Raw genomic sequence first — 461,373 nt, forward strand, 5'->3', positions numbered from 1 at the left:
CCGGTCCTGGCGATCACCGCCCTGGGCGGGTTCTCCGGACTGGCCGACGGGGTCGCGGCCAAGAGCGACGGCCTGCTCTCGGCGGTGGGCGGCACCTCCCTGGACACCGACCTCGGACAGTGGGTGTCCACCGACACCCTGGGCTGGGTCGTCATCGTCTCCGGTCTGGCCTGGGGCCTGGGCTACTTCGGCCAGCCCCACATCCTCGCCCGGTACATGGGCATCCGCTCGGTCAAGGACATCCCGGCCGCCGCCACCATCAGCGTGACCTGGGCGATCAGCGCGATGGCCTTGGCCGTCCTGGTCGGCTTCATCGGCATCGCCCAGTTCGAGACGCCGCTGGACTCCCCCGAGCAGGTGTTCCCCCGCCTGATCGAGGCACTGTCCCACCCGCTGGTCGCCGGTGTGCTGCTCGCCGCCATCCTGGCCGCCGTGATGAGCACCGCCGACTCCCAGTTGCTGGTGGCGTCCTCGTCCCTGACCGAGGACGGCTACCGGGCGTTCGTCGACCGCGACGCCGACCCCAGGACCCTGCTGTGGATCAGCCGCGGCGCCGTGGTCGCCGTGGCCCTGGCCGCGGCCGGCATCGCCCTGTGGGGGAACAGCTCGGTGATGGACCTGGTCGGTTACGCCTGGGCCGGGTTCGGCGCCGGGTTCGGCCCGATCCTGCTGCTGTCGGTGTTCTGGAAGCGTATGACCTGGACCGGTGCGCTGGCGGGCATGATCGCGGGAGGCGGCACCGCCATCCTGTGGGACATCCTGGACGAGGCCTTCTTCGGCATCGGCCTGTACGCGATGGTCCCGGCCGCGATCCTGAGCTTCGCCGCCATCTTCGTGTTCAACGGCCTGGGCAGGGTCAGCGACCAGATGGCCGCCGACTTCGACCGGGTCGAGGCCGAGGTCCGCTCCGGCGAGGAGGGCGGTTCCGCCGTCGCCTCGGAGGACGCCAAGGCCTGACGGTCGTCCACCGCACGGCGGATCCGGGGTCCGCGTCACCTGACGCGGGCCCCGTCCCGTTCCGGTGAGGACCTGCGGGCACCCGCCCTGGCGCGCGTGTCGCGGGAGCGGTAGAACGGTGACATGTCGTCACCGAAGGAACACCCGGCCGCGTGGGCCCGGACCGACGTCCCGGAAGGGCTCGGACTGGGCGCGCTCATGCCCGAGCCCGACGGTTACCGCCTGGAGGCTGGGGAGGCCGTCGTCGACGGCGGCGCCGGATACTTCGTGCGGTTCGGTGTGCGCGCCGATCTGGCCTGGGCCACCCGCGAGGTGCGCGTGGAGGTGATCTCCGCACGCGGACTGACCTCGGTCCTGCTCAACGCGCAGGGCGGTCACTGGACCGACGCCGAGGGCCGCCCCCTGCCCGAACTGGTCGGTTGCCTGGACGTGGACGTGGCCGCCACCCCGCTCACCAACACCCTGCCGATCCGTCGGCTGGGCCTGCGTCCGGGCGAGTACCGCGACATCGCGGTGGTCTGGATCGACGTGCCGTCGCTGCGGGTCAGACGGGTCCGGCAGCGTTACACCCGCCACCCGGCCGAGAACGGGCTGGAGGTCTACACCTACCGCGACCCGCTGCACGGGGAGTACCGATTGTCGGTGGACGGCGACGGCGTGGTCGTCGATTACGAGCGGTTCGCCCGCCGGTTGCGCGAGGGCGGGACGGCCGTCGAGTGGTCCGCCGGTGTCACGTCCGGTGTTGCGGACGGGTGATAATCGGCGAACAGCCGTACCGCAATCCCAGATTTCGGGGGACACCACGTGACCGACACAGAGCTCAGCCGGGACCGCCGTGAGATCATCCGCGACCTGGAGGTCTCCGCGGACTTCGACGCGCACGCCGAGATCGAGCGGCGCGTCTCCTTCCTCGCCGAGCGTCTGACCACCACCGGCACCACCGCCCTGGTCCTGGGCATCAGCGGCGGCGTCGACTCCCTCACCGCCGGCCGACTGTGCCGACTGGCCGTGGACCGGGTCCGCGCGGCCGGCGGCACCGCCGAGTACATCGCCATGCGCCTGCCCCACGGTGAGCAGAAGGACGAGGACGACGCGACCCGCGCCGTGGGGTTCACCGAGCCCGACCGCCTCCTCACCGTCGACATCCGCCCCGCCACCGAGGCCATGGCCGCGTCCCTGCGCGCGGCCGGCATGACCTACCCGGACGAGGGCGTCGAGGACTTCGTCATCGGCAACGTCAAGGCCCGCCAGCGCATGATCGCCCAGTACGCGGTCGCCGGGGGAGTGCGCGGACTGGTGGTCGGCACCGACCACGCCGCCGAGGCGGTCACCGGGTTCTTCACCAAGTACGGCGACGGCGGCGCGGACCTCGTTCCGCTCACCGGGCTCACCAAGCGCCGGGTGCGGGCCGTCGCCGCGACCCTGGGCGCCCCCGAGGATCTGGTGCACAAGATCCCCACCGCCGACCTGGAATCGCTCTCCCCGCAGAAGCCGGACGAGGAGGCGCTCGGTCTCACCTATGAGCGGATCGACGACTTCCTGGAGGGGCTGCCCGTCCCCGCCTCGGTCGAGGAGGCGTTGGTGGCCCGCTACCGGGCCACCGCCCACAAGCGCGCCCTGCCCACCGCCCCCTGAGTCACGGGCCCCCGCCCCCGACCCGTGGTGGTGCGCGCACCACCATTCGCGGTCGGGGCAACCGCCCCTGGTAAAGAGGCATCAGATCCATCGCGATCCTCGGTCGATCACACCTAAGGTCGTGGAGTACGACGTGCCGGGCCTCTGAGGTCGATCACCCCGATCTCGGCGCGATTCCTTCTACGGGTGCCGACACACGCGCCCTCCCCCTGAAACCGGCCGGTACGGCCCGCGCCCCGGACACGCGCGTGTCCCACGGCCGGTACCGGCAGGAAGATCCAAGGAGTGATCGGATGACCGTGACCGCAGGCCATGAGGGCCCGCCGACCACGACGACGGCCCGGACCCTCACGGGCGTCGAGTCGCGCGACGTCCCCGCCGTCGGCCGGGACCGCTTCCTCGACGTCCTTCGCCTGTTCGTCATGGTGCTGGTGGTCATGCAGCACTGGTGGCTCCCCGTCCTGGCGCAGAACCAGGGCATGCTCGACGCCGGCAGTGTGCTGTCCACCCAGGGCGGGTTCGCCCTCACCTGGGTCTCCCAGGTGATGCCGCTGATCTTCTTCGTCGGGGGTGCCGCGAACCTCATCAGCTGGCGGTCCGCCTCGGGCAAGGGCGTCACTGCGGCCACCTGGTACGCCCGACGCCTTCGCCGGCTCGCCTGGCCGGTGGTCCCCTTGGCGGCCCTGTGGATCGTCGCCTCCCACGTGCTGGTGCTCGGCGGCGCGCCCGCCCAGCCGGTGCTGGTGGGCGCGGGGGCAGCGGGCATGGTGCTGTGGTTCCTGGCGGTGTACGTGCTGGTGGTCGTGGCCACTCCCGTGCTCTCCCTGGCCCACGAGCGGTTCGGCGCCTGGACCCTGCTGGCCTTGCTGACCGGCGCGATCGCCGTCGACCTGATCCGGTTCGGCACCGGAACGGAGTGGGTGGGCTACCTCAACGTCGCGTTCGTCTGGTTGGGCGTGCACCAGCTGGGCTTCTCCTACGTGACCGGGCGGATCCGTCGCCGGCACGCGGCGATGCTGGCCGGCGCCGGCGTGGCCGTGGCGCTCGGCCTGGTGGCGTTCGGTCCCTACTCGGTGAACATGACGGGCGTGTTCGCCGCCGAGACCTCCAACGTGGCTCCGCCGACCCTGGTGCTGGCGGCTCTGGGCGCGTTGCAGGTCGGTGTGGCCGTGCTGGCTCGCGAGGTGATCGGAACCTGGGCGGACCGGCCCGTGACGGCGCGTCTGCTGGACCGGATCTGCCCGCAGTTGATGACGGTCTACCTGTGGCACATGCTGCCGATCAGCGTGGTCGCCGGGGTCGTGGTGTTCGGCCTGGGCATCGACACCCCCGAACCGATGACCGGCCTGTGGCTGCTGTGGGGCGTCCTGGGGGTGGCGGTGCTGGTTCCGCTGATCCTGCCGCTGGCCCACTGGGCGGTGCGGTTCGAGAACCCGCCCAAGGTCCTCTCCGGTTCGCCGGGGATGATCCGGGTGCTGGTGGCGGCGGCCCTGGTCGGCGGTGGTCTGCTGACCCTGACGGTGACCGGCCTGGGTCTGGGCTGGGGGCCGCTTGCCGGCCTGCTCATGGTGCTCTGCGGAGTGGTCCTCACCCGGTCACCGGACCGTGCCCGACCGTAGTCGACGAGTGAGGAAACGACAGTTCCCGTTCAGGTTCCCGTCATGTCGAGGGGAGCCGCGGGCCGACCCGGGGTAGACCAGGCGTCATGGATCCGACACGCATCGCCTTCGAGGGAGGGGGGACGGGCCGCCCGCTGGTCCTGTTGCACGGACTGGGCGACCGTCGCCAGAGCTGGAGCGCCGTGGTGCCCAGGCTCACCGAGGACTACCGCGTCTTCTGCGTCGATCTGCCGGGGTTCGGGCGGACCCCGGCGCCGCCGCCCGGGGAGCCCTACGACGTCTTCACGATGACCGAGGCGGTGGAGGCGTTCTGCCGGCTCCACCAGCTGGAGAATCCGCATCTGGCGGGCAATTCGCTGGGCGGGTCCATCGCCCTCGAACTCGGTGCCCGCGGGCTGGCCGGTTCGGTGACGGTGTTCTCGCCCGCGGGGTTCTCCGGCGACCTGGGCCGGTGGGGGCTGCGCACGGTGGGCACCTTCGCGAACCTGGCCGCCCGCGTGCCCATGCCGCTCAAGGAGCGGTTGGCGAGCACGCCGCCGGCCCGGGCGCTGGCCCGGACCGTGCTGCGCGGGGATCCCTCCTCCCCGGAGGCCAAGGCGACGCGCTTCAGCGTCCGGGGTCTCCAGGAGGGCGCGCCGTTCATCCGGATGATCCCGCACATCGCGGAGTACGACTTCGAGGCGGGGCCGATCGACTGCCCGGTCACGATCGCCTGGGGCGACCGGGACCGCACCCTGCTGCCCTCCAGCGCCGAACACGCGCACCGGCGGGTGCCCGGTGCCCGGATGGTCTCCCTGCTCGGCAGCGGGCACATTCCGATGGCGGACGACCCGATCTCGGTCGCGGAGCACATCAAGTGGACCTGCCGCGCGGCCGACCTGGGCCATCGCCGGGCCGTGCGGTCGGCTTCACGGCCTCATTAGGGAGGGGGGACGATGACCTGCCCGGTCCTGTGTGTCAACGTTGTCCTTGTCCGTGTCGGTCGCCCCGCATCCGTGACGCGGGCGGGGGCTGGAGGAGGCAAGGGAATTTGACCGTGAAGCATCGTCCCCCGGGGGACCCCCGTCGGCTCGGGGATGAGGAACGGCGCCTGCGCCAGTTCGCCGCGGGTTCGGTCGTGCCGGACGGGTTCGGCGCGCTCGACGCGCACGGCCGGGTCGAACCGGACCGGCCCGTGGAGACGTGGATCAGCGCGCGGATGACGCACGTGTTCTCGCTGGCCCTGCTGCGGGGCGACCGGGACGCCGCGCGCGCGGCCGACCACGGTGTGCGGGCGCTGACCGAGGGGCCGCTCCGTGACACCGAGCGGGACGGCTGGTTCGACGCGATCCCCCGGGAGCGCTCCCAAGGCCGGAAGTCCGCCTATCCGCACACCTTCGTGGTGCTCGCCGCCGCCACCGCGACCCTCGCCGGCCGGCCCGGTGCCCGCGCCCTGCTCGAAGACGCGCTGCGGGTCGTCGAGACCCGTTTCTGGGACGCGTCGGCCGGCGCGCTCCTGGAGGGCTGGGACGCCGACTGGACCGAGACCGAGGACTATCGGGGCGCCAACAGCAACATGCACGCGGTGGAGGCCTTCCTGGCCGCCGCCGACGCCACCGGTGACATCGTGTGGACCCGGCGGGCACTGGCCATCGCCGAACGCCTCGTCCACGGAGTGGCCGCCGACCACGACTGGCGGCTCCCCGAGCACTTCACCGCCGACTGGGAACCGCTCCCCGACTACAACCGGGATCATCCCGACCACCCCTTCCGGCCCTTCGGGAGCACCACCGGCCACCTGTTGGAATGGTCCCGGCTGCTGGTGCACCTGGAGATCGCGCTCACCCGGGCGGGAGAGGCGGTCCCCGGCTGGCTGCGCACCGACGCCGAGGCCCTGTTCTCCCACGCGGTCCGGCGCGGCTGGAACGTGGACGGGGCCGAGGGCTTCGTCTACACCCTCGACTGGAACGACCGGCCGGTCGTGCGCGAACGCATGCACTGGGTGGACGCCGAGGCCACCATGGCCGCCTGGGCCCTGGCCCGCCACACCGGCGACCGCGCGCACCTGGAGCACTACGAGCGCTGGTGGGACCACATCGAGCGCCACCACATCGACGTCGAGAACGGTAGCTGGCACCACGAGCTGGACCCGGAGAACCGGCCCGCGGCCACGGTCTGGCCGGGCAAGCCCGACGTCTACCACGCCTACCAGGCCGCCCTGCTGCCGCAGATCCCGTTGTCCACCTCGCTCGCCGCCGGGGTGATCGAGCACACCGACCCCCACCTGGTCGTGGTCGGCGAGAACGTCATGGACCTGCTGCCCGCCCCGGGCGGCCCCGGAGCGCTGCGGGCCGTGCCGGGCGGCGGACCGGCCAACACCGCGGTGGCGGCCCGCCGCCTCGGGGTCCCCACCCGGTTCCTGGCCCGTATCGGCTCGGACGGGTTCGGCCGGATGATCCGCGGCCGACTGCTGGTGGAGGGGCTCGACCCGGTCGGGCTGCTCCCCGCGGAGGAACCGTCGGCGCTGGCGCTGGCCGGATTGGGCGCGGACGGCTCGGCGGTCTACGACTTCCGGATGGACGACGCGGCCGACTGGCGATGGCGTCCCGGCGAACTGCCGGAGGAACTGGAACCGGGGGTGCGCGCCCTGCACGCGGCCTCCCTGGCCCTGTTCCGGGAACCGGGCGCCGGGTTCGTCGAGGCGCTGCTGCGCCGCGAACACGGTCGAGGGCGGGTCACCGTCACCCTCGACCCGAACATCCGGCCGGGCGTGATCGGTGACCCCGAGGCCGCCCGCGCGTTGGCCCTGCGCCATGTCGCGCAGGCGCACGTGGTGAAGGCCAGCGACGAGGACCTCGCGTTCCTGTACCCGGATCTGACACCGGAGGAGGCGGCCGACGCCCTGGTGGCGCTGGGCCCCTCGCTCGTGGTGGTCACCCTCGGGGCGACGGGCGCGTTCGCCCTCTCGCGCGGGGTGCGGGCCGAGGTGTCCGCACCCAGGGTCGAGGTCGTCGACACCGTGGGCGCGGGCGACACGTTCATGGGGGCGTTGCTGGCCTGGCTGGACGCCCACGACCGGTTGGGGTACGACCCCCGGGCCCGGTTGGCCGACCTGGCGGAGGCGGACCTGACGGAGATGCTGGGCTTCGCCGCCCGGGCCGCCGCCGTCACCGTCACCCGGGAGGGCGCCGACCCGCCGGTCACCGCCGACCTGGCCTGATACGGGTCACAGCCCTTGGAGGGTGTGGTCGACGAGGTGGTCCACGACGTCGGTGAGCCGCCCCCGACGCGCGTGGGCCGCCCGTTGGCGGGCCGCCCCCGATCCCCGACGGCGCAGCCGGTCCAAGAGGTCGGCGGCCAGGTCGGCGTCGCCGTTGGCGCTCAGTCCGGGCAGTGCGGTGGCCAGCAGTCTGTCCATGGCCACCGCCGCGGGGAGGGTCTCCCCGGTGAGCGGGTCGGGGACCACGCCCTCCAGCCCGTCGCGGGCCGCCCGCCACATGGCGGCCCGCAGGGCCGTGTCGGGCACCTCGGGCACGGGGACACCCCGATCGACGTCGGTGAGGACCCGGGAGACCAGTCCCCGGGTCAGGACGGCGAACAGCAGGGCCTCCTCGGCGGTGGCGGCCACGTCGCCCACCCGGATCTCCAGGGTGGGCAGGTGCTCCGAGAGACGGACGTCCCAATAGACCATGTGACGATCCAGGATCGCCCCCGACGCGGCCAGGGCGCGCACGGCCCGTTCGTGGTCGTCGAGGGAGCGCATCCGCGGCGGCGGCCCCGCCGACGGCAGTCGGTTCCAGGTGATGGTGCGCCAACTGGCGTGTCCGGTGTCGCGGCCGTTGTGGAAGGGCGAGTTCGCCGACATCGCCACCAGGAAGGGCAGCCACCGGCGCAGGTGGCCGACGGTCAGGACGGCGTTCTCCCGGTCGGGGATCCCCACGTGCACATGGCAGCCGCACACGATGTGCGATTCGCGCAACGCCCCGAAGTGGGCGGCGATCTCGGCGTAACGGGCTCCGTCGCTGATGACGACGCTCGACGGGTCGCCCAGGACGGCTGTCCCGGAGGCCACCACGGCCAGGCCGGCGACCTCGGCGGCCTGGGCCAGTTCGCGTCGGGCCTCGCGCAGGAACCGGCGGGCGTCCTCGGCGCCGCCGCACACGGGACTGTTGGCCTCCACCTGGGCCCGGCTGAACTCGCCGCACAGTCGATCGTCCATCCGGGTACGGGCGAGCAGGTCGGGAGCACGGGAGAGGATGCGGCGCGTGCGCGGGTCGACGACGAAGAACTCCTCCTCGACACCGAAAGTGGGCGGGGCGACCTGGGGGCGCAGGTCGTGTGCGACCAGGGAGTGGTTCCGCATCGAATGTCGTTCCCTCCTGCCGTCGGGTGCGTCCCCGCACTGATATCCCGGGCGGGACGGCCGCGACAGTGTCCCGGAGAGGACAAAAAGCTATCCGGCGATATGTGTGTCCCTTTTGTCCGCTTCGCGGGGTCGGGTCTCCCCCGCGTTACGGCTTGATAAACGCCATGTTCGGTCGGAGGGGCGCGAGAGGCCGTCCGATGGTGATCCCCATCACCTTTACTCGGCGCGGAATCCCAGGTGGAACAGGGGGAGCAGGTGTCCCCGGGGTCGTCTCCCCCGCCCTCGGTCCGGCCCGTTCCTTCGCGCGTGCGAGTCCGTGCGGGTATCGGTGAAACGACCAGTGTGACCGCCCGCACCTGCCGCAACGGGGGTTCGCTGTGCGAATCTGAGCCCGTGATCGGCAGAAACACCGACCCCCGGGCGACACGCCTGCGGGGCCGGGACAAGGAACTGCGGGTCCTCGCCGAAGTACTGGACGACGCGAGGGCTCGGCGCGGCGCGTCCCTCATCCTGACGGGCGGTCCGGGGCGCGGCAAGAGCGCGCTCCTCGCCCACCTGCGCGAGAACGCCGGTGATTTCACCGTCCTGCACTGCGGGGGTGTGCCCGACGAGGCCGATCTGCCCCTGGCCGGTCTCGAACGTCTGCTGCGCCCCCTGGCCCCGCACCCCGCACCCCTGGGCGAGGCCCTGACCCGGGGCCGGGTCGACGACCGGATGTCCCTGTCCCTGTCGCTGCTCGACCGGCTCACCACCGACGAGCCCCTCCTGGTGTGCGTCGACGACGCCGACCGGTTCGACGGTCCCTCCCTCGACGCGCTGGCCTTCGCGGCCCGTCGTCTGGCCGGCACCGCGACGGCGATCGTGTTCTCCGCCCGGGACGGCCGGATCAAGCCCGGAGCCGCCGACGCCCTCGTGCCCGGGATCCCCGAACGGCATCTCCACCTCCTGGAGGAGCGGGCGCTCCACGACATCCTCACCGACCGGGCGCCGGTCACCCTGCCGGCCTCCGCGCGCGCCGTCCTGGTGCGCTCCGCCCACGGCAACCCCGCCGTCCTCCTGGGGCACCTGGAATCGCCGTCGGGCGATCCCGAGGACCCCACCTCGGAGGCCCCGCGCCTGCCCGACCGGCTCCGTGCCGACCTGCTGTCCCCCTACCGCGACCTCCCCGAGCGCACCCGTTCCCTGCTGCTCCTGGCGGCCCTGGGCGAGGGGATCCCCCTCCACCTGCTGTCGCGGGCCGCCGGAGCGGAGGGCTCGGCGGTGGCCGACCTGGAGTCCGCCGAGGACCTCGGCCTGGTCCGGGTGGAGGACGACATCGTCGTCTTCACCGACCCCCTGGTGGGCCGGGCGTTCACCCAGGGGGCCCCGGCCGCCGCGGTGCGGGCGGCCCACCGGGCCCTGGCCGGGGTCACCGACCCCGATGCGGACCCGACGACGTTCGCCCGGCACACCGCCGCGGGCGCGGACGCCCCCGACGCGGACCTGGCCGACTCGGTGGTCGCCGTGGCGCGTCGGGCCAAGCGCGTGGAGGGCCGGACCGCCGCGGCCCTGGTCTACGAACGGGCCGCGGCCCTCACCCCCGACCCCGACATCCGCGCCTGCCGCCTGACCAGCGCCTCGTACGAGACGTACATGGCGGGCCGCTCCGAGCAGGCCGGACGGATCCTCTCCCGGGCCAGGCCGCTCGCGGTGACCGATCGGCGGCGCGTCCTGGTCGACCTGGTCGACGCCCAGATCGCGATGCGCGGCTCCAACGCGGTCGACGTCGCGGAGCGGCTCTACACGGTCGGCCGTGACCTCATTCCGCACGACCGCGGGCTGGCCCTGCGCACCCTGGTGCGCTCGGCCGACTCCGCCTCGCTGGCCGGGGACCCGGCCCGGCACGCCCGCGCCGCCAAGCTCGCGCTGCCCCTGGTCCGCGCCGACGATCCCGAACCGGTGCGCCTGGTCGCCGCCTTCCTGGAGGGGTGCAGCATCTCCTTCCGGGGTGATTACCCCGGCTCCACGCCCCTGCTGCGCGAGGCCACCCGGCTGGCCGAACTCGTCGACAAGCCGTCGGAACTGATCTGGTCGGGCATCGCCGGGCTGCGCCTGTCCGACGACCCGTTCGTCCGCCGGTCCACCACCCGCGCGGTGGAGGTCGCCCGGCTCACCGGGGAACGCGCGACGATCCCGGCCGCCCTGGGGTTCCTGGTGTTCTCCGAGTTCTGGAGCGGCCGGTTCCCCTCCGCCGCCGGGACCGCGCTCAACGGCCTGCGGGTCTCCCGGGAGAGCGGGCAGACCATCTGGGCCACCCAGCACCTGGCGTCCCTGGCGATGATCGCGGCCATCCAGGGCGACATCGACACCTGCCGGATCCGGGCGCGCGCCGTCGCCACCCAGGCGGGGGAGAACAGCCTGGGTCTGGCCGCCGCCCTGGCCTCGTGGGCGCTGGCCGTCCTGGAACTGTCGCGCGGCAACGCGGCGGAGGCCTTCTTCCGGTTGCGCTCCCTGGTCCACGCCGGTCCCGGACACGGGCACCCGACGATGCGGCTGCTCACGGCGCCGCACTTCGTCGAGGCGGCGACACGGATCGGCGAGATCGAGTGGGCGCGCACCTCCCTGGCCGGTTACCGCCGCTGGGCCGACGCGATCGGCTCGCCGAGCGCGATGGCCCTGGCCGAACGCGGCGCCGGTCTGCTGGCCCCGCCGGACGAGGCCGCCGACCACTTCGAGAGCGCCCTGGCCCTGCACCGGGCCTGCGGCGACGACGACGTCGAACACGCCCGCACCCAGCTGCTCTTCGGCGCCTTCCTGCGTCGGGCGCGGCTGCCGGGGCGGGCCCGCGAACACCTGCACAACGCGCAGGAGTCCTTCGAACGCTTCGGTGCCCGGCTGTGGGTCCGACAGACCCGCGCCGAGCTGCGCGCCCTCGGAACGGGGGAACGCGGTCCGGAGTCACCGTCCACGGGCGAGCTGACCGCGCAACAGCAGCAGATCGCCCGGTTGGTCGCCGAAGGCGCGACCAACCGCGAGGTGGCCGCGCACATGTTCATCAGCCCGCGCACGGTGGAGCACCACCTGCGCGGCATCTTCCGCAAGCTCGGCATCAGGTCCCGCGTGGACCTGGCCCGCCTCTTCAACTGATCATCCGGGGACACGGGCGACGATGCCCGACATCCCCTTCATACCAACCGGTCGGTATACCACGCCGATCCGCGACACGGAGAAAGGCGGGGTGAAAGGCATCCCATGACGACGACAGCGACCGAACACCTCCTGACCGCAGAGGGGATCACCGTCCGCTTCGGGGGACTGACCGCTCTCGACGACGTCGATCTGCGCGTCCGCCCGGGCGGTGTCACCGGACTCATCGGACCCAACGGGGCCGGCAAGACCACCCTGTTCAACGTGCTCTCCGGCGTCCTGCGCCCCACGTCGGGGACCATCACCTGGAAGGGGGCGCCGCCATCGAACCGTAGGACCCACCACCTGGCCCGCGCCGGGATCGCCCGCACCTTCCAGGGCCTCAACCTCTTCCCGCTGATGACGGTCCTGGACAACGTCGCGGTCGGCGCCGACCGCCTCGCGCGGGGAGGACCCCTCTCCCTCCTCACCGGGCTCGGCCGCCACCACCGGGACGAACGCGAACTGCGCGAACGCGCCATGGCCGCACTGGAGCGGTTCGGTGTCGCCGACACCGCGTACCGCCTTCCCGGCACCCTTCCCTACGGAGTCCAGAAGCAGGTCGCCCTCGCCCGCGCCTGCGTCGGCGATCCCGAACTGCTCCTGCTCGACGAACCCGCCGGCGGCCTGTCCGGCGGACAGATCGGCGATCTCGCCGCGCAGATCCGCGAACTGGGCCGGGACATGGCCGTCGTCCTGGTCGAGCACCACATGGACCTGGTCATGGAGGTCTGCGACCACATCGTGGTCCTCAACTTCGGCCGGGTCATCTCCACCGGAACCCCCGACGAGGTGCGCGCCGACCCCGAGGTCACCCGCGCCTACCTCGGCACCACCGACGATGGGAACGAATGATGAGCGCCCTGCTGGAGGTCGAGGACCTCACCGCCTCCTACGGCGCGATCCGCGCTCTCGACGGCGTCTCCTTCACCGTCCCCGAACGCGGCTTCCGGGCGATCCTGGGCGCCAACGGGGCGGGCAAGACCACCCTCCTGCGCACCATCACCGGTCTGCACCGCGCCGGATCCGGCCGGGTACTGCTCGACGGCGAGGACATCACCCGCCTGCCCGCCGACCGCGTCATCACCCGCGGCCTGGCCCACGTCCCCGAGGGCGGTGGCGTCATCACCGAACTGACGGTCGAGGAGAACCTGCGCCTGGGCGCGCTGTGGCGCACCTCCCGACGCGACCGCGCCACCGAGGCCGAGGTGCTGGAGCTGTTCCCGCCCCTGGTCGAACGGCTCGGCCGGTCCGCGGGCACCCTCTCCGGCGGCGAACGCCAGATGCTCGCCATCGGCCGCGCTCTCATGGCCCGCCCCCGGATCCTCCTGCTGGACGAGCCCTCCCTGGGCCTGGCGCCCCTGGTCACCAAACAGATCTTCACCCTCCTGCGCGACCTGCGCGAACGCACCGGGCTCACCGTCGTCCTGGTCGAGCAGAACGCCGCGGGCGCACTGGCCGCCACCGACAGCGGCGTCGTCCTCAACCAGGGCCGGGTGGCCGCCGAGGGCGACTCCGACGAGCTGCTCTCCGACGACCGCACGCGCCACGCCTACCTGGGCTTTTGAGCCCGGATCCCGAGGAGGACCCCCGATGGACCGCTTCGTCGACCTGACCTTGAGCGGATTGGCGTCCGGCGCGATCTACGCCGCTTTGGCGCTGTCCCTGGTCATCATCTACCAGGCCACCCGCCTGGTGAACTTCGCCCAACCCGCCATGGCGCTGGTCGCGGTCTACACCGCGGCCACCGTCGCCCCGCTCACCGGCTCCTACTGGATCGGCTTCATCGCCGCGCTCACCGTGGGCACCGCCGTCGGAGCCCTCGCCGAACGCTTCATCGTGCGGCCGATCGCCCGGACCTCCCAGCTCAACGCCATCATCGTCACGCTCGGCCTGCTCCTGATCGCCCAGGGCGGGGTCGGCATGATCTGGGGCAACCAGCAGCACGGGTTCGGCTACGCCTTCGACTACGTGGGCCGACTGTCCCCGGCGGACGTCTTCGCCCTCGTCTCGGTGGGCACCGTCGCCGTACTCCTGTTCTGCGTCTACCGCTTCACACCGCTGGGGCTACAGATGCGCGCCGCCGCCTTCCGGCCGGAGGCCGCCCGGCTCAGCGGGGTCAAGGTGGGGTTGATGCTCACCGCCGGGTGGGCGTTCTCCGCCCTCATCGCGGCCCTCGCCGGCATGCTCGCCGGCCCCCCGTTCATCTCGCCCAACGTGTTCGACATCGTTTTCGTCTACGGCATCACCGCGGCCGTCGTCGGCGGCCTGGACAGCCCGTTCGGCGCGATCATCGGCGGTCTGCTCGTCGGGCTCGGCATGTCCTACGTCTCCGGCTACGCCGGCCCCGAGCTGGCCACCCTCACCGCCCTCGCCCTCGTCGTCCTCGTGCTGAGCGTGCGTCCCGACGGCATCCTGTCCCGCCCGACCGCGCGAAAGGTGTAGCCATGTCCACGTCCGCCACCGAGCGCGAACAACGCGCCCCCGTGTCCGGCCCCGCGCCCACCGCCCGGTCCCCGCGCGAGCGTTGGCGCGCGCTGCCCTCCCCGCTGCGGCACCTCCTCCTCGCCGCTCTGGCGCTCGTCGTCGTCACCGGCCTGCTCCTGGTCACCGGCGACCTGACCGCGCTGCGCTTCGCCGCCGTCGGCTACACGATGCTCTCCATCGCCGGCCTGCAACTCCTCGTCGGCGGCAGCGGGCAGGTGTCCCTGGGACACGGCGCGTTCATGATGATCGGCGCCTACACGATGGCACTGCTGGTCGGAAACCTGCCGATGCTGCCGCTGAGCGCGAACCTGGTCCTGGTGGTCGTCGTCGCGACCGTGGCCGGCGTCCTCGTCGGTGCCGCCACCGCCCGTCTGCACGGCCCCTACCTGGCGGGTGCCACGCTCATCCTCGCCGTCGGCCTGCCCGGCCTGACGCACCGCTACCACGAGTTCCTCGGAGGCAGCAACGGGCTCACCGTGCGCACCGCCGGGGCGCCGCCCTTCCTTCAGGGACTGCTCTCCGCCAGCGAATGGAAGGCGCTGGTGGTGTGGACGACCGTGGTCATCGGCCTGGCCGTCCTGGCGACCGTCTCCACCGGCCGTCTGGGCCGCCGCATGCGCGCCATCCGCGATGACGAGACCGCGGCCGCCATGTCCGGTATCCCGGTCGGCGTCACCAAGGTCGTCGCGTTCGTCATCGCCTCCGCCGCCGGCGGCCTGGCCGGCGGACTCCAGGTCTACGTCCTGGGCACCGCGACCCCGAGCATCTTCACCCTGGCGCTGTCGCTGACCCTGCTCGCGGCCCTGGTCCTGGGCGGCATCGGCAGCATGTGGGGCGCCCTGTGGGCCGCGCTGGCCGTGGTCTACCTGGAGATATGGCTCGCGGACGCGGTCCGTGCCTTCGAGCTGAGCCGGGACGTGGAGAACAACCTGCCGATCGTCCTGTTCGGCGTGCTCCTCATCCTCGTCCTGCGCTTCCAGCCCCTGGGCTTCCACGGGATCCTGCAACGCCTGGGCGCCCGCCTGCGCTCCGGCCGCCACTGAACCGACCCTTTCCATTCCCGCTCATCCCCGCTCTCCACATCGCACACCCCCCCACTCGAAGGAGAACATCGTGCGCACCACGACAATCACGGCGCGAAGGGGCACCCTGGCCGCCGCGCTCGCCCTGACCCTGGCCGCCACCGCCTGCACCGGCGCGGGCGAGGTCGCCGAGCAGGACGGACCGGACCTGTCCGTGTCCACGGGTGTCACCGACGACGCCATCGTCATCGGCACCCACCAGCCCCTCACCGGCCCCGCCGCCGCGGGTTACGCGTCGATCTCACGCGGTACCGCCGCCGTGTTCGACCACATCAACGAACAGGGCGGCATCCACGGCCGGCAGATCGACTACCGGGTCGAGGACGACGGCTACGACCCGGCGCGGACGATCGACGTCACCCGCAAGCTGGTCATCGAGGACGAGATCTTCGCGATGCTCGGCGGTCTGGGCACCCCGACCCACGGTGGTGTCATCGACTACCTCAACGAGGAGGGCGTCCCCGACGTCTTCCCCGCCTCGGGCGCGCTGGCCTGGAACAACACGGAGGAGCACCCGCTCACCTACGGCTGGCAGGTGGACTACACCAAGGAGGCCAAGATCCAGGGTGAGTACATCACCGAGAACTTCCCCGACCAGGCGGTCGCCTACCTGTACCAGAACGACGACGTCGGCGAGAACTCCCAGGAGGGCCTGGACCAGTACCTCACCGATGAGGTCGTGGCCCGGGAGCACTACGAGTCCGAGGCCCCGGACCTGAGCTCCCAGATCGCCGAGTTCAAGCGGTCCGAGGCGGAGGTCATCGTCTGCTCCTGCATCCCGGCGTTCGTCGCGCTCGGCATGCTGGAGGCGGCGAGCATCGACTACCAGCCCCAGTGGGTGGTCTCCAGCATCGGCGGTGACACCGCGACCCTCCAGGGTCTGCTGGCCCAGTTCACCAAGGACACCGACGCCGAGGGGGTCCCCGCCGACGCCTTCCTGGACGGTCTGATCATCACCGGCTACATGCCCCGGGTCGAGGACCCCGATGACGAGTGGGCGGCGTTCTTCGCCGACATCTACGAGGAGTACGGAGAGGGCGACACCCTCACCAACACCCACCTGTACGGCATGACCCAGGCCGTGATGTTCGCCCAGGTCCTGATGTCCGCCGGTCCCGACCTCACCCGGCAGGCGCTGATCGACGCCCTGGAGGCGCAGGAGTGGCAGGGTCCGGGTGCCGTCCCGTTCTCCTCGTCCGACGGTGACCACGGTGGCCACCAGGGCGCCTACGTCGTGCAGTACAACGAGGGCGGCGAGACCGAGATGATCCAGGGCGCCCGGGTGACCGACCGCGACGGCGGGCTCATCGAGGAGAGCGACTACGAGCCGCTGTCCCCGGAGGAGCTGGTCTTCCACGACTGATCGACCCATCGGTCGGTTCGAGCACAGGGCGGGGTCCGGGAATCTCCCGGGCCCCGCCCCTTCGTCGTCCGCCGGCCCGGTCCGGTGGGACGGGCGGCCACCCCCGAAGCGTCTTCGGGACGTCCTCTTCGCGGAGGGCGTCCCGCGCCCGCCCTCCCACGGTCCGGTCCGGGGGCGGCCACGTCCTCCGGAACGCCTCCGGGTCGTCCCCTCGCCGCGAGGGCCCCGCTTCCTCCCGTCCCCACCGGTCCTCGGGGACGAGCGGTCGTGTCCCCTCGGAGAGCGCCCTCCGCGGGGAGGGTTCCGCGCCGGGCCGTCCACGGCTCGCTCCGGTGGGGCGGTCGTCCCACCCGAAGCCTTCCCGACGCCCCCCGTCGCCAGGGTCCCGTGCCCTCCCACATCTCCCCGACCCGTCCCGCCCCGCCGCGAGGGCGAGCGGCCCCGCCGTGGTGTGGGGACGAACGGCCCCGGACGTCGGGGAACGTGTCACGGGCACCCTCGCGGAACCTCCGTCCCACGGGCACTCCGGTGCGGCCTCCCCGGCCTCGGTCCCGGCGACGGCGGCCGTTCCTCCGGGCGCGCAAAGGGGGCGGCGCCCCGGGAGATCCTCCCGGGGCGCCGCCCTCGACCGTGCCGCGTCGGTCAGTGCGGGCAGGAGTCGCGGTAGTCGGAGAAGTCGGTGCCGAAGCCGGTGCGCGGCGGCGGGCACAGGAACTGGTTGTAGCGGGTGTCGTCGTCGACGAACCGCTTCAGCCAGGAGATGGAGTACTTGGCGATGGTGGTGTTGGAGACGTTGGGTGCGAAGTGGCTCGCGCCGCGCAGCTCCAGGTAGGCCCGGTCCAGCGAGGAGGGCAGGCTCTCGTAGAACGGGATGGAGTGGGTGCGCACCGAGGCGACGCTGTCGTTCTCCGCGCCGATGATCAGGGTCGGCACCTGGAGGTTCGACCACCGCTTCTGGGTGTGCCAGGGGGTGAGCGGGATGGCCGCCTTCAGTTCGGGGCGGTCATCGGCGACCGCGAGCGTGCCGCCGCCGCCCATGGAGTGACCCATCACGGCCAGGCGGGATCCGTCCACCCGGTCGGCGACCCGGCTGTCCTCGGCCAGGTAGTCCAGGGCGGCGTCGAGCTGCCGACCCCGGCTGTCGGGCTGGTCGTAGCGGGTGGTGGTGTCGATGGTGAACACCACGAAGCCCTGAGAGGCGATCCGGTGCCCGTACCAGGACATGGACGACTCGCTCGCGGTGTAGCCGGGAGCGATGACCACGCCGCCGAAGGTGCCCTGGCTGCGGTCGGTCGGGTAGTAGATGGTGCCGCCGCCGAATCCTCTCACCAGCGAGGACACGGAGACGGTCGCGGTGTCGAAGTGGCCGCGCGTGGCGGTGACACTCTGCTCGGTGGGGGCGGGCCCGCGCTCGTAGGGGTTGGCGGCGTGGGCGGGGGCGGTCGCGCCGGCCGCGACGGCACCGGCCATCAGAACGGCGGCGGCCGTGCGCGCGACCCACGAACGGAGTCGGCGGGGGGCGGGATCGGTCGTCGATCCTGGGGGAAGGGTCGTCGTGTGCACTTCACACCTTTTCTGCGGGAATCCGCGCTCTCCGAGGAGAATGCGGATCGGGGGGAGTGCGCCTTCACGGCGCGGGGGAGAAAGGGACGCCGTCCCGACCGGGGCGGTATGCCCCGGGTTGTTTTCGGGCGATTTCCTGCTTTCACTATCGTGACGATCCGATGAACGCGCATCCGTTGGATCACCGGTCGTGGTGATGGCGTGGACCCAAAGTGATCGATCATGATGGCTGATAAGGGCGAACGTAACAAACTTCCCAATTCGGTCACCTGTGCAGGGAGCGCCACCAGGTGAACAGCCGGCCGAGCAGGTCGTCCGTCGGGGCCCGCGCCTCGTCCGGTGGTGTCGGCTCGGCGCCGGTGTCCGCCGGGACGGCCGGCTCCCGGAGCGGGAGCGGCTCACCCGGGACGAACACCACGGGCAGGGCCGACAGCCCGCGCAAGAACGGGGACGGCACCCGCCGCAGCCCGGCCGGGTCCACCGCCGGGCGCAGCCCGACCAGGCGTTCGTGCAGGGCGCTCACCCCGGTCGCGGCGATCATCCGGGCCAGCTCGTGGGCCGGACAGGCGTGCGGTCCCGCGCCGAACATCAGATGGGCCCTGGCCCCGCGCACCACACCGGTCTCCTCGCGACCGCGTCGCACCGCCGGATCCCGGTGCGCCGGGTCGAACCCGATGAGCAGAGCGTCGCCCGCCCGCACCTCCGTGTCGCCGATGCGCACGTCCTGAAGGGCGAAGCGGGCCGGGAGGACCTGGAACGGCGTGTCCGTCCACATGACGTGATCGAGCAGTTCCCGGACGGAGAGCCGGGCGTCCGAGTGCGCGGCGCGGATGCGCTCCTCGGTGAGGAGCGTGCGCATCGTGTTGCCGATGAGATGTGTGGTGGGTTGGTGGCCGGCGCTGTTCATGAGCGCCGCCTGATGCGCCACCTCGTGATCGGTCAACCCGTTGGCGTGCTCCAACATCCACGACACCAGATCACGGCCCGGCTCCCGCCGTTTGCGGGCGACCAGTCCCGCGAAGTACTGCTGGATCCGCATCACCGCGTCCTCCGCCCGTCGGGCGTCGTCCCCGAACACGATCCCGGTGAGATCGCCCAGCATGTGACCGTAGCCGTCGGGCAGGCCGTACAGCCGGTTGAGAACCAGGACCGGGAGCGGATCGGCGAACCCGCCGATGAGGTCGGCCTCGCCGTCGGCGATGAAGGAGTCGATGAGGTCGTCGGCGATCCGGCGCACGTCCCGGGCGGTGGCGGCCATGTCCACCCGGGAGAGGGCGGACACGATCGGCCCGCGCAGCCTGGTGTGATCGGCGCCGTCCGCGTACAGGACGTTGGGTCGCCAGGACAGGGCCGGGCGGGCCGTGGCCAGGTCGATGCGGCCGTTGAGGACCTCGCGCCAACGCCGGGTGTCGCGGGAGAACAGGTGCGGATTCTGCAACACCGTGAGGTTCTCGTGGTAGCCCAGCAGGAGCCAGGCGCGCACCCCCGGTTCCAGCTCCACCGGGGCGATGGAGCCGTGGCGTTCGCGCAGTTCGTCCCAGAGGGAGTCGCGTCCGGTGTCCGGGGTGGGGCCGTAGAAGCGCGGAAGGGAGGCGGCACGGTCGCAGGAGGGCGTGCCTTCGGAGGAACGGGTGGTCATCGGGTGCGCGGTACCCGCGGAACAGGGGCCGCTTCCCTCCCTTCGGAGAACGGGGGTGTGCGTGCGCGGGGAGGGCGGGATCGTCCCGATGGTGAGAAGGACCGGCGCGGTGGTCGGCGCCCTGATCGTGGCATTGTAAGAGGCTCGCGCGATCGTTTTCAACGCTCTCGCGAAAATGCGTTCACACGGTCGGGGACTTCTTTGATAAAAGAGTCTTCTCATTGAAAAGAAGACCTTTGTTCCATACGCCGTGAGAAGTCGATGACCGGGTGTTCCGGGCCAGCCTGGCATGTCCCGGGGACAATCCGAGCGGGTCGTCGCGAACCCTTCCGGAGGCTCTCTTTCTGTCGGTGTCGACCCGTAGTGTTCCTCTTGTGAGCGATCGATGGAGTACCGACGACGTATGGGCCGTCGCTCCGGACGCCTCGTCCCGCAAGGCCGCCCTCAAGGTGGCCAAGGCGGCGTCGTGGCCGGAGCGGGGAACGGTCGCCGCGCCCGCGGGCGGCACCTCCGCCCTGTGGGGCGAGTGTCAGGGCAGCGGATCCAAGCCCTACCTGGCCGCCGTCCACCTGGACGGCGTCGGCGGCACCGCCTACAAGTGCAGCTGTCCCAGCCGCAAGATCCCCTGTAAGCACGTGCTGGGCCTGCTCGCCCTGTGGTCGCAGGGCGAGGTCGACGTTCGGGAGGAGAAGCCCTCCTGGGTCGGGGCCTGGCTCGACGGACGGACCGCCCGGCAGGCGCGTGCCGAGGGCACCGCCCCGGCCGCCCCCGTCGACCCGGCCAAGGCCGCCGCCACCCTCCGGGCCCGAGAGGAGTCCGTCGGCGCCGGCCTGGGCGAGCTGCGGATGTGGCTGTACGACCAGATCGACGCGGGCCTGGCCGAGGTCCCCAAACTCGGCTACGACCACTGGGACCGGATGGCCAAGCGCCTGATCGACGCCAAGGCCGGCGGTGCCTCCGGTCTGGTCTCCCGGCTTCCGACCGTGGCCCGCCAGGAGAGCTGGCCCGAGCGGGTGCTGGAGCACATGAGCCTGATCCACCTGCTCATCGACGGCTACCGGGCCGGCGACGCCGTCGGAGAGCGGACCCGGGGCGCGGTCCGCTCCCGGGTCGGCATCGCCCTCAAGACCGAAGAGGTGCAGGCCACGGGCGAACGCGTCCGCGACACCTGGCTGGTGCTCGGACGGCGTTCGGTCGACATGCCCGAGAACGACGTACGGGGCCTGCGCGTGTGGCTGCGCGGCGTCGACAGCGGGCGCACGGCCCTGGCCCTGAGCTTCGGCCGCGCCGACCAGGCGCCCACCACCCCCTACCGGGTCGGCACCGCGATCGACGCGGACCTGGCCTTCTACCCCGACGGACACCGCGTCGTCCCGACCGCGGGCACCGACCGTCCCGCCTCCGTCCCCGAGGGCACCACGATCTCCGCCGCCCTCGACTCCTTCGCCCGGGTCCTCGCCGAGGACCCCTGGAGGGAGACCTGGCCGGTGGTCCTCGCCGAGGCCGTCCCCGCCCGGGACGACCGCTGGTACCTGGCCGACCCCTCCGGCGACGCCCTGCCCCTGGCCACCGACTCCCCCCGACGTCTCCTCGCGGTCACCGGCGGGAATCCCTCCACCGTCGCCGCCGAATGGGCGCCGGGCGAAGGACTGACCCCCATCGCCGTATGGGACCGGACCGGAAAGGCGATCCCCCTGTGACCACCAACCCCCCGGCCCACGGCGGGTACGACGCCCCCGAGGACCCGCTGGCGGCCGTCGACTCCTGGGACCACCTGGTCTCCACCGCACTCGTGGGAACCGCCCGCCGGTCGGTCCCCGCCACCCCCGACCTGCCCGAGACCCCCGACAGCGAGGGCGCGACCGCCCTGCTCGACCGGGCCGCCCTGGCCACCGTGCGCCGCCTGGCCGGGTACACCCCCGCCCGGGTCGTGCCGATCGAACCCGACACCGCGTCCGGCCCTCCCGAGGTCGGCCCGCGGGCCGCCGCGCGCCTGGGCGTCATCCTGGCCGACCGCCCCGAGCTCCTGACCGAATGGCTGGAACTGGTGGCCGTGGCCGGTCGGTGCGCGCCCGCCGAACACCTGCCCGACCTCCTCGACCGGGGCGCCCGCGACAGCGGCCTGCGCCCCGCGATCGCCGCCGCCTGCGGACCGCGCGGACACTGGCTCGCCCGCTTCGAACACGACTGGTCCTACCTGCTCGCCGAGTCCGGCCCCGGCGACGTGTTCGACGAGAAGACCTGGCTGCACGGCACCGAGGGCGAACGTCGCCGCATGCTCTGCGCACTGCGCGCCGCCGACCCCGCCCGGGGCCGCGAGCTGCTCGCCGGGATCTGGGACGACCTGCGCAAGGCCGAACTGCGCCGCCGCCTGCTGGAGGCCATGGAGATCGGACTGGGCCCCGACGACGCCGACCTGCTCGACCGGGCCCTCGACGACCGGGGCGCCAACGTGCGCGGCCTGGCCCTGTCCCTGCTCACCCGGCTGCCGCACAGCGCCCACGCCGACCGCCTGCGCGACCACGTTCGCTCCCACGTCCGGACCGGACCCGGGCGCACGATCGTCCTCACCCCCGTCGAACCCGAGGAGACCGGACTGTTCCGCGACCTGGCGCTGGTCCGGCCCACCGGGGAGATCAGCCGCCGCGAACGCGCCGAGCACCTGTGGACGCTCATCACCCGCGCCCCGCTCGACGTGTGGACCGACCTGCTCGACACCGACCCCGCCGGGGTCCTGGACCGGGTCTCCGACGACGCCGAGGCGCACGACGCCCTCCTCAACGCCATCGGCGTCCACGAGGACCCCGTCTGGGCCCGGGCCGCCCTCGAACTCCTCCAAGGCCGGGTCGCCCAACGCATGGTCAGCACCGCCCGGGATCGCCGCTCGCTCCAACTGGAGCCACTGCTGCGGGTCCTGTCCGCGGAGGAGCGCTGCGCCCTGGCCGAACGCTCCTTCGGACCCAAGACCGGCACCCGCGACGTGTGGTCGCTGCTCAACGCGGTCCCCGGACCGTGGGCCACCGATCTCTCGCACCGGATCGTCCGGCGCCTTCAGGGCAAGGGCTGGGAGCGGGACCGCGGCGGCTACCGGTCCGTCTGCCTGCTCGCCGCCGAGCGCATGCCCCCCGAACTCGTCCACGACCTGCCCGAGGAGACGCCCGCCGCGTCCGCCGTCGGCGACGCCGGCGATTCCGCCTACAGGAACCTTCGGGACACCCTTCGTTTCCGCCTCGACATGCACAGGGAGCTCTAGTTGACCACCCCCGCCCCCACCCTCGCCACCGACACGGCCGCGGCCCTGCGCCCGCACGCGGAGCAGACCTACGCCGCCGAACTGGAGGCGCTGGCCAAGGCCGACGACCGGCAGCGCCCCCCGGGCTGGAAACTCTCCCCCTGGGCGGTGACGCGGTACCTGCTGGGCGACACCCTGGAGGACGGCACCGAGATCAGCCCCAAGTACATCGGTGCCCGCCGCGTGGTCGAGGTCGCCGTCGCCACCCTGGCCACCGACCGCGCGCTGCTGCTCATCGGCGTCCCCGGCACCGCCAAGACCTGGCTGTCGGAACACCTGGCCGCCGCGATCTCCGGTGACTCCACCCTGCTGGTCCAGGGCACCGCGGGCACCTCCGAGGAGGCCGTCCGGTACGGCTGGAACTACGCCCGCCTGCTCGCCGAGGGCCCCTCGGAGGCGGCGATGGTACCGAGCCCCGTGATGACGGCGATGTCGCGCGGCGCCATCGGCCGCATCGAGGAGCTCACCCGCATGCCCTCCGACGTCCAGGACGGCCTCATCACCGTGCTGTCGGAGAAGGCGCTTCCGGTGTCCGAGCTGGGCATCGAGGTGCAGGCACGGCGCGGCTTCAACATCATCGCCACCGCCAACGACCGGGACCGGGGCGTCAACGACCTGTCCAGCGCGCTGCGCCGCCGGTTCAACACCGTGGTGCTGCCGGTGCCCGACAGCGCCGAGGACGAGGTCCGCATCGTCACCCAGCGGGTGGAGCAGCTGGGCCGGTCGTTGGAACTGCCGGAGGTGCCCGCCGGCCTCACCGAGATCCGTCGGGTCGTCACCGTCTTCCGGGAACTGCGCTCCGGGATGACCGAGGACAACGGCACCAAGGTCAAGTCGCCCAGTGGAACCCTGAGCACCGCCGAGGCGATCTCGGTGCTCACCAACGGGATCGCGCTGGCCGCGCACTTCGGCGACGGCGTGCTGCGCCCGGCCGACGTCGCCGCCGGCATCCAGGGCGCCGTCGTCCAGGACCGGGTGTCCGACGGCGTGGTCTGGCGCGAGTACCTGGAGACGGTGGTCCGTGGCCGCGAGGGTTGGGGCGAGTTCTACCGCGCCTGCCGCGAGGTGGGCGCCTGATGGCCCGACTGGACACGAGCGGTCTGCACGTCCTGGGCGTGCGGCACCACGGGCCGGGGTCGGCCCGCGCGGTCCGGGCGGCCCTGGCCGAGATCAAGCCCGACGCGGTCCTCATCGAGGGACCGCCCGAGGCCGACGCGCTGATCCCGCTGGTGGGGGAGTTGGAGCCCCCGGTGGCGCTGCTGGTGCACCTCGCCGATCCGCCCGGTGCGGAGAAGGTGGGTGGTGCCACGGAGAAGAAGGCCACCGCGGACCGACGGCCGGGCAGGGCGGACGGCGGTGGGTGGGCGTTCTGGCCCTTCGCGGTGTTCTCACCCGAGTGGGAGGCGCTGCGCTACGCCGTCGCCAACGACGTTCCGGTGCGGTTCTGCGACCTGCCCGCCGCGCACACCCTCGCCGAGCGCATCGCCGAGGAGGACGACGCACCGGAGAAGGCGGAGGACCCCGGTGAGGGCGGGGAGGAGGGGGCCACCGAGGACCCCGAGGCCGTGGGCCGCGACCGGATGCGCCTGGACCCGCTCGGCGTGCTCGCCGAGGCCGCCGGCTACGACGACGCCGAACGCTGGTGGGACGACGTCGTCGAGCAGCGCGGCGACGGGGAGCCCTCGCCGTTCCCCGCGATCGCCGACGCCATGGCCGCCGTCCGTGCCGAGAGCGGCCCCGAACGGGGCCGGGGGGCCCGCCGCGAGGCGTACATGCGCCAGGTGCTGCGCGCCACCCTCAAGGAGGGGCACGCGAGGGTCGCCGTCGTCTGCGGCGCCTGGCACGCGCCCGCCCTGCGCGATGTCGCCGACCACCCGGTCCGCGTCGACACCGACCTCCTCAAGGGTTTGCCCAAGGTCAAGGTCAACGCCACGTGGGTGCCCTGGACCCACGGCCGGCTCGCCTCCGCCAGCGGATACGGCGCGGGCGTCAGCTCACCCGGTTGGTACCACCACCTCTACACCGCCCCTGACCTGCCGGTCCACCGGTGGCTCACCGAGGCGGCCCGGCTGCTCCGCGAGGAGGGGCAGCCGGTATCGTCCTCCCACGTCATCGAGGGGGTGCGGCTCGCCGAGAGCCTCGCCGTGCTGCGCGGGCGCCCGCTCGCCGGCCTCGACGAGGTGTCCGAGGCGCTCACCGCGGTCCTGTGCGAGGGCGAGCCCACCCGGGCCGCCCTGGTCCACCGGACCATGGCCGTCGGCGAACGCATGGGCTCGGTGCCGCCCACCACGCCCATGGTCCCGCTCCAGCGCGACGTCATCGCGGCGCAGAAGCGGCTGCGGCTCAAGGCCGAACCGTTCGACCGCGACCTCGACCTGGACCTGCGCAAGGAGAGCCAGCGCGAACGCAGCGTCCTCCTGCACCGGCTCCGGCTGCTCGGAGTCGACTGGGGGCACCCCCGCGACTCCGAGAGCGCGGGCAAGGGCACGTTCCGGGAATCGTGGCGGCTGCGCTGGGAACCCGAACTGGACGTGGCGCTCATCGAGTCGGCCCGGTGGGGCACCACCCTCGCGACGGCGGCCACCGCCCGGGTCACCGAACTCGCCGCCGACGCCGCACTGCCGGAACTGACCGCCCTCACCGAGCGCTGCCTGTTCGCCGACCTGGCCGACGCCCTGCCCACCGTGCTGGCCCTGCTCACCGACCGGGCGGCCACCGACAACGACGTCACCCACCTCATGGGGGCGCTGCCCCCGCTGGCCCGGTCGGCCCGCTACGGCGACGTGCGCGGCACCGACGCCGCGCACCTGCGCACCGTCGCCGAGGAGATCCTGAGCCGTGTCCGCGTCGGGCTCCCCCCGGCCGTGCACGGTCTCGACGACCAGGCCGCCGCCGAGTTCGTTACCCGTATCGACCGTACGCACTCCGCCGCCACCCTGCTGGGCGGCGAGGCGCTCGCCGACTGGGAGGCCACCCTGCGCTCCCTCGCCGACCGGGAGACCCTGCCCGGTCGGATCGCCGGCCGCCTCAACCGGATGCTCTCCGACGCCGGCCACCTCACCGCGGAGGAACTGCGCCGCCGCCTGGGCCTGGCGATGTCCCAGGGCGTCGAACCCGCCGAGGCCGCCGCCTGGCTGGAGGGCTTCCTCCAGGGCAGCGGGCTCATCCTGGTCCACGACGACCGGCTGCTCGGCCTCATCGACGCCTGGCTGCTGGGCTTGCCCGAGGAGCGGTTCACCGCCGTCCTGCCGCTGCTGCGCCGCACCTTCGGGGCGTTCGACGGATCCGAGCGCCGTGAGATCGGCGGAGCCGCCACCCGCCTGGACGGCGACCGGCCCACGATCGTCCGCGCCCGGGTCGCGGTGGACGTCGACCGCGCCGCACCGGCCCTGGCCACCGCCCTGGCCATCCTCACCGACGGAAGGAAACGCGTGTGAACGCCGTGGACGAGCGCGAGCGCCGCTGGCGGCTGGTACTGGGCCGTGAGGCCCGCTGCGCCTCCGGTCTGGGCGCCACCGACCAGGCCATGGACGCCGCACTGGAGGCCCTGTACAACCGGGGCGACGCCGCCTCCGCCGGCGGAGGCGAGCGCAGCGCCGGCCTGGGCGGGTCCGCTCCCCGGGTGGCCCGCTGGCTCGGCGACATCCGGGAGTACTTCCCGAGCACCGTCGTCCAGGTCATGCAGAAGGACGCCATGGAGCGGCTCGGCCTGCACCAGCTCCTCCTGGAACCCGAGATGATGGAGGCCGTCGAACCCGACGTCCACCTGGTCGGCACCCTGCTCTCCCTCAACCGGGTCATGCCCGACGAGGCCCGTGAGTCGGCCCGCGCCCTGGTCCGCAAGGTCGTCGAGGACCTGGAGCGCCGGGTGGCGCAGAAGACCCGCTCGCTGGTGCAGGGCGCCATCGACCGTTCGGCGCGCACCCACCGGCCGCGTCGCGTCTCCGACATCGACTGGAACGCGACCATCCGTCGCAACCTGGCCCACTACCTGCCCGAGTACCGCACGATCGTCCCGCAGAACCTGGTGGGTTACGGTCGGCGCAGCCAGGGAGTGCAGAAGGACGTGGTGCTGGCCATCGACCAGAGCGGTTCGATGGCGTCGTCGGTGGTGTACGCCAGCGTGTTCGGGGCCGTGCTGGCCTCCATGAAGACGCTGCGCACCTCGCTGGTCGTGTTCGACACCTCGGTGGTGGACCTGACCGAGCAGCTCACCGACCCGGTGGAGGTGCTGTTCGGCACCCAGCTGGGCGGCGGCACCCACATCAACAAGGCGATCGCGTACTGCCAGGGGCTGATCGGCCGGCCGAACGATTCGATCTTCGTGCTGATCAGCGACCTGTACGAGGGCGGTGTCCGAGCGGAGATGTTGCGCCGGATCGCCTCCATGCAGGCGGCCGGGGTCCAGGTGGTGGTGCTGCTCGCGCTCTCCGACGAGGGCGCGCCGTTCTACGACCGGGAGAACGCCGCCGCCCTGGCGGAGATGGGCGTCCCCGCGTTCGCCTGCACGCCGGACGTCTTCCCGGAGCTGATGGCGGCAGCGATCCAGGGGCAGCCGCTCACCGCCTGGGTGGACCGGCAGAAGGAGGCCTGAGAATTCGGGCCGTCCGGTGGGGTCATGGGGTGTTCACCGGCACGACACCACCGGAATACTCGATCCGGGCGGGCGGGGCTGTGGCGGTCTCCGCCCGCCCTCCCGCCTCCGCGCCGGCGGCGGGCCCCACCCCTGCCGTGTCGGGTGGGCGGACCCCGCCGTCCTGAACCGGACGCGCCGTCGGGGAACCCGGAACCAACGGGCGGAGTCCCAACGGTGGGCGCGACCGAGGGAAGAGGGCCGATGGACGAAGCCGGAAAGCACGTGGGAGACCTGCTCGCCTCACCCGATGGGCGGGAACCTGGAGAACAGGGGGTCACCGACATCCTGGACGACGGGGGCGTCACCGTCTCCGGTGCCAGCCGCACCCTGTTGGGCGCCACGGGGGAGCGGTCCCCCGACGCGACGGAGACGACCGTCCTGCTCCGGGACCGACTGGGACTGCCCACGGTCGGCGAGATCGGCGGCGACCTGCTGGGTGTCGAGGGCGCGGCGGCGGCCCGCGACACCGGATTGCCGGTCCGGGCACAGGGCCTGCCCTCCCGCCCGGTCCCGGACACGATCATCGACGAGGCCGATCACCCCGGACTCGCGGTGCGCGCGGTGTCCCTGCGCGGGGACCGCAACCGGGTCGAGGGGAGGCCGCGTCAGGAGTCCTTCGGCCTGTACCCGCTGGAGCACGGGGGAGAGCGGTTCGTCCTGGCCACCACGGCCTGCGGGTTCCCCTCCGTCCGGGACGCCGACCGGGTCCGCCGGCTGCTGTGGCGGGGCGTGGCCGCCCGGATGCCGGAGATCGCCGCGCCGCTCCGGGACCCGGAGCACTTCCGGAGCCTGTGCGCCCTGCTCGTGGAACAGGCGATGGAGACGGCCCCCGTCGGTGCCCTGACGTCGGCCCTGGTCCGGCTCTCCCCGGAGGGGGAGACCACGGATTGCCTGCTGTTCGGAACCGACGTCGCCGCCGCCCGGCTGCTGCGCGCGGGAGGGTGGGAGCCGCTGCCCGCGACCCTGCCCGCCGACCCCGACGGCGTGCACGTCAACGGACACCGCATCGCCCCCGGCGAGGCGCTCCTCATGTGCGGCACGGGCCTGTCCGGTCCGATGGGCGACACCGGGACCGCCGACCGGTTGGCCGCCCAGTGGGGCGCGGGCCACGTCCCGGGGCGGATGGAGTTCGCCTCCCAGTTGGACTTCCGAGCCGACGGCCACGAGGACGACCGCACCGCGATCTGCCTCTGGGGCCTGTGAGGCCCCGAGACGTTCACGGAGGGCTTCGGCCCGGAAACGTGGACCGGGGTATCGGTTGTCCTGCTGTCCTCTTTCGGTCATGAGGTGGGCGAGGGGACGGTAATTATTTGGTGTTTTGGGATATTTTCGCCCTTGTTTATGTGAGTACTCGCGCTTTTATTTCGCTTTCTTGGAGTGGTGTGGAGAGGAAAATGCAGGTCTCTCGATCGTGAGACCCTCACGCCGTTAGACTTCAGGTGAACCAGGACCACTCGTCCTCAACACTTCCCCCTCCCGTGCTTTGTCGGAATTTCTCCGATGGACGCGTCATGCCCGGGGTTCGGGGCCGGTCATGGAAAGTGGTACGTACACACCGGTGAAGACCGAAATCATGCTCGGAGACGAATCCGCGCTGGTCGAGGAATTGCGTTCCCTCGCGGCTGAGGAACGGCTCTCCGGCCGGGCCGTTCAACTATCCGCCCTGGCCGCCGATCTGGAATCCCGATCGAGATTGGAGATCTGGTCCGAGATCGATCTGGGTGCGTCCTTTCCCGCGGCCGAGTCGATCGGTCCGAGTGGGACCAAGGGAGTCACGCATCGCATTCTCGACGTGCTCCCCGCCGGCCTGGTCTTCCTTCCCGTTCTCATCACCTGGGCCGGTCTGGCCATGGCGGCCGGTGCCCACGGGCGCTCTCACGCGGATCCGGCCCTCCAGGGTCTGTCCTTTCTCGAACGCTGGCAGAACGGTTTCAACGGGGCGTTGCCCGGGTGGCTCGCCTTCGACCAGGTCGCCTACTACACCCTGGCCGGAATCCTGATGCTCATCGGAACGGTCCTGGTCCAAGGTGTGCGGCGGCGCCGCTTCGAAGCGCAGGACACGGCCGAACGGACCGATCTGGCCCGCCGCCTCACCTCCGCCATGACGGCGGCCCGGTTCATCCTCGGCCCGGTCCGGCTCGGTCATCCCGCCAGGATCGCCGACGAACTCGGCACCAGTGTGAACAAGCTGCGCAAGGTCGGTCAGATCGCCGAACGGGCCCAAGAAGATGTGCGCGCCGCCCTGGCCGAGACCAGGAAGGAGATGCACGCCGCCCAAGAGACGATCCTGGTGCTCCGTGAGGGCAGCGACGGTGTCACCGCGGCCGTGCGCGAAGGGCTGGACGTGGTTCGAGACCTGTACACCAGGCTCGGCGAGGTGTCGGAGGCGATCGACCGTGTCGCCGACGCCTCTGATGAGCTCACCCGCACGGCGGACGAAGAGCGTGTACGCACCCGAGAGGAACTGTCCGGTCTCGTCGGTGACCTGAGCGGGCGGGTCCACGAGGTGATCGTGGACGGGCAGGAACGACTCTCCACCGCCGTCTCCGACTCCGCCGCCACCATCGGACGGGCCCTGACCGAGGGGGAGACGGGGTTGCGCGCCTCCCTCGACGAGTGGCGCGAGGTCAACACGATCTTCGCGCACCGCAACGAGAGCGCGGGTGACCTCGCCGGCCGGGTGGCCGAGATCGTCGGGGAACTGCCCCTCCAGGTCGAACGCCTCAAGGAGGGCATCGACGCGCTCCGCGAGGTGATGGAGGTCGGACTTCGAGAACCGGGGGGAGTCGAGGAACCTGAGGAAAAGGACGGCCCCGATCCCGACACCGGTCCGAACGATCGGGAACTGGTGGTGCGGTGAGGGACGGCCATCTCTCCACCCCCACCGTGGCCATCGCCGGGTGGCTCTTCGCCGACCTTCTCCTGGCCTTCCTCATCATCACCCTGGGCATGGACTCCCGTCCTCCGGCCGAGCCCGATCCCGTCACCGAGGAGGTCGTCGAGCCCGTTCCCCACGGCTTGGACCTCGATCCCATCGTGGTCGAACTCCAGGGAGTGTCCCCGGCGGGGGCGGCGGCGGGTGAGGAGGAGATCGTCGAGGAACTCCGCGAAGCGCTCCTCGAACACGATCTCGCCGACCGGGAGGCCGGCATGGTCCTCACCTTCGGGGCCAACGGCGGCCCCGCCGAGGGGGAGCGGTTCGCCTCCGACATCAACGGACTCCTGCCACGGGTCCACCCGGGCGTCTTCGACGACGCGGTCACCCGCACCTTCCACAGCCTCGGGGGCAGTGTGGGCTGGCTGCGGATCGAGATCTACCTGTTCGCAGCCTCCGAGCCGACCGACTGACCACACACACGAGCCGGACCCGAGGAGACCCACATGAGTCAGCAGATCCTTCCCTTCTACCTGGTGTGCGATGAATCGACCTCCATGGACGGGGAACCGATCCAGGCCATCAACGAGGCCCTTCCCGACCTGCACGCCAAGATCGGCGCCAACCCCGTGGTGTCGGACAAGGTCCACTTCGCGATCATCGCCTTCAACCACGAGGCGCAGGTCCTGCTGCCGCTGGCCGACCTGAGCGAGGTGGAGAGCCTTCCCGCCTTGCAGGCCACCGGCGGGACCTCTTACGGGGAGGCGTTCACCCTGCTGCGGGAGACGATCGCCCAGGACGTGGACCGCCTCAAGGGCGAGGGCCACCGGGTGTACCGGCCCGCGGTCTTCTTCCTCTCCGACGGGTTCCCCGGGGACGGCGACTGGGACATCGCCTACAAGAAACTCATCGATCCGGGATGGGGCCCGCACCCCAACATCCTGGCGTTCGGTTTCGGAGAGGCCGACCCCCGGGTGATCCGGCAGGTCGCCACGGCCCAGGCGTTCATGTCCGACGGGACCCTCAACCCAGGGCAGGCTCTTCAAGAGTTCGCCAAGTCGTTGACGAACTCCATCGTCACCTCGGGCACCCGTGCCGCATCCTCTCCGGACGGCGCCGTGACCCTGGACATCCCCGACCACGTGCCCGGGTACACCTCGCTGCCCGCCGACCAGATCTGATCCTCATGAGCGGAGAGGAATCCCGACCGCGCAAGGCGGCGAAAAGGGTGAGACGGCCCTTCGGCGGCTCGATGGAACGCCCCGGAGCCGAGAAGGACGGTCGACGGGTGTCCCAGGACACGGCGCTTCAGGCCGGACCCGGAAAACGACGGGAGATCCCGGTGAACCGTCCTGTCGGTGAGTCCAGGGGTGTGCCCCGAGACGACCTGCCGGATCCGGACCCGACACCGGTATCGGACGAAGGGAAGGGGGTCGAACCCACCGGCGACCCGGTCGAGGTGACACGGTGCGTCCCCGGCGGAGACGGTGCCGAGGCCGTCGACACCCCCCCGCCCGAGGAGCGGGCGTACGCCGTCAAGCCGACCTTCGACTTCACGGAGGCCCTGGTGTTCGACCCCGACACCACGGACACCGTGATCATGAGGCGGCGATACCGCGACGTCGCGGCCGACTCCCCCGTCGAGCGGGAACACCCGACGGTCATCGTGCGAAAGGACGGGGTGGGAGGGGCACCGAGGGCCCTTACGGAGACCGATCCGGAACCAGGAGCCGACGAAGGCGGAAGAACCGATGTCGCGCCACAGCGGACCGGGACGGGGCGGACCCTCGACGTCCCGCCGGCCGCCGGGCATGCCCGGAAGGTCGACGGATCCAGGGGATTCGAGCCGTCGCCGGTACTGACCCATCCCGTTCCCACCGCCTACCGCGCTCGGGAGTTGCCCGGGCAGGAGTGGGCGGTGCCCGACACCGTCGTCGATGAGGCCGACTACGAACGCGTGCGCCTGCGGGCCGCCTCCTTGCGTGGGGACAAACACCGCTACGAGGGCAGGACCCGCCAGGACGCGTTCGGGATGTACGAGGTCGAGCACCGGGGCGAGCGGTTCGTGCTCCTGTGCGTCGCCGATGGTGTCGGCTCTCGGAGCCGGTCCCACCGAGGGGCGGCCTACGCCTCTCGGTGTTTCCGTGCCGCCGTGGCCGAGCACATCGGCGAGATCATCGTCCGCGACGCGTCGATGGCCGACGTTCGAGAGTGGGGCCGACGGATGCTCGGCATCGTCGCGCGGGGCATGATCGACTTCGCCGATAAAGAGGGCTTCCCCGCCGAGGACCTCTCCACGACGCTCACCGTCTCCCTCATCCACGGGATCTCGGGGAGCGGGCCCGCGTGGTACATGACATGGGGCATCGGGGACAGCCCCGTGTTCCTCCTGCGCGACGGCGTCTGGGAACCACGGCCCGGCGCATCGGACGGCGACCCGATCATCGTCGACACGAGGACCGACGCCCTGCCCGGTCGGGTGAGCACCGTTCACATGACCGATGGGACCCTCGCTCCCGGTGACGTGCTGGTGCTGTGCACCGACGGGTTGGCGGGACCGATGGCCGCCGACGCCGTCGCCGACCGGCTCGCCGAGTGGTGGGGGTCGGGTCGGGTTCCGGGACGTATGGAGTTCGCCTGGCAGTTGGACTTCCAGGCCAAGTCGTACAGCGACGACCGCACCGCCGTCTGTGTCTGGGGGATATGACCCGTGTCGATCACGATGTCGTTGAACGGCAAGGACGTCGAGAAGACCGATCTCGTCCTCGGGGAGGAACTCGGCAGCGGTGGCCAGGGCCGAGTGCGCCGGATCGTCGGTGGTCCGCACACCGGGGCGGTGTACAAGGAGTACCTCCTGCCGGGGGCCGACCCCGTGGCGCTGGAACGGCTGGTCCGGCTCCCGCACCGGCTCGGTGACAGCGAGCGGGCGCGCCTGCACGCCATGACCTGTTGGCCGTTGGCCCGGGTGGTCTCCAGCGGTCACCTCACCGGGTTCCTCATGCAGGAGATCCCGCAACGGTTCCTCGGCCGGATCAAAGGGGGTACATCGACCCTCCAGGAGCTCAAGTACCTCGTCTACGAACCCAAACCCCTCTGGGGCGACATCCGTCCGCCGGAGACGGACGGTCGGTGGGAGCTGTCCCGCCGGTTCGTCTCCCTCTTCCAACTCCTGCATTCGCGGAGGATCGTCGTCGGTGACGTGTCCATGGCCAACCTGCTGTGGGCACGGGTCCCCGAGGGTGGACACGAGGTGTTCATGATCGACTGCGACGGGGTGCGCGGCTCAGGGGAGAGGCCCGTCCTGCCCCAAGCGGAAACGGAGGAGTGGGACGATCCCGAGCAGCCCGACACCGGGCCCGATCTGGACACGGACCGGTACAAGCTGGCCCTCCTGGTCGGGCGGGTCCTGAGCCGCCACAAGTCCGTACGCCCAGGAGAGCCGTTGAACCTCCCGCCCGACCTGCCTTCGAAGGTGGCCGAACAGGTCGAACGGCGTTTCACGGAGGCCGCACGCGGGCGCGGACACCGGCCGGACGCCCATCAATGGGGGGTGGCCCTGGGTGGTCGGGCGGAGATCCCGGTGGCGAAGATCGTCCCCTCGCGCACGATCGATCTGCCGGAGGCGAGACTGCGCCCCTCGCTCGGTGTCGAACGGAAGTGGATCCCCCTCAAGAAGGAGGGCGTCGACCCGACGGTGTGAGCGTCGGCGCGGGTGTCGCCCCGGGGTTGTCCACAGGCTGTGGAAAGTCCTCGCCCCGGGAGGGCGACCGCCCTAACCTGGGCTCATCCGGAACGGAGAGGGGATCCCCATGCAGGCCACCCGGCAGCGGCCCGAGACCCTGAACGCGATCGAGGCCGACACCGAGGCCATCGGCTTCACCATGTCCTGTGAGGAGGAGGTGGGCCGACTCCTGCGGGCCCTGGCCACGTCCAAACCGGGCGGCCGGATCCTGGAACTCGGCACGGGGACCGGCGCCGGGACCGCGTGGCTGCTCGCGGGCATGGACCGGGAGGCCATCCTGGACACCGTCGACCACGATCCCGAGTGCCTGGGGGTGGCCCGGCGCCACCACGGGACGGACCCACGGGTGCGGGTACACCAGGCGGACGGCGGCGCGTGGCTCACCGAGCGGGCCGACGGCCCCGGCTACGACCTGGTGTTCGCCGACACCTGGCCGGGCAAGTTCACCCATCGGGACGAGGCGTTGTCGCTGGTGGAGCCAGGAGGCTTCTACGTGGTGGACGACCTGGCACGGCAACCCGAGGGGATGGTGCCTGACGGTCACTGCCTGGCGGTGGAGACCCTCATCGCGGACCTGGAATCGCGCTCGGGCTGGGAGCGCCTGTCCCTGTTGGGCTGGTCCTGCGGGGTGATGGTCATGGTCCGCCGTTGACCGACGGGGGCCGACCGGCCGGCCCGTCGGCCGGCCGCGCCGCGGAAGGGCCCGAACGGCCCTCCGAGGCGCGGTACGGCTCAGTCCTCCAGGTCCTCCTCGTCGGGGCGGACCGAGTCCGGCCGCAACGGGTCGTGACCCACCGACAACAGGGAACGGCGCCACCGGGCATCCTGGCGGCGCGGCTCGGCCAGCCGTTCCCGCACGTACCCCGTGACCTGTTCCATGAGGTCGAGGTCGGCGTCGGTGACGTCCGTACGGCGCTTGCGGAGAACGGACACCACCTCCTCACCCCGCACGGACACCCCGAGATCGGGGTCGGGCCGCTCGAACGCCTCCTCTCCCGAGGCATCGGTGAGCAGCCATTCCCTCAACTCCTCACCGCTCATGTTCACCGCGCTGTGGAAGGCGTCCCAGAGCGCGTCGACACGATCGTCATGCTCGGCCATGTCCCCTCCTCGTTCCCTTTCCCCTTCGCCCCGGCGTCCGCGGTTCAGGTGCGCCCCCGGGTGAGCGCGTAGCATCCGGCCCCGGCGGCGGCCCCCGCCAGGCCGGCCACGGTCAGGGCGCCCCGGCGCCGGTTCACCTCGTCGAAGAGGCTGCGCTCCTTGGCCTCCTCGTCGAACTCCCCGTGCGCGCCGAAGTCCCTTGTCCCGTCCACGGGGGAGAACAGGTTGTCCTCGGTGGGCGGCTCCTCGTCGCGCACCTGGTCGTCGTAGCCCGTGTGGCCCAGGTAGAGGTCGAGCAGGCGCGGCGCCAGACGCTGTCCCAGAACGGTGACCACGGTCGAGGGGGCCACCTGGTACCTGCGCCTGGTCGGGTGTTCGGCGGCCCACACGATCGCCCGGGCCGCCACCTCCGGCTGGTACACCGGTGGTACCGGGCGGGTGCGCCCGTTCACCCGGGTGCGCACCCAGGAGAACTGCGGGGTGTTGATCGCCGGCAGGTGCACCTCCGTGACGCGCACCCGGGAACCCTCGTGGACCAGTTCGGCGCGGACCGAGTCCGTGAAGCCCCGGACCGCGTGCTTGGCCCCGCAGTACGCCGCCTGCAACGGGATGCCCCGGTAGGCCAGAGCCGATCCCACCTGCACGATCACCCCCCGGTCCCGGGGGAGCATCCGTTCCAGGGCGATCCGTGTCCCGTGCACGTAGCCGTGATAACAGACATCCGTGACCCGCTCGTACTCATGCGGTTCGATCTCCGTGAACGGGGAGACCACCGAGGCGAACGCCGAGTTGACCCATACGTCGACCGGGCCGAGCGCCCTCTCGATCTCCTCCGTCGCGGCGCTCAGCGCCTCGGCGTCGCTCACGTCCACCTTCACGGTGTGGACCGGTACGCCGTACGCCCGGGCCTCGGCCGCCGCGGCGGCCAGCCCCGCCTCCCCCCGTGACAGGAGGGCCACGGCGTGACCGTGACGGGCGAACTCCCGCGCGGTGGCCCGGCCCACGCCCGCTCCGGCCCCACTGACCACCACGACCCGCCCGGTCCTCCGTCCGTGCCCCATGGTTCCTCCCGTGTCCCCCGAAACGGTCGTTCGCGCTGCCCCACTACCCGCGATGGCCGTGTCCATGTACTCCGCTTCCGGGCCTTCCACCTGCTGTTTCATCCGAGGACTCCCGGGCAGTCGGATGGGGGGATCAGGACGACCGTTCCGGAGGGCGGACATGGAGCGAACGAGAGCCGGTATCGGCGAGCACGGTTTCCTTTCCGACTGCCATACCGCGGCCCTCACCGGTCCCGATGGGGCGATCGTGTGGATGTGCGCGCCGGCCTTCGACGGTTCCGCCCCCTTCGCGGGCCTCCTCGACCCGGAGCGCGGAGGGTCGTGGTCCCTGGAGGTCGACGGGGCCCGACCGGAGCGACGCGCCTACCTGGACGGCACCCTCGTTCTGGAGAGCCTTTGGCGAGGGCCGGGCGGAGAGGTGGCGGTGCTCGACCTGATGCCGCTCCGGCGCGACGGTGGGAGGACGGGCCTGTATCGGGAGGGTCTCCTCCTGCGCATGGTGGAATGCCGTTCCGGGACCGCCACGGTGCGTTCGCGGGTGGCCGCTCGACCGGACTTCGGCCGGGCCCGGCCCGCGTGGAAGCGGCAGGACGGACACCTGAGGGAGGCTTCGGGCCTGTCGCTCTCCGGCACACCGGATCCGTGGATCGACGACGACGGCGACGTCGAATGGCGAACGACACTCTCCGAAGGGGAGACGTCCTTCCTCGCCCTGGACCACCTGGAGGGTGAACGGTCGATCGACGCGCGGGAAGCGCGGGACCTGTTGGAGGAGACCGTCACCGCCTGGCGTGCGTGGTCGGCGCGCTGTGACTACCAGGGTGTGGGAGCCGAGCACGTGCACAGGAGCGCGCTCGTCCTGCGCGGCCTCCTCCACGAGGAGACCGGTGGTCTCATCGCCGCCCCCACCACCTCCCTGCCCGAATGGCCCGGCGGGGAGCGCAACTGGGACTACCGCTACGTGTGGCACCGGGACGCCGCCCTGGTGGTCCTGGCCTTCATGCGACTCGGCCACACCGAGGAGGCGGGGCACTACCTGCACTTCCTGCTGAGCATGTGCGGCGAGCCCCAGGGGTGGATCCCCCCGGTCCAGACGATCCGACGCGAGGAGCCGCCCGAGGAGGAGGAGCTCGACCACCTCTCCGGGTACGCCGGATCCCGGCCGGTACGGGTGGGCAACAACGCCTACGGCCAGCATCAACTGGACGTCTACGGTCACATCCTCGACGCCGCCCTCTACTACCAGGAGGTCACCGGCGATTTGAGCGAGGAGGAACTGGATCAGCTGCTCACCGTGGTCGGGGTGGCGGTCGATCTCTGGCGGGAACCGGACGAGGGCGTGTGGGAGGTCCGGGCGGACCGTCGGCACTGGACCAATTCCAAGGTCTACGCCTGGGTCTGCCTGGACCGCGGCATCCGTCTGGTCCGCCTGACCGGCAGGGAGGAGAAGGTCCCCCTGGACCGTTGGCGCGCCGAGCGCGACGCGATCCGGGCCGAGGTGCTCGAACGCGGATACGACTCCGAGGCCGGTTACTTCATCCGGTACTACGGCTCCTCCCGCGTCGACGGTTCCCTGCTGCGCATTCCCCTGCTCGGCTTCCTCGACGGGGACGACCCCCGGGTCAAGGGGACCCTGGATCGGGTGGACGCCGAACTGGGAGAGGCCGGATTCCTGGTCCACCGTTACGACACCGACGCGACCGACGACGGACTCGGCTCCCCGGAGGGGGCCTTCCTCCTGTGCTCCTACGACATGGTCTCCGCCCTGACGCTGGCGGGACGGAGGGGGGAGGCGCGGCGGAGGTTCGAGGAGTTGTGCGGACGCGCCGGACCACTCGGACTCCAATCCGAGCAGATGACGGCCGACGGCACCATGCTCGGGAACTTCCCCCAGAGCTTCACCCATCTGGCCCTGATCGAGGCTGCCATGAACCTGGAGTACGCGCAGGACGCCGAGGCCCTGCACGCGTGGGTCGACCGCAGAGGACCCGAGGACGACGAGGACGGAAGACGAGGGGACGACGGTGATGAACGATGACGTCCCCGGCACCGGGAAGCACGTCAAGGAGACCCTGCGCCGCGAGGCGCAGGCCTACGCGAACGGCGATGACCGGCCCCTGGCCGGATACGCGGTACGCGGCCATGGCGGGTGCGGGCCTGCTCGCGGTGAAACCGCGGGGGCTTCGGGGCGACACGCCGGTGGGGCCCTGGGACCTGGCCCTGATGGGGATGACCACGCACAAGGTGTCCCGCCTGCTGACCAAGGACCCGGTCACCAGCCCTCTCCGGGTCCTCTTCACCCGCTATCAGGGGGTGTCGGCACCCGCGGAGCTGTCCGAGGAGGTGCGGGGCGAGGGCGCGCGCAAGGTCGTCGGTGAGCTGATCACCTGTCCGTTCTGCACCGCCCAGTGGATCGCCACCGGCTACGCCTTCGGATTGGCCCTGGCTCCCCGCCTCACCCGCGGCGCTGGAGCGGTGTTCAGCGCCGTGGCCATCTCCGACTGGCTGCAACTGGCCTACGCCCGGCTTCAGCAGGCCCAGCAGGAGTAGCGGGAACGACACGGGGCCCGGGGGGATCCCCCGGGCCCCGTCGGGACCTTCTAGGGCCGCTCGTCGCCCTCGTCCTCTTGTGCCGAAGGACCGGCGACGGTCGCCTCGGGGCCGGCGCCCACGACGAACCCGAAGAACACGTGGTCGGCCAGCAGCGCCCACCGTTCCCCGGGACGGGAACGCCGTGCGTGCGCCAGACCGAGCGCGGGCGCGAGGACGGTCTCGAAGAGCCCCCAGGACAGGACCCCGTAGACGGGACCGGCCAGCCGCGACCTGCGCAGACGTCGGGGTACGAGGGCGAACGCCGTACCCGCCACCGCCCCGTAGGACCAATGGGCCAGCTCGATGGCCGCCGTCCTCCTGTGCTCGGGGACGGCTTCGAGGAGCGGCGGAGCGCCCTCGCGCAGGATCGCCTCGGGTGGTGTGCGTTCGAGGAGCCCCAGGCCCACCGTCGCCTGACGCATACCGGTCATGGCCATCGCGCCGACCACGCCCCGAAGCGCGCCTCTGAACCAGGGGTGACGCGGAGGATCGCTCTTTCTCCGGTGCATTCCGACGTTCCCTTCGAGAGTGTGCGTGTCCTTCCACTGACCGGGACGGCCCGATCTCACACATGCGGCCCCGGGCCGCGCTCCGGGGCGGGCGGGTCGTTCACGTTCCGGTGGGTAAGGGGCGGTCATGAGACCCACACCGCACACGGGGACCCTGGGAAGGATCGCGGCCGTCGCCGTCACGGCGACCCTGACGGCCGCGTGCGCCTCCGGAGGCGGGGCGGAACCCGCGGGGGACGCCCCCCGCGCCGCCGACACACCGGACGCCGGGTCCACGGCCCCGGGAGAGCCCCGCGACCACGCCACCGACCTGGACGTCCCCTGGGGGGTCGCACCCCTGCCGGACGGTTCGCTCCTGGTGTCCGAGAGGGATTCCGGCGAGGTGGTCCGGGTGTCGGAGGACGGCACCGTCGCCCCCGTGGGCACCGTGGAGGACGTGTCCCCGGGCGGTGAGGGCGGCCTCCTGGGGCTGGCGGTCGATCCGGCCTTCCCCAACGAGCCGTACGTGTACGTCTACTTCACGTCCGAAACCGACAACCGCGTCGCCCGATCGGAATACGACCCGGAGGAGGGGCTGGTCGGACAGGAGACCGTGCTCGACGGCATCCCCGCGGCCGGCACCCACAACGGTGGCCGGATCGCGTTCGGCCCGGACGGCTTCCTGTACGTCGGCACCGGCGACGCGGGCGACCCCTCGCGGTCCCAGGACCGGGACTCCCTGGGCGGCAAGATCCTGAGGATCACCCCGGAAGGCGAACCGGCCGAGGGCAACCCCTTCGACAACCCCACCTACAGCTACGGGCACCGCAACGTCCAAGGCCTGGCCTGGGACGAGGACGGCCGCCTGTACGCGACGGAGTTCGGCCAGGACCGGTGGGACGAGGTCAACCTGATCGAACCGGGCGGCAACTACGGATGGCCCGAGGTGGAGGGCGAGGGCGGCGGCGACGAGTACGTCGACCCGCTGGTCACCTGGACCACCGACGAGGCCTCGCCCAGCGGGGCGGCGGTGGCGGGCGGCTCCCTGTGGGTGGCCTCCCTGCGCGGTGCCCGCCTGTGGGAGGTGCCGCTCACCGGAGACGGCGGGGTCGGCGAGCCGGTGGCGCACTTCGAGGGGGAGTACGGGAGGTTGCGCACGGTGACGGTCGCGTCGGAGGGCGACGCGCTGTGGCTGTCCACCAGCAACCGTGACGGACGGGGCGACCCCGCCGAAGGGGACGACCGTGTCATGGGCGTCCCCCTGGAGTAGGCCGGATCCGCCCGGCGGAGCGTGTGGGCACGACACGCCGCGTTCGCCCGGGGGCGCACCGAAGGGCGTCCCCGGGCGAACGGGAAGGGAACGGGGCCCCACGCTCTCCTGTGGGGCCCCGTTCCCCTCCCGGAGGGAACCGGCGGCGCGCGGTACCGGGATCACGCGCCGCCGGGGAGGGATCAGCCGCAGACGTCCCCGTTGAGCGTGAAACGCTCGGGTGAGGCGTTCGGTCCGACGCCGGGGGACCCGACGAAACCGAAGGTCGCCTCGTCGCCGTCGGCGATCCCGGTGTTCCAGTCCAGTGATCGCGCGGTCACCGCGCGACCGGACTGCGTCAGGTCGGAGCCCCAGTGGTTCTTCACCGTCTGGCCTCCGGGGAAGGACCAGGTCAGGGTCCAGTCGGCCAGGGGGGCGTCACCGGTGTTGCGCACGACCACCTGGGTGTTGAACCCACCGCTCCAGGTGCCGTGCACCCGGTAGTCCACCTCGCAGGTGGACGTCGCGGGCGGGGCCGCCGAACCCTGGTCGGTGACGAACGCCGACACCCAGGCCAGGGTCGAGTTCCAGTTGATGGTCAGCTCGTTGGTCGCCCACGAGTCGATGTGGTCGATGTAGCAGAACTGGGGCGCGCAACCGGTCAGGTTCGCCTGCGCGACCGGGTCCCAGGTCCCGGTGTCGGAGTTGGGGCCGCCCGACAGGGTGCCGTCCGGCGGGTTGGGCAGGCCCGGGTCGAGCTGGTTCGCGTACCAGCGGCTGTGCTGGTTGAGCGAGTGCGCCGTCCCGTAACCGGTGACATAGGAGTTGTTGAGGGCGTTGCGCCCCAGCAGGTAGTCCATGCCCTCCAGGACCGCGTCCCGGAACCGGGTCTCGCCGCCGATGTCGTAGGCGGTGGCCACGACCACGAGGTTGTTGAGGACGAGGTTGTTGGAACCCCAGGCGAAGACCCCGTTCTCGGGGGCGTAGGCCAGACCGTAGGGGTGCTCCGCCACGGCGGACACGTACGACTCGGCCCCTTCGACCACCGAGGCGCGCACGGCGTCCCGGTCGGGCAGGTCGTTCGGAACCGTGGCGAGCTGGAGCCGCCCCAGGGGCGCGGTCCACTTCCAGTCGAAGCCGCTCGCCGTGAACACGTCGGCGGTGTGCAGTTCCGACGACGTCACCGCCTCCTCGTACTCGGCGGATCCGGTGGCCAGGTACAGCTCGGCGGCCGCCCAGTAGAACTCGTCGGCGATCTCGTCGTCGTTGTAGGGTCCGCCGCCCTCGCCGCCCACCTCGGCGTACCGGTCGGGGTGGGCCACCGCGGCGTCCCAGGCCGTCTCGGCCGCCGCGAGGCAGGTCGCGGCGAAGTCGGCGTCGTAGGGCGCGAACACCCGCGAGCACTGCGCGGCGGTCGCCGCCAGGTTGAGGGTGGCGGCGGTCGACGGCGGGTGCAGGTAGCGCGGCTGGGGGTCGGCGGCGGGCATCAGCGGGAGCCCGGTCCACCGTTCGTCGTGCACCTTGTGATGGGCCATCCCGGCGAGTTCCTCGCCCGCGGGCACCTGCATGGACAGCAGGAACTCCAACTCCCAGCGGGCCTCGTCCAGGACGTCGGGCACCCCGTTGTCCCGTTCGGGAACGGCCAACGTGGAGTCACCGACCCGGTCGGGGTCCCCGGTGGGCGCGGTGTGCGCCCGCTCGTACACGCTCATCAGCTGATGCACGGAGATACCGCCGTTGACCACGTACTTTCCGTGATCCCCGGCGTCGTACCAGCCGCCGGAGACGTCCAGGGAGTAGTCGCAGGGGGAACTCGGGTGGCAGGTCACGTCGGTGTCCCCCTGGTTGGGGGCGACGCCGAGGTGACCGGCCGCACGCCCGTAGCCGGGGGCGATCTCGTCGAGGATCTCGATGCCGCTGCGCTGGGTGTAGTAGAACTCCAACGCGTCGGTGGCCATCGCCCGGTAGGGGTCGGCGCCGATCCCGAAGGGGTGGCTCGTCTCCCCGTCCACGGTCAGGGTGTAGCCCTCACCGGGTGCGGTGACGTGACCGAAGTCCACGGTGTGCACGTTCTGCCCGGAGGTGGCGTCGAGTCCGTACGGGACGGTGTCGCCCTCGCCGACCGTGGTGCCGTCGGCGTCGGTCAGGATCCAGGCCAGGGGCTCCTCGGCGTCGGTGACGACGGTGGCGTTCTTGGGGCCCTCGGGCAGGTAGCCCACCTGGTTGACGCGCACGGGCGGGCCGGTGTCGGGTTCGTACACCGGGGGTTCGGCCCCGCCGCGCAGGGAGACGTCGTCCAGACACAGGGTCCAGGGGGTGGCGGAGCCGCCGATCTGGAAGGCGACCTGGGCGGCGTCGTGGTCCGAGGAGGCGGTGAACACGTACTCGTACGCGGTCATCTCCTCGGTGAGGACGGGGCGTTCGTCGAATTCGGTGCGCCAAGGGTCGACCGGCTCCTGGACCAGTGCCCGGATCGGTCGACCCTGCGCGCCGGAGGCGGTGAACGAGAAGGCGTAGGACTCACCGGCGACGATCGGCACGTCGTTCTGGCCGACGATGACCTCCCACGGGTCGGCCGTGCCACCGGGCACGTCGACGCACAGGACCTCGTCCTCGGTGACGGTCAACGCGACCTGCGGGGTGCCCCACCAGCCGGTGGTCCCGTCGGAGAAGTCGCCGTTGACGATCTGTTCGACGGCTTCTTCGTTGGTGGGTTCTGCGGTGGGTTCGGCTGTGGCGGGGGCGATCGGTGAGAGGACCAACAGTGAGGCGGTGCCCAGGACCGCCGTGGTTCGTCGTGGACTCAAGGGGGGTCGTCCTTCCGAGCGGACCGAGAACGCTCTGGGAGCGCTCCCAATTGAAAGGTATGACCATTTTTGTGTCGCCTGTCACACCTGTCAATGGGGGTTGTGCGAAGGATTCCCCGTCGGTTCGCGCCCGACTCCCCGGAACGACGCGGTCGGAACGGCCCGTGGGGGAGGGCGCCGTCGGCCTTCCCCACGGGCCGCCGCGGTCACTCCTCCGAAGGCGGGGTCGCGGACAGCCCGCGCGCGATCACCTGCTCGCCCAGGACCTCGCGGACCTCCTCGGCGTCGCCGGCGTGCCCGGGGTGCCCGGTGCTCTCACGCAACTCGTTCAGCACCGCCGCCACCACGGAGTCCTCGGTCACCAGACCGGACAGCGGGGCCGCCTCCACCGCCTCGCGCCACCGGCGCAGGGCGTCCAGTCGGCCGTGCGCGATGGCCTCACGGGTGAGGTGGAACAACTGGTCCAGGTTGCGGTGGTAGGCGTCGGGGTCGCTCAGGTCCGCGTCGACCACCACGACCGGTCGGGTGCCCGAACCCTCGGGGCGTAGGTGGTAGACCCGCCAGATCCGACCGTTGGTCAGGAAGATCCACTCCGCGCCCTCCTGGGCGGCCAACCGGCGGGCCATCTGGATGTTGCGCAGATCCAGTTCCTGGCCGATCCCGCGCACCTCCACCGGGGCGAAGAGCTTCCCGTCCAGCACGATCGCGTAGTCGTTGGACTCCCCGCTCGTGCGGTACTCGGTGGTGAGGTCCTGGTACTTGCTGAAGTTCAGACCGACACTGAAGAAATCGGCGATGAGCAGACGGGTGTCCCCTTCATTGGCGTCGCGCGCCACCAGATCGGCGATCGGACCCGAGAAGCGGTCCATGGCCGCGGCGACCCGGCCGCGCACGGACTCCTGCCAGCTCAGGGTGGTGGTGAACTCCCCGGTCCTGCTCATGACCTGGGTTTCTTCAACGTCCATGGACATCCGCTCCCGTGTGTGCCGCAAAGCCCTGTCGCACGGCCTTCTCCGGCACGGGGGGACACGCGGACAGGGAAGATCCGGCCACGATGCTACAACTCGTCGGCCCGGGCGGGCACACCGCACATCGGCCGGTCGTCGGGCACGGCGGCGCCGGCGGTCATCGCCCCACCACCCCGAGGCCCTCCGGGCGGACATGACGGACGCCCCGGGACCTCGGTCCCGGGGCGTCCGTGCTCCCGTGCGTCTTCCCCCGAAGGCGCGCCGCCTAGAAGCGGCCGTCGAGCAGGTCGTCGACGAACGCGCGGTGCTCCCGCAGCGCCAGCCGGAGTCGCTCGGTGTCGGCCCCCTCTTCCCAGGCCGACCGCAGGCCCGAACGGCGCTCCCGGAGCCGGGAGATCACCGCTTCGGTCGCCTCGTCGACCACCGCGTCCGCTTCGCCCACGGCCTTGCCGGGGTCGTCCACGAAACCGTTCATCGCCGTGGTCAGGCGCTCGCGCACCCGATCGCGGCCCGCGTCCTGCCGCGATCCGCTCCGGTCCCGGTCGCCCTCGACCGGCGTGTCCCGGCCCTCGGAGCGCGTTCCGTCGGTGGCGGTCGTGGCCTTACCGTGCCTCTCGTCGTTCACCGCGGGGCCGGTGCGTGCGGTGCCCTGAGCGGGCACGGTGGTCCCGGTCGTCCCGGGGTCGCGCACCTCGGCGTCGACCGCCACGGGAGCCGTGTCCGTCCGCCCGGCCCCGGTTCCGCTGCCTCGCCCCATGGGACGGGCGGCACCCGTGTCGTTGGTGGGCGGGCCGGTCCGCTCGCCGGTCCGGCGTCGCGCGCCTTCCCGTCGTTCGGTGTCGCCGGTGATGTTCTCGGAACCTCTCATCGCGCTACCTCCGATTCCCGTCCGTTACGTGCCTTCGGCACCAGGCCGCCCGCCCGTCGCGGTCGCGAAGGACCGTCGAGCATGGCGTCCAGCAGGTTGCGGTGGGCCATCAGGACCTCGCGCAGCCGCTCGGTGCCGGTGGTGTCCGTGTCCGTGCCCGGCCCCTCGGCTCTGTGAACGGCGGCGACCTCGTCACCGTGGTCCACCGACAGGTCCGCCAGATGGTGTTCGAAGCCCTGGGTGTCCGTCCCCGACGGCTCGACCGGGTACCCCAGATCGGTCATGGCGGCCGTCAGGACCCTGCGGGAGTCCTGGACGGAACGCTCGGGGTTCTCCACGAACTCCCGCTGAACGGCGAGCCACGCGTCCCGGTGGCGCGCTCGCTCCTCGTCGGTGAGGGTGCGGAGCCGGATCTTGTCGTTGCGATCGAGGCGGGCGGAGAGTTCCCTCTCGGCAGCCTTCGTGTCGTCGCCGTGCGCCGTGACCACGTGATCGTACTCGGCGCCGAAGCGCTTCTTCAGTCGAGTGGTGTTCCCCAACGGGATCTTGGACGTCCCGAAGATCAGCACCGCTCCGACACCGATGACCACAATGGCCACCACGCCGATGATGATGAGAATCGTCGTGTCCATGCGAGTGCACCTCCTATGTCGTCATCCACTGCCCGTGCTTTTTTCGGTGAAACAGCGGAATATGCGACATGGGGGGATCATCGCAGGTGAAGGCGGGAAAAATTCGCCGATCCCCTGTGTGGATCCAGGTGGTCCGGGGCGAAGAAACAGAGGATACCGGCACTTCAGAGTACTCTTCTCCGGTCGTGTCGGGTGGTGGAGGGGCCGCCCCGAGCCTTGCCCGAGGTGTCCTTCGCATCGGCAGTAAAAATGGCCGAGGTCCCCTCTCGGATTATTTCCGTCGACTCGAAGGAACGGTCTGTGATTATCGACCGTTACCATCGTGAGATAGAGTCTTCGCAGTTCGCGCGGGCTTTTTCGCAAGCGGTGAACGCATCGGAGGCGTCTCTCGGCGCGGCCTGCGGGGCCTGCGCGGCCACGGCCTCCCGGGTGCCCGAACGGTCGCGTCGGTCGGCGTGCGGGCGCCACCGCCCCCCGCGGTCCCCCTCGACCCGTTGACTACCGGGCGTCTCCGACCAGGTTCCGCACGAAGGCGCGGTAGGACAGCAACGCCAACCGCAGCGTCTCGGTGTCGGCGCCCTCGTCCCACGCGGCGCGCAACGCCGCCCGGCGGGACTCGATCTCGGCCACCAGCGCGTCGGCGACCTCCGAGGCCAGGGCGTCCGCCTCGTGCACCGCGCTCCCGGGGTCGTCCACGAAACCGGTGATCGCGCCGTCCAGGCGCCGTCGGGCCAGCTCCGTGTCCACCCCGCGCGGCCGGGGCCGCCAACCGTCCTCCACTGTCGGCGCGCGCACCTCGGCCCGCACCGGTACCACCTCGTCGGTCGGGTGTTCCATCGTGTCCGCCTTCCGTCGTGCCACGGAGCGCGCCGCCCGCGCACCCCCTTCGTGCGCCCGCAGGGTCCACCGCACCCGGCGGCCCGTGTCCGCTTCGGAGTGGTTCAACGTTGCGTCTCCGATCCCCGGCCCACCGTGTCGATCCCGCCCAACAAGGCGTCCACGAGCCGCCGGTGGGCCACCAGCGATCCGCGCAGGTGTTCGGTGCCCCCCGTGTCGTCGTCCCGGATACGACGCACCTCGGCGACCTCCTCCGGATGGTCCACCGACAGGGTGTCCAGCAGGCGTTCGAAGTCCTCGCCGGGGGAATGCCCGAGGTCGAGGGCGATCGCCGCGATCACGGCCCGGGCATCGCGCACGGAGCGTTCCGGGTCGTCGACGAACCCCTGCTGGACAGCGATCCAGGCCCGCACGTGGCCGTCGCGCAGGTCCTCGGGGATGGCCCGCAGTCGCAGCTCGGCGCGGCGGGACAGGCGCGCGGTCAGGTCGCGTTCGGCGGTCTCGGTGTCACCGTGGATCCGCACCGCGTGCTCGTACTCGGCGCCGAAGCGTCTCCTGAGCCGGGCCGTGCGGCGTGAGGGAAGGATCGAGGAGCGGACGGCGATCGTGGTGCCCACGGCCACCACGATCACCACCAGGACGAAGAGGACCAAGGGCGTCGTCTCCACGGGGGGCAACCTCCTGTGCGGAGAACTCTGCCCCTCCGCCGTTCCGCGAAACGCCGGAGTCCGGAGCCGGTCTCCACCCGGCCCGGCACGGTCCCGGTCGTGTGGGCGGACGCGGGGGGACGACCGGGCGATCGCGGCGGCGGTCCCCTCCGGACGACCCGCACGTCGCAGCGGGATCGCGGCCGTCGCCTCGCCCGGGCGATCCGGGTCGCCCACGGCGACGAGCGTGTCCGTCTCGAATGCCCCGGCCGCGACCGCGTCGACCCGGTTTCCGGACGGCCCGGATTCCTCGGCCGGCGCAGCAGGGCCGGGCGGTTCGGCTCCCACCGAGCCGCCCGCCCGTACGCCTGTCTGGAGCGTATGACGGAAATCGAACCGCCCAGCGTGAGCGTGTCGGGTTCCCGGCTTCGTCGATCCGTCACACGAACTCGGTTCTGAACGCTCTGCCTCTGAAAACGACACGGTGGTCGCAACCCCCCGAGAACCAGGGTGTCGCGACCACCGCCGGAGCCCGCCTGTCAGTGCGGGTCGGACGCGTTGAGCGCCACGACGACCTGGTCGTAGTCCCCGCGAGCCTCGCCGTACCGCAGGAACTTGACCCGCTCGACCTGGATCTCCGTCGCGTCCGGCTCGGACACGAGGAGTTCGACCACCTCGGCGATGAACTCGTTCAGCGGCATCGCGGCGGCGCTGTCGCGCTGTCCGGGCAACAGGTCGGTCGCGACCGACGGCGGCTCGAGTTCGATGACGCGCACGCTCGTATCCGCGAGCTGGAGGCGGATCGACTCGCTGAGCATGTGGATGGCGGCCTTGCTGGCGTTGTAGCTGGGCGTCACCCGCAACGGGGTGAACGCCAGACCGGAGGAGACGGTCAGGATCGTGGCGTCCGGGCGTGTCCGCAGGTGCTCGACGAACGCGGAGATGAGCCGGATCGGCCCGAGCAGGTTGGTGGTGATGACCTCCTCGGACGAGGCGAGGAAGCCCTCCGCGCGGGTCCAGTCCTCGACGCGCATGATCCCGGCCATCGGGATGAGCACGTTGACGTCGGGGTGCTCGGCGATGACCCGTTGGGAGACCGTGGCGATGCTCTCGGGGTCGGTGGTGTCGATCCGGTAGGCGTGGATGCCGGGGTGCTCGGCGGTGATCTGTTCGAGCAGCTCGGTGCGGCGGCCGCCGATGATGACCTCGTTGCCCCGGGCTTGGAGCGCGAGAGCCAGGGCCAGGCCGATACCGCTGGTGGCACCGGGAATGAAGATGGTGTTTCCGCTGATCTGCATGGCTCAAGTCTTGGCCGGTGCCGGTGCACCTACCAGAGAGCGGTTGTCGGGGGATCGGCGATCCCTGGATCTCCCCTGTCGGTGGCGACGATACTGACGGGATGGATCGTGAGGCACTCGCAGACTTCCTCGTCCGGCGCCGGGAAGCGCTCCAGCCCGAGGACGTGGGGCTGAGCCCGGGCCCGCGTCGCCGCGCACCGGGTCTGCGCCGCGAAGAGGTCGCGCAGTCGGCGGTGATGTCGACCGATTACTACACCCGGCTCGAACAGCGCCGCGGTCCGCAGCCGAGCACCCAGATGCTCGCTTCGATCGCTCGCGCCCTGCGGCTGACGCCCGACGAGCGCGACTACCTGTTCCACACGGCAGGGCACAGCGCGCCGGACCGTGTGACGACGTCCGACTACGTGGCGCCAGGCCTGCTGCGGGTGCTCGACCGATTGACCGACACCCCGGCGTTGATCCTCGACGCCCTCGGGCGGTCGCTGGTGCAGAACGACCCGGCGCGCGCCCTGTTCGGCGACACCGGCGGCCTGGTCGGCTGGGAGCGCAGCGCCATCTACCGCTGGTTCGTGCATCCGGAGCAGGAACGGTGGCGTTACCCGGAGGACGACCGGGACCGTCAGGGCCGGGCGCAGGTCGCCTCGCTCCGGGCCGCGTACGGGTCCATGGGCCCGCGCTCGCGGGCGGGCGACCTGGTCCGCGAGCTGACGGGCCGGAGTCCGGAGTTCGCCCAGCTCTGGGAGGCACACGAGGTGAGCAGGCGCTTCGAGGACCACAAAGTGCTGATTCACCCCGAGATCGGGAAGATCGAGGTCGACTGCCAGGCGCTGTTCACCGAGGACGAGTCACAGACGTTGCTCGTACTGACCGCGCCGCCGCGCTCCGAGGCGGCGAGCAAGCTGAAGCTGCTGGCGGTGCTCGGCACGCAGCGGTTCGCCGACGGGCAGGGCTGAAACCCGACCGCACGGCCCGCACGGCCCGGCCCGCAGCGCGCCCCCGCGACTACGAGCGTGCTCCTGCGGGGGCCTGAGCATGTCGCATGTCGCACCCTCTGTGGAGGACGCTTCGGTGTACCCGTCCGCACCCTCGAACGGGAGTGCGCGACCCCGGCCCCGGCCCCGGCTGGTCGGCCAGGTCATGACCGGATAAGGCGCACGGATCCGGACAGGGCGATCGATTTCCATGGCATCACGACAGGAACGCCGTGCGCACGGACTCGGTCACCCTCTGTCCCTACCGTTCGGCATAATACGCCCGAAGAGGCAACAGGAATCATTTATCGCGGTGAAGTGCGCAGAAGGGGTGAACGGGTGAAGTCCGGCCTGGTGGAACGGGGTCCCGGTGGCGAAAGGAAGCTCGTCACGATGTCCTTCCGCCGACAGGGGATCGCTCTCCGCACGACCCGGCCGCGTGGTCCGGCGGTTTGTCGGATCGGGCGGCTCCGGGGTGGTGAAAACCCCTGAAAAGTAGCTTGAACAGGCGCTTCGCCCGTTGCTGTTCCGTGCGGTGATGACGGCCGTTCGCACACAACAGGAGGTGGCCGGAATCGGCCAGGTCGGTGATGGCGAAGCATCCGATGGTTTCTGCGTGGAGTGGTTCTCGGGAATGCAAGGAGGAGTCCGATGAGCTCGTGGGATATCGATCCCGTGCAGGTCGGCGGCGTGTTGGAGGCGACCCTGGGCCATCTGGGCGATGAGGAGGGCGGCAGCGGCCTGACCCGGGAGCTGTCCCAGCTGGAGACCCATCTGGGCAACGCCGTCGAGGAATGCGGCAGCGGCATCGTCTCCGATGCCCTGGGACGGTTCGCCGAGCACTACTTCGGCGTGCTCGGCGACATGGCCGGTACCACCCTGCGGGCGGTCGAGGGAGCCTATGAGGCCACCACCCACTATATGGAGGGGAACCTGGAGATGGCCGCCGAGGCCCAGGCCAACGCCGCCAAGGAACCGGCCACCGAGGTCACCCCCGGGGCCGGTTCGGGCCACCAACCCCTCTACCACTGACCCCGCCGGCCCCCGCCCCGCTCCCGGACCCCGAGCACCCGACCCCACCCCCACACCCCTTGGAGCGGTGACCTGTGGGCACAGCCCCCTTCGACCCGAGCGCCTTCTTCGTCCCCGCCACCGACCCGGACCGCCTGGAGTACACCGCCGGCGATCTCAAGGGCGACGGCACCGACATCGTCGAGGGCGCGGCCGACATCCACACCGCCTGGGCGGGACTGTCCTCCTGCTACAGCGCCCCCGAGGCCGAACTCCTGTTCTCGGCGGTGGACTCGGTCCCCGAGGACGCCGGGGAGGTGGACGGCGCCCTGGGCACGGCGGCCACCGCGTTGAGCACCTTCGCCGAACGCGCCCGCGAGCTCCGTCGTCAGGCGTGGGCGTTGCAAGGGGACGCGCGCCGCTTCAATGCCCGGGTCGCCGACGACGAGGACTGGGCCAAGGGCACCCTGCTGGGGCAGGAGAGCGAGGAGTACACCGAGTACTCGCGGATCAACTCCGAGAAGATCCGCATCCAGAACGACTTCATGGCCGCCGAGGCCGAGTGCGCCAACGCCATCGTCGCGCTGTTCAGCGCACGCCGGTACACGGCCGTGAACCCGGACGGGTCCACCCGGCTGCGCGGGGGTGAGATCGCCTACGGGTTCACCGAGATCACCGAGGAGTTGGAGAACGCCTGGGGCGAACCCAAGGTCGGTGTCGACCACTACTGGTTCTGGGACGTCCAGCACGCGGCCTGGGACTTCGGCGGCGGGATCCTGGAGAACGCCGGCGGCATGGTCGGGATGCACGGGGCCGGGGGGTGGGACTTCGAGTGGGGGACCAACGTCGAGGCCCACTGGTGGGGTGTGGTCCAGGGCGCGGGCGCCGCGGTGGGGTTGTACGACGCCGAGATCGACCACTGGGGTTTCCAGAGCTGGGAGCGCAGCCGCGAGATCGCGTGGGACACGGCGGTGGAGGCGGCGCACGCCATCGTGCCGTGGGAGGAGTGGGAGGAGCGGCCCGCGTACGTGATCACGACCGCGCTGCTGAACGTGGGCACGATCGCGGCGGGTGTGGCGCTGTCCTCGACCGGGGTGGGGGCGGTGGTGGGGGTGCCGCTGCTGGCCTACAAGGGATTGAAGATCCTGGACGGGCTCGGCGGCGGTCACAACGGTCTCACCGGCGCCGTGCGGGAACTGATCGACAACGCGGCCTCCGGACGCCACGGGGGCTCGGGGGGTTCGGGTGGTGGTTCCGGTGGGACCACCCCGGTGATCTCCTTGGACGAGGACACGCTGCGGGCGTTCGGGTTCGACCCTGAGAAGTTGCGAGCGCTGATCACCGGGTTGGAGGCCCTGCGCGATCAGGACACCCACGCGCCGTCGAACGACATCCGCCCGGTCGGGGACGGTCACTCCGACGCGGATCGGCCCGCCGACCCGACCGCCGCCGGGTTGGCTGCGGGCCAGGAGTTCCTGGACGGCCTGGACCCGGAGTCCCGCCGCGAGCTGGAAGACGCGCTGCGCGACGCGGAGGACCTGTGGGTGGCCTCCCAGGTTCCCGAAAGTTGGACCACGGTCAACGACACCCCGGTCCAGCGCTACGAGACCGACCCGCCCCGCATCGAGGCCCAGGACGGCCAACGGGTCGAGGTCGACAGCGCGGGCAACGAGATCACTGCCCACCACGACGGAACCATCACCAACGCCACCGGCAGCGTTGGCAGCTCCCCTCACACCCCCCACGGTGGAGGCACCACCGTCATTGAAACCGGTTCCGGCTCCGGACGTGGTCGCACCAGTATCGGTACGGGCGGAGGTGGAGGCGGACTGCCGAACGGTCCGGACGCTCCGGAGCAGCAACCGCCGGAGTACGTCCAAAGATCCGGCGGAATCGCCGATGTGGGTAACCCCCGCGCCAACATGGAAGCCGGGGACGGGTTCTATGACTCCGATAACCACCGCGTCGATTTGGGATATCGGGACGAGACCGGTACCTATTTCGATGGTGAGGGCAACCGCTATGTCGACGTCCCACAGAGCGCCTGGGCGCTGAAGCAGTACGGTGAAATCCGCGCTAACGATGGCGACGTCGACCATATCTCCGAGAACACCGGCTTGAACCGGGACGTGATCTACGAGGTCAAGCAGCACCTGTTCCTCCGCGAGCATGTCGATGTTCCCTCTCCGCCGGACGGGCGTCAGCGAACGGGTCGCTTCGCGCCCGTGGAACAAGTCGCCGATCTGTGGCGCAAGGCGGAGACGGGCACCTTGAACGCCTCCGAGAGCGCTGCCTTCCGCAACCTGGTCGCACACGAGTACGTCAAGGCCCGTCTGATGGAAGAGGGTGTGCCGTACCGCTCTCGCGATCCTCAACTGTGGAACAACGATCAGTACGAAGGGACCTCTGAGAGGAACGGCGCGGACGACATCTCGCCTTGGAGGGACCCTGAAGCCGACGGCGGATTCGAGCTGTGGGAGAAGTGGGGCATCCCCGAGCCCGAGTCAGGTTTTAGTCCGGGTGACGACCTGTCCGGTCTGGACAGGGTCGCTGAGAGCGCATTGGACTGGTGGCGAGAACGCAATCCCTATAACGGTGCTGCCCACCGTCCTTCGTACGAGCACACGCAGACGATCGATGTGGGAGACTCCCGTTCTCCTGGAGAAAGACAGCGGTTCGGGACCGGTGAGGATGGGGAGGAGGTCAAGCTCGACTCACACACCCTGTACCGGGTCGAGGGGAGAGGCGTTTTCATCACAGACGCCGATGGCCGCATCGTCCATGTTGAAACGCGGTCCTCATCGAGTGCCGATGGAAATCCCGAGCTCGTCTACCCCAGGCCGAACGCGATGTACTACGTTGACCATCCGAAGACGGGTGGGCAGTTCGTCTATGGGACGGATGACAATTCCAGGACGATCTCCATCGAGGGCGAGCTCAGGCCGGGAAGGGAGTCGCGGAACAACGAACAGACACCCATCGGCCATGAGGGCAGGAACTACTTCAGCGAGTACAATAAGCGCGATGACACGGAATATAAATATGATGAAGCCAGTTGGCAGGGCGGGCACCTGGTCGCGAGCAACATGTTCGGTGGTCCCGGTGAGAGGATCAACATCATCCCGATGCTCAAGTCCTTGAACCACCCTGGCCAGAGTCGAGATTTCTACGAGAACTGGGGTCGTCTTGAATATCTTTGGAACGGGATCCTCAAGAAAGACGAAGGGACTCTCGGTAGGGCTTATAGCACAGCTTACGCGGAGCAGCAGCCGGGAGGGAAGCCAGCCCTCACGGCTCCTTGGTTGAGTCTCGCTGGCGAAGACCCCCGAATCACATTTCGTATGGAAGTTGAATATGACGATAGCCTTCCAGAGTATGAAAGGCGCGAATACCAGGACCGCCCAGATCTAACCAGCCAAGCCAGAAATTACGAGAGTAATCGTCCTACGGAAATGAGCCACTTAGGAGCCCCGCCTTCGGAGATAGTGGTGGACTGGTCGCTGAACGGAGTCGATCAGTCGAGGCTGACGTATGATAATCATCCTCCGCGATCTTTTAAGTGAAGAGAGAATTTATTATGGATCCGATCCAACAGCAGGAATTGGTCCGGGAAATGGTCCTTGAGCTTGTCGAGGTTGCTCCCGAAGGATGGGTTTCGATGAATTTCCGGTACGAGTACATCGGAGGGGTGGCGGCAAGTGAGAATATCGTGACCTTTGACACTGGGGAAGCGGTGAGGAAGCGCCATCCGCGGCCTGTTGACAAAAAGGCAAGGGCCCTGAAGATTGAAATGTACCAGGAGGGCAAGGGAACGTGGCTCGCCATGTCGATTAATATAAAAAAGCCTGGCGACTTCAAGGTAGATTTCTACTACGACAAAGAACTGGGGGTTCACCCTCTCCCCGCCTCGCCGGGTAGTTACGCCTTCGAGCTGGAGAAGTTCCCCCGGGATCCCGAAGTCATTTCAGATTGGATCCGTGAACGGATCAGCCAGCTGCGAGAGGAGTAGGGCCCCACAGGTACTTCAGTTGGACTTCCAGGAAGAAGGCAGTAGCGAAAATAGCGAATTAGAGGCCAGGCGTGCTTTCCTTGTTTGTAAAACTTTCCTGCGCCATTGCGCGCTTGGTGAAAATTTCAAAGTATTTGATATCTCGCGAAAAAAGCAAATGAAGAATGCGCGAGCCTCTGCCACCTGTTCACGGTGTACCTGCATCAGGATTGGATCATTGAAGGAAGCGGGATTTCTGACATCTTCATTCCCAGCTAGGGTTTGCGGGAAATCTCCCCGGTGGTCTGTCGAGAGGCGAGGGCTCTGATTTCAGAAGGAGGGGGGATGAATATCTGGACAATCTTTTCTTTGGCAAATGGAGTGCTGGCTAAGAGCCCGAAGTGGAAGGGTTTGAATACTGGAATGCGGTTCTCGAATAAATTGTGAAAGTCTCAGGTCGCTACGTGCGGGAGTGACACCGCCCCTGAGGTGTGTCGGGTTGCGGCGCCGGTGGCTATGAAGGGCGTTGCCAAACGGGGTGATCACGTGCTCCTGGTGAGATACCCGCAGAGTTCGCCGACCGCATCGATCGGGCCGCCAACTCTTCCTCGTCACAGGTTTTGGGCGCCACGGTAGTTTCGGGGGATGGGCGGTGGCGAGGATGAGCAGGGCCGGTGGGTGGTGCATGGGGAGCGCACCCTGTACGACAACCGGTGGGTGCGGTTGGGCAAGGCGGACATCACCACACCCTCCGGGGACAGGTTCGAGCACCACACGGTCACGCTCCCCTCGGCCGCGGTGATCGCCGTCCTGGACCGGTCTGGCGAGCACGTCTTGATGAGCTATCGGCACCGGTTCGTGCCCGACGTGTGGGGGTGGGAGCTGCCCGGCGGCCTCCTGGACCCCGAGGAGACACCGGAGCAGACCGCTGTACGCGAGGCCTTGGAGGAGACCGGCCACCGGGTCGGCTCGGTGGAGCACGTGGCCACCTTCGAGCCGATGATCGGCACGGTCCGCAACCCCCACCATGTGTTCGTCGGCCGTGACGCCGAGCTGGTGGCGGAGCCGACCGAGTTCGACGAGGGCGTCTACGAATGGGTGCCTCTGGCCAAGGTCCGCAGCCTGATCTCCGAGGGGCGCATCCAGAGCTCAGGCACGCTTGTCGTCCTGCTCCACATCCTCGCCTCCTGAGACCGTTCCCTGGGGGGCAGTCGGGCCAGTCGGGCCCGTCGACGGCCAGAGCTTGACGTGTCCGACGGCTCTGCGGCACGCCGTGCCTTTCAGTGGGCCTGCGTGGTGTCGCCGTGGGGGGTATAAGCCAAGGCCAGATCGGTACGCAGTCCGGCCTCGGCGCGCCCGAGTTCCAACGGGGCGGCCATCGAGCGCGCGGGTGAGGTCCTCGACCGTCTCACCGCGTCCGAGACGTGCCATGCAGTGTCCGGCGACCTTGACGTGGAATTTGAAGGTGCGGGCGTCGGCTACCGGCTGTCGAACGGTTCGGACCGGGGTGCGCCGTCGCGGGTGCCGCCGAGCCGCCATTTGACCCAGTAACGGGCCATGCCACCTGCGAGTTCGCGCTGGCCGATGGTCGCCATGGTGCAGACCATCGCTTGGGTGGCGGCCGGATCAAAGCGAATCCGCTGAAGATCTCCGGAGATCTTTCGTGCTGGGCGCGGAGAGGTACGCGTGTTCGGGGGCGCCCTCGTGGCGTGTGGATGACGGGAGCTGGGTGCGTCATCCGGTGCCGGTCGTCGGGCCCGTGCACCCGCTGGTGCACCCTGAACGCGAAAACGGCCCCTGGTGTGCGATGCGTTCTCGCACTTCAGGGGCTTTCTTTCGAACGGAGCGGATGACGGGAATCGAACCACCCACCGCCAGCCCGCCGACCTGCGCAGATACGAGAATCCCCAGGCCGCACCGCTGCCCGTCACCCGGTTGCCCCCGGTTCCCCCGCGTTGCACCGGCCCCCGTCCACCCTCCGGGTGCACCACCTTCGCCACCCTGGTGCACCCTCACGGGTGCATCTGGACTCGTTGCAATCCAGTCCGGACGATCCGGACCTGCTCGGATGCAGCCGGTGAGGTTGATGGATCCGGTGAGGGGACGGGGCGTGGCCAGCATGGGCGGAAGTGTGGTGACGGCCTTCACCGCACGGTTCCTCACAGGACGGCTGAGTCCCCGAAGCGCTCAGGCACAGCGGCCTCGTTCGGAAACGGCAACGTCGTTCAGGAGAGCTCCAGGCCCGGCAGAGGTGATCGAGGCCTGGCTCCGCCGTGCTCGACTCCCCGGCTCGGGAGCTGATCGCAGCGCTGGCCGATCTCCTTCGCGCGGCGGAACCGGTTCGCGGTTCCCCGGTTCCGCCGATCCGGAGGCCGACCACGTCCAGCAGCCCGAGGGAATCGGGATCCCCGTGGATCAGCTGCCCAGAGCGCGCGCCAACAGGGCGCGGCGGCTGTGCACGGCGGTCTTCGAGAACACCGATTTCAGATGGTCCTGCACGGTGTACTCGGACAGGAACATCCGGCCCGCGACCTCACGGGTGTCGGCTCCGGCCACCAGGTGGCCCAGCACCTCGGCCTCACGGGCGCTGAGGCCGAAGGCCCGGGTGAACACCTCCACACGCTCCCGGGGTGAGGCCTCCTCGATCGTGACCGCGATGCCGCGCGTCCCAGGAGGCTGAGCGCTCCCGATCCGGGCCGCGCGCAGGGTCAGCCAGAGCCCGTCCGACAGGTGCACCCGTGCGGAGGGCGGGTGAGAGTCGACGCCGCTCTCGAAGGCCAGGAGCTGCGCGGCCACGTTGTAGGCGGTCGCCGGGATCGGTGTGCGTCCCCGTTCTGGTGGGACGAGCACTCGCAGGTACTCGTGCGTCTCGGGGGTCTGTCCGAGCACTTGCAACTCACCGGAGAGCAGGAGTACCACAGGGCCCGGGCGAGGAGGGTGCGGGCCACAGGCCTTGAAAGTATCCGCCTGGCAGCGACGCAGGGCACCCGTCACGGCATCGGCGATGTGGGCCAGATAGGCGGCTTCGGCCGGGCTGAACCGGGCTGCGGCGTCTGATCGCCACAGGTCCAGGAAGCCCCAGCACCCTGATCGGTCCCGGAACACCGTCGAGGCCACGTCGCTGATCCGGTACTCCCTGAGCAGTTCTCGCCACAGGAGGCTGTGCGAGGGATCGCCTCCGGTCGCCTCCTGGAGCAATGCGACGGGGGCCGACGCCTTCAGCGTCGTCCACCGGTTGAGTGCTGTGAGGTACTTCAGGCGGATCAGGCGGGGCAGCTCCCGCAGACAGGGGACATCCGCGAGTGGAAGGGAGCCGACCGACGTTTCCGGATCGGTCAGCAGGAAGGCGTAGGCATCGAAGCCGACCACACGGCGGATCTCCTCCAGAAGCCGCAGTCGCAGCTCCCGCGCATCTCCCGCAGACTCACAGATGTGCTGGATCCGTCCCCGTGACCGGAGCCAGACCGCAGTTCCGACCATGCTCTGAGGCTACCCTGCAAGGTCCTCGACGGTTCCGGGGGCCATGTCCCGCGGATTCTCCCGGTGACCCCAGATTTCTGGGATGGGAAACAGCCGCCGACGGCCCCAGGATCGAGGTGACACACGATCCGGAAGAGGGGGAGTCATGCCGACTCTGCACATCGAACACGCCGTTACGGACTTCGTTCTCTGGAAGACGGCCTTCGACCGCTTCGCCGAGTTCCGAGAGCGGTCCGGGGTGCTCCGGCACAGGATTCAGCGTCCGGTCGACGACCGGGAGTACGTCGTGATCGACCTGGACTTCTCTACCGCCGACGAGGCGGAGGCCTTCCTGGGGTTCCTGCGGACCAGGGTCTGGTCGTCAAGCGAGAACGCCCCGGCCCTGGTCGGAACCCCGGATGCCAGGATCCTCGACTCCGTCGAGAGCACCTGAGCGGGCCGGCGACCGGTCAGCGCGGGCGTCCTACTCGTGAGCGCACTCCGGTGCACCCTGAACACGAAGACGGCCCCTGGTGTGCGAGCGGTGCTCGCAGCCCAGGAGCCGTCTTTCGAACGGAGCGGATGACGGGAATCGAACCCGCGCTATCAGCTTGGGAAGCTGAAGTTCTGCCATTGAACTACATCCGCGTTGTATCCCGGCGTTTCAACGGCCGGTCAACCACTGTCATCCTAGCCCACTTCCCGGCCCCGACGGCAAGTCGGTGACGGGGTCCGTGTCGGCGCTCCGTGTTCGTCCGGTGTTCCTCCGGCATCGCTCCTGGTGGCCCGTGCAGGCGGTAGGTTCGGAGCGTGTTGCTCTCCGATCGCGATATCAGGTCCGAAATCGATGCCGGGCGGGTCCGGATCGATCCCTTCGACCCCGGCCTCGTCCAGCCGTCGAGCATCGACGTGCGGCTCGACCGCTTCTTCCGGGTCTTCGAGAACCACAAGTACCCGCACATCGACCCCTCGACGGAGCAGCCGGACCTGACCCGGTTGGTCGAGGCGGATCCCGATGACGCCTTCGTCCTGCACCCCGGCGAGTTCGTGCTGGCGTCCACCTACGAGGTGGTCACCCTGCCCGACGACATCGCCAGCCGGTTGGAGGGCAAGAGCTCCCTCGGGCGGCTGGGGCTGTTGACCCACTCGACGGCCGGTTTCATCGACCCCGGGTTCTCCGGCCACGTGACGCTGGAACTGTCCAACGTGGCGACGCTGCCGATCAAGCTGTACCCCGGCATGAAGATCGGCCAGCTCTGCATGTTCCGGCTGACCTCGCCCGCGGAGCACCCCTACGGTTCCGCGGAGTACGGTTCCCGCTACCAGGGGCAACGCGGGCCGACCCCCTCGCGGTCGCACCTGAAGTTCAGCCGTACGCGCATCGAGCCCTGACGCGGCACCCCGGTTCTTTTCGACCGGGGTCTGTCGCGCACACGATCGATCACGCTATGTTGTCATGTTGGTACGGACCGTCCTGTGGTGCTCTTGTCAGCTATAGGTGACCAAGGTCACTTTGTGATGGTGTGTGGTATAGATCACATATCGCTGTCCTGGGAGAACGCTGACCCCCGGCATAAGTCGACGGACCGGTTTTATGCCGTTTAAACATGTTATCTGCTGGTTATCAAGCGCCTGAACTGTGCGTACGCATCTCGGTAACGTGGCCCCCCGACGTGAACCAGGTGCTGGTCCGACCCCGAGAGGGGCGCGCAATCGGGGGACTCTGCGCGAGCCGGCCGCCTGAGGGAGCCGCGGGCCGGCGATCGGATGACCGCGCCTGCTCCGCGGCCGGGACAGCCCCGTAGAGGAGACCGTGCCAGCAGTACGAGCAGACCATCTGTACAAGGTGTTCGGTAGACAGTCCGGAACGGCCGTTCAACGGCTCTCCGACGGCAGCCACCGTGACACCATCGCCGACCTCGACGTGACAGCCGCGGTCATCGACGTCTCCTTCGACGTCGAACCCGGTGAGATCTTCGTGGTCATGGGCCTGTCCGGTTCGGGCAAGTCCACCTTGATCCGCATGCTCAACGGACTCCTGCCGCCCACCTCGGGCGCGGTCGAGATCGACGGTGTCGACATCACGACCCTGAGCAAGAAGAACCTGCTGAGGCTGCGCGGAGAGAAGATCAGCATGGTCTTCCAGCACTTCGCGCTCCTACCGCACCGCACGGTTCTGGAGAACGCCGCCTACGGCCTGGAACTGCGCGGCGAATCCCGTCCCGAGCGGGCCGAACGGGCCCGCGAGACCCTGGAACTGGTGGGTCTGGGCGGCTGGGAGGACAAGTACCCCCACCAACTGTCGGGCGGCATGCAGCAGCGCGTCGGTCTGGCCCGCGCCCTGGCCGCCGACACCGACATCATCCTGATGGACGAGGCGTTCAGCGCCCTCGACCCGCTCATCCGTCGGGACATGCAGACCCAGCTCCTGGAACTCCAGAAGAGCCTGGGCAAGACCATCGTCTTCATCACCCACGACCTCAACGAGGCCATGAGGCTGGGCGACCGGATCTGCGTGCTCCGCGACGGCCGGGTGGCCCAGATCGGCACCGCGCAGGAGATCCTCAACGAGCCCGCCAACGACTACGTCGAGCGGTTCACCGAGGACGTCGACCGCACCCGGGTGCTGACCGCGTCCGCGGCCCTGGACCCGCGGGCCGCCGCAGACGGTTCCGCGCCTCAGGTCGGGGCCGACACCCCGATCGCCGACCTGTACACGGACATGGCCGGCTCCGAGTTCCTCCGCGTGGTCGACGAGGACGGCGGCGTGCTGGGCGTCGTGTCCCGAACGTCCGTGCTCGCCGCCCTCGCGTCCGGGAGGGAGCGACAGTGACCCCCGTCGACTTCCCGCCCGCCCTGCCCATCGGTGAGGGTTTCAACGCGTTCAACGCCTGGCTCAAGACCCACTTCTCCGGTCTCTTCGACGCCATCGGCGAATTCATCCGCTGGGCGGTCGGCCTGCTGTCGGGGTTCTTCACGGACCCCGCCGCCGCGCAGCTGACGTTCATCGCCGCGGTGATCATCGCGGTCCCGCTGGTGCGGAGCCGCCGGATCCCGCTGGTCGTGACCGTCGCGGCGGTCTCGCTGCTCTACATCCTCCAGGCGTGGTTCGCGCTGGGGGACACGATCATCAACAACATGCCGCCCGCGCTCTTCCTGTGGGCGATGAACCTGTTCGACCAGTACGTCGACGCCTACTTCTGCGTCTCGCTGCTGTTCCTCGCGGCCGTCACCGTCATCGCGGCCCTGGACCGGGGCACCCGGGTCCGCACCGCGATCGTCGTGGGCGGTTGGCTGGCGACCGTGCTGCTGGGCTGGCTGCTGTTGCCCGCCGTGGTCACCGGCCCGAAGTCGGTGCTGATGATCCTGCTGCTGAGCCTGCTGGCGCTTTCGGTGGCCGGCTGGAAGATGGGCCTGTTCGGGCTGCTCGCGCTGTCCCTGGTCTCGTCGGTCGGCCAGTGGGACAACGCCATGGACACCCTCGGACTGGTGCTCGTGGCCAGCGCGATCGCCGTGGTCATCGCGATCCCGATCGGCGTCCTGGCCGCCTACAACGACCTGATCAGCAAGATCGTCAAGCCGGTCCTGGACCTGATGCAGACGCTGCCGGCGTTCGTCTACCTGATCCCGGCGATCTTCTTCTTCTCCATCGGCGCGGTTCCCGGCGTGGTCGCGACGATCGTGTTCGCGATGCCGCCCGGCGTCCGACTCACGGAACTGGGTATCCGCCAGATCGACAGGGAACTGGTGGAGGCCGGAGAGGCGTTCGGCGCCCCGGGCCACAAGATCCTCACGGGCATCCAGCTGCCCCTGGCGCTGCCGACCATCATGGCCGGCGTCAACCAGGTCATCATGCTGGGCCTGTCCATGGTCGTCATCGCGGGCATGGTCGGCGCCGGGGGCCTGGGCAGCCAGGTCTACCAGGGCATCACCCGCAACGACGGCGCCCTCGGTTTCGAGGCCGGTATCGCGGTGGTCGTCCTCGCCATCTTCCTGGACCGCCTCACCGCGGCGGTCACCCGCAAGAGTCCGCAGGGACGCGCGGCCGTCACCTCGGCCTGAGCACGTTCCCGCACACCGGCGGGCCCACCGCACACGGCCCGCCGGACCGGAAGTCCCCTAGGGAAGGAATCCCACGATGTACACCCGCAAGCGCACCACCGCGCTGTCCGCCGCCGGCATGAGCGCCGCCCTCCTCCTCACCGCCTGTGGCGGTGGGGACCAGGACCTGACGGGGCCCGCCGAGGGCGAGGGCGGCGGTGACGCCCAGGAGGTCAACATCGCCCTGATCGCCTGGGAGGAGGCCATCGCCACCACCGCCATGTGGCAGGTCATCCTGGAGGAGAAGGGCTACGACGTCACGGTCACCGACGTCGACGTCGCCCCGATGTACCAGGGCGCCGCCAACGGCGACGTGGACCTGTTCCTCGACACCTGGCTGCCGGTGACCCACGCCGACTACTGGGAGGACTACGGCGACCAGCTGGAGGACCTCGGTGCCTGGTACGACAACGCCAGGCTGACCATCACGGTCCCCTCCTACGTGGAGGACGTGGACTCCATCGCCGACCTTGAGGGCCGCGCCGACGACTTCGGCGGCCGTATCGTCGGCATCGACCCGGGCGCCGGCCTGACCCGGGTCACCAAGGAGGAGGCGATGCCGGGCTACGGCCTGGACGGCGACTACGAGCTGATCGAGTCCTCCACCGCGGCCATGCTGGCGGAGCTGGACTCGGCGATCGCCGAGGAGGAGCCGATCGTCGTCACCCTGTGGCGTCCGCACCCGGCCTACGCCAAGCACGACCTGAAGGACCTGGAGGACCCCGAGGGCCTCATGGGCGACGCCGAGACCATCCACGCGGTGGGCCGCTCCGGGTTCACCGAGGACTACCCGGACCTGGCCGGCTGGCTGGAGACGTGGGAGATGACCGACGACGAGCTGGCCTCGCTGGAGGCGCTCACCCTGGACGAGTACGAGGACCCGCAGGAGGGCGCTCGCGTCTGGCTCCAGGACAACACCGACTTCCTGGAGCGCACCCTGGGCGAGGACGCCGAGGGCCTGGAGTTCTAGGACGTCCTCCGAGCACGGTCGCGTCGCGCACGCCGACCGCCGGGGGACATGGGGAAGGGGCCGCTCCGCACGGGAGGGCCCCTTCGTCGTCGACGGGTCAGGGTGCGTGATAGCCGCCCTGGGCTCCGGGCTTCCACTGCTCGATCGGGCGTCGCCGTTCGCGCTTGGGCAGCAGGTAGGCCGCCAGCAGACCGCCGAGGAAACCGAACAGGTGGGCCTGCCACGACACACCGGGATACTGGGGCAGGACACCCCAGATCATCGTGCCGTAGAAGAGCACCACGCAGATCATGATGACGATGTCGATGGTCTTGCGCTCGATGATGCCGCGCAGCACCGTGTAGCCGAAATAGCCGAAGACCAGGCCGCTGGCGCCCACGGTGATGGAGGGCGGCGCGGTGAAGAACCACACGCCCACGCCGCTGACGACCGTGATGATCAGTGTGGTGAGCAGGAAGCGGGACAGGCCGCTGAAGGCGACGAGCGCTCCCAGGACGAGGAACGGCAGCGAGTTGCCGATGAGGTGCTGGAAGTTGCCGTGCATGAACGGGGCGGTGAGCACGGTCCACGGCTCCCCGAGGTCCCAGGAGGACAGGCCGTACCGGTGGTCGAGCCTCCCTCCGAACAGCAGGAAGTCGAGGATCTCGAAGACCCACATGGCCGCGAGCATTCCCGCTACGGTCAGGATGGCGGTGATTCTGGACTGCGTCACGCAATCGAGGGTAGAGGACCCGGGCTTGCGAGGGTATGTCCGTGGGCCGTGTGGTGCGGATTCGGCTGATGTGGCCTGAGAAGTCTGACTACCTACCGTGGTGTCATGAATTTTCGGTCGGACCGTTACGGGAGTGAACGGGGTGACCCGGACCGTCGTGGAGCCGCGTCCGGAGCCCCGCCCACCGGGGGCCTCAGGAGGCCAGTGAGCGCTTGCGCGGGGGGATGCCCGCCATCGCCATGAACGACTCGACCTTGGCCGGGCTGGTCATTCCGGTCAGTGGCAGGTAGGTGCGCGAGGTCCGGCGGCTCCGGAGCGAGGGGAAGCGCTTGGGGCGGCCGGCGGTGTCGCACAGGCCCAGGGAGCGCACTCCGCCGGGCAGCAGGTAGTAGGAGCCGATGTCGCCGAAGGGAACGCTGACCTCGTACGCGCCGCGCCGGTAGTGGAACTCTCCGTCGGAGATCTCCAGCACGGGCGCCTTGATGAGGTGGCCGTGCACGGCGAGTCCCACGCCGAGGAGGACGAGGAGCAGACCGAGCGTGATGTTGGCCCAGTGGGCGGGGTCCATCACGATCGCCACGGCGCCCAGCGCGGCCAGGAGGTAGCCGGACCACAGCTCCGCGTGCTTGCGTCCCGAAGGGCAGACCAGACGCACTGTTTGGGACACGGCAGAGGCCTCTCTCGCGGTGGCTGGGTGGATGACGGAGGTCGCCGCTGTCGACTTTATCGGCTCTCCGAGGGTGCCCACGGTGGTTTCGGACACCTCGACGAAGGGTCCTCCACGCGGCGGCTCCGCCGCCCCCTGGGCCTTTGGAGGGCATTGGGGCTCTTTGTCTTTTTATCATCACATCATCCCATGTTTTGTGGTCGAACCACTGGCTTCGGAGATGCTGCGGCCCACCTCGGTCGTTACCGACCCCCATCGATTCGATGCGCTGTTTGTGTTCTTATGTCCGTTTTTCTGGAGTAATCACTCCAGGGCTGTGCGTGATCAAACATTGTTTACTTTTGGGTAAACACCGTTGACTGCAAAGTCATTGTGTTGGCGCATTTCTGGCGTGTCCGAATCACCGGGCGTGAAGGTGTCCCGCCCGCGCCTCCCTGGCCTGCGCGAACATTGACGGCTCCGGCTTGTTACCGGTGTGTTGACCCGCGATGTCGACGCCCGGGGTCGATGAGCGCGAACCGGTTGCGGATGGGTCACGAATCCGGCATTAGGGCTATACAGACATTTCACTCGATGGTCTTCTAAACGACTAATCGCCTAAGTTCGGTGGGGACTGCGCGAAGCATCCCTCCCCCCGCCGAAGGTTCGTATTAGTGATCAAGGGTGTGACTGATGCAGATTCGTAAGAAAATGCTGGGGGCTGCGGCCGTCGGTGTTTCGGCGGTGCTCGCTCTGGGTGCCTGTTCCCCCCCGCAGGACGAGGGCAACGGCGGTGGCGGCGAGAACTCGGTCACCTGGATCGTCAACCAGCCCGGTGGCGCCTGGAACCACAACTCCAACGAGGGTGGCTCCGTCTACGTCATCCAGATGCTCCACGGCGTCCTCCCGGTGCCCGGCTTCTGGAGCCCCGAGGGCCAGTGGGAGTGGAACACCGACCTCATCGTCAACACCCCGGAGCTGATCGAGGGCGACCAGATCTCCTGGGAGTACCAGATCAACCCGGACGCCAACTGGAGCGACGGCGAGCCGATCAGCGCCGAGGACTTCATCTGGCAGTGGAAGATGACCAGCGGTGACGACGAGATCTGCGCCGAGGGCTGCAACTCGCGCGGTTCCACCCTGGGATCGCTCATCGAGAGCGTCGAGGGCTCGGACGACGGCAAGACCGTCACCGTCACCCTGAAGGAGGACGCCCAGTTCCCCGGGTGGTTCACCTTCGGTGCCGACGGCTTCTACCCGGCCCACGTCGCGGTGGCCGAGGGCATCGACCTCGACACCCCCGAGGGCATGCTGGAGTCCTCGCACTTCTTCAACGACGCGCCGCTGACGATCTCTGGCGCCGAGTACATCTTCGACGGCACCCCCGAGCTCGACGGCCGCACCGTCAAGGTCGCCAACGAGGAGTACTGGGGCGACACCCCCGACATCGGGGAGATCATCCTTGAGGTCAACACCGAAGAGGGCAGCTGGGTTCCCGCCCTCACCAACGGTGAGGTCCAGGGCGCCGCGCCGGCCTCCTGGTCCGACGACGTCATCACCCAGCTCGAAGGCCTGGAGAACATCGAGTTCGGTGTCGACTCCGGCGGCAGCTGGGAGCACCTCGACGTCAACATGAACAACGAGGCGCTCCAGGACGAGGCCCTGCGCCACGCCATCTTCAACGCGATCGACGTCCAGAACATCGCGGACCGCACCTACGGCGAGAAGTTCCCCGACATCACGCCGCGGACCAACCACGTCTTCTCCACCAGCAGTGAGTTCCACCAGGACACCATCACCGAGCACGGTCACGGTGCCGGCGACGCCGACGCCGCCCTGGAACTCCTGGAGGAGGCCGGCTACGAGCTCAACGGCGACACCCTGGAGCTGGACGGCGAGGCCGTCCCCGCGCTCCGCCTGCGCTACACCGCCGGTCACGTCGCCCGCGAGATCATCTCCGAGCTGATCCAGGCCGACCTGTCCGAGATCGGCATCACCGCCGAGATCGAGACCACCGACGACCTGGGCGGCACCCTCGCCGAGGCCGACTACGACCTCATGCTCTTCGGCTGGAGCACCACGCCGGACTTCTACGGCTCCCCGCACCAGTACTGGCACAGCGAGAGCGGCAGCAACTTCGGCGGCCTGGACGTCGAAGAGGTCGACACCCTGGTGGACCGGACCATGAACTCCTCCAGCCCGGAGGAGTCCGCCGAGTACGCCAACGAGGCCGCCGCCCTGGTCGCCGAGCAGGCCTACGTCCTGCCCATCGTGGACACCCCGGCGTTCTACTTCTACGACACCGCCTACATCGACGGTGTCACGGACAACAACGCCCAGTCCCGTCGGGCCCTGTGGAACCAGCACGAGTGGACCGCGGTCAACTAGCGGCCCCATCGGACCACTCCGCTCCCCTCAGGACGAGGGAAGGCGACCCCTGATCCCCGTGCCCGCGGCATCGCGCGGCACGGGGGTCGGGGCGGGACCCCGCCCGGCCGGACCATCGGTCGGGCGGGGTCCCCTTCCCGGGTCCGGAGCGTTCAACGAAGGACCTTCCCATGCTCGTATACACCGCGCGTCGCCTCGCCGTGGCGATCCCAGTACTCCTGGCGGCGTCGGTTCTCGTCTTCCTCATGGTGGACCTCAGCGGGGACCCTCTGGCGGATCTGCGGCTGCAACAGCCGCCGCCCAGCGAAGAGGTCATGGCCGCCGCCGAGGCCAGGTACTACCTCGACCGGTCGACCCCGGAACGGTACTGGCTGTGGATGACGGGGATCGGAGGCAACGGTGACATCGGCCTGCTCCAGGGCGAGTTCGGCCCCTCCGTCCGTGGCGGCGCCTTCGACATCGGTGAGCAACTGGCGTCGAGCATCACCGTCACCCTGCGCCTGGTCACCGCCGCCATCATCGCCGCCCTCGGGCTGGCGATCCTCTCCGGCGTCGTCAGCGCCATGCGGCAGTACTCCAAGCTCGACTACACCCTGACCTTCATCGGCTTCCTCGCCCTGGCCATGCCGACCTTCTGGCTGGGCGCGTTGATCAAGGAGGGCGGCCTGTGGTTCAACCAGACCACGGGCACCGGCTTCTTCTACACCATCGGCGCCAACTCGGCCCGGGTGAGCAACATGACCAACTGGGAGTACTTCCTCGACTCGGCCGGTCACCTCGTGCTCCCCACCGTCACCCTGATGCTCACCAGCTTCGCCTCGTGGAGCCGCTACCAGCGCACCTCCATGCTGGAGGTGCTCAACAGCGACTACGTGCGCCTGGCCCGGGCCAAGGGCGTGCCCAACCGCGTGGTGGTGCGCCGCCACGCCCTGCGCACCGCGCTCATCCCCCTGGTCACGGTCGCGACCATCGGCGTCGTGGGCATCATCGAGGGCGTCGTCATCACCGAGACGATCTTCCAATGGCGCGGCCTCGGTTACTTCTTCATCGAGGCGGTCAAGACCAATGACGCCTTCGCGGTCATGTCCTGGCTCATGTTGAGCGGCACGCTCGTGGTGCTCGCCAGCCTCGTCGCCGACATCCTGTACGGCGTTCTCGACCCGAGGATCCGTTATGAGTGAAATGCAGAGCCGTATCGCGATGAGCGGTGGAGGCCCGGAGAACCCCGAACAGCCGGTCGCGAAGGGCGGGGACCTCACCCAGATCCAGATCATCTGGCGTCGTTTCCGCAGGCACCGGGCCGCGATGATCAGCCTGGTCCTGCTCGCGCTGATCACGGCCTTCGCCTTCCTGGGCCCCTTCGTCTGGCAGTGGGGCCACACCGTCAACTCCGACATCCCCAGCAACGCCGGTCCCAGCTGGGATCACCCCTTCGGCACCACCAAGCAGGGCAACGACGTGTTCGCGCAGACCATGCGCGGCGCCCAGCAGTCCCTCAAGGTGGCCCTCACCGTCGCGGTGCTCTCCACCGTGGTCGGCGCCACCTGGGGCGCCGTCGCCGGTTACTACCGGGGCCGGGTCGACGCGATCATGATGCGGATCGCCGACATCTTCCTCATCATCCCGCTCATCGTCGCCGTGGCCTCGATCAACGGCAACGTGCGGGGCGGCGCCACCTGGTACGCGGTGGCGCTCATCATGTGCCTGTTCTCGTGGGCGACGATCGCCCGCGTCGTCCGCGGCGTGGTGCTCTCCCTGCGCGAGCAGGAGTTCATCGAGGCGGCCCGCGCGGCCGGCGCCAAGGCGTCCCGGATCATCTTCCGACACCTGCTGCCCAACGCCGCCGGCCCCATCATCGTCGCCGCCACCCTGCTCATCGCGGTGGCGGTCCTCACGGAGGCGGGACTGTCCTTCATCGGGTTCGGCATCCAACCGCCGGACATCTCCCTCGGGAAGATGGTGGAGGGCGCGCGCACCGCCGCCTTCACCCGACCATGGCTGTTCTATCCGCCCGGCGTGCTGATCGTCCTCATCTGCCTGACGATCAACTTCATCGGTGACGGCCTGCGGGACGCCCTCGACCCACGACAGACGATGGTGCGGCGATGACCACGACGGAGAACATCAACGACGGCGCTTCGACGGCCGTCGACAAGGACAAGGACATCGTCCTGGACGTCCAGGACCTCAACGTCACCTTCTCCTCGGAGGACGGCCCTTTGCAGGCCGTGCGCGGGGTCTCCTACCAGGTGCGCAGGGGAGAGGCCCTGGGCATCGTCGGCGAGTCCGGCTCGGGCAAGTCGGTCACCTCCATGGCGATCATGGGTCTGTTGCCCAAGACCGCGAAGGTGACCGGCTCGGCCCGGGTGCTCGGTCAGGAGCTCATCGGCCTCAACGACGCCCAGATCAGCAAGGTGCGCGGCGAGAAGATCGCCATGATCTTCCAGGACCCGCTCACCTCGCTGAACCCGGTGTACACCATCGGTTACCAGATCGCCGAGGCGATCCTCACCCACCGCAAGGTGACCAAGCAGCAGGCCCGGGAGCGGGCGATCGAGCTGCTGGACAAGGTGGGCATCCCCCACCCCGACCGACGTGTCGACCAGTACCCGCACGAGCTCTCCGGCGGTATGCGTCAGCGGGTCGTCATCGCCATCGCGATGGCCAACGACCCCGACGTCATCATCGCCGACGAGCCCACCACCGCTCTGGACGTGACGGTCCAGGCCCAGGTGCTGGAGGCCTTGGAGGCGGCGCGCCAGGAGACCGGCGCCGCCCTGGTGCTGATCACCCACGACCTCGGCGTCGTGGCCGGGCACGTGGACCGGGTGGCCGTGATGTACGCGGGCCGTCTGGTGGAGACCGGGACGGTCGAGGACGTCTTCTACCGCCCCCGGATGCCCTACGCCCTGGGGCTCCTGGGCTCGCTTCCGCGTATGGACGAGGCGCGCGGCGAGAAGCTCACCCCCATCCTGGGGACGCCGCCGTCGCTGCTCGACCTGCCGCGGGGCTGCGGGTTCGCACCGCGCTGCCCGATGGCCGAGGCCCTCTGCCACGCGGAGGAACCGGTCCTCAAGGAGGCGGTCGACGCGGAGGAGACCGACCCTCACCACCGTCACATGGCCGCCTGCCACTTCGGCGAGCGACTGGTGGACGTGCGGCCCGACGACCTCTTCCGACCCACGTCCCGCGACGCGGAGGCGCCTGCGGAGGCCGTCGAGGCGGAGAGCACCGAGACGCCGGCCCAACGCGGGGGGGAGCACACGGCGTCGTCCGAGGTGCTGCTCTCCGCGGTCGACCTGGTGAAGAACTTCCCGATCCGCTCCAAGGGCATCCTGCGGCGCAAGATCGGTGAGGTCCAGGCGGTCTCCGGGATCTCCCTGGAGTTGCGCGAGCACGAGACCCTCGCCCTCGTCGGCGAGTCCGGGTGCGGCAAGTCCACGACGGCCCGGCTCCTGCTCCAGCTCATCCGGCAGACGTCGGGCGAGGTCACCTACATGGGACAGCCGCTGCACACGCTCAGCGACGCCCAGATGCGGCCGCTCCGACGCGACCTGCAACTGGTGTTCCAGGACCCGTTCGCGTCCCTGGACCCGCGCATGACGGTCACCGACATCATCGCCGAGCCCATGCAGATCCACGGGCAGGGCAGGACCGCCAAGACGCGGGTCAAGGAGCTGCTGGAACTGGTCGGGCTCAACCCCGAGCACGGTTCCCGCTACCCGCACGAGTTCTCCGGCGGTCAGCGCCAGCGCATCGGCATCGCCCGGGCGCTGTCGCTCAACCCGAAGGTGCTCATCCTCGACGAGCCCGTGTCGGCGTTGGACGTGTCCATCCAGGCCGGTGTGATCAACCTGCTGGAGGACCTCCAGGACGAACTGGGGCTGTCGTACCTGTTCGTCTCGCACGACCTCTCGGTGGTCCGGCACATCGCCGACCGGGTGGCCGTGATGTACCTCGGCAAGGTGATGGAGACGGGTACGACGGAGGAGCTGTTCGCCGCCCCCGCCCACCCGTACACCCAGGCCCTCATCTCGGCGATCCCGCTGCCGGACCCGGTCAAGGAGCGGACCCGCGAGCGGATCGTGGTGACCGGTGACGTGCCCAGCCCGGCCGATCCCCCCTCGGGGTGCCGGTTCCGGACACGGTGCCCGAAGTTCGCGAACGAACTGGACGACGCGCGGCGGAACCTGTGCGTGGAGGAGCCCCCCGAACTGCTGGACCGGGGGACGGGCCACCGCGACGCCTGCCACTACTCCCAGGTGGTGGAGCTGATCTGACCCGGACACGGCACCGTTCCCGGGTCTGTTCGGGCCGGCAACGGCGCCTTCGGGTCATCCGTGGTGTCGGGAAGGGGGACCTTCCCGACACCACGCTCCGTTGGGCCGGAGAGGCCGGCGCGGTGTCCGATTGTGGCCTCTTTTCGTCTCTGCTGAAAATTTTTGGGGTTTCTGACCTGCTGTGGGATGAAAGAACGTTTCGCACGTTCGGCGTGTGCGTGGCGACCCACGGTGAGGTTCGGTTAGGTTCGTGATCTTCCGTCCGAGCCGTTGGGAGATCCATGAGAACCCCTGCCCCCCTCGCGTGCGCGCGACGCCGGTGGACCGCGGTGGCCGTCGCCGCGCTGATGCCGGTCACCGTGTTCGCCGCCCCCGCCCACGCGGACCCGGCCGCCGAGGCGGCCGACCTGCGGGCCGACCTCGACACGCTCCTGGCCGACCCCTCGGTGGCGGACTCCGGGGTGGTCGTCCTCGACCCGGTGACGGGTGAGGAGCTGTACTCCCGTGACGCCGACTCGCCGTTCGTCCCCGCCTCCAACATGAAGCTGTTCACGGCCGCCGCCGCCCTGGAGGTCCTGGGCCCGGACCACACGTTCGGTACCGAGGTGGTCATCCCCGCCCATCGCGGGAAGCCGCGCACGGTGCAGGACGTCTACCTCGTCGGCGGGGGCGACCCGACCCTCTCCGCCGCGGACATCGACGCCCTGGCGGCCGACGTCGCCGCCGCCGGTGTCAAGGTCGTCAAGGGCGACGTGTACGCCGACGACACCTGGTTCGACGACGAGCGCCTGGTCGACGACTGGTGGCCAGAGGACGAGCCCTACGCCTACTCGGCGCAGATCTCCGCGCTCACCGTCGCCCACGGGGAGCGCTACGACACCGGCGTCACCGAGGTCACCGTCACGGCCGCCGCCCAGGGCGCCGCCCCCACGGTCGACCTGGGCGCCGCCGAGGGCTACATGGAACTGGACAACCGGGCCACCACCGGCGCGGCCGGCAGCGGCAACACCCTCGTGGTCGACCGCCCCGTCGGTACCAACACCATCGTGGTGAGCGGATCCGTTCCGCAGGGCGCCGCCCCGATCGCGGTCCTGCGCACCGTGGACGAACCCGCCGGACTGGCCGGGCACCTGTTCGAGCGGGCGCTGGAGGAGCACGGGGTCACGGTGCGCGGCGGGGTCGAGCAGGGCGAGGTGCCCGACGACCTGCGCACGAGGGTCGTCGCCGACCACACCTCGCCGGACCTGGCCGAGATCTTCGTGCCGTACATGAAGTTCAGCAACAACGGCCACGCCGAGATGCTGGTCAAGTCCATCGGTCGGGAGACCGCCGACCAGGGCACCTGGGCGGCCGGACGGGTCGGGGTCGAGGAGGCCGTGGCCGGCCTGGGCGTGGACACCTCGGGCGTGGTGTTCCACGACGGTTCCGGGCTGTCCCGTACCGACCGTGTGACGGCGAACGCGGTCGTCGACCTGTTGGCGAGCACGCGCGACGCCGACTGGTACCCGGTGTGGGCGTCGGCGCTGCCGGTGGCCGGTATCGAGGACCCCTTCACGGGGGGCACGCTGCGCGCCCGCATGGTGGGCACCGCCGCCCAGGGAACGGTCACGGCCAAGACGGGCACGATGAGCGGTGTCAGCGCCCTGTCCGGGTACGTGGCGGCGCCCGGTGGCGGCGACGGTCTGGTCTTCTCGATCGTCAACAACGACCACACGGGCCCGGCGCCCCTCGCCGTGCAGAACGCGATCGCGGTCCGGCTGGCGGAGCACCTGGGGCACACGGCGCCGGTGGGCACGCTCGCGCAGGGCGCCCGCGTCCAGGAGAACCCCGAGAGCGGTGAGCTGGAGTGCTCGTGGGAGCTGACCTGCTGATCCACGGGTGATCGAGGGCCGGGATCCGTGCGGGATCCCGGCCCTTCCCGTGTCACCGGTGGTTTTCCACAGGCCGTGACCGGCGCTGTCGCGCGGAGGGCGGACCTGGCAGGCTGGAAATCCGAAGCGGAGGACGCCGGGAACGTCGTGGACGTCATGGGTGTCGCGGGTGCGCGACGCCGGGGATCCTCCCGCCCGACAGCCGTCCCCGAGCCACCGTCCCGACCGCCGCCGACGCCCCCGCCCGGCACCTGCTGGAAAGCGAGTTCTCGACCGTGTACCTCGCCATGGTCTACGTGGGAGAGGGGATCCTCCAACTCTTCTCCCTGCTGCTCTTCGTCGCCCTGTTGATCGGCCTGGGCCTGCTGGCCAGCCGGATGATGGGCGTCCCCTTCAGCCTGCCGCGCCTGGTCCTGTCCGGGCTGGTCGGACTGTTCCTGGGGTCGGCCGCGGCGGCGCTGCTGTACTACGGCTCCCTCGAACGGTTGGCGCAGGAGGTCCCCGTCACGGCACCGGGGCCGGAGTACGTCAGCGTGACCATGCTGATGTCGGCCGCCGTGGCGCTGCTCGCCTTCGTCGGGCTGGAACTGGCCGTCCCGCGCGGCACCCGACCTCGACCGGTGCACGCGGTGCGGGCGGTGTTCGACTGGTTCGGCCGGGTGCGCCGCTACCGCCAGATCATGTGGATCCTGGCCCGGCGGGGCCTGTGGGGCTACGTCTCCGGGCGCAAGGAGGACGGCGAGGACACCTCCACCCAGCGCCGCCTGGCCCGATCACTGGCCCGCTCCCTGGAGGAGGCCGGGGTGGTGTTCGTCAAGCTGGGCCAGGTGCTGGCCACCCGACGCGACCTGCTCCCACCGGTGTTCGTCGAGGAACTGGGGCGGCTCCACAGCGAGGTGGCCCCGGTTCCGGCCGAGCGGATCCGTGACGCGGTCGAACGGGAACTGGGCCGCCCGGTGGACGACGTCTTCACCGACTTCTCCGACGAGCCGCTGGCCGCCGCGTCCATCGCCCAGGCGCACACCGCGCGCCTGGTCGACGGGGAGGAGGTGGTGGTCAAGGTGCAGCGGCCCGGGATCGCCCCGCTCGTCCACCGCGACCTGGACATCATCCGCCGCCTGGCCGCGCGCTTCGACGAGTACACCGACTGGGGGCCGGCCATCGGCGTGGTGGACCTGGCCGAGGGGTTCGCCGAGGCGCTGGTGGAAGAGCTGGACTTCGAGGTGGAGGCGGCCAACATCGCCGCCGTCGCCGAGGCCGCCCACGACTCCCCGGTGCGCATCCCCCGGGTGTACGACGCCTACACCAGCAGGGGGGTGCTGGTGATGGAACGGCTCCACGGCGTCTCCATCGGCTTCGTCGACCCCGCCGACGTCGACGGTGAGGAGATCGCCCGGGTCCTGCTGAACTGCCTGCTCGAACAGGTGATGATCAGCGGCATCTTCCACGCCGACCCGCACCCCGGCAACATCATGGTGCTCGACGAGGGAGGGGTGGGTCTGCTCGACTACGGGTCGGTGGGGCGCCTGGACGGCCAGACCCGGGAGGCGTTGCGGCTCATGCTGATGGCCTTGGACCGTCGCGACGCGGTCCTGCTCACCGACACCCTCCTCGACGTGGTCACCGACCCAGAGGGGGTGGACGGAGAGCGGTTGCGCCGGGCGCTGGGCCAGTTCATGGCGCGCCACCTCCAGGCCGGGATGACCGCGAGCATGCGGATGTTCACCGAACTGCTGCTCATCGTCACCCGGTTCGGGCTCACCCTTCCGGCGGAGCTGGCGGCGGTCTTCCGGGCCCTGGCCACCCTGGAGGGCACCCTGGTGCACCTGTCGCCGGGGTTCGACACCGTCGCCGAGGCCAAGCGGTTCGCCGGGGACCGGATGTCGGAACAGCTGCGTGGTGAGGCGCTGCGCGACCTGGCGGCGGATGAGATCATCGCCCTGCTGCCCACCCTGCGCCGGCTGCCGCGGCGGTTGGACCGGATCACCGACCAGCTGCACAAGGGCAGGTTCACCGTGCAGGTGCGTCCGTTCGCCCATCCGGACGACCGCAGGCTCATCGGTGATCTGGCCCAGCGGGCGATCCTCACCGTGCTGGCGGTGGCCACCGGACTGATGTCGGTGGGGTTGTTCAACGTCACCGACGGGCCCGACGTGGTGTGGTCGCAGATGTCCGCGCGAGCCCAGCTCCTCAACGGCGCCGCGTGGCTGCTGCTGGTGGTGGCCGCCCTGTTGGTGCTCCGCCTGCTGGTCGGGGTGGCCCGGGACGGTGTCCGCCGTCGACCATGATCGGAGCCGCCCCGTCCCGAGGGCCGTCGCCTCCTCGGGCGGGGGCGGAACGCTCACCAGCTGCGGCGGCCGAGGAAGGCGAGCAGACGGGTCTGCTCGTCGGCGTCGCCGGGCGGGGTGAGTTCGGGGCCGCACACCCCGTCGCCGCGCAGCGCGTCCCCGAACGCGGCGGTCGCCTCACGGGCCCATCGCACGTCATCGGGGTCCAGCCGCTCGTCCCCTCCGGTGGCGCGGGCCAGATCCCACCGGTGCACGATCAGGTCGAAGTTCAAGAACCGGTCGACGGCCTCGGCGAACGTGGTGCGGCCGAAGAACCCGTCGAATGCGGTGCCGGCCCGCTCGGGATCGGCGAGATCGGCCAGGACCACGGCCCGCGCGGCGTCCCAGGAGGCCACCGGGTCATCGGCGGCCTTCGGGACGTCCCCGAGTTCCCGGCCGACCAGACCGAGGAACATGCCCTGGGTGTCCACGACGTGGCCGACCACCTCACGGGCGGTCCAGTCCGGACACGGCGAGGGCGACGACCAGCGTTCTTCCGGGACCGTCGCCACCACGGCGGCGAAGGCGTCGGACAGGCGGGAGTAGCGCGCGGCGATGTCGTTCACGACGAAGTTCCTGATTCGTTCGCAAGCGGTTCCAGCAAGCCCCGCTGAAGGACCGCTGGACTGATCAAGGGACAGGTTTCGTGGCGGTCACGTGGGCACCTGAGATGTCTTTCGGGTGCCGTTGAGCCCTCATCCTGTCGGGCCGGCGGCGCGCCGTCTTGAAGGAAAACGACATCCGCGTCCGAGCCGTACGCGGGCGGGGGACGCCCGGGGGCGATCCGCCGTGAAACGACATCCGGGCTCGGACCGAGCGCCGTCGAGGGGAGGCCCCGGAGGCGGGCCACGCGGTACGACCTTCGGCGTTCATGCCGTGGGTGGGCCGGGCGGACCGTCGTGCAACGCCCTCCGCGTCCGGGTGGAGTCCCGTCGATCGGGCGTTCCGGAGACGGACCGCGCCGACGACCTCCGCGATCGGACGGAGCGCCGGAGCCCCGGCGGATCGTTCGCGGGTCGGCGGAGTGTCGGGACCGTCGATCACACTGGGGTGATGGACCTACGACCCGTCGAAGAGGACGCGCGCGGGATCATCGACCCGGCCACCGGGCTCGCCCGGTTCCGGTTGGACCGCCATCCCCCCTCTCCCGCGCTCGCCCGGTTCGTGGACCGCCACTGGGTGGCGACCTGGGATCTCACCGGGCGGGAGCCGTTCACCCAGCGGGTCCTGGCCCACCCGGTGGTGAACCTCGTGTTCACCGCCGGCACGGCGACCGTGCACGGGCCGGCCGCGGGACCGGTCGGCCGACGTCTCGACGGTCGGGGGTGGGCACTGGGGGTGATGTTCCGGCCCGCCGGGTTCCGGCCGTTCGCCGACCGCCCGTTGCACGCGCTGATCGACACCTCGCTGCCTGCGGGGGAGGCGTTGCCCGGTGGGGAGGAACTCGAACGGGCGGTCCGCGACCTCGACCCCGGGGACCCCGACGCCGTGGCGCCGCTCCTGGCCCGGGTCGAGGACTTCCTGGCCGCCCTGGCGCCCGCCGACCCCCACCCCGCGGAGGGGACCCGCGACATCGTGGAGCGGGTGGCGGCCGACCCGACGACCCTCGGGGTGGCGGACCTGGCCGCACGCGAGGGGCTCGGCGTCCGGCTGTTGCAGCGCCGGTTCGCCGACCACGTCGGGCCGGGCCCCAAGTCGGTCATCCGCCGCTACCGCTTCTACGAGGCGGCCGAACGGGCACGCCGGGGCACACCGCCCGACTGGGGCCGGTTGGCCGCCGAACTCGGATTCAGCGACCAGGCCCATCTGACGCGGGAGTTCACCGCGCTCATCGGGGTCCCGCCGGGCCGTTACGCCGCACGGGCACGAGCCGGACGATGATCCGGTGCACCTCCTTGACCCCGGGCGGGGGGTCCTCGACGCATCCGCGCAGGAACAGGCCGTCGATGGCTGCCGCGACCCCCGCGCGATCGGCCGGGTCGGCCAGCCGCGGGGTGAGGAAGGCGTCCACGGCCCGGTTCCAGCGATCGATCTCCGGGCGCAGCGCCGGACGGCGGGCGGCCATCAGGAAGAGTTCGCATTCGGCCATCAGGTGCGCCCGTCCCGAGCCGCGGCGCGCGATGATCCCGGCCAGACCGCGCAACGCCTCGTCCGGGTCGTCGGACAGGGCCTCCAACGCCGTGACGTAGGAATCGTTGACCCGGGTGAGGGTGGCCACCAACAGGTCGTCGATCGAGGCGTAGTGGTAGGTGACGGCGCTGGGCGGGACCCCCGCCTCCGCCGCCACCCGGCGTTGACTGACCGCGGCGACGCCCTCGCGTTCGATCACCCGCATGGTGGCGTCCACGAGCAACCCCCTGCGTCGTTCGCCCTTGATCCTGCGCCCGTCCGTGGTGCCCGGCTCCCCGCGTCGGCCCGTGGTGCCCGGCTCCCCGCGTCGGCCCGTGGTGCCCGACTCCCCGCGCCCGTCGTTCGTGCTCAGTGTCGGCCTCCCATCTCCAGTGCCATCACACCTCCGATGATGAGGGCGATACCGCCGATCTGGACCCAGGTGAGCGACTCGGAGAAGAGCAGGACGCCGATGACCGCGACCAGGGCGATGCCGACCGCCGCCCACACCCCGTAGGCCACACCCAGGTCCATGCCCCGGGTCAGTGCCCGGCTCAGCATGAGGAAGGCACCGACGTAGCCGACGACCACGATCACCGACGGCAGGGGCCGGGTGAACCCCTCGGAGAGTTTGAGCGACGTCGTGGCGATCACCTCGGAGATGATCGCCCCGGCCAGCCACAACCACGGCATGATGCCTCCCGAAAAACCTGACCGAATGATCCATATTCTAGGTTCGCGGATACCCCTCGTACAGGGCGGTTTACGGGTGGCCCTAATCTCGTAACAGGCGGGTTCGGGCCTGCGCCCCCAGGGTGTATCGTCGTCGGTTCCGGCCTGGCATCCCCCTCCGGATAACCGTCCCGTACCGATGTGTGGGATTTCAGAACCTTTTCCGCACATGCGCGTCTTAAGTGGCGTAGAGACATGGCGTTCGAGGTGAAACATGGAGGTCCAGACGTGACGGGCAGGACCCACCCGTCGGCGATCCGCCGATTCGGCATCGGACTGGTGACGCTCGCGCTCGCGGCAACCGCCTGTACTTCCGGTGGAGCCGAGACGCAGAGCAACAGCACCGATCCGGCCGTCGACGTCGACTCCGCGGCGCTCACCATCACCCCCGAGACCGGGACCGAGGCCATCGCGCCCAACACCCCCATCACGGTCAACGCCGAGAACGGCACCATCTCCGACGTCAAGGTCGACCAGGTCGTGGCCGACGAGGCCGCCACCGAGGGCGACGACGCTCCCCTTTACGAGATGACCGGAACCCTCAACGGCGACGGCACCGAATGGGTCAGTGACTGGAACCTGAAGCCCGGCGCCGAGGTCACGGTCACCGCCACCGCCGAGAACGAGGCCGGCGAGACCACCGAACTGGTCCAGGAGTTCACCACCGAGGCGGCCGTCCCCGGGCGCCGTCTGGAGCTGACCCACAACTTCCCGACCACGGGCCAGACCGTGGGTGTGGGCATGCCGATCATCATCGGCTTCGACATGCCGGTCACCAACAAGGCCCAGGTCGAGAACTCCATCAAGGTCGTCTCCGAGCAGGGCGTCGCCGGATCGTGGCGCTGGCCGGACGACAAGACCGCGGCGTTCCGGCCCGAGGAGTACTGGGACCCGTACCAGCAGATCAGCGTCGAACTCCACCTGGCCGGGGTCGAGGCCTCCGAGGGCGTCTACGGCGTGAGCGACCACAAGATCGACTTCGAGGTCGGCCGCGAGCTGATCGTCACGATGAACGTGCCCGACCACGAGGCGGTCGTCACGGTCGACGGCGAGCACGAGCGCACCATCCCGGTGAGCAACGGCAAGGCCGCCCGCAACTTCGACACCACGAGCAGTGGCGTCCACGTGCTCATGGAGCGCTACGAGCACCTGACGATGGACTCCAGCACGGTCGGCATCCCCGAGGGGACCCCGGGTTCCTACAAGGTCGACGTGCAGTACGCCGTTCGCACCTCCAACAGCGGCGAGTTCTTCCACGAGGCGTCCTACAACGGCAACATCGGCAGCGCCAACACCTCCAACGGGTGCACCAACATGCGGATGGACGACGCCAAGTGGTTCTTCGACAACACCCTGATGGGCGACGTCGTGGACACCACCGGTACCGCCCGCGTCAAGGAGTGGTACAACGGCTGGGGTTACTGGCAGCTGAGCTGGGACGAGTGGCTCTCCGAGAGCGCCACCGGTGAGCCCCAGCTGACCGACGGTTCCGGCACCCCCGGTTCCGTCCACGGCGAGCAGTAGGCCGGACCGCACGCTCGAACGCCGAAGGGCGCCGGGAACCGCAGGGTTCCCGGCGCCCTTCGGCGTTCTCCCGGGGCCGACACGGATCCCGGTCTCCACCGTCGGCCGGGCGCTCCCATCGAGGGGCCACCGGAGCCGGGGAGGGCGCCGGGCGGGTCGGAACGGAGCCGGGACGCCGGAGCGGGGGCGGTCGCGGGTTCACCCCTCCTGGGACAGGCGGGCGACGAGCGCGTCTATGACCAGCCCGGTCACCTCGGCCATGTCGACCGCCTCGGGGTCCAGCAGCCACTGCACCTGGAGGCCGTCCATCACGGCGATGACGGCGGCGGCCGCCGCGCCCGCCGCCGAGCGGCCGTCGGGTCCCGGAGCCCCGGCGGCCCCCCGGTGCTCCGGGTCCAGCCGGTCCAGGACCGCGCCCTCGATATCGCGGCGCAGGATCGTGTAGCGGTCCCGGAACCAGTCCTGGGCCGGGTGGTTCTCGGTGGCGCTCTCGGCCGAGAGCACCGCGTAGAGCTGGGTGGTCCCGGGGCGCTCGGAGTTGCGCTCGGCGGTGGTCACCAGGTGGTCGAGCATCGGGCCGCCCTCGGGCGCCGGCTCGGTGTCGTCGCGCAGTTCCAGGACGGCGGTGAGCAGGCCGGTCTTGGAGCCGAAGTGGTGCAGCACGCCCGCCGGCGTGATGTCGAGCATCGCCGCGATGTCGGCGAGGGAGGTGTTGTGGAACCCCTGGGTGGCGAACACCTCGGCGGCGGTGCGCAGGATCTGGTCACGTCGGTTGACCCGCCGTCGCGGTGCCGGTGGCGCGGTGTTCCGCGTGTCCGGCACGGGGGGCGTCTCGCTCATCGCTGCTCTCCACTTCTCACACCCGTCGTCGGGCACCCACGGCCGGGGGCGGGGCCGTTCGGTCCACGGTATCGAGCGCTCTTCGGCCTCCTCTCACCCAAGGAACATCGAGCATTCCACCCTCGCCCGTGAGGGGCGTGGACCATGGGGGCGGGAGTATGTCACCTCGGACCTTCGACGACCCGTGAACCGACCCTCGACCGGGGGACGGCGTCGGCCGCGTGCCGCGTGCGGCGTCAGGTCGGAGGTCGACCTGACCCGGGGCGGCGCGTCGGCGTCGGCCGGCCGGTGGGTCGGACCCGTCGGAGAAGCCACCGCGCATCCTCGCGGTCAGACGTCGGAGGCGCAGTCCGGCACCGCGCAGGGGGCGATCCCGTCGGGGCCGATGGCGGGAGGGCCCGGCCGCGCGATCGCGTCCGTGGTTGCCGGTAGAGCGAGCTTCGGAACCTCCTCGGGGTCCCTCTCGGGCCCGTCTCCCGGAGCCGTGTCCGGGCAGGCCGCGTCACCGCAGGAGAGCAGGACCAGCCGCATCGAATCGGGGCCGTCCACCTCGACGGTGACCGAGGACGGCGGGTCGGCGGCGGGCACCGCCCGCGTGCATCCCGGATCGGCGCAGGTGATCAGCGTGACCTCGGCGCCTCGGTCCTGTGCGGTGACCTCGAAGGAGCCCGCGCCGTCGGTGGTCACGTCCAGGCCCCCGGAGGTCGTCGCCGTCCTCTTCCCACAGGAGTCCGACGTCGGGCACACCCGCAGGTACAGCGTGGAACCCTCCTCGGCGGGGCCGGTCCGCCAGTGGGCGTTCACGAGGTGATCGCCCACCCGGGCGGTCGTCCGCGCGTCACCGTCCGGGGCCGCAAGGTCCACCTCGAAGAGGTGCTCCGAACCGTCCGCCGCCTCGATGTGCACGGTCGTCCGGTCGTCGGTGTCGACGGGGGCGGAGATCCCCGTGCTCCAGGCGACCCCGGACACCGCCATCGTTCCCAGGAGCAGCGCCACCGGAACGGGGGCCGTGATCGAGGGGCTCGTATCGGTGTGCTCGGGGACGCGGATCCGGGACGGCAGACCGACCAGGAGAGCCCGGAACCGGCGGGGCGTCAGGGTCTCCGGTAGGACCCGCCGCACGGCGCCGCCGGTGACCACGGCGATCGGCACCGCCGACAGGAGGGCGGGCAGCAGGGGGAGCAGCGGTACGGCGGCCGAGAGCACGACCCACGGGGCCGGGGCGAGCACCACGGCCGCGACCGGGACGGCGAGCACCGTGAGCCAGGCCAGCGTGACCGGGGCGGCGCGCAACGCCCCGCGGCGGACCCCGTCCGGATCCGCACGCCGCCCCAGGAGGGCGGCCGCGGTCACCGACAGGGCGGCGTTGACGGAGATCGGCGCACCGGCCACGAACGCGATCACGGCCAGCGCCGGGAGCGTCGGGGAGACGGCGGTCCCGGTCGCCGCGCCCGCCGACAGCGCCGCGCCGGCCGCGGCGGTCGCCAGCGCGGCCGGGAGGAGCGGCGGCACCACGGCGGTGATCAGATCGCCGAGCACGGCGGACGGTCGAAGACGACGTCCGTTCCCGACGTCGGTGCGACCGTCCATGGCGTTCCCCTCACTCGTGACCCGTTGGAAGATTACACACGCCCTCCGTGATCGCGACAGCGCCCGAGGTCACGATCATCCGGTCACCCGGTCCACGGGTCGGGGAGCCGGGACCCCCACCCCGTCCCCCGGCCCGCACGGGGCCGCTCCGGGACGGAACGCGGGAGTCCCTCCGGTGTCCTCCCCCCAGCCTGCACCCTCGCGCCCGGAACGACAGTGGTACCGCCGGTACCAGGCTGACCGGTGCTCTCACCCCCGGGCGGGCGGCGGCCCCGCCCTGGCGGACGTGAGCGAGACGAACCTGAGGATCGCCCTGGTCAGCGGGGCGAACAAGGGCATCGGATTCCAGAGCGCGCGGCTGTCGGGACCGAAGGGCATGACCCTGCCGGTGGGGTCCCGGGACATCGGACGCGGAACCGGGGCGGTGCGCGCCCTGGAGAAGGAGGGTGTCGACGCGCGCCCGCTGGAGGTGGACGTGACCGACCGCACGGACGTCCGGGCGGCCCGTGCCCCGGGTGGTGGACGTGTCCAGTGAGGTCGGCACGATGACCGACCCGGAGAGCCCGTTCCACGGCATGGCCATGGGCGCCCCGTACCCGGTCTCCAAGGCCGCCCTCGACATGGTCACCGCGCTGTACGCCGGGGGCGCTCGCCGGAAGCGGGGCCAAGGTCGACGCCGCCGACCCCGGCTACTGCGCCACCGACCTCAACGGGTACTCCGGAACGCGCACCGCGGCACAGGGCGCACGGGTGAGTCCGCACCCGGCGACCCTGTCCGAGGACGGGCCCGCCGGTGTGCTGTGGGGGCACCTGGCGGTGGCGTCGGACCCGGACGCCCACGGGGTGCTCCCCTGGTGAGGGACCGGCCCGGGGCGCGGGCCCCGGACCGGAACCGGGTCACCAGGCCCGGACGCCGCCGACCGGTGCGGGCAGGCGTTCGTTCAGCCAGGTCCAGGTGCCGTCGTTCTCGGTGAAGCGACGCTGGACCCGCGCCACGTCCGTCAGGGGGTTGGCGAACACCTCGCGCCAGTCCCCGGCCGCGCGCTCCTCCAGGTAGAGGCTGCGCGCGTCGGTGCGCATGCGCACCGCCTGAACGGTATGGGAGGAGCCGTCGCTGAGTTTGATGCGGTAATAGGCCATCGGAATTCCCCGAATGTGGTTCGTCCTCATCGAAAAGGAAGAACGGTGCGTCCCGGAACGGTGGAGGGCGCATTCTGCCGCGCGCCGATGATCGGTTTCCCGAAGCGGGCGATGGGTCGCGTGCGCGGCGTTCGAGATGCGGCGCACGCCCACGGACGGCGGCATCGCGTGCCGAGGCCCGGAGCACTTCGGGGAACGGACCGGGTGCCGGGGCACCGTGCTGTCCGCTTTTCGGACTCTACTCCTGTACACGTCGGGTTGTGACCGGAAAACGGACAAGGAGTCGATGAAATCCCCATGATCTTCCGGTGAGCGTTTCCCCGATATCGGACTTAATGGCGTATGCGACCCGATTCGGATGAACGACTCGGGGATGCCCGGCATCCAAGGGTGCTGACATCGATCCGCAGCAGTGCGGGCATCACCGACCGAGGACTTCCATGCCACCCCATCCACCGACCGACCTCGCCCCCCTCCAGGCGTCGGACCCCCGTGTCATCCCCCCGTTCACCGTGCACGGCAGGCTCGGTGCCGGTGGCATGGGGGTGGTCTACGGGGCGACCGGTCCCGACGGTCGCTGGGCGGCGGTCAAGGTGGTCCGGGACGAGTACGCGGACGAGCCGGAGTTCCGGGCCCGCTTCGCCGCCGAGGTCGAGCTCATGCTCCGGGTGCGGGCCCTGTGCGTGGCCCCGGTCCTGGCCCGGGACACCCGCTCCGCACGGCCCTGGTACGCGACCGCCTATCTGCCCGGGCCCACGCTGGCCCGGCGGGTGCGCGTCGGCGGGGCGCTGCCCGCCTCCCAGGCCCGCGTGGTGGCCGCCGGGATCGCCGAGGCGATCTCCGCCATCCACGACGCCGGGGTCGTCCATCGCGACCTCAAACCCGCCAACGTCATCCTCGCCCCGGACGGTCCCAAGGTGCTGGACTTCGGCATCGCCCGCGCCGCGGACCTCACCTCGCACACGCGGACCGGCGGGCTGATCGGCTCTCCCGCCTGGATGAGCCCCGAACGCTATCGGGGCGACAGCGGACCCGAGGCCGATGTGTTCGCGTGGGGTGCGGTGGTCGCCTACGCCGCCACCGGCCGCTCCCCGTTCGGCGAGGGCGGCGCGGAGACGTTGATGTACCGGATCCTCAACGAGGAACCCGACCTCACCGGACTTCCCGGAGAGCTGGCGGGCCCGGTGCGCCGGGCGTTGGAGAAGGATCCGAAGGCCCGTCCTCGGGCGACCGAACTGGTTCACGCCGTCGCGGGGGCACCGGAGACGATCGACGACACGACGATCGTCACCGGCCTCATCCGCGCCCACTGGGAACCGGGGGCCACGCTGACCGGGACCGATCCCACGGCTCCGCCCGCCCACGGCGCACCGCCCTCCGCCCCCGCGGAGCCGCCCACGCCCTCCGTTCCCGCGGCGGAGCCCACGCCGTCGGCCCCCCGAAGACGGCGGACGACGCCCTTGGCACTGGCCCTGGGCGCCGGGCTCCTCACCCTGGGCCTTGTCGGAGGGGTCGGCCTGGTCAACGCCCTGAGCGACGGTCGGGAACCGCTGAGCGGCGATGGTGGGGCCATCGACGACCCGACGATGGGGTCCGATCCCTCCATAGTGAACGCGAGGATCCTGGGCGGGGGGTCCACCTTCCTCGGCCCGCTCATCGACACCTGGGCCTCGGGCCACCTGGGGAGGCAGCCGGGGGTGGAGGTCCTCTACGAGCGCAACGGCTCCGGTGCCGGGGTCGAGCGGTTCGTCAACGGGGAGATCGACTTCGGCTCCTCGGAGCACCCTCTCACCGACGAGCAGCGGATCGCGGCCGAGGACGCGCGGGGCTGTCCGGTGGTGCAGTTCCCCGTCGTGACCGGGGCCGTCGCCGTGGTGTACAACATGGGCGAGTCCCTGGCCCCGGCCCTCGGCGCGGACGACCTGGTGTCGCTCTACCAGGGGGAGAGCACCGACGTCCGCACGATGTTCGGTCCCGTAGTCGGTTCCGACACCACCCGGATCGTGCCGGTCCGCCATGACGACACCGCCTCGACGGCGAAGGTGTTCGAGCGCTACCTGGAGACCGGCGAGGGCTGGACGGGCACGTGGGCGGATCACGTGCGGGTCGCCTCCGGAGACGAGGGGGTGCACGAGATCGTGGAGCGGACCCCCGGCGCGATCGGCTTCGTCAACGCGTCCTACGCCGCACGGAACGGGCTCAGCGTCGCCGCGCTCATCAATGACGAACAGCAGATCGTCCCGTTGGACGAGGAGAGCACCCGGGCCGCGGTCGAACAGATGGACCTGTCCGGCGACGACTTCTCCTTGACCGGCGGGGTGACGGGGGCGGGTTACCCGATCATGCGGGTCAACCACGTCTTCGCCTACGAGTGCGGCTACGACGAAGGGGTCGGCGCGGCCGTGCGCGACTTCTGGACGTACGCCCTCGGGGAAGAGGGCGCACGGCTCGTCGCCGAGCAGGGCTACACCCCGTTGCCCCCGTCCGTCAGGGGAGAGGTGGCCGAGCGCGTCGCGCGCATCGACGCGCGATGACCACCGCGGAGAACCCGTCGCGCCGAACCGGTGCCTTCGACACGGCGCGGACGCGCCCCGTCCCCCCGAGGGGCGGGGCGATGATGTCGCAGGGATCGTCCGGCCGGCCTCGCCGGAGGCCGGGCGGACGGGTGATCCAGGTCAACGGTGGTGCCGTCATGGGCCGCTGAGGCGCCAGGGCGTCCGCACCGTTCTCGTGCGGACGCCCCGGCGGCGGATCAGGCGTTGATGCTCCCGTCCACGCCGATCACCGTTCCGGTGATGAACCGGCCGCCCGGACGGCGATGGCCGCACCGATGCCCCGGCTGCCGCCGGTGACGAGCGCGGCCTCGTTCGTGTGACGCGTGTTCTCGTTCGTGAAACCGATCCCGGCCGTCGTCGACCCGGAAGTCCGGCGGGAATCGGCCCCGTCGTTCCTGCGGATCAGGCCCCGGCGGCGAGTCGGGCGCGGGCCTCCATCAGGGCGAAGCCCAGGAGGTTGAGCCCGTGCCAACGCTCCGGGCGCCCCGCGTCGTCGTGCCCCGCCCCCATCCCGATGCCCCACACCCGATCCCGGGGACTGGCCTCCACCAGCACCCGGTTCCCGGTGCCGAGCAGGAAGCCCCGCAGGTCGGAGTGCTGCCCGAACTTGGCGACGTTGGCGGCCACGACGATGTCGAACCGGGACGCCTCCCACACCGCCTGGTCGAATCCGCGCACGCGTCGGCCGATCTCCTTGGCGTCGCGGGGGTGCCCCGCCTCGATGATCTCCGCCAGCGCCCCGTCGTCCCCGAACAGCCGCGCCTTGCCCGCCATCATGTAGTGCTCGGCGGTGCGGTAGGGCACGCCGTCCACGGTGAAGTCGGCGGGCCACCACTGGGACAGGCAGCTCGCCGACACCGTGCCGGAGGGGTGCGGCCGATGACCCCAGAAGTACAGGTACCTCACCCGGCCGGCCGCCTTCGCCAGGTCGGCCGCGGAGCGCGCGTTCTCGGGGGAGAGGGTGTCCGTCATGGGGACGAGTCTCCCGGACGGCACCGACGTTCCGCCAGGAGTTCTCGGCGCTCAGTCGAACTGGAAGGAGCGTTTGGCCAGGCCGTGCCAGAACCCGTCCACGGTCGACGTCGACCCCCGGTGATCGTCCAGCCCGGCGCCCAGGGCGACGAACAACGGGGCGAAGTGGTCGCTGCGCGGGTGGGCGATCGCCGCGGCCGGGGCCTTGTGCTCGAAGTCGAGCAGCGCGTCGACGTCGTGGTCGGCCACGGCCCGTCGCGTCCAGTCGTCGAACTCCACGGACCACGCGGGGGCGGCGCCGTGGGCGCCGCGCGACATCTCGCGCAGGTTGTGGGTGGTGAACCCGCTGCCGACGATGAGCACGCCCTCGTCGCGCAGCGGTGCCAGTCGCCGGCCCAGGGCGAGCAGTTCGGCGGGGTCCAGAGACGGCATGGACACCTGGAGCACCGGGATGTCGGCGTCGGGGTACATCTCCTTGAGGGGCACGTAGGCGCCGTGGTCCAACCCCCGGCGCGGGTCCTGGTGGACCGGGCCGCCGACGAGCCCGCGCACCTTCTCGGCGAGTGCGGGCGCCCCCGGGGCGGAGTAGGTGACGTCGTAGTAGCGTTGCGGGAAGCCCCAGAAGTCGTACGTCAGGGGTACTCCGTCCGTTGTCGCGCCGAGGGTGAGCGGTGCGTCCTCCCAGTGCGCGGAGACCACCAGGATCGCACTGGGACGGCTGATGCGACCGGACCAGTCGGCGAGTTGCCGGGTCCATTCGGTGTCGTCGGCGAGCGGCGGCGCACCATGGCTGAGGTAGAGGGCCGGCATACGTGTGGTGGTCGGTTCCATGGCGTCCTCCGATGACGGTGGGATCGGATGACGACCAGAACAAAGTTGAACTTTCAAGTATTCCTGGGGTGGCGCATCGATGTCCGACGCCGTATGGCTCGACGAGGAACAGCAGCGGACCTGGCGGACCTTCCTGGCCGCCGTCCACCTCTTGGAGGCCTCACTCGACCGGCAGCTCCGGCGGGACTCCGGCCTGCCGCACACCTACTACCAGGCCCTGGCGATGCTGTCGGAATCCCCCGGCGGAGCGATGACCATGACCGAGCTCGCCCGCCTGCTCCGCTCGTCGCCCAGCCGCCTGTCGCACGCCGCCGCGCGGCTGGAGGAGGACGACCTGATCCGCCGTTTCCGTCGGCCGGGGGACCGTCGCACCACGATCGTGGAGCTCACCGAACGAGGGTTCCGGACCCTGGAGAAGGCCGCGCCGGGGCACGTGGCGCACGTACGGCGGATCCTGTTCGACGTGATCGACCCGGAGCAGGCCGAGTCCCTGCGCGCGATCGCCGAGGCGATGCTCGGGGCCCTGGATCCGGAGGGCGTCGAAACCCGGTACGCGCCCCCCGGGAGTCGGGACTGAGTCGCGTTCTGTCGTGCGCCCTGAGCGGGGAGTACGTCATGCGTGACGATATGTGAGAAGCGGGACTCTATGTGTTCGTTCGACTGCGGGATAGCATGTGCCTTCCCGGGAAGAGGTTGTCTTCTCAATCCATGAGACGCGGCCGTTCCGGGAGACCCGCTCGCAGAACACAGGAGAACCCATGACCGAGAAACCGACGGAATCCGTACCGCGCCAGAGATCGATCGCCCCCCACGTCAGCGACCTCACCGCCCTCCTCGGGCGGATCGTCGTCGGTGTCGTCTTCATCGCCCACGGCCTCCCCAAGGCCATGAACCCGGAGGGCACCGCGCAGGGCTTCGCCGCCATGGGCATCCCCTTCCCGACGTTCTCCGCCCTCCTGGGGGCGGTCATCGAGGTGGGCGGCGGTCTGGCGCTCATCATCGGACTGGCCCTGCCGCTCGCCGGGCTGGCGCTGGCGTTCATGATGGCCGGCGCCTACTACTTCGTCCACGTCGGCGACCCCCTGGTCGGCGGCTACGAACTCGCCCTGGTGATGGGCGCCACGGCGCTCGCCCTGGGCTTCTCCGGAGGGCGCTACTCCCTCGACCGGCTCCTGCCCTGGGGACGCCGGGGGAGGTCCCGGGCCGCCGAGGCGGTCTCCGCCTGACCGAAGGGTGACCGGGGCCGACCCCCGGTGAACGGGCCGTCCGTGGCCGGAGACGGACGGCCCGGGACCACGCTCTTCCACTGCGTCCCCCTGCGTTCGGAGATGGCGTTCCTCGCGTTCCCCCGGCCGTGCGGAGCGACCGCTCCCACGCTTTCGCCACGGGGCGAGTCGAGGGCACGCCCCCTCGCCCTACCATGCTGGACATGCGCATTCTCGTGGTGGAGGACGACGACCGGGTCGCCCGGGGACTGGTGACGGCCCTGCGATCGGCCTCCTTCGAGGTCCAGCGGGTCGCCACCGCCGAGCGTGCCCTGGCCGCGCCGCCCGCCGACGTGGTCCTGCTCGACCTCGGCCTCCCCGACGCCGACGGCATCGACCTGTTGCGTCGGCTGCGCGACCGTCCCCAGACCGCGATCATCGCCGTCACCGCCCGCGCCGAGGAACGCGACCGGGTGCGCGGGCTGCGCGCCGGCGCCGACGACTACGTCGTCAAACCCTTCGGCGTCGCCGAACTCCTCGCCCGCATCGACGCCGTGCTGCGGCGCACCCGCAGCGCCCGGGCCGAGGTCGTCGAGGAGGAGTCGCCGATCCGGGTCGGCCCGCTCACCGTCGACCCCTCCGCCCGGTCGGCCACTGTCGACGGCGCACCGGTCCGACTCACCCGCAAGGAGTTCGACCTCTTGTTCCTGCTGGCCTCCCGGTCGCCCACCGTGGTCGCCCGCGACCGGATCCTCGACCAGGTGTGGGGCGCCGCCTGGGAGACCTCCTCCCGCACCCTCGACACCCACGTCGGCTCCCTGCGCGCCAAGGTCGGAGGGGCCGTGCGGATACGCACGGTGCGCGGGGTCGGCTATGTCCTCGACGAGGGCTGAACCGTGCTCCGGCGCCTGTTGTCCATCCTGCTCCCGGCAGCGTTCGTGCTGGTCGCCGCGATCGTCGTCCCCCTCGGGGCGGTGATCGCCGGTCAGCGGACCCAGGAGGTGTACGTGGACCGGCTCGGCGACGCGGGACGGTTCTCCGCCCTGGCCCGCACCGCGCTGGAGACCGAACGGCGCGACGCGCTCGAACAGGAGATGCGCCGCTACGAGCAGCTGTACGGGATCCCCGTCATCGTCGTGGCCCCGGACGGGGAGATCGTGGCCGGCTCGGCCGGCATCGTACGCCTGCGCGGAGAACTGGAACGGCTGGACGCCCCGGTGGCGATCACCTCGGCCCTGGCCGGAGAACGCCCCGAGCCGCCGTCGACGGTGTGGCCGTGGGACACCGACCCCCTGGTGATCGCCGAGCCGATCGGCCGCGACAGCGAGGTGGTCGGAGCGGTCGTCCTGGTGTCCCCCACCGAACGGCTGGGAGCGGGCACCCTCGGCGCCTGGGGGTGGTTGGCCCTGGCGAGCCTGCTGCCGCTGGCGCTGCTGGTCTGGGCGGTGATGCCCCTGTCCCGGTGGGTGCTGCGTCCCATCGGGCGACTGGACGCGGCCACCTCGGCGGTCACTGCGGGGGACCTGAACGTGCACGTGGACGCCGAAGGCGGGCCACCGGAACTGCGCCGGCTCACGGATTCCTTCAACACCATGGTCGAGGTGGTCCGCCGGGCCCTGGAGCGTCAGCGGTCCTTCGTGTCGGAGGCCTCCCACCAGTTGCGCAACCCCTTGGCCAGTCTGCGCCTGGCGGTGGAGAACCTGGCGCCGTACCTCCGTACCGATGAGGCACGTGAGGCGCACGACATCGCCGTCGAGGAGACCAAGGCGATGAACCGCATGCTCAACTCCCTGTTGGCGGCCACCCGCCTGGAGAGCGTGACGGGCACCGAGGCGACCCTGATCACGGAGGTGCTGGACACCCGGGTCGAACGGTGGCGGGCCCTGGGGGGCGAACGCGGCCTCACCGTGGCCGTCGACGTTCCCCGGGACCTGTGGGTCCGGGCCCCGGCGGGCGGCCTGGGCAGCATTCTCGACGAACTCGTCAGCAACGCGCTCCGCCTCTCGCAGGGAACACGGGTGGAGATCCGGGCCCACGGCGGCGACCCCGTACGGATCGAGGTCCTCGACGACGGGGGCGGTCTGCCGGAGGAGGAGCGGGCCGCCGCCACCGGGCGCTTCTGGCGTTCCCCCCGGCACCAGAACATCGAGGGCACCGGCATGGGGCTGGCCATCGTCGCGGGGCTGCTCGAAGAGGCCGGTGGTCGGCTCCTGCTGACGGACGGACTCCGCCATGACGGCGGGACCGGTTTCGGAGCCGTGCTCCTGCTGCCCGCGGTCGCGGACCCGCCGGGAACGGACTGACCCGGTCCCCGGTCACGCCGGCTTGTTCTCCCGGTACCACTGCTCCGCCCCGGGATGCAGGGGGACCACACCGGTGGAGATCCCGGTGCGGACGTTGATCTGCGCGGCCTCGGGCCGGGTCCGGGCGATGCGGGCGGCCCCGGTGTAGACGGTGTCGGTGATCGTGTGGGCGAGATCGTCGGGCAGTGAGGACGGGCACAGCAGCAGGTTGGGCACCGACATCGTCGGACAGGCGGGGATCCCCCGGTAGGTCGTGGCCGGGATCGTGGCGGGGAAGTACGCCTCGGGGTGGGCGTCCACCATGGTCACGGCGATCCCGGACAGGTCGATCAACCTGACCCCGTGACGCTCGGCCAGGTCGGCGATCGCCGGGGTGGGCAGCCCGGTGAGGGAGAACATCGCCTCGATCTCCCGGTTCCACAGGGCCTCGGCGGAGGCCGCCTGATCCAGGCGTACGAGCTCCGGTTCCACACCGGTCTCGGCGATGATCTGGAGGGCGGTGAACTCGGTACCGGAGTTGACGGCGCCGACCGACACCCGTCGGCCCGCGAGATCGGCCGCGCGACGTATGCCGGAACCGTCCAGGACGACGAGGTGGACGAAGCTGTCGTAGAGGCGGCCGATGGCGCGCAGCGGCGAGGCGTCGGTGATCTCGCCGGCGAGCACGGAGTCGAGGCTGGACAGCCCCAGGTCGGCCGTGCCCCTCGCCAGCAGACGCAGGTTGTCGTGGGAGGCCCTGGTCTCCACGGTCCGTACCGAGGTGTCGGGCAGGCGGGCGTCCAGCAGCGTGGCGATCTCCGTGCCGATCTCCCGGTAGACGGCCCCCGGAGGACCGGTGGCGACGATCAGTTCCGCAGGCGCGGCCTCGGCGCCGAAACCGCAACCGCTCATGCCGGAGGCGACGAGGGCGCCGACGGCTCCGCGCAACACGGTGCGCCGATTCGGACCTTCTGATCGCATAACGGCAGCTTAAGCGGTGTGCCAAGGCGAGCGCCCACAACGCCTCCGAGATGACCATGTGCGTCAGGTCACTGACTCGGCGTTCTCGAATGTCAGAGGAATCTTAATTTTCGGTGAGGGGTTGGACACACGATCGGGAGGTGTTCACCATCACTGTGACGAATCGAGAAATCCCGGGGAAACCGGACCGTAACGGTCCGTGATCCCCGGTAGGTCCCGGTGGGCCCGCGCGGTACCGCCCGCGGGACCCACGACAGGAGGGTTCACATGGCGTCCCCCAAGAGCGAGCAGATCCCCGACACCTCATCGCCCTCACAGGACGGGAGGCCCGCGGGAGGCTCCCGCCTCAAGGTGGTCGGACTCATCGCGGGCCCGGTCATCGGTCTGATCGTCTACCTCCTCATGCCCGACATGCCGCTGCCGCTCATCGAGGGCGAGGACGAGGCGGTCCTGTCCGCCAACGGTCGCATCGTCGCCGCGATCACCGCGTTCATCGCGACCTGGTGGGCCACCGAGGCGATCCCGATCCCGGTGACCTCCCTGCTGCCGCTGGTGCTCTTCCCCGTGATGTTGGAGGGCGCGCCGATCAAGGACGTCGCCTCCTCCTACGGATCCGACACCATCTTCCTGTTCATGGGCGGCTTCATGCTGGCCCTGGCCATGCAGAAGTGGAACCTCCACAAACGGATCGCGCTGACCATCGTCTCCAAGGTCGGCTCCAACACGGCCGGCCTGGTCGGCGGCTTCATGGTCGCCACCGGCTTCATCACCATGTGGGTGAGTAACACCGCCACCGCCGTGATGATGCTCCCCGTCGGCCTGTCCGTGATCACGGTGCTCACCCAGTTCCGCAACGGCCGCACCGACGCCAACTTCGCCACCGCGCTCATGCTCGGCATCGCCTACGCGTCCTCCATCGGCTCGGTCGCCACCATCATCGGCACCCCGCCCAACGTGCTGATGGTCGCCTACCTCTCCGAGACCCACGACATCACCATCGGTTTCGGCCAGTGGATGCTCGCCGGGGTCCCGCTGGCGGCGGTCTTCCTGCTCATCGCCTGGTTCGTCCTCGTCAAGGTCTTCCCGCCCCAGGTCAAGAGGGTCGAGGGCGCACAGGAGCTGATCCGCTCCGAACTCGCCGAGATGGGACGCATGTCCCGCGGTGAGAAGTCGGTCTCGCTGGTGTTCGCGCTGGCCGCCCTGTCCTGGATCTTCATCCCGATGCTGGCCAGGACCGAGACGGTCGGCGCCGCCCTGCCGTGGCTGTCCTCCATCACCGACGCGGGCATCGCCATGGCCGTCGCCGTCGTCCTGTTCCTCGTCCCCGTCGACCGCAAGGGCGCCCGCCTGCTCGACTGGGACACGGCCGTCCAGCTCCCCTGGGGCGTGCTGCTGCTGTTCGGCGGCGGCCTGGCCATCTCCGCGCAGTTCACCGCCAGCGGCCTGAGCACCTGGATCGGCGGTCAGGTCTCCGTCCTGGCCGGCATCCCCGTGTGGGTGCTCATCCTGGTCGTCGCCGCCCTGGTCCTGTTCCTGACCGAGCTGACCAGCAACACCGCGACCGCCGCCACCTTCCTGCCGATCCTGGGCGGCGTGGCGATGGGCATGGACATGGACGTCCTCACCCTGGTGGTCCCCGTGGCCCTGGCCGCGACCATGGCGTTCATGCTCCCGGTCGCCACCCCGCCCAACGCGATCGTCTTCGGTTCGGGGCACGTGCGGATCGGCCAGATGATGCGCGGCGGCCTGTGGCTCAACCTCATCGCCCTGGTCCTCGTCCTCGGTGCGATGTACGCCCTGTTCGCCTGGGCCCTCGGGTTCACCCTGTAGACCGGACCCCGCGATCCCGCCCCCACGGGCGTCGCGGCCCGGGTCGGCCGGTGGTGTCATGTCCTCCCGGACACCACCGCACTCCCACGACCCGGGCCGCGGCGCCCTTTCCCGTTCCCGGAACCGCCCCGGCGGCCCGCCGCGCCCGTCGGGTGCGCGCTCCGACCCCGGTGCGGGGCCGGTCGCACGTCCGACCCGTGGGCGGCCGTGGCGGAGCACGGCGAAACACGGGGAAACGCAGGCTTCACCGGAGGACAGGGCCGCCGAAACACGGCCTTCCTACCGTCGGGGCCCATGGACACACCGCTGTATACACGCCCGGACGGACCCGCCGTCGACACGGCCGGCTCCCGCCGGGACCGGGTCTACGCCCTTCTCCGGGAGGAGGTCCTCAGCGGTCGCATCACCCCCCACACCCGACTCGGCGAGGTGCGCCTGGCCGAGCGCTTCGGCGTCTCCCGCACGCCCGTCCGAGAGGCCCTGGCCCGTCTGTACTCCGACGGCCTCGTCGAGCGGCGTGAGAACGGGTTCCACATCAGCGTTCCCAACCTCGCCGAACTGCGCGACCTCTACGAACTCCGGGTCACCCTGGAACTGCGCGGCATCGCCCGTGCCCTGGAGGACCCCGACATCCGGCACGACCCCGGGATCCTCAAGGCCCAGCGCGAACGCTGGGAGGGCATCGCGGCCGACCCGCCCGCACCCGACGCCTCGTTCGTACTGCTCGACGAGGACTTCCACGCCGACCTCTCCCGCGCCTCCGGCAACCGGGCCCTCACCGACTCCCTCGTCTCGGTCAACCGGCGCATCCGCCGGGTCCGCATGTACGACTTCCTCACCGAGGACCGGATCGCCTCCACCATCACCGAGCACCTCGCCATCGTCGGACACCTGCTCGACGGCGAAATCGACGCCGCCCACCGCGCCATGCACGAACACGTCGGCGCCTCCATGGAGGTCGTCCTGGAACGCGCCCGGCGCGCCCTCACCCGTATGGCGTTGCACCCCGACGCATTCTGACCCGGCGCACCCGACGCACACCGACCCGCGCGCAGAACCTCGGACCAAGGAGAGCCACCGTGTTCGACTCCGTGCTCATCGCCAACCGCGGCGAGATCGCCTGCCGTATCATCCGCTCCGCCCGCGAACTGGGCCTGCGCACCGTCGCCGTGTACTCCGACGCGGACGCGGGCGCCCTCCACACCCGGATGGCCGACGAGGCGGTCCGACTGGGGCCCGCCCCGGCCGCCCGGAGCTACCTCGACGTCGAACGCGTCCTGGCGGCGGCCACCGCCACCGGCGCCGGCGCGATCCACCCCGGCTACGGATTCCTGTCCGAGAGCGCCGACTTCGCCCGCGCCGTGGAGGAGGCGGGCCCCGTCTTCGTCGGCCCCGCGCCCCACCACCTGGAACAGTTCGGCGACAAGCACACCGCCCGCAAGGCCGCCGCCGCGGCCGGTCTGCCCATGGTCGCGGGCAGCGACACCCTGACCGACGTCGACGCGGCGGTGATCGCCGCCGAGCGCGTCGGCTACCCGGTCATCCTCAAGGCCACCTCCGGCGGTGGCGGTATCGGCCTGCGCCCCTGCGCGGACGAGGCCGAGCTGCGCGCCGCGTTCGAGCAGGTGGGGCGGATGGCCCGGACCCACTTCGGTGGGGGAGGGGTGTTCCTGGAACGCTTCGTCTCCCGCGCCCGGCACATCGAGGTCCAGGTCTTCGGGGACGGGCACGGCCGCGTCGTCACCCTCGGAGACCGCGACTGCACCCTGCAACGCCGCAACCAGAAGGTCGTGGAGGAGGCGCCCGCCCCCGACCTGTCCGACCACCTCCGGGCCGAACTGCACCGCACCGCCCGCGAACTGTGCGCCGGCGTGTCCTACCGCAGCGCCGGAACGGTGGAGTTCGTCTACGACGTCGACCGGGACGAGGCGTCCTTCCTGGAGGTCAACACCCGACTCCAGGTCGAGCACCCCATCACCGAGGAGATCACCGGCGTCGACCTGGTGGCGTGGATGCTGCGCCAGGCCCGGGGCGAGGACGTGCTCGCCGACGTCCCGCCGGAGGGGCCGGTCCGCACCGGCCACGCCGTCGAGGCGCGCGTGTACGCCGAGGACCCCGCCCACGACTTCCGCCCCAGCTCCGGCCTGCTCACCCGGGTCGAAACGCCCGAGGGCGTCCGCGTGGACGGATGGGCGGCCACCGGGCGCCGGGTGACCAGCGACTACGACCCGCTGCTCGCCAAGGTCATCGTCCACGGCACCGACCGCGACGACGCGTGGAACCGCCTCGCCGACGCCCTGGCCGACACCCGGGTGGACGGCCTCCAGACCAACCTGGGGCTGCTGCGCGCCCTGGCCGCCCACCCCGGGGTGCGCGCCGTCGACCACACCACCGCCACCTGCGCCGGGGTGGGCGATCCCGAACCCCGCATCGAGGTCGAACGCGCCGGCACCCTCACCACCGTCCAGGACTTCCCCGGCCGCACCGGGTACTGGCAGGTGGGCGTACCCCCCTCGGGCGCCATGGACGACCTGTCACTGCGCCTGGGCAACCGCGCCCTGGGCAACCCGGAGGGCGCCCCCGGCCTGGAGTGCACCATCGAGGGCCCGGCCCTGCGCTTCTCGCACGCCACGACGGTGTGCGTCACCGGCGCCCCCGCCGAGGTCACCCTGGACGGGGTTCCGGTCTCCCGATGGGAGCCCCTGGAGGTCCCGGCGGGCGGCCTGCTCGACGTCGGTCCCGCCCGAGGCCCGGGCATGCGGACCTACGTGCTGGTGCGCGGCGGCCTGGACGTCCCCGAGTACCTGGGCAGCACCTCCACGTTCACCACCGGCGGCTACGGCGGCCACAGTGGCCGCGCGCTGCGGCTCGGCGACGTGCTGCGCCCCGCGCCGGTCGCCGCCGACGCCCCCGATCCCGCTCCGGTCCCCGACACCGACCGCCCCGACCCGCCGGTCCTCGCCGACGGCGACGCCCATTGGGACATCGAGGTGTCCGAGGGACCGCACGCCGCCCCCGACTTCCTCACCCGGGAGGGCATGGCCGCGTTCTACGCCACCGACTGGAAGGTCCACCCCCAATCGGCGCGCAACGGCGTCCGCCTGTCCGGCCCCAAACAGGGGTGGGCGCGCCTGGACGGCGGCGAGGCCGGACTGCACCCCTCCAACGTGCACGACACCGCCTACTCCATCGGCGCCGTCAACCTCTCCGGCGACACCCCGGTGCTGCTCGGTCCGGACGGACCCAGCCTCGGCGGGTTCGTCTGCCCCGTCACCGTGGTCTCCGGCTCCCGCTGGAAGATCGGCCAGCTCCGTCCCGGCGACACCGTCCGGTTCCACCCGGTCACCGAGGCCGCCGCCGAGCGCCTGCACGGTGAGCCCACCGCGGCCGCACTGCTGCGCGACGGCTCCGACGGTGACGACGGCGTCCTGGCCCGCGTCCCCGCAGGGGAGGGCACCCCGGAGGTCGTCTACCGGCGCGGCGGACACGACAACATCCTCGTCGAGTACGGACCCATGGCCCTCGACCTCGGGCTGCGCATGCGCGTCCACGCCCTCATGACCGCCGTGGAGGACGCCCACCCCGAAGGGATCGTCGACGTCACCCCCGGTGTGCGCTCCCTGCACCTGCACACCGACCCCGAACGCCTGCCGCTGCGCACGCTCCTCGGGCTGCTCCGCGAGGTGGAGGCCGACCTGCCGGCCACCTCCCGGATGCGGGTGCCCAGCCGCACCCTGCACCTGCCGCTGTCCTTCGACGACCCCTCCATCCACGAGGCCATCGCCCGCTACGGCACCGCCGTCCGCGACGACGCCCCCTGGAACCCCGACAACATCGAGTTCATCCGCCGTATCAACGGCCTGGACTCGGTCGACCGGGTCCGCGACATCGTCTTCGACGCCTCCTACCTGGTTTTGGGCCTGGGCGACGTCTACCTGGGCGCGCCCGCCGCCACCCCGCTGGACCCCCGGCACCGGCTGGTCACCACCAAGTACAACCCCGCCCGCACCTGGACGCCGGAGGCCGGGGTCGGCATCGGCGGCGCCTACCTGTGCGTCTACGGCATGGAGAGTCCCGGCGGCTACCAGCTCATCGGCCGCACCGTCCCCATCTGGTCGGGGCTGGGCCAGTACGGGCCGTTCGAACCGGGGGTGCCGTGGCTGTTGCGGTTCTTCGACCGCGTCAGCTGGTACCCGGTCGGCCACGAGGAACTCCTGGACCTGCGCGCCGACCTGCTCGCCGGCAGCCACGAGCTGAGGATCGAGGACGGGGAGTTCGCCCTCGCGGAACACGAGCGCTTCCTGGCCGACAACGCCGACTCCATCGCCGCGTTCCGCGCCCGCCAGGCCGCCGCGTTCGAGACCGAGCGCCTGGCCTGGGAGGCCGCCGGCGAGTTCGCCGACCGTCCCGAACCCGAGCCGGTGGCCCCCCGGGCCCTCGACCTGCCGCCGGGCGCGGCCCTGGTGGAGGCGCCCCTGGCCGCCTCCGTGTGGAAGGTCGACGTCCGCCCCGGCGACAACGTCGAGGAGGGGCAGCCCGTGGTCCGTCTGGAGGCGATGAAGCTGGAGGTCGTGGTACGGGCCCCGAAGGCGGGAACGATCTCCGACATCCTCGTCACCCCGGGGCAGCACCTCGACCCGGGGAGCGCCCTGGCCGTCATCACGCAAGGAGGACCCGCCTGATGCACAACCCCACCGACCGCGTCCGCGCCGCCTACCGGCGGATCGCCGAGGCCGACCGCCCCGAGGTCTGGATCACCCTCCGCCCCGAGCACGACGTGGAGACGGAGGCCAAGGCCCTGGAGGAACGGCTCGCGACCGGCGAGGCCCTCCCGCTCGCGGGGCTGCTCGTCGCCGTCAAGGACAACATCGACGTGGCGGGACTGCCCACCACCGCCGCCCACCCGGCGTTCGCGCGCACACCGGTCGAGAGCGCGCCCGCCGTGCGGCGCCTCGTGGCGGCGGGCGCCCTGGTCCTGGGCAAGACCAACCTGGACCAGTTCGCCACCGGCCTGGTGGGGACCCGCAGCCCCTACGGGGCGGTGCGGGGCGCCGCCCGCCCGGAACGGATCTCGGGCGGCTCCAGCGCCGGTTCGGCGGTGGCGGTCGCCCTGGGCGTCGCCGACCTCTCCCTGGGCACGGACACCGCCGGGTCCGGCCGGGTGCCCGCCGCCCTCAACGGCATCGTCGGCCTCAAACCCACCCTGGGCCTGGTCCCGGCGTCGGGGGTCGTCCCCGCCGCCCGCCCCTACGACTGCGTCACCGTCTTCGCCCGCGACCTCGCCACGGCCCGGGAGGCGTTGACGGTGATGTCCGGGCCGGCCGACGACGACCCCTACTCCCGCCCGGTGCCCGCCGACGTGCGCCTGGCCCCGCGCGGCGCGGGCCGGGTGGCCGTGCCGACCCCGGCGGGTCTGGAACCGCTGTCGGAGGCCGAACGGGCCGCCTTCGCCACCGTCGTCACCGATCTGGCGGCGACCGGCGCGGAGGTGGCCGAGGTGGACGTCGCCCCGCTGCTGGAGGCGGCCCGGCTGCTCTACGACGGCGCGCTCGTCGCCGAACGGTACGCGGCCGTCGGGGACTTCCTCAAGGGGCACCCGGAGGGGGCCGACCCCACCGTGTCGGGGATCATCCTGGCCGCCGAGGCCGTCCCGGCGCACCGGCTGGCCGCCGATCAACAGCGTCTGGCCGCCTACCGGACCACGGCGGCCGGCATCCTCGACGGCTTCGACGCCCTGCTGCTGCCCACCACCGTCGGGCACCCCACCCTGGCGGAGGTCGCCGCCGACCCGGTCGCGGTGAACTCCCGGCTGGGCACCTACACCAACTTCGTCAACCTCCTCGACCTGGCGGCGGTCGCCGTCCCGGCCGGCGAGGTCGAGGGACGCCCGTTCGGGGTCAGTCTCATCTCCCGGGCCTTCGAGGACCAGGTCGCCCTGGACCTGGCGGGCGCCCTCGTCGGGCGGGACCCGGGGGAACTGCACCCGGGGGCGGGTGTGGAACTGGCGGTGTTCGGCGCCCACCTGCGCGGCCAGCCGCTGCACCACCAGCTCACCGGACCTGGAGCCCGGTTCGTGGAGGCCACCGCCACCGCCCCCGAGTACCGGATGGTCGCCCTGCCCACCACACCGCCCAAACCCGGACTGCTCCGCGTGGAGTCCGACGGCACAGCCCTGGCCTGCGAGGTGTGGCGGCTCTCCCCGGCGGCCCTGGGCGCCTTCCTGGCCGCCCTGCCCGCCCCGATGTCCCTGGGCGCGGTGACCCTCGCCGACGGGCGCACGGTGGTCGGATTCGGTTGTGAGGCGGTCGCCGCCGAGGGGGCCGAGGACATCAGCGCCCACGGGGGCTGGCTCGCCTACCGGGCCGCCACCGGCTCCTAGACCGTGTTCTCTCGAACCCGGGCTCCGCTTCGGTCCGTGCCCGGAGCGCCCGGAGAGCGGGGACCTTCGGCTCCGCGCCCGCGTCCTCGCTGCACGGACGTTCGCTCCGGGCCTCCGGAACCCCGTGGACACCCTCGCGACCCCCGGGGGCACCGAAGAGCACGCCAGGAACAGGCCGTGGACGGATCGGCCGTGGCGTTCGGTGACACCCCGCCCGATCGAGGGAAGGGGCACCCACGGAACACGTCCTGAACGTCCCGGGAACGCGAACGGGCCCCGCGACCGATGTGGTCACGGGGCCCGTCGTGGTTCGGGTCAGCGGCGCGGACGGCGGCGCCCACGCGGGGCCGGGTCGCGTCGTCGCTCACGGGAGGCCGAAGCGGCGATCGAGACCGGCACGCCGGAGGGCTCGCGCGCCCCGGTCACCTCGTCCAGTCCCGTGTCCCCGGCTTCCACACGCAGGGTGGTCGGCTCGATCCGCGCCCGGCTCATGAGCCGGGTCATGTCGCGCCGCTGGCTCGGCAGCACGAGCGTGACCACGCTGCCGGACTCCCCGGCCCGGGCGGTGCGCCCGCCCCGGTGCAGGTAGTCCTTGTGGTCGGTGGGCGGGTCGATGTTGACGACCAGGTCCAGACCGTCCACGTGGATGCCGCGCGCCGCCACGTTGGTGGCGATCAGGGCGGTCACGTGGCCCTTCTTGAACTGGTCGAGCGTCCGGGTCCGCTGCGGCTGGCTGCGGCCGCCGTGCAGGGGCGCGGCGAGGACGCCGTTGGCCAACAGGTGGTCGGCCATCCGGTCCACGGCGCGCTTGGTGTCGAGGAACATGATGACCCGACCGTCGCGGGAGGCGATCCGGGTCGCGACGTCCTGCTTCTCCATGTGCGACACGTGCATGACGTGGTGCTCCATGGTGGAGACGGCGCCTTCGGACAGGTCGACCGAGTGGACCACCGGGTCGTTCAGGAAGCGGCGGACCAGCGTGTCGACGTTGCGGTCCAGCGTCGCCGAGAACAGCATGCGCCGACCGCCGGCCGGAACCTCTTGGAGGATCGCGGTGACCTGCGGCATGAAGCCCATGTCGGTCATCTGGTCGGCCTCGTCGAGGACCGCGGACTCCACCCGGTCCAGGACGCAGTCGCCGCGCTCCATCAGGTCGCGCAGGCGCCCCGGGGTGGCCACCACGAGGTGGACGCCCTGGCGCAGGGAACGGGCCTGACGGTGGATGGGCATGCCGCCGACCACGGTCGTCGTGCGCACCCCCACCGAGCGTGCGTAGGGCGCCAACGCGTCGGCGACCTGCTGGGCCAGTTCACGGGTGGGTGCGAGCACCACGGCGAGGGGACGCCGGGGCTCGGGCTCGCGGCCGTCGAGTCCGGCGAGCAGGGCCAGCCCGAAGGCCAGGGTCTTGCCCGAACCGGTGCGGCTGCGACCCAGCACGTCGCGTCCGGCGAGGGAGTTCGGCAGGGTCGCCGCCTGGATCTCGGACGGGACGGTCAGGCCTTCGCGGGCCAGGGTCCGCTTCAACGGCTCGGGCATGTCCAGCGCGTCGAAGGACTCGACCGGCGGAAGCGCCGGGGTGACGGTGACGGGGAGGGCGAACTCCCCGGAGGGGCCGCCGCTGCGGGGGCGACCGCCGGTGTGGGGGCGACGGTCGTTGTAGGGGCGCTGCCGACCGTAAGCGGGGCGGCTGCGGCTGGAACCGGTGGTGCGGTACGGATGACTCATATGAGGCCTTTCGCCGACGGCGTTCGCCGGGCGGGAGGCCTGGATACGGCCTCGCAGGGGGAAACCGGGTACGCCGGAGGAAATAACGCGGATGACCGCGACCGATCGGAGAATTCCGAGGAGCGGTGGGCGCCGGTGCCGGTCGGAGAGCGACGGCGGAGAATCCGGCGGACAAAAAAGAAAAGCGGTGGGGCCCGGCGCCCGAAGGGCGGGCCCCTACCGCTGGAGGAGCGTTGGCTCCCCTAGATCAGGGTGATGTTCTCAGCCTGGGGGCCCTTGGCGCCCTGGACCGCATCGAACTGCACGGCCTGGCCTTCGGCCAGCTCACGGTAGCCCGAGGCCTGGATGTTCGAGTAGTGGGCGAAGACGTCGGGGCCGCCGCCGTCCTGCTCGATGAAGCCGAAGCCCTTGTCACCGTTGAACCACTTAACCGTACCGGTCGCCATATGGATACCTCTCGTTCGCAACATGAAGAAAACCGCAGATGACGATTTTCCCGTCACCGCGGTGATCTCCCGACGAGATGAAAATCCATCGGAGCTCACGACTGCAACTTCTTAGAACCTAGCACACGAAAATCAGCCTGTCCCGATCATTCGGTGTGTCGAAGCACACCGGCGCGCGTGGTATCGAAGCGAAGCCCGAATCCGTCGGGGGCCGGGAGGATCCCTCCCGGCCCCCGAGGGCCGTCAGGCCCGGCCGCCGGCCTCCTTCTCCTTCTCGGCCATCGCCTGCATCAGGCCCCTGTAGTGCCGCGAACGCGCCCCGAGGACGGCCGCCGCCAGCAGGGTCGCGATGAGCGAGGCCGCCAGCACACCGGTCTTGGCGTGCGCCAGATGCTCGGCGGAATCCACGAAGGAGAGCTCGCTGATCAAGAGGGACACGGTGAAACCGATCCCCGCCAGTTGCGACATGCCGACGATGTCGATCCACTTCAGGCTCGGGTTGAGCTCGGCCCGTGTCACCTTGGTGGTCACCCACGCGCCGCCCGCGATACCGATCGCCTTGCCGACGACCAGGCCCATGATGATGCCGAGCGAGGCCGGGTCGCTGACGACCGAGCCGAACCCGTCGATGACCACGCCGGCGGAGAAGAAGGCGAAGATCGGCAGGGCCAGACCGGCCGACCAGGGACGCAGGAGATGCTCCACACGGTGGCTCGGGTCGTGCGTCTCGCCGGGCATGGCCTTGGTCCGCATCAGCAGACCCATGGCCACACCGGCGATGGTGGCGTGCACACCGCTCTCGTGCATCAGCACCCAGATCAGCACGGCCAGCGGCACGTACACGATCCAGTTGGGCACCCGGGAGGCGTTGAGCCGTGCGGCCAGGCCCTTGCCGCGCTGGAGGTAGCCGAAGACGGCCAGACCCGCGAACGCGGCGACCAGCATGAGGAGGTCGATGCCGGAGGTGTAGAACACCGCGATGACGATGATCGCGCCGAGGTCGTCGACGATCGCCAGGGTCAGGAGGAAGGTGCGAAGGGACGGCGGCAGGTGCCGACCGACCACGGCGAGGATGGCCACCGCGAAGGCGATGTCGGTCGCCATCGGGATGCCCCAGCCCTGGATCGTGTCCGGGGAGGAGAAGTTGATCGCCACGTAGATCGCGGCGGGAACGACCATGCCGCAGATCGCCGCGACGATCGGCAGCATCGCCCGGCGCGGATTGCGCAGCTCGCCGTTGACGAACTCCTGTTTGAGCTCGTTGCCGACGACGAAGAAGAAGACCGCCAGGAGGGCGTCGGCCGCCCACGTCTGCAGGGACAGGTTCAGGTGCAGGGACTCGGGACCCAGGGTGACCGAGCGCAGATTCTCGTAGGCCTCACCGAAGGGCGTGTTGATCCAGATGATCGCGACCAGTGCCGCGGCGATCAGAAGAAAACCCCCGACCGTGTCGCTGCGCAGGGCCTCGGCCAGTCGGGAGAGTGGATTCGTGGAAGTGGAATGTGCCAGTGGGTCGATGCTCATGGACGGCTTTCTGGAGACGACGAACGGGCCGCCGACCAGTCTTCCCGGCACACCTAGGACATTCGAGCCTGCCCCGTGACTCTCCGGTGATGGCACGAATGTCCAGACCAGAGCTTATATGTCCGTTCCAAACGTGCCGGTCCCGGGGAGTCGTGTACGCTTGCTCGCCGGTGTGCCGGGAAGACTGGTCGGCGGTGACCTTCCACTCATCCGGAAACGAACAGGTGCCCGATGACCGACGCCCACCCCCACCCCCACGGTACGCACATCTATCGTTCCGAAACCGGGGCCCGTGAGATCCGGGACCGTTGCCAGGAACGGATCGCCGCATGGCCGGCGCTCACCCCGCTCCCCGAGATCCACACCGCGCTCGGCACCACCCGGGCCTTCGGCGCCCCCGGCGGCGACGCCGCGCCGGTCATCGTCCTCAGCGGGACCAACTTCAACTCCGCCACGTCGGTGGACCTCGCCCGGGTCCTCCAACGCGACCGCCCGGTCGTCCTCGTCGACCTGCCCGGACAGCCCGGACTCAGCGAGGCGATCCGCCCCCGGTCCGGCCGGGCGGCCCTGTACGGTGCCTGGTTCGACGAGATCCTGCCCCTGCTCACCGACCGTCCCGCGACCGTCCTCGCGCACTCCCTGGGGGCGGCCGTACTGCTGGCCGCCAAGCCCTCCGGGCTGGTCCGCTCCGTGGTGATGGTCGGACCGGCCGGACTCACCGCCGCGGCGGTGAACTCCGATCTGATGCGGGTCGCCCTGCCGTGGATGATCGGGCCGCGCGACGACAAGAGCACCCGTCTGCTCGACCACATGAGCGGCCCCGCGTACACCTCCGCCTCGCACGGCGGAGTGCACCCGTTCGCCTCGTGGATGACCCTGGTGGGTCGGCACTGCCGGACCAGCCTGGCCCCGGGCCCGCTGCCGTTGGAGTGCCTGCGTCCCTGGGAGGACACGCCGGTGATCCTGGCGACCGGTTCCGACGACGTCTTCTACTCGCCCGCCCGCCTGCACGGACCGGCTCGCCGTCTGCTCGACGCCGACGTCACCGTCCTGGAGGGGGCCGGGCACCTGGCCATGTACGAACAGCCCGAGCGGGTCGCCGAGCTGGTGCGCTCCCTGGACTGAGGGATCCGTCCCGCGGCACGCCGGACACCGCCCGTGCTCTTCTCATCCGGGGGCTCGCCGTCGTGGGCGAAGGTGACCGAGCGCACCACCGAGCCCAGCCCGCCCGGTGCCGCCATGAGCCCGTGCACGGATGCGTCCGGGGCGTCCAGAAGGCCCTTGGGGGTCCGTCCGGGTTCAGTCACGGTCGATCTCCACGGGGTTCGGGTCGAGGCCGACCTGTTCGAGGGTGTGTGCGCCGATCGCGGCGAGCAGGGGCGCGTCGTCGGAGCAGTCGGCGAGCAGGACACCGAGGAGCAGGGCCCAGGCCCGGGCCCTGCTCCACACGTGGCGGTCGACGACCCCCGCCGCGTCCACCCGGGCGCGGAAGGCGGCCCGGTCGGCCGGGCCGAAGAGAAGCCAGGCCACGGCCAGGTCCGAGGCGGGATCACCGGAGGTCAGGTCGCCGAAGTCGATCACCGCGGACAGGTCCCGGCCGTCGTCGGTGACCAGGATGTTGGCGGGATGCAGGTCGCCGTGCAGCCACAGGGGAGGCCCGGGCCAGGCCGGCGCGGCGGACAGCCCTTCCCACAGGGCGGTGAGTCGCGCGCGCCGGTGGGACGGCCCGTCGGCCAGGCGCCGGCGCAGCCCGGCGTCGCGCTCGGCGAGGGGGACGCCCCGGAAGGGGTTCACAGGGGCGTCCGTGGGCGCGGGGACGTGCAGGCGGACGACGAAGTCCGCCAGCGGGGCGACGAGCCCGCCCCGGTCGGCGACGGGAACGGTGGCCGCGGGCCGTCCCTCGAACCAGGGAACGACCGACCAGTGCCAGGGGTACCCGCGCCCGGGACCGCCGACGCGCACGGGCGTGGGCACCGGGGTGTCCAGGCGCGCGGCGATCTCCCCGAGCCGCCGCTGCTCGTTGCGCGCGAGACCGGCGGCCCGCTCCCGGCGCGGCATGCGCACGGCCAAGGCGTCGCCCAGCCGCAGGATCACGTTGTCCCAGCCGTGGGCGACGAGGGTGAGGGGTGGGCCGGCCAGATCGGGGTGTTGATCGGCCAGCAGGGATCGGACCAGAGCGGCGGTGACGTCCACCTCGGCCTCGGGGATGTCCATTCCCCCATCCTGCTGCACGGGCAGGTGTGCCGGGCTCCGTCCCGAGCCCCGGCGTCCCCGAGGAGCACAGGGCCGATCAGGCACCCGGCGCCCGGGGGAGCGGGTCACGGCCGAGGCGTCAGAGAGCGGTATGTGGGAGCGGTGCTGACGCACCTGGAGGAGCAAGAGCGCGAGATCGCCGCGCAGGCCGAAGCTCAAGCGGCCGGCCGAACGCGGGATCCCGACAGAGCCCGAGCAGGGGTTGTCCACCCGGCCACGGCCATGGCCGGCCATGTCACACCGCACGGGCGGAGTCGAACCGGCGCCGAGCCTCCTCGATGTGGTCCAGATGGGTACGGGTCCAGGCGCACATACCGTTGACCGTGGCGCGCAGTGCCCGGCCGGCTTCGGTGAGGCGGTATTCGACACGGGGCGGCACCACCGGATGAACGGTCCTGTCGACCAGCCCGTCCCGTTCGAGGTGCCGCAGTGTCTGGGACAGCATCTTGTGACTGATGCCTCCGATCTGCCTCTGCAGCTCGGTGAACCGCAGGGTGCGGTCGGCCAGGACGTTGATGAGCAACAACGCCCATTTGTTGGCCACACCCGCGAAGATCTCACGGGCCAGCGAGTCGGCGCGGGTGAGATCCGTGTCGGCCGGATCACGGGCGGGGTGCTTGGTCACCACGAGGTGCCCCTCTCACGGAAATGTGCGTTCTTCCAGCTCGGATCATACTCTCCTACGGTTAGTCCGTACCTGTTGGAAACCAAGGCAGCCTGAACGGACCCCTGGAGCAACGATGATCCTCAAGACGTACGCCCGCCTTTGGGCCGACGACCTGAGCACGACCCTCCCCCTGCTGGAGCGCCTGACGGGAACGCGTCCGGACTTGCACTTCGCCTTCGATGAGATCGAGCTCGCCGCCATCGGTGACTTCCTGGTCATCGCCGGACCCGCCGAGGAACGCGCTCGGTATGCCCACGCCACGGCCACGGTGATCGTCTCCGACCTGGACCAGACGCGCGTGGCACTGGACGAGGCAGGCGCCGAGATCACCACGGAGGAGGCGACCAGCGCAACCGGCCGCTTCCTCTACGCCCGTCATCAGGGCGGAGCGGAGGCCGAGTACGTCGAATGGAAACCGGAGGTGCGGCGTCAGGTACTCGGCGCGTAGGTGTCGGCCGGCTCCTTCGAAGCACGACCGGCCTGTTGGTGAACGGGAGCCCCGTGCCGGCGACCAGCCGGACGAGCAGTCGCCGGTACACGGCTTCCGTTCACTCACCCAGCCGACCCCGGCAGGCCACGCACCGCGGACCTCCGCCCACACCTCACACCATCGGACGACCACAGAATCACTCGAAGACTCACGAACCGCCCTCTCAGGGCCCGGTCGGCCAGTGCGCCGTGATGTCGTCGACCGTGGTCACCACGGCCGCGTGCATGGACAGTGCCCGCATCGCCGCCCGCTGCCGGTCCTCCTCGTAGGAGGCGGTCGCGTCGGCCGTCACCACCACGCGGAACCCGTGCTGGAAGGCGTCCCGTGAGGTGGCGTCCACGCAGCAGTCCGCCGTCAGCCCGCACACCACCACCCACGACGTGCCCCCGGAGTACAGCCCGCGGGCGAGGTCGGTGCCGTGGAAGGCCGAGTAGCGGCGCTTGACCACCACCTCCTCGTCCTCGCGCGGCGCCAGGGCGAACCACTCCGCGCCCGGGGTGTCCGCAACGCACGGTTCCCGTTCCACGAGCCGTTCGCGCGGGATGTCCACCAACCCCCGGTGCCACCGCGAGGCGTCCCACGGTTCGTCCAGGTCCTGTTCCAGGCGCACCCACACCACGCGCACCCCCGCGGCGCGGGCCCGCTCCACCAGCCGTCGGGTGCCCGCCACGGCCGCGGCCACCCGATCGCGGCCCGCGGCGTCGATCCAGGAGAGCCGGTCCGGATCGGCGAAGTCCCGTTGCAGGTCCACGACGAGCACGGCCGCCTCCCCCGGTGCACCCGGCACCGGGCGGAGGCGGCCTGTGACGTCGGTGACGGATCCCGTCACCCGGCGCCACCACCGGCCGGGTCGGGGCGCAACAGCGGCATGACCCGCTCCCCGAACTCCGTCAGATCGGAGTGGTAGTCCGGGAAGATCAACATCAGCCCGTCTAGTTCGGCGAACTCGACGGTCTCCCGGATCCGCGCCGCCACCGTCTCCGGGGACCCGGTGACGAACGGCGTCTGGAACGCCTCGTCCTCGGGCCGTTCGGCGGTGGACGACATCGCCCGCTCCAGGGGCAGTCCCCAGGACACCTTCATGTTGACCAGCGCGTCCACGTCGGCGCCGCGCCCGTACTCCAGCCGTCGGGCCTCGGCGGCCTCATCGGTGTCGGCCATGATGACGGTGAGCATCGAGTAGGTGCGGATGCTCCGCCCCTGCTTCTCCGCCCGCGTCTTGACGTCGAGGCTGGCCTCGCGCAGTCCCGGAAGGTCCTGCGAGGTGAGGAACGAGCCGTCGCAGTGCCGGGCCTGGAACTCCAGGCCCGTCTCCGAACGGCCCGCCGCGATCAGCGTCGGACGCCGCTCGGGGTGCGGCAGCGACCGGCAGTCGTCCAGTTGGAAGAACTCGCCGTCGTGGCTCACCGACGGTTCCGTCCACAGCCGTTCGAGCACCGAGGTCCACTCCTCGGTGTACCGGTAGCGGTCCGCGTGCGACAGGGTCCCGTTCCACAGACCCATCTGCTCGAACTCCTTGGCGTAGGCGCCGACCACGATGTTCATCCCGGCCCGCCCGCCACTGATCTCCTGGAGGGTGGTGTACATCTTCGCGGCGATCGCCGGGTGGAACAGGTTGGTGTGGATCGTCGCCCACACCTTGACCCGTTCGGTGGCCTCGGCCAGCCCGGCCATCATCGTCATGGACTCCAGGGTGCGGCCCCAGTGGTCGGTGGCGCCGTCGTAACCGCGCCACTTGCCCATGGACATGATGAAGTCCAGGCCGTACTCCTCCGCCAGGACCGCCGCACGGCGGTTGTAGGCGTAGGTCGCCTCCGGGTGCGGTGCCGTCTCTGAGACGATCCACCCGCCGCTGCCGATCGGCAGGAAGATCCCGTACTCGGTGTCGGCGGCCCGTGTACCGCCCGTTTCGGACAACTCAGATCCCTCGCTCGTGCTGTTCCATGGTGTTCTCCTCCGGTGTCCGCGCCGTTCCCGACGGTCCGGTCGTCACTCGTCCTCGGCGGGCCAGGTGATGTTGCCGGCCACGTAGACGGACTCCAGGTAGTGGGGCTCGAACAGGGGCTCCAGGTCGGGCACCTCGTCGAGGACGCCGTTTTCCACCAGGTTCGCGGTCTCGGCCTCGGTCAGGGACAGGTCGATGTACCCGGGGCTGGAGTCGTCGGGGGTGGAGGCGCGCACCAGTTCGCTCTCGGACTCCCAGACCTTCAGGTTGTGCTCGACGTCGTACTCACCGGTCTCGTCGAAGGTGGCGGCCTGCTCGACGCACTCCTGGCCGTTCTCCTGGCAGTGCTCGAACGCCTTGCCGATGGCCCGCAGGAAGTCCTCGACCACGGTCGGGTTCTCGGCGGCCCACTCGGAGTTGGCCCCCATGACACCGAAGGAGCCGACCACCCCGAAGTCCTCGGGCAGCCACTCGGTGTACTCCTCGCCCATGGCGTCCAACTGGTTGGGCTCGTTGGAGCGGAACGCCGCCAGCGCCTGGACCTGGTCGCGCGGCAGGATGCTCGGGTCGTAGCCGGTCTCGACCTGCTCCACGGCCTCCAGGTCGACGTCGGCGGCGAGCAGCATCGCCTCCAGCGGAGCGCCCAGCATGCCCGGGCGGCCCAGGGTCTTGCCCTCCAGGTCCTTGAGGTCCTCGATGTCGGGCTTGGTCAGCAGGGAGGCGATCGGCACGTGCCCGTAGGTGGCCAGGCCGACGATCTCGTGGTCGTTCTCGTTGGCCTGTACGACCTCGCCCTCGTTGGCCAGGGGGGTGAAGTGGGCGGTGCCCGCCGACACCAGCTGCGAGTTGGCCATGATGTCGCCGACACCGGCCTGGACCTCGACGTCCAGGCAGACGGCGTCGAAGAAGCCCAGTTTCTCGGCCGCGAACACCTCCAACTGACTCACCGAGGCCTGGAAGTAGTAACCGGTGATGTAGGTGACGGTCCCGGCCTCGCGGTTGGTGTCGCAGCGCTCCTCGTCGATGGCCATCGCCGTCGTGGGGCTCTCCTCGGTGGAGGCCTCGGAGCCGCCGCAGGCGGCGGTCGCCAGGACCGCCGTGGCCAGGGCCGCGGCACCGAGGTACCGCGAGAGCGATGTGGTGGGGGTGATCATCTGGGAGTTCTTTCGTTCGTTGGACAGGGTGTGGGGTGGGATCTGCGGGTCTAGGTGGAGGCGCGCCGCTGCGATTCGTGCCAGAAGAGCACCCGTCGCTCGACGGCGGTGACCAGTGCCAGCATGAGCACGCCCATGGCGGCGAGGCAGGCGATCGCGGCGTAGACGGATTCGAGGCGGGCCGTGGAGGCCGCGTTGCGGATCATGGTGCCGAGGCCGCCGGTGCTGCCCGCGGCCACGAACTCCGCGACCACGGCGCCCACGATGGACAGCGGCATGACCACGCGCAGCGCGGCGAACGTGTAGGGCAGGCCGTAGAGGATTCGCGCCCGCCACAGCACCTCCGTCCGGGAGGCGTGCAGGGTCTCGAACACGTGCAGGACGGAGGGGGGTACCGCCCGCAGGCCGGTCGTGACGTTGATCAGCACGGGGAAGAACGTGATGATCGCGGTGACGACGACCTTGGGCGTCATGCCGAACCCGAACGCCAGCACCAGCCCGGGCGCCAGGGCCACGACCGGGGTCACGTTGAGGACCACGGCCAGCGGCATGAGCGCGCGCCGGACCACGGGGACCTCGGACATCACCAGGGCCAGGACGAACGCGGTGCCCGCGCCGCAGGCCACGCCGGCCAGGGCGATCGACAGGGTGGTCCACGCGTTGGTGAGGAACACCTCCGGCCGGTCCACCAGGGCCAGTCCGACCTCGGAGAGTTCGGGAAGGATGTAGGGGTGTTCGGCGGCGATCGCCGACCAGATCAGTCCCAGGATCAGGACCAGGACCGTGGTGGGCGCCCAGGTGGCGGGGTGCAGCGGTCCGCGTCGGGTCGATCGTCGTCGCGGGGCGGGGGTCGTCCGCCGTGGGGCGGGTGCGGACCGGACGGGGGCTTTGGCGGTCATCTCGATGCTCTCGCTCACAGCGGTACGAGGTCGTCGGGGGCGGCACCGGCCTCCCAGGCGGATTGGAGGGACGCGCGGACGCGGTCCTCCAGTGCGTGCATGCGCGGCCCGGTCACCACGGAGGCGTCCCGGGGACGGGGCAGGTCGATCGGCAGCACCTCGTGGACGCGACCGGGGCGGGCCGACATGACGACGACCTCGTCGGAGAGGGTGACCGCCTCGCGCACCGAGTGGGTGACGAAGACGACCGTCGTCGCCCGGCGCTGCCACAGGACCAGGAGTTGCAGCCGCAACGCCTCCCGGGTGAACTCGTCCAGGGCGGAGAAGGGTTCGTCCATGAGCAGGAGCTCGGGGCGCATGCCGAAGGCGCGGGCGATGGCCACGCGCTGTTGCTGCCCACCGGAGAGTTGGTGCGGGTACCGGTGGGCGACGTCGCCCAGGCCGACCGCCCGCAGCAGGTCGTCGGGGTCCTCCCCGTCGGTGCCGGCGCGGCGGTTGACACTGCGGGGCAGGGTGATGTTGCGGCGCACGTTCCGCCAGGGCAGCAGGGCCGGGGTCTGGGGGACCAGGCCGATGGCCTTGGCCGCGCACAGGGCGCGGGGGGTCGAACCGAAGAGCGAGACCTCGCCGGTGTCGTGTTCCTCCAGACCCGCGATCACCCTGAGCAGGGTGGATTTCCCACAGCCGCTGGGGCCGATCAGGCTGACGAAGCGACGCCGTCCGACGTCGAGGTCGATGGACTCCAGGGCCGGACGGTGAGGGTCGCCGCCCGCGTAGGTCTTGGTGAGGCCGCGTATGCGGATGCCGTCGGTGAGGTCGGTCGAGGGGTGTGTCATGCCCGCTCCTCATGATCTGTGCGCACATGGTCGCACACGGTCGCGATCGAGGGCACGTCGATGGTGCGCAAGGCGATCAACCGAGGGGGGAGCGGGGGCGGGGGCCGGTGACACCGGCCGTCGTAAGGGGGAAGTCCACGGGAGGCACCCTCCGGGTGTCGGTCCCCGGGCACGACGGACCGGGGACAGGCGATGGAGAGCGGGTGGAAGAGGGGATCGACGGCCCGCGGGGTTCATGTGACGAGGTGAGACGCTAAGGAGCTTCGATTAACTCTGCATGAAGGCTCCGTCACGTACCGATATCGAGTATGCGCACACGGTTCTCCGGGTCCAGGAGCGCGACCGTGATCCGGTGGGTGGCGAACGCGCTGGGCAGCCAGGCACCGCGACCGAACAGCTTGGCCAGGGGCTCGCCCAGGACCAGTAACACCCGGGCTCGGGGGAAGTGGGTGTCGCGCAGCCAGGACAGCTTGAAGGCGTCGGCGATGACCTTGTTGCGTTGTGACGACTTCATCTGACCGGAGAAGGGCGAGCACTGGACGAGCAGGCTCGGTGGATCCCCGTCGGCGCAGTCGACGCCGATCCGGGTGCCGTCCGCGAGCGTGAACTCACGCGGCGCCAGGTCCATACCGAGTTGCGCGGACAGGGCTCGGGCCAGCTCGGTGCTGTCGGGTCGGACCGGCCGGGCGAGGGTGTCCGCGGGCGCGTGTGCCGCTGTTTCCCTCATGGTGAAGAAGACTTTAGTGCACAAGCGTCCCAAGGGTCGCGTCACTCGGCCTTTGTCGCGCGGGTCCTGGCACGGGTCGTCTGTGCTCACCTGGGATTTTGGCGGATTATTTTTGTGTCGAGTTTCACACGAACCGTAAAGGTGGGATGTTTACACTGGAACCCCGTACCAGAAGGGGGTTCGGGCTCCACGCGCTCCGTGCGCCCCGGTGCTCCACGTCGTCCTCCCGGTGCCCCCCGGCGTTATCGGAGAAAGTCGGAAGGCGGAAGAGAAAAGGTTTTTCCTTTCGGTATCCGAGAAGTCGGAGTTCAATCTTCACCGGGTCCGTCCGGGCGGTCGGTTCCGTCGGGTCCGTCGGGTCCGTCGGGGCTCTCCCGGAGGCGGGACGACCACTTCGCGTCGACCTCCGCGAGCAGATCCACGTCATGGTGGTCGGCCAGGAGCAGCAGCTGGCAGAACACGTCCGCCAGTTCGGACCGGAACCCCGCCGCCATCTCCTCCGGGGTACGGCCCTTGGTGCGGGTCCCGCCCGACATGGCCAGGAACGCCTCGGTCAGCTCGCCGACCTCCTCGTGCAGCTTGAGCATGAACCACGCGGAGTCCCGCTCGATGCCGTGCCGCTCCGCGTAACGGTCGGCCACCGCGCCGACCCGCGCGGTGAGGGTGCGAAAGTCCACGGATCCACCTCTTTCCCTGAGATCACGCTCTTCGAGGAAACGGATCGTAACGGCCCGTCACGACGGACCGGAACCGAGGCCGTGGGGATCGCGGAGGGAACGACGTTCTTCACCCGGCCGGAACGCGCACCGTCCGCACCGTTCTCCACACAGGGACGCGCGCCCTCCCCCCGAGGCCGGGCGGCGCTCCTCCCGGGAGCGTCTCGGGAGCCTCCCGGGACGCCCGAGCGCGTCTACGATCCCGGCGAGGAGACGGCGCGCAGCATCCGCAGCTGACCCATCTCGGCGGCGTTCTTCATCAGTTCGGCGTTGACCCACGCCGCGGTGTCCGCCACGGTCATCCCGGACCCCTCCGGCCAGGGGAAGGGGGCGGGCGCGTCCAGGTCGACGGTGGGCAGCACCCGCGTCCACTCCTCCCGCAGGCCGACCAGCCGCGCCACCACACCCTCCGGCCCCGGCCAGTCCACGGCCTCCCGGTCCCGGGGGACCCGGCCGGCCAGGTGGTCGAGGGTGACCTCCCACCACCAGCCGATGTGCCAGCTCAGCCAACCGATGGTGGGGACCGGCACGGGATCGGGCTCGGTGTCGGCCCAATCGGGGGACCAACCGTCGCCCTCCGGGCGCATCGTCCAGCAGAGGCCGGCCGGTTCCCAGAGGACGTCCTCGGGGACCAGCCGGTCCAGGTGGTACTCCAGCAGCCCCCAGGTCAGGTCGAACTGGCGGCGCAACAGATCGGTACGGGCATCGCTCATGCGGGGCAGCCTGACACACGTGCCCACCCCGCCCCAGCGGTTTTTCACCCGGCGGGTCGCACCGGCTGCACCAGGTCGGTCACCCACTCCTCCTGGGGGCGGTCGCCGGGCGTCCAGTACACCTCACGGCAGACGCCGGCGAGCCCCAGGTCGTGCTCGCGCGCCCAGTCGACCAGCGCGGCCCAGGTCTCCCCGATCCCGGCGACCTCGCCCCGGTGGGTGGTCACGGCCGCCTCGCAGCCCGGCAGGGTGGAGACCTCCAGCCCGGGGGCCGCGTCGACCCCGTCGGGGACCACGAAGCCGGCGGTCACGGTCATCCCCGTCGCCTCCTCGGACTCGTCGTACCGGTAGAAGGCGATGCCGGGACCGACGTCGATCCCGGCTGTCGCCAGGATCCCCGCCACCTCGGGATAGAGGGGGCCGAGCACGGGACCGACGTTCTCGGGGCCCGGGCCGGGGATCTCGCGCGTCAGCGTGGCGATCCGCTGCGGCCCGACCCACCGGACCTCGGCGGTGATGGTGGTCGATGTGGACATGGCGGGCAGTCCTTCCCTGCGTCGGAGATAGGCGTCGATCCGGTCCAGGCGGGCGCGGCGCTCCACGATGTCCCGCCGCAGCTCCGCGCTCGCGGCCCGGAGGATCTCCCGCTCCCTCCCGGGGTCGGGGTCGTCGCACACGATGCGCGCGATGTCCTCCAGACCCAGCCCGAAACCGCGCAGCTGGACGATGCGGCTCAGCCGGGTCAGCTGCCCGACCTCGTAGGACCGGTACCCGGTCACCGGGTCGACCCGGGCGGGTGCGAGCAGCCCGATCCGGTCGTAGTGCCGGAGCATCCGGACGCTCACCCGGCCGATCGACGCGAACTCTCCGATGGTGAACATGACACCTCCACGTTCGGGCCTGACACCGTGTCAGGGTCAAGGGGCGCGTCACGACGGCCTTCCGGCCGGTGCCCTCCATGATCGCTCCGCGGTACGGCCGCCGAGGGGAGCCCGGCCGGGGGAGGGGCCGTAGGCCGCGTTCCCCGGAGGGGCGGACCGTGTTCCCGCGCCTTCTCGTCCCCGCGCCTCCTCGGCTACGCTCACCCCCCATATCGAGCGCCCGCGGCACCCGCGCCGCCGCTCCCACCCCCCGGAGCCCCACCGTGTCCCACGACCCCCCTCCCTCCCACGGCGCCCCTTCTCCCGGCAAGGCCGGTTCCATCGGAGCCCAGGTGGCCCTCGGCCTCGGCATCGGCTGCCTCGGCCTGGTCGTCGCCGGATCCGTTCTCACGATCGGCGGCGTCCTCCTCGCCCGCGAACTCGGCCAGGACCTCGCCCCCTCTCCCGGCGTCTCCTCGGAAGAGGCGCCGGCGGAACCCACGGACGGGTACACGGCCCAGACCCTCGTCGCCGAACTGGACACGCTGTACCCGCTCCCCGACGCGCGCGACGAGTCGTCGTCGTGCGTCTCGGAGGATGACGGCTGCCTCGCCCTGGTCACGACCGACCTCGTGTCGGTGTACGAGATGCCCGACGCGGACTCCGCTGCCCGGTGGGCGGCCGGAGCGGAGGCCGGAGCGGAGGCCGGCGACGCTCGCCAGGCGGGCCGGTTCGTGCTGTTCTGGCCCGAGGATTCGGCCCAGCCCCTCCTGGAGCGCGACAAGCTGCACACCAAGGCGATCGTGCTCGTGGGATAGGACCCGGTGGGCCCCGACCGAGGTCAGGGGCCACTCGACGGCGCGCCGAAGCGGTCGGGAGCGCGGAAGGCCGGTGGCGTAGGGAGGGCGCGTGTTCGCGGGCGGTGGATACTCGGCTGTGTGCCCGCAGTGGTATCCGGTAGACTCTGGCCTCGGTGGCGTCAGCCCTGCTCACGCGGGTCGGTCACGGGCCTCTAGCTCAATTGGCAGAGCAACGGACTTTTAATCCGTGGGTTCAGGGTTCGAGCCCCTGGGGGCCTACCCACAAAACCCCAGGTCAGAGGCCCTTTTCAAGGTCTCAGGCCTGGGCTTTTCTCGTTCCAGGTGCCCGCTGGTTGCTCGGAGCTCGCTCTTTTGTCTTGCCCGTGCCTCCCACCTCCCGAGCACCCTCGCTCCCCTCCCTTCCGCCGTGCCCCGCGGCGCCGTTCACTCGGGCCTGTCACGCCCACCAGCGCCCCGCTGCGCCACTGAACACCCGTTGGTGGTCCTGGCGCGTGATGTGGACGTGCAGGCCCGCTGAATGCCGTACGTCGCCCGGCCGGAATCGCTGCCGTTGGCGTCCCACAGGGGCGGGGCGGGAGCTTTCCCGCCGGGGCCCGCCCCGCCCTACGTGAAGAGGAACTGCCCACTTGGGTATGTCTCTGGATTGCGAAGGGCCCACCCGCAGCGGCTTTGACCTGCACTGACGGGCCGAAAGGGGCGGGCCGTTCTAATGGGTCCAGTATCGGGCGGAGTCACAGGCCCTCCATGTGGCCCAGTCACAGGCGGAGTCACAAGCGGAGTCACGGGCCCACCCTGATTGTCGGATTTGCGAATCGGGGGTGTAGGGCAGCGCTATCCGGGAGTTTGTGGATTTTCCACGCGCCCCTCGCCTATCCGTGTCTACCCTGATGCCATCACCCCCTGGCCGGAGGGCGAGCACGTGGCCGAGCAGGAACTCCCAACCCCCTCGGAGAGTGTCGGCAAACGAGTGGCGCGCGCCCGCAAACGGCGCGGACTCACACAGCAAGGCCTGAGCCAGCGAACCAACTACGCCCGATCGCACATCGCCCAGGTCGAGGCCGGGCACAAGGTCGCCACCCCCGCGTTCGTCGCAGCCGTCGCGGACGCGCTCAAGGTGGAGATGAGCGAGCTGTACGGGCAGCCCTACCGGGGCGACACCCCCTCGACGGACCGCGTCCACCGCTCCATTCCCGACCTGCGTCGCGCCCTGGCGTGGTCGGACCTGCCGCCCGAGCTGGAAGGTCCGGCGCGCCCGCTGGAAGCGTTGGCGGTGGAGGTGGAGAACGCGAAACAACTGCGGCGCCGTGCCTGGCACGTCCAGCTCGGGGATCTGCTTCCGGCGGTCATGGAGGAGTTGGGGCACCACGCCCATGAGACGGACGACCCGCGCGCGTGGCGACTGCTTTCGGACGCCCACTGCGCGGCCGGAGAGCTGTCCCGCCGCCTGGGTTACAGCGATCTGGCGGATTCCATGTTCAGGGAGGCGGCTCGCTTCGCGTCCCTCTCGCGTGATCCGCACCTGCCGCTGATCATCACGTGGCGGCGTGCCCTCGTGCTCATGAACCACGGTGCGCTCGCGGCGGCCGTCCGGCTCCTGGAACGGTGCACCGAGCGGATCGAGGAGGGGAGCCCCGGCGATGTGGAGGTGTCGGGGGCGCTCCACCTGCGGGCCGCCATCCTTGCCGGACGACTGGGCGACGCCAGCAACGCCTGGGAGCATTTCGAGCGGGCGGCCGAGATCAGCGCCCGCGCGGGGCGCCCCCACCTGGACGATTACAGCACGTACTTCTCACCCGCCAACATCTTGATCCACGGTGCGGCGGTGGCGACCGAGCTGGGCGATCACGACGAGGCGGTCCGCCGGGATGCGGCCATCCCGGCGAACGCCCTCAACAGCCTCGCCCGGGAGCGCCGGGCACACCATCTCATCGACATGTCGCGCGTCCATCTGGACCAAGGCCGCACCGGACAGGCGCTCGCCCGGCTCGTGGAAGCGGAGCGGGTCGCCCCCCAGATGACCCGCTACCACCCCTCCGCGCGTACCGTCGCGACCCACCTCCAGGACCGCCGCAGGATCCTCTCCGAGGACCTGCGGGGCCTCGTCGCGCGCATGCGCCTGTGACGACCAGACTGGGCGGCATGGGAACTCTCTACCTGACGCTCTCGGCCGCCTCCACCACGCCGCAGGAGACCGCCCCCGACCTGATCCGCCTGCTCCAAGACGAGGGGTGGACGGTCACCGTCCTGTGCACGCCAACGGGCACACGCTTCCACGACCTCGCCACGCTGGAGGAGCTGACGGGCGAGCCGGTCCGCGTGGACTTCCGCCGCCCCGGCACCGGCGTGAGCCTGGCTCCTCCGGACGCGGTCCTGGCCTGCCCGTGGTCGTTCAACTCCACCAACAAGACGGCCCTAGGGCTCGCGGACACCTTCGCCGTCGCGCTCGTGTGCGAGATGATCGGGCGCGGTGTGCCCACCTTCCTCGTGCCCAAGGCCGGGACCGGGCTCGGCGGCCACCCCGCTTGGAGCCGCAGTCTCCGCATGCTGGAGGAGATCCCGAACGTCACCCTCCTACACGGCACCCACCGCAGCCTCCCCACGTGGCGCGAGGTCGCGGACTCTCTCACCAAGGCGCCCTGACGGACCCTCCCGGCCTCGGGAGACGGGCATGTTCCAACTTGGAACAGTGCACCCCCTTGACCGGCCCACCATCGCTCCCATGAACGACGCGACTCCCCAGAGCGACCGAAACGAGCTGGACAGGCTCAACCGCGAGTACCCGGGTTGGAGGGTGTGGCGCAGCCGTGACGGCGGCACCCCCTCCGGTTGGGTTGCGACCAACCTCAACCCCCACAGCACCTACGACCCGACCCTGCACGCCAACACCGTGAGCGGACTGGAGAGGCTGCTCATGCACCCGCCGCACCGGATCGGCCGACCCCTGCGCGACAGGGAGGTGACGCTGTGACCGAGCGGCGAACGGGCGTGGTGCTGACTCCCGAGCAAGAGAGGGCCCTGGACCTGGTGCGCCCCCACGTGGACCAGCTGCAAGCCGAGTTCGGGGACAGGTGGGAGATCGGCCCGTGCCACCCGTGGAACGGCACCGTAGGGCGGCTGTACGCGAAGCGGCGCACCGAGGCGGTGGGTGAGCTCCCAGCGGTGAGCGCGCGAACGGTGGAGGAACTGCGCGTCAAACTGCGTGAGCGCCACTGAACCGAACACGTGCGACAGGTCCTGATTCCCGCCACCCATAGGTCAGGGCCTGCTTGCCTGCGGCTGCTGTTCTCGGCCCCGAAGTGTCCTGCCGTCGCTCACCGGGCGGGAAGGTCGGCGAGAGGCCGGAATCCCTCACCGCCGATATCCGACCGACCCCGGTCACGATCTGGAGGCACCGCTGCCTGACAGGGGCGCTCTCAAAGCACCTGTCACGCTCCTTCCAAGCTTCCTATGCTCCTGGGCATGAGTAACCGCACTGGAGATGGGTCGTCAACGCTGCTGCACTCGGTGTCGGTTGCCGGAGCCGTCATTGACGAGGACGGCCGGTTCCTGGTGATCCGCCGTGCAGACAACGGCCGCTCGGAACTCCCTGGTGGTGTCCTGGAGCTCGCGGAGACCCCGGAGGACGGTGTGTGCCGGGAAGTCTGGGAGGAGACCGGTATCCACGTCAAGGTGGACCGGCTCACCGGCGTCTACAAGAACACCACCCGCGGTGCGTCGCCCTGGTCTTTCGCTGCAAGCCCTTCAGCGGCACCGAACGCCCCCTCTCCGGAATCAACTGACGTCGCCTGGCTCACCCCCAGCGAGGTGTCCGAGCGCATGGGCGAGGTCTACGCGATCCGCCTCCTCGACGCCCGGGACCCGAACACCCCCCACGTCCGCAGCCACGACGGCCCCCGCCTGACAGTGAGGATGTAGATGGCACCGCCCGCGGGTCTGACCCACCGCCTGACTGACGCCCCGGCTGTCCTGATGGGGAATCGTCGACCCACCGGGCGGTGCCGCCACACGCGCGGCCGACCGGGTGTCCGTGACCTCATAGGAGCCTGGCCAAAGGTCCCATCACTGTCCTGTCCGTCCACCCGGCCGGCGCGTGCCACCCCCAACGCGCGCAACGCAAGGACGGCGATCCCCAGCATGACAGAACACCCCACGATCATCGGCGGCGTGGACACCCACACCGACACCCACCAGGTGGCGGTGATCGACACCGTCGGCCGCCACCTGGCCACCGAAACCTTCCCCACCACCCCCGAGGGCCACCAGCGCCTACTCGCCTGGCTGCGCTCACACGGAGACCCGGCCGCCGTCGGGATCGAGGGCACCGGCGCCTACGGGGCCGGTCTGGCCCGCCACCTGCGCGACCAGGACGTCACGGTGGTAGAGGTCGACCGACCCGACCGCAAAGCCCGCCGCGACCACGGCAAATCCGACCCGGTGGACGCCTACGCCGCCGCCACTGCCGTGCTGTCCGGGCGGGCCACCGGCACACCCAAAACCCGGAACGGCATCGTGGAGGCCGTCCGCGCCCTACGGGTCGCGCGCTCCTCGGCCGTCAAGGCCCGCACCCAGGCCATCAACCAGATCCGCACCCTGATCGTCACCGCTCCCGACGCGGTGCGCCAGAAGCTGCGCGGCCTGCCCACCGGGCGACTCATCACCACACTGGCCCGGTCCCGCCCGGGCGGGGACCCGGCCGACCCGGCCGTGGCGGTCCAGATCGCGTTGCGCCGTCTGGCCCGCCGCCACCAGGCGCTGGGCGCTGAGATCGGCGAGGCCGACACCGATCTGGCCGATCTGGTGAAGCGGGCCGCACCGGACCTGGTCGCCCTGCGCGGAGTGGGACCCGAGACCGCCGGCCAGCTGCTGGTCAGCGCCGGGGACAACCCCGAGCGGCTGCGCAGCGAGTCGGCGTTCGCGCACCTGTGCGCGGCGGCCCCGGTCCCGGCCTCCTCGGGGCGCACGCACCGGCACCGGCTCAACCGGGGCGGTGACCGCCAGGCCAACAGCGCTCTGCACACCATCGTGCTGGTGCGGATGCGCTATGACGCCCGCACCCGTGACTACGTCGTCCGGCGTACCGCCGAGGGCATGTCCAAGAAGGACGTCATCCGATGCCTCAAACGCTACGTGGCCCGTGAGATCTACCAGCGGCTACCACGCACACACCTGACCGAAGAACAGCTCCTACAAGCCACTTGACATCTATAGGAGCTTCCCCGACCAGATGACCTTTCGAGGTTCGTAACTCCATGCATGGTGAAGGCTTCCAGTGCGGAGCGCGACGCCTCCTGTGATGCTCATGAAGGGATGCCGCCGGTGATCGAGGCCGAGGTGAAGGCACGGGTGGACGACCCGGAGCGGGTGCTGGCCGCGCTGCGCGAGCGTGCTCCGGGCGAGGAGGCCGTGTACCGGGACGTGTACTACGACCTCCCGGACCGCTCGCTGACCGCTCAGGGGCGGGAGTTGCGGGTGCGGGTGAGCGAGCGCGGCGGTTCGGAACGGGTGGTGTTCACCTACAAGGCCCCGGCGGTGGACGAGGAGACCGGCTCCAAACCCGAGTACGAGACCTGTGCCGAATCCGCGCGGGTTCTGGATGCCATCCTGGTCGGCCTGGGTTATGAGCACCTGGTGGCGCTGACCAAGCACTGCACCAACTTTCCCCTGACCACCGAGACCGGGCGGGAGTGCCTGGTCACCGTGGTGACGGTCCCCGAGCTGGAGGGGACCTTCATCGAGGTCAAGACCCTCGTTGAAGAGGATGGCCTTTCCGAAGGCCTGACCGTCCTACGCGGCGTCCTCGCGGACCTGGGTATCGGCGAGGACGCTTTCACCACTGAGCAGTACACCGACGCCGTCATTGCTCACCGCTCGGCTTGAGGGTCCGGATGCTCGGCTCTACGAACCCCGGCGCATACCACTCAGTAGCAACGCCGCAGCTGAGAGCGGTTGATGTGCTGGTTCCGGAGCTCATGGCCCCAGAGAGTGAGGCATGGAATCATCGTGATCGGCACATCAGGCAACGCTTCAGAGGTCGGTCTATCACGCGAGCCCGCCCTTGATCGAGTACGATGACTGCTCGTTCCGCCGGTTCTACAAGCAAGCGTGGAGTGGGGTTGCACGTGGGTGAGCGGTACCCTTTGCGAGCCAAGCGGCGGCCGAAGTTTGAGAAGGGTGTTGGCCCCCTGCGCGTCGTGGACCTCTTCGCTGGCTGTGGTGGCCTAACCCTCGGTATCGCCCAAGCAGCCTACAAGTATGACGTCTCGCTTGATGTACGTCTCGCAGTTGACTTTGAGGCAGCTCCTACCAAGGTCTTCAAGGCCAACTTCCCCAAGGCCAACGTTCAACAAGCACCTGTCGAGTCCTACTTCGACGGTGATCTTGGCGCCTCGTTGACTGCTCGGGAGGCCGAGACTCTCTCAATGGTGGGTGAGGTGGAGCTCTTGATCGGTGGACCACCGTGTCAGGGGCACAGCAACCTCAACAACCACACTCGCCGCGACGATCCCAAGAACCGGCTGTACCTGCGCATGGCTCGCGCCACAGAGGTTCTGCGCCCCAGAGTGGTCGTCATCGAGAATGTGCTGGCCGTTGTCAATGACAAGCAGCAAGTGGTTGCCCGCGCCATTGTTCATCTCAAGAAGCTTGGGTATGATGTCGCCACTAGTCGTATTGACCTACTTAAGCTCGGGGTTGCCCAGACACGCAAGCGGCATATACTTTTAGCCATCCGTGAAGACGCGCTGCCTTTTGGATTTTCGGCTACCGATCTGCTTCAGATCGAACACAATAATGCCGCACCCCGTGATCTGCGTTGGGCGATCGGCGACCTGCTTGACGTTCGACCGAAGTCGTTTTTCGATGAAGCTGCTGTACCCAATCCGGATAACCAGCGGCGCATGAAATATCTCTTCGAAAACGACGAACACAATCTACCAAACGAAGAGCGCCCCAAGTGCCACCAGGGCAAACACAATTATGGTTCAATGTATGGCCGCCTGTGGTGGGATCGCCCGTCTCAGACTATTACCAGTGGCTTCGCGACAATGGGTCGCGGACGCTTTGTCCACCCGGGTCTTCCTCGATGCCTGACCGCACATGAGGCCGCGCGCATCCAAGGGTTCCCAGACTATTTTAAGTTCGTTGATGAGAGGACCAAGCCTCGCTACGAGCTGACTCGCACAGAGGTTCAGGTAATCATTGGCAACGCCGTACCCCCACCCCTAACTGAAGCCCTTACCTCTAGACTCTTCGACGCTGGTCTTCTACAACTGAAAGATGACGTCTTCCAAGAGGTTGAGGATAAATTTACTGCCTCTGCTGTAGACATGGCTTCCTGATCTTACAGGACTGATCTCACTTGAGGTCGTTTTAGATCGTTTTTGAGAAGGGGATAACGGTCCGATCACTTCGCTCTCCTCCGGCCACAGGCTCTGTGATCCTGGTCTTCATGAGTCGTGAGCCGACCTACCCTTCGGACCTGACCTATAACGAGTAGACGCTGGTTGAACCCCTGCTCCCGTCGGGCAACACAAGCGGCCGCCCGGAGAAACACCTCCGCCGCGAGATAGTTGGCGCGATCTTGTACATGGAGCCCTTTTCATCCTGAAGTTGCTGGTCACAGCCGTGCACCAACCACGCAGAACCACCCCTGACAGCAAGAAGCCCCTGGTAGGTGGGTTAACGACCAAGAAAACCTGCCACACCAAGGGCTCCGATGCTGTTCTACCGCTCTGCGCTGCCGTTGTCACGTCGCACCCTGAACCTGGCCGCCCGCACCATCCGCGCCCACCGCAGGAAGACCGGCTCCCGATGGCGGCGCCTTGACCTGGCACAGCAGGCCCTGCTCGTCCTGGTCCACCTGCACAAAGGAGAGCCGTTCGCGCAGGTCGCGGCCGGTTTCGAGGTCGGCACCACGACCGCCTGGCGGTACGTGCGCGAGACCACCCGCCTGCTCGCCGAGCAGGCACCCACCCTCGAACAGGGCTACGCCGCGCACGCCGCAAGGGCTGGGGGTACGTGATCGTGGACGGCACCCTCATCGCCTGCGACCGGGTGGCGGCCGACCGGCCCTTCTGCTCGGGCAAGCACAAGCGGCACGGCATGAACATCCAGGTCGTCGCGGCCCCGGACGGCGAACCCCTGTGGATTTCGTGGTCGCTGCCCGGGGCGGTGCACGACACCCGGGCCGCCCGGGTGTGGAAGATCGCCGAGCGCATCAGAGCCGCGGGCCTGCTCGGTCTGGGCGACAAAGGGTACGTGGGGCTCTCGGACGTGGTGTTCTGCCCGTTCAAGGGCCGCGGCAAGCCGCAGTGGAAGAAAGACGCCAACTCCGAACACGCCAAGCTCCGCAGCCCGGGAGAGCAGGCGATGGCCCAGTTGAAGAACTGGCGCGTTCTGCGCAAGCTCCGCTGCTGCCCGCAGCGGGCGGCTCTGACATCGTGGATCGCGCCGGGCAGCGACCATGAAGTCCACAGCAGGCCACCGTCAGGGGAGGCCACGACCTGGATGTTCATTCCGTGGTGACGATGCTTGTCCGAGTAGAAGGGCTGGTCCGCGGCCAGGCGGTCACACGCGATCAGGGTGCCGTCCAGCACTACGAAAGCCCACCCGGTCTTCCGTGCTCGGCGCAGCGCCTGTTCCAGGGTGGGCGCACGGTGCGCGAGCAGGCCGGTGGTCTCGCGCACGTACCGCCAGGCGGTGGCCGTGCTGACACCGAAACCGGCCGCGACCTGCGCGAACGGCTCTCCTTTGTGCAGGTGGACCAGGACGAGCAGGGCCTGCTGTGCCAGGTCAAGGCGCCGCCATCGGGAGCCGGTCTTCCTGCGGTGGGCGCGGATGGTGCGGGCGGCCAGGTTCAGGGTGCGACGTGACAACGGCAGCGCAGAGCGGTAGAACAGCATCGGAGCCCTTGGTGTGGCAGGTTTTCTTGGTCGTTAACCCACCTACCAGGGGCTTCTTGCTGTCAGGGGCGGTTCCGGGCAGCTGCTGCCACGCTGTGACCTGCGCCTTCAGGATGAAAAAGGCTCACTGTCGCGGTATCGACAGGGCCGATACCCCAAATTTTCTCAACGCGATCGCAGTCAACATCGAGTGTCCCAGCACCAGGTGCGGTGATCACGTGTTCTCAAGCTCCGCGACGCAGTCACGCGTTGGCGAGCTAAGGTTACCTCGGTACTCTGACACCACATTTGATCGACCTTTGGGAGTGCTGGGAGTTAGAATCCTGTAGTGCCCAGGCCTGGCCGACGAAGGACAGCAGCATGCCGCTAGAGGTCAACAAACACGTCCAACGGATGCGTCGTTACCAGCCGTTCGACGCCGACGCCTCTGAAATGATCTACGAGCTACAGGAAGACCGGACGCAGTCGCTATTCCCTGTCGTGACGCTGAATTACCTGTTGGACGCCATTGAGCGGTCGACCACGAAGACCATCGTCCTCACTGGGGATGCTGGACATGGCAAGACGAGTTTGTGCGCCAGCCTTCTCGCTGAGCTGCGGGTCGATGCCGAGCCGGTCACACCAGATGTCCGGAAGGCAGTTTTCCTTGAGCTGGCCAAGGCTGGAGACGCTCGCAGCCCTATTGGTCGAACCCGTAGCGGACGGCCACTGTACATCCTCAGTGACCTTAGCGAGCTCAGCCCACAGGCGGGCGCTCACAAGCTCGTGGAACTTCTTGATCCTCCTGACGAGGGCATTGCGATCATCTGTGCAAACGAGGGCCAACTACGCAAGTGCGCTGCCGAAGACGACAATCTTAGCAAAGGTGGTACCGGGCGCGCCAAGATCTTGGTGCAGATCCTCACGGAAGGTATAGTCCGAGGACAGGTTAACGACCTCAATGGGGCAGTTACTGTTATCAACCTAAACTATCAGTCCGTAGCGGCCGACAATCTCAACGGAGGGCTCATCTCTTGGGTCTTGAAGCAGTGGACAACGACTCAATGGTCACGGTGGAAGCCTTGCGAGACCTGTGACGCAAGGAAGGTCTGCCCGATCTTGGCCAATCGCAACGAGCTGAGCGACCCTACCTATGGACCTCAGCGTCGGACCGGGATCCGGGATTTGTTCGCCGCGGCCGAGCGCACCGGAGCTGTAATCACGACACGTCAGGCGCTGTCGGTCATTAGCTACATGCTCACCGGCGGCCTATCCTGCGAGAACGTTCATGTAAAGTACCAGCGATCGCATTCGAACAGGTTGTGGCAGGCTTCCCACTTGTACCACCAGGCGCTCTTCGGCGACCGGTTGACCCAGCAACAGCGTCATCTGGTTCCCGCCTTTTTCGCGCTACGAAAGCTGGACCCGGGCAAGGTCTCCCGCCGCCGGGTCGACGACCGACTGGACCCGGACACGGCTGGCGACTTCCCTCCTACGGACACCAGTGGCTACCTGAAGAAGATCCGTACGAATCGGGACGTTCAGAAGCAGGCCGAACAGTTGCGGGGCTTGTACACATTCCTGCGGCGAGCTGACTTCTTTAACAGTGATGACAACACAGACCGATTTGCTCGTATGGGGCTGCAGGCCGGCGACGACTTCGTCCGTGTCCAGGACAAAAATCGAGATCCGGCGGACACTAGGGTGCGAGACCGCTTTCTCAAGGGCCTGGAGGCCGTCCAGGGCATCCATCGAGTGGGGAGCAACCCTGACTTCTTCATACTCGACCCTGCCTTCTTCACCCATCGTGCCCGCGCTGCCGTAGTTTCCCGGCGTGTGCCTAGTAAGGGCGTTGAGGTTGTTGACCAGGTCACCCAGTGGCAAAAGGAAGCCGGTGCGCGCATCATCCCTGAGATGCAGAACGCTGTCGAGTGGCTTAACCGAGCTATTTACATCCGTATCCCAGCCGTCGCCCCTGACCAGGACGCAGTCTCGGTGGAAGCTGACCTTCTGCGCTTTGAGTTGCTGACGCGGTGGGCCGCGGGCCTGCGTAGCGAAGTCCAGCACGAGGCAGAGATCCGCGGCCTGAGCGGATCTCTGGCAGAGCTAGCTGACTCGTTGAACAAGGATGACGAGATTCAGGTACTGGTGGGCAACGCCACGAGAAAGCTCATGATCGACGTTGGCGACAAGATCAGATCGGTGCGTGTGTGATGGCTGATCGTTCTAAGGCTGAGGTCGTCCTTCGCCTCTTCGGAGTGAATCTCGAACAGCAGGGACGCGGTTTCTATGTCCCGCTTGAGATGCTCGCGATCGCACGCGGCGTCTACCTGGCTCACCAGGAAGACCCAGCAAATTTCCCAGGGCTCCTAGATAACGGAAAGGAAATGGCTTACAAGAGAACCTCTCACGACCTGGCTCGACGGATTGCTACTAAGGCCAATATCGTTGAGGGAAACGAGGAACTGGGGAAGGCCGTCGAGCTGGAATCAACCGAGACAATGGAAACACTCCATGCCCTGTTCACGTCCTTGCTGGTCGAGATCCCTGGACGGCGTAACCAGCCCAATTGGTTTGGAGTCCACATATATCCGTTCGTCGGTGAGCTCATCCACTACGACGCGGTCGAACGACGAATCAAGCAAAGTGACGCCTCCTCCAAGAAGAGCGTCAAGAAGCGCAAGCAGGCTAGCAAGGTTGCTGCTGGCATCAACGCTCCGAGTATCGAGCGTTACCTCTTCCGTGATGGTGGAAGCTGGGCCTACAAAGTCCTACGCACCGATCCTGATCCTGACCGCAAGAAAGCGACCCGGCAGGGCCTGCACGACCTCGTTCAAGATAGCGGTACACCGCTAGGCAAACTTGCTAAGGCCCTCAGTGCGCACGACTTCGACTACGACGAAGCGCCCATGGAGGGCTCAGACGCAGGAATCAAGTTGCACGAGGATCTCAGTCCGTGGCCTGATCTGTTGAGGGAAGGGATCCACAACATCGTCACTCGGATTGTGACGGTCCCCAGGGCCAAGCGCACCGAGAGCCTGATGCATTGGGTTCCCTACTGCTTGGCGCGCCACCAGCTGCACCTCGCACGCATGAAGCTAGGTGCTATTGATCGTGAGTCAATCCTATTGGATTTCGGCAATGAGGCAAGCCCATTGCGCAGGGAGTCACAAAAGCACCTCATCGGATTCCGCAACGACATCGTCAATGCGATCAATGTTCAGGCTCGGGAAATGATCGACGAAGTCGAAGCCGAAGGCGACGAAAGCAAGAAGCACCGCTACGAAAAATTCACTAAGGAAGCTGGCAGCGCGGTCGCTTCGCCTCGAGCTTTCTTCAGTGAGACCCTTGCCGCTGTAGGGGCCCTGAACGCTACGGCCGGGCGCCGACATTTTACCATGAAACCCCCGATGCTTGAGGGTTTGGTATCTGCGACCCTTCCACAGGGTACGGAAATGGAGTTCGATCAATTATGTGAATTGCTATACAAAAAATACGGGCTCGTAGTAGAGAACAAGGTTGCTGCTGTGAGTCCGTTGGCCCACGAGGTCGACCCATCGGTCCTTGACCACAACGGCAAGGCGTTCCGGGAGAAGCTGGCCGCTATCGGTTTGCTTACTCAGTATTCAGATGCGACCAGTATGGTTCAAGGGGGGCCTCGATGACCGACATCAGCATCCGAGCGCTTGGCCGCTTCGTCGCGGACGAAGCACTCCGCAAAGTAACTGAGATCAACGGATCCCGTGCTTCCCTGAGAATCAGCGGGTTCGACCAGTTGACCGTTATCGAGGCTCTCCGTCACACAGCCCAGAGATTGTCGGAGTCGCCGGACTGCCAGATCATCGTCAAGGTCGGAACTTCAGAGACAATCGAAGGCGTACCCATTGAATACCTGCTGGCGCCGCAGGACCAGCTGACCAAGTGGCGAAATTCAGGACAAGGTAAGGCGGTGTTGCTCTTTGAGTGGGGGCAGTCCCCGGACGCACAAGGGCTGGCGGCCATAAATTCCCTTGACGATGCCACGATTCTGGGTGACTACCATGACACCTCCGGTGAACGCGGGTTCGACAGGTTCATAGAAGAAGCATGGCGGGAATCGGGTGGAATTGGCACCGCTCCAGCCATAATGGTTACTTTTCTGCCGGAGATATGGCATTCTATTACTAACGAGGAACCCCGTTCCTTGCACCGCTGGGCAGATTTCCTGGTTGAGACTGCGCAGAAGGTCGCGGCAACTCAAATTCACACGCATGACGCGGTCTGCGCGGAGATTTCTGCAGCCCTACCCGCGCTTGACCTCTTCCCAGACCGGGAACTATTCAACTATTCAGCTGCGCTGTCCACTCGGATCAAAAAGAACGTCTCGGTTAGTGCTTTCAAGCAACCAACAGGAAAGGAGATCGCCGAGGATGATCTGATAGACCGCATCACCACGACCGAGTTCAGCAAGAAAAATTTGGACCAGATCGGTACGAACTCCACGACTGTCAAGACGCGTATGCGCAGTCTCGTACTCAATCTTAATCGCAGTGGCTCTAACCCTCAAGATTCTCGTCAGCTGCGCCGCGATCAGGATCTCACCCTCTGGCTTGAAGTCTTCGAGCAGAAGTCTAAGAAGAGCGGCCTTGGCCAGCAGGTGCGGCAGGAAATAGAAAGGGCCGACGTAGATCGGGTCGATGAGTTCGACGCCATGATGGTCGAAGGTGGACTTGACCGCGGAGAGCAGGAGGACGCGCAGCGCTTTCTTGACGAGGTCTCTGCCGGTGGGACCGAACCGTTAGCCGACTTACTGACCAAGCGGTCGCGTCGCAAAGTTGAGAAGCTTGCCTTCCCAGACTCTCAGTTTGTCCAAGACCCACTGCGTGCCCTGCTGCGTGAGCTGACTTATTTTTCCGACGAAGAGGAGGGCTCCGTTGTTGTCGGTCTCGAAGGTAACCAAGAAGCTGGGCGGTGGAGCCGCTGGCTATTCGCATTCCTGTACGCTCGCACCCTGCGTGATGTCCAGGACTCTACCGGTCTCCGACTGGCCTTGGAGGTCAAGGATTTCCTGCTGGACCTGACCAAGCCGACCTTGCCGGAAGAGAATGAGCCGTTTGACATGAATGTCGAGTGGGCCCCGTTGCGCATCCTGGTCAAGATGGATGGCGCCGCTCAGCGACGCTTCCGCTGGGACCCCTTGGGCACCCCAGGGCAGATTGCATTGGCGGCCCTAATTCATGGTTGGCGGCCTCACCCTGGTTATGCCAGAAATCTGACCTTCGATAAATTCCTCGAAAACTTTAACGATCCTCGAAAATGGCAGGATGGCGAGGCTTTTCCTGTCTCCGAATCACATTTCTCTAGTCAGCTGGAGAATCTCAAGCTGGAGCACTTCAAGCGTTTTCGCGATGGCCTTGATGCTGAAAAAATAAATCATTATGTACGTGAGTGGGAAGGTGTGCTCAGCGAGGCTCGCACCACTCTGGTTCCCAATAACGCTCCAAACGCAGACCTTGAGGCTGTCGTCCTGAGCGATGTTATTGGGCTGGCTGATCATCGCTTGATGATGCTAGCCATCCATCCTTTGAAGCTGCGCTGGATGGCAAAGAACTACGCAGAGGCCGCCAGTAGTATTGAGACTGCCCTGAACAGGGAGGGAGGTCTGAGCCTCAACCATGAAAACGAGGACCTCTTCTTCGACGCCATCGATCGTATCTCCCCACATGGGACACCGGCGGTTCTCGTGGGGCCCGGCGGTACGATTGCCATTCCGATGCGAGAATCAGCTGGTCACGAAGAGTACGCGTCGGTCCGCTACGGCGGAAATGAATCCAAGGACTGGCTCTCCAGCGTTGACGAGACCGCGATCGACGAGATGGTCCGCGCCATCACCGATTATCTGATGACCTACCCCCACAAGCTTGACGGCCTACGTGTATTGCTTTTGGATCGCAACGGCGACCCTGTCCTGCCGATACGTGTGGCTAAACAGATGCGAGCCAAGAACCCTCGTCTGAAAGTTGATCTGGTTGTCCTAGCTCCCCAGGCCACCCATCACGAGATCATTCAGGGTTTCGACCTGCAGTTTTCCGGTGCGGAGATGTCCGAGGACAGTTTCCTGCCCGACGTCCAGCTCATCTTGCAGGCATGGGAGCCCGACCAGGAAGCAGACCTGTCAGGACTAGAAGACACCATCGACCTCGCCCTGGCTCCGGCGTTGTTCGGCACTCAAAGCAGTATCAAGGAGAGCACTAAGAAAGAGTCTTTGTCTGGATCATTCAACCCTTGGAAGCACCCAGCCTCACATAATCTGACTCAGACCAGCGAGAACGTCGTGAGAGCACTGTTGCCTGAGACTGCTGACGAGACTCTTGAGTCCTGGTCAACTTTGTGCGTGCGTTACGACCGCCGTTCCCCGGTTTCGCGGGAGAGCGTTGACGGCATCGATTACTTTGAGATGCAGGTGCAGTTCGACCAGCACCAGGACTTGTTCGCCACTCTACACCGGGTAGCTCACTGGGTCGTCACTCTCGACAGCTTTATTGGACGTGAGCAGATCGATGCTTTGCGTAACCGCCCTGACGTTATCCTCGTTAAGCCCAAGGTCGGCAAGAACGAGTCCTACACCCTCATTGTCAGCTCGCAGACTGGCCGACAGTTCGTCGTCCAGCGACTGCGGCGCCGTTTGGAGCAGATCGGCGTCGTCACCCCACAGGATTCCGAAGGCACGGCTAAACGAATCTACGAGGTCGGCCGCAACGTGGCCCCCGGCGCCGTGCTGCGCTCCCTCGGTATCGGAACCACGGTTAACGAAGTCGTCGGTCTGGTCGCCACGAGGTTTGTCATCGACCAGCTGTTTCCCGTCTCTCGGCAAGGCACGAGCCTGGTCACCTGGATCAGCTTTGATGAGCACCACCGCTGGTTCGGCCGCGGACACAAAACCCGTGCCGATCTGGGCCGTTTCGTGCTGACTGTCCAAGACGACGGAACAGTTCTCCTAGACATTCTGGTCGCCGAGTCCAAGTTTCGCCAGACATTCGATGTCGGTTCGGCTGAAGAACAGCTCAACCGCACCACTGACTTGTGTGAGGATGCTTTTCGCTCAGACGGCGAGGCTCGCCATGACCGTCCCTTCTGGCTGGACGAGCTTGCCGCCGCGATCGCTCAGACTCGTGGAAGCGCCCTGCAGGCCGCAGATCTTCCAGCGCGTATCTTGATCGGTAATGGTGATCATCGCCAGATTGAGGCTAAGGTTCTTGACGCCCTGCGCTCCGAGGATGTTCAGCTTGCTCAAGTCACCGGTGTTGCCGTGGCCATCTCAGCCGAGGACGACCAACAGGCACCCGCTCCCCGAAGCCTCGGTAAGCACACTCTGGTGAGGCTGAACAGGCAGGAACTGCTGAATCTGATTGGCGCTCTGCGCGCCAATCAGGAGCCCACCGACGTCAACGCCCTTGTTTTCCCTAGTGACCTCAGAGAAACCATGAAGGCTTCTGACACGATCGTCAGAACTTCCTCAGTGGGGATTTCCGTTGAGCTCTCAAATCCCGAAGAATTGTCGGTACTTGGCGAGGTTGGCGATGCAACTACTCCGACAACCCTTTCGGGGGCAGTGGTTGCGCATCACTCTTCTACAGAAGTAAATCCTGTATCTCTGAAGGCTCACCGGGGTGGGCTCTCATCGGAGGATCTGAGGCTTCGATATAACAAGATCGTTGACGTCTTTGCCCTCCACAAGGTCGCGGTCACCGCTCCGGAGGTCGATAAGTGGCAAGAAGGGCCCGGTTTCTACATTTTCCGTTTCATTCCCAATCCTGGGGTGACCGTAGATAAGTTGACCAACCGACGCGACGAGGTTTTCCTGGCCCTGGCCTTGCCCTCTGGATTTAGCATTCGTACCCGAAGTGACCGAGGCGCCGTGATCTTTGAGATTCCGAAGATTAACGACGAGAAGTACGGGGTCGACGCCAAGACGCTATGGCAGCAGTCCCCAACCAATCCTGAGAGCCTCATCGCCCCGCTGGGCGCTGATATCGAAGGCAACCCGGTCGTCATTGACCTTTCCTCGGCAGACTCACCGCACTTGTTGGTGGCTGGTACTACCGGATCAGGAAAGTCCGTTGCTCTGGATACGATTCTTAAGGGTTTGATCAGGTACGACAAGAGAACCCTGCGACTCCGCCTTGTTGATCCCAAGGGAACCGAGCTCGTCGACTTTCAGAACGCCCCTCACCTTGACGGCATGATTGGCATGGACGCTGCCGACGCCATCGAGATTCTTGAGGCAACTGTCGAAGAAATGGCCGTGCGTTATAAGGAGATGAAGGCGATCCGCGCACGCAAGCTCGTCGAGTACAACGCCAAGGTAGATGAAGCAGACCGAAAGCCTTGGATCGTTGTTGTCCTGGACGAGTATGCCGACCTCACCAGCGATCCTGAAGAGAAGAAGCAGATCGAAGCGCTACTCAAGCGCCTGACACAGAAGGCCCGAGCTGCGGGAATCCACGTCATTGCAGCTACGCAACGACCGAGTGCGGACGTTATATCGACGACAATCCGCTCTAATTTCCCTGCCCAACTCGCTCTGCGGGTCAAAACCGCGACCGACAGTCGTATAATTCTAGACGAGACTGGAGCCGAAGCTCTGGCCGGACAAGGCGACGCATTCCTGCGCACGGTCAAAGGCACCATACGATTGCAAGTGGCATACGACGGGAGCTGACCGGGTCTCACCATTTTTGGCTACGTCGGTGTTGTAGGGTTCTGGCTCGGTTTTTGTGGAACAGTCACACAACGTAACTGTTGTTGGTGATTATCAGGAATCCTCAGCCCCGGTCGCACCCTCTCGGCAGCGTCGAATCCCATGTACGAGGTCTGCTCTTGGATCACCTGGGTACTGTTCTCCGGAGTCATCGACATCACGGTCACCAACGTGGAGACGACGAGAACGCGATGTGGTGTGTCCTGCATTTTTCGGAGTCGGGTTTCTGGATCCTGGGACCGCGTGACCCTTGAAGGAGGGCATCGTGGGACGTCGTGGATACCCCGCCGAGTTCCGCCGCAAAGTGCTGGACCTGGTCCAGGCCGGACGCAGCGTCGCGGACATGGCACGCGATCTGGACATCAGCACCGAGACGATCTACGCCTGACGGCGCCAGGACCGTATCGACCGAGGCCTGGCACCCGGCTTGACCAGCATCGAGATGACCGAACTGGCCGCGGCGAACAAGCGCATCGCCGAACTGGAGGCCGAGCTGGCGATCCACCGCCGGGCCAGTGAGCTGCTGGGGAAGGTGGTGCCCCAAAAGACTGTTTGAGGCGATCGCGGTGATGGCCACCGAAGGCCATCCGGTCCAGGTCGCCGTCCGGGTGCTGGGGTTATCGAGTCGAGGTTCTACGCCTGGCGTGATCGAGGGCCCTCGGCCCGCTCGATCCGGCACGTGCTGCTCACCGAGACCATCCGCCAGATCCATGCCGCGTCCAACGGAGTCTACGGGGTACGGCGGGTGCACGCCGAGCTCACCTTGGGCCGCGGACTACGGGTCTGGCACGGGACGGTGGCGATGCTGATGTCCCGGGTCGGCATCAAGGGGATCGCCGACCGTCCGAAGTGGCGGCGGGCGCGCCGGATCTGGTCTTGTCCGGCCTGGTGGACCGTCATTTCACCCGCCAGGGCCTGGACCAGCTCTGGATCACCGATATCACCGAGCACCCCACCCGGGAGGGCAAGGTCTACTGCGTGGTGGTGCTGGACGTGTGCTCACGGTGTGTGGTCGGGTGGGCGATCGACTCCTCACCCACGGCCGCCTTGGCCAAGAACGCGCTCGGGATGGCCATCGACAACCGCCAACCAGCTTCGGGGACGGTGTTCCACTCCGACCGCGGAGTGCAGGGTGGATTCAACTGGTCGTCGTAACACCTCGATCACGAGGGTGTGCGATGGGACGCAAGAAGAAGCAGCTCCCCGAGAAGCCTGCGGGAGCACGACGCCAGTGGGCGGCGGACCGGGCCCTGCGGCCTCCGATGCGCTCACCGGGCCGCCCCGAGCCCTCCCGCGCGGTGCAACGCGACTTCTGGCGGCAGATCGCCTCGGGGGTGACCACCGTCGAGGCCGCGCACGCCGTGGGTGTGTCATGGCCGGTCGGGGCGCGTTGGTTCCGGCACGCTGGCGGCATGGCGCCGATCAGCCTGGACGAGCCCACGGGCCGCTACCTGTCCTTCTGTGAGCGTGAGGAGATCGCGCTGCTGCGCGCCCGCAAGGTCGGGGTGCGAGAGATCGCCCGCAGAATCGGACGCGATCCGGGGACGATCTCGCGTGAGGTGCGCCGCAACGCGGCCACCAGGGGAGGCAAGCCCGAGTACCGGGCCCTGGTGGCGCAGTGGAAGGCACAGCAGGCCGCCAAGCGCCCCAAGACGGCCAAGCTCATGGGCAACGAGCGGCTCCGCGAGTACGTGCAGGAACGGCTGGCCGGCAGCGTCCGCCGACCCGACGGCACCATCGTCGCAGGGCCCCGGACACCGGCATGGAAGGGGCTGAACAAGCCGCCTCGGCAGGACCGGCGATGGGCGACGGCGTGGAGCCCGGAGCAGATCTCCCACCGGCTCAAGGTCGATTTCCCCGAGGATGAGTCCATGCACATCAGCCACGAGGCGATCTACCAGTCCCTGTTCATTGAGGGGCGCGGCGTGCTCAAGCGCGAGCTGGTGGCGTGTTTGCGCACCGGGCGGGCGCTGCGCCAGCCTCGGGCGCGAGTACGCAACAAGCCGCAGGGGCATGTCACCGCCGATGTCGTCCTCTCACAGCGCCCCGCCGAGGCCGCCGATCGTGCGGTCCCGGGGCACTGGGAGGCAGGGCTCGTTCAAGTTCCCGAGAGGTGGGGTTCGTGACCGATTCCGAAGAACGGGAGTGCGTGTTCGGGTAGATCCCGGATCGCGCGGGTGGTCTTGGCGATGTTGACCGCCCCCGCCACCTTCAGCACCCCGATGGCCAGGTTGCGCAATGCGGCCATCGCCCGGGGAGCACCACCGGTGTGGACCGTGGAAGCGTCCTCGTCGAACGTCACGTCCCGGATGTGGTGGTTGGAGTTCTCGATCGCCCAGTGCCCACGCACCAGGGCTGCGAGCTGGGCGGGCGTGGCCTGGTGGGCGTCCAGGCTGGTGACGGCGAAGACCATCTCGCGGGTCTGCTTCCTACCGGCCTGCTGCCGGCGGCGGTGGATCCGCAAGGCGAGTTCGGCGTGGGGGAAGCAGATCCCGCCGAGGCTGTCGGCCACCCCCAGGACCTTGATCGACCGGGACTCGCGCCGACCGTGGCCCTTCTCCGAGCGAGTGTGGGCCAGGGGCAACACGTCCCAGGGCAGGGCCGAGATCTGGGCGTGCAGGGTGGGCTGGTTGGTCTTGACCACGGCCACGTAGTGGGCCTTCTTGTCCTCGACGAGCCGCTTGAGGTGGTCCTGGACGGTGTGCAGGGCGTCGCAGGTGATCACACATCCGGCCAGGTCCAGACCCTGAAGCAGGGGGAGGAAGTGGCGGGTCTCGTTCGTTTTGGCGCCGACCTCACTCTGGGCCAGGGTGAGGGGCGGGTGGTGGGTCAGGGCCGAGAGCAGGTGGCGGCGCGGCTGGTCGGTGCGGGCCGATCCTTTGAGGGTTTTGCCGTCCACGGCGATGGCCTGGTGTGCGGGCCGGGTGTCCTTGTCGCCGTCGGTGGTGGCGCTGTGGCGGTCGGCGAGGTAGGCGCACACGGCGGTGTCCAGGGCGTGGGGGTCGATGCGGCACAGGGCACGGTCGATGGTGCAGGCCGCCGGGGAGCGCCTTCGGCGCAGCGGGTGGGGGCGGGCGCCGATCGCCGCCAGGAGCGCGTCCGGGGCGCGTTGCCCCCATTCGGCGATCTCCTCGATGGTTCTGGCTCCGGAGATGACCGCGCAGGCGCAGATGGTCAGGATGCAGGTCAGGGGGTACCAGCGGCCACGGCGTGAGCGGGGGTCGGCAACTGTGGCCAGGTAGGGGCGCAGGTCCGCGGTGTCGCGGGGGTCGAGGGGTGCGAGTTTGGCGAGCACGGCCGGGACCGTGGATGATGGTGGGGCGGGCACGGGAGACCTTCGGGATCATTTGGCTTCGACACCACAATGATCACGGGTCCCCGTGCCTGTCTGCGTGTACGGCCTCGCTCTTCTTGAACCGGACGATCTGCACCAAGCCGGAACTCGCACGAGCCCTGCGCCGCACGGCCGAGGGCAAAATGCCGTCATCGAGTCGTTCTGGTCGCGCATGCAGGTCGAGTTGCTGGATCGGCGCAGGTGGCGGACCCGGCTGGAGTTGGCCAACGCGATCTTCGAGTACCTGGGGATCTTCCACAACCGGCAACAGCGACACTCGGCGATCGGCTGGCTGACACCCGTAGAGTTCGAGAAGAGACTACCGAGCACCGTGGCCTGAGAATCCGAAAACACGGCTCCACCAAAACCGGTACATGCCAGAGCCTCCATCACACCCGGCACGAAACACACCAACCGCTGGCACCGAGCCTGGCACAGCGGCGGCACCGCAGCCCTGGCCTCCAGCGGCTCCGGCGGCACCCCCTGCCGCCTGGCCCCCGACCAGCAAGACCGCCTGCAGGCCGCGCTCGCCCAGGGCCCTGCCGCCCACGGTTGGACCGAGGACCAGCGCTGGCCCCTGGCCCGCATCACCCACCTGATCCACGCCCTGTTCGGCGTGGACTACATCTCCCGCGGTGTCTCCTACCTGCTGCACCGCATGGGCTGGAGCCCTCAGATCCCCGCGCACCGCGCCATCGAGCGCGATGAGGAGGTGATCGCGCAATGGAAAGCCCACACGCGGCCGCGCATAAAACCACCGCCCGGCGGGCGGTGGCCTGGCTGTGTTTCAAGGACGAGCCCGGGCAGCACCTGAGACCGCCCAAAGCCCGCATCTCGGCCCCACGCGGGCACACTCCGGTGGTGCGGGTGACCGGCATGGGATACGGGCGGGTGTCGTTGGCGAGCCTGGTGTGCACCTGACCCGGAGAGCGCACCCGGCTGGTCTTTCGCACCCGGGTGCGTCATAGCGGCCAGCGCCACGAACCCAAGGGGTTCACCGCCCGCTCCTATGTGGACCTGCTGGACGAGGTGCACCGGCGGCTGGGCGGGCCGATCGTGCTGGTGTGAGACAACGAGCGCCGCCATGTGGGGGCCGTGGTGCGCCAGGCGATGCAGACGCGGGAGTGGTTGACGGTGTTCCGGTTCCCGACCTACGCCCCGGAGCTGAACCTGGTGGAGGGGGTGTGGTCGCATCTGCGCCAAAGGCTGGGCAACCTCGCGCCGCGCGGTATCGACCAGCTCGCGGTGGTGGTCAGGCCCCGGTTGAAGAAGATGCGGTACCGTCCCAGCCTGCTGGACGGCTTCATCGCAGAGACCGGGCTCGATCTCCCATGAGGTAACTCCAACCGTTCAACCTCAGTGGCATCTCCTGTAGCCAATCACGCATGTAGCGTCGACGAGCAGCCGACACTCGTCTAGAGTTGATCGCTATGAGCCGTCGTCCTAGCCCTATAGCGGGCGTAGATCTGTTCTGTGGTGTAGGCGGCCTGTCGGCCGGGCTGCAGCAGGCAGGTATTACCATAAACGCCGGAATCGATATTGATGAGACCTGCTCGTACCCTTTCGAGGCTAATATTGGTGCATCATTCTTGGCTCGTGACGTACGTGAGATAAGTGCTGAACACCTGAACAGCATCTGGGCTGGTAACAAAGTGAGGCTGCTTGCAGGATGCGCGCCTTGCCAGCCATTTTCTTCTTACAGGAGGGGGGTTGATACTTCTCACGAGTCAGGGTGGCCGCTGCTGGCAGAATTTGGACGGCTGATCGCTAGCACCTTGCCAGAACTCGTAACAATGGAAAATGTTCCCCGAATCGCCAAGTCGGAGGTGTTTATAGAATTTTTAAGAAAACTGCGAACGAACGGATACTGGGTTGACTGGAAAAGTTGTTACGGTCCTCGATATGGCCTCCCGCAGCATCGTCGGCGGCTTGTCCTAGTAGCATCGAAACTGGGGCCGATCAAGGTTCCTGAGGGTTCGCTTGAGCCTGAAGATTTCGCAACAGTTCGCACAGCCATTGGAGATTTGCCGTCGGTTGCATCTGGCGAGCGCCATGAATTGGATCCGCTGCACGCATCACGTCGGCTATCCGATATAAACATGAAAAGAATCGCTATGTCAAAGCCTGGTGGTACCTGGGAAGACTGGCCCGAAGAGCTGCGCGCGGAATGCCATCGAAGGTCAAGTGGATCAACCTTCAAAAATGTTTATGCGCGCATGTCATGGGATGATCCTTCGCCTACAATAACTACGCTTGCTACGAATTTTGGCGCTGGGCGGTTCGGCCATCCTGAGCAAGACCGACCCATCACCATGAGAGAAGCGGCACTGCTTCAGGGGTTCCCTCGAGATTACCTTTTCTCAAAGCCTGGACGGATGCCTCAGTTTGCACCCGTTACACGATTGATTGGTAACGCAGTTCCACCGCCTTTGGCGAAATCAATCGGCTCATCCCTGCTTAATCATGTCCATGAATGCAGCTCAAGAAATCAAGGAAAATAATGAACGAAGAAACAAAAAACCAAAAGTTTACAATGAGCGTCGAGCTATCTGTTCTAGAGGCGCTTGGAATAAATCTCTACAGTAATGCTGCTGCCGTCCTTTCGGAACTTGTAGCAAACGCATACGACGCAGATGCAAATCGCGTTACAATTGACTGGAAGCTAGACGGAGAAAGGATTGTTGTCCGTGATGACGGATGTGGAATGGATGTCAGGCAGATCAATGATCGCTTTCTGACGGCAGGTTATAAGAAACGCGACGAAGAAGGCCTCTCTTCACCCAAATTCAATCGCCCTTTCATGGGCCGAAAAGGAATTGGCAAGCTTTCGGTCTTCTCTATTTCCCGCTCGGTGACAGTTTACTCTATGACTGAAGGTGGAATCCCCGAAGGTCTTCGGATTGAGGCTGGTGCTCTACAGGAGGCAATCAAGGAAAACGAGTCGTACCATCCCGAACCTGTCGAAGTTCCGGATGAGTACGCAGTCAAGGGTACGACATTAATTCTCGACGATCTTAAGACAAAGCGAGCAGCTATCACAGCTGCTGCCTTGCGTAAACGCCTTGCTCGCCGATTCGATGTTTTGGATGAGCGCAGTTCAGAAGAGGGAGGTTTCAAGATCGTTGTTAACGATAACCCACTTACTTTTGCCGATAGGCAAGAACTTAAGAAACTTGAATTTATATGGGAGTTTGGAGAGGAAACCATTCCTTCCGTTGCACTGCCTGTAGGAGTATCTCGCTATGTCATTGAAGATGCAACTATAGATTCAGGCAGAAATTGGAAACTGAAGGGCTGGTTCGGTACGGCAAAAAAGCCGACTGATCTAACTGATGACGAAGAAGCGGGCTCTCTGAAGAACATCATTGTTCTTGCGCGTGGCCGCCCCATCCAAGAGGGAATCCTTGAGAAGTTGGATTTCTCCCGCCTTTTTGGAAATTATGTTACTGGGCAAATAGAAGCTGATTTCCTTGATCTTGACGGTGAAGAATTTGAGGATATTGCAACAAGTGATCGCCAGCGTCTAATAGAAGATGATGAACGAGTGCTAGCTTTGCAAGCTTTCTTGCGCAAGGCATTTGTAGGCGCATCTGAGGAGTGGAGTAAAGTGCGCCCAAAAAAAGAGGCTATCGATGCGATAAAACGCTTCCCAAAACTGAAAGAGTGGGTTGATGCTCGCCCTCCATGGCAGCGTGACTCTGCTGAGAAAATGATTGGAACGATTGCTAGCTTGGAATTGGAGGGAAGAAGGGCTGGCGAAGACCGCAAGGCGCTATTTAGGTCAGGAGTGCTTGCGTTTGAACGAGTTGGATTGCGTCAAGCTTCCGAAGATCTCGAACAGCTGAGCGGCGTTACAGCTGTTGATCTGTTGCCCTTGCTTGGTCAGCAAGATGCATACGAAGCAGGGCTTTGGGTAGATATTCTAAAGTCGCGCATACGTGCGATAGAGCAATTTCAGCATCTCACAAGTATAGATGAAAAAGAAAAGGTTCTTCAGCAACATCTGTTCGATCATCTATGGCTTCTCGATGCATCGTGGGAGCGTGCTGTCGCTGGTGGAAAAATGGAGGAAAATCTCCGAAATATCGAACCGGGACTTTTTGCTAAAGAGCCTGAAGGGGATGAGATCACAGGGAGGATCGATATTCGTTATGCAACGCTTTCGGGGCGTCATGTAATTGTCGAGCTTAAGCGCTATAGTGTTAAAGTAGAAACAAATGATTTGGCTCGCCAGGGAGCGAAGTATGCTACTGCACTCAAGTCACTCCTGGAGCAGCAGCAGCGAGGCGACGAGGTATCAAAAATTGAGGTCATATTCGTTCTTGGAAAGCCTCCGGGAACCAGAGGGATGGCTCTAATTGCTCCTGAAGATTTCTACAAGAGCCAATTCGCCCCGATTAATGGAAGATTTGTTTTGTATGATGCATTGATTGCAGGTGCTCAGAATCAGTACGAAGAGTACCTGGCTGCTAGCGAATCTGCACGCCAGCTCGATGAACTGCTCGGAAGTCTTGATGAAGTCAGCGAGGAATAAAATTTAATGTGATCAATTCCTTTTTCGGCTTTCTGTGGCGCGTTTTCCATTGGTGAAGTTTCGGTGTATGGAGCCTTTTTCATCTTGCTTCGTGGAGTTAACCAGCACAGCTCGGGTGATCTGGCCGAACCGGCGCGGGCAGCAGCGTTGGTGGCGCAGGATGCTGCGTTGCTTGAGTCAGGCCGCCACTCTCCCACCGGGGCTGCGGAGCTTGGCGTGGTCGGAGTCGGCGTTCTTCTACCGCTGAGACCTGCCAGTGCTACAATTGCAATTCCGTTTTGTCATAATTCCGAAGACGCCTGCCTGCGCCAGTGACAACCCATCGCCAGCGCCGGGTGAGAGCATCTGAACACTGACCACACCAACACATGCTCTGGACCGTGCTGGTGTGTACTGCTCTTGGCGGAGTCACATCGTCGGATTCATGGGAAGCCTCGCTGGGCCTACGGATTCGGTCCGTGGCTCTCGAGGTGGGGCGGTTGCTCGGTGTTTGCTCCGGTGCTGGGGGACGGGGCGGTCCCCGGTGGTGCGAAGTGGTCGTGTGTGGTGCCGACGCTGCGGGGCGGTGGGGGATCTACCGGGGCATAGCGGAGCGTATCGGCGTGGCCGGAGCGGACTTTTAATCCGTGGGTTCAGGGTTCGAGCCCCTGGGGGCCTACCCACAAAACCCCAGGTCAGAGGACCTTTCCGAGGTCTCGGTCCTGGGTTTTTCTCGTTCCCGACGTCGGTTGGTTGCTCGAAGCTCGCTCTTTTGTCTCGCCCGTGCCTCCCACCTCCCGAGCACCCTCGCCCCGCGCTCCTCCGCCGGGCCCCGCGGCGCCGTTCACTCGGGCCTGTCACACCCACCAGCGCCCCACTGCGCCGCTGAACACCCGCTGGTCGTCTGGTCGGTGGGTGGTGGACGTGCAGGCCCGCTGAATGCCGTACGTCGCCCGGCCGGAATCGCTGCCGCTGGCGTTCCGCGAGGGCGGGGCGGGGGCTTTCCCGCCGGAGCCCGCCCCGCCCTCCGTGAAGAGGAACTGCCCACTTGGGTATGTCTCTGGATTGCGAAGGGCCCACCCGCACCGGCTTTGACCTGCACTGACGCGCCGAAAAGGGCGGGCCGTTCTAATGGGTCCAGTATCGGGCGGAGTCACAGGCCCTCTGTGCGACAGAGTCACAGGCGGAGTCTCAGGCGGAGTCACAGGTCCACGCCCGATAAAGGGCGGTTCAGTTCCTTATGGCCAGGTAAGTGCGAATGCGGTCGGCCAGCTCGGCGAACTCGTCCTCCACCGGTTCGGGCTCCGGAGTCGAGGGCTTGGCCGGGTGGTCGCTCGGCTCGGCCGGACGCGGCCGGGGAATCATGGCGAGGCTGAGGTAGGGACGAACCAGGGCTCCGGCGATCTGGTCGGGGTCGGCGTCCACCGCGTCCCCTGGCGCGTACGGCGCGGATCGGTCTCGGTAGCCCTGCTCCCAGCGGCTTGAGGTGGCGGATGCTCCGGTTGCCCAGATGTTCTGCTCGGGGAAGCCGGGTGAGTTGGCGAGCAGGTCACCTTCTCGCCTGCCGCGCCCGTGGTCACCGCCAGAAGTCGGCGCTGCGGGCAACGCGCGCAGTCCCGGGCCAGTTCGGCCGGGGATGAAGAGCACGGCCAGAGCTGCTGCCAACAGTGCTGCGGTCAGGGCCCATACGCGCCCGGCCATGCTGTTGCAGGGCCGACGGTGGCGGCCGGTAGTAGGGTGACGCATGATTTCCTCCTGCTGGTGTCAGGTGGTGATCACGCCCCGGTCCGGTGTTCCAGCACCGGTCGGGGCACCTTTTTCTTTCTTGGCTTCCGTTACTTGCGGGATGTCGTCAGTGGCTTCGCATGGGCTGTCTGGTTCTCCCTCCGGGTTCGGGTCTTGGCCACCCGGGAGGCGATCAGCGCGCGGCTGACACCGAAGCACTCGGCCAACGCCGCATAGCTCTCCCCGGCCTCGTGCCGTGCCAGCAGTTCGGTGTCGGGCACTCCCAGGTCCCGGGGCGGGCGGTGCCCGTGCTGGCGCACATGTCCTTCGGCTTTGCGCTGCAATGCTCGGCGCTTGCGCAGCCGGACCAGGTACATCACGTTCTGGTGCCGCGCCCCGGTGCGGTCATAGCCCCACAGCAGGGACGGGGTCTCGCCCTCGTGCCACAGGGCGAGGAAGGCGCGGCGGGCTCGCCCCAACGTGCGGGTGAAGGCGACGGGGTCCATGTTCAGGGAGCGCTCGGCGCTGCGTCGGTCCTCGTGTTCGGCCAGGGCGGTCAATACTTCCCGATGGGCGGGTTTCAGTGCGGTCCAGATCTGGGCCAGGGCGAGGCGGTCGACGATGTGGTCCTCGTGGGAGTGGGCGGGTGCCGAGGCGCTGGTCCAGTACCGCACGAACGCTCGCGTCAGCAGGGCCTTGTCCTTGCCGCCCAGGCCGCGGACCTTGCGGTCCTGGTAGTGCTGGGCTTTCATCGCCTTCCACCCGAGGGCGATCAGCTCCGTCTCCTCCGGCCGTTCGGGGGCGAGTTGGAGGTGTTCGGTGATGGCCTCCCACGCGGTCTCCGCGCGGTGCACCGGGTCCATGGCGTCCACCCACCGGCACTCCCTGGCCGCCCACACCGCCAACCGCACTACTTGGAAGGCCGTGTACCCGTGCCCCACCGGATCATCGGCCCGCGGCGGCGGCAGCAACGGACCGAACTCACTCGACCCGCGCGGAGCACGCGCGACCGGTTCGTCCCTGCCGCCTGCCCCCGGTGTCGGTTGGGGAACGTCTTCGTTCGTGGCAATTAGTTTCGGCATCGGGACGGCGGCAGCGTTCACGGAGCACGCTCCAAGAGGGCTGGGGTGGGCGAAGAGCCATCACATATAGATGTGTCTGGCTCATGCACTCATGTATATGAGTGATGAGATCAGATTGCCCCACTTATGTACATGAGTCAACCCTGGGCGTGAAGAACCCGGAAAGCCCTCAGTCCACAGCGGGGATGCGGTAGTCGAGCACGAACTGATCCGCCGCCATGATCGTGTCGCACACCTCCACCACACGCCCGGCGGTGGTCACGGCGTTGCGCGTCAGGTGGAAGACCGGCGAACCCGGGCTCAGGCCCAGCGCGCTCGCCTCCTGCTTGGTGGCCAGCCGTGCCCGCACCGTCTCGGTGTACTCGGTGAACTCATGGCCGTGCTCTTCGAGCCGTGCGTAGATCCCGCCACCTCCAGGGTTCTCCTCGAACAGCTCGGGGATGTCCCGGGCCACGTCCCACGGCAGATACGACGTGGCCTCCTCCGTGGGCGTGCCGTCGCTGAAGTACAGGCGTCGGCGGGCCAGGACCTTGTCGCCTTCATCCACGCCCAGGCGCTCGGCGATCTCGGCAGGAACGGGCACTGGACCGATGGACAGCACCTGCACAGCGGGCTTGACCCCGGCCTGCTCGGTCTCGGCGATGTAGGCGGCCTTGCCCGCACGGCGGTGCGAGCGCCGGAACCGGTCGGAGGACTTACGGGTCACCGGCGGGCGCGATTTCACGAACGAACCCTTGCCCTGGAAGGTCTCCACCAATCCGACGGTCCGCAACTGGGCGATGGCCTTACGAACCGTGCCCGCTGAGACGCCGTAACGCTCCACCAGTACCGTCTCACTCGGGATCTCTGATGCCGGGGCCAACCTTCCGGTCGTGATCTGCTCTTCGATGTCGTCCGCGATCTGGAGATACCGGGGCTTACCGGACCGCGCCCCTACAGTGCTCGCCATGGTCCTTCCGTACCTCCTATGCTCCTGTACATGAGTAACAGCACCGGAGATGGGCCGTCAACGCCGCTGCACTCGGTGTCCGTCGCTGGCGCCGTCATCGATGAGAGCGGCCGGTTCCTGGTGATCCGCCGTGCCGACAACGGCCGTTGGGAACTCCCGGGCGGGGTCCTGGAACTCGCGGAGACACCGGAGGACGGCGTGTGCCGGGAGGTCTGGGAGGAGACGGGCATCCACGTCGAGGTGGACCGCCTCACCGGCGTCTACAAGAACACCACCCGCGGTGTCGTCGCCCTGGTCTTCCGCTGCAAACCCTCCGGTGGCACAGAGCGCCCTTCCCCAGAGTCGACCGAGGTTGCCTGGCTCACCCCCGAGGAGGTGTCCGAGCGCATGGGCGAGGTCTACGCGGTCCGTCTCCTCGACGCTTTGGACCCTTACACTCCCTACGTCCGTAGCCACGACGGCCATCACCTGACCCCGACCAGATGACTTTTCGAGGTCCGCAACTCCATGCACGGTGAAGACTTCCAGCGCGGGGCGCGACGCCTCCTGCGATGCTCATGAAGAGATGTCGCCGGTGATCGAGGCCGAGGTGAAGGGACAGGTAACCGCCCCGGAGTGGGTGCTGGCCGCGCTGCGCGAGCTGACGCCGGGGAGGAGGCCGTGTGCCGGGACATCTACTGCGACTTCCCGGGCTGGTCGCTCACCGCGCAGGAGCGGGAGCTGCGGGTGCGGATGATGGAGCGCGGCGGTTCGGAGCAGGTGGTGTTCACTTACAAGGCCCCGGAGGTGGACGAAGAGACCGGCTCCAAGCCCGAGCGCGAGATCCGTGGCGAGTCCGCGAAGGTCCTGGACGCCATCCTGACCGGCCTGGGTTATGAGCACCTGGTGGCGCTGACCAAGCACTGCACCAACTTTCCCCTGACCACCGCGACCGGACAGGAGTGACTGGCCACTGTGGTGACGGTCCCTGAGCTGGAGGGGACCTTCATCGAGGTCGAGACCCTCGTCGAAGAGGCCGACCTTTCCGAAGGCCCAGCCGCCGTACGCGGCGTCCTCGCCGAACTGAACATTAGCGAGGACGCCTTCACCACCGAGCAGTACACCGACGCAGTCATCGCCCACCGCTCGGCTTGAGGAGAGATCGGATACTCGGCTCCACCAAACCCGGCACGAGACAAGCTGAGGTCATGGATTGCCAGGCCGCTCTGGAAGCCCGGCACCCGAGGCTTCCAGAGCGCCGGATCAGGGCTCACGGAGCGGCAATGTCCATGGCTTTCATACGAAAGTCCTCGCTGCCCGCCTGGAGGCGGCCCAGGACCGGTTGCAGCACCCGGGAACGGCCAAGTCGCATCATCGAGGTGCGGCGGAGGTGCTCGCGCTTGTCCGCCGGAACGAAGATCTGCCGGTTCGTATCGATGCGTCGGTGCTGGTAGTCGACATAGGGGTGCAGGCGGGCGTTCCACGCGGCGAGGGCAGCCTGGATGTCATGGTCATGCCGTTCGAGCATCGTGCCGAGCAGCTCACCGCCGGCGATGCCAGAGGAGGCTCCAAGGCCGGAGTAGAGCGTCATGCACCATGCGGCGTCGCCGATGAGGGCGACACGGCCATGGTGCCATTGCCGCATCCGCACCTGTTGGGCGGAGTCGAACAGGTAGTCCTCGGCGGTTTCGAACCGGTCGAAGAGCTCGCTCAGCAGCGGGCCCGGGGTCTCCGGGCCGTAGGCGGCACGGATCGAGTCGATCGCAGGACGTGTGAACTCGGAGTCGATATCGTCGGTGCGGTAGGTGAACAGGATGCTCGGTGGCCGATTGTCGAACGGAAACACCCACGCGGAGCGGCCGGGTTCGGCCAGGACGGCGCCCTCGTTCGTCTCGTAGCCGGTGACCGGCCGGTCGAGCAGCGTCGCGGCGATCATGAAGCCGGTCTGGTCCACGAAGTTCGCGTCCGGGCCGAAGACGAGGCGCCGCACCGTGGACCGAACGCCGTCGGCCCCGATGACGAGGTCGAACCGCTCACGGGTATCTGTGCCGTCCGCCGTGGAGCGCAGGGTGACGTCCACACCGTCCGGATCCTGGGTGATCACGGTCGGCACGGTCCCGTACCGCACTTCGACGGTGTCGGGCAGCACCGCGTACAGGGCTTCCTCGATGTCACCGCGCAGGAGTACCCGTGGTGCGTCGGGGATGTCGGCGAACCCCATTCCCGGCGTGCGTTGCCCGTTGCGGGCCACCTGCCAGGTCTTGGCTTCGGGGCCGGCACGGGTCGGGAGGCGGTCGAGTATCCCGGTCCGCTCGGCGGACGCCTTTCCGGAGCCGAAGAGTGCGATGAAGTACCCGCCCGTACGACGCTCTGCGGAGCGCTCGATCACGGTGACATCCCACCCCACCTCAGTCAGGCGCTTCGCGGACGCCATGCCCGCTATACCCAGCCCCACGACCAGGGCCTTGCGTGGGGTGCCGGTGCTTCCCATGTTGGAGATCTCCATGCTGTTGTCGGTCAGGCGCGGCTGCGTTGTGTGGTGGGCAGGAGTCCTGATATCTCTCGGGCGCCCGTGACGAGTTCTGTCTCGGCGCCCCCTATTCATGCGTGCCGTCCGCGCCGGCTGCCACGTGTGCCGCCTTCGTGGCTTGGTCGGCGTCGCTGCCGAGCGGATCCTGTTCGATGCTGGCGCGCAGCGGTACTTCCTTGATGAACAACAGGACGAGCAGGCCGACCGCGGCCAGAGGAACGAGCATGAGGAACACGGGCGTCAGCGCGTCGTTGTAGGCACCGACGATCACGTCCTGGACGGCGTCGGGCAGGGTGCCGAGCGCGGCCGGGCTGAGCGAGTTCGTGTCGGGCGTGCCCGTCGCACCGTGATCGGGCATCCGTTCGCTCAGCAGGTCGGTGAGTCGGCTGGTGAACAGCGAGCCGACGACCGCGCCGCCGAGGGACGCGCCGATCTCGCGGAAGAAGTTGTTCGATGCGGTCGCAGTGCCGACCTGGCTGTCGGGAAAGGAGTTCTGGACGATGAGGACGAGGATCTGCATGCCCAGTCCGATGCCGAGGCCGAGTAGGAAGAGGTAGCTCAGCAGTACCGGCAACGGCGTGGAGACGGTGAGGGTGGACATGAGGAAGAGCGCGCCGGCCACGACGATCATGCCTGTGATCGGCATCCACTTGTACCGGCCGGTGCGTGAGGCGAACTGCCCCATCGCGATCGAGCTGAGCATGAGGCCGACGACCATCGGCAACATCAGCAGGCCGGACTCAGTGGCGTTCACGCCGGTGACCATCTGCAGGTAGGTGGGCAGGTAGGCCAGCGCGCCGAACATCGCGACGCCGATCACGAGCCCGGCGACCGTCGCGAGCACGAAGTTGCGGCTTTTGAACAGCGAGAGCGGGATGATCGGCTCTGACGCCCGGTACTCGGCCAGGACGAATGCCGCGGTGGCGAGCACGGCGACGAGGACGAGGGTGAGGATCGTGGTCGAGTCCCATGCGTACTCGGTGCCACCCCACGAGGTGACCAGGATGATCGAGGTCACGGCGACGGCCATCGTGAGGATGCCCCATACGTCGAGCCGGGGTCGGGTTTGGTGACGGGGCAGCTTGAGGAAAATCGCGGCGCACACGATCGCAGCGATGGCGAGTGGGATGTTGATCCAGAACGCCCACCGCCAGCCGATGCTCTCGGTGAACCATCCACCCAGCAGTGGGCCGGCGATACTCGAGACCCCGAAGACGGCGCCCATGATGCCCATGTATTTCGAGCGTTCCCGTACCGGCACGACGTCGGCGATGATCGCCTGAGACAGGATCATCAGACCGCCGCCCCCCAGGCCCTGGACGGCGCGACCGGTGATGAGCCACGTCATATCTGGGGCCAGGCCGCCGACGATCGAGCCGACGAGGAACAGCGAGAGGGCACCGATGAAGATGCTCTTGCGGCCCAGCAGGTCGCCCAGCTTGCCGTAGATCGGCATCGTGATGGTCGCCGCGACGAGGTAGGCCGTCGTGACCCACAGCATGTGGTCGACGCCGTTGAGCTCGCCGACGATCGTCGGCAGGGCTGTGGAGAAAATGGTCTGATCGAGCGAGGCCAAAAGCATCGCGACGAGCAGGCCGGCGAACACTGCGCCGATGCGACGACCGCCGGTCGGCTGAGCCGTCGGCTCCGTCGCAACTGCTGTTGGGCGTGCACCGCCCACAGTGGCGGGCACGGGACGGGAAGAGGTCATGTCCCTACTGTCGTCGCCGACCCAGAGGTGGGACGTCCCCCTAACGCAGCATCTTCCCTACTGCCGTCGCGGTATCCGAGCGGTCGGCCACTCGGCCCTCCGACAGGGACGCTCGGGACCGAAGGCGGAGACCCACAAGGTTGTCAGCGGTCCTGCGGGCGCACGAGACCATTCTCGTAGGCAGCGATGACGAGCTGGGCCCGGTCGTGCGCATGCAACTTGGTCATCACACGGTTGACATGCGTCTTGGCGGTGTGCGGCGAGATGACCAGGTCGGCGGCGATCTCGTCGTTGGACAGGCCTGTGCCGACCATGGTGAGCACCTCGATCTCACGCTCGGTCAGGTGCGCGAGCGCCTCGGGCACGCGCTGGTCGGGTGCCGACTGCCGCACGTAGCGGTCAATGAGACTGCGCGTCGCCGTGGGTGACAGTAAGGCGTCTCCCCGGTGTACTGCGTGGATCGCGCCGACGATCTGTTCCGGTTCGGCTCCCTTGCCGATGAACCCGCTCGCCCCGGCACGCAGCGCACCGACGATGTACCGGTCCTCCTCGAAGGTCGTCAGGATCAGCACCCGAACTTCCTGTAGATCCGGATCCGCGCAGATGGTGCGTGTCGCGGCGATACCATCCATGCCGGGCATGCGAATGTCCATCAGTACGACGTCTGGCCGCATCCTGCGGGCGAGTTCGACGGCACGGCCGCCGTCGGCGGCCTCGCCCACTACTTCCAGCCCGTCGCCGTGCGCGACGAGGTCGATGATCGCCGTGCGGATCAGGGTCTGGTCATCGACGACGAGCACGTTGGTCAGACGGGAGCCTCCCGTGGCGGTCGTCCTGTTCATTCGGGGTTCTCCGGCGTTGATGTGGGCAGTTGCGCAGTGAGCACCCAGGTCCCGTCCTGACGAAGGCCGTGCTCGAGCGTCCCGCGAACCGACTCGACGCGTTCCGCCATGCCGACCAGGCCGTACCCGGTGCCCGTCCCCCGTGTGGCGACAGCGTCGGCACGCGGCTCCGGTGCGGGGTTGGCGACGGTCACCCGCAGCGACCGCGGCAGGTACTCGATGACCAGGCTCGCTCGGCGGCCCGTTCCGTGCTTGTTCGCGTTGATCAATGCCTCCTGGATGACCCGCATCGCCGCTACATCGACCTTTCCCGGGAGGTCGTACGGATCGCCCACCCAGCTCACTGTGGCTTGCAGGCCGTGGGTGGCGAAATCGCGCACGACGTCATCGAGTTGCGTCAGCCCCGGCGGTCCGATGTCGGAACTTGCCGGATCTCGCAAGGTGGTCAGCAGGTCACCGATCTCGGTCAGGACCGACCGGGACGCCTCACGGATGGTCGCGAGTGACCGCTCAGCGTCATCGGGCCGGTCCCTCAGCGCCGACGACGCCACCCCAGCGTGCAGATTGATCACAGCGATCTGGTGTGCCACCACGTCGTGCAGATCCCGGGCGATCGCAAGCCGATCCTCTGCGACTCGCTGCCGGGCCACTGCTTCGCGTGTATTCTCGGCGCGCACCGCGCGATCCGTGATGGCGGCCATGTGCTCACGCTGCGTACGGATTGCGTCACCGATGGCGCCACCGAGCAAGACGACCAGCACCGACTGTGGTACGGCAGTGTGCGCGGCCAGGGCTGCACCCAGCATGACTACGGCCAGAACGGCGGTCCCGGCCAAGGACCTGCGCCGATCGACCTGCAGCGTCACGGCGTAGCCCGCGATCGCCGCCGCGGTGACCACCCCCGGGTTGAACAAGCCCAGCGGCACGCTGATCCACGCGAGCACCGTCAGGAGCGGCAACACGACGAACGGCATGCGGTCGCGAGCCAGAAGGATCGCCGCGGCGAGCAGATTCAGGGCGAACTGCTCAGGCGACCACACCACCGAACTCGTGGGCTGATCGGGAACCAGGCCCACCAGAAGCACGAGCAAGGTGGCGCCCGCATGACCCGCCCAGCGACGTTCTCGGCGCGACGGCTCCAACATGTCACCACCATTCACCCCGCACGCTCCCTCCTGACATCGATAGTTCAGGATTCACGGTCGGCGCCACGGCCGCGTCCCGCGATGGCGGGATCCGCATGTACCGCCACTGCGGTACTGCTCCGCCAGGGCTTGGGCCCACTCGAGACGAGCACCGAGTTCGGTTTCGTCGGCACCCGTGGGCACATCACCCGCCGCTGACGCCAACGAACCTCCATGGGAGGCATGTCCTGCCACTATCCGATCGGTCTTCGCGCAGTGCTCGTCCGGTCATGGTGCCGCTCCTTGGGAAGCTGCAAACACTCAGCCCAGTCTCTCGCGTCCCATCCGGTCCACTTCACCGGTGCCGCAATGCTCAAACACGAACAGGTTGGCATGTACCGGCTTCGGTGGAGCCGTGTTTTCGGATTCTCAGGCCACGGTGCTCGGTGGTTGCTCCGGTGCTGGGGGACGGGGCGGTCCCCGGTGGTGCCGGGTGGTCTTGTGCGGTGTCGGTGCTGCGGGGCGGTAGGGGAGCTAATGGGGCATAGTGGGGCGTATCGGCGTGGCCGGAGCGGACTTTTAATCCGTGGGTTCAGGGTTCGAGCCCCTGGGGGCCTACTCACAAAACCCCAGGTCAGAGGCCCTTTTCGAGGTTCCCGGCCTGGGTTTTCCTCGTCTCCGGCGACCGTCGATTGCTCCGAACGTGCTCCGTTGTCTTCGCCGTGTCTCCCACCTCACCGAGCAACCCGGAGCAACACCCCTGTTCGGTGCCTTCCAAACCCGGATGATTCGGGAGCTTTCACCCCGCTCCTCCGGAAATCCGTTGGTCGACACCCGCTTCCAGCGGACGCATAATCCGTTACTCCATCCCCGCAGGTCAGAGGTGCCACTGCGTGAAAGGGGAGCAAGGGCGGAGGAGCCCCGGAAACAGTGGTTCCGGGGCTTAGCGGTGAGTGCGTGGTGGGTCAGGCCAGGCGGCTGGTCTTGACACCCTGGAGGAATCCGGCCCACTCCGGGGAGGCGAAACTCAGGTGACCCAGGAGGGGGTTCTGCGAGTCGCGCACGTCGGCTCCCTGCGAGCCCTCGCGCGCCTCGACACAGTTGGTGCCCCCGTTGCTGTAGCTGCTCCTGTGCCAGTCCGTGCCAGGCGGCACCGGTGACTTGTTCATCGCTAACCCCTTCTGCTCATCACGGAGGTATGGCGACATCATGCACTGCGGCGGTGAGGCTCTGGGTTGTCTTCGCGTTCGCGGCCGAGGGCCGACGAAGTGATCGAAGTCCGACCGCGCGTGCCGCCTCAAGCCCCAAGCTCGCGCTGGACGGCCCGAGACGGTTCGGATGCGGATCGGTCCTGCACCACTGCGCCCGGTGCGGGACCGACCCTCGTTAGGTCGTGGCCCTACTTGGTGATGGCGTTGATCAACGCCGACCACTCTGCAGCCGACACGGAGAGGAGTCCTAGGTCCCTGTGCTGGGTGTCTCGGACGCGAGTCTCCGGGCCCTCCGAGACTTCCACGCACTCGCCCGTGTTGCCGCTGTAGCTGGACTTGTGCCAAGGGACGGAGCTCATGCTGCTCCCCTTTCCGCCAGTGACTGGATCATCTGCACGCTTTCGGCCGGTGTCAGTGCAAGCGACCGTAGAGCGCCGAACCTGAGGGTGTTAGCTGCAACTAGATCAGGTTCGGTGTAGAGGGTGCCACGTCCAGCGCCTTCGCTGTACACAAGGTACTCGCTCGGGGTCATGCCGAGCAGGGTGAAGCTTCCCTCCAACGCGCAGTGTGCCCCGCGTCCATAGGGCAGTACCTGGACCGTGACGAAGGGCTTGCTCGTCACGACATCAACGATCCGCTGGAACTGTTCCCTCATGACGTCAAGGCCACCGATGGTCCGATGCAGCGTCGCTTCATCGATGACGTACTGGACCAGCGGAGGTGTGCTCCGGTCCAGCAGTTTCTGTCGTTGTAGGCGTGATTGCAGCAGGTCGTGGAGTTTCTCTGGCGGGCTTGGAGGATAGGCCGCTTCCAGTGTTGCTCGTGCATAGGGCTCTGATTGCACGAGCGCTGGAACGACCTGAGCTTGAAACTGCTGGATGACCAGGGCTTTCGCCTCAATGTCAACGTACTTCTGAAGCCAACGGGATGGTGCTGCCCGACCTTGTGGCCACAGATTTCGTAGCCGACCGTTGGCACCGAGTGCCTTGTCAGCGGCGACGGTGAACTCCTTGGAAGGGCGGCGCTGAAGTCGTTCGATGGCCCCGACCTGCTGGCCCGAGGTACCTGTGAGTCTCCCCAGCTCCCGCTGGGACAAATCGGCCTCTGTTCTCAAACGTATCAATTCGCGGGCAAACTCTTCCTGGGCGACTTCATCAACGATCTTTGGTTTTCCAGTCATGGCACCAAGAAACCACAAACGCAAGCAGCCTGGTAGTGCTTGTGCGATTCGCTCTCCAGAAATGGCACGTCTCTGGACGCTTCAGCGCTGGTCAGCGAGGGTGTGCGTACCGAGTGGCACGAAAGCGCCACGGAATCGCTTCTCGGTGAGGGTGCAATAAGGAACCCGGCAGCTGTGCGACCAGCTCCGGGTACGGCCCTCACCCCCTACACCCGAGGTGAGAGCATGCCGGATTCTACCGTCCCGGACGCAGTCCCCCCAGGGCTGCGCACGTTATCCCACATCATCGGCCTCCACCATTTCGGATGGGTGGTGCGCGTCCTGACCCGCGCCGTTCCCGAAAGGCAGTGGGCCGCCTACGACCGGGCGCCACTCACCGCGGAGGAGATCGCCTGCGGCTTGCGGACCGCGCTCTTCGCGCCGGCCGTGGCCGCTCTCGAACTCTCGCCGGCCGCGGAGTCCGCCTACCGAGAGCGGGCAGGGTGGTGACCGCGGTGGCCCCGGTTCGGCAAGCGCTCCACCAGGCGCGGCGCACCTTCCCGGGAGAAGCCCTCACCACGGTCGCGCTCTCCCGTACCTGGGTGGAGTCCATTCTTCGCACCTGGGGCATCGCGGTCCCCGACATGCTGCCCCTCGTGACCTCGGAGCTGGTCACGAACGCCCTCACCCACACCCGCAGCGGCCTGCCCGGTGAGAACGTCACCCTCCGCCTCTATGTCCACGAGGACCGCATCAGGGTCGCGGTCAAGGACGCCGGCCCCAAACCCGGCCGCGCCCCCAGGCTTCGCCCCCGGAACGCCTCATCGACCCACGGTCGCGGTCTCCTCCTGGTCGAGGCCCTGTGCCTGGAGTGGGGAGTGCTGACGGTCGGGACCGGGGTGTACGCGGAGATCGCACGGTGAGCCGGGGCAACCGCCACCGGCGTCCACGAGACCTCCCGCGATGAGAGAGCCGTCACCCATGGCCATGGCCCGAGCACCCCCTTCCGGCGCTACCGACCCGACAGGAACCGAACCCTCATCCAAGGAGTGAACCCGATGGCAACGGACACCACCCAGGCCCCCGCCCCGCGGACGGCCCCCGACAACGGCCTGCTCATCGCGGTCGAGGACATCGCCGCCCTGCGCTCGCGCGGCGACCAGCCCTCCGACGGCGGCGGCACCGGCCGCTCCGACACCAACGACGGCTTCCACTAGGAACCCCCTGAGGAGCACCCTTGTCCGCTGATCTGATCAGCGGCCGCCTGGGCGGGGACACCTTCCCCGCCCAGGTCCTCGGCCGCCACCACCAGCGCTACCCCGCCCCCGCAGGCAACCCGGATATTTTCGCCGACCTGCTCACCTGGCAGGACCTGAACCGGCTCCTGGCCACCCACCGCATCGACACCCCCCGCGTGAGGCTCTCGGCCGGAGAGACCATCGAGGTCGGCCGCTACACCCGGCGGCGCCGGTACCGGCGCATGCCCGACTGGAACGCCCCCGTCCCCCACCTGCTCCACCGCCACCTCCGCGAGGGCGCCACCCTGGTGGTGGACGCCATCGACGAGATGCACCCGCCCATCGGCGACCTCGTCGCCGGTATGGAGGCCTGGCTGGGCACCGGCATCCAGACCAACGCCTACGCCAGCTGGACCCCCAAGGAGGGGTTCGGCGTCCACTGGGACGACCACGACGTCATCGTGCTCCAGGTCTTGGGCCGCAAGCGGTGGCGCATCTACGGCACCACCCGCACCGCACCCCTGCACCACGACGTCGAGTTCGACGAGGACCCGCCCACCGACCCGATCGATGAGTTCGTCATGGAACCCGGCGACATCCTCCACGTCCCCCGCGGATGCTGGCACGCGGTCGCCGCCTCCGAGGGCGAACCCAGCCTGCACCTGACCTGCGGGCTGAACACCACCACCGGGGCCGACTTCCTGACCTGGCTCACCGCCCGCATGGTCGAACACGAACAGGTCCGTACCGACGTCCCGCGGGACCCGGCCGCGTTCACGCACTGGTCCTACCGGATGAGCGAACTGCTCACCGCCCGCCTCCAGGACCCGGCCGTGGTGGGCGAGTACTGGCGGAGCGGCAACGAGACCGCCACGGCCCGGATGGAATTCAGCCTCCCCGTGGCCGTGACAGGGCACCTCACCGACACCTCTTTGCTGCGTCTGGCCACCTTGCGGGGAACCCTCACCACCGGCCGGGGCGAGGCCGTCTACGCCGCGCAGGGGCGCCGCTGGCGCATCGCCCCCGCAGCCACCCCGGTGTTCTCCTACCTGGCCGACACCGGCACCGCCACGGTCAAGGAACTGGCCCAGCTCCTCCCCGCCGTCCCGCGGGATGCCCTGGTCGACCTGCTGCGCAGACTGCTGGAGGACGGGGCCCTGGTGTGGGAGGGCGAGGCGGGATGACCCTGCTGGGCCTGGGCACCTACCGCAGCCGCGACGTGGTCACCTCGGCGACCATCGCGGCTGCGGCCGGATGCCCCCTCATCGACACCGCCCCCGCCTACGGCAAGGGCACCCACCAGGCGGCCCTGGCCCCGGTTCTCAAAGAACACCCCAGGGTGCGGATCGCGACCAAGATCGGGCACATGACCACCGGCCAGGCCCGCGCCGCCCTGACGGGTGGGGTGCTCACCGAGGCCGAGGCCGCTACCCGGCACAGCATCGCCCCGGCCTATGTGCGCCACCAGGTGGGCATGAGCCGAGCCGAACTCCGGCGCCCCGTGCTGGACCTGGTGTACCTGCACAACCCCGACCACCACAACGGCGACCGGCAGGGATTGCACGCCCGGATTCGGGAAGCGTTCACCCCTTTGGAGGAAGCCCGTGCCGAGGGGATGCTGCTCGGGTACGGGGTCGCCACCTGGTCGGGGTTCCGGGACGGCGCGTTCACCGTCCCCGAACTGGCCCGCCTCGCGGAGGAAGCGGCAGGAGATCCCTGCACTGGGCTGGCAGCGGTGCAGTTGCCGGTGTCCATGGTGGAGATCGATCCGATCCGCCAAGCCCTCGCCGGAAAAGGCCCGATCCCGGCCGCTCGCGGTGCAGGATGGGAGGTGTGGGGATCGGCGCCGCTGCACGGCGGAGACCTGCCCGCCCGCATCAACGACCCGCTGGCCGACTACATCGCCACCGGCACCGACCCGGCGCGAGCGGCGTTGCTGGTCGCGGCCTCCACCCCCGGGCTCACAGGGGTCCTGCTCAGCACCACCAACACGAACCACTGGCGCCAGGCCGCCGAGACGGTCACCGGCCAACGTCTGTCGCCGCTTCGACTCAAGGACATCTGTGGCCTCCTCCAACCCGTTCCCTGACCTGACCGGGCCCTGGCACCGGGCCGCCCGCGAACTCACCGCCACCCCCGACTCTGGAGGGCGACTGCGGGCGGGGATGGGCGGCAGAACCCTCGGCGGCCCGGTCATGGTCCAAGGCATTCAGGGGTGGTTGCGGGTCATGGCCGCGCCCCGAGCGGGCGGCAAGATCTGGGAGGGCGCGAATCTGGCCGACGTCCTCCTGCCGGAGGAGGTCCCCCGGCCCGCCCTGCTCGGCGACCTCTCTTGGAGCGACGAGAACGGCCTGGTGTTCCAGGCCCACCTTTGGGAACGTCTCTACGGAGAAGCCCTTTCACCGACCCCGAACCTGGACATCCCGATCTTGGTCACCGACCAGTGGTGGAACGACCTGCTCACTGCCTTGGATCACCTGCACCGGATACCAGCTCCGATAGGGCGACAGGTGATGACGCAGGACTACATCAACCGCATTCCCCGCTTCATCCCCGCTCTCCATGGCCGGGACCTGACCGTGGAGCGGTGGGAGACCTCCCACGGAGACCTGCACTGGGCCAACCTCACCACCGATCCACTCCAGATCATCGACTGGGAAGGCTGGGGCAGCGCCCCGGCCGGGTACGACGCCGCGGTCCTGCACGCCTATGCCCTCAACGAACCCGCAACCGCAGCACGGGTGCGAGAGGTGTTCGCCGACGTGCTCGACACCCCGGGCGGGCGTCTCGCGCAGTGGGTGATCTGCGCCGAGATCATCCAAGCCGCCGACCGCGACCGCGTCCACGCCCGTCTTCAACCTCACATCAAACTCTTGGCGGAAAAGCTTCTCGTCCCCTGACCGCAGGTAGTAGACGATGGCCCATGAGCATGACCGTGAATCCAGAAAGTCCGACACTACGGCACTTAATACACACCAGGCAGACCGTTTTGGTGCTCGGGGTCGCGAAGGACAAAGGTCAGATGTGCGGCCGTGAGTACCTTACTTGGGAAGGGCAATACCGAAGGCATCCCCTTTGACCCCGTTACCGAGGTCGAGGTCAGCCTGGGAGTAGGCCCGAGCGGAGACTAGGGTGCCACGTTCCATTTCGAGGACGGTGACCGTCCCGGCTGCGTTGCCCGGGGCGCCGATGAGGGGTTCTGCGTGTCCGTCGTCGTCCATGTCGATGATTCCGACAGTCCAGCCGAAGTGGTCGTGCTTGGCAACGATTCCGGGCACCCCTTCGACGTCCTGGTCGATCCACACAGAATCCGCCGGAGAGATGCCGCCGTCGGCGTTGCCGAACAGGATCATGGCGGCCCCGGAACCGGTGGCACTGCCGATCGCTTCGCTGCGCATGCCCACGACCAGGTCGTCAATGCCGTCACCGTCGATGTCCCCTGCTGCCAGGTCGGAGGCGAAGTAGTCCTCCGGTTCGGGGGTACCGCCGATCCCGGGGGTGGCCTGATTGATGACTTCGACATTGCGGTGAGAAAGGCCGTCGGCTCCGGCGTAGAAGATGGCGAGGCTACCTGCTGCGCCGTCTTCGCCGACTTTCTGGTCGGATACTCCAACAGCGATGTCGAGGTAGGGATCATCGTTGAAGTTACCCAGGGCCAGGGCGCTTCCGGAGAACTCACCGATGCCGTCGACATCGGCTGAGTTGATGGAGTCCCCACCTGTTGGTCCCGTAGTGAAGGGGCCGTAGAGGACATGGACGGATCCACGGTCCGAGCTCCCAGCGATCTGCTCGCCGAGGGTGGAGACGACCAGATCGGCCTTCCCATCACCGTTGACGTCACCGACGGCGACTTGTTCACCGAAGCGGTCACCGGATTCCGGAGCTCCTGGGACGTTGGCGGTGGACTGGTCGATGGAAATCGTCGAGTTCATGACGAGCCCTGAATCGGACCCGAAGATGATGCGGATGGTCCCTGCATTCGGTCTGCCGTTGGCGCTATCGAGGGGTTGGCCGATGATGAGGTCGTCATATCCATCGTTGTTGAGGTCTCCAGCGGCTAGGGAGTACCCGAAGATCTCGTCTTTGACCACGCTACCGGGGATACCGGCGCTGTCCTCGTGGATCGACTGGCTGCGGGCGTTGATGAGCCCGGATCCACTGCCGTACTGGATGGTGACGTATCCGGCGCCCTCCACATCGCCGATGGCCTCGAAGGGGATGCCCACCGCCAAGTCGGCGTATCCGTCGGCGTCGAAGTCGCCGCTGGCCATGCTCTGGCCGAAGCTATCGTTCTTCTCCGGTGCTCCGGCGACGTCGGCCGAGTCCTGGTGGATCAGGTAGCCGGAGCCGAAATCACCGGTGATGCTTCCGCTGGCGATGGCGACGGAACCGGCGTTGGCATGACCGTTGAGGGTGTCCCCCGGTAGCCCCACGGCCAGGTCGGGGTAGCCGTCCCCATTGAAGTCGTAGGGGGTGGCTCGGGGGTCGGTGAAGCTGGCGACGAAAGCGTAGGTGCCCATCCCCCCGATGACCGCCACGCCGGTTGCGGCCGCGAGCCACTTCTGTGAAGTGGACAGCTGGGAACGCTTCTGCTTCATCAGGCACCTTCGACGTCAACATTGGGACGGCGGAACCCTAACCACCCTGAACCTCACAAAAGGCTCTCATTTTGTCATGTTTTCATAACTATGCAAATGTTCGATACGTTATTCAAAAGTTGTGGTGGTTTTACGTGTTTGACCCTAATATGTCCGGGTTCTAGTAGGGCCGACCGTGTCGTTCTCCTTGCCCCGGTCGGCCTGTTGCTGTCGCATCGCAAGTGAAGGAGCGTCGTGCACGCGTCGCACCATGGCGGAACCCTGAGCCGTCGGATCTGGTCCTCGACCCTGGCCGGTGCCGTCGCTCTTTCCCTGGTGGCCGGTGTCCTGGCGCAACCGGCCTGGGGGCAGGGCGTCTCTGGTGCACTGGTGCCCGCACAGACTCCTTCGGGGCCCGAACAGCTCGGCGGCGACGCCTCCGGCCGCGACCACGAGGTTCCGGCCGAACACACCGATGCCACGGGCGGCAACGACCTCGACGCCGCCGACCTCGAAACCGACAACGACGCCCTACCTCTGGCTGGCGGAGCCGCCCCCTTCACCCCGGTGACCCCGGACATCGATCCCCAGGAACTCACCGACCAGACCGAGGACATCGTCGAGTCCACGCCTGCCGGTGAGGGATTTGACCCGGAGCAAAGTCAGGAGCTGGTCGACGAGCGCACGCGGTGGACCAAGGAGTTCGAGAACACCGACGGCACCACCACCACACTCCTCTACACCGATCCGGTCCACGCCCGGGACGAGAACGGCGCCTGGCAGGAGATCGACACGACCCTGGTCCCCAAGGCCCCGGCCGCCAGCGCCCCAGCAACAGAGGGCGACGAGGACCTCCTCGGCATGGCCGTGGAGGAGACCGACCTCACCGTCTCCACCGACGGGGACTCCCCGGAGCTGGTCACGCTCGGCGTCACCGAGAACGGCGAGCACAGCGTCGCCTTCGGCCTGGAGGAAGCGGCTCCCGTCACCGGCCGGACTCAGGACGACACCGTCCTGTACGAGGACGTGCGCCCCGATGCGGACCTAGAGCTGCAGGCCGCCCCCGGCATGGTCAAAGAGACCATCATCCTCAACTCTGCGGATGCGCCCCGTGAGTGGACCTTCCCACTCGAACTCAACGGCCTGACACCGGAACTGGACGACCAGGGCGCCGTGCTCTTCTCCGACGCCGACGGCCAAGCCCAGGCCGTGATCCCCACCGGGTGGATGGAGGACTCCTCCTTCGACGAGGAGACCGGTGGCCCCGCCCTGTCCGGTGCCGTGAGCTACCGGGTGGAGGAGACGGACGGCGACTGGTCCCTGGTCGTGGTGCTCGACGACGCGTGGCTGGACGACCCCGACCGCGTTTACCCCGTTCAGGTGGACCCCAGCGTCGCCGACATCGACACCAACGGTGATTCCTTCGTCCAGAACGACTGGCCCACCACCAACTACGGCAGTGACGACGAACTCAAGATCGGCAGCTACAACGGCAGCACCCGGGCGATCAGCTACCTGCGCTTCGGTGACGTCAACAGCGAGCTGAAGAACCGCTACATCCTCAACGCCGACCTGGTCCTGTTCAACCACTGGTCCGCGAACTGCTCGCCCCGCCAGATGCGGGTCCACCAGATCACCGAGTCCTGGTCGGCGACCACCGTCACCTGGAACAATCGCCCATCCAGCTCCAGCACCGCGGTGGCCACCGACTCCTTCTCCCACGGTGAGAGCTGCAGCGGTGCCAAGTGGGAGACCGTCGACCTCGGCAAGAAGGGCGTGGACCTGGTCCAGGACTGGGTCGAAGGGTCGGTCACCAACCACGGCCTGTCCCTGTGGGCCGACTTCGACAACACCAACGCCTGGAAGCGCTTCGGCAGCCGCCAGTCCGCCAACCAGCCCTACCTCGCCATCACCCACAGCGAGTGGGGCGCCTCCTACGACGTCGGCTCGCTAACCGAGCCGGTCACCGGCGGTCAGGGCGGCGAGGTCACTGTCACCGTCACCAATCTCGGCAGCCAGGACTGGGAACCCCAGGGCTGGAACGAGTTCCGCCTGGGCACCCGGGTTCGGGACAAAGCCACTGGCGAGCTCCTGGACGCGGTGGCGTTCACCCGCCTCACCGAGCGCCTCACCCCCAACGACTCGGCCACCCTCGACGCCCGCATCCCCCCGCTGCCCCCGGGCGAATACCTCCTCAACTTCGACATGCAAAGGCTCCAGGACCAGCGCTGGCTCTCCAGCGAATCGGTCCCCGTGACCACGGTCACCGTCAAATCCCAGGACGTGGGGCCGCGCATCAACGACATCTACCCCCGACCCGGGGCACAGGTCGGCAGCCTCACCCCCACCCTGTTCGCCGAGGGCGAGAGCATCGACAACTGGCCGACCGACGCCAAGGTGGAGTACTGGTTCGAGGTCTGCACCGACAACGACGGTGAGCCGGGCGAGTGCGTCGACTCCACCTGGCAGGACGACCGCACCTGGCTGGTCCCTGAGGGCACCCTGGCCTGGGGTGAACAGTTCCTCTGGCGCGTCCGCACCCGCGAGGGCAGCACCACCAGCCCGACCAGCCCCTACTACCCCTTCGTCACCGCAGTGGAGCAGCCCGCCATCACCTCCCACCTGGGCGGTGTCGGGCTCAGCGGCGCCGGACGCGACGTCGACCCGCTGATCGGCAACCACACCCTCACCGACACCGACGCCGAGGTCGCAGCGGTCGGACCCGCACTCGGCATCCAGCGCACTTACAACAGCCGTGACCCGCGCACCGACAACGTCTTCGGCGCCGGGTGGAGTACTCGCTTCGACATGCGTGTCAGCCCCGATGATGACGGCACCGGCAACGTCGTGGTCACCTACCCCCACGGCCAGCAGGTCCGCTTCGGCCAGAACCCCGACGGCACCTACGCACCCCCCTTCGGGAGCTTCGCCACCCTCACCTCCACCGACGGGGGCGGCTGGCGCCTGACCGACAAGAACCAGACCGGGTACGTCTTCGACGCCTCCGGCCAGGTCGTGGAGATCACCGACTTCCGCGACCGCACCCAGCACCTGGACTACGCCTCCGACGGGACCCTGGCCAGCGTCACCAACCCCGGCGGACGCACGCTCCACTTCACCTGGGAGAACGGCCGGGTCGCCAGCGTCAGTACCGACCCGCCCCAGACCGACACCGCACCTTTGACGTGGACCTATACCTACGAGGGTGAGCGGCTCGTCCAGGTCTGCGGCCCTGAGGACACCGAAGGCTCCTGCACGCGCTACAGCTACACCGACGGATCGCACTACCTGACGGTCGTGCGTGACGCGGGCCCGGTCGCCTACTGGCGCTTGGGCGAAGCCGAAGGCTCCACCGAGGCCGACAACGACCTGCTGCTGGACCACGACCGCCACACCGGCGTCTACCACGATGTCCAGCTCGGGACCGGCGGCGCCCTGCAGGGCAGCTCGGAGAGTGCCGCGACCTTCAACGGCACCTCCTCGCATCTGCGCCTGTCCGACTGGCTGGTGGGACAGACCCCCTACCTGACCGTTGAGATGTGGTTCCGCACCGACGCCCACGGCGTGCTGTTCAGTTACCAGCAGCAGGCACTGGACGAGGCCATCACCGGCACCGCCACACCCGCCCTGTACGTCGGCACCGACGGCAGGCTCCGCGGCCAGTTCTGGAACGGTACGGTCGCACCGATCACCACCGACCAGGCCGTCAACGACGGCGCCTGGCACCACGTCGCCCTCACCGCGGCAGGTGACCGACAGTCCCTGTACCTGGACGGCGCCAAGGTCGGCGGCCTCACCGGTGCCATCACCCAGGACGACCAGCGCTACGTCTACGCCGGCGCCGGTTCCTGGTCCAACTGGCCGGGCAGCGAAGGCGACATCTCCCACTTCACCGGCGACCTCGACGAAATCGCCGTGTACAACCGTCCCCTGGGCGCCCAGACCGTGGCCGAACACCACGCCGCGGGCACCCTCTCCCAGAAGCTGACCCAGGCCACCCTGCCCAGCGGCCGCGTGCACACCACCATCGAGCACGACACCGCCCACGACCGCGTCCGCTCCTACACCGACGCCAACGGCGCCACCTACCGCATCTCCGACCACACCCTCACCGGTGCGAACGGAACCCCGCCCGGCGACGATGAGGAAGTACCCGAGACGAAGCGCACCGTCACCGTCAAGGTCACCGACCCCGACGACCGGACTTCCAGCTACACCTACGATCCCCTCAACGGGCACCGCCTGATCTCCCAGACCGACGTGTCCGGCAACACCGCCGCCTTCGCCTACGACACCGGCGGGTTTCTCGCCGCCACTACGGCACCGGACGGCACCGTCACCCGGGCCGGGCACGACGAACGCGGCAACAAGATTTCCCAGACCACCTGCCGCGACGCCTCCGACCCGGGCTCCTGCTCCACGTCCTACTACGGGTTCCACCTCAACGCCGACGACCCGCTGGACCCGCGCAACGACCAGCTGACCGTCGAACGCGACGCCCGCTCCACCGGAGCCGACGACGACACCTACGCGACGTTCCACACCTACAACGCCTTCGGCGACCGCATCGCCACCACGACCCCGGCCACACCGGACTTCCCCCAGGGCCGGGAGACCTCCCAGACCTTCACCGACGGCACCGAGACCGCCGTCGGTGGTGGCACCGTGCCCGCCGGTCTGCTGCTCACCTCCATCGACCCCCGCGGCGCCGTCACCTCACGGGAGTACTACGCCACCGGCGACCTGGCCCGGGTGACCGCACCCAACGGCCTGATCACCGAGTACACCTACGACACCCTGGGCCGGGAAGTCTCCGCCACCGTCATCACCGACGACCACCCCGACGGCATCACCACCACCCGCACCTACGACGGCGATTCCCGGGTGACCACCGAAACCGGTCCGGCCACCGTCAACGCCGTCACCGAAACCTCCCACCAGGCCTCGGTCTCCTACACCTACGACCCCGACGGCTTGCCCCTCACCGAGACCGTCACCGACCTGGGCGACACCGACCAGGTGCGCACCACCACCCGCACCTACGACGACCACGGCCGCCTGGCCTCGGTCACCGACCCCGAGAACCGGACGGAGACCTACACCTACGACACCTACGGAAACCAGCACACCCGCACCATGCCCGGCGGAGACACCTTCCGCTACGAGCACACCCCCACCGGCGACCTGGCCGAAGTCGTCCTCACCGGCTACACCGGGCACCCCGCCGACCCCCAGCCCGCCACCGACGTCGTCCTGGACTCCTACGCCTACGACCCCGTGGGCCGCACGGCCGAGCACACCGACGCGATGGGCCGCACCACCCGCTACACCTACTACGACGACGGCCTCCCCGCACAGGAGATCCGCGTCGGGTTCCGCGAGGAGGACGGCACCACCCGCGACATCGTCCTGGCCGACCGCACCTACGACGCCGCAGGCAACCTGACCCGGGAGACCGCCGGTAACGGAACCTTAACCACCACCTACACGGTCGACGCCGCCAACCGCATCACCGCCCTGGTCCTGGACCCCGACGGGCTCGCCCGCCGCACCGCCTACACCTACGACGCCGGGGGAGAGGTCCTCACCGAGACCCGCAGCGGCGCCGGTGGCGCACGCACCGAGACCTCCACCTACGAACGGGACATCACCGGAGCCTGGACCAGCCACACCATCGAGAACGGCGACCAGGACCTCACCCTCACCCGAACCCTGGACCAGCGGGGCCTGGCACTGACCGAGACCACCCCCGGCGGTGAAACCGTCCACCACACCTACGACGCCCTCGGCCGACCGGTCGCCACCCAGAGCCCCTCGGTGACCATCGAGGAATGGTCCGCCGAAGCCGTCACCGGCCGCCCCACCACCCTCGTGGGCTACAACGCCTTCGGTGAGGCCACCCACGAGAAGGACGCCCAGGGACAGATCACCCGCACCTCCTACGACGGTGCGGGGCGCCCCGTGTCGGTCACGCTCGCGGACTACACCCCGCCCGGCTCCTCCACCGCCCTGACCCCGACCCTCACCACCACCTACAACACCGCCGGGCACATCGCCTCCGAGACGGACCCGGCCGGCGGCGTCACCACCTACACCTACGACCAGCTCGGCAACATCGCCACCGTCACCGAACCCGCACCCCGCCAGGGCGAAGACGCCCCGGTCACCACCTACACCCACGACCTGCTGGGCGAGCAGCTCTCCGTCACCGACCCGACCGGCGCCCGCACCGAGGCCACCTACGACGACCTGGGCCGCCAGATCACCCTGACGCAGATCGAGCGACACTCCGCCCCCGGCGCCCACACCACGAGCCTCGCCTACGACGACGCGGGCAACCTCACCTCGACCACCACCCCCTCCGGCACGGTCGCCACCGCCACCTTCAACGCCGCGGCACAACCGGTCACGGAGACCGACCCCGCCGGGCTGACCACCTCCTACACCTACGGACCCACCGGCCTGACCGCCGCGGTCACCCACCCCGACGGCACCACGCTGCGCACCACCTACGACGGGGCGGGACGTGCCACCGCCACCACGGCCGAGGACGCCTCCGGCACCACCCTGGCCACCACCAGCACTCGTTACGACGCCGACTCCAACCCCGTCGCCACCACCGACCCCCTGGGCCACACCACCACCCAGGAATACGACCCGCTCGGAAGACTGACTACCCTCACCGAGCCCGTCGACGACGCCACCTCCATCACCACCACGTTCGGCTACGACGCCGCGGGCAACCGCACCCGCCTCACCGACGGACGCGGCAACACCACCTGGTACACCTTCACCACCCACGGGCTCCTGGAATCGGTGATCGAACCGGCCACCGACACCCATCCCGACCTGGACGACCGCACCTGGACGACTGTCTACGACGTCGCGGGCAACCCGGTGGAGGAACGCCAACCCGGAGGTGTCGTCCAGCAGCGTGCCTTCGACGCCCTGGGCCGTATCACCCAGGTCAGCGGCAGTGGTGCGGAGGCCGAGACCAAGATCGACACCTTCGCCTACGACCTGGTCGGTCGCCCGACGCGCGCGGGGACGGCCACCTACACCTACGACGACCGGGGCAACCTGCTCACCGCCGCCGGCGGTCCGGGGGAGGCGTCCTTCTCCTACGACCTCGAAGGGCGGATGACCCAGCGCACCGACGCGGCTGGAACCACCACCTTCGCCTATGACAGTGCGGGGCGTGTGAGCGCTGTCGGTGACCCGCTCACCGGGGTGCAGCATCGCTACGCCTACGACAGTGTGGGACGCCTGGGCACCATCACCTATGGAGCCGACCCGTCCCCGCAGCGCTCGTTCACCTATGACGCCCAGGGGCGCCTGCTCACCGACACCACCCTCACCCTGGGGCCGGTGCCGACCCTGTCCACCGCCTACGCCTACGACAAGGCCGGACAGGTCACGGGCAGGACTACCGCCGGTATCGCCGGGGAGGGCGAGCACACCTACACCTACGACCATGCCGGGCGCCTGACCAGCTGGACCGCGCCCGACGACACGGTCACCGACTACACGTGGGACGCTGCGGGCAACCGTACCTCCGCCGGTGAGGACAGCGCCGTCTACGACGAGCGCAACCGCCTGATCAACGGAGCCGGAACCGACTACACCTGGACCGCTCGCGGGACCCTGGCCCAGACCACGGACGCCGACGGGACCACAACGGCCTTCACCCACGACGCCCGGGGCCGGATGATCAGCGACGGGGACCTCACCTACTTCTACGACGCGCTGAACCGGCTCGTCCAGCGTGGCGGCGAGCGGATCGACTACGCGGACCAGGCCAATGACCCGGTCTCGGTGGGCGGCGAGCTCATCTCCCGGGACCTGGCCGGAATGCCGCTGTCGATCGGCTCTGGTGACGGCGCCGGGGTGGTCACGATCGCGGACCAGCACGGCGACGTCATCGCGGGACTGGACCCCTCTACGGGGGCCATCACCGGGTCGCGCACCTACGCACCGTTCGGCGAGGTGGCCCAAGAGGACGGGACCACCGGTTCGCTCGGCTACCAGGGCGAGTACACCGATCCGGAGACCGGGCGGGTGAACATGCACGCCCGCTGGTACGACCCGGCCACGGGCGGGTTCTCCTCCAGGGATAGCTGGACCCTCAACCCGGTGCCGTCGGTGCAGGCCAACCGGTACACCTATGCCAACGGCTCCCCGCTGAACTTCGCCGATCCCAACGGGCATGCAGTTATTTGTCCGCCGAAGTCCCACTGTCCTATGAAGCCATTGAGTGATAGCGAGAGGAGGGAATTTAACAAAATCGTCAGGCCTCTGAAGTATGGGACTCTCCTAAAGGCTGCAAAATGGGGCTGGAGAATCGCGAAGTGGGGAAGTCCTGTAGGAGTTTTCTTTGATGCTTGGCTGGCTCCGGGGGTGCTGGCGGATGGTACATGTGGTGGCCCCTGCTATACGCCTCCTTCGACTCCTTGGCAGCCGCCGGGCTGGGGGCCTGGAGGTGTGTACCCGAAACCTCCGGGGAATGGGGAAAACTTTTGCGTTTCGTGTTATGGGCCCAATCCTCCGTGGATACCGAATCCTTCGGGAGGCGGTTACTACTGGGATGGTGACGGAGGCGGTGGTGTTGGTGTTGCGGCTCCGCCGCCCCCGCCTCCGTGGAAGGTGATCCTCGCTGCCGTTCTCGCTATCGAGCATGCCCGTCCGGTCACTGAGGCAATAACAGATTTCGAGCTCGACCAGTTCGTCGACGACTCATTTACCTTGTCCCAGAAGGAACTGGAGGCGAATGAGCCTTATGTTCCTGGCCTGCCCTCCATCGCTGCCGACTACAGCGAGTCGCTGTACTTGACGCCAACGTCGCGCTTCGAAATGCCCTCTGGTCAGGACACACTCGTACGGCATCAGGACTGCTCCAGAGGCGCATCGGCAGTCCACTACATGCCCCTCGATGAGCATGGACGCGCGCAGGGGGTCTACGCCTGCCTTAACCGTGGTGATTTCAATTACGTGAATGACAAGGGAAACTGGGCGTTTGATACCGATTTCACGGAGATTGTCGGTACGTCGGCAGAATTCCCGATTAACTGGGAGCATATTCCGAGGGGTTATCGTGGTAGCAGTGGTTTCCACCGGGGTCACCTGCTTGCTCGGCAACTTGGTGGGAGTGGAGATGATCTGCGCAATTTTGTTCCCCTCTATGCTGAAGCGAACACGCCGGACATGGAAAAAGTCGAGAATTCGATCGCTGCTCGCGTGAAGAGTGGTGAGACGATCTACTATCAGGTTGTACCTAACTACACGGGAAGCAATCCTGTGCCCGTTTCCTTGGATATTCGATGGTCAGGTAATGTCCAGGGAGTGGGTGCGGCCCGGATTAAGAACCTGCCGTGGTAATCAGACAATGGAGGCGCTATGTCGTGGGTTGGTCGGATTGTTGATGCCGTCGAGTGGGAGCCGAGGGACATCGACATCGCGTGGGATGTGATCGAGGAGCGTCTGGGTACGCCGCTTCCTGCCGACTACAAGGAGCTCTGCCGGTGTTTCGGCGTGGGGGAGTTCAGCGGGTACCTGCATGTGTACGGTTCGCCGGGAGGTACTGATTCACAGTTGGTGGACCGGTCGGCGGCGCTGTGGCGTGTACTGGAGGAGCATTCGGCTGCGGAGGATGTCTTCGGCCCATATGGCGTCTACCGTCCGGGTGGGAAAGGTCTGATCCGTTGGGGTATGTCGGTGACGGCCGCGGAGTTCTGTTGGGCCGCTGATGCCAAGGCTCCGCCGGAGGACTGGCCGGTGGTGGCGCGGGAGGAGGCCGGTGACTGGCAGCTCTTGCCGATGTCAGCCTCGGAGTGTCTCTTCCGTGTCCTGACCGATGTCACCTTTGAGGACTTCACTGTGGCGGACATGGTGGACCCTCCGTTCTTCACGCCGTACGAGGCCTAGAAGGGGATGCCAGCCTGCGCTGTGGCAGTGCTTGCGCCTCACACTGAACCGGTGTCCGCCGGCCGGTTCCGATCACCCGTGGCCGGGCTGACCTGAACGTTCACTGAACACGGAATCGGCGACCTCCTGATCGATTTTCTGGGTGGTGGCCTCATCCGAAACGGAGCGGACAAGGGCACGCGGCGGAGGCGCTGGCCTGGCTCCTACGGATTTGATCCGTGGCCTACGAGGTGGGGTGGTTGCTCGGTGGTTGCTCCGGTGCTGGGGACGGGGTGGTCTCCGGTTGCGCCAGGTGGTCCCGCGTGGTGCTGGCGGTGCGGGGCGGCGGGGAAGTTATCGGGTCATAGTGGGGCGTATCGGCTCGGCCGGAGCAGACTTTTAATCCGTGGGTTCAGGGTTCGAGCCCCTGGGGGCCTACCCACAAAACCCCAGGTCAGAGGCCATTTTCAAGGTCCCCGGCCTGGGTTTTCCTCGTTCCAGGTGTCCGCTGGTTGCTCGAAGCTCGCTCTTTTGTCTCCCCCGTGCCTCCCGCCTCCCGAGCATTTTCGCTCCGCGCTCTTCCGCCGGGGCGCCGTCATGTCGTTCCCGCCCCGGGTCCGCGCACACCCGCCAACGCCCCGCTGGGCGCCCGTGTGCCGTGTCTGTCCCCTTGGCGGCGTGCTCGGGCCGAGGGTGCCTGCGGCCGGTTGCGGCCAGCGGGTGGTGGCAGGGGTATGAGCGGGTAGAGGAGTGATGAGCTGCGGGCGACCTCTTCGGGGCGGGACGTGTACACCGAATCTGGTTCGGGTCTGGAAATCCCGTGTTGCGTGCAGAGCATTCTCGCTGTTCAGGGGCTTGTTTGGGCGAAAAGAGGCCTGGGTCACAGGTTGGAGTGTGCTCAGGAAGGTGGTCGCGTGCAGAAGCGGTGTATCGTCGCAGGTCACGACCCCTGAAAACGGGGAAGGGTTCCGCAGGCCTATAAAGCCCGTAGGGCATGGAAACCCGAATGGATCACTCCGGCTGCGCTCTCAGGTTGTGTGTTCCGCAGGCCTATAAAGCCCGTAGGGCATGGAAACTGCACGTCTTTGTGTCGTCCTTCTTGGTTAGCGTTCCGCAGGCCTATAAAGCCCGTAGGGCATGGAAACCGAGGTTGTGGAGCCTCTCCACCATCTGCTCCTCGTTCCGCAGGCCTATAAAGCCCGTAGGGCATGGAAACCAGTTTCAGTCTCCCTGTCTGCCGTTCGGGCAGTTGCACGTTCCGCAGGCCTATAAAGACCGTGGGAAATGAAATGGCGAATACTGCCAATACGCAGGCCGGGGCGGGAGGTTGGTCCTCCTGCCCCGGCCTTGTGATGGTGGCGTGTGAGGTCAGTTTGCGGTCGGGGTGCGCTTGGCGGTGAACATCGCGGCGGTGGCCTCGGCCGCTGCCTTGGCGACGTCGGGGAACACGGTCTGGTAGGTGTCCTGGGTGAAGTGGGTGGTGGCGTGGCCGAGTTCGGCGGAGACCACCTTGACGTCGACGCCGGCGGCCAGGGCGGTGGAGGCGGCTCCGTGGCGTAGCCCGTGCAGTCCGATCGGTGGCAGGTCCGCCGCCTTGCCGATGCGGTTGAACCAGTCGGTGACCTCTGCCGGATGCCAGCCTTCACCGTTCTGGCGGGTGAACACCAGTCCGCTGTTCACCCAGTCCTTTCCGGCGGCGAGTTTGGCCTCCAACTGGTGGCGTCGCCACCGCTTCAACACCCGCGCCGTCGTGGCATCCAAGGTGATGGTGCGCGAACCCGCGTCGCTTTTCGGAGTACTCGTAATCGTCCTCCATCCCACCTGCACGATTTGGGTGGTGATGTCGATCTGCCCGTCGGTGAGCCGCACGTTCCGCCACGGTAGACCAACTGCTTCGCCGCGTCGGAGCCCTTTGATGGCGATGAGGTGGAACAGGGCGTAGAGCCAGGGGTATTTGCGGGCGTGGGTGAGAAACGCGGTGGTCTGGTCGGGTGTCCATACCATGACCTCACCCGGAACGGTGCCGTCCTTGTGCCATTTCGCGATCCGGTCGGCGGTCCACACCAGGGGCTTTTTCCTGGGGCAGGACGGCAACCGGGCGTGGGAGGCGACGTTCACCGTGACGGGTAGTTCGGGTGAGCGGACGGCGTCGGACAGGGCGCTGCGCAGGGTGGCGCGGATGCGGTGCTTGGTGGACAGCGAGGTGACCCTTTTTCCTTTGGCCTGGGCGCGCACCTGCGGGTCGGCGGATTCGCGGCATTCCAGGACGTGTTCGTTGTTCTCCTCGATCGTGGCGAACATGGCCTCGATGTGGCGGGCTTGGAGCTTGTTCAACGGCAGGTGCCCCAGGTGGGGGATGAGGTGGTTGCGCAGGTGCCCGGCGTAGGAGGCGCGGGTGCCCTCGGCCAGCCCGGGTTTGCCGCCCAGCCACTCGGTCAACCACTCCGCGAGGGTGGGGACGGTGGTGCGGACGTCCACGCCGAGGTTGATCCGCCGCTTGACCTCCTCGACCTCAGGTAGGGGTGTGCGGGCGCGCAGGGCGGTCTGGATGAGGTCGGCGACCCTGATCAGGGTTTCGGGTTCGTCCTGGTGGGCGGTTTCGAGCAGGATCTTGATGTGGGCGAGTTCGCCCAAGGCGTCCTCCTGGGATGCCAGGCCGATCTTGCGGGCCTGGCGGCGTTTGCCGTCGGCGGTGGGCGGGAGTTCGATCTGGTAGCCCCATCGGCCGTGGGTGGAGCTCCAGGTGCCGTTGCGGCGGCGCAGCTTGGGGCAGCGCGCTCCGACGGGGGTGCGGGTGTCGGGGTGGCGGCAGGTGCAGCGTTTGAAGGTGGAGCCTTCGCGTACGGTGCTCACCGGTCCTCGTTCTCCTTTGGGGTGGTGGTGCGCGCACCGCATCCACAGGCTGTGGGCAGGCCGAGACGAACTTCGACCACGTGCAAAGGTGAGCGCGAGCCCATGAGCAGACCTTTCGCCAGTGCGGGTCATCGGACACCCGAACCTTGACGAACGCCCTGCTCAGAGCACTTTCACGCCGGACTCAGACCACACTCACGGCGCACTCAAAGGCCGCTCAGAAGGTAAAGAATCCACCAGGTGCCATCCGGTGGAAGATGCGGAAAGCCCTGCTTTCAAGGGCTGGTGACGCCTTGTGAGCAGGGCTCTGAGAACCACGAAGAGATTTGGTGGGCAGATGGCGGCTGTGGTGCCGCAGCTACGTGTCTGAGCGCTTGTCCCAGTACCGGCTGAGCATTTCTCCGGGCCAGGAGGGCTGGTTGATCTCTTCGCCGGGTACTTCGTAGGCCTGGAACATGGACGGCGGAAAGCGGTTCGCGCGCAGCAGATCGGCGAACGACAGTGCGTTCTTCTGCGCCAGGGGCCTCGCCCCGTTGGCAAAGAGCAGTGTGACCCGTTCCCAGTTGCTCACTCAAGACTCCTTCGTTTTCTGAGGTCGACGGACTCGTCGGTCTAGAAGTGAGCGGTCAGGGCGGAGCAGGACAGCGTCTCCTCCACCCGGGGCGTGGTCATCCGGTCCATGCCGACCTGCGGCAGGGTGAGCGTCATGATCCTGCCGAGGTCGGCGATGGTGAGCTGCGTCGTACGGTCGGTGGACGTCGTGAGACTGGCCTTGTTGCTCATGTGCGCCTTTCCGTGGGGTCGTCACCATCGCGATGACCGGGACCGGTCACCGGTCCGCCGCCCAGCGGGGTTCGTACCGCGAACGGTGACCGGAGTCAGCAGTGTCGCGCGAACCGGGACACCGACCTATGCGCACACGCATAATCTCGCCGTTCGATTTATGCGCGGTGTTCGAAAAACCCGGTATGGCCAGTGCATAGGGATGTAGGGCTTTGGGTGCGGATGCCTCGATCGGCTGCTGGTTCTACGCTGAACACCGAGAGCCCGTGCACGTCAGGTCTGGAAAGAGCAGGAGAGCATGATTCGCTCAGTGGTGTTCGACGTCGGAGAAACCCTCATTGACGACACCCGGGAGTGGGCGCGATGGGCCGACTGGCTGAACGTTCCCCTGCACACCTTCTCCGCCGTCCTGGGTGCTGTGACGGCCGAGGGGCGCAACAACGCGGAGACCTTCGACTACTTCCGTCCAGGCTTCGACCTGGCCGAGGAGCGCCAACGGCGTGAGGACGCGGGACGTGGGGAACTCATCGAGGACGTGGACCTGTACCCCGACGTTCGGCCCGGACTACAGGCCCTGCGGGACGCCGGACTCTGGGTGGGGATCGCGGGAAATCAGACCGCCCGTGCCGGAGAGCTCCTCCGACAGCTGGACCTTCCCGTCGATGCCATCGCCACATCCGGGGAGTGGGGGGTGGCCAAACCCGACCCCGGCTTCTTCGACCGTGTCATCGCCATGGCTCCCGGGGAACCGCAGGAGATCGTGTACGTGGGCGACCACCGCGACAACGACGTTCTCCCCGCCCGTGAAGCGGGGCTGCGGCCGGCGCTGATCCGTCGCGGCCCCTGGGGATACCTGTGGGCGGACGAGCCCCAGGTGCGCGCGCACGCGGACTGGGTCATCGACTCGATCAAGGAACTGCCGGGCCTGCTCACCGCAAGGGACTGACCCCGGTCTGAGCGACGAACTCACGAGCCTGCGCCTGGGCCCGGCCGGACGACAGCAGCAGTCCGGACAGCGCTCGCACGTGGGGATTGAGCCGTGTGTGCTCCGGGGCTCTCTGCCATGCGGCCCGCAGGTTGGCCAAGGCCACCTCCTGGCGTCCGAGGAGGTGGTGGGCACGGGCCACGTCGATGAAGTAGTGCGAAGCCCGCTCAGCGGGAAGCTCCAGGGGCGGAGTCCAACCCACGGCAGCGTGGAGGGCCTGGTCGGGGTCCTCGCATTCCAAGGCCAGGGTGACCTGGTGGATGCGCACGGAGGCGCTACCGAAGGCCGTGCCGGTGTAGACCGCCTCCCGGGTGTGCTCGGCGGCGAGGCGCGCTTGTGCCAGGTGAGGCACGGCCTGCCGGGGATTGTGGTCTCTTGCTGCGAACACGGCGGCGCGCATGTGCAGGGACCCGTAGGCCGCCCATGAGCGCGCGTCCGAGGGCGTCAGGTTCTCGGCTGCGCGTTCGAGTAGGCGGCGTCCGGCTTCATGCTCCCCGGAGCAGAAGAAGGTCTCCCCGCGCACGTAGGTGGCGGCGGCCCGCGTGACGTCGTCTCCGGTCTGGTCGGCTGCCCACAGGAGCACCTGGATGGTGCGGGCGGAAAGGTGGTGGAGACCGAACTTGTCCGCGATCGCGTCGGCGGCCCTGTACGCCTGGACCAGCAGGCGGGCCGCGTGGGCACGTTCTTGCCCGTGATGGCTCAACAGGGAGCGGCTCAGCTCCGGGAGCAACTCCGGGAGGCGTTTCATCAGGCAGCTGTAGTGGGAGTTTAGGCGGCACCGAATGATGCTGTTGACCTCTCGCTGGAGCTGGCCGAGAGACCGCACCCGCCCGTCGTCGGGGAGGTCGTACCTGTTGACGAGGGATTCCAGCAGCGCGATGCCCCGCTTCCAGTCGACATCACCGCCTCCGCTTGCGGGCGTCGGCTGCTCGGGCTCGGCGAGGGAGCGAGGTGCTTCGTCGGCCGGGAGCGGGTCCAGGGCTCCGAGCCCTTGGAGAGCCTCGTGAATCTTGCGTCGGTCGCTGAGTCCTTTGCCTGCTTCAGCGCGCGTGATGGTGCTTTGGGCGACCCCGCACATCCTGGCCAGGGCCTCCTGGGACAGGTTCTTGACCCGTCGGCGCAGAAAACGGATCACCCGCTGGGCGTCACGTTCCCGGACGGCGTCCACCATCTCCGGATCCCGCCATACCCACGAGGGGATGCACTGACAGGACCCATGGTGGGCGCCGCGGTCTCGCCCGCAGTTTCCACAACGCATCGAGGGGTTCCTCCGTCACCTGGGGGTGCAACGAGATCACTCCACAGTAACCACGGGGCCGTCTCCGCGTTCGGGTTCTTTCCGAAGCGGAGTGATCTTCTCCGGAGTCTCTGCGCCTTTCGGGAGTGAGAAATCGAACAGCTCGCATAGTTCGAACACCGCGCTTATTCGAGTGCGCGTAGGTTTCTGCCCCGGACGCTCAGAAACTGCTCGGCATGCTCGCAGCGGTTGGGCAGGCGCCGGTGGCAGACCGGGCGTGTCATGGCCTGGCTGGCCGGATGCCGCCGCCTGCACCGCCGCTACCGGCCGACCACTTCCTGGCCTTCGCCGGCATCGCCTGCACATTGATCTGCTATCGCCGACTCGCCAAATGAGATGAGCTCTTATAGGCCTACGGAACAGGTATGTTGATCGCTTTTGCGGTCGTGTTCCTGGGTTTCCATGCCCTACGGGCTTTATAGGCCTACGGAACACCAGAACCCTGGCGGTGGAGGAGGGGCAACCCGTGTTTCCATGCCCTACGGGCTTTATAGGCCTACGGAACCCTTCCCCGTTTTCGGGGATCGTGACCTGTGATGATGCAACCCCTCTGCACGCGGCTGCCCTTCCGGGTGCTCTCCTCCCTGTGTCCGGGGCCACTTTTTGCTTTTGTGGGCTTCTGATCAGCGTAAACGTCCTGCACGCAACGTGGGGTTTTCAATCCCGAATGAGATTCGGTGTACACGTCCCGCCAACCCCGCGATCCCGCAGCCCTTCGAGCACCTCAACCCACACTGCTCCGGCGCAGCCCTCTTGGCCAGAGCCGGAACCGCGTCCGGACCTCCGTTGCCTGGTAGCGGATCGGCTTTCGAGTTCTCGGAGCGATGCGGCCGACCGTTCGCGCCTCAAGATTCCGGTCCTCGGACCAGGTCCATCCATGCCTTTGTTCGTTCGCGGACGTTCTCGTCGGTGATGTACACCTCCCTGCTGTCGACCTGTTTGCCGGTGAGTCGAGTGCTCAGTCCTTGGTCGGCGGGCAGGAACGGGTTGTGGAAGGCGAAGGAGAACAACTCCCACGTTCCTTCGTGCTCGTTCTTGATGAACCGGAACCACAGCGGTGAGGCGCGGCGCAGCTCGTCTCTCTCCCCCTTGTAAGCGGTCACCTTGGCTCCGCCCTTGTAGTTCACCGGGAGCCCCAGGGCTCCGAGAGGGAACCGGTCGTCGGTGCCGTGGATGACCGTTCCGTATTCAGGTGTCTTGATGGGCGGCTTGTAGCCGGGGTCGGGTGATCCGTGCGGCACGCTGGCGCGGAACCTGCGGTACCGCTCCCCGGTCTCGGCGGCCACCGCCTCCCAGTCGTCTGCGGTGAAGTCGGCGAGGACGGCGCTCGTGTTCCCCGCCCCCAGGGTGGGCTGTGGGGCGACCCCCGGGCCATCGGCGCCCTCCGGGACCGGGACCAGACCGGGGAGCAGGTCCGTGCAGGCCTTCAGTGGACCGTCCACCGGTAGGTGGTCCAGTTCCCGGTAGTGGTCGAACCCCGGGGTATCGGGGGAGTCGTCCTGCCAGGGGCCCTCCGGCAGGGGGCCGCCCTTGTGAGTCAGGTGTACGTTGCCGAACCCCTTGCGGGTACGGGCGCCGAATCCGCCGTAGGTGCAGGCCGCCCACAGCGACGCCAGGGCGAGCGAGTCGACCGCCGGGTCTCCGCTGAAGCCGACCTTCAGGGTGAATCGGTGGTTGGGGCGGGTGTGCGGGCGGGTGGTGACCCAGCCCGACTTCCTCTTGGCGGCGTGTCCCTGCCCCAGGAGGTAGGCGACCCATTTCCCGGGTTCGTAGTCCTCGGCCGGGTCTCCCGCGAGGAAGGAGGAGGGCTCGCCCGCCTTGATCATGGCGCGGGCGGTGGGCTGGTTGGCCAGCCGCAACCGCACCGGGGACGCCTCCTCGGTGCTGCCGAACACCTTCTGCTCCGCGCGGGCGAGTGCGGGCACGCCGGAGCCGTACACGGTTCCGGCCAGCGCCCGGAACCAGAAGCGCATCGCGCCGCGCACGGAGGAGACCCGCAGCCCGACGGTCGGGTCGTCGTCGTTGAACAGCGGGGTGGTCACGGTCAGCTGGAAGTCGGTCCAGGCCATGGGCGTACCCGTTCTACCTTTCGTTGCGCCAGCGTCGGTGGGCCAGCGGTGCGGTGATGGGCTGGTCGTCCCACAGGATCTGGGAGAACACTCCGGCGGCCAGGCACCAGAAGGTGGCGGCGGCCAGGATCGCCCAGGGCTCCCCGGGTTGGCGCGGGGGTTCCTGAGGAGGCGCTGCGGTGTCCTCGGTGGGCTCGGGAGTGTCGGCCGTCTCCGGGGCGGGTTCACCCGTCTCCTGACCCGCCCCTTGTTCTTCGCCGGTCCAGGCGGTGGTGAGCCGGGGGCCCTCCTCGGAGAAGACGGGGGCGATGACGGCCATGCCCAGCAGGGCGACGAGGGAGGCGTGTACGAGCCCGGTGAGGGTCACCGACAGGGCCCGTCCCGTGATGCGTGCCAGGGGCCCGGCCGCCGCTCGCAAGCGCTGGGGGAACTGGCCGGAGTTGTGGTTGCGGGCCTCGATGAGGAGGTAGCCGAACGAGACACCGCCCAACAGGGCCAGCAGCGTGGACAGGTCGGGCCCGGGGCGGATGTTCGTCCACCAGTCCGGGTGCAGCGCCACGAGCACGATCAGTCCGACGGCCGCGGCGGCGGGCAGGCGCAGCATGAGCGGCATCGCCCACAGGCGGCCGAACCACAGGGTGCCCGCTCCGATGAGGACATAGGTGGCCGCGGCGAGCCCCAGGCCGATGGTGAGGGGCATGTCCTGGTCGAACAGGGCCCACACGGTGCAGGCGAGCGCCCCGGCCGCGCACACGGCGACCATCGCGAACACCACGGCCTGCCCGGCGGGCGGGTGGGTCCGGCGCAGCCCCAGGGCGATCGCCCATACCCGTCCGGTGGCGAACCTGGGGAGCAGGTGCTGTTCCACGACCTCTTCCAGCAGCGCCCGTTCTGCCGGGGGCACGGCCCGCGCACGCTCCCGGACGGTCCGTTCGTCCCCCGCTGACCCGGGTGCGGACGGGGCGGCCAGCACCAGCGGGTCGCCGGAGAACCCGGTGGCGGGGACGAGCGCCAGCGACCGCACCTCGTCTTCGACGGCCGTGGGCGGAGCGTGGTCGAACAGGGGGATGGACTGGTGCCCGTTGAGGTGGTTCCGCCAGGTCTCCCGGGCCTCCTGTGCCCGGCGGGCGGGTTCGGGCCAGGTGCCGTGTCCGAAGATCCGGTACAGGGCACCGGTGGTGGCGCGCAGGTCCGACCAGACCTGGTCGTCGGGGTGGCGGAAGGGTTCGGACAGGGCCAGGAACCGGGTCCGGGCGGCCAGGGGTGCGAGGTGGCGGTGCTTGCGTGTGTGGGGGGTGTCCCTGTTGAGGTAGTCCCAGAGCAGGTCGGCGCAGGCGGCGAAGACCCGCCACCCTTCCCCGTCCCCCAGCGCGGGGGCGGCGGCCGGTGCGCTGGGCCCGGTGCCCGCCAGCAGTTCGGGCAGCCGGTCCAGGAAGGTGACAGGGCGGTGCAGCAGGACCCGCACCACTTCCGGGTGCTCGTCCCAGCAGGCGGTGAGGGCGTCGTGGGCGCGGGTCAGGCCGGTGCCGTCGCTGTGGGCGTTGGTCAGCTTCAGCAGGGCGGCGGCCAGGACGGGCTCGGACAGGGCGGGTTCGTCGTGGGTGCGGGCGAGGTTCTCCCGGCCCTCGTTGAGGACCGTCCCGAAGCCCCGGCCGAGCCGGTGGGCGAGCCCGCCGAGAAGGGTTTCCGGATCCCGCTCGCCATCCCCGCCCCCACTCTCGGCGGTGGTGTCCACGGTCGTCATCGCTCGTCCACGCGGCGGCCGCGGTGGAGCTCGCGCAGTGCCTCCCCGAAGGGGGTCAGCCGCCAGGTGCGGCCGTCGCTCACCCGGTCGTAGGCGAACCCGCGCAACGGCGCCCCCTGCGGGGGTTCGCCGACCATGCGACCGTCGTCGCCGAACGGTTCCAGCTGCTCGTTCACCGGTTTCGGGGGCAGGGACCGCAGGGGCAGTTCGATGGACCGCAGGCCTGGCGCGAGCTCGTGCAGGGCGAACGCGCGTACCTTGACCGGTCCGCGCAGTCCGCGTAGCGCCTCACCCAGCCCCAGGATGAACGGCAGCGCGGCCTTGAAACCACCGGAGAGGTGGAAGCGGGCGACATCGTCCTCCGGTCGCAGCAGCCGGTCCACACCGCGTCCGATCCGGCCCAGGTCGCGCATCGCCTCGGTGAACTCCTTCTCTCCACCGACGTCCAGGTGGGGCAGACGGGCGATCACGATGTTCCCCCGTTCACGCACGATCCCCTCTTCGGTGGGCTCGTGCAGGTACCGCACCCGGTCCAGGTCGCCTCCGGCCAGGGCCACGGCGTTGAACAGGGACGCGCGCAGCCCCTTGCCGGTGTCGCTGGTGATGAGGATGGCGGTGTCCCGGTCGGGGACCGGTACGCGCTTGGAGGGGAGGTTGTGCGCGGCCAAACTACTGAGTTCGGCACCGGCTTCGGCCGGCCACCGGCCGGGCTCGATCCGGACCAGCAGCTCCTCCAGACGGTCCCGGGCCGCCCCCGACCCCGGGGTGGTCACCTCCGCCAGCCAGGCGGCCTGTGCTTCACGCTCCAGGTCGGCGGTCAGCTCGCTCTTGGGGTCGTGAAGTTCCTTGCGCGCGTCCCAGATGCGTTTGGCCAGGGCCTTGTCGTCTTCCAGCAGGCCCTTACGGTCGTCCGCGCCGCCGCCCCTGAGCCCGGTCAGGCTGTGCTGGAGGTTGTCGAACAGGCTCACCCCGACGGTGATGAGGTGGACGGTGCGGGGCTTCGCGCTCACGGCCGCTTCTCCTTGCCGGTCTTCTTGGCGGGTGCGGGTTTGCAGGTGAAGTAGCCGTATCCGGCAGTGGTCCGTCCGCCGCCGCCGACCTCCTCACCGGCCAGGTCCAGCCACTGCCTGACGGTGTCCAGGTCGGCGGGGCCGGTGCCGAGCAGGTCCACGCACAGCCGCCCGCTCACCGACAGGAACGGCACCGGGACGGGGGCGTGGTGCTCGCCAGGGGGACGCGGCTCCCCGGCGGGGTCGGCGCCGGGCATGGTGTCGGTGTAGTAGGGCTGCTGGTGGGGGGTGATGGTGTCGCTGTGCACCTTCAGCCCGGTCCGGGTGTCGGGCAGTGCGTCCAGGAAGACCACACCGCCCCGCCCCCGGGGACCGGTCCGGGCGGGGGCCTGGAGGGGACGCGGGTCGCCCAGCAGTTCCCGCATCCGCTCGGGGGCGGCCTCTGCCAGGCGCGCCCCTGCGGCGGCCAGGCCCTTGAGGGTGGCTGCGGGGATGACGGGCCACCCGTAGGTGCCGTGCAGGGCCATGCCGCTGTCGAGCACCCCGAACTGCAACCCGAGCCCGGTGGCCAGCCGCCACTCGCAGGTCAGGACCAGCCGGAGCACACACCCCCGAGGGGAGGGCCCGGCGGCGTCGGGGAAGCGCCGTTGGACCGACCTCGGGACCGGGCGCGGGGCGCACCAGCGGTCCAGTAGGGCCTGGCGGCGCTCGGTGACCCGGTTGAGCAGGACCTTGTCGTGCTGGCCTCCCTGGGAGACGGCGGCCCAGTCGTGCAGCGGCCGGTGGGCCTGCCACTTCTTCTTACGACCGCCGGTCGCCTCGAAGGACAGCCGCCGCAGGACCATCAGGGCGTTGGCGTCGCCGCCCACGTCCTTGCCGCCCGCACGCAACGTGGTGGTCGCCTCGGTCCCGCGGCCCTTCGTCTCGACCTCAACGTGGCGCAGGTGCACCGTGCGGCCCAGCGGCCCGTGCGCGGCTCCCAGGGTGACGGTCTCCTCGGAGGGGTCGTCATAGCCTGCTCCCCACCGCTGGTCAGCCATGGTCCCCCTCCACCGTGTTCGGGTCGCTGTCCGCGCCGTCGGTGCCGCCCGTGGTGTTCGCCGGCGGGGCCGGTTCGTGGAGGGCGTCGGCCAGGCGGCTGAGCCAGGTCGCCAGGGCGTCGACCTCGGCACAGGCGCGGGCGTACTGGGCCGGGGTGGCGGAGGACAGCGCCTCCAGGAAGCGTTTGGGGGGCAGGACGGTGCCGTTGCCGCCCAGGAGGCGGCGGTGGCACACGTGCTCGGCGATCTTCACCGCGAGCTGGTGGTAGGCGTACCCCAGCTCCTTGGCCGGGTTCGGGTCGGCTTTGGAGAGCACGAATGCGTAGGTAGCGGCCAGGCCTCCGCCGCGCAGCCGGGAGGGCAGTTGCCGCATCCGGGTGCGCAGGTCCTTGCTCACCCGCCGGCCCAGGATCTTCAGGGCCAGGCCGGACAGCTCTTGGTCCAGGCGTTGGACGCTACTCACCGGGCACCGCCTTCACCAGGCGGGACCACACCAGTCCCTTGCCCAGGGTCTCGTCTCCGCCGATCTGTAGAACCTGCCGGTCCAGCAGGCCTTCGAGGAGTTCGCGGTGGTTCTCGCCGTTGGTGTGGTCGCGCAGGGTCAGCACCGCAGCCAGCACGCTTTCGGCGGGCAGGTACTCGCTGGTGAACGGGCCGTTCTTGACGGTCTTGGTGTCCGGGTCGAGCTGGACGCGGACGGTGTGCTCGGTGCACTCGCGCAGCAGTTGGGCCATCACGTCGGTGCCGACCACGATGAGGTCCTGGCGGAACTTGTCCGCGAACGTCGCGAGGTGGGGCTCGTCACCGATCCCCTCACCGGCGATCAGGTCCGCCCAGGCCGCGGCGGGGTTGGCCGCGCCGTCACGGGCGCGTTTGGTGGGGACCAGGCACGGCCCCAGCACCTGCCCGGAGGTGTCCGCCCAGGCGTCGGTGGCGCACACCCCTTCGGCGGGGTTGACCTGGGGGATGCCGGGCAGGGTCCGGCCGGTGCGGGCGTGGGTGTGCTTGCGGGCCAGACGCCCCAGAGCCACGGGGGAGGTGGCCCACGCGAACCCGTGGTGCAGGGCGGGCACCGGCAGGGCGACCAGCTGCGCGTCACCGACGGTCAGCAGCCCGGCGCTGGGGTTGACCCCGGGGCCGTTCTCCCCTCCCACGGCCCGGCCGAACACCTGGTCCAGGAAGGAGTCGTCCCCGTCGGCGTACCCGCCCCATCCGGAGTCGTAGGCCGCCTGGCGCAGCGCCCCCTTGAGGCTCTGGCCCCACACCAGGGGGTAGCCGGTGGAGCCCTCGCGCTGGATCGGCAGGTCCACCGACCCCTCGGCCTCGGCGCCCCCCGCGTGCAGGGGGGATTCGGTGTACAGGTACAGCAGGTAACTGGTCACGACCACACTCCGGTCAGGACGACACCGAACCCGGCCGTGTCCCAGCGGGGGCGGGCGGCCGGTCCCAGGGCCTGCCCGTGCTGGGAGTGGGCCCAGGTCGTGGCGTCGTCGGGGTCGAGGAATTGCAGCAGGTAGATCGACCCGGGCGGGACCGCCCAGGCCATGGCGCGGGTCCGTTGGAAGTGCTTGTAGTCGCGCACCGGGGACGCGGTGGCCACCGGCAACGGGTCGCCGACCACGGCGGACACCAGCCGGGCATCGTCGGGCAGGGGTGGTACCCACCCGGTGGGCCACACCGCGGGCGTGGCGACGTAGAGCAGGACCTTGCCACCGGGGAAGTCCTCAGGCCGGTCCGGCCACCCGGTGACCCGGGCCGGGGCGAGGTCGGCGAGCCGGGTCAGCCCGCCGAAGCGCACCGGGTCGGCCACCTTCTCCACCGGGCGGTGCCGCCCGGGGCGGGGGGTGAGGTGGACGGCGAACGCCCAGTCCTCCTCCAGCCGCAGGTGGGTGGTCCGGTAGAGCAGGCCGCCCTTGACGGTGCGGGCGTCGGGGTCCAGCCCCACGCCGATGCGCGACTCGGCCGTCACCGGTTCTTCGGCCCGGCCCCACTCGTCCTGGGAGGCGACGTCGCCCGCCTCGACCAGGGTGCCGTGCAGGTAGGACTCCATGACGTTACCGGGGAGGAGGCCGCTGAGCGGGTCGGCTTCTTCCACCCCCTCGGGCAGGGAGAGCGGTACCAGGTCCGGCTGGCCGCAGGCCTGGAGGTCGGTCCTGATACGGACATCGTCGTCTTCGCCGCCTTCACGGTCCGTCCCATCGTCCTCCGCCTGGGGGTGGCGCAGCCGCCACACGTCCGCGGCGTCGGGTTCGGTGACCAGGTCCAGCGGGGTCGGGAAGTAGGGGCTCCACGCCGTACCGTCCCGGTGGGCGACAAAGGGACCGCGCAGGCTCTCCGGCTCCCCGCCCAGGGCGGCGGCCAGGGCCCCGGCCGCCGTGGAGGGCCAGGGGCGCACGCTGTGCGCGACCCCTCCGGCCCCGGCGTCGAAGGAGCGTCCGTCGCGGACCTGCACCGTGTCGTGCGGGTCCAGCGTCACCCACACCCCCAAGGCGCCCGGGTTCTTGGTGGTGGTCATGACGCCTCCTGGCGTAGGAACAGGGCGATCCGCACGGCGTCCTCATCCACCAGCCGCCCGGCGGGGGACAGGTGCTCCAGGTGGGCGGCGGCATGGCGCGAGAACCCCTCCAGCAGAGCCCGGTCCGCCTCCCCGGGGCGACCCTCGGAGCCCGGGCCCAGGGCGGTATGGCGCAGGATCAGGCGGCGGATCTCCGCCCGGGCCACCTGGGGCGGGAGCACGTCCTGGTCCCGGGTGCGCAGTTCCGCATCGCCGCCGTCCAGGTGCGCCGCCTCGGCGGCCAGGTCTCCCAGCAGCCCGGGGGAGAGCCGGACACGGGCGTAATCCCCGCGGGGCAGGAACACGCGCAAGGCCTCGTCGGGGGCGGGATCTGCCGACCAGGGCAGAACACAGTGGGCATGGGCCCCGCTGTGGCGGACGAACCCCACCCCCAGGGCGTGTTTGCCCGGCCGCTCCTTGGCCAGGTCCAACAGGTCCCGGGCCCGGCCCAGGGCTTGGCCGAGGGAGGAGTCGTGGTGGAAGAACAGCAACCCGGTACTGGCGGTGGGCAGCTCCGGTGGGATGGTCTTCTGACAGGCGCGTGCCGCCTCCAGCGCCGCCGCGGCCGGCACCAGGGCGAGAAGGTCGTCGCCACCGGCGTAGACCACGACCCCGCCCGCGGCGGTGATGGCGGCGCGCTGGTCGGCGGCCACCCGGGAGAGCAGCCGGGAGATGTCGGCGTGGGACTCCTCGGCGACCTCCAGCGGTTCCCGGTCCGGGTGGGTCCGCCGCCCCGACAAGTGGCGGCCCATGGAGTCCAGGTCCTGGACCAGCACCGCCAGGTGCGGAGACAGGGGGTCCACCCCGTGCCGGGCCATGACCTTCGCCAACCGGTGGGCGGCCTCCCAGCCGTCGCGGACGGTGCGTGCGAACTCCGCATCGGCCCGGTCGCGTTTGAACTCGCGGGCCAGGGCGTCCAGGTGCCAGGAGGCCGGGAACACCCACCGGCTCCCGCGCCCGCGCACCCAGTCGGCCTCCTCGGAATCGGCGACGTGTGGCAGGTGCTCCAGCGGGCGTTCGCCCACCGGGTCATCGCCCAGCTCCTCCGCGCACAGGTGCAGGTCTGCGACCGCATCCTCGATGTCCGGGTCCGCCGCCCACAGGCGCAGGACCTCGGCCCGGTAGGGGGAGGAGGCCAGGGCGTTGGTGGAGGCGAAACCGGACGAGCGGCCCGTGCGGGTCTTGCGGTGCCACAGGCGCTTGACCCAGTTGGCGACGGCCAGTTTCTCGTCCGCCATGTGCTTCATGCGCTGGGTGACCACAGCGGGGGCAGGCGCGGACCGCCACCGGGGGGAGAGGGTGCACAGCTCCTCCGGCTCGTCCCAGGGCTGGGCGAAGTCGCGCACCGTCTTGCGCTCGGCCAGCGTCCGCTGGGCCTCGCGCCACTGGTCGGGGTAGGGGCCGACGGCGGCCGGGACACTCACCCACTGCACCACCGGCCACCCGGGGACGGCGTGCATCGGCTGGTCGAAGACCTCGGCGACCCAACCCTCCCACACCGCCGTCAGACGCTCTGCGGTGGCGGAGGCCGCAGGGGAACCCTGCCCGGCGGGGACCAGTGCCACGACCCGGTTCGGCATCCCGTCATCGGCACCGCGCACCCTGCCCTCGCTCAGGGAGGGGAAGACGATTCTCGCCTGGTGGGCGTGGTGCAGGTGCCGGACCGTCTCCGCGGCTAGGTGGGCGACGATCTGGCTGGCCGAGCGCAGGTCGACGGTGGTGCGGGACTCGGTGATGAACCGTTGCACCCCGGACAGGGCGACGACGACCAGGTCGCGGGGATCGCTGGGATCGCGGGGGGCATGTCCGCTCATCCGGCTCCGTTTCGTGTTCGGTCGGTGGTGCGGCTGGGGTGCGGGGGGCTCGTGTTCTTTTCTCGGACACCGGCGTCGCCGGGATCGGCGACGGTGACGGAATGCTGGAGGCGGACGTGCACGTGACCGAATCCGTGGGTGGTCTGGGCACCGGTACCGGCGAAGGAGGCGAAGGACCACAGGGCAGCGAAGGCACGCCGTGCGGAGAGGGAGGGGCGCCCGCTCAACCCGAACGTGGCGCTGCCGACGAACCCGACCCGCTGGGCGGGGCCCTGTCCGCAGACCTCGGTGCGGGTGTCGTGCCGGGCCAGGTGTACCGACTCCAGGACCCCGGTGACCGCGGCGGCTGGCAGGGGCAGCGGGCTCAGCGCCGCCCAGCGGCGGGCCAGCCCGGCCAGGAGGAGATCGGGATCGGGCAGGGGGACCTGGCGGCCGGAGCGCTTCACGTAGGTGGGGGTCCGGAACTCCATGTGAGCCTTGATCGCGGGGGGACAGGCCGCGAGGCGGGCGTAGGGCTCGGCGCGGTGGCCGACCGGTGAGCAGTGGAAGGTGCGCGACCCCAGGCGCAGCGCGGTACCGGCTGGAACAGCGAGGCGTTCGAGGGGGCGGGAGTCGTCCAGGAGGCCCAGGACGAGTCGGCCGCTGTTAAGGGCCGCGGTGAAGGGCTTGGTGGGGGCGGTGTGGTCGGTGGTGGGGGTTTCCAGCATGTGGCAGGCGAGGGCGTGCAGGTGGCGCGGGTCGACCGGAGCGGGGGGTGGGGGTGTGAGGGTGAGTGTCCACTGTGTGGGCACGCGGCCTCCGGGACGGGTGTCGTGGAGTGTCAGGGTGCGCGGTGCGGTGCCGCCTTGCGGGCAGCAAGGTAGCAGCGTTGGTGGTGGTGTGTCCGGGAAACGGGGAAGTGTGTCCGGTAGCGGCAAGTGGGGTGGTTGACGGTCGGGGATCGGGTAGGGATGGTGAAAGGTGTCACTGACTCCGGCTGAGGGACAGGGGCGTGTGCACAGAATCTCGTTCGGGTTCGAAAACCCCGAGTTGCGCGCACGGTGTTATTGCTGGTCGGAGGCTCGCAGGCGTGAAAAGTGGCGCGGGTCACGGGCTGAAAGGTGTTGGAGAGAGGTGTCGCGTGCAGAGGGGTTACATCATCGCAGTTCATCACCCCTGAAAACAGGCAAGGGTCCGGCAGGCCTATAAAGCCCGTAGGGCATGGAAACAAGCTCCACCGCCATGCCCATGCGAGGCAGGCACGTCCGGCAGGCCTATAAAGCCCGTAGAGCATGGAAACCGTTGTCTCGGCGCCACCTCCGCCAGGGTTCTGGTCGATCCAGTAGGCCTATAAAGCCCGTGGGGCATGGAAACTCAGCGCTGAGCCGGCTCGACCTCCAGGATGTTTTTCCGGTAGATCTATAAAGCCCGTAGGGCATGGAAACTACGGCCAGGCGGCATCTCTACCGCCAATGCTCGTTATGCCTGGTTCGGGTCGAAATTCCTTGGCTGCCGGGAGGGCATCGTGGGTGATCTGCTGCGTCGTGTCGCGGACAGCGAGCGGCTTTTCGCCGCGTGGAACGAGGTCCGGGACAACGACCTCGAGGACGGGGTGAAGTCGGAGCAGGTCCGCGAGTTCGAGCGCGGTGCCCTGCGGAACCTGACGGAGCTGAGCGAGCAACTGGCTGCCGGTGAGTACACGCCTGGGCCGGTGGTCGCGATCGAGGTCCCCAAGTCCTCGGGTGGGACCCGGCTGCTCGCGATCCCCGCGGTGCGGGACCGCATCGTGGAGCGGGCCGTGCTGGAGGTGGTCGAACCGTTCCTGGACCCGGTGCTGTCCCCGTGGAGCTTCGCCTACCGGTCCGGGCTGGGAGTCAATGACGCGATCCGGGCTCTCACCCGGGCACGGGAGGCCGGGGCGCGGTGGGTGGTGCGCGCCGACATCGAGGACTGCTTCGAGCGCATCCCCCGGTGGCCGGTGATCACCCGGGTCAGAGAGCTGGTGCCCGACGCGGAGCTGTGCCTGCTCCTCCAGCACCTGGTCTCCCGGGACGCCACCGGCCCGGCCGCAGGGCGGGTGCGGGCAGGCCGCCGCCAGGGGCGGGGGTTGCACCAGGGCAGTGCGCTGTCCCCGGCGCTCACCAACCTGTACCTGGACGCCTTCGACAAGGTCATGCTCGAACGCGGCCTGCAGGTGTTGCGGTACACCGATGACTTCGCGATCCCCGCCGACTCCCGGGCCGATGCGGAGAACGCCTTGGTGGTGGCAGGGGAGATGCTGGACGAGTGGGGGTTGGAGCTCAACACCGACAAGTCGCGGATCGTGTCCTTCGACGAAGGGGTGGTGTTCCTGGGGCGGACGGTCGGTGCCGTGCACGGTGCGGTGGAGGAGGATCGGGTCCGCCCGTTGGAGGCCACCGTCTACGTCACCACCCCGGGTGCTCTGGTGCGCAGTCGCGGGGACCGGGTGCGGATCGAGCACGGCGAGGAGGTGTTGTTGTCGGTCAACCTCAAGCGGGTCCGCCAGGTCGTGGGGGTCGGGCGGGTCGGGTACAGCACCCCGTTCCTGCACCGGGCGCTGCGCCAGGGGGTGGAACTGGTGCTGTTGGACGACCTGGGCCGGTTCCAGGGCAGGCTCTCGCGGGCGTTGGGCGGGGACGTGCATGTACGGGCGGCCCAGTACGAGACGGCGTTGGACGGGACCCGGGCGATGGAGTTCGCCCGGGGGTTCGTGGTCGGCAAGATCACCAACCTGCGCACCGCGGTGCTGCGGGCCTCCCGGGCCACCAGCGCCCCTGATGAAGCCGCCCAGGACGCTTCGACCACGGCCGAGCGGCTCATCCAGGCCCGGTCCGGGGCGATGGAGGCCACAGGGTTGGCGGAGCTGATGGGGCACGAGGGTGCGGCCTCACGGGACTACTTCGCCTGCTGGGGGCGGATGTTCCCACCAGTGTGGGGGTTCACCCATCGGCGGCGTCCGCCTCCGGATCCGGTCAACGCGATGCTGTCCTTCGGGTACACCCTGTTGCTGAACGACGCGGTGGTGGCCTGCCACGTCGCCGGTCTGGACCCTGAGGGCGGGTACCTGCACTCCTTGGCACAGGGTCGGGCGAGTCTGGCGTTGGACCTGATCGAGGAGTTCCGGCCGGTGGTCGTGGACTCGGTCGTCACCGCTCTGGTGTTGGGCGGCAAGGTCGCCCCGGAGGGGTTCGACCACCCGCTGGATGAGGCGAAGGGGTGCCGGATGTCGCCGGAGACGTTGAAGGTGTTCCTGGGCGCGTATGAGAAGCGGATGCTGACGTTGTTCCGGCATTCGGGGATGGGCTGTCGGGTGTCGTACCGGACGGCGCTGACCGCCCAAGCCCGGGTGTTAGCCGACGTGCTGGCAGGTCGTGCAGACGCTTATGAGCCCGTGGTGTGGCGGTGATGCGGGGTGGGAGAGCATCCTCAGCGACGCCGGTTCTACCTGGTGTGTTACGACGTGGCTGATGACGATCGCCGACAGGCGGTGTCGGAGTTGCTGGCGGGGTACGGGCCGCGGGTGCAGTACAGCGTGTTCGAGGTCGCCATGCCTTCTCCGCATGTGTTCGAGGAGTTGCGTACGGCTCTGGTGGGGGTGATCGATGGTGAGGAGGATCAGGTGCGGGTGTATCTGTTGCGGGTTCCGGATCTGGACAAGGTGACGGTGTTGGGGGAGCGTAGGTTGGAGGAACGGGAGGACTTCTGGATCGTGTGACCGGGTCGTGTACACCGAATCTGGTTCGGGTGCGAAAACCCCATGTTGCGTGCAGAGTGTTCGTGCTGGTCAGAGGCTCCCGGATGCAAAAAGTGGTCTGGGTCACGGGTCAGGCGGCACTGAAGAGGGTGGTCGCGTGCAGAGGGGGTGTATCGTCGCAGGTCACGACCCCTGAAAACGGGGAAGGGTTCCATGGGCCTATAAAGCCCGTAGGGCATGGAAACGGGCGCCGTTATGGCGCTGGTCCAGTCAAGCTCACGTTCCATGGGCCTATAAAGCCCGTAGGGCATGGAAACAAGTTGTGCATCACCGGCCCGTTGTAGCCGTGTTGCAGTTCCGCAGACCTATAAAGCCCGTAGGGTATTCAGACGTTTTTCAACGGGCCCTTGGTTGCCCTGGATTGCTTCCGTCAGCCCACGGATTTGGCCCGAGACTCGGGACATAGCGCAGTTGCTCGGTGGTTGCTCCGGTGCTGGGGGCGGGGCGGTCTTTGGTGGTCCCGGATGGTCCTGTGTGGTGCCAGCACTGCGGGGTGGTGCGGGAGCTATCGGCGCATAGTGGGGCGTATTGGCGCGGCCGGAGCGGACTTTTAATCCGTGGGTTCAGGGTTCGAGCCCCTGGGGGCCTACCCACAAAACCCCAGGCCAGAGGTCTTTTCCAAGGTCTCGGTCCTGGGTTCTTCTCGTTCCAGGTGCCCGCTGGTTGCTCGAAGCTCGCTCTTTTGTCTCCGCCGTGCCTCCCACCTCCCGAGCATCCTCGCCCCGCGCTCCTCCGCCGGGCACCGCCACGCCGTTACCGCCCCGGCCCCGGACACGAGCCCACGTACGTCCACCAGCGCCCGCTGTGCCACTGGACACCCGTTGGTGGTCCTGGTACGTGATGTGGACGTGCAGGCCCGCTGAACGCCGCACATCACCCCGGCCCGAATCGGTGCCATTGGCGTCCACAGGGGCGGGGCGGGGGCTTTCCCGGTGGGGCCCGCCCCGCCCTACGTGAAGAGGAACTGCCCACTTGGGTATGTCTCTGGATTGCGAAGGGCCCACCCGGACCTGCTTTGACCTGCACTGACGGGCCGAAAGGGGTGGGCCGTTCTAACGAGTTGGTGCGTGATAGCGGGTGAGGCCCCGCTGAAGAGCTGTGGCATGCTCTGGCCGTGGCGATCAAGCTCAACCGCGCGGTCCTGGCCCATCCTTGGTTCACCGGCATCTCGCATCACCACCTGGCCGCGCTCGTCGAGGAACTGGCCCGCCCCTGGGGAGTGGCCGTGGAGGATCATAGGAGCCAGGTCCGGGGCGGGTCGAGGAAACGGGCAGCCGGGGCGGGCGCCCGACACCGCCTGGTCTTCGTGGACCGTCTGGTGGCCACCCTGATCCACCTGCGCCATGACCTGCCGCACGCCGTCCTGGACCTGCTGTTCGATGTGGACCGCTCCACCCTTCCCCCGCACCGTCGGCCAGATCCGCCACCTGTCGGCCGAGCGCAGATGCGCGGTCCCGAACCGCCCGGGAGTACGGTTGCGCACCCTGGAGGACGTGTTCGCCTACGCCCACGCCGAGGGTGTGCAACTGCGGCTGGACGCCACCGAGGTCCAGGTCCGGCGGCCACGCGCGGGCAGGAGCGGCCGGCGGGCGTTCGTCTCGGGCAAGAAGAAGCAGAACACCATGAAGGCCACCGTCGTGGCCGACCACCACGGGCGCACCTTGCGGGGCCGACGCCATGCGCCCGGGGCGGATGCACGACGCCACCGCGGCCCGCCCCGAGGGCATCGACTCCTGCTTCCGGCATTTCCCCGAGGTGGAGGTACTGCTCGACGACGGGTACCTGGGTCTGTGACGTGACCACCCGCATCAGGCCCTGACTCCGCCGCGCAAGCCGAACCGGAGTGCCCTGCCCGAGTTCCACGAGCGGTGGAAGCACCACCGCCACGCGCATTCGGCGGATCGGATCACCGTTGAACATGCCCTGGCCGACCACAAGCGCTGGAAGCAGCTGACGCGCTGGACGCACCGGCGTGAGAACCTCCCGGCCACCTACCGGGCCATTGCCGGGCTGGTCTCCGACCGCACCGCGAACACCTGACCGGCACCGCGGACGGGGCCATCATGCCTCACCCGCTATCACGCACCAACTCGTAAAAGTCCGCTCACGAAGCGCCGGTACGCCCCGCCATGCGCCGATAGACACCTATCGCCCCGCAACGCCGGCACCGTACCGGACCACCCGCCACCGCCGGTGACCCACGTCCTCGGCACCGGCACCGGCACCGGAACGACCACCGAGCACCCTGGTCGGCAGGGCCGGGGAAGCCTGGGCTGCCTTTCAGCGGTCACACGGCTTCCGTGACCGGCCCCGGTGTACGGCGGTCGGCCGGTTCCGGGAATCCCCAGCGGAGCAGGAACAGCCCGAAAGCGATCTCGAAGAGCCCGCCGGGGACGGCGAGGAGGACACCGGAACCGGCAACGGCGAACTCCAGTACCGCGCCGACGGCGAGCAGGGCGTATCCGAGCACACCCCACCAGGCGAACCAGCGAGGCACCCAGCGCTGTGTCGCCAGCGCGCGGCAGAACGGGATGCTGCCCGCGCTGAGCACGAGCATGGCGGCTCCGTACGCGATGTCGTTGCCCACGGCCGCTCCGGAAGCCAGGAACAGCGTGCCAAGGGCGAGCAGGACGGCCTCCAGGGCTCTGGCGGCCAGATAGACCCGGGCGGTGCGTGGTGCGGCTTCCCGCAGGGCACGAAAGGCCGCTATCCCGATCGTCGCCACCGCGGCCGAGTTGAGGAGCATGAGCCCGAGGCCGAGGGGGTTGTCGGCGAAGGCACTGCCGCCACCGTAGAGGAGGAACGCTGCCAGGAAGAGGGCGCCGGCCAGTCGGCCGGCGTTGCGATGTGACACTGGGTGCTCCTGTCGTACTTAGTAAGCTTACAAAGTACGATAGGGTTGGCCGTCCAGACTGTCAACGCTTCCGAACGAGGTCCACCACGTGTCCGAAACCGCACAGGGCCGGGGCTCCCGGAGGCCGGAAGCCCTGGACCGCGACCGTGTACTGGCTTCCGCGGTGGCGCTCGCCGACACCGACGGCCTCGGGGCGGTGACAATGCGGTCGCTGGCGCAGGCGCTGGGCGTGAAACCGATGTCGCTGTACCACTACGTCCGCGGCAAGGAGGACCTGCTGGACGGCATGGTCGACCTCGTGTTCGGCCAGATCGACCTGCCGGAGGTCGACAAGCCCTGGCGGACCGAGATACGTCGGCGTGCCGTCTCGGCACGCACGGTCCTGGCCCGGCACCCGTGGGCACTGGCCCTGATGGACACCCGGACGACACCGGGGCCCGGCACCCTCCGCCACCATGACTCGGTTGTCGGCGTGCTGATGAACAACGGGTTCTCGCCGGCGATGACCGAGCGCGCCTACGTGATCATCGACGCTTATGTCTACGGCTTCGTACTGCAGGAGGCATCGTTGCCCTTCGACGACCAGGGCGATGCCGCCCAAGCGGTGGCGTCGGCCATGGCCGGCTTCGATGGAGGGCTGTACCCGCATCTGGCCGCGTTCGCCAACGGACACCTGATGCGGGCCGACTACGCCTTCGGCGAGCAGTTCGGGCCCGGTCTCGACCTGGTCCTCGATATGGTCGGGGCGCTCGCGGACCCTTAGGGCTGGTCCACGCCGGGTTTCGCAGAGCCGAGCATCCGAACCCTCAAGCCGGGCGGTGCTACGGGGCATCACCCGCGTCGAGAGCCCGCGCACCACCACCCCGGCCTCGGGACCGGACACCCGGCCGGACCTGGTCGAGAGGGCGTTCACCGCGGATGCTCCGAACCGGTTGTGGGTCGCCGACATCACCTACATCCGCACCTTCGCCGGGTGGGTCTACGCCGCGTTCGTGATCGATGTGTTCTCCCGCCGGGTGGTGGGCTGGCAGGTGTCGAAGTCCTTGCGCACCGACCTGGCCCTGGACGCGTTGGAGATGGCGGTCTGGAACCGCCGGCACGTGGGCCGGCGCATCGACGGCCTGGTCCACCACTCCGACCGCGGAGTGCAGGGTGGATTCAACAGCCCGGTGTTGCAACGACCGGTTGAACCTACCCAGTATCTGGCGGTGCGCTACACCCAGCGCCTGGCCGAGGCGGGGGCGGTGGCCTCGGTCGGCACCACCGGCGATTCCCACGACAAGGCCCTGGCCGAGGCGTTCCACTCGCTGTTCAAGGCCGAGCTGATCCGCAACCGGGGCCCGTGGAAGAACCTGGACGAGGTCGAGATCGCGGTGGCCGAGTACGTGGACTGGTTCAACCACCGCCGCCTGCACGGTGGGATCGGTCTGGTCCCGCCGGCGGAGTTCGAGGACGACTTCTACGGGCGGCGGGCCGGGTCAACCGAAGGCGAAGCGTTGGTTCCGAGCCTCCAATAAACCCGGCACGAAACAGCCTGACGTGTCCGTGTGCCCCCGAACTCGTCCACGTAGCCACTGGCCCAGGTGAGACGAGGCCGGGACGACGTGGAACCTTCGCGCGGTGGCACCTGAGCTCAGGGGGAGGGCGTGCTGAACCGCTGTGTGCCCAAGGTGGCGAGCAGGTCGAGCTTGTTTCGCGCGTCGGTGTGCGGCCGAGGTGTGTAGATGACGATGTGCAGGTGGGCGCCATCGGTGGTCAGGGTGTCGGAGTCCAGCTCGATCTCTCCGACCTCGGGGTGCAGGACGGTCTTGCGGCCACTGCGGTGCTCGGCGACGGACCCCGAGGACCACAGGTCCGCGAACCGGGGCAGGGTGTTCAGCCGTGCGAGGAGCGCGGCCAGCTCCGGGTCGTCGGGGTAGCGGCCCGACGCCGATCGCAGGTCTGCCACCAGGGACGTCTCGAACGCGGCCTGGTCGGCCAAGCGGATGCGGCTCCGGTCGTGGTCGTTCCCGAACTGCATCAGCAGGAGGTTGCGCCGCTCGGTGGGGATCTGTTCGGGGTCGCCGAACGCTGCCGCGAAGAGGCGGTTCCAGTGGAGGAGGTTCCATGTCGCGTCAAAGACCGACAGCGGTTGGGCGTCGAGGCGTTCCAGGATCCGGTGGACGCTGTGCGGGATGAGCTGCGGCACCCGCCGGTGGACCACCGGGTGGCCAGCCAACCGCATCAGGTGGGCCCTCTCGTCATCGGTGAGCTGGAGTGCGCGGGCCAGGGACAGGCACACCTGCGCTGAGGGAGTCGCCATCCGCCCTTGCTCCAGCCGCACGACGTATTCCACGGAGATCCCGGCAGCGACCGCGAGCTCCTCACGGCGCAGACCGGGGGTGCGCCCGGGCGTGGTGCGGGCCAGCCCGGCCGTTGCCGGGTCCGTGCGCTCTCGCCACGCCCGCAGGGCTCTGCCGAGTTCGTTCATGTCCACCAGTATCACCCGCCGAAGTCGGAACAGACTGGTACGGGCTATACCAGGATGTTCCGTGGCTCCCGGCCTGTGGGAACGGCGGGGAGGATCGGTGTCATGAACGAAAACGCAAGTGGGCAACTCGTAGTGGTCACCGGATCCTCGACCGGGATCGGCCTCGCCACGGCCTCGCGGCTCGCGGCTGCGGGGTTCCACGTCCTGGCCGGGGTGCGCCGCCAAGCCGACGCGGAACGCGTCTCGGGGCCGCGGATCGAGCCGGTCATCCTCGATGTGACCGATGAGCAGCACCTGGCCCGGCTGCGCGAGCGCGTGGAGAACGACCCGTCCGGCAGGCCGCTGCGAGCGGTCGTCAACAACGCGGGCATCGCGATCAACGCGCCCGTGGAGGCCCTGAGCCTGGCGGACTGGCGTCGCCAGTTCGAGGTCACCGTGTTCGGGCAGGTCGCCGTCATCCAGGCTCTCCTGCCGTCCCTGCTCTCCTCCCGGGGCCGCGTCGTGAACATCGGCTCGGTGGGCAGCAGGGTGGCCATGCCGAGTTTCGGAGCCTACTCCGGCGCGAAGTACGCGATGGACGCGGTGAGTGACGCGCTCCGCCGTGAGGTCGCCTCCCTGGGGGTGAAGGTAGTGATCGTCACTCCGGGCGCGGTCAAGACCAGCCTCACCGAACGAGGGCTGGAGGAGGCCGACCGGGTGGCCGCGACAATGACCGAGCAGCAGAGGAGCCGCTACGGCCCGCTGATGCGGGCCTACAGGGAGACGGTCCAGGGGTGGGCTCGCGACGGTGCCGAGCCCGCCGCGGTCGCTGCGGTCGTGGAGACCGCGATCACTGCGGGCAGGCCCCGTACCCGCTACACCGTCGGCCGTGACGCGGGTTTCATGGTGCCGGTCTCCCGCCTGGTCCCGGACCGGGTCCTGGACCAGATGGTCCTGGGCCAGATGAAGCTCCCACGCCGCTGAACCGATTCCCGTGCCCCTTGCCCTTCCCCGACCCGCCACCGGGCTACGGCTACGCCCACCGCGAGGCCCGCGGTTGTCGAATGGTAGATCACGGGGCACCCCCGGCGCTGGTGCGGCAGGCCCCGCGCCTGGACCGCTGCCCGCTTACCAGCCCATTGCCGCTTTCCCCTGTGCCAGGCGCAACAGACTCATCCGGATCACCGCGGCAGCCAGATCGCCGGTGAAGCGGGCGTCCGCGCGCCCGCCCAGAGCCATGGCCAACTGCGTCAGCAACTCGGTCAAGTGCGAGGTCTGGCTGGCGTAGCGGCGGGTCAGGCCCGGGATCTGCTCGGCGAAAATCTTCTGCTGGCAGGTGTTCTGGTCGCAGAAGAACCGGCGCACCTGCAGGTAGATAAGGGTTTCTTGGGTGGAGACGGGGGTGGCGGGACGTTCCCCCCGAGTAGTGGACATCTCCGACACTGAAAACACAAGGAGGAGTCCACACCCATGGCCATGAAGCACTACCCGGCCGAGTTCAAAGCCGACCCCGTCGCGCTCTACCGCCCCCGCCCTGGAGCCACCATCGCGCAGATCGCCGCCGAACTCGGCCTCAACCGCGAACCTCTGCGCAACTGGATCCGCAGAGACGACCAGGCCCGCCCCGCCACCGCCACCGCACCCGCCCGGGGCCGCACCCCGGGCATTCCCCCGCGAGTGGGGTCACCTCGATCTCGCCCCTGTGGTTCGACGAGCGGGACGAGATCGAGGCGTCTCTGAACGCCGCCGGGTTCGAGGCCGACGAGGTCTTGGACGTGCCGGACCGGCCGGGCCCCGAACCCGGCGGCGCGGCCCGCGGGTCCTGATACGGGTTCAGGAGATGGCGCGGAAGAAGGTGCGGATGTCGTTCGCGAGCAGCTCCGTCTCCTCCATCGCGGGGAAGTGACCGCCCTCGGTGAACTCGCTCCAGTGGCCGATCGCCTTCCACGGGTCCACCGCGCGGCGGATGAGCGGGTGGGTGTCGAACACGGCCCATCCGGACGGCACGTCGGAGGCCATGACCAAGTCGATTCCTGAGTGCTCGGACTCGTAGTAGAACTGCGCGCTCGACGCGCCGCTGCGGGTGAACCAGTACAGGCTGATGTTCGTGAGGAGCTGGTCGCGGCCGACCGACTCGTCCGGTGTCCGGTGGTCGCCGTCGGCCCTGGTCTTGAACTTCTCGGCGATCCACGCGAGCTGACCGACCGGCGAGTCGGTGAGCGCCGCGCCGATCGTGTCGGGACGGTGGTCCTGCATCGCGAGATACCCGCGCTCGGCCGCGTCCTCGGTGCGCACCGCCTCGATCTGGGCGTTCTCTTCGTCGGACAGACCGTCTGGGTAGGGGAACTTGTCGCCGAGCAACCCGAGCAACCGGGGGTCGCTGCCGATGTGCGTGCCGATGACGCGCTCCGGGTAGAGCGCCGCGAGCCGGCCGGTGGTGCCCGCACCGATGTCGGTACCGTGGGCCGCGAACCTCTCGTAACCCAGACGCGTCATGATCTCGGCGTAGGCATCCGTCGTCCGCGCCAGCTCCCAGCCGGTCCCCGACAACGGGGTGGAGAACCCGAAGCCGGGCAGCGCCGGGATGACCACGTGGAACGCATCGGTCAGCAGCGGGATGAGCCGCTGGTACTCGACGAACGAGCCCGGCCAGCCGTGGTTCAGGATCAGCGGGGTGGCCTCCGGGTCCGCCGATCGCGCGTGGACGACATGGAACGTCTGGCCGTCGACGACCGTCGTGAACTGTTCGTACTCGTTGAGCTTCTCCTCCTGCGCACGCCAGTCGAACCCGTCGCGCCAGTACTCGGCGAGCTCCTTCAGGTAGACCAGCGGTATGCCGCGGCTGAAGTCGGTGCGATCGTCTCGGCCCGGCACGGGGATCGGCCAGCGCGTGTGTGCCAGCCGGTCGCGCAGGTCGTCGATGTCGGCCTGCGGGATGTCGATGCGAAATGGTGTGAGTGCTTCGTTCTCGTTCATGGCACCGACGCTCCCAGGCAATGCGGCAGGTTCGCTTCCGCGATTGCTGAAACGATGGAGAGCATGTTGGAGACCTCGGCCCGCCTGCTCGAACTGCTGTCACTGCTCCAGCTCAAACGCGACTGGACGAGCTCCGAGCTCGCCGGCCGGCTCGATGTGAGCACCAGGACCGTGCGCGCCGACATCGGCAGGCTGCGGTCGCTCGGCTATCCCGTGGACGCGCGACCCGGTGTCGCGGGCGGGTACCGGCTGGCCGCCGGAACGGCGATGCCCCCACTACTGCTCGACGACGACGAGGCCGTCGCCGTCGCGGTCGGACTGGGTACGGTCGCGACCCGAAGGCTCGGCGTCGAAGAGACATCGCTCACCGCGCTCGCGAAGCTGGAGCAGGTGCTGCCTTCGCGCCTGCGTCGGCGCGTGGAGGCGGTACGCGAGGCGACGAGCGTCGTTCCAGGGGCTGAACCGCCGCTCGATCTCTCGGTTCTCGGTGCGGTCGCCGCCGCGATCCGCGGCCGTGAACGGCTCCGGTTCGGATACACCAAGCCCGGGGGCAGCGAAGGGTCCCGGCACACCGAACCGCAACGGCTGGTCGGCTGGGGGCCGTTCTGGTACCTGCTCGCGTGGGATCTCGACCGTGACGACTGGCGGGTCTTCCGTGTCGACCGCATGGCCGTCCGCGCACCGACGGGTGTGCGGTTCCGGCCGCGCGCGATCCCGGGGGGCGATGCCGTCGGATACGTCGTCGGACGCGTCAGCAAGGCGACCTGGAAGTACCGCGCCCGGGTACTCGTGCATGCTCCCGCCGCCAGGGTCGCCGCGAAGATCCCCATTCCGGTCGATATCGAGGTGGTCGACGAGTCCACGTGCCGTGTCGAGCTGGGTTCCGACGACCCGGACCGGCTCGCGCTGTGGATGACACGGCTCGACGTCGACATCGAGGTGATCGACGGAGACGAACTCGCGGCGGCGTTCGATCGCCTCGCGACGAGGTTCCGCCGCGCGGCGGGTGGCGCATCCACGACGTGAATCTCGGCCGTCGGCCATTGGACGAGGCCGTCGAGGGTGGGCGGTCGGTATCGGGGGCCTTTGAGCAGCTTGCCGTCGGCTCGGTGCGGGACTCGGCCGTCCGCGCCCCGTTTGCTCCTGTTGTCTCGTGCCGGGTGTGATGGAAGCTCTGGCGTGTACTGAGCTTGGTGCGTGGGTCCGACGACCTGACCGAATGTTCGTGCGGAGGAGGCCGGAGGCCGCCGGACCAGGCAATCCGGGGGTTCGCGCGAAGCTTGGCGGCAGGCGCGCCGGCTCCTCTTCCTACTTCGATGCTGAGGAGTGGTGTCGGGCCGAGCTGATTTCAGGGGGGCCGACCGTACCGTCGTGGACACATGCTGTCGCTGCTACGTGTTCGAGCGCTTCTCCCAGTACCGGCTGAGCATTTCTCCGGGCCAGGAGGGCTGGTCGACCTCTCCGCGGGGGCCGAACTCGGCGAACCACGGGGCGATGTCGTAGACCGGGGTGCCGTCGACCGCGTCCAGGTCCTCCACGTGCAGGTCGCGGCTTTCGACGCTCAGCAGTCGGGGGTGGGAGATCGCGATCCTGGCCGGGCGTCGGTGGTTGCGGTGGACGAACGTTCCCGTCTCCGGCCAGGCCGGGTTGTTGCGCGGGTGGCGTGCTCCGAGGTGCACGTCGGCGTCGGAGCCCTGGCTGAAGTGCCACACGACTTCGAGGTGGCTGAACTCCTCCAGGCCCTTCAACGTGTCCAGGGGCAGGTCGTCGTTGAGGCGGATGACGGACCGCACGTCGCCCCAGTAGTCGTCACTGACCTCGGATCGGCCGCCGATGACGGTGGCGATGGGGGAGAGCGTGATCTCCACGGTGTTTCCCTTCTTGAGCGCTAACCCGATGTGCGTGTATCCCACGGCGATCACGACAGCTCTGCCAGCAGTGACCTTCCCGTCCTGTGGGCGTGCTCGGTCTGGTCGGTCGCCTTGCCTCGGCGTCTGGCTCCGAGGATCCTGTTCGCGCAGACCCACAGCCGGCTGAGCTTGCCGTCCCGGCTGGTGAGGTCGGGGGTCAGGCGCTGCGTGATCTCCTCGGTGAAGTCGGGCACCCGGAATGCCGACTCCCACAGTTTCGCAGCGTCCAGACCCCTGGGCATCATGCCCCAGCCGTCCCAGTCCAGGAGGAACAGGCGGGGAGCGGTGAGGTTGGCCCAGTGCAGATCCCCGTGGCCGATCGCCCAGTCGGAGATGGTCGTATCGATGGATGTGCCGAATGCTTCGCTGATGGAGTGGTCGAGGTCCTCCTGGAGGAGGGAGACACGGTCGGTGTCCGTGCGAGCCAGGTGCTCCAGCGCGGCGCGGTCCTCGGAGCTGCCGTGACCGGTGTGCAGCAGCGGTGTCCCGTCGACGGTCTCCAGTTCCTCTCTCCTTGTTGAGCGCGCGACCCACGAGGTTGAGCAGCCAGGTCCCGAAGAAGTGGGAGGAGTCGGGCCCGTAGGTGGACCTGATCTCCGACCACAGGTCCTGGGGCCGGGTGAGAGCGAAGTGCTCGGACCGTTATCCACCCTTCTCAAACACGCTCTAAGTGCAAATCTCAATGGGTGAATTGGTGGGGAAATAGCTACGTTCTTCGCTGGTGAGATCACGGCCAACAACGGAACACAAATGGCGCTTCCAGAGGTCTGGGTCGAGGCGGAACAATCCCAAGCGTCCCTCCGAAGATCGCAGCAGTACCTGACCATTGCTTGCCGCAGCTATAAAGGTCTGAGGTTTTGCAAACTGGTAGGTTTCCCGATGTCCGGGGTCGTCCGCCTGTAGGAAGTGCACAGAACTATTATTCGCCAGGAAGAATCCGGTGCCTCCGGTCAAGTCCGCTGTCCATTGGTCTGGATTCAGCGGCCCGAGAGGTCCCACCACTCTTTCGGGGTTTTGCCCTGGAAGTACTGACCATAATTCCACCATGCCGCCTGTTGTCATCACGGCCGCGTAGCGCGGGTCCTCCAGAAATACAGCCACATTGAGATCGGGTCCGAGCTGAATGCGAAGTTCTTTATTCTCCTCGCCGGTGGACAGATTTACGGCATGTACGTCTGGCTCTCCTCGGACTGTGACTCCTACGTGTCCCGGTGCGGGATGGCGACCCACAAAATAGTGCGGCTGTTCTTTTGTGGTGAGCCTTAGGTCGTTTAGATCGATGGGCGGTGATAGGCGGCGTCCCTCGTGGGCATCCCAATGTTCAATGAGTGATCCTGAAGTTGTCACGAGTTGCTCGTCATTCAGGAAGCGATATTGCAGCAATTCCTGCAATTCGTTCTCACCGGCTAGGGGTTCTGTCACGGCGAACTCGGTCACTCGACGTAGCGAGGGAAGCGATCGGACCGTGATCCGGTTCTGATCCGACACGTCGGCCACCAGAGTCTCGGTGTCGTTGAGTGCGAGACTTTGGTATGTGTCCGGGGGCGCGGAGGCGCTAATATCGGCTTCGGCGAGAATTTTCCAATTATTCTCCGTATCGATGACATGCAATTTGTCTCCGTCTGAACCCACTCGGACCACCATGGTGCCTCCGTCGCCGAGTAGTTCTGGAAATCCGTAGGCGGTGCCTCCGGTTTCTTCGACTAGTGCCCATCCAGTGATCCCGTTTTCTTTCCGGGTGACAAGAACGGGCTCGCGTGCTGTCCCCAAGAGAGGTAGATGAGCGATTCCTGATAAGTTCGTGGGGCCGAAGAACGGCATCGCCCTCCCCTGTCTCGTCGAGATGTCCACGAGATTCCATCCACCCTCAATGTCGCGAATCACGAATCGCTCTCCTGCCGCTGTGACGTTCACGTTTTCGCAGGATTCCCCCTCTTCGATATAGTCGCTTAAAACCTTTCCGTCAGCCACACGTCTGGCTTGATAGTGGGCCTCCCTATAGAAATCGATATTAGAATCCACCTCTTGGCAGACGACCACTATGCTGCCATCCCCGGAAACTCCTGTGCTCTCACTTTCGATACCGCTTGCCAGCTCACTCATCATGCCGGTATCGATATCGACCACCACTATCGAGTATTCTATTGACAGCGGATCGGAGTCAGGGCTGTGTATGGCCACGAGCGTGTTCTCGTCCGGTCCGAACCACACATCCGAGAGTCGGGTGACGTTCTCTGGCATCAACTGATACCGTCCCGTTTCCAAATCCCAGATCCGCGTAGGCTGTTCTGAGTCCACCGCTGACACCCCGACCAACCGGCGGGCATCCGGAGAGAAGTCCAATATTTTTATATCGCCGAATACCCATGCGCCCAGGGAGCGTTCTTCAAGCGCGCCCTGAAGTCGATGTGGAGGTCCGACCATTTGTTGCCCTGAAGGCATCACGTCATGCCAGACGACTGTCCCGTCTGCGTCATGCGTGTAGGCGATCCGCCGCCCATCCCTGCTGACCACAGGTGACAAGACGTTTTCAGCGAGCCGGAGCTGCTCCTGCCTGACCTCACCCTCGGTCGTGCGCACGAACAGAGTGGCACGACCTCCCTCGGTCGTCACCAGTGTCACCGCACCGTCCGCGCTCATGGCAGCCCCCAGGATCATCCCCTCAGCGCCCGATAGCGTCCACGCAGCATCCTGGAACTCCTCATACCGGCGCATCAGCGAGCTACGGGCCTCTTGCGTCGGTGCGATCTCGTACGCCGCGAGTGCGACCAGAACAGCCTGACTGGGGTTGGACGCCATCAACTCGTCCGATTGAATTGCAAGCGCCCGTGACCATCCCTCAGCCGTCCGTTGCGCGCTCACGTTCGATTCCTGGATGTAGAACCCGAGTAGTCCGGCAATCAGCACCAGGGCCAGGACGCCCGCGGTCCAGGCCGTCCAAGCTCGTCTCCGTAACACCATTCGGCGTCGACGGGCCTGGGCCAGGAACTCCCGCTGCTCTCCGGTCAGGTCCGCCTCGCGCCCCCTCAGTCTTCCTTCCAGAGCGGCGAGCTGGGTGCCGGTGAGCAGGTCGGCCGGACTGTCTGCATGACGCCACCGCTCCAGGTCGTGCTGCACCTCCGCGCGTGCTGCCAGGAAACCAGCGCTTGCTCGGACCTCATCGGCGAGCGCCGGCCAAGCCGCGATCAGCGCCTCATGGGACAACTCCGCGCTCTCGGGCTGACCATCACCGCCGTACAGAACCAGCAGGCGCCAGCGCCGTTCAGCCAGAGCCTGCACTAAACGCCAGCGTTTGTCCCCGGCTTCTTCCCGCGTCAGAATGCGCCGTAGTGGAGCTTCGCCTCCCGGAAGCACCCGCACCAGCCCTGTCAGCAGCAGTCGTGCTTCCGCCTCGTCCCCTGGTCTGACGCATGTGCGCCACGCCTCCTCGGCATGGCCTCGCAAGGCACCGGACACCCCGCCGAGGTCCTCGTACACCGAAGCCTGTAGCCGCCCGACAGCCCGGCGCTCCCATAATTCCTTCAAGACGAAGCCCAGCAGCGGGAGGATCCCCGGTTCGTCACCGGCATCGTCCAAGATGCGCCGCTCAAGCCCAGGGTCGTACTCGACGGCCGGAATCCGCCTGAGCGGTTCGGTGATCACCTCGTGCAGTTGGTCTCGTGTCATGGGTGTGAGCGGGAGCGTCACACCACGTTTCAACACAGGGCCAAGTTGCGCGTGACTCAGTGTGGCATCCATGAAATCGGCACGTAGGGTGACAATGACCCTCAGGCCAACCGGCTGGTGCTCTGGGAAGAGCAGCGCGACAGCCTGTGCGATTTCCGGCGCAGAGCGGTTCAACAGAGCTTCGGCCTGATCGAGTACGACCAGTAATCGTTCTGCTTGTCCTCCTGCTGCATGATGGAAGGCATCTGGGAGCCCTGAATCGTCCAACCACTGTTCTATCTGATCAAGGCTGCTCGCCCGCGCGGGACCATAGCGTTCCGACCTCGCAACATCGAACAGTTTCGTCGCAAGGGCCGCCTTCGGAGATGCGATACCGCCGGCATCGACCACCAGGACCTCGTAGCCCTCCTGCCGCATCCTCGGCACCACACCGGCAAGAACCAAGGATGACTTACCGCAGCCGGACGGTCCGTATACGGTGACGACGGGGTGAGTGCCCTGTAAAGCCACGACCGCCTCGTCGACATCAGCATCCCGACCGAAGAAGACGTCCGCGTCGTCTTCCTTGAGAGTGGCCAGCCCTCGGAAAGGCGTGGGCGGAAGCAGAAGGGCCGCGAGCTCGGGTATCTCGCGCAGGAGAGTTCTCGTGCGCAGCACGTAGACCTGCTGGGCGTCCTGTTCCGGCTGTGCCGCGACCACGAGGCCGACCGCCGCACCCAGTTCGTTGTCCCAGACAGGACTGCCGCTGAAGCCCTTCTTGACGTACGCGGCCTGTCCGTCAGCGCGGGAGAGCTGTATCCAGCCCTCCTCCGTGGCGCCACCGAATTTACCCCGGAACCACAGTGTGGTCGGTTCACCGCTTGTGAACCCCACGGCCCGCGCCCCATGCTCCCACACGTCTTCCGGCTCGGCCATGGGCAGTGGGCGCGCACCGGAAACGGCCTCTCGCAGCCGCAGGAGAGCAACGTCTCCTGTACGGTTCGGCCGAATCGGTCTCCACTGTTCCACCTCGGCCACCCATTGACCGGGGCCATCGGGCAGCGGCTCGGCCAGCGGAAAATCGACCATGACCACAGCCCCGGCTGCCACCTCATCCTGCCGAGAACGGCCGAGAGCATCCGAAACGACATGGGCGCAGGTCAGCACCAGGTCCGGTGCGATGAGGGTGCCCGCGCCGCAGACCGCACCGTCCTCTCCCCTGATCCGGGCCACCCCTGAAGCCAACATTTCGTCCGCACTCCGAGATCGCATCCCTGGCACTAGCGCCCCTGCCCCTTATCCGAGTGAAGTCCGCTGGTCAGCCCTGCCGTGAGTTATCAGAAGGAGAATTTTTCATGTCGCTCTTGTTCCAAGTCAGGCTCACAGAAAAATTGGCTTCTGTTGCGGTGCTAGCCACGACAAGTTCCGCCTCGACCGACAGCGAAACTCCAAACTCCAGAGTGATCTCATCCGGTGCGTGAGCCAGCTCTCTGAATCTTTCTACAAAGCTTTCCGCCACAGGTCGAACGGTGTCCAGCATCTGACCGAACGACCGTTCGGCTCGTGCCATGGATCGGCCGCCACGGCCAACCCGGACGAGGGCTTCGTCTACCTCGCGGATCTGCACGCGGATTGTTTCATCACTGCTGTCACTCAAGGGTACTTCGACCGTTCGGACCAACCGCTCGCTCATGGCAACCTCCAATATTTGGGCCCTAGGAGCGTAACGAAAACGGCATTCCTAATGCTAGATCTTCGATGGGAACTTCCCGAGTCGGATTCTTGTGCGGCGAAGATTCTTGAGAATAAAGTAAAATTTTTCATGTTGCTTCTTTGGAGTGAAGATCCAGGGCAGTTCGGGTGGTCCTGTGTGGTGTCGGTGCTGCGCGGTGGTGGGGGATTCATCGGGGCATGGCTGGGTGTATCGGCGCCACGCGAGCGGACTTTCAATCCGTGGGATCAGGGTTCGAGCCCCTGGGGGGGCTACCCGAAAAACCCCATTTCAGAGGCCGCTTTCAAGGTCTCGGACCTGGGTTTTCCTCGTTCCCGGAGCCGGTTGGTCGCTCGGAGTTCGTTCTTTTGTCTCGGCCGTGCCTTTCACCTTCCGAGCATGCTCGTTCCACCCTTCTTCGCCGTGCTCGCCCCCGGTCCGTCCGCGGCCCGCTGCGCCGCTGAACACGCCCCGATGCCGCGTTGACCCCGCCCGGTGGCCGTATACGGCCACCGGGCGCCGGGTCGGGTGATCCCTGCCGTGGGTGTGGTTGCATGAGAGCCACGTTGTGACCGCGAAACTCCCTGTGTTGAAGGGTTTGTGATGGTTGACTGGGCCGCTGCCGCGACCGCTGGGGCCACCGCGATCGCCACCGCCGCCGGGACCGGGTTGTGGCAGGACCTCCACACCCGGTTGAAGGGCTGGTTGGACAACCTCGGGGAGAGGAAGGCCGAGCGGGCGTTGCTCCGGTTGGAGGCCACCCGCGCCGAGATCGAGGCCGCTCCCGAGGACACCGCGGTGCGGGAGAACGCCGAAGCGAGGTGGCGGGAGCGGTTCGAGGACTTCCTCGATGAACTCGAACCCGCCGAACGCGACGCCCTGGCCCGAGAGTTGCTGACGTTGGCCGACGCGGTGCTGGACAAGGCCGCCCAAACCGGTGTGGTGGCCGGGGACGGTGGTCTGGCGGTGGGTGGGGACCTCACCGTCAAGGCGCGGGACCAGGGGATCGCCGTGGCGAACAACCAGGGTGGGATCAACATCGGCGCAAACCCTCCCCGGCCGGGGGCGGAGAAGAAGGCCTAGCCGCCGCCCCCGGAGAAACCCCTCCACCTCTCGCAGGAACCACGGTCACCGGTGACGTGACCGCGACGGCCTCCGGATACGGCGTCGCGATCGGTGTCGCGCACGGCGATATCCGCGTCACCCATATCCACCGGACGAAACAGCTGTCCTGGCCGGTGGTGCTGGGACAGGTCCCGCCACGGGCCGGTCACTTCCAGCACCGCCGAGAGGAAGAGCGCCTGGACCGCCTGGCCGACGATCGGCACGCGGTGGTGTTGGCCGGGATGGGCGGGGTGGGCAAGACCCAGCTCGCCGCCCACCACGCGCGGGGTTTGTGGGAGTCCGGACGGGTGGACCTGGTGGTGTGGGTGCCGGCGTCGTCGCGCTCTCGGATCGTGCAGACCTACGCCCAGGCCGCCCATCACCTGTTGGACGGGGCGGTGCCCGAGGAGCCCGGCGCGGCGGCGGTGCGGTTCCTGAGTTGGTTGCAGACCACCGACAAGCGTTGGCTGGTGGTGCTGGACAACCTTGACGACCCCTTCCAGGTGCAGGGGCTGTGGCCGCCCACCACGCCTGTGCCGCACCCGGATGGGAAAGGCTTCGAGAGGAGGGAGGGCGCGGTGGCGGGGCGGGTGGTGGTCACCACCCGCAGGACCGATCTTCACCTGCCCGGACTCGAACGGTCCTCGATCAACGTGGGTCTGTACACGCCAGAGGAGTCCCTGCACTACCTGCGACAAGCCCTGGGCGGCCTACCCGCGCTCCAGGAAGAGCTGGACGAACTCGCCGAGGAGCTGGGACACCTTCCCCTGGCGTTGACGCACGCGACCGCTTTCCTCCATGCCCGAGAGGGCCGGATGGGCTGTACCGCCTACCTGGCCAGGTTCAGGAACCATCGGCGGGCCTTGGACCGGAACTTCCCTGATCAGCCGCTGGAGGACTACCCCGCCACGGTGGCCACCACCTGGAAGATCTCCATCGAGTACGCCGACACCCTCATCCCCCAGGGGCTGTCGAGTCCGCTGATGCGGCTGATCGCTCTGCTGGACCCCACGGGTATCCCCCTCGCCATCCTGACGTCCGAGCCGGTGCTGGAGTACCTGGCCCGAGGCGATGACGCCCGGCATCCTCCCGAGACGGACGACGTGATCGATGCTCTGGAGTTGTTGCACCGCCTTCACCTGGTCACACTCACCGGAACCGAGACCTCGCACGTTTCCGAGGGGGACGGCGTCGTGGTGACGGTGCATCGTCTGGTGCAGCGCGCCACCCGTGAAGACCCGGACCTGCGCCCCGACCGGGCCCTGGTCGATGTCGCCGCGGACACGCTGGCCGGCGACTGGCCGGACACGGTGCACGCCACCGTCCACGGTCAACGGTTGCGCTCTAACACCACCGTTCTGGCCTCTCATGCCGGGGACTGGTTGTGGGAACCGGAGGGGCACCTGGTGCTGTTCCGACTGGGATCGAGCCTGGGCGGAGCGGGGGCGGTGTCCGAGGCGATCGCCTACTGGCGGGACATGACACGGACCGCTGAGCGAAACCTGGGCGCGGATCACCCGAACACGTTGACCACGCGGAACAACCTGGCCAACTGGCGTGGTGAGGGCGGTGATGTGGCGGGTGCGGTGGCCGAGTTCGAGGCGGTGTTGGACGCGCACGTGCGGGTGTTGGGCGCGGATCATCCGGACACACTGGCCACGCGGAGCAATCTGGCGTCGTGGCGTGGTGAGGGTGGTGATGTGGCGGGTGCGGTGGCCGAGTTCGAGGCGGTGTTGGACGCGCACGTGCGGGTGTTGGGCGCGGATCATCCGGACACCTTGATCACGTGGAACAACCTGGCGTCGTGGCGTGGTGAGGGTGGTGATGTGACGGGTGCGGTGGCCGAGTTCGAGGCGGTGTTGGACGCGCACGTGCGGGTGTTGGGCGCCGATCACCCGAACACGTTGACCATGCGGAACAATCTGGCCCTTTGGCGTGGGCGATCGGGTGATGTGGCGGGTGCGGCAGCCGAGTCCGAAGCGGTGCTGGACGCACGGTCGCGGGTGTTGGGCGCGGATCATCCGGACACCTTGATCACGTGGAACAACCTGGCGTCGTGGCGTGGTGAGGGCGGTGACGTCGCGGGTGCGGTGGCCGAGTTCGAGACGTTGCTGGACGCACGGTCGCGGGTGTTGGGCGCGGATCATCCGGACACCTTGATCACGTGGAACAACCTGGCGTTCTGGCGTGGTGAGGGCGGTGACGTCGCGGGTGCGGTGACCGAGTTCGAGGCGGTGTCGCGGGTGCAGTCGCGGGTGTTGGGGGCTGACCATCCGAACACGTTGACAACGCGGAACAATCTGGCGTTCTGCCGTGGTGAGGCTGGTGATGTGGCGGGTGCGGCAGCCGAGTCCGAAGCGTTGATCGAGGATCGGTCGCGGGTGTTGGGCGCCGATCATCCGGATACGTTGACCACGCGGAACAACCTCGAACGCTTTCGTGCGATCGATCCTCGATGAGATCGATAGGTGCCGACGTTCTCCGCCTCACCCGACCTCTGCGCCATGAGCCTTCACCCACGGTCGTGGGTGAAGGCTCATGACCCCGTTGCGGCGGTGCGGCTAACGGGTGGACCGTGTGCGCCCGGCAGCGGTCCGCCCGCCGCTGAACGCCCCGGTGCCGTGTCGACCCGCCTCAGGTGTTCATCGCTCGCACTCCGGGGAGCCGACGGCGTGGTCGGCGACCGATGCACGGAGAAGTGTCAGATCTGAAGAGCGGGGGGCGTCATGCGCGCGGAGTCCTCACGTTGGGGGAGGCCCCAAGGTAGGGGACCGCCGTCCGACGGGTCCACCCGTTTTCGCGAGCGCCGGCGGCGGGACGGTCCCGGCGTGCGCGAACGTCCTTGAACACTGTTCTTCGAACCGGTGAGAGCGCGGAGCCGGGTTCGGATCGGGGCCACGGGCACGGCCCCGTCGAAGACCGCGGCCCGAGGGTCGTGAGGGTCGCGGCCCGGTCCCGCTTGAGCGGATCGGCGCATCGCTCCACCCGCGCCCCCGACGGGCCGACTCCCCGTCGAGCCCTCGCGGCGGCGGTGCGCCCCCGGGACGGGCCCGGTGCGGGGGAGACGATCCCGCCGAGGGTGTCGGCGATGCCCCTGACCTCCATCGAACGTGATCCGTGGCGGCCGTGCCGCGTGAGGCCGACCGGAGCTTCGAGCGCCTCCACGGCCACCTCCATCGGGGCGGCGCACCTCCTCCGCCCCGGCGCGACGCCCGCCGCCGGCCCGAGCGCTTCAGCCGGGTGTCCACGACGTTCCACGACGCCCTTCGCGGGCCATGCGGTCCCAGATCCCGGGAACCCGACTCCGGAGAACGCGGGACACACCACCATCACCCGCGGCGCGGAGCGCTCACCGCGAATCGGCGGGAGCGGGTGCTTCTTCCTCGCGGCGATCGAGGCGGCGCAGGAGCCACACTCCGTAGCAGACGAAACCCGCGGCCACACCCAGCTGCACCGGCCAGGGGGCGGCACCGGGGCTGGCGTACTGCGCGAAGTTGTAGAGCGCGTGCGCCGCCACCAGCGGCCAGATCGTGGCCAGATGGAACCGCACGGCGGCGTAGCCGAAGCCGAAGGCGGCGGTGCTCAGTACCTGGAACAGTGTGTCGCCGAGGTCGCGGTTGAACCAGACACCCGACAGCGCGTGACCGAGCCCGAAGAGCACACCCACCCAGACCGCTGCGGGCATCCGCCCCGACCGGGCGAGCACGTGCTGTACGACGCCTCGGGAGAGGCTCTCCTCGGTGATCCCGACGACCAGGCAGAACACCGCCAGACGCACGAGCGTCTGAGCGTCGCCTTCGATGCCGGGTACGACGTAGACGGCGCTGACCAGGAAGAGGGGCACCGTGACCCCGAAACCGGGGACGCCCGTCCGGATCGGCGCGAACCCGGTGTGACGCCAATCGCCCATGGCGATGGCCGCGAGCACCGGTACCGGCAGGGTGCAGAGGGTGATGAGAGTGGCACCCAGATGGGGGGCGTCCTGTGAGGGGACGAGTTCGGCGGCCACGAAGAGCACGGCGTGCCACAGCAGGGTCAGGGCTGCCGCGAGAGCGAGTGGGGGCAAGGAGAAACTGGAGTCGCGACGGGACACGCGTTCGATGCTAGCCGGGCACCGCGAGTCGACCGGGCACGGCGGCGCGGGTTCCTCGGCGATCCCGCCGGTCGGACGGCACCGACCGTGGTGAGGGCGTCCCACACGACCGCGAAGAAGCCGATCATCGGGACGGGAGCGGTGCTCCGCCACCTGTTCCGTGACGGGTGTGACGCAGACTGTGGCGGGTGCCGGAGGCCCACGGATTCGATCCGTGGCCTGCGAGGCGGGGTGCCTGCCCGGTGACCGCTCTGTCGCCGGGGGCCGGTGGCCGGGTGGCGGGGTCATCGGGGCACGGGCGGGCGTACCGCCGCGACGGGAGGCGGCCCCTTATCCATGGGTCCACGGTTCGAGCCCCCGCAGGTCCACCCACGAGACCCCGCGTCGGGTTCCTGCCCCAGTCGCCGCCCTCGGGATCCTCGTGTTTCCGGGGCCGTCCACTCGCTCCTCCGGGTCTCCCACGCCCCGAGCGACCCGATGCTCTCGGGTGGGGGACGGTGGACCTCCCCGTGGGCCCCCGGGCTCAGCCGTGGCCGGCGCCCCCGATGACGTGCGGGAAGGGGCGGGGAAGGTCCCCCTTCAAGGGCAGCTCGACGACCGGCACGTACCTGCCGACCGCCTCCCCGCCGTACTCGTCGCTGTAGCTGAGGGTCCCGCCGCCCGCGCGGACCTCGTGGGCGCTGTTGAGCAGCATCAGCTGGGAGCCCACCTCCGCCGCGGTCGGGGGAGCGTCCCCCAGGTCCATCTCGTTGGTCATCCGCACCGCGCTGGCCGCCACGGCGAACGCGTCGTGGTGGACCAGGGCGTACCCGTTGTTGAGGGCGGCGGGGTCGTCGTCGCCGATGTACTCGTGGAAGGCGTTCACGAAGGACGCGTAGTGCGGCGGTACCTCGGCCGAGGCGTCGCCCGTACTCCAGCGGGGGTCGATGGACGAGGCGTAGACCAGCGTGATGTCGCCCTCGGCGAGGTGGCCCATGACCTCCTCGTCGTCCAGGGCGCTCAGGCCGATGACGGAGAACAGCACCCGGAAGGGCTGACCGGCGCAGGGCCGGTGGGCGAGGGAGGCGAGGAACTCCCGAAGGTCCGGGGTGCGGCCCGCGAAGAACACCGTGTCGGTGCCCGAGGCGCATATGTTGAGGACCACCGTGTGGAACAGGCCCGCCCGGGGCGGGTCGCCGACGGTCGTGCCCGCGTACTCCTGGGGGTGGCCGACGAGGTGGGCGCCGAGCCGGCTCTCGTAGGCCTGGCGCAGGGAGCCCACGAACAGGTCGGACGCGTTGGCGTCGTAGACCAGGGTCGCCCGTGCCGGTTCCTTCTGTTCGTCGAGGTAGGAGCGCAGCGCCCGCACGTACTCGGTGTTGCTGGGCGCGGCGCGCATCAGGCCCGGCGTCTCGGGGTGCGCGAGGCCGTCGGCCGTGACCGCGGCGGACACCATGGGAATGCCGTTCTCGTGGAGGCGATCGGCCACGCTCGCGGTGGACTCCACGCTCACTCCCATGCCGACGACCGCGACGAGGGGGTTCGCCTCGTCGTCGGCCATCGCGACCAGTGCGTCCACGACCGGCTCCCACTGTCCCTGTCGGCCCCCCATGTTGGCGAGGTACAACTGGATGGCCGGGCTCTCGTCGCCGAAGTGGGGAGAGTGGTTGGCCCGCATCTGCGCGGTGTGCGCGCCCTCCAACGCGCTGACGACGCGCGCCGGGTCCATCGGGCTGACCTCGCCGAAGGTCAGCGTGCTCAGCAGGGCGATCCGCACGACGTGACCGCCGGCCTCCGCCACCCGCTGGTTCTCCCGGACGATGTCGGCCTGTACCTCGGTGTACTCCTCGTGGTAGACGAACGAGCCGTCGGTCACGCCCACGCACTGCCCGTCGGTCAGCCGCACGCCGCTGGCGGGCCCGCCGCAGGTGAACACGTCCCAGTGCAGAACGACCGGGATGACGAGCAGGAGCACCGGTACGGGTACGACCTGCTTCCACCACCGCCTCAGCCACCTCCGGACGAGAGAGGTCGGGCCGTCGGGCACGTGCGCCGACGGGGACGTGTCGTTGGGGCCGGTCATGGTCGTCCCTTCTGTGGCGGGCGGTCGCTCATGCCTTGACGCCGAACCTGGCGACCAGCCGCAGGTGCCGGGCGGCCTCCTCGAAGATGTGGGCCGCCCCTCGTGGGGCCCGCCCGGCGAGGTCGTTCAGCGCCATGTGGCAGACCGAGTGCAGGGCCCCCGAACGGAAGAGGTCGGGGTCGCTGAGGATGTGACGGGCGGTGATGAGCTTGAGGAGGATCTCGGTCTCCTCGGAGCCCTCCGTCCCCTCCGAGACCGCGTGCGCCTGCCACGTGTTCGTCCACGCGTCCAGAAGGGGTGACGACGGGCGCACGCGCAGGGGCGCCGTGGTGACGCTCCGCAGCAGCCGGACCCACTCCTCGCCCCCGATGTCCGGTGCCCTGAGCCAGCCCTGGAAGTGCCAGGCCACGCGGGTCGGCTGCCCGGCGCAGAGGCGGTGGTAGATCTCGTGTTCGGCGGAGTTCCGGTCGGCGGACCGCCCGCTCTGGTAGTGGTCGGCGAGCCTGCGGTGGACCGCGTCCCAGTTCCCGGGGGAGCCCTCCGGGCGCCTGGCCAGTCTCCGCGACAGCAGGCGTCGCAGCACCGTGACCGCCTCCGGGTCCGTCCGGTCCCACAACGGGTGTTCGAGGAGACGCTCCTCCTCGACGCGCTCGGTGAACTCGCCCGAACGGTTCAACCACAGCCCCGCGTCGGAGTCCTTCGCCGCGGAGCAGGTGACGAGCGCGTCCCGAAGGCGCTGGTCGAGCAGGTCGGGATCGACTCCGAGCGCCGTCGTGAGCATGAGCTCCTCCACGGTCACGGGGGACTCCAGCCCGGTGGCCGGGTCCACCGGGCGGTGGGAGAGCGCGTCGTGCAGGCTGCTGCCCCGCACCGCGACCCAGGCGTCGACGAGCCGTGCGGTGGCTCCGGGGTGCCCTCCGGTGAAGTCCCCGAGGAGGTCGACGATCTCGTTCGAGACGTGGCCGCCGCCCTTGGTCCGGGAGCGCGCGCGGGAGATCAGCTCACCGATGTCACGCCGCCCCAGCGGAGCCAGAGGGGAGAAGAGCATGTACTGCCGTGTGCTCTCGTAGAGCCTTTCCGGGGGGACCGTGTCGACCGTGGTGGCGACGACGGTGAGCGGCTCCGGGAAGCCGACGCCGCCGAAGAGGGGCGCCCTGCCGAAAGGCGCCGGCGCCTCGGCCAGGGACCTGAGGAGCACGGGGCCGACCCCCCGATCGGCGTTGTCCAGCAGGAGAACGGGTGTGGGCTGGTATCCCACGCGTCGGGCCGCGTGTCGGAGGTCGGTGAAGAGGGCCTCGCTGAGGAAACGGCCCACCTTCTCGCGGTTGGAGACGCGGGAGACGGTGTCCACGGCGTCGGGTTCGCGGGCCTGCAACCACAGGTGGTAGAGGGAGTCGGCCACCTGTTCTCTGGCCTGCCCGCCCTGGCCCTGGGTCCGCATCCACTCGAAGACACCCTCAAGGGCGCGTACGCCCATTCCCGTGACCGCCGTGACCCACTTGGTGATGTCGACGGGCAGAGGGTCGGCGCCGATCAACTCCGCCGGAGGGATGAGGTCCCCCGCGTTGCCCAGGAGTCTCCCCAGCCGCCCCATGCCGCCGGGCCACACCTGGTCCACCAGCTCGGTGATCTGGGCGTGTGCGCGTTCCTCCCCGCCCATGAGGTCGCCGTACTCGCCCGGCACCGCGTCGGGGCCGATGTCCAGGCGAATGGTGATCAGGCAGATCCAGAGCCGGGGGAACCGGAGGCGCCCGTAATACCTCAGTGCGCGGGCCAGCCCTTTCTCCCGGTGGGAGGCGATGGCGGCGAATACCGCGGGAACACTGGAGTGATATCTGATGTCCGCGAGGTCCACGTGGGCGTAGGGGATTCCGAGTCTTTCCAGCTCCTCGGCCTTGTGCCGTACGAAATGGGATTTTCCGTATCCCTCCGGCCCGTGGACGAGCAGGATGGGGCGTCGGCGACCTGGAAGCCCGGACCAGTCGGGATCCACGAGGTCCTTGTAGTAGGAGGCCTGTGCCTCCTGTCCGACCGGTGTTCCATGGCCGCTCGGCACCTCCGCGCCACTCGTCACGCCCCGGACCGCCTCCCGTTCTCCGCGCTTGTTCCGGCCTTCCGAAGACTGATGATGCGCGTTTTTCCCGGGTTTATGACTGGAGCACTTCTTTGTGACATACGCGTTATAGGGGGTTTTCGAGCTTTCGCCTAATATCGATGCCTTTGAGGTGTTCTTGCTGTTCTGGGGGTGAGTCGCGCCCAGAAGTCCGCCGCCGGACGAGCCCCCGGGGCCGGGAGCGGAGGGCGCCCTCCGCCTCCGCGATCTCCCGGGTCCGGCGTTGTCGCCTCGGCGGGGGCGAGGACATGGTCCCGTCCGACGGATACCGCCCCGTTCCGTCATGGCCCCGCGGTCGGCGCCGCGCGATGGTCGGGGGACGCGGACGGCCGCTCGGACGCCTCCGGCGGTCTTCGTCCCACGCGCGGTCCGCCCCGCCCACGGCCCGGTGCCCGGCGGACGGATCGTCGTGTCGGGCACCGGACGGTGCGGGTGCGGGGGCGTGTGTCAGCCGACGGGGACGGGGTCGTACCGCTCACCCGTCATGGGGTTGGTGGCCAGGCCGGTCTCCCGGTCGTAGTCGACGTCCATCCCCAGGTCCGGGTCGTGCAGCAGCCCCGTGGCGGGGTTGCGCGGCAGACCCGAGTGGGGGTCGATCTCCCAGCCGGTCGTCGGGTCGATCCGGGGGGTCTCCTCCGACTCGGCGGGAGGGGCGGCGGGCTCGGTGGGTTCGGGGGACGGCGCCGTCGAGGGTTCGGCGGCGGACCCGGTCTCCGGTGCCTCCCCGGCGGGGCCCTCCTCCTCGGCGACGATCTCGCCGCGGCCGGCCTGGGACTCCGCGCCGCCCTGGGGGTCGAGCACGCCCCAGCTCACCATGGCGAGGATGACGATGCCCAGGCCCACACGGTAGTAGACGAACGGCATGAAGCTGTGGGTGGAGATGAACTTCATCAGCCAGGCGATCACCACGAAGCCGACCACGCCCGCGACGATCGTTCCCACGAGGGTGGCGCCCCACCCGGCGTACTCGTCACCGCCGATGTCGGTGAGCTTGTACACACCCGACCCGAAGACCGCGGGCAGGGCCAACAGGAAGGCGTACTCGGCCGCGTCCTTGCGCTTGAAGCCCAGCAGCATCCCGCCGGTGATCGTGCCGCCCGACCGGGAGACACCCGGGATCAGCGCGAGCGCCTGGAACATGCCGAACGCCATACCCCGGGGGACGTTCAGGTCCTCCAGTTCCCGGTGCTTGCGCGAGTACCGGTCCACCACACCGAGCAGCACACCGAAGATGATGAGGTTCAGCGCGACCAGCCGCAGGTCGCGGAAGACGCTCTCGATCTGGTCTTCCAGGAGCAGGCCCAGGACCACGATGGGGATGGTGCCGAGGATGACGTACCAGCCCATGCGCGCGTTGATGTCGCCGCGCAGGTCGCGAACGAACAGGGACCTGGTCCACGTGGACAGGATGGCCCAGATCCGCTGCCGGAAGTAGATCACCACGGCCAGTTCCGTGCCGATCTGGCTGACGGCGGTGAAGGCGGCACCGGGGTCGGGCCAGCCGAAGAACGCCGATACGACGCGCAGGTGCCCGCTGGAGGAGATCGGGAGGAACTCGGTCAGGCCTTGGACCAGGCCGAGGACGATGGCTTCGATGAGTGACACGGCAGAGTCTGCTCCAAGCTGCTGCGGTCGCCCCTGTGCGGTGGGATGCGACCACGGTGGACGGGGTACGTCGGGACACGCCCGTGGAAAGGGGTGGGTCGGGGGACCGTCCGGAACCGGTGGGGACCGTGTTTCCGGCGGATCGGGGACCGCGATCGGTGGCCCGGGCCACCGATCGCAGGCAAACGGTAGCGCCACGACCGGTGTGCGGGGTACCGGGCGGGGTGCCGTCCTTCCTGACGAGGGTGTGGTGCAGATATACCGTGGAACGCCGTGGGCGGGATACCGGCCCCACCCTCATCTCCTCACGGCCGGCGCGGGAGGACCTCTCATCGCACGGTTTCCCGTTTCCCGACTCGCTCGGACCCGGATTCGATCCGCGTGTCTTCGCGAAGGACGCGGAGGCCGGTCGCGCGGGTGGAGACCACCCGGAGGCGGCGCCGGAACACGACGGTGATCCGGAGCACATTCGGGACATGGTGCGCGGATGGGGGCGATCGGCGGTCAAATCCCGTTCCGGGTGCCGTCCGTGTCATCGGATTCGTGAGTCAGGTCGCATGCGGACACGGGTTCCGTCGTCACGTGGATCATGCCGGGGTGCGGCGGAGAGCGGGCGCGGACCCGCGCGTTCTGAGAGTCGAGGTGACTCTACTGTCACGAGAGGGTAGGGTTTTTCTCGGAGGGCCGACCTGCTTCCTCCGCGCTCTGAGCCCTCCCGTGATGGCACGGCCGCGGTCATGATCTCTGCCGCGGTCCGTGCCGCCACGCAGGGGCTTGGGACGGTGTCCGGCCGCTCGCGCCAAAGCCGGGGGCGTGCGCGGGACGACTCTCGGGTCGAGCTCGGGGAGCGCACCTGTCCGGGGTCGAACGCTCCGGGTGGTGTACGACTCCGGAAGCCGCTCCCCTCGGACGTCGGTCCGTCGCCGTGCCGGACGGCCCGACCGCCGTGATTCTCCCGGGCGCGTGAGGCGGCGCCTCCTCCTCACTCCTCCTGAGACTCCTCCAGGCAACGCGCCCAGGACCGGGGGACCGCGTCGACACCGTTACGGGCTCCGGCCAGCGCTCCGGCCATGGCCGCGACGCGGCCTCTGCCGTTGTCGACGCTCGCGGCGAACCGCACGACCTCGGGCAGGTCGTCGGGTGAACGCAGGAAGGCGGCGAGCGCGAGGGGTACCGCCTCGGCCGCGGTGCCCCCTCTGCCCAGGGCGCGTACCGCGTCCCTGTGGGTGTACCGTCCCCGGGTCAGGGCGCCCAGCCGGGCCAGTTGGGACCTGAACTCCGAGGACGTGGAGTAGCGGGCCACGGTCGACAGCAGGTGGAACGCGGCCAGTGGTCGTTCCCTGTCCGCGCGGCGGGCGTAGGCGACGGCGCACGCCTGGATCGCGGCGCCCTCCAGTGCCAGGGGGTGGGCGTGGGTGACGTAGGCGCTGTCCCGCGCCAACTGGGCCAGCGGGTTCATCGGCACGGGCAGCAGGCCCACCGGGGCCACCCGCGCGGCGGCACCGGCACCGTAGGAGCCCTTCCCGCCGTAGGCCGAGACGGAGGCGCTCTCCCAGGCGATGCCGTTGACGACGGACAGGAAGATCCTGATCTCCCCGCCGCCGAAACCCCGGTCGGGGTCGCGTTGCCACGCGGCGGTGAACTCCTCGACCAGGCGGTCTCGATCGATGGTGGCGCCCCGGTCGTCCGTCCTCCCTCGTAGGTGCTCGGCCAGGACGAGCGTCAAAGAGGTGATGCCGGTGGGGCGCGGCAGGGGTGGGGCCTCGGCCTTGCGCGAAGGCGTACCGCCGAGGGCGTCCCCGCAGGCGGCGGCCAACAGACAGCCCCGGTCGCGATCTCGGGAGGGGGATCCGGGCGGGTCCCAGGTCGTGGGGTGTGGTCCGGAGGGCGAGGAGGGCATCGGATCTTCTCCGTCCTGATGTGACGTCGAAGGAAACCCTACTCTTACGAGAGGGTAGAGTGTGGAGCGGTCGGGGCGTTCCCCTTGATCTCGTGTCCCCCGCTCCGGCCTCGCGGCGGCACCGCCACGGACGTGAGCCGTCTTCTCCGGCGGGGCCGCCGCGACCACGAACAGGATGTTCCGACGTCCGCTCCTGTGGAGGTACGACCGATGGTCACCCGAACCGACATCGCCGACTCGCTGGAGGGGGCCTTCGGCTCCGGTCCGCTGACGCGCAGGCAGATCATCAGCGCTGCGGACCTGCGCGGCGCGAGCGGGGAGCTGCTCGCCGCCCTGGGGCGGCTGCCCGAAGGGACCTACTCCCACCTGCGTGACCTGTGGAAACACCTGGGCGACGTGCCGAGGGGCGTTTGAGGGGAGTGTGGTTCTGCGGTCTGGGCCGTGGGTCGCCGGGCGGCTCGTGCACGATTCCGAAAGCAGGCCCCGGGGCGGGGTCGTCAGTGCGCACCTGCTCCTGGCGGGACGCGGGATTCCCGTGGTGGAGGTACGCGCGCCCCGGCGGGCGAACACCGCCCGCCCGGCCTGCCGACCGCGACGGGCCGGGGTGGGCGTGCTCGTCGACCGTGACGGCGCGGGGGAGGGCCTGCCGGCCCTTCTGGCGCGGACGCTGGAGATGCCCCTGGTGCCGCTGAGCACCGTTCTCGGTGCGACGCGCGGCGAGGGCGAGGGGTGACCGCGGGCCGGCTCGGTTCCGGCCGCGGCCCCCGGCGGTGGGGCCCGCGAGCGGGTTCAGTTCCAGCCACGGACGCCGATGGGCGCGGGCAGTGGTTCCGTCAGCCAGGTCCACGTGCCGTCGTGCTCGGTGAAGCGGCGCTGCACGGTGTCGACCTCGCCCAGTCGCCAGGACCGGACGACCCGCCACAGGCCGGCGGAGCGGTCTTCGAGGTAGAGGGCGGAGGCGTCGGTGCGCATCCGCAGCGCCTGGTGGGTGGTGGAGGATCCGTCGTTCGTTCGGATTCGGTAGTAGGCCATGGTGGGCTCCAACATCTCGGCGGTGGACGGGAGACACGCCCCTCCTTCTCCGGAGCACATACGGGAGGGGAGGAGGGGCGCGCGGACTCCCGGCACTCCATGACTCTACCCTCACGTCAGGGTAGAAATCATCGAGGGGGGCCACCTCGGTGGAAGAAGCGTCGTCTTTCCCTGCGGTGTCGGCGCGGCGGGTGATCGCGGCCTGCCGTCACCGGTCGGGGGTGGGTTTTCGCCGGTCGGCACGGGCGTCTCCGCGTCTGGGCTCCGCACGGCGGGAGGCGGTGCGACGGAACCGTGGGGGTCGCGTGCCACGGGGGTGTCCCGATTCCCTCGTGCGTAGCGGGCTCCGCGGCGGATCCGAGTCCCTTCCGGTGGACGTCCGCCCATCGTTCCGCCCTCTTCGTCGCGGGGTGGTCAGGTCATCTGACGTGGCATGACGCTCGCCTTGTTCGCCGGCGCGCTACCGTTGCGCGCTACAGGAACCGACACCGAAAATCCGACTCTAACGTTAGAGTAGATTCAGAGAGCAAGGAGCGCCGCGATGCCCGAAGCGGGTCACATGCAGATCGGTGAGGTCGCCGAGCGGACGGGCCTGTCCCTGCGGACCATCCGCTACTACGGGGAGGTCGGCCTGGTCGAGCCCTCGGCCCGCTCGCGCGGGGGTTTCCGCCTCTACACGCAGGAGGACGTCGACCGGCTGAACCTCATCAAGCGGATGAAGCCGCTGGACTTCAGCCTGGACGAGACCCGTGAGCTGTTGGAGGCGCTGGACGGGCTGAACGCCACCGGGACCGAACGCGGAGAGCGCGAGGCCCTGAGCAAGCGGCTCGACGCCTTCGAGGCCGCCGTCACCGCCCGCTGCGAGGCGCTGCGCGACCAGTTGTCCAAGGCCGAGGAGTTCGCCGGACGACTCCGCGCGCAACGGGCCAGGAACAACGCGAGCACGTGAGAACAGAACCGTAAGGAGCGACAGTGACCACAATGGCGACCGCGGACAAGGTGATGGCTGAGGTCGCCGAGGAGGCCGGTCGGCGGCGGACGTTCGCGGTCATCTCTCATCCGGACGCGGGTAAGTCGACGTTGACGGAGGCGTTGGCGTTGCATTCGTCGGCGATCTCTTCGGCGGGTGCGGTGCACGGTAAGGGTGATCGGCGTGGGGTGACGTCGGACTGGATGGAGATGGAGCAGGATCGGGGTATCTCCATCACGTCGGCGGCGCTGCGGATCGATTACGAGGGTCGGGTTCTGAACCTGTTGGACACCCCGGGTCACGCGGATTTCTCCGAGGACACCTATCGGGTGTTGTCGGCGGTGGATTGCGCGATCATGTTGTTGGATTCGGCCAAGGGGTTGGAGCCGCAGACGTTGAAGTTGTTCGACGTGTGTCGGGCGCGTCGGATGCCGGTGATCACGTTCGTGAACAAGTGGGATCGTCCGGGTCGTGAGCCGTTGGAGTTGTTGGACGAGATCGAGCAGCGGATCGGGTTGCGTCCCACGCCGTTGAACTGGCCGGTGGGCATCGCGGGCGACTTCCGTGGTCTCATCGACCGGGCCACGGGCCGGTACACCAAGATGACACGGATGCCGGGCGGGGCCACCAAGGCCCTCGAAGAAGTCCTCGCACCCGAGGAGGCTGCACGGGTCGAGGGTACCGAGTGGGAGCGGGCCCGGGAGGAGGTCGAACTCCTGGAGGCGCTGGGCGCCGACTTCGACGCGGAGTCGTTCCTGGCGGGGGAGTCCTCGCCGGTGCTGTTCGGCGCCGCCCTGCCCAACTTCGGCGTCGGACAACTGCTCCGGGCCATCGTGGGGCTGGCCCCCGCCCCGACCGCCAAGACCGACGCCAAGGGCGAACCGCGCCCCGTGGCGGCCCCGTTCTCGGGTCAGGTCTTCAAGATGCAGGCCAACATGGACCCCTCCCACCGGGACCGGATGGCCTTCCTGCGCATCAGCTCGGGCCGCTTCGACCGGGGCATGGTCCTCACCCACGCCCGTACCGGCCGCCCGTTCACCACCAAGTACACCCAGGCGGTGTTCGGCTCCGAGCGCTCCACCATCGAGACGGCCTTCCCCGGTGATGTGATCGCGCTGGTCAACGCCCAGAGCATCGCGGTGGGCGACACCCTCTACGACGGTCCCAAGGTGGAGTTCCCGGCGATCCCGAGCTTCGCCCCCGAGCACTTCGTGGTGGCGCGGGCCAAGGACGCGGGCAAGTACAAGCAGTTCCAGAAGGGGATCGCCCAGCTCGACGCCGAGGGCGTGGTGCAGGTGCTGACCTCGGACGTGCGCGGCGAACAGGCCCCCGTGCTGGCCGCCGTCGGCCCGCTCCAGTTCGACGTGGTCGAGCACCGGATGGAGCACGAGTTCCGTGCCCCCATCGAGGCCTCCCCGCTGGACTACTCCGTGGCGCGGCGTACCGACGCGGGGTCCGCCGACGCTCTGCACGCCCTGTCGGGTGTGGAGGTGCTCAAGCGCCGTAACGACGGTGAGCTGCTGGCGCTGGTGCACAACAAGTGGCGGCTGCGCGTCATCGAGCGCGACCACCCGGGCCTGCTCCTGGAGCCCCTCCTCGCCGGCGGCGTCGTCGACGAGGAATACTGACCCACCACCAGGCCTTGTCCCAGAGGTGCCGCGCGGTACGGCGACTCGGCCGTGAGCGCGAACACCGGCCCTGCCCCCGTTCTGACGAGGAGTCCCGCTGACCTCCGCGCCGTCCACCACGGACACGTCCACCCCGCGCCGCACCACCGCCCGGATCGTGGCGGCGTCCGCACTGGTCCTCGCCCTGAGCGGCCCCGGCCAGACCGCGGGCATCGCCGTCTTCGTCGACCACGTCATCACCGACCTCGATGTCGGCCGTTCCGCCGTCTCCCTCGCCTACATGGTCGGCACCCTGACCGGTGCACTGGCGCTGCCCTGGATCGGCCGAGCCGTCGACCGTTTCGGCGTTCGGCGGGTGCTCGCCCTGGTGGCCCTGGGCTTCGGTGGTTTCCTCGTCCTGCTGGCCGGCGCGCAAGGACTCGTCGGGCTGACGGCCGGATTCGTCGGGGTGCGCGCCCTGGGCCAAGGCGGCCTGAGCATGATCGCGACCACCGCCGTCGCGATCTCGGTGACCCGCAACCGAGGTGCGCTGCTGGGGTTGACGAGTTCGCTCGGAGCCGCCGGGATCTCCCTGTTCCCCCTGCTCGCCGAGCGGGTGATCACCGTGCTGGACTGGCGTTACACCTTCGTCGCGGAGGGGATCCTGATCTGGGTCGTCGTGCTTCCCCTGGCCTGGTGGGGCCTGCGCGGGGCCGAGCGCCCGGCCCGGGACACCGCCGCTGCTGGCGAGGAGGGGGGCGAAGAACCGGTGGAACCGTCCTGGCCCCTCGCGACCATCGCGAGAACCTCGATGTTCTGGGCGATGGCCGGCGCCATCGCGTGCAGTGGGCTGGTCTCCACGGCCGTCTTCTTCCATCAGATCTCCCTGTTGGGAGAGCAGGGGCTCACACCCGCCCAGGCCGCCGCCAACTTCCTGCCCCAGACCCTGGCGGGCCTGGCGGCGGCGCTGCTGTTCGGCTCGGCCACCGACCGGCTCTCCCCCAAGGTGCTGATGTCCGCCGCCATGGCCATGCACGCCCTGGCCCTGGTCGCCCTGCCATCCGTCTCCCCGGGGCTGGGCGCGCTGCTGTACGGAGCGGCGCTGGGCGCTGCCGCCGCCGGGGCCCGCGCGGTGGAGAGCGCCGCGCTGCCCTTCTACTTCGGTACGGCGAACCTGGGCACCCTGCGCGGCCTGACCCAGTCCGTCGCGGTCGCCTCCACCGCCGTCGGTCCCATCCTGCTGTCCCTGGCCCATGGCTGGGCGGGTTCCTACCGGCCCGGGGTCATGGGTCTGGCGGCCCTGTGCGCCCTGGTGGCCGTCCTGGTCTGCTTCGCCCGCGCACCGCTTCCCGCCATCGGTGGATCACCCGTCGGCTCGGACGAACACGTTCGTGAACATTAAATGTGAACATCCCATGAGCCCACCCAAAAAATCACTTTGGGTTATAAGCGGGAAATGTGGGCGTCATCTATATCACGCCCATGAACTGGATGAACCACCGAACAGTCGCCGTTGTGATAGTTGCCTCAGTTGCTCTACGTGACTCGAACCCTCACGTAAGGGTAAGTTCTTTTCAGGTCACTTCTCGCGCATGAGCGTGGGATGACCGCCTTCTTCCCGACCTGCCTCAGGGGCACGGTCGGGTCTGCGGCGACGGAGCCGCGCCCGGGGCACCACGAGTGCCGCACCGGATCCAGACGCCCGAACGCACCACGGCTCCCGAGTCACGGGCGCGTTCGATCGCATCGTCGCCGAACACCTGACCCGAACACCGCGGTCCTCGTCGTGGGCTGCCCGAAACCTGATGGGTTCCATGAATCTGCTTGTGAAGACGCCTCGTTCGTGGCGATCGAGGATGCCCTCCCCCGCTCAGATCCGCACCGACGTGCTGGCCGGTCTGGTCGTGGCGCTCGCGCTGATCCCCGAGGCGATCGCCTTCTCCCTCATCGCCGGCGTCGACCCCCGCGTGGGCCTGTACGCCTCCTTCGTGATGGCGGTCTCGATCGCCTTCCTGGGCGGGCGCCCCGCGATGATCTCCGCCGCCACCGGCGCCATGGCCTTGGTGGTCGCGCCGCTGTCCATCGAGTACGGCGTCGATTACCTGATCGCCGCCACCCTGCTGGCCGGGCTCATCCAGATCGGCCTGGGCCTGCTCGGCGTGGCGAAACTGATGCGGTTCGTGCCGCCCAGTGTGATGACCGGGTTCATCAACGCCCTGGCCATCCTCATCTTCCTGTCCCAGATGCCCTACCTGACCGACTTCGACATCCCCATCTACGTCATGGTCGCCATCGGCCTGGGCATCATCTTCGGTCTGCCCTACCTGACCAAGGCGATCCCCGCCCCGCTGGTCGCGATCGTCGTGCTCACCGTGGCCGCCGTCGCGATGGGGATCTCCACCCGCACCGTGGGGGACGAGGGCGAACTGCCCGACGCCTTCCCCGTCCCGCTGCTGCCCGACGTGCCGATGACGTGGGACACCCTGACCCTGATCGCGCCCTACGCCCTCACCCTGGCGCTGGTCGGCTTGATGGAGTCGCTGATGACCGCCAAGGTCGTCGACGACCAGACCGAGACCACCTCCAACCACGGCCGCGAGGCCCGCGGTCAGGGCATCGCCAACATCCTCGTCGGCCTCTTCGGCGGTATGGCCTCCTGCGCGATGATCGGCCAGACCATGATCAACATCAAGTCCGGCGCCCGCACCCGGGTCTCCACGTTCCTGGCCGGGGTGTTCCTGCTGATCCTGTGCGTGGGGCTGGGCGACATCGTCGGTCTCATCCCCATGGCGGCTCTGGTCGCGGTGATGATCTTCGTGGCGGCGGTCACCTTCGACTGGCACAGCATCGCCCCGTCCACGCTCAAGCGCATGCCCTGGAGCGAGACCCTGGTCATGGTCGTCACCGTGGTCGTGGTGGTGATCACCCACAACCTGGCCCTGGGCGTGATCGTCGGCGTCATCGTGTCGATGGCGCTGTTCGCGAGCAAGTGCGCCATGCAGGCCGACGTCACCAGCGTCCTGGACCCCGAGGGCGGCACCCGCGTGTACTCCGTCAACGGCGAGGTGTTCTTCGCCTCCACCGGCGACCTGGTCAACCGGTTCGACTACGCCGAGAAGGGTCTGAGCAAGGTCGTGGTGGACATGTCGGGGGCCCATGTGTGGGACTCCTCCGCGGTCGCCGCCCTGGACCGGGTGAGCGAGCACTTCCGCGGTCACGGCGTCGAGGTCGAGGTCACCGGCCTCAACGAGCCCAGCAGCAAGCTCCACAAGGAACTGACCGGCACCCTGACCGGTGGTCACTGACCTCTGCGGGGTGAGTGGGACGGGGCCGCCGGAGATCCTTCCGGCGGCCCCCACCGCTGTCGGAGCCCCGCCGGAGAGTGGCCCGGCGTCCGCCGTCCGGCACTCCGCGTGGATCCGGGCCCGTCGGTCCGATGACCTCCACGGCGGGCGGTCACCGGACCGTGATCGGCTTTTCGAGGTCTGGCGCGGGCACTTCCGTGGAAGACTCGACGCCGCGGGCGACGCCGGTCGACCGCACCCCGACGACGAGTAGGAGACACGGATGAGTGCCCGTTTCCAAGAGCTGGACTGGCGGGCGACGCCGATGGGAGAACTCAGCCTCCGCCGTCGGTACGACCCCCTTTTCCAGAAGGAGGTCCATGAGATCAAGCTCGACGACGACTTCCTGATGTCGAGCCTGTTCACCGCGGCGGAGATCGAGCTGGCCCGGTTGGCCCTGGCCGAGCTGGAGGGAAGGGACGGCCTTCGCGTCGCGGTCGGAGGTCTGGGGCTGGGGTACACCGCGCAGGCGGTGCTGGAGAACCCGGACGTCGGTGCCCTCGTCGTGGTGGAGGCGCTCTCCGAGGTCATCGAATGGCATCGCGGAGGACTGCTCCCCGTCGGTGCGGCGCTGGTCGCCGATTCCCGATGCCGCCTGGAACACGGTGACTTCTTCGCCCTGGTCGGCGCCGGATCGGGCACGGCCCCGCAGGTGGGCGCGGAGCCGTTCGACGCGCTCATCGTCGACATCGACCACTCGCCGAGTCACCTGCTCCACCCCGCCCACGCCGGTCTGTACACGGCGGACGGGCTGCGCCGTCTCTCCGAGGACCTCCTCGTGCCGGGCGGCGTCTTCGCCCTGTGGTCCAACGACGCGCCGGACGAGGATTTCGTCCGTCTCCTGGCGGAGGTCTTCGCCGAGGCCCGAGCGGAGGTCGTCCACTTCCCCAACCCGCTCCAGGGGCGCGACGCGTCCAACACCGTCTACGTCGCCGTGTCGTGACGGCTCCGGTTCCCGGTGCGCGGCCCACGGGGCGGGGGAGGGGCGTCCTTCCTCGCCCCTCCGCGCGTCGGATGGGGGAGTCACCGCCCGGATCACCGGACGGCACGGGTGCCGCCTCGGTCGCCGACCCGGTCCTCCCCGGCCGGGAGCCCCCGGATCCGTTTCCGCCGTCCGACGACCCTTCGCGCTCTTCGGGCCGTGGGGCCCGCCCGGATCAGAGGGTCACGGGCCCGTAGGAGTTGAGGGCCTCGACGATCTGCGCCTCCTCGTGGTCGAGGTGGGCCTCCACCTGTGCGGCCAGGCGTTCCACCTCCTCGCGCACCGGACCCGTGCCCGCGTCCCGCCCCGAGGCCAGTTCCTGGATGCGATCCAGGGCCCGGCTGATGGTCGAGTGCTCACGGGTCAGCCGCTCCAGGACGGGGGCGAGTTCCGGGTGGCTCACCGCCAGTCCCGGGAACATGTGCTCGTCCTCCGCCGTGTGGTGGCCGTGCAGGAACTCGCAGAACGACAGGCACTGCTTGCGGATCTGGTGATCCAAGGGGGCGACCCGGTCGTCGCCCGTTCCCGCGTCTGGTGAGTCCAGTGCCGCGCGCAGGTCGTTCAGCTGTCCGCGCAGCATGTCGTGGATCTCGACGAGCTGGTCTCCCAGCGCCTCGATCCGCTGCGCCTCGTGGGCACCGGTACCTTCCTCCATGACGACACCTCCATAAAATATGCCAGTGACTGGCACTTTTTCACGGGGGGTGTCCGGGCGCAAGGGGGTATCCGTCTTCGGCCCGCTATCCTGGCCCGATGACCACCCGGCCCGCCCCGGAGGGCGAGGAGCACCTGCCGCTGCGCGAGCGCAAGAAGCGCAGGACGCGCCGGACCCTGGCCGACACCGCCCTCCGCCTCTTCCTCCAACGCGGCTACGACGACGTCACCCTCGACGAGCTGACCGAGCGCGCGGGGGTGTCGGTGCGGACCTTCTTCCGCTACTACTCCTCCAAGGAGGAGGTCGCCATGGCGGCCGAGGGGGAGCTCTGGGAGGCCTACGCCCGGCGGTTGCACGACCTCGCCCCCGGCGGCCCGGCGCTGGAGCAGTTGCGGGACCGCTACGTCGCGGCCGTTCGCGAGATGCCGGGGGAGTGGACCGAGCGCTACCTGGCCACCCGGGGGCTGGCGGCCCGCACACCCGCGCTGCGCGCCCAGCACACCGCCGCCACCGATCTCCTACAGGTGCGGATCATCGAGGCCCTGGAGCGGGTCATGGGGGTCGACAGTCGCCGGGACGTGCGGTTGCGCCTGGTCTCGGACATGACGCTCGCCGCGGTCCGCTACGGGAGCAAGAACTGGATCCGGGAGAACCGGACCGCGGATCGCACCGGGGACGGGGAGTCGCTGATCCGCGAGGTCGTCGCCGCGTTCGACGCCCTGCACGGCGCCGTCGTTCTGGTGCCGACGTCCCCGGAGGAGCCCCCGCCGCTCCGGTGAGGCGGAGCGGCCGGGAGCCGCCTCGGACGTGCGGGCGTTCGGGATTCCGGCCTCGCCGCGGGAGTCCCCCTACCGGGTCTTCGCCGGGCCCTCGGGGAAGGCCGCCGCCCCGACGCCTCGCCGTGCCCGGTGCGGAGCACGTCGGGGGCGTCGTCACGGTGACGGGTGCGCGCTCCGGTCGGCCGACCCGTCGGGGCGTTCGCCCGGCGTCACCCGAGCCCGAGCAGCCGCTCCGCGTTGGGCCAGACGTCGTCCAGCAGGGTGGGGTCGTTGCGCACCCGGGCCAGCAGCACGGTGCCCTCGATCTGTGCGACCAGTGCCCTGGCCAGGGCGTGTTCCGTCCCCGTTCCCCCGATCAGCCCGGCGCTCCGCGCCCGCGCGACCAGGTCGGCGATCATGTCGACCTGCTCGTCGAACACGAGGACCAGCCGTCGCCGTACCTCGGGCTCCCGTTCGCTCACCTCCGCGGCGAGGTTGCCGTACAGGCAGCCGTGGATCGTCCCTGACTCCCCGTAGTCGGCGCGCTGGACGCCGATCAGGCATTCGATCAGCGCGCGGAGCCTGTCCACGGGCCCGTCGGCGTCTTCGAGGGACGCCTCCAGCGAGCGTCGTTCCTCGGTCCACTGCCCGTCCACCGTCTCGACGGTCAGGGCCTGCTTGGAGTCGAAGAAGTGGTAGAAGCTGCCCTTCTTCACGCCCGCCTCGGCGCAGATCTCGGCGACACCGAGGGCGGTGTACCCGCGAGTGCGCATGAGTCGGCGGGAGGAGTCGAGGATGCGATCCCTGGCGTCGCTGGTGCGTCCCATGCGTCGAGGGTATACGGACGGTCAACTACCGGGCGACGACCCCCGCGCACCAGGGCGTTGCCAAATAGTTGACCGGTCGTCTACATTGATCCCGTCGGGGTCGACCCGGCCCATCCGATCTGCGAGAGGGGACACCCCCGTGTCCGATGTTCGAGTCTCCGTCGTCTTCCACAGCGGTTACGGTCATACCGCCCGTCAGGCCGAGGCGGCCGTCCGGGGCGCCGAAGGGACCGAGGGCGTCCGGGCCTCGCTCCACGACGCCACCGTGCTCGACGAGGGTCTGTGGTCCGCGCTCGACGCCGCCGACGCCATCGTCTTCGGCACCCCCACCTACATGGGCGGCGTCTCCGCCGCCTTCCAGACGTTCGCCGAGGCCACGTCCTCCATCTGGCAGCGGCGGGGGTGGCAGGGCAAGCTCGCCGCCGGGTTCACCAATTCCGCGGGGACCAACGGCAACAAGGACACCGTCCTCAGCGCGCTCGCGGTGTTCGCCGCCCAGCACGGCATGGTCTGGGTGCCGCTCGGCCTGCTCCCGGGCGGGGAGTACTCCAGCCGGGGCCACCGCGACGACCTCAACCGGCTCGGCGGGTTCACCGGGGCCATGGCCCAGTCGTCCTCCGACCTGGGGCCCGACCTCGCACCCGCCGACAGTGATCTGCGCACGGCCGAACACCTGGGCGCCCAGGTCGCGAAGGCGGCGCTGCGGTTCGAGCACGGGCGCGCCGCGGTGATGGCATGAGGACCTCGCGCCGGCCCGGCGCCGATCTCACCGACGCCCTGGGGACGCGCCACCCCATCGTCCAAGGGCCGTTCGGTGGAGGGCTGTCCACGGTCGCGCTGGTCGCGGCCGTGTCCGAGGCGGGCGGCCTGGGCTCCTACGGGGTCCACGCCATGGCCCCGGAGGACATCGGCCCCCTGGTGGAGGCGATCCGGGCCGCCACCTCCGCGCCCTTCGCCGTCAACCTGTGGACACCGCGCCCCGACGAGGAGCGCCCGATCCCCGACGCCACCGCCCTGGCCGCCCACACCGACCGGCTGGCCCTTCACTACGCCGAGTTCGGCCTCACCCCGCCGAACCTGGCCCAGGCCAACGCGCGGATCGACTTCGACGCCCAGCTCGACGCCGTCCTGGCGGCCAGGCCTCCGGTGATCAGCGTGGTGATGGGACCGCCTCCGCGCCGACTGGTCGAGGGAGCCCGGAGCATCGGGGCCCCGATCGTCGGCACCGCCACGACGGTGGCCGAGGCCCGAGTCCTGGAGGAGACGGGCTGCGACGTGATCGTGGCCTCCGGGAGCGACGCGGGCGGACACCGGGGATCCTTCCTGGCGCCCGTGCGCGAGTCTCTCGTCGGCACGTTCTCCCTGATCCCACAGGTGCGCGACGCCGTGTCCGTGCCGGTGGTCGCGGCCGGCGGGATCGCCGACGGGCGCGGGGTCGCCGCCGCCCTGACGTTGGGCGCCGACGGAGTCCAGGTGGGGACCGGCTTTCTCCGGACCCCGGAGTCCGGAGCGAGCCCGGCCCACCGTGAGGCGCTCTCCTTCGAGGGGGCGAGGAGCACCGTGCTGACCCGGCTCTTCTCCGGACGTCCGGCCCGGGGGATCGCCAACGCCCTGGTCCGGGGCATGGCCGACGCCGAGGACCGGGTCCCGCCCTACCCCGCCCAGAACAACCTGATGCTGCCGATCCGGGCGCGGGCCGCGGCGTCGGGGCGGGCGGACCGGCTCAACCTGTGGTCGGGGCAGGCCGCGCTGCTGGCCTCCGGGGCGAGCGCCGGGGATTACCTGTCCGCGCTCGTCGCCGAGGCCGAGAAGGTGCTCGGAACCCCTCTGTGAGTCGCCCTCCGAGGCCGGCCCGTCGCCGTGCGACGGGCCGGCCCCTCCCCTCCTCGCGGCTCCGGTCCGGAAGGAGGACTCAGGCCTGGTCGGGGCGGAGCGCGTCGAGGATGAGCGTGAGCCCGAACGCGAACCCGTCGGTGAGGTCCTCGCCGAGGGCCTGTTCGGTGATGACCTCGGCCAGGTACGGGTGGGAGCCGGCCGGTAGAGCGCCCAGGATGCCTCCCGCGACCTCGTCGAGCCCCTCGCGGTCCGCGAAGGGCAGGCTCGTCTCCTGGAGCACGAACCCGTAGAGGTAGCTGTCGATCACCGACACGGCCCGCACCGCCATCGCGATGGAGAACCCTCCTTCCCGCAGGACTCCCAGCACGGCGTCGTGGTGTCGCAGGGTCGCCGGGCCGGGGCTGCTGCGGGAGTCCATCAGGCCGACCGCCCACGGATGGCGCCGCAGCGTCGCGCGCGCCGATTCGGTGCGGTCGCGCACGGCCGTCCTCCAGGTCGCGGCCGGATCCGGGAGGTCGATCTCGGCGAACACCGCGTCGACCATTCCGTCGAGAAGGTCGCCCCTGTTCGCCACGTGGTTGTAGAGCGACATCGCCTCGACGCCCAGTCGTCCGGCGACCGCGCGCATCGTGACGCCCGACTCGCCCTTCTCGTCGGCGAGCGCGACCGCCTCGGTGACCACCCGCCGCCGACTCAGCGGGACCCGCGCGGGGCGCCCCCGTCGGGGGCCGGTGTTCCGCTCGGCGTCGCGCTCCTCCATTGGACCTCTCCCTCGGGGCTTGCTGAAACTTACCGTGTAAGTATATCGTTACTTACGTTGTAAGTAGAAGTGACGGTGTGAGGAGGGCGGGACGATGCGGAAGGTCTGCGTCATCGGGGCTTCGGGCAAGTTGGGGCGGTACATGGTCCGGCACGCGCTGGACCGCGGATACGAGGTCGTGGGCGTCTGTCGTGAGCGCAGTGTTCCCAAGCTGGCCGAGTTCGCGGATCGGATCACGATCGTTCCCGGGCCCACGAACGACCGGGAGGTGATCCGGCGGGCCGTCGCGGGCTGCGACGGCGTGCTGACCGTGCTGGCCCCCTGGGGGGTCCGGCAGTACTCCTCGGGCACGGCACAGGCGGTACTCGACCACGCCGAACCCGACGCCCGTCTGGTCTTCTCGTGCGGCTGGCACGTCGCCCGGGACGAGGGGGACCGGTACTCCTGGACGTTCAGGGCGACCGTCCGCGTCGTCACCCTGCTGGCCCGCCTCGTGCGCGCCGTCGAGATCGACGATCAGCTGGAGGCGGGCCGTCGGATCTTCGCCAGCGACCGACGGTGGACCCTCGTCCGCGGCAGCGACCTCGAAGAGGGCGAGAGCCAGGGGCTGCCCGTGTGGAGTCGCCACGTCGGCGATCCGGTGCTGGAGAGCAACCTGACCCGTCGCGTGGACTTCGCGCTGTTCATGGTCGAGGCGCTCACGGACGACACCCTCGTCCGCGAGGCCCCGGCCATCGTCGGATGCCGGGCGCCCAGCGCGCTGGCCCACGCCCAGAGCCGACGTCCCCCGGGGCTCCCCGGAGACGGTGCCCCGGCATCCGGGGAGAACCCGTAGCCGCCCCGGCCCGGCGCGCGAGCGCCCGGATCCGCTCACCACCCCCCCCGGAAGACGGAGACCATGACCGACCACGCACCTTCCCCCCGCCCCGACGGGCGTGCCCTCGCGCCGGACCTCGCCCGCGGGATCATGCTCCTGTTCATCGCCCTGGCCAACGTGCCCTGGTTCCTCTACGGGGCTTCGACCTGGGGTGTCAGCGCCCACCACGCCGACGCCACCGGCCTCGACGCCGTCTGGCAGACCGTCGCGATCATCGCGATCGACGCGCGGAGCTACCCGCTGTTCGCCTTCCTCTTCGGATACGGCATCTGGCAGCTCCACACCAGGCAGCGGGCGATCGGCCTGGACGAGAGGTCGGTCCGCCGGCTGCTCCTGCTGCGCCACCTCTGGATGATCGTCTTCGGCGCGGTCCACGCCGCCCTGCTCTGGTTCGGGGACGTCCTGGGCGCGTACGGCCTGGTCGGACTCCTCGTGGTGCTGCTGTTCCTCCGCCGGGGGAACAGGACCCTCCTGGTGTGGGCCGCCGCGCTGTTCGGCCTTCTCGGCGCCCTCGCCGTGGCCCTGCTGGTGGCCGGAGCCGTCCTCTCGCCGGGGGGAGACGCCGCGTTCGAGGGACCGGTGTCGCAGATCGCCGCCATCACGCCCTACACGGCCTCGATCCTGCCGCGACTCGGGATGTGGGCGGTCGTGACGGTGGGACAGGGCGTCCTGGGGCTCGTCGTGCCGGTCGCCGTGCTCGTCGCGATCGTCTGCGCGCGGCACCGGGTGCTGGAATCCCCGGAGTCGTACCGGCCGCTGCTGGCGCGCACGGCGGTCCTCGGCATCGCCCTCGGATGGGCGGGTGCCCTTCCGTCCGTGCTCGTGCGGTACGGCGTGTGGGACGTCCCCGAGTGGACACCGCTCCTGCTCCATGGTCTCACCGGCCTGTTCGGCGCGCTCGGTTACGTGGCTCTGATCGCCCTCGTCGTCGCGAGCCTCCCGACCGGGCGACCGGCCGGGGCGCTCGTGCGCACCCTGACGGCCGTCGGTAAGCGATCCCTCTCCTGCTACCTGCTCCAGTCGGTGGTCTTCGCCCCCCTGCTGTGCGCCTGGGGGCTCGGGCTCGGCGGTGTCCTCACCCAGTGGCAGGCCGCCCTCGTGGCGGTCGCGACCTGGCTGCTCTCGGCGGTCCTCGCCGCCGCGCTGGAACGCGCGGGCGTGCGCGGGCCCGCGGAACGGCTGCTGCGCGTCCTCGCCTACCGCGACCGGCATCCGTCCGCCACGCCCACGGCCCCCTGACACCGCGTGGGAGGGAGTTGGGAGGGGGAACGGTGAGGGCACGGGGACGCCCGCCCCCTTCCGGCCGGTACCGAGCGCCTTCGTGCGCACGGCCGTCGTTCCCGCCCCGCGGTTCCCGGCGCCGTCCTCGACCGCCCACGCCGACGGCCCCCGTTCGAGCGCTCCGCCCCGATGGGGCGGTGGCCGAACGGGGGCCGTCGGTGCGAACGCCGTCGATCCCCGGGGCGTCAGCGGTGCTCGGCGGGGACCCCGGCCCGAGCCTCGGGGGAGCGCGGGTCATCCCCGCCTCCGGTCTCCCCGGCCCCGGCCGCGTGGCGCCTCTCCAGGGCGGCGCCCTCCACGTCGATGTCGGGCAGCAGCCGGTCCAGCCACCTCGGCAGCCACCACGCCGCGTTCCCCGCCAGGTGCATGAGCGCCGGGACGAGCAGCATCCGCACCACGAACGCGTCGATGAGCACACCGAAGGCGAGCGCGAACCCGATCGAGCTGATCATGACGCTGTGCGAGAAGACGAACCCGCCGAACACCGAGACCATGATGATCGCCGCTGCCGTCACCACCGCGCGCCCCGCCCGGAAGCCCTGCACCACGGCGGCGCGGGCGGGCGCGCCGTGCACGTACGCCTCGCGCATGCCCGTCCCGATGAAGAGCATGTAGTCCATCGCCAGACCGAACAGGATGCCCGCCAGGATCGTCGGCAGGAAGTTCAGCACCGGCCCCGCGTTCTCCAGCCCGATGAGGCCGCCGAGCCAGCCCCACTGGTAGACGGCCACCACACCGCCCAACGCGCCGAAGAACGACAGGATGAACCCGAGCGTGGCCACGATCGGCACGAAGATCGACCGGAACACCAGCAGCAGGATCACCAGGGACATCCCCACGACCACCGTCAGGTAGATCGGCAGCGCCTCGTCGAGGGTCTCGGAGATGTCGATGTTCCCGCTGGCCACGCCGGCCACGCCCAGCGTTCCGGTGCCCTTGATCGGCTCCAGCTCGCGCAGGTCGTGCACGAGCCGCTCGGTGGACTCGCTGGTGGGCCCCTCGACCGGTACCACCTGGAAGGCGGCGTGGGTCTGGTCGTCGGAGACCGCGATGGGGGCCACGGCCGCCACGTCGTCGAAGGCGTGGATCTCCTCGGCGATCAGCGCCTGCTCCCGCTCGGCGTTCAGCTCCGCGGCCTCCTCGTCCGGGCCGCCGGTGAGCCGTGCGACCACCAGGAGGGTGCCGTTGTTGCCGGCGCCGAACTCCTCCTCCACGATCGTGTGGGCCCGGTACTGGGTGGAGTCGGTGGGCTCGGAGGAGCCGTCGGGCATGCCCAGCCGCAGGTCGAGGGCGGGCAGGGCGACGACCACCAGGGCGGTCACCGCGACGGCGGCCCGCAGCAGGGCACCGCCGGTCGACATCGGCCGCACCGGCTCCGGTGCGGTCCCCCCGTTGCCGGACGCCCGCTCGGCGAGTCGGGCGCGCTCGCGGCGGGACAGGATGCGGACGCCGATCAGCGACAGCAGCGCCGGGACCAGGGTGACCGCGACGAGCACGGCGATGGTGATGGCCACGGCGCCCATGGTGCCCATGAGCCCCAGGAACCCGATGCCGGTGAGGTTCAGGCCCAGCAGCGCGATCAGCACGGTCGTCCCGGCGAAGACCACGGCGTTGCCCGCGGTCCCGTTGGCCAGGCCGATGGATTCCTCGACCTCCACGCCCTGCTTGAGCTGGCGGCGATGGCGGTTGACGATGAACAGCGCGTAGTCGATGCCCACGGCCAGGCCCAGCATCAGGCCCAGGATCGGGGTCACGGACGACATCTCCACCACCCCCGACAGCGACATCGAGATCAGGGTGGCGATGCCGACGCCGACCAGCGCGGTCAGCAGCGGGAGCCCCGCGCCGACCAGGGTCCCCAGCATGATCACCAGGACCACGGCGGCCACGACCACGCCGACCACCTCGGCCGGGCCGAACAGGGTGGGCAGGCTCTGGGCCATGTCGCTGTTGAAGTCCACGGTGGTGCCGGGGACCGGGTCGTCCTCGAAGACCGCCATCACGGCGTCGCGGGTCTCCTGGGGGATGTCCATCTGCTCGTCGGTGAAGGAGACCATGACCAGGGCGGTGTCGCCGTCCTCGGAGACCATGCGCAGGCCGGAGGCCATCTCCATCAGGGATTCGCCTCGCTCGACCTCCGCCAGGCCCTCCTCCAGCTCCTCACGACCCGCGTCGATCTCGGCCTGCCCGCCGTCGAACACCGCCTCGGTCAGGTCGAGCGTCCCGTCGGCCTCGGCCTGCTCGCGGGCCGCGTCGAGCTCCGCCTGGCCGGCGTCGAGCTCTTCGAGTCCCGCGTCGATCTCCGCACGGCCCTCCTCCAGTTCCCGGGCTCCGTCCTCCCGCTCGGCCTCGGTGGCGAACGGGTCGACGGCGGCCGAGACCCCGGGGACCTCGGTGGCCCGCTCGGCGCGGTCGGCGATCGCCTCGCGCTGCTCGTCGGTGAAGGGCGAGCCGTCCCCGGTCCGGTAGACGACGGTCCCCGATCCGCCGCCCATGTCCGAGAACTCCTCGGACCGGAGTCGGTCCACGTCGTCGGTGGGTGTGCCGGGGATGGAGAAGCCGCCCTCCAACTCCCCGGAGAAGAGGAGGAACGAGGCGCCGGCCGCCACGAGCAGTGACAGCCAGATCGCGATGACGGTGCGGGCGCGGTGTGCGCACGCCCGACCGAGTCCGTAGAGCAGTTCAGCCATGGATGTGCCTTCGCCGAAGGAGAGAGATGGTGGGACGGTGGGGAGCGCGGGTGCGCTCAGGTGGTGCCGACCGAGCCGTAGCCGTCGCGGGTGACGGTGAGGATGCGCTCCAGCAGCGTGGACCAGACCCGGCGCGAGGCGTCGTCCAGGGCGCCGCCGGTGATCCGCTCCCAGTGCTCCACGATGACCGCGCCGCCGCCGATGACCGCGCCGCACATGAGGTCCACCACGAGCGGGTCGGCCCGCGGGTGGCGGCGCATCACGATCGCCGACAGCCGTGTTCCCACGTCGGTCATCGCCCGCTCGAACAGCGCCGCCCGGCTGGCCGAGGGCGTGCCGTCCCCCTGCCCGGCGAAGTGCCTGAGCCGGGTGATGGGGGTGAGCAGGTCGGTGTCGCGGATGGCGTCGGCCAGGGAGTCGAAGATGTTCGCCCCGTCGTCGGTGCCGTCGTCCGCCGCGTCGAGGTTGGCGCCGATCCCGTCGACGATCTCCTCCAGCATCCGGCCGAACACCTCCAGGAGGATGTCGTCCAGCGAGCGGAAGTGGTTGAACACGGTCCGTCGGGAGACGTCGGCGCGCTCGGCGAGCTGCTCGACGGTGAAGCCGGTGTCCCCGCGTTCGGCCGTCAGCGCGGCGGCGGCGTCGATGATGGCCCGGCGGTGGCGGGACTTCAGGGCCTCGCGCCGGTCGGTCGCGGGTGGAATGGGCCGATCGTTCACGGTTCCACGCTAGACACCTGAGTGCACTGAGTGCAACGACGCACTGAGTGCACCGTGTCACATCCGCCGGACGCGAGGAGATCACGCGGACGTGCGGCATTCGTCCCCTCGTCGGCTCCGAAGACCTCTCGGACGTGGGAGGGGCCACCGGCGGAGACACCATGGGGGGCGACGCGCCGGTGTACGGGCACGGGACGCCGCCGAACCGACGCGGCGGGGTCTCCCCGAACGCCCGGTTCGGTAGCGTGGGCCGCCGACGCCCTCGGACTCCGCGGGCCGCGCACCCCGGGAGAGCCCATGTCCGCCCCGCCCCCTCCGTTCCGCAACTGGGCCGGGAACCTCGCCTACGCCAGCCCCCGCATCCACCGGCCCGCCGACCCCGACGCCCTCCGCGCCCTGGTGCGCGACACCCCGCGGATCCGGGCCCTGGGCAGCGGCCACTCGTTCAACCGGGTCGCCGACTCCGACCACGACCTGGTGCGCCTGGACGCCCTGCCCCGGGAGATCGAGGTCGACCCCGACGCCGCGACCGTGACGGTCTCCGCCGGGGTCCGCTACGCCGAGCTCTCCGCCGAACTGCACCGGCACGGTTCCGCCCTGGCCAACCTGGCCTCGCTGCCGCACATCTCGGTGGCCGGGTCCTGCGCCACCGGCACCCACGGGTCCGGGGACGGCCTGCGCTGCCTGGCCGCCGCCGTGCGCGGGCTCGAACTCCTGGGCCCCGACGGCGAACCGGTGCGGCTGGAGCGCGGTACCCACCCCGACGTCCTCCCCGGCGCCGTCGTCGCGCTCGGCGCCCTCGGCATCGTCACCCGCCTCACCCTGGAGATCGAACCGACCTTCTCGGTGTCCCAGCGGGTCCGGCTCGACGTGCCACTGGACGAGGTGGCCGGCGACTTCGACGCGGTGTTCGGCTCCGCCTACAGCGTCAGCCTGTTCACCGACTGGCGCGGGGACACCGGCCGGGTCTGGCTCAAACACCGCGAGGGCCTGCCGGAGGGCGCCTGGCGCGGGGGACGTTCCGCCGACGCCCCTCAGCACCCCGTTCCGGGGATGTCCACCGACCCCGCCACCGCACAACTGGGCGTCGCCGGCCCCTGGTTCGAGAGATTGCCGCACTTCCGCCCCGAACTCCCGCCGAGCGCTGGCGAGGAGTTGCAGTCCGAGCTCTACCTGCCGCGCGAGGCCGTCGCGGAGGCCTTCGCCGCCCTGCGCGGTATCGGACACCTGGTGGCTCCCGTGCTGCACGTCTCCGAGGTGCGCACGGTCCGCGCCGACGATCTCTGGCTGAGCCCCGCTCACGGTCGCGACTCGGTGACCTTCCACTTCACCTGGCTCCGGGACCCGGAGGCGGTGATCCCCGTGATCGCGGCCGTGGAGGAACGGCTCGCACCGCTGGGCGCCCGACCGCACTGGGGCAAGCTCACCACGCTGCCTCCGGCGGACGTCGTCGGCTCCTACGAACGGGCCGCCGACTTCGCCCGGCTTCTGGAGCGGTTCGACCCGGCGGGCAAGTTCCGCAACCCCTTCACCGACATGCTCTTCCCTCGGGCCTGACCCCTCCCGGAACACCGCGGGGACGGGGCCTCGGCGCCGCTCCCGCGGCTGTGGGAGGCCCGAGGCGCGGCCTCGGTGCGCGCGATCGCGCCCGGCCGCCTCCGCCCTGTTCCACGCGTTCCCCTTCGTGGCGTACGCGAGCGGCGACCCGCTCCGGGGTCCCCGCGCGCTACGCCGCGGGTCGCTCCGCGTCCCACCACGCGAGTACGCGCAGCGCGTGGAAGGTGAGCCACTTCGACGGCTCGCCCGGTGCCGCGTCCACCTCGAACCACACCCGCCCCTCGTGCCGGCGCTCCTGGTGCCAGGTCCCGTCGGGGTCGCGGGCGTCACGGATGAGCCCGATCGCCTCCGCCATGCGCCCGTCGGGCCCGGTGCCCTCGTGCAGGGACACCTCGCGGAAGTGGTCGGCGGCCTTGAGGACGCTGTAGAACCAGCGGAACGGGTAGGCGAAGTGCGTGGCCCAGGGCGCGTGCGACTCCCCGGTGGACAGCCGCCGGAACAGCCGCCGTTCCAGCAGGTACTCCTCCGCCGCGTGTCGGGCGTCGCGCAGCGCGTCGGTGCCGCCGGTGCGGATCTCGTGGTCGAGGATCCCCTTGATGGAGTTGAGCGTCGAGTGGAACGAGGACCGGGTCGACCCCTCCACCCACGCGCAGTTCCAGCCCCCGTCGGGGAGCCGGTGTCCGACGAACCAGTCGGCGACGCGCGACACGTCGGCGCCCAGCCAGGCGCCGTTGGCGAGCGTGTAGCCGTTGATGCACGCGTCGACCTCTCCGCCCCAGTACGGCAGGTCGTCGTACTCCCAGCGGGCGTTCCGCGCCAGGAGGCCGGCGGTGTCCGGCCGGAGCGCGGAGGGTTCGACGCCCCACTCGCGCAGTGCGTTGAGCGACCATGTGGTGGCCGTCCACGGCTGTCCCGGCTCGTCCGCCGTGGCGTCCGCGGGAAAGAAGGCGCCGCCCGCCCACCGTCCGTCGGGGTCCTGTCTCGCGAGCAGTGCCGCGCCGAAACCCTCGACCGGGACCCGGGCAAGGGTCGCCCGCCAGGTCTCCTCGGGGGCGTGCGCGAGGTCGCGTTCCACCTGCCCGCGCAGACTCGGGTCGGAGTCGAGCAACCAGTCGAGGACACGGGGTTCCGTCATGGCGGGAGGCTACCCCGGGACGGTGACGAACCACCGCGGGCCGGTCAGGGGCGGAGCAGGAACTCCCCCGCCATACGGGCGTACTCGCGGTCGGTGCGGCCCGGGTGGTCCGCGGCGACGAAGTGGCGGCCGATCGCGAGCGCGAACATCAGCGCGCACCGCGCCTCGACCTCGTCCGGGTCGGCGATGAAGCTCGCGAACATCGAACGGAGGAAGCCCATCCGCACGTTGTCGATCCGCCGCAGCCGCTCCGCGACCTCCGGGTCCCGCCGGGCCCACTGGCGGACGGCGAGGTCGATGCGGTGCAGTTCGTCCGAGAAGGTCAGCTCCCCGGCGCGCCGGAGTTTCTCGACCGGGTCCCCGCCCTCGGCCTCGATGCGGGCGAGGACGTCGTCGGTGCAGCGCCGCTCCCACTCGTCGAGCAGCTCGGCGAGCAGGGCGGAACGGCCGGCGAAGTACCCGTAGAAACCGCCCTTGGTCACGCCGAGTTCGGCGGCCAGGGTCTCGACCCGGACCGCGTCCGGGCCGCCTCGGGCGAGGGCGTCGAGCCCCGCCTGGATCCAGCGGTCACGTGGGGTGCGGGCGGTGGGAGGCACTCGTTCACCTGTTCTCAGGGGTGTCGTTCCGTGCTTGTGTACGGTACCGTACATATGAAATATACGGCTTCGTATAGAACGAGGGGGCCGATCATGGAACGACTGGCGAAGTCCGCCCACACCGGACATCCGTGGCGTGTGCACGACGTCGCGTCCGACTTCGAGGTCGAGGACGTCTGGGCGTTCCGCGTCCCCGGTGCCGGCCCGGACGACTTCCGGGCCGTGCTGGAGGCGGTCCGCTCGGCCGGCGGGATCGATCGGATGTCCCCGCCGGTGCGGTTCCTGTTCGCGGTCCGGTGGCGGCTCGGCGCCCTCTTCGGCTGGGACGACCCGGAGTCGGGCGTCGACGTGCGGAAGGCCTCGATCCGCCACCGCCTGCCCGACGACCTGCGCACCGCGCCACGGGGTCCGGATCACGCGAGCATGCCCCTGAAGGCGGTCTACGAGACCGACACGGAGGCCCTCCGCGAGCTGGTGAACCGGACCGCGCACGCCCTGATGCACCTCGGCTGGGTCCCGACGGACGAGGGCGGGCACGAGCTGCGCATGGCCGTCCTCGTCAAAGCCGACGGCCGGCTCGGGCGGCTCTACATGGCGGCCATCGCGCCCTTCCGGCACCTCATCGTCTACCCGGCCCTGGGCCGGCAGTGGGAACGGGCCTGGGCCGAGCGCGACAGGGTCGCGGAGCGGCGCGACGAACGGGGTGGATCGTGAACGCCGAACGGAACCTGCTGCGTTGGGCGAGCGGCATCATGCTCGTGCTGGGCGTCGGACACCTGACGCTGCTGACGATCTCCTCGTGGTCGGACATCGTCGGCTGGGCCGAGCGGGGCGTGTGGGCCGCCGTCCCGCTCGGGTTGAACGAGACGGACCCGACGGTGGCGTATCTACGGAACGAGGTCACCTTCTGGGCCGGCCCGGGAAGCTTCTCCGTCCCCCTGATCCTGCTGGGCGCCCTGATCCTGCACCTCGCCGGGCGCGGGGTGGCCGTCCCCGCCTGGGTCGGCTGGGGGTTCGCGGCATGGTGCCTCGTCGGCGGCGTCCTGCTCGTGCCCTCCCCCTACTTCGTGGGGGTCGTGGCGGGTGTGCTCGTCGTCCTGGCGGCGCGGCGTCGGGCCCGGGCGGAGGAGACCGCCCCGGTGTGACCCCGGTGGTGCCGCCGTTCGCCGTCCGGGTGGGCCGTTCGGCGGCGGCGGCGACGGCGACGCCGCGGAGCGGGTGTCCCCGTCGGTGCCCTCCGGCATGCTGGACCGCATGGACGAGGACTTCTTCTGGCGGCTGATCGACGAGGGTCGCGCCGGATCCCCCACCCCCGACATCGACGCCGATCACCTGACCGCGTTCCTCACGGAACGGCTGTCGAACGGGACGGTGACCCAGGTCGTCGGGTTCGCCGAGCAGCTCTCCCTGGCCCTGTACCGGCTGGACCGGCGCGAACACGGCGAGGACCTGTCCTCCGACGCGTTCCTCTACAGTCGCGCCGCCGTCGTGGCCGACGGTCGGGAGACCTACGAGGCGGTGCTGGCGGATCCGGTGCTCTTCGCCCCCTACGCCGAGGAGCCGCTCTGGGCGGAGGGCCTGCTCTACGTACCGGACCGGGTCTACGAGCACCTCACCGGCGAGGAATGGCGACGCGAGACCCGTCACTCCTACGAGTCCTACTCCAACCGGGACGGGTGGGCGCCGAGCCCCTGAGTCCCACGGCCCGCCCCGGTCCCGGTTCCACCCGGATCGGGGGGACCGGTGATCAGGGCGACCACCCTGGTACCGGGGCGCAGGCGCCCCCGGGCGGCCAGGTCGTAGATCCCCGCGAGCATCTTCGCCACGTAGACCCGTTCCGGTTCGATCCCGTGCCGGTTCTCGAAGTCGGCGACGAACGCCCGCAGCTCCGGCGGGTACTTCGCGAACCCGCCGAAGTGGTGGTCGGCATCGATGGACCAGTTGTCCGTGACGGTGCCGGCCTCCCGTTGCAGCCGCCGCACCTCGTCGGCGAGGAACCCGCCGCCCTTGAGGACCGCGAACCCCAGGGCCCGGCGTCCCGGACCCAGCCCGGCGGCCACCCCGGCCAGGGTCCCGCCGGTGCCGCAGGCGCAGCACAGCACGTCGAAGTCCACGCCGATCTCCCCGGCGACGGGCGCGCACCCCCGCACGGCCAGGGCGTTGCTCCCGCCCTCGGGCAACAGGTGGAAGTCGCCGAACCGGTCGCGCAGAGCGGCGACGACCTCCGGGGTGTGCTTGGCCCGGTAGGCGTCCCGATCCAGGTAGGTGAGCCGCATCCCCCGCTTCACGGCGAACTCCAGCGTGGGGTTCAGCGGTGGGCGCTCCTCGCCCCGGATCACCCCGACGGTCGCGAACCCGCAGGCCCGCCCGGCGGCGGCCACCGCACGGATGTGGTTGGAGTACGCGCCGCCGAAGGTCAGCAGGGTGGTGGCCCCCCGCGCGTGCGCCTCCCGGAGGTTGAGGTGGAGCTTGCGCCACTTGTTGCCGGGTACCTCGGGGTGGAGCAGGTCGTCGCGTTTGAGCCACAGCCGCACCCCGCGCAGGCGTGGGTCGTCGATCTCCGTCACCGGAGAGGGCGACCGGACCGCCAGGTGACCGCAACCCGTGGACTCCATGCCGCCAGACTAGGGGCGGGGGAGGGGCGGGGGCACCCGGGCTCCCTATCCTGGTCATCATGGCCGAGAACGCTGGTCGGACACCGTTGAGCGGGGCCCTCGCCCAGCGCGTGGTCGATCTGATCGCACCGACGATCAGCCACAACATCAATGTGATGGACGAGCACGGCACCATCATCGCCTGCCTGGACCCCGAACGCCGGGGCACCCTCCACCGGGGCGCCCAGCGGGTCATCGCGGAGGGGCGAGCCGTCCTCATCGACTCGCCCGAACCCGGGACCTCCGACCGCCCGGGCGCCAACGAACCCCTGATGATCGACGGTGAGCTGCGCGGGGTCATCGGGATCACCGGCGACCCCCGGGAGGTCGCCCCGCTGGCGCGGGTCGTGGCGTTGTCCGTGCGGCTCCTCATCGCCCAGGAGGACGAACAGGACGCCGCCACCCGCCGCCACACCGAGGCCCGCGACCTCATCGCCGCCCTGACCTCGGGCACCTCCTCGGCCGGGTCCGCGCGGGACCGGCTGGCCGCCGCCGGGCTGGCGCCGCCCTGGTCGCTGGCCCTGTGGGCGGCGGCCGAACCCCGGCCGGGCGGGGCGGCGGCCCCGCCGCCGCTCGCCGAGTCCATCGCGGCCCGCCTCAACACGGATCGCGGGCGCCGGGCCGCCGTCCTGCACGGCGCCCTGTGGTCGGTGGGCTCGGGCGCCGCCTTCGCGCCTCCCGGCGTACCGTCGGGCGTCCGACACACCGCCACCGAACCCACGGACGACATCGAGGTGCTGTTGGCGCACGCCGAGGGGTCGCGGGCGCTGTGCCGCCGCGTCGGCCTCGTCCCCACCGCGGAGGACGCCGGACCCTGGTCGCGCGACATCGCGGTGGCCGTCGCCCACCTGCCACGGCGCACCCTGGAACATCTGGCCGGGCGGGCGTCGGCGCTGAGCGAGGCGCAGCGGCGGACCCTCGTCGCGGTGGCGTCGACGACCTCGATGCGCGCGGCGGCGGACTCGCTGTACGTGCACCGCAACACGCTCCTCCAACGGGTGGAGCGGATCCGCGCCGTCACCGGAGCGGACATCCGCCGCGCCGATCACCTCGCGGCCTTGCGGATGGCGCTCTACGCACACGAGGCACTGTGCCTTTCGCACACGAACGGACCGTGAACCTCCGGGAAGTCCGGGCGGATCACCGTCGAATCGCACCGGTTCTCTCCCTAGGCTCTTCGTCATGTCCCATGCGTCGCACGTACACGACCAGGCCCCTCCCGTCCGCGTGGCCATCGTCCCGGACTCCTTCAAGGGCAGCGCCCGCGCCGTGGACGTGGCCGCGGCGATGGCACGGGGCGTCCACGACGCCTTCGCCGCCGCCGGCGTCGAGGTGCTCGTCCACACCCTTCCGTTCGCGGACGGGGGCGAGGGCACCCTCGACGCGCTGCTCGGCGCCTGGGGCGCCGACGCGCTCACCGTGGACACCACCGACGCGCTCGGCCGACCGGTCCGGGCCCGCTACGGCCTGTCCCCGGACGGTCGGACCGGGGTCGTCGAGGCGGCCGAGGCAAACGGCCTGCCTCTGGTCTCCGACGTCCCCCTGCGCCCGCTGACCGCCACCACCCGGGGCATCGGCCCCCTGGTGACGGCGCTGCTGGACGCCGGGGCCGAGGAGATCCTCCTGTGCATCGGCGGATCGGCCACCACCGACGGCGGTGCCGGGCTGCTCTCCGCGCTCGGCGCGCGCCTGCTGGCGAGGGACGGTTCGGAGCTTCCCGACGGGGGCGGGAGCCTCACCGACCTGCACCGCCTGGACACGACCGGACTCGACCCGCGGGCCCGGTCCGTGCGTTGGCGTATCGCCTGCGACGTCACCAACCCCCTCCTCGGTGAGACGGGGGCCGCGGCCGTGTTCGGCCCGCAGAAGGGCGCCGCCCCCGACGACGTGCGCCTCCTGGACGCCGGTCTGCGCCGGCTGGTCGACGTGCTCGCCGAACTCACCGGGGACGACGTCCGCGATCGCGCGGGCATGGGGGCGGCGGGCGGTCTGCCCGCACCGCTCACGGCGCTCCTGGGCGCCGAGGTCCTCCCCGGTTCCCGCATGGTCGCCGAGGTCCTGGACGCCGAACGCCTCATGGCCGACGCCGACCTGGTCCTCACCGGCGAAGGCCGGTTCGACGGGCAGTCCCTGGGAGGGAAGGTGGTCGACGCCGTCCGTCGCCTCGCCCCGGCGGGCCGACCCGTCGTGGTGATCGCCGGGGACGTCTCGGTGACCTCCGAGGAACTCCGACGCTCGGGTGTCACCGCGGCCTTCTCCACCGCCCGCGGACCCCGCTCCCTGGAACGGATGCGGGAGGACGTCCTCGCCGACGTCGAGTGGACGACCGCCAACTGCTGCCGTCTCCTCGCCCACCACTTCGCGTCCCCGGACGTGACGCGGGGGCCCCGACCGTGACCTCGTCGGCCCCGGTCCCGCGCCCGACCGCCTTCACGCCCCCGCCCGCAGGGGCGATACCAGGGGACAGTGCGCTCCGATCAGGCGGCAGACGAGGAGCAGACCCGCCAGCGCGGCCGTGACCACCGCGAGGACGAGGCCGAGCGGTGAGGGGAGTTCCTGGGTGAGCACGAGGACACCCATGGCCAGCACGAAGACACCGAAGCCCTGCCTCAGCGCGGATTCGGGCACCCGGGAGGTCAGCAGCGCGCCGACGAGCGATCCCGCCACGGCGGCGACGGTGACGGCGGCCACCAGCGTCCAGTCCAGGCTCACGGCGGTCAGGTATCCGGTGAGTCCGGCGAAGGACTTCATGGTGATCACGAGCAGGGAGGTCCCCACGGCGACCGGCATCGCCAGACCGCCGAGCAGCGCCAGCGCGGGCACGACGAGGAAACCGCCCCCGGCCCCGACGAGGCCGGTGACCGCACCGACCCCCAGGCCGTCGAGGACGACCCGCTTCAGGGGGAGCCCTTCCCCGGCCGGTTCCCCGTCCCGGGCGGCGGGCCTCCGTCTTCCCCGGAGCATGGCGACGGCGGTGGCGACCATCATGAGGGCGAAGCCGACCATCAGGACGGTGCCGGGGATGTGCCCGCCCGCCAGGCCGCCGAGGAAGGCGCCCGCCATGCCCGCGGCTCCGAAGACCAGTCCGGTACGCCACCGGACGCTTCCTCGGCGCGCGTGCGAGAACACGCCGACCAGGGAGGTGGCGCCGACGACGAACAGGGAGGCGGCTATGGCCTCTTTGGGCTGCATGCCCGCCACGTAGGTCAGCAGCGGGACCATCAGGATGGACCCTCCGCCCCCGAGCAGCCCCAGCGAGAGCCCCACCGCCACGGCGAGGCCCACGACCAGGATCAGTTGGAACTCCATGTCTCACTCTTTTCGCGGCTTGGGTCCACGGGCACGGCCGACGGTCCGGCCCCGGCGGGGCCGGGCGGCCGGGGGCGCGGCGCCCGACGGGGCGAACCGGTCGGGCGCCGCGCGGAAGGCGGTGGGCACACCGGCCCGAGACCGCCCACGGCCCCTCCGGTGCGGGGCGGCACCCTTCGCGGGCACCGCCGGGGTTCCGTGCGGAGGCAGGGCTCGGTCGGGGTGTGTCCCGGACGGCGGGCACGGCCTCCGGCATCGGTCAGTCGGCGGCGGCACCGACCGGGGCGTCCCGGTCCCGCCTCCAGGCCGACCAGCCCTCGTAGCTCCCGTCGAGTTCGGCGACGTCGTATCCGGCGCGGCGCAGGGCACTGGCGGCGACGGAGTTGCGCGCACCGGACCGGCAGTAGGTCACGATGGTGCCGTCGCCCGGCAGTGCGTCGAGGTGCCACAGGACCCGTCCGGCGCTGATCCGCCGGGAACCGGGGATGTGGCCGGCGGCGTGCTCGGTCCGGTTGCGCACGTCCAGGACGAGCGCGGCACCGGAGCCCTCCAACTCCGCCGGGGCGATGACCTTCGGCACGGCCGCCGGCAGGCCCTCCAGGGTGGTGGTGTAGCCGGCGACGCGGTCGATGCCGACCCGCAGCAGGTGATCGCGCACCGCTCGGGCCGTCTCCCCGTCCGGTGCGAGGAGCACCAGGGGGCGGTCCTCGGTCTCGGGGTCGTAGGCCCAGGCGCCGAAGCTCGCGGCCTTGGCCGGGCCGGGGATGTTGAGCGACCCGGCCACGGTGCCCCGGTGCACCTCGGTGTGGGGCCGGGTGTCCACGAAGATCACCTCGTCCTCGCGCAGGGACCGGACGATCCCCCCGTTCGCGAGTTCGGGCGGCGGGGCCGTCGGGCCCAGGACCGTCGGGCCCTCCTTGTTCTGGCGCTTCATCCGCGCGAAGTAGGCGTGCGCGTCCGGCTGCCCGTCGAGCAGCTCGTCGATGAACCCCTGCTCGTCGCCGTCGCGCAGGTAGTGCCCCCACCAGGCGTTGAGGCGCTCGTATCCGACCGTGGTGGCCGGGAGCGCGCCCAGGGCCTTGCCGCACGCGCTGCCGGACCCGTGCGCGGGGTAGACCTGCACGTGGTCGGGCAGGGTGAGGAAGACGTCCCGGAGGCCGGCGAACAGCAGGCGCGCCCCCTCGAACCGGGTGTCCACTCCGCCGGCGGCCTCGTCCAGCAGGTCGGGACGGCCCAGGTCCCCGGCGAAGACGAAGTCACCGGAGAGCAGGTAGCCCGGGTGGTCGCTGAACGCGCCGTCGGTGACCAGGAACGACAGGTGCTCGGGGGTGTGCCCGGGTGTGTGGCGGGCCCGGACCGTGATGTTGCCGATGGTGATGGCGTCGCCGTCGAGGAGCCGCTCGGCCTCGAAGCCGTACTGCCAGTCCTCACCGCCCTCTCCGGAGACGTACACGGTGGCGCCCGTCGCGGCGGCCAGCTCCCGTGTGCCGGAGAGGTAGTCGGCGTGGATGTGGGTCTCGGTCACGGCCACGATCCTCATGCCGTGCGCGTGGGCCAGGTCGAGGTATCCGTCGATGTCACGTCGGGCGTCGACCACGATGGCCTCGCCCCTGGCCTGACAGCCGATGAGGTAGCTCGCCTGGGCGAGGTCGTCGTCGTAGACGCGTTCCAACAGCATGGTCTCTCCGTGGGTTGTCGGTCGGCCCGGGAGGGCCGGGGACGGATGGTGTGCCCCGTCGCTCTCCAGGTACCCCGGGGGGTATGTTCCGGAGAGGGTGCGGCCTCGGTCGCGGGCGTCGGGGCCGGGGTGATCGGGCGGATTCCCGTGTCGGTGTTCAGTCGGCGGCGGTCACCGGCCGGCACCGATCCTCGTGAGGGATTCCTCGATGTCGACGTGGTTCCGGGGTCGGTTGTAGGGCAGGCGGGACAGGGCCATGCCCATGGCGCAGGTGTCGGTGATCGCGGCGAAGGTCAGCCCGGCGCCGATGAGTCCGGCGACCGCCACGGCCGGCGGCCACAGCAGCGAGGTCAGCACGGAGGTGAGCACGATCGCCCCGGCGACCAGGCGGACCTGGCGCTCCAGGGCCCATCTGCGCCGTCCGCGCACGACCGGGGCGCCCTGCGCCTCCCAGGCGTTCATGCCGCCGTTCATCACCACGGTGTCCCGTAGGCCCGCGGTGGTCAGCTTCGCCTGGCACTGTCGCGCCCGGTTGCCGGACTGGCAGACGAGGACGAGACGCCCCCCGGCGTCGGTGACGATGCGCTCCAGGTGGGCGTCCACCCGCTGGAGCGGCAGGTTGATCGAGCCGGGGATGTGGGAGCCCTCGTACTCGGCGGGGGTGCGCACGTCCACCAGCAGGGTGTCGGGGTCGGTCTCGACCAGACTGCGCACGGCGTGGACGTCGATGGTGTGGTCGGTCATGGGTCTCCTCGTCGATCGATGGTGTCGAACCCCGCTCCTCGTACACCCGGGGGTGCACGGAGGTCGGGTGGGTCTTCGGGCGGTGGACTCCGGTGGCCCCGGAGGGAGCGCGGACGTGGTGTTCCGGGAACCGTCGACGTGGCGCCGGGGCGGTCTCCGGGGTGTGGTCCCCGGCCTCGTCCCCGGCCGCGGAGGGCGCCGGGGTCACTGTCGTGGTGGTACCCGGGAGAAAAGGGTGGTCTTCCCCCGGCGTCGGTGGGAGGGGCGTTCTTATACCCCGGGGAGTATGTGAGAGACGGATGTGCACCCTCCTGTACCCCGGGGGGTATGTGAACGCGATGGGTGGACCCGCCTCGGAAGAGGCGGGCGGCTCAGGCCAGGGCCAGGAAGAGCTTCTCCAGCTCGGCCTCGCTCATGGGCGGCTCCTCGCCCCGCTCTCGGGCCGTGTTGCAGTGCCGCAGACCCGTGGCCACGATCTTGAACCCGGCCCGGTCCAGGGCGCGGGAGACCGCCGCCAACTGTTGCAACGTCTCCGTGCAGTCCTCGCCGTTCTCGATCATCGAGATCACGGCGTTGAGCTGCCCTTGAGCCCGGCGCAGGCGGGTCAGGGCGTCTCCGAGCATCTCCGGCTTGAGATCCATGCTTCATCACCTCGTGCCCCCAACATACCCCCGGGTGTATCCGGAGTCCACCGCGGACCCCGGTCCGTGACCGACGCCACCACGGTTCACCGCCGGACCGTACGGCGGAACCCACCCTCGACACGCCCCGCCGGCTAGGGCATCGGGGTCACCTCTCCCAGGGGCGCGAGGGCGGCGTCGAGGTCCACGTCCGCCCCCTTCAGGGTCGCGTCCAGGAAGGCGAGGGAGGCCGCCTCGGTGATCCGGGCCGGCTCCGCGCGTCCCAGGGAGCCGACGAGCGACGGGAACGGCGGGATCAGGAACGGGGAGTCGCTGAACGACAGATGCGCGGTCCCCGGCACGGAGAGCACGTGACCGGGCGCGGTCGACGCCGCGAACACTCCGTCCAACGCCACGGCGTAGCGGACGTCGCCCTCCGGACTCCCCGTTCCGGCCGCCGCGACCAGCGCGAGCACCGGCTGCGACAGGGACGCCCCCCGGGGCAGCCGCGGCAACCCGTCCAGATCGATGACGGCGTCGACCCGTTGATCCCCGGCCGCCGCCAGCAGTGCGGCCGCCCCGCCCAGTGAGTGTCCGGCCATGGCGACCCTCTCGGGGTCCACCAGTCCGGAGAGGGGACCTTCGTCGGCGTTGGCCTCCTCCACCAGCCGGGTGAGCACCAGTCCCAGGTCGTCGGCGCGGATCCGCGTCCACTCGTCGGCGAGGCGATCGTCCTCCTCCGGGTCCCCGGTCGCGGTCAGGGCCCCGCGCACGACCGTGCCGTCGTCGAGGACGACGACCGCGGAGTCATAGGGGTGGTCCACCGCCACCACGACGTACCCGTGGCTCGCCAGGCCTTCCGCCCACACCGTGTTCTGGGTGCGGACTCCGCCCAGCCCCGGTGAGAAGAGCACCAGGGGATGGCGCCCCGCCACGGGCGGAGCGTCGGGGACCGCGTGCGCCCGGGCCCGGGACGCGTCCTCCAGGACGAACCCGGGCATGCCCAGGCCGGCGGCCAGACCCTCGGCGACGATGTCCGCCTCCCGGGCGTCGCGCCCCAGGTAGAGCGCGCGCTCGCCGTCGGCCCCCGGGGCCGCCGGGTACCAGATCCGGGCGACGACGGTCCGCCGATCGGCCGGGTCGTCGGTCCAGGTCTCCTCCCGGTCGGGGTCCGTCCACTGCGCGGTGACCGCGCCGACCGGATGCGGACCGGAGGGGACCGGGAAGACGGGAACGGGGATCGCCCACGCCATCGCGCCGCCACCGGTCGCCGCGACCAGACCGAGGAGGAGGGTCAGGACGATGACGGTGTTCCGCGTCCTTCCGCGGGGTTCGGGGCCCGTGGCGGAGGGCCACAGACGCAGCACCCCGAGGGCCACCATCACGAGCGCGCCCACGGCGATCGGGTACCACTGCCAGCGCGGACCGGACACGAGACCGGCGACCGCGCAACCCGCGACGAGGACCAGCGCGGCGCACACCAGGGGGCGGCGCGCCCGGGCCGGGGCGCACAGGGCGAGGAGCAGCGGCGCGATCGAACCGAGGAGCGCGATCTCGGACCACGTCATGGGCGTCCTTCCTCCCGGTCGGGCGCGCCGCCGCGGCGGGCCCGCGATGACCCTACGAGGAGGCGGGGGTCGGGCACATCGTCCTGTGGGAGGGGATTCGGGGCCGGTCGACGGTGACGGTCGTCGATGCGGCCCGGACATGGCGGACCCCCGGAGGTCGCGGGTCCGGGGGCGTGCGGGTGCGGTGAAGCGGGTTCAGCAGGCGTAGGTCCTACCGTCGGCGGCCTTGCCCCAGTTGCAGGAGCTGATCGCTCCGGTGGCCGTGTTGTCGTCCCGTGAACCCGGCTTCTTCAGCCGGATGTCGGGGTTCTTCTTCGTGCCGTCGTTGGGCAGCACGTGACGTCCGTACCCCCGGTAGACGTGGTGGTTCCCCTTCGCGTCCCTGTGGTGGGTGCCGCTGCCGGTGTGCACGTACACCTTGGCCCCGGCCGGGAGCCTGTAGGCCGGAAGGGCGCGGCCGTAGGTGTTGGTCGTGATGTCGGGGACGTAGCCGCCGAGGTCGACCGTCTTCTTCGTGACGTTCTTGAGGATGAAGTACTCGCCGTTGAGGTTGACCTGCTTGTTGTTCTTGATGTCCGCGCCGGCGGCGTTGGGCCGCACGTGCGTGATCATGAGGGCGCCGGTCGTGGAGGCCGCCTGAGCGGGGACCGGGACGACCAGGGTGGCCAGGGCTGCCGCTGCGATGAGAGCGGAACGCAACCTTTTCCGTGCCACATGGGCTCCTTGAGGTGACGGACCGAGGTCCGATGTCCGAAATACAGGAAAAGCGCACCCGCTGTTGAGGAGACTGTAGTGATGGGCGCCGGGCGAGGTGTCATGTTCCAGTTTTTTTCCGGACATTCGGTTGCTAGGTTTCTTTCCTTCGCGACTTCAATTCCGGTTGACCTTTTCGGTGATGGGTGAGAAAAGGCGTCTCCCGGTGTCGGATTCCTCACGGCGGAGGCGCCACGCCGACCGTGACGGTCACCGGTTCGCGTGTCCTCGGCTGATGTACTCGCACCCATCGGCCGACGCCCGGCCGGCGACGGAGGAGGAGATCGCATGGCGTTCCCGGAACACCAGCAGGAGATTCTGCGCAAGCCCGTGTTCGCGCACGTGGCCACCATCGGACCGAACGGAGGACCGCAGGTCAGCCCGGTATGGATCGACTGGGACGGGGAGTTCCTCCGGTTCAGTCAGACCACCACGCGGCAGAAGCTCGCGAACCTCTCACGGGACCGTCGGATCGCGGTCTCCGTCCTCGACCCGGACGACCCGTACGTGTACGTCGAGGTTCGTGGGGAGGTCGAGGGGATCGAGGACGACGTGGACAAGGCCTTCATCGACGCGATGGCCCGCAAGTACCTCGGCACCCCCTATCCCTGGCACAGTGACGATGAGAAGCGCGTGATCGTCCGCGTCCGCCCCGAACGGTTCGTCGGGCGGTGATCCGGCGCGGCCCCGACGGAGGGGTCGCGCCGCGCCCGGGAGAGGAGCACGACGGTGACCGAGGGTCGGATGGAGGGGGAGCGCATGGGGCTGCGCGAGCGCAAGAAGCTGGCCACCCGGCGCGCCCTCCGGGAGGCCGCGGTGCGGCTCGTGCTCGAACACGGCCTGGAGAACGTGACGGTCGAGGAGGTCGCCGCCCAGGTGGGCGTGTCCACCCGGACCTTCTTCAACTACTTCGGGACCAAGGAGGAGGCACTCCTCGGAGATCTGCCCGGGGCCTTCGACGAGGACGACATCCGCGGATTCGTCCGGGGCGGTCCGACCGGAGACTTCACCGAGGACCTCATCACCCTGCTCATCGCCTTCCTCGTGGACACCGAGGACCTGGCCGCCCAGCGCGAGGAGATGCGGCTCCGCAAACGGCTGATGGACCGGGAACCGCAGCTCGTCCCCGGGGTGCTGGCGCGCTTCCACGATGTGGAGCAGGTGGTGGCCCGGGCCATCGCCGAGCGCCTGGGGGAGCCCCCCGAGGCGGACCGGCCCCAGCTGGCCGCGGTGGCGGCGATGGCGGTGATGCGCCACACGATGCGCCACCTCCACTACTCCGAGGAGGAGGACGTCGAGCGGGTCCGCGACAGGGTCCGTTCCGCCTTCCGCGTCCTGGGCGAGGTCTACGGCCCCGGAACGGGGTGACCGAGGCGGACGGCGGCTCCGGTCGGGCGGGTGGGAACGCCCGGACCGACGGGCGGGGACGACGCCCGTTCGTCGTACCCGGACCCTAACGTGTTCCATGACTCACCGACCTCGTGGAACGCCGGAGACGGCGGAGACGTCGGATGTCCGCGGGCCCCTTCGGGGGTGCGCCCCACAGCCCCTTCCGGGGTGTCGGGGAGATGTCAGGGACGCTCCAGGGCTCTCCCCGATGGGAAAAGGCGCGGCGAACGGGCAGGCTGAGAACATGAACGATGAACTTCAGGGCAAGCGCTTCCGGCGCAGTGACGACAACCGCTTCCTGGCGGGCGTGTGCGGCGGTATCGCCGACTACCTCGGTGTCGACGCGAACATCGTCCGACTCGTCTTCGTGGCCCTCACCCTGCTCGGCTTCAGCGGTGTCTTCGTCTACATCCTCGCCTGGCTGATCATGCCGGGCGAGCACGAGCAGCACTCGCTGCTCGAACAGATCATCCGTAACTTCCAGGGAAAGCCGAGTCGAGACTGATGTGGAGCCTCAGAGCACACCCCGGGTGGGAACGCCGCGAACTGCGTCTGCCGCGCCAGGAGCGCGAGGTCGAAGAGGAGCGCGAGTCCGTCGTCGAGTGCGGCACGGAGAACAGGGGCCGCTGACCCCGCCCTTCGGGGCGGGGCCCGCGGACCACGGTCGTCCCGAGAGAGGCCGGGACGGCCCGGGGGTCGACCTCGGCCTTCGGGATCAGGCCGCGGCCTCGCTCTCCTCCATCTTGCGCGTGACCTCGTGGCTCATCCGTGACCAGGGGAGCGTCAGCAGCACCGCGCACGTGATCCCCAGCACCCCGGCGCTCACCACGACGGCGCCGGTGCCGAAGAACTCGGCGAAGAAGCCCGCCGCGAGGATCCCCAACCCCTGAGCGGCCTGGAGCCCGGCGGCGACCAGGCCGAAGGCCAGCGCCCGGCCCTCCTTGGGCACGCACAGCACGAACGCGGCGTTGGCCACGAACTGGTACGAGCCCGCGGCACCGCACAGGGCCAGCGCGGTCACCATGAGCCACAGCGGCGGTTGGAACAGCCAGATCAGCAGGGGGACCGACGTCATGACCGCGAGCGGTCCCAGCAGACGGATCCGCGTCGGCGGGGGCACCAGCCGGGTCAGGATCAGCCCGCCCACGAAGGCGCCGATCGGCGTTCCCGCCATGATGAGCCCGGCGGCGGCCTCGCCACCACCGGCCTCCGCGGCCAAGGGGTTGGCCAACCCGTAGGGGACCATGTAGAGCCCGGCCAGCCAGGCCATCAGGGCCAGTGTGCGCAGCTTGGAGTCTCCGAAGACCAGCTTGGCGCCGCCCCCGGCCATCGTCAGGAAGCCGCCACCGCCTTCGCCCTGTTCCTCCCGGGCCGGGGCCGGTCGCGCCTTGACCCCGAACAGCACGATGAGGGCGGTCATCACGAAGACCGCTCCGTTGGACATCACGGTGATGTGCGGGCCGACCAAGGCCACGATGACGCCGCCGGCCACGAGCCCCAGCAACATGCCGATCTGCGCGGTGAGCTGGATGATGGCCGTGCTGGCCACGTAGCGCTCGCCCTGGACGATCTCGGTCAGCATGGCGGCACGGGCCGCGGCGAAGGGGAGCGAGGGCAGGACCGAGCAGAACAACAGCGTCCAGATGGCCCACACCGGCATGCCGGGGATGCCGATGGACACGATGAGCGCGGCGCGGAGGAGATCACAGACCACCATCACCTGACGCCGGGGGAAGAGGTCGGCCAGCCCGGAGAGGAGGGGGCCGGCGATGATGGGGGGCAGGAACGTGACGGCGATGGTGATACCGGCCGCCAACGGGGAGTCGGTCAGCTGGAAGACGAGGATGCTCGTCGCGATGTTGAGGAGATTCCCGCCGATCATCGAGAGGGCGTGGGCCAACCACACGGCGCGGAATTCACCGATCGCCATGACATCGCGGTAGCTGCTGCGCCAGGCGTCCTGCTGAGGGGAGGACGAGGGCTCGTGACCCTCGCCGTCAGGCGTCTTGTCGAGGCGCGGATTGGCCATCCGGCACTCCCTTACTGTTACAGGGTTGAAATCACGCTGTGTCGTGTTCCAATGACCAACCGTCCCGGAACGTGCGCCCCCTCGCAAGCCATTGAGGTGAATTCGTGTCTGATTCGTTGCTGCGCGTAATGGGTGGTGGGGTGATAGGGCGTTATGTGCGTGTTCGTGCTGTGCGTTGTCCGCGCAGTTCACTGCGGAATCCCCGTATGGAAAGGGGATGCGCGCCCGCGCCCGGGACGGCCGCGCGGAGGCCGCCCGTGCACGGAGAGCCTCGGAGGCGGGACCGGGTACCCATGGGGATGGGGGTTTCGGACGGTCACCTTGAACCGATCGGAGTGACCGGGATCAGCCCCACCCCAGCTGGTGAAGGCGTTCGTCGTCGATGCCGAAATGGTGGGCGATCTCGTGGACCACGGTGATCAGGACTTCTTCGACGACGTCCTCGCGAGTCTCGCAGATCGCGCAGATGTTGAGGCGGTAGATGAAGATCTGATCCGGGAGCACGCCGAAGTACATGTCCCCCCGCTCGGTCAGCGGAATGCCCTCGTAGAGGCCGAGCAGCCCGTCCGGCGACTCGTCCTGGACCGTGATCACCACGTTGTCCATGAGGCCCGCCAGCTCCGGCGGGATCTCGTCCAGCGCGTCGGCGACCAGTTCCTCGAACTCCCTGCGCGTCAGTTCCACCACACCCGCCATTGTGCTGCCCGGACGATGGGCGGCGACACCGGGGGAGCGCATCCATGGACACAGGACGGGCACGGGATAGCGACATAACACACTGGACGGGAGGAAACATTGGGAACGATCCCCGTCAGCGGCATGATGGGGGGGTGTTGTCTTGGGAAACGATCCGCGCGTACGACTTCCGAGGAGCCGCAGGGCGGCTTCGCGAGGGCCTGATCCGGGTGCGTGACGGGCGGGCGTGGCGATGGTCCTGCGTCGTCGCCGCGGGGCTGGTCGGCGGATGGCTCGGCCTCGCCCTGGCCGGGCAGGTCGTCACCCCCATCGGGCCCGCCGACGTCACCTTGAGCCTCAGCCCCCAATGGCACGGTGAGACCGTCGTCAACGTGGCGCCCCTCGGACAGCTCGCCTTCGACACCCACAACGCGCCGTTGCGGCTGGAGGCGACGATCTCCGACATCCGGCTCTCCGCCGCCCAGGAGATGTTCGCCGACCCCGACGCCATCAACCGGATGGCCGCGGGGATCGGCTCCGATCTCCGCGAAGGCGTCATCGCCCTGATCGTGCGATCGCTGCTGGCCGCCGTCCTGGGCGCCGCCCTCATGGGTCTGCTGTTGTTCCGGAGCGCCTGGCGGGCGCTGGCCGGGGCCGGGGTCTCCCTGGCCGTGCTCGTGGGCTCGGGGGCCGCCGCCGGGCTCACCTTCAACCCGAGCGCCATCGCGGAACCCCGCTACACCGGCCTCATCGCGGGGGCGCCCCAGGTGGTCGGCAGCGCCGAGGAGGTCGTGGGCCGGTTCAGCGAGTATCAGGAACAGCTCGCGGGGCTGGTCGGCAACGTCGCGATGATCTACGAGGCCACCTCCACCCTGCCGGTGTACGAGGAGGACGAGTCGGTCGTCCGGGTGCTGCACGTGTCCGACATCCAGCTCAACCCGGCGTCGTGGAGCATCATCCGCACCCTGCGGGAGCAGTACGCCGTCGACCTCATCGTCGACTCGGGAGACCTCACCGACCGGGGCAGCGCCGCGGAGGACGTCTTCGCCGACGAGATCGGCAAACTGGACGTCCCCTACGTGTGGGTGCGCGGCCGGCACGACTCCATGGGCACCCAGCGCGCGGTGGAGGCCCAGCCCAACGCGGTGGTGCTGGACGGGGACGTCCTCGAAGTCGCCGGACTCACCCTGTACGGGGCGGGCGACCCCCGGTACACGCCCGACGCGACCCGGCTGAACCCGACCCTCCAAGGGGTGGCGGCGCTGGGCGAGGAGCAGGCCGCGGAGGTCATCGGCTCCCAGGAGGAGGTCGACCTCGTCCTCATGCACACGGGCACCCAGGCGGAGGCCTTCGACGGGGTCGTCCCGTTGGTCCTGACCGGCGGTGACCATCGGCGCTCCACGCGGCTCACCGACCTGGGCACCCGTTTCCTCGTCCAGGGCTCGACCGGCGGCGCCGGTCTGCGTGGCCTTGATCACGGTACGGGCAGACCGACCCCCTACCAGGCCTCGGTGTTGTACTTCGACTCCGAGACCGGGCGTCTCCAGGCCCGCGACGACATCGATCTGGGCGGGGTCGGCCTGACGTCGGCGCAGGTCGAAAGGCACATCGAGGCCGACCCGGACCGCTCGCTGGGAGAGCCCGACCCCGATGCCGAGGAGGAGGGCCGGGAGGACCGGCGCACCCCCTGAGCTGAAGGGGGGTGCGTGTTCCCGCAGGTGGCGAAGCCGCTGTCGGGTCGGCCGAATCGCTTTGGCGTTGGTGGGAATCTCCCCTATGCTGGACCTGTCACACGGGCCCCCATCGTCTAGCGGCCTAGGACGCCGCCCTTTCAAGGCGGTAGCGCGGGTTCGAATCCCGTTGGGGGTACGAAGCGGTTCGACCACTGTCGGATGTCTGGCAGAATGGAACCGCGGACGCGGACCGGGGAAACCCGGGACGACGACCGAATAAGGTCCTGTGGAGCAGCTAGGAGTGCTCGCCACCCTGTCAAGGTGGAGGCCGCGGGTTCAAATCCCGTCAGGACCGCGCTCGCCGATCGATCGGCGGATTCGGCTAGGTAGCTCAGTTGGTACGAGCGTCCGCCTGAAAAGCGGAAGGTCGGCGGTTCGACCCCGCCCCTAGCCACAAACCTAAGACATGCAAAAAGGCCCCGCCACCTGCGCAAACAGGTGACGGGGCCTTTTCGTGCCTCGGTGGTTGTCGGTGGACGGCGGCGGGTCTCGGTGGACACCCGCGCTGAATACGCGCTGAAGTTCCAGGCGGCTCAGTAGCGGCGGCGGGTCTCTTCGATCTGGCGTTTGGCGCGGTCCTCCTCGCCCACGAGGCACTTGGCGTAGATCTTCTTGAGCACGGCCACGCTGTGTCCCGCCCACTGGGCCACGAGCGTCTCGGAGACGCCCGCGTTGAGCCACGTGGACACGCAGGTGTGCCGGAGGTCGTAGGGCCGCTTCGCGAGCGGAGAAGCCGCCTCGGCGTCGACGGCCGCCTGGACGATTTGACCGCCAAGGCGGTCCAGCGCGCTCTGGGCGTGAAGGACGACGGGGTGTGGGGGCCGCCGGTCACGGTCCGGGCGATGCAGATCCGGTGCGGTCTGCGCGGTGCCGGGGTCGACGGCATCCTGGGGCCGCAGACCATCCGTGCCGTGCAGCGCCGGTGAGGTCTCACCGGCCGGGCGGTGGACGGCATTTGGCCGTCCATCCGGTCCGTGTCAGCGAAGGGGATCGTCACCTTCACCAGCGCGGTGGTCTCCCAGACCACACGGGGGTTGCAGGAGACGGTGAACGCGGGCCGCTTCTGATCTGTCGGTGTCGACGGCTACCTTCTATCCGCCCTGAGGGCGGACGTACAGAGCCCCACTCCCCCGTAAGGGGGGCGGGGCTTCCTTCGTCATGCCGGGGTCAGACGGCGTTCTCTGTGACCCTGAGCTGGGCGAGGTCCAGGTGTTCCGCGCGGCGCGCGAGCAGGTACAGGTGCCCGGCGCTCCGCTCTTGCTCCTTGACCAGGGAGAACCCCTGGGTCTCGTAGTACTTGACCAGCTCAGGGAAGAAACAGCCGCGCCGCACCCACCGACGTCCCTGCTGTGCCGCCCGGTCGACCGCCCACAAGGCGATCAGCGTACCGGGCTTGTGCTCCCGGTATGCGGGGTTGGTGACGGTCGTGAACAGGTACAGGGACTCCTCGGCGGCCTCTTCGGGGGTCCAGTCCTTCGGTGGGGCGTCCGTCGTCACCGTCGTGCATCCGACGATGCGATCCTCGGCTTCGAGTACCCACATGAACCCGGCCCCGGCCTGCCCGGCGAGGTCGTCGACGTTCTCCCGCCAGGACACCAATCCGCGCTCTTCCATCCACGTACAGCGTGCGGTGATCATCGCAGCGACGTCGGGGGTGTCCGCCTCGGTCGCGGGACGCATGGTGAACACGGGCAGGGTCCTCTCAGTACAGGAAGGCGGTGACGGACAGGTGCAGGCTCAGGACCTCCAGGATCTTCGCGTCCTGCTCCTCGGAGTAGGTCGCCGGGTCCAGCCGTGCGGCCGACCGGCGCAGCCCGTCGGGGTCCACCAGGCCCTCCTCGAACAGGGGTGAGCCCTCGGCCAGCATACGAGCGAACAGCTTCGGCGCGTGGGTGGTCAGGGACGCTGCGATGACCTCGGCGAAGGACTCCCGCTCCACCGGGTGCACGACGTCCTCGCTCATTCCGAGCGCCCGCAGGCGGCGCCGCTGGAGCTGCTTGAACTCCCGCCACGCGTAGGGGAGTTGTTCGCCGAGTACGACCATGCCCGGGTCGGCGAACGGGTGCACCGGCCACAGCCCGTGCCGCAGCAGCACGGGGGCGGTGGTCTCCAGGGAGAGCAGGGTCATGGAGTTGATCAGCGCCGGGGGTGCGATCCCGTCGTCGGAGAACTCCAGGACGCCGCGGGCGCGCGGCCCGACCCAGGGCAGGATCTGGGCGTCGGTGATCTCGCCGAGCCCCTTGTGCGGTGCCTCGTCCTGGGTGAGGGCGACCATCTCATCCCCGCCCAGGCCGGTCACCACCGTGTGGGCTTCGGCCGCGGCGACCATGCGCGCCATCTCCACGAACGGCACGTGCAACGGCTCCTCGTAGGGGGAGACCACGAGGCCGTTGACCCAGGGGCAGTCGGGCGAGAGCGGGAGGTGGCGCATGGCGTCGACGACGAGGTCCGGTTCGGCGAAGGCCACCCGGGAGCGCATCTCGGCGCGGCGCCGGATCTGCTGCTCGCGCCCCGGTCCGCCGATCAGCAGGGTGGCCGTGGGGAACCGGCCGGGGTGCCGCTCGGCGGCCCGGGTGGCCACGGTGCCCGAGTCGAACCCGCCGGTCAGGTGGAACAGGGTGGTGTCGTGCGCCCAGGGGCGGCGGTCCATCGCCGTGTCCATGGTCGTGATGAACGCGTCCAGGACATCGGCGTTCGGTGCCAGCTCGCGGGGGGTTCGGTGCAGGGCGGGCTCGGGATAGGTGATCCACAGGGACCCGCCGAAGTGTGCGACCGCGCGCTCGGTGAGCCGGTGCACGCCCCGGTACAGGGTCTCGGCGGAGTACCGGGGCCGGTAGATCAGCAGCCGGGCGGCCTCCTTGGGGTTGATGCCGGTGGCGTGGCCGCGAAGGTCGGCCATGTCCCAGGACCCGATCAGAGTGGTGTCGTCGGAGGCCAGGTACAGGGGCGTGGTCCGGGCCGGTCCGGCGGTGACGCGCAACGGCAGGCCGGGTTCGGCCTCCACGAGCACGAAGTCGGTCGGCCAGCCGGTGACGGCGCCGAGGGCCTGGTCGTACTCGGCGGGGGTGAGGGCCCGGACGCCGGGGTCGCAGGCCGGGCGGTCGGCGACGCGCTCGCGGACCACGAGCAGGGTCCGGCGCCCGTCGGTCGCGGCCAGGTGTTCGACCATCGGGTGGTCGAAGGGCTCGACCGTGCTGCGCTGGTCGAGGGTGCCGTAGCACGCCCCGGACCAGTGCCAGGTCGGATTCTCGCTGTAGGGGGTCAACTGCAATCGCAACATGGGAGGCTGCTCCAGGGCGTGCGCTCAGCGGATCAGATGACTAGACGGCGGTGGTGTCGTAGGTGTGCGCGGCGTCGCTGCTGCCCGCGCACTTCTTGTACTCGTGGCTCTGCTCGGCGCTCTGCACGACCGAGCGCCCGGCCGTGGCGAACAGGCCGGTCGGCGGAGCCGTGCTCGGCGGCGGCATGAAGTCGCTCATGTCTCTCCTTCGGGTTGTGTGGGTGAAAGGTGCCAGAGGGCTTATTCCCTTTGGCGTGCCGTCCCCCTTGGTGAGGAGGCGGCCCCGCGCGGCCGGGCAGGACGGGCATGCGCCCAACCGCGCGGGAGTTTGCTGGGAGGTGGGGTGGGGCCACCGGCTCTCCCCGGTCCGGTGACCCCACCGGGATCGGTCACGCCACTCTCCTCACAAGGCGTGATCTCCATGAGGGTCTACGGGGTGTCGGCTAGGTCGGTCGCGTCGAGGATCGCCATCGCCAGGGATCGGTCCGCGCCCGCGATGGTGAGGAGCGCGGAGAACTGTCGGGCCTGGTCGACATCGAGCGCCAGGCGGATCTTCTTGGGGCCGACGGCCGCCGTGGTGACCACCTCGGTGGTCTGCGGGGGCCGGTCCACGGGTCGTCGCGGAGCAGGCTCACGGTCACTCCCGCGCGGGTGGCCACCTCGTGTGTGTGGCGCAGGGTGGTGTCCTCGGTGCGGTGGTCGCTCATGCACCACCGGGGGCACAGGTCGGGCATCGTCGTCGGCTTTCGTTGTTGTTCGGGCGGGCCCGCGCACCCGGGGGGCTCGGGGTGTGCGGGGGTCTAGTCGTCGGGGTCGTCCACGGGGCTTTTCCTTCGGGGGGTGGAGCCCGCGCACCCAGGGGACGGTCACCGGGTGCGCGGGGGCCTGTCAGGCGCCCAGGCTGGCGTCGATCAGCTCGGCGGCCTTGGTGAGCGCCGACGCCACATCGCCGTCCTGCCGGATCGCGGTGAGGAGCACGGCCAGCGCTCGGGCCTGCGCGGCGTCCAGCCGGAGCTGGACGGTCTCGGGTTCGACCCAGGTGGTGACGCAGACCTGGGGACGGCCCCTCTGGCCGGTCACCTCGTCGTCCTGTTCGACGTAGACGGTCACCGGGTGTCCGGTCTCGTCGTGCAGGAGCCGGATGTGGTGAGCGACGTCGGACGAGGGCTCCATGGTGTGGTCGTTCTCGCACCACTTCGGGCAGGAGAGCATGGGCGGGGCCTTCCGGGGGCGGGGGAGCTGTTCGAGGGGGGACACCCAGCGGGCCGGGTGGAGTCGTTCCGGGGCGGTGCGGCAGACCCGCAGGTGTGGGCCGAGCATCGCTCCGTACACCTCTCGGCCCTCGATGTCCGAGCCCAGGTGGTGGATGGTGACACCGAGCTGGTGGGCCCATCGCCACAGGGCGTTGCGGGTTTCGGTCTCGCGGACCTCGAACACGGTGCGGGGTCGGGTGCTCATCACTGGCGCACCTCCCGTATCCGGGCCCGGCGCAGCTCGGCGGCGGCGGACACCGCCAGGTCGGCCAGCCGCTCCAGGGCGGCGATCCGCTCGTCCGGGTCGTCCGTGCGGACGACCGTCGGGGTCACGTCGATGTAGCACCCGGCGACGACCAGGGACATCGCCGATCCGTTGACCAGGTCGTGGGTGAGGCGGACGTCGTCCTCGGTCAGGTCGGTGACGGTGACGACGGTGGTCGCGTTCATCGGGGTCCTCCCCGGAGTATCTGGTGGGCGTCTCGCACGAGTGGGAGGACCGTCTCAGCGGAGGTGACCCACATGGCCGTCAGGTCGGGGAGGAAGGGACGGAGCCGGTTGGCGCGGCGGCGCTTCGGCTTCGGGGTGTTCACGATGCGCTCACCGCCTCGGGCATCCGCTCGCGGACAACGATGAGCGCCGTGATGAGCGCTTCCACGTACGGGGCGTCCAGGTCGTCCAGCTCGGTCTGCAGGTGCAGGGTGACGCCCGGGTCGAGGTCCATCAGGACGGCTCCAGGGCTCATGCCCGGCACATCGGAGGCCCAGGTGAGGGCCACGTCGGCAGCGTCGGGCTGGGTGATGGTCACCTGCCGCACGTGGGTTTGGGTGGTCACCAGGCCGCTCACACTCCCACCCCCAGGTGCTGCCACTGGCGGACGGCGGTGGCCAGCTCCCGCAGGTCGGGGTGGGGGAGCTGGGTGGAGATGTCCCGCAGAACGGCGATTCCCAGCCGGTCACGGTCCTGGGCGCGGCGGCGCCGCTCCTCTTCCCAAGCCCGGTAGTAGGGGCGGACCGGGGTCTCATCGAGGACGGGCGGGCGCCACGTCGGCGCGGAGAGCGGAACGGTCCACCTTGGGGGGCGGGTGTCGGGAACTCGCCGAGCGGTTCGGCAGTGCGGCACGGGCCGGAAGTGCCGGCGGCCGGGAGCGGGCTGGGGCTGGCGGGCGTGGCGGCCCTGAGCGGGCGGGGCCAGCATGCGCCACAGCGACGCAAGGAACAGGGGCAGGTATCGCACGAGGCGACCTCCTGATGGCAGATGCCGCCTGGAACGGGGCGACAACGGAACGAGTACATGCCCATAATGAACCCTAGAAATCTAGGATTCAAGTGCTACCCCATAGACCAGTATCCATAGATTGCTAAATGTCCGATTTCTCGTGCAGGGGGTTACCATCAGCACCACAAAGAAGCAGCGCGCACGCACCAGGAAGGCCAAGGTGGCAGCCAGTCCCACGATCCGAAGGCGCCAGCTTTCCGCGATCCTCCGGAGGATGCGCAAGAACTCGGGGTTGTCGCTGGAGGAGGCCGCGAGGCGTCTGGAGTGGTCTCGGGCCAAGCTCGGGCACATCGAGACCGGCGAGAGGAAGAAGCCCAGCGTCGTCGAGATCAAGGCGCTGATGGCGGAGTACGGCGTCTCGCCAGAGGACCCCCAGTACGAAGCGGTCCTGACGCTCGTCCGGCATGCGCAGCAGCGCGGATGGTGGACGCGGTACGACGACCTCCTGAACGGCTCCTATGTCGAGCTGGAGGCAGAGGCCACGGTGATCTCCAACTACGAGGGGTTCGGCGTCCCGGGCTTGCTGCAGACCCCTGGGTACGCGCGCCTCATGCAGAGGGCTCGGCTCTGGCGCGATCCGGACGACATACAGCGGGCGGTGGACGCGCGCATCCGCCGCCAGCAGATCCTCACAGGAGAGACTCCCACCCAGCTATGGGCGGTCATCGAGGAGCATGCTCTGCAGCGGCTCTCCAGCGTCCCGGACGTGATGCGCGAGCAGGTCGACCACTTGGTCGAGCTGGCGGACACCGCCGGGCACATCACGATTCAGGTGCTGCCGACGGAGGCCGGTGTCCACGCGGGGGCCATGGGCCCGTTCGTCATCATGGACTTCGCTGAGCCCGCCGATCCGATCGTGTACCTGGAAACGTACACGGACGGGCTATACCTGGAGAGGGAAGCGGAGGTCACCCAGTACCGGCGGTTGTGGGACCACATCCGTACGTCGGCCCTGGACGAGGAGCGGACCATCCCGTACCTGAAGCAGTTGCGCACCCGATAGGAAACCCACTCATGTACTCGTTCCCCGAAGAAACCTGGCGTACGTCCACCTACACGCAGAAGGACAACTGCGTGGAAGTCGCGGACGCCCCCGGCGTGTCGGCCGTCCGTGACACCAAGTACCGCGACCGAGGGCACCTGCTGTTCGCCTCCCCGGAGTGGCGTCGGTTCGTCGACTCCGTGAAGACCGGCGGCTGACCCCGGACGGCAGACGAAAGGCCCCGGTGACGTGGTCGCCGGGGCCTTCGTGTACTCGTTCCAGAACCACTGTAGCGCCCGGTCCCGGCCGGTGCTAGCCGGGCAACCTCCGAGGCCGATTCTGTGCGGAATGAGACATGGTCACCCCTCAGCGGAGATGTCACTCGAAGGTGAGGTCGGTCAGGGTCCACTCCTCGCCGGTCTCGTCGGTGGCCACTGTGCAGATGTAGGAGGCGTTGGTCCCGTCGTAGGTGACGGCCCCGGTGACCTCGTACGTCCACGCCTCGGCGTCGGCGACGGTCGCCTCGGTGCCGGAGAACTCGGCGGCGGTGTCCAGTTCGCGCTGCACGAAGTCCTCGCACATCACCTCGGCGTCGACGGTCATGCTCTCCGGGGTGGTCTCGCCGCCGCCGCACGCGGTCATCGCGGCGGCCAAGAGGAGGGTGGTGGGGGCAGGGCGCGGGTGCTCATCACGGCTCCCTCGGTCGAGGGAAGAAGATGCCGAGATTTTCGCACGTCAGCCGCGACGGTAGGCAGCGGTTCGAGACTTCTTACGCTGGCTTGGTGGGCAGGTTCTGCACAAAGGTGAGGTCGATGCGCTCCCCGGCGCGCTCGATCCTCGCACTGTTGATCACATATCGCGCCTCGTGCCGGACACCACGGAATGCGCCTTGCGGCCTGGCGGCGGGCTGGTCCTCAACCCAGTCCAGGCGTGCCGGGTCGCGAACGACCCAAAGCTCGTCGGGGTGAGACTGGGTGGTGTTCCAGACGACGTACAGGAAGCCCGCTTGTCCCGCGCACGCGAGGGTATCCAGCTCCCGCTCGGGCAGCTGAACCGGCCCGCTGGAGCCGCGTCCCTTCACCTCGATCACCCGGATCTCGTCGCCGAGAGTGGAGACAAGGTCGGCGCTCGGACGCACCGGTCGCTTCTTGGCCAGGCGAGTGAAGGCAGCGGAGATCTCCTCTGTTGCGGTCGTGGTGCCCGCGGCGACGTCGACGACACTGGCACCACGGTGGAGTTCGTAGGCGCGAGCTACTGCCATCGCCCGATGCCCAGCCAAGACTCGTCGATCGGTGACCATGGGCCGAGCCTAGCTGCCCTGACTCGGATCGACTTGCGGTGGCGGAGGCTCGCCGCTACTGTCTCAGCCACATTCCGCCTATGCGCTTATCGCTCAGGTCGGACGTGGAAAGACGCAGGTGGCTACATCGCTCACAGGCTTAGTCCTGAAAAGCGGAAGGTCGGCGGTTCGACCCCGCCCCTAGCCACAACACACAGACATGCAAAAAGGCCCCGTCACCTGCGAGAACAGGTGACGGGGCCTTTTGCGGCCTCGGTGGTTGTCGGTGGACGGCTGCGGGTCTCGGTGGACACCCGCGCTGAATACGCGCTGAAGTTCCGGACGGCTCAGTAGCGGCGGCGGGTCTCCTCGATCTGGCGCTGCACGTACGCGACGCCCAGGTCGGTCTGCGCCGCCCCGTGGACCCGGCGGCCGGGCGGGCGGCTCCGGGCTCCGCGCCGCCCTCCTGACGTGGCCTGCGGGCTCCCGCGGACCACCGGGCACGGCAGACGTCGCGTGCGTGTGCCCCGTTCCCGCCCTTGGCGAGGACGACGGGACGTGCGCTTTTGACGCCTCGACGCGCGCGCAGACAGGGCGAAGGGGCACCCCCGTCGTGGGCGACGCCGCTGTCCGCTCCACCCGGTCGTCCCCCGGCCTCCTCCGGGAACCCGAGGGGGATGCGGCGGCCTTCGTGTTTATGGTCGGAGCCTCTCGGTGATGAGGGTCGATGGTGGCGAGGATGAGGACCGGGGGGTCGCCGATGACCGGGGAGAAGGCGTACGAGCGGATCGCGGAGGACCTGCGGGGGCGGATCCGATCGGGGGAACCGGCCCCGGGGGACCGACTGCCTTCGGAGGCGGCGTTGGGCGAGCGCTACGGCGAGGGGCCGCCGACGGTGCGGCGGGCGCTCGGTCTCCTTCTAGGGGAGGGGCTGATCGAGAGGCGGCCCGAGGGCGGCGACGTGGTGTGCGAGCCCGCGAGCCGGGTCCGGCGTTCCAACGACCGGCACCAGTGGGAGAAGAACCGTGTCCGGGCGGATCTGGAGGAGCGGCTGTCCACGGGCGCCATCGAACGCGACACGGGCCTGGACGTGGACGACCTCGTGTTCAGCGCGACCTACGAGCGCGTGAAGGCGAACGCCGTGCTCGCGGGGGTCTTCGGGCTGGCCGAGGGGGACGAACTCCTGGAACGCCGCTACCGCACCCGGCACAAGGACGGACGCTTCCCCTTCGAGCTGGTGCGCTCGTACCTGGTGGTCGGTCTCATCGAGGAGAACCCCGACCTGTTCGACCAGGCTGCGGAGCCGTGGCCGGGAGGAACACAGAGCCAGCTGGACAGCGTCGGCATCGAACTCGACCGTGTGGTGGAGCGCGTCATCTCCCGCCCGCCGACGGTGGAGGAGGCCGGCGAACTCGGTCTGAGCGCGGGAGTGGCGGTGATGGACGTGCGGAAGACGTCGATCGACACGCTCGGGCGGGTCGTCGAATGGTCGGAGATCGTTCTCTCGGGTGATCGGACCGAGGCGGTCTTCACGACCCGCCTCGACCGTTGGTGATCGATGTTCCGGGTCGGACCGCGGTCGCCGCGTGAGGGCGTGGCGCATCGGTGGCGGGCGGGGTCGGAAACCCGTTGCCGCCCCGTCGGGGCCGCGCCAGGGTGGACACCATGGACGAGCATGAGGACAAGGGACTGAACGCGGACGGGACGATCGCCCGGGAGGGCTCTCTCGATCTCGTGGCCCCGGTGTTCGCGCCGGTGGTCGAGGCGGCGCGGGAGCGGATCGCCCGGACCTACGGCGACGCCCTGCACGGGACCTACCTGTACGGCAGCGTCCCGCGCGGGACCGCTCGACCGGGGCGTTCGGACCTGGACCTCATGCTGGTCTTCCACGAACCGCCCACCGAGGGGCACCGGGCCGCCGCCCGGCGGATCGAGGCGGAAATCGACGCCGCCTTCGAGCCGGTGGACGGGGTCGGTGTCCTCCTGGAGGGGGCGGCGGCGATCCTCGGTGACCCCCACGACGGTGGTTTCTTCGTCTCGCGCCTGTGCACACCGCTGTTCGGGGCCGACCTCGCCGACCGGTTGCCCTCCTACCGCCCCACCTCGCTGCTGGCCCGGGAGACCAACGGCGACCTGTACCTGTTCCCGGAACGCTGGCGGGCGCGGGCGGCGGACGCCGACACCGAGGCGGCCGTGCGCGCCCTCGTGCGCGGTTCCTCCCGCAAGACCCTCCGCAGCGCCTTCACCCTGGTCATGCCGGTCTGGGGCGGGTGGACCAGCGATCTGACGCGATCGGCGGAGATCGTCGGCCGCTACCACCCCGAGTGGGCGGGGCCGCTGCGACGCACCGCCGAGGTCGCCCTGGACCCCGCTGCGGACCGGGGGACGCTGCGCATGATCGTCGACGACCTCGCGCCCCGTGTCGCCGACGAGTACCGCAGGGTCCACGGGGAGAAGGCGCCCCGGTGACCGGGACCACGGCCAATGAGCGGTTTTTCGGGTAATGTCCGGCTCCGTGAGCCACGTGACCGCTTCCGACGGAACCCGTATCTGGTACGACGTCCTCGGAGAGGGCGACCCCCTCCTGTTGTTCAACGGCCAGTCCCTGGACCACGAGATGTGGGACGGGCCGCACGCCGCCCTGGCCGGTCGGCACCGGGTGGTGCGGATGGACTTCCGCGGTACCGGGGGCAGCGGAGCCCCGCTCGACCAGCCCTACACCCTGGACCTGTTCGTTGACGACGCCCTGGCCGTTCTCGACGCGCTGGGCATCGACCGGGCCCACGTCTACGGGTTCTCGATGGGCGGCAAGGTCGCCCAGCGGTTCGCGGTCCGCGCCCCCGAACGCCTGGGCGCCCTCGTCCTGGGCGCCACCGCCCCGGGCGGTCCCCACGAGGTGGAGCGCCCCCGCGAGTCCACCCTGGCCCTGCGCCGGGCGGGCACGGCGGCCGGGCGCGAGATGATCGGGCCGCTCTTCTACTCGCCGGGGTGGGCGGACGCCCACCCCGACACCGTCGCACGCGTCCTGCCGCGCGGTCCGCTGCGCGCCCAGCGCCTGCACTTCGGGGCGAGCGGCGGCCACGACGGATGGGACGCGCTGCCCTCGATCCAGGCGCCGACCCTGGTGGTGCACGGGGAGGACGACGAACTCACCCCGGTCGGCAACGCCGCCCTGCTCGCCGAGCGCATCCCGAACGCACGTCTGCTCGTGCTGCCCGGCCTGCGCCACGGTTACCTGCACGAGGACGAGGCCAAGGCCACCCGTGAGGTCCTCGACTTCCTCGCCGGGCACCCGCTGGGGTGGTCGGCCGACCGCTCCCGCTGACTCAGCCCCGCACGTCCCCGGACGGGGCGGGCTCCCGGACGCCGGTCCGGCCTCGACGCCGCAGGTAGAACTCGGCGATGAGGAGGTTGGGCACCCAGCACAGCCACGCGATCGCCGGATAGACCGCGACGAAGAGGTCCTCCTCTCCGTACTCCGGGCCCATCAGGGGGGCGAGGGCGGCCATCGACAGCGGCAGCAGCACCCGCAGCATCACCCCCGCCATGGTCAGCGAGAACGCGCGCACCATCCACTTCCGGTGGTCGGCGTACCGTCCGCCCCTGACCGCCCGCCACCCCGCCGCGGCGGTGGTGAACCACAGCACGGCCAGGAGAATGAAGCCCGTCTGCGCGATCGGGCCGTAGGTGCTCATCACCGCGACCACCAGCCCCGAGACCGCGCCCGGGAACACCCCCGCGAACAGGTGGATCCGGCCGATCACGCGGTGGGCCCCGCCGCGCCGCAAGGCGGGCCACAGTTGCAGCGGAGCGGTCACCAGGGCGATCACCGAGCACATCACATGGACCACGAGGAACGGGTAGTGCAGGGCCCAGGGGCGCAGGCCGACCCTGGAATCGTCCGGGTCGAGGCCGACGTAGGCGCCGACGGACACCAGGGCGACCAACGCGCACAGGACGGTCACCGCTGTGAGGGAGACCACGCCACGACGTCGGCGTGCGGTCGGAGCGGCGGGGGGAGGAGACGGCATCGGTGGTCCCTTTCGAGGGGTGAACGCTTCGTCTCCACTCTGTTCGCCCCCGGGCCGCGGCGGTATCGGGATCCCCCCGGAAGATTCCGGCCCCGCGGGTCCCCGGCCGGTGCCCCTCCCCGAGTACCCCTGGGGGATCTCAGGGTCCTTCCGGCACCAGGTCGGGCCCGTCGACCGCGTGCATGCGCGGTACGGGGAGACCGAGACCGGTCGCGTGCCGTGTCATCGACGCCTCGGCGGCCGGGGGACGGCCGTCCCGGTCGCGGCGGAGCACCGGCGGATCGTCCAGGGCGAAGACGTCGGCGTCACGGTCGGACGTCAGTGGTTCGGATCCCGGGGGTTCGGGAGCGGCATGGGGGATCCCTCGTTCCGGAACCCTCAGACGGGTGGCGGAAGGTCGCTGCGCAGCCGGTCCAACAGGCGGCGGTCCTTCTTGGTGGGCCGGCCCGCGCCCCGGTCCCGCCGGATGACGGGGATCGTCGCCTGGGCCGGGAGCTCGGGCGTGTTGTCCACGTAACACCGGGCCGCCAGCGGCGCGCCCACCCGCTTCTCCAGGACGTGGCTCACCTCGACGATCCGCGTGGTGCCGTGCAACCGCACCCGGACCTCGTCGCCGGCCTTCACCACGGAGGCGGGTTTGGCCGGCCGGTCGTTGACCCGCACATGGCCGCCACGGCAGGCCTGGGCCGCGTCGGACCGGGTCTTGGTGAGGCGGACGGCCCACAGCCAGCGGTCGACCCGGGTGCTGTCGGGGCCGGACGGAAGGGGGGCCGATGCGTCGCTCACGCGCGGGATCCTCTCCGAGGGACGGGAACACGGTCGGACGTTCGAGGCGTCTTGAGCCACTTTATGGGGACGACGGTACGAACCACTCCGGAGTCGCGCTAGAGTTGTACCAGCAACGAGGTCCTGTGGAGCAGCTAGGAGTGCTCGCCACCCTGTCAAGGTGGAGGCCGCGGGTTCAAATCCCGTCAGGACCGCAGTGGAAGGCCCGACACCCCAGGTGTCGGGCCTTCGCCGTTCTCGGGGCTGCGATCGCCACCACGGGGGCGGTGCGTGCGGGGCGACCGAGAGCGGCCGGGGGACGATGGGGAACACGGCGGGCACGGACGGGGCGGAGTCGTTCACCGGAGGCGGGGAGCGGGCCGTCGGGCACCATCGCGCGTCGGGGGAGGCACGACCGTGACCTATCGGTACGCCGTGGAACGGACCGACCGTTCGGCGTTGGCGAGCGGGCAGGTGCTCCGCTCGGCGCCGGGCTTCCCGGGTTTTCCGGTGCGGCTGGCGAGCGAGCTTTTCCAGCGGGCCGCGGTGCACGTCGGCCGTACGAGCGTACGGCTGTGGGACCCCTGCTGCGGGAGCGGTTATCTGGCGACGGTCCTGGGCCTGCTCCACCGGGAGCGGATCACCTCCGTCCGTGCCACCGATATCGACCCCGACGCGGTGGGGCTGGCCGCGCGCAACCTGCGGCTGTTGACCGCGGAGGGCCTGGCGGAACGCGAGGGGGAGCTGCGCCGCGCGGCACGCGACTTCGGCCGCCCCTCCTACGTGGAGCGCGCCGAGGACGCCCGGGGTCTGGCCCGAGGGCTGGCCGAGGCCGGAGGCGACCTGTCGCACGAGGCGGCGGTCGCCGACGTCTTCACCCTCACCGAGCCGGTCTCCGCCGACCTGGTCGTCACCGACGTCCCCTACGGCGACATGACCCACTGGTCGGGCGAGGTCCCGGGCTCGGACCCGATGGGCGCGACACTCGCCTCGCTCGGCCGGGTCCTGCCCCCGGAGGCCGTCATCGTGATCACCGCGCGGACGCGTCGCGTCGCCCTGCCCGAGGGAGTGCGCGCGCTGGAGCGGGTCAAGATCGGCAACCGGGCCGCCGCGCTGGTGCGTGCCCGCGACCTCGCCTCCTGACCGTGCCCACGGGACGTGTCCCGGCGGCCCCGGACGGACCCGCGACGCGATCGGGACCGTCGCCCGGGGCGGGCGGCCCCCGGGTCCCCCGAGCGGGTCCCGGAAGACGGATCGCCGAGATCCCGTGCCCGTACGGTCGGCGTGAACACCGCGTCGACCGTCAAGGTCGGATCTGCCGCGATTGTCACCCTTGTCGGTGTGGGACGCGTGACTTCCGAGTCGGACCAGGCATATTCGTTAAGGGAATGCGGCAGGTGCCGAACGCGGGCCTTCGAACGGGGTGTCATCTTCATGGAGGCGAATGGCAAAGCGAGTGCCGCGCTGTTCCGCCTTGAGGCGCGTCCGGCCCGCCCACCGGCCTCGGAAGACGATGGGACGCAGGTCGGATGCGTTGATCCTGAAGATGATGTGTTCTACCGCGACCATGGGAGTCACGGCCGTACGGCGCGTTCGGCATTCGTTGTCAACCGCACCGTGTTCTTTTTTCGGGATGTTCGTGTAAAAGGCGAGAACATCACGTGGGAAACCCGTGAGGCCGACGGTCCGCCGTCGGGGGCGGGTCGCCCCGAAGGCGAAATCCGACGTCGTCCGTGCGGCGCCGCCTCAGACCTTTCACACGCTGCGCCACCGGCGGTCGAGCAGGGGAGGGGCCCGTGAAGGATCGGGTCCGTCTCCTGGACCGGGAGGGCGACGGTCGCCCCGACGGGCTCTCACCGACGCGCGGTGGCGATCACGGTACCGACGACGGCGGAGGCGGCTCCGGCCGCACCGCGCGAGGAGGTTGGAATGAGTACCACCACCGACCGGTCCGGAGCGGAGGACGCCGTGCCGGCCACCGATGCGGGGTCGACCACCGGGTCGATCCGGACCGGCTGGCTCGACACGAGCCGGTCCGCCCGGCGTGCGCACCGCGGGGCGGTGACCCACCAGGTGGCGTCGGTCCTGCTCGGTTACCCCGACCGCGTCTTCTTCGAGAGGCTGCCGCTGGTGGCCCGGGCCGTCGCGGAGCTGCCCCGCGGGGCCGTCCACGACGCACTCCGGGAGTTCTGCGTCTACGCCTCCGTCACACCCGAGGTCGACCTGTGCCGGCACCACGTCGACGTGTTCGACCCGCGTCAGGGCAGATCGCCGTACATGACCCACCACACCGACGGGGACACCCGTCGGCGTGGCCGGGCCCTGGCCGAGATCGAGGCCCTCTACCGGGATGCGGGCTGGGACGTCTCCGCCGGTGAGCCGCCCGATCACCTGGCGGTGGTGCTGGAGTTCGCCGCGCGCGGCGACGCCCGCAGGGGCGGGGCACTGCTGTCGCGCCTGCGGCCCGGACTGGACCTGCTGGCCGCCGGGCTGGAAGAGTACGGGACGCCGTACACCCTGGTCGTGAACGCGGTCCGGTGGAGCCTGCCGTCTCGGAGCGCGGACGACGGGGAGGCGATGCGTCGCCCGCCCGAGCAGGGACCCCCGGCCGAGGAGGTCGGCCTGGGACCCTACGGGGTCCGCCGCACGCCGCCGTTGGTCGGCGGCCGGGATCACGGTCCCGAGGTGCCGCGCCCACGCGCCGCCGGGGGGCCGGACGCCTTCGGGCCGGCGGGTACCGGGGGACCCGACCGCGACGGGAACGCGCGGTGAACGGGCGGCCCATCCGGATCCTTCGCCCGGACATCGCCGCGAGGGCCGCCGCCGAGGCCCCGTGGCGATGGCACGCGCTCCCGGGGTGGCCCCGTTCGTCCTGTCACCGTTCACCGTTCACTCGAATCGTGCGCGTCCACAGGGCTCCGGTCGGCCACCTCTTCCGGTCCCACGCCGTCCATCGCGCCCGGGGCCCGCGCCCCGCCGCCGCAGGACGGGCGGGCCGACGGGGCCGGTAGCCCGTTCCGGACTCCGGGCCGGCCCCGCAGCCGACCTTTCGACGAGGAGACACTCGCCATGGAGCTCTTCCCACCGTTCCCCCTCGAAGAGTGGAACGACACCAAACAGACCCTGCACCGGTTCGAGCAGATCGTCGGCAAGGTGCGGCTGCACCACAGCCCGCGGCGCAACCACTGGTGGAACGCGCCCTTCCATCTGACCGGGAGCGGGATCACGACGCGACCGATGGGGCTGGTGGACGGCAACCCCGTCTTCACCGTCGACTTCGACTTCGTCCGCCACCGGCTGATCGCCACCACCATCGACGGGGGAGAGGTGTCGTTCCCGCTCCAGGGGCACGACGTGGCGTCGTTCTACCTGGCGTTCCAGTCGGCGCTGGACTCCCTGGGCGTGGACGGGGGTGTTCCGGACGCCACCCCGTTCGACCTGCCCGATCACGGGCGGCCGTTCGTGAAGGACACCGAGCACGCCACGTACGATCCCGACCACGCGTCCGCGTACTGGCGGATCCTGAGCCGGGTGAACCTGATCCTGGAGGAGTTCGCGGCCGGGTTCTCCGGCAAGACCAGCCCGGTGCACCACTTCTGGCACACCTTCGACATCGCGGTGACCCGTTTCTCGTCGCGCGTGGTGCCCCGGCCCGAGGAGGCCGGTGGAGTGGTGCGCGAGGCGTACTCGCGCGAGGTGGTGAGCTCCGGGTTCTGGTTCGGCGACGACAAGGTCCCCGAACCGTGCTTCTACTCCTACACCGCGCCCGAACCGGAGGGGCTCACCGATCGGCCGCTGCGCCCGGACGCGGCGGAGTGGGTGGAGAGCGGCGGTGGGCACCTGGCGCTGTACCGGTACGCGGACGCGCGCGAGGAGGACGATCCGCGCGCCGCCGTACTGGACTTCCTGGAGAGCGCCTACCGGGCCGGGGCCACCCTGGCCGGGTGGGACGTCGACGCACTGGCCTGTCCGCGGGGGGTCACCGATCCTTACCAGGGGGGTCGTTCCGGGGTCTGATGGCGTCGCGCGGGGCCGCGGGCGACCGCGGCCCTTCGTGTGTTCGGGGCGAAGCGGCAGGTGTGGGCGGGGGGTCCGGGTGGGAAAGTGGCATTCGTGAGGTGTGTGCACAAGGCGCACATGAGTGAGGGAGAGCCATGGACCTGACGGTCGTCGACGTTCCGGACCGCTCGCGTTACGAGGTCAGCGTCGACGGGAAGGTGGTCGGCTTCTCGGCCTACCACCGCTTGGAAGAGGGCGTGCTGGCGCTTCCGCATGTCGAGGTGGACCCCGCCCACCAGGGGCGCGGGGTGGCCGCCGAGCTGATGCGCCGCTCGCTGGAGGACGTGCGGACGAAAGGGCTGAAGGTGATGCCGATCTGCCCTTACGCGCGGGCGTACATCGCCAAGCACACGGAGTACGCCGACCTCGTTCAGTGAGCGGGATCGCCTGACCCATGACGTGTCCCGACGGTCGCCCCTTCGCGACCGTCGGGACGAGGGGGACACCAGGGCACTTTCGGGATGTTCGTCGAGAAAGCGTTCATGTGATTGCATCCGTGTTCTTTCCGTCACGGCGAATCACCGCTAGTGTTCTGGATCACAGTCGTGGCGGCCACTGTGTCCGAGAGGGAGCCCCCCATGCCCATCGTCTCCATCGAGCCCGCCACCGCCGAGCGGTGGAACGACCTGGAGAACCTGTTCGGACCCACCGGAGCCTACGGCCACTGTTGGTGCACCTTCTTCCGCAGGCGGGCCAAGGACTACACGGAGAGCACCACGTGCGAGCGTCCCAGGCGCGGGTCGGACAACAAGCAGGAGCTGCGCCGCCTCACCCTCGACGGTCGGGTGCCGGGCCTGATCGCCTACGACGAGGAGGGGCCGTGCGGCTGGGTGTCGGTCGCGCCCCGGGGGGACTACGTCCGCCTGGCCCGTTCGCGGACCCTGCGCCCCGCCGATCCCGCCGAACCGGGGGTGTGGGCCCTGGTGTGCTTCTGGCTGCCGCCGCGCCGCCGACGCCGAGGACTCGGGAGTCGACTGTTGGACGGGGCGATCGAGTACGCGCGGGCGCAGGGGGCGCGGGTGCTGGAGGCGTATCCGGTGGACACGGCCGGCGGTCGCGCGCCCAGCGCGGAGGTGTACGCCGGGACGGTGGAGATGTTCCGGCGGGCGGGGTTCACCCTGGTGGACCATCACACCAGTGAGCGCACCATCGCCCGGTTGGAGCTGAAACAGGAGTAGTGGACGTCTCGCCGGCGCGGTCGCGCGGTGGGAGCGCTCACGTGGGCGCCTCGGTCCCCGGTGGGGGCCGGGGCGCCCACGCGTGCCACGGGCCTCATCCGAGAGCGGGGTACCCCCCTGGGGTAATGTGAGGGGGGACACGGTGTCCGGAGGTGGAGGCGCTTGACGTTCCTATACCCCCTAGGGGTATAGTCGGTCATGCCGGGACAGTCACACGTCACTACAGGAGACGAAATGGCCACCACGACCACCGCTGTTTACACCGTTGACGGCATGAGCTGCGGTCACTGCGTCAACTCCGTCACCCAGGAGGTCGGCGGGGTCACCGGCGTCACCGAGGTGCAGGTGGACCTCGACGCCAAGCGGGTGACCGTGATCGGCGAGGGTCCCGTGGACGACGCCGCCGTGCGCGCCGCCATCGACGAGGCCGGCTACGAGGTGCGTGACTGAGATGAGAGTGACCACGAAGCTCGGGCTCTACGCCCTCGGCCTCGTGGTCGTGTTCGCCGCGATGTTCGGGGTCGGCTCATGGGTCGGCCCCGTCCTCCCCGCACAGCAGGACCACGTGGAGGAGACCACCGGCGGAGGCGATCACCCCGGTCCCCGGGATGCGGACCACGACGGAGAGGAGCACGACGGATGAGCGCCCCCGTCGAACTGGCCATCGGCGGCATGACCTGCGCCGCCTGCGCCAACCGTGTCGAAAAGCGGCTCAACCGGATCGACGGCGTCACCGCCACCGTCAACTTCGCCACCGAGAAGGCCAGGGTCGCCTTCGAGGGTGCTCCCGTCGCCGTCGAGGACCTCATCGCCCAGGTCGAGAAGGCCGGCTACACCGCCACCGTGCCCCGGAAGGAGGAGGAACCCCCGGGTGACGACGGACCCGAGGACCCCACCCGGGCGTTGCGCGACCGCGCCGTCATCTCACTGATCCTGTCGGTGCCCGTCATCGCCATGGCGATGTTCCCCGTGCTCCAGTTCACCCACTGGCAGTGGGCCTCGCTCACCCTGGCCGCGCCGGTCGTCGTCTGGGGCGCCCTGCCCTTCCACACCGCCGCCTGGAAGAACCTGCGCCTGGGCACCGCCACCATGGACACCCTCGTCTCCCTGGGCGTGTCCGCCGCTTTCCTGTGGTCCCTGTACGCCCTGTTCCTGGGCACCGCCGGCGAACCGGGCATGACGCACGCCTTCGAACTGACGATCGCACGCACCGACGGTTCCGCCGACATCTACCTGGAGGTCGCCGCCGGCGTCACCTCCTTCATCCTCCTCGGCAAGTACTTCGAGGCCCGTGCCAAACGCCGGGCCGGTACCGCCATCAAGGCCCTCATGGAGCTGGGCGCCAAGGAGGTCGCCGTCCTGCGCGGCGACCGTGAGGTCCGGATCCCCGTCGACGAACTCGCGGTGGGCGACCGTTTCGTCGTGCGCCCCGGCGAGAAGATCGCCACCGACGGCGTCGTCCAGACCGGCACCTCCGCCGTCGACATGAGCATGCTCACCGGTGAGTCCGTGCCCGTGGAGATCTCCCCCGGCGACGCCGTCGTGGGCGCCACCGTCAACGCCGGTGGCCGCCTCGTCGTCCGCGCCACCCGGGTGGGTTCCGACACGCGTCTGGCACAGATGGCCCGCCTGGTCGAGGAGGCGCAGAACGGCAAGGCGCAGGTCCAGCGCCTGGCCGACCGGGTCTCGGGGGTGTTCGTCCCCGTCGCCATCATGATCGCGATCGGCACGCTCGGCTTCTGGCTCGGCACCGGCGAACCCGTCGCCGCCGCACTCACCGCCGCGGTCGCCGTCCTCATCATCGCCTGCCCGTGCGCTCTGGGCCTGGCCACCCCGATGGCCCTCATGGTCGGTACCGGGCGCGGTGCCCAACTCGGCATCCTCATCAAGGGCCCGGAGGTTCTGGAGAGCACCCGCCGCATCGACACCATCGTCCTGGACAAGACCGGCACCGTCACCACCGGCACGATGGCGTTGGCGCAGGTCGTCGCCGCCGACGGAGAGGACGAGGCCGAGGTCCTGCGTCTGGCCGGTGCCCTGGAGAACGCCTCCGAGCACCCCATCGCCAAGGCCATCGCGGCCGGAGCCGCCGCCCACGGCGCCCTGCCCGTCCCCGAGGACTTCGCCAACCTGGAAGGCCTGGGCGTCCACGGGATCGTCGACGGGCACGCCGTCCTGGTCGGCCGCCCCTCCCTGCTGGAGGAGTGGTCCCAGCCGCTGGGGGAGGACCTCTCCCAGGCGATGAAGGAGGCCCGCGACCTGGGCCGTACCGCCGTCGCCGTCGGATGGGACGGCCGCGCCCGGGGCGTGCTGGCGGTCTCCGACACCGTCAAGCCCACCAGCGCCGAGGCCGTCCGCTCCTTCCGGGAACTGGGCCTCACACCGATCCTCCTGACCGGGGACGACGGGACGGTCGCCCGCGCCGTCGCCGAGGATGTGGGGATCACCGAGGTCATCGCCGAGGTCCTGCCCAAGGACAAGGTCGACGTCATCGAACGACTCCAGGCCGAGGGCCGCGTCGTGGCGATGGTCGGCGACGGCGTCAACGACGCCGCCGCGCTGGCCCGGGCCGATCTGGGGCTGTCCATGGGCACCGGCACGGACGTGGCCATCGAGGCCTCCGACCTCACCCTGGTCCGGGGCGATCTGAGGTCCGCAGCCGACGCCGTCCGGCTCGCGCGCCGTACCCTGACCACCATCAAGGGCAACCTGTTCTGGGCCTTCGCCTACAACTCGGCGGCCATCCCGCTGGCCGCGGCCGGGCTGCTCAACCCGATGCTGGCCGGTGCCGCCATGGCGCTGTCCAGTGTGTTCGTGGTGACCAACAGCCAGAGGCTGCGCCGCTTCGGTCGCTGACCGCCCGCCCCGCGCACGGGGACACCGTGGAGCGCCCGCCCCCTCGAAACCGACTGCCGGGGCGGGCGCTCTCGCGTGGCCGACATCGGCCGGGGTCGCGATCTCCCAGGTCACGATGGCCACAGGGGCCACGAATTCCCTGAGGGAGGGGAACCGGTTCTCGCATCCGCGCGATCCATGACGCTAGTGTGAGCCCGGACACGCACCCGTTGCGGTTCCGGGCCGAGTACGTCCGGAGCCGTCGTGTCCCGGACCGCGTAGCCCCACTCCCCGAGGTCGCCGTGTCTTCAGGATGTCCCCGCGCCGCGTTGTACCTGAGCGAACCGCACCCCGACCCCTACTCGGTGTACGCGAAGATGCGCGCCGAACACGGGCCGATCATCCCGGCCGAACTCGCCCCCGGAGTGCGCGGCTGGCTCGTCACCGACTACGCCACCCTCATCTCCTGGTCGCGGGACACCACCACCTTCAGCCACGACGCCCGCTTGTGGCGGGACTTCAACGAGGGCCGGGTCGACCCCGACAGCCCCCTGCTGCCGATGATGGCGCCCCGGGCCAACGCCCTGTTCGTGGACGGCGTCGAACACCAGCGGTTGCGCCGGGCGATCACCGACGCCCTCGGCGCGGTCACCGCCGGCCACCTCGCCGCGATCACCACCCGCTACGCGGACCGGCTCATCGACGAGTTCTGCGAGCGAGGGCAGGCCGACCTGCTCAACGAGTACGCGCGCATGATCCCGCTGCTCGTCATGAACGACCTGTTCGGCATGGACGAGGACCAGGGGGTCCGGTTCGTCACCGCGATGCGCAACCTGTGGGCCGGCGTCGACGCCGAACGCTCCAACGCCGAGGCCGAACGGGCGCTGTCGGAGGTGGTGGACGCCAAGCACCGCGATCCCGGCGACGACCTCACCAGCCGACTGATCCGGCACCGTGCCGGGCTCTCGGACGAGGAGGTCATCATGCAGCTCCTCCTCATCATCGCGGCGGCCAACGAGCCCACCGCCGCCCTCATCGACTCCGCGCTGCGGGCCGTGCTGGCGGATCCGGCCCTGCGCACCGCCGGTGGGGCCTCCGTCGCCGTCCTCGACGACCTGATGGGCCGTGTGCTGTGGCGCGATCCCCCGATCACCAACTACCCGGTCATCTATCCGCGCGTGGACGTCCCACTGGAGGACGGCCGCGTCATCGAGGCGGGATCGCCGATCCTGCTCGGCTTCGCCGCCGCCAACCACTTCTTCCAGCGGGAGAACGCCGAACGGATGGAGGACAGCGCCAACCGCGCCCACGTGGCGTGGGGCGCCGGCCCCCACCGCTGCCCGGCCCGGGACGAGGCGACCGCGATCGCCACCATCGCCACCCGCAGGATCCTCGAACGGCTGCCCGAGCCGACCCTGGCGATCCCCCCGGAGGGGCTGCGCTGGCAGCTCGCCACCCTGTTCTGGGCGCCGGTCACCCTGCCGGTCCGCTTCGTCCCGCGCCCGCCCGCGACCCCCGCGAGCGCCCCCGGACCCGTGCCCCCCGCCTTCGACACCGCTCCGGACACGCGCGCCCCGGCCTCCTCGGGGCTGTCGTCCCTGTCGAACTTCCTGGTGAGGCTGCTGCGCCGGTCGTGACCGGGCCGCCCCCGCCCTTCCACTCCGTACCCCGCCCCACCCCCTCAGCGGAAGGATCTCCGTGGAACCCGTTCGCCTCGCGCCCGGAAACCTCAGAGCCCAGACGGCGCACCTGCGCGAACTCGGTCCCGTCGTTCCCGTCGTCCTCCCCGGCGACGTCGTCGCCTGGGCGGCCACGACCCACGCCGCCGTCACCGAGGCCCTGGCCCACCCCCGGGTCCAGAAGGACAAGAGGCACTGGAGGGCGTTCAACGCGGGCGAGATCCCGCCGGACTGGCCGCTGATCTCCTGGGTCATCGCCGAGAACATGCTCACCAGCGACGGGGAGCAGCACGCCCGGTTGCGCAGACTGGTCTCCAAGGCGTTCACCCCGCGCCGCATCGAGCACCTGCGCTCGGGCATCGTCGGCATCGTCGAAGGACTCCTGGACGGACTGGCCGCCGAGGCGGAGCGGAACGACGGCGTCGTCGACCTCAAACCGCACTTCGCGCAGCCGCTCCCGATGACGGTCATCAGCGACCTGTTCGGACTGCCGACGCGGGACCGGGGGGAGCTGCACCGGCTGGTGGGGGTGTTCTTCGACCAGAGCATCACCCCCGACGCCGCCATGGCCACGTTCTTCGAGATGTGGACGCTCCTCACCACCCTGGTGGCCGCCAAACGCGCCGAACCCGGTGACGACCTCACCTCCGCGCTCATCGCCGCCCGCGACGACGAGGACCGGCTCAGCGAGGACGAGTTGATCTGGAGCCTGGTGCTCATCATCAGCGCCGGCTACGAGACCACGATGAACCTCATCGCGAACGCCGTGCGGGCCCTGCTCCTCCACCGGGACCAGTTGGAACTGCTGACGAACGGTGAGGTCGCGTGGTCCACGGCGGTCGAGGAGGTGCTGCGCTGGGACGGCCCGGGCGAGTTCGTGCCGATGCGCTACACCACCGAGGACATCGAACTGGCCGGGGTGGCGATCCCCGCCGGCGAACCCCTGTTGATGGGGTACGCCTCCGCCGGTCGCGACCCGGGGCGCCACGGCGACACCGCGCACCTGTTCGACATCACCCGCGAGGACACGTCCCACCTGGGCTTCTCCCATGGGCGGCACTACTGCCTGGGGGCGAACCTGGCCCGCATGGAGGTGAACGAGGCCCTGCCGCGCCTCTTCGAACGCTTCCCGAAGCTGGATCTGGCGATCCCGGTGGAGGATCTGCCGCCGCTGCCGTCCATCATCGTCTCCGGTGTGGAGAGCCTGCCGGTGCGTCTGACCTGACACGCCCGGATGGGCGATCCCGTCCGGCGAGTGCCATATCGGCACTTCGGCGGGATCGTCCCATGTCAGGGGTGATGTGCGGATTCATGTCACCTCAAGGGGACAGGGCCGGCACCTTCGGGAGGAGCGTCGCGTGCCGTCCGGGGAACCTAGACTTCTCTCTCGGTCCCCCACGGCCGTGCACCCTTCTCCCCCGACGTCTCCCCGTACGCCCTTCCCCCGTAGAGGAATCGCGCGCCCATGAACAGTTCGGAAGCCGACTCCGGTCGACTCCTGGCCAACCGGTACCGCCTGGACGAGGTGATCGGGGCGGGCGGTATGGGCCGCGTCTGGCAGGGGGTCGACACCCTCCTGGACCGGCCGGTCGCCGTCAAGGAACTGACCTCGCCGCCGAACCTGCCCGCGCACGAGGTGGAGGTCCTGCGCACCCGCATGCTCCGCGAGGCGCGCAGCGCCGCCCAGCTCAGCCACCCGTCGATCATCACCGTGTTCGACGTGGCCGAGGAGGACGGCCGCCCGTGGATCGTCATGGAACTGGTCCCCGGCTCCTCCCTGGGCGACCTGATCCGCGATGAGGGTGCCCAGCCGGTCGGACGTGTCGCCGACATCGGTGAGCAGATGGCCGCCGGGCTGTCGGAGGCGCACGGGCGCGGCATCGTCCACCGCGACGTCAAACCCGGCAACGTGCTCATCAACGCCCGGGGGCGGACGGTGCTCACCGACTTCGGCATCGCCCACCTGGACGGGGCCACCCACCTGACCAGTACCGGGCTGCTCATCGGTTCGCCCAGCTACCTCGCACCGGAGATCGCCCACGGGCACTCGGCGACCCCGGCCTCGGACGTGTGGTCCCTGGGCATCACCCTGTTCCAGGCGCTGGAGGGCACCCTGCCCTTCGACCGGCCCACCCCGATGGCGACACTGACCGCGATCGTGACCCAGGAACTGCCGGCCCCCGTCAACGCCGGGCCGTTGGCACCGCTGCTGCGGGAACTGTGCGCGAAGAAGCCGGAGGACCGGCCGCACATCGACACCGTCCGGGCCCGACTGCGGGAGATCCGGGATCGCGCGGAGACGGTCGAGTCCGCGGCGCCGGTGACGCCCACCCTCACCACCACCGCGCCCGCCGAGGAACCCGTGGTGGAGACGGCGATGGCGGCCGAGGCCCCGCCGCCGGAGCAGACCGGGCCGACCGCCCCCCGCCCGGCCCGAGCCGAACGGGAACGCGGGAACCGGCGCACCCTGCTGCTGGTCGCCGCGGTCCTCGTCGTCCTGGTGGTCGCCGCCGGGGCCACGCTCATGGTGAGCATGAACCGCGACGGGGCACCCGACGCCGGACTGGCCTCCGAACAGCAGGCCGGGGCCGCGCCGGACGAGGAGGAGTCCGCCCCGCCCGTGTCGGAGGAGGCCTCCGAGGAGGCCGAAGCCGAGGAGAGCACCTCGGAGGACGCGGACGAGGAGCCCGAGGAGGACGAGGCCGACCCCTGGGAGGGTGAGCTGGAGGTCCACGAGGACTCCAGCGGGTTCACCGTGGAGTACCCGGACGGCTGGACCTACGAGCGGGACGGCCACATGGTCTACTTCCGCAACCCCGACGGCGGCTACCTGCTCGTCGACCAGACCGACTCCCCCGGCCCGGACGCCGCCGAGGACTGGCGCGACTTCGAGCCCCGGGCCCGAGGGAACTTCCCCGGCTACGAGCGCACCGGTATCGAGGAGGTCGAGGGCGGCTGGGCCGACTCCTACCTGACCGCCGCCGACTGGGAGTTCACCTTCGACGGACGCAACGGGCGCATGCACGCCATCAACCGCGGCTTCCACACCGAGGCGAAGGGGTACGCGCTGTTCCTGGTGGCGAGCGACGAGCACCCCGACCTCAACCGCCAGCTCCTCGACCGGCTCTCGGAGACCTTCGTCCCCGCCGCCTGAGAGGAACGGCGCGGTCCCCGGGACGCCCCGGGGACCGCGCCGGTCCTCGCCGCACCGGGCGGTCAGAACACCGAACAGCTCGTCACCTGGGTGAACGTGTCCAGGGCCAGCGCCCCCGTCACCGAGTTGCCCTTGGCGTCCAGGCCCGGGCCCCAGGCGGCGATCGAGTAGCGCCCCGGCACGATCGCCAGGATGCCGCCGCCCACCCCGCTCTTGCAGGGCAGCCCCACGCGGTAGGCGAAATCGCCCGCGGCGTCGTAGGTGCCGCAGGTGAGCATGATCGCCATGATCCGCCGGGCGGCGTTGCGGTCGATCATCCGGGTCCCGTCCGCCCGCACACCGTGGCGGGCCAGCAGCAGACCCGCCCGGGCCAGCTCCGTCGCGGTGATGGTGATGGAGCACTGCCGGAAGTAGTGGTCCAGCACCTCCGGCACCGGGTTGCGCATGTTCCCGAACCCGGCCATCAGGTAGGCCAGCGCCCGGTTGCGGTCGCCCGTCTCCAGCTCCGAGCGCGCCGTCACCTCGTCGGCGTCCAGCTCGGGGTTCCCGGTCTCGGCCCGCAACAGCGCGCGCAGGGCCGCGAAGGCGTCCCCCGTGTCGCCCAGCAGTTCGTCGGTGACCACGATCGCGCCCGGGTTGATGAGCGGATTGCGCGGGATCCCGTTCTCGAACTCCAACTGGTAGAGCGAGTTGAACGCGCTACCGGAGGGTTCCCGGTTCACCCGGCCCCAGATGTGGTCCTCGCCCTCCTGGTTGACCAGGGCCAACGTGAACACCTTGGTCATGCTCTGCATGGAGAAGCGGACGTCGGCGTCGCCCAGGGAACGGACCTCGCCGTCCACCGACGCCACCGCGAACCCGAACTGCTTCGGGTCCACCCGGCCCAGTTCGGGGATGTAGTCCGCCACCTTCCCCTCGCCGATGTGCGGGCGGACCCGCTCCATGACGACGGTGAGGGCGTCGGACAGGTCGATGTCGTCGCTCACGGCCATTCCTTCCTCGACGTCTCCTTCGGTCTCCACGATGGACCACGAAGCCGCCGTCGTGAAACCGGCACCGGGGCGACCCGCGTGCGCTCCGCCGGGTCCGGGGCGTGTCCGCGCTCCTCCCCGCCGTGTTCACCGCCCTTGCCGGGGCATCGGGGCGGCGTCACCCCCCGTTCCCGGAAGCCGATCACTCGTCCGGGACCAGGCGGGCGTCGTGCACCAGCAGGGCCACCTGTACCCGGTTGTTCAGTCCCAGCTTGGTGAGGATGCTCGACACGTGCGTCTTGACCGTCGGCACGCTCAGGAACAGCGATGCCGCGATGTCCGCGTTGGAGCGGCCCTGACCCACCGCCACGGCCACCTCCGACTCCCGGGCGTTGAGCGTGGACAAACGCGTCCGCGCCTGTTCGGCCCGCTCGTCGGCGTCGTTGTCGCCCACCCTTTGCACCAGCCGACGCGTCACCCTGGGGGAGAGCACCGACATCCCGCGCGCCACCTGGCGCACCGACTCCACGATCTCCGCCGGAGGGGTGTCCTTGAGGAGGAACCCCGACGCCCCGGCGCGCAGGGCGCGCAGCACGTGCTCGTCGGCGTCGAAGGTGGTCAGGACCAGCACCTCCGGCGGGTCCTCCAAAGCCCGCAGCCGCTCCGTCGCGGTCAATCCGTCCACCGTCGGCATCCGGATGTCCATGAGCACCACGTCGGGGGAGTGCCGGTCCACCAGGTCCAGGACCTTGCCACCGTCCTCGGCCTCGGCCAGCACCTTGATGTCCGGGGCCCCGCCCATCATCATCACCAGCCCCACCCTGACCAGTGCGTCGTCGTCGACGATGACCACACCGATGTCCCGGCGGTTCCCCTGTGTCTCGCTCATGCCGGCCACGGTAGCCAAGCCGACAGGCGCCAGCCACCATCGGACGTCGGGCCGTGCTCCAACCGGCCCGACAGCAGGGACACCCGCTCGGTCAACCCCACCAGCCCCTGGCCGTCGGAACGCCCGCCGGAGCCGCCGGCCGGGGCGTGACCGTTGCGGACCTCCACGGTCAGGCCCTCCCCTGGCGCCCCCCGCACCGCCACCCGGGTGTCCGCTCCCGGCGCGTGCTTGCGCACGTTCGTCAGCCCCTCCTGCACGATCCGGTACGCGGTGCGGCCGGTCCGGTCCGGGACCGTGCCCTCGTAGTCCGTGGTGAACTCCACCCTGGCGCCCACGTCGTCGGCCTCCTCCACCAACTGCCGGAGATCGGCCATCGTCGGTTGGGGGAGCTCGCCCACCGGGGCGCGCAACACCCCGATCACCTCGCGCAGGTCCTGAAGGGCCTGATGGGCGCTCTCCCGGATGACCTTCGCCGACCTGGCGATCTCCTCGGGCGGGGCGTCCGGCCGGTACTCCAGGGCCCCCGCGTGCACGCTGAGCAGCGACAGCCGGTGTCCGAGCACATCGTGGATCTCCCGTGCCATCGCCTCGCGCACCTGATGCTGGGCGTGCTCGGCGCGCAACTGCGCCTCCGTCTCCGCGTGCACCGCGCGATCGCGCAGCGACTCCACCAACTCGCGCCGGTGGTGGACGGTCAGCCCCCAGCCGATCACCGAGCCCTGGATCGCCACGCCCAGGAGGAAGGCCAGCAGCGGTGGAATGTAAGGGTCGGGCACCAGCAGCGACCGCAGGCCCACCGAACCGACGCCCAGGCCGAACACCACCAGGCTGGTCCTCGGGGGGCGGTGCAGGGCCAGGGAGAACAACGAGATGAGCATCGCGCAGGAGGCCGGCTGGGACACGACCGAGACCACGATCAGCGCCACGGCGATCCGGGTCGGCCACCGACGCCGCCACCACAGGGACACGCAGGCCGCCAGCGCGACGATACGTTCGACGATCTCCCACCAGGTGGGTATGTCGCGTTCGGGGAACGGTGGGATCTCACCGCCGGACGGCCCCGGCGGAGGGAAGTCCAGAACCGTCATGATGGCGTAGACGAGGGCGATCAGGAACATGGACAGGTCCACGATCCAGTCGCGCACGTCACGCCGATGCGGGCCGGTGCCGGTGTGCATAACAGCGCGATTCTACGGTCCCCCGGGAACCGCGGGACCTCCCCGACGGGAGGACGATACCGACGACACCCGTTTCCCTACTTCGGTCACCCTCCGCGCGGTTCTCGTCCACTTCCGTCCCCGGCGTGGGTACGGTGGAGACGATGAAGACTCTGGTGACCGGAGCCACCGGCATGGTGGGCCGACGCGTCCTGACCGAGTTCACGCGGCGGGGCCTGCCCGCCGTCGGTGCCTCGCGCACCGCCGAACGGCGACTGGACTGGACCGACACCTCCAACTGGGCGGAGGTGCTGGAGGGGACCACGCGCATGTTCGTGGTCACTCCGGTGGGGACCGCCCTGGGGCACCGGGTGGCGGCGTTCCTCGAACGCGCCGCCGCCATCGGCGTGGAACGGGTCGTGGTCATGTCGGCCATGGGCACCGAGCACGCGCCCTCCGACTCCGACCAGCGGGCCGCCGAGTTCAAGGCCAAGGAGCTGTTCGAGCGGGTCACGGTGCTGCGCCCCAACTGGCTCTTCCAGGACTTCACCGAGGGCACCTTCGCGAACCTGGCGCGGTCCCGCAACGGGCGCCTGGAGCTGCCGGTCAAGCGGCGTACCGAGATCGCCTTCGTGGACGCCCGGGACGTGGCGGCGGTCGCCGTCGCCGCGCTGGTGGACGATCACGGCGGCAAGGAGTACACGCTCACCGGGCCGGAGGCGGTCACCGTCGGGCGGGTCGTGCGGTCGACCAAGGGCACCGACAGCCCGGTGTGGCGGTTCAAGCCGGTGGACGAGTCGCGCTTCTACTACCGGGCCTCCGACCGGGGGTGGAGCGACCGGTACATCGACACCCTCAACGAACGGTTCGCCGCCGCGGTCACGGGCCGCGCCGCCGAGACCACCGACGACGTCCACGCCGCGCTCGGCCGCGAGCCCATCCCCCTCGGCCGGTTCGCCCGCGAATCCACCCTCTGACGGATCTCGGGAACGAGAGGACGCCCGGCCCTCCGCGCTTGCGGAGCGAGGGCCGGGCGTCCGGTCCGTGGGCTACTTCTTGAGCAGCTGGCGGGCCATGACCAGGCGCTGGATCTGGTTGGTGCCCTCGTAGATCTGCGTGATCTTGGCGTCGCGCATCATGCGCTCCAGGGGGAAGTCCTTCACGTAGCCGGCGCCGCCCAGCAGCTGCACGGCGTCGGTGGTGATCTCCATGGCGGCGTCGGAGGCGTAGCACTTGGCCGCCGCGCCGAAGAAGGACAGGTCGTCGTCGCCGCGCTCGGACTTGGCGGCGGCCACGTACACCATCTGGCGGGCGGTCTCCAGCTTCATGGCCATGTCGGCGAGCATGAACTGGACGCCCTGGAAGTCGGCGACGGCCTTGCCGAACTGCTTGCGCTCCTTGACGTAGTCCACGGCGTGGTCCAGGGCGCCCTGGGCGATGCCGATGGCCTGCGCGCCGATGGTGACGCGGGTGTGGTCCAGGGTGCGCAGCGCGATCTTCAGGCCCTCGCCCGGCTCGCCCACGATCCGGTCGCCCGGGACGCGGACGTTGTCGAAGAACAGCTCGCGGGTGGGGGAGCCCTTGATGCCCAGCTTGCGCTCGGGCTCGCCCAGGGTGAAGCCCGCGTCGTCGGCGTGCAGCACGAACGCGGTGATGTTGCGCCCGCGCGGGCCCTCCGGGTCGGTCACCGCCATGACGGTGTAGTACTTGCTGACACCCGCGTTGGTGATCCACGACTTCTGGCCGTTGATGATCCAGTCGTCACCGTCGCGCACCGCCTGGGTGCGCATGCTCGCGGTGTCGGATCCGGCCTCGCGCTCGGACAGGCCGTAGGAGAACATCGCTCCGCCGCCGGCCACCTCGGGCAGGTAACGACGCTTGACGTCCTCGGAGGCGCCGAGGATGACCGGCATCGTGCCGAGCTTGTTCACCGCCGGGATCAGCGAGGACGAGGCACAGACGCGGGCGACCTCCTCGATGACGATGCAGGTGGCCAGCGCGTCGGCGCCCACGCCGTCGTACTCCTCGGCGATGTGCGGCGCGTGGAAGTCGGTGGCGACCAAGGCCTCCAGGGCGTCCTGGGGGAAGGCGCTCTTCTCGTCGACCTCGGCGGCGTGCGGGGCGATCTTGTCCTCGGCGACGGAGCGCACGGCGGCGCGCAGCTCCTCGTGCTCCTCGGTGGTCTTGAACAGGTCGAAGTCGCTCATCTGCGTTCCTCCGCGGGAGGTGCGCCACCCCCCGACTCGTGGCACTGCGTGCCGCTGTATGGCATTCAGTGCCAGAATAGGGGGTGAAAGGTGCGAAGTACACCGACCGGGGTCGGATACCTTTCGGAGGTCGAGGGGGAGGGGAGCGATGGTCCGGGAACGATCGGGGTCCACAGGGGCGTCCGCGCGCGTGCCCACCCGCGAGGTGGTGCTGGCCGCGGTCCGACTGTTCACCGAGGGCGGTTTCGAGCCCACCACGATGGACGACATCGCCGCCGCCACCGGAGTGAGCCGGCGCAGCCTGTTCCGTCGGTTCGGCTCCAAGGAGGACATCCTCTTCGCCGAGCACGACGAACTCTTCGCCTCGGTCTCCCGGCATCTGGAGGCCGACTCCGGGGAGCCGCTGGACGTCGTCTTCGCCGCCGCGCGGCTGGTCCTCCAGGGCTACCTGAGCGACCCCGAGATCACCGTGCCCCGCTATCACCTGGTGCGCGCCCACCCCCGGCTGCGCGACCGCGAGGTGGCCATGACGGCCCGCTACCAGGCCGCGTTCAGCCGCTATCTGGCCGCCCGGGAGGGCGAGGGCGGCCCGGAGGAGCGTTCGCTGGCCGCCGGGGTGACCGCGGCCGCACTCATCTCCGCGCACAACCACGTGCTGCGCTCATGGCTGCGCCACCCCGGACAGGAGACCCGCGAGGTGTGGGCGCGCTACGACTCCGCCATGGAGTTCGTCCGCCGGGCCGCCGGGCCGATGCTCCACCCCGCCGACGATCCCGTGCGTGACCGGGTCGTGGTCGCCGTCTACCCGGCGGACCTGGGCCGGGAGGAACTGCTGCGCCGCCTCTCCGCCGCGGTCGACGGGGCCGTCCCCCGACACTGAACGCGTGGTCGGGACGGCCCCGGGGCAAGCGTAGGCTGGATGGATCGGACAGCGGGAGAGGCCAGGGGCGGGCGGCACATGAGTGTGGACACGACGGGTGCGACTCGACAGGCGGCCGAGGTCGCCGAGGAAGCCGGTCGGCGGCGGACGTTCGCGGTCATCTCCCATCCGGACGCGGGTAAGTCGACCCTCACCGAGGCGTTGGCGTTGCATTCGTCGGCGATCTCCTCGGCGGGTGCGGTGCACGGTAAGGGTGATCGGCGTGGTGTGACGTCGGACTGGATGGAGATGGAGCAGGATCGGGGCATCTCCATCACGTCGGCGGCGCTGCGGATCGATTACGAGGGTCGGGTCCTGAACCTGTTGGACACCCCCGGTCACGCGGATTTCTCCGAGGACACCTATCGGGTGCTGTCGGCGGTGGACTGCGCGATCATGCTGTTGGACTCGGCCAAGGGGCTGGAGCCGCAGACGTTGAAGTTGTTCGACGTGTGTCGGGCGCGTCGGATGCCGGTGATCACGTTCGTGAACAAGTGGGATCGCCCGGGTCGTGAGCCGTTGGAGTTGTTGGACGAGATCGAGCAGCGGATCGGGTTGCGTCCCACGCCGTTGAACTGGCCGGTGGGCATCGCGGGCGACTTCCGTGGTCTGGTGGATCGTCGTTCCGGTGAGTACACGAAGATGACGCGGACTCCCGGCGGCGCGACCAAGGCCATCGAGGAGGTCGTGGACGCGGACCGGGCCGCCGAGCTGGAGCAGGACGCCTGGGTGCGGTCCCAGGAGGAGTTGGAGCTGCTGGAGGCGCTGGGCGCCGACTTCGACGCGGAGTCGTTCCTGGCGGGGGAGTCCTCGCCGGTGCTGTTCGGTGCCGCCCTGTCCAACTTCGGTGTCGGACAACTGCTGGAGGCCGTCGTGGGGCTGGCCCCGGCGCCGTCGGCGAAGCCCGACGTGAAGGAGCGGCCCCGGCAGGTGGAGGCGCCCTTCTCCGGTCAGGTGTTCAAGATGCAGGCGAACATGGACAAGAACCATCGGGACCGGATGGCGTTCGTGCGGATCAGTTCGGGGCGGTTCGATCGGGGCATGGTGCTCACGCACGCGGCCACGGGCCGTCCGTTCGCGACCAAGTACACCCAGGCGGTGTTCGGCGCGGACCGTTCCACGATCGACACGGCTTATCCGGGTGATGTGATCGCGCTGGTCAACGCGCAGGCGTTGAAGGTGGGCGACACCCTCTATGAGGGTCCCAAGGTGGAGTTCCCGGCGATCCCGAGCTTCGCCCCCGAGCACTTCGTGGTGGCGCGGGCCAAGGACGCGGGCAAGTACAAGCAGTTCCAGAAGGGGATCGCCCAGCTCGACGCCGAGGGCGTGGTGCAGGTGCTGACCTCGGACGTGCGCGGTGAGCAGGCGCCGGTGCTGGCGGCGGTGGGGCCGTTGCAGTTCGACGTGGTCAAGCACCGGATGGAGCAGGAGTTCCGGTCGCCGATCGAGGTGTCGATGTTGGAGTACTCGGTGGCGCGGCGCACCGACGAGGCCTCGGCTCCGATCCTGCACGCGCTGTCGGGCGCGGAGGTGCTCAAGCGCCGCAACGACGGCGAGTTGTTGGTGTTGGTGCACAACAAGTGGCGTTTGCGGGTGATCCAGCGCGATCATCCGTCGTTGTTGATGGAGCCCCTCCTCGCCGGCGGCGTCGTCGAGGACGACTGAGCCGTGTTCCGCGTGTGCCGCCCGTCGAGGGCCTTCTGAGGGGTGGACGGGCGGGCGTCCGGGGCGTCGAGCGGCAGTGGGTGTCCGCGGAACACGCACGGGAGCGGGGACGATCCAACCGTCACGGCTTCGTCTCGGTGACGGCTCTTCGGTTTTCTCCGACAAAGGGCGGGCACCGTTCACCCGGGACGAATGCCGTGGACATCTCCCCGATATGGGCGGGTGGTCCCGGACGACCGCTCACAAGGACTCACGGCGGATGTGAACTCTCGTGCCCGTGGCACAGGCTTTGTGCATCCCGGGCCCCCTCGCGTGCGTCCCGGCCGCCCTCGGGGGACGACGCCCACCGGGCAGAGGCCAAGATCACCACATGTGGGGTACCCCGCGTCAACCCCCGTGATCAGGGCGAAGGTACTCTGATAGATGGCCACTAGGGCGCGTTCGTACGGCTGATCGCACCTCGTCATGTCCGGGTATGTCCATATGTGTGAAGGAAGCCCGGAAGACGAGGTCCGTGAGGTGATCGGGGTGCTCAGGGGACCGGTACAGGAGATGGCGCTGCGTCGGGGGCGACCCCTCGGGCGTTCTGCGGTGTCTCAGGGCGATCACGGAGTAAACGACATCCGGCAAAGATTGTAAATCTTCACCAAGTGGTAATTCTTCTCACGTCTGGGTATGTGTTGCATGTCACCTGTCCGTGAATCGGTGAAACTTATATGATTTTGCTTAACCGTCGTTTAACAAAACAGAACAATAACGAGTGAATCAAGAACGTGGTGGCCGACCGCCCCGCGTCTGACGCACCTCACGTATCCCCCGCCTGGAAAGGTTGACCTCGGGCATGAGCGAAGACGACAAAGAGCGCACGGTGGAGCTCCACTACGAGGGCGGCGTGCTGAAGCTGCCGGTGTTCACCGGTACCGAGGGTGAGCAGACCATCGAGCTGAAGACCCTGCTGGGCTCGACCGGTATGACCACCCTGGACCCGGGGTTCGGCAACACCGCTTCGTGTAGCTCGAAGATCACCTATATCGACGGGGCCGCCGGGATCCTGCGCTACCGCGGGTACTCGATCGAGGACCTCGCCGTGGGCAGCACCTTCCTGGAGGTGGCCTACCTGGTGATCTACGGTGAGCTGCCGGAGCCCGGTCAGCTCAAGGAGTTCTCCGAGAAGCTGCGCGAGAACGCCGACATCCCGGCCGAGATGGGCGCGTTCCTCGACGCGATGCCCCGCAACGGTCACCCGATGGCACTGCTCGCCAGCGCCGTCAACACGCTGGCCGCCTACTACGAGGACAGCGTCGACCCGTCCGACGAGGCTCAGGTGGAGCTCGCCACGATCCGGCTGATGGCCAAGCTGCCGACGATCGCGGCCCGCATCTACCGCAACTCCATCGGCGAGCAGCCGATCGCCCCGGACGACTCCCTCGGCTACGTCGAGAACTTCATCCGGATGACCTTCGGCGACAACGCCGCCGACGGCGAGCTGGGCGACCTCTTCGGCAAGGCCGTCGACCTGCTGCTCATCCTGCACGCCGACCACGAGCTGAACTGCTCCACCGCCACCGTGCGCACCGTCGGTTCCTCGCAGGCCGACATCTACGCCAGCGTGGCCGCGGGCATCAACGCCCTGTCCGGCCCGTCCCACGGCGGCGCCAACCAGGCCGTGCTGGAGATGCTCGACGAGATCCGCGACTCGGGCGTCGGCATCGAGGAGTTCCTGGAGCGCGTCAAGGCCCGCGAGGTCCGACTCATGGGCTTCGGTCACCGGGTCTACAAGAACTTCGACCCGCGCAGCAAGGAGATCAAGGGTCTGGCCAGCCAGATCCTCGACCGGGACGAGAACCCCGACGAGCTGTTCACGCTGGCCCTCAAGCTGGAGGCCGCCGCGCTCGCCGACTCGTACTTCACCGAGCGCAAGCTCTACCCGAACGTCGACTTCTACACCGGCGTGATCTACCGGACCATGGGCTTCCCGACCAACATGTTCACCGTGTTGTTCGCGATCGGCCGCCTGCCCGGCTGGGTCGCCCACTACCGCGAGCAGCTGCACGACCCGGCCTTCCGGATCGCGCGCCCGCGCCAGCACTACATCGGCTCCGAAGAGCGTCGTTACCCGGGTCTGAGCTAGTCCCACCCCGGAGCACATGGATCGCCCGCCCCGTCACCGACGAGGGCGGGCGTCCTTTTTGTCCGGATATCCGGGCTATCTGTACCGGTACAGAACCGTCCCTTTTACTGTATTTTGCGGACACCCTGCCGTCGACGTGCGACTTTGAGGGAAGTTGCAGGGTGCGCCCCTCTCCGACGGGAGCGCACGAGGGAGGTGGGGCAACCATGATGCGGAACATGCTGGCCGGGGAGGTCCTCGGAGACATGAGCCGGAACTGGTGGATGGTGGTCCTCCGCGGAGTGGCCGCGGTGCTCTTCGGTCTGATCGCCCTGATCTGGCCCGGACTGACCCTGGTCGCCTTGGCGGTCGTGTTCGGTGTCTACGCCCTCATCGACGCCGCGGTGCTGGGCTACGCCGCCTACCAGGCCGCATCGGGGACACGGGCGTCGTTGGTGGCCCAGGCGGTGCTCAGCGGTCTCGTGGGTCTGATCGCCCTGATCTGGCCGGTCGCCGCGGTCATCGCGCTGGTGTTCGTGATCGGCCTGTGGGCGATCATCACCGGTGTCGCCGAGATCGTCACCGCCGTCCGCCTGCGCGCCCACATCAGCTCCGAGTGGCTGCTCATCTTCGCGGGCGCGCTCTCGATCGTCTTCGGTCTGCTGCTGTGGTTCTGGCCGTTGGTCGGCGCTCAGGCGATCGTGTTCGTGGTCGGTGTCTACGCGGTCATCTTCGGTGTCGTCATGATCGTTGCCGGGTTCCGGCTGCGCGGCGCCTCCGACGCCATCGCCACCGCCCGGAACATGGCCGCCGCGGACATGTCCGAGATGCCCGAGCGCCCGGTGAGCGCCTTCGACGAGGGTTACTCGGAGGGCTACCGGGAGGGCTACCGGGGCGACCCGAACGTGCCGAGGGACCAGGCCACCGAGGGCACCGACGACGCGAGCGCCGCCCGACGCACCGGCGGGGGACGTCACCGGTCCCCGGAGGAACCCGGCGACGGGTCCACGGAGACCTGAGACGAGGGCCCCACGGGTCTCCGGAGGCCGACGGGGTGGATCTCCGGGACCGCGGCGGCCGTGGGTCGCCTCACGGGCGGAGGGGCGGGGACCTCGACGGAGCGGTCGCCGTGCCTCCTCGAAGCCGTTGCCGGCCTTCGGGAGGCCGGGCGCGGCTCGACGCGGACAGGACTCACGATGCACTGACGACGAGAGGGCCGTGTCGGTCGACCTGGCTTCCGGGGACGACCGACAGGGCCTTCTCCCGTTGCCAGGCGGCGAAGTGCGCCGAGGCGCGGTGGGCGGCCAGGGCCGACTCATCGGCGAACACCTCGCACACCCAGAACAGGTCGGGGTCGGCGGCGTCGGCCGTCACGTCGAAGCGCAGACAGCCCGGTTCCTCCCGCACCGATGTGGCGGCGTGCCGGGAGATCCCGGCGACGAAGGCGTCACGGCGCCCGGGCAGGACACGGACCGAGATGACGAGGGACAGCGGGCTGACGGACACGGCGGCTCCCGGTGCGGCTACGGATGACCGACCGAGCATACGGGACCGTTCCGGTGGTGCGCCGGGGGCGCTGTCACCATGACGACGTGCGTCTCCGGATCCACACGGTCGGCGCTCGTCGGCCCTCCCGCCTCCCGCGCCACCAGCATCTCAGGTCAGTACACCCGGGGCCGTGGGGCGGGGTCCCCATCATCGGCCCCTCACCCCCCGGCCCGGAGAACCTCGGCCCGCCCCCGGTACGGACACGACCTCGTCGAACTCCCCGTGCCAGGGTGGAGGAACGGGACCGGTTCGTTCCGGCCGTGCCGGAGGGGTTCCCGGGTGCTGATCGGGGTCGAGGTCACCGAACGTGAGGACAGGGATCTTGGCGTTGTGTGCCGCAGGTGACAAAAGATCTTTTGAGGTGATCAAGCCGTCATCTGTCGGTGGACGGTGCGGAAGTGGCCGTTCACGGCCGTAAATCCGGCCCTCTCTTGTGGTCGGCCGAGCCCGACGACAGACTCTTCTAGGTAAAGGGATCGTTGACCGTTCGCGTCCATCCGATGGGCGCGGGGCGGACGAACGCGGGGAGTGATACGGAAGGTGGCGAGCGCGTCGGAGGCGAACACGCCACCCATGAGCTGGGAGGGCATCGAACACGCGCTCAACCGGGTGCAGGGCGAGTCCGAGAGGATCGCGCTCAACCTGAGAGACCTGGACGACCACGTGGGGCACCGTCTGCTCAAGGGCGCCGACCTGCACGGCCTCACCCGGGAACGCTGGGAGCACGCCGAGCGCCACATCCACCGCCTCTGGACGACCTTCGACGTCTTCCGGCGCACGGTCCGGGAGGCCGCCGAACACCGGGGACCGGGCCGCGGAGGCGCCTCCGACCAGGTCCGGCTCACCTTCCTGCTCACCGGCCCCTCCCTGGAACTGCCCCTGGCGAAGGCCCCGCTGCACGAACGCGGGCTGCTGGACACCGACAAGGAGCACATCACCCTCGCCGAGGCGGTCGCCCGGATGACGGCCGACTACGAGGAGATCACCGGGGTCGTCTCCGCCGCCGAGGCCGCCTGGGACGTCCTGCACCCCCGCCTGGGCGCACTCGACTCCCTGTGGCTGGAGATCGGCACCCTCACCGACATGATCGAGGAGTCGGGGGACGAGGACGGCCTCGAAGCGCTGCGGTCGGAACTCGCCCTGGTCGGCGACACCGTCCGCCGCGACCCCCTCTCCCTCGTGGGTCCGGACCGTCAGGTCGACACCTCGTCCCTCGAACGCCTGCGCAAACGGTTGGAGACCTCTCGGGGCGAACTGCGCGACGCCCTGCGCATGCGCGACTCCTACCGGGAGAGCACCGGCCACCTCGTCTCCGCCATCGATGACCTGGAATCCTCCCTGGTCTCCCTCCGTGAACTGCGCGCCCACGTCGTCACCCGTATCCGGGAACCCGAGGCCGTCGACGTGCCCGACCCGGTGCCCGCCCTGCGTGCCCGGATCGACGCGATGGACGCCCTGCGTTCCCAGGGCCGCTGGCGCGAACTGGGCGTTCTGCTCGGCGAGGTCCAGGCGGCCGTCCACGCGGCGTCCGACGACGCACGTGAACGGAAGGAGAACCTCGAAGGCCTCCTCGCGCGCCGGACGGAACTGCGCGGACGCCTCGACGCCTACCGCGCCCGCGCGGTCCGACTGGGCCTGGCCGAGGACGAGCGGGCGAGCGGGCTCCATGATCGGGCGCATCGGGCCCTGTGGACGGCGCCCGGAGATCTGCGGGCCGCCACGGTCGCCCTGTCCGCCTACCGTCGCGCGCTGGAGGGATCGGATGCGACCGAAATCCCCGAGGACAGAACCACACCGGGTGCAGGCGCGTCAGACGGCGAGAGCGATGGTGGTGTGAACAGATGACGAAGTGCACGAACCCCGAATGCGGTGGTGCGATCGAGGACGGCTTCTGCGGCGTGTGCGGTCTGGAGCCCGCACCCGCCGCCGCGCCGCGGGTGCCCCCCGTGTCGGAGCCGCCGCGGAGCGCCCCGTACCCGGCCCCCGCCCCCGGCGGCCAGGGGGTGTACGCCGCGCCCCGACCGCCCTCCGGGCCGCAGCGGTCCTTCGGGGCGCACCCGCCGGGCGCCGTCCCCGGTGCCCCGCCGACCGGTGCGCCCTTCCCGCGGTCGGGTCCGCGGCAAGCGTTCTCCGGCCCTCCCGGAACGCCGCCGGGGTCTCCCTCCGGTGCGCCTCTCCCGCCGTCGGGAATCCCTTCCGGCCCGCCCACCGGCGCTCCGTACCAGGGGAGCCGTCCAGGCACCCCACCGCCCGGGGCCTCCTCCGGTGGCGAGACCCTCGATCGGTGGCCGTCCTCCTCCGGTGCCGGCGACGACCTCAGCGACCCCATCCACTCCCACCCCATCTCCGGCAACATCCGCCTCTCGGGCCGCTCCGGACCGGGCAGCATCACCGGACCCACCGGGAGCGGATCGGGTCCCACCTCGGGCCGCACCCGGCGTTCCACCCGGGGCATGCTCGGCGCGGGCATGGTCCTCGTCCCCCCGGTGCCCTACCGTGATCCCGCCGCGGCGATCATGGAGAACCCGGTGGTCTCCGAGAAGAACCGCTTCTGCGGCAATTGCGGTGAGAAGGTCGGCCGCACCCGCGGCGACCAGACGGGGCGCACCGAGGGGTTCTGTCGCAAGTGCGGGACCCAGTACTCCTTCACCCCCAAACTCAGCGGTGGGGACCGGGTCGGCGGCCAGTACGAGGTCCTCGGCTGCCTCGCCCACGGTGGTCTGGGCTGGATCTACCTGGCCCGCGACCGCAACGTCAACGACCGCTGGGTGGTGCTCAAGGGCCTGCTCAACGCGGGTGACGCCGAGGCCCACAAGGCCGCGGCGGCCGAACGCGCCTTCCTCTCCGAGGTCGAGCACCCCAACATCGTCAAGATCATCAACTTCTCCCAGCACCCCGACGCGCGCACCGGCATCCCGGCCGGGCACATCGTCATGGAGTACGTGGGCGGCAAGTCCCTGCGCGAACTCCTCATGGAACGCCGGGACCAGGACCCCGACGCGGTCCTGCCCGTGGACCAGGTGATCGCCTACGGACTGGAGGCCCTGCGCGCGCTCGGCTACCTGCACTCCCGAGGACTGCTCTACTGCGACTTCAAACCCGACAACATCATCCAGAGCGAGGAGCAGATCAAGCTCATCGACCTGGGCGGCGTGCGGCGGATGGACGACACGGTCAGCCCCGTCTACACCACGCCCGGCTACCGGGTCCCGGAGGACGAGCTGCGCGGCCCCGGCCCGACCATCAGCGCCGACCTGTACTCGGTGGGTCGTGCCCTGGCCGTGCTGAGCTTCCGGTTCAGCTTCATGCGCGAGTACCCGCACCAGCTCCCGCCGCGCCATACCGTGCCGTTGCTGGAACGCTACGAGTCCTACGATCGGCTGTTGCGCCGGGCCACCCACCCCGAGATGGAACGTCGCTTCCACGACGCCTCCGACATGGCCGACCAGCTCACCGGAGTGCTGCGCGAGGTGCTCTCCGACATGGAGGGGGCACCCCATCCGGCGGCCTCCACCCTGTTCGGCGGTGAGAACTTCACCATCGGCTCCGACGTGGGCCGGGCCGATCGCATGCTCGTGCCACCGACGCCCACCGAGGCGGCGGCACTGCTGCCCACCCCCCTGATCGACCCCGCCGATCCGGCCTCCCAGCACCTGCGGGGCTTCCAGGCCCTGCCGCCGGAGGAACTCGTCACGGCGTTGCAGTCCATGCCGGAGCCCACCCCCGAGACGCTGCTCATGCTGGCCCGTACGCTCATCACGATCGGTCGGCACGGGCGGGCCATGGACGCCCTCCACCAGTTCAGCGAACGGGTCCCGGGCGACTGGCGCACCCTGTGGTACCTGGCGGTCGCCGAGTTGAGCACCGGCGGTTTCGAGGAGGCCCGCTCCCACTTCGACGAGCTCTACGGCCACCTGCCCGGAGAGAGCGCGCCCAAGCTGGCCCTGGCGCTGGCCTGCGAGCGCACCGGAGAGCACGCGACCGCCGCACGGCACTACCAGACCGTGTGGAACACCGACCACTCCTTCGTCAGCGCCGCGTTCGGCCTGGCGCGGATCCGGCTGGCGCAGGGAGACCGTGCCGGTGCCATCGCCGTGCTGGACACGGTGCCCGAACTGTCCAGCCTCCACGTGCACGCCCAGACCGCGCTCATCTCCGTGCTGGTGGCCCGCCATCCGGGGCGTGGCGCCGACGACCTGGTCCGCGCCGGTCAACGGCTGGAACGGCTGGGGCTCGACAGTGAGTCCACGGACCGGTTGGCGGTGCGGGCCCTGGAGTCCGCGCTGGACTGGTCGACGTCGGGCGGCCGGGCGGAGGGGACGGAACTGCTCGGTGACCCGCTCACCGAGGAGGGGGTGCGCGTCAACCTGGAACGGCGTTATCGGGACCTGGCGCACCGGTCCACGTCGGGCACGGAACGGTGCGAGCTGATCGACAAGGCCAACTCCCTGCGCCCCGTGACACTGCTGTGAGGATCGAAGGAACGGCGATGACGATGGTGCGGACCTGCCCGGGGTGCGCCGACAAGGTGTCAGCGGGCGACGCCTTCTGCGAGAGCTGTGGCCGACCCCTGCCCGAAGAGGCGCGACAGGCCCCGGACGAACGCCCCGACACGGTGCCGACCACCCCTCAGGAGAGCCTGGCGTCCGAAGGGGCACGGCCCGATCTGATCGCGCCCGACGGCGGGCCCACGGCACCCCAGGTGAGCCTGTACGGCACCGATCGGTACGGGGGATCGTCCCGGGACGCGACACCGTCGGGGGCGACCGCGCGGGAGGAGAGCAATCCTCAGGGCGTCTACCGCACCGTGAACCCGGCCGACGTCACGGTCGCGGGGGTCATCCCCTCGGACGCCACCCCCCGTACGGGCACGCCTTCGGGTGAGGGTCGCACGGGTACGCCTTCGGGTCCCACGGCGCCTGCCGGCTCGCGTACGGGCGCGTCTTCCGGGGCCACCGCGCCCTCGGGGGCGCCCGTGCCGGGCGCGCCGCCCGCCGACGCACCCCGGGCCGGCGGGCGCTCCCTCACCGAGAGCCTCGCCGTGGACGACGACTGGAACGCCATCGACTCGCTGGTCACCCAGCCCGTGCGCCGCGATCCACCGCCCCCCGCCCCCGTCCCCGCGCCCGGGCCCGCCCGCGAGAAGGTCGTCCCCGACTGGCCCCCGCCCTCCGGCGCCGGACCCGTCCAACCCACCAATCCCGACCTGTGCGTGTGGTGTCCGGGCCGGGTCCTGGACGGGTACTGCGAGAAGTGCGGTTTCCTCCAGCCCACCGGACGCGATCACGTCGAGGTGCGCGCCCGGGCCGTCGTCGGGGTCAGCGACCGCGGCCTGAGACATCGGCGCAACGAGGACGCCATGGCCATCCGGGTCGTCCCCGACGACTCACCGCACGCCCCCGGCGTCGTGTGCGCCGTGGTCTGCGACGGCGTCTCCAGTTCGCCCCGCTCCGACGAGGCCTCCCGGATCACCGCCGAGACCGGCGCCACCGTTCTGGTCGAGCAGGTGCGGCGCGGCGTCGACGCCCGCGAGGCCACCGGCGTGGCCATGACCCGGGCCGCCGAGGCCGTCGCCGCCATCGCCGAGTCCCCGAGTTCGGCACCGGCGTGCACCTTCGTCTCCGCCGTGGTCGACCCCGTGGCGGGCACCGTCACCGTCGGCTGGGTCGGCGACAGCCGCGCCTACTGGCTCTCCGGCGGCCCCTCCTCCAGCGCCTCCGCCCTGCTCACACGGGACGACTCCTGGAGCGAGGCGATGGTGCAGATGGGCGCGCTGTCCCGGGAGGAGGCGATGCGCTCGGCCAACGCGCACGCCCTCATCGCGTGGATGGGCGCCGACTCCGGTGAGATCGACGCGCACATCTCCACCGTCACGCCCACCGGTCCCGGGACCGTCCTGCTGTGCAGCGACGGTCTGTGGAACTACTACCCCGAGGCGATGGACCTGACCGAGGCGGTGCCCGGGTCGGGCACCAGGCCGTTGGAAGCGGCCCGTACCTACGTCCGCCTCGCCCTCGAAGGGGGCGGAAAGGACAACATCACCGTCGTCGTCGTTCCCGTGACAGCAGGGGGTCCCCGTGCCGGACAGGGCTGAGCACGTCGCAGAGCCGGAATTCCGGGTGCAGGTCGACCAGAACCGGTTCCTTCCCCTGGGCGGAAGAGAGGTGCACGCGGTCGTCGGTGTCACCTCCAGCGGCCCCGTGCTCGTCGGTTCGGACGTCCAGGCCTCCCAGGTGATCATCATCGACACCTCCGGCTCCATGTACGGGGAGAAGATCAACGCGGCCAAGAAGGCGGCCCGCGCGGCCGTCGAGGCCCTGCGCGACGGCGTGCGCTTCGCGGTGATCGCCGGACACCGACAGGCCGAGATGATCTATCCCCCGGGGGACTTCCTGGCCACGGTCGACCCGACCACCCGCGCCGAGGCGCTGGACGCGGTCGGTCGGCTGCGCGCCGACGGCGGTACCCGGATGGGCGCCTGGCTCACCAGGGCCGCCGCACTGTTCGCCACCGTCGAAGGCGGTGTCAAGCACGCCATCCTGCTCACCGACGGACAGAACAACGAGGTCGCCGCCGAATTCGAGCGGGTCCTGGCGGGCGTCTCGGGAAGGTTCGTCTGCGACTGCCGGGGCGTGGGCACCGACTGGAAGGTCGACGAACTGCGCAAGATCGACTCCGCCCTGCTCGGCGGCGGCCCCGGCATCATCGCCGACCCCGCCGACATGGTCGCGGACTTCCGGGAGATGACGCGGGCCTCCATGGGCAAGGCCGTGGCCGACGTGGCGCTGCGTCTGTGGACCCCGCAGAACGCCGTGGTGCGCTACGTCAAACAGGTCGCCCCCACCGTCCTGGACCTCACCGATCGGGGTGTGGAACGCGTGCCCCAGGCGAAGGACCACCCCACCGGCTCCTGGGGTACGGAGAGCCGCGATTACCACGTCTGCGTGGAGGTCCCCTCGGGCGATCCCGGACGCCAACTGCGCGCCGGCTGGGTGCGTGTGGTCCTCCCCGGCGTCGACGGGGCCCCGGACAGGGTCCTGGCCTCCGGTAACATCCTCGCGGAGTGGACCTCGGACGAGAACCGGGCCACGGAGATCGACCCTCGCGTGGCCCACTACACGGGTCAGGTGGAACTGGCCCGGGCCATCCAGGACGGGCTGGAGGCCCGTCGCGCGGGTGACGAGGACACCGCGACGACGCGGTTGGGCCGCGCCGTGGCGCTCGCCGACGAGTCGGGCAACGAGGAGACCGCGAGACTTCTGAGAAAGGTGGTCGACGTCCTCGACCCGGTCACCGGTACCGTTCGGCTCAAGCCCGGGGTCGACAAGATCGACGAGATGACACTGGACACCAACTCGACCCGAACCGTGCGGACCCGGCCCTCGGGGCCGGACGACGGCGCCCCCGGACCCGGGTAGGAGGGAACCATGCCGAGTTGCCCTTCCGGGCACCATTCCGTGGCGATCGATTTCTGTGACGTCTGCGGGCTGCGCCTCCAGGTGTACGAACCCGCGCCGCCACCCTGGTCGCAGCGGCCGTCGACTTCGCACACGCCGCCGACGGCCGACATCCCCCAGCCGAACCGGCCGCCGCGGCAGGCCCCTCCACCGCCGCCGCGCCGGTCCTCCGGCGCGCCCAGGGGAGGGCCGTGCCCGGAGTGCTCGACCCCCAGGACCGGGCGGTTCTGTGAGGAGTGCGGATACGACTTCGCCTCCCATCAGCGCCAGGACCCCGCGAGCGGGCCGGCGGCGATCAGGGTGGGCTGGCGGGCCACCGTCGCGGCCGACCCCGCGTACTACCAGTACATGGTGAACCAGGGCATGCTCGATCCCACCCGGATCCCCTTCCCCTCCAGTATCCGACCGCGAAGGGTGGACCTCCAAGGGGAACGGGTGCACATCGGGCGGGCCAGCGCCTCCCGCGGGTTCACCCCCGAGATCGACCTGGGCGGCCCCGGCGGGGACCCCGCGATCTCCCACATCCACGCGATCCTGGTCTCCCGCCCCGGCGGCTCCTGGGTGCTGGTCGACCCGGGGTCGACCAACGGGACCACGGTCAACGGGACCGACAACCCCGTCGCCCCCAACGTGGAGGTCCCGCTCAACGACAACGACCGGATCTATGTCGGTGCATGGACCGTCATCATCCTCCAGAAGGGGTGAGCCCCGTTGATTCCCTCCCATCCCGACCGGGCCCGGCGCGGACCCGGCACGCCGCCGGGACCGAGCACCGGGCCGGTCGCACCGGGTGACGGCACCGGACCGTCCCGGGATGTCCCCGCCGGCAAGGGCGGTCGCACCGGCACCTACGCCCGTGACGGGTGGTCCCGACTGCGCCGCTGGTCGACCACCACCCCCGCGCGGGTGTGGACTTTGAGCGTCCTGTGCGCCGCGATGATCGTCGGACTGTTCGCCTCGGCCACCTCGACCCTCGACCAGGCCCGCAACGGCTTGGACGTGCTCGGGCGCGGGGCCGGCCCCCAGGCGATGGCGACCACCGAGCTGTACCTGGCTCTGGCCGACATGGACGCGCGCGTCGCCGACGTACTCCTCATGGGCACCGACCACGACCTCGGGTCGGGTCGTGAGGACGCACTCGCCCAGTACGAGGCCAGCCGGGAACAGGCCAACGAGGTGCTTTTGCAGGCGGCGTCGCTCACCGAGGGCGACACCGTGGAAGAGCGCAACGTCCAGGAGGTCCTGGACGGCCTGGGAGTCTACGAACGGCTCGTCACCGAGGCCCTGCTGCGCAACGACGAGGCCCAGGCCCCGCCCGGTGAGGCGGACGAGCGGGCGCTGGGGTCGTACCGGTCGGCGACCCTGATGATGCACACCGAACTGCTGCCCAAGGCGTTCAACCTCGGGTTGGACTCCTCGGCGATCGTGCGCGCCAACCACGAGGACGGCCAGGCGTCCGTCGCCCTGGGCCTGGCGTGGGTCGGCGGTGCCGGGGTGGCCGTGCTCGTGGCGCTGTTCGCCTTGCAGGTGTACCTGCGGGTGCGGTTCCGCCGCCGGTTCAACCTGCCCCTGATCGGCGCCTCGGTGCTCACCGTGGGACTCACCCTCGGGGTCGTCCTGGCACTGGTCAGCAGTGGCGGACACCAGCGGGACGCCAAGGAGGAGGGGCTGGACGCGGCGATGTCGCTGGCGCGGGGCGGGGCCATCGCCACCGACATGCAGGCCGACCAGAGCCGCTACCTGCTCGACCCGGAGCAGGCCGACAACCACCAGCAGGTGTACCTGGAGCGGGCACAGCAGGTCCTGTTCCGCCCGGTGAACAACCTGGCCGACTACTACGAGGCCATCGACGGGGTCACCGCCGCCTATCCCGAACTCCCCGGTGCGGACGGCTCGGACCCCGACGACCCCGGCACCCTCGGCTACCTGGGGGAGCGGGCGCACGACGCCCTGTTGCCCGGGCAGGAGGACCGGCTGGCGCAGGTGCTGACGGCCTACAACGAGCTCCAGGCCCAGGACCGGGAACTGCGCGAGGCGGTACGGGAGGGCGACGTCGAGGCCGCGATCTCGATCCGTATGAACATCGCCCACTCCGAGGACGGCGCCTTCGTCACCTATGAGCGGGCGCTCGACGGGCTCACCGAGGACCACGAGGAGGAGTTCACCCGGGGTATCGGGCGCGGTGACGCGGTCCTGTCCCCGTGGACGTGGCTGCTGCCGGCCGGTTCGCTCCTGCTGCTCCTGCTCGTCGCGCTCGGGGTGCGTCCCCGGCTGGCCGAGTACCGCTGATCCCCCGAGAGACAAGGAACAGGTCGATGAGGTTTCGACACCGTCGCGTCGCCGCGGCGGCGGCCCTGGCCACCGCCGCGGTGGTCGGGCTGCCCGCCTGTTCGGCGGTGCTGGACGGAGAGGAATCGCTGGTCGACGCCGACTCGCTCGTCGTGGGCGTCAAGGCGGACCAGCCCGGGTTGGGGCTGGAGGCGGAGAACGGCGGGTTCGAGGGCTTCGACGTCGACGTGGCCCTGTACATCGCCGACCGGCTCGGCATCCCCGGTGAGAACGTGGAGTTCGTGGGGGTCACCTCCGCCGAACGCGAGGAGAAACTGCTGAACGGCGAGGTGGACATGGTCGTGGCGACCTACTCCATCACCCCGGGGCGCAAGACCCAGGTGACCTTCGGCGGCCCCTACTACGTGGCCAAACAGGACGTTCTGGTGCGCGCGGAGGACACCGACATCCAAGGCGTGCGCGACCTGGACGGGATGTCGGTGTGCCAGGGCGCCGGATCCAACTCGGCGGCGCGCATCACCGAGGGCCTGGGCATTCCGGTGGAGCGGGTGGAGGGGGAGACCTACAGCGACTGCATCGCGCAGTTGCGCGACGGGCGGGTGGACGCGGTCTCCACCGACAACCTCATCCTGGCCGGCTTCCTCGCCGAGGACCCCGGCGCGTTCCGGTTCGTCAACAACCCCTTCACCGACGAGAAGTACGGTGTCGGTCTCCCCTACGGGGACATCGAGGCCTGCGAGGCGGTCAACAAGGCCATCAGCCGCATGTACCAGGAGGGGGAGGCGACCGAGATGCTGGACCGCTGGTTCGGCAACACCGACCTGGAGATGGTGCACAGCGTTCCCCAGTTCGAGGGGTGCGACTGATCCCCGGTGCGTGCGGTGGGAGCGGGTGACGCCGCTCCCACCGGCGTGTTCGGCGTGACCGGGGGCGGCCCGCATGCGGTGGCCCGCGCGGGGGATATGGCAGATACTGAACCTTGTGTAAGGCTTTGGGGGCCCAGGATGGGAGTTGTCCGTTGACCATCGTCGAGTTCCTGAGCGCGCGCCTGGACGAGGACGAACGCGCGTCGAAGGCCGTACCCGTGGGAGCACGCGGCCGGGACCGGGCGTTGGCCGAGGTCGCCGCCAAACGCAAGATCGTCGGAGGGTATCTGCGCGCCCACCACGCCAGTATGCGCAGCCTCCAGCCGACGCTCGCCGGGGCGCCCTCCGTCCCCCCGCGCCAGGGGGAGGACCCCTGGTCCGAACTGCTGGCCTGGCGGTTGGCCGTGAAGTATCTGGCCGCCGTCTACCGCGCCCACCCCCAGTACGACCACTCCTGGGAGGAATGAGGGCGAGGGACGGGGTCTCAGGGCCCCGGGGGCGCCAGCAGCGCCGCCACGGTCTCGGCCAGATCGCCTCCGGTCGCGTCCGGGGCGCCGAACACCGCCGGGAACCTTCCCTCCAGGTGCGCCGACCAGCCCGTGACCCACCCCGCGCGGGCCGCCCCGGCCACATCCCACCCGTGCGCCGTCACCAGGGCGATCCGTCCCGGGGCCACGCCCAGGGAACGCGTCGCCCCGAGATAGGCCGCGGGGGCGGGCTTCCAGACCCGGTCCGGGCCGCCGTCCCCGAGGTGCCCCAACAGCCCCTCCAGACCGGCCCGACCCACCAACGCGGCGGTCGTGGCCGGATCCGTGTTGCCGAGGGCCACCGCCCGCAGCCCCGCCTCGCGCACCGCCGTCAACGCCGCCGCGGCCTCCCGACGCGGCTCCAACGAGGACAGCCCGTCGAAGATCGCGTCCTCCGCGCCCGGGGCGATCTGATGACCGGTGATGTCGCGCAAGGCTCCCCGCACCACGTCCTCGAACGACCGGTCGCCCCCGACCAGGGCCAGGGCGAACACGTCGCGGCTCAGATGATCGGCCCACCGGCCCATCAGGACCCGGGGGATGCCCGCCTCACGGAACCGCCACTCCAACGGGGCCAAGGGGAAAAGGGTGTCGAGGACGTCGAAGACGACGACGGCCGGACGCGCGGACCGACCCGGAGGGTGAGTGGACATCGGGGCGACTCCAGGGGGAGGCGGAACCAGGGACAGGGGGCCTGTCGCCCGGATTCCTACCCCGATCCGGCGGTCACCCCGCCCCTGGCCGGGTCACGTCGACAGCCGGGCCAGCAGGGGGATCTGCTCCACCGCCCACGGGCTGAACGCCCACGGGGTGTGTCCGGCGGCCACCACCAGATCGGACCACTCCGCCCACACGAACTCGGCCACCTCGGCCGGGTCCGGGTCCGGGACGTCGTCGGTGCGCGCCCAGAACACCGGGCAGAACTCGTTCTCCACGAGCCCCTCGGCCGACACCGCGCGGTACCGGAAGTCCGGCAGGGCGGGCAGCACCTCCGTGAGGGACAGCCCCAGCTCCTGGCCCACCCGGCGGCGCACCGCCTCCTCCAACCCCTCACCCGGGGCCGGGTGCCCGCAACAACTGTTGGTCCACACCCCCGGCCAGGTGGTCTTGTCCAAGGCCCGGCGGGTCATCAGGACCCGCCCGGCGCCGTCCCGCACATAGCAGGAGAACGCCAGGTGGAGCGGGGTGTCGGCGGTGTGCACGGTCGCCTTGTCCGCCGAACCCACCGGACGGTGGTCGTCGTCGAGCAGGACCACGAACTCGCGCTCCGTGATCGTCGGTCGGGTCACCGGTCATCCCCCTTGGCGCGGCAGGGCCCGCGCGTCGTATGTCTCCCCGGCGTTCACCGTACCCGGGTACCGGGCCGGTGCGCATAAGGTTCCTGTTGGCCGAGAGTCGGGCCGACGGGACATCTCAGTGGAGTGAACGGTGATGACGGAGACGAACACGGCGACCGCCCCGGAGGAGGCGGGCGCGATCGATGTCGAGGACATGCGCGTGTGCCTGGAGGTGATCGCCCGGGTCGGCTCCCTGCCCAGTGACCACCCCGACTCCCTCATCCTCCAGCGGGCCTGCTCCAAGCTCTTCAAGGCGGTCAAGGAGAACCGCCGCAGAGAGCGCCGCCAGGCCCGCAAGGACCACGACGAAGCCGTGTTCGCCGCGACCGCGACCGCCGCACCCGACCGCATCGACGACGAGACCAACGGGCGGGCCCTCACCGGCGGCGGCACCCCCGGGGAACTCGCCGGTGTGCTGCGCAAGGCGCGCGCCTGCTACGTCTGCAAGCAGAGGTACCGCGAGGTCGACTCCTTCTATCACCAGCTCTGCCCGACCTGCGCCGCCTTCAACAGGGAACGCCGTCACGCCCGCACCGACCTCACCGGCCGGCGGGCCCTGCTCACCGGCGGGCGCGCCAAGATCGGCATGTACATCGCGCTGCGTCTGCTGCGCGACGGGGCGCACACCACCATCACGACCCGGTTCCCCAACGACGCCGTCCGGCGCTTCTCCGCGATGCCCGACAGCGACCGGTGGCTGCATCGACTCCGGGTCGTCGGCATCGACCTGCGCGACCCCGCACAGGTCCTGCGCTTGGCCGATGAGGTGACCGCCCAGGGGCCGCTCGACATCCTCATCAACAACGCCGCCCAGACGGTGCGGCGCTCACCGGCCTCCTACGGGCCGCTCATCGAGGCGGAATCGCACCCGCTCGTCGGGGACCACCTCCCGAGCCCTCTCGTCCTGGGCGGGGTGAGCCCGCGCGCCCTGGAGGCCGCCGACGCGCTCGACCGCAACGCCCTCACACCGGAGATGCTCACCTCCCTGGCGCTCACCACCGGTTCGGCTTCGCTGGACCGGGTGCGCGCCGGCACCGCGATCGACGCCGGCGGGCTGCTCCCCGACCTGGCCCCGGAGAACAGCTGGACCGACCGGGTCGGCGACATCGAACCCGTCGAGATGCTCGAAGTGCAGCTCTGCAACGTGACCGCCCCGTTCCTCCTCGTGGACCGGCTGCGCCCGGCGTTGGCCGCCTCGCCCGCGCGACGCACCTACATCGTCAACGTGTCCGCGATGGAAGGGGTGTTCGGCCGCGGTTACAAGGGGCCGGGCCACCCGCACACCAACATGGCCAAGGCCGCGCTCAACATGCTCACCCGCACCAGCGCACAGGAGATGCTGGAGGCCGACGGCATCCTCATGACCAGTGTCGACACCGGGTGGATCACCGATGAGCGACCCCACCCCGACAAGGAGCGGATGGCCGAGGCCGGGTTCCACGCGCCCCTGGACCTGGAGGACGGGGCCGCGCGCGTGTACGACCCCATCGTCCGCGGTGAGAGCGGCGAGGACCTGTACGGGTGCTTCCTCAAGGACTACGCCCCCGCCAACTGGTGACCAGGGCGCAGCAGGCCCGGAGCACGGGGCGGAGCGGGGAACCGATCCGCCCCGCCGACCGCTCCACGGCCTGGGAGCCCCCCGGGTGGAGTCGCCGGTGACCGAGGCGGAGGGGTCCCGTCGGCCCGCCCGGGCCGGGGCCACCCGAACCAAGGCGCCGGTCGCGCCGTGCGCGGGCGGTGAGGGCGGCCTTCCGGGACGGTCGTGGATCGGGGGAAGGCGGTGACGGGGCGGTTCGGGCGAGGATGCGCCGGACACCGGCATGGGGACGTCGCTCACTCCGCGTGTCCGTTGCGGAAGGCCCAGGCCACCAGTTCGGCCCGGTTGCGGGTGCCCAGTTTGCCCTGGATGCTCGCCAGGTGGGTCTTCACCGTGCTCACCGTGACCCGCAGCCGTGCGGCGATCTCGGTGTTGGTCCGGCCTCGCGCCACGACCCGGGCGATCTCCAGCTCCCGTGGGGTGAGGCCGCCGTCGTCACGGATCCGCGCAGGCCGGTCGGGGGCGGTGAAGTGTCGGATCAGCCGGACCGTGATCTCCGGTGAGATCAGCGCGTCCCCGCGGACCGCGGCCCGCACCGCCTCCACCAGCAAGGCCGCCCCGGCGTCCTTGAGCAGGAAGCCGACGGCGCCCGCCGACAGCGCGGCGTGCACGTACTCGTCCAGGTCGAAGGTGGTCACCACGACCACCTTCACCGGATCCTCCACTCCTGGACCGGCCAATCGGCGGGTGGCCTCCAGACCGTCGATGCCCGGCATGCGGATGTCCATGAGGACGACGTCGGGGCGTGACTCCCGGGCGAGCCGGACCGCCTCCAGTCCGTCGCCGGCCTCGCCGACCACCTCGATGCCGTCCTCGGCCTCCAACATGTAGCGGAACCCCGTCCGCACCATCTGCTGGTCGTCGGCCAGCAACACACGAATGCCCATTCCGTGCCCCCGTTCTGCTTACACTCTGCCCTGCGCGGGGTCGCCGCGGAGGTTATCCACAGGGCCTTCGCGGGAGCAGCGCGCTCACCTCCCAGCCGTGTTCCGCCGGGCCCGCGGTCAGCTCCCCGCCGAGCAGACGGGCCCGCTCGGCCATGCCCACCAGACCGAAACCACCGCCGCCACCGCCGCCGGTGGCGCGTCCGTCGTCGCGTACCGTGATCCGCACCCGCTCCCCGGTCGCGGTCACCGCCACCTCCACCCGGGTGGCGCCGCGCGCGTGCCGCCGGGCGTTGGTGACCGATTCCTGTGCGATCCGCAGGAGCGCGGTACCGATCTCCGGGGACAGCTCGCTCAGAGGAACCTCGACCCGTACGGTGACCCCGGGACCGCCCGGGGCCTGCGCCAGCCGGGCCAGCCCGTCCGCGACATCGGACATCAGGGGGACCTCGTCGGGTCCCCGGAGCCGGGACACCATGGCGCGCATGGAGTCCAGGGCGCGTATCCCGGCCGCCTCGATGTCCGGCAGCGCCCGCACCACGGTCTCCGGACGGTCGGCGGAGATCCGGCGCAGGGCCTGGGCCTGGACGACGATCCCGGTGACCTCGTGGGCCACCACGTCGTGCAGGTCGCGGGCGACCGCCAGCCGTTCCTGGGCCCGGGCCCGCTCGACGTGGTACTCCCGCTGGTGTCCGCGCCACCGCAGGTACAGGCCGGGCGCCAGCCCCACCAGGACCATCAGCAGGGCCGTGGTGACCGTGTCGCCCGCCCCCTCCCGCAGCTGATCGGAGGAGGCGGCCAGGAAGGCGGTCACCGCCACCGCGCCGATCCACCGGGGGCCGCAGCGCAGGCCCACCACGGCCAACGCCAGGAGCAGGGCGAGGGCCTCCGAGAGGGCGATGGGGTACCCGAACATCCCCTTGGGCAGGGGCCACAGCGCCACCGACGTCGCCGTCACGACCAGTGCGGCGGTCAGTGCGGCCGTGCCCACCGCCGTCGCCCCGGCCCGGGGCCGCAGCGCCGTCAGCGCCAGCGCCCCGCCCACCGCCCCGGAGATCGCGGGCGCCAGGTCCCAGGGGCCCCGCGGCGGCCCCGGCCAGGCGGTGGCGTTCCGGTTGTCGTACACCATGAGCAGGTCCCCGACCACGGCCAGGAGGAGCAGCCCGGCCGTGATCCCCACGAGGGCCCGGGCGGGCCATCCTTCCCGAGGTGCGCCGAGCACGGCGACGATCCTGTTCAGCGGCATGGCCTCAGCCTAGATCGACGCCCCTCGCCCGACCTCGGCCGAAAGGACGAGACGGGACCCCGCTCTTTCGGCCGATGCGCGGAGCGGGGGCGCGGGCGAGTCTGGAGGGGTCGTCCGGTCCGTGCCGGGCGACGGACGCGAACGACGCGGATGGAGCGGGGGGTTCGATGACGGAGACGATCGGGGTGGTGCGGTCGCCGACGGCGGAGGGGACGCGGGTGGCGTTCCTCGACATCGCGCGGGCGCTGGCGATGATCGGCGTGGTCATGATGAACGTGACCGTCGTCGTCTTCTCGGCGGAGAGCGCGGGGGGCCGGCCGATGGACACCCTCACCTCCGTGGTGAACGGTGCGCTGTCCCTGCTCATGTCGGGCAAGGCGCGGGCGATGCTCATGGTGCTGCTCGGCATCGGCGCGGTGCTGGCCTGGCGGGCGGCGGAGCGGCGCGGGGACCGACCGATGGTGGTGATGCTGCGTCGTTACGCGGTGCTCGGGCTGCTGTTCGGCGTTCCGCACCTGCTGGTGTTCTCCGGGGACATCCTCACCCACTACTCCGTCACCGCGCTGGTCCTGGCGCCGTTGATGCCCCTGCTGCTCGCGGGCGGCCGGACCCGGCCGCTGATCGCGGCGCTGCTCGCCTTCGCGATCGCGCCGTTCGTCGAGCACGTGGTCCCCCTGTCCGGCGAATGGGCGGTGCTGCTCCTGCTGGTGCCGCAGACCCTCGGCTTCTTCTGTGTCGGCGTGTGGCTGGCCCGCAGACCCGAACTGGACCCGGCGACGGCGGAGGACCCCTCCCGGCTGCCCGCGGGCATGGTGTGGACCGGCCTGGCCGGGCAGATCCTCGGGATCGCCGTGATGTTCGGTTCCGACCTGTTGTTCCCCATGGAGTTCGACGCCGACGGCGTGCCGGTGCTCGGTCCCGAAGGGATGCCCGTGGTGGACCCCGCCGCGGGGCTGCTCACCTCGGTCGCCGGAACCCTGATGGGCCTGGGCGGCGCCCTGTTCTACCTGGGGCTCGTGTGGTGGTCGGTGCGCAGGCGCGGGGCGGTGGCCCGCGCGCTGGGCGTCCTGGCCCCGCTGGGACGCATGACGCTCACCGTGTACCTGGGCGGCACGGCCGTCTTCCTCCTGGTGATGGACCCCTGGGAGACACGGATCCCCATGCTCGCCCAGTACGCCCTGGCCGCCGGGTACTTCGCCGTGATGCTGGTCTTCGCCCACCTGTGGTCGGCCCGGTTCCGGTACGGCCCCCTGGAGTGGCTGTGGCGCCTGCTCACCCACCTGCGCCCCCTGCCGATGCGCCGCCGACCACGGACGTCCCGCGCGTACTGACCACCGGGGTCGGCCACGGCCACCGCGATCGGAGGGACGCGAGAGGGGCTTCGAGGTCCGTGCCGACCGCGACGTCCTCGGGGCCGTGCCCTCGACGCCGGGCCCTCGACGCCGCGCACCGTCCATGTCGACGTCCGGCCGCGCCGTCACCCGGGGGACGGATCGGCCGCAGCGCCGAGCGGCCCGAAGCCGTGCGGCCGACCACGTCACCACCGGGCGGAGATACGGCCGCCGCCGGACCGTGGCCACCGCTCACCGCCCACGGTCGGCAACGGACCGGCGGTTCGCGGTCGACGGTGCTTCTCCTCACGGTGACCGGGGGCCACGCCACGCGCCCTAACCGCCGGCGACGGAGGGCAGGACACGGATGTCGGCGCCCTCCGGGACCGGTGTGTCCAACCCGCTGAGGGCACGGCACTCGTCGGTGTTCACGAACACGTTGACGTAACGACGCAACCGCCCCTGCTCATCGCGGATGCGCCGGTCCAGGCCGGGGTGCTCCGCCACCAGCGTGTCCAGCACATCGCGCAGCACCGCCGGTGGGCCGACGTCCACGGGCAGGTGGGCGGCGCCCCCGGCGTCCGCCCGCAACAATCCGGGAAGGTGGACCGTTACGCCCATCTCACACCTCCACCGCGCGCACGCAGAGCACGTCCGGCAGGTGGGCGGCCACCCGGTGCCAGGGCCCGTCGTCGTCGGCCGCGTACACGTCCCCGGTGCGGGTGCCGAAGTAGAAGCCGGGAGCCTCGGCCCTGTCGGTACAGGCCGCGTCGCGCAGCACGATGCCGAAGTACGGTTCCTCCGGCAGACCCTCGACGGCCGGCGACCAGCGCTCGCCCGCGTCCTCGGTCCGGTACACGCCCAGTCGGTGGTCCGGTGGCAGGTGGACCTCCTGGCTGATCACGGGGAAGTTCAACGCCGTCCCCGGCCTGTGGGGGTGGGCGACCATCGCGAACCCGAAGTCGACGGGCAGGCCCTTCTCGACGGCCCGCCACCCTTCTTCGGCTGGCCGGTCGGACCGGTAGACCCCGTGGTGGTTCTGGGCGTACATCGACCCATCGGCGGCCAGGGCCACCTTGTGCACGCACTGGCCGTACTCCGGTTCCTCCTCGGGCAGGAAGCCCGCGGAGATGCCCCGGTTGGCCGGCGCCCAGCTCGTCCCACCGTCCCGGGTCTGATAGACCCCGCCGGTGGACATGGCCACGGTCATCGCCTCGGGTGAGCGTTCGCCGACGCCCACCACCCCGGGCAGGACCGTGTGCACCGCCCCACCGCCGGCACCGGGGAACCAGTCGGCGCGGTGCGGGTGGTCCCACAGGGCGCGGACGAGTTCGAAGCTCAGGCCGCCGTCGGTGGAACGGAACAGCGCGTGCGGTTCCACTCCGGCGTAGACGGTGCCGGGGGTGTCGCCGAAGGCGAACTGCCAGACCCGGGTGAGCGAGGCGTCGGTGTCCTCCGGGAAGACGATGGGCGCGGACTCGGGTTCGTGCCAGCTCGCGCCTCCGTCGTCGCTGTACCAGACGCTCGGGCCGAAGTGCGAGCTCTCCGCTCCGGCCAGGACGCGTCCGGTGTGCGGGTCGATCCCCACCGCGTACACCGCGCTCATGCTCGCGTGGTCGGCGCTGTCGAGCCGGTGCGGTCCGGTCACCCTCCAATCGCGACGATTCTCGCCGGAGGCCGTGAACAACCCCTTGCGCGTGCCGATGACCAGTGAATACGCCATGTTCAGCTCCACTCGGTGAAAGAGGTCACATCACTGTCGCACGGCGAGGGGACATTCCGGGGCCCGTGGCCGAACGGGAGGTTCCGGTCATCGATGAGGCTTCAATAGTTAGGAACCCGAACGATTTACCTTGGGTGGTGAATTGGTGGCACCCCGAAAAACCATCTTGGGGGAGTCATAACCTCCAGATGGTAGGAAACCTTATCCGCCAGGCGGATTCATGTATCGGGGTACAGCGGTTGTCAGACCAGGGTCGCTCTGCAATAAAATTCCGCCCCAACCGGCATCACCGTACGGGACGGGGCCTGAGCCCGTGCGGATGCGTTCCGAAACCCGAATCAGGCAAGACGACTTCCCGCTCTCCCGGTCCTCAGGGGGCGTTTCAGGACTACCGTCCCAATGGTCCTGCGTCCCCGGCAGAACCGGGTCCACTCGATAGGGTCCGCCTCATGCATCACCCCCCCGACACACTTCACGCTCGCAAACGTCGCAAGGCCCGGGCCATGATCGTGTCAGCGGCGTTCCAGCTCTTCGCCGAGCACGGATTCGACAACGTCACGGTCGCGGCCATCGCCGAACGTGCCGAGGTCGGCCGCACGACCTTCTTCCGCTACTTCGGCGACAAACAACAGGTGTTGTTCGCCGAGGAGGGGGCCGAGGTCGAACGCCTGTGCTCCTACGTGCGGGACAAGGCCCCCAGCCCCCTGGGCGACGACCTGGGTGCCGCCATCGAACTGCTCCGAGAGGCGTGCGTCGCCACCCGCCCCCACTCCTCGCTGTCCCCCGCCCATTCGGCCGTCCTGGTCCGCCTGCTCCGTGAGAGCACCGACCTGCGCTCCCGTTATCTGCTCACCCGTCAGCAACGGGCCACCCGACTGGCGGGGGCGTTGATGGAGGTGGGCGCCCCTGAGAACGTGGCGGTCCTGGCCTCGCACATCGCGATGGCCTGCGAGCTGACCGCGATGCGGCTGGCCCAGAGTCCGGACGTCTTCCCCGAGCGTATGGACGAGGCCTACACGCTCCTGGGGCCGCTGAGCGGAGGGGCCCGCTAGGCCGTGTTCCGTGGATGCCGCCCGTCGCGAAAGGAAGGTCGTCGGCCGCGGGCCGTCCGTCCTTCGTTGGCCGTCCTTCGTGGGCCTTCCGAAGGTGGACGGGCGGGGTTCCGGTGCGTTCATCGCGAGGCCGAAGAAGGAGTCGGCTCTCCCGTCGACCGATGAGAACGCCGCGAGAGAAGGTGCCGTCGGGTGACGGGCGGGCGAGCCGGGGCGTCGCGCAGCAGGGTGGGCATCCCGGAACACGCCGGAGGAGGGGCTCACACGTCGTATTCGCGTACCAGGCGGGTGAGCCTGCGGCCGAAGAACACGACGACGACCAGACCGACCGCACCGATGAGGACATAGGGGGCGCGTAACGCGCCCTCGTGTCCCGTCAGCGGGGTGAGGGCGGCGACCATCACCCCGCCCGCCGCCATGCCCAGGGCGCTGACACCCCAGCTCACCGTGCGCATGGCGGCGTTGACCCTCCCGAGAAGCCGGTCGGGGGTGATCCGCTGGCGGATGGAGACCATCGCCACCGCGTAGCCGAGGATGAGCCCGCTGGTCACGAGGTAGCCGACGGCGACCACCGGGGTCAGGGGAAGCGCCGCGACCACGCAGTAGACCAGGCTCGTCGCGGTCAGACAGACCACCGGCAGGGTGCCGGGCGGAAGCACCGACCGCAGGAAGGACACCGACTGCCCGCCGATGACCCCGCCGGCCGCGGCGAACGCCATGAGCAGGCCGAACCCGGCCGGCCCCAGACCGAGCACGTCCCGAACGAACAGCACCTGTGTGGACAGGGCGGTGGCGTAGCACCCGTTGACGAACAGGGCGATGCCCGCGACCAGTCGCAGCAGCGGCTGCTCCAGGATGGCCCCTACCCCTTCGGTGAGGTCGGTGCCGACGCCTCGCAACCCTCGTCGTTCGCGGGCCGGGGTCTCCCCGTTCGGGTCCGCCACGCGTACCCGGGCCAGGGCCAGGACCGATATGAGCAGCGCGGCGACGTTGAGCACGAACGGCGCGAACAGGCCGATGGAGATGAGCAGGCCGCCCACGGGCCGACCGCCGAACTCCTGGACGACGAGGGCCCCGGTGCGCAGATGGCCGTTGGCGCGCTCCAGCCGCTCCCGGGGGACCAACGACGCGACGACCGTCTCCGAGGCGGTGTCGTAGCAGACCTCCAGGACGCCGAAGCAGAAAGCGAACAGCGTCAGCAGCGGTACCGACGCCCAGCCGGAGAACACCACGGCGGCCAGGGCCGCCCACAGCGCCAGACGGACGGTACCGGCGCCGACCATCACCGGGATCCGGGGTAGCCGGTCGATGAGGACTCCGACGGGCAGGGCCAGCAGCAGCCACGGCAACCGACCGGCGGTGGCCACCGCGGCGACGAGCACGGGGTCGGGGGTCAGTGAGGACGCCAGCCACGGCATCGCGATCATGGCGACGCCGTCGCTCAGGTTGGCGGCCAGCGCGGCCGACCAGAACGCCCAGAAGCGTCCTCCGAGCGCGCGGTCGGCGCGTGCGGGTCGGGGGGTGGAGGGCACGGGCCGGATCACCGGACCTTTCCGGCGCCGGCGCGGAGGGCGTCTCCTGGGGGTGGACACCGGGCCTCGCGGACACCCTAAGTCCTCGAACACCCCGTGACCGGTGCCGTCCCGGTTCGACGACCTTCCGGACCGCTCCCGGGGGGACGCCCTGCGCCCGCGCCGCGGGGCTCGGAAATTCCGACGGCACGACCCTGGATTTACTTGGACGTCCAACTATATGGTGGGGGCGCAAGGCCGCGGTGTCAGGGAAGCCGGTGAGAATCCGGCACGGTCCCGCCACTGTGACCGGGGAGCGATCCCTCACGACGCCACTGGTGCGAACCGGGAAGGCGGGGGAGGCGCGCAGAACCGGGAGTCAGGATACCGGCCGCGGTTTTCGAGTACGTGCGGTCCACGAGGATGGAGCGAACACGCATGACGACGCACCGCGCCCGGACGACCCGCCCATGGCGGGCGACGCGACGGCATCACTGAACCCACCACCCCACCACCTTCGGGGTGGCGGTCGGCCGTACCACCGCACACGGCCCCCGTTCCGCATGCCTCCTCCCATGCCTCGCCTCCATGACCTCCACAAGAGAGCCGGTGTCCCATGGTCCGTGTCCTGACGCACTTCGTTCACGGGGAACGTTCCCCCGGTCGTTCGACGACCTTCGGGGACGTCTTCGACCCCAACACCGGGAAGGTCCAGGCCCGGGTCCCCCTGGCAGACCGGGCCGAGACGGAGTCGGTCATCGCCGACGCGGTCGCCGCCCAGGTCGAGTGGGGTTCCTGGAACCCGCAGCGCCGCGCCCGGGTCCTCCTCCGGTTCCTCCAACTGGTCGAGTCCGAGCGGGACGGGCTCGCCCGCCTGCTGTCGGCCGAACACGGCAAGACCGTCCCCGACGCCCACGGTGACCTCCAGCGCGGTCTGGAGGTGGTCGAGTTCGCGGCGGGCATCCCGCACCTGATCAAGGGCGAGTTCAGCGATGACGCCGGAACCGGCATCGACGTCCACTCGCTCCGGCAGCCGTTGGGCGTCGTCGCGGGCATCACCCCCTTCAACTTTCCGGCGATGATCCCGCTCTGGCAGGCGGCCCCCTCGCTGGCCTGCGGTAACGCCTTCATCCTCAAGCCCTCCGAACGCGACCCGTCCGTACCGCTGCGCCTGGCCGAGCTGTTCGCCGAGGCGGGGCTGCCGCCGGGCGTCCTCAACGTCGTCAACGGCGGCAAGGAGACGGTGGACACCCTGCTCACCGACCCGCGCGTGGCCGCGGTCGGATTCGTGGGCTCCACCCCGATCGCCGAGTACGTGTACTCCACCGCCACCGCGCACGGCAAGCGCGCCCAGTGCTTCGGCGGCGCCAAGAACCACATGGTCGTCATGCCCGACGCCGACCTCGACCAGGCGGTGGACGCCCTGATCGGCGCCGGGTACGGTTCGGCCGGCGAACGCTGCATGGCGGTATCGGTGGCGGTCCCCGTCGGCGAGGAGACCGCCGACGCCCTGGTCTCCCGGCTCAAGGAGCGCATCGCCGACCTCCGGGTGGGCCCCTCGCACGACCCGCGGGCCGACTTCGGCCCCCTGGTGAGCGCGGACGCCCGCGACCGGGTCATCGGCTACGTCGACCTCGGTGTCGAGGAGGGCGCCGAGCTGGTCGTGGACGGTCGCGGTCACACCGTTCCCGGGTTCGAGGACGGCTACTTCGTCGGGGCCACCCTGTTCGACCGGGTCACCCCGGACATGCGGATCCACCGTGAGGAGATCTTCGGTCCGGTGCTGTCGGTGGTGCGCGCCGCCGACTACGAGGAGGCGCTGGCACTGGTCAACGGTCATGAGTACGGCAACGGCGTCGCGATCTTCACCCGCGACGGCGACACCGCCCGCGACTTCTCGCACCGAGTGGACACCGGCATGGTCGGCGTCAACGTGCCCATCCCGGTACCGGTCGCCTACCACACCTTCGGCGGCTGGAAGCGGTCCGCGTTCGGCGACCTCAACCAGCACGGACCCGACTCCATCCGGTTCCACACCCGCACGAAGACCGTCACCTCGCGCTGGCCCTCGGGGATCCGCGAAGGCGCGTCCTTCACCATCCCCGTGATGCGGTGACGGCCGTGACGACGCTCACCGAGGACCAGACGGCCCTGGCGGAGGCGGCCCGCGACTTCGCCCGCGAGCACCTGGCCCCGTACGCCGTCGAGTGGGACCAGGCCAAGCACTTCCCCGTGGACGTGCTGCGCAAGGCCGCCGACATGGGCATGGGCGGGGTCTACGTCCGCGAGGACGCGGGCGGGTCGGGCCTGAGCAGGCTCGACGGCGTCCTCGTCTTCGAGGCGCTGGCCACCGGCTGCCCGTCCGTGGCCGCCTACCTGTCCATTCACAACATGGTCGCCTGGATGATCGACCGCTACGGCGACGCCGCCCAGCGCGCACGCCTGCTGCCGGGCCTGTGCTCCATGGACGTGCTGGGCAGCTACTGCCTGACCGAACCGGGCGCGGGCTCCGACGCGGCAGCCCTGAGCACCCGGGCGGTACCCGACGGCGGGGGCCACGTGCTCACCGGCACCAAGCAGTTCATCTCCGGCGCCGGGGTGTCCGGCCTCTACATCGTCATGGCCCGTACCGGGGGTCCCGGCCCCTCGGGGGTGTCGGCGTTCATCGTGGACCGCGACGACCCCGGTCTGTCCTTCGGCGGCAACGAGGCCAAGATGGGCTGGAACGCCCAGCCCACCCGACAGGTCGTCCTCGACGGGGTGCGCTCGCCCGCCGACCGACTCCTCGGCGCGGAGGGCGACGGCTTCCGGATCGCCATGAACGGACTCAACGGCGGCCGGTTGGGCATCGCGGCCTGCTCCCTGGGCGGTGCCACCGCCGCGTTGGAGGCCGCCACCGCCTACCTGGCCGACCGGCGGGCGTTCGGCGGGCCGCTCATCAACGCCCAGGCCCTGCGGTTCCGGTTGGCCGAGATGGCCACCGAGCTGGAGGCCGCCCGCTCCCTGGTGTGGCGGGCCGCCCGGGCCCTGGACGACGGCGATCCCGACGCCGCGCACCTGTGCGCGATGGCCAAGCGGTTCGCCACCGACGTCGGGTTCACCGTGGCCGACCAGGCGTTGCAGCTGCACGGGGGCTACGGATACCTCACGGAATACGGCATTGAGAAGATCGTGCGCGACCTGAGGGTGCACCGAATCCTGGAAGGGACCAACGAGATCATGAGCCTGATCATCGCTCGCGGACTGACCGGGGCCGCCTGATGTCCACCACCGAGGAGAAGGTCCTGGTCCGGGTCGAAGGACGACTCGGCCGCATCACCCTGAACCGTCCGCGGGCCATCAACTCCCTGGACCACGACATGGTCACAGCCCTGCGCGCGGCCCTCACCGCCTGGGCGGACGACGACGCCGTCGTCGCCGTGCTCATCGACGGCGCGGGGGAGCGCGGCCTGTGCGCCGGCGGCGACATCCGCGCCATCTCCGCCAGTGCCCGCGAGGGCGACCGGGCAGCCGCCGCGTTCTGGCGCGACGAGTACCTGCTCAACGCGCGGATCTCGCGTTACCCCAAGCCGTACGTGGCGTTCATGGACGGGGTTGTCATGGGCGGCGGGGTCGGCGTGTCCGCGCACGGTTCGGTCCGTATCGTCACCGAGCGCTCGGTCGTGGGCATGCCGGAGACCACCATCGGGTTCGTGCCCGACGTGGGCGGCACCTACCTGTTGTCCCGGGCGCCCGGGGAATCGGGCACCCACCTGGCGCTCACGGCGGGTTCGGCGGACGCGGGCGACGCCATCGCCCTCGGCCTTGCCGACCACTTCGTGCCCGCCGATCGCCTGTCCGACCTGGCCGTCGCCCTCACCGGGGTCGTCTCGGCGGCCGACGTGGCGGACGCGGTGGGCCGGTTCGCCGAGACCGCGCCCGCACCGACCCTGCCCGGCCTCCGGTGGGTCGACGCCTGTTACACCGCCGACACCGCCGAGGAGATCGTGGCGCGGCTGCGCGACCACGGCGACCCGGCGGCGGCCACGGCCGCGGCCACGATCCTCGCGAAGTCGCCGACCTCGGTGAAGACCACCCTGGCGGCGTTGCGGCGGGCCCGGGGGCTCCCCGACCTGGAGACGGTTCTGGAACAGGAGTACCGGGTCTCCTTCGCGACGCTGTCCTCACCCGACCTGGTCGAGGGGATCCGCGCCCAGGTCATCGACAAGGACCGGAACCCCAAGTGGGTGCCGGACACCCTGGAGGGTGTCACCGACGAGGACGTGGCCCGCCACTTCCTCCCGGCCCCCGACGGCCCCCTGGGCCTGGCCGACCTCTTCGACGACGGAGGCACGCGATGACCCTGATCGGATTCGTCGGGCTCGGGAACATGGGCGGCCCCATGGCGGTCAACCTGGTCCGGGCCGGGCACGAGGTGACCGGGTTCGACCTGTCGGCCGAAGCGCTCGCCAAGGCCGTGGCCTCCGGGGTGCGCCCGGCGGGGTCGGCGGCCGAGGCGGTCGCCGGGGCCGACGTCGTCATCACCATGCTGCCGAGCGGACGCCACCTGCTGGCCGCCTACCGGGGTGTCGACGACGCTCCCGGCCTGATCTCCTCCGCCCGGCCCGGAACCCTGTTCGTCGACTGCTCCACCGTGGACGTGGCCGACGCCCGCACGGCCGCCGACGAGGCGGAGGCCGCCGGGCACCGGGCGGTCGACGCCCCGGTGTCCGGCGGGGTGGTGGGCGCGACCGCCGGGACCCTCACCTTCATGGTCGGCGCACGGGAGGAGGTGTTCGCCGAGGCCGAACCGGTCCTGGCGGTCATGGGCGGCCGGATCGTGCACTGCGGTGGGGCGGGGGGCGGCCAGGCCGCCAAGGTCTGCAACAACATGGTGCTGGCGTCGTCGATGATCGCGGTGAGCGAGGCGTTCGTGCTCGGCGAGCGGCTCGGCCTGACCCACGAGGCGCTGTACGACGTGATGTCCACGGCGTCGGCGCAGTGCTGGTCGCTCACCACCTACTGCCCGGTCCCCGGGCCGGTGCCGACCAGCCCGGCCAACGACGACTACCGGCCCGGCTTCGCGGCGTCACTGATGGCCAAGGACCTGGGGCTGGCGGTCAACGCGCTGCGCGACACCGGGACGGTGGCCGAGATCGGTTCCCGCGCGGCCGAGGTGTACGCGGGGTTCGCCGAGGACGGCGGGGCCGGACGCGACTTCTCCGCGATCGTGGAGGCCGTCCGCGCCCGTTCCGAGCGGGACGCGCAAGGCTGAGCCCGGTGCCCGCCGCGATGCCGGTCGCGGCGGGCACCGGCGGTCCCGGGCCGGAGCGACCGGGATCGGGGCGACCGGCATGAGAGCCCCGGGATTCCTCGGTGCGAAGGGCCCTCAGAAGGCGGTCAGGGTGACCTCCAGCCGCTGCGGCCCGTGGTCCTGGATGTAGGAGGCGAAGTCCGCCACGTCGTCGAAGGCGAACCCGTAGGCCCTACCGTCCACGGTGTTCTCGTGGAAGACCGCCGCGTACCGGTTGGCGACCTCGTCCCGGTAGAAACCGGCGGGGTCGGCGGTGGGCTGGCTCGCCGAGGTCAACAGCGTGGACCGGTTGAGCGCGGCCCCCAGGATCGCGGCGACGGGGCCGCCGATCCCGTCGTTGGGGGCGTTCAGCGCGCCGTCGCAGAAGAACACGTCACGGGTCGAGGGGCGGTCGAAGGCGCGCACCCCGCCGTCGAACACGAACCGGTCCCCCTGGACCCGGCCGGTGAACGTCCCGGCGTTGGTGGTCACGGTGAGGTCGGTACCGGCGTAGTGCGACCACACCCGGTCGATGTAGGGGTCGTAGAAATCGGCGGGGAACAGCCCCGCGTCCAGGCCGTGACCGGGGGAGATGATCCGCAGGTCGTCGTACACCAGGGACGAGAACACGGGGTCGGCCGACAGGGCCCGGAACACGGCCTCGCGACCGCCGGGCCGGAACGTGCCGGTGGTCTGGTCGGCATCGCCGACCAGGCGGATGCCGATCGGCACGCTGAACTGGTCGACCATGCTGGTGTTGCAGAACATCCCGGCGTCGTTGTGGGTGAACTCGACGGTGTCGTGCAGGACGTCGAACCCGGGGGAGCCCTCCACCCAGCCGGCGGGGAGCTGCGGGGCCGGGGCGCCGTCGCCGTCGACGACGATGCGGATGTGGAGCCTGCCGCCGAGGGCGAGGTAGATCCGCCCGGACATGTACGGCAGCGTCATCCCGGCCAGGTCGGGCAGCGGGATCCCGTAGTCGGCGTAGCCGTCGTCGCCGTTGTCGTCGAGGCTCACGGGGTGGGGTACCCCGTTGGCGTCGACCCGGCTGTACCGTCCGGTGGTCAGGTCGGTGCCGATCACGTAGGCGAGGATCTCGCCGTCGGAGAACCGTCCGGTCTCGTTCCGAACGCTCACTGGGAGCGCTCCCGGGTTGGCTGTGGCGGAGGACGAGCTCAGGTCCGCCGTGGATGCCCGGGGCGCGCAGCCGAGGGTGCCCAGGAGGAGCGGGGCGCCGGCAGCGGCGGAGATGCCGCCGAGGAAGTGCCTGCGGTCGATCATCGGGGGTCTCCTCAGAGGTAGCGGGTGTGGAGAAGTGGCACTAAACGATCATTGAGCAACGGATCGGTCAACCCCGGTAACGCAGGGTGGTCTCGTTCGTGGGGGGTGGGGCGGGTGTTCTCCATGGTGAGGGAGGGGTTGTGTGATCCAGATCACTTTCCGTCCGGGCGGAGGAACGACCCCGACCGTGGCCTGGGAGGCCCGGACACCCTAGGGTGTAGGCCATCCCGGGGGCAGCACCGAGGAGGCACCGTGCCGGACATCGATCTCGGCGAGTACACCCGGGACACACCGGGCTCGCCCCACCTGCGCGCCCACATCGCCGTTCCCGAGGGCGAGGGCCCCTGGCCCGGCGTCGTCGTCACCCACGAGGCCTGGGGCGTCGACGAGCAGATGCGCGCACACGCCGACCGGCTGGCCCGGCTCGGCTACCTCACCATCGTCCCGGACCTCTACAGCGAGGGCGGTATGGCCCGCTGTGTCCTCAAGGTGGTGCTGGCCATGCGTTCCGGGCGCGGACGCGCCATCGTCGACATCGCGGCGGCCCGTCGTTGGCTCCTCGACCGCGACGACTGCACCGGCCGGGTGGGTGTGGTCGGGTTCTGCATGGGCGGCGGGTTCGCCCTCGCGACCGTCGCCGACTTCGACGCCTCCGCCGTCAACTACGGGTTCACCCCCCGGAACCTCGACCGCGTCGTGGACCGTGCCTGTCCGGTCGTCGGCAGTTTCGGCGCCCTCGACGGCGGTCTGCGCGGGGCCGCCGACCGGCTGCGCACCACCCTGGACGCCGCCGGGATCGTCAACGACGTCAAGGAGTACCCCGACGCGGGCCACTCCTTCCTCAACGAGGCGCCCAACGGGCCGCGGATCATGCGGGCCGTGTTCCGCGCCCAGAAGACCGGTCCGCACCCGGAGTCGGCCGTCGACGCCTGGCGGCGCATCGATGCCTTCCTCACCGAGCACCTGACGGCCGCGGGACGGTCCGAGACCTCCTGATGTGAGCGATATGAGGGAAAAGGGGAACCGGGTGTCATTCGGGCGCGTCTCATATGCGTGATGACCCCGTCACCTGATGAACACGACGGCTCGCGGCGGGGCACGGACACACCCTTGAACGAGGAGTTCTTGTGACCCCCTATCCCCCGGCGCCCTCCTACGGTCCGCCGCCGATGCCGACCTCCCTCAAAGCCGTACGGATCATCCTGATCATTCGGGCGGTCCTGGCCGTCATCGTCTATGGGATCGCCTTCCTCGGTATCGCCGCGATCGGTGCCCTGGGCGCCGGTGACCCGGAGCTCCAGGCCCAGGCCCAGGCGGAGATGGGCATGGGCCTCGGCGTGATCGTGGCGGCCCTCATCCTCGGGCTGGCGATCACCGCCTTCGAGATCTACGTGATCACCCAGATGGGCAAGGGCGGGACCCGGGCCCAGACCCTGCTGCGGATCGTGGCGGGCATCGCGCTGGTCAACGGCGCCATCGGCTACTTCACCGACTCCAGTAACCCGTTCCTCGGCATCGTGCTGGTCATCATCGTCATCGTCTTCGTGGAGGGAGTGCCGGCCAAGGAGTGGTTCGCGCAGACGAACCCCGGATACGTGCCGCCGCAGCCGCCGTACGGCGGCCCGCAGCACCCGGCCCTCGGCCAGATCCCCGGCCAGTATCCGCCGGCGCCCGGCCAGGGCCCCGGGTACCCGCCGGCGCCCGGCCAGGGGCCCGGGTACCCGACCGTTCCCGGCCAGTACCCGCCGGCGCCCGGTCAGGGCCCCGGGTACTGACCCCTCCCCCGAACGACCCGAACGAGCCGAGGGCCCGTGCGCGCACGCGCACGGGCCCTCGGCTCGGAAACGGACGTCGACCACCCCGGACGGGGTCAGCGCGTCGAACGGTACGGGGCCGCGTCCACGAGCGTCACCCCGATCACCGCGCCGCGCGGCGAGGTGAAGGCGCGCCGCTCGCCCCGCGCCGCCCCCAGCAGTGAGGCGCCCAGCGGCGACTGGGGCGAGTACACCGTCATCGCGTCCGCGACCGAGGCGTCCCGCACGCCGAGCAGGAACTCCTCGGTGTCCTCCTCGCCGTCGTAGCGGATCGTCAGCACCTTGCCGGGCGCGGCGATCCCGTCGTCGGGCGCCGTCTCCTCCACCACGGCCTCGCGCAGCAGCCGTTCGATCGTCTGCACCCGAGCCCGGCGCACGGCCGGGTCGTGAATGTAACGGGGCGCGGGGATGGTGCCCCCCGCGCCCCCGTCCGCCCCGGAACCCGGTCCGGGGTCGTCATCGGGGAGGGCGCTCAGCACCCGGAGCTCCTCCTTGAGCCGCTCGTACGCCTCCCGGGTCAGCCATGGGTCGGTGGTCTTGTGCATGGGACGTTCCTTGTCTTCACGAACACGCGCCACGGACCTGGCGTCCGTGGCGCGGATGGGAGCACGCGAGGGTCGGGGGTGCTGTCCCTCGATCAGAGTGTGTCCACCGGCGATCGCCGAGCGGCTATCGTGAAACGACAATCACGATGTTCGTTCTTGTCGCCTCTCGACAACGGGGAAGGCGCGGCGATGATCAACCTCGACCGGCTCGTCAACGTCCTGGGCGGCTACGGCGCCCATCTGATCGGCAGCGGTGACCTGCGACGAAGGGAACTGCGCAGCGTCGCCATGCACGATCCCACCGACGACGCCCCGCCCCTGGGCGACGTCTTCCTCGCGGTGGGCGTCGACTCCGCCGACACCGCCCTGCGCCTGGCCGGACAGGCCCGCGCGGTCGTCGTCATCGTCCGCTCCGCGGTCGGTCCCGAGCCCGGCGTGCGAGCCGCCCTGCGCGACCACGACATCGCCATGGTCGTGGTCGAACCGGCCGTCTCCTGGAGTCAGATCTCCGGCATCGTCTACGGCCTCGTCCTGGAGGGCCGCGAGACCGAGTCCGGGCGCGGCCCCAGCGACCTGTTCGCCCTCGCCGACACCATCGCGGCCGAGGTCGGCGCGCCCGTGACGATCGAGGACCGGGCCGCCCGGGTGATCGCCTACTCCGCCGACCAGGCCGACACCGACCGGGCCCGCCGCGACACCGTCATCGCACGCCGGGTACCCGCCGAGATCCGCGCCCGACTGGAGGCCGACGGGGTGGCCGCCCGCCTTGCCGCGGCCGACGGCCCACTCCACGTGCCCGCGCTGCCCGAGTTCGGCATGGGCGGACGCACGGTCGCGCCCGTCCGGGTAGGGCGCGAACTCCTCGGTTCGCTGTGGGCGGTGGGCGACGCGCCCCTGGACCCCGAACGCGCGCGGGTGCTCAACGAGGGCGCCCGCACGGTGGGTCTGCACATGCTGCGGGCCCGGGTGAGCAGCGACCTGGAACGCCAGGTGGAGTCGGAGTCGGTCATCGACCTCCTGGAGGGGGCCGGCGATCCGGAGCGGGCCGTCGGCCGGATCGGTCTGCCCGTCGAAGGGCTGCGGGTCATCGCCCTGCACGCCCGGGCCCAGGCGCCCGACGCCGCCGTCCTGCACCTGTTCGAGCAGGTCACCACCGGATTCGGGTGGTCACGGCCGGGACGCAGCACCCTGCTGGGGAGCACCGTCTACACGGTGCTGCCGTGCGGAGGGGAGATCGCCCCGGCCCTGGAGTGGGTCCGCGCCACCGTGCGCGGACTGCCCGGACACCCGGGGGTGACCGCGGGGGTGGGCGGCGCGGCCGTCGCCGGCGACCTGCCCGACAGCCGTCGGGAGGCCGACGAGTGCCTGACCCTCGCCGGGGACGGCGCTCCGGTGGTGTACGACGACGCCTGGGACGCCGTCCTGCTGCGCCGCCTGCGCCTGGTGGCCGAGGCTGGCCGCCTGCCGGGCCGCAACCCGGTGGCGGTGCTGGCCCGCCACGACTCCGAGCACGGGACCGACTACACCCGCACCCTGCGGGCCTGGCTGTACGCCCACGGGGACCTGGGCGCCGCGGCCGAACTGCTCGGCGTCCACCCCAACACGGTCCGCTACCGGCTGCGCCGCCTGCGCGGCGTCGCCGACCTGCGCCTGCGCGAACCGCGGGCGCGTGTCGCGCTCACCGTCGCCCTGGCCGCCCTCCCCGAGGATCCCTGACCGCGTCGGGACCGCTCATCCCCGGTAGGGGTACCCGGCGCGTTCGGCGAGCAGGCGCTTCTTGTGGAGGCCGCGGCGCACCGCCGTGGAGACGATGAGCACCAGTCCGACCACCAGACCGGCCAGCGGGAGCAGGAACAAGGAGGCCAGGGCGCCCACGACGTCCTCGATCACGCCGAAGTCCTCAGGTACCGGCGCCACGGCGTAGGCGTGGTCCGGATGGTCCTCGCACACCAGGGTGTACTCGCCCGCCTCCTGTGGGGAGGCCACACCGACCAGCGTCCACTCCGAGTCCTCCTGGTGGAACTCCGGGTCCGTGAACGCGGTGGGCTCGCCGCCGGGCGTGAACAGTTCGCATTCGTAGGGCCCGTTCGCGGGGGAGGTGGAGTACAGCGCGATGTCCGCCGCCTCCTCGCCCGGTGTGTGGGAGAAGACCACCTCGCCGTCTCCCGGCAGCTGTGCCGCGAAGTCCGGGAGGGTCACCGCTTGGAGCAGGAACACGACGAAGGCGACCACCCCCGCGACGCCGCCGAGCACCATGACGACGCCCCCCGCCCAGTAGCCGAACCGGCCGGGGCGCAGTTCCGAGGGCGAGACCCGTGGTGGTGGCTGCCGTGCGTACATGTCGTCCTCCGGTTCTCTCCGCACCCGTCCCGGTGACGGGATGCGGGTCCCGGCGGGCGCTCACCGGGGTGGGATGGGGGCCGGGGCGCTCCGGTTCCGCCGAGTGCGGACGATCACGGCCCCACCTGTGTTCCCGACACCCGGGTATGTGGCGGGACGATCCACCGCCGGTTGCGCGGAACCCCTTGTCAGGAGTCCCGTACCCGGTTTGAATCGTGGGATCCCCACCTCATCGGGGCAGAGCCGGGGTGGACCGCGTCACGGACCGCCGCCGTCTCGCGGACAGGGGGAGGTAGCGCATGACCGGGACGTGGAACGCCTGGCCGTGGGAGGCCGATCCCGACGCCGTGCGCAAGGACGTCGCCCGCGCCCATGAGGACTTCACCGGTTCGGGGCGGGTGCGGAGCACCGTCCGCTCGGTCGTGATCGAATCCTGGAGGCGCAGCGCCCGCCTCGGAATCGACCCGGACGGCGTCGCCCCGCGCATCGAACTCTCCGGTGACTCCCTCACCGACTACCGGGACGCCCACCCGCTGGCCGTCGCCATGCCGCTGCTGCGCCGGCTCCTCCTGGACACCGCCCCGGGACCGCAGATCGTCGCGCTCGGTGACGCCTCCGGTCGACTGTTGTGGGTGGAGGGCGATCACCGGCTGCGCACCCGGGCCGAGGACATGCGTTTCGTCGAGGGCGCCAACTGGCACGAGCGCTCCGCCGGTACCAACGCGCCCGGCGTGGCCCTCGCCCTCGACCACGAGGTGCAGGTGTTCGCCAGCGAGCACTTCGCCCGCAGCGTCCAGCCGTGGAGCTGCTCGGCCGCGCCCCTGCACGACCCCGACACCGGAGCGCTCCTGGGCGTCCTGGACATCACCGGCGAGGACGGTGTGGCCTCGCCGCAGGCCCTGGCGCTGGTGCGCGTCGCCGCCGCTGCCGTGGAGATGGAGCTGCGCGCCCGCCGCATCGCCGGTCTGATCCCCGACCCGCGTCGGATCCCGCAGGAGCCGGATCCGCTCCCCGACCACCTCCTGCTGGAGGTGCTCGGCCGTGACGGCGCCCGGCTCGACCTGGGCGAACGCGTCGTCGAACTCAGCGCCCGCCACTCGGAGATCCTCCTGCTGCTGTCGTCGGCGCCGCGCGGTCTCACCGGTGCGGCCCTGGGGGTCCGACTGAACGAACGCGACGCCTCCCCGGTGACGGTCCGCGCGGAGATGTCCCGGTTGCGCCGGCTGGTGGGTCCGGGCCTGGTGGCCTCCCGCCCCTACCGGCTGCTCCATCGTCTGCCCACCGACGTCGACACCGTGCGCGAACGGCTGACCCGTGGCGACCACCTCGGCGCCCTGCGGGCCTACCGGGGCCCGGTGCTGCCCGTGTCGGAGGCGCCGGGGGTGATCGAGATCCGCGAGGGTCTGGACGCCGAACTGTGCGGTGCGCTCGGCGCCGAGAACGACCCCCGCACCCTGCTGGCCTGGGCCGAGCACCCCGAGTGGCGCGACGACCCCCGGGTCCTGGGCGTCGTTCTGCGCTCCCTCGACCCCGCCTCCGCGCGCCACGCCGCCCTGCGCGGCCGGCTGCGCCGACTGGGGGAGTGACGGCGGTCGACGGGTCCGCGCCCGGGGTACGGCGACGCGGACGCAACGTGCTCGCAACGTCTCTGTGACTAGCGTCACCGCCATAGACCCCGTTGGCATCGGTCGGGTGATTCCCGACGATCGAAGGAGGCCCACCATGGCCGTGTACGCCGCCCCCGGACAGCCGGGAAGCATCGTCGAGTTCGCCCCGCGCTACGAGAACTGGATCGGTGGTGAGTGGGTCGCGCCGGTCAGGGGCGGCTACTTCGAGAACCCCACCCCGGTCACCGGACGGACCTTCACCGAGATCGCCCGCGGCACCGCCGAGGACATCGACCTCGCCCTCGACGCGGCACACGGGGCCGCCCCCGCCTGGGGACGCACTTCCCCCGCCGAGCGCGCCGTGATCCTCAACCGGATCGCCGACCGCCTGGAGGAGAACCTGGAACGGCTCGCCGTGGCCGAGTCCTGGGAGAACGGCAAGCCCGTCCGCGAATGCCTCGCCGCCGACCTGCCGCTGGCCGTCGACCACTTCCGCTACTTCGCCGGGGCGATCCGCGCCCAAGAGGGCCACAGCTCCCAGCTCGACGAGAACACCGTGGCCTACCACTTCCAGGAGCCGCTGGGCGTCGTCGCCCAGATCATCCCGTGGAACTTCCCACTGCTCATGGCCACCTGGAAGCTGGCCCCCGCCCTCGCCGCGGGCAACGCGGTCGTCCTCAAGCCCGCCGAGCAGACCCCCACCTCGATCCTGCTCCTCATGGAACTCATCGCCGACCTGCTCCCGCCCGGTGTGGTCAACGTCGTCAACGGGTTCGGCGCGGAGGCGGGCAAGCCCCTGGCGAGCAGCCCCCGGGTGCGCAAGGTCGCCTTCACCGGCGAGACCACCACCGGCCGCCTCATCATGCAGTACGCCTCGGAGAACCTCATCCCGGTCACCCTGGAACTGGGCGGCAAGAGCCCCAACGTCTTCTTCGCGGACGTCGCCGCGGCCCAGGACGCCTTCTACGACAAGGCCCTGGAGGGCTTCACCCTCTTCGCCCTCAACCAGGGCGAGGTGTGCACCTGCCCCTCCCGGGCACTGATCCAGGACTCCGTCTACGACCGGTTCCTCGGCGACGCCCTGGAGCGGGTCGGCCGGATCCGGCAGGGGAACCCCCTGGACACCGAGACCATGCTCGGTGCGCAGGCCAGTAACGATCAGCTGGAGAAGATCCTGTCCTACATCGACATCGGTCGGCAGGAGGGCGCCGAGGTCCTCGCCGGCGGTGAGCGCGTGGACCTCGGCGGCGACCTGTCCGGCGGCTACTACGTCGCTCCGACGGTGTTCCAGGGCGACAACTCCATGCGGGTCTTCCAGGAGGAGATCTTCGGCCCCGTGGTGTCGGTGGCCCGCTTCGACGACTACGCCGACGCCATCAAGACCGCCAACGACACCCTTTACGGGCTCGGCGCGGGCGTGTGGTCGCGCGACGGGAACACCGCCTACCGGGCCGGCCGGGACATCCAGGCGGGCCGGGTGTGGGTGAACAACTACCACGCCTACCCGGCGCATGCCGCGTTCGGCGGCTACAAGCAGTCCGGGATCGGCCGCGAGAACCACAAGATGATGCTCGACCACTACCAGCAGACCAAGAACCTGCTGGTCAGCTACTCCGACGAGGCGCTGGGGCTGTTCTGATGGGCACCGGGACCGACGCGCCGGTGGAGCGGGTGGCCGTGACCGACGCGGCTGCCGCCCTGCTCCGCGAACTGCGCGCCGAACACGGGCCGCTCATGTTCCACCAGTCCGGCGGTTGCTGCGACGGGAGTTCGCCCATGTGCTACCCGGCCGGGGGGTTCCGCACCGGAGCCGTGGACGTCCACCTGGGCGACCTGGAGCCGGGCACCCCCGAACCGGTGCCGGTGTGGATGTCCCGCTCTCAGTTCGAACTGTGGAGCCACACCCACCTGACCATCGACGTCGTCCCCGGACGCGGAGCCGGGTTCTCCCTGGAGGCACCGACCGGGAACCGGTTCCTCATCCGCTCCCGACTGATGACCGACGGGGAGGCCGAGCGCCTCCCGTGACCGCTCACGGGGGCCGCCCCGGGGCGCGGCCCTCACGGCGAGGTCGATCCCGCGGAGAACGAAGGACGACGGGCCCGGGTACGCGTACCCGGGCCCGTCGTCCTTCGTTCTCCGTCGGTGGTCGCTCAGGCGTCGCCGCCGTCGCGCCTGCTCGCCAGCCGGTCGGCGAGTTCGTCACGGAAGAGCAGGTCCTGGCGGATCCGCCCGGTCCGGTACCCGACGCGGGCGGCGATGTGCCCGGCGACGGGGATCGTCACGACCTGGAACAGACCCACCAGCAGCAGTGTGCCCACGTTGAAGACGTTGGTGTCCTCCACCGGGGCCAGGCGCAGGCCGATCCCGACGAGCACCAGCAACATCCCCAGCACCTGCGGCTTGGCCGCGGTGTGCATACGGGAGAGCAGGTCCGGGAAGCGGATCAGGCCCACCGCGGCGACCACCGACAACAGGGCGCCGGCCAGCAGGCACAGGATCGCGATCCAGTCCAGGACGGTGATGAGTTCCTCGCTCACGAACGCCCCTCTTCCTCGGCGGAGGGCGTCCCCGGTGCCGGTGAGATCACGTCGGTCGGCGTCGCCACGTGCTCCTCCGGTCGCCGGGCGACGAACTTCGCGATGCTGATCGTCGCCACGAAGCCCACCAGGGACAGCACCATCAGGGTCGGCAGGACGGTGGGGTCGCGGTGGAAGGCGGCGTAGGCGCCCAGACCGACCAGGGCGGAGGCGAGCAGCACGTCCACCGACAGCGCCCGGTCCAGAATGCTCGGCCCCATCAGCAGCCGCCCCACGCCCAGCAGCGCCGCGACGGCGAGCAGGACGGTGATGACGATCCACAGGGTGTTCATCCGCGCTCCTTCCCGGAGGGGTGCGCCGCCTCCAGCATGTCGATGTCCTCCCGGGTGCCCAGGGCACGGACGATGAGCCGTTCCAGGCGCATGACGTCCGCCCGCGCCTCCTCGATGCCCTTCTCGTCGGAGGCGCCGAGCACGTGCAGGTACAGGACCCACTCGTCGCGGGCCACCTCGACGACGACCGTTCCCGGGATGATCGAACTGGCGATGGCGGTGCACACCATCATGAGGTCCGACTGCGTGCGCATCCGCAGCCCGATCACGGAGCTGTGCACCTCGCCGGGGGAGAGGGTCCACACCGTGACCCGGAAGCTCGCCGTGAACATCTTCCCGAGGATGTGCACGAGCATGTGCGCCAGTGGCAGGGGGTGGAACCGGAACCCCGGCACGATCGGCGGCAGCGGGAAGACCAGCATGATCGTCACCGATACCAGGAAGCCGAGCACGAACAGGCCCAGGGACTCCCACCGCCACTGGAACCCGTTGAACAGCAGCATCCACACCAGGGTCATGCCCAGCGCGATGGGGACCTGGACCTTGCCCAGCCGCCGACGGAACGCGGCGACCCTGGCCTTCTTCTCAGCGGACGGGTCGATCATCGGTCACCTCCCAGGACCGCCTCGATGTAGGGGGTGCGGGCCAGTAGTTCGGTGGCCGCGTCCGAGGAGTAGGTGATGAGCGGTCCGGCGAACACCGTCAGGGCCAGACCGAACGCGACCAGCGCGGTCGTGGCCCCCACCATGGTCTTGGGCAGGGCCACCGAGGTGATCATCGGGGTCGAGAGCGTGGTCGTGCCGCCCAGGCGGGAGGACGGGCCGACCGCCTCGCCCGGCCCCAGGGCCGCGGTCGAGGTGTCGTCGGCCTCGGTGTCCTCCAGCACGGTGCCGGGGTCGGCGACCTTGCCCTCGGCGGGGGCCCGCCAGAACGCGTAGTTCCACACGCGGGCGATCACGTAGAGGGTGAGCAGGCTGGTCAGCACGGACGTGCCCACCAGGAGGTAGGCCATCGGGGTGCCCGCCTGGACACCGGCCTGGAGCAGCCCGATCTTGCCGAGGAACCCGGACAGGGGAGGGATCCCGCCCAGGTTCATCGCCGGGATGAAGAACAACACGGCGAGCAGGGGCGCGATGCGGATCAGTCCGCCCAGGTCGTCCAGGGACGTGGAGCCGCCACGGCGTTCGATCAGACCCGTGATGAGGAACAGCGTGGTCTGCACCGTGATGTGGTGGGCGATGTAGAACACCGCGCCGGCCAGCCCCAGCTGGCTGCCCAGGGCCACACCGAACACCATGTACCCGATATGGCTGATGAGGGTGAACGACAGCAGACGTTTGATGTCGGTCTGCGCGACGGCGCCCAGGATGCCCATGACCATGGTCGCCAGCGCCACCCACATGAGCAGGCTGTTCAGCGCGTCCCCCGGGAAGAAGAGCGTGTGGGCGCGGATGATCGCGTACACGCCGACCTTCGTGAGCAGACCCGCGAACACCGCCGTGACCGGGGCCGGCGCGGTCGGGTAGGAGTCGGGGAGCCAGGCGGCCAGCGGGAACACCGCCGCCTTGATGCCGAACGCGAAGAGCAGCATCACCTGGAGCACGATCTTCAGGTGCCCGTCGAGTTCCGGGAGCCGTTCGGCGAGCTGGGCCATGTTCACCGTGCCGGTCGCGCCGAAGATCAGCGCGATCGCGATGAGGAACAGCACCGACGACAACAGCGACACCACCACGTAGATGGCGCCCGCCCGGATGCGCGACTGCGTGCCGCCCAGGGTCAGCAGCACGTAGCTGGCGGTCAGCAGGATCTCGAACCCGACGTACAGGTTGAACAGGTCGCCGGCGAGGAAGGCGTTGGAGACGCCCGCGACCAGGATCAGGTAGGTGGGCTGGTACACCGACAGCGGTGCGACCTCGGCCCGGCTGGCCATGCCCTGACCGATCGAGTACACCAGCACGGCCAGGGTGATGGCCGACGACACCGTCACCATGAGGGCGGACAACCGGTCCGCCACCAGGGTGATGCCGATGGGCGCCTCCCAGCCGCCGACCTGGACCACCTGCGGGCCGAACAGGTGGGCCCCCATCATGAGCGCCAGGCCCACGAACAGGACGAAGGTCAGGGCGGCGATGCTCAGCCACTGCTGGACCTTGGGCCACCGGCTGCCCATGGCCAGTTTCACCCCGGCCGCGAACAGCGGAACGACGACCGGGAGCGGGATGAGGTAGTGGAGGAGACCCGCCAAGTAGTCCCAGCTCATGCTCAGTCACTCCCCTGCAGGTCGCTGTCCTCGGCGCGGGCGAGCCGCTCACGTTCGGCCCGCATGCTCTGGCGGGTCTGGCGGCGCTGGGCGCGCACCCTGCGGCGCAGCTCGCGCCACAGTTCGCGCTCGGCGGCCCGGTCGGCCCGGCGGTGCTCGCGCAGCCGCCGGCGGCCCAGACGGATGCGCCCGCGCAACTCCTGCACCTGCGCCGTCATGGTCTCCGCGCGATCACTGAGCCTGCGCATCGTCTCCTGTGACTGCTCGTCGACACCGCTCTCCTCGGCCTCGGCCTCGTAGCGGGCCAGCTCGGCCTGGGCGCGCGCGATCTCCGCCTTGATGCGGGCCTGCTCGGCCAGCTCCTGGGCGTCGGCCGCGGCGATGGTCGCCTGGAGTTCGGCTCGTTGGCGTCGGATGTCGGCCTGGAGCCGCCGCCGTTCGCGGACGAACCGGCGGCGCAGGGCGCGGCGGCCCTCGCCTTGGACGATCCGAAGGTCCTCGGCGTCGTCCTGGACCTCGTCGTTGCCCTCCAACTGCCAGCTCCGGTAGGCCATGGCGAGGAGGAAGGCGGTCACGCCGAGGGTGATGACGATGGCCGTCAGGATCATCGCCTGGGGCAACGGGTCGGTCATCCGCTCCGGTTCCGTGAACCACAGGACCGGCGGGCCGCCCATGGTCCCGGCCATGGCCAGGATCATGAGGTTCACACCGTTGCTCAGCATGATGAACCCGAGCAGGACACGACTGAGGCTGCGCTCCAGCAGGAGCACCACACCGACCGCGACGAGCACCCCGATCAGCAGGACGAGGGTCAGGCTGGGTGAGTCGTTCACGAGATGACCTCCTCGGCGGGCTCGGGGGCACCGGGCCCGGCGGCGGCCCGGGCCCGGGCGGCGTCCCGTTCGATCTGTTCGTCGATACGGGCGCCGAGGCTGCGCAGGATGTCCAGGATCAGACCGATGACCAGGAGGTACACCCCGATGTCGAAGAAGAGCGACACGGTCAGGTGCGGCTCGCCCAGGATCCAGAGGTCCAGGTAGAAGTCGCCGCCGGCCAGGACCTCGCTCCCGAAGATGGCCCCGCCCAGGGCGATGCCGGTGGAGATCGCCAGACCCGCGCCGATGAGCACGCCCGGTTGCACCCAGGCGGTGTTGTAGAGCTCGAAGCGACCGCCCGCCAGGTAGCGGACGATGAACGCCAGGCCCGCGACGATGCCGCCCGCGAAGCCGCCGCCGACCGCGCCGTGGCCGGTCAGCAGGAGGTACACCGAGATGATCATGATCACCGGGAACAGGAACCGCGAGACGACCTCGAAGATGACCGAGCGCCGCTCGGTGGGCAGCGCGTCGGCGCCCGGCAGCCAGGTGTGGTTCCACTGGGGCCTGATGTGCAGGTCGCTCGGGGCCATGGTCAGCCCGCCCAGGTCGATCCGGGCCCGCCCGCCGGAGGGCTGGGGGGAGGAGGTGACCGAGACGGCCATCACCCCGCCGGGGGCCTTGCGAGGCTGGGTGCGGCGCACGAACATCAGGCTGGCCACGCCGGCCGCCGCGGCGGCCAGCACCGAGATCTCGCCCATCGTGTCCCACGCGCGCACGTCCACCAGCAGCACGGAGACGATGTTGTAACCGCCGGCCTCCTCGGCCGCCGCCGGGTAGAGCTCGGCGATGGAGGGCTCCTTGCGCCCGGCGAGGGCGAACCAGCTCATGGTCGCCACCAGCACGCCCAGGGCGCCGCCGATCGCCAGGTTCCACACCCGCCGTCCGCGGAGCGCGGGTGACGAGAAGTGGGACGGGAAGCGCCGCAACACCAGGACGAACACCACCAGGCTGACCGTCTCGACCAGGAACTGGGTGAGTGCGAGGTCCGGTGAGCCCAGGATGTAGAAGAGCGCACCCACGCCGTACCCGCCGGTGCCCACGAGGATCACCGCGAACAGGCGGCGTCGCACGAACAGGGTCAACAGTGCGGTCCCCGCGATGATGACCGCGGGGATGACCTCGACGGGGGTGTCCCACAGGCGCACCGGCGGGTAGTCCCCGTCCCAGAGGGGTTCGGAGACGACCCACCAACCGGCCGCCACCACCAGGCTGACCAGGATGGTGCCGAGGTAGACCGGCAGCGAACCGCGCTGGGTGCCGCCGGTGACCTGGAGGGCCAGGTTCTCCAGGGAGGCGAGCATGCGCCGGTAGACGCGCTCCGGCTCGACGAACGACGTCCTGGCCCCCAGCCACACGACGGCGCCGCGGACCCGGAACAGGATCAGACCGCCGATGACGCACACCGCCGACAACAGCAACGGGAGTTCGAAGCCGTGCCACAGCGCCAGGTGCGTCTCGTAGGAGCCGGGCGCGAGCGGCACGGTGTCGGCGTAGCGGGCCAGGAGCGGGTCGACCAGGTGTGACAGGGGGCCGCCGATCAGGCTCAGCCCCGCCATGAGCGCGGCCGGGGCCAGGAACAACGGACCGGGGGCGTGTACCGGGGTGGGCGTCACCTCGGGCTTGTCGAAGAACGCCCCCCACAGGAAGCGCAGGCTGTAGGCGACCGTCAGGGTCGAGCCGACGACCATGCCGATGAGCACGAGGACGTCCGTCGCACCGCCGTGGGTGTAGGCGCCGAAGGCCAGTTCCTTGGCGGCGAACCCGAGCATGGGGGGCAGGCCGGCCATGGAGGCCAGGGCGATGACCGTCGTCCAGAAGGTGCCGGGCATGGACCTGCGCAGCCCCGAGAGCTCCCGCACGTCCCGGGTGCCCGTGCTGTGGTCGATGATGCCGACCACGAGGAACAGGGGGGCCTTGAACAGCGAGTGTCCGATGAGCATGGCGATGCCGGCCAGGGCGGCGGCCCGGGTGCCGGTGCCCAGCAGGGCGATGAGGAAGCCGAGCTGGCTGATGGTGCCGTAGGCCAGGACCAGCTTGAGGTCGTACTGGCGCAGTGCCTTCCATCCGCCGAGGATCATCGTGAGCACGCCGAAGAGCAGCGCCATCGAGGTCCACACGGCGGAGTCGGGGAACGCCGGGGTGAGGCGGGCGACCAGGTAGACGCCCGCCTTGACCATCGCCGCCGCGTGCAGGTAGCCGGAGACCGGCGTGGGCGCGCGCATGGCGGCGGGCAGCCACAGGCTGAAGGGGAACAGCGCGGACTTGGACATCGCGCCGATCATGATCAGGCCCAGCGCCACCTCGACGACGAGACCGCCCGGGGGAGCGGCGACGATCTCGGAGATGACGTAGGTCCCGGCGGCCTCGCCGAGCACGATCATGCCGACGAGCATGGTCAGCCCGCCGAACGTGGTCACGGTCAGGGCCGTCATGGCCGCACGGCGGCTCTCCTTCAGCTCCGTGCTGTGCCCGATGAGCAGGTAGGAGAAGACCGTGGTCAGCTCCCAGTACACGAACAGCTGGATGAGGTCGTCGGCCAGGACGAGACCGAGCATGGCCCCGGCGAAGGCGACGAACACGCCGGCGAACCGGCCGAGGCCGGGTTCGGAGTCGCTGAAGTAGCGGGCGCAGTAGACCAGGATCAGGGTGCCCACACCGGCGGCGATGAGCGTCATCACCAGGCCGAGGGCGTCCATGTACAGGCCCAGGCGCAGGGAGAACGCGGGGGCCCATGCCACGGAACCGGAGAGCGCGCCGCCGTTGAGGATCGTGGGGATCTGGAAGAGGGCCCAGACGGTGGAGACACCGGGCACGACGGCGAGTGCGAGGAACGCGTTACGGCCCCAGAGGCGGACCAGTAAGGGCGCGATCGCCGCCACGATGAAATGCGCGATCAGCACTGTTGTCAATGCGCCCCTCCCGGATCGGTCCGGGCCCGCCCTTGGTTTCGGGCGGACGTCCGCTGCCCCCAGCAGCAGACCGTTTCGCCCACAACCGGATGCGTGGACGGGGTGTCACTACGGTGTGAGGGGGCAAGGATCTACGTAATTTGTGTGCACAAGCTATTTAATAGTTAGACTACACAAACGTCAAACCACCGCGCGGACCCGACCCGGGCCCGTGACGCCCGCCCAGCCTGCAAGGAACGTTTCGTGTTCGACGAGACCACCGAGTCCAGCGCCGAGCGACTCCGTGCCGACGACCGCGGTGTCGAGCTCGAAGAGTTCCAGCGCGCCTGGACGGAACTGATCAACGCGGCGATCCACGCCCGTTCCCGGGGTGGTCACGGGCACCGGGGCGCGGAGGACCTCACCCTCACGCAGGCCCTGCTCATGGAGGCCGTTCGCGGGATGAACGGGCCCAGCGTGGGCGCGGTCGCCCATGTGGTCGGGGTCTCCTCGCCCTCCGCCACTCGCATGATCCAACAGCTCGAACGCAAGGGCATGATGGCGCGCCGTCGCTCCGAGCGCGATGAGCGCAGCACGGTGGTGACCATCACGGAGGAGGGTGAGAGAACGCTCGCCCTGCACCGCCGCGACATGGAGGCCAAGCAGCGGCGTGTGTTCGAGGCCATACGGCCGTCGCTGCGCCCCGTGGTGCTGGAACTCCTGCGCGACCTGCGCGACGCCATAGACGACACCTGAGAGACACCCGGGAATCGGGCCGGCTTTTCGGACCGGTTTCCTTCGCCTCTTTTCCGAGCCGTTCCGGTCTGCCCTGGGCAGATCTGCCCCAGGCCGAAACAGTGGTCCGGACGAGTGCCCGGGGCGCAGTGTGGGGACACGGCCGACGCGGACGAGGGATCCGCGTCACGGGCCGGAACGCGGAGGGAAACCCCATGCCGATGATCCACACCAGGGCCTCGGCCTCACACGAGGCCGAAGGCGGAGCGTTCGACGACCGGTTGTCCGCCCGCCTGCTGCGCAGTCGCGTCGTGATGCTCGGCACCCAGGTCGACGAGACCAGCGCGAACCGGGTCTGCGCGCAGATCCTGCTGCTCGCCGACGAGGACCCGCGCAAGGACATCACCCTGGCCGTCAACAGCCCCGGCGGCGTGGTCTCCGCGGGCCTGGCCATCTACGACGTCATGAACTTCGTGCCCAACGACGTGTCCACCCTCGTCATGGGTTTCGCGGCGAGCATGGGCCAGTTCCTGGCCTGCACGGGCGCGCCCGGCAAGCGCTACAGCCTGCCGAACGCGCGCATCATGATGCACCAGCCCTCCGGGGGACTCGGCGGCACCGCCGCCGACATCGCCATCCAGGCGGAGAACCTGGCGCACACCAAGCGGACCATGATCCGGCTCATCGCGCGGCACACCGGGCAGAGCGAGGAGACCATCGCCCGCGACCAGCACCGGGACGCCTGGTTCACCGCCGAGGAGGCCAAGGACTACGGGTTCGTCGACCACGTCGTCACGTCCGTCTCGGAGCTCGACGGATCCGGGATCCGCCTGGGCACGGGCGCGCCCGGGTTCGTGCGACGCGATGCGGAGGTCGTGCGATGAGCGGTCGCTACACGGTCCCGATGGTGGTGGAGCGCACTCCGCGGGGCGAACGGTCCTTCGACGTGTTCAGCCGGCTGTTGTCGGAACGGATCATCTTCCTGGGCACGCCCATCGACGATGACGTCGCCAACGTCGTGATGGCGCAGATGCTGCACCTGGACCACGAGTCCGCCGACACCGACATCCAGCTCTACATCAACTCGCCGGGCGGCTCCAACACCGCCCTGACCGCCATCTACGACACCATGCGCTTCGTTCGCGCCGACGTCGCCACGGTGTGCATGGGGCAGGCCGCCTCCGCCGCCGCGGTGCTGCTCGCCGCGGGCGCGCCCGGCAAGCGCCGGGCCTTGGAGCACGCCCGGGTCCTGCTGCACCAGCCCTCCGGAGAGGGGCAGGGCGTGGCAGCCGACCTGGAGATCCAGGCGGCGGAGATCCTGAGGGTCCGCTCCCAGGTGGAGGAGATCCTGGCCCGGCACACCGGGCAGACGGTGGAGCGGCTGCGCGCCGACACCGATCGGGACAAGATCTTCACCGCGCGGCAGGCCGAGGAGTACGGCCTGGTGGACACCGTCATCACCACGCGGGAGGTGGCGCCGGCCTGATCCGGGGCCGGTCGGTGACCGGGTTCCGGTGGCGGTCGCGACGCCCCGGTTCGCCGGAGGCCGCGCGAGGCGCTCGGCCGGGACCTCCCGGCCGAGCGCCCGGCCGGGTTCCCGGGTGGGTCACGAAGGTCCCTGGAATCCGTCGGGCCTCGCGGGCCCGACCGGTGGGGTCAGGCGGCCAGGGAGACCGAGAGCGCGGAGACCCGCGCGGTCACCCGTGGCGCGGCGGCCGGGGCGTGGGAACCGAGGCGGTTCCCGAGCGGACGTGGAGCCGCGATGATCGTGTCCCGGTACAGCTCGGCGAGCACGTCGGTGATGCTCAGCCCCAGGGAGCGGTAGACGGCCGCCAGGACCTCGGAGGAGGCCTCCTTGCGGCCGCGCTCGATCTCCGACAGGTAGGGGAGCGAGACCTGGGCGTCCTCGGCCACCTGGCGCAGGGTGCGGCCCTGTTCGACACGGGTGCGGCGCAGCAGGTCGCCGATGAGGTCGCGCATGAGGGGTTCGGGCGTCCGGTCGGCGCCACGGCGGGCCTCGTCCAAGGAGCGCAGGACATCGGTCATCGGGGCCTCCGGTCTGGTGCTCTGGGCGCACACGGTTCTGTTCCGAGCCTACGTCTCCCGGTTCCTCTCGCGGGAGGCCCGCGGACGGGCTTCTGCGGACGGCAGAACGGGCGGAAGGCGCTCGTGTGCCCGGATCGTCATCGGATTCCGGCTTCCGGACGTCGGGCCCGCTCGTTAGCCTGAGGACGGTCCGGGCGGCGGGCCGTCACCGAGGAGGTCCCGGATGAGTGCGAGCGATGGCGCCGATCAGCGGCGGAGATCGTTCGAACCGGAGTACGTCGGCGGGCTCGGCACCCGGTTGCGCGGGTGGATCTCCCTCGCGGTGTACGCCCTGTGCTGGATCGTGCTCGCGCTCCTGCTGGCGGTGGGGCTGCTCACCGGTGGTCTCGACATGACCTTCGTCGGTCTGCTGGGTTTCGTCGGCCTGTGCCTGCTGCTGGGGCCCGTACTGCTGTGGGCGATCGTCAAGCCGTTGAGCGCGCTGGGGCGCGGACTGTCCGAGTGGGGCGGGCACCGCGTCCTGTGGGCGGTGCTCCTCGGCGTGATCCCGGTGGCAGCCCTCGTCGGAGCGCTCTGGTCCGCACGCGACGCGAACGCTGGGCTGGGCGCCGCACTGATCGGAGCGGTGACGCTCCTGCCGATGCTCGCCGCCTACGCGGCCCTGCGCCCGGCGGGCGAGGTGCGCCGCAGCCGGTCGGGACGCCTGCTGTGGGCGATCCTCCTCACCGCCACCGGACTGGGCGACGTTCCGGCCGGGGGCGGTCCACGGCCCACGCACCGGCGCGCCGACCTCGACGAGCACGGGGAGTACCGGGGACCTCGGGCCGACCGCGGCGCCTCATGGCCGCACCGTCAGGGCTGACCCCGGGTTCACGGAGGAGAAGCATGACCTCCAAATGGTCATAAAAGGTTCTTTCTGTGCTGTTGTGACGATGATTCGACACTCTGTTATGGGGAAGGGGTGAGAACGTCCGACCGTAGGGAGGAATCTTGGAGATCACCGGAATCATCAGCGCGATCATCGTCGGCCTCATCATCGGCGCGCTCGGCCGACTCGTCGTGCCCGGGAAACAGCACCTGCCGATCTGGCTGACCCTGCTCCTGGGTATCGTGGCGGCCTTCCTCGGAGGCTGGATCGCGAGCTTCTTCACCACCATGTGGCTGATCGTCCTGATCGTTCAGGTCCTGGTCGCCGCAGCGATCATCTACCTCGCCGACGGGATGTACGCCAAGAACGCCAGGGGGGCCGCCACCTAGGAGACGGCCCACCGCCTTTCCGCTCAGGCCACCGGGGACGCCTCGGTGGCCTTCCCCACGTCCACGGTGCGCCCCTCGCGCAGGGCGACCTCGGCGGTCTCCAGCACCGCCACCACCTCACGTCCGAACCGCACGTCGAGGGGGTCGCCGGGAGTCCCCGCCACCTGGGCGAGCAACCGGTCGATCGCCACCTGGAAGGCCGACACCGCCGTCCGGTCACCGTCGGGCACCGACACCCGGCCCGCCTCGCCGTACAGGACCACCTCGAAACCCTGCGCCCGCTCCGGTGCGTCCAGGGTCACCGCGAACGTGCCGACGGCACCGCCCCGGTGCCGGGTGAGCAGGTGCACGGTGTCGCTGGGCCCGGCCATCGCCGCCACCGCCTCGACCGGGCCCAGCACCGGCAGTACCACCGACAACACGTGCGGGCCCACGTCCCACAGGCCGCCCTTCTCCCGGCGCCAGGGGGAGGCGCCGTAGGGGTTCCCCGGTGTGAAGATCGACGCGAACAGGGTCGCCCGCACCCCCTGCCAGCCGCCCTCGGCGGCGGACTCGCGCACGAAGGCGTCGATCCCGTCGGAGAACCGGTTGGTGAAGAACACCATCGACGCCAGCCCGCGCGCCTCGACCTCGGTGACGACCGCGTCGGCCGCGGCGGTCGTCAGCGCCAGGGGCTTGTCCAGCAACAGGTGTCTTCCGGCGCGCGCCGCCCGCAGCGCCAGTTCCGCCTGCACGTCCGGCGGCAGGGCGACGGCCACCGCGTCCACGTCCGCGAGGAGCGCGTCGACATCGGTGTAGGTCCGCGCCCCGAACCGGTCGGCCACCGCACCGGCCTTCACCGCGTCGCGCCCCCACACCCCGACCAGTTCCGCGTCGGGATGGGCGGCCAACGCCGCCCCCTGCGTCTCGGCGGCCCAGTGGCCGGTGCCCAGCAGCCCGAACTTCAGACCCATGCGCGCTCCCTCGTCTCGTGATCGGTCCCATTCTCCATGGAAGCGCTCCCGGTCGAAGGGGGAGGGGCCGCCCCACGGGAGGGCGGAGGGGCGGAACGGAGCGCTCCTTCGCGCTCGTGGCGGAACCCGCGCGTGCCCCCGCCGTGTCCACCGGGCGCGGGCGACGAGGGAGGGCACCCCCGAACGAGCCGACGAGCACGACGTGGCACCCGTGATCCCGGCGTCCGCTTCGCCGGGGGTCACCGAACACCATGTTCAGTGCGTCCGGCACAGCCGCCGGGCCCCGGCGGAGGGGACGGTGGCGAAGAACGCGGGTTCGGCGAACCCCCGGTCCGCGTGGACCGCCCGGACGGCGTCGGCGCACGCATCGGCCCGACCGGCCTCGACGAGGGCGATCACGCACCCCCCGAACCCGCCTCCGGTGATGCGCGCGCCCAGGGCCCCGGCGGCGAGGGCGGTGTCCACGGCGGCGTCCACCTCCGGAACGCTCACCTCGTAGTCGTCGCGCAGGGACACGTGCGAGGCGGTGAGCAGCGGTCCGATCGCGGACACCTCACCCACCCGCAGCAGCGCGACCGCTTCGAGGACCCGGGCGTTCTCCGTCACCACGTGGCGCACCCGGCGTCGGGTCCGCTCGTCGGGCAGGGCGGCCAGCGCTCCGGGCAGGTCGGTGACGTCGCGCAGGGCGCTCACCCCCAGCAGGCGGGCGGCCTCCTCACAGGTGCGACGCCGTTCGGCGTAGGCGCCGTCCACCAACCGGTGCGGGGCGCGGGTGTCCACCACCATCAGGGTGAGCCCGTGCGCGGCGGGGTCGAAGGGCACGTGTTCGGCGATCAGGGTGCGAACGTCCAGGAACAGGGCGTGCCCCTCGCGGGCCAGCATCGACGCCGACTGGTCCATGATCCCGCAGGGCATGCCCACGAAGTCGTTCTCGGCCCGCTGGGCCAGGCGGGCCGTCTCCTCCCGGGCCGGGGGAGTGTCACCGCAGGCGGCGAGCAGGGTGGCGCACACCAGGGCCGCGGAGGAGGACAGGCCCGCGCCGGCCGGGATGGTCCCGTCCACGTACAGGTCCAGGCCGCCCCCGGGGCGCCCGGAGTCGGCCAGCGCCCACAGCGCGCCCGCCGGGTAGGCGGCCCAGCCGGTCACCGTGCCGGGGGCCGGGAGGACGTCGGCGTCGAAGGCCCGGTCGGTCTGACCGGAACGGAACCGCAGTCGGCCGTCGTCGCGGGGGGAGGCCGCGGCGGTCACGGCGTGGGGGAGCGCGACGGGCAGTACGAACCCGTCGTTGTAGTCGGTGTGCTCGCCGATGACGTTGATCCGCCCGGGTGCCCGCCACACCCCGGCCGGAGCGTACCCGAACGCCTCGCGGAACCCTCGCACCGCCCTGGCCGCCCCGCTTCCCGCGTACCCGGTGGCATCGGCGCCGGGCGACTTCACGGCGCGGACTCCCGGAGCCGACGGGCGATGGTCTCGGGTGTGACGTCGTTGATGAAGACGCCCATGCCGGATTCGGCCCCGGCAAGGTACTTGAGCCTCCCGGGGGCGCGCCGTACCGAGAACAGCTCCAGACGCAGCCGGGACAGGTCGCGGCCCTCGCGCACCGGGGCCTGGTGCCAGGCCGCGATGTACGGCAGCGGCATCCCGAAGAGCGCGTCCATGCGGCGCAGCACGTCCAGGTACAGCGGTGCGAGGTCGTCGCGTTCGGCCTCGGTGAGGGCGGGCAGGTCGGGGACCGGCCGGTGCGGGTACAGGTGCACCTCCACCGGCCAGCGCGCAGCCGCCGGGACGAACGCGGTCCAGTGCTCACCACGGGCCACCACCCGCAGCGCGGCCTCGCGTTCGGCGCGCAGCACGTCGGCGAACAGGTCGCCGCCGGTGCGTTCGCGGTGGGCCCGCGCCGAGTCGAGGATCCTGCGGGTGCGCGGGGTGACGAACGGGAGCGCGTAGATCTGTCCGTGCGGGTGGGAGAGGGTCACCCCGATCTCCGGCCCCCGGTTCTCGAAGCAGAAGACCTGTTCGACCCCCGGCCGCGCGGACAGCGCCCGGGTGCGCTCCGTCCACGCCTCCAGGACCGTCCGCGCCCTCCGGGGGGTGAGATCGGCGAAGGAGGCGCGGTGGTCGGGGCCGAACACCACCACCTCGCAGCGCCCCGCGCCCACCCGCCGGGAGCGTTCGACCTCGCCGATCGCGTCCAGGGTCCGACCGTCATCGGCCACCAGGGACGCGAAGCGGTTCTCGAACACCACCACGTCGTAGTCGTCGGCGGGGATCTCGGTGGCGCGGTCGGCCGTCGAGGGGCACAGCGGGCAGGCGTCGTCGGCGGGCAGATGGGTGCGGTCCTGGCGATGGGAGGCGATGACCACCCATTCGCGCAGCAGCGGGTCGAAGCGCATCTCCGATGAGGCGGTGACCGGGGGCAGGGCGCGTCGATCGGGCGCGGGGACGCGGGGCGGGGCGTCGCCCTCGTCGAAGTAGACGATCTCCCGGCCGTCGGCCAACCGTGCCGAGGTGGTGCGGATCCGGTCCGCGGCGGTCCGGCTCACGACCCGTTCCCCTCTCCGTGGCGGGCCCCGGCGACCACGAGGCGGTCCACGTGGTCGGCGAGCACGGCGCGGGCCCCCGGGTCCAGTCCGTCGTCGGTGACGAGTACGTCGCAGCGGTCCAGGGGGGCGATGGTGCTGATCCCGACGGTGCCCCATTTGCTGTGGTCGGCGGCCACCACGAGCGTGGCGGACGCCTCCACCAGCGCCCGGTCGGTCTCGGCCTCCATGAGGTTGGGGGTGGTGAATCCGGCGCGCTCCTGCATACCGTGCACGCCCAGGACGAGGACGTCCAGGTTCAGTCCGCGGATCGAGGCGAGCGCGAGCGGTCCCACCAGCGCGTCGGAGGGGGTGCGGAAACCACCGGTCAGCGCGACCGTCCGGTCGGGGCGTTCGGCGCGGTGGAACACCTCGGCCGCGCGCAGGGAGTTGGTGACGACCGTCAGGCCGGGGACGTCCACCAGGTACTCGGCGACGAGGGCGGTGGTGGTCCCGGCCGACAGCCCCACGGCTCCGTGCGGGGGGACGAGTTCGGCCGCGGCACGGGCGATGGCGTGCTTCTCGTCCGCCTGACGGGTGGCCTTGGCGGCGAACCCGGGTTCCTCGGTGCGGACCCCGTCGGAGGCCACGGCCCCGCCGTGCACCTTGCGCAGGGCGCCCCGGGCCTCCAGGACGTCGAGGTCGCGGCGGACGGTCATGTCCGACACGGCGAGGCTCTCGACCAGGTCGGCGACCCGGACGCCGCCGGCACGCCGGATCCGGTCGAGGATCAGCTCCTGTCGTTGGGCGGCGAGCATCGGCTCCCCCGAGGTGGTTGATGGAAAATGTTGATTCCTGTGGGAGACGGTGCACTATGGGTCGGCCGGGTGTCAATATCCCCGAGGAGATCGATTCCACTGGGGCGGGCGTGTCGGAAAAAGTTCGGATCCGTTGACAGGGAACGAGGTGCGCCCGGAGCATGTGGGACGTGACCGCCCCCCACGAGTCCGGAGGACACCCCGTGCCGCACGACCTCCCGCGCCCGCCGGACGGCGCCCCCCGGACCATCGCCCTGCGCGCGGCGGGGACCGCCCTGGTGCTCGGCGTGCCCGACACGGGGCTCCCGTACGTCCTGCACTGGGGCGCGGACCTGCCCGAGATCGATGGGCTGGCCGCGACCGCCGTGCCGACCGTCCCGCACAACAGGATCGACGAGCCCCTCCCGTTCTCCCTGCTCCCCGGCCAGGGGGAGGGCTGGGCGGGACACCCCGGCCTCTCCGGGGACCGGGACGGCCGTGCCTCCCATCCCCGCTGGCGGGTCGAGGAGGTCGTCGTCGACCCGCTGCCGGACACCCCGGTCGGCGGACGCCTGACCTTCACGGCCGTGGCCGAGGCCGCAGGACTCGAACTGCGCGGCGAACTGCGCGTGGAGGCCGACGGGCTGGTCAGGATTCGTCACGAGGTGACCAACACCGGAGAGGGCGTGTGGAGCCCCGCCGCGCTCCACGTGTTCCTGCCGCTGCCCCGGGAGGCGGGGGAGGTGCTCGACCTCACCGGGCGATGGTGTCGCGAACGCTCCCCGCAACGCAGGGAGTTCGCCCAGGGCACGCTGATGCGGGCCGCCCGCCGCGGTCGCACCGGACACGACGCCACCCTGTTCCTGGTCGCGGGGACACCCGGGTTCGGATTCCGGCGGGGCGAGGTGTGGGGCGTGCACGTCGCCTGGAGCGGCGATCACGTCCATCTGGCCGAACGACTGCCCGAGGGCGCCGGACAGGCCGACGCCGCACTCGGCGGCGGCGAACTCCTCCACCCAGGCGAGGCGCGCCTGGGGCCCGGAGAGTCCCACCGCACCCCGTGGGTGTGCTTCTCCTGGTCGGACGAGGGACTGGACGGGATGTCGGCGCGCGTCCACCGATGGCTGCGCGCCCGCCCCCACCACCCGTCGTCACCGCGACCGGTGGTGCTCAACACCTGGGAGGCGGTCTACTTCGACCACGATCTCGACGCCCTGAAACGGCTCGCCGACACCGCCGCCCGCATCGGGGTGGAGCGCTTCGTGCTCGACGACGGCTGGTTCCGCGGTCGCCGCGACGACACCGCCGGCCTGGGCGACTGGACCGTGGACCCGGGGGTGTGGCCCGAGGGACTGCACCCGCTGTTCGACCACGTGCGCTCTCTGGGCATGCAGGTGGGGCTGTGGGTGGAGCCGGAGATGGTCAACCCCGACTCCGACCTGTTCCGAGCGCACCCCGAATGGGTCCTGGGCCCCGCGGACCATCCGCCCCGGTCCTCCCGCCACCAGCAGGTCCTCGACCTGGGGCGCCCCGAGGTCGCCGCACACCTGCTGGAGCGGTTGGACGCGCTCGTCACCGAGTACCGGCCGCACCACCTGAAGTGGGACCACAACCGCGACCTGCTGGAGGCCGTCCACGGACCCACCGGCGGGGCGGGCGTGCACCGACAGACCACGGCCGTCCACGACCTGCTGCGCCGGTTGCGGGCCCGCCACCCCGGACTGGAGATCGAGTCGTGCTCCTCCGGCGGCGGCCGTGTGGACCTGAGCGTGCTGGAGCACACCGACCGGGTGTGGGCCTCCGACGTCAACGACCCGCTGGAACGATTGTCGATCCAACGCTGGACGGGTCTGCTGCTGCCGCCCGAACTGGTGGGCGGGCACGTCGGCGGACCGGTGTCGCACACCACCGGACGCGTCACCGACCTCACGACGCGCTGTCTGACCGCGCTCATCGGCCACCCGGGGATCGAATGGGACATCACCGGATGCACCGAGGCGGAGCTGGGAGCACTGACCCGTTGGATCGCCCTCTACCGAGAACTGCGGCCCCTGCTGCACTCCGGCGACCCGGTGCACGCCGACGATCCGGATCCCGCCGAACAACTGGACGGCGTCGTCGCCCGTGACGGCACGGAGGCCGTCTACCGCTACGCCCGCCCGACCTCCTCGGTCCGCACCCACCCGGGCCGGGTCCGCCTGCCCGGATTGCACCCGGGCCGGCGCTATCGCCTGCGGTGGCGCCAGGACGTCGGTCGGCCCACCGCCACGCAGCACTCGCCACCGGAGTGGTTCGTCAAGGGGGAGTCGATCGTCTCCGGTCACGTGCTGACCCGGGTCGGCGTCCACCTCCCCAACCTCGACCCCGGCCAGGTGCTCCTGCTCCACCTCACCTCCGCCTGACGCCGGTCGGCCCGGGGGGTGGGGCCGACGGTGCGGGTCAGACGCCCGGGGAACGCGTGGTGATCGAGGCGAAGGGCGCGTGGGTGGTGAGGCGGTGCTCGATGCCCTCGCGGACCATCCGTTTGGCGGTGGCGGCGGCCACGCCGACCTCGGCGCCCTTGGCCAGCTCCGCCGTGATCGCCGCCGCGAAGGTGCACCCCGCGCCGCTCACCCTCTCCTCACCGATCTTGGGAGCGCGCAGCACGGTCACCTCCTCGCCGTCGAAGTGCACGTCCACCGCGTCCGGTCCGGGCAGCTCCACGCCGCCCTTGGCGATCACGTGCGACGGCCCCAGGTCGTGGATGCGCCGAGCCGCCTCGATGAGGTCGTCGACGGTCTCGATGGTCTCCATCCCCGCCAGGGTCATGGCCTCGAAGTGGTTGGGCGTGATCACCGTGGCGAGCGGCAGGATCTTCTCGGTGAGCGCCTTGTCCGTATCCAGTGCCGCACCCGCCTCCTGTCCCTTGCAGATCAGTACCGGGTCCAGCACCACGTGCCGCCACTCCCGTGCCCGCAGGCCCTCGGCGACCACGTCGATGGTGTCGGGCGTGCCGAGCATCCCGATCTTCACCACGTCGAGGTCGTGGCAGGCCGTGGCCGCCTCGATCTGGTCGGCGATGACCTGCGGGGCGATCGGCACGAAACGGTGCCCCCACCCCTCCTTCGGATCGAAGGAGACGATGCAGGTGATCGTCCCCGTGCCGTAGACGCCCAGTTCCTGGAAGGCCCTCAGATCGGCCTGGATGCCGGCGCCCCCCGTGGCCTCCGAGCCCGCGATCACGTACGCGCGATCGGTCATCGGGCACCACCCCCCTCGTGTTCGTCGTGCTCTGGTCGCGGCCCGGGACCCTCGGACGAGGAGACGGTCCCGCGGCCTCTGGACAATTGCACCACGAACCGCGGTCGAAGGGACGTCGTCCACAGGCCGGGGTGGATCAGAGGTCGGCGAGGAGGTCGTCACCGACCGCGTATCCGCTGTCGTAGGCCCCGTCCACGGTGTTCTCCCCGGTGACCGCCTCGCCCGCGAAGAACAGGGTCCGGTCCACCGACGCGGCCAGCGTCGCGGGCGCGTCGTGCGCCCCCGGCGGAACGTGCAGGTAGGCGCCCCGGCTGAACACGTCGGCCGTCCAGTCGTGGGTGGTGCGCCCCACCGGCGCGGGCGGTGGCCCGCCCAGCGCTCCGGACAAGGCCCGCAGCCCCTCGGCGAACCGGTCGGCCGGCTCCCGGGCGAGCAGGTCGCGGGCACCGTCCCCGGCCGTCCACACCGTGACCACCTCCGGCTCCCGGGACACGCTCCAGAACACGAAGCCGTCCCCGCCCAGGCTGTCCCGGTCGGTGGGCATGACCGGCCGGTCGAACCGGTACAGCAGCTTGACCGCGTCGGTGGCCGTCAACGCGGCCACGGCCTCCCGGTGTCCGAGGGGCAGACCGGGCTCGAACCGCACCGTCCCCGAGCGCAGCACCCCGATGGGCAGCGCCACCACGCACCGACGCGCCCGTACCGGCGTGCTCCGCCCGGCCACCCCGATCTCCACCCCGGCCGGACCGCGTCGGACCAGCCGGACCGGGCTGCGCAGCATGATCCGCGGTCCCGCCGCCAGCGGTTCCAACAGCCGGTCGTACCCGTCCACCACCCGGAAGTCCTCCCGGGGGGCGCTCCACCAGTCGAACACCCCGGTGGCGTGGATCCACCGCGCGCTCCACCGCTCCAGGGGCTCCCCGTCGATGGCCACCGGCGGCCAATCCTCCTCGGGCACGCCCAGCCTGCGCAGGTACGTCGCGGCGTCCTCGTCACCTCGGGGAGCCCGTGACACGTCGATGGCCGGCGCTTCCGACCAGTCGGCGCGCATCCGCTCCGTCCGCGCCCCCGTCTCCTCCACCAGTTCCCACGTGGACACGTCCGCCCCGTGGATCAGACCGGCGCCCGACTCCACCGGCACGGGCGCGAAGGCCCGATCGGTGAACACCTGCCCGCCCACCCGGTCGCGCGCCTCCAGCACCACCACGCGCAGACCGTGGTCGAACAGATGGCGCGCGGCGGCCAGCCCGGCCGGCCCCGCCCCGACCACCGCCACGTCCCACTCCGGTGGCGTGTCGGGGTACGACGTCGAGGCGGACAACAGCGCGCCGCCGCCCAACGCCAGGAAGGCGCGGCGGCTCCACCGGGGTTCGCCCGAGGCGGGGGAGAAGGGCATAACGGATATGAGAGCACGCCCGTCGTCCGCGCGCGCACGGGGTGCGCGCGTTCGGAGCCGGCCATGGTCCAGACTCGGGCACGAGAGCACATCGATACCCCGAACCGCACCGGTTCACGAGGAGTCACACAGCGCATGTCCGAGACACAGACCCCTGACCGCCTCCGTCCCGACATCGTCGAACTCGTCCTGGAGGCGTTCGCCCGGGTGGACATCACCGCCGAGCGCCGGTCGCCCACCCTGGTGCTGATCCACCTCCCCGGCGCCGAGCCCTTCACCAAGGACTTCTCCGACGCCGTCGAGCAGGCCCGCTCCTACCCGGTCGAGCAGTACCCGGACATGGCCGAGCAGGTCGCACTGGCCATGATGCGGGCCTTCCGCGAACGCGACATCCCGCTGGGCACCCACTACCCGCCCCGCTCCGACGATCACGGGCGCGCCGCCCTCGTCGCGGTGCTCCGACAGTTGGGGCTCGACGCCCGGTTCGAGACCCCCAAGGTCCTGAGCCTGCCCCTGTCGGACGGGCAACGGGTCACCAGCGACGTCAGCGACTACCTGGCGACCGTCGAGGGCGTCCCGATCGATGACGCCTTCGACAAGGCCGGTCCCTTCGCGAAGGCCGTCGCGGACCAGATCCGGCGGATCGTCCCCCAGGACGAGAGCTCCGAGGCGCGGTGGCGGGTCCGTCTCTACCCGACCACCGCCTTCCCCGAGGAGGTGTGGGACGCCCTGCTCTTCCGTGAGTTCGCTCCCGGACTGCGCGAGACCGTCGTCATCGACACCCCCGAGAGCGTCCAGCCGCTCGACCGTTCCGTCCTGGAGCGCATGGGCCGCACCGAGGAGCAGGTCCACACGGAGGCGATCGCCCGCTCGGTGGCCGAGGAGGTCGAGGCCAGCGAGGTGGAACTCGGCGGCGTGGCGATCATCCACATCGGCGGAGCCCAGCCCTACACCTCCGCCCAGGCCCACGTCCTGTCCCGCCACCTGGGCGAGGCGCCCCACGGCGCGCTCGTCGCCTTCCCCGTGCCGCAGGTGATCCTGGCCAACCCGTTGGGCAAGGGCGACCCGATCATGGCGATGGACCGACTCCAGGAGCTCGCCGAGCGGTTCGTCTCCGACGCGGACCGGCCGATCAGCGCCCAGCTGTTCTGGTGGCACCCGGATTCGGCCGCGCGGGCCGAGGGCGGGGTGCCCGACCTGCGCCCGGTGGGAGTGGAGATCGACCACGAGGAGCGGTCGGTGTCGCTGTACACCTCGGACGAGGAGTTCGGTCCGATGCTCGACGGGTTGACGGGGCAGGGCTGAGGGACCTCCCCGGTGTGGCCGGATCCGGCCGCACCTCCGCTCGCCATCATAAAAATATTTCCGTATTATTTTTTTCATGGCACGGACGGCTGATCACGAACGGCGGCGGCACCAGGTCGCCGAGGCCCTCATGGCGACGGTGGGGGAACGAGGGCTGGCCCGGACCACCCTCGCCGACGTCGCCGACCGGGCGGGCGTGTCCGTCGGACTGGTACAGCGCTACTTCCGGTCCAAGGCGCAACTGCTGCGCTTCGGCGTGGAGCACATGTACCACCGCGCCGAACAGCGCCTGCGCGAGGTCTCCGCCGGCCCGCAGCCCGTCACCTCGGTGCGCGACCGGCTGGACCGGGCCACCGAGACCCTGTTGCCCCTCGACGAGGAACGGGTCCGCGAACTCACCGTCTGGCTCGAATTCCTGCCCGCCACCCTGGCCGACCCGGAGATGGCGCGCATGCACGGGGAGGCCACCGGCGCCCTCCTCGACGCCCTCTCCGAGGCGCTGGAGATGGCCATCGACCAGGGTGAACTCCCCGAAGACCGCGACCCCCGGGCCGAGGCGCGCGCCCTCGTCGCGTGCGTCGACGGACTGACCCTGCATCACCTCGTCACCGGTGAGGCCTTCGACGCGGAGACGATCCGCGCCGCCCTCACCACCCACCTCGACCGGCTCTTCGCGGACCCCGAGAGCCCCTGAACCCCCGAACCCCTTGGCCCCCGACTCCGAAGACGGTGATCATGACCTCCCCGCCCGACGGCACCGGTGTGCCCGAACCCTCCGCGGCCCCGAGCGCCCCCGCCGCCGAGCCCCCGGTCACCCCCTCCCGACGCCTGCCCCTGCTCGACGTCCTGCGCGGTGTCGCGATCCTGGGCACCCTGGCCACCAACGTGTGGCTGTTCACCGCGCCCGGCGGTGAGGCCAACATGCTGTTCGGCGAGGAGCTGAGTCCGTTGGCCGCCGCCCTGGCCGACCCCTCCCCGGGCACCGTCACCCAGGGCGTCCTGCTGCTGTTCTCCAACGGCAAGTTCCTGGCGCTGCTCACGCTCCTCTTCGGAGTGGGCCTGGCCATCCAGTACCGGTCCGCCGAGCGGAGGGGGGAACGCTGGCCCGGCCCCTACACGTGGCGGGCGCTGTTCCTGTTCGTCGAGGGCCTGGTGCACTTCACCCTGGTGTTCGCCGCCGACGTCCTCATGGGCTACGCCGTCACCGCCCTCGTGGTGGCCTGGCTGCTCACCCGCTCACCACGGGTCCGGAACGCGGTGATGTGGTGCTCGGCCGCCCTGCACCTGGCCGTGATCGGCCTGCTCACGGTCGCGTTGGCGTACCTGCCGCAGCCGGGCGCGCAGTCGGCCGACGGCGGGGTCCCCACCGAGGTCGTCGACCTGTACGCGCACGGCACCTACCTCGAACAGATCGCGTTCCGTTTCGACAACGCGCTCGCGATGCGCTCCGAACCGATCATCACGTTCGCGTTCATGGTGTGCATGTTCCTGCTGGGGGTGCGCCTGTTCCGGGCCGACGCCTTCGAAGCCGGTGAGACCGGGCGGCGGCTGCGCGACCGCCTGCTCGTCTGGGGGCTCGGAGTGGGCGTCCCCTTGAACCTCGCCACCGCGCTGGCCGGACCCGAGTGGTTCTTCGTGGAGCGCTATGTCGCGGCTCCCGTCGTCGCCCTGGGCCTGGTCGGCGCGATCGGGTGGCTGGTGGACCGGGCGGACCCGGCCGGGTGGGGGATCGTCTCCCTGTCCTCCCTGGGGCGTGTGGCGATGACGGGTTACGTGGCGCAGAACCTCATCTGCGTGCTCGCCTGCTACGGCATCGGTCTCGGCCTGGCCGCCCGCTTCGCCGACACCGGACCGTGGTGGGTGATGGGGCTGTGGGCGGCGGTCTCCGCACTGCTCCTGATCGGTTCCACCCTGTGGCTGCGCCGGTTCCGGCTCGGGCCGTTGGAGGCGTTGCAGAAGGCGGTGCTGGGCCGGATCCCCGCCCGCCGCCGCTGAGGCCCGGTGGTGTGCGGGACGGCCAGCACACCACCGCCGACCGTTCAGCCGTCGGACCCCCGGGCCCGCCACGCCGCCTCGAACATCTCGTGCGACGGGGCGAGGGGGAGCTGGGCGGAGGTGGGGGAGACCAGCACCTTCTTGTCGGTGAGCACCGCGAAGTGGGTCTCCAGTTTGGCCGCCTCCAACGGCAGGTCCGGTGCCTTGGGCGCCACCCATCCGTCGGGCGCGAACAGGGTCCGCCCGGCCCGGGGCCGCTTGCCCTGCTCCACCGCGCCCGTCTCCAGCAGGCGCGCGCCCGCCTTCTTGTGCCGCGCGGCCGACCAGCCGTTCCACCGGCGCACGTTCTGGTCGGTGGGCCGGGACAGGGTGATCAGCTGGAGGTACAGCGCCGCGGCGTCGGCGTCGGTGCCCAGGTCCGCGGCGACCTCCTCCACCAGCTCCGGAACGCTCAGCCGCGGGTCGGCCTCGTATCCGCCGACCGGGACCGGGGTGTTCCCGGTCCGCTCCACCAGCCGACCCAGTGACCCGTCGCAGATCTCCTTGAGGCCGCGCAGCTCCAGGACCAGCCCGTCCTTGTCCTCGGGCCTCTCGAAGGCCCGGGAGGACAGGGCCCTCTCCGTCGTCTCGTACACCCCGGGCTCGAAGAACCCGGCGGTGCGGACGTAGAGGTGCTCCCTTCCCCTGCCGCGGTCCGGCATGACCAGCAGCGGCCCGCCGTACACCTCGGCCGTCCCGCGTTCGGGGTCACGTGATGCGTGCGGCGCGTAGGGAAGCCGCTCGTACCCGGTCGCCTCCAGCAGCGGGAGCACGTCGTCGACCCGGAAGAGGAAGCCCACCGGGAGCAGGAAGCCGGGGGCCCGCAACCGGTCGACCAACCGCCAGTACAGCTCCGGCACCCCCGCGGCGCACGGGTGGCCCACCGGCAGCCGGGCGGACGGCCACGCCACGAGCGAGGTCGCCACACGGTACGGGTAGCGGGTGATCGGGTCGTAGTGGAAGACCTGGCCGCCCGGCCGCCCGTCCCCGGACACGGAGAACAGGGTGGGGGCGTTGTACGCGTCCTCGGCGATGACACGGTCCATGTCGACGGTGCAGAAGTCGGAGGAGGACGGGTCCATGAGCGTCTCCGCCCACTCCCGGCCCAGCTTGAGCTCCTTGTCGAGCAGGGAGGCGGCCTCCTCGTCCAGTACGGCGCGCACCCCGACCAGCTCCGCCCACACCCGGGCCGCCCGCTCGGCGGCGCGCACGTCCCCGTCCGGCTCCCACAGGTCGGCCGGGTCCTCGGGGACGGCCGCGCCCAGGAGGCGGTTCAGGCCGTCCGTGCCCAGGGTCCGGACCGCGTTCTCGTACTCCTCGGCGAGGTGCTTGCGCACGGTACCGCCCGGCTTCGCGCCGGGAAGCCCGAGGCGGCCGTTCAACACCAGCGCGGCGAGGGGCTCCGGGGCCCCGGTCCGGTCGACGAACGCGCGCACGGCCCGCTCCCCGGCCGTGACCGGCCCCCGCCCGCCGAGGAGTTCCAGCAGGCGCCGGACGCGCGCGGACTGGTCGAGGTCCACGGACACCGTGTCCGTCTCGGTCGCGCCCTCCGGCACCGGCTCCCCGGCCTCTTGGACGAAGTGGTACAGCCCCTCGGGCCGCAGCGGCTCTCCCGGGGAGGGGGCGGGCCCCGGACGGGCGGTGCGGCGCGTCACCTCCCGGCTTCCGGTGACGACGGTGCCGCCCCGCTCGCACAGCGGCGCGAGCGCGCGGCCCGGGGCCAGACCCCTGCGCCAGCGGGTGCCCCGCTCGGCGAAGGGACGGTCGGCCCAGACGCACAGGAGTTCGGTGAGCGCCCCGCGCGCCTCCTCCGAGGAGGTGACGGCCAGCCGCCACAGGGCGGCGTCGATCCGGTCCAGCAGGAATCCCCAGTGCCGGGAGGGCGCGGGCGGGGAGACCCGCCGGGTCGCCTCCGTGATGTCCCCGCGCAGGAAGGCGCCGTCGGCCGCGACGGCGGTCAGCGCGGCGGGGGCGCCCCCTTCCGGGAAACCGGGCGGGAGCAGGCCCTCCAGCGCCGACCGCAGAGCGTCGTCGGAGGTCCGGGCGGGCGGCACCAGCTTCTCCACCTCCACGGTGGAGAGGAGCCGCGACAGCGCGGCACGGCGCTCCTCCAGGTCGGCCGCGCGCAGGACGGATTCGACGAGCCCGCCCGGGCCGTCGACGAGGCGATCGTCGGTGACCTCGGGCAGCACCCGGGCGAGGGCCTCGCGGACGGCGTTCCGGCGGACGCCGTCGTCCCCGGCGGACCGGGCCGCCCGGATCAGCTCCCGGGCCGACTCGGTGTCGGCCCTCCGCAGCGCCCGCGACCCCTCCGGATCGCGCGGGACCAGGAAGTGCCAGAACGCCGGCGGGGGATAGAGCATGCGGTCGCCCGCGCCCTCCGGGTCCCCGGACTCGCTCTTGAGGTGGGAGTACACCTCCCACCACGGGCCGTCGTCCTCGGCGGCCTGGCATCGGGTGACGCGGAGGTGTGTGCGCCGCCGCTCCATGAGGAGACCGTGGTCCCCGCCGGGCATGCGGATGACGCCCCAGGGGGCGTGGCCGAGATCGTCGCGGGTGGCGCACCTGCGGCCGTCGACGCCCTCGACGACCGTCCGCCGGTCCTCGCCGTCCCCCTCGGAGTACACGCGAAAGCCCGTGAGGCCGCCGGCCGCGCCGAGGGGGGAGTCCGACGTCCCCGCCGGCAGCGGTGCCAGGGTCGACCGGCCGAGGACCCAGGAGCGGTCCCCGGCGGGAAGGAAGGACGGTCGGGAGTACCGGCCGGTGGGCGTCCCGTCGGCCGGGTCGAGTTCCTCGAAGGGGCCTCCGCCCGGGTCGTCGTCGGAGAGGACCCGCCAGAGGGTGGAGCCGTCGCTCAACAGGTCCGGCGACGACCCCACCCCGGAGGCGTCGCCGGGGAGGGTGAGGCGGTCCGTGCCGTGGCGGCCACGGTCGTCGCCGAAGGTGTAGCCGAGGGCCGGCCGGTCGGAGTAGCCGGAGTAACAGCTCGCGTCGAAGCCCGTGTCGGTGAGGACCCGGTCGGGGTCCGAGCACCAGAAGGCCCGGTGGTTCCGCCAACCGCCCGCGTCCCACGTGACGAGGAAGTCGTCGCCCACGCGGTGGACCGCGTACCGTGCCACGCCCTCGGGGATGACGTACGACGCCCGCGCCGTCCCGCCCCGGGGGTCGATCGCGACGGCGGTCGAGCGCCCGTAGACGGTGAGCACCGGCCAGGTGGAGCTCATACCGGTGACGTCCTCGCCCCGGGCGGCGAACTCCGCGACCGCCTCCTCGAACGCGGGCCAGGTGTACTCCGCGGGGACGCCGAACCGCAGTGCCCGGGCCAGGGGCACGGCCGGGTCCGGTCCGTCGGGGAGGCGACCGGCCCGGGCGAGCGCCACGGCCGCGGTGTGGTCCAGCGTCCCCTCGACGGCGTCCATCGCCTCCTCACCGGCCCCCGGGGTGCCCGAGGTGAGGGCCCGGACCAGGGCGTCCATGCGCTTCGCGGCCTCCGTCGGCAGACCCGGGACGTCGGCCCAGCCCGACGCCCGGTCCGGGGCGGCCCCCTCCGCTCCCGGCGGAGCCGGGTCCGCCGCCGAGGTGTGGCGGACGAACCGGGGGTCGGCGGCCAAGGCCGAGGACGGTCCGGGGCGCCACCCCCAGGAGCGGGTCTCGGCCTTCGGGGCGGGATCGGCCACCCGTATCCCGGCGGCCAGGCAGGCGTCGAGGAACGCCAGGTCCACGAGGGGGCGGTACCGTCCCGGATCCACCGCGACCTCGGTCCCCTCGGCCGCGATCCGCTCGGCGAGGCGGGGGAGCAGCGCGTGCAGTTCCGGGGCCATCGGCTGGATCTTCAGGTACCGGCCGTCCACGACCTGGGAGTACGTGCGGGGGAAGGAGGACAGCCAGGCCGTGTACCCGCCTTCGGGCACGGCCTCGCCGTCCACCAGGTCGTCGAGCAGCCCCAGGGAGTCCAGCAGTCGCAGCCAGGCACCGCCGTCGGTCGTCGCCTCCGGGAACAGGTTCACCAGGGCCGCCCGATCGGCTTCCTCCGGCGGGTGCTTCGCGAACACCTTCGCGGCGGCGTCCAGCAGTGTGTCGGAGGCCCGGGCCCCCGGAGCGCGCACGGTGAGGAGCCGCCCCAGCCGCCGGCCGACCTCGTCGGGCCCGTGTCCGGCGTGCCCGGCCGCCGACCGCAGTCGGGTGACCAGGTCGGCGGGTAGGTTCGCGGAGCTTCGGGCCCAGGCCTCCAGGAAGGCCAGGAACTCCCCGTACGCCTCCCCTGCGGGCAACAGACCGGTCAGCCGATCCCAGTGGAGGCGCACCTCCTTGGCGGGCAGCGCGCCGTGCCGGGCGAACAGCAGCGGGTTCTCGACCGCGTGCACCACGGACACCGGAAGCCGGTGCCGCGCCTCGGCCTCCCGGGCCGCGGAGTAGGCCGCCCCCGCCTTCCTGGAGTGACCGGTGGCCAACCGGTGGCCGATGGTGTCCCAGAGCCAGGGCAGGTGGTCGAGGGGCAGGCCGGCCCGTGAGGCCCGGGACTCGATCCACTCCAGGTCTCCGGCCAGTTCGCGGGAGGACCGAGGCAGCTTCTCGAAGAACTCGGCTGCGTCCCGCGCGTTGGCCGGGTCGTTGAGGCGGACCCAGTCGAGGTAGAGCGTCGACCGGGAGGCGTGTTCCGGAAGGGAGGGAAGAGGGTGGGGCATACGGGGAGTATTCCAGCGGGCGCGGACACCGGCGCGGGCCCGCCGGGGCCGGGAGCCGCCCCAGGGGGAGTGGAACACTCGCGCATCGAGGCCGGGTGACGGCCTCGGGCCCGCCGAGGGTTCGCCGGCGGGGGCCCCGGGCACGGGGAGTGAACGATCCACCCGCGAGGACAGGGGGAGACCATGGACACCGTCGAAGCGGTCGAGGTCGTGGGAACGGCGATCGAGGTGGCCGGTGTCGCGGTGATCGTCGTCGGTATGGTCGCGGCGACCGCCGTGTTCTTCCACCGGCTCGTCCGCCGCGTACCCTTCGCCGAGGTCTACCGTCCCTACCGGCAGGGTTTGGGCCGGGCCATCCTGCTGGGCCTGGAGTTCCTGGTGGCCGGGGACATCATCCGCACGGTCGCCATCGAGCCGACCTTCGGCAGTGTCGGCGTGCTGGCCGGGATCGTCCTGATCCGCACGTTCCTCAGCTTCTCGCTGGAGGCCGAGCTGGAGAACCGGTGGCCCTGGCAGCGGCGCCGAACGGCCGCCGAACCGCCCTCCGCGCGGGAGCGGGGGTGAGCCGGTCGGCGGGGGCCCAGGTCGATCGCGGTGTCCTCGGTGGCACCGCCGGGGCAGAATGACCACGACGGGGCAACGGAGGTTTTTCGGCCGCCCCTCCGGGCCCCGGGGGCCGGTTCCTCGACGGTGAGGATCGGCGCGTCCCTGACCCCGCTGAGCGACGCCCGCCACGGCCGCAAGGGCGGCCTGCTGCCCTGGAGTCTGCTGATCATCGGGTCCGCCGCCTCATGGGCAGCCAACGTCGCGGTGGCCGGCCCCACGGTGTGGTCGCGGATCATCCGCGCCTGGCCGAGCTTCGCTCTGATCGGTGCGTACGCACTGCTCATGCGCGAGTTCCGCACGGCCGCGCGCAGCGTACGCACCCCGAAGACGCCTCTCCGGTTCCCGAAGCCCGAGGGCAGGCGGAGGGGACAGAACTGTACGTCGTCCGCGAACGGTATGTCGGAACACTCGACGGGGACGAACCGAGTCACCCTGCGCCGCCTGAAAACCAGTTACACGCATGGCGATGGGCCCTGGATCACCGGAAGAAGCACGGGTCACCGCCCACGGGGGACCAGATTGCGACAGCCTTCGGCCGTAAGCCTCGGTGGGGCAGGTTGATCAGCCAGTGGGGTCGCCAAAGGCGGTTCGATCACACCCTGCTCAACCTCGGGAGCGAAGCGAACAGATGCGAGTTGAGTGTTCACGATCAAGAAGTCGAGAGCGATACCGCTACTTAGCGTGCGCTGGGAAGCCTTCTTGGTCCCCTATGAGAAACGCGTGGTGTCTCCGTACTCCGGGCTCGCTATGTCGAAGACTCCCACGAGGTCGTGTGAGGGTTCCAGGTCCCGGCAGCGGTCCGGTTCAGCAGCGGGTCGAGGAAGGGCTCGGTGAGTGCGAGCGCCTGGTCCAGGGCGCCGGCCGGCAGTGCCAGGGCACGTCCCGCCTCTGCGGCGTAGCCGGGCTCCCACAAGCCGCGGTCCGGGACGGAGAACCTGCGGGGGAGTGCCAGGCCCCTGCGTTCGGCTTCGGAGTACAGGGCATGGCGCTGTTCATCAGCAGGCAGGGGCGTCCGGCTGACGACGGAGACCAGGTCGACGAGGTCTTTGAAGCGGGTGGAAGGGCGTTGCTCCGGGCCGTGTCGTTCCAGGATGGCGCAGGTCTTGTCGGCGATGTGATCGACCAGAGGGTAGACGCGGTACCCGGAGCGTTCCAGGCCGGGGACGTCGAGGGGTGGAAGGGGCGGGACGTCCTCGGCGATCCCGGTCATGCGGATATTCTCGGCGACGACGTCCACGTGGAACTTCGTCCACACGGTGGTTCCCAATCGGGAGGTGACGGGCACACGTACACCGTTGGCACCGTCGGAGATGGGCGTGGACCGTCCCGTCTCGAAGCGGAACCAGTCCCCGAGGTCTTGCGCGGACGCTGCCCGCAGGTCGTGCTCCGCCGCCTCGCGCCCGGTGTTCCGGTAGATGTCGATGTCGACGGTTCGGCGTACCGCTAGTTCTCGGGCCAGCAGCGCGGTCGCCCCTTTGACGATCCAGTCGTTGTCGACCAGGTAGAGCCGGGCGAGCAGTCGGTCGTAGGCGAACTGACGCTGCAACTCCGACAGCGGCCATGGACCGTGGGGGTGCGCCTGCGAACGGAGACGGTCGGTCAGAGCACGGCGGAAGGCCGCCGGGGTCTTGTAGGGCAGCGTCATGACGAGAAGGTCTCGGTTTTCGTTTCGGAGATCTGCTTGAGCCAGTGTTCGCGTTCGGGAGCGGCGGCCAGGTCGAGGAGCCAGCGGAGCAGGGCGGGTCCGTCTCCGCGGCGCAGGCCGAACCGCCCCGCGTGTCCGGACAGTGCACGGGCCACCGATGCGGGGTCGTCGTCACCGGCGCGTAGAGCGTCCGCCGCGATATGCCCCACCGCTCCCGGGTCCTCGCGGGCGGACAGCAGGTCCGAGACGATGCGCCGTGGCCGGGTCAACGGCAGACCGTCAAGAGAGGTCCAGTCGGTGTCCGGGAGGCGGCCTCGGTGCAGTCGCAGGTCCGGGCGCCGGGATTGTCTGCGTTCGGGCAGTGTGAACTCGTGGACGTCGGCGGGAAGGTGCCCGAGCCCGTAGAGCGCGGCGGCTGAGCGGTGGGAGACGACGCCTTCTTCCGGTGGGCGTTCCCAGGCCGGTGTGTCCGGGGAGAGTTGCAGCCATGCGGCACGCAGTTCCAGATGCTCCGGTGGTGGGCCGCCTCTCAGCCGGTAGACGCCGTGGGCCACGCGTTCCACGGTGGCCGCGTCCGAGGCATGGCGGGCGAGGGTGCTCCAGGCCATCCCTGTGGCCTCGGCCTGGCGGCGGGTGAACAGCCCCCACTGCTCTTCTGCGAGGTCGGCCAGTGAAGCCATCGTTGTTGAGCGCGACATGACTGCATCGTATAGCCCAAACGCTACATATCGCAGTAACAAGTTTTGAGATGTACTGCGAAGCTACCACTTGCGCTATACGGTGCAGCGTTGCTGGACATGCTCTCGTGTGATCCGCGTCGTGAAGCGGTTGGAGGCCGGCGCGGAGTGTGATCGCGCTGTTCGGAAGGCTCCCATGATCCGTTTCGCCTTGCTGGGGCGGGTGCTGACGGAAGACCTACAAGATCCTGCGGCGTCACGGCAGTGGCAGTGGAGACGGGCGCGGCAACTGGTGGAGGGTCGAGGCGAGATCGTCGCGGAGTTCTTCGACATCGGCCGGAGCCGGGCCGTGGCGTGGCAGCGGAGACCGGAGTCGGCACGTCTGTTGGAGGCTTTGGAGGGCCCGGTCCGCGGGTTCGACGCCGTAGTGGTCGGCGAGCCCCAACGCGTGTTCTACGACAACCGGTACGGGTTGACGTGTCCCGTGTCGGGTGTGATGGAGGCGATCCGCCGCACATGCTCCGCGTGGCCGCACGGCGGGGGAGCGGTTCGTGTCCGAGTGGGAGTCGAAGGCCCCGGGTCCGGATCTGCGGTGACGTTCTGCGTGCCGTGGCCGTGCGGGTCGGTACAACGCGAGGTCCCCAGGTGGCCGACCCGGGGATCTTCCGTGTCCGGTGTTCGAGGAGGGCTCGAACCCCCTGGTCCTTGAGTTCGGGGGAGAGGAAAAACGCAGATGAACAATGCCGTGACCAGGGAGAGAGAGGTCCGTCCCACCGTTTCGTACGGGTTGAAGCGGGGTCTTTCGGGTTCGCCGGAAACCCGGCCGCACCGTTGCCGCACTTCAGGGGGTGGGTCCTGCCCGGGAATTTCCAGGGCGGGGTCTTCGTCGTGAGGCGGCTCGATGAGGTCTCCCCGCCGGTGGGACTCGTCGCCATGATCGTCGAAGCCGAGGCGATGCCCGGGAATGATAGCGAACCAGCTTTTTCGCTACGCTTGTCGTCGGTTTGTGGGTTATGATTCCCGGTCGGTCGAGGAGCGATCGCCGCTCTGCGTCATTGGCGACTCCATGTCAGAATCCCTTCCACGTATGAGCAGAAAGAATAGATGGCGGCATGTTCGAATCTCCCAAAGATCATCTGCGGAACATCGATAACTCGACCGCGAAAAGCGCGGAGCACCTGAGAAATATCGATCGATCGTCCGCGAACGCCGCCCGGTCAGCGGCCCAGAACACGAGTCTTTTGAAGGGAATCGCCTTCACCAGTGGTGCCAGCATGGTCTTCAACGGCATCACCGCCGCGAACACCGCGCGAATGGCGAGGACGCAGGAGCAACAATTCGCACTCCAACGAGAGCAGCATGCGCTTCAGCAGGCCATAGCCGAACAGACCGCCCGGCATGAGTTCTCGATGTGGCGGCAGACGCCGGAGGGTGTGGCGTTCGTCGACTGGCAGCGACGTGCCGCTGTCCTCATACCTTTCCTGCGCAACCGCGAACGGGTCTGGAACGCCGTGTGGGCGGATGCGATCAGGCGAGCACAGGACGAGACCCCCCCTGACGAGAGGCAGCGTTTCGCGAGTCATCCTGCGCGATTGCGGCAGACCGGGCTCAAGGTCGCTTTCCTCATCAGTTTCGTCCTTTCCGGCCTGTTCGCGCTCATGATGCTCTTCCAGATCATGAACGGGGCGCTTTCGGAGTCCCTCTCGCAGGCCGCGGACAACGACCGATTCACCTACGCGGAATGCCTTGAGATCCTCGACGACCCCGACAACTTCATCATGAGCGAGGCCGACTGCGAGGCCATCAACCCCAACCCCTCCGGACCGATCGTCCAACGAGCCGTACCACTGGTGCTGTTCGCCGGACTGGGGATCACGTTCTTCGTCATGCGCAAGGTCAGACAGCGAGCGGCGATGGCCGATCCGATCGTGGAGAACGAGACCGCGGCAAGGATCGCCAAATGGGGGTTCGACCCGCTGACCACGCGGGGCGCCTGGTACCCATGGCACGAATCGCAGGGGTTCACCGGCTACCCCGACCACATCGAACACATGGTGCACAGCGGCCCCTCCCAGCGCCCGCAGCCCTCACAGCTCATTCCGCTCCAGGTGCCGACCCCCAGGTCGCCGTCCCACGGGCTCCCCGACGAGGTCAACGGTGTCCTGGCTTCGTTCCAGCAGGAGAACGAGAGCTTCTCCCCCTGACCGCGAAGAGGTGGCACCACACCTCGGGACACCCTCGTCAGAGGCGAAGCGCGTCCTCGGGGAGCCGGTGACGTCTCCAGGGCCGGGGCGGGGCGGGCGCGTCGGCGCCGGCCGCCGCTTCGGGCCCCGGGGCGGCAGGTTCCTCGATGATGAGGATCGGCGCGTCCCTCGCCCTGGATCGACCCCTGCGACCCGGGCAACGAAAAGGCCCTGCGAACAGGGCCCTCGTTGGTGTCCGAGGGGGACTCGAACCATTCCCCCACGGGACCCGGCGCCGCTGGTTCTGAGCGCGAACCTGTCCCTGGACGGGCGGTGACCTGCGATGGATGCTTCCCGTTGGTCCCGTTGGGTCGCCATCGCCGCTGCGCTGACACCGGCCGCCACCTCGGCGGTGGTGTCGTACTCGCACATGTACGAACTCGCGTTGCGCCACGCTGAGGGCCTTCCTCCACGCGGAGAGGGACACGGCGCGCCACCCGGTGTGGCACTTCATCGCCTCCACAGGTGTTCGGCGTGGCGAAGCTCTCGGGCTTCGCTGGCAGGACATCGACCTTGAGGCCAAGACGGCGGTGATCCGTCAGACGGTGGGTGTCATCGAAGGGAGGATCATCCGGGAGCCGCTGCCCAAGAGCAGCAAGCCCCGTGTGATCGACCTGGACGAGAAGACGGTCAAGGTCCTCAAGCGGCACAGGGTCGCTCAGGCCAAGGACCGCTTGGAACTCGGGTCACGGTGGCTGGATGAGGGCCTGGTCTTCGCCAAGGGCTCCTACCGCCTGAGGAAGGGCACCTTCGCCGGGGGACCCATGCACCCCGACAGGGTGTCGCGAGTGTTCGACGCCCGTATTCACAGGCACGGGCTCACGGACATCCGGCTTCACGACCTGAGGCACACGTGGGCGAGCCTGGCTCTCAAGGCCGGGGTTCCCGTGAAGGTGGTTCAGGAGAGGTTGGGCCACGCCAACCCGTCCATCACGATGAACATCTACGCTCATGTGCTCCCGGGCATGCAGGCCCGTGCCGCTGAGCAGGTGGCATCCCTCTTCGGGTGATCCGCTCCGGTTGCACCCTCCGTTGCAACCCGGGCATGAAAAAAGGCCCTGTGACCAGGACCTTTAGTTGTGTCCGAGGGGGGACTTGAACCCCCACAGCCTTAACGGCCACTAGCACCTCAAGCTAGCGCGTCTACCTATTCCGCCACCCGGACCGGTGGTGTTCGGCGGGTCTCCCGCCGGACAGGTCAACAATAGCAAAGGTCCGGAGTGCCACGAACCGCTTTTCGGGCCGGGGGTGATCGTGACAGTGTCGGGTGCGACGAGCACAGAGGCCATGGTGGAACGGGAGCGTCCGATGACACGGGAATCCGAGGGTCCGAGCACGGCGGAGGTCGAGGTCGTCGACCTGTGTCGAGAGCTCATCGCCTTCGACACGTCCAACTACGGCGACCACTCCGGGCCTGGTGAGCGCAAGGCCGCGGAGTACGTGGTGGGCAGGCTCGACGAGGTGGGGGTCGAGTCGACCGTCTATGAGAAGCACCCCGGGCGCAGCAATGTCGTGGCGCGGATCGAGGGTGTGGACTCCGACCGTCCGCCCCTGCTGATCCACGGGCACCTCGACGTGGTCCCCGCCGCGCCCGAGGACTGGACGCATCACCCGTTCGCCGGCGAGGTCGCCGACGGGTGCGTGTGGGGTCGCGGCGCCGTCGACATGAAGAACATGAACGCGATGGTCCTGGCGATGCTGCGGCAGCGGCTGCGCGAGGGGCGGCGCCCGCCGCGCGACATCGTCCTCGCCTTCCTCGCCGACGAGGAGGCGGGCGGTACCTGGGGCGCCCAGTACCTGGTGAACGAACACCCGGACCTGTTCGCCGACTGCGACGCGGCCATCAGCGAGGTCGGCGGCTTCTCGTTCACGGTGAGGGAGAACCGCCGTCTCTACCTGATCGAGACCGCGGAGAAGGGCATCGCCTGGATGAAGCTGACCGCGCGCGGCACCGCCGGGCACGGTTCGATGGTCAACCGGGACAACGCGGTCACCGAGCTGGCGGCGGCGGTCGCCCGGCTGGGCGCGCACGAGTTCCCGGTGCACCTGACCCCCACGGTGAGAACGTTCCTGGAGGAGATCTGCGAGGAGTTCGGGATCCCCTTCGACGAGAACGACCTGGACGCCACGGTCGCCCGACTGGGGCCGATCGCCCGGATGATCGGGGCGACGCTGCGCAACACGCTCAACCCCACGGTGCTGGGCGGGGGCTACAAGGCCAACGTCATCCCGGGCGAGGCCACCGCCCAGGTGGACGGCCGCTTCCTGCCCGGGACCGAGGACGACTACTTCGAGCGGATCGACCGGCTGCTCGGCCCCAAGGTGAGCCGGGAGTTCATCCACCACCTGCCGGCGGTGGAGACACCCTTCGAGGGCGGGCTGGTCGACGCGATGTCGGCGGCGCTGCTGGCGGAGGACCCCGGGGCGAAGGCCGTCCCCTATTGCCTGTCGGGCGGAACGGACGCCAAGAGCTTCTCCCGGTTGGGCATCCGCAACTTCGGGTTCGCCCCCCTGCGGCTTCCCCCGGAGCTGGACTTCGCCGGCATGTTCCACGGCGTGGACGAGCGGGTGCCGATCGACGGACTGCGATTCGGGGTGCGGGTGCTGGATCGGTTCATCGAGATGAGCTGATCCGCCCCCACCTGCGGTGATTCGCCCGGGAGCCACTGCCGAGAAAGTTCTCGGCAGTGGCTCCCGTTCTCGTGCATCATCACTGAACGTGATGCTACGGTGGCTGTGAGTTCAGGGATGCGATGGCTCAAGCACGTTTCACCGTGCTTCCGTGGCATTCGATCCGAGCGGCGCCGCCGTGCGGGACCGTCCAGCAGCAGGGAAGCGAGGGGCATCGATGGTGCTCACGGGCCGGGAGTGGTCGGTATCGACCATCCGCGCTGCCCGTGGTGACCGTGCCCTGTACCGTCTGCTGCTCCTGTCCGGCATCGTCGCCGTGGCGTGGCTGGCCGGAGTGGGTGTCGCCCACGGTGACACCGGCTCCGGCCGTCTCGTGGAACGGGTCCTCGGTTCCGAGGGCGTCGTCGAGAGCACCGGCCGTTCCGCGGCCGACGAGGTCGGGACGACCGGTAAGGCGGCCAAGGCCGCCGCCGGCACCCTGACCGGCAGCGTCGTTCCCCAGGCCGCGGCGCTTCCCGCCACGGCCCTGGAGGAGACCGGCGTCACCGGGACCCTGGAGGGCTCCTCCGCGGTCCGGGTCGTCGAGGACACCGCGCGGGCCGTCGACGGCACCGCGCACAACGCCGGCCGTCTGGTCGAGTCCGTCGCCACCACCGGCCACGACGTGGTCGGCTCCGCCGACGGCGCGCTGCGCGACGGTGACCTGGTCGGCACCGTGACCACCGGCCTGGCCGAATCCACCGGGAGCCTGGGGGCACTCGACGGCGTGAACACCATGCCCGTCGAAATCCCCCCGACCGGTGGCCCCGACACCCCAGCCGCCGTGGCCAGGTCCGCGGTGGACCGGGCGGTCGGGTCCGCCACGGACGCCGTCGACCCCTCCAGGCGCACCGCGCCCGGCTTCGACCGGCTCTTCGCCGCGGGCGACTTCCGGAGCCCGTCCCTCGGCACCGCCGAGGACACGGACGCTCTCGTCGCCGACGACGACCGGGGTGAGCGCATCCGCCTCATCGCGGGCGGCTCCCACGGTCCGAGCGGCGGGGACGCCACCGGTGCGTCCGCCCCGTCGTTCCCCGCGCCCGGCGCGGCCGGGTTCCTGATGGCCCGGGCCGCTCACATGGCCCCCCGGGCCCAGCGGGTCGCCCTTCCCGGCGACCCCACTCTCGTCGTGCGCGATGCCGCCGACGACCCCACCTTCTCCCCCGACTAGCCGCGCCTTCACCACCGCGGTCGGTCCGGTGCGCCCACGCGCCCTCCCAACCCGCTGACTTCTCGAAGGCGTGCCCCCGAACGGGTCCCTTCTCCGGAGTCGGACGACCGCGGTCCACGCAGCAATCACGACCTCTCGCTGACAAGGACACGCGATGACCCATCGAACCCACGCCAGGATCGCGGCTCTGACCGCCGCCGGACTCCTCGCACTCGCCCCGGCCGGATTCTCCTGGGCCGACACCGGCACCAGCGGTAACGGCTCCATCGGCGGCGGGAACCAGATCCACGCCGACGTCGACGCCCCCGTCAACCTGTGCGGCAACTCGCTCGCGCTCCTGGGCGTCGCCGGCGCCCAGTGCGCCGACGGCGACGCCTCGACCCAGGACAGGGGCGGGAACAGGGGCAAGGAGGGGCCGCCGCCCACCCTGCCCGGCTACGCGCCGGAACCCTCGGAGGGACCGTCCGAGGGCCCGTCGGAGGGCCCCTCCGAGGGACCGTCCGAAGGCCCGTCGGAGGGACCGTCCCAGGGACCGTCCGAAAGCCCCTCGGAGGGACCGTCCGAAGGCCCCTCCGAGGAGCCGGAGGAGAGCGAGAGCCCTTCCGGGCCGCCGACCGACTCCAGCACCTCGCGCGAGCCCTCCGAGCCCGCCCCGTCCCAGGGCGCCGAGCTCCCCCTGACCGGGGGGTCCGGTCTACCCGCTCTGATCATCGCCGCGATCGCCGTGGCCGTCGCCGGGACCGGGCTGGTCCTGGTCGGTCGTCGACGATCCCGAGCCTGATCGCACGGCTTCCCGGGCCGTTTCCACGGCCCGGGGGTTGACGCGAGTCCCGTAGCACCGGCCGAGGCCATGTGCGCGGGGTTCACGTCAGCCACCGCCCCACCAGGGCGGAGCTGACCGACGGGGCGCGCGCGTCCGTCCGCAGCCGGTGGACGGCAACGCGGCGCAGCCCTCAAGCACCGGCCGACACGCACCGCCCAGGTGCGGAGCCGACCGGATGATCCCCGGCCTTGGCCGAAGGCCCGTACCCCACCCAGGGGTGTGGAACGGCCTGTGGACCGAGCACACACACCTTCTCAATTCAGTACTTTTTCGAAAGGACTTCCCACATGGCTAAGTGGGTCAGGACCTCTGCGAAGTCCGTCCTGCTGGCGGCGGGTTTCGTCGCTCTGGGCAGTGGCGTGGCCTTCGCCGACAGCGACGCCGCGACCAGCGGCAACGGCTCCATCCTCGGCGGTAACCAGGCCGTCGCCAACGCCGACGTCCCGGTCAACGTCACCGGCAACGCGATCGGCGCCGTGGCCGGTATCGCCGGCGCGTCGACCACCGGCAGCGACGCCGCCGTCATCGACCACCACCACAACGAGATCGCCACCTCGGGCAACGGTTCCGTCCTGGGCGGCAACCAGCTGGTGATCGACGGTGACGTCCCCGTGAACGTCACCGGCAACGCGATCGGCGCCGTCGGCGGCGTCGCCGGCGCGTCGAGCACCGACTCCGACTCGGTGGTGCGGCACGGCGGCCACGGACACGGCCACAAGCACGGCCACAAGCACGACCCCGACGTCGCCACCTCCGGCAACGGCTCCCTCGTCGGCGGCAACCAGATCGTCGGTGACCTGGACGTTCCGGTGAACATCTCGGGCAACGCGATCGGCGCCGTCGGCGGCGTCGCCGGTGCGGCGGCCACGGACGCCGACGCCCTGGTGCTGGACGGACACCACCACCACAAGCACCACCACAACCGCGACCACTACTCCGCCGCGGGCGACATCACCCCGGTCGACCTGGTCGCCGAGGCCGCGGAGAGCGTGCGGCTCCTGCCGGACACCTCCGGTGTGGACGTCGGCACCCTCCAGCAGTCCGCTCCGGTCCGCGAGCACCAGTCGATCGCGACCTCCGGCAACGGTTCCGTCCTGGGCGGCAACCAGCTGGTGGCCCACCTGGACGTTCCGGTGAACGTCGCGGGCAACGCCGTCGGCGCCGTGGGCGGCGTCGCCGGCGCGGCCTCCACCGACAGCAGCGCGGTGGTCAAGGAGGCGCACGAGGACATCGCGACCTCGGGCAACGGTTCCGTCCTGGGCGGTAACCAGGCCGTTCTCGACGGTGACGTTCCCGTGAACGTGGCCGGCAACGCGGTCGGCGCGGTCGCCGGCATGGCGGGCGCGAGCTCCACCGGCGACAACGCGACCGTCGTCCACCACAGCGCCACCGAGCACCAGTCGGGCGTCCTGGACGTGCTGCCCGCCGCCGAGCGGCTGCCCGAGATCCCGGTCTCGGAGATGCTGCCCGCGGAGTACACCGTGAGCGAGACGGCCCAGCAGGCGGTCGCCGAGCACGCTCCGGAGCACGCGGCGGAGCTGCCGGAGGCCCCCGCCTCGGTCGACCCGGTCGGTCAGGTCCTGGGCGCCGTGGGTCTGGGCCTCTAGCGGCCCTGGGGAACCGGTGGATCGGGTCCGATCCGTCGCCGGTGGGGTGAGGCGCCTCGTTCCGTGAGGAACGCGGTGGACTGCGAGGTGCCGAACACCACAGGCCCGGATGGATCCGGACATCCGGATCCCGTCGCGACACGAGCAGGGTGTCGCATCCGTCGCCCGAGCACGGGGTGGATCGCCTCCGCACTCCCGTTCCGTGAGGAACGCGGTGGACTGCGGGTGGGTGGAGGTGTCCGCCTTCGGCTCGGTGCGTCAGTCGAGTCCTCCCGGGAATATCCGGGAGGACTCGCCGCTTTGTGGGGGGTACGGGCACCCGGGCCTTCGTCAAGTGTGATGGAAGTCACTTCGGGGTCGTGTTCCGGGTGATCGTCGGAGTCGGAGACCGCTCTCGAACGAGCGCGGCCGGCACGCGTTGTGCGCGCTACGGGCCGGTAGCGGTGCGGCGAGCGCTTATTCTGCGGTTGCCGGTGGGTGAAGAGCCCGCTCTCCGCGGTGGCGGCCCCGTGCACACGGGTGCCCCCGCCCCACCCACCGACGGGGGATTGCCTGGAGTTTCGGTTACCGTCGGTTTCCACGGGAGCCGAGGGACCGCGGCCGACAGATCACGCAGAGGCTAGACGTAGACGTAGGGGAACACGTGCCACCCACCAAGGGCAGCGCCGGCAAGAACGGCTCGCAGGACAACGGACGACAGGGCTCGGGGACCGCTCTCGTCATCGTCGAGTCGCCCGCCAAGGCGAAGACCATCGCGGGCTATCTGGGCCGCGGTTATGTCGTGGAGTCCAGCATCGGGCACATTCGCGACCTGCCCACCAAGGCCGCCGAGATCCCTGCCAAGTACAAGGGACAGCCCTGGGCACGTCTGGGCGTGGACGTCGACGGGGACTTCGAGCCCCTCTACGTCGTCAACGCCGACAAGAAGTCCCACGTGCGCAAGCTCAAGGAGTTGATGGCCGAGGCCGACGAACTCCTCCTCGCCACCGATGAGGACCGCGAGGGAGAGGCGATCGCCTGGCACCTGATGGAGGAACTCAAGCCCAAGATCCCGGTGCGCCGCATGGTGTTCAACGAGATCACCAAGGAGGCCATCCAGCACGCCGCCGGCAACACGCGCGACCTCAACACCCGTCTGGTCAACGCCCAGGAGACCCGGCGCATCCTGGACCGCCTCTACGGCTACGAGGTCTCCCCCGTGCTGTGGAAGAAGGTCATGCCCAGGCTCTCCGCGGGCCGGGTGCAGTCCGTGGCCACCCGTCTGGTGGTCGAGCGCGAACGCGAGCGGATGGCGTTCACCCCCGCCGAGTACTGGGACCTCAAGGCCGTCTTCGACGCCTCCGGCGCGGGCGTCCCCGCCGGTGACCCCACCGACTTCCCGGCCACCCTGATCTCGGTGGACGGCGTTCGCACCGCCGTGGGCCGCGACTTCACCCCCCAGGGCACCGTCCGCCCCGACCGCACCGTCCGCCAGCTCGACGAGGCCGCCGCGCGGGGGCTGGCCGACCGGCTGTCCGGCGCGTCCTTCGGCGTGACCTCGGTGGAGCGCAAGCCCTACCGCCGTTCGCCGTACGCGCCCTTCCGCACCACCACCCTCCAACAGGAGGCCTCGCGCAAGCTCGGTCTGTCGGCCAAGCAGACCATGCAGGTCGCCCAGCGGCTCTACGAGAACGGCTTCATCACCTACATGCGCACCGACAGCACCACACTGTCGGACAGCGCGGTGCGCGCCGCCCGGTCCCAGGTCCAGCGCCTGTACGGTGCCGACTACCTGCCGGAGAAGCCCCGCGTCTACGCCAAGAAGGTCAAGAACGCCCAGGAGGCGCACGAGGCCATCCGCCCGGCCGGCGACGAGTTCCGCACGCCCTCCCAGGCCGGACTGAGCGGCCCCGAGCACCGGCTGTACGAGCTGATCTGGAAGCGCACCGTCGCCTCCCAGATGAAGGACGCCGTCGGAGAGTCCGTCACCGTCAAGGTGCAGGGCGCCTCCTCGTCCGGTGAGATCGCGGAGTTCAGCGCGACCGGCAAGATCATCACCTTCCACGGCTTCCTCAAGGCCTATGTGGAGGGCTCCGACGACCCCGCCGCCGACCTCGACGACCGCGAGCGCCGGCTGCCCCCGGTCGCCGAGGGCGACCCGCTCACCGCCCTGGACCTGGCCGCCGAGGGGCACAGCACCCGCCCGCCCGCCCGCTACGCCGAGGCCAGCCTGGTCAAGGAGCTGGAGGAGCGGGAGATCGGGCGCCCCTCCACCTACGCCTCGATCATCGGCACCATCCTCGATCGCGGGTACGTGTTCAAGAAGGGCACCGCCCTGGTGCCGTCCTTCCTGGCGTTCGCCGTGGTGCAGCTGCTGGAGCGGCACTTCGGCAACCTGGTCGACTACGCGTTCACCGCCCGGCTGGAGGACGTGCTCGACGCCATCGCCCGCGGCGAGACCGAGAGCCTGCCGTGGCTGCGCCGCTTCTACTTCGGCGGTGACACCCCCCAGGGGGACCGGGAGACCGGGCTCAAGGAGCTGGTCGGCGATCAACTCGCCGACATCGACCCCAAGGAGGTCAGCTCCCTGCCGCTGCCGGGCACCGACATCGTGCTCCGGGTCGGCCGCTACGGCCCCTACCTGGACCGCGAGGGCGTCCGCGTCAACGTGCCGGAGGACTTGGCGCCCGACGAGCTCACCCGGGAGAAGGCCGAGGAGCTGTTCGCGCAGCCCAGCGGTGACCGCGAACTCGGCACCGACCCGGAGACGGGTCACGTCGTCGTGGCCAAGACCGGGCGGTTCGGTCCCTACGTCACGGAGATCATCGAGGAGCCCGAGAAGGTCGAGGGCAAGAAGGCCAAGGCGACCGCCAAACCGCGCACCGCCTCGCTGCTCAAGTCCATGACCCTGGACACCGTCACCCTCGACGAGGCGCTCAAGCTCCTGTCGCTGCCGCGTGTGGTGGGGGAGATCGACGGCGAGGAGGTCACCGCCCAGAACGGCCGGTTCGGTCCCTACATCAAGAAGGGCACCGACAGCCGCTCCCTCACCGACGAGGCGCAGATGTTCACGGTCACCCTCAAGGAGGCCGAGGAGCTGTTCGCGCAGCCCAAGCAGCGCGGACGCCGTGCGGCCACCCCGCCGTTGCGCGAACTCGGCAAGGACCCGGTGTCCGGCGCCGTCATGCTGATCAAGGACGGCCGGTTCGGCCCCTACGTCACCGACGGGGAGGTCAACGCCTCCCTGCGCAAGGGCGACGAGGTGGAGTCCATCACCGACGAGCGCGCCTCCGAGCTGCTGGCCGAACGCCGCGCCAAGGCTCCCGCCAAGAAGAAGACGCCGGCGAAGAAGGCCCCGGCCAAGAAGACGACCACGACGGCGAAGAAGACCACCGTCAAGAAGGCCCCGGCCAAGAAGACCGGCACGCCCCGCACGACCGCCAAGGCGACCGACGAGGCCTGAGCCGCGTCCGCCTCACCGCCCCGGCTCGGAGGGAGACCTCCGGCCCGGGGCGGTCCGCGTCGCGTTCACAGCGGGTGTCCGGGTCGGTACGATCTCCATGTCCACTTTCGCTCCCGGTAGGGGAAGCCGTACCCCTATTCGGGGATGATCTTCCGTACTACGCTGGGTGTGGCCGGTGGGAACACCGAAACGCATGTGATCCCCGAACGCTCCACCGAATTCCTCTGCGGACGACGGCCACCCTTCCCCTCCCCCTCACGAATAACCTTGAGCGCTATGAGCAGACCTGCATCCCCGGGAGCGCCGTCCGAGGCGCACAACGTCCTCGCGATCACACCCTTCCGAAGGCTGTGGATCTCGCTCGTGCTGTCCGGACTGGGAGATTGGCTGAGCCTGCTGGCCCTGGTCTCCTTGGCCGCGATCTTCACGGCCGACGCCCCGGTCCTCGTCCGATACCTCGCCATCGGCGGCGTGCTGGCGGTCAAACTCGCCCCGTCCGTCCTGTTCAGCCCCCTCGTCGGGGCCCTCACCGATCGGCTCGACCGGCGGTGGACCATGGTCGCCGGCGACGTCCTGCGCGGCCTGCTCTACGTCTCGGTCCCCGTGGTGGGGCTGCTGGCCCCCGGTTTCGCGCTGCCGTGGCTGTTCATCGCGGCCCTCCTCGCGGAGATCGTCGAACTCCTGTGGACCGGCGCCAAGGACTCCGCGGTCCCCAACCTGGTGCCCCGCAAGCTGCTGGGCCAGGCCGACCGACTGGGGCTGTTCACCGCCTACGGCACCGCCCCGATCGCCGCCCTGCTGTTCGCCGGCCTCGCCTCGATCAGCAACGTGCTCGGCGTCCTGGTGCCGTCGCTGGCCTCACCCGAGGCGGACATCGCGCTCTACCTCAACGGCCTGCTCTTCTTCGTCGCGGCCGGTATCGTCGCCGGCCTGCCGATCCCCGCCCACCGTTCCGCCAAGGACACCCAGAGCCCCACCCGGGACGCCCGGATCCTGCCGGCCGTGTTCCAGGGCCTGCGCGGCTCCGGTGACCCCGTCCTGCTGCGCGGGCTGTCCGTGGGCCTCATCGCCACCGTCGTCGCGGTCGGCGCCGTCATCGGCGTCGGACGCCTCCACGCGGAGGGCCTCGGCGCGGGGAACGCCGGCTTCGGCGTCCTGTTCGCCGCCGTCCTGGGCGGCATGGGCCTGGGCGCCATCGCCGGCCCCCGCGTCCTCAAGCTGTTCAGCCGCCGTCGCCTGTTCGGGCTGACCGCGGTCCTCGCCGGGGTCGTCCTGCTGTTCACCGGCGCCGTCGGGGACATGGTCCTGGCCGCGGTCCTCGCCCTGGTCCTGGGCGTCGTCGCGGGCATGGCCTGGGCGACCGCCCTGACCGTGGTCACCCGCGAGATCGAGGACGAGCACCGGGCCGCGGTGCACGCCCACCTCAACGGCGCCGCACGCCTGACCCTGGTGCTGTCGACGGTGCTCGCCCCCGTCGCCGCCGGGTTCATCGGCGACCGCGCCCTTCCGATCGGTCCGCTCACCTACGACCTGCGCGGCGGCGCCGTCGTCCTGATGGCCGTCGGTCTGCTCGGCGTCGTCGCCGCGGTGGTCGCGCACCACCGGGTCAACCGGAACGACCCCGAGGCCGGCCCCGGACTGCTCCCCGAACTCTTCGCCGCCCTGCGCGGCGTCGAGATCACCGAGCCCGTCGCCGAGGACGACAAACCCTCCGGGGCGTTCATCGTCATCGAGGGCGGCGAGGGCGCGGGCAAGTCCACCCAGGTGCGCGAACTCACCGTGTGGCTGCGCGACCAGGGATTCGAGGTGGTCAGCACCCGGCAACCGGGCGCCACCAAGCTCGGCATGCGCCTGCGCGGCCTGCTGCTGGACCGCGAGAACTCCCACATCACCCCGCGTGCCGAGGTGCTGCTGTACGCCGCGGACAAGGCGGACCACGTCCAGCAGGAGATCCTGCCGGCGCTGCGCCGGGGCGCGGTGGTCATCAGCGACCGCTACACCGACTCGCTGCTCGCCTACCAGGGCGCCGGGCGCGACCTGGCGGTGTCGGACATCCGCGACATCAGCACGTGGGCGGTGCAGGACCTGGTGCCCGACCTGACGGTCCTGCTGGACGTCCGCCCCGAGGAGGGGCTGTCCAGGCTGAGCGGTCCGGCCGACCGGATCGAGTCGGAGTCCGCCGAGTTCCACGACCGGGTCCGCAAGGGCTTCCTCGACCTGGCCCGGGCCGACCCGGACCGCTACCTGGTCCTGGACGCCCGTGAGCCGCGCGAGCGGGTCACCCGCGAGATCCAGAAGCGGGTGCGGGCGCTGCTCCCCGACCCGGTCCCCAGCGCCTCGGAGGCCGTCACCGGCATGATCCCGGTCATCAAGAACGACTGATCCGCGCGAAGCGACACGTGGGGGCCGGGGGCGAACGACCCCGGGCCCCACGCGTGTCAGGGGGATCACCGGGAGCGGTCCTGTGGACAACGGCCCGTCCGTCACCCGGGACTCCTATCCTTGGATTCTCAAGCCGTGACGGATCTCGTGGGGGTGGAGTGTGACGGTCTTCGACGACCTGGTCGGTCAACGGGCCGCGGTGGACCACCTGCGGCGGGCGGTGGCCGGTGCGGACGACCTCGTCGCCGGGGGACGGGGCGCCGGGATGACCCACGCCTGGCTGTTCACCGGCCCACCCGGGTCGGGGCGGTCCGAGGCCGCCCGCGCCTTCGCCGCCGCCCTCCAGTGCCGCGACGGCGGCTGCGGCCACTGCGACTCCTGCCACCAGGTCCTCGCCGGCACCCACCCGGATCTGCTGTACGTGCGCCCCAGCGGGCTGAGCTTCGGTGTGGCGGCCACCCGCGACCTGGTCCTGCGCGCCGGTTCCAAGCCCTCCGGCGGGCGCTTCCGGATCGTGCTGTTCGAGGACGCCGAACGCGCCACCGAGGCCGCGTCCAACGCCCTGCTCAAGGCCGTGGAGGAACCCTCGCCGCGCACGGTGTGGCTGTTGTGCACGCCGACCCCCGACGACCTCCTCGTGACCATCCGGTCCCGCTGCCGGTCGGTCACCCTCACCACCCCGGCCACCGGCGAGATCGTCGAGGCGCTGGTGCGGGAGGGGACCGTGGACGAGCCCGCCGCCCGGGCCGCCGCCGTCGCCTCGGCCGGCCGGGTGGACCGGGCCCGCCAACTGGCCACCGACCCCGAGGCGCGCCGCCGACGCGAGGAGGTGCTGTCCATCCCGGCCCGGCTCGACGGCATCGGCGCCTGCGTCACCTCGGCCGCCCGGCTCTACGAGATCGCCGAGGAGGAGTCCAAGGCGATCACCACCTCCCTGGACGAGAGGGAGAAGGGCGCGCTCAGGGCCGCCTTCGGCGAGGGCTCCACCGGCAAGGGCATGGCCAAGGCCATGCGGGGCTCGGCGGGCGCCATGAAGGACCTGGAGGAACGGCAGAAGCGCCGGGCCACCCGGATCAAGCGCGACTCCTACGACAACGCCCTGTTGGACCTGGCCGCCTTCTACCGCGACGTGCTCACCCTCCAGCTCGGCGCGCCCGTCCAACGCTCCACCGGGGAGCGCTCCGGCGACCTGGAGCGGATCGCCCGTTCGAGCACACCGGAGACGACCCTGCGCCGCGTCGACGCCATCATGCTCTGCCGCGACCGGATCGCGGCCAACGTGCACCCGCAGATCGCGATGGAGGCCATGACCTCGGCGCTCCTCCTCGGCTGAGGCGCCGGGCGGGGCGACCCCGCTCCGACGATACGGTGACCAACGGTGCCACCGCCCCGTCGTGACCGAACCGACGGCACGGCCGTCACAGGCGGGGTGGAACCGACCGAGGGTCGATGACGAAGGGTGGACACGGGTGGCGACGAGGCTGCGGACATCGATGGCGGTGACGCTCACCGGCGTGGTGCTGCTGGTGGGCGGATGCACCGTACCGGGTGCGGGAGAGGGCTCCGAGGAGCCGACGGAGTCGCTCGGCGCGCTGGTCGACTTCACCGACCAGGAGCTGGAGTGGGGCGACTGCGACAGCGGCCCCTCCGAGGCGGAGTGCGCCGTCTACGAGGTGCCCCTGGACTACGACGAGCCCCAGGACGAGCGCATCGGGATCGCGGTCAAGCGGATGCCCGCCACCGGCGACGACGTCATCGGCTCCCTGCTGGTCAACCCCGGCGGTCCGGGCGGTTCCGGGTTCGACTACGTCGACCACGCGCCCTACATCGTCAGCGACCGGGTGCGCGAGCGCTTCGACCTGGTCGGGTTCGACCCGCGCGGGGTCGGCCGCAGCTCGCCGATCACCTGTCTGTCCGCCGCCGAACTCGACGAGTTCATCGGTGCCGAGGCGGAGAGCGTCGACGGTGACGGCGACATGTCCGAACTCACCGAGGCCGGAATGGCACGGATGGAGGAGAGCAGCCGCGGGTTCGTCGAGGCCTGCCGGACCAACGCCCCCGAACTGATGCTCAACGTGGGCACCGTCAACGTCGCCCGGGACATGGACGTCCTGCGCGCCCTGCTCGGCGACGAGAAGCTCACCTACCTGGGCGCCTCCTACGGCACCCACATCGGCGCCCACTACGCGGACCGGTTCCCCGAGAGGGTGCGCGCGCTGGTGCTCGACGGAGCCGTCGACCCGAGCCAGGACCAGCTCGACCTGAGCGTGGCCCAGGCCACCGGCTTCGAGACCGCGCTGCGCGCCTTCGTCGAGGACTGCCTCACCCGCGGCGACTGCCCGCTGGGCGGGGAGGGCGACTCGGTCGCCGACGGCGTCGCCGCCCTGGACGCGTTCTTGACCTCCACCGCCGAGGAACCGCTGACCAACGGTATGGACGACCGGGAGATCAACCGGGCCCGCGCCGAACTCGGTGTGCTCGCCGCCCTGTACTCCGAGAGCTGGTGGGAGCGGGTCCGCCAGGGACTCGACGACGCCATGAACGACGGCGACGGCACCGTGCTCCTCCAGCTCGGCGACGACCTCTACAGCCGCAACGACCCACGGGATTACGAGAACTCCACGGCCGCCCTCATCGCGGTGAACTGCTCCGACTCACCCAGCCCGCGGGAGGTCGAGGACTACGCCGAGGCCGCCGCGGAGGCCGGCGAGGAATCGCCGATCTTCGGCCCCACGTTGGCCTGGGGCGCGCTGCCGTGCGCGTTCTGGCCGGAGGAGGCCGTCTTCTCGGAGGGCCCGTTGGACGGTGAGGGCGCCGCGCCGATCATGGTGGTCGGTACCACCCGTGACTCCGCCACCCCGTACGCCTGGGCCGAGGCGCTCGCGGGGCAGCTCTCCTCTGGGTTCCTCGTCACCCGCGACGGTGACGGCCACACCGGCTACCAGATGGGCGACGCCTGCGTGGACCGGATGGTCGACGCCTACCTCATCGACCTGGAGGTCCCCCGGGACGGGATGGCCTGCGCCTGACCACCGCGCGGGGTGCCGGGTCGCAAAGGTGTACCCGGCACTCCGCGAAGACGCTAAACTGGTGATCGCTCGCCGCGTGAACGCACGCGGCGACGCGCCGCCTTAGCTCAGTCGGCAGAGCGATTCACTCGTAATGAATAGGTCGTCGGTTCGATTCCGACAGGCGGCTCCAGCGCAAACGCCACCCCGGTCCGGGGTGGCGTTTCGCGTAGGTGACCAATCGGGTGGCCGATGCCTACTCGGCGAAGAGGTCCGCCATGATGTGCGCCCCCCTTGGTGATCACCGGCGGCGGCTCCTCGCGGTAGACGAGTTCGGTCGTGGCCGTGCCGCTGTGGCCGACCGCGGACCCTCTCGTCGGAGGACGCGATCGACACGTGAAGTGGCCCAATGATTACCGCGAGTGTCCGGTGGTCGGGGGTGAAGGCGGGTAAGGGCAGCGCATGAGCCTGTTGTTCATGCTGTCGGCACTGGTGGGAACGGTGCTCGTGCTGGCCGGTGGCTCCTACGCCCTGCGCTGGATCATCGCCTCGATCACCGAGCGACTCACGCCCGCCGAGGCCCCGTCGGAGTCGGTCGACCCCGTTCCCGAAGCGCAGGTCGGCGGGTACGTTCCGGCCCCGCGCCCGCCGGGCGAACTGCCGTCGGAGCTGCGCGCCCGGGTGCGCAACCTCGTGGCGCTCGGCCGGGCGGAGGAGGCGGTGCGGCTCGTACGGGACCGCGTCGACGGAGACGAGGAACGGGCGCGCGGGATCGTCGCCCGACTCGGCGGGGACGACACCGGCACGCCCACGCTGGAGCGTTGATCACGTTCGGGAGCGGCTCTGGAACCGGGCCCACACGGCCGTGACCAGGAACAGGATCGCCGCGATGACGGTGAGCCAGAACAACCCCTTGATCACCACCCCCACGATCGCCAGGATCAACCAGAGCGCCAGTAGGGCCAGGATGAGATAGATCATGTGCTCCCCCGAGGATGCGTGTTCTGTGGACGCACCTACCCAGCGGAGGATGAGATACGCCACGCGTGCCCGGTGTGACGGGATGTGCGGATCGCTTCTGGTGGGGTATGGGGAGGTCATGAGTCTGGAAGAAGCATCACGCCAACTGGAAGCCGCGATCCACGACGCCCGGGTCTCCTTCGACTGCATCCTCCTGGAGGAGCTGGACCGGGCGCACGTCAACGCCATCACCGCGCGGGCCGCGGTCGACGCGGCCGAACAGGCGATCCGGGTGGAGCTGGAGAGGAAGACCGAGGAGGAGAGAGAAAGGTCGGATTCCTCCTCACAGGAATGAATCGACCGGATTTTTTTCGAACTTATTTTCGAACAGCGGGTATGCTCATGACATGCCCGATCAGTCGCTGAGTCCGGACTGGCCCGCGAGTGTGCACCCACCCGGGTCGGACTCCTTCGAGCGGACGGCCGCGGTGTGGCTGCTCGATCTCCTGCCGGCCGACTACCGGCTGCACGGGGTCCTGCGGCGACACCCGGTCGCCCTCTCCCGGTTGGCGCTCCACTACGTCTCCGCGTCCCTGGCGGCCACCCGCGAGGGCTACCGGACCGCCCGGGTGGAGTTGCGCGACCACATGCCGCCGCACGCCCTCGAACAGGTGATGCGCGCCTACACGGAGGAAGGGCGGCGCACCGCCGCCGTCCTTCGAGCCGTCGAGGCCGTCGACGCGGCCCTGCGCTCCCATCGTGACGGAGAGGTCTTCGAGGAGGGCGCGTGAGGGCCCGGTCAGGCGGTCACCCGGACCACCACGGCGACCTCCTCGCCGGTGTTGACCAGGTGCTGGTGTCCGCCGAGGACGGTACCGACCACCCGGGCCCGGCCGGGGGAGAGTTCGGCCGCCGCGCGCATGCGCCCGTCGGCCCCGGACGAGATCAGGTGCGCCCGACCGCTCACCAGGAACAGCACCTCCATGCCGGCGGGCCCGGTCGACTGCGGGACCGGGCCGGACACGAAGCTGTTGGGCTCCAACGCCACGGTGCTCACCCGGAGACGGCCGCTCGCGTGCCGTCGGGCGACACGGGGCGCGGGCTGCCAGTGGCCGCGCCGGGTGGGCCACAGCGTGGGCCGGACCAGGACGGCGGCGGCACCCCGCGCGGCGGAGACGAGGCGACCGATCGTGGGCAGACGGCGTTCGGCCAGGTGGGCGTAGCCCGAACGGCGGCCGGCGTCCACCACGTCGCCGATGCCCTCCACCGACACCGCGCGCGGGGCGGGGCGGACGTCGAGCGACGTGCGGGCGTGCGGGGCGGAGGTGCGTACCGCGGTGGAGAGAGCCTGCTGGGCCATCGTGAGAGGATCCTTCACGTGGGCGCCCCCCGGACACGGGGCGGCGCGGATGTCGTCGGTGGGCCCCGTCGTGCGCGGAACGGGGCGGGCGGCACGGACACCTCGAAGGGCGTCGATCACCGCGCGGAAGAGCGCCGGACACCCGGACCGCGTGAGAACGCGGTGCTACGGGCGGGCCGTGGGCCTACGGGCGTGGAACGCCTCGGGAACGGCTCAGCGACGACAACACGGACACGCCGCACGGACCAGGTGGCAGGGGGCCGAGAGGGCCCTGCGAGCCATGGCGTCGGTGCGGGTGCGCGGATGCATGGTTGTAAGGAGACCAGCAAAGGCCGGGGGGAGTCAAGCGATCGCGGAGAATCGCGTGTGTCGCCCGTCTCACCCTCACGTGTTGCGGGCGGCGCCGTGTGGTGGTGACATGTGGAGCCCGAGTACGGCGTGAGAGCACCGCCGGAAAGGCGTCCTCCCCCGAACGCAGTGACAGGAGTGGCCGTGTCGGCTTGCGCGCCCGGAGGGTCCGATTGAACCCCGATCCGGCGGGGCGGTGGGCGCGCCTGCTCGTGCGGGTGCTCGTCGTCGTGGCCGCCGGGGTCATGGCACTGGGGTTCCTCGGTCCGGGCGAGGCCCTGCTGGTCTCCTCCTTGACGGCGCTGACGTTCGTCCTGCTGTGGTTGCGCGGCCGCCCGCGCCGTGGGTCGGTTCCGGATCGTTGACCCCAGCGGGTCTCATACGCGTTTTTCGGCGAAGCGCCGGGTTCCGTGCCGGCGGCGGCGTAGATTCTGGATCATGACGGACCGGGAGCTCCTCCATACCCTGCGTGCCGACGGACCACCATCGGCGGAGGCTTACGAAAGGCTGCTCGACGCGTACGGGGAGGAGCTGTTCCGGCGCTGCATCCTGGCCCTGGGCGATCGCGACGCGGCACACGTGGTGCTGCGGGACACGCTCATCGTCGCCTGCGCCCACATCGGGCGACTGACGGACGCCGACCGGTTGGGGGAGTGGCTGCACGCGCTGACGGAGGTCGAGTGCGTGCGCCGGATGTCCTACGGGCACCGGCTACCGGGGGAATGGGTCCTGCCGGAGAACACCGTGCTGGTGCGGATTCGTGTGCTCAAGGGTATGGCCACGCCCGAACTCGACGGTTACCGCGCGCACGTGGCGGCCCGCGCCGACCGGTTCGACCGTGAGGGCTTCCCCCTCGGCCCGGGGGCGGTGCCCGTCTCGCACGGACCGGCCCTGGTGGGCTCGTTCGGCCTGATGGTGCTGGTGTTCCTGGTCGCGGCCGTCTGCGCCGGCTACCTGTTGACGCGGACCCCGGAGGCCGAAGGCCCCCCGGGCGACCCGGTCGCTCTGTTCGCCCGGTGACGCGCCGCGGGTCCTCGCGGACGCCCGTGGGGATCCGGTCGGCCCGGGTCCGACCGCGAGGGGGAACGCCGCCGCCCCGAGGTCCTTCTCCGACGGCGGTGCGGAGCGACAGGTCGGCCCGGCGGGAACGCCGCCGGGCCGTCGTCGCACCTGCCGGGTCGAGGTCGTCCTACTTCTCCGAGTCGGAGATGTGGGAGGAGTCCCCGTGCACGCCGGCCTCTTCGGCGCGCTTGACCGAGGCGATGATCTCCTGCTCGGCCTCGTGGCGGCCGACCCAGCTCGCGCCCTCGACGGACTTGCCGGGCTCCAGGTCCTTGTAGACCGTGAAGAAGTGCTCGATCTCCAGGCGCTCGAACTCGTTCACGTGGTGAATGTCACGCAGGTGTTCCATGCGCGGGTCCGTGGCCGGAACACAGAGCAGCTTGTCGTCGCCGCCGGCCTCGTCGCGCATGCGGAACATGCCGATGGCGCGCGCGCGGATGAGGCAACCCGGGAAGGTCGGGGCCTTGAGCAGAACGAGCGCGTCCAGCGGGTCTCCGTCCTCACCGAGCGTCCCGTCGACGAAACCGTAGTCCGCGGGGTAGGTGGTGGAGGTGAACAGCATGCGGTCGAGACGGATGCGACCGGTCTCGTGGTCCACCTCGTACTTGTTGCGCTCCCCCTTGGGGATCTCGATCGTAACGTCGAATTCCATGCTGACCTCGGCTCCCAATGCGACTAATGTCGCCGTATAACAACAACGTCAGGCCGCGACGCCGAAGGAAGGGCGGGTGCCCCGGTGCGACGGGTACGAGGTGAGGCTTTCCTCACGCTGGCCCTGCTCAACATATTCGTGCTGATCACCGGGTTCGTCGCCCTCGATGTGATCGAGGCCCGACCACTCCCCGCGGTTCCCCATCCGGTCACGAACGCCGAGGGTGTGGCCGCGGCGGAACCCGCCTCCTCGTCCCCGGCGGACCCGGAACGGATCGCGGACGTACTCGATGATCCCATGTCGGCTTTCGGGCTCGCGGAGGGCCTCTCCGGTTTCGTCGTGGACGGTGCCACCGGAGCCACGCTCTTCGAGCGGGACGCGGACGCCCCCGTGACCCCGGCCTCGACCACGAAGATCGCCACGGCCGTCACGATCCTGGACACGGTGGGCCCCGACCACGTGCTGACCACCACGGCCCACTTCGACTCGGCGAGGGGGATGGTGGTGCTGCGCGGGGCGGGGGACACCACCCTGACCACGACCGTCGACTCCGCAGCTTACCCGCAGGTAGCCACTCTGGAGGAGCTCGCGCTCCGCACCGCTGCCGCCCTGGGCGCGCAGGACGTCGACACGGTCTCGATCGGTTACGACGACTCCCTGTTCACCGGTTCCGCGCTCGGTCCCTCCTGGAAGCCCAACTACGTCACCGAGGGCAGCACGGCCCCCGTCCACGCGCTCATGTACGACAGCGGCCAGGTCTCTCCGGACACGAGCACCCGCTGGCCGGACCCGCCCCTGGCCACGGCCGAGGCGTTCGTCAACGAGTTGAAGCAGGCGGGGGTGACCGTCGAGGGGACGCCGGGCGAGGCGCCCGCCGTGGGCGACCCGATCGCCTCGGTCGACTCGCCGCCGATGTCGGTCCTGGTCGAGTTCATGATGTTGGAGAGCGACAACAACATGGCCGAGTCCATGGCGCGGATCGCGGCCTTGGAGACGGGCGGCGAGGGTTCCTTCGCCGGCGGAGCGGAGGCCACCCACCGGGTCATGGCGGACCTCGGGATCGAAGGGGTCGAGGTGGCCGACAACAGCGGGTTGAGCACCGAGAACAGGATCACCCCGCACGCCCTCGTCGAACTGCTGCTCCTGGCCTCCGAGCGACCCGATCTCAACGCGGCGATCACCGGTCTGCCCACCGGGAACTCCACCGGGACCCTCGCCAAGAACGGGCGGTACTCGGCGTACGGCTCGACCGGGGACGCCGCAGGGATGGTCCGCGGCAAGACCGGGACCCTCAACGGGGTGAGCACGCTCGCCGGAACCGTCCACGATCAGGAGGGCAACATGTTCGTGTTCGCCTTCATGGACAACAGTCCGGGCGCCTCCGGTGTCCGGCTCGACACCCTCGCGGCGGCCCTGGCCCGCTGTGGCTGCTCCTGATCGTTCGACCCTCGGTCACCCTCGCGGGACCGAAGGTGTTCCTTTTCGGCTCCTCAGGGGTAACCCGGGGACTACCCCGAATTGGCACCCTGATCCCCGTGCCGGCGCGCTCTGCGTGGGTAGGCTGCGAATGTGACTGTGATCGACTGGGACGTAGCCGTCAATACCGGTGTCCGCCTCGTGCGCCCGGGGCCGCAGGTGGATCTCGCCGACGCGCGGCAGGCCGTGGTGCAGTTGCGCGAGCTCTCCAACGTGGCCGCCGGGCATGTGCGCGACTTCACCGGGATGAACCCCCTCGAACCCGCGGGCCCCGCGGTGATCGTCGACCGGCCGGGATGGATCCGGGCCAACGTCGACGGGTTCCGCGTGGTCATCGAACCCGTACTCGAACAGATGAGCGCCGGTCGCCTCGGCGACGGCGCCGCCGCGAGCCTGACCTCCGCCGTGGGCTCCCGTATCACCGGGGTGCAGCTCGGCGCGGTGCTCGCCTACCTGGCCGGGAAGGTCCTGGGCCAGTACGAGCTCTTCCTGCCGCCGGATCCCGACGGCACCCTGCCCACCGGGCGGCTGACCCTGGTCGCCCCCAACATCGTCAACACCGAACGCGAACTCGACGTCGATCCCCACGACTTCCGCCTGTGGGTGTGCCTCCACGAGGAGACCCACCGCATGCAGTTCACCGCGACGCCGTGGCTGCGCGGACACGTGCAGGACCTCATGCGCGAACTCCTTTTGTCGTCGGAGATGGACGCGGGTGACCTCATCACCCGGCTGCGCGCCGCCGGCGAGGCCGTCGCCGACGCCGTGCGGGGCGGCGAGGGCAACCTCCTCACCGCCATCCAGAGCCCGGAACAGAACGAGATCATGGACCGTGTCACCGCCGTGATGAGCCTGGCCGAGGGTCACGGCGACTACGTCATGGACGCGGTCGGCCCGAGTGTCGTGCCGTCGGTCGAGCGGATCCGCGCCCGATTCCAGAAGCGTCGGGAGACGTCCAACCCCCTCGACCGGCTGATGCGCCAGTTGCTGGGCATGGACATGAAGATGCGCCAGTACGAGGAGGGCGCCGCCTTCGTCCGCTCCGTCGTGGCGCAGGTCGGCATGGCCGAGTTCAACAAGGTGTGGACCTCGCGGGAGACCCTGCCCACCCTGGCGGAGATCCGCGATCCCGACGCCTGGGTGAACCGGGTCGTGCGCCCGGCCGCCATCACCGAATGAGCGGTCCGCCGCCCGCCGTGGCCGCCGTTCGCTCGGCGGTCCGGCGGTGTCTGGTCCCGCTCCCCGCCGACACCACGGTGCTGGTGGCGTGCAGCGGCGGGGCCGACTCCCTGGCGCTGGCCGGCGCTACGGCCTTCGAGGCACCCCGGCTGGGCCTGCGGGCCGGGGCGGTCACCGTCGACCACGGCCTTCAGGAGGGGTCGGCGGAACGCGCCGGAAAGGTGGCCGCGACCCTCACCGGGCTCGGCCTGGAACCCGTCGTCGTCCGCACGGTGGAGGTGACCGGGCCGGGGGGCCCCGAGGGCGCCGCCCGGACCGCCCGCCACACCGTGCTCGCCGAGGAGATCGCGGCGCGGTCCCCGGCCGTGGCGCTGCTCGGCCACACGCTCGACGACCAGGCCGAGACGGTCCTGCTCGGGCTGGCCCGCGGTTCGGGCGCCCGATCCCTGGCGGGGATGGCCCCGCGCAACGGCCCCCTCCTGCGCCCCATGCTCGACCTGGACCGGGGCACGGTTCGGGCGGCCTGCGGCCTCATGGGTCTCGAACCGTGGGAGGACCCCCACAACGAGGACCCCCGGTTCGCCCGTTCCCGGGTGCGCCACGAGTCGTTGCCCACCCTCGAACGGACCCTGGGGCCGGGCGTCACGGCCGCGCTGGCCCGCACCGCCGCCCTGCTGCGCGCCGACGCGGAGGCACTGGACGTGCTCGCCGCCGACCTGCACGCCGAGGCCGAGGCGGACGGGGGAGGATTGCGCGCGGCGGTGCTCGCCGAGGCCCCCGAGGCGTTGCGGACCCGGGTACTGCGCCGGACCGCGATCGACGCGGGTTGCCCGGCGGGCGCCCTGACCGCCCGGCACGTGCGCGAGGTCGACCGCCTGGTGGTCGACTGGCGCGGCCAGTCCCACATCGACCTTCCCGGCGGGGTGCGCGCGCGGCGTGTCGCCGGTCTCATCCGCTTCGATCGTTGACGACGCGGACACCGTGCCGTGCCCGGCGTGTCACACGATGTCCCCCACGCGACCCTTCGCGTCCGGCCCCGGTGGGCCCGGTCGGCGTCTCCGGGACGTTCGGCACGTTTATCCTTGTTGCCGCAAACGGGGAACCCAGCAGCGAGGACAGTGAGCGTGGACGCTAAGGACATGGGTCGGGACCTGGAGAAGGTCCTGGTCACCGAGGAAGAGATCAAGACACGCCTGGCCGAGCTCGGAGCAAGCATCGACGCCGACTACGCGGGTCGGGACCTGCTCATCGTCGGTGTCCTCAAGGGCGCCGTCATGGTGATGGCCGACCTGGCCCGGGTACTGCACACACCGGTCTCCATGGACTGGATGGCGGTGTCCTCCTACGGCGCCGGCACCACCTCCTCCGGGGTGGTCCGCATCCTCAAGGACCTGGAGACCGACATCAAGGACCGGGACGTCCTGATCGTCGAGGACGTCATCGACTCCGGGCTGACCCTCTCCTGGCTGGTGGGCAACCTCAAGTCGCGCGGGCCCCGCTCGGTGGAGGTCTGCACCATGGTCCGCAAGCCGCTGGCCTACGAGGTCGACCTCGACGTCAAGTACATCGGTTTCGACCTGCCCAACGAGTTCATCATCGGTTACGGGCTCGACTACGCGGAGAAGTACCGCAATCTGCCGTTCATCGGCACCCTCGCCCCGCACGTCTACGAGTAGCGGGGAACAAGCGGCGGGGGCGCGGTCGTTGCTCTCATGACGGCCCCCGCCCGGCTACAGCCGGCAGCGGTGTGCCCGTTCGACGGGCCGAGGTGTACCGTCGATGCGATCCCGGCGAATACGCGGGGAACGCACGTGTCCGATAGAGGTCCTGCCTCGGAAAGTCCTCCGGTGCGGGCGGCCTGGTCAGGAGGGACGGACCCGACAGGGTTCCGCTCACATGAATCTGAAGCGCTTTTTCCGCGGCCCGTGGATATGGATCCTGGCCGTTCTCGCCATGCTCCTCCTCGTCTTCAACGTGTTCGATCTGGGCGGGGGCCCACAGCCGGAGGAGACCGACACCTCCACCGTGCACCGGCTCATCGAGCGGAACGAGGTGGACAACGCCGAGATCGTCGACCGTGATCAGCGCATCGTGCTGACCACGACCGAAGGCGAGATCTACGAGGCGTACTGGGTGGCCGGTCAGGGTCTCCAATTCGCGGAGATGCTCCAGGCCTCCCTGAACGAGGAGGGCACCAACCTGGAGTCCTACGAGGTCTCGGTCGCCACCACGCCGCTGTGGACCACGGCGCTGTTCAGCTTCCTGCCGATCCTGCTCATCCTCGCCATCTTCTGGTTCGTCTTCAGCCAGATGCAGGGCGGTGGCTCCCGGGTCATGAACTTCGGCAAGTCCAAGGCCAAGCTCATCACCAAGGACACCCCGAAGAACACCTTCTCCGACGTCGCCGGCGCGGACGAGGCCATCGAGGAACTCCAGGAGATCAAGGAGTTCCTCCAGAACCCGGCCAAGTTCCAGGCGATGGGCGCCAAGATCCCCAAGGGCGTGCTGCTGTTCGGTCCGCCCGGCACCGGCAAGACCCTGCTCGCCCGCGCCGTCGCCGGTGAGGCCGGGGTGCCGTTCTACTCCATCTCCGGTTCGGACTTCGTCGAGATGTTCGTCGGTGTGGGCGCCTCGCGCGTGCGCGACCTGTTCGAGCAGGCCAAGGCCAACGCCCCCGCCATCATCTTCATCGACGAGATCGACGCCGTCGGCCGCCACCGCGGCGCCGGCATGGGCGGCGGCCACGACGAGCGCGAGCAGACCCTCAACCAGATGCTGGTCGAGATGGACGGCTTCGACGTCAAGGGCGGGGTCATCCTGATCGCGGCCACCAACCGCCCCGACATCCTCGACCCGGCCCTGCTGCGCCCCGGCCGCTTCGACCGGCAGATCGTCGTGGACCGCCCCGACATGGACGGCCGTCGCGACATCCTCAAGGTCCACTCCAAGGGCAAGCCGATGGCCGAGGACGTCGACTTCGACGTCATCGCCCGCCAGACCGCCGGCATGACCGGCGCCGACCTGGCCAACGTCATCAACGAGGGCGCCCTGCTGTCGGCCCGCGCCGACAGGGAGACCATCACCCACGCGGTGCTGGAGGAGGCCATCGAGCGGGTGATGGCCGGTCCCGAGCGCAAGAGCCGGGTCATGTCCGAGCACGAGAAGAAGATCATCGCCTACCACGAGGGCGGTCACGCCCTGGTGGGTCACGCGCTGCCCAACGCCGACCCGGTGCACAAGATCACGATCCTGCCCCGCGGGCGCGCCCTCGGCTACACCATGTCGGTGCCGACGGAGGACAAGTTCCTCACCTCGCGCTCGCAGATGATGGACCAGCTCGCCATGATGCTCGGCGGTCGCGCCGCCGAGGAACTGGTCTTCCACGAGCCCACCACCGGTGCCGGCAACGACATCGACAAGGCCACCAACCTGGCCCGCAACATGGTCACCGAGTACGGCATGAGCGAGCGCCTGGGTGCCCGCAAGTTCGGTTCGGGGAGCACCGAGCCCTTCCTGGGCCGGGAGATGTCGCACGCGCGCGAGTACTCCGAGGAGATCGCCTCCATCATCGACGAGGAGGTGCGCCGCCTCATCGAGTCCGCGCACGACGAGGCCTACGAGGTCCTGGTCGAGTACCGCGACGTCCTCGACGACCTGGTCGTGGCCCTGTTGGAGAAGGAGACGCTCACCAAGAGCCAGGTGCTGGAGATCTTCGCGCCGGTGCGCAAGCGCCCCACCCGCGGTTCCTACACCGGGTACGGCAAGCGCCAGCCCTCCGACCGGCCGCCGGTGCGCTCCAAGAAGGAGCTGGCCATGCTCAACGGTGCCGAGGTGCAGGGGCAGAGCACCGGGAACGGGCTGCCGCACGGATCGACCACCGCCATCGAGGGAGACGACGCGTGACCGACACGGCAGACCTGCCCCCCAGACCCGTGGACCGGGAGCGGATCGAACGCGCGGTGCGCGAGATCCTCATCGCCATCGGCGAGGACCCCGACCGCGACGGCCTGCTCAAGACGCCCGAACGCGTCGCCCGCGCCTACGAGGAGCAGTTCGCGGGCCTGGGGCAGAAGCCCGGGGACGTGCTCACGACGGTGTTCGAGGCCGGCCACCAGGAGATGGTCCTGGTCAAGGACATCGAGCTGTACTCCACGTGCGAACACCACCTGGTGCCGTTCTACGGCGTGGCGCACGTCGGGTACATCCCGGGTGCCGACGGCCGCATCACCGGTCTGAGCAAACTGGCCCGCCTGGTCGACGTGTACGCGCGCCGGCCCCAGGTCCAGGAGAGGCTCACCGGCCAGGTGGCCGACGCCATCATGGACCACCTCAACCCGCGCGGCGTCATCGTGGTCGTGGAGGCCGAACACCTCTGCATGACCATGCGTGGTGTGCGCAAACCCGGGGCCAAGACCGTCACCTCCGGGGTGCGCGGGATCTTCCGCGGCAGCGACCGCACCCGGTCCGAGGCGATGAGCCTCATCCTGGACCGTCGCTGACGCGACCGCGGTACATCGGAACACCCGGGGGAGGGGCCGAGGGCGTACGCCCCCGACCCCTCCCCTTACGAATAGGCTGATCCCCATGGGGCCGAAATACACACTTCCGGGCCTGCCCGATCGAGGGCGGTGCCTGGTCATGGGGGTCGTGAACGTCACCCCCGATTCCTTCTCCGACGGCGGAGCCTGGTTCGACCCCGAGCGGGCGGTCGAGCACGGCCTGCGGTTGGTCGATGAGGGAGCCGACATCATCGACGTGGGCGGGGAGTCCACCCGCCCGGGCGCCCAGCGCGTACCGGTCGAGGAGGAGCTCCGCCGAGTCGAACCGGTGGTGCGCGCTCTCTCCGCCCGCGGAGTCGCCGTCAGCGTGGACACCATGCGGGCCGAGGTCGCCGAGCGTGCGGTCGGGGCGGGCGCCGTGCTCGTCAACGACGTCAGCGGTGGGCTGGCCGACCCGGCCATGGCCCGGCTCGTGGCCGCTTCGGGTGTCTCCTATGTGTTGATGCACTGGCGTGGGCATAGTCATGACATGCAGAGCCGTGCCGTGTACACGGACGTCGTCCAGGAGGTCATCGATGAGCTCCACGATCGTATGGAGGCCATGATCAGTGCAGGCGTCGACCCGGGTCAGATCATCCTCGACCCGGGCCTCGGATTCTCCAAACGACCCGAACAGGCCCACAACTGGGCGCTTTTGCGACACCTGGACCGGTTCCACGGGTTGGGCCGGCCCGTCCTGGTGGCGGGATCGCGCAAACGTTTCCTGAGCCGACTGCTGGGCGACCCCAAGGGTGAGGACCGCCCCTTCCCCGACTGTGACGCCGCCACCGCCGCCCTCACCACCCTGGCGGCCGACCGGGGCGCTTGGGCCGTGCGCGTCCACGACGTGCGCGCCAGCGCCGACGCGGTCCGGGTGGCCGCCGCCTGGTCCGACGGGGGCGGGAGCCTCGCGGAGGGTCGCTTCGACGACGAGGTCGCCACGGGGCGGGGCCGCCGGTGAGGTCTCGCCAGGAGGTCATGGAGCGCGTGGCCGAGGCCAACGCGCAGTTCTACAGCGCCATCGAGAACGGCGACATCGATCTGATGCGCAGTGTGTGGGCGGAGGAGCACGAGGCCCCCGACCTGGTGTGCGTCAACCCCGGGTGGCCGCTGTTGCGCGGTCGCACGGAGATCATGCGGGCCTGGTCGCTCATCATGGCCAACGTCACCTACATCCAGTACGTGCTCACCGAGACCCACATCGGTGTCGGCGGTGACATCGCCATGGTGACGTGCGAGGAGAACGTGCTCACCGCCGAGGACGGCGACCCGGGGTTCGTCGCCGGTGGACAGGTCGTCACGACCAACCTGTTCGTCGACACGGCCCAGGGGTGGCGACTGTGGTCCCACCACGCCTCTCCGGTGCTCATGGGCGAGGACGACGACGAGGACGAGGGCGGGGAGTGATGACCGACCGCATCGTTCTGCGCGGGCTGCGGGCGCGCGGGTACCACGGGGTGTTCGACTTCGAGCGCCGAGAAGGGCAGGACTTCGTCGTCGACGCGGCCCTGTTCCTGGACCTGTCGCCCGCGGCGGCCTCCGACGACGTGGCGGACACCGTCCACTACGGGCTGTTGGCGGACCGGCTGGTCGCGATCGTCACCGGGGAGCCCGTGGACCTCATCGAGACCCTGGCCGAGCGGTTGGCCGCCGAGTGTCTGGCGGACCCCCTGGTGAAGGGGGTGGAGGTGACCGTGCACAAGCCGTCCGCGCCCATCGAGCACGAGTTCGCGGACGTGGCGGTGACCGTCGTGCGCGGCGCCGTGCCCGGGCACGTGGCGATCGGAGGTGCGCCGTGACGCGCGCGGTGCTGTCCCTGGGATCCAACCTCGGCGACCGGTGGGCGACCCTCCAGGGCGGCGTGGACGCCCTGCTGACCGGAGAGGGCGCGCCGGTCCCGGTCGCGCTGTCACCGGTGTACGAGACCGCTCCGGTGGGCGGCCCGGACCAGGGCGCCTACCTCAACGCGGTCGTGGTCGTGGAGACCGAGGGGACCCCGGAGGAGCTGCTGGAGCGCGCGCAGGCGGCGGAACGGGCCTTCGGCCGGGTCCGGGAGGTCCGGTGGGGGCCGCGCACCCTGGACGTGGACGTCATCGCGTTCGGGGACACGCGCTCCGACGACCCCCGGCTGACCCTGCCGCATCCGCGCGCCCACCTGCGGGCGTTCGTGCTGCGTCCGTGGCTGGACGTCGACCCCACGGCGCACCTGCCGGGACGGGGGGCGGTCGCCGACCTGCTGGCGGCCGTCATCGCCGACGAGCCGGAGGAAGAAGAGGAACCGCACCTGCGGGAGGATCTGCGGCTGGGCCCGCCCGGGGGGAGTCCATGACCGAGGAGGAGGAACGGCGGCTGCACCCCACCGGGTGGCGGACGCCGACACTGCTCGCGATCGCCGGCGCGCTCCTCGGGGCGCTCTTCACCACGGTGCTGCCCGGGCTGCCGCCGATGCCGTGGACGGCGATCCCGACCCTGCTGTTGCTCGCCCTCGCGGAGGGCTTCACCGCCGGGCGGACCCGTCGTCGGATCCGGCACGCGCCCGGCACGGAACCCATCCCGCCGCTCAGCGCGGCCCGTCTGGTCGCCCTGGCCAAGGCGAGCGTGCTGGCCGCCTCGCTGTTCGGCGGCTTCTTCGCGGGCGTCGCGGTGATGGTCGTGGAGAACCTGGGACTGCCGGTGCACCGCGAGGTGTTCCTGACGGCCCTGGGAACGGCGCTGGCCGCCGGCGTGTTGGTGGTGGCCGGGCTGTACCTGGAGTACGCCTGCCGGGTGCCCGATGACGAGGACCGCGACGACGACCGCCCCGAGGCGGTCTGACCGCTCCCGGACCGCCTTCGGACGGGGACCGGCGTCGGATGGTTGACTGGGCCCGTGGACACCAGCGAATCGACACCGTCGCCGACCCCGCCGACCCCGCCTCCTCCGTCGCGGGGGCGTCCGCTCGACGCGGCCTTCGCCGCGCCCGAGGGCCTGGAGTGGCATCGGGTGTCCCCGGCCCTGGCCTGGTACCGCAGGCTGATCGTCGGGGCCCTGTGCCTGTCCTCGGGACTGGCGGGCGTGCTGCTCCTGTTCCTGTGGGCGGATCGGCTCTGGGCCGCGGTCTGGGCCGTGGCGGCCCTCATCGCGTTCGTCGGCGGCTGGATCCTGGCCGGTCGGTTCCGACGCTCCTGGGGGTACGTCGAGGGACCGGCGGAGCTGTACCTGACCTACGGGGTGCTGATCCGGCAGTTGGTCGTCGTCCCCTACGGGCGCATGCAGGTGGTGGACACCACGGCCGACCTCCTCGAACAGGCGTTGGGCATCGCCACGGTGCGGGTGCGCACCGCCGCCAGTACGGCCGACACCCGCGTGGTCGGCCTGCCGTTGATGGAGGCCGTCGCCCTGCGCGACAGTCTGGCCGCCCGCAGCGAGACCTTCTCCACGGGGTTGTAGATGCGCGAACCCGATCGTCCCCGCCTCCCTCCGCCCGGACCCCCGCCCGGAGCGCCGCCCGCGCACGCGCCCGGGTCGGGCCCCGTGCCCCATCCGCCACCCGGACCGGCACGGGGTCCGTACCCGCCACCGACGGCCCCCGGCTACGGGCCGCCGGTGATGCTGCCCCCGACGATGTGGCAGCGGCAGCCGCCGATCCCGCGCCGCCCCGAGGAGGACGTCACCACCGGGGTGTTCCGGGCGCACTGGCTGATGGTGCCGTTCCGGGTCCTCGCGGCGACGCTCGCCTTCGTCGCCCTGGTCGGCCCGATCCTCACGTCCTTCGGTGTGGCGTGGGTCGTCATGCTGACCTTCGCCGTCGTGTTCGGCTCGCTGGCCTACGCCCTGCCCGCCTGGTGGTACGGCAGTTTCGGGCTTCGGGAGGACCATCTGGTGGTGCACAGCGGACTGTTGATGCGCGGCTCTCGGGAGATCCCGCTGAGCCGCCTCCAGGCCGTCGACGTGATCCGACCGTTGGTGGGGCAGGTGTTCGGGCTGGCCGAGCTGCGCATCGAGCTGGCGGGCGGCGACAACAGTGCGGTCCGGTTGACCTACCTGAGCCGCGACGTCGCCGAACGGATGCGCGTCGCGGTCCTGGCGCACGCCGCCGGGCTGTCCGGGCGGGCCCCGGAGGCCCCCGAGTGGCCCTTCTACCGATTGCCGTTCCTGCTCCTGCTGGGTGCGCTCACCTTCCGCGTCCCGGTGCTGCTGGCCTCCATCGCGCTGGCCGCGCTGGCCACCGCGGGGGTGATGTTCACCGAACCCGGGGTGCTGGGCGCGCTCGTGCCGCTCACGCTGGGCCTGCTCGGCTCCTTCTGGGGGCCGCTGGCCCGGTACACCGATTACTACGCCTCGATCTCCTCGGACGGGCTGCGGCTGCGCTACGGGATGTTCCAGCGGCGGATGCAGACCGTCCCTCCGGGCCGGGTGCAGGCGGTACGGGTGGTGGAGCCGCTGCTGTGGCGAGCGCTGGGCGTGGCCAGGGTGGAGGCGACCGTGGCCGGTTACGCGGGTGCCCGCCAGGGCGCTTCGGCGACGCTGCTGCCGGTCGCGCCGCGGCGCCGTGCCTACGCCCTGGTCAACGAGTTGTTCCCGGAGAGCGAGGTGGCGTACGTGCCGCTGGTGCCGGGTCGGGAGGGCTCGCGTTCGCTGGTGGGTGTGGACGAGCACCTCTTCGTCACGGTCTCGGGGCTGTTCTGCCGTTCGACGGAGGTCGTTCCGATGGAACGGGTGCAGGCCCTGCGGCTGACCGCCGGTCCGCTGGCCCGTTTCACCGGACGGGCGACGGTGGGCGTGGCGGTCCCGCCGGGGCCGGTCCGGGCCAGGGCGGAAGGCCGCGAGGTGGCCGAGGCGCGGCGCCTGGTGGACGAGATGATCGACCTCGGCAGGCGGGCGCGGGTGACCGCCGCGGGACCGGAGCGCTGGGCGACGCGGGCGACGATGAGCCGGCCCGACACCCCCGGGGAAGTCTGATGTGGTGTGCATCACATCGGGGGTCGAAATTGCTGCCACTAATGGCTCACATATCCGACATGGATGCTCACTAGGGGTTGTTTTTCCAGCTCAAGGCCGCAACACGCCCGCGTGTTCTGGCCCCTAACGGTGGTCGAGTATGGCTAAATGGTGACTGAACACGTTGAGTGTTCGTGCTTATACACATGGTCAACGTTATCGACCGATCGGCGCCCCCGCCGTTCGGTCCGACGGGAGAAAACACATGCTGAAGAAGGCTTTCGCCGCCAGTGCCATCGTCGCCGCCGCCGCGGGCGTTCTGTTCACCGGCGCTCCGGCCATGGCCAACAGCAACGTCTTCACCTCCGGCAACGGCAGCATCCTCGGTGGCAACCAGCTGGTCGCCGACCTGGATGTGCCGATCAACGTCTGCGGCAACGCCATCGCCATTCTGGGCGTGGCCGGCGCCAACTGCGTGGACTCCGGCGCCAGCGTCAAGAACTGGTAGTCGCCGCGATCCGACCCTGACGGTCGGGGGTGTTCCGGTCGGAGACGTCCCGACCGCGCCGACCGAGGGGTCGAGGGGACTTTCGCATCGGGCGCCGCTCCGTGACGACGGGGCGGCGCCCTTTCGCGTGCCCGGGGGCGGGCCCGGTGGGTCCGTCCCCGCCCGTGTCCCACCCCCCGCCCCGACCAGGGGCGGGGCGCCGGGTCGGCGGCGGGGGAGGACTATCGTGTGCTCAGGCGTCACGGGAGGACCGGACGCACTCATCACGAGGGGGCATCGGCATGGAGACCACGCAGGGGCGGCCGGCCCGGTTGCGGGTCGGCGTCATCGGACCCGGACGCGTCGGGTCCGTCCTGGGAGGCGCGCTCGGTCGCGCCGGTCACAAGGTCGTCGCCGCCTCGGCCGTCTCCGACGCCTCCAAGGAGCGCGTCGCCGACCGGCTCCCCACCGCACGCCTCCTCGAACCCGCCCGTGTGGTCGAGGCCGCCGACCTCGTGCTGCTCACGGTCCCCGACGACGCCCTCGCCGAACTCGCCGAAGGCCTCGCCGGAACCGGAGTCGACCTGCGCGGCAAACTCCTCGCCCACGCCAGCGGCGCCCACGGGTACGGCGTCCTGGCCCCCGCCACCGCCGCCGGGGCCCTACCGCTGGCCCTGCACCCCGCGATGACCTTCACCGGTCGAGACGAGGACATCGACCGACTGGCCAACTGCGCGTTCGGGGTCACCGCCCCCGACGCGCTGCGACCCATCGCCGAGGCCCTGGTCGTCGAGATGGGCGCCGAACCCGTCTGGATCGCCGAGGACAAGCGCACGCTCTACCACGTGGCCCTGGCCGGCGGCGCCAACCACCTCGTCACCCTCGTCGCCGACAGCGCGGCCCTGCTCTCCGCCGCCGGGGTCCCCGAACCCGGACGGATGCTCGCCCCCCTCCTGAGCGCCTCCCTGGACAACGCCCTGCGCCTCGGCATCCACGGGCTCAGCGGACCCGTCCTGCGCGGCGACGCCGGCACCGTCTCCGGACACATCGAACAACTGCGCGCGCACGCCCCCGAGAGCGTCACCGCCTACGTCGAACTGGCCCGGCTCACCGCCGACCTGGCCCTCAACGCCGGGATGCTCAAGCCCGAGGACGCCGAACGGCTCCTCGACGTCCTGCGCCGCTGAACACCGCCCGCGGCCCATCGCCCGGCGATCCACCACCGACACGTCACGGACATTCCAGGGAACCTCCATGAGCGCACCCACCGCCCACACCGCGCCCGTCGTCGCGCGCACGCCCGACGAACTGCGCCGCGCGCTCGCCGACGCCGGTCGCGTCGCCCTCGTCCCCACGATGGGCGCCCTTCACGAGGGCCACCGCAGCCTCATGCGGATCGCTCGGGAGGCGGCCGACACCGTGGTGGTCAGCGTCTTCGTCAATCCCCTCCAGTTCGGTCCGAACGAGGACTTCGACCGCTACCCGCGCGACCTGCCCGCCGACACCGCCGTCTGTGCGGCCGAGGGCGTCGACGTCGTCTTCGCCCCCGAGACCGAGACCATGTACCCGACCGGCCGTCCCGTGGTCACCATCGACGCCGGCCTCATGGGCGAACGCCTGGAGGGCTCCTCCCGCCCCGGACACTTCACCGGCGTCCTCACCGTGGTCGGCAAGCTCTTCCACCTGGTCCGCCCCGACCTGGCGGTCTTCGGGGAGAAGGACGCCCAGCAGATCGCGCTCATCCGCCGCATGGTCGCCGACCTCGACCTCCCCGTGGAGATCGTGGGAGCGCCCATCCTGCGCGACGCCGACGGCCTCGCCTCCTCCAGCCGCAACGTCTACCTCTCCACCGGGGAACGCGCCGCCGCCCTGTCCCTCTCCCGGTCCCTCGCGGCGGCCCGCGCCGCGGCAGCCGGAGGACCCGCCGCCGCCCGCGGCGCCGCGACCGCCGTGCTGGAGGAGGCGGCCGAGGGGGCCCCGCCGGTCGACCTCGACTACCTCGCCCTCATCGACCCGGCCACCTTCGCGGAGATCGCGGACGATCACCGCGGCGGCGCGATCCTCGCGCTCGCCGCCCGGGTCGGCACGACCCGCCTCATCGACAACACGTCGATCGTTTTCTGAGCCACTGCACCCTGTGGAAGAGATCCCCATGAGCACAGCCACCCCGACCCGGCTCGACGCGCCCGCGCCGAGCTGGGCCGTCACCGCCGACGTCGTCATCGTCGGCTCCGGCATCGCCGGCCTGAGCACCGCGCTCGGCCACCTGCGTCGCTCCGGGAACGGGCGGGTCGCGCTCGTGACCAAGGACCGGCTCTCCACGGGTTCCACCGCCTACGCCCAGGGCGGTATCGCCGCCGCCATGGCCCCCGGGGACGACCCCGTCGCCCACATGGTCGACACCCACCTGGCGGGCGCCGGACTCTGCGACCCGTACGCGGTCCACGTCCTGGCCACCGAGGGGCCCGAGGCCCTGCGCCGGCTCATCGCGCTGGGCGCGGAGTTCGACCGCGACGCCTCCGGCGGACTGGCCCTGACCCGGGAGGGCGGCCATCGCGCCGATCGGGTCGCCCACGCCGGCGGCGACGCCACCGGCGCGGAGATCCAGCGCGCCCTCGTCACCGCGGTCCTGGCCGATGAGCGCATCGAGATCATCGAGCACGCCGTCGCCCTCGACGCGCTGCACGATCCCGCCACCGGGGCGGTCTGCGGCATCACGCTGCACGTCATGGGCGAGGGCACCCGCGACGGTGTCGGCGCCGTCCTGGCCCCGGCCGTGGTCCTGGCCACCGGCGGACTGGGCCAGATCTTCGCGGCCACCACCAACCCGCCGGTCTCCACCGGGGACGGGCTGGCCCTGGCGGCCCGGGCCGGCGCCCGTCTGCGCGACCTGGAGTTCATCCAGTTCCACCCCACGGTGCTCTGGCTCGGTCCCGACGCGCGCGGTCGTCAGCCACTGGTGTCGGAGGCGCTGCGCGGTGAGGGCGCCTACCTGGTGGACGCCGCCGGAAACCGGATCATGGCCGGTGTCCACGAACTCGCCGACCTGGCCCCCCGCGACGTGGTCGCGCGGACCATCGCCCGCGTCATGGCCGAGCAGGGCGTCGACCACGTGTACCTGGAGGCCCGTCACTTCGGTCGGAAGACCTGGGAGACGCGCTTTCCGACCATCCTCGCCTCCTGCCGCGAACACGGCATCGACCCGCTCAACGAACCGATCCCCGTCGCCCCCGCCGCCCACTACGCCTCGGGCGGGGTGGAGGTCGACATCGAGGGTCGCACCGGGGTCCCCGGTCTGTGGGCCGTCGGCGAGGTCGCCCGCACCGGCGTGCACGGTGCCAACCGGCTGGCCTCCAACTCGCTGCTCGAAGGTCTGGTGTTCGCCGACCGGATCGCCGCCCGGCTGGCGGCCGAGGCCCGACCGCTGCCCGCCGAGGGCGTGCCCGCCCCGGCGGTGACCGCGCTGCCCGACCCGTCCGTCGTCCCCCGGGTGCGCACCCTGATGTCCCGCCACGCGGGCGTGCTGCGCACCGGAGAGGGCCTGCGGACCCTGGTCGCCGAACTCGACGCCCTCGGCGACGCCGAGGGCGGCCCGGCCCCCGACACGGCCTCCTGGGAGGCCGCCGACCTGCTCACGGTGGCCCGTCTCGTGGCCGCCGCCGCGGCGCACCGCACCGAGAGCCGCGGCGCCCATCAACGCGCCGACCACGCCGAGCCCCGTCCCGAGTGGCGGATCCGCCCGGTGATCGTCCGACTGGAAGGGGACACCCCCGTGGCGACCGATGAGAACCGGACCCCCTCCCTGCCACCCGCCCTGACCGCCGAACTCGACGCGATCGCCTTCCCCCTCGCCGAAGGCGGCCCGAGGTCCGATACCCGCGCCGAGTTCACCCTGCCCTGGACGGCGCCGCACGAGGGCCACGTCGACCTGGTCCGCCGTGCGCTGGCCGAGGACCTCACCGGTGGGGCGGGCCTCGACGTCACCACCGTCGCCACCATCCCCGCCGATCAGGTGCGCACCGCCCATGTCGTGGCCCGGGCCGACGGCACCGTCAGCGGACTGCCCCTGGCCGAACTCGTGTTCTGGCTGGTCTGTGACGGCGCCCTGGACGTCTCCAGGTCGGCGGTCGACGGGGACGCCGTCAAACGCGGCGACGTCCTCATGACCGTCACCGCCCGTACCCGTGATCTGCTCACCGCCGAGCGCACCGCCCTCAACCTGCTCACCCACCTGTCCGGAATCGCCACCGCGACCCGGGCGTGGGTGGACGCCGTCGCCGGCACCGGCGCCCGTATCCGTGACAGCCGCAAGACGCACGCGGGTCTGCGCGCCCTGGAGAAGTACGCCGTGCGCTGCGGTGGCGGGGTCAACCACCGCTACTGCCTGGGCGACGCCGGGCTCATCAAGGACAACCACGTGGTCGCCGCCGGGGGCGTCGGCGCCGCCGTCCGCGCCGTCCGGGAGCGTTTCCCCGACGTCCCCCTGGAGGTGGAGGTCGACCGTATCGACCAGATCGAGGAGGCGTTGGCGGCCGGAGCCGAGGAGATCCTGCTCGACAACTTCACCGTCGACGAGCTGGCCGAGGCCGTCGCCCTCGTCGCCGGGCGCGCCCGTCTGGAGTCCTCGGGCGGCCTGACCCTGCAGGTGGCCGCCGCCGTGGCCCGCACCGGGGTCGACCTCCTGGCGGTCGGAGCCCTCACCCACTCCAGCCCCGCTCTGGACATCGCGCTCGATCTGGTGTGACCGGATACACCTTCGGACTTTCCGCGAAGGGCGGGATTGGGGGAGGATTCCCTGAGAACACACACTTCGACCAGGATGAGGCTCCATGCTGCTGGCGATCGACGTCGGTAATTCCGAGACGGTCTTCGGTCTCTTCGAGGGCGAGGACCTCTTGGAGCACTGGAGGGTGGGGACCGATCCCCGGCGTACCGCCGACGAATGGTCGGTGGTGCTGCGCGGGCTCCTGGAGAGCGGCGTCCACGGCGGCGTCGACGACGTCGACGGACTGGCCCTGTGCTGCTCGGTCCCCTCGGTCCAACACGAGATGCGCGACATGTTCCGCCGCCACTTCGACGGCGTCGCGGCCGTGATCGTCGAACCCGGTGTCAAGACGGGCGTGCCGATCCGGATGGACAACCCCAAGGAGGTCGGCAGCGACCGCATCATCAACGCGCTGGCCGCCGATCACCTCTACGGCGGGCCGGCCGTGGTGGTGGACTTCGGGACCGCGACGACGTTCGACGCGGTCAGCGTCAAGGGGGAGTACGTGGGCGGCGCGATCGCCCCGGGGATCGACATCTCCGTGGACGCGCTGTCCCGGCGCGGCGCCCAGTTGCACATGGTCGAGATCGTCCGGCCCCGGGCGGCGATCGCCAAGAACACCACGGAGGCGCTGCGCTCGGGGATCGTGTTCGGGTTCGCCGGTCAGGTGGACGGGATCGTCGACCGCATGGTCGCCGAACTCACCGACAACCCCGACGACGTGACGGTGGTGGCCACCGGAGGCCTGGCCTCGACGGTGGTGGGGGAGTGCGAGACCATCGACGTCCATCAACCGTGGCTGACCCTCATCGGGTTGCGCCTGGTGTTCGAGCGCAACACCGGTTGAGTCGTCCCGGGGAGGGCCGCGGCCCTCCCCGAGGTCTTCTCCGCACCGCCGAGGGGTCCGGCGGTGAACGCCTCCGGTGGTGACGCGCGGAGAACGTCACCACCGGAGCGGGGTCACGCGGGCGTCGTGCCCGTCGTCGTCCCCGTGGCCGCTCGTGGTCCCTGTACGGGCCGGGTCGCCCAGGCCTCCCGCGCCGGTAGGATCGCGTGTGTGAATCACACGCACGACGACACCTACGACGACCTGCCCGAACAGATGAGAGTTCGGCGCCAGAAACTGGACCGCCTGCGCGAGGAGGGCATCGACCCCTTCCCCGTGCTCTTCGCGCGGTCCACGTCGATCGGCGCCGTGCGTGACAAACACGCCGATCTCCCGCCGGACACCGGCACCGGGGTGGAGGTCTCCATCGCCGGCCGGGTGATGCTGTACCGCACCGGTGGCAAGCTGTGCTTCGCCACCCTGCGCGACGAGACCGGCGACATCCAGATCATGCTCTCCCTCGACCGGGTCGGCCAGGACCGCCTGGACGCCTGGAAGACCGACATCGACCTGGGCGACCACGTGGGCGTCGAGGGCGAGGTCATCACCTCCCGCCGGGGCGAGCTCTCGATCATGGTGAACTCCTGGACGCTCACCGCCAAGTGCCTGCGTCCGCTCCCGGAGAAGCACAAGGGCCTCACCGACCCCGAGGCCCGGGTCCGCCAACGCTACGTCGACCTCATCGTCAACCCCGAGTCCCGTGAGATGGTGCGCCGACGGTCGGCCGCCATCCGCGCGATCCGGGACGGTCTCACCGCACGCGACTACATCGAGGTCGAGACCCCGATGCTGATGCGGGTGCACGGCGGCGCCACGGCGCGACCGTTCACCACCCACATCAACGCCTACGACATGGACCTGTACCTGCGGATCGCCCCGGAGCTGTCGCTGAAGCGGCTGGTCGTCGGTGGTCTGGAGCGGGTCTTCGAGGTCAACCGGAACTTCCGGAACGAGGGCGCGGACTCCACGCACAACCCCGAGTTCACGATGCTGGAGTTCTACCAGGCGTACGCCGACTACAACGTCATGGCGGACGTCACCCGCGAGCTCATCCAGGAGGCGGCCCGCGCCGCGTTCGGGACCACCGTGATCGAGCGCGACGGCCAGACCTACGACCTGGCCGGGGAGTGGCCGCAGGTCACCCTGTACGGGGCCGTGTCCGAGGCGCTCGGCGCCGAGGTCGACCCGCGCACCCCGATCGAGGAGGTCCGCCGCCTGGCCGAGGCCGTGGGCGTCGAGTACGACCCGGCCTGGGGGCAGGGCAAGCTCATCGAGCACCTCTTCGAGGAGCTGGTGGAGCACACGCTGATCCAGCCGACCTTCGTACGGGACTTCCCGGTGGAGACGAGCCCGCTCACCCGCCGGCACCGCGAGGACCCGTTGCTCACCGAGAAGTGGGACCTCATCGGCTTCGGCATGGAGATGGGTACGGGGTACTCCGAGCTGGTCGACCCGGTGGAGCAGCGCCGGCGCCTCACCGAGCAGTCGCTCATGGCCGCCGACGGCGACCCGGAGGCGATGCAGCTCGACGAGGACTTCCTGCGGGCCCTGGAGTACGGCATGCCGCCGACCGGCGGCGTGGGCGTCGGCATCGATCGCCTGTTGATGGCGTTCACGGGCAAGAACATTCGGGAAACTGTCCTTTTCCCGATCGTGAAGCCCGCGGGGGACGACGCCTGACCACGTCATGACGGCCATGACCCCCCATTTGCCGGGACCTTATCCCGGAGGGGTGGATGTCCGAAAGTGGGGATGAGGGTGCCGCGCGCTTCGTGCGGCGTCTCATCCCCCTTCGCGTTCCCGGCCCAGGTGGGAAGTGCGATGGTGGTGACCGGAGGCCGGGGGGCGCCGTGACGACCGGTGCGCCCCTGGGGCCTCGGCGAAGTTTTTCCCTGTGGGGCCGCCGCCTGCGGCATTGTCGGGGTGGTCATCGTTTGCGCAGGTCAGTATCGAGATGGATTTTCCCCTATCGTGAATCTGTGGCTGATGGTCTCCGTGTGGTCACACATGGTGATTTATCTGGCCTTGACGGTATCTTCTCCTCCGCCTAGCGTGCTGAGAGCGGGCAGAGCCCCGTGAGTTCGCCGAAGTGGATCGAGTAAAGCGGAGGAGCGCGAGGGAAAGCGGAGCCCGAAAGGGCACCGATCGCGCACACGCAGGACCCACCGGTGCGGTCTGTCCGTCCCAGACCGCAACGCATCAGGGATCGTGCGACCCGTGCCCGAACATCTCCACCCCTGTGCCAGAGGGGTGATCCGAGGGGTTCGCGCCACGGGGCCGTGCGTCACCGGGACGATCACGCAAGACGATCGAGGAACCCGGCCCGACGCACTCGCATCTCATCAGGTGACGAGTTGATGTTCCGCACTCATATCGATGAGGGAGGACGGAGTGGAACAGGCCACACTCGTACGACGCACCATTGAGGATCAGAGCGCCCTGCCGACCCGGGAGCACCGTGAGAACGCGGTCCCGTTGCAGAGCCGCCCGCGCGAGGCCGCTGTCGGCCCCTACGCGCCGGTCGAACTGAGCCACGAGGAGATCGAGCTCCTCGCCGAGATCGCGACCGGTGTCACCACCGAGGTCGCGGCCCGGCACCTGGAGCTGAGCGCCCGCACGCTGCGTCGTCGCATCCGAAACATCTGCGACGTGCTCGGGGTCAACACGCCCATCGAAGCGGTCGTCTGGGCCGCCAGGCGGCAGCTGATCTGACGATCCGAACAGAATGAACCACCCCTCTCCCGGCCTCCGGTCGGGAGACCGACCACGGGCATGTCGGCCCGGCGCACATGGGACCCGCGTTCACCGGACAAGAGCGAGCCGGTGGGCCTCGGCGGGTCCCATGGGCATAGTCTGGTCCGGCTATGCCCGTTCGTCATGTACAGGTGCGGCGTGCCCGCACCGGCGATGTCTCCCACATCCGCCGCCTCGTCGACACCTACACCGCCGATCGGCGCGTGCTCTCCAAGAGCACGGTCAACCTCTACGAGGACGTCCAGGAGTTCTGGGTGGCCGAGGCGGAGATGGCCCACGACGATCCGGGCGCTCCGGAGACCGTCCGTCCCGAGACCGGCGAAGGACGCACCGAGCATCGCGTGGTGGGCTGCGGGGCCCTGCACGTCCTCTGGGAGGACCTGGCGGAGGTCCGCACCGTCGCGGTGGACCCCTCCCTCCGCGGTTTCGGTATCGGCCATCGGATCGTCGACGCCCTTCTGGACACCGCGCGCGGTCTGGGTGTGCGCCGTGTGTTCTGTCTGACATTCGAGACCGTTTTCTTCGCCCGCCACGGCTTCGCCCCGATCCAGGGGACACCGGTCTCGGCCCGGGTGTACGAGGAACTCCTGCGCTCCTATGACGAGGGCGTCGCCGAATTCCTCGACCTCGAACGCGTCAAACCCAACACGCTCGGGAACACGCGGATGCTCGTACACCTCCGCGATGGAGTCGAGAACACCGACGGCTAAAGGTTTTCACACTCTCTTGGGACCGCGTTCCCGCAATGTGATCCGCAAACGGACCGTGCGGCCGATCCCCTTGCCGGCCCTGGTGTCGACGATTGGGCACACCGGGTGGTATGGAAGTGGAAGAGGGAAGGTAATGTGTACCTGCGCCCGGTACCGACCGGACCCGCCGGAAGGAGTTCGGCGACGAGTTCGGTGGAGCACGGTGACGAAGGGTCGTGATTTCACCCGATCCGGTGACCGATGCGGTTCCTTCGTCACAGGACGCCGAAGCCCGGTCCGCATTGGCGCCGTCCGGTTTGCGGCCACGGCCCAGGTACCGTCTCGGTCAAAGCAGGGGATACGGTGTCTATGATGTCCGGTATGCGTTTGCCCGCCCCCTCGGGCGCCATCCCCCCGGGAGTGTCCCGACACTGAGTCGGGTATTTGCTGCAATAAGTAACAACCAGGAAGGGTGGCCTGCTTCGATGGGTGATTTTTTGTCCTCGGTGCTCCCCTCCGGTCTGCTCGACGTATTGTCGGCGCTCATCCCTCCGGTGGTCGTCGCCTTCGTGTTCTGCTACTTCATCATCAAGCTGCTGCGCCGTGAGATGGCGCCGCGCAGGATGGACGGAAGCCTGGTCGGCAAGGGTGCGCCCCATGCCTCCGGTGCCGCGGACGAGAGCACTCCGGTGACCCGGGAGACCGACGCCGTGAACGAGACGCCGATTGTCCGGAGCACGGAAGGCACCGAATCCGACGATCGTTGATACGGTGCTTGATCGATCGTATCCGGGGACCGGCTTCGACAAGCCGGTTCTTCGTGTGGGCACCCCACCGTCGAGCGGCCCGACCGCTCCGGTTCCCGCCGTCGATCCGAGGTCTCGACAGGTGATTTCCGGCACGTCGCCAATTGTGTTCCGCCTGGGCGCGAGATAGCTTTATATTCAGGTGTGAAGACACCGCTCTTCTGAAAGGTTTGATTCCATGGCACAGAAGGTCCAGGTTTTCCTGGTCGACGACCTCGACGGTGGCGAGGCCGAGGAGACGGTCACGTTCGGTCTGGACGGCTCCGTGTACGAAATCGACCTCAGTGCGAGTAATGCCGCCAAGCTTCGCGAGGCTCTTACTCCGTTCGTCGAGGCGGCCCGCAAGGCTTCGCCGAAGGCGGGTCGTGGCACCGGTCGTCGTACCGCGAGCCGGAATGCTCCCAGCCGTGAGCGCAGCGCCGAGATTCGCGCTTGGGCGAAGGCCGCCGGCAAGCCGGTCAATGAGCGCGGGCGTATCCCCGCGGCCATCGTCGCCGAATATGAGGCGATCAAGGGATAGTTCGCCTCGACCCCCGGTACGCCGAAATGTTGTCAGGTCTTGATCGAATTTCGACCGACGGCCTCCGGGGGCGGACCGATGTCATCGATCCCGTGCCGCACCGCGGCATCGCCGTGATGGGTTCCTCCCCGCCGCGACGGGGAATCGGGCGGAGGGACCGATGGACGGTCACGGGGTCGTGCGCCCCGTTCGGTTCGGACACGGGAACCGTGCCGGGCATCGGTGAGGACGCGTACCGCCCGCCGCTCGCGGGGGCGAGCCGGAATGATGTGCCGAACGCGATGGGTCCGGATCACCCACCGGACCGTCACGGTGGATCCCGAAGGTCCTCCAGAGGCCTCCGGCCATGGGATCACCGAGCGCTTTCCCGCCATTTCGCTTCCGGCTGAACAACGCGGAGGCTGTTCGCTGAGAGCCGATTATCCGGCCTGTACGAGCAACGACCCGGTCACTCCCGGCATGAAGGAGTGGCCGGGTCGTTCGCCTTCGGCGTACAGGGAAATCTGACGCCGCAATCGGTAGTTGGATGTTGGGTGAACGCCCTATCGTCGGGGAAAGTCTCTGGCACGGACGGCTCCGGCCGAACCGTGCGGAGATGTCCGTCCGCTCGGCAGCCGGTCGAACGGTTCGGACGGGTGCGACAGTGCTCCCCGGGGCGGTTATCCCTGTGGGGCCTATATGCGGAAGAGTCGGGTCGGTGGGAACCGGCCTTGCCTGACCGCTCTGTAGAGGAGCGACGAGACATGTTCGAGAGGTTTACCGACCGCGCGAGGCGAGTGGTTGTTCTGGCCCAGGAAGAGGCCAGGATGCTCAACCACAACTACATCGGTACGGAGCACATCCTGCTCGGCCTCATCCACGAGGGTGAGGGCGTCGCCGCCAAGGCTCTGGAAAGTCTCGGTATCAGCCTCGAAGCGGTTCGGCAGCAGGTCGAGGAGATCATCGGTCAGGGCCAGCAGGCGCCGTCGGGGCACATCCCCTTCACGCCGCGGGCCAAGAAGGTGCTGGAGCTGTCCCTGCGGGAGGCGCTCCAGCTCGGCCACAACTACATCGGGACCGAGCACATCCTGCTCGGCCTCATCCGCGAGGGCGAGGGCGTCGCCGCCCAGGTCCTCGTCAAGCTGGGCGCCGACCTCAACCGGGTCCGCCAGCAGGTCATCCAGCTGCTCCACGGCTACCAGGGCAAGGAGCCGCAGGCGACCACGGGCTCCTCGGAGTCCACTCCGTCCACCTCCCTGGTGCTGGACCAGTTCGGTCGCAACCTGACCCAGGCCGCGCGCGAGAGCAAGCTCGACCCGGTCATCGGTCGGGACAAGGAGATCGAGCGGGTCATGCAGGTCCTGTCCCGCAGGACCAAGAACAACCCGGTCCTCATCGGTGAGCCCGGTGTCGGTAAGACCGCCGTGGTCGAGGGCCTGGCCCAGAAGATCGTCAAGGGTGAGATCCCCGAGACGCTCAAGGACAAGCAGCTCTACACGCTCGACCTGGGCGCGCTGGTCGCGGGCAGCCGCTACCGCGGTGACTTCGAGGAACGCCTGAAGAAGGTCCTCAAGGAGATCCGCACCCGCGGCGACATCATCCTGTTCATCGACGAGCTGCACACGCTGGTCGGCGCGGGCGCGGCCGAGGGCGCGATAGACGCCGCCTCGATCCTCAAGCCCATGCTGGCCCGGGGCGAACTCCAGACCATCGGCGCGACCACCCTCGACGAGTACCGCAAGTACCTGGAGAAGGACGCCGCGCTGGAGCGCCGATTCCAGCCCATCCAGGTGGACGAGCCGACCATCACGCACGCCATCGAGATCCTCAAGGGTCTGCGCGACCGGTACGAGGCCCACCACCGGGTCTCCATCACCGACAGCGCCCTGGTGGCGGCGGCCAACCTCGCCGACCGCTACATCAGCGACCGGTTCCTGCCGGACAAGGCGATCGACCTCATCGACGAGGCCGGCTCGCGCATGCGCATCCGTCGCATGACCGCGCCGCCGGACCTGCGCGAGTTCGACGAGAAGATCGCCGGTGTCCGTCGGGACAAGGAGTCCGCGATCGACGCGCAGGACTTCGAGAAGGCCGCCTCGTTGCGCGACGACGAGAAGCAGCTGCTCACGAAGAAGGCGCAGCGGGAGAAGGAGTGGAAGGCCGGCGACATGGACGTCGTGGCCGAGGTGGACGAGGAGCTCATCGCCGAGGTCCTGGCCGCCTCCACCGGCATCCCGGTCTTCAAGCTCACCGAGGAGGAGAGCTCTCGGCTGCTGCGCATGGAGGACGAGCTGCACCGTCGGGTCATCGGCCAGGAGGACGCCATCAAGGCGCTCTCCCAGGCGATCCGGCGTACGCGCGCGGGTCTGAAGGACCCCAAGCGTCCCGGTGGTTCGTTCATCTTCGCCGGCCCGTCCGGTGTCGGTAAGACCGAGCTGTCCAAGACCCTGGCCGAGTTCCTGTTCGGGGACGAGGACGCGCTGATCCAGCTGGACATGTCCGAGTTCATGGAGAAGCACACGGTCTCGCGGCTGTTCGGTTCCCCGCCCGGGTACGTCGGCTACGAGGAGGGCGGCCAGCTCACCGAGAAGGTGCGCCGCAAGCCGTTCTCCGTGGTCCTGTTCGACGAGATCGAGAAGGCCCACAACGACATCTTCAACTCGCTCCTCCAGGTGCTGGAGGAGGGACGTCTCACCGACGCCCAGGGTCGCAACGTCGACTTCAAGAACACGGTCATCATCATGACGACCAACCTGGGCACCCGGGACATCTCCAAGGGCGTGGCCATGGGCTTCGCCAAGGAGGACGACGCCCAGACCAACTACGAGCGGATGAAGGCCAAGGTCGGCGAGGAGCTGAAGCAGAACTTCCGGCCGGAGTTCCTCAACCGTGTGGACGACATCATCGTCTTCCACCAGCTGACCGAGGGCGAGATCTTCCAGATCGTGGATCTGATGATCGCCGGCCTCGACAACCGGCTCAAGGAGCGGGACATGGGCATCGAGCTCCGTCCCAAGGCCAAGAAGCTGCTGTCGGAGCGGGGCTTCGACCCGGTCCTGGGCGCCCGGCCGCTGCGCCGGACGATCCAGCGGGAGATCGAGGACCAGCTCTCGGAGAAGATCCTGTTCGGCGACCTCAAGTCCGGACAGATCGTCGTGATCGACACCGACGGCGAAGGCACCGACGCCAAGCTCACCTTCAAGGGTGTGCCGAAGCCGGCGGCGGTCCCGGACACCCCGGAGGTCGAGGAGTCGGCCGCCGGTAAGACCGAGTAGCCGCACCCGTACGGCACGGGGGCGTCCCTTCGGGGGCGCCCTCTTCGTCGTTCCCACCCCCTCCCCGAAAGAAGCGGAGCGGTTAGGGTGCGAGTGTGAATCAGCCCTTTGATCCCCGGAACCAGGGGCCGCAGCCCCCCGCCCACGGCCACCTCGGACCGGCCGGGCCACCGCAGGGACCGCCACCGCCCGGTGGGTACGGTCCGCCACCGCCGGGCGGGTACGGTCCGCCACCGCCGGGCGGGTACGGTCCGCCGCCGCCCGGTGGGTACGGCCCGCAGCCCGGAGGACACGGACCGCCCTGGCCCCCGCCGAAGAAGTCGCCCGTCGGCCTGATCATCGGCGTGGTCGCCGGTGCCCTGGTGCTCCTGCTGCTCGTCGCCGGCGGCGCGGTGTGGTACCTCTCGTCCTCCGGCGCGGGCGACTCCGCCGACGGCACGGCCGCGGGGGAGGAGATCCTCACCTTCGAGGGTCTGGAGCCCGATCACGTGGAGCCGGGAGAGGTCGTCGACTACGACATGTTCCCCCCGGCGGGCGGTCCGCACTATCCGACCTGGCAGAACTGCGGTGTCTACACCGAACCGCTGCGCGCGGAGTTCGCCGTGCACTCGCTGGAGCACGGGGCGGTGTGGATCACCTACGACCCGTCGCTGTCGCCTGACGAGGTCGCGATCCTGAAGGACCTGTACACCCCCGGCGACTACCTGGTGATCAGCCCCATGGAGGGCCTTCCCTCCCGGGTCGTGGCCTCGGCGTGGGGCTCGCAGATCCACCTGGACGATCCCGCCTCCCCGGCCCTGACCGAGTATCTGCGCGGATACGTCCAAGGGCCGAACACCCCCGAGCCCGGCGCCCCGTGCAGCGGGGGGATCTCCGAGACCGAGGCCGAGGTGGAGGCGATCCTGGAGGAGGAGGGGACCACCACCACCTGAACCCGTTCAGGACGGCAGCGCGTAGCGGCCGTCCTCCAGCGGGTCCACCAGGCCGTCGACGACCAGTGCGTCCAGGGCGCGCTCACGTTGCACGTGGTCGTCCCACACGACGTCCAGCGCGTTCTTGGGCACCGGGTCCGCCGAGGCGCGCAGCACGGCCAGCAGCAGCCCGCGGACCTGGCGGTCGGTGCCCGCGTAGGTCTGTCCGCGCCGGGGCGGTCCGCTGTGCGCGGGCCGCCCCGCCGCCGTCCAGGCGCACTGGTTCGCGATGGGGCAGTCGACGCACGCGGGGGAGCGGGCGGTGCACACGAGCGCGCCGAGTTCCATGACGGCCACGCCCCAGCGGGCGGCGACCGACGCCTCGGGCGGCAGCAGGGACTCGGCGAGGGCCGTCTCGGCCTTCGTCTGGGTTTTCGGCGGGTACTCGATGCCGGTTTCGGCTCTGGCCAGGACCCGGCGCACATTGGTGTCCAGAATGGCGTGGCGTTGCCCGAAAGCGAAGCTCGCGACGGCAGCGGCCGTGTACACGCCGACGCCGGGAAGGGACAACAGGGTCGCGTGATCGTCGGGGACGACGCCGTCGTGCTCCTCGGTGATGACCGTCGCGCAGGCGTGCAGGCGCAGTGCCCGGCGCGGGTAACCGAGTCGATCCCACATCCTGACGGCCTCGCCCGGTGCGTCTTTCGCCAGGTCGGCCGGGGTGGGCCAGCGTTCCGTCCAGGCCTTCCAGGCGGGCAGCACCCGCACGACGGGGGTCTGCTGGAGCATGATCTCGCTGACCAGGATCGACCACGGCGATGCGTCGGGCGCTCGCCAGGGGAGGTCGCGGGCGTTGGCCTCGTACCAGGCCAGAACGGCGGTGCTGTAAGGGTTATCGCTCATCTTTAAACCGGAGATCGGCGGGTTGAGTAGGTGGCGTGGCCGCAAAACCGCAATACTACGGGCCATGGCGTCAAGTACCGGACATCCCGTCAGCCGCGAGACCTACTGGAAGCGGCGCGCCTTCGTGCTGGCCGGGGCCATGTTGCTGCTCGCTCTGATCGCCTTCGCCTGTCGGCCGGGCGCGGACGAGGGCGAACCGACCCGGTCCGAAGCGGGCGTCGACAACGAGGCCTCCCCCAGTGTGGCACCGGAGGATCCCTCCGCGTCCCCGAGCGGGGAACCCGAGGAGGATCCCTCCGAGGCGGACGCCTCGCCCAGCGGGGATCCCGAGCCCTCCGACGACCCCTCGGACGCCGAGGGCGGCGGTGGAGGCGGCGGTGGAGGCTCCGGCGGCGGCGAGGCGGACGCGCCGAAGCGCCCCGAGGACGCCTGCCGCCCGCAGGACGTGGTGGTCACCTTCGACTTCGCCGAGAAGGACAAGGAGATCTACGGGTCGGGCGCGAAGCCGGCCTTCGAGGTCACCGTGGTCAACACCGGCGAGCAGACCTGCACCGTCGACGTGGGCGGCGAGTCGATGGAGGTGCGCATCCACTCCGGTGACGACCGCATCTACTCGTCCGCGGACTGCGCGGACGGCGAGACCCGCGAGGACCGCCAGTTGAGCCGGGGCGTGCCGCACGAGTTCACGGTCACCTGGGACCGGGTGCGCTCCTTCGCCGACTGCCGCGACGGCAAGCCGGACGCCAAGCCCGGCTGGTACCGCGCCAACCTGCACGGGGACTACGTGGGCTCGGTCTCCCAGCTGGTGTTCCAGCTCAAGGGCTGACCCGGACACCCGAAACTCGAACACGGACGGCACTCATTTGATTACTATGAGTGTCGTCCGTGTTCTTATGTCAGGGAGCCCTCGTGAAACGACTCGCCGTCCTCGGTCTCGCCCTCGTCGCCGCACTCGCCCCGGCGACGGCTTCGGCCGAGCGCCACTCCGTCCGTTACGTCCTGACCATCACCGACGGGTACACCGGCGACTACATCGGCGACCGCTCCGTGGTCACCCTGAACTGCGACCCGGCCGGCGGCACCCACCCCGAGGCCGAGGCGGCCTGCGCCGCCATCGCCGAGGCCGGGTCGATCAAGGAGATCACCCCCACCGAGGGCTTCTGCACGATGGAGTACCGTCCGGTCACCGTCACCGCCGGCGGCGCCGAGAACTTCGAGAGGACCTACGGCAACCGATGTGAGCTGAGCCTGGCCAAGGGAGTGGTCTTCGCCTTCTGAGGGGACCGGACGTCGACCTCAGCCGCGTCGGCGGGCGACCCGCATCAGGGCCTCGCTCAGTTCCTCCACCTCGTGCACGCGGATGCCCGGGATCGGGTCGCCGAAGTGCTTGGGAACGATCGCCTCGGTGAAGCCCAGGCGTTGGGCCTCCGCCACCCGGCGGCGGGCGCCCGCCACCGTGCGCACGTCGCCGGCCAGACCCACCTCGCCGACGACGATCAGCCCTCGGGGTAGGGCGACGTCGTTGTGGGAACCGCCCGCGGCCATCGCCAGGGCCAGGTCGATCGCCGGTTCGGTGAGGCGCACACCGCCCACCGTCGAGGCGTACACGTCCAGGTTGGCGAGCTTCATCCCGGTGCGCTTCTCCAACACCGCCAGGATCATGTTCACCCGCGAGGTGTCCAGACCCGAGGTGGCCCGACGGGGCGCGGGCAGGGGAGTGGGGGCCACCAGGGCCTGCACCTCGGCGATGATCGGTCGCCGCCCTTCCAGGGCCACGGTGATGCAGGTGCCCGGGACCGGATCGGTGCGCTCGGTGAGGAAGAGCCCGCTCGGGTCGGCCAGGCCCACGATGCCGCTCTCGGTCAGCTCGAAACAGCCGATCTCGTCGGTGGGGCCGTAGCGGTTCTTGACCGCCCGCAGCAGGCGCAGCTGGGAGTGGCGTTCGCCCTCGAAGTGCAGGACCACGTCCACCAGGTGCTCCAGCAGTCGGGGGCCCGCGATGGAACCGTCCTTGGTCACGTGACCGACCAGGACGGTGGCGATCCCGCGTTCCTTGGCGATCTGGATGAGCGCCCCGGTGACCTGCCGTACCTGGGTGACACCACCGGGGACGCCGCTCGTGTCGGGGGACATCATGGTCTGCACCGAGTCGACGATGATCAGACCCGGGCCCACCGCGTCCACGTGCGAGGCCACGGTGGCGATGGAGGTCTCCGCCGCGAGGTACAGCTTGTCCGACAGGGCCCCCAGGCGTTCGGCGCGCAGCCGCACCTGGCCGGCGGACTCCTCGCCGGTCACGTACAGGACGGGCCCGGCCTGGGCCCGTTTGGCGGCCACCTCCAGCAGCAGCGTGGACTTGCCGACCCCCGGCTCCCCGGCCAGCAGGACCACACCGCCCGGGACGGCGCCGCCGCCCAGCACCCGGTCCAGCTCGTCGATGCCGGTGGGCACGGCCTCCGCGCTCTCCACGCTGATCTCGGTGATCGGGCGGGCGCGGGAGGTCACCGCGGCGGGGGCGACCGCCATGGGCGCCGGGGCGCCGGCCTCCTCGACGGTCCCCCACGCCTGGCACTCCCCGCAGCGCCCCACCCACTTGAGGCTGGTCCAGCCGCACTCGGCGCACCGGAACATCGTCTTCGCTTTGGCCATGTCCGACACGCTAACGCCTCCGGGAGACGCTCCAGGTGGGAGCGGTGGAGCCTGGGGACGCCACAGGAAAGTTACCTACGGGTTAGGACACTTTCCGTGAAGGTCGTGTTACAGAATCCTTAGGGTCCGAACCTCCGCACCCCCCGCTCACCGAAGAGGAGACCCGCGTGCCCCGCACCGACACGCCGTCCATGTCCCCCGTTCCCCCGGTTCCCACGGAGAAGTCCGCGATGACGCGACGCTCCCGGAAGATCGCCCTGGCGGCGGTCGCCGCGCTGGGCCTGTCCCTGGTCGCCGTCCCCGCCGCCGCCGAGGAGGCGGCCGACTTCGGGCACTACGTCGCCCTCGGCGACTCCTTCACCTCCGGTCCGCTCATCCCGCCGTACGCGCCCGGCTCCGACCCCCGCTGCCTGCGCTCCTCGGCCAACTACGCCCAGCTCACCGCCGATCGCCTCGGGGTGGCCTCGTTCACCGACGCCAGCTGTTCGGGCGCGGTCACGGCCGACCTCCGCGAGTCCCAGCACCGTGGGGTGGCCCCGCAGTTCGACGCCCTCACCCCGGACACCGACCTGGTGACGGTGGGGATCGGCGGCAACGACTTCGGGTTCTCGGAGGTCTTCACCACCTGCGCCAAGCGCAGTCTGGAGAACCCGCTGGGCAACCCCTGCGAGCGCTACTACGGCGACGAACTGGAGCAGCGGGTCGAGGACCTGCGCGACGAGATCTCCGGGGTGTACGGGGAGATCGCCGAGCGCAGCCCCAACGCGACCGTGCTCGCGGTGGGCTACCTCCAGATCCTCCCCGAGAGCCGGGGGTGCTGGCCCCGCGAGCCGATCGCCCGCGGCGACGTGCCCTTCCTCGACGGGGTGCAGAACGCGCTCAACGCGATGATCGCGGAGGAGTCCACCGCCCGGGGCGCGACCTTCGTCGACGTCCTGGAGCGCGGTCACGACATCTGCTCGCCCGCCTCCCAGCGCTGGGTGGAGGGCCTGATCCCGGAGAACTCCGCCGCCCCCGTGCACCCCAACGCGGCGGGCATGGCCGCCACCGCCGATCGCGTCGCCGGCGCCCTCGGGCTGCCCGCCGAGGTCGCGTAGCACGAGCCGCCACGGTGCGTGACCGGAGTGATCGAGGTGATGGTCGGTTAATCCCTCCCTGGCCTGGTTTCGGCACCTTCTGTAAAGCATGCTTTACCTTTTTTGGATACCGATTAGACTACGGAGAGTGACTTCTTGTGGTGTCTGTGTGACGAATGAAGTGCGTCGAGGCGGACCGACCCGCGTCACGGTGACGTGGACGCCCCGGCGAACCGATTCGTCATGTGGAGGACCACCGTTATGCGACTACCGCGACAGCACGAGCGAACGCAGGCCTGTCGTCCCACGGGACCGGGGCGACAGGCCACGTCCTCCCGGCGCGCTCGGAGAGGAAGGCGCCGGCTCACCGTCGCCGCCCTCGCCGCCGCGCTGACGCTCGGCACCGCGTCGGTGCCCGCGCACGCCGCGCCACCCGCCGAGGCCGAACGCGTCCACCAGTTGTCCTCCTCCGCCGCGGAGAAGGCGATCGACGCCGCCGAGTCCCAGAAGGGGACCCCCTACTCCTGGGGAGGCAGCAGGCCCGGAGGCTTCGACTGCTCCGGTCTCGTCCAGTGGTCGTTCAAACAGGCCGGGGTGAGCCTGCCCCGCGTCGCGCACGACCAGGTCCGCTCCGGCACCCGCGTCAGTTACGCCAACGCCAGGCGCGGTGACCTTCTCTACTGGGCCGACAGCGGCGGTTACGCCTACCACGTCGCCATCTACCTCGGCGGGGGCCGCATGATCGACGCGCCCCGATCGGGCGACCGCGTCCGTGAGCGGGACGTCACCCGCTACAACCTCGCCGGAGCCGTGCGGCTGTGACGCCGCGCTCGCCGGCCGCGCGTTCGACGCCGACGGCCGCGAGCACCCGCCCTCCCGGGGGGTGACCCCGGCGGCCCGCACCCCTGGACCGGGTGCCCTCAGTACCTCCGCCACCAGAGATTGATCGCGTAGTCCACCGTCGTACCCGGGTGCGCCGCGATGATCTCCTCCGCCAGTGCCGGAGGGAACTCGATCCCCACCACCGCCTCGAAGGCGCGGCGGTCGGTGAAGTCCCAACGCATCGTCAGGGCCTCACGCTCGAAACCGTGGGAGGACCAGAACCGCTCGACGGAGACCGGGTCGTACGACGGCAGAGACCGTCGGAACCAACCGCCGAACGTGGAGCGGGTCGCGTCGTTGTCGATCACGAAGGCGACCCCTCCGCGTCGCATCACCCGGTCCAACTCGACCAGCCCGGGTTCGCAGCCGGGACCGAAGAAGTAGGCCCAGCGGGCGTGCGCGATCTCGACGACGGAGTCGGGAACGGGCAACCGCTGGGCCACTCCGCCCAACACCTCGACCCCGGGCAGGCCCGCCACACGGGCCCGCGCCCGCGCCGCCAACGCCGGATGGGGCTCCACCCCGGTCACCCGCGCCGCGCGGCCGGCGAACCGGGGCAGGTGGAAACCGGTACCGCATCCGATGTCCAGCACCCGGGCCCCGGACATCGGACGGATGCGCTCCATCGCCGTCTCGATGACCCGATCCGGGTCCACTGCGAGATTCTCCAGCTCATAGACGTCGGGGTGACGCCAGATGTTCGGACTGGGAACGGCTTCCACGGGGATCATGACCGACGAGCGTACCGGCGCCGCGCCACGTTCACACGACGGCTACGCACAAGGCGCTCCCGAGCGCATACCCTGTCCACGTGAGCGCTATCCAGGTACCAGACGCGCCCGTCGTCCTCTCGACGGCATCGGTCTACCCTGAGAAGACACCGGCCGCCTTCGAGATCGCCGCCAAACTGGGGTACGACGGCATCGAGGTGCTCGTCTCCTCCGACCCGGCGAGCCAGGACATCGACCTGCTCAGGCGGCTCTCCGACTACCACCAGGTCCCCGTCACCGCGGTCCACTCGCCCTGCCTGGTCCTCACCCAGCGCGTGTGGGGGCGCGAACCCTGGGGCAAACTCGTCCGCTCCAAGGAGATGGCCGAGGCCCTGGGGGCCAAGACCATCGTGGTCCACCCCGCCTTCCGCTGGCAGCGCGACTACGCCCGTGATTTCGAGATCGGCGTCGCCCGCATGCAGGAGGAGACCGACGTCGTGTTCGCCGTCGAGAACATGTACCCGGTGCGCGTGCGCGACCGCGAGGTCGTCCCCTACGCGCCGAGCTGGAACCCCCTCGACCGCGACTACGCCGACGTCACCCTCGACCTGTCGCACACCGCGATGTCCGGCTCGGACGCCATGGACATGGCCAAACGCCTGGGGGACCGGCTCTCCCACATCCACGTGGCCGACGGTTTCGGCGGGCAGAACCTCGACGAGCACCTCATCCCCGGCCGTGGCCGCCAGCCCGTCGCCGAGCTCCTGGAGTACCTGGCCGGCGGTGGTTTCGAGGGGCAACTGGTGCTGGAGGTGAGCACCCGCAAGGCGCCGGACCGGCAGGCCCGCATGCGGGAGCTGGCCGAGGCGCTGGCCTTCACCCGGCTGCACTTCGCCCGCCCGGCCGAACCCGCCGCCCACCCTCGCGATCGACGGGAGCGGATCGCCCTGTTGCGCCGTCGCCCGACCGCCCCGCCGCGCCTGTTCGAGGTGGACTCCACCGGAACGGTCGGCGACACCGGCGAGGAACGCTGACGCCCCCGGATTCCACGGTGTGAGACGCGGTGTCCGTGCGGGTGCCCGGGGGCGGCTAGCTTTGAGAGGGACCGCAGAGAGGACCCTTTTCATGATCGCGATCATCGGCGCAGGGAAGATGGGCGAGGCGTTGCTCGCCGGGATGTTGACCAAGGGCCACGCGCCGGAGGACGTCCTCGTCACCGAGCCGCGCGAGGAGCACGCCGCCGAACTGCGCGCCCGCTACCGGGTGGAGGTCGTGCCCGCGGTTGACGCGGCCAAGCGCGCCGACACGCTGCTGCTGGCACTCAAACCGCAGGACATGGTCGCCCTGCTGGACGAGATCGCCCCGCGTCTGGCCCCCGGCCGACTCGTCATCTCGGTCGCCGCCGGACTCACCACCGCCGTGATGGAGGATCACCTGCCCCCGGGCACCCCGGTGGTCCGGGCCATGCCCAACACCCCCGCCCTCATGGGGCAGGGGATGACCGCCATCGCGGGCGGGGCCCACACCGAGGCCGCCCACCTGGAGCGCGCCGAAGCGCTGCTGGCCACCGTCGGCGAGGTGATCCGGGTCGGCGAGCAGCACATGGACACCGTCACCGCGATCTCCGGCAGCGGGCCGGCCTACTTCTACTTCATCGCCGAGACGATGATCGAGGCCGGCGTCGCCATGGGGATGCCGCGCGCCACCGCGCAGAAACTCGTGGGGCAGACCATCACCGGCGCCGCCGCCATGCTCAACGACTCGGGGGAGCACCCCGTGGTCCTGCGCGAGGCGGTCACCTCGCCGGGCGGGACCACCGCGGCGGCGTTGCGGGAACTGGAGCGGCACGGCGTGCGCACCGCGTTCACGGACGCGATCGAGGCCGCCCGGGACCGGAGCAACGCCCTTTCCGGGAACTGAGGGGACACCCGCTCCACGGTGCTGAGATGCGCCGTCAGGACGGTCGGTTCCGGTCGAATGTGGCCGGAAACGGTCGGACTGCGCGAAGGGGTCGTCCGGGTACATGGATAGTGTCAAAGGGAGGGCGGGAACGCCCTCGGAAGGCCCTGCCGTCTCCCAGGAGGCAGGGCCGCCTCCCCCGTCCACCCGACCCCAGGGCCTTTCATGAGTTCTCCCCCTTCGTCCCCAGACCCCTCCCGCCCGCCGGGTGGTCCCGTTCCCCCGTCCGGCGGACCTCCGCCCGCAGGGAACCGGTCCGGCGGCCCGCCCTCCGGTCCGCAGACGGGTGGCAACACCCCCTACGGTGGTACGCCCGCTCCGGGTACCCCGGCCGGCGGCCGGCCCTCCGGTCCGCCGAGCGGTGGCAACACCCCCTACGGTGGTACGCCCGCTCCGGGTACCCCGGCCGGCGGCCCGCCCTCCGGTCCGCAGACGGGTGGCAACACCCCCTACGGTGGTGACCCGTACGGCGGTACGCCCGCCGGCGGGATGTACTCCGGTGGCATGCCTCCCGGAGGCCCGAACGGGCCCGGCGCCCCGATGGGACCCGGCGGTCCCGGTGGCCCCGGCGCCCCGATGGGCCCCGGTGGTCCCGGCGGTCCGTTCGGCCCGCCGTCCGGCCAGTTCGGTCCGCCCCCGCCCCCTCCTCCGCGGCCCAAGCGCCTCGGTCTGTTCGCCTCTCCCAGCGCCGTGCGGACCGGGGCCCTCAACGCCTCCGGTCTCGGTATCGGCTACCTCCGCCTCAAGCAGTGGCCGTTCTTCGTCGCGGCCCTCATCATCACCGTCGGCCTGCTGATCACCGCGGCCTTCGTCGGCGCCGCCGACAACCTTCTGCTGTGGGTCCCCATCTTCCTGGTGTGGTTCCTCGCCGCCGCCCTGCACGGCCTCTTCGCCGGCCGTTCCCACGACGAGCGGCTCCTCGCCCAAGGGGGCACCCCGCCCCGGGGGGCACTGCCGATCCTCACCGCGGGCGGTCTGGTCGTGGCCCTCCTCGTCGCGCTCACCTCCGTGTGGCAGCTCGGCGAGTGGCGTCTGCGGGTCGCCGACGCCACCCACGCGCGCGGCGACTGCGGCACCTCCGAGGCGGTGGCCGGGTACCACGCCGTCGAGGACTTCTTCCAGTTGTCCTTCTCCTCCTCCTTGATGGAGCGGGCGAGGGCCGGCGTCGCCGCCTGCGAACTGCTCGATCGGGCCCAGGACGACGTCGTGGCCGAGGACTACGAGCAGGCCCTCGACGCCTACGCGACCTACTTCGAACACCCCGCCGCCCGTTGGCAGGACACCGACGGCGAGGTCGCCGACATCCACCTGTCCTACGCGACGGACCTGGCCGAGACCGCCGACGCCGAGTTCTCCGGCTCGGTCACCCCCGAGTACAGCGACGCCATGACACGGGCCCAGGAGATCTTCTCGATCATCCCGGTCGACTACGAGGGCACCGAGGCGGCCGGGCAGGTGCCCCAGGCCCTCACCGACCTCTACGAGACCGGCACCAACCGATTGGGCTCGGACTGGTGCACGGGGCTGGAGCAGATCGACGTCCTCCGGGACCTCGACTGGAGCGCCGCACCCGAGGTCACCGAGCGCATCGACGGCGATCGGCCCGAGGCCGTCCTCGAATGCGGCTGGGCGTCCGTGGACGCCCAGGAGTTCGACCACGCCGACGACATGGTCGAGATCCTCGAAGCCGAGTACACCGAGTACGAGGCCAAGGACGTCGAGAAGATGGTCACCCACATCGGTGCCGGTCGCATCGAGTTGGAGATGGACACCCTGACCATCCTCGGTGACAGCGCGCTGGACGCCACCCCCACGGCGAGCTCCGGCAACGACAAGTTCGTCTTCGAACTCGTCAACCACTCGCCGTACGACCTGCGCTTCCTCTACGTCGGACCCGACAAGGTCCACGGCGAGGTCGTCGCGGACGCCTGCGACGACTGCGACGTCTACGAGCCCGGCTCGCCGCCCTCCCAGGACGCCTGTTTCGGTGAGGGCGAGACCCTGGAGGTCGAACTCGACCCGGGCGAGTACCGGATCGTCATCGCCTACAGCGACCCGCTCACCCGCCCCTCGGAGGGCACGGTGAAGCTGAAGGGCGGCGATCTCTCGTCGAGCTGCTACTTCGTCACCTCGGGGAGCTAGCGGGCGCCGCCCTCGCTGGCGCGGCGGAGCGGGCGTGCGCTCGACACGCCCCGGCACCCGGACAACGGACGGGCCGGTGCGGGAACCCCCGCACCGGCCCGCCCCGTCGGTGGGACCCCGGGGTTCGTGGCACACCCCGCACTTGCGTACTGTGTGCTTCGGAGCACGTACACCTGAAACGGGGGTCACCGACATGGGAGGGCGCACGTCCTGCTCGCTTCGGGTGGCATGGGACGACGGGTTGACCGCCTACGACTTCGGGCCACAGCACCCGATGGCACCGATCCGGGTCGAGCTGACCATGGCGCTCGCCCGGGGACTCGGGGTCCTCGACGCCCCCGGGGTGTCCCTCCTGGACGTCGAACCCGCCTCCGACGAACTCCTGTCGCTGGTGCACGACCGCTCCTACATCGAGGCGGTCAAACGGGCCGGGCGCACCCTCGAACCCGATGACGCCCACATGCTCGGCACCGCCGACAACCCCGTCTTCAAGGACATGCACGACGCGGCGGCGCTCATATCGGGCGCCTCCGTCGCCGCCGCCAAGGCCGTGTGGACCGGCGACACCGCCCACGCCGCCAACATCGCGGGCGGACTGCACCACGCGATGCCCGGCAACGCCTGGGGTTTCTGCGTCTACAACGACCCGGCCCTGGCCATCGCCTGGTTACTGGAGCAGGGTGCCAAGCGGGTCGCCTACGTCGACATCGACGTCCACCACGGTGACGGCGTCCAGCGCGCCTTCTACAACGACCCCCGAGTGCTCACCATCAGCCTCCACGAGTCGCCGGCGACCCTGTTCCCGGGCACCGGTCAGGCCGGCGAGACCGGCGGGCCCGCCGCCGAGGGGTACTCGGTCAACGTCGCCCTGCCCGCGGGCACCGGCGACACCGGCTGGCACCGGGCCTTCGACGCGGTCGTCCCGCCGCTGCTGCACGAGTTCCAGCCGGAGATCCTCGTCACCCAACAGGGCTGCGACACCCACGCCCTCGACCCGCTCGCCAACCTGACGCTGAGCATCGACGGCCAGCGACGCGCCTACGCCGAACTGCACAAGCTCGCCCAGCGCACCGCGGGCGGCCGTTGGGTGCTGTTCGGCGGTGGCGGGTACGGCCTGGTCCACGTCGTGCCCCGGGCCTGGACCCATCTGCTCGGGGAGGCGGCCGGCCTGCCCATCGATCCGGACACCGAGACGCCGCGGTCCTGGCGTGACTTCGTCCGGGAACGGACCGGGGAACTGGCCCCCCTGTACATGACCGATGGCCGCGAGGTGACCTTCGCGCCCTTCGAAGAGGGGTACGACCCCGGAAACCCGGTCGATCGCGCCATTCACGCGACCCGGACCGCGGTGTTCCCCAGCCACGGCATCGACCCCAGCCTCTGAAGACACCCTTTCGTTCCGATCCCTTCCTTTATCGGACCCGATGTCCGTGATCCCGGTATCGTTTCCGGGGGAGTGATGTCGCTCGATGGGACCGGGGGTGAATTCCCCAGGGGTGGGGCGTGGTGTGCGTCCAGCGGGTAGGAAGAGGTTGAATACCGGGCGAACGGGAGCAGGCGTCGTGGTGGCCGCACGGCGTGTCACGTGTTCGCCCCGACGAGGAAGGGGAACACCTGGTGACGCCGCCGACACGTGCTGAACTCATCTCCCATCTGGTGCGAACGGGGATCGCCGGACACGTCGACACCTCGCGTCAGAACAACCTTCGGCATTACCGGCGCCTCGTCCAGAAGGACCCCTACCACCAGTTCGGTCTCACCTTCTCCCATGATTGGACCTTCTCCGAGGTCCTGGCGCTCATGAACAAACGGTGCGGGGTGGTCGGCGACGAGGAGTACGTCTGGGGGATCGACACCATCGACCCCGACCTCACGGTCGACGCCCTGGAGGCCGTCGCCGACCGGCTGGCCCTGGCCGCCGAACGCCGCGAGCGGATCCTGTTCGCCACGGGACACCCGAACAAGCTCCAGGGGACCTACCGGGTATGGAAGGACGCCCTCTCCGCCCGGGGGTGTCCGGTCGTCACCGCCGCCGCCCGCGGCTACACCTACGAGGTGACCACCGAACGGCCGCCCAATCGGCGCTTCGTGGTGTGGCGGGACGAGATCGCCATCGTCACGGACGGACACCTGGCCCGACACAGCCACCACCCGTTCGCCATGCGCGCCATCCTCGGGGACCTCTCCGACCGCGGTGAGCCATGGCCGCAGTTGGTCATCGCGGATCACGGGTTCGCGGGTGCGGCAGGGGAGGCGGGAGTGCCGACGCTGGGGTTCGCGGACTGCAACGACCCCGCGCTCTTTCTCGCCGAGCACGAAGGAAAACTACTGGTCACGGTCCCTTTGGATGATGGTTATCTCACCGAGGACTACGCGCCGCTGCGGGATTACGTTCTCTCCCGATCCGGTCTCTCCTGAGGTGTGGCGACCATTTATACCCACTGTTAAACCTCATCGGACGCGCCCTCCGGGTATTGCCCGGAAGAAGCCGCTGACGGCCTTTCGCAGACGGGAACTCCGCTCTACTCTGAAAACGGACGTGTCAGTAGTGACAGCATGACACGCCGGCGTGGCGTTGGGACGGGCACATACCGGGGTCGCTCCTCCGGGCGTCACGTTGGGCTGAACGGTAGGCAATACTCACGTCCGGGAATGAGGGCGTCGGAAGATGAACGGGAGCAAGCCGCCTCTCGAAGAGGTCAGGTTCTTGACCGTGGCGGAGGTCGCCACGATCATGCGAGTGTCCAAGATGACCGTGTACCGAATGGTGCACTCGGGAGTTCTCCCCGCGATTCGCGTGGGGCGTTCCTATCGTGTCCCCGAACGGGCCGTGCACGACTACCTCCGCGAGGCTTTCGTCGAGGCGGGCTGATCGGGAACGGCCTGACCGGGACGGGTGCACACCCTCCCGGTCGGCCGCTCGATCGCGAGGGGCGGAGGCCCCGCGCCCCCACGGGTGATCCGCCTCTCGCGACGAGCCCCCTCCCACCAGGGGCGTACGGCTCTTGTGGCGGGGTGAAGGAACGGGCCTCAGGGCGTCTACTACACTTTGTCGTTGTTGTAGTCCGCCCTGTTCACACCCCGTTCGCGAGGTCACCTCGATGCCCAGTGCCAGTACCGGTGCGCGGCCCCTTCACGCCGTGACGCGCCTCGCCGTGGCCACGGTGGCCGCCGTACTCGCCCTCACCGGATGCGCCGGTGGCAACGAGATCGAGACGGGCGGCGAAGACGACCGCTTCATCTCCGGAGACGGCAGCGCCACCGCCTTCTCCACCGACGAACGCGTCGAGGCCCCCGACTTCTCCGGCACCACCCTCGACGGTGACGAACTCTCCCTGGCCGACTACGAGGGACGGATCCTCGTCCTCAACGTGTGGGCCAGCTGGTGCGGCCCCTGCCGTACCGAACAACCCGTCCTGGACGAGGTGAACACCGAGTACGCCGACCTGGGCGTCGACTTCCTCGGCGTCAACATCAAGGACGACGACACCGCCGCCCGCGCCTACCTGGACAACAAGAGCGTCGAGTACCCGAGCCTGTACGACCAGCCCGGTGAGGTGCCCCAGGCGTTCCGGGGGACGGTCCCGCCCCGGGCCATCCCCAGCACCCTCGTCATCGACCCCGACGGACGCATCGCGGCCCGGGTCATCGGCCCCACCACCTACGGTCAGCTCACCGGCCTGGTGAACACCCTGGTCGTCGAGTACGACTTCGGCGACCCGGAGGAACGACCGCGCGTGGCCGAGCAGGAGGCCCGGGAGCGCGAGGACGAGGGGGCCGGGGACACCGCCACCCCGTCGGCCTCGCCGAGCCCCGAAGAGGACGACGCCTGATGGACCCCGTCGGCACCACCGTCCTCACCGGGTCCCTCCTCCTCGCCGCCCCGCTGGCGCTCGCCGCGGGGCTGGTCTCCTTCCTCTCCCCGTGCGTGCTCCCCCTGGTCCCCGGCTACCTGTCGTACGTGACCGGGATGAGCGCCGCCGACGTGCGTCAGCGCACGTCGGTCGGCGGCGGGACCGCCACCCTCGCCGACATCGACGACGAACTCGCCGCGCGCCGCTGGACCATGGTCACCGGCAGCGTGCTGTTCATCGCCGGCTTCACACTGGTGTTCGTCGCGGTCGGCGGCTTCATCGGCTGGCTCGGCGACATCCTGGTGGAGTACACCGACCCCATCACCCGAGGCCTGGGCGTGCTGACGATCGTGCTGGGCCTGGCCTTCATGGGCGTCCTGCCCGGCTTCGCCCGTGAGTTCCGCTTCCACCGGCTTCCCAAGGCCGGCCTGGTGGGAGCCCCCCTGCTCGGGGTGCTCTTCGGACTCGGCTGGACCCCCTGCATCGGACCGACCCTGGCGGCGGTGCAGACCCTGGCCTTCGTCGAGGGCGGCGCCGGTCGCGGTATGTTCCTCTCCCTGGTCTACTGCGTCGGACTGGGCCTGCCGTTCATCGTCGCCGCGCTCCTCTACCGCAAGGCGCTCACCGCCTTCGGCCACCTCAAGCGCCACACCCGCACGGTCACCGTGATCGGCGGAGCCATGCTCGTCCTGGTCGGCCTGGCGATGGTGACCGGTCTGTGGACCCAGTGGACCATCACCATGCAGGGCTGGGCCGCCGACTTCCAGACGGTGATCTGATGAGTACGACCACGACCGACACGAACGCGCCCGCCGAGGGAAGGGTGGGGGAGGGGCCCAGGGGACTGGGGCCGCTCGGCTGGCTCCGCTGGGCCTGGCGCATCCTCACCTCGATGCGCACCGCGCTGATCCTGCTGTTCCTGCTCGCGGTCGGCGCCATCCCCGGTTCGATCCTGCCGCAGAACGTGGTCAGCGTCGACGAGGTCACCGCCTACACCAGGGAGAACCCCGAACTGGCCTCATGGCTGGACCGGTTCCACCTCTTCGACGTCTTCTCCTCGCCCTGGTACGCGGCGATCTACCTGCTGCTGTTCGTCTCGCTGGCCGGATGCGTCATCCCGCGCGCGCTCGTCCACGCCCGCGCGGTGCGCGCCCGTCCGGTGCCCACCCCGCGCAACCTGGGCCGGATGCCGTACGCGGCGAGGTTCGGCACCGACGCCGCCCCCGAGACGGTCCTCGCCGAGGCGCGGCGGGTGCTCAAGCGCTACCGGGTGGAGGGGTACGACGACTCCGTCTCCGCCGAGACCGGCTACCTGCGCGAGGCGGGTAACGTCCTGTTCCACCTCGCCCTGCTCGGCCTGCTCGTGGCGCTGGCCGCCGGCTCGTTCTTCGGCTACCGGGGCAACATGCTCCTCGTCGAGGGCGACGGGTTCGCCAACACGCTGCCCTCCTACGACGCGATCTACCCCGGTCACTGGACCGACATGGACGGGATCGCCCCCTTCACCATCCACCTCGACGACTTCGAGGCCACGTTCATCGAGGACGGGAACCTGCGCGGTCAGGCCGCGTCCTACGTCGCCGACATCACCTACACCGAGGAGCCGGGCGGGCCGGAACTGACCCACCGGCTGGAGGTCAACCACCCGCTCAGCGTCTCCGGCGCGCAGGTCTACCTGCTCGGCCACGGGTACGCGCCCGAGTTCGTCGTGCGCGACGCCGACGGCGGCGTGGCCTTCGACCAGGCCGTGCCGTTCCTGTACCGGGACACCGCCGGCTTCGTGTCCGACGGCGTGGTGAAGGCCCCCGACGTGGGGGAGGAGGACGAACAGCTGGGCTTCGTCGGTGTCTTCCTGCCGTCCGCGGCCGAGACCCCCGACGGTGAGCTCACGTCGAGCTTCCCCGGTGCCGTCAACCCGCGGGTCACCCTGGAGGGGTACCGCGGGGACCTGGGGATGCGCGAACCGCAGTCGGTCTACCAGCTGCGCACCCAGGGCATGGAGTCGGTCGGCTCCTCTCCGGTGATGGAGATCGGTGACGTCTGGGAACTGCCCGACGGTGCCGGGTCCATCGAGTTCGCCGGCTACAAGGAGTACATCAGCCTCCAGGTCAACCGGGACGGAGCCCGCCTGCCCGCGCTCATCACCGCGGCCACCGCCGTCGGCGGCCTGCTGCTGACCCTGTTCATCCGCCCGCGCCGGGTGTGGGTGCGGGCCGTCCGAGGCGCGGACGGCCGCACCCGGGTGGAGCTGGCCGGGCTCGGCAAGACCGAGGCCGCCGGCGACAACGCCGAGTTCCACGAGATCACCACAGAGCTTGCCGGACGACTTCGGAACGAGTCGGACGACAACCCCCAGAACCCTTCCGACACGAGGAGTGACCGGTGACGTACACTCTCGCCGCGCCGGTGAACGAGACCATGGCGTCGGCCAGCGACACGCTGGTCATCGCCATGATCGTGACCTACGCCGCGGCCCTGTTCCTGTTCGCGATCGAGGCCGCCTACGGGCGACGGACCAAACTGAGGGCGGGCCGGTTGATGCCGGTCGGCGCCGGAGCGGTCGACGGGGGCTTCGCGGACGACATCGAGGTCAACGTCCGCACCACCGAGGGCGAGGCCAGGGCCTCCCAGAGCGTGCTGGGCCGGATCGCCCTGGGCGTGACCGCCCTCGGCTTCCTCATGGGCCTCGCCCAGATCATCACGCGGGGCGTGGCCGCCGGGCGCTGGCCCTGGGGCAACATGTTCGAGTTCGTGGTGGCGATGTGCCTGGTCGCGGTGGGCGTGCTGCTGTTCGCCTCGTTCCGCTACCAGGCCCGCTTCCTGGGCGCGTTCGTCCTGGTCCCGGTGCTGATCCTGCTGGGCATCGGCGTCAAGTGGCTGTACGTCGACCCCGGTCCGCTCATCCCGGCCCTGCACTCCTACTGGGTGCCGATCCACGTCACCGCCGCGATCCTGGCCGGCGGCGCGTTCATGGTCTCCGGTGTCACCGGCGTCATGTACCTGATCTCGCACCGCACCGAGGTCAAGCGGGCCCAGGGAGAAGAGGTCGTCGGCATCGCCGGCCGGCTGCCCGCGCCGGAGCTGCTGGACCGCATCTCCCACCGGCTCATCCTGTTCGCGTTCCCGCTGTGGACCTTCGGCATCATCGCCGGATCGATCTGGGCCGACGAGGCCTGGGGCCGGTTCTGGGGCTGGGACCCCAAGGAGGTCTGGTCGTTCATCTCCTGGGTGATCTACGCGGCCTACCTGCACGCCCGGGCGACCGGTGGTTGGCGCGGCCCCAAGGCGACGTGGATCAACGTGCTGGGCTTCGCGACGATCCTGTTCAACTTCTTCGCGGTGAACTACATGTTCAGCGGTCTGCACTCCTACGCCTGACCGCGCTCATCCCCGGGGCGCGGGGCCCGTCGAGTCGCGTTCGATCGGTCGGGTCCCCAGCGTGACGACCTCCGGGTCGGCGCCCCGCAGCAGGAGATCGACGGCCGCCCGGCCCGCCGCGTCCACCGGCATCGCCACGGTGGTCAGGGCGGGGCGGGTGTGCCGGGCGGTCAGGGTGTCGTCCGTGCCGACGACGCTGAGCCGTTCCGGGACGGCCACGCCCCGTTCCCGGGCGGCGCGCAGCAGGCCGAGCGCCATCAGGTCGTTATGGGCCAGGACCGCCGTGACACCGAGATCGAGCACGGCGTCGAACGCCGCCGCCCCGCCCTCTTCCGTCGGCTGGTGCGGGCCCACCCGATACGTCCGCACACCGTGTTCGCGGGCGGTCTCCTCGGCCGCGCGGACCGCCGCCCGCCCCGTCCAGGAGGCGGGGGGACCGAGCACGGTCGCGATCTCCCGGTGCCCCAGGTCGGCCAGTCGCCCGACGGCCAGACGGATCCCCTCGCCGACGTCCATGAGCACGCACGGCAGCCGCCGGAGCCGACGGTTGACGACCACGAGGGGGACCTCGTCGGCCAGCTCTCGGATCCGCCGGTCGGACAGCCGGGGGGAGACCAGGATCAGACCGTCCACCTGGCCCACCATGGAACGGACCGCCTCCTCCTCGACGTCGATCCGCTCATCGGTGTCGGCGATGAACACGTGGTGGTCCCGCGCCCGCGCCTGGTCCTGCGCCGCCTTGATCAGCGGGGGGAAGAAGGGGTTGGCGATGTCGGCCACGATCACGCCGAGGTTCCCGGTGCGGCGGGTGGACAGCGCCCGGGCGGCCCGGTTGGGGCGGTAGCCCAACTCGTTCGCCACGGCCAGGACCCGGATCCTCGTCTCGGGGTTGACCAGGTGCGACGCCGAGAAGGCCCGGGACACGGTGGACGTGTGGACGCCGCTGGCCCGAGCCACGTCCTTGAGGGTCACGACCATTCCGCCACCTCGTCCGTGCTCGTCGGATCCTCAGACTAGAGCAAGCGGTTGCTCTGTGGGGACGGAGATTTTCCCGTTTTTCCAGGGGAAGGAGGGTTGATTCTCCTCCGTACTTCGGGGAGTTTGATGCAAACGTTTGCAATCATCCTCCAGGAGTGGACCATGCGAAGGCCCCTTTCCCCCGCCCTCGTCCTCGCGCTGGTCGCGGCCCTGACGGTGTCCCCGTCGACGGTCGCCGCCGACACCGACATCGGCAGGTCGGTCCTGCCGGAAGGGGACGGCTGGGCCTCCGCCGGCGGTGGTACCACCGGAGGCGCCGCCGCCACCGCCGCCAACGTGTTCCGGGTGTCGACCCCGGCGGAGTTCCGGACGGCCATCGCGGGCGACCAGCCCAAGATCGTGTACGTCGACGGCTCCATCGACGCCAACACCGACTCCGACGGAACCCCGCTGACCTGTGACGACTACGCCGTCGACGGCTACTCCCTGGAGGCGTACCTGGCCGCCTACGACCCCGAGGTCTGGGGGCGGGAGGACCCCTCCGGCCCCCTGGAGGAGGCCCGGCAGGCCTCGCAGGACGTCCAGGCGGAACGGATCCGTTACCGGGTCGGCTCCAACACGACCATCGTGGGCGTCGACGACCGGAGCGAGATCACGGGGATGAACCTGCTCGTCCATAACGCGAGCAACGTCATCCTGCGCAACCTCACCTTCTCCGACACCCACGACTGCTTCCCCGGTTGGGACCCCGGCGACGGCGGGACCGGCAACTGGAACTCCGAGTACGACCACGTCGAGGTCTCCGGGTCGAGGAACGTGTGGGTCGACCACAACACCTTCGATGACGGGGAGCGGCCCGGGGCCGAGCAGCCCGAGTACTTCGGGCGCAAGTACGAGGTCCACGACGGACTGTTGGACATCGTCCGCGCCGCCGACCTGGTGACGGTCTCGTGGAACCACTTCGCCGAGCGCGACAAGGCCCTGCTCCTGGGCAACAGCGACGGTCGGACCACCGACCGGGGGTACCTCCGGGTGACCTGGCACCACAACCACTTCGACGGCCTGGGCCAGCGCGCCCCGCGCGTGCGGTTCGGCCAGGTCCACGTCTACAACAACCTCTACACGGTGAGCGGCGACCTCTACCAGTACTCCCTGGGAGCGGGGGTCGAGTCGCAACTGTACGTGGAGAACAACCTGTTCGACCTGCGTGACGGGCACGCCCCGGGCGCCTTGCTGTACAACTGGGGCGGCACCGACGTGACCGGCGTGGGGAACGCGTTCATGACCGGGGGCGGGGGCCGCGTCGCGGCGCTCGACCTGGTCGCCGAGCACAACGCGGCCCGCCCCGACCGGCCGCTGGGCGAGGAGGTCACGTGGGTGCCGCAGTACACCACGGGGGTCCAGCCCGTGCACGCCCTGCGAGGCCTGGAGCGGAAGGTGGGCGCGGGACTGCTGTGACGGTGAGCGAAGGGGGCCGCTCCGGATCCGGAGCGGCCCCCTTCGTCATGGGCCGTGCGGGGTGGTGCCCCGGGTGCGGTCACTCTTCGGGGTCGATCCTCCGACGGAGGCCTCGCAGGAACTCGGGATCGTCGTCCGGTCCCAGCGGGTGCGGGCTGTTGGAGGGCCGGGTGAAGTCCGACGGGTCGAGATCGTCGATGGAGGGGGCGGCCTGAGCCGGGGAGGACGCGCTCCCCCACACGGCGCTCGAAGGGCGGGGGCGGCCCAGGAAGAGCCACAGGATCGAGCCGACGGGCATGAACAACGCGATGACGACCAGCCACAGGATCTTCGGGAGGTTCCGGGCATCCTGCGCCGGGGTGGTCAGCGCGTCGAAGAACGCGTACACCCAGAGAACGATCGATACGAGCGTGATCAGGCCACCAAGCCACACCATGATTCCAGCCTACTCTCGCTGTCCACTCCCCACGATCGGGACATTCGTCGTCACCACGATGCCGTCGCGAGGCGTGCGACGTCGGGGCCGTCCGGACCCGGGTCGGGCCATCGAGCCGGACGTGGGGCGATCCCGTGGGCATCGGCGCGATGTCCCGGGATCGACGAGGGGTGCGGCTCCCTTCCCCAGGGGTCCGCTGTGGGACTCCGGGATGCCTTGCGGGGGCGTTCCGTTCGGGTCAGGGGGTGCTCTCGCTCGGTTCCCCGAGCAGGAGGGCGCGGACTTCGGACTCACGGAAACGGCGGTGGCCGCCCGGGGTCCTGATGCTGCTGATCCGCCCGGAGGCGGCCCAACGGGTGACGGTCTTGGGATCAACCCGGAAGAGTGAGGCCACTTCCCCGGGGGTCAACAGGCGCTCGCTTGCTCGTTCCACCTTCACATTCCCCCAATCGTGCCCGCCTCGGACTGTGGGGGCGGCGGGCGTTTGATCCCCTAGTGTGCATGAGTTGGTCCGTTTCCTCCCTAGTTTTCGGAGAAATTGCGGTGTTGGGGGGAGGAGTACGCGATATGTGACCGGAACGTGATGTTCAGACCCTGCTGTCGGGATTGAAAACATCCCATGACTATCTGAATCGAAGTCATGGATCCGATCACCCGTCCGGAGGAACACACGTCGACCCGGTGCGCGCTCTCGGACACTCACCCTTAACCTGGAGGTGAGAGCACGTGAGTGCGCAGACGTCGGCCTCTTCGCGAGACCGATCCCCCGGAAACCGTGATGACGGACCGGTCGTCCCGTGCGCTGATGGGCGTAGCGATCAATCTAGTCCAGTCAATCGTCTGTTGTGAGGCTTTTCGATGCGTAGCTGGCTGCCCTATACCGCCGCCCGCCTGGGACTGTTCCTCGCGGCGTTCGGAGTGGTGTACCTCTTCGGCGCCCGCTCGTGGATGGCACTGATCCTCGCCTGGTTGATCAGCGGACTGGCGTCCTACGTCCTGCTGTCCCGACTGCGCGACCGGATGTCCGTCTCCGTCTCCGAACGCCTGGAGAAGCGCCGAGGGGCCCTGGTGGGCGACCGTCTGGAGGACGGCGCCGCCCGCGAGGACCACCTTCAGGAGGCCGCCGAGGACGTCCCGGCCCCGGAGAGGGCCGAGGCGACGAAGGAGACCCCGGCCGTGCCCAAGGAGTCCTAGGGTTCCTTGGCCGACGGCGGTCGCCACCGGCGAACCCGGCACCGAGGCCGCGCCCACGGCTCCGCCGACCGGCCCCACGACCTCGGGGCCCACCGGGGTCAGCCGATGGGGAACATGCCCAGGCGGGCGTGGTACTCGCCGGCCAACCGCTCGGTGTCGCTGCCGACGTACAGCCCGTCCGGGGTGGCGTGCATGGCCTCCACACCGTGCCCCCGGGTCCGGCCCGGGTTCCAGGCCAGGGCGCGTCCGGTGCGCGGGTCGACGGCGGCGATGCCCTCGCGGGCGACCGACCCCGGCCCCGGGTTGAGGGCGCCCTGCTCGTTGTCCATCCACCTCTGGTGGCCGCCCGCGTACACGGCGGCCCCGGTCACCTCGACCGAGTACAGCGAATCGCCGCCGGTCTTGTTGGACCACGTGGGTGTGGAGTTCGCGGTGTCGTTGTTCTCGAACCTCACCACGGCCTTGCACAGCCCCGGCTTGGTCTGCGGACCGCCCGCCGTCACCAGAGCGAAGTAGGAGCCGTCGGGGGCGAAGTCCATCTGCCGCATGTAGGTGTGCATCGCCGAGTAGTCGCACTCCGGCTCGAACGCCTTCGTCGACCACCGGGTGGGGCGGCCGGTCGCGGTGTCCAGCATGGCGATCTGGTACCGGCTCTGTCCGTTCACCTTGGTGAACGTCCCGTTGATCACCAGCCGTCGCCCGTCGGGGCTCAGGGCCAGTTCCTGCACCCGCAGGCCGCCCCGGCGTTGCTCGGAGACGACCGGTGAGAACCCGGGGTCCACCGCGCCGGTGACCGGGTTCAGCCGGGCGATCGCCGGACGCGCGGTCCCGCCGATCCCTCGGAAGGAACCGCCGACGTAGAGCCGGGAGCCGTCGGTGGCCAGCCGGTGGACGACGCCGCCGTCCACGGTCGTGGTGAACGCCGCGACCCGGGAACCGTCGAAGAGCCGCAGCCGTGCGAGCCCGCGCGCGGCGGTGCCGTTGACCGCGCGGAACTCGCCGCCGATGACGACGGTGCCGTCCGGTCCGGGCACCACCGAGTTGACGGTCCCGTTCACCCGGGGGGTGAAGTCGTGGATGATCCGCCCGGTTCCGTGCTCGAACGCGAAGATGTTGTGCAGTTCGTGCGTGTAGTCCCGGTCGGCCTCGGCGACCCGGCCGAACCCGCCGGCGACGATGACGACGTTCCCGACGCGCACGATGTCCTTGACCGCTCCGTCCAGGACGTGCGGGGTCCAGCGGACGGGTCGCTCGCTCACCACGGACCGGTGCGCGGTGTCGCCCGCGAGGGCCGGCGTCGGAGCCCCGATCGCGGCCAACAGGGCCATGCCCAACGCCAGGGCGGTGAACTTGGGTTTCACGGACGGTCTCCTCGGTCGTACATCAGGGAAGGACATGACCGATTCTTGCAAAGAGTTGATCCGAAATCACACACAGTGATGAAACCGATCCCGTGCGGGGCCCGGCCCGCGGCGCGTTCGGCTCGGGACGGCCGTAGGCTGTGGGGTATGGCCCGCGCTGAACTCGACAAGAAGCCCCAGGACGTCGCGGCGATGTTCGACGGCATCGCCGATCGTTACGACCTCGTCAACGACGTCATCTCCCTCGGTCAGGACCGCGCCTGGCGCCGGGCGACCGTCAACGCCGTCGACGCCCACAGCGGTGAGCTGGTCCTGGACCTGGCCGCGGGCACCGGTACCTCCTCGGAGTCCTTCATCCGCAAGGGCGCCCGGGTGATCGCCTGCGACTTCTCGCTGGGCATGCTCACCACCGGCGTCCGACGGCGCGGGGGCGCGTCCAGGGGCGGCGTCACCTTCGTCGCCGGCGACGCCCTGCACCTGCCCTTCGCCGACGAGACCTTCGACGCGGTGACCATTTCGTTCGGCCTGCGCAACGTCAACGACGTGGACCGGGCCCTGCGCGAACTGCTGCGGGTGACCAAGGTCGGCGGCCGTGTGGTGATCTGCGAGTTCAGCCACATCCCGGTGGAATTCGTCGACCGTCTCTACTCGACGTACCTCATGGCCGCGCTGCCCAGGATCGCCGGCGCGGTGTCGGGCAAGAGCGAGTCCTACGACTACCTCTCGGAGTCGATCGTGGCCTGGCCGGCCCAGGCCGACCTGGCCCGACACCTCCAGGACGCCGGGTGGTCCCGTGTCGCCTGGCGGAACCTGTCGTGTGGGATCGTCGCCCTCCACCGCGGCTTCCGAGAGCAGTAAAAGCGACACAAGGCGCATGATGTCGCCTTCTTCTTGAATAGCTTCAAAGCTCTCAAAGCCCGAGGAGTCCTGTGCTCCTCGGGTTTTTCGTGTGCTCGGTGTGGCGCGTGTGGTGATGGAAAAGACTATGAGCTGCGTATTTGTTGATCGGTGGGGCCTTTGGTGGCTCTCATACGCCTATGGGGCGATTGAGAATGTTTCGCTGTGTATACCCCCCCGGGCTCGCAACCCGGCCCCCAAGGGTCTAGACTGCCGAAAAGAGGCTTGTGAAGTGCTTCACAAGGGCGCGAGGGATGAGACACATGGCCCTATGTCCGACATGACATAAGTCCTCAACCGTACAAAGCACGTGGTCACGGACCCCGCACGGAGAGCCACCCGGCGGGACCGTAACCCCGTCCCCATAACACCGAGAGAACACGACAGGACAACCCCCCCGTGAGCGGGTCGGAACCCCGCACAGGCCCGCCACGGTGCACCCGCGCGAGCAGTCGAGGAACCACCCGTGAGCGAGACAGCCACCTCCTCTCCCGACCTCAGAGGCCGAGGTCGGGACCGCGTCGAGTACGACGCCGACGTCATCGTCGTCGGTGCCGGACCGTCCGGCTCCACCACCGCCTACTACCTGGCCCAGGCCGGACTCGACGTCCTCCTCCTGGAGAAGACCGCCTTCCCCCGGGAGAAGGTCTGCGGTGACGGCCTGACCCCCAGGGCGGTCAAACAGCTCACCGCCATGGGCGTCACCTTCGAGGACGAGGGCTGGATCAAGAACCACGGCCTGCGCATCGTCGGCGCCGGCGCCCGCCTCGAACTCCCCTGGCCCGACCTGGCCGCCTACCCCGGCTTCGGCCTCGTGCGCACCCGGTTCGACTTCGATCAGATCCTGGTGGACCGCGCCGTCACCGCCGGCGCCAAGCTCCTGGAGCGCACCACCGTCACCGGACCCCTCATGGACGAGCGCAGCAACCGCATCGTCGGGGTCCACGCCAAGAACGCCGACCGCGAACCCGTGACCTTCCGGGCACCGCTGGTCGTCGCGGCCGACGGCAACTCCTCGCGCCTGTCCGTCGCCATGGGCATCCGCAAGCGCGACGACCGTCCCATGGGCGTGGCCGTGCGCACCTACTTCACGAGCCCCCGCCACGATGACGACTTCCTCGAATCCTGGCTGGAACTGTGGGACAAGAGCGGCGACAAGGACGTGCTCCTGCCCGGCTACGGCTGGATCTTCGGTGTCGGTGACGGCACCAGCAACGTGGGCCTGGGCATCCTCAACTCCACCAGCTCCTTCCAGGACGTCGACTACCGCAAGCTGCTGCGGCGCTGGACCGACTCCATGCCGGAGGAGTGGGGTTTCACCGAGGAGAACCGGACCACGCCCGTCCGCGGCGCCGCCCTGCCCATGGGCTTCAACCGGGTTCCGCACTACTCGCGCGGCCTCCTGCTCGTCGGCGACGCCGGCGGCATGGTGAACCCCTTCAACGGCGAGGGCATCGCCTACGCCATGGAGGCCGGCAACATCGCCGCCGAGGTGATCGTGCAGGCGCACGGGCGCACCACCCAGCAGACCCGCGAGCGCGCCCTGTTGCGCTACCCCCAGGTCCTCGCCGACACCTACGGCGGCTACTACACGCTGGGCCGCTACTTCGTGAAGATGATCGGCCAGCCCGAGTTCATGAAGTACGCGACCAAGTACGGCCTGCGCCAGCGCACCCTCATGAAGTTCGCGCTCAAGATGCTCGCCAACCTCACCGAACCCACGCAGGGCGACGCCATGGACCGGGTCATCAACGGCCTGTCCAAGATCGCCCCCGCGGCATAAGCAGCCCCGCCCTCCGGGCGGCCGCTCGACGCCGTGACCGGGGACGACGGGACGGATCAGAGATGAGCCCGCACAAGTGAAAGCAATCACAAGCGCCTCGCCCCGCTCGGGCGTCCGCGCCGACCAGCCGGAAGGAGGGTGACCGGTGGAGCTCTACGCACCGATATTCGTGCTCGGCGGGATCGGCGCCGCGTTCGTCGTGGTGTCCATGGTCGCCGGCGCGGTCCTGGGACCCAAGCGCTACAACCGCGCCAAGATGCAGGCCTACGAATGCGGCATCGAGCCCACGCCGCAGCCTGCCGGCGGCGGTCGTTTCACCGTCAAGTACTACATGACGGCGATGATGTTCATCATCTTCGACATCGAGATCATCTTCCTCATCCCCTGGGCCGTGCACTTCGACGCCCTCGGCTGGTTCGGCCTGATCGCGATCGTCCTGTTCCTGGTGAACGTCTCCATCGCCTACGCCTACGAGTGGCGCCGGGGAGGCCTCGAATGGGACTGACACCGCGCCTCCCCGTACCCCGCGTCCGCACCCCGCAGCCCCGCCCGGAGGAGGTCCGCAGCTGATGGGACTCGAAGAGAAACTGCCCAGCGGCATCATGCTGACCACCGTCGAACAGGTCGTCGGGCTCGCCCGCAAGAGTTCGATGTGGCCCGCGACGTTCGGCCTGGCCTGCTGCGCCATCGAGATGATGGCCGTCGGCGGCCCCCACTACGACCTGGCCCGCTTCGGCATGGAGAAGTTCGGCGCCACCCCGCGCCAGGCCGACCTCATGGTCGTCGCCGGCCGGGTGAGCCAGAAGATGGCCCCCGTCCTGCGTCAGATCTACGACCAGATGCCCGAGCCCAAGTGGGTCATCGCGATGGGTGTGTGCGCCTCCAGCGGCGGCATGTTCAACAACTACGCGATCGTCCAGGGCGTGGACCACATCGTTCCGGTCGACATGTACCTGCCGGGCTGTCCGCCCCGACCCGAGATGTTCCTGGACGCGGTGCTCAAGCTGCACGACAAGGTGCAGAACACCAAGCTCGGCGCGCACCGCGAGCAGGAGATCACCGAGATCGAGGAGCGCATGCTCCGCCGGTCGCTTCCCCTGGTGAGCAAGGACTGACATGAGCACCGACAACGAGCGCGAACGCGACGAAGAGGCCGCGCGCCTCCCCGACCAGTCGGGCACCGAGCGCCTGGCCGCACCCGTGAAGCGGACCGGCATGTTCGGCACGGCCACCAGCGGCGACACCTCCGGGTTCGGCGGACTCCAGGTACGGGGGAGCGCTCCCGTCTCCTCCCGGCGGCCGTTCACCGACCCGGACGACCCGCGCACCGCCGACTTCGACCGGGTGGCCGACGACCTGGAGGCCGCCCTCGGCGACGCCGCGGGCGCGGTGGAGCGGGTGGAGGTGGCGTACGGGGAGATCACCTTCCACGTGCGCCGCGAGGCCCTGCTCGAACTGGTCCGCCTGCTGCGCGACGACCCGGCCCTGCGCTACGAGCTGTGCCTGGGGGTGATGGGCGTCCACTTCCCGGACCAGACGGGACGGGAGCTGCACGCCGTCTACCAGTTCCGCTCGATCACCCACAACAGCGAGATCCGGATCACCGTGACCTGCCCGGACACCGATCCGCACATCCCGTCGATCGTGTCGGTCTACCCGACCAACGACTGGCACGAGCGGGAGGCCTGGGACTTCTTCGGGATCGTCTTCGACGGTCACCCGGCGCTCACCCGGATCCAGATGCCCGACGACTGGCACGGCCACCCCCAGCGCAAGGACTACCCGCTGGGCGGCGTCCCCGTCGAGTACCGGGGTGCCACCGTGCCCCCGCCCGACCAGCGGAGGTCGTACACGTGACCCGGCTCAACCACCACCGGAAGGGAGGCACGGCATGACCGTCACCGAGGACTACATCGACGCCTCCGGCGGCGACTGGGACGAGGTCATCGAGAAGGCGCAGGCCACGAGCGCCGAACGTCTCGTCGTCAACATGGGGCCCCAGCACCCGTCCACCCACGGCGTGCTCCGCCTCGTCCTCACCCTCGACGGGGAGACCTGCACCGAGGCCCGTGTCGCGATCGGCTACCTGCACACCGGCATCGAGAAGAACATGGAGTTCCGGACGTGGACGCAGGGCACCACGTTCGTCACCCGCATGGACTACCTGACGCCGCTCTTCAACGAGACGGTGTACTGCCTGGCGGTCGAGAAGCTCCTGGGCATCGAGGACCGGATCCCGGACCGGGCCAACGTCATCCGCGTGATGATGATGGAGCTCAACCGGATGGCCTCGCACTTCGTGGCGATGGCGACGTTCGGCATGGAGCTGGGCGCCACCACCGTCATGACCAACGGGTTCCGTGAGCGCGAGATGATCCTGGACGTCTTCGAGCTCGTCACCGGCCTGCGGATGAACCACGCCTACATCCGGCCCGGAGGGGTCGCCCAGGACCTGCCGCCCGGCGCGGTCGGCAAGGTCCGCGAACTCCTCAAGGAGATGCCCGAGCGCATCGGGATCATGCGCAAGCTCCTCGACGAGAACCCGGTCTACCTGGCCCGGACCAAGGACGTCGCCTACCTCAACCTGCCCGGCTGCATGGCCCTGGGTGTCACCGGCCCGCTGCTGCGCGCCTCGGGGTTGGCCTACGACCTGCGCAAGGCCAAGCCGTACTGCGGTTACGAGGGCTACGAGTTCGACGTCCCGGTCTCCGACGGCGGCGACGTCTACGCCCGCTACCGGGTGCGCATCGCCGAGATGGAGGAGAGCCTCAAGATCGTCGAGCAGTGCCTGGACAAGCTGTCCCCGGGCCCCGTGATGATCGAGGACGCCAAGATCGGCTGGCCCGCCAAGCTGGCCCTGGGCCCGGACGGTATGGGCAACTCGCCCGACCACATCGCGCACATCATGAGCAGCTCCATGGAAGCGCTCATCCACCACTTCAAGCTGGTCACCGAGGGCTTCCGGGTCCCGGTCGGCCAGACCTACGCGGCCGTCGAGAGCGCCAAGGGCGAACTCGGGTGCTACGCGGTCAGCGACGGGGGCACCCGCCCCTACCGCGTGCACTTCCGTGATCCCTCCTTCACCCACCTCCAGGCCGTCGCCGCCATGTGCGAGGGCGGGACGGTGGCGGACGTGATCGCGGCCGTGGCCAGTATCGACCCGGTGATGGGAGGCGTGGACCGGTGAGCGGACACGAGCACGACCACGGGGTGCCGACGGTGCCGGAGGGGACCGACGCGTTCCCCGCCGAGGTCATCGCGCGCCTGGAACAGGACGCCAAGGAGATCATCGGCCGCTACCCCAAGCCGAGGTCGGCACTCCTTCCGCTGCTGCACCTGGTGCAGTCGGAGGAGGGTCACGTCAGCCGGGCCGGGATGCACTTCTGCGCCGAACAGCTGGGCATCACCCTCGCCGAGGTGAACGCGGTCGCCACCTTCTACACCATGTACCGTCGCCGCCCCGGCGGCGACTACCAGGTGGGGGTGTGCACCAACACCCTGTGCGCGGTGATGGGCGGGGACGAGATCTTCGCCGCCCTCAAGGAGCACCTGGGCGTGGGGAACAACGAGACCACCGAGGACGGCAAGGTCACGCTGGAGCACGTCGAGTGCAACGCGGCCTGCGACTTCGCCCCCGTCGTGATGGTCAACTGGGAGTTCTTCGACAACCAGACCCCCGACTCGGCCACGAGGCTGGTCGACGACCTGCGGCTGGGGAACGACGTCGCGCCGACCCGGGGCCCCGCGAGCCTGTGCACCTGGAAGCAGGCGTCCCGGGTGCTCGCCGGGTTCGACGACGGCCGTGCCGGAGAGGGTGTACAGGCCGCGGGCCCATCGCTCGCCGGTCTGACCATCGCCCGGGAACGCGGCTGGACCGCTCCCGACCCGGCGAACCCTTCCCGTCCCGCCCAGGGTGAGGAGGAGACCAAGTGACCACCCTGACCCCGGTCCTGTCCGACAACTGGGACCGTCCCGACTCCTTCACCCTGGAGGGGTACCGCGCCGACGGCGGTTACCGGGCCCTGCGCAAGGCCCTGGCCATGGAGCCCGAGGCCATCGTCGACCTGGTGAAGCAGTCCGGACTGCGCGGGCGCGGCGGCGCCGGCTTCCCCACCGGCATGAAGTGGGGGTTCCTGCCCGCCGACAACCCCAAGCCCCGCTACCTCGTCGTCAACGCCGACGAGTCCGAGCCCGGGACCTGCAAGGACATCCCGCTGATGCTCGCCAACCCGCACTCGCTCGTCGAGGGTGTGGCGATCGCCTCCTACGCGATCAAGTCGAGCCAGGCGTTCATCTACGTGCGCGGTGAGGTCGTCCACGTCATCCGCCGCCTGCGCAAGGCCGTCGCCGACGCCTACGCCGCCGGCCTGCTCGGCAAGGACATCCTCGGCACCGGCTTCGACCTCGACGTCGTCGTCCACGCCGGGGCGGGCGCCTACATCTGCGGTGAGGAGACCGCCCTCCTGGACTCCCTGGAGGGCTACCGGGGTCAGCCCCGGCTCAAGCCGCCGTTCCCCGCCGTCGCCGGCCTGTACGCGTCGCCGACCGTGGTGAACAACGTCGAGTCCATCGCCAGCGTCCCCGGCATCATCCTGGGCGGCGCCGAGTGGTTCACCTCGATGGGCACCGAGAAGTCCGCCGGATTCGGCTTCTTCTCGCTGTCCGGCCACGTGACCACACCCGGCCAGTACGAGGCGCCGCTCGGCATCACGCTGCGCGAACTCCTCGACATGGCCGGCGGCATCCGCGCCGGACACCGACTCAAGTTCTGGACGCCCGGCGGCTCCTCCACACCGATCTTCACCGAGGAGCACCTGGACACCCCGCTCGACTTCGAGTCGGTGGGCGCCGCCGGATCCATGCTCGGCACCCGCGCCCTCCAGATCTTCGACGAGACCACCTGTGTGGTCCGCGCGGTCGGCCGATGGATCGCCTTCTACGCCCACGAGTCCTGCGGCAAGTGCACGCCCTGCCGCGAGGGCAACTTCTGGATGGTCCAGGTGCTGGACCGCCTGGAGCGCGGCGAGGGCACCGAGGCCGACCTCGACAAACTCCTGGACATCTGCGACAACCTCCTCGGTCGGTCGTTCTGCGCCCTCGGCGACGGCGCGACCAGCCCCGTCATGTCGTCGATCAAGCACTTCCGCCAGGAGTACATCGACCACGTGGAGAAGGGCGGCTGCCCCTTCGACCACGCCAGGTCCACCCTGTGGGCGGACCGCACGACCACGACGGGAGGGAACCAGTGACCGTCACCTCCAACAGCCCGGGCGGAGCGGCCCCCGCACCGCCCCCAGAGGACCTGATCACCGTCACCATCGACGGTTTCCGGATCCAGGTGCCCAAGGGCACCCTGCTCATCCGCGCCGCCGAACTCCTCGGCATCCAGATCCCGCGCTTCTGCGACCACCCGCTCCTCGACCCGGTCGGGGCCTGCCGCCAGTGCCTGGTGGAGATCCCCGACATGGGCAACGGGCGGGGCATGCCCAAACCGCAGGCCTCCTGCACCATCACCGTGATGGAGGGGATGGTGGTCAACACCCACCTCACCTCCCCGGTGGCGGAGAAGGCCCAGCGCGGCATCATGGAGTTCCTGCTCATCAACCACCCGCTGGACTGCCCGGTCTGCGACAAGGGCGGCGAGTGCCCCCTCCAGAACCAGGCCATGTCCACGGGCCGGGGCGAGAGCCGGTTCGTGGACGTCAAGCGGACCTTCCCCAAGCCGATCCCGCTGTCCAGCCAGGTACTGCTCGACCGGGAGCGCTGCATCCAGTGCGCCCGCTGCACCCGGTTCGCCGCGCAGATCGCCGGGGACCCGCTCATCGAACTGATGGAGCGCGGCGCCAAGGAACAGGTCGGCATCGCCGACGGTGAGCCGTTCAACTCCTACTTCTCCGGCAACACCGTGCAGATCTGCCCGGTGGGCGCCCTCACCGGGTCGGCCTACCGGTTCCGGGCGCGCCCCTTCGACCTGGTCTCCACCCCCAGCGTCTGCGAACACTGCGCCGGCGGCTGCGCCCAGCGCACCGACCACCGGCGCGGCAAGGTCACCCGCCGCCTGGCCGGCGACGACCCGCAGGTCAACGAGGAGTGGAACTGCGACAAGGGCCGGTGGGCGTTCACCTACGCCACCCGGAGCGACCGGCTCGCCCGCCCGCTCATCCGCGACGACGAGTCCCGGGCCCTGGAGTTCGCCTCCTGGCCCGAGGCCGTCTCCGTCGCCGGGGAGCGGTTGGCCGCCGCCAGGGGCCGGGTCGGCGTCCTGGTCGGCGGGCGTCTCACCTACGAGGACGCCTACGCCTACGCCAAGTTCGCGCGGGTCGCCCTGGGCACCAACGACGTGGACATGCGGGCCCGGGTCCACTCCCGGGAGGAGGCCGACTTCCTCGCCGCCCGCGTCGCCGGTACCCCCGTCGACGTGGACTTCACCGCGCTGGAGAAGGCACCCGCCGTTCTCCTGGCCGGGTTCGAACCCGAGGACGAGTCGCCCTCCACGTTCCTGCGCCTGCGCAAGGGCCACCGCAAGCGGGGCCTGCGGCTCTACTCGGTGGCCACCCACGCCAGTCTCGGCCTCACCAAGGCCGGCGGCACCCTCATCGGCGCCCTCCCCGGTGACGAGGCGCGTGTCCTCAACGCCCTGGAGGACACCGCGCCCGAGGCCGTCGAGGCCCTGGGCGCGGAGGGCGCGATCATCGTCGTCGGCGAACGGCTCGCCGCCGTCCCCGGCGCGCTGACCGCCGCCGCCGCGCTGGCCGACCGCACCGGCGCCCGCCTGGCGTGGATCCCGCGTCGGGCCGGCGAACGCGGCGCCATCGACGCCGGCGCGCTGCCCGGGCTGCTGCCCGGCGGCCGACCCGTCACCGACGCCTCGGCCCGCGCCGAGGTCGCCCGCGCCTGGAACGTCGGCTCCCTGCCGGAGACCCCCGGTCGCGACACCCGGGCCATCATCGAGGCCGCCGCCCGCGGCGAACTCGACGCACTGGTCATCGCGGGCGTCGAGCTCGACGACCTGCCCGACCCCGAGGCCGCCCGCGCGGCCCTGGCCCGGGTGCCGTTCATCGTCAGCCTCGAACTGCGCGCCGGTGAGATCACCGACCGCGCCGACGTGGTCTTCCCCGTCGCCGCCGTCGCCGAGAAGTCCGGCACCTTCGTCAACTGGGAGGGCCGCCACCGGCCCTTCGGTGACGCGCTCAAGGTCCCCGGCGCACTGTCCGACCTGCGGGTCCTGGCTGCCATCGCCGACGGGATGGACGTCCACCTGGGCCTGCCCGACTCCGCCACCGCCTACCGCGAGCTGCTGGAACTCGGCCTGTGGGCGGGGGAGCGGGCCGCCGGTCCGGCCGTCCGTCCCGTCGAGGTCCCGCGACCGCGCTCCGGCGAGGCCCTGCTGTCCACCTGGCGCCAGCTCCTGGGCACCGGCCGGATGGAGGACGGCGAGCCGTTCCTGGCCGGGACGGCCCGTCCCGCCCGCGCCTACCTGTCCAAGGCCACGGCCGACGAGATCGGGGTGCCCGACGGCGGTTCGCTCCGCGTCACCGGCACCCGGGGCTCGGTCACCGTTCCCGTGGTCGTCACCGACATCGCCGACCGGGTCGTCTGGCTCCCGGCCAACGCCCGGGGTTGCGACATCCGCCGCGACCTGGGCAGCGGCTCGGGCGAGACCGTCCTGCTGTCGGCGCCGACCACCGCCGGGAGGCAACAGTGACCCCCGTCGCCACCAGCGTGGCGCACCTGGCGTCGGAGGAGACGCTCAGCGCCTTCGGCAACGACCCGTGGTGGATCACCACCATCAAGGCGCTGGCCATCTTCGTCTTCCTGATGGTCTGCGTCCTCATGATGATCATGGCCGACCGCAAGGTCATGGGCCGGATGCAGCAACGGCACGGACCCAACCGGATGGGCCCCTGGGGTCTGCTCCAGTCCCTGTTCGACGGCATCAAGCTCTCCCTCAAGGAGGACCTGATCCCGCGCGGTGTCGACCGGCTCGTCTACATCGCCGCGCCGATCATCGCCGCGGTCCCCGCTTTCATCGCGTTCTCGGTCATCCCGATCGGGCCCGAGGTGACCATGTTCGGGGTCGTCACCCCGCTCCAGCTCACCGACCTGCCCATCGCGGCCCTGGTGGTCCTGGCCACCGCCGCGCTCGGGGTGTACGGGTTCGTGCTCGGCGGATGGGCGTCCCAGTCGCCCTACGCCCTGCTCGGAGGTCTGCGCGCGTCCGCCCAGGTGATCAGCTACGAGATCGCCATGGGCCTGTCGTTCGTCGCGGTCTTCATCATGGCGGGCACGCTCACCACCTCCGGGATCGTCGAGGCCCAGCGCGGAATGTGGTTCGCCGTGCTGCTCCTGCCGTCGTTCCTCATCTACCTGGTGACGATGGTCGGCGAGACCAACCGGCTCCCGTTCGACCTCGCCGAGGGCGAGGGCGAGATCGTCGGCGGCTTCATGACCGAGTACGGGTCCATGAAGTTCACGATGTTCTTCCTCGCCGAGTACGTGAACATGTGCACGGTCGCCGCCGTGTCCGTCACGCTCTTCCTCGGCGGCTGGTACGCCCCGTTCGGGATCGGCACCGCCTTCCCCGGAGCCAACGAGGGCTGGTGGCCCGCCCTGTGGTGGCTGCTCAAGTTCGTCGGCGTCATGTTCCTGTTCATCTGGGCGCGCGGCAGCCTGCCCCGGGTCCGCTACGACCAGCTCATGGCGCTCGGCTGGAAGGTCCTCATCCCGATCCAGCTGGTGTGGATCACCGCCGTCGCCGTCGTGCGGATGCTCATCCTGGACGGCGCCTCCCCGATCGTCATCGGCGCGGTCGTCGCCGCCTTCACCCTCGCCACCCTCGCCGCGTTCTACGCCTGGCTCCGGTACGTGCGCCGCGAGCGCGCCGAAGAGGCCGAACAGCGCGCCGAGAACGCACGCCGGGCCCGGGAGGACGCCGCCTTCGGCGGGTTCCCCGTGCCACCGAGCACCGCACCGCACTACGGCAGCAGTGTGCTCGCCGAACCGCCGCGGACGGCCTCGGCCGCCGCGACCCAACGCGTCAAGCAGAAGGGGGAGGTCACCGGTGCTTGATTGGCTCAATCCCGTCAAGGGTTTCGGCGTCACCTTCCACACCATGTTCAAGAAGGTGCCGACCGTCGAGTACCCGGAGGTCAAGCGCCCCACGGCGCCGCGCTTCCACGGACGACACCAGCTGAACAGGTGGGCCGACGGGCTGGAGAAGTGCATCGGGTGCGAACTGTGCGCCTGGGCCTGTCCCGCCGACGCCATCTACGTCGAAGCCGGTGACAACACCGACGACGACCGCTACTCGCCCGGCGAACGCTACGGGCGGATCTACCAGATCAACTACCTGCGCTGCATCCTGTGCGGACTGTGCGTGGAGGCGTGCCCGACACGCGCCCTCACCATGACCAACGAGTACGAACTCGCCGACGACAACAGGCAGAGCCTGATCTGGACCAAGGAGCAGTTGCTCGCCCCCCTCAAGGAGGGCATGGAGGCGCCGCCGCACCCCATGCGCCTGGGCGACAGCGACCTCGACTACTACGCCACCGGTCGCGGGCAGCACGGCTCCCAGGACGGCCAACACGAGGACACGGAGGCGGTCCGATGACCTCCTCCCTCGTCCTCGCCTCGCCGTACACCCAGCCGCACGGGCTCCACCTCGCCGCCCCCATCGGCGGCGGCGAGGCCTCCGCGTTCTGGATCCTGGGAACCGTGGTCGTCCTCGGCGCCCTGGGCGTCGTGTTCTCCCGCAAGGCCGTCCACTCGGCCATGTCCATGGCGCTGACCATGGTGGGCCTGGCGATCTTCTACGGGATCAACGCCGCGCCCTTCCTCATGGTCGTGCAGATCGTCGTCTACACCGGCGCGGTCCTCATGCTGTTCCTGTTCGTGCTGATGCTCGTCGGCGTCAGCTCCGCCGACTCGTTGGTGGAGACGCTCAGCGGACAGCGGATCCTCACCGCGCTCGTCGCGCTCGCCTTCGTCGGCGCGCTGGCCACGGGGATCACCCGCATCTCGGTGGGCGACCCGGTCGGCCTGGCCGCCGGGGTCGCCGCCGCGGGCGGCAGCATCCCCTGGATCGCCGGCGAACTCCTGCTGCGCTACGTCGTCGCCTTCGAGGCGACCGCCGCGCTGCTGGTCACCGCGGTCCTGGGCGCCATGGTCCTGGCGCACACCGCCCGCACCAAGAAGCGGCGCACCCAGCGGGAGATCTCCGAGGACCGCATCCGCGGCGATCACCCCACTCCGCTGCCCGGGCCCGGCACCTACGCCCGGCACAACGCGATCGACATGCCGGCGCTGCTGCCGGACGGGACGGTCTCCCGGCTCTCCCTCAACCCGGTGCTCACCGCCCGCGACCCCGAATACCAGTCGGGGGTGCCCGCCGACATCCGGGCCGGTCGCCCGCCGCTCCCCGGTGGGGCGTCGGACTCGGCCCACTCCAAGGAGGGCGAGCCCCCGACCGGGATCGGGGACCACCCGCACGAGGCGGACGAGACCGCGACGGTCGAGCAGGAGAACGGCGACGGTCAGGAGGTGGAGTCCTCGTGGACCCGATGAACTACATCGTCCTCGCGGCACTGCTGTTCACCATCGGCGCGATCGGCGTGCTCATCCGACGCAACGCGATCATCGTCTTCATGTGCGTCGAACTCATGCTCAACGCCTGCAATCTGGCGTTCGTCGCGTTCGCCCGCATGCACGGGGACATCGAGGGGCAGGTCATCGCCTTCTTCGTGATGGTCGTCGCCGCCGCCGAGGTGGTCGTGGGCCTCGCGATCATCATGCAGATCTTCCGAACCCGCAGGTCGGCGTCGCTCGATGACGCCAACCTGCTCAAGCACTAGAAGGCGACGTGGCAGTGCAACATCACACTCACCTCGCCGCCGAGACCGTGACGGCGGTCGCCGCGGACGGCGCGGTGCTGTCGAACGCCTGGTTGCTCATCGCCCTGCCGTTGGTCGGTGCGGCGATCCTGCTGCTGGGCGGCAAACGGACCGACTCCTGGGGGCACCTGCTCGCCACGGCGCTGCCGGTGGGCTCCTTCGTCTGGGCGATCCTCATCCTGTTCGACCTCCTGGGCCGGGCAGAGGGCGCGCGCAGCGTCGCGGTCCCCGTCTACGAGTGGTTCTCGGTCGGCGCGTTCAACGTCGGGGCGGACCTGCTGGTCGACCCCCTGTCGATCACCTTCGTCCTGCTGATCACCTTCGTCGGATCGTTGATCCACGTCTACTCGATCGGCTACATGGCCCACGACCCGGGTCGTCGGCTCTTCTTCGCCTACCTCAACCTGTTCGTCGCGGCCATGCTGGTGCTGGTCCTGGCCGACAACTTCGCCCTGCTGTTCCTGGGCTGGGAGGGCGTGGGCCTGGCGTCCTACCTCCTCATCGGGTTCTGGCAGCACAAGCCGTCGGCGGCCACCGCGGCCAAGAAGGCGTTCATCATCAACCGCGTGGGCGACATGGGCCTGCTCGTGGCGATCATGATCATGTTCACCGCCCTGGGAGCGGTGAGCTTCAGCGAGGTCTTCGCCGCCGTCCCCGGCGCCGGGAACGGGGTGCTGGTCGCCATCGGCCTGTGCCTGCTGCTCGGTGCCTGCGGCAAGTCCGCGCAGCTGCCCCTCCAGGCCTGGCTCCTGGACGCCATGGAGGGCCCGACCCCCGTGTCGGCGCTCATCCACGCGGCGACCATGGTCACCGCGGGCGTCTACCTCATCGTCCGCGCCGGACCGATCTTCGAGGGCGCGCCCGTCGCGCAGACCACCGTCGCGGTCGTCGGGGCCGCCACGATGATCACCGGCGGGATCATCGCCTCCGCCAAGGACGACATCAAGAAGTCCCTGGCCGGTTCGACCATGAGCCAGATCGGCATGATGGTGCTGGCCGCCGGGCTCGGACCCGTCGGCTACGTCGCCGCCATCGCCCACCTCGTCACGCACGGCTTCTTCAAGGCCGGGCTGTTCCTGGGCGCCGGTTCGGTCATGCACGCCATGAACGACGACGTGGACATGCGCCGCTACGGCGGTCTGGCCAGGGTCATGCCGATCACGTTCGCCACGTTCGGGCTCGGCTACCTCGCCATCATCGGCGTTCCGCTGCTGTCCGGCTGGTGGACCAAGGAGAGCATCATCACCGAGGCCTTCGGCATCGGCGGCACCCAGGGCATGATCCTGGGGTCGGCGGTCATCCTCGGCGCCGGGCTCACCGCCTTCTACATGTCCCGCATGTTCTTCCTGACCTTCCTCGGGAAGAAGCGGTGGGACGAGGGCGTGCACCCGCACGAGTCCCCGGTGAGCATGACCGCTCCCATGGTGGTGCTGGCCGTCGGTTCCGTCGCGCTCGGCGCCTTCCTGGTGTTCGGTGACCGGTTCGCGAACTTCCTGGCGCCCACCATCGGCGCCGACCCCCACCACTTCGACCTGGCGCACGCCTTCACCGCGCCCTACGGTCTGGCGGCCCTGGGGGTGCTGGTGGTCGGCGTGGTCGTCGCCTGGGCGATGTACCTGCGCCGCCCGGTCGAGCGCACCGCCCCCAAGGGGAACGTCGTCACCGTCGCGGCGAGCCGCGAACTGTACGGCAACGAGATCAACGAGGGGCTGTTCATGCGGCCCGGACAGGTCCTCACCAAGGCGCTCGTCGTCATCGAGGACAAGGTCATCGACGGGTTCGTCAACGGGCTCGGCACGAGCGTGCGCGACTCCTCGCGCGGGCTCGGGCGGGCACAGACCGGGTTCGCCCGGTCGTACGCGCTCACCATGCTCTTCGGCGCCGTCATCGTCGCCGCGACGCTGGTTGTGAGGTTGTAGACAATGATCCCCTGGCTCACCATCGCGATCGCGTTGCCCGCGATCGGCGCAGTGCTCATCTGGGCGCTACCGCGCGTCAAGACCCCCGTCGGCGAGCGGGCCGCCTCCGTCGCCGCCACGGCCGAAGGGGGTGGCGGCACCGCCACGGCGGTCCGCGCCCCCACCGCGGTCGGCGGCGCGGCCTCCGCGGAGAACGTCAAGCGGATCACGCTCGGCTTCTCCCTGGCCACCCTGCTCGTGCTCGTCGGCATGACCCTGCGGTTCGACCTGTCGAACGCGGGATCCCTCCAGTTCGTCGAGGAGTACCCGTGGATCCCCCGGTTCGGGGTCCACTACGCGGTCGGGGTTGACGGCATCGCCCTCACCCTGATCCTCATGTCGGCGATCCTGGTGCCGCTGGTCGTCCTGGCGGCCTGGAGGGAACACGACGACCGGGAGGACGGCGGGCGCGGCTACTTCGCGCTCATCCTGGCCCTGGAGGCCATGATGATCGGGGTCTTCGCGGCCACCGACGTCTTCCTCTTCTACGTGTTCTTCGAGGCCATGCTCATCCCGGTCTACTTCATGATCGGGCGCTACGGCCGCGGCGACGACCGGGCGAAGGCCGCCGTCAAGTTCCTGTTGTACAGCCTGGCCGGCGGACTGATCATGCTGGTCGCCGTCATCGGGGTGTTCGTCCACGGCGGCACCTTCCTGTGGGCCGACCTGGTGGGGGCGAACGGGGCGCTGGCCGCCCTCGACCCGTCCACCGCCCGGTGGCTGTTCCTCGGCTTCTTCATCGCCTTCGCGATCAAGGCGCCGATGTGGCCCGTGCACACCTGGCTGCCGCAGGCCGCCGGGGCCTCCCGCCCCGGCACCGCCGTCCTGCTGGTGGGCGTGCTCGACAAGGTCGGCACCTACGGCATGCTGCGCTACTGCATGGAGCTGTTCCCCGACGCCGTCGAGGTGTTCGTGTGGCCGGTGGTCGCCCTCAGCCTGGTGAGCATCGTCTACGGGGCGGTCCTCGCGATCGGGCAGAGCGACATGATGCGCCTGGTCGCCTACACGTCGATCTCCCACTTCGGGTTCATCACCCTGGGGATCTTCGCGCTGACCCCGCAGTCCCAGACCGGGGCCGCGCTGTACATGGTCAACCACGGGTTCGCCACCGGCGCCCTGTTCCTGGTGGTGGGCCTGCTCATCGCCCGCCGCGGCTCCTCGCGCATCGAGGACTTCAGCGGGGTGCGGAACGTGGCGCCCAAACTCGCCGGGGTCTTCCTGGTCACCGGCCTGGCCGGGCTGGCCCTGCCCGGGCTGGCACCGTTCATCAGCGAGTTCCTGGTGTTCGTCGGCGTGTACGCGTTCAACCCCGTGCCCGCCGTGATCGCCGTCATCGGTGTGGTGCTCGCCGCGCTCTACATCCTGTGGATGTACCAGCGCACCATGACCGGGCCCACCGCCGAGAGCGTGTCCGGGTTCACGGACCTGTCCGCGCGTGAGAGCTGGGTCGTCGGCCCGCTGCTCGCGCTCATCATCGTGTTCGGGCTGTACCCGCAGCCGCTGCTCGACGCGATCGAACCGGCCGCGGAGCGCACCGTGGTGGTCACCACGGTCGACTCCGCCGAGGAAGGAGGCGCGGAGTGATCCCCCACATGGACCTCCCCGTCATCACCGAGGAGGCACCAGTCCTCGACTGGTGGCTGCTGGCACCGCTGCTCACCCTGTTCGGCGCCGCGATGCTGGCCGTCCTCTTCGAGGCGTTCGTGCCCGCGGCGCGGCGCCGACCGATCCAGCTCGGATTGTCGGCGCTGGCACTGCTCACCACGTTCGTGCTCATCGTCCTCCAGGTCGGGTCGCTGCCCGAGGGCCAGGCCGGTGTCACCGTGGGCGTCGGGGCGCTGGCCATCGACCGGACCGTCCTGTTCTTCCAGGGCACCATCACGGTGCTGGCGCTGGTGAGCCTGCTGCTCATCGCCGAGCGTCGCGACGGCCGGGACGCGTTCGCCGCCCAGGCCGCCGCCGTGCCGGGCAGCGAGGAGGAGCGGGCGCACATCCTGGCCGGCTCGCAGCACACCGAGGTCTACCCGCTGGTGCTGTTCGCGGTGCTGGGCATGCTGATGTTCCCCGCCTCGAACGACTTCCTCACCATGTTCATCGCCCTTGAGGTGATGAGCCTGCCGCTGTACCTGCTGTGCGGGCTGGCCCGCCGGCGCCGCCTGTTCTCGCAGGAGGCCGCCGTCAAGTACTTCCTGCTCGGCGCCTTCTCCTCGGCGTTCTTCCTGTTCGGCGCCGCCATGGTGTACGGCTACGCCGGGTCGGTGAACTTCGGCGAGGTGCGCGTGGCCGTGGAGAACGGCGGGGCGGCGATCTTCCAGGACGGCAACGGCGAGCCGCTGCTGCTCATGGGGATCGGGCTGGTCGCCGTCGGCCTGCTCTTCAAGGTCGGCGCGGTCCCGTTCCACAACTGGAAGCCGGACGTGTACCAGGGGGCGCCCACCCCCATCACCGCGCTCATGGCCTCCTGCACGCTGGTCGCCGCGTTCGGCGCCCTGCTGCGGGTGTTCTTCGTGCCCTTCGGCGGGTCCATCGGTGACTGGGAGCCGATGCTGTGGATCGTGTCGGTCCTCACCATGGTGGTCGCCGCGATCATCGCGGTGGGCCAGCGCGACGTCAAACGGCTGCTCGCCTACTCCTCGGTGGTGCACGCCGGGTTCATCCTCACCGCGGTCGTGGCCGGCAGCACCGACGGTCTGGCCGGGGCGATGTTCTACCTGGCCGCCTACGGGTTCACCACCCTGGGCGCGTTCGCCGTCGTCACCCTGGTGCGCACCGCCGACGGCGGGCAGGAGCTGGGCGACCTGGACCGGTGGGCCGGTCTGGGGCGCAGGAACCCGATCCTGGCGGGAGCGCTGGCCCTGTTCCTGCTGGCGTTCGCGGGCATCCCGCTCACCAGCGGGTTCATCGGCAAGTTCGCGGTGTTCGAGGCCGCCGTCGCCGCCGGGGCCACCCCCCTGGTCATCGTCGGCGTCCTCAGCAGTGCCGTCACCGCGTTCTTCTACGTGCGGATCATCGTTGTGATGTTCTTCCGGGATCCGGAGGCCGACGGGCCGACCGTCGTGCGCGCCGGCGTCGGCACCGGAGGCGTCATCGCCATCGGTGTGGCGGCCACCCTGGTACTCGGGGTGTTCCCGGGGCCGGTGCTCGACCACCTGTTGCCCTCGCCGGACAGTGGGCAGGACCCTGTCTCGGTCATGGTGGACCAGGCGTCCACCGAAACCGGCTGACCTCGGTCAGAGTTTCGGCCCGGGCCGTGTGAGCTGCTGTTTCACCGCGGTCCGGGCCGTATCCGGGTGTGGCTTTGGCTGATCATTCCGGGTCGGATACCGTGGCAAGTCGGATCATGTTCATGTGCTGAGCACGCGGCGACCCCGAACGGTCGCCGCCGTGCCCGTTCAACAGGTGGAGCTTTACGGTGAGCGGTGCTGTCCCGAGCGGGTTTCTCGCTCTGCCGAGAGTCGAATCGACCCTCGCCCGGGAGGTCCAGGACGGTCTCGAAAAGGTCGAGGACCTCCTGAGGGAGTCGGTGCGGTCGAGCGACCCGATGCTGACCGAGGCAGCCTCCCACCTGCTGGAGGCCGGTGGCAAGCGGTTCCGGGCGATGCTCGTGCTGTTGGCCGCGCACTTCGGCGACCCCGACATGCCCGACCTCGTCCCCGCAGCCGCCGTCGTGGAGCTGACCCACGTGGCGACGCTCTACCACGACGACGTCATGGACGAGGCGGAACTGCGACGCGGCAGGCCCAGCGCCAACCAGCGCTGGGGCAACACGATCGCGATCCTCACCGGTGACTACGTCTTCGCCAAGGCCTCGGAGATCCTCGCCGACCTGGGCCCCGAGGCGGTGCGCCTCCAGGCGCAGACCTTCGGCCGGCTGGTCCAGGGACAGATCCTGGAGACCTCCGGCCCGCCCGAGGGCGTCGACCCGCTCGACCACTACCTGCGGGTCATCGGGGACAAGACGGCCTCGCTCATCGCGTCCTCCGCCGAGTTCGGCGGCATGTTCGGCAAGGTCGACCCCGAGACCACGGGAAAGCTCACCCGCGCCTCCGACGCGCTCGGCATGGCCTTCCAGCTCGCCGACGACCTGATCGACGTGGCGGCCGAGACCCGCGAGTCCGGCAAGGTCCCCGGCACCGACCTGCGCGAGGGCGTGCTCACCCTGCCGATGTTCTACGCGCTCCGCTCCACCGACCCGGCCGATGAGCGGCTCAAGTCGCTGCTGGGTCGCCCGCTGGACGACACCGAGGCCGAGGAGGCCCTGTCGCTGCTGCGCGCGCACCCGGCGATGGCCGAGGCCGAGGAGACCCTGCGCGGCTGGTCCGACAAGGCCCGCGCCGAGCTGGCCACCCTGCCGGAGGGCCCGGCGCGCGACGCCTTCGAGGCGCTGTGCGACTACGTGGTGGAACGCTCCGGCTGATCCGGACACCCGTCGACGGGGCCCCCCCCCCCCGGGGGGGGCGGCGCCCGTCGGTGTTCCCCGTACGGGGGGTGTCAGGGGCGTTCGCGGGTGAAGGCGGCGGTGGCGTCGGGGTCCTCGTCGTCCTCGGCGGGCGTGCGGTAGGAGAACACGGAGGTCTCCTCGGTGTCCTCCTTCCGCTGCGGGATGTTGTAGGAGAAACGTTTCCCCTTCGGCGGTTCCTCGTCGTCCGTCGTGGAGGCGCCGTCGTCGGTCGTCTCCTCTTCGTCGGTCCGGGTGGCCTCGGTCCGGGTGGCCTCGGTCCGTTCCTCGGTCCGCTCCTCGTCCGGGTCCGGGTCGTCCGGGGTCGAAGGGTCCTCGTCCATCCTCACGGTGGGCTCGTCCGCGGCGGCCCCGCCCTCGCCCCGCCGCTCCTCGTCCGGGTCCGGGTCGTCCGGGGTCGAAGGGTCCTCGTCCATCCTCACGGTGGGCTCGTCCGCGGTGACCCCGCCCTCGCCCCGCCGCTCCTCGTCCGGGTCCGGGTCGTCCGCCTCGTCCGGCTGCGGCGCCGTGGGGACGCCGTCGGTGTCCTCGGCCGCCTCGGGGGCGGTGTCGTCGGTCGTGGCGGGCCCGGTCGTCTCGGAGGCGTCCTCGTCCCGGGTCGGACGGACCTCGTCCGTGTCGGTGGAGGAGACGACGGTCGCGGGAGGGTCGTCATCGGTGACGGTCGCGGCGGGCTCGTCCCTCTCGTAGAGGTCGGCTGCCGCGACGGCGTCGTCCCGGTCGTCGTCACCGGCGGGGGTGGGGGTGTCAAAGGACTCGGCGGGATCGTCGTCGTAGGCCTCGGCCAGCCAGGCCGGCATGCCGCGGTCGGCGGCGGAGAGCGCGGGGTCGTCCTCGGGCTCTCGCGGTTGCTGTGGCTCGGGCGACCGGTCCGCGCTGTGCTCGTCGGTGACGGGGACGGACGCGCGGTCGTCGTGCGCGGCGGTTCGCGGTACCTCGACCGGTTCGGGGGCCGCGGTGGGGCCGGAGAACCAGGAGGGCGACGCGGTTTCCGCGGGGGTCTCGACGCGGGAGTCGGACTCGACCGCGGTGGGGAACGGGGCGGGGGCGGGGGCGGACGCCGTCGTGTCCGGTTCCGGCCATTCGCGGGCCGTGGGCGTCTGCCAACGGGGAAGGTCGTACTCCGGTTCCCCCGGGCCGGAGTCCTCCGCCATCGTGTTCCAGGCCGGGGCCTCCCGCACCGGCTCGGGAGCCGGTGCGGGCACACGCTCGGAGTGTTCCGGCGTGACGTGCGAGGCCGTGGGAACGGACGACTTCCCCAAACCGTCCGTTCGATCCGCTCCCTTCCTCCCCTGGGCGAGAATCGCCCCCACCAGCAGGAGGGCGCTCACGCCGGCCAACCCCAGGGCGATGTACACCAGGGTGGTCTCGGCGAACACCAGGGCTGCCACGATGACGACGATGGCCGCCAGCACCGCGACGGATGCGAGGACGCTGAGGATCACGGGTCGACCAGGACCTTTACACGTTGCCGGAATCTTCAGTTGTGGAGCCTACCGCCGACCGGGGTCAGCGGCGGTCGTGCGGGGCCTCGCCCGGGTGGAAACCGCCGTGCTGGACGGGCTCGGGCTGACCGAACGGGTTGCCCGCGGGACCGTGCTGGAGCGCCGGGGTCGGGCCGGTCGGCGGGGCCATCGTCTGGAAGCCGCCGGTGGTGTTCGGGTTCTGCTCGATGCCGGCGCCCTCCTCCAGCTCGCGCAGCTGACGCTCGAAGTAGTCCTTCAGGCGGCTGCGGTACTCGCGCTCGAAGTCCTTGAGCACGTTGACCTTGTGCTCCAGTTCCTCGCGCTGCTGGACGAGGCTGCCCATGACCTGACGGTGACGCTCCTGGGCGTCCCGGTCCAGGTTCTCGGAGCGGACGCGGGCCTCACCGATGATCTGCTCGGCCTGGCGGCGGGCCTTGCCGAGGATGTCCTCGGACTCGTGGCGGGCGCGACCGAGGGTCTCGTCGGCCTCCCGGCGGGCGTCGGAGATCGCCTGGTCGGCGGTCTGCTGGGCGAGGGCCAGGACGCGGGCGGCCGTGTCCATGTTCTCCTCGCCGCCCATGCTCATGTGCATGGGAGCGGGTGCCTGGGGCTGCGGCTCGACGACGGCCTGCGGGGCCTGGACGGGCTCGGGGCGAGGCGGCTCGGGCTGCTCCTGGGGCTGCTGGAAGTCCTGCATCCCGGCGTTGGGCACCTTGCCGCGCAGGCACTCGGCGAGCTTGCCGCGCAGTTCCTCGTTCTCCTGGATCAGTCGGTCCAGCTCGGACTCGACCTCGTCGAGAAAGGCGTCGACCTCTTCTTCGTCGTACCCCGGTCGGAGCCGGGTCGTGCTGAACTGCTTGTTCCGCACATCAGCGGGTGTCAGCGGCATCTTCGTCTCCTTGGCGCGCTTGGAGTCCATCCGTAGGGACGCTACCTGATCGTGACCTTACGGCAATCCGGATCATGACCAAGACCACATAACGGAATCGGGGGCGATTTTTTTCGCCCCGACCCTGGTGCTATGCGACCGAGACCGCCAACCCTTGAAGGAGGCGCATCACGATGGTCAGACCGATGAACAGCACCAGGACGCTCAGGTCGAGCGCGATACTGCCCAGCCGGATCGGCTTGATGAACTTCCGCAGGAACCTCAACGGCGGGTCGGTGAGCGTGTACACGATCTCGGCGATCACGAGCAGGAACCCCGTGGGGCGCCACGTCCGGGAGAAGGACTGCACCATCTCCAGAACCACACGCGCCAGCAGCACGAACACGTACAGCTGGAGCGCGATGATCAGCACGAATAGGACGGGATACACGGTCTAATCGACCCAATCTCTGAACGGATGTGATGGTCTAGCTCTGATTGAAGAACCCTCGCTCGGCGATCCGCGCCTTGTCCTCGGCGGTCACCTCGACGTTGGCCGGGGACAGTAGGAACACCTTGTTGGTCACGCGCTCGATACTGCCATGCAGACCGAAGATCAGACCAGCCGCGAAGTCGACCAGACGCTTGGCGTCGCTGTCGACCATCTCGGTCAGGTTCATGATCACCGGCGTGCCCTCCCGGAAGTGCTCTCCGATCGTACGCGCCTCGTTGTAGGTACGCGGATGGAGCGTGGTGATCCGCGCGAGGTCGGCGGTGGAAGAGGTCGTCGTGGTGCCACCGCGTCGCTCACCCGTACCCGAGTGGTCGCCGGTGTCGCTCACTTCGTCGCCCCGTGTTCCCTCGCCGCGCGGAGTGTCCACACCGCGCTCGCGGTGTTCCTCCACGCCCTCGTCGAAATCGTCGAACTCATCATATTCGTCCGCATAGCGGTGATCGTAACGGTCGTCCTCCACGAGGCCGAGGTAGACCGCCATCTTGCGCATCGCGCCGGCCATCTCATGTCCTCCGTCGTCCCCGCGGCCTTCACCGCAGCCGACTCCTCCGTACGGTCCCGTCTCCCCTTCTCAGCGGGGTGGGACGCCCTTTCGGGCGAACTCCACAGACGGGTTCCAAGGTCTATGTGGGGACATTACCCCACGATCGGTCCCCGGTCGCCGAGCAACGCCGTACCGAGGCGCAGGTGTGTCGCGCCTCGCTCGATCGCGGCTTCCAGGTCCCCGCTCATGCCCGCGGAGATCACCGTCGCCAGAGGATAACGATCACGGATCCGACACGCGACCTCATAAAGGCGACCGAACGCCTCGTGGGGATCGCCCTCGCGCGGCGCGACCGCCATCACCCCGCCCAGGGTGAGGGCGTCGTGCCCATCGATCCGGGCCGCCAGGTCGAGGGCGTCGGCGGGGTCGACCCCGCCCCGGGGTCCGAGCACTCCCGCCTGGGACCCGTCGTCGAGGTCGACCTGCACCAGGCAGGTGAGGCGTCGGCCGGCGGACGCGGCCCGGTCCCCCAGGGCACGGGCGAGCCTGTCCCGGTCGACCGAGTGGACGACGTCGGCGTAGGAGGCCACCGACTTGGCCTTGTTGGTCTGCAACTGGCCGACGAAGTGCCAGGTGAGGTCGAGGTCCGCGGTGGCGGCGGCCTTGGGCGCCGCCTCCTGGTCGCGGTTCTCGCCGACGTCGGTGACGCCGAGGGAGGCCAGGATGCGCACGTCCTCGGCCGGGCGGGTCTTGGTGACGGCGACCAGGGACACCTCGGAGGGGTTTCGGTCGGCCTTGTGGCAGGCCTCTTCGATGCGGGTGCGGGCCGCCGCGAGGTTGGCCTTGATCCGCTCTACGCGGGCCGGGTCGTGTGACACGTTGTCCTTACTCCTGTGGGCGCGGGTCCGTCCGGGGTCGTCGGTGGTCCCTCAGACGCGCCAGACGAACGAGGCGAATCGGCCGGTGGGCGCACCGCCCCGGTGGGAGAACAGCTCGGGGCTCTCCAGGGTGCAGCGGCCGTCGGCGCGGATGTCGGTGACGCCGGCCCGACGCAGCTGGGCGGTGACGGCGGCGACCATGTCGACCCCGGTGGTGCCCCGCCGGGTGGTGGAGGCGGCCTCGGGTGTGCGGCGGGCGGTCTCGGCCTGGAGTTCCGGCGGCACCTCGTAGCAGGAGCCGCAGATGGCGGGTCCCAGGAAGACGGTGATGTGCTCGGGGCGGGCGCCGTGGTCGACCATCGTCGCGACGAGGTTGCCGGCGATCCCGTGGCCGGTGCCCGAGCGGCCCGAGTGGGCGGCGCCCAGGACGCCCCTCTCCCCGTCCGCCGCCAGGACGGGCAGGCAGTCGGCGGCCAGGGAGGCCAGGACCAGATCGGATCGGGTGGTGACGACCCCGTCGCAGGTACCGACGCCGCCGGGGACCTTCGCGACGAGGACGTCCGCGCTGTGCACCTGGTTCATCCAGACGATCCGGTCGGCCGGAAAGCCCAGGTCCTCGGCGGCGAGGCGCCGGTTGGCCAGGACCGTCTCCCGATCGTCGCCCGTGCCCAGGCCGAGGTTGAGCGAGTCGTAGGGCGGGACGCTGGTCCCGCCGTGGCGTTCGGTGACGGCGGCACGGACCCCGTGCCCGAGGTCGGCGATGGTGACCATCCGGCTGCCCGCTGTCCTTCCCTCTGCCCGGACGGCGCGGTCGGCGCGGTCGGCGTCGGACGCCCGGGGCGGCGACGGCCCCGTCCACTCGGGTCGGGGCCGCTGACACGTCGATGGTACCGGGGTGTCGATCCGCTACTTCAGGAAGTCGGGGACGTCCAGGTCGTCGGGCTCTTCGAAGACGACCCGGCGACGGGGCGTGGGGACGTCGGCGCGCCGTTCGGCGACCGACTCCGAGACCACGTGGATGGAGCGGGACTGCTCGTCCTCCCGGGCGTCCGGCTCCTCCCGGTCCCGGGTCTCCTCCTGACCGGTGTGGTCCGCGTAGGAGGACTCGGTGTAGGAGGAGTCGGCGTAGGAGGTGCCGTAGGGCGAAGCCTGCGGCTCGGGCTGCTCCACCGGGTCCTGGCCCTGGGGTTCGGGGTCGACCGCCGGCTGTTCGAACGGTTCGGGCGCCGCCGGGGGCGGGTCCTGCCGTACGGGGCGCTGCGAGAGCGGCGGGGTCTGCGGACGGGCCGGTTCGGGCGTGGTCTGACGACCGCCCAGCCACGGCAGGTTCTCGGCCGACGCCCCGTTCGCGCCCGTGGTGGCGGGCGCGGAGGGCGCCCCCTCCCCACTGGACGCGCTGCCCGCCGTGGGGGCGACGGCCTTAGGAGGGTCCGCCGGCTCGCGCCTGTGCAGGGACGGACCGGTGACCTCGGGTTCGTCGAAGCCCGCGGCGATGACGGTCACACGGACCTCGTCGCCCAGGGCGTCGTCGATGACCGCGCCGAAGATGATGTTGGCGTCGGGCGCCGCCGAGTTGGAGACGAGCTGGGCCGCCTCGTTGATCTCGAACAGGCCCAGGTCGGATCCGCCCTGGATGGACAGCAGGACGCCGTGGGCGCCGTCGATGCTGGCCTCCAGGAGCGGGGAGGAGATCGCCATCTCCGCCGCCGCGACGGCCCGGTCGTCCCCGCGTGCGGAGCCGATGCCCATGAGCGCGGACCCGGCCCCGGACATGACCGACTTGACGTCGGCGAAGTCGAGGTTGATCAGGCCCGGTGTGGTGATCAGGTCGGTGATGCCCTGGACACCGGAGAGCAGGACCTGGTCGGCCGCCTTGAAGGCGTCCAGGACGCTGACCTGCCGGTCGGAGATGGAGAGCAGCCGGTCGTTGGGGATCACGATGAGCGTGTCCACCTCCTCGCGGAGCATCGCTATCCCCGACTCGGCCTGGGTGGCCCGGCGCTTGCCCTCGAAACCGAAGGGGCGGGTGACCACACCTATGGTGAGTGCTCCCAGGGATCGGGCGATGTTGGCGACCACGGGCGCGCCGCCCGTGCCGGTCCCGCCACCCTCACCCGCGGTGACGAAGACCATGTCGGCCCCCTTGAGGACCTCCTCGATCTCCTCGCGGTGATCTTCGGCGGCCTTGCGGCCGACGTCGGGGTTGGCTCCGGCTCCCAGTCCGCGCGTGAGTTCACGACCGACGTCCAGTTTGACGTCCGCGTCACTCATCAGCAGCGCTTGGGCGTCGGTATTGATCGCGATGAACTCGACGCCCTTGAGCCCCTCTTCGATCATTCGGTTGACGGCGTTGACACCGCCGCCGCCGATACCGACGACTTTGATGACCGCGAGGTAGTTCTGCGGTGCTGCCACGACGAGGGGCCTTTCCGCTCGCATACGCCGTTCCCGTCCGCTCGACGGCGGGGCCGTCGGGCCGGAGGGTCCGGCATCCGGTTCTACAGTGTGCGTTTCGGGTATCCCGACAAGGCGTCCGCGGACGCCGGGGCGGGGGACCCGGGGCCGCGTGGACCGCGGGGTGCCGGCCCGGGGTGGGCCGACGCCTCCCTCGGCTCGGCGGGAGGAATACGATTCCCGCGTACCCCGAAAAGCGTGTTCTGTACTTTGTTGACGATGGTCGTGACTCTCGACACTAAGCCGACCGTCCACCACCGGCAACCGATGACGACTTCAGCCTAACGTCGTATAACACGAGGAAGCGATGTGCCGACCCGGCGCGTCGCGTCTGGAATGTCCCCGCGTCGTGTCCGTGGCCCCCTCTGGGCGCCCTGCGGCCCCCGATCGGGAGGGTCCGGATCCGACTTCCGGTGACTTTGCCGTCTTTTCCCCACTTGTGGTCGCCGCTTCACCGAACGATGGCCAGGTCCGGGGTGGAGACGTCGTAGACGGTCCCCTCCCCTGGCGGGTGTTCGCGCATGAGCACGCGCAGGACGTCGCTCTTGTCCTCGGCGCCCTGGGCGGTCCCCCACTCGATCACGGAGCCCTCGGTGACCTCGATCCGGATGTCCTCCGTGTCGGTGGCGTCGATGAGCCGGATCCGGGCGAGGAAGGAGTCGGGGGCGCTCTCGACGATGTCGGCGGCGGCCCGGACGGCCTCGTTCCCCTCCACCTCTCCGGTGACCCGCACCAGGGGGTGGGTGCCGGGCCGGGTCGGGGAGTCCTCGATGCGGATCCCGTCCCGGTCGACGAGTCGGTACTCCTCCCCCACCCGCACGGCGAGCAGGGGTCGGCGTTCGACGACCTCGACCCGTAGGGTGGCGGGCCAGCCGCGGGTGACCGTGGCCGATTCCACCAGGGGCAGCGAGGCGGCGCGTTCGGCGCCGTCCGCCAGGTCCACCCGGATCAGGGGGGTGCCGGTGGGGACGTCCACGGCGGCGACGACCTCATCGTGGTCGACCCGGTCCAGGCCGGTGACGGAGACCTCGCGCACCACCAGCAGGCGGGAGCCGAGGAGTATCCAGGTGACGACGCAGACGAGGGCGACGACCAGGAGCGC

General features: G+C 70.0%; 404 protein-coding genes, 10 tRNA genes, 7 pseudogenes, 1 CRISPR repeat array and 1 riboswitch (2 of these 423 running past the window's edge). Of the genes and pseudogenes, 260 read left to right on the forward strand and 161 right to left on the reverse strand.

The features are described 5' to 3' along the window. The 7 genes and pseudogenes from putP to RM479_RS00270 form a co-directional block, all read left to right on the forward strand. Positions 1-957 carry the 3' portion of a sodium/proline symporter PutP gene (gene putP, locus RM479_RS00240; protein ID WP_311510392.1) on the forward strand. The gene continues 618 nt to the left of window position 1, outside the view, so the window shows 957 of its 1,575 coding nt (coding positions 619-1,575); its start codon lies off the left edge, out of view; the stop codon is at positions 955-957. Between the two features lie 123 nt (positions 958-1,080). Next, positions 1,081-1,713, forward strand: a complete 633-nt coding sequence (locus RM479_RS00245) for a putative glycolipid-binding domain-containing protein (RefSeq protein ID WP_311509614.1) — start codon at positions 1,081-1,083, stop codon at positions 1,711-1,713. A gap of 48 nt (positions 1,714-1,761) precedes the next feature. Further along, complete coding sequence (gene nadE, locus RM479_RS00250; RefSeq protein WP_311509615.1) at positions 1,762-2,592, forward strand: ammonia-dependent NAD(+) synthetase; 831 nt, start codon at positions 1,762-1,764, stop codon at positions 2,590-2,592. A 293-nt stretch (positions 2,593-2,885) separates the two neighbouring features. After that, a complete protein-coding gene (locus tag RM479_RS00255; RefSeq protein WP_311509616.1) occupies positions 2,886-4,211 on the forward strand; it encodes an acyltransferase family protein in 1,326 nt (441 codons plus the stop codon). An 86-nt stretch (positions 4,212-4,297) separates the two neighbouring features. After that, on the forward strand, positions 4,298-5,134 hold the full coding sequence (locus RM479_RS00260) for an alpha/beta fold hydrolase (protein ID WP_274812900.1): 837 nt from the start codon (positions 4,298-4,300) through the stop codon (positions 5,132-5,134). 107 nt (positions 5,135-5,241) lie between these two features. Continuing rightward, positions 5,242-6,468 (forward strand): annotated as a pseudogene (locus tag RM479_RS00265) (AGE family epimerase/isomerase); the annotation flags it as partial. Beyond that, a complete protein-coding gene (locus RM479_RS00270) occupies positions 6,451-7,410 on the forward strand; it encodes a carbohydrate kinase family protein (protein WP_311510393.1) in 960 nt (319 codons plus the stop codon). The pseudogene RM479_RS00265 and the gene RM479_RS00270, both read left to right, overlap by 18 nt. Positions 7,411-7,416: 6 nt before the next feature. Here RM479_RS00270 and RM479_RS00275 read toward each other — a convergent pair whose 3' ends face one another. Next, positions 7,417-8,553, reverse strand: a complete 1,137-nt coding sequence (locus RM479_RS00275) for a carboxylate-amine ligase (RefSeq protein WP_311509617.1) — start codon at positions 8,551-8,553, stop codon at positions 7,417-7,419. Positions 8,554-8,949: 396 nt separating this feature from the next. Here RM479_RS00275 and RM479_RS00280 point away from each other — a divergent pair, with 396 nt between their 5' ends. The 6 genes from RM479_RS00280 (at position 8,950) to RM479_RS00305 (ending at position 16,653) form a co-directional block, all read left to right on the forward strand. Further along, positions 8,950-11,682 (forward strand): helix-turn-helix transcriptional regulator, encoded by a 2,733-nt coding sequence (locus RM479_RS00280; RefSeq protein ID WP_311509618.1) that lies wholly within the window; start codon positions 8,950-8,952, stop codon positions 11,680-11,682. A gap of 105 nt (positions 11,683-11,787) precedes the next feature. Beyond that, on the forward strand, positions 11,788-12,576 hold the full coding sequence (locus RM479_RS00285; RefSeq protein ID WP_274812894.1) for an ABC transporter ATP-binding protein: 789 nt from the start codon (positions 11,788-11,790) through the stop codon (positions 12,574-12,576). After that, complete coding sequence (locus RM479_RS00290) at positions 12,573-13,289, forward strand: ABC transporter ATP-binding protein (protein WP_397220960.1); 717 nt, start codon at positions 12,573-12,575, stop codon at positions 13,287-13,289. The genes RM479_RS00285 and RM479_RS00290 overlap by 4 nt, the downstream gene beginning before the upstream one ends. Before the next feature lie 25 nt (positions 13,290-13,314). After that, on the forward strand, positions 13,315-14,166 hold the full coding sequence (locus RM479_RS00295; RefSeq protein ID WP_274812892.1) for a branched-chain amino acid ABC transporter permease: 852 nt from the start codon (positions 13,315-13,317) through the stop codon (positions 14,164-14,166). A gap of 2 nt (positions 14,167-14,168) precedes the next feature. Then, complete coding sequence (locus RM479_RS00300) at positions 14,169-15,251, forward strand: branched-chain amino acid ABC transporter permease (RefSeq protein ID WP_311509621.1); 1,083 nt, start codon at positions 14,169-14,171, stop codon at positions 15,249-15,251. Positions 15,252-15,321: 70 nt separating this feature from the next. After that, positions 15,322-16,653, forward strand: coding sequence for an ABC transporter substrate-binding protein (locus RM479_RS00305; RefSeq protein WP_311509622.1), 1,332 nt, complete (start codon positions 15,322-15,324; stop codon positions 16,651-16,653). Positions 16,654-17,295: 642 nt separating this feature from the next. Here RM479_RS00305 and RM479_RS00310 read toward each other — a convergent pair. Both RM479_RS00310 and RM479_RS00315 read right to left on the reverse strand, forming a co-directional pair. Further along, positions 17,296-18,123 (reverse strand): alpha/beta hydrolase family protein, encoded by an 828-nt coding sequence (locus tag RM479_RS00310; protein WP_311510394.1) that lies wholly within the window; start codon positions 18,121-18,123, stop codon positions 17,296-17,298. A 358-nt stretch (positions 18,124-18,481) separates the two neighbouring features. Continuing rightward, complete coding sequence (locus tag RM479_RS00315) at positions 18,482-19,855, reverse strand: cytochrome P450 family protein (protein ID WP_311509623.1); 1,374 nt, start codon at positions 19,853-19,855, stop codon at positions 18,482-18,484. Between the two features lie 449 nt (positions 19,856-20,304). On the opposite strand from RM479_RS00315, the gene RM479_RS00320 reads away from it, so the two are divergent. The 12 genes from RM479_RS00320 (at position 20,305) to RM479_RS00375 (ending at position 35,052) form a co-directional block, all read left to right on the forward strand. Then, positions 20,305-21,555: an SWIM zinc finger family protein gene (locus RM479_RS00320; protein ID WP_311510395.1), complete on the forward strand. Its 1,251-nt coding sequence runs from the start codon at positions 20,305-20,307 to the stop codon at positions 21,553-21,555. After that, positions 21,552-23,108: a DUF5691 domain-containing protein gene (locus RM479_RS00325; RefSeq protein ID WP_311509624.1), complete on the forward strand. Its 1,557-nt coding sequence runs from the start codon at positions 21,552-21,554 to the stop codon at positions 23,106-23,108. The genes RM479_RS00320 and RM479_RS00325 overlap by 4 nt, the downstream gene beginning before the upstream one ends. Beyond that, positions 23,109-24,224 (forward strand): ATP-binding protein, encoded by a 1,116-nt coding sequence (locus tag RM479_RS00330; protein ID WP_311509625.1) that lies wholly within the window; start codon positions 23,109-23,111, stop codon positions 24,222-24,224. Next, the gene (locus RM479_RS00335; RefSeq protein ID WP_311509626.1) at positions 24,224-26,584 is read left to right on the forward strand and encodes a DUF5682 family protein; all 2,361 of its coding nucleotides are present in this window, start codon (positions 24,224-24,226) and stop codon (positions 26,582-26,584) included. The genes RM479_RS00330 and RM479_RS00335 overlap by 1 nt, the downstream gene beginning before the upstream one ends. Next, the gene (locus RM479_RS00340; RefSeq protein ID WP_311509627.1) at positions 26,581-27,741 is read left to right on the forward strand and encodes a VWA domain-containing protein; all 1,161 of its coding nucleotides are present in this window, start codon (positions 26,581-26,583) and stop codon (positions 27,739-27,741) included. Before RM479_RS00335 ends, RM479_RS00340 begins: the two co-directional genes overlap by 4 nt. Before the next feature lie 243 nt (positions 27,742-27,984). Beyond that, a complete protein-coding gene (locus RM479_RS00345) occupies positions 27,985-28,986 on the forward strand; it encodes a hypothetical protein (protein WP_311509628.1) in 1,002 nt (333 codons plus the stop codon). A 355-nt stretch (positions 28,987-29,341) separates the two neighbouring features. Next, positions 29,342-30,643 (forward strand): hypothetical protein, encoded by a 1,302-nt coding sequence (locus RM479_RS00350; RefSeq protein WP_311509629.1) that lies wholly within the window; start codon positions 29,342-29,344, stop codon positions 30,641-30,643. Next, positions 30,640-31,131 carry a hypothetical protein gene (locus RM479_RS00355; RefSeq protein WP_311509630.1) on the forward strand — a complete coding sequence of 164 codons (492 nt, stop codon included), beginning with the start codon at positions 30,640-30,642 and terminating at the stop codon, positions 31,129-31,131. The genes RM479_RS00350 and RM479_RS00355 overlap by 4 nt, the downstream gene beginning before the upstream one ends. 33 nt (positions 31,132-31,164) lie before the next feature. Then, the gene (locus RM479_RS00360) at positions 31,165-31,839 is read left to right on the forward strand and encodes a vWA domain-containing protein (RefSeq protein WP_311509631.1); all 675 of its coding nucleotides are present in this window, start codon (positions 31,165-31,167) and stop codon (positions 31,837-31,839) included. A gap of 191 nt (positions 31,840-32,030) precedes the next feature. Further along, positions 32,031-33,365 (forward strand): protein phosphatase 2C domain-containing protein, encoded by a 1,335-nt coding sequence (locus RM479_RS00365; protein ID WP_311509632.1) that lies wholly within the window; start codon positions 32,031-32,033, stop codon positions 33,363-33,365. A 3-nt stretch (positions 33,366-33,368) separates the two neighbouring features. Continuing rightward, a complete protein-coding gene (locus tag RM479_RS00370; RefSeq protein ID WP_311509633.1) occupies positions 33,369-34,358 on the forward strand; it encodes a hypothetical protein in 990 nt (329 codons plus the stop codon). A gap of 109 nt (positions 34,359-34,467) precedes the next feature. Next, positions 34,468-35,052: an O-methyltransferase gene (locus RM479_RS00375; protein ID WP_311509634.1), complete on the forward strand. Its 585-nt coding sequence runs from the start codon at positions 34,468-34,470 to the stop codon at positions 35,050-35,052. 80 nt (positions 35,053-35,132) lie between these two features. Here the strand turns inward: RM479_RS00375 and RM479_RS00380 are convergent, their stop codons facing one another. Both RM479_RS00380 and RM479_RS00385 read right to left on the reverse strand, forming a co-directional pair. Continuing rightward, a complete protein-coding gene (locus RM479_RS00380; protein ID WP_311509636.1) occupies positions 35,133-35,501 on the reverse strand; it encodes a DUF3140 domain-containing protein in 369 nt (122 codons plus the stop codon). Between the two features lie 44 nt (positions 35,502-35,545). Beyond that, complete coding sequence (locus RM479_RS00385; RefSeq protein WP_311509637.1) at positions 35,546-36,562, reverse strand: SDR family oxidoreductase; 1,017 nt, start codon at positions 36,560-36,562, stop codon at positions 35,546-35,548. A gap of 160 nt (positions 36,563-36,722) precedes the next feature. Between RM479_RS00385 and RM479_RS00390 the strand changes: the two genes are divergently transcribed. Next, entirely contained in the window at positions 36,723-38,600 is a 1,878-nt protein-coding gene (locus tag RM479_RS00390; RefSeq protein WP_311509639.1) for a glycoside hydrolase family 15 protein, read from the forward strand. A gap of 68 nt (positions 38,601-38,668) precedes the next feature. Then, positions 38,669-39,112, forward strand: coding sequence for a DUF1360 domain-containing protein (locus RM479_RS00395; protein WP_311509640.1), 444 nt, complete (start codon positions 38,669-38,671; stop codon positions 39,110-39,112). A gap of 50 nt (positions 39,113-39,162) precedes the next feature. On the opposite strand, the gene RM479_RS00400 is transcribed toward RM479_RS00395, so the two are convergent. Then, entirely contained in the window at positions 39,163-39,591 is a 429-nt protein-coding gene (locus RM479_RS00400; RefSeq protein WP_311509642.1) for a hypothetical protein, read from the reverse strand. Between the two features lie 199 nt (positions 39,592-39,790). Here RM479_RS00400 and RM479_RS00405 point away from each other — a divergent pair, with 199 nt between their 5' ends. After that, positions 39,791-40,912, forward strand: coding sequence for a PQQ-dependent sugar dehydrogenase (locus RM479_RS00405; protein WP_311509643.1), 1,122 nt, complete (start codon positions 39,791-39,793; stop codon positions 40,910-40,912). Between the two features lie 182 nt (positions 40,913-41,094). Here the strand turns inward: RM479_RS00405 and RM479_RS00410 are convergent, their stop codons facing one another. The 7 genes from RM479_RS00410 to RM479_RS00440 form a co-directional block, all read right to left on the reverse strand. After that, a complete protein-coding gene (locus RM479_RS00410) occupies positions 41,095-43,638 on the reverse strand; it encodes a glycoside hydrolase family 9 protein (protein ID WP_311510396.1) in 2,544 nt (847 codons plus the stop codon). A gap of 266 nt (positions 43,639-43,904) precedes the next feature. Continuing rightward, the gene (locus RM479_RS00415; protein ID WP_311509645.1) at positions 43,905-44,663 is read right to left on the reverse strand and encodes a hypothetical protein; all 759 of its coding nucleotides are present in this window, start codon (positions 44,661-44,663) and stop codon (positions 43,905-43,907) included. 268 nt (positions 44,664-44,931) lie between these two features. Next, entirely contained in the window at positions 44,932-45,534 is a 603-nt protein-coding gene (locus tag RM479_RS00420) for a hypothetical protein (RefSeq protein ID WP_311509646.1), read from the reverse strand. Then, positions 45,531-46,166: a hypothetical protein gene (locus tag RM479_RS00425; RefSeq protein WP_311509647.1), complete on the reverse strand. Its 636-nt coding sequence runs from the start codon at positions 46,164-46,166 to the stop codon at positions 45,531-45,533. The genes RM479_RS00420 and RM479_RS00425 overlap by 4 nt, the downstream gene beginning before the upstream one ends. A gap of 498 nt (positions 46,167-46,664) precedes the next feature. Continuing rightward, complete coding sequence (locus RM479_RS00430; protein ID WP_311509648.1) at positions 46,665-47,003, reverse strand: hypothetical protein; 339 nt, start codon at positions 47,001-47,003, stop codon at positions 46,665-46,667. Positions 47,004-47,107: 104 nt separating this feature from the next. Beyond that, on the reverse strand, positions 47,108-47,671 hold the full coding sequence (locus tag RM479_RS00435; protein ID WP_311509649.1) for a hypothetical protein: 564 nt from the start codon (positions 47,669-47,671) through the stop codon (positions 47,108-47,110). Between the two features lie 518 nt (positions 47,672-48,189). Beyond that, positions 48,190-48,948 (reverse strand): SDR family oxidoreductase, encoded by a 759-nt coding sequence (locus tag RM479_RS00440; RefSeq protein ID WP_311509650.1) that lies wholly within the window; start codon positions 48,946-48,948, stop codon positions 48,190-48,192. A gap of 101 nt (positions 48,949-49,049) precedes the next feature. On the opposite strand from RM479_RS00440, the gene RM479_RS00445 reads away from it, so the two are divergent. The 5 genes from RM479_RS00445 to RM479_RS00465 all read left to right on the forward strand — a co-directional run bounded on the left by RM479_RS00445 (position 49,050) and on the right by RM479_RS00465 (position 56,109). Further along, positions 49,050-49,901 carry a helix-turn-helix transcriptional regulator gene (locus RM479_RS00445; protein ID WP_311509652.1) on the forward strand — a complete coding sequence of 284 codons (852 nt, stop codon included), beginning with the start codon at positions 49,050-49,052 and terminating at the stop codon, positions 49,899-49,901. A 669-nt stretch (positions 49,902-50,570) separates the two neighbouring features. Next, positions 50,571-50,951 carry a DUF6507 family protein gene (locus tag RM479_RS00450; RefSeq protein WP_311509654.1) on the forward strand — a complete coding sequence of 127 codons (381 nt, stop codon included), beginning with the start codon at positions 50,571-50,573 and terminating at the stop codon, positions 50,949-50,951. Positions 50,952-51,025: 74 nt separating this feature from the next. Next, positions 51,026-54,493, forward strand: a complete 3,468-nt coding sequence (locus RM479_RS00455) for a DNA/RNA non-specific endonuclease (protein ID WP_311509655.1) — start codon at positions 51,026-51,028, stop codon at positions 54,491-54,493. 14 nt (positions 54,494-54,507) lie between these two features. Next, positions 54,508-54,939, forward strand: coding sequence for an immunity protein YezG family protein (locus RM479_RS00460; RefSeq protein ID WP_311509656.1), 432 nt, complete (start codon positions 54,508-54,510; stop codon positions 54,937-54,939). 624 nt (positions 54,940-55,563) lie between these two features. Continuing rightward, a complete protein-coding gene (locus RM479_RS00465) occupies positions 55,564-56,109 on the forward strand; it encodes an NUDIX hydrolase (protein WP_311509657.1) in 546 nt (181 codons plus the stop codon). 287 nt (positions 56,110-56,396) lie between these two features. On the opposite strand, the gene RM479_RS00470 is transcribed toward RM479_RS00465, so the two are convergent. Together RM479_RS00470 and RM479_RS00475 are read right to left on the reverse strand one after the other, a co-directional pair. Further along, positions 56,397-56,525: a hypothetical protein gene (locus RM479_RS00470; RefSeq protein WP_311509659.1), complete on the reverse strand. Its 129-nt coding sequence runs from the start codon at positions 56,523-56,525 to the stop codon at positions 56,397-56,399. A gap of 808 nt (positions 56,526-57,333) precedes the next feature. Continuing rightward, positions 57,334-58,398: a helix-turn-helix transcriptional regulator gene (locus tag RM479_RS00475; protein WP_311509660.1), complete on the reverse strand. Its 1,065-nt coding sequence runs from the start codon at positions 58,396-58,398 to the stop codon at positions 57,334-57,336. Positions 58,399-58,543: 145 nt separating this feature from the next. On the opposite strand from RM479_RS00475, the gene RM479_RS00480 reads away from it, so the two are divergent. Next, positions 58,544-58,831, forward strand: coding sequence for a hypothetical protein (locus RM479_RS00480; protein WP_311509661.1), 288 nt, complete (start codon positions 58,544-58,546; stop codon positions 58,829-58,831). Positions 58,832-58,954: 123 nt separating this feature from the next. Here the strand turns inward: RM479_RS00480 and RM479_RS00485 are convergent. Further along, a tRNA-Gly gene (locus RM479_RS00485) sits at positions 58,955-59,025 on the reverse strand. Between the two features lie 162 nt (positions 59,026-59,187). On the opposite strand from RM479_RS00485, the gene dcd reads away from it, so the two are divergent. The 4 genes from dcd (at position 59,188) to RM479_RS00505 (ending at position 63,448) form a co-directional block, all read left to right on the forward strand. Next, positions 59,188-59,769 (forward strand): dCTP deaminase, encoded by a 582-nt coding sequence (dcd, locus tag RM479_RS00490; RefSeq protein ID WP_311509662.1) that lies wholly within the window; start codon positions 59,188-59,190, stop codon positions 59,767-59,769. A gap of 445 nt (positions 59,770-60,214) precedes the next feature. Further along, the gene (locus RM479_RS00495) at positions 60,215-61,210 is read left to right on the forward strand and encodes a quaternary amine ABC transporter ATP-binding protein (protein ID WP_311510397.1); all 996 of its coding nucleotides are present in this window, start codon (positions 60,215-60,217) and stop codon (positions 61,208-61,210) included. After that, positions 61,207-62,439 (forward strand): ABC transporter permease, encoded by a 1,233-nt coding sequence (locus tag RM479_RS00500; protein ID WP_311509664.1) that lies wholly within the window; start codon positions 61,207-61,209, stop codon positions 62,437-62,439. Before RM479_RS00495 ends, RM479_RS00500 begins: the two co-directional genes overlap by 4 nt. 76 nt (positions 62,440-62,515) lie before the next feature. Then, complete coding sequence (locus RM479_RS00505) at positions 62,516-63,448, forward strand: glycine betaine ABC transporter substrate-binding protein (RefSeq protein ID WP_274812699.1); 933 nt, start codon at positions 62,516-62,518, stop codon at positions 63,446-63,448. A 97-nt stretch (positions 63,449-63,545) separates the two neighbouring features. Here the strand turns inward: RM479_RS00505 and RM479_RS00510 are convergent, their stop codons facing one another. Both RM479_RS00510 and RM479_RS00515 read right to left on the reverse strand, forming a co-directional pair. Further along, complete coding sequence (locus tag RM479_RS00510; protein WP_311509667.1) at positions 63,546-64,160, reverse strand: rhomboid family intramembrane serine protease; 615 nt, start codon at positions 64,158-64,160, stop codon at positions 63,546-63,548. Positions 64,161-64,353: 193 nt separating this feature from the next. Then, the gene (locus tag RM479_RS00515; protein WP_274812697.1) at positions 64,354-64,827 is read right to left on the reverse strand and encodes a hypothetical protein; all 474 of its coding nucleotides are present in this window, start codon (positions 64,825-64,827) and stop codon (positions 64,354-64,356) included. Between the two features lie 672 nt (positions 64,828-65,499). On the opposite strand from RM479_RS00515, the gene RM479_RS00520 reads away from it, so the two are divergent. The 6 genes from RM479_RS00520 to RM479_RS00545 all read left to right on the forward strand — a co-directional run bounded on the left by RM479_RS00520 (position 65,500) and on the right by RM479_RS00545 (position 75,633). Beyond that, a complete protein-coding gene (locus RM479_RS00520; protein WP_311509669.1) occupies positions 65,500-67,194 on the forward strand; it encodes an ABC transporter family substrate-binding protein in 1,695 nt (564 codons plus the stop codon). Between the two features lie 170 nt (positions 67,195-67,364). Then, entirely contained in the window at positions 67,365-68,375 is a 1,011-nt protein-coding gene (locus RM479_RS00525) for an ABC transporter permease (protein WP_274812695.1), read from the forward strand. 19 nt (positions 68,376-68,394) lie between these two features. Next, positions 68,395-69,303 (forward strand): ABC transporter permease, encoded by a 909-nt coding sequence (locus tag RM479_RS00530; protein ID WP_311510398.1) that lies wholly within the window; start codon positions 68,395-68,397, stop codon positions 69,301-69,303. After that, on the forward strand, positions 69,300-71,474 hold the full coding sequence (locus tag RM479_RS00535; RefSeq protein WP_311509670.1) for an ABC transporter ATP-binding protein: 2,175 nt from the start codon (positions 69,300-69,302) through the stop codon (positions 71,472-71,474). Before RM479_RS00530 ends, RM479_RS00535 begins: the two co-directional genes overlap by 4 nt. Before the next feature lie 281 nt (positions 71,475-71,755). Further along, positions 71,756-73,345: a D-alanyl-D-alanine carboxypeptidase/D-alanyl-D-alanine endopeptidase gene (dacB, locus tag RM479_RS00540; RefSeq protein WP_397220977.1), complete on the forward strand. Its 1,590-nt coding sequence runs from the start codon at positions 71,756-71,758 to the stop codon at positions 73,343-73,345. A 287-nt stretch (positions 73,346-73,632) separates the two neighbouring features. Beyond that, a complete protein-coding gene (locus RM479_RS00545; RefSeq protein WP_311509671.1) occupies positions 73,633-75,633 on the forward strand; it encodes an ABC1 kinase family protein in 2,001 nt (666 codons plus the stop codon). A 53-nt stretch (positions 75,634-75,686) separates the two neighbouring features. Here the strand turns inward: RM479_RS00545 and RM479_RS00550 are convergent, their stop codons facing one another. After that, the gene (locus RM479_RS00550) at positions 75,687-76,238 is read right to left on the reverse strand and encodes a TIGR03086 family metal-binding protein (protein WP_311509672.1); all 552 of its coding nucleotides are present in this window, start codon (positions 76,236-76,238) and stop codon (positions 75,687-75,689) included. A 487-nt stretch (positions 76,239-76,725) separates the two neighbouring features. On the opposite strand from RM479_RS00550, the gene RM479_RS00555 reads away from it, so the two are divergent. Beyond that, positions 76,726-77,553 (forward strand): helix-turn-helix transcriptional regulator, encoded by an 828-nt coding sequence (locus RM479_RS00555; protein ID WP_311509673.1) that lies wholly within the window; start codon positions 76,726-76,728, stop codon positions 77,551-77,553. Here the strand turns inward: RM479_RS00555 and RM479_RS00560 are convergent. Next, on the reverse strand, positions 77,501-78,019 hold the full coding sequence (locus RM479_RS00560; protein ID WP_311509674.1) for a TetR/AcrR family transcriptional regulator: 519 nt from the start codon (positions 78,017-78,019) through the stop codon (positions 77,501-77,503). The two genes, RM479_RS00555 and RM479_RS00560, sit on opposite strands and share 53 nt — an antisense overlap. A 131-nt stretch (positions 78,020-78,150) precedes the next feature. Further along, a complete protein-coding gene (locus RM479_RS00565; protein WP_311509676.1) occupies positions 78,151-78,474 on the reverse strand; it encodes a DMT family transporter in 324 nt (107 codons plus the stop codon). 267 nt (positions 78,475-78,741) lie between these two features. On the opposite strand from RM479_RS00565, the gene RM479_RS00570 reads away from it, so the two are divergent. Then, entirely contained in the window at positions 78,742-80,037 is a 1,296-nt protein-coding gene (locus RM479_RS00570; RefSeq protein WP_311509677.1) for a L,D-transpeptidase, read from the forward strand. Positions 80,038-80,235: 198 nt separating this feature from the next. Here the strand turns inward: RM479_RS00570 and RM479_RS00575 are convergent, their stop codons facing one another. Both RM479_RS00575 and RM479_RS00580 read right to left on the reverse strand, forming a co-directional pair. Beyond that, positions 80,236-80,877, reverse strand: a complete 642-nt coding sequence (locus RM479_RS00575; RefSeq protein ID WP_311509678.1) for a TetR/AcrR family transcriptional regulator — start codon at positions 80,875-80,877, stop codon at positions 80,236-80,238. Positions 80,878-81,207: 330 nt separating this feature from the next. Continuing rightward, complete coding sequence (locus RM479_RS00580) at positions 81,208-82,467, reverse strand: hypothetical protein (protein WP_311509680.1); 1,260 nt, start codon at positions 82,465-82,467, stop codon at positions 81,208-81,210. Positions 82,468-82,753: 286 nt separating this feature from the next. Here RM479_RS00580 and RM479_RS00585 point away from each other — a divergent pair, with 286 nt between their 5' ends. Continuing rightward, the gene (locus tag RM479_RS00585; protein ID WP_311509681.1) at positions 82,754-83,002 is read left to right on the forward strand and encodes an SDR family NAD(P)-dependent oxidoreductase; all 249 of its coding nucleotides are present in this window, start codon (positions 82,754-82,756) and stop codon (positions 83,000-83,002) included. Between the two features lie 362 nt (positions 83,003-83,364). Here the strand turns inward: RM479_RS00585 and RM479_RS00590 are convergent, their stop codons facing one another. Further along, positions 83,365-83,607 carry a hypothetical protein gene (locus tag RM479_RS00590; RefSeq protein WP_311509682.1) on the reverse strand — a complete coding sequence of 81 codons (243 nt, stop codon included), beginning with the start codon at positions 83,605-83,607 and terminating at the stop codon, positions 83,365-83,367. A 440-nt stretch (positions 83,608-84,047) separates the two neighbouring features. Here RM479_RS00590 and RM479_RS00595 point away from each other — a divergent pair, with 440 nt between their 5' ends. Continuing rightward, positions 84,048-86,141, forward strand: coding sequence for a serine/threonine-protein kinase (locus RM479_RS00595; RefSeq protein WP_311509683.1), 2,094 nt, complete (start codon positions 84,048-84,050; stop codon positions 86,139-86,141). Positions 86,142-86,564: 423 nt separating this feature from the next. Here RM479_RS00595 and RM479_RS00600 read toward each other — a convergent pair whose 3' ends face one another. Both RM479_RS00600 and RM479_RS00605 read right to left on the reverse strand, forming a co-directional pair. Further along, positions 86,565-87,134, reverse strand: coding sequence for an NADAR family protein (locus RM479_RS00600; RefSeq protein ID WP_311509684.1), 570 nt, complete (start codon positions 87,132-87,134; stop codon positions 86,565-86,567). Between the two features lie 51 nt (positions 87,135-87,185). Continuing rightward, positions 87,186-87,944 (reverse strand): dioxygenase family protein, encoded by a 759-nt coding sequence (locus tag RM479_RS00605; protein ID WP_311509685.1) that lies wholly within the window; start codon positions 87,942-87,944, stop codon positions 87,186-87,188. Positions 87,945-88,044: 100 nt separating this feature from the next. On the opposite strand from RM479_RS00605, the gene RM479_RS00610 reads away from it, so the two are divergent. From RM479_RS00610 to RM479_RS00625, 4 genes are all read left to right on the forward strand, one after another. After that, positions 88,045-88,542 (forward strand): MarR family winged helix-turn-helix transcriptional regulator, encoded by a 498-nt coding sequence (locus tag RM479_RS00610; protein WP_311509686.1) that lies wholly within the window; start codon positions 88,045-88,047, stop codon positions 88,540-88,542. 181 nt (positions 88,543-88,723) lie between these two features. Further along, positions 88,724-89,191, forward strand: coding sequence for a DoxX family protein (locus RM479_RS00615; protein WP_311509687.1), 468 nt, complete (start codon positions 88,724-88,726; stop codon positions 89,189-89,191). 194 nt (positions 89,192-89,385) lie between these two features. Then, on the forward strand, positions 89,386-90,063 hold the full coding sequence (locus tag RM479_RS00620) for a response regulator transcription factor (protein ID WP_311509688.1): 678 nt from the start codon (positions 89,386-89,388) through the stop codon (positions 90,061-90,063). A gap of 3 nt (positions 90,064-90,066) precedes the next feature. Next, positions 90,067-91,473: a sensor histidine kinase gene (locus RM479_RS00625; protein WP_311509690.1), complete on the forward strand. Its 1,407-nt coding sequence runs from the start codon at positions 90,067-90,069 to the stop codon at positions 91,471-91,473. 12 nt (positions 91,474-91,485) lie between these two features. Here RM479_RS00625 and RM479_RS00630 read toward each other — a convergent pair whose 3' ends face one another. After that, positions 91,486-92,433 carry a TAXI family TRAP transporter solute-binding subunit gene (locus RM479_RS00630; protein WP_311509691.1) on the reverse strand — a complete coding sequence of 316 codons (948 nt, stop codon included), beginning with the start codon at positions 92,431-92,433 and terminating at the stop codon, positions 91,486-91,488. A gap of 267 nt (positions 92,434-92,700) precedes the next feature. Between RM479_RS00630 and RM479_RS00635 the strand changes: the two genes are divergently transcribed. The 4 genes from RM479_RS00635 to atzF all read left to right on the forward strand — a co-directional run bounded on the left by RM479_RS00635 (position 92,701) and on the right by atzF (position 100,642). After that, positions 92,701-94,263, forward strand: coding sequence for an SLC13 family permease (locus RM479_RS00635; protein ID WP_311509692.1), 1,563 nt, complete (start codon positions 92,701-92,703; stop codon positions 94,261-94,263). A 294-nt stretch (positions 94,264-94,557) separates the two neighbouring features. Next, entirely contained in the window at positions 94,558-95,283 is a 726-nt protein-coding gene (locus tag RM479_RS00640) for a GntR family transcriptional regulator (protein ID WP_311509693.1), read from the forward strand. A gap of 59 nt (positions 95,284-95,342) precedes the next feature. Continuing rightward, positions 95,343-98,945, forward strand: coding sequence for an urea carboxylase (gene uca / locus RM479_RS00645; RefSeq protein WP_311509695.1), 3,603 nt, complete (start codon positions 95,343-95,345; stop codon positions 98,943-98,945). Beyond that, positions 98,945-100,642, forward strand: coding sequence for an allophanate hydrolase (atzF, locus tag RM479_RS00650; protein ID WP_311509697.1), 1,698 nt, complete (start codon positions 98,945-98,947; stop codon positions 100,640-100,642). Before uca ends, atzF begins: the two co-directional genes overlap by 1 nt. 315 nt (positions 100,643-100,957) lie before the next feature. On the opposite strand, the gene RM479_RS00655 is transcribed toward atzF, so the two are convergent. The 3 genes from RM479_RS00655 to nhaA form a co-directional block, all read right to left on the reverse strand. Then, positions 100,958-102,367 carry a DEAD/DEAH box helicase gene (locus RM479_RS00655; RefSeq protein ID WP_311509699.1) on the reverse strand — a complete coding sequence of 470 codons (1,410 nt, stop codon included), beginning with the start codon at positions 102,365-102,367 and terminating at the stop codon, positions 100,958-100,960. A gap of 242 nt (positions 102,368-102,609) precedes the next feature. Then, a complete protein-coding gene (locus tag RM479_RS00660) occupies positions 102,610-102,813 on the reverse strand; it encodes a cold-shock protein (protein WP_274812708.1) in 204 nt (67 codons plus the stop codon). Between the two features lie 243 nt (positions 102,814-103,056). After that, positions 103,057-104,337 carry a Na+/H+ antiporter NhaA gene (gene nhaA, locus RM479_RS00665; RefSeq protein WP_311509700.1) on the reverse strand — a complete coding sequence of 427 codons (1,281 nt, stop codon included), beginning with the start codon at positions 104,335-104,337 and terminating at the stop codon, positions 103,057-103,059. A 231-nt stretch (positions 104,338-104,568) separates the two neighbouring features. Here nhaA and RM479_RS00670 point away from each other — a divergent pair, with 231 nt between their 5' ends. After that, entirely contained in the window at positions 104,569-105,462 is an 894-nt protein-coding gene (locus RM479_RS00670) for an alpha/beta fold hydrolase (protein WP_311509701.1), read from the forward strand. 174 nt (positions 105,463-105,636) lie between these two features. Here RM479_RS00670 and RM479_RS00675 read toward each other — a convergent pair whose 3' ends face one another. Together RM479_RS00675 and RM479_RS00680 are read right to left on the reverse strand one after the other, a co-directional pair. Continuing rightward, entirely contained in the window at positions 105,637-106,551 is a 915-nt protein-coding gene (locus RM479_RS00675; RefSeq protein ID WP_311509702.1) for an aminoglycoside phosphotransferase family protein, read from the reverse strand. 274 nt (positions 106,552-106,825) lie between these two features. Then, positions 106,826-107,215 (reverse strand): winged helix-turn-helix transcriptional regulator, encoded by a 390-nt coding sequence (locus tag RM479_RS00680; RefSeq protein WP_311509703.1) that lies wholly within the window; start codon positions 107,213-107,215, stop codon positions 106,826-106,828. Positions 107,216-107,330: 115 nt separating this feature from the next. On the opposite strand from RM479_RS00680, the gene RM479_RS00685 reads away from it, so the two are divergent. Beyond that, the gene (locus RM479_RS00685) at positions 107,331-107,705 is read left to right on the forward strand and encodes a hypothetical protein (protein ID WP_311509704.1); all 375 of its coding nucleotides are present in this window, start codon (positions 107,331-107,333) and stop codon (positions 107,703-107,705) included. Between the two features lie 205 nt (positions 107,706-107,910). Here the strand turns inward: RM479_RS00685 and RM479_RS00690 are convergent, their stop codons facing one another. The 9 genes from RM479_RS00690 to RM479_RS00730 all read right to left on the reverse strand — a co-directional run bounded on the left by RM479_RS00690 (position 107,911) and on the right by RM479_RS00730 (position 115,618). Next, the gene (locus RM479_RS00690) at positions 107,911-108,507 is read right to left on the reverse strand and encodes a cysteine hydrolase family protein (protein WP_311509705.1); all 597 of its coding nucleotides are present in this window, start codon (positions 108,505-108,507) and stop codon (positions 107,911-107,913) included. Between the two features lie 65 nt (positions 108,508-108,572). Then, positions 108,573-109,664, reverse strand: coding sequence for an LLM class flavin-dependent oxidoreductase (locus RM479_RS00695; RefSeq protein WP_311509706.1), 1,092 nt, complete (start codon positions 109,662-109,664; stop codon positions 108,573-108,575). Between the two features lie 72 nt (positions 109,665-109,736). Beyond that, positions 109,737-110,846, reverse strand: a complete 1,110-nt coding sequence (locus RM479_RS00700) for an ABC transporter substrate-binding protein (protein ID WP_311509707.1) — start codon at positions 110,844-110,846, stop codon at positions 109,737-109,739. Between the two features lie 50 nt (positions 110,847-110,896). Continuing rightward, positions 110,897-111,763, reverse strand: a complete 867-nt coding sequence (locus RM479_RS00705; RefSeq protein ID WP_311509708.1) for an ABC transporter permease — start codon at positions 111,761-111,763, stop codon at positions 110,897-110,899. After that, positions 111,760-112,581 (reverse strand): ABC transporter ATP-binding protein, encoded by an 822-nt coding sequence (locus RM479_RS00710; RefSeq protein WP_311509710.1) that lies wholly within the window; start codon positions 112,579-112,581, stop codon positions 111,760-111,762. The genes RM479_RS00705 and RM479_RS00710 overlap by 4 nt, the downstream gene beginning before the upstream one ends. Positions 112,582-112,870: 289 nt before the next feature. Beyond that, positions 112,871-113,308: a hypothetical protein gene (locus tag RM479_RS00715; protein WP_311509711.1), complete on the reverse strand. Its 438-nt coding sequence runs from the start codon at positions 113,306-113,308 to the stop codon at positions 112,871-112,873. A gap of 308 nt (positions 113,309-113,616) precedes the next feature. Next, positions 113,617-113,985, reverse strand: coding sequence for a nucleoside triphosphate pyrophosphohydrolase family protein (locus RM479_RS00720; RefSeq protein ID WP_311509713.1), 369 nt, complete (start codon positions 113,983-113,985; stop codon positions 113,617-113,619). Positions 113,986-114,218: 233 nt separating this feature from the next. Continuing rightward, positions 114,219-114,737 (reverse strand): DinB family protein, encoded by a 519-nt coding sequence (locus tag RM479_RS00725; RefSeq protein ID WP_311509714.1) that lies wholly within the window; start codon positions 114,735-114,737, stop codon positions 114,219-114,221. Positions 114,738-114,781: 44 nt separating this feature from the next. After that, positions 114,782-115,618, reverse strand: a complete 837-nt coding sequence (locus RM479_RS00730) for a MerR family transcriptional regulator (protein WP_311509715.1) — start codon at positions 115,616-115,618, stop codon at positions 114,782-114,784. Positions 115,619-115,881: 263 nt separating this feature from the next. Here RM479_RS00730 and RM479_RS00735 point away from each other — a divergent pair, with 263 nt between their 5' ends. From RM479_RS00735 to RM479_RS00785, 11 genes and pseudogenes are all read left to right on the forward strand, one after another. Next, a complete protein-coding gene (locus RM479_RS00735) occupies positions 115,882-116,415 on the forward strand; it encodes a hypothetical protein (protein ID WP_311509716.1) in 534 nt (177 codons plus the stop codon). A gap of 188 nt (positions 116,416-116,603) precedes the next feature. Then, a tRNA-Lys gene (locus RM479_RS00740) sits at positions 116,604-116,676 on the forward strand. A gap of 661 nt (positions 116,677-117,337) precedes the next feature. Then, positions 117,338-118,540 carry a helix-turn-helix domain-containing protein gene (locus RM479_RS00745; protein ID WP_311509717.1) on the forward strand — a complete coding sequence of 401 codons (1,203 nt, stop codon included), beginning with the start codon at positions 117,338-117,340 and terminating at the stop codon, positions 118,538-118,540. 17 nt (positions 118,541-118,557) lie between these two features. Beyond that, a complete protein-coding gene (locus RM479_RS00750; RefSeq protein WP_311509718.1) occupies positions 118,558-119,058 on the forward strand; it encodes a flavoprotein in 501 nt (166 codons plus the stop codon). 79 nt (positions 119,059-119,137) lie between these two features. Further along, positions 119,138-119,386: a hypothetical protein gene (locus RM479_RS00755; protein WP_311509719.1), complete on the forward strand. Its 249-nt coding sequence runs from the start codon at positions 119,138-119,140 to the stop codon at positions 119,384-119,386. Next, entirely contained in the window at positions 119,383-119,631 is a 249-nt protein-coding gene (locus RM479_RS00760; protein WP_311509720.1) for a hypothetical protein, read from the forward strand. The genes RM479_RS00755 and RM479_RS00760 overlap by 4 nt, the downstream gene beginning before the upstream one ends. Positions 119,632-119,877: 246 nt before the next feature. Then, complete coding sequence (locus RM479_RS00765; protein WP_311509722.1) at positions 119,878-120,333, forward strand: NUDIX hydrolase; 456 nt, start codon at positions 119,878-119,880, stop codon at positions 120,331-120,333. 219 nt (positions 120,334-120,552) lie between these two features. Next, complete coding sequence (locus RM479_RS00770; RefSeq protein WP_311509724.1) at positions 120,553-121,617, forward strand: IS110 family RNA-guided transposase; 1,065 nt, start codon at positions 120,553-120,555, stop codon at positions 121,615-121,617. Positions 121,618-121,725: 108 nt separating this feature from the next. Then, positions 121,726-122,295, forward strand: coding sequence for a class IV adenylate cyclase (locus RM479_RS00775; protein ID WP_311509725.1), 570 nt, complete (start codon positions 121,726-121,728; stop codon positions 122,293-122,295). A gap of 314 nt (positions 122,296-122,609) precedes the next feature. Next, the gene (locus tag RM479_RS00780) at positions 122,610-123,755 is read left to right on the forward strand and encodes a DNA cytosine methyltransferase (protein ID WP_311509727.1); all 1,146 of its coding nucleotides are present in this window, start codon (positions 122,610-122,612) and stop codon (positions 123,753-123,755) included. A gap of 377 nt (positions 123,756-124,132) precedes the next feature. After that, positions 124,133-124,941: pseudogene (locus tag RM479_RS00785) on the forward strand (transposase family protein). Here RM479_RS00785 and RM479_RS00790 read toward each other — a convergent pair. After that, positions 124,839-125,318 (reverse strand): annotated as a pseudogene (locus RM479_RS00790) (transposase family protein); the annotation flags it as partial. The pseudogenes RM479_RS00785 and RM479_RS00790 overlap by 103 nt on opposite strands. Positions 125,319-125,678: 360 nt before the next feature. On the opposite strand from RM479_RS00790, the gene RM479_RS00795 reads away from it, so the two are divergent. From RM479_RS00795 to RM479_RS00825, 8 genes and pseudogenes are all read left to right on the forward strand, one after another. Further along, the gene (locus tag RM479_RS00795; RefSeq protein WP_311509729.1) at positions 125,679-127,511 is read left to right on the forward strand and encodes a hypothetical protein; all 1,833 of its coding nucleotides are present in this window, start codon (positions 125,679-125,681) and stop codon (positions 127,509-127,511) included. Positions 127,512-127,555: 44 nt separating this feature from the next. Beyond that, positions 127,556-128,962, forward strand: coding sequence for a hypothetical protein (locus RM479_RS00800; protein WP_311509730.1), 1,407 nt, complete (start codon positions 127,556-127,558; stop codon positions 128,960-128,962). Continuing rightward, positions 128,959-133,998 carry an FtsK/SpoIIIE domain-containing protein gene (locus tag RM479_RS00805; protein WP_311509731.1) on the forward strand — a complete coding sequence of 1,680 codons (5,040 nt, stop codon included), beginning with the start codon at positions 128,959-128,961 and terminating at the stop codon, positions 133,996-133,998. Before RM479_RS00800 ends, RM479_RS00805 begins: the two co-directional genes overlap by 4 nt. A 304-nt stretch (positions 133,999-134,302) precedes the next feature. Next, positions 134,303-134,425 carry a transposase gene (locus RM479_RS00810; protein ID WP_311509733.1) on the forward strand — a complete coding sequence of 41 codons (123 nt, stop codon included), beginning with the start codon at positions 134,303-134,305 and terminating at the stop codon, positions 134,423-134,425. 39 nt (positions 134,426-134,464) lie between these two features. After that, positions 134,465-134,593 carry a hypothetical protein gene (locus RM479_RS00815; RefSeq protein ID WP_311509735.1) on the forward strand — a complete coding sequence of 43 codons (129 nt, stop codon included), beginning with the start codon at positions 134,465-134,467 and terminating at the stop codon, positions 134,591-134,593. 123 nt (positions 134,594-134,716) lie between these two features. After that, a pseudogene (locus RM479_RS27570) lies at positions 134,717-134,872 on the forward strand (transposase); the annotation flags it as partial. Positions 134,873-134,913: 41 nt separating this feature from the next. Continuing rightward, positions 134,914-135,192: a DDE-type integrase/transposase/recombinase gene (locus RM479_RS00820; protein ID WP_311509737.1), complete on the forward strand. Its 279-nt coding sequence runs from the start codon at positions 134,914-134,916 to the stop codon at positions 135,190-135,192. A gap of 107 nt (positions 135,193-135,299) precedes the next feature. Beyond that, a pseudogene (locus tag RM479_RS00825) lies at positions 135,300-136,136 on the forward strand (transposase); the annotation flags it as partial. Here RM479_RS00825 and RM479_RS00830 read toward each other — a convergent pair. After that, the gene (locus RM479_RS00830; protein ID WP_311509738.1) at positions 136,136-137,332 is read right to left on the reverse strand and encodes an ISAs1 family transposase; all 1,197 of its coding nucleotides are present in this window, start codon (positions 137,330-137,332) and stop codon (positions 136,136-136,138) included. The pseudogene RM479_RS00825 and the gene RM479_RS00830 sit on opposite strands and share 1 nt — an antisense overlap. Positions 137,333-137,429: 97 nt before the next feature. Here RM479_RS00830 and RM479_RS00835 point away from each other — a divergent pair, with 97 nt between their 5' ends. The 5 genes and pseudogenes from RM479_RS00835 (at position 137,430) to RM479_RS00855 (ending at position 141,905) form a co-directional block, all read left to right on the forward strand. Further along, entirely contained in the window at positions 137,430-137,711 is a 282-nt protein-coding gene (locus RM479_RS00835) for an integrase core domain-containing protein (protein ID WP_311509739.1), read from the forward strand. A 174-nt stretch (positions 137,712-137,885) separates the two neighbouring features. After that, complete coding sequence (locus RM479_RS00840) at positions 137,886-138,185, forward strand: helix-turn-helix domain-containing protein (protein WP_311510400.1); 300 nt, start codon at positions 137,886-137,888, stop codon at positions 138,183-138,185. A gap of 266 nt (positions 138,186-138,451) precedes the next feature. Further along, positions 138,452-138,706 (forward strand): annotated as a pseudogene (locus RM479_RS00845) (transposase); the annotation flags it as partial. A gap of 95 nt (positions 138,707-138,801) precedes the next feature. Continuing rightward, a complete protein-coding gene (locus RM479_RS00850; protein ID WP_311509740.1) occupies positions 138,802-139,872 on the forward strand; it encodes a DNA cytosine methyltransferase in 1,071 nt (356 codons plus the stop codon). Further along, positions 139,845-141,905, forward strand: a complete 2,061-nt coding sequence (locus RM479_RS00855) for a BbrUII/HgiDII family restriction enzyme (RefSeq protein ID WP_311509741.1) — start codon at positions 139,845-139,847, stop codon at positions 141,903-141,905. Before RM479_RS00850 ends, RM479_RS00855 begins: the two co-directional genes overlap by 28 nt. A gap of 1,209 nt (positions 141,906-143,114) precedes the next feature. Here the strand turns inward: RM479_RS00855 and RM479_RS00860 are convergent. The 3 genes from RM479_RS00860 to RM479_RS00870 all read right to left on the reverse strand — a co-directional run bounded on the left by RM479_RS00860 (position 143,115) and on the right by RM479_RS00870 (position 145,640). Then, a complete protein-coding gene (locus RM479_RS00860) occupies positions 143,115-143,630 on the reverse strand; it encodes a hypothetical protein (protein WP_311509742.1) in 516 nt (171 codons plus the stop codon). Positions 143,631-143,719: 89 nt separating this feature from the next. Next, positions 143,720-144,580, reverse strand: a complete 861-nt coding sequence (locus RM479_RS00865) for a hypothetical protein (protein WP_311509743.1) — start codon at positions 144,578-144,580, stop codon at positions 143,720-143,722. Positions 144,581-144,860: 280 nt separating this feature from the next. After that, a complete protein-coding gene (locus RM479_RS00870) occupies positions 144,861-145,640 on the reverse strand; it encodes a GntR family transcriptional regulator (RefSeq protein ID WP_311509744.1) in 780 nt (259 codons plus the stop codon). Positions 145,641-145,670: 30 nt separating this feature from the next. Here RM479_RS00870 and RM479_RS00875 point away from each other — a divergent pair, with 30 nt between their 5' ends. The 3 genes from RM479_RS00875 to RM479_RS00885 all read left to right on the forward strand — a co-directional run bounded on the left by RM479_RS00875 (position 145,671) and on the right by RM479_RS00885 (position 146,774). Continuing rightward, a complete protein-coding gene (locus tag RM479_RS00875; RefSeq protein ID WP_311509746.1) occupies positions 145,671-146,126 on the forward strand; it encodes an NUDIX hydrolase in 456 nt (151 codons plus the stop codon). A 129-nt stretch (positions 146,127-146,255) separates the two neighbouring features. Next, a complete protein-coding gene (locus RM479_RS00880) occupies positions 146,256-146,585 on the forward strand; it encodes a CYTH domain-containing protein (RefSeq protein WP_397221001.1) in 330 nt (109 codons plus the stop codon). A 9-nt stretch (positions 146,586-146,594) separates the two neighbouring features. Beyond that, positions 146,595-146,774 (forward strand): hypothetical protein, encoded by a 180-nt coding sequence (locus RM479_RS00885; RefSeq protein ID WP_311509749.1) that lies wholly within the window; start codon positions 146,595-146,597, stop codon positions 146,772-146,774. Between the two features lie 115 nt (positions 146,775-146,889). Here the strand turns inward: RM479_RS00885 and RM479_RS00890 are convergent, their stop codons facing one another. From RM479_RS00890 to RM479_RS00905, 4 genes are all read right to left on the reverse strand, one after another. Then, positions 146,890-148,125, reverse strand: a complete 1,236-nt coding sequence (locus tag RM479_RS00890; RefSeq protein ID WP_311509750.1) for an FAD-dependent monooxygenase — start codon at positions 148,123-148,125, stop codon at positions 146,890-146,892. 91 nt (positions 148,126-148,216) lie between these two features. Then, positions 148,217-149,860: an MDR family MFS transporter gene (locus tag RM479_RS00895; RefSeq protein ID WP_311509751.1), complete on the reverse strand. Its 1,644-nt coding sequence runs from the start codon at positions 149,858-149,860 to the stop codon at positions 148,217-148,219. A gap of 143 nt (positions 149,861-150,003) precedes the next feature. Further along, complete coding sequence (locus RM479_RS00900; RefSeq protein ID WP_397221283.1) at positions 150,004-150,669, reverse strand: response regulator transcription factor; 666 nt, start codon at positions 150,667-150,669, stop codon at positions 150,004-150,006. A gap of 29 nt (positions 150,670-150,698) precedes the next feature. After that, positions 150,699-151,847 carry a sensor histidine kinase gene (locus tag RM479_RS00905; RefSeq protein ID WP_311509754.1) on the reverse strand — a complete coding sequence of 383 codons (1,149 nt, stop codon included), beginning with the start codon at positions 151,845-151,847 and terminating at the stop codon, positions 150,699-150,701. 506 nt (positions 151,848-152,353) lie between these two features. Here RM479_RS00905 and RM479_RS00910 point away from each other — a divergent pair. Then, positions 152,354-152,444, forward strand: a tRNA-Ser gene (locus tag RM479_RS00910). A 347-nt stretch (positions 152,445-152,791) separates the two neighbouring features. On the opposite strand, the gene RM479_RS00915 is transcribed toward RM479_RS00910, so the two are convergent. The 3 genes from RM479_RS00915 to RM479_RS00925 form a co-directional block, all read right to left on the reverse strand. Next, positions 152,792-152,995, reverse strand: coding sequence for a DUF397 domain-containing protein (locus tag RM479_RS00915; protein ID WP_311509755.1), 204 nt, complete (start codon positions 152,993-152,995; stop codon positions 152,792-152,794). A gap of 230 nt (positions 152,996-153,225) precedes the next feature. Further along, complete coding sequence (locus RM479_RS00920; RefSeq protein WP_073380717.1) at positions 153,226-153,396, reverse strand: DUF397 domain-containing protein; 171 nt, start codon at positions 153,394-153,396, stop codon at positions 153,226-153,228. Next, positions 153,393-154,217, reverse strand: coding sequence for a helix-turn-helix domain-containing protein (locus tag RM479_RS00925; RefSeq protein WP_311509756.1), 825 nt, complete (start codon positions 154,215-154,217; stop codon positions 153,393-153,395). Before RM479_RS00925 ends, RM479_RS00920 begins: the two co-directional genes overlap by 4 nt. A gap of 225 nt (positions 154,218-154,442) precedes the next feature. Between RM479_RS00925 and RM479_RS00930 the strand changes: the two genes are divergently transcribed. The 6 genes from RM479_RS00930 (at position 154,443) to RM479_RS00955 (ending at position 158,334) form a co-directional block, all read left to right on the forward strand. Continuing rightward, positions 154,443-154,706, forward strand: coding sequence for a hypothetical protein (locus tag RM479_RS00930; protein ID WP_311509757.1), 264 nt, complete (start codon positions 154,443-154,445; stop codon positions 154,704-154,706). A 5-nt stretch (positions 154,707-154,711) separates the two neighbouring features. Beyond that, positions 154,712-155,119 carry an ATP-binding protein gene (locus RM479_RS00935; RefSeq protein ID WP_311509758.1) on the forward strand — a complete coding sequence of 136 codons (408 nt, stop codon included), beginning with the start codon at positions 154,712-154,714 and terminating at the stop codon, positions 155,117-155,119. A 135-nt stretch (positions 155,120-155,254) separates the two neighbouring features. Then, complete coding sequence (locus tag RM479_RS00940) at positions 155,255-155,413, forward strand: hypothetical protein (protein WP_178378580.1); 159 nt, start codon at positions 155,255-155,257, stop codon at positions 155,411-155,413. Between the two features lie 20 nt (positions 155,414-155,433). Further along, on the forward strand, positions 155,434-156,618 hold the full coding sequence (locus tag RM479_RS00945) for a cupin domain-containing protein (protein ID WP_311509759.1): 1,185 nt from the start codon (positions 155,434-155,436) through the stop codon (positions 156,616-156,618). Beyond that, a complete protein-coding gene (locus RM479_RS00950; RefSeq protein ID WP_311509760.1) occupies positions 156,615-157,523 on the forward strand; it encodes an aldo/keto reductase in 909 nt (302 codons plus the stop codon). Before RM479_RS00945 ends, RM479_RS00950 begins: the two co-directional genes overlap by 4 nt. Then, a complete protein-coding gene (locus RM479_RS00955; protein ID WP_311509761.1) occupies positions 157,498-158,334 on the forward strand; it encodes a phosphotransferase in 837 nt (278 codons plus the stop codon). Before RM479_RS00950 ends, RM479_RS00955 begins: the two co-directional genes overlap by 26 nt. A gap of 141 nt (positions 158,335-158,475) precedes the next feature. Here the strand turns inward: RM479_RS00955 and RM479_RS00960 are convergent, their stop codons facing one another. After that, positions 158,476-160,032 (reverse strand): FG-GAP-like repeat-containing protein, encoded by a 1,557-nt coding sequence (locus RM479_RS00960; RefSeq protein WP_311509762.1) that lies wholly within the window; start codon positions 160,030-160,032, stop codon positions 158,476-158,478. A 234-nt stretch (positions 160,033-160,266) separates the two neighbouring features. On the opposite strand from RM479_RS00960, the gene RM479_RS00965 reads away from it, so the two are divergent. Beyond that, positions 160,267-169,386, forward strand: a complete 9,120-nt coding sequence (locus RM479_RS00965; protein ID WP_311509763.1) for a DNRLRE domain-containing protein — start codon at positions 160,267-160,269, stop codon at positions 169,384-169,386. An 18-nt stretch (positions 169,387-169,404) separates the two neighbouring features. Beyond that, positions 169,405-169,932, forward strand: a complete 528-nt coding sequence (locus RM479_RS00970; protein WP_311509764.1) for an SMI1/KNR4 family protein — start codon at positions 169,405-169,407, stop codon at positions 169,930-169,932. Between the two features lie 944 nt (positions 169,933-170,876). After that, positions 170,877-171,203: direct repeats of the CRISPR family, unit length 37 nt; unit sequence GTTCCGCAGGCCTATAAAGCCCGTAGGGCATGGAAAC. Between the two features lie 76 nt (positions 171,204-171,279). On the opposite strand, the gene RM479_RS00975 is transcribed toward RM479_RS00970, so the two are convergent. The 3 genes from RM479_RS00975 to RM479_RS00985 form a co-directional block, all read right to left on the reverse strand. Then, positions 171,280-172,764, reverse strand: coding sequence for a tyrosine-type recombinase/integrase (locus RM479_RS00975; protein ID WP_311509765.1), 1,485 nt, complete (start codon positions 172,762-172,764; stop codon positions 171,280-171,282). 358 nt (positions 172,765-173,122) lie between these two features. Then, a complete protein-coding gene (locus RM479_RS00980) occupies positions 173,123-173,335 on the reverse strand; it encodes a hypothetical protein (protein WP_311509766.1) in 213 nt (70 codons plus the stop codon). Between the two features lie 41 nt (positions 173,336-173,376). Beyond that, positions 173,377-173,547: a hypothetical protein gene (locus RM479_RS00985; protein ID WP_311509767.1), complete on the reverse strand. Its 171-nt coding sequence runs from the start codon at positions 173,545-173,547 to the stop codon at positions 173,377-173,379. A 298-nt stretch (positions 173,548-173,845) separates the two neighbouring features. On the opposite strand from RM479_RS00985, the gene RM479_RS00990 reads away from it, so the two are divergent. Then, positions 173,846-174,493 (forward strand): HAD family hydrolase, encoded by a 648-nt coding sequence (locus tag RM479_RS00990; RefSeq protein WP_311509768.1) that lies wholly within the window; start codon positions 173,846-173,848, stop codon positions 174,491-174,493. Here the strand turns inward: RM479_RS00990 and RM479_RS00995 are convergent. After that, positions 174,477-175,703: a helix-turn-helix transcriptional regulator gene (locus RM479_RS00995; RefSeq protein WP_311509770.1), complete on the reverse strand. Its 1,227-nt coding sequence runs from the start codon at positions 175,701-175,703 to the stop codon at positions 174,477-174,479. The genes RM479_RS00990 and RM479_RS00995 overlap by 17 nt on opposite strands. Before the next feature lie 303 nt (positions 175,704-176,006). On the opposite strand from RM479_RS00995, the pseudogene RM479_RS01000 reads away from it, so the two are divergent. Continuing rightward, positions 176,007-176,164, forward strand: a pseudogene (locus RM479_RS01000) (IS5/IS1182 family transposase); the annotation flags it as partial. A 510-nt stretch (positions 176,165-176,674) separates the two neighbouring features. Here RM479_RS01000 and cmr1 read toward each other — a convergent pair. From cmr1 to cas6, 9 genes are read right to left on the reverse strand one after another with little or no spacing between them, the layout of a single operon-like run. Continuing rightward, positions 176,675-177,898 carry a type III-B CRISPR module RAMP protein Cmr1 gene (gene cmr1, locus RM479_RS01005; RefSeq protein ID WP_311509771.1) on the reverse strand — a complete coding sequence of 408 codons (1,224 nt, stop codon included), beginning with the start codon at positions 177,896-177,898 and terminating at the stop codon, positions 176,675-176,677. 13 nt (positions 177,899-177,911) lie between these two features. Beyond that, on the reverse strand, positions 177,912-179,642 hold the full coding sequence (locus tag RM479_RS01010) for a hypothetical protein (RefSeq protein ID WP_311509772.1): 1,731 nt from the start codon (positions 179,640-179,642) through the stop codon (positions 177,912-177,914). Continuing rightward, on the reverse strand, positions 179,639-180,652 hold the full coding sequence (locus tag RM479_RS01015) for a hypothetical protein (protein WP_311509773.1): 1,014 nt from the start codon (positions 180,650-180,652) through the stop codon (positions 179,639-179,641). The genes RM479_RS01010 and RM479_RS01015 overlap by 4 nt, the downstream gene beginning before the upstream one ends. Beyond that, on the reverse strand, positions 180,649-181,692 hold the full coding sequence (locus RM479_RS01020; RefSeq protein WP_311509774.1) for a type III-B CRISPR module RAMP protein Cmr6: 1,044 nt from the start codon (positions 181,690-181,692) through the stop codon (positions 180,649-180,651). Before RM479_RS01020 ends, RM479_RS01015 begins: the two co-directional genes overlap by 4 nt. Then, a complete protein-coding gene (locus RM479_RS01025; protein WP_311509775.1) occupies positions 181,685-182,155 on the reverse strand; it encodes a type III-B CRISPR module-associated protein Cmr5 in 471 nt (156 codons plus the stop codon). The genes RM479_RS01020 and RM479_RS01025 overlap by 8 nt, the downstream gene beginning before the upstream one ends. Beyond that, positions 182,148-183,074 (reverse strand): type III-B CRISPR module RAMP protein Cmr4, encoded by a 927-nt coding sequence (gene cmr4 / locus RM479_RS01030; protein WP_311509777.1) that lies wholly within the window; start codon positions 183,072-183,074, stop codon positions 182,148-182,150. Before cmr4 ends, RM479_RS01025 begins: the two co-directional genes overlap by 8 nt. Continuing rightward, the gene (locus RM479_RS01035; protein ID WP_311509778.1) at positions 183,071-184,207 is read right to left on the reverse strand and encodes a type III-B CRISPR module-associated Cmr3 family protein; all 1,137 of its coding nucleotides are present in this window, start codon (positions 184,205-184,207) and stop codon (positions 183,071-183,073) included. The genes cmr4 and RM479_RS01035 overlap by 4 nt, the downstream gene beginning before the upstream one ends. Next, complete coding sequence (locus RM479_RS01040; protein WP_311509779.1) at positions 184,204-186,060, reverse strand: Cas10/Cmr2 second palm domain-containing protein; 1,857 nt, start codon at positions 186,058-186,060, stop codon at positions 184,204-184,206. The genes RM479_RS01035 and RM479_RS01040 overlap by 4 nt, the downstream gene beginning before the upstream one ends. Continuing rightward, on the reverse strand, positions 186,057-186,851 hold the full coding sequence (gene cas6, locus RM479_RS01045) for a CRISPR system precrRNA processing endoribonuclease RAMP protein Cas6 (RefSeq protein WP_311509780.1): 795 nt from the start codon (positions 186,849-186,851) through the stop codon (positions 186,057-186,059). Before cas6 ends, RM479_RS01040 begins: the two co-directional genes overlap by 4 nt. A gap of 713 nt (positions 186,852-187,564) precedes the next feature. Between cas6 and cas1 the strand changes: the two genes are divergently transcribed. The 3 genes from cas1 (at position 187,565) to RM479_RS01060 (ending at position 190,403) form a co-directional block, all read left to right on the forward strand. Beyond that, positions 187,565-189,466: a CRISPR-associated endonuclease Cas1 gene (gene cas1, locus RM479_RS01050; protein WP_311509782.1), complete on the forward strand. Its 1,902-nt coding sequence runs from the start codon at positions 187,565-187,567 to the stop codon at positions 189,464-189,466. A gap of 42 nt (positions 189,467-189,508) precedes the next feature. After that, positions 189,509-189,775 (forward strand): CRISPR-associated endonuclease Cas2, encoded by a 267-nt coding sequence (cas2, locus tag RM479_RS01055; protein WP_311510401.1) that lies wholly within the window; start codon positions 189,509-189,511, stop codon positions 189,773-189,775. A gap of 560 nt (positions 189,776-190,335) precedes the next feature. Continuing rightward, positions 190,336-190,403 (forward strand) — tRNA-Ser (locus RM479_RS01060). 1,698 nt (positions 190,404-192,101) lie between these two features. On the opposite strand, the gene RM479_RS01065 is transcribed toward RM479_RS01060, so the two are convergent. Beyond that, a complete protein-coding gene (locus RM479_RS01065) occupies positions 192,102-192,668 on the reverse strand; it encodes a DUF4386 domain-containing protein (protein ID WP_311509784.1) in 567 nt (188 codons plus the stop codon). A gap of 88 nt (positions 192,669-192,756) precedes the next feature. On the opposite strand from RM479_RS01065, the gene RM479_RS01070 reads away from it, so the two are divergent. Next, on the forward strand, positions 192,757-193,431 hold the full coding sequence (locus RM479_RS01070; protein WP_311509785.1) for a TetR/AcrR family transcriptional regulator: 675 nt from the start codon (positions 192,757-192,759) through the stop codon (positions 193,429-193,431). A 55-nt stretch (positions 193,432-193,486) separates the two neighbouring features. Then, on the forward strand, positions 193,487-194,185 hold the full coding sequence (locus RM479_RS01075) for a DDE-type integrase/transposase/recombinase (protein WP_397221017.1): 699 nt from the start codon (positions 193,487-193,489) through the stop codon (positions 194,183-194,185). A gap of 116 nt (positions 194,186-194,301) precedes the next feature. Here RM479_RS01075 and RM479_RS01080 read toward each other — a convergent pair whose 3' ends face one another. After that, a complete protein-coding gene (locus tag RM479_RS01080; RefSeq protein ID WP_311509787.1) occupies positions 194,302-195,138 on the reverse strand; it encodes a helix-turn-helix transcriptional regulator in 837 nt (278 codons plus the stop codon). Between the two features lie 102 nt (positions 195,139-195,240). Here RM479_RS01080 and RM479_RS01085 point away from each other — a divergent pair, with 102 nt between their 5' ends. Further along, on the forward strand, positions 195,241-196,101 hold the full coding sequence (locus RM479_RS01085; RefSeq protein WP_311509789.1) for an SDR family NAD(P)-dependent oxidoreductase: 861 nt from the start codon (positions 195,241-195,243) through the stop codon (positions 196,099-196,101). A gap of 144 nt (positions 196,102-196,245) precedes the next feature. On the opposite strand, the gene RM479_RS01090 is transcribed toward RM479_RS01085, so the two are convergent. Further along, positions 196,246-196,551 (reverse strand): hypothetical protein, encoded by a 306-nt coding sequence (locus RM479_RS01090; RefSeq protein ID WP_311509790.1) that lies wholly within the window; start codon positions 196,549-196,551, stop codon positions 196,246-196,248. A 36-nt stretch (positions 196,552-196,587) separates the two neighbouring features. Between RM479_RS01090 and RM479_RS01095 the strand changes: the two genes are divergently transcribed. Then, complete coding sequence (locus tag RM479_RS01095; RefSeq protein WP_311509791.1) at positions 196,588-196,857, forward strand: transposase; 270 nt, start codon at positions 196,588-196,590, stop codon at positions 196,855-196,857. A gap of 93 nt (positions 196,858-196,950) precedes the next feature. Here RM479_RS01095 and RM479_RS01100 read toward each other — a convergent pair whose 3' ends face one another. After that, positions 196,951-198,093 (reverse strand): epoxide hydrolase family protein, encoded by a 1,143-nt coding sequence (locus RM479_RS01100; RefSeq protein WP_311509792.1) that lies wholly within the window; start codon positions 198,091-198,093, stop codon positions 196,951-196,953. Positions 198,094-198,156: 63 nt separating this feature from the next. Between RM479_RS01100 and RM479_RS01105 the strand changes: the two genes are divergently transcribed. Further along, complete coding sequence (locus tag RM479_RS01105) at positions 198,157-199,119, forward strand: helix-turn-helix transcriptional regulator (protein ID WP_311509793.1); 963 nt, start codon at positions 198,157-198,159, stop codon at positions 199,117-199,119. A 365-nt stretch (positions 199,120-199,484) separates the two neighbouring features. Here RM479_RS01105 and RM479_RS01110 read toward each other — a convergent pair whose 3' ends face one another. From RM479_RS01110 to RM479_RS01125, 4 genes are all read right to left on the reverse strand, one after another. Then, positions 199,485-199,961 carry a TrmO family methyltransferase domain-containing protein gene (locus RM479_RS01110; protein WP_311509794.1) on the reverse strand — a complete coding sequence of 159 codons (477 nt, stop codon included), beginning with the start codon at positions 199,959-199,961 and terminating at the stop codon, positions 199,485-199,487. A 50-nt stretch (positions 199,962-200,011) separates the two neighbouring features. After that, a complete protein-coding gene (locus tag RM479_RS01115; RefSeq protein ID WP_311510402.1) occupies positions 200,012-200,653 on the reverse strand; it encodes a hypothetical protein in 642 nt (213 codons plus the stop codon). A 16-nt stretch (positions 200,654-200,669) separates the two neighbouring features. After that, positions 200,670-204,881, reverse strand: a complete 4,212-nt coding sequence (locus tag RM479_RS01120) for an nSTAND1 domain-containing NTPase (protein ID WP_311509795.1) — start codon at positions 204,879-204,881, stop codon at positions 200,670-200,672. An 85-nt stretch (positions 204,882-204,966) separates the two neighbouring features. After that, on the reverse strand, positions 204,967-205,341 hold the full coding sequence (locus RM479_RS01125; protein WP_311509796.1) for a CU044_2847 family protein: 375 nt from the start codon (positions 205,339-205,341) through the stop codon (positions 204,967-204,969). 621 nt (positions 205,342-205,962) lie between these two features. On the opposite strand from RM479_RS01125, the gene RM479_RS01130 reads away from it, so the two are divergent. Continuing rightward, positions 205,963-206,442 carry a hypothetical protein gene (locus RM479_RS01130; protein ID WP_311509797.1) on the forward strand — a complete coding sequence of 160 codons (480 nt, stop codon included), beginning with the start codon at positions 205,963-205,965 and terminating at the stop codon, positions 206,440-206,442. Between the two features lie 56 nt (positions 206,443-206,498). Beyond that, on the forward strand, positions 206,499-208,922 hold the full coding sequence (locus tag RM479_RS01135; protein ID WP_311509798.1) for a tetratricopeptide repeat protein: 2,424 nt from the start codon (positions 206,499-206,501) through the stop codon (positions 208,920-208,922). A gap of 890 nt (positions 208,923-209,812) precedes the next feature. On the opposite strand, the gene RM479_RS01140 is transcribed toward RM479_RS01135, so the two are convergent. From RM479_RS01140 to RM479_RS01160, 5 genes are all read right to left on the reverse strand, one after another. Further along, positions 209,813-210,529 carry a CPBP family intramembrane glutamic endopeptidase gene (locus RM479_RS01140; RefSeq protein WP_311509799.1) on the reverse strand — a complete coding sequence of 239 codons (717 nt, stop codon included), beginning with the start codon at positions 210,527-210,529 and terminating at the stop codon, positions 209,813-209,815. Positions 210,530-211,079: 550 nt separating this feature from the next. Further along, entirely contained in the window at positions 211,080-212,618 is a 1,539-nt protein-coding gene (locus RM479_RS01145) for an ABC transporter substrate-binding protein (RefSeq protein ID WP_311509800.1), read from the reverse strand. Between the two features lie 28 nt (positions 212,619-212,646). Next, positions 212,647-214,692: a hypothetical protein gene (locus RM479_RS01150; RefSeq protein WP_311509801.1), complete on the reverse strand. Its 2,046-nt coding sequence runs from the start codon at positions 214,690-214,692 to the stop codon at positions 212,647-212,649. Between the two features lie 486 nt (positions 214,693-215,178). Then, a complete protein-coding gene (locus RM479_RS01155; protein WP_311509802.1) occupies positions 215,179-216,336 on the reverse strand; it encodes an undecaprenyl-diphosphate phosphatase in 1,158 nt (385 codons plus the stop codon). 982 nt (positions 216,337-217,318) lie between these two features. Continuing rightward, entirely contained in the window at positions 217,319-218,236 is a 918-nt protein-coding gene (locus RM479_RS01160) for an ADP-ribosylglycohydrolase family protein (protein WP_311509803.1), read from the reverse strand. Between the two features lie 210 nt (positions 218,237-218,446). Here RM479_RS01160 and RM479_RS01165 point away from each other — a divergent pair, with 210 nt between their 5' ends. Continuing rightward, the gene (locus tag RM479_RS01165; protein ID WP_311509804.1) at positions 218,447-218,650 is read left to right on the forward strand and encodes a DUF2795 domain-containing protein; all 204 of its coding nucleotides are present in this window, start codon (positions 218,447-218,449) and stop codon (positions 218,648-218,650) included. A gap of 46 nt (positions 218,651-218,696) precedes the next feature. Continuing rightward, positions 218,697-218,969 carry a hypothetical protein gene (locus tag RM479_RS01170; protein WP_311509805.1) on the forward strand — a complete coding sequence of 91 codons (273 nt, stop codon included), beginning with the start codon at positions 218,697-218,699 and terminating at the stop codon, positions 218,967-218,969. A gap of 56 nt (positions 218,970-219,025) precedes the next feature. On the opposite strand, the gene RM479_RS01175 is transcribed toward RM479_RS01170, so the two are convergent. After that, positions 219,026-219,268: a hypothetical protein gene (locus RM479_RS01175; protein WP_311509806.1), complete on the reverse strand. Its 243-nt coding sequence runs from the start codon at positions 219,266-219,268 to the stop codon at positions 219,026-219,028. Between the two features lie 541 nt (positions 219,269-219,809). On the opposite strand from RM479_RS01175, the gene RM479_RS01180 reads away from it, so the two are divergent. The 5 genes from RM479_RS01180 (at position 219,810) to RM479_RS01200 (ending at position 226,132) form a co-directional block, all read left to right on the forward strand. Further along, entirely contained in the window at positions 219,810-220,217 is a 408-nt protein-coding gene (locus RM479_RS01180; RefSeq protein ID WP_311509808.1) for a MerR family transcriptional regulator, read from the forward strand. A gap of 32 nt (positions 220,218-220,249) precedes the next feature. Further along, positions 220,250-221,866, forward strand: coding sequence for a peptide chain release factor 3 (locus RM479_RS01185; RefSeq protein ID WP_311510403.1), 1,617 nt, complete (start codon positions 220,250-220,252; stop codon positions 221,864-221,866). Between the two features lie 157 nt (positions 221,867-222,023). Beyond that, positions 222,024-223,247 carry an MFS transporter gene (locus RM479_RS01190; RefSeq protein ID WP_311509810.1) on the forward strand — a complete coding sequence of 408 codons (1,224 nt, stop codon included), beginning with the start codon at positions 222,024-222,026 and terminating at the stop codon, positions 223,245-223,247. A 403-nt stretch (positions 223,248-223,650) separates the two neighbouring features. Further along, positions 223,651-225,150 (forward strand): SulP family inorganic anion transporter, encoded by a 1,500-nt coding sequence (locus tag RM479_RS01195; RefSeq protein WP_311509812.1) that lies wholly within the window; start codon positions 223,651-223,653, stop codon positions 225,148-225,150. Between the two features lie 262 nt (positions 225,151-225,412). Continuing rightward, the gene (locus RM479_RS01200) at positions 225,413-226,132 is read left to right on the forward strand and encodes a polyamine aminopropyltransferase (protein ID WP_311509814.1); all 720 of its coding nucleotides are present in this window, start codon (positions 225,413-225,415) and stop codon (positions 226,130-226,132) included. Between the two features lie 214 nt (positions 226,133-226,346). Here RM479_RS01200 and RM479_RS01205 read toward each other — a convergent pair whose 3' ends face one another. Next, entirely contained in the window at positions 226,347-226,826 is a 480-nt protein-coding gene (locus RM479_RS01205) for a hemerythrin domain-containing protein (RefSeq protein ID WP_311509815.1), read from the reverse strand. Between the two features lie 98 nt (positions 226,827-226,924). Between RM479_RS01205 and RM479_RS01210 the strand changes: the two genes are divergently transcribed. After that, complete coding sequence (locus RM479_RS01210; protein WP_311509817.1) at positions 226,925-227,605, forward strand: TetR/AcrR family transcriptional regulator; 681 nt, start codon at positions 226,925-226,927, stop codon at positions 227,603-227,605. A 209-nt stretch (positions 227,606-227,814) separates the two neighbouring features. Here RM479_RS01210 and RM479_RS01215 read toward each other — a convergent pair whose 3' ends face one another. Continuing rightward, on the reverse strand, positions 227,815-228,411 hold the full coding sequence (locus RM479_RS01215; protein ID WP_311509819.1) for a TetR/AcrR family transcriptional regulator: 597 nt from the start codon (positions 228,409-228,411) through the stop codon (positions 227,815-227,817). 139 nt (positions 228,412-228,550) lie between these two features. Here RM479_RS01215 and RM479_RS01220 point away from each other — a divergent pair, with 139 nt between their 5' ends. After that, complete coding sequence (locus RM479_RS01220) at positions 228,551-229,150, forward strand: flavodoxin family protein (protein ID WP_311509820.1); 600 nt, start codon at positions 228,551-228,553, stop codon at positions 229,148-229,150. After that, positions 229,147-230,244, forward strand: a complete 1,098-nt coding sequence (locus RM479_RS01225; protein ID WP_311509822.1) for an NAD(P)H-dependent flavin oxidoreductase — start codon at positions 229,147-229,149, stop codon at positions 230,242-230,244. Before RM479_RS01220 ends, RM479_RS01225 begins: the two co-directional genes overlap by 4 nt. A gap of 79 nt (positions 230,245-230,323) precedes the next feature. Here the strand turns inward: RM479_RS01225 and RM479_RS01230 are convergent, their stop codons facing one another. After that, positions 230,324-231,007 carry a TetR/AcrR family transcriptional regulator gene (locus RM479_RS01230; protein ID WP_311509823.1) on the reverse strand — a complete coding sequence of 228 codons (684 nt, stop codon included), beginning with the start codon at positions 231,005-231,007 and terminating at the stop codon, positions 230,324-230,326. 94 nt (positions 231,008-231,101) lie between these two features. Between RM479_RS01230 and RM479_RS01235 the strand changes: the two genes are divergently transcribed. Next, positions 231,102-231,842 carry an NAD(P)-dependent oxidoreductase gene (locus RM479_RS01235; protein ID WP_311509825.1) on the forward strand — a complete coding sequence of 247 codons (741 nt, stop codon included), beginning with the start codon at positions 231,102-231,104 and terminating at the stop codon, positions 231,840-231,842. A 63-nt stretch (positions 231,843-231,905) separates the two neighbouring features. Beyond that, a complete protein-coding gene (locus RM479_RS01240; RefSeq protein ID WP_311509827.1) occupies positions 231,906-233,123 on the forward strand; it encodes a DUF418 domain-containing protein in 1,218 nt (405 codons plus the stop codon). 227 nt (positions 233,124-233,350) lie between these two features. Here RM479_RS01240 and RM479_RS01245 read toward each other — a convergent pair whose 3' ends face one another. Together RM479_RS01245 and RM479_RS01250 are read right to left on the reverse strand one after the other, a co-directional pair. Beyond that, entirely contained in the window at positions 233,351-235,855 is a 2,505-nt protein-coding gene (locus RM479_RS01245; protein WP_311509828.1) for an MMPL family transporter, read from the reverse strand. A gap of 56 nt (positions 235,856-235,911) precedes the next feature. Continuing rightward, complete coding sequence (locus RM479_RS01250) at positions 235,912-236,574, reverse strand: TetR/AcrR family transcriptional regulator (RefSeq protein WP_311509829.1); 663 nt, start codon at positions 236,572-236,574, stop codon at positions 235,912-235,914. A gap of 297 nt (positions 236,575-236,871) precedes the next feature. Between RM479_RS01250 and RM479_RS01255 the strand changes: the two genes are divergently transcribed. Further along, complete coding sequence (locus RM479_RS01255) at positions 236,872-238,131, forward strand: FAD-binding protein (RefSeq protein WP_311509830.1); 1,260 nt, start codon at positions 236,872-236,874, stop codon at positions 238,129-238,131. Positions 238,132-238,300: 169 nt separating this feature from the next. Here the strand turns inward: RM479_RS01255 and RM479_RS01260 are convergent, their stop codons facing one another. Then, on the reverse strand, positions 238,301-239,266 hold the full coding sequence (locus tag RM479_RS01260; protein ID WP_311509832.1) for a squalene cyclase: 966 nt from the start codon (positions 239,264-239,266) through the stop codon (positions 238,301-238,303). A 44-nt stretch (positions 239,267-239,310) separates the two neighbouring features. Then, positions 239,311-239,862, reverse strand: coding sequence for a TetR/AcrR family transcriptional regulator (locus RM479_RS01265; RefSeq protein ID WP_311509834.1), 552 nt, complete (start codon positions 239,860-239,862; stop codon positions 239,311-239,313). A 93-nt stretch (positions 239,863-239,955) separates the two neighbouring features. On the opposite strand from RM479_RS01265, the gene RM479_RS01270 reads away from it, so the two are divergent. From RM479_RS01270 to RM479_RS01280, 3 genes are all read left to right on the forward strand, one after another. Continuing rightward, complete coding sequence (locus RM479_RS01270) at positions 239,956-240,576, forward strand: DUF2867 domain-containing protein (protein ID WP_311509835.1); 621 nt, start codon at positions 239,956-239,958, stop codon at positions 240,574-240,576. Continuing rightward, positions 240,573-241,007 carry a DUF6463 family protein gene (locus tag RM479_RS01275; protein WP_311509836.1) on the forward strand — a complete coding sequence of 145 codons (435 nt, stop codon included), beginning with the start codon at positions 240,573-240,575 and terminating at the stop codon, positions 241,005-241,007. The genes RM479_RS01270 and RM479_RS01275 overlap by 4 nt, the downstream gene beginning before the upstream one ends. 73 nt (positions 241,008-241,080) lie before the next feature. Next, positions 241,081-241,557, forward strand: coding sequence for a DUF4240 domain-containing protein (locus tag RM479_RS01280; RefSeq protein WP_311509837.1), 477 nt, complete (start codon positions 241,081-241,083; stop codon positions 241,555-241,557). Here the strand turns inward: RM479_RS01280 and RM479_RS01285 are convergent. Next, a complete protein-coding gene (locus RM479_RS01285) occupies positions 241,521-242,477 on the reverse strand; it encodes a 1-aminocyclopropane-1-carboxylate deaminase/D-cysteine desulfhydrase (protein ID WP_311509838.1) in 957 nt (318 codons plus the stop codon). The two genes, RM479_RS01280 and RM479_RS01285, sit on opposite strands and share 37 nt — an antisense overlap. A 59-nt stretch (positions 242,478-242,536) precedes the next feature. On the opposite strand from RM479_RS01285, the gene RM479_RS01290 reads away from it, so the two are divergent. Together RM479_RS01290 and RM479_RS01295 are read left to right on the forward strand one after the other, a co-directional pair. Further along, positions 242,537-243,634 (forward strand): CdaR family transcriptional regulator, encoded by a 1,098-nt coding sequence (locus tag RM479_RS01290; protein WP_311509839.1) that lies wholly within the window; start codon positions 242,537-242,539, stop codon positions 243,632-243,634. A gap of 64 nt (positions 243,635-243,698) precedes the next feature. Further along, complete coding sequence (locus RM479_RS01295; RefSeq protein ID WP_311509841.1) at positions 243,699-244,913, forward strand: glycerate kinase; 1,215 nt, start codon at positions 243,699-243,701, stop codon at positions 244,911-244,913. Positions 244,914-244,946: 33 nt separating this feature from the next. Here RM479_RS01295 and RM479_RS01300 read toward each other — a convergent pair whose 3' ends face one another. From RM479_RS01300 to RM479_RS01325, 6 genes are all read right to left on the reverse strand, one after another. Further along, complete coding sequence (locus RM479_RS01300; protein WP_311509842.1) at positions 244,947-245,825, reverse strand: sulfite exporter TauE/SafE family protein; 879 nt, start codon at positions 245,823-245,825, stop codon at positions 244,947-244,949. 259 nt (positions 245,826-246,084) lie between these two features. Then, positions 246,085-247,503 carry an MBL fold metallo-hydrolase gene (locus RM479_RS01305; RefSeq protein WP_311509843.1) on the reverse strand — a complete coding sequence of 473 codons (1,419 nt, stop codon included), beginning with the start codon at positions 247,501-247,503 and terminating at the stop codon, positions 246,085-246,087. A 171-nt stretch (positions 247,504-247,674) separates the two neighbouring features. Beyond that, positions 247,675-248,247: a rhodanese-like domain-containing protein gene (locus tag RM479_RS01310; RefSeq protein ID WP_311509844.1), complete on the reverse strand. Its 573-nt coding sequence runs from the start codon at positions 248,245-248,247 to the stop codon at positions 247,675-247,677. Positions 248,248-248,618: 371 nt separating this feature from the next. After that, entirely contained in the window at positions 248,619-248,888 is a 270-nt protein-coding gene (locus tag RM479_RS01315; RefSeq protein WP_311509845.1) for a metal-sensitive transcriptional regulator, read from the reverse strand. A 134-nt stretch (positions 248,889-249,022) separates the two neighbouring features. Continuing rightward, positions 249,023-250,435 (reverse strand): alpha/beta hydrolase family protein, encoded by a 1,413-nt coding sequence (locus RM479_RS01320; protein ID WP_311509846.1) that lies wholly within the window; start codon positions 250,433-250,435, stop codon positions 249,023-249,025. Positions 250,436-250,630: 195 nt separating this feature from the next. After that, entirely contained in the window at positions 250,631-251,149 is a 519-nt protein-coding gene (locus RM479_RS01325; protein WP_311509848.1) for a lamin tail domain-containing protein, read from the reverse strand. 327 nt (positions 251,150-251,476) lie between these two features. On the opposite strand from RM479_RS01325, the gene RM479_RS01330 reads away from it, so the two are divergent. The 4 genes from RM479_RS01330 to RM479_RS01345 all read left to right on the forward strand — a co-directional run bounded on the left by RM479_RS01330 (position 251,477) and on the right by RM479_RS01345 (position 253,207). Then, on the forward strand, positions 251,477-251,863 hold the full coding sequence (locus tag RM479_RS01330; RefSeq protein WP_311509849.1) for a PPOX class F420-dependent oxidoreductase: 387 nt from the start codon (positions 251,477-251,479) through the stop codon (positions 251,861-251,863). An 84-nt stretch (positions 251,864-251,947) separates the two neighbouring features. Beyond that, entirely contained in the window at positions 251,948-252,556 is a 609-nt protein-coding gene (locus RM479_RS01335) for a TetR/AcrR family transcriptional regulator (protein ID WP_311510404.1), read from the forward strand. A gap of 265 nt (positions 252,557-252,821) precedes the next feature. Continuing rightward, a complete protein-coding gene (locus RM479_RS01340; RefSeq protein WP_274812820.1) occupies positions 252,822-253,082 on the forward strand; it encodes a PspC domain-containing protein in 261 nt (86 codons plus the stop codon). Then, positions 253,082-253,207, forward strand: a complete 126-nt coding sequence (locus RM479_RS01345; protein WP_274812819.1) for a hypothetical protein — start codon at positions 253,082-253,084, stop codon at positions 253,205-253,207. Before RM479_RS01340 ends, RM479_RS01345 begins: the two co-directional genes overlap by 1 nt. An 85-nt stretch (positions 253,208-253,292) precedes the next feature. Here RM479_RS01345 and RM479_RS01350 read toward each other — a convergent pair whose 3' ends face one another. Next, positions 253,293-254,606, reverse strand: a complete 1,314-nt coding sequence (locus RM479_RS01350; protein WP_311509850.1) for an MFS transporter — start codon at positions 254,604-254,606, stop codon at positions 253,293-253,295. Positions 254,607-254,951: 345 nt separating this feature from the next. Then, the gene (locus RM479_RS01355) at positions 254,952-255,302 is read right to left on the reverse strand and encodes a metallopeptidase family protein (protein WP_274812857.1); all 351 of its coding nucleotides are present in this window, start codon (positions 255,300-255,302) and stop codon (positions 254,952-254,954) included. Positions 255,303-255,439: 137 nt separating this feature from the next. Here RM479_RS01355 and RM479_RS01360 point away from each other — a divergent pair, with 137 nt between their 5' ends. The 4 genes from RM479_RS01360 to RM479_RS01375 all read left to right on the forward strand — a co-directional run bounded on the left by RM479_RS01360 (position 255,440) and on the right by RM479_RS01375 (position 257,408). Continuing rightward, a complete protein-coding gene (locus RM479_RS01360; protein WP_311510405.1) occupies positions 255,440-256,972 on the forward strand; it encodes a metallophosphoesterase family protein in 1,533 nt (510 codons plus the stop codon). 105 nt (positions 256,973-257,077) lie between these two features. Further along, a tRNA-Glu gene (locus tag RM479_RS01365) sits at positions 257,078-257,150 on the forward strand. A gap of 84 nt (positions 257,151-257,234) precedes the next feature. Further along, positions 257,235-257,309, forward strand: a tRNA-Asp gene (locus RM479_RS01370). Between the two features lie 25 nt (positions 257,310-257,334). Beyond that, a tRNA-Phe gene (locus tag RM479_RS01375) sits at positions 257,335-257,408 on the forward strand. A gap of 139 nt (positions 257,409-257,547) precedes the next feature. Here RM479_RS01375 and RM479_RS01380 read toward each other — a convergent pair. Further along, the gene (locus RM479_RS01380) at positions 257,548-257,703 is read right to left on the reverse strand and encodes a hypothetical protein (RefSeq protein ID WP_397221037.1); all 156 of its coding nucleotides are present in this window, start codon (positions 257,701-257,703) and stop codon (positions 257,548-257,550) included. 6 nt (positions 257,704-257,709) lie between these two features. Between RM479_RS01380 and RM479_RS01385 the strand changes: the two genes are divergently transcribed. Next, positions 257,710-257,940 (forward strand): peptidoglycan-binding domain-containing protein, encoded by a 231-nt coding sequence (locus RM479_RS01385; protein WP_274812817.1) that lies wholly within the window; start codon positions 257,710-257,712, stop codon positions 257,938-257,940. A gap of 241 nt (positions 257,941-258,181) precedes the next feature. Here the strand turns inward: RM479_RS01385 and RM479_RS01390 are convergent, their stop codons facing one another. From RM479_RS01390 to RM479_RS01425, 8 genes are all read right to left on the reverse strand, one after another. Next, entirely contained in the window at positions 258,182-258,703 is a 522-nt protein-coding gene (locus RM479_RS01390) for a GNAT family N-acetyltransferase (RefSeq protein ID WP_311509851.1), read from the reverse strand. A gap of 13 nt (positions 258,704-258,716) precedes the next feature. Next, entirely contained in the window at positions 258,717-260,294 is a 1,578-nt protein-coding gene (locus RM479_RS01395; protein ID WP_311509852.1) for an asparagine synthase-related protein, read from the reverse strand. Positions 260,295-260,334: 40 nt separating this feature from the next. Next, a complete protein-coding gene (locus RM479_RS01400) occupies positions 260,335-260,493 on the reverse strand; it encodes a hypothetical protein (RefSeq protein WP_274812814.1) in 159 nt (52 codons plus the stop codon). A gap of 230 nt (positions 260,494-260,723) precedes the next feature. Next, entirely contained in the window at positions 260,724-260,906 is a 183-nt protein-coding gene (locus RM479_RS01405) for a hypothetical protein (protein ID WP_274812813.1), read from the reverse strand. A 276-nt stretch (positions 260,907-261,182) separates the two neighbouring features. After that, a complete protein-coding gene (locus tag RM479_RS01410; protein WP_311509854.1) occupies positions 261,183-261,752 on the reverse strand; it encodes a hypothetical protein in 570 nt (189 codons plus the stop codon). Next, the gene (locus RM479_RS01415; protein WP_274812811.1) at positions 261,752-261,997 is read right to left on the reverse strand and encodes a hypothetical protein; all 246 of its coding nucleotides are present in this window, start codon (positions 261,995-261,997) and stop codon (positions 261,752-261,754) included. The genes RM479_RS01410 and RM479_RS01415 overlap by 1 nt, the downstream gene beginning before the upstream one ends. 139 nt (positions 261,998-262,136) lie before the next feature. Further along, on the reverse strand, positions 262,137-262,382 hold the full coding sequence (locus RM479_RS01420; protein WP_311509855.1) for a hypothetical protein: 246 nt from the start codon (positions 262,380-262,382) through the stop codon (positions 262,137-262,139). A gap of 8 nt (positions 262,383-262,390) precedes the next feature. Then, positions 262,391-262,783 carry a hypothetical protein gene (locus tag RM479_RS01425; RefSeq protein ID WP_311509856.1) on the reverse strand — a complete coding sequence of 131 codons (393 nt, stop codon included), beginning with the start codon at positions 262,781-262,783 and terminating at the stop codon, positions 262,391-262,393. Between the two features lie 202 nt (positions 262,784-262,985). On the opposite strand from RM479_RS01425, the gene RM479_RS01430 reads away from it, so the two are divergent. Both RM479_RS01430 and RM479_RS01435 read left to right on the forward strand, forming a co-directional pair. Next, a complete protein-coding gene (locus RM479_RS01430; RefSeq protein ID WP_311509857.1) occupies positions 262,986-263,828 on the forward strand; it encodes a helix-turn-helix domain-containing protein in 843 nt (280 codons plus the stop codon). 11 nt (positions 263,829-263,839) lie between these two features. After that, positions 263,840-264,025 carry a DUF397 domain-containing protein gene (locus RM479_RS01435; RefSeq protein WP_311509858.1) on the forward strand — a complete coding sequence of 62 codons (186 nt, stop codon included), beginning with the start codon at positions 263,840-263,842 and terminating at the stop codon, positions 264,023-264,025. Positions 264,026-264,185: 160 nt separating this feature from the next. Here RM479_RS01435 and RM479_RS01440 read toward each other — a convergent pair whose 3' ends face one another. The 3 genes from RM479_RS01440 to RM479_RS01450 all read right to left on the reverse strand — a co-directional run bounded on the left by RM479_RS01440 (position 264,186) and on the right by RM479_RS01450 (position 265,583). After that, positions 264,186-264,461 carry a hypothetical protein gene (locus RM479_RS01440; protein WP_311509859.1) on the reverse strand — a complete coding sequence of 92 codons (276 nt, stop codon included), beginning with the start codon at positions 264,459-264,461 and terminating at the stop codon, positions 264,186-264,188. A gap of 115 nt (positions 264,462-264,576) precedes the next feature. Beyond that, entirely contained in the window at positions 264,577-265,107 is a 531-nt protein-coding gene (locus RM479_RS01445; protein WP_311509861.1) for a protein NO VEIN domain-containing protein, read from the reverse strand. Positions 265,108-265,433: 326 nt separating this feature from the next. Beyond that, positions 265,434-265,583, reverse strand: a complete 150-nt coding sequence (locus tag RM479_RS01450; protein ID WP_311509862.1) for a hypothetical protein — start codon at positions 265,581-265,583, stop codon at positions 265,434-265,436. Between the two features lie 263 nt (positions 265,584-265,846). On the opposite strand from RM479_RS01450, the gene RM479_RS01455 reads away from it, so the two are divergent. From RM479_RS01455 to RM479_RS01465, 3 genes are all read left to right on the forward strand, one after another. After that, positions 265,847-266,641, forward strand: coding sequence for a GntR family transcriptional regulator (locus tag RM479_RS01455; protein WP_311509864.1), 795 nt, complete (start codon positions 265,847-265,849; stop codon positions 266,639-266,641). 110 nt (positions 266,642-266,751) lie between these two features. After that, complete coding sequence (locus tag RM479_RS01460; RefSeq protein WP_311509865.1) at positions 266,752-267,555, forward strand: nucleotidyltransferase domain-containing protein; 804 nt, start codon at positions 266,752-266,754, stop codon at positions 267,553-267,555. 34 nt (positions 267,556-267,589) lie between these two features. Beyond that, entirely contained in the window at positions 267,590-268,411 is an 822-nt protein-coding gene (locus tag RM479_RS01465; RefSeq protein ID WP_311509866.1) for an alpha/beta fold hydrolase, read from the forward strand. A 1-nt stretch (position 268,412) separates the two neighbouring features. Here the strand turns inward: RM479_RS01465 and RM479_RS01470 are convergent, their stop codons facing one another. Both RM479_RS01470 and RM479_RS01475 read right to left on the reverse strand, forming a co-directional pair. After that, positions 268,413-269,117 carry a DUF2306 domain-containing protein gene (locus tag RM479_RS01470; protein WP_311509867.1) on the reverse strand — a complete coding sequence of 235 codons (705 nt, stop codon included), beginning with the start codon at positions 269,115-269,117 and terminating at the stop codon, positions 268,413-268,415. 378 nt (positions 269,118-269,495) lie between these two features. Beyond that, positions 269,496-269,903, reverse strand: coding sequence for an RNA-binding S4 domain-containing protein (locus RM479_RS01475; protein ID WP_311509868.1), 408 nt, complete (start codon positions 269,901-269,903; stop codon positions 269,496-269,498). Between the two features lie 119 nt (positions 269,904-270,022). On the opposite strand from RM479_RS01475, the gene RM479_RS01480 reads away from it, so the two are divergent. From RM479_RS01480 to RM479_RS01535, 12 genes are all read left to right on the forward strand, one after another. Then, positions 270,023-270,097, forward strand: a tRNA-Asp gene (locus RM479_RS01480). A gap of 202 nt (positions 270,098-270,299) precedes the next feature. Further along, entirely contained in the window at positions 270,300-271,025 is a 726-nt protein-coding gene (locus RM479_RS01485) for an rRNA methyltransferase (protein WP_311509869.1), read from the forward strand. Between the two features lie 786 nt (positions 271,026-271,811). Then, positions 271,812-272,654 carry a nitrate reductase molybdenum cofactor assembly chaperone gene (gene narJ, locus RM479_RS01490; RefSeq protein WP_311509870.1) on the forward strand — a complete coding sequence of 281 codons (843 nt, stop codon included), beginning with the start codon at positions 271,812-271,814 and terminating at the stop codon, positions 272,652-272,654. Between the two features lie 297 nt (positions 272,655-272,951). Then, on the forward strand, positions 272,952-273,899 hold the full coding sequence (locus RM479_RS01495) for a DUF5996 family protein (RefSeq protein WP_311509872.1): 948 nt from the start codon (positions 272,952-272,954) through the stop codon (positions 273,897-273,899). Between the two features lie 137 nt (positions 273,900-274,036). Beyond that, complete coding sequence (locus tag RM479_RS01500) at positions 274,037-274,318, forward strand: GNAT family N-acetyltransferase (RefSeq protein WP_311509873.1); 282 nt, start codon at positions 274,037-274,039, stop codon at positions 274,316-274,318. Between the two features lie 201 nt (positions 274,319-274,519). Then, positions 274,520-275,119 carry a GNAT family N-acetyltransferase gene (locus tag RM479_RS01505; RefSeq protein ID WP_311509874.1) on the forward strand — a complete coding sequence of 200 codons (600 nt, stop codon included), beginning with the start codon at positions 274,520-274,522 and terminating at the stop codon, positions 275,117-275,119. 234 nt (positions 275,120-275,353) lie between these two features. After that, entirely contained in the window at positions 275,354-275,569 is a 216-nt protein-coding gene (locus RM479_RS01510; protein ID WP_311509875.1) for a heavy-metal-associated domain-containing protein, read from the forward strand. A gap of 1 nt (position 275,570) precedes the next feature. After that, complete coding sequence (locus RM479_RS01515; protein ID WP_311509876.1) at positions 275,571-275,762, forward strand: hypothetical protein; 192 nt, start codon at positions 275,571-275,573, stop codon at positions 275,760-275,762. Next, complete coding sequence (locus RM479_RS01520; RefSeq protein WP_311509877.1) at positions 275,759-277,975, forward strand: heavy metal translocating P-type ATPase; 2,217 nt, start codon at positions 275,759-275,761, stop codon at positions 277,973-277,975. The genes RM479_RS01515 and RM479_RS01520 overlap by 4 nt, the downstream gene beginning before the upstream one ends. 344 nt (positions 277,976-278,319) lie before the next feature. After that, a complete protein-coding gene (locus tag RM479_RS01525) occupies positions 278,320-279,591 on the forward strand; it encodes a cytochrome P450 family protein (protein ID WP_397221288.1) in 1,272 nt (423 codons plus the stop codon). A 202-nt stretch (positions 279,592-279,793) separates the two neighbouring features. Then, entirely contained in the window at positions 279,794-280,858 is a 1,065-nt protein-coding gene (locus RM479_RS01530) for a cytochrome P450 family protein (protein WP_311510407.1), read from the forward strand. Between the two features lie 240 nt (positions 280,859-281,098). Then, entirely contained in the window at positions 281,099-282,787 is a 1,689-nt protein-coding gene (locus RM479_RS01535) for a serine/threonine-protein kinase (RefSeq protein WP_311509878.1), read from the forward strand. A 62-nt stretch (positions 282,788-282,849) separates the two neighbouring features. Here RM479_RS01535 and RM479_RS01540 read toward each other — a convergent pair whose 3' ends face one another. The 3 genes from RM479_RS01540 to RM479_RS01550 form a co-directional block, all read right to left on the reverse strand. Beyond that, the gene (locus RM479_RS01540; protein WP_397221049.1) at positions 282,850-283,773 is read right to left on the reverse strand and encodes a glutaminase; all 924 of its coding nucleotides are present in this window, start codon (positions 283,771-283,773) and stop codon (positions 282,850-282,852) included. Positions 283,774-283,960: 187 nt separating this feature from the next. Then, positions 283,961-284,647, reverse strand: a complete 687-nt coding sequence (locus RM479_RS01545) for a response regulator transcription factor (RefSeq protein ID WP_311509880.1) — start codon at positions 284,645-284,647, stop codon at positions 283,961-283,963. After that, positions 284,644-285,825: a sensor histidine kinase gene (locus tag RM479_RS01550; protein ID WP_311509882.1), complete on the reverse strand. Its 1,182-nt coding sequence runs from the start codon at positions 285,823-285,825 to the stop codon at positions 284,644-284,646. The genes RM479_RS01545 and RM479_RS01550 overlap by 4 nt, the downstream gene beginning before the upstream one ends. Positions 285,826-285,968: 143 nt before the next feature. Here RM479_RS01550 and RM479_RS01555 point away from each other — a divergent pair, with 143 nt between their 5' ends. Next, entirely contained in the window at positions 285,969-286,781 is an 813-nt protein-coding gene (locus tag RM479_RS01555) for an NAD-dependent epimerase/dehydratase family protein (RefSeq protein WP_311509883.1), read from the forward strand. A 72-nt stretch (positions 286,782-286,853) separates the two neighbouring features. Here RM479_RS01555 and RM479_RS01560 read toward each other — a convergent pair whose 3' ends face one another. Continuing rightward, positions 286,854-288,011 (reverse strand): acyl-CoA dehydrogenase family protein, encoded by a 1,158-nt coding sequence (locus RM479_RS01560; protein ID WP_311509884.1) that lies wholly within the window; start codon positions 288,009-288,011, stop codon positions 286,854-286,856. A gap of 148 nt (positions 288,012-288,159) precedes the next feature. On the opposite strand from RM479_RS01560, the gene RM479_RS01565 reads away from it, so the two are divergent. From RM479_RS01565 to RM479_RS01580, 4 genes are all read left to right on the forward strand, one after another. Further along, positions 288,160-288,891 (forward strand): TetR/AcrR family transcriptional regulator, encoded by a 732-nt coding sequence (locus RM479_RS01565; protein ID WP_311509886.1) that lies wholly within the window; start codon positions 288,160-288,162, stop codon positions 288,889-288,891. A 78-nt stretch (positions 288,892-288,969) separates the two neighbouring features. Beyond that, complete coding sequence (locus tag RM479_RS01570; protein ID WP_311509887.1) at positions 288,970-290,595, forward strand: peptide chain release factor 3; 1,626 nt, start codon at positions 288,970-288,972, stop codon at positions 290,593-290,595. 841 nt (positions 290,596-291,436) lie between these two features. After that, entirely contained in the window at positions 291,437-292,726 is a 1,290-nt protein-coding gene (locus tag RM479_RS01575) for a citrate synthase (protein WP_274810166.1), read from the forward strand. A 206-nt stretch (positions 292,727-292,932) separates the two neighbouring features. After that, on the forward strand, positions 292,933-293,724 hold the full coding sequence (locus RM479_RS01580; protein WP_311509888.1) for an HdeD family acid-resistance protein: 792 nt from the start codon (positions 292,933-292,935) through the stop codon (positions 293,722-293,724). A 172-nt stretch (positions 293,725-293,896) separates the two neighbouring features. Here RM479_RS01580 and RM479_RS01585 read toward each other — a convergent pair whose 3' ends face one another. Further along, on the reverse strand, positions 293,897-294,211 hold the full coding sequence (locus tag RM479_RS01585; RefSeq protein ID WP_311509889.1) for a putative quinol monooxygenase: 315 nt from the start codon (positions 294,209-294,211) through the stop codon (positions 293,897-293,899). Between the two features lie 615 nt (positions 294,212-294,826). On the opposite strand from RM479_RS01585, the gene RM479_RS01590 reads away from it, so the two are divergent. The 8 genes from RM479_RS01590 to RM479_RS01625 all read left to right on the forward strand — a co-directional run bounded on the left by RM479_RS01590 (position 294,827) and on the right by RM479_RS01625 (position 305,332). Continuing rightward, the gene (locus tag RM479_RS01590) at positions 294,827-296,098 is read left to right on the forward strand and encodes a hypothetical protein (RefSeq protein ID WP_311509890.1); all 1,272 of its coding nucleotides are present in this window, start codon (positions 294,827-294,829) and stop codon (positions 296,096-296,098) included. Then, a complete protein-coding gene (locus RM479_RS01595) occupies positions 296,095-298,725 on the forward strand; it encodes a serine/threonine-protein kinase (protein ID WP_397221054.1) in 2,631 nt (876 codons plus the stop codon). Before RM479_RS01590 ends, RM479_RS01595 begins: the two co-directional genes overlap by 4 nt. A gap of 17 nt (positions 298,726-298,742) precedes the next feature. Next, positions 298,743-300,347 (forward strand): PP2C family protein-serine/threonine phosphatase, encoded by a 1,605-nt coding sequence (locus tag RM479_RS01600; protein ID WP_311509894.1) that lies wholly within the window; start codon positions 298,743-298,745, stop codon positions 300,345-300,347. Then, entirely contained in the window at positions 300,331-301,671 is a 1,341-nt protein-coding gene (locus RM479_RS01605) for a vWA domain-containing protein (RefSeq protein ID WP_311509896.1), read from the forward strand. Before RM479_RS01600 ends, RM479_RS01605 begins: the two co-directional genes overlap by 17 nt. 9 nt (positions 301,672-301,680) lie before the next feature. After that, the gene (locus tag RM479_RS01610) at positions 301,681-302,415 is read left to right on the forward strand and encodes an FHA domain-containing protein (RefSeq protein WP_311509897.1); all 735 of its coding nucleotides are present in this window, start codon (positions 301,681-301,683) and stop codon (positions 302,413-302,415) included. A 231-nt stretch (positions 302,416-302,646) separates the two neighbouring features. Continuing rightward, positions 302,647-303,999: a hypothetical protein gene (locus RM479_RS01615; protein ID WP_311510408.1), complete on the forward strand. Its 1,353-nt coding sequence runs from the start codon at positions 302,647-302,649 to the stop codon at positions 303,997-303,999. 26 nt (positions 304,000-304,025) lie between these two features. Then, positions 304,026-304,865: a glutamate ABC transporter substrate-binding protein gene (locus RM479_RS01620; RefSeq protein WP_311509898.1), complete on the forward strand. Its 840-nt coding sequence runs from the start codon at positions 304,026-304,028 to the stop codon at positions 304,863-304,865. Between the two features lie 152 nt (positions 304,866-305,017). Beyond that, entirely contained in the window at positions 305,018-305,332 is a 315-nt protein-coding gene (locus tag RM479_RS01625) for a DUF6221 family protein (protein ID WP_274810158.1), read from the forward strand. 17 nt (positions 305,333-305,349) lie between these two features. On the opposite strand, the gene RM479_RS01630 is transcribed toward RM479_RS01625, so the two are convergent. Beyond that, on the reverse strand, positions 305,350-306,045 hold the full coding sequence (locus tag RM479_RS01630) for an HAD family hydrolase (RefSeq protein ID WP_311509900.1): 696 nt from the start codon (positions 306,043-306,045) through the stop codon (positions 305,350-305,352). 93 nt (positions 306,046-306,138) lie between these two features. Beyond that, positions 306,139-306,681, reverse strand: a complete 543-nt coding sequence (idi, locus tag RM479_RS01635) for an isopentenyl-diphosphate Delta-isomerase (RefSeq protein ID WP_311509902.1) — start codon at positions 306,679-306,681, stop codon at positions 306,139-306,141. 142 nt (positions 306,682-306,823) lie between these two features. Between idi and RM479_RS01640 the strand changes: the two genes are divergently transcribed. After that, entirely contained in the window at positions 306,824-308,287 is a 1,464-nt protein-coding gene (locus RM479_RS01640; protein WP_311509904.1) for an SDR family NAD(P)-dependent oxidoreductase, read from the forward strand. Positions 308,288-308,562: 275 nt separating this feature from the next. Here the strand turns inward: RM479_RS01640 and RM479_RS01645 are convergent, their stop codons facing one another. Together RM479_RS01645 and RM479_RS01650 are read right to left on the reverse strand one after the other, a co-directional pair. After that, positions 308,563-309,213: a response regulator gene (locus RM479_RS01645; RefSeq protein WP_274810154.1), complete on the reverse strand. Its 651-nt coding sequence runs from the start codon at positions 309,211-309,213 to the stop codon at positions 308,563-308,565. 52 nt (positions 309,214-309,265) lie between these two features. Next, positions 309,266-310,456 carry a sensor histidine kinase gene (locus RM479_RS01650; RefSeq protein ID WP_311509906.1) on the reverse strand — a complete coding sequence of 397 codons (1,191 nt, stop codon included), beginning with the start codon at positions 310,454-310,456 and terminating at the stop codon, positions 309,266-309,268. A gap of 167 nt (positions 310,457-310,623) precedes the next feature. Between RM479_RS01650 and RM479_RS01655 the strand changes: the two genes are divergently transcribed. Next, positions 310,624-311,787, forward strand: a complete 1,164-nt coding sequence (locus RM479_RS01655; RefSeq protein ID WP_311509908.1) for a DUF418 domain-containing protein — start codon at positions 310,624-310,626, stop codon at positions 311,785-311,787. A gap of 336 nt (positions 311,788-312,123) precedes the next feature. On the opposite strand, the gene RM479_RS01660 is transcribed toward RM479_RS01655, so the two are convergent. Together RM479_RS01660 and RM479_RS01665 are read right to left on the reverse strand one after the other, a co-directional pair. Next, positions 312,124-312,408: a ubiquitin-like small modifier protein 1 gene (locus RM479_RS01660; protein WP_311509909.1), complete on the reverse strand. Its 285-nt coding sequence runs from the start codon at positions 312,406-312,408 to the stop codon at positions 312,124-312,126. Position 312,409: 1 nt separating this feature from the next. Continuing rightward, the gene (locus RM479_RS01665; RefSeq protein WP_311509910.1) at positions 312,410-313,510 is read right to left on the reverse strand and encodes a WD40/YVTN/BNR-like repeat-containing protein; all 1,101 of its coding nucleotides are present in this window, start codon (positions 313,508-313,510) and stop codon (positions 312,410-312,412) included. 449 nt (positions 313,511-313,959) lie between these two features. On the opposite strand from RM479_RS01665, the gene RM479_RS01670 reads away from it, so the two are divergent. Beyond that, a complete protein-coding gene (locus tag RM479_RS01670; RefSeq protein WP_311509912.1) occupies positions 313,960-314,562 on the forward strand; it encodes a TetR/AcrR family transcriptional regulator in 603 nt (200 codons plus the stop codon). A 260-nt stretch (positions 314,563-314,822) separates the two neighbouring features. Here RM479_RS01670 and RM479_RS01675 read toward each other — a convergent pair whose 3' ends face one another. Next, a complete protein-coding gene (locus RM479_RS01675; RefSeq protein ID WP_311509914.1) occupies positions 314,823-316,094 on the reverse strand; it encodes an MFS transporter in 1,272 nt (423 codons plus the stop codon). Positions 316,095-316,298: 204 nt separating this feature from the next. Further along, positions 316,299-316,483, forward strand: a riboswitch (cobalamin riboswitch). 206 nt (positions 316,484-316,689) lie between these two features. On the opposite strand from RM479_RS01675, the gene RM479_RS01680 reads away from it, so the two are divergent. Genes RM479_RS01680 through mmsB form a run of 4 tightly spaced genes read left to right on the forward strand, consistent with a single transcriptional unit; the run spans position 316,690 to position 321,327 of the window. Beyond that, positions 316,690-318,189 carry a CoA-acylating methylmalonate-semialdehyde dehydrogenase gene (locus RM479_RS01680; protein ID WP_311509916.1) on the forward strand — a complete coding sequence of 500 codons (1,500 nt, stop codon included), beginning with the start codon at positions 316,690-316,692 and terminating at the stop codon, positions 318,187-318,189. A gap of 5 nt (positions 318,190-318,194) precedes the next feature. Then, the gene (locus tag RM479_RS01685) at positions 318,195-319,334 is read left to right on the forward strand and encodes an acyl-CoA dehydrogenase family protein (RefSeq protein WP_311509918.1); all 1,140 of its coding nucleotides are present in this window, start codon (positions 318,195-318,197) and stop codon (positions 319,332-319,334) included. Next, on the forward strand, positions 319,334-320,413 hold the full coding sequence (locus RM479_RS01690; RefSeq protein ID WP_311509919.1) for an enoyl-CoA hydratase/isomerase family protein: 1,080 nt from the start codon (positions 319,334-319,336) through the stop codon (positions 320,411-320,413). The genes RM479_RS01685 and RM479_RS01690 overlap by 1 nt, the downstream gene beginning before the upstream one ends. Continuing rightward, on the forward strand, positions 320,410-321,327 hold the full coding sequence (mmsB, locus tag RM479_RS01695) for a 3-hydroxyisobutyrate dehydrogenase (RefSeq protein ID WP_311509921.1): 918 nt from the start codon (positions 320,410-320,412) through the stop codon (positions 321,325-321,327). The genes RM479_RS01690 and mmsB overlap by 4 nt, the downstream gene beginning before the upstream one ends. A 114-nt stretch (positions 321,328-321,441) precedes the next feature. Here the strand turns inward: mmsB and RM479_RS01700 are convergent, their stop codons facing one another. Next, a complete protein-coding gene (locus RM479_RS01700; RefSeq protein ID WP_311509922.1) occupies positions 321,442-322,626 on the reverse strand; it encodes a beta-1,3-glucanase family protein in 1,185 nt (394 codons plus the stop codon). A gap of 252 nt (positions 322,627-322,878) precedes the next feature. Between RM479_RS01700 and RM479_RS01705 the strand changes: the two genes are divergently transcribed. After that, complete coding sequence (locus RM479_RS01705; RefSeq protein ID WP_311509923.1) at positions 322,879-323,622, forward strand: dienelactone hydrolase family protein; 744 nt, start codon at positions 322,879-322,881, stop codon at positions 323,620-323,622. Between the two features lie 131 nt (positions 323,623-323,753). Further along, positions 323,754-324,401 (forward strand): hypothetical protein, encoded by a 648-nt coding sequence (locus RM479_RS01710; protein WP_311509924.1) that lies wholly within the window; start codon positions 323,754-323,756, stop codon positions 324,399-324,401. Positions 324,402-324,496: 95 nt separating this feature from the next. On the opposite strand, the gene RM479_RS01715 is transcribed toward RM479_RS01710, so the two are convergent. Next, on the reverse strand, positions 324,497-324,985 hold the full coding sequence (locus RM479_RS01715) for a GreA/GreB family elongation factor (RefSeq protein WP_311509925.1): 489 nt from the start codon (positions 324,983-324,985) through the stop codon (positions 324,497-324,499). A 189-nt stretch (positions 324,986-325,174) separates the two neighbouring features. On the opposite strand from RM479_RS01715, the gene RM479_RS01720 reads away from it, so the two are divergent. Beyond that, entirely contained in the window at positions 325,175-326,701 is a 1,527-nt protein-coding gene (locus tag RM479_RS01720; protein ID WP_311509926.1) for a PucR family transcriptional regulator, read from the forward strand. A 15-nt stretch (positions 326,702-326,716) separates the two neighbouring features. Here the strand turns inward: RM479_RS01720 and RM479_RS01725 are convergent, their stop codons facing one another. Further along, positions 326,717-327,325 (reverse strand): hypothetical protein, encoded by a 609-nt coding sequence (locus tag RM479_RS01725; protein ID WP_311509928.1) that lies wholly within the window; start codon positions 327,323-327,325, stop codon positions 326,717-326,719. A 299-nt stretch (positions 327,326-327,624) separates the two neighbouring features. Here RM479_RS01725 and RM479_RS01730 point away from each other — a divergent pair, with 299 nt between their 5' ends. From RM479_RS01730 to RM479_RS01740, 3 genes are all read left to right on the forward strand, one after another. Next, positions 327,625-328,911: a GAF domain-containing protein gene (locus tag RM479_RS01730; RefSeq protein ID WP_311509930.1), complete on the forward strand. Its 1,287-nt coding sequence runs from the start codon at positions 327,625-327,627 to the stop codon at positions 328,909-328,911. Positions 328,912-329,047: 136 nt separating this feature from the next. Next, positions 329,048-330,571, forward strand: coding sequence for an acetaldehyde dehydrogenase ExaC (exaC, locus tag RM479_RS01735; RefSeq protein ID WP_311509931.1), 1,524 nt, complete (start codon positions 329,048-329,050; stop codon positions 330,569-330,571). Beyond that, positions 330,571-330,960 carry a DUF779 domain-containing protein gene (locus RM479_RS01740; protein WP_311509932.1) on the forward strand — a complete coding sequence of 130 codons (390 nt, stop codon included), beginning with the start codon at positions 330,571-330,573 and terminating at the stop codon, positions 330,958-330,960. Before exaC ends, RM479_RS01740 begins: the two co-directional genes overlap by 1 nt. Positions 330,961-331,085: 125 nt before the next feature. Here RM479_RS01740 and mnhG read toward each other — a convergent pair whose 3' ends face one another. From mnhG to RM479_RS01770, 6 genes are read right to left on the reverse strand one after another with little or no spacing between them, the layout of a single operon-like run. Continuing rightward, positions 331,086-331,472, reverse strand: coding sequence for a monovalent cation/H(+) antiporter subunit G (gene mnhG / locus RM479_RS01745; protein ID WP_274810131.1), 387 nt, complete (start codon positions 331,470-331,472; stop codon positions 331,086-331,088). Then, complete coding sequence (locus tag RM479_RS01750; RefSeq protein WP_311509933.1) at positions 331,469-331,804, reverse strand: monovalent cation/H+ antiporter complex subunit F; 336 nt, start codon at positions 331,802-331,804, stop codon at positions 331,469-331,471. The genes mnhG and RM479_RS01750 overlap by 4 nt, the downstream gene beginning before the upstream one ends. Next, the gene (locus tag RM479_RS01755) at positions 331,801-332,409 is read right to left on the reverse strand and encodes a Na+/H+ antiporter subunit E (protein ID WP_311509935.1); all 609 of its coding nucleotides are present in this window, start codon (positions 332,407-332,409) and stop codon (positions 331,801-331,803) included. Before RM479_RS01755 ends, RM479_RS01750 begins: the two co-directional genes overlap by 4 nt. Then, positions 332,406-334,064, reverse strand: a complete 1,659-nt coding sequence (locus RM479_RS01760; protein WP_311509936.1) for a Na+/H+ antiporter subunit D — start codon at positions 334,062-334,064, stop codon at positions 332,406-332,408. Before RM479_RS01760 ends, RM479_RS01755 begins: the two co-directional genes overlap by 4 nt. A gap of 2 nt (positions 334,065-334,066) precedes the next feature. Continuing rightward, the gene (locus RM479_RS01765; protein WP_311509937.1) at positions 334,067-334,897 is read right to left on the reverse strand and encodes a Na(+)/H(+) antiporter subunit C; all 831 of its coding nucleotides are present in this window, start codon (positions 334,895-334,897) and stop codon (positions 334,067-334,069) included. Next, positions 334,894-337,842: a Na+/H+ antiporter subunit A gene (locus RM479_RS01770; RefSeq protein ID WP_311510409.1), complete on the reverse strand. Its 2,949-nt coding sequence runs from the start codon at positions 337,840-337,842 to the stop codon at positions 334,894-334,896. Before RM479_RS01770 ends, RM479_RS01765 begins: the two co-directional genes overlap by 4 nt. 252 nt (positions 337,843-338,094) lie before the next feature. Here RM479_RS01770 and RM479_RS01775 point away from each other — a divergent pair, with 252 nt between their 5' ends. From RM479_RS01775 to RM479_RS01785, 3 genes are all read left to right on the forward strand, one after another. Beyond that, complete coding sequence (locus tag RM479_RS01775; protein ID WP_311509938.1) at positions 338,095-338,586, forward strand: MarR family winged helix-turn-helix transcriptional regulator; 492 nt, start codon at positions 338,095-338,097, stop codon at positions 338,584-338,586. A 200-nt stretch (positions 338,587-338,786) separates the two neighbouring features. Beyond that, entirely contained in the window at positions 338,787-339,449 is a 663-nt protein-coding gene (locus RM479_RS01780) for a ClpP family protease (protein ID WP_397221291.1), read from the forward strand. Next, the gene (locus RM479_RS01785; protein WP_274810124.1) at positions 339,446-340,051 is read left to right on the forward strand and encodes an ATP-dependent Clp protease proteolytic subunit; all 606 of its coding nucleotides are present in this window, start codon (positions 339,446-339,448) and stop codon (positions 340,049-340,051) included. Before RM479_RS01780 ends, RM479_RS01785 begins: the two co-directional genes overlap by 4 nt. A 170-nt stretch (positions 340,052-340,221) precedes the next feature. Here the strand turns inward: RM479_RS01785 and RM479_RS01790 are convergent, their stop codons facing one another. After that, a complete protein-coding gene (locus RM479_RS01790; RefSeq protein ID WP_274810123.1) occupies positions 340,222-340,611 on the reverse strand; it encodes a helix-turn-helix domain-containing protein in 390 nt (129 codons plus the stop codon). A 223-nt stretch (positions 340,612-340,834) separates the two neighbouring features. Here RM479_RS01790 and RM479_RS01795 point away from each other — a divergent pair, with 223 nt between their 5' ends. Then, positions 340,835-341,473: a hypothetical protein gene (locus RM479_RS01795; RefSeq protein WP_311509943.1), complete on the forward strand. Its 639-nt coding sequence runs from the start codon at positions 340,835-340,837 to the stop codon at positions 341,471-341,473. 128 nt (positions 341,474-341,601) lie between these two features. Continuing rightward, positions 341,602-341,868 (forward strand): GlsB/YeaQ/YmgE family stress response membrane protein, encoded by a 267-nt coding sequence (locus tag RM479_RS01800; protein WP_311509944.1) that lies wholly within the window; start codon positions 341,602-341,604, stop codon positions 341,866-341,868. 23 nt (positions 341,869-341,891) lie between these two features. On the opposite strand, the gene RM479_RS01805 is transcribed toward RM479_RS01800, so the two are convergent. The 4 genes from RM479_RS01805 to RM479_RS01820 form a co-directional block, all read right to left on the reverse strand. Then, positions 341,892-342,821, reverse strand: a complete 930-nt coding sequence (locus RM479_RS01805; protein ID WP_311509946.1) for a Gfo/Idh/MocA family protein — start codon at positions 342,819-342,821, stop codon at positions 341,892-341,894. 255 nt (positions 342,822-343,076) lie between these two features. Continuing rightward, the gene (gene galK, locus RM479_RS01810; RefSeq protein ID WP_311510410.1) at positions 343,077-344,201 is read right to left on the reverse strand and encodes a galactokinase; all 1,125 of its coding nucleotides are present in this window, start codon (positions 344,199-344,201) and stop codon (positions 343,077-343,079) included. Positions 344,202-344,254: 53 nt separating this feature from the next. After that, positions 344,255-345,340: a galactose-1-phosphate uridylyltransferase gene (galT, locus tag RM479_RS01815; RefSeq protein WP_311510411.1), complete on the reverse strand. Its 1,086-nt coding sequence runs from the start codon at positions 345,338-345,340 to the stop codon at positions 344,255-344,257. Positions 345,341-345,360: 20 nt separating this feature from the next. Next, complete coding sequence (locus RM479_RS01820; protein WP_311509948.1) at positions 345,361-346,158, reverse strand: DeoR/GlpR family DNA-binding transcription regulator; 798 nt, start codon at positions 346,156-346,158, stop codon at positions 345,361-345,363. Positions 346,159-346,361: 203 nt separating this feature from the next. On the opposite strand from RM479_RS01820, the gene RM479_RS01825 reads away from it, so the two are divergent. Continuing rightward, positions 346,362-348,539 (forward strand): alpha-galactosidase, encoded by a 2,178-nt coding sequence (locus tag RM479_RS01825; RefSeq protein ID WP_311510412.1) that lies wholly within the window; start codon positions 346,362-346,364, stop codon positions 348,537-348,539. 37 nt (positions 348,540-348,576) lie between these two features. On the opposite strand, the gene thiD is transcribed toward RM479_RS01825, so the two are convergent. Then, the gene (gene thiD / locus RM479_RS01830) at positions 348,577-349,377 is read right to left on the reverse strand and encodes a bifunctional hydroxymethylpyrimidine kinase/phosphomethylpyrimidine kinase (protein ID WP_311509949.1); all 801 of its coding nucleotides are present in this window, start codon (positions 349,375-349,377) and stop codon (positions 348,577-348,579) included. A gap of 136 nt (positions 349,378-349,513) precedes the next feature. Then, positions 349,514-350,773 (reverse strand): flavin monoamine oxidase family protein, encoded by a 1,260-nt coding sequence (locus RM479_RS01835; protein ID WP_311509950.1) that lies wholly within the window; start codon positions 350,771-350,773, stop codon positions 349,514-349,516. A gap of 135 nt (positions 350,774-350,908) precedes the next feature. On the opposite strand from RM479_RS01835, the gene RM479_RS01840 reads away from it, so the two are divergent. The 3 genes from RM479_RS01840 to RM479_RS01850 all read left to right on the forward strand — a co-directional run bounded on the left by RM479_RS01840 (position 350,909) and on the right by RM479_RS01850 (position 354,073). Further along, positions 350,909-352,078, forward strand: coding sequence for a hypothetical protein (locus RM479_RS01840; RefSeq protein WP_311509952.1), 1,170 nt, complete (start codon positions 350,909-350,911; stop codon positions 352,076-352,078). A 76-nt stretch (positions 352,079-352,154) separates the two neighbouring features. Continuing rightward, the gene (locus tag RM479_RS01845) at positions 352,155-352,772 is read left to right on the forward strand and encodes a TetR/AcrR family transcriptional regulator (RefSeq protein ID WP_311509954.1); all 618 of its coding nucleotides are present in this window, start codon (positions 352,155-352,157) and stop codon (positions 352,770-352,772) included. Positions 352,773-352,813: 41 nt separating this feature from the next. After that, positions 352,814-354,073 (forward strand): DUF418 domain-containing protein, encoded by a 1,260-nt coding sequence (locus RM479_RS01850; protein ID WP_311509955.1) that lies wholly within the window; start codon positions 352,814-352,816, stop codon positions 354,071-354,073. A gap of 44 nt (positions 354,074-354,117) precedes the next feature. Here the strand turns inward: RM479_RS01850 and RM479_RS01855 are convergent, their stop codons facing one another. Then, the gene (locus RM479_RS01855) at positions 354,118-358,797 is read right to left on the reverse strand and encodes a hypothetical protein (protein ID WP_311509957.1); all 4,680 of its coding nucleotides are present in this window, start codon (positions 358,795-358,797) and stop codon (positions 354,118-354,120) included. A 183-nt stretch (positions 358,798-358,980) separates the two neighbouring features. Here RM479_RS01855 and RM479_RS01860 point away from each other — a divergent pair, with 183 nt between their 5' ends. Further along, positions 358,981-359,361 carry a DUF1622 domain-containing protein gene (locus tag RM479_RS01860; protein WP_311509959.1) on the forward strand — a complete coding sequence of 127 codons (381 nt, stop codon included), beginning with the start codon at positions 358,981-358,983 and terminating at the stop codon, positions 359,359-359,361. 787 nt (positions 359,362-360,148) lie between these two features. On the opposite strand, the gene RM479_RS01865 is transcribed toward RM479_RS01860, so the two are convergent. Then, a complete protein-coding gene (locus RM479_RS01865) occupies positions 360,149-361,048 on the reverse strand; it encodes a nucleotidyl transferase AbiEii/AbiGii toxin family protein (RefSeq protein ID WP_274810110.1) in 900 nt (299 codons plus the stop codon). After that, complete coding sequence (locus RM479_RS01870; protein WP_274810109.1) at positions 361,045-361,746, reverse strand: type IV toxin-antitoxin system AbiEi family antitoxin domain-containing protein; 702 nt, start codon at positions 361,744-361,746, stop codon at positions 361,045-361,047. The genes RM479_RS01865 and RM479_RS01870 overlap by 4 nt, the downstream gene beginning before the upstream one ends. Before the next feature lie 1,091 nt (positions 361,747-362,837). Here RM479_RS01870 and RM479_RS01875 point away from each other — a divergent pair. Further along, the gene (locus RM479_RS01875; protein ID WP_311509962.1) at positions 362,838-363,929 is read left to right on the forward strand and encodes a hypothetical protein; all 1,092 of its coding nucleotides are present in this window, start codon (positions 362,838-362,840) and stop codon (positions 363,927-363,929) included. A gap of 479 nt (positions 363,930-364,408) precedes the next feature. Then, entirely contained in the window at positions 364,409-364,978 is a 570-nt protein-coding gene (locus tag RM479_RS01880; RefSeq protein WP_397221073.1) for a site-specific integrase, read from the forward strand. Between the two features lie 70 nt (positions 364,979-365,048). On the opposite strand, the gene RM479_RS01885 is transcribed toward RM479_RS01880, so the two are convergent. Continuing rightward, positions 365,049-365,133 (reverse strand) — tRNA-Leu (locus RM479_RS01885). 143 nt (positions 365,134-365,276) lie between these two features. Here RM479_RS01885 and RM479_RS01890 point away from each other — a divergent pair. From RM479_RS01890 to RM479_RS01935, 10 genes are all read left to right on the forward strand, one after another. Next, entirely contained in the window at positions 365,277-366,599 is a 1,323-nt protein-coding gene (locus tag RM479_RS01890) for a M20/M25/M40 family metallo-hydrolase (RefSeq protein ID WP_311509964.1), read from the forward strand. A gap of 217 nt (positions 366,600-366,816) precedes the next feature. Next, positions 366,817-367,809, forward strand: a complete 993-nt coding sequence (locus tag RM479_RS01895) for a hypothetical protein (protein ID WP_311509965.1) — start codon at positions 366,817-366,819, stop codon at positions 367,807-367,809. A 154-nt stretch (positions 367,810-367,963) separates the two neighbouring features. Further along, the gene (locus RM479_RS01900; RefSeq protein ID WP_311509966.1) at positions 367,964-368,590 is read left to right on the forward strand and encodes a chaplin family protein; all 627 of its coding nucleotides are present in this window, start codon (positions 367,964-367,966) and stop codon (positions 368,588-368,590) included. 329 nt (positions 368,591-368,919) lie between these two features. Then, positions 368,920-370,239, forward strand: a complete 1,320-nt coding sequence (locus tag RM479_RS01905; protein WP_311509967.1) for a hypothetical protein — start codon at positions 368,920-368,922, stop codon at positions 370,237-370,239. A 643-nt stretch (positions 370,240-370,882) separates the two neighbouring features. Beyond that, a complete protein-coding gene (gene topA / locus RM479_RS01910; protein WP_311509968.1) occupies positions 370,883-373,681 on the forward strand; it encodes a type I DNA topoisomerase in 2,799 nt (932 codons plus the stop codon). 276 nt (positions 373,682-373,957) lie between these two features. Continuing rightward, positions 373,958-376,063, forward strand: coding sequence for a dTMP kinase (gene tmk, locus RM479_RS01915; protein ID WP_311509970.1), 2,106 nt, complete (start codon positions 373,958-373,960; stop codon positions 376,061-376,063). A 160-nt stretch (positions 376,064-376,223) separates the two neighbouring features. Then, entirely contained in the window at positions 376,224-377,396 is a 1,173-nt protein-coding gene (locus tag RM479_RS01920; RefSeq protein ID WP_311509971.1) for a DNA polymerase III subunit delta', read from the forward strand. Positions 377,397-377,556: 160 nt separating this feature from the next. Next, the gene (locus RM479_RS01925) at positions 377,557-379,092 is read left to right on the forward strand and encodes an alpha/beta hydrolase (protein WP_311510414.1); all 1,536 of its coding nucleotides are present in this window, start codon (positions 377,557-377,559) and stop codon (positions 379,090-379,092) included. A gap of 96 nt (positions 379,093-379,188) precedes the next feature. Then, positions 379,189-379,264 (forward strand) — tRNA-Thr (locus RM479_RS01930). Between the two features lie 269 nt (positions 379,265-379,533). Then, positions 379,534-379,896 (forward strand): hypothetical protein, encoded by a 363-nt coding sequence (locus RM479_RS01935; RefSeq protein WP_311509973.1) that lies wholly within the window; start codon positions 379,534-379,536, stop codon positions 379,894-379,896. Here RM479_RS01935 and RM479_RS01940 read toward each other — a convergent pair whose 3' ends face one another. Continuing rightward, positions 379,897-380,052, reverse strand: coding sequence for a hypothetical protein (locus RM479_RS01940; RefSeq protein ID WP_311509975.1), 156 nt, complete (start codon positions 380,050-380,052; stop codon positions 379,897-379,899). 118 nt (positions 380,053-380,170) lie between these two features. On the opposite strand from RM479_RS01940, the gene RM479_RS01945 reads away from it, so the two are divergent. Both RM479_RS01945 and RM479_RS01950 read left to right on the forward strand, forming a co-directional pair. Further along, the gene (locus tag RM479_RS01945; protein WP_274810090.1) at positions 380,171-380,386 is read left to right on the forward strand and encodes a hypothetical protein; all 216 of its coding nucleotides are present in this window, start codon (positions 380,171-380,173) and stop codon (positions 380,384-380,386) included. Positions 380,387-380,438: 52 nt separating this feature from the next. Continuing rightward, complete coding sequence (locus tag RM479_RS01950) at positions 380,439-380,822, forward strand: hypothetical protein (protein ID WP_311509977.1); 384 nt, start codon at positions 380,439-380,441, stop codon at positions 380,820-380,822. 8 nt (positions 380,823-380,830) lie between these two features. Here the strand turns inward: RM479_RS01950 and RM479_RS01955 are convergent, their stop codons facing one another. Further along, on the reverse strand, positions 380,831-381,391 hold the full coding sequence (locus RM479_RS01955; RefSeq protein WP_311509978.1) for a hypothetical protein: 561 nt from the start codon (positions 381,389-381,391) through the stop codon (positions 380,831-380,833). Positions 381,392-381,912: 521 nt separating this feature from the next. Here RM479_RS01955 and RM479_RS01960 point away from each other — a divergent pair. Further along, positions 381,913-382,104, forward strand: coding sequence for a hypothetical protein (locus tag RM479_RS01960; RefSeq protein WP_311509980.1), 192 nt, complete (start codon positions 381,913-381,915; stop codon positions 382,102-382,104). Positions 382,105-382,177: 73 nt separating this feature from the next. Beyond that, positions 382,178-382,759, forward strand: coding sequence for an RNA polymerase sigma factor (locus tag RM479_RS01965; protein ID WP_311509981.1), 582 nt, complete (start codon positions 382,178-382,180; stop codon positions 382,757-382,759). 169 nt (positions 382,760-382,928) lie between these two features. On the opposite strand, the gene RM479_RS01970 is transcribed toward RM479_RS01965, so the two are convergent. Next, positions 382,929-383,453 carry an inorganic diphosphatase gene (locus RM479_RS01970; protein ID WP_274810085.1) on the reverse strand — a complete coding sequence of 175 codons (525 nt, stop codon included), beginning with the start codon at positions 383,451-383,453 and terminating at the stop codon, positions 382,929-382,931. An 84-nt stretch (positions 383,454-383,537) separates the two neighbouring features. Here RM479_RS01970 and dacB (RM479_RS01975) point away from each other — a divergent pair, with 84 nt between their 5' ends. From dacB (RM479_RS01975) to RM479_RS02095, 25 genes are all read left to right on the forward strand, one after another. After that, entirely contained in the window at positions 383,538-384,890 is a 1,353-nt protein-coding gene (gene dacB / locus RM479_RS01975) for a D-alanyl-D-alanine carboxypeptidase/D-alanyl-D-alanine endopeptidase (RefSeq protein WP_311509982.1), read from the forward strand. Between the two features lie 138 nt (positions 384,891-385,028). After that, a complete protein-coding gene (locus RM479_RS01980) occupies positions 385,029-386,108 on the forward strand; it encodes a zinc-dependent metalloprotease (RefSeq protein ID WP_311510415.1) in 1,080 nt (359 codons plus the stop codon). Continuing rightward, complete coding sequence (tilS, locus tag RM479_RS01985; protein ID WP_311509983.1) at positions 386,105-387,076, forward strand: tRNA lysidine(34) synthetase TilS; 972 nt, start codon at positions 386,105-386,107, stop codon at positions 387,074-387,076. The genes RM479_RS01980 and tilS overlap by 4 nt, the downstream gene beginning before the upstream one ends. Before the next feature lie 156 nt (positions 387,077-387,232). Beyond that, positions 387,233-387,784, forward strand: coding sequence for a hypoxanthine phosphoribosyltransferase (hpt, locus tag RM479_RS01990; RefSeq protein WP_311509984.1), 552 nt, complete (start codon positions 387,233-387,235; stop codon positions 387,782-387,784). A 220-nt stretch (positions 387,785-388,004) separates the two neighbouring features. Then, a complete protein-coding gene (ftsH, locus tag RM479_RS01995) occupies positions 388,005-390,011 on the forward strand; it encodes an ATP-dependent zinc metalloprotease FtsH (RefSeq protein WP_311509985.1) in 2,007 nt (668 codons plus the stop codon). Beyond that, positions 390,008-390,607, forward strand: a complete 600-nt coding sequence (folE, locus tag RM479_RS02000; protein WP_274810080.1) for a GTP cyclohydrolase I FolE — start codon at positions 390,008-390,010, stop codon at positions 390,605-390,607. The genes ftsH and folE overlap by 4 nt, the downstream gene beginning before the upstream one ends. Before the next feature lie 85 nt (positions 390,608-390,692). Continuing rightward, entirely contained in the window at positions 390,693-391,607 is a 915-nt protein-coding gene (gene folP, locus RM479_RS02005) for a dihydropteroate synthase (RefSeq protein ID WP_274810079.1), read from the forward strand. Then, positions 391,604-392,053 (forward strand): nuclear transport factor 2 family protein, encoded by a 450-nt coding sequence (locus RM479_RS02010; protein ID WP_311509987.1) that lies wholly within the window; start codon positions 391,604-391,606, stop codon positions 392,051-392,053. Before folP ends, RM479_RS02010 begins: the two co-directional genes overlap by 4 nt. Continuing rightward, a complete protein-coding gene (gene folB, locus RM479_RS02015) occupies positions 392,053-392,445 on the forward strand; it encodes a dihydroneopterin aldolase (protein ID WP_274810077.1) in 393 nt (130 codons plus the stop codon). The genes RM479_RS02010 and folB overlap by 1 nt, the downstream gene beginning before the upstream one ends. Beyond that, positions 392,442-392,975 carry a 2-amino-4-hydroxy-6-hydroxymethyldihydropteridine diphosphokinase gene (gene folK, locus RM479_RS02020; protein WP_311509989.1) on the forward strand — a complete coding sequence of 178 codons (534 nt, stop codon included), beginning with the start codon at positions 392,442-392,444 and terminating at the stop codon, positions 392,973-392,975. Before folB ends, folK begins: the two co-directional genes overlap by 4 nt. Further along, positions 392,972-393,460 (forward strand): DUF3180 domain-containing protein, encoded by a 489-nt coding sequence (locus RM479_RS02025; protein ID WP_311509990.1) that lies wholly within the window; start codon positions 392,972-392,974, stop codon positions 393,458-393,460. The genes folK and RM479_RS02025 overlap by 4 nt, the downstream gene beginning before the upstream one ends. Before the next feature lie 168 nt (positions 393,461-393,628). Continuing rightward, a complete protein-coding gene (locus tag RM479_RS02030) occupies positions 393,629-394,075 on the forward strand; it encodes a PH domain-containing protein (protein ID WP_311510416.1) in 447 nt (148 codons plus the stop codon). 159 nt (positions 394,076-394,234) lie between these two features. Further along, on the forward strand, positions 394,235-395,587 hold the full coding sequence (locus RM479_RS02035) for a PH domain-containing protein (RefSeq protein WP_311509992.1): 1,353 nt from the start codon (positions 394,235-394,237) through the stop codon (positions 395,585-395,587). Positions 395,588-395,831: 244 nt separating this feature from the next. Continuing rightward, complete coding sequence (locus RM479_RS02040; protein ID WP_274810073.1) at positions 395,832-396,074, forward strand: chaplin family protein; 243 nt, start codon at positions 395,832-395,834, stop codon at positions 396,072-396,074. A 281-nt stretch (positions 396,075-396,355) separates the two neighbouring features. Continuing rightward, positions 396,356-397,240: a Rossmann-like and DUF2520 domain-containing protein gene (locus RM479_RS02045; protein ID WP_311509994.1), complete on the forward strand. Its 885-nt coding sequence runs from the start codon at positions 396,356-396,358 to the stop codon at positions 397,238-397,240. 67 nt (positions 397,241-397,307) lie between these two features. Further along, on the forward strand, positions 397,308-398,177 hold the full coding sequence (gene panC / locus RM479_RS02050) for a pantoate--beta-alanine ligase (RefSeq protein WP_311509996.1): 870 nt from the start codon (positions 397,308-397,310) through the stop codon (positions 398,175-398,177). A 28-nt stretch (positions 398,178-398,205) separates the two neighbouring features. Continuing rightward, a complete protein-coding gene (locus RM479_RS02055; protein WP_311509998.1) occupies positions 398,206-400,797 on the forward strand; it encodes an L-aspartate oxidase in 2,592 nt (863 codons plus the stop codon). An 85-nt stretch (positions 400,798-400,882) separates the two neighbouring features. Then, positions 400,883-401,665 (forward strand): type III pantothenate kinase, encoded by a 783-nt coding sequence (locus RM479_RS02060; RefSeq protein ID WP_274810069.1) that lies wholly within the window; start codon positions 400,883-400,885, stop codon positions 401,663-401,665. Between the two features lie 210 nt (positions 401,666-401,875). Continuing rightward, positions 401,876-403,384: a bifunctional lysylphosphatidylglycerol synthetase/lysine--tRNA ligase LysX gene (gene lysX / locus RM479_RS02065; protein WP_311510000.1), complete on the forward strand. Its 1,509-nt coding sequence runs from the start codon at positions 401,876-401,878 to the stop codon at positions 403,382-403,384. Positions 403,385-404,095: 711 nt separating this feature from the next. After that, positions 404,096-404,416, forward strand: coding sequence for a LuxR C-terminal-related transcriptional regulator (locus tag RM479_RS02070; protein WP_311510001.1), 321 nt, complete (start codon positions 404,096-404,098; stop codon positions 404,414-404,416). Positions 404,417-404,568: 152 nt separating this feature from the next. Next, on the forward strand, positions 404,569-405,168 hold the full coding sequence (locus RM479_RS02075) for an amino-acid N-acetyltransferase (RefSeq protein WP_311510002.1): 600 nt from the start codon (positions 404,569-404,571) through the stop codon (positions 405,166-405,168). Positions 405,169-405,632: 464 nt separating this feature from the next. After that, entirely contained in the window at positions 405,633-405,914 is a 282-nt protein-coding gene (locus RM479_RS02080) for a hypothetical protein (RefSeq protein ID WP_311510004.1), read from the forward strand. 217 nt (positions 405,915-406,131) lie between these two features. After that, positions 406,132-406,473: a histone-like nucleoid-structuring protein Lsr2 gene (locus RM479_RS02085; protein WP_274810063.1), complete on the forward strand. Its 342-nt coding sequence runs from the start codon at positions 406,132-406,134 to the stop codon at positions 406,471-406,473. 743 nt (positions 406,474-407,216) lie between these two features. Next, a complete protein-coding gene (locus RM479_RS02090; protein WP_311510006.1) occupies positions 407,217-409,727 on the forward strand; it encodes an ATP-dependent Clp protease ATP-binding subunit in 2,511 nt (836 codons plus the stop codon). Positions 409,728-410,071: 344 nt separating this feature from the next. Continuing rightward, positions 410,072-410,659 (forward strand): DUF3105 domain-containing protein, encoded by a 588-nt coding sequence (locus tag RM479_RS02095; protein WP_311510007.1) that lies wholly within the window; start codon positions 410,072-410,074, stop codon positions 410,657-410,659. A 6-nt stretch (positions 410,660-410,665) separates the two neighbouring features. Here RM479_RS02095 and RM479_RS02100 read toward each other — a convergent pair whose 3' ends face one another. Further along, a complete protein-coding gene (locus RM479_RS02100; RefSeq protein WP_311510008.1) occupies positions 410,666-411,541 on the reverse strand; it encodes an HhH-GPD family protein in 876 nt (291 codons plus the stop codon). A gap of 64 nt (positions 411,542-411,605) precedes the next feature. On the opposite strand from RM479_RS02100, the gene RM479_RS02105 reads away from it, so the two are divergent. Both RM479_RS02105 and RM479_RS02110 read left to right on the forward strand, forming a co-directional pair. After that, positions 411,606-412,367 carry a hypothetical protein gene (locus RM479_RS02105; RefSeq protein ID WP_311510010.1) on the forward strand — a complete coding sequence of 254 codons (762 nt, stop codon included), beginning with the start codon at positions 411,606-411,608 and terminating at the stop codon, positions 412,365-412,367. A gap of 83 nt (positions 412,368-412,450) precedes the next feature. Continuing rightward, on the forward strand, positions 412,451-412,819 hold the full coding sequence (locus tag RM479_RS02110) for an SSI family serine proteinase inhibitor (protein ID WP_311510012.1): 369 nt from the start codon (positions 412,451-412,453) through the stop codon (positions 412,817-412,819). 18 nt (positions 412,820-412,837) lie between these two features. On the opposite strand, the gene radA is transcribed toward RM479_RS02110, so the two are convergent. Then, positions 412,838-414,190, reverse strand: coding sequence for a DNA repair protein RadA (gene radA, locus RM479_RS02115; protein ID WP_274810058.1), 1,353 nt, complete (start codon positions 414,188-414,190; stop codon positions 412,838-412,840). A gap of 230 nt (positions 414,191-414,420) precedes the next feature. On the opposite strand from radA, the gene RM479_RS02120 reads away from it, so the two are divergent. After that, entirely contained in the window at positions 414,421-415,287 is an 867-nt protein-coding gene (locus RM479_RS02120) for an SGNH/GDSL hydrolase family protein (RefSeq protein ID WP_311510013.1), read from the forward strand. Between the two features lie 240 nt (positions 415,288-415,527). Further along, a complete protein-coding gene (locus RM479_RS02125) occupies positions 415,528-416,088 on the forward strand; it encodes a C40 family peptidase (RefSeq protein WP_311510015.1) in 561 nt (186 codons plus the stop codon). 98 nt (positions 416,089-416,186) lie between these two features. Here the strand turns inward: RM479_RS02125 and RM479_RS02130 are convergent, their stop codons facing one another. Further along, complete coding sequence (locus tag RM479_RS02130) at positions 416,187-416,879, reverse strand: class I SAM-dependent methyltransferase (protein WP_311510016.1); 693 nt, start codon at positions 416,877-416,879, stop codon at positions 416,187-416,189. 80 nt (positions 416,880-416,959) lie between these two features. On the opposite strand from RM479_RS02130, the gene RM479_RS02135 reads away from it, so the two are divergent. The 10 genes from RM479_RS02135 to ccsB all read left to right on the forward strand — a co-directional run bounded on the left by RM479_RS02135 (position 416,960) and on the right by ccsB (position 428,191). Beyond that, positions 416,960-417,892 (forward strand): sugar phosphate isomerase/epimerase family protein, encoded by a 933-nt coding sequence (locus RM479_RS02135; RefSeq protein WP_274810054.1) that lies wholly within the window; start codon positions 416,960-416,962, stop codon positions 417,890-417,892. Between the two features lie 91 nt (positions 417,893-417,983). After that, on the forward strand, positions 417,984-418,778 hold the full coding sequence (gene proC / locus RM479_RS02140) for a pyrroline-5-carboxylate reductase (RefSeq protein ID WP_311510017.1): 795 nt from the start codon (positions 417,984-417,986) through the stop codon (positions 418,776-418,778). A 729-nt stretch (positions 418,779-419,507) separates the two neighbouring features. After that, entirely contained in the window at positions 419,508-420,959 is a 1,452-nt protein-coding gene (locus RM479_RS02145; RefSeq protein ID WP_311510018.1) for a DUF1109 domain-containing protein, read from the forward strand. Positions 420,960-421,182: 223 nt separating this feature from the next. After that, complete coding sequence (locus RM479_RS02150) at positions 421,183-422,343, forward strand: acetoin utilization protein AcuC (RefSeq protein WP_311510019.1); 1,161 nt, start codon at positions 421,183-421,185, stop codon at positions 422,341-422,343. Between the two features lie 233 nt (positions 422,344-422,576). Then, positions 422,577-423,377, forward strand: coding sequence for a phosphatase (locus RM479_RS02155; RefSeq protein ID WP_311510417.1), 801 nt, complete (start codon positions 422,577-422,579; stop codon positions 423,375-423,377). 250 nt (positions 423,378-423,627) lie between these two features. Continuing rightward, positions 423,628-423,831: a helix-turn-helix domain-containing protein gene (locus tag RM479_RS02160; protein ID WP_013155995.1), complete on the forward strand. Its 204-nt coding sequence runs from the start codon at positions 423,628-423,630 to the stop codon at positions 423,829-423,831. 268 nt (positions 423,832-424,099) lie between these two features. After that, complete coding sequence (locus RM479_RS02165) at positions 424,100-424,792, forward strand: TlpA family protein disulfide reductase (protein WP_311510024.1); 693 nt, start codon at positions 424,100-424,102, stop codon at positions 424,790-424,792. Continuing rightward, on the forward strand, positions 424,792-425,592 hold the full coding sequence (locus tag RM479_RS02170; RefSeq protein WP_311510025.1) for a cytochrome c biogenesis CcdA family protein: 801 nt from the start codon (positions 424,792-424,794) through the stop codon (positions 425,590-425,592). The genes RM479_RS02165 and RM479_RS02170 overlap by 1 nt, the downstream gene beginning before the upstream one ends. Next, positions 425,592-427,199, forward strand: a complete 1,608-nt coding sequence (gene resB / locus RM479_RS02175) for a cytochrome c biogenesis protein ResB (RefSeq protein ID WP_311510026.1) — start codon at positions 425,592-425,594, stop codon at positions 427,197-427,199. Before RM479_RS02170 ends, resB begins: the two co-directional genes overlap by 1 nt. Further along, positions 427,196-428,191 (forward strand): c-type cytochrome biogenesis protein CcsB, encoded by a 996-nt coding sequence (gene ccsB / locus RM479_RS02180; protein ID WP_311510027.1) that lies wholly within the window; start codon positions 427,196-427,198, stop codon positions 428,189-428,191. The genes resB and ccsB overlap by 4 nt, the downstream gene beginning before the upstream one ends. Positions 428,192-428,197: 6 nt before the next feature. Here ccsB and RM479_RS02185 read toward each other — a convergent pair whose 3' ends face one another. Beyond that, complete coding sequence (locus RM479_RS02185; RefSeq protein ID WP_311510029.1) at positions 428,198-429,169, reverse strand: LacI family DNA-binding transcriptional regulator; 972 nt, start codon at positions 429,167-429,169, stop codon at positions 428,198-428,200. A 162-nt stretch (positions 429,170-429,331) separates the two neighbouring features. On the opposite strand from RM479_RS02185, the gene RM479_RS02190 reads away from it, so the two are divergent. Continuing rightward, positions 429,332-430,627, forward strand: a complete 1,296-nt coding sequence (locus tag RM479_RS02190; protein ID WP_311510031.1) for a pectate lyase family protein — start codon at positions 429,332-429,334, stop codon at positions 430,625-430,627. Positions 430,628-430,706: 79 nt separating this feature from the next. Here the strand turns inward: RM479_RS02190 and RM479_RS02195 are convergent, their stop codons facing one another. Then, complete coding sequence (locus RM479_RS02195) at positions 430,707-431,063, reverse strand: PLD nuclease N-terminal domain-containing protein (RefSeq protein ID WP_311510032.1); 357 nt, start codon at positions 431,061-431,063, stop codon at positions 430,707-430,709. 238 nt (positions 431,064-431,301) lie between these two features. After that, positions 431,302-431,502 (reverse strand): BldC family transcriptional regulator, encoded by a 201-nt coding sequence (locus RM479_RS02200; RefSeq protein ID WP_017535950.1) that lies wholly within the window; start codon positions 431,500-431,502, stop codon positions 431,302-431,304. 419 nt (positions 431,503-431,921) lie between these two features. Here RM479_RS02200 and RM479_RS02205 point away from each other — a divergent pair, with 419 nt between their 5' ends. Then, positions 431,922-432,257 carry a DUF4229 domain-containing protein gene (locus RM479_RS02205; RefSeq protein ID WP_311510034.1) on the forward strand — a complete coding sequence of 112 codons (336 nt, stop codon included), beginning with the start codon at positions 431,922-431,924 and terminating at the stop codon, positions 432,255-432,257. Positions 432,258-432,355: 98 nt separating this feature from the next. On the opposite strand, the gene RM479_RS02210 is transcribed toward RM479_RS02205, so the two are convergent. After that, positions 432,356-433,618, reverse strand: a complete 1,263-nt coding sequence (locus RM479_RS02210) for a delta-60 repeat domain-containing protein (RefSeq protein WP_311510035.1) — start codon at positions 433,616-433,618, stop codon at positions 432,356-432,358. A 147-nt stretch (positions 433,619-433,765) separates the two neighbouring features. On the opposite strand from RM479_RS02210, the gene RM479_RS02215 reads away from it, so the two are divergent. From RM479_RS02215 to RM479_RS02295, 17 genes are all read left to right on the forward strand, one after another. Then, complete coding sequence (locus RM479_RS02215) at positions 433,766-434,476, forward strand: demethylmenaquinone methyltransferase (protein ID WP_311510036.1); 711 nt, start codon at positions 433,766-433,768, stop codon at positions 434,474-434,476. A 505-nt stretch (positions 434,477-434,981) separates the two neighbouring features. Then, positions 434,982-436,298, forward strand: coding sequence for a geranylgeranyl reductase family protein (locus tag RM479_RS02220; protein WP_311510037.1), 1,317 nt, complete (start codon positions 434,982-434,984; stop codon positions 436,296-436,298). A 145-nt stretch (positions 436,299-436,443) separates the two neighbouring features. After that, a complete protein-coding gene (locus tag RM479_RS02225; protein ID WP_274810039.1) occupies positions 436,444-436,803 on the forward strand; it encodes an NADH-quinone oxidoreductase subunit A in 360 nt (119 codons plus the stop codon). 64 nt (positions 436,804-436,867) lie between these two features. After that, positions 436,868-437,413: a NuoB/complex I 20 kDa subunit family protein gene (locus RM479_RS02230; RefSeq protein ID WP_274810038.1), complete on the forward strand. Its 546-nt coding sequence runs from the start codon at positions 436,868-436,870 to the stop codon at positions 437,411-437,413. 1 nt (position 437,414) lies between these two features. Then, positions 437,415-438,155 carry an NADH-quinone oxidoreductase subunit C gene (locus tag RM479_RS02235; protein ID WP_311510038.1) on the forward strand — a complete coding sequence of 247 codons (741 nt, stop codon included), beginning with the start codon at positions 437,415-437,417 and terminating at the stop codon, positions 438,153-438,155. A gap of 34 nt (positions 438,156-438,189) precedes the next feature. Continuing rightward, a complete protein-coding gene (locus tag RM479_RS02240) occupies positions 438,190-439,485 on the forward strand; it encodes an NADH-quinone oxidoreductase subunit D (RefSeq protein WP_311510039.1) in 1,296 nt (431 codons plus the stop codon). Next, the gene (gene nuoE / locus RM479_RS02245) at positions 439,482-440,231 is read left to right on the forward strand and encodes an NADH-quinone oxidoreductase subunit NuoE (protein ID WP_397221101.1); all 750 of its coding nucleotides are present in this window, start codon (positions 439,482-439,484) and stop codon (positions 440,229-440,231) included. Before RM479_RS02240 ends, nuoE begins: the two co-directional genes overlap by 4 nt. Beyond that, complete coding sequence (gene nuoF / locus RM479_RS02250; protein WP_311510040.1) at positions 440,228-441,547, forward strand: NADH-quinone oxidoreductase subunit NuoF; 1,320 nt, start codon at positions 440,228-440,230, stop codon at positions 441,545-441,547. The genes nuoE and nuoF overlap by 4 nt, the downstream gene beginning before the upstream one ends. Next, positions 441,544-444,003: an NADH-quinone oxidoreductase subunit G gene (locus tag RM479_RS02255; RefSeq protein WP_311510041.1), complete on the forward strand. Its 2,460-nt coding sequence runs from the start codon at positions 441,544-441,546 to the stop codon at positions 444,001-444,003. The genes nuoF and RM479_RS02255 overlap by 4 nt, the downstream gene beginning before the upstream one ends. Continuing rightward, positions 444,000-445,367, forward strand: a complete 1,368-nt coding sequence (gene nuoH, locus RM479_RS02260) for an NADH-quinone oxidoreductase subunit NuoH (protein WP_311510042.1) — start codon at positions 444,000-444,002, stop codon at positions 445,365-445,367. Before RM479_RS02255 ends, nuoH begins: the two co-directional genes overlap by 4 nt. Then, positions 445,360-445,911, forward strand: a complete 552-nt coding sequence (gene nuoI, locus RM479_RS02265) for an NADH-quinone oxidoreductase subunit NuoI (RefSeq protein ID WP_311510043.1) — start codon at positions 445,360-445,362, stop codon at positions 445,909-445,911. Before nuoH ends, nuoI begins: the two co-directional genes overlap by 8 nt. Next, complete coding sequence (locus RM479_RS02270) at positions 445,908-446,864, forward strand: NADH-quinone oxidoreductase subunit J (RefSeq protein WP_311510044.1); 957 nt, start codon at positions 445,908-445,910, stop codon at positions 446,862-446,864. The genes nuoI and RM479_RS02270 overlap by 4 nt, the downstream gene beginning before the upstream one ends. Continuing rightward, entirely contained in the window at positions 446,852-447,151 is a 300-nt protein-coding gene (nuoK, locus tag RM479_RS02275; protein WP_274810030.1) for an NADH-quinone oxidoreductase subunit NuoK, read from the forward strand. Before RM479_RS02270 ends, nuoK begins: the two co-directional genes overlap by 13 nt. 14 nt (positions 447,152-447,165) lie before the next feature. Then, positions 447,166-449,109: an NADH-quinone oxidoreductase subunit L gene (nuoL, locus tag RM479_RS02280; RefSeq protein ID WP_311510419.1), complete on the forward strand. Its 1,944-nt coding sequence runs from the start codon at positions 447,166-447,168 to the stop codon at positions 449,107-449,109. Positions 449,110-449,112: 3 nt separating this feature from the next. Then, positions 449,113-450,732 carry an NADH-quinone oxidoreductase subunit M gene (locus RM479_RS02285; RefSeq protein WP_311510045.1) on the forward strand — a complete coding sequence of 540 codons (1,620 nt, stop codon included), beginning with the start codon at positions 449,113-449,115 and terminating at the stop codon, positions 450,730-450,732. Between the two features lie 8 nt (positions 450,733-450,740). Beyond that, positions 450,741-452,372: an NADH-quinone oxidoreductase subunit NuoN gene (gene nuoN / locus RM479_RS02290; protein WP_311510420.1), complete on the forward strand. Its 1,632-nt coding sequence runs from the start codon at positions 450,741-450,743 to the stop codon at positions 452,370-452,372. A 188-nt stretch (positions 452,373-452,560) separates the two neighbouring features. After that, positions 452,561-453,565: a polyprenyl synthetase family protein gene (locus RM479_RS02295; protein WP_311510046.1), complete on the forward strand. Its 1,005-nt coding sequence runs from the start codon at positions 452,561-452,563 to the stop codon at positions 453,563-453,565. Positions 453,566-453,639: 74 nt separating this feature from the next. Here the strand turns inward: RM479_RS02295 and RM479_RS02300 are convergent, their stop codons facing one another. The 8 genes from RM479_RS02300 to RM479_RS02335 all read right to left on the reverse strand — a co-directional run. Beyond that, on the reverse strand, positions 453,640-455,052 hold the full coding sequence (locus RM479_RS02300) for a hypothetical protein (protein ID WP_311510047.1): 1,413 nt from the start codon (positions 455,050-455,052) through the stop codon (positions 453,640-453,642). Positions 455,053-455,116: 64 nt separating this feature from the next. Further along, positions 455,117-455,962, reverse strand: a complete 846-nt coding sequence (locus RM479_RS02305; RefSeq protein ID WP_311510421.1) for a DivIVA domain-containing protein — start codon at positions 455,960-455,962, stop codon at positions 455,117-455,119. Positions 455,963-456,092: 130 nt separating this feature from the next. After that, complete coding sequence (locus tag RM479_RS02310) at positions 456,093-456,392, reverse strand: YggT family protein (RefSeq protein ID WP_274807822.1); 300 nt, start codon at positions 456,390-456,392, stop codon at positions 456,093-456,095. Between the two features lie 37 nt (positions 456,393-456,429). Further along, positions 456,430-456,957: a cell division protein SepF gene (locus RM479_RS02315; protein WP_274807821.1), complete on the reverse strand. Its 528-nt coding sequence runs from the start codon at positions 456,955-456,957 to the stop codon at positions 456,430-456,432. Positions 456,958-457,091: 134 nt separating this feature from the next. Further along, on the reverse strand, positions 457,092-457,817 hold the full coding sequence (locus RM479_RS02320) for a YggS family pyridoxal phosphate-dependent enzyme (protein ID WP_311510048.1): 726 nt from the start codon (positions 457,815-457,817) through the stop codon (positions 457,092-457,094). 51 nt (positions 457,818-457,868) lie between these two features. Continuing rightward, the gene (gene pgeF / locus RM479_RS02325; RefSeq protein ID WP_311510049.1) at positions 457,869-458,588 is read right to left on the reverse strand and encodes a peptidoglycan editing factor PgeF; all 720 of its coding nucleotides are present in this window, start codon (positions 458,586-458,588) and stop codon (positions 457,869-457,871) included. A gap of 135 nt (positions 458,589-458,723) precedes the next feature. Then, positions 458,724-460,232, reverse strand: a complete 1,509-nt coding sequence (gene ftsZ / locus RM479_RS02330; protein ID WP_311510050.1) for a cell division protein FtsZ — start codon at positions 460,230-460,232, stop codon at positions 458,724-458,726. Positions 460,233-460,722: 490 nt separating this feature from the next. After that, positions 460,723-461,373: the 3' portion of a cell division protein FtsQ/DivIB gene (locus RM479_RS02335; protein ID WP_311510422.1), read on the reverse strand. The gene runs 39 nt beyond the window's last position; 651 of the gene's 690 nt are visible here — the last part of the coding sequence; its start codon lies off the right edge, out of view; the stop codon is at positions 460,723-460,725.

This window comes from Nocardiopsis lambiniae, assembly GCF_031845465.1.
Taxonomy (GTDB): domain Bacteria; phylum Actinomycetota; class Actinomycetes; order Streptosporangiales; family Streptosporangiaceae; genus Nocardiopsis; species Nocardiopsis lambiniae.

What these genes read in the sequence shown, in the direction of transcription:
- RM479_RS00245 (WP_311509614.1), top strand. Translation starts at nt 1,081, where the DNA reads ATGTCGTCACCGAAGGAACACCCGGCCGCGTGGGCCCGGACCGACGTC.
- RM479_RS00255 (WP_311509616.1), top strand. Translation starts at nt 2,886, where the DNA reads ATGACCGTGACCGCAGGCCATGAGGGCCCGCCGACCACGACGACGGCC.
- RM479_RS00260 (WP_274812900.1), top strand. Translation starts at nt 4,298, where the DNA reads ATGGATCCGACACGCATCGCCTTCGAGGGAGGGGGGACGGGCCGCCCG.
- RM479_RS00275 (WP_311509617.1), bottom strand. Translation starts at nt 8,553, where the DNA reads ATGCGGAACCACTCCCTGGTCGCACACGACCTGCGCCCCCAGGTCGCC.
- RM479_RS00285 (WP_274812894.1), top strand. Translation starts at nt 11,788, where the DNA reads ATGACGACGACAGCGACCGAACACCTCCTGACCGCAGAGGGGATCACC.
- RM479_RS00290 (WP_397220960.1), top strand. Translation starts at nt 12,573, where the DNA reads ATGATGAGCGCCCTGCTGGAGGTCGAGGACCTCACCGCCTCCTACGGC.
- RM479_RS00295 (WP_274812892.1), top strand. Translation starts at nt 13,315, where the DNA reads ATGGACCGCTTCGTCGACCTGACCTTGAGCGGATTGGCGTCCGGCGCG.
- RM479_RS00300 (WP_311509621.1), top strand. Translation starts at nt 14,169, where the DNA reads ATGTCCACGTCCGCCACCGAGCGCGAACAACGCGCCCCCGTGTCCGGC.
- RM479_RS00310 (WP_311510394.1), bottom strand. Translation starts at nt 18,123, where the DNA reads ATGGCCGGTGCCGTCGCGGCCGGCGCGACCGCCCCCGCCCACGCCGCC.
- RM479_RS00315 (WP_311509623.1), bottom strand. Translation starts at nt 19,855, where the DNA reads ATGACCACCCGTTCCTCCGAAGGCACGCCCTCCTGCGACCGTGCCGCC.
- RM479_RS00335 (WP_311509626.1), top strand. Translation starts at nt 24,224, where the DNA reads ATGGCCCGACTGGACACGAGCGGTCTGCACGTCCTGGGCGTGCGGCAC.
- RM479_RS00345 (WP_311509628.1), top strand. Translation starts at nt 27,985, where the DNA reads ATGGACGAAGCCGGAAAGCACGTGGGAGACCTGCTCGCCTCACCCGAT.
- RM479_RS00360 (WP_311509631.1), top strand. Translation starts at nt 31,165, where the DNA reads ATGAGTCAGCAGATCCTTCCCTTCTACCTGGTGTGCGATGAATCGACC.
- RM479_RS00375 (WP_311509634.1), top strand. Translation starts at nt 34,468, where the DNA reads ATGCAGGCCACCCGGCAGCGGCCCGAGACCCTGAACGCGATCGAGGCC.
- RM479_RS00380 (WP_311509636.1), bottom strand. Translation starts at nt 35,501, where the DNA reads ATGGCCGAGCATGACGATCGTGTCGACGCGCTCTGGGACGCCTTCCAC.
- RM479_RS00385 (WP_311509637.1), bottom strand. Translation starts at nt 36,562, where the DNA reads ATGGGGCACGGACGGAGGACCGGGCGGGTCGTGGTGGTCAGTGGGGCC.
- RM479_RS00390 (WP_311509639.1), top strand. Translation starts at nt 36,723, where the DNA reads ATGGAGCGAACGAGAGCCGGTATCGGCGAGCACGGTTTCCTTTCCGAC.
- RM479_RS00395 (WP_311509640.1), top strand. Translation starts at nt 38,669, where the DNA reads ATGACCGGCCCCTGGCCGGATACGCGGTACGCGGCCATGGCGGGTGCG.
- RM479_RS00400 (WP_311509642.1), bottom strand. Translation starts at nt 39,591, where the DNA reads ATGGCCATGACCGGTATGCGTCAGGCGACGGTGGGCCTGGGGCTCCTC.
- RM479_RS00405 (WP_311509643.1), top strand. Translation starts at nt 39,791, where the DNA reads ATGAGACCCACACCGCACACGGGGACCCTGGGAAGGATCGCGGCCGTC.
- RM479_RS00415 (WP_311509645.1), bottom strand. Translation starts at nt 44,663, where the DNA reads ATGGACGTTGAAGAAACCCAGGTCATGAGCAGGACCGGGGAGTTCACC.
- RM479_RS00420 (WP_311509646.1), bottom strand. Translation starts at nt 45,534, where the DNA reads ATGAGAGGTTCCGAGAACATCACCGGCGACACCGAACGACGGGAAGGC.
- RM479_RS00425 (WP_311509647.1), bottom strand. Translation starts at nt 46,166, where the DNA reads ATGGACACGACGATTCTCATCATCATCGGCGTGGTGGCCATTGTGGTC.
- RM479_RS00430 (WP_311509648.1), bottom strand. Translation starts at nt 47,003, where the DNA reads ATGGAACACCCGACCGACGAGGTGGTACCGGTGCGGGCCGAGGTGCGC.
- RM479_RS00440 (WP_311509650.1), bottom strand. Translation starts at nt 48,948, where the DNA reads ATGCAGATCAGCGGAAACACCATCTTCATTCCCGGTGCCACCAGCGGT.
- RM479_RS00445 (WP_311509652.1), top strand. Translation starts at nt 49,050, where the DNA reads ATGGATCGTGAGGCACTCGCAGACTTCCTCGTCCGGCGCCGGGAAGCG.
- RM479_RS00450 (WP_311509654.1), top strand. Translation starts at nt 50,571, where the DNA reads ATGAGCTCGTGGGATATCGATCCCGTGCAGGTCGGCGGCGTGTTGGAG.
- RM479_RS00460 (WP_311509656.1), top strand. Translation starts at nt 54,508, where the DNA reads ATGGATCCGATCCAACAGCAGGAATTGGTCCGGGAAATGGTCCTTGAG.
- RM479_RS00465 (WP_311509657.1), top strand. Translation starts at nt 55,564, where the DNA reads ATGGGCGGTGGCGAGGATGAGCAGGGCCGGTGGGTGGTGCATGGGGAG.
- RM479_RS00470 (WP_311509659.1), bottom strand. Translation starts at nt 56,525, where the DNA reads ATGGTCTGCACCATGGCGACCATCGGCCAGCGCGAACTCGCAGGTGGC.
- RM479_RS00475 (WP_311509660.1), bottom strand. Translation starts at nt 58,398, where the DNA reads ATGGTCGGAACTGCGGTCTGGCTCCGGTCACGGGGACGGATCCAGCAC.
- RM479_RS00480 (WP_311509661.1), top strand. Translation starts at nt 58,544, where the DNA reads ATGCCGACTCTGCACATCGAACACGCCGTTACGGACTTCGTTCTCTGG.
- RM479_RS00505 (WP_274812699.1), top strand. Translation starts at nt 62,516, where the DNA reads ATGTACACCCGCAAGCGCACCACCGCGCTGTCCGCCGCCGGCATGAGC.
- RM479_RS00520 (WP_311509669.1), top strand. Translation starts at nt 65,500, where the DNA reads ATGCAGATTCGTAAGAAAATGCTGGGGGCTGCGGCCGTCGGTGTTTCG.
- RM479_RS00525 (WP_274812695.1), top strand. Translation starts at nt 67,365, where the DNA reads ATGCTCGTATACACCGCGCGTCGCCTCGCCGTGGCGATCCCAGTACTC.
- RM479_RS00530 (WP_311510398.1), top strand. Translation starts at nt 68,395, where the DNA reads ATGAGCGGTGGAGGCCCGGAGAACCCCGAACAGCCGGTCGCGAAGGGC.
- RM479_RS00535 (WP_311509670.1), top strand. Translation starts at nt 69,300, where the DNA reads ATGACCACGACGGAGAACATCAACGACGGCGCTTCGACGGCCGTCGAC.
- dacB (WP_397220977.1), top strand. Translation starts at nt 71,756, where the DNA reads ATGAGAACCCCTGCCCCCCTCGCGTGCGCGCGACGCCGGTGGACCGCG.
- RM479_RS00545 (WP_311509671.1), top strand. Translation starts at nt 73,633, where the DNA reads ATGGTCTACGTGGGAGAGGGGATCCTCCAACTCTTCTCCCTGCTGCTC.
- RM479_RS00555 (WP_311509673.1), top strand. Translation starts at nt 76,726, where the DNA reads ATGGACCTACGACCCGTCGAAGAGGACGCGCGCGGGATCATCGACCCG.
- RM479_RS00565 (WP_311509676.1), bottom strand. Translation starts at nt 78,474, where the DNA reads ATGCCGTGGTTGTGGCTGGCCGGGGCGATCATCTCCGAGGTGATCGCC.
- RM479_RS00575 (WP_311509678.1), bottom strand. Translation starts at nt 80,877, where the DNA reads ATGAGCGAGACGCCCCCCGTGCCGGACACGCGGAACACCGCGCCACCG.
- RM479_RS00580 (WP_311509680.1), bottom strand. Translation starts at nt 82,467, where the DNA reads ATGGACGGTCGCACCGACGTCGGGAACGGACGTCGTCTTCGACCGTCC.
- RM479_RS00590 (WP_311509682.1), bottom strand. Translation starts at nt 83,607, where the DNA reads ATGGCCTATTACCGCATCAAACTCAGCGACGGCTCCTCCCATACCGTT.
- RM479_RS00595 (WP_311509683.1), top strand. Translation starts at nt 84,048, where the DNA reads ATGCCACCCCATCCACCGACCGACCTCGCCCCCCTCCAGGCGTCGGAC.
- RM479_RS00600 (WP_311509684.1), bottom strand. Translation starts at nt 87,134, where the DNA reads ATGACGGACACCCTCTCCCCCGAGAACGCGCGCTCCGCGGCCGACCTG.
- RM479_RS00605 (WP_311509685.1), bottom strand. Translation starts at nt 87,944, where the DNA reads ATGCCGGCCCTCTACCTCAGCCATGGTGCGCCGCCGCTCGCCGACGAC.
- RM479_RS00610 (WP_311509686.1), top strand. Translation starts at nt 88,045, where the DNA reads ATGTCCGACGCCGTATGGCTCGACGAGGAACAGCAGCGGACCTGGCGG.
- RM479_RS00615 (WP_311509687.1), top strand. Translation starts at nt 88,724, where the DNA reads ATGACCGAGAAACCGACGGAATCCGTACCGCGCCAGAGATCGATCGCC.
- RM479_RS00620 (WP_311509688.1), top strand. Translation starts at nt 89,386, where the DNA reads ATGCTGGACATGCGCATTCTCGTGGTGGAGGACGACGACCGGGTCGCC.
- RM479_RS00630 (WP_311509691.1), bottom strand. Translation starts at nt 92,433, where the DNA reads ATGCGATCAGAAGGTCCGAATCGGCGCACCGTGTTGCGCGGAGCCGTC.
- RM479_RS00635 (WP_311509692.1), top strand. Translation starts at nt 92,701, where the DNA reads ATGGCGTCCCCCAAGAGCGAGCAGATCCCCGACACCTCATCGCCCTCA.
- RM479_RS00640 (WP_311509693.1), top strand. Translation starts at nt 94,558, where the DNA reads ATGGACACACCGCTGTATACACGCCCGGACGGACCCGCCGTCGACACG.
- atzF (WP_311509697.1), top strand. Translation starts at nt 98,945, where the DNA reads ATGCACAACCCCACCGACCGCGTCCGCGCCGCCTACCGGCGGATCGCC.
- RM479_RS00655 (WP_311509699.1), bottom strand. Translation starts at nt 102,367, where the DNA reads ATGAGTCATCCGTACCGCACCACCGGTTCCAGCCGCAGCCGCCCCGCT.
- RM479_RS00660 (WP_274812708.1), bottom strand. Translation starts at nt 102,813, where the DNA reads ATGGCGACCGGTACGGTTAAGTGGTTCAACGGTGACAAGGGCTTCGGC.
- nhaA (WP_311509700.1), bottom strand. Translation starts at nt 104,337, where the DNA reads ATGAGCATCGACCCACTGGCACATTCCACTTCCACGAATCCACTCTCC.
- RM479_RS00670 (WP_311509701.1), top strand. Translation starts at nt 104,569, where the DNA reads ATGACCGACGCCCACCCCCACCCCCACGGTACGCACATCTATCGTTCC.
- RM479_RS00675 (WP_311509702.1), bottom strand. Translation starts at nt 106,551, where the DNA reads ATGGACATCCCCGAGGCCGAGGTGGACGTCACCGCCGCTCTGGTCCGA.
- RM479_RS00685 (WP_311509704.1), top strand. Translation starts at nt 107,331, where the DNA reads ATGATCCTCAAGACGTACGCCCGCCTTTGGGCCGACGACCTGAGCACG.
- RM479_RS00700 (WP_311509707.1), bottom strand. Translation starts at nt 110,846, where the DNA reads ATGATCACCCCCACCACATCGCTCTCGCGGTACCTCGGTGCCGCGGCC.
- RM479_RS00710 (WP_311509710.1), bottom strand. Translation starts at nt 112,581, where the DNA reads ATGACACACCCCTCGACCGACCTCACCGACGGCATCCGCATACGCGGC.
- RM479_RS00715 (WP_311509711.1), bottom strand. Translation starts at nt 113,308, where the DNA reads ATGAGGGAAACAGCGGCACACGCGCCCGCGGACACCCTCGCCCGGCCG.
- RM479_RS00725 (WP_311509714.1), bottom strand. Translation starts at nt 114,737, where the DNA reads ATGAGCGATGCCCGTACCGATCTGTTGCGCCGCCAGTTCGACCTGACC.
- RM479_RS00730 (WP_311509715.1), bottom strand. Translation starts at nt 115,618, where the DNA reads ATGTTCACCATCGGAGAGTTCGCGTCGATCGGCCGGGTGAGCGTCCGG.
- RM479_RS00750 (WP_311509718.1), top strand. Translation starts at nt 118,558, where the DNA reads ATGGGAACTCTCTACCTGACGCTCTCGGCCGCCTCCACCACGCCGCAG.
- RM479_RS00755 (WP_311509719.1), top strand. Translation starts at nt 119,138, where the DNA reads ATGAACGACGCGACTCCCCAGAGCGACCGAAACGAGCTGGACAGGCTC.
- RM479_RS00765 (WP_311509722.1), top strand. Translation starts at nt 119,878, where the DNA reads ATGAGTAACCGCACTGGAGATGGGTCGTCAACGCTGCTGCACTCGGTG.
- RM479_RS00770 (WP_311509724.1), top strand. Translation starts at nt 120,553, where the DNA reads ATGACAGAACACCCCACGATCATCGGCGGCGTGGACACCCACACCGAC.
- RM479_RS00775 (WP_311509725.1), top strand. Translation starts at nt 121,726, where the DNA reads ATGCCGCCGGTGATCGAGGCCGAGGTGAAGGCACGGGTGGACGACCCG.
- RM479_RS00795 (WP_311509729.1), top strand. Translation starts at nt 125,679, where the DNA reads ATGCCGCTAGAGGTCAACAAACACGTCCAACGGATGCGTCGTTACCAG.
- RM479_RS00805 (WP_311509731.1), top strand. Translation starts at nt 128,959, where the DNA reads ATGACCGACATCAGCATCCGAGCGCTTGGCCGCTTCGTCGCGGACGAA.
- RM479_RS00850 (WP_311509740.1), top strand. Translation starts at nt 138,802, where the DNA reads ATGAGCCGTCGTCCTAGCCCTATAGCGGGCGTAGATCTGTTCTGTGGT.
- RM479_RS00855 (WP_311509741.1), top strand. Translation starts at nt 139,845, where the DNA reads ATGCAGCTCAAGAAATCAAGGAAAATAATGAACGAAGAAACAAAAAAC.
- RM479_RS00860 (WP_311509742.1), bottom strand. Translation starts at nt 143,630, where the DNA reads ATGCGTCACCCTACTACCGGCCGCCACCGTCGGCCCTGCAACAGCATG.
- RM479_RS00870 (WP_311509744.1), bottom strand. Translation starts at nt 145,640, where the DNA reads ATGGCGAGCACTGTAGGGGCGCGGTCCGGTAAGCCCCGGTATCTCCAG.
- RM479_RS00875 (WP_311509746.1), top strand. Translation starts at nt 145,671, where the DNA reads ATGAGTAACAGCACCGGAGATGGGCCGTCAACGCCGCTGCACTCGGTG.
- RM479_RS00890 (WP_311509750.1), bottom strand. Translation starts at nt 148,125, where the DNA reads ATGGAGATCTCCAACATGGGAAGCACCGGCACCCCACGCAAGGCCCTG.
- RM479_RS00895 (WP_311509751.1), bottom strand. Translation starts at nt 149,860, where the DNA reads ATGACCTCTTCCCGTCCCGTGCCCGCCACTGTGGGCGGTGCACGCCCA.
- RM479_RS00905 (WP_311509754.1), bottom strand. Translation starts at nt 151,847, where the DNA reads ATGTTGGAGCCGTCGCGCCGAGAACGTCGCTGGGCGGGTCATGCGGGC.
- RM479_RS00915 (WP_311509755.1), bottom strand. Translation starts at nt 152,995, where the DNA reads ATGAACAAGTCACCGGTGCCGCCTGGCACGGACTGGCACAGGAGCAGC.
- RM479_RS00920 (WP_073380717.1), bottom strand. Translation starts at nt 153,396, where the DNA reads ATGAGCTCCGTCCCTTGGCACAAGTCCAGCTACAGCGGCAACACGGGC.
- RM479_RS00925 (WP_311509756.1), bottom strand. Translation starts at nt 154,217, where the DNA reads ATGACTGGAAAACCAAAGATCGTTGATGAAGTCGCCCAGGAAGAGTTT.
- RM479_RS00930 (WP_311509757.1), top strand. Translation starts at nt 154,443, where the DNA reads ATGCCGGATTCTACCGTCCCGGACGCAGTCCCCCCAGGGCTGCGCACG.
- RM479_RS00940 (WP_178378580.1), top strand. Translation starts at nt 155,255, where the DNA reads ATGGCAACGGACACCACCCAGGCCCCCGCCCCGCGGACGGCCCCCGAC.
- RM479_RS00950 (WP_311509760.1), top strand. Translation starts at nt 156,615, where the DNA reads ATGACCCTGCTGGGCCTGGGCACCTACCGCAGCCGCGACGTGGTCACC.
- RM479_RS00960 (WP_311509762.1), bottom strand. Translation starts at nt 160,032, where the DNA reads ATGAAGCAGAAGCGTTCCCAGCTGTCCACTTCACAGAAGTGGCTCGCG.
- RM479_RS00970 (WP_311509764.1), top strand. Translation starts at nt 169,405, where the DNA reads ATGTCGTGGGTTGGTCGGATTGTTGATGCCGTCGAGTGGGAGCCGAGG.
- RM479_RS00985 (WP_311509767.1), bottom strand. Translation starts at nt 173,547, where the DNA reads ATGAGCAACAAGGCCAGTCTCACGACGTCCACCGACCGTACGACGCAG.
- RM479_RS00990 (WP_311509768.1), top strand. Translation starts at nt 173,846, where the DNA reads ATGATTCGCTCAGTGGTGTTCGACGTCGGAGAAACCCTCATTGACGAC.
- RM479_RS00995 (WP_311509770.1), bottom strand. Translation starts at nt 175,703, where the DNA reads ATGGTGGACGCCGTCCGGGAACGTGACGCCCAGCGGGTGATCCGTTTT.
- cmr1 (WP_311509771.1), bottom strand. Translation starts at nt 177,898, where the DNA reads ATGGCCTGGACCGACTTCCAGCTGACCGTGACCACCCCGCTGTTCAAC.
- RM479_RS01010 (WP_311509772.1), bottom strand. Translation starts at nt 179,642, where the DNA reads ATGACGACCGTGGACACCACCGCCGAGAGTGGGGGCGGGGATGGCGAG.
- RM479_RS01020 (WP_311509774.1), bottom strand. Translation starts at nt 181,692, where the DNA reads ATGGCTGACCAGCGGTGGGGAGCAGGCTATGACGACCCCTCCGAGGAG.
- RM479_RS01035 (WP_311509778.1), bottom strand. Translation starts at nt 184,207, where the DNA reads ATGACCACCACCAAGAACCCGGGCGCCTTGGGGGTGTGGGTGACGCTG.
- RM479_RS01040 (WP_311509779.1), bottom strand. Translation starts at nt 186,060, where the DNA reads ATGAGCGGACATGCCCCCCGCGATCCCAGCGATCCCCGCGACCTGGTC.
- RM479_RS01080 (WP_311509787.1), bottom strand. Translation starts at nt 195,138, where the DNA reads ATGAACGAACTCGGCAGAGCCCTGCGGGCGTGGCGAGAGCGCACGGAC.
- RM479_RS01085 (WP_311509789.1), top strand. Translation starts at nt 195,241, where the DNA reads ATGAACGAAAACGCAAGTGGGCAACTCGTAGTGGTCACCGGATCCTCG.
- RM479_RS01090 (WP_311509790.1), bottom strand. Translation starts at nt 196,551, where the DNA reads ATGTCCACTACTCGGGGGGAACGTCCCGCCACCCCCGTCTCCACCCAA.
- RM479_RS01095 (WP_311509791.1), top strand. Translation starts at nt 196,588, where the DNA reads ATGGCCATGAAGCACTACCCGGCCGAGTTCAAAGCCGACCCCGTCGCG.
- RM479_RS01100 (WP_311509792.1), bottom strand. Translation starts at nt 198,093, where the DNA reads ATGAACGAGAACGAAGCACTCACACCATTTCGCATCGACATCCCGCAG.
- RM479_RS01105 (WP_311509793.1), top strand. Translation starts at nt 198,157, where the DNA reads ATGTTGGAGACCTCGGCCCGCCTGCTCGAACTGCTGTCACTGCTCCAG.
- RM479_RS01125 (WP_311509796.1), bottom strand. Translation starts at nt 205,341, where the DNA reads ATGAGCGAGCGGTTGGTCCGAACGGTCGAAGTACCCTTGAGTGACAGC.
- RM479_RS01130 (WP_311509797.1), top strand. Translation starts at nt 205,963, where the DNA reads ATGGTTGACTGGGCCGCTGCCGCGACCGCTGGGGCCACCGCGATCGCC.
- RM479_RS01145 (WP_311509800.1), bottom strand. Translation starts at nt 212,618, where the DNA reads ATGACCGGCCCCAACGACACGTCCCCGTCGGCGCACGTGCCCGACGGC.
- RM479_RS01160 (WP_311509803.1), bottom strand. Translation starts at nt 218,236, where the DNA reads ATGCCCTCCTCGCCCTCCGGACCACACCCCACGACCTGGGACCCGCCC.
- RM479_RS01165 (WP_311509804.1), top strand. Translation starts at nt 218,447, where the DNA reads ATGGTCACCCGAACCGACATCGCCGACTCGCTGGAGGGGGCCTTCGGC.
- RM479_RS01175 (WP_311509806.1), bottom strand. Translation starts at nt 219,268, where the DNA reads ATGGCCTACTACCGAATCCGAACGAACGACGGATCCTCCACCACCCAC.
- RM479_RS01180 (WP_311509808.1), top strand. Translation starts at nt 219,810, where the DNA reads ATGCCCGAAGCGGGTCACATGCAGATCGGTGAGGTCGCCGAGCGGACG.
- RM479_RS01185 (WP_311510403.1), top strand. Translation starts at nt 220,250, where the DNA reads ATGGCGACCGCGGACAAGGTGATGGCTGAGGTCGCCGAGGAGGCCGGT.
- RM479_RS01195 (WP_311509812.1), top strand. Translation starts at nt 223,651, where the DNA reads ATGGGTTCCATGAATCTGCTTGTGAAGACGCCTCGTTCGTGGCGATCG.
- RM479_RS01200 (WP_311509814.1), top strand. Translation starts at nt 225,413, where the DNA reads ATGAGTGCCCGTTTCCAAGAGCTGGACTGGCGGGCGACGCCGATGGGA.
- RM479_RS01205 (WP_311509815.1), bottom strand. Translation starts at nt 226,826, where the DNA reads ATGGAGGAAGGTACCGGTGCCCACGAGGCGCAGCGGATCGAGGCGCTG.
- RM479_RS01210 (WP_311509817.1), top strand. Translation starts at nt 226,925, where the DNA reads ATGACCACCCGGCCCGCCCCGGAGGGCGAGGAGCACCTGCCGCTGCGC.
- RM479_RS01215 (WP_311509819.1), bottom strand. Translation starts at nt 228,411, where the DNA reads ATGGGACGCACCAGCGACGCCAGGGATCGCATCCTCGACTCCTCCCGC.
- RM479_RS01225 (WP_311509822.1), top strand. Translation starts at nt 229,147, where the DNA reads ATGAGGACCTCGCGCCGGCCCGGCGCCGATCTCACCGACGCCCTGGGG.
- RM479_RS01230 (WP_311509823.1), bottom strand. Translation starts at nt 231,007, where the DNA reads ATGGAGGAGCGCGACGCCGAGCGGAACACCGGCCCCCGACGGGGGCGC.
- RM479_RS01235 (WP_311509825.1), top strand. Translation starts at nt 231,102, where the DNA reads ATGCGGAAGGTCTGCGTCATCGGGGCTTCGGGCAAGTTGGGGCGGTAC.
- RM479_RS01240 (WP_311509827.1), top strand. Translation starts at nt 231,906, where the DNA reads ATGACCGACCACGCACCTTCCCCCCGCCCCGACGGGCGTGCCCTCGCG.
- RM479_RS01245 (WP_311509828.1), bottom strand. Translation starts at nt 235,855, where the DNA reads ATGGCTGAACTGCTCTACGGACTCGGTCGGGCGTGCGCACACCGCGCC.
- RM479_RS01255 (WP_311509830.1), top strand. Translation starts at nt 236,872, where the DNA reads ATGTCCGCCCCGCCCCCTCCGTTCCGCAACTGGGCCGGGAACCTCGCC.
- RM479_RS01260 (WP_311509832.1), bottom strand. Translation starts at nt 239,266, where the DNA reads ATGACGGAACCCCGTGTCCTCGACTGGTTGCTCGACTCCGACCCGAGT.
- RM479_RS01270 (WP_311509835.1), top strand. Translation starts at nt 239,956, where the DNA reads ATGGAACGACTGGCGAAGTCCGCCCACACCGGACATCCGTGGCGTGTG.
- RM479_RS01285 (WP_311509838.1), bottom strand. Translation starts at nt 242,477, where the DNA reads ATGGAGTCCACGGGTTGCGGTCACCTGGCGGTCCGGTCGCCCTCTCCG.
- RM479_RS01290 (WP_311509839.1), top strand. Translation starts at nt 242,537, where the DNA reads ATGGCCGAGAACGCTGGTCGGACACCGTTGAGCGGGGCCCTCGCCCAG.
- RM479_RS01295 (WP_311509841.1), top strand. Translation starts at nt 243,699, where the DNA reads ATGTCCCATGCGTCGCACGTACACGACCAGGCCCCTCCCGTCCGCGTG.
- RM479_RS01300 (WP_311509842.1), bottom strand. Translation starts at nt 245,825, where the DNA reads ATGGAGTTCCAACTGATCCTGGTCGTGGGCCTCGCCGTGGCGGTGGGG.
- RM479_RS01305 (WP_311509843.1), bottom strand. Translation starts at nt 247,503, where the DNA reads ATGCTGTTGGAACGCGTCTACGACGACGACCTCGCCCAGGCGAGCTAC.
- RM479_RS01310 (WP_311509844.1), bottom strand. Translation starts at nt 248,247, where the DNA reads ATGACCGACCACACCATCGACGTCCACGCCGTGCGCAGTCTGGTCGAG.
- RM479_RS01315 (WP_311509845.1), bottom strand. Translation starts at nt 248,888, where the DNA reads ATGGATCTCAAGCCGGAGATGCTCGGAGACGCCCTGACCCGCCTGCGC.
- RM479_RS01320 (WP_311509846.1), bottom strand. Translation starts at nt 250,435, where the DNA reads ATGACGTGGTCCGAGATCGCGCTCCTCGGTTCGATCGCGCCGCTGCTC.
- RM479_RS01330 (WP_311509849.1), top strand. Translation starts at nt 251,477, where the DNA reads ATGGCGTTCCCGGAACACCAGCAGGAGATTCTGCGCAAGCCCGTGTTC.
- RM479_RS01335 (WP_311510404.1), top strand. Translation starts at nt 251,948, where the DNA reads ATGGGGCTGCGCGAGCGCAAGAAGCTGGCCACCCGGCGCGCCCTCCGG.
- RM479_RS01340 (WP_274812820.1), top strand. Translation starts at nt 252,822, where the DNA reads ATGAACGATGAACTTCAGGGCAAGCGCTTCCGGCGCAGTGACGACAAC.
- RM479_RS01345 (WP_274812819.1), top strand. Translation starts at nt 253,082, where the DNA reads ATGTGGAGCCTCAGAGCACACCCCGGGTGGGAACGCCGCGAACTGCGT.
- RM479_RS01350 (WP_311509850.1), bottom strand. Translation starts at nt 254,606, where the DNA reads ATGGCCAATCCGCGCCTCGACAAGACGCCTGACGGCGAGGGTCACGAG.
- RM479_RS01355 (WP_274812857.1), bottom strand. Translation starts at nt 255,302, where the DNA reads ATGGCGGGTGTGGTGGAACTGACGCGCAGGGAGTTCGAGGAACTGGTC.
- RM479_RS01395 (WP_311509852.1), bottom strand. Translation starts at nt 260,294, where the DNA reads ATGTTGCGATTGCAGTTGACCCCCTACAGCGAGAATCCGACCTGGCAC.
- RM479_RS01400 (WP_274812814.1), bottom strand. Translation starts at nt 260,493, where the DNA reads ATGAGCGACTTCATGCCGCCGCCGAGCACGGCTCCGCCGACCGGCCTG.
- RM479_RS01410 (WP_311509854.1), bottom strand. Translation starts at nt 261,752, where the DNA reads ATGAGCACCCGACCCCGCACCGTGTTCGAGGTCCGCGAGACCGAAACC.
- RM479_RS01415 (WP_274812811.1), bottom strand. Translation starts at nt 261,997, where the DNA reads ATGAACGCGACCACCGTCGTCACCGTCACCGACCTGACCGAGGACGAC.
- RM479_RS01435 (WP_311509858.1), top strand. Translation starts at nt 263,840, where the DNA reads ATGTACTCGTTCCCCGAAGAAACCTGGCGTACGTCCACCTACACGCAG.
- RM479_RS01445 (WP_311509861.1), bottom strand. Translation starts at nt 265,107, where the DNA reads ATGGTCACCGATCGACGAGTCTTGGCTGGGCATCGGGCGATGGCAGTA.
- RM479_RS01455 (WP_311509864.1), top strand. Translation starts at nt 265,847, where the DNA reads ATGACCGGGGAGAAGGCGTACGAGCGGATCGCGGAGGACCTGCGGGGG.
- RM479_RS01460 (WP_311509865.1), top strand. Translation starts at nt 266,752, where the DNA reads ATGGACGAGCATGAGGACAAGGGACTGAACGCGGACGGGACGATCGCC.
- RM479_RS01465 (WP_311509866.1), top strand. Translation starts at nt 267,590, where the DNA reads ATGTCCGGCTCCGTGAGCCACGTGACCGCTTCCGACGGAACCCGTATC.
- RM479_RS01470 (WP_311509867.1), bottom strand. Translation starts at nt 269,117, where the DNA reads ATGCCGTCTCCTCCCCCCGCCGCTCCGACCGCACGCCGACGTCGTGGC.
- narJ (WP_311509870.1), top strand. Translation starts at nt 271,812, where the DNA reads ATGAGTACCACCACCGACCGGTCCGGAGCGGAGGACGCCGTGCCGGCC.
- RM479_RS01495 (WP_311509872.1), top strand. Translation starts at nt 272,952, where the DNA reads ATGGAGCTCTTCCCACCGTTCCCCCTCGAAGAGTGGAACGACACCAAA.
- RM479_RS01500 (WP_311509873.1), top strand. Translation starts at nt 274,037, where the DNA reads ATGGACCTGACGGTCGTCGACGTTCCGGACCGCTCGCGTTACGAGGTC.
- RM479_RS01505 (WP_311509874.1), top strand. Translation starts at nt 274,520, where the DNA reads ATGCCCATCGTCTCCATCGAGCCCGCCACCGCCGAGCGGTGGAACGAC.
- RM479_RS01510 (WP_311509875.1), top strand. Translation starts at nt 275,354, where the DNA reads ATGGCCACCACGACCACCGCTGTTTACACCGTTGACGGCATGAGCTGC.
- RM479_RS01515 (WP_311509876.1), top strand. Translation starts at nt 275,571, where the DNA reads ATGAGAGTGACCACGAAGCTCGGGCTCTACGCCCTCGGCCTCGTGGTC.
- RM479_RS01520 (WP_311509877.1), top strand. Translation starts at nt 275,759, where the DNA reads ATGAGCGCCCCCGTCGAACTGGCCATCGGCGGCATGACCTGCGCCGCC.
- RM479_RS01535 (WP_311509878.1), top strand. Translation starts at nt 281,099, where the DNA reads ATGAACAGTTCGGAAGCCGACTCCGGTCGACTCCTGGCCAACCGGTAC.
- RM479_RS01545 (WP_311509880.1), bottom strand. Translation starts at nt 284,647, where the DNA reads ATGAGCGAGACACAGGGGAACCGCCGGGACATCGGTGTGGTCATCGTC.
- RM479_RS01550 (WP_311509882.1), bottom strand. Translation starts at nt 285,825, where the DNA reads ATGCACACCGGCACCGGCCCGCATCGGCGTGACGTGCGCGACTGGATC.
- RM479_RS01555 (WP_311509883.1), top strand. Translation starts at nt 285,969, where the DNA reads ATGAAGACTCTGGTGACCGGAGCCACCGGCATGGTGGGCCGACGCGTC.
- RM479_RS01560 (WP_311509884.1), bottom strand. Translation starts at nt 288,011, where the DNA reads ATGAGCGACTTCGACCTGTTCAAGACCACCGAGGAGCACGAGGAGCTG.
- RM479_RS01565 (WP_311509886.1), top strand. Translation starts at nt 288,160, where the DNA reads ATGGTCCGGGAACGATCGGGGTCCACAGGGGCGTCCGCGCGCGTGCCC.
- RM479_RS01570 (WP_311509887.1), top strand. Translation starts at nt 288,970, where the DNA reads ATGAGTGTGGACACGACGGGTGCGACTCGACAGGCGGCCGAGGTCGCC.
- RM479_RS01575 (WP_274810166.1), top strand. Translation starts at nt 291,437, where the DNA reads ATGAGCGAAGACGACAAAGAGCGCACGGTGGAGCTCCACTACGAGGGC.
- RM479_RS01580 (WP_311509888.1), top strand. Translation starts at nt 292,933, where the DNA reads ATGATGCGGAACATGCTGGCCGGGGAGGTCCTCGGAGACATGAGCCGG.
- RM479_RS01590 (WP_311509890.1), top strand. Translation starts at nt 294,827, where the DNA reads ATGAGCTGGGAGGGCATCGAACACGCGCTCAACCGGGTGCAGGGCGAG.
- RM479_RS01595 (WP_397221054.1), top strand. Translation starts at nt 296,095, where the DNA reads ATGACGAAGTGCACGAACCCCGAATGCGGTGGTGCGATCGAGGACGGC.
- RM479_RS01600 (WP_311509894.1), top strand. Translation starts at nt 298,743, where the DNA reads ATGACGATGGTGCGGACCTGCCCGGGGTGCGCCGACAAGGTGTCAGCG.
- RM479_RS01610 (WP_311509897.1), top strand. Translation starts at nt 301,681, where the DNA reads ATGCCGAGTTGCCCTTCCGGGCACCATTCCGTGGCGATCGATTTCTGT.
- RM479_RS01615 (WP_311510408.1), top strand. Translation starts at nt 302,647, where the DNA reads ATGATCGTCGGACTGTTCGCCTCGGCCACCTCGACCCTCGACCAGGCC.
- RM479_RS01620 (WP_311509898.1), top strand. Translation starts at nt 304,026, where the DNA reads ATGAGGTTTCGACACCGTCGCGTCGCCGCGGCGGCGGCCCTGGCCACC.
- RM479_RS01630 (WP_311509900.1), bottom strand. Translation starts at nt 306,045, where the DNA reads ATGTCCACTCACCCTCCGGGTCGGTCCGCGCGTCCGGCCGTCGTCGTC.
- RM479_RS01640 (WP_311509904.1), top strand. Translation starts at nt 306,824, where the DNA reads ATGACGGAGACGAACACGGCGACCGCCCCGGAGGAGGCGGGCGCGATC.
- RM479_RS01645 (WP_274810154.1), bottom strand. Translation starts at nt 309,213, where the DNA reads ATGGGCATTCGTGTGTTGCTGGCCGACGACCAGCAGATGGTGCGGACG.
- RM479_RS01650 (WP_311509906.1), bottom strand. Translation starts at nt 310,456, where the DNA reads ATGCCGCTGAACAGGATCGTCGCCGTGCTCGGCGCACCTCGGGAAGGA.
- RM479_RS01655 (WP_311509908.1), top strand. Translation starts at nt 310,624, where the DNA reads ATGACGGAGACGATCGGGGTGGTGCGGTCGCCGACGGCGGAGGGGACG.
- RM479_RS01660 (WP_311509909.1), bottom strand. Translation starts at nt 312,408, where the DNA reads ATGGGCGTAACGGTCCACCTTCCCGGATTGTTGCGGGCGGACGCCGGG.
- RM479_RS01665 (WP_311509910.1), bottom strand. Translation starts at nt 313,510, where the DNA reads ATGGCGTATTCACTGGTCATCGGCACGCGCAAGGGGTTGTTCACGGCC.
- RM479_RS01670 (WP_311509912.1), top strand. Translation starts at nt 313,960, where the DNA reads ATGCATCACCCCCCCGACACACTTCACGCTCGCAAACGTCGCAAGGCC.
- RM479_RS01680 (WP_311509916.1), top strand. Translation starts at nt 316,690, where the DNA reads ATGGTCCGTGTCCTGACGCACTTCGTTCACGGGGAACGTTCCCCCGGT.
- RM479_RS01690 (WP_311509919.1), top strand. Translation starts at nt 319,334, where the DNA reads ATGTCCACCACCGAGGAGAAGGTCCTGGTCCGGGTCGAAGGACGACTC.
- mmsB (WP_311509921.1), top strand. Translation starts at nt 320,410, where the DNA reads ATGACCCTGATCGGATTCGTCGGGCTCGGGAACATGGGCGGCCCCATG.
- RM479_RS01700 (WP_311509922.1), bottom strand. Translation starts at nt 322,626, where the DNA reads ATGATCGACCGCAGGCACTTCCTCGGCGGCATCTCCGCCGCTGCCGGC.
- RM479_RS01715 (WP_311509925.1), bottom strand. Translation starts at nt 324,985, where the DNA reads ATGCACAAGACCACCGACCCATGGCTGACCCGGGAGGCGTACGAGCGG.
- RM479_RS01720 (WP_311509926.1), top strand. Translation starts at nt 325,175, where the DNA reads ATGATCAACCTCGACCGGCTCGTCAACGTCCTGGGCGGCTACGGCGCC.
- RM479_RS01725 (WP_311509928.1), bottom strand. Translation starts at nt 327,325, where the DNA reads ATGTACGCACGGCAGCCACCACCACGGGTCTCGCCCTCGGAACTGCGC.
- RM479_RS01730 (WP_311509930.1), top strand. Translation starts at nt 327,625, where the DNA reads ATGACCGGGACGTGGAACGCCTGGCCGTGGGAGGCCGATCCCGACGCC.
- exaC (WP_311509931.1), top strand. Translation starts at nt 329,048, where the DNA reads ATGGCCGTGTACGCCGCCCCCGGACAGCCGGGAAGCATCGTCGAGTTC.
- RM479_RS01740 (WP_311509932.1), top strand. Translation starts at nt 330,571, where the DNA reads ATGGGCACCGGGACCGACGCGCCGGTGGAGCGGGTGGCCGTGACCGAC.
- RM479_RS01750 (WP_311509933.1), bottom strand. Translation starts at nt 331,804, where the DNA reads ATGAACACCCTGTGGATCGTCATCACCGTCCTGCTCGCCGTCGCGGCG.
- RM479_RS01755 (WP_311509935.1), bottom strand. Translation starts at nt 332,409, where the DNA reads ATGATCGACCCGTCCGCTGAGAAGAAGGCCAGGGTCGCCGCGTTCCGT.
- RM479_RS01760 (WP_311509936.1), bottom strand. Translation starts at nt 334,064, where the DNA reads ATGAGCTGGGACTACTTGGCGGGTCTCCTCCACTACCTCATCCCGCTC.
- RM479_RS01780 (WP_397221291.1), top strand. Translation starts at nt 338,787, where the DNA reads ATGATCCACACCAGGGCCTCGGCCTCACACGAGGCCGAAGGCGGAGCG.
- RM479_RS01785 (WP_274810124.1), top strand. Translation starts at nt 339,446, where the DNA reads ATGAGCGGTCGCTACACGGTCCCGATGGTGGTGGAGCGCACTCCGCGG.
- RM479_RS01790 (WP_274810123.1), bottom strand. Translation starts at nt 340,611, where the DNA reads ATGACCGATGTCCTGCGCTCCTTGGACGAGGCCCGCCGTGGCGCCGAC.
- RM479_RS01795 (WP_311509943.1), top strand. Translation starts at nt 340,835, where the DNA reads ATGAGTGCGAGCGATGGCGCCGATCAGCGGCGGAGATCGTTCGAACCG.
- RM479_RS01805 (WP_311509946.1), bottom strand. Translation starts at nt 342,821, where the DNA reads ATGGGTCTGAAGTTCGGGCTGCTGGGCACCGGCCACTGGGCCGCCGAG.
- RM479_RS01820 (WP_311509948.1), bottom strand. Translation starts at nt 346,158, where the DNA reads ATGCTCGCCGCCCAACGACAGGAGCTGATCCTCGACCGGATCCGGCGT.
- thiD (WP_311509949.1), bottom strand. Translation starts at nt 349,377, where the DNA reads ATGACCGATCGCGCGTACGTGATCGCGGGCTCGGAGGCCACGGGGGGC.
- RM479_RS01835 (WP_311509950.1), bottom strand. Translation starts at nt 350,773, where the DNA reads ATGCCCTTCTCCCCCGCCTCGGGCGAACCCCGGTGGAGCCGCCGCGCC.
- RM479_RS01840 (WP_311509952.1), top strand. Translation starts at nt 350,909, where the DNA reads ATGTCCGAGACACAGACCCCTGACCGCCTCCGTCCCGACATCGTCGAA.
- RM479_RS01845 (WP_311509954.1), top strand. Translation starts at nt 352,155, where the DNA reads ATGGCACGGACGGCTGATCACGAACGGCGGCGGCACCAGGTCGCCGAG.
- RM479_RS01850 (WP_311509955.1), top strand. Translation starts at nt 352,814, where the DNA reads ATGACCTCCCCGCCCGACGGCACCGGTGTGCCCGAACCCTCCGCGGCC.
- RM479_RS01855 (WP_311509957.1), bottom strand. Translation starts at nt 358,797, where the DNA reads ATGCCCCACCCTCTTCCCTCCCTTCCGGAACACGCCTCCCGGTCGACG.
- RM479_RS01860 (WP_311509959.1), top strand. Translation starts at nt 358,981, where the DNA reads ATGGACACCGTCGAAGCGGTCGAGGTCGTGGGAACGGCGATCGAGGTG.
- RM479_RS01865 (WP_274810110.1), bottom strand. Translation starts at nt 361,048, where the DNA reads ATGACGCTGCCCTACAAGACCCCGGCGGCCTTCCGCCGTGCTCTGACC.
- RM479_RS01870 (WP_274810109.1), bottom strand. Translation starts at nt 361,746, where the DNA reads ATGTCGCGCTCAACAACGATGGCTTCACTGGCCGACCTCGCAGAAGAG.
- RM479_RS01875 (WP_311509962.1), top strand. Translation starts at nt 362,838, where the DNA reads ATGTTCGAATCTCCCAAAGATCATCTGCGGAACATCGATAACTCGACC.
- RM479_RS01890 (WP_311509964.1), top strand. Translation starts at nt 365,277, where the DNA reads ATGACACGGGAATCCGAGGGTCCGAGCACGGCGGAGGTCGAGGTCGTC.
- RM479_RS01895 (WP_311509965.1), top strand. Translation starts at nt 366,817, where the DNA reads ATGGTGCTCACGGGCCGGGAGTGGTCGGTATCGACCATCCGCGCTGCC.
- RM479_RS01900 (WP_311509966.1), top strand. Translation starts at nt 367,964, where the DNA reads ATGACCCATCGAACCCACGCCAGGATCGCGGCTCTGACCGCCGCCGGA.
- RM479_RS01905 (WP_311509967.1), top strand. Translation starts at nt 368,920, where the DNA reads ATGGCTAAGTGGGTCAGGACCTCTGCGAAGTCCGTCCTGCTGGCGGCG.
- tmk (WP_311509970.1), top strand. Translation starts at nt 373,958, where the DNA reads ATGAGCAGACCTGCATCCCCGGGAGCGCCGTCCGAGGCGCACAACGTC.
- RM479_RS01925 (WP_311510414.1), top strand. Translation starts at nt 377,557, where the DNA reads ATGGCGGTGACGCTCACCGGCGTGGTGCTGCTGGTGGGCGGATGCACC.
- RM479_RS01935 (WP_311509973.1), top strand. Translation starts at nt 379,534, where the DNA reads ATGAGCCTGTTGTTCATGCTGTCGGCACTGGTGGGAACGGTGCTCGTG.
- RM479_RS01940 (WP_311509975.1), bottom strand. Translation starts at nt 380,052, where the DNA reads ATGATCTATCTCATCCTGGCCCTACTGGCGCTCTGGTTGATCCTGGCG.
- RM479_RS01945 (WP_274810090.1), top strand. Translation starts at nt 380,171, where the DNA reads ATGAGTCTGGAAGAAGCATCACGCCAACTGGAAGCCGCGATCCACGAC.
- RM479_RS01950 (WP_311509977.1), top strand. Translation starts at nt 380,439, where the DNA reads ATGCCCGATCAGTCGCTGAGTCCGGACTGGCCCGCGAGTGTGCACCCA.
- RM479_RS01955 (WP_311509978.1), bottom strand. Translation starts at nt 381,391, where the DNA reads ATGGCCCAGCAGGCTCTCTCCACCGCGGTACGCACCTCCGCCCCGCAC.
- RM479_RS01965 (WP_311509981.1), top strand. Translation starts at nt 382,178, where the DNA reads ATGACGGACCGGGAGCTCCTCCATACCCTGCGTGCCGACGGACCACCA.
- RM479_RS01970 (WP_274810085.1), bottom strand. Translation starts at nt 383,453, where the DNA reads ATGGAATTCGACGTTACGATCGAGATCCCCAAGGGGGAGCGCAACAAG.
- tilS (WP_311509983.1), top strand. Translation starts at nt 386,105, where the DNA reads ATGAGCGGTCCGCCGCCCGCCGTGGCCGCCGTTCGCTCGGCGGTCCGG.
- ftsH (WP_311509985.1), top strand. Translation starts at nt 388,005, where the DNA reads ATGAATCTGAAGCGCTTTTTCCGCGGCCCGTGGATATGGATCCTGGCC.
- folP (WP_274810079.1), top strand. Translation starts at nt 390,693, where the DNA reads ATGGGGCCGAAATACACACTTCCGGGCCTGCCCGATCGAGGGCGGTGC.
- folB (WP_274810077.1), top strand. Translation starts at nt 392,053, where the DNA reads ATGACCGACCGCATCGTTCTGCGCGGGCTGCGGGCGCGCGGGTACCAC.
- RM479_RS02025 (WP_311509990.1), top strand. Translation starts at nt 392,972, where the DNA reads ATGACCGAGGAGGAGGAACGGCGGCTGCACCCCACCGGGTGGCGGACG.
- RM479_RS02035 (WP_311509992.1), top strand. Translation starts at nt 394,235, where the DNA reads ATGCTGCCCCCGACGATGTGGCAGCGGCAGCCGCCGATCCCGCGCCGC.
- RM479_RS02040 (WP_274810073.1), top strand. Translation starts at nt 395,832, where the DNA reads ATGCTGAAGAAGGCTTTCGCCGCCAGTGCCATCGTCGCCGCCGCCGCG.
- RM479_RS02045 (WP_311509994.1), top strand. Translation starts at nt 396,356, where the DNA reads ATGGAGACCACGCAGGGGCGGCCGGCCCGGTTGCGGGTCGGCGTCATC.
- panC (WP_311509996.1), top strand. Translation starts at nt 397,308, where the DNA reads ATGAGCGCACCCACCGCCCACACCGCGCCCGTCGTCGCGCGCACGCCC.
- RM479_RS02055 (WP_311509998.1), top strand. Translation starts at nt 398,206, where the DNA reads ATGAGCACAGCCACCCCGACCCGGCTCGACGCGCCCGCGCCGAGCTGG.
- RM479_RS02060 (WP_274810069.1), top strand. Translation starts at nt 400,883, where the DNA reads ATGCTGCTGGCGATCGACGTCGGTAATTCCGAGACGGTCTTCGGTCTC.
- RM479_RS02075 (WP_311510002.1), top strand. Translation starts at nt 404,569, where the DNA reads ATGCCCGTTCGTCATGTACAGGTGCGGCGTGCCCGCACCGGCGATGTC.
- RM479_RS02080 (WP_311510004.1), top strand. Translation starts at nt 405,633, where the DNA reads ATGGGTGATTTTTTGTCCTCGGTGCTCCCCTCCGGTCTGCTCGACGTA.
- RM479_RS02085 (WP_274810063.1), top strand. Translation starts at nt 406,132, where the DNA reads ATGGCACAGAAGGTCCAGGTTTTCCTGGTCGACGACCTCGACGGTGGC.
- RM479_RS02090 (WP_311510006.1), top strand. Translation starts at nt 407,217, where the DNA reads ATGTTCGAGAGGTTTACCGACCGCGCGAGGCGAGTGGTTGTTCTGGCC.
- RM479_RS02100 (WP_311510008.1), bottom strand. Translation starts at nt 411,541, where the DNA reads ATGAGCGATAACCCTTACAGCACCGCCGTTCTGGCCTGGTACGAGGCC.
- RM479_RS02105 (WP_311510010.1), top strand. Translation starts at nt 411,606, where the DNA reads ATGGCGTCAAGTACCGGACATCCCGTCAGCCGCGAGACCTACTGGAAG.
- radA (WP_274810058.1), bottom strand. Translation starts at nt 414,190, where the DNA reads ATGGCCAAAGCGAAGACGATGTTCCGGTGCGCCGAGTGCGGCTGGACC.
- RM479_RS02120 (WP_311510013.1), top strand. Translation starts at nt 414,421, where the DNA reads ATGACGCGACGCTCCCGGAAGATCGCCCTGGCGGCGGTCGCCGCGCTG.
- RM479_RS02125 (WP_311510015.1), top strand. Translation starts at nt 415,528, where the DNA reads ATGCGACTACCGCGACAGCACGAGCGAACGCAGGCCTGTCGTCCCACG.
- RM479_RS02130 (WP_311510016.1), bottom strand. Translation starts at nt 416,879, where the DNA reads ATGATCCCCGTGGAAGCCGTTCCCAGTCCGAACATCTGGCGTCACCCC.
- proC (WP_311510017.1), top strand. Translation starts at nt 417,984, where the DNA reads ATGATCGCGATCATCGGCGCAGGGAAGATGGGCGAGGCGTTGCTCGCC.
- RM479_RS02160 (WP_013155995.1), top strand. Translation starts at nt 423,628, where the DNA reads ATGAACGGGAGCAAGCCGCCTCTCGAAGAGGTCAGGTTCTTGACCGTG.
- RM479_RS02170 (WP_311510025.1), top strand. Translation starts at nt 424,792, where the DNA reads ATGGACCCCGTCGGCACCACCGTCCTCACCGGGTCCCTCCTCCTCGCC.
- resB (WP_311510026.1), top strand. Translation starts at nt 425,592, where the DNA reads ATGAGTACGACCACGACCGACACGAACGCGCCCGCCGAGGGAAGGGTG.
- RM479_RS02185 (WP_311510029.1), bottom strand. Translation starts at nt 429,169, where the DNA reads ATGGTCGTGACCCTCAAGGACGTGGCTCGGGCCAGCGGCGTCCACACG.
- RM479_RS02190 (WP_311510031.1), top strand. Translation starts at nt 429,332, where the DNA reads ATGCGAAGGCCCCTTTCCCCCGCCCTCGTCCTCGCGCTGGTCGCGGCC.
- RM479_RS02195 (WP_311510032.1), bottom strand. Translation starts at nt 431,063, where the DNA reads ATGGTGTGGCTTGGTGGCCTGATCACGCTCGTATCGATCGTTCTCTGG.
- RM479_RS02205 (WP_311510034.1), top strand. Translation starts at nt 431,922, where the DNA reads ATGCGTAGCTGGCTGCCCTATACCGCCGCCCGCCTGGGACTGTTCCTC.
- RM479_RS02215 (WP_311510036.1), top strand. Translation starts at nt 433,766, where the DNA reads ATGGCCCGCGCTGAACTCGACAAGAAGCCCCAGGACGTCGCGGCGATG.
- RM479_RS02230 (WP_274810038.1), top strand. Translation starts at nt 436,868, where the DNA reads ATGGGACTCGAAGAGAAACTGCCCAGCGGCATCATGCTGACCACCGTC.
- RM479_RS02235 (WP_311510038.1), top strand. Translation starts at nt 437,415, where the DNA reads ATGAGCACCGACAACGAGCGCGAACGCGACGAAGAGGCCGCGCGCCTC.
- RM479_RS02240 (WP_311510039.1), top strand. Translation starts at nt 438,190, where the DNA reads ATGACCGTCACCGAGGACTACATCGACGCCTCCGGCGGCGACTGGGAC.
- RM479_RS02270 (WP_311510044.1), top strand. Translation starts at nt 445,908, where the DNA reads ATGACCTCCTCCCTCGTCCTCGCCTCGCCGTACACCCAGCCGCACGGG.
- RM479_RS02285 (WP_311510045.1), top strand. Translation starts at nt 449,113, where the DNA reads ATGATCCCCTGGCTCACCATCGCGATCGCGTTGCCCGCGATCGGCGCA.
- nuoN (WP_311510420.1), top strand. Translation starts at nt 450,741, where the DNA reads ATGGACCTCCCCGTCATCACCGAGGAGGCACCAGTCCTCGACTGGTGG.
- RM479_RS02305 (WP_311510421.1), bottom strand. Translation starts at nt 455,962, where the DNA reads ATGCCGCTGACACCCGCTGATGTGCGGAACAAGCAGTTCAGCACGACC.
- RM479_RS02315 (WP_274807821.1), bottom strand. Translation starts at nt 456,957, where the DNA reads ATGGCCGGCGCGATGCGCAAGATGGCGGTCTACCTCGGCCTCGTGGAG.
- pgeF (WP_311510049.1), bottom strand. Translation starts at nt 458,588, where the DNA reads ATGGTCACCATCGCCGACCTCGGGCACGGGGTCCGTGCCGCCGTCACC.